The sequence below is a fragment of the Clavibacter michiganensis genome (genome assembly GCF_016907085.1).
GTDB lineage: Bacteria > Actinomycetota > Actinomycetes > Actinomycetales > Microbacteriaceae > Clavibacter > Clavibacter michiganensis_O.
Genome location: NZ_JAFBBJ010000001.1, coordinates 2660719 through 3107166, shown reverse-complemented (window position 1 = coordinate 3107166; position 446448 = coordinate 2660719). Strand labels below are relative to the sequence as shown.

431 protein-coding genes, 3 tRNA genes and 5 pseudogenes (2 of these 439 cut by a window edge) are annotated in these 446448 nt (G+C 73.6%); 195 read left to right on the top strand and 244 right to left on the bottom strand.

The features are described 5' to 3' along the window. Positions 1 to 665 carry the 5' portion of an NAD-dependent epimerase/dehydratase family protein gene (locus tag JOE38_RS14685; protein ID WP_307838895.1) on the bottom strand. 379 nt of this gene lie to the left of the window's left edge, so the window shows 665 of its 1044 coding nt (coding positions 1–665); the start codon lies at positions 663 to 665; its stop codon lies off the left edge, out of view. Between the two features lie 254 nt (positions 666 to 919). Here JOE38_RS14685 and JOE38_RS14680 point away from each other — a divergent pair, with 254 nt between their 5' ends. Continuing rightward, complete coding sequence (locus tag JOE38_RS14680) at positions 920 to 2224, top strand: endo-1,4-beta-xylanase (protein WP_204576938.1); 1305 nt, start codon at positions 920 to 922, stop codon at positions 2222 to 2224. Here the strand turns inward: JOE38_RS14680 and JOE38_RS14675 are convergent. Together JOE38_RS14675 and JOE38_RS14670 are read right to left on the bottom strand one after the other, a co-directional pair. Beyond that, on the bottom strand, positions 2221 to 3819 hold the full coding sequence (locus tag JOE38_RS14675; RefSeq protein WP_204577245.1) for a lipopolysaccharide biosynthesis protein: 1599 nt from the start codon (positions 3817 to 3819) through the stop codon (positions 2221 to 2223). The two genes, JOE38_RS14680 and JOE38_RS14675, sit on opposite strands and share 4 nt — an antisense overlap. Positions 3820 to 4073: 254 nt before the next feature. After that, positions 4074 to 5123, bottom strand: a complete 1050-nt coding sequence (locus JOE38_RS14670; protein WP_204576937.1) for a glycosyl transferase — start codon at positions 5121 to 5123, stop codon at positions 4074 to 4076. Positions 5124 to 5277: 154 nt separating this feature from the next. On the opposite strand from JOE38_RS14670, the gene JOE38_RS14665 reads away from it, so the two are divergent. Together JOE38_RS14665 and JOE38_RS14660 are read left to right on the top strand one after the other, a co-directional pair. Next, positions 5278 to 7212 carry a glycosyltransferase family 2 protein gene (locus JOE38_RS14665; RefSeq protein ID WP_204576936.1) on the top strand — a complete coding sequence of 645 codons (1935 nt, stop codon included), beginning with the start codon at positions 5278 to 5280 and terminating at the stop codon, positions 7210 to 7212. 199 nt (positions 7213 to 7411) lie between these two features. Continuing rightward, the gene (locus JOE38_RS14660; RefSeq protein WP_204576935.1) at positions 7412 to 8059 is read left to right on the top strand and encodes a hypothetical protein; all 648 of its coding nucleotides are present in this window, start codon (positions 7412 to 7414) and stop codon (positions 8057 to 8059) included. A gap of 79 nt (positions 8060 to 8138) precedes the next feature. On the opposite strand, the gene JOE38_RS14655 is transcribed toward JOE38_RS14660, so the two are convergent. The 9 genes from JOE38_RS14655 to JOE38_RS15975 form a co-directional block, all read right to left on the bottom strand. Further along, complete coding sequence (locus JOE38_RS14655) at positions 8139 to 9527, bottom strand: polysaccharide biosynthesis tyrosine autokinase (protein WP_204576934.1); 1389 nt, start codon at positions 9525 to 9527, stop codon at positions 8139 to 8141. After that, positions 9524 to 10897: a hypothetical protein gene (locus tag JOE38_RS14650; protein ID WP_204576933.1), complete on the bottom strand. Its 1374-nt coding sequence runs from the start codon at positions 10895 to 10897 to the stop codon at positions 9524 to 9526. The genes JOE38_RS14655 and JOE38_RS14650 overlap by 4 nt, the downstream gene beginning before the upstream one ends. 163 nt (positions 10898 to 11060) lie before the next feature. Beyond that, positions 11061 to 16955, bottom strand: coding sequence for a LamG domain-containing protein (locus tag JOE38_RS14645; RefSeq protein ID WP_204576932.1), 5895 nt, complete (start codon positions 16953 to 16955; stop codon positions 11061 to 11063). 46 nt (positions 16956 to 17001) lie between these two features. After that, positions 17002 to 18243 (bottom strand): glycosyltransferase, encoded by a 1242-nt coding sequence (locus JOE38_RS14640; RefSeq protein ID WP_204576931.1) that lies wholly within the window; start codon positions 18241 to 18243, stop codon positions 17002 to 17004. Next, positions 18240 to 19052 (bottom strand): CDP-alcohol phosphatidyltransferase family protein, encoded by an 813-nt coding sequence (locus JOE38_RS14635; RefSeq protein ID WP_204576930.1) that lies wholly within the window; start codon positions 19050 to 19052, stop codon positions 18240 to 18242. The genes JOE38_RS14640 and JOE38_RS14635 overlap by 4 nt, the downstream gene beginning before the upstream one ends. After that, positions 19049 to 20281, bottom strand: a complete 1233-nt coding sequence (locus JOE38_RS14630; RefSeq protein WP_204576929.1) for a DUF1972 domain-containing protein — start codon at positions 20279 to 20281, stop codon at positions 19049 to 19051. Before JOE38_RS14630 ends, JOE38_RS14635 begins: the two co-directional genes overlap by 4 nt. A 1-nt stretch (position 20282) precedes the next feature. Continuing rightward, positions 20283 to 21827: a sugar transferase gene (locus tag JOE38_RS14625; RefSeq protein ID WP_204576928.1), complete on the bottom strand. Its 1545-nt coding sequence runs from the start codon at positions 21825 to 21827 to the stop codon at positions 20283 to 20285. Between the two features lie 346 nt (positions 21828 to 22173). Continuing rightward, complete coding sequence (locus JOE38_RS14620) at positions 22174 to 24765, bottom strand: right-handed parallel beta-helix repeat-containing protein (RefSeq protein ID WP_204576927.1); 2592 nt, start codon at positions 24763 to 24765, stop codon at positions 22174 to 22176. Positions 24766 to 25086: 321 nt separating this feature from the next. Beyond that, positions 25087 to 27711, bottom strand: coding sequence for a right-handed parallel beta-helix repeat-containing protein (locus tag JOE38_RS15975; RefSeq protein WP_204576926.1), 2625 nt, complete (start codon positions 27709 to 27711; stop codon positions 25087 to 25089). Positions 27712 to 28084: 373 nt separating this feature from the next. Here JOE38_RS15975 and JOE38_RS14610 point away from each other — a divergent pair, with 373 nt between their 5' ends. Then, positions 28085 to 28582 (top strand): adenylyltransferase/cytidyltransferase family protein, encoded by a 498-nt coding sequence (locus tag JOE38_RS14610; RefSeq protein ID WP_012037503.1) that lies wholly within the window; start codon positions 28085 to 28087, stop codon positions 28580 to 28582. Positions 28583 to 28594: 12 nt separating this feature from the next. On the opposite strand, the gene pip is transcribed toward JOE38_RS14610, so the two are convergent. Further along, positions 28595 to 29563, bottom strand: coding sequence for a prolyl aminopeptidase (gene pip, locus JOE38_RS14605; protein ID WP_204576925.1), 969 nt, complete (start codon positions 29561 to 29563; stop codon positions 28595 to 28597). Positions 29564 to 29731: 168 nt separating this feature from the next. Between pip and JOE38_RS14600 the strand changes: the two genes are divergently transcribed. Both JOE38_RS14600 and JOE38_RS14595 read left to right on the top strand, forming a co-directional pair. Continuing rightward, on the top strand, positions 29732 to 30472 hold the full coding sequence (locus JOE38_RS14600; protein ID WP_307838894.1) for an esterase: 741 nt from the start codon (positions 29732 to 29734) through the stop codon (positions 30470 to 30472). A 26-nt stretch (positions 30473 to 30498) separates the two neighbouring features. Then, complete coding sequence (locus tag JOE38_RS14595) at positions 30499 to 31110, top strand: DUF1349 domain-containing protein (protein WP_204576923.1); 612 nt, start codon at positions 30499 to 30501, stop codon at positions 31108 to 31110. 12 nt (positions 31111 to 31122) lie between these two features. On the opposite strand, the gene JOE38_RS14590 is transcribed toward JOE38_RS14595, so the two are convergent. From JOE38_RS14590 to JOE38_RS14500, 19 genes are all read right to left on the bottom strand, one after another. Beyond that, complete coding sequence (locus JOE38_RS14590) at positions 31123 to 33381, bottom strand: acyl-CoA dehydrogenase family protein (protein WP_204576922.1); 2259 nt, start codon at positions 33379 to 33381, stop codon at positions 31123 to 31125. A 182-nt stretch (positions 33382 to 33563) separates the two neighbouring features. Next, positions 33564 to 35063: an aldehyde dehydrogenase (NADP(+)) gene (locus tag JOE38_RS14585; RefSeq protein ID WP_204576921.1), complete on the bottom strand. Its 1500-nt coding sequence runs from the start codon at positions 35061 to 35063 to the stop codon at positions 33564 to 33566. A 26-nt stretch (positions 35064 to 35089) separates the two neighbouring features. Next, on the bottom strand, positions 35090 to 36091 hold the full coding sequence (locus JOE38_RS14580) for a proline racemase family protein (RefSeq protein WP_204576920.1): 1002 nt from the start codon (positions 36089 to 36091) through the stop codon (positions 35090 to 35092). A 7-nt stretch (positions 36092 to 36098) separates the two neighbouring features. Then, the gene (locus JOE38_RS14575) at positions 36099 to 37016 is read right to left on the bottom strand and encodes a dihydrodipicolinate synthase family protein (protein WP_194665826.1); all 918 of its coding nucleotides are present in this window, start codon (positions 37014 to 37016) and stop codon (positions 36099 to 36101) included. Next, positions 37013 to 38617: an FAD-dependent oxidoreductase gene (locus JOE38_RS14570; protein WP_204576919.1), complete on the bottom strand. Its 1605-nt coding sequence runs from the start codon at positions 38615 to 38617 to the stop codon at positions 37013 to 37015. Before JOE38_RS14570 ends, JOE38_RS14575 begins: the two co-directional genes overlap by 4 nt. Continuing rightward, a complete protein-coding gene (locus tag JOE38_RS14565; RefSeq protein ID WP_204576918.1) occupies positions 38614 to 38964 on the bottom strand; it encodes a (2Fe-2S)-binding protein in 351 nt (116 codons plus the stop codon). The genes JOE38_RS14570 and JOE38_RS14565 overlap by 4 nt, the downstream gene beginning before the upstream one ends. Then, a complete protein-coding gene (locus JOE38_RS14560; RefSeq protein WP_374191172.1) occupies positions 38961 to 40241 on the bottom strand; it encodes an NAD(P)/FAD-dependent oxidoreductase in 1281 nt (426 codons plus the stop codon). The genes JOE38_RS14565 and JOE38_RS14560 overlap by 4 nt, the downstream gene beginning before the upstream one ends. A 47-nt stretch (positions 40242 to 40288) precedes the next feature. After that, positions 40289 to 41002 (bottom strand): GntR family transcriptional regulator, encoded by a 714-nt coding sequence (locus JOE38_RS14555; RefSeq protein WP_204576916.1) that lies wholly within the window; start codon positions 41000 to 41002, stop codon positions 40289 to 40291. Positions 41003 to 41021: 19 nt separating this feature from the next. Further along, the gene (locus JOE38_RS14550; protein WP_204576915.1) at positions 41022 to 42482 is read right to left on the bottom strand and encodes an aminopeptidase P family protein; all 1461 of its coding nucleotides are present in this window, start codon (positions 42480 to 42482) and stop codon (positions 41022 to 41024) included. Continuing rightward, a complete protein-coding gene (locus JOE38_RS14545) occupies positions 42479 to 43786 on the bottom strand; it encodes an alpha/beta fold hydrolase (protein WP_204576914.1) in 1308 nt (435 codons plus the stop codon). Before JOE38_RS14545 ends, JOE38_RS14550 begins: the two co-directional genes overlap by 4 nt. Then, complete coding sequence (locus JOE38_RS14540; RefSeq protein WP_204576913.1) at positions 43783 to 44712, bottom strand: ATP-binding cassette domain-containing protein; 930 nt, start codon at positions 44710 to 44712, stop codon at positions 43783 to 43785. The genes JOE38_RS14545 and JOE38_RS14540 overlap by 4 nt, the downstream gene beginning before the upstream one ends. Next, positions 44709 to 45575, bottom strand: a complete 867-nt coding sequence (locus JOE38_RS16080) for an ABC transporter ATP-binding protein (RefSeq protein WP_204576912.1) — start codon at positions 45573 to 45575, stop codon at positions 44709 to 44711. The genes JOE38_RS14540 and JOE38_RS16080 overlap by 4 nt, the downstream gene beginning before the upstream one ends. Next, positions 45572 to 46564, bottom strand: a complete 993-nt coding sequence (locus tag JOE38_RS14530) for an ABC transporter permease (RefSeq protein ID WP_204576911.1) — start codon at positions 46562 to 46564, stop codon at positions 45572 to 45574. Before JOE38_RS14530 ends, JOE38_RS16080 begins: the two co-directional genes overlap by 4 nt. Continuing rightward, complete coding sequence (locus tag JOE38_RS16075) at positions 46561 to 47523, bottom strand: ABC transporter permease (protein WP_204576910.1); 963 nt, start codon at positions 47521 to 47523, stop codon at positions 46561 to 46563. The genes JOE38_RS14530 and JOE38_RS16075 overlap by 4 nt, the downstream gene beginning before the upstream one ends. A gap of 3 nt (positions 47524 to 47526) precedes the next feature. Beyond that, positions 47527 to 49206, bottom strand: a complete 1680-nt coding sequence (locus tag JOE38_RS14520) for an ABC transporter substrate-binding protein (protein ID WP_204576909.1) — start codon at positions 49204 to 49206, stop codon at positions 47527 to 47529. Between the two features lie 144 nt (positions 49207 to 49350). Beyond that, positions 49351 to 51357, bottom strand: a complete 2007-nt coding sequence (locus JOE38_RS14515; protein WP_204576908.1) for a glycoside hydrolase family 127 protein — start codon at positions 51355 to 51357, stop codon at positions 49351 to 49353. A gap of 422 nt (positions 51358 to 51779) precedes the next feature. Continuing rightward, entirely contained in the window at positions 51780 to 53666 is a 1887-nt protein-coding gene (gene recQ, locus JOE38_RS14510; RefSeq protein ID WP_204576907.1) for a DNA helicase RecQ, read from the bottom strand. 112 nt (positions 53667 to 53778) lie between these two features. Further along, positions 53779 to 54180, bottom strand: coding sequence for a thioredoxin (trxA, locus tag JOE38_RS14505; protein WP_012037481.1), 402 nt, complete (start codon positions 54178 to 54180; stop codon positions 53779 to 53781). 85 nt (positions 54181 to 54265) lie between these two features. Continuing rightward, positions 54266 to 56401 (bottom strand): ExeM/NucH family extracellular endonuclease, encoded by a 2136-nt coding sequence (locus tag JOE38_RS14500; RefSeq protein ID WP_204576906.1) that lies wholly within the window; start codon positions 56399 to 56401, stop codon positions 54266 to 54268. Between the two features lie 295 nt (positions 56402 to 56696). Between JOE38_RS14500 and JOE38_RS14495 the strand changes: the two genes are divergently transcribed. The 10 genes from JOE38_RS14495 (at position 56697) to JOE38_RS14450 (ending at position 66901) form a co-directional block, all read left to right on the top strand. Further along, positions 56697 to 57614 carry a sugar phosphate isomerase/epimerase family protein gene (locus JOE38_RS14495; protein WP_204576905.1) on the top strand — a complete coding sequence of 306 codons (918 nt, stop codon included), beginning with the start codon at positions 56697 to 56699 and terminating at the stop codon, positions 57612 to 57614. Positions 57615 to 57672: 58 nt separating this feature from the next. After that, positions 57673 to 58680, top strand: coding sequence for an inositol 2-dehydrogenase (gene iolG, locus JOE38_RS14490; protein WP_204576904.1), 1008 nt, complete (start codon positions 57673 to 57675; stop codon positions 58678 to 58680). A gap of 255 nt (positions 58681 to 58935) precedes the next feature. Next, positions 58936 to 59916 (top strand): sugar ABC transporter substrate-binding protein, encoded by a 981-nt coding sequence (locus JOE38_RS14485; RefSeq protein ID WP_204576903.1) that lies wholly within the window; start codon positions 58936 to 58938, stop codon positions 59914 to 59916. A gap of 96 nt (positions 59917 to 60012) precedes the next feature. Next, entirely contained in the window at positions 60013 to 61056 is a 1044-nt protein-coding gene (locus tag JOE38_RS14480) for an ABC transporter permease (protein WP_204576902.1), read from the top strand. Continuing rightward, a complete protein-coding gene (locus JOE38_RS14475) occupies positions 61053 to 61967 on the top strand; it encodes an ATP-binding cassette domain-containing protein (protein WP_204576901.1) in 915 nt (304 codons plus the stop codon). The genes JOE38_RS14480 and JOE38_RS14475 overlap by 4 nt, the downstream gene beginning before the upstream one ends. Before the next feature lie 53 nt (positions 61968 to 62020). Beyond that, positions 62021 to 62782 carry a GntR family transcriptional regulator gene (locus JOE38_RS14470; protein WP_204576900.1) on the top strand — a complete coding sequence of 254 codons (762 nt, stop codon included), beginning with the start codon at positions 62021 to 62023 and terminating at the stop codon, positions 62780 to 62782. A 325-nt stretch (positions 62783 to 63107) separates the two neighbouring features. Next, the gene (locus tag JOE38_RS14465) at positions 63108 to 64844 is read left to right on the top strand and encodes a dihydroxyacetone kinase family protein (protein WP_204576899.1); all 1737 of its coding nucleotides are present in this window, start codon (positions 63108 to 63110) and stop codon (positions 64842 to 64844) included. Positions 64845 to 64893: 49 nt separating this feature from the next. Next, positions 64894 to 65355, top strand: coding sequence for a ribose-5-phosphate isomerase (locus JOE38_RS14460; RefSeq protein ID WP_204576898.1), 462 nt, complete (start codon positions 64894 to 64896; stop codon positions 65353 to 65355). 4 nt (positions 65356 to 65359) lie between these two features. Continuing rightward, the gene (locus JOE38_RS14455; RefSeq protein WP_307838893.1) at positions 65360 to 66157 is read left to right on the top strand and encodes a triose-phosphate isomerase family protein; all 798 of its coding nucleotides are present in this window, start codon (positions 65360 to 65362) and stop codon (positions 66155 to 66157) included. 15 nt (positions 66158 to 66172) lie between these two features. After that, a complete protein-coding gene (locus JOE38_RS14450) occupies positions 66173 to 66901 on the top strand; it encodes a GntR family transcriptional regulator (protein WP_307838892.1) in 729 nt (242 codons plus the stop codon). A gap of 9 nt (positions 66902 to 66910) precedes the next feature. Here JOE38_RS14450 and JOE38_RS14445 read toward each other — a convergent pair whose 3' ends face one another. Continuing rightward, positions 66911 to 67753: a helix-turn-helix transcriptional regulator gene (locus JOE38_RS14445; protein ID WP_204576897.1), complete on the bottom strand. Its 843-nt coding sequence runs from the start codon at positions 67751 to 67753 to the stop codon at positions 66911 to 66913. A gap of 133 nt (positions 67754 to 67886) precedes the next feature. On the opposite strand from JOE38_RS14445, the gene JOE38_RS14440 reads away from it, so the two are divergent. Further along, positions 67887 to 68636, top strand: coding sequence for an SDR family oxidoreductase (locus tag JOE38_RS14440; RefSeq protein ID WP_204576896.1), 750 nt, complete (start codon positions 67887 to 67889; stop codon positions 68634 to 68636). A gap of 35 nt (positions 68637 to 68671) precedes the next feature. Here JOE38_RS14440 and JOE38_RS14435 read toward each other — a convergent pair whose 3' ends face one another. From JOE38_RS14435 to JOE38_RS14425, 3 genes are all read right to left on the bottom strand, one after another. Next, on the bottom strand, positions 68672 to 69640 hold the full coding sequence (locus tag JOE38_RS14435) for a 3-hydroxyacyl-CoA dehydrogenase family protein (RefSeq protein WP_204576895.1): 969 nt from the start codon (positions 69638 to 69640) through the stop codon (positions 68672 to 68674). Next, on the bottom strand, positions 69637 to 70614 hold the full coding sequence (locus JOE38_RS14430) for a sugar phosphate isomerase/epimerase family protein (RefSeq protein WP_204576894.1): 978 nt from the start codon (positions 70612 to 70614) through the stop codon (positions 69637 to 69639). The genes JOE38_RS14435 and JOE38_RS14430 overlap by 4 nt, the downstream gene beginning before the upstream one ends. A gap of 119 nt (positions 70615 to 70733) precedes the next feature. After that, positions 70734 to 71465: a 4'-phosphopantetheinyl transferase family protein gene (locus tag JOE38_RS14425; protein ID WP_204576893.1), complete on the bottom strand. Its 732-nt coding sequence runs from the start codon at positions 71463 to 71465 to the stop codon at positions 70734 to 70736. A gap of 277 nt (positions 71466 to 71742) precedes the next feature. Here JOE38_RS14425 and JOE38_RS14420 point away from each other — a divergent pair, with 277 nt between their 5' ends. Further along, the gene (locus JOE38_RS14420; protein ID WP_204576892.1) at positions 71743 to 72276 is read left to right on the top strand and encodes a hypothetical protein; all 534 of its coding nucleotides are present in this window, start codon (positions 71743 to 71745) and stop codon (positions 72274 to 72276) included. 78 nt (positions 72277 to 72354) lie between these two features. Here JOE38_RS14420 and JOE38_RS14415 read toward each other — a convergent pair. From JOE38_RS14415 to JOE38_RS14315, 21 genes and pseudogenes are all read right to left on the bottom strand, one after another. Continuing rightward, positions 72355 to 72723 (bottom strand): annotated as a pseudogene (locus JOE38_RS14415) (3D-(3,5/4)-trihydroxycyclohexane-1,2-dione acylhydrolase (decyclizing)); the annotation flags it as partial. 641 nt (positions 72724 to 73364) lie between these two features. Further along, entirely contained in the window at positions 73365 to 73664 is a 300-nt protein-coding gene (locus JOE38_RS16150; protein ID WP_204576891.1) for a lactococcin 972 family bacteriocin, read from the bottom strand. A 484-nt stretch (positions 73665 to 74148) separates the two neighbouring features. Continuing rightward, the gene (locus JOE38_RS16145) at positions 74149 to 74454 is read right to left on the bottom strand and encodes a lactococcin 972 family bacteriocin (protein ID WP_204576890.1); all 306 of its coding nucleotides are present in this window, start codon (positions 74452 to 74454) and stop codon (positions 74149 to 74151) included. Positions 74455 to 74532: 78 nt separating this feature from the next. Then, the gene (locus JOE38_RS14400) at positions 74533 to 75183 is read right to left on the bottom strand and encodes an ABC transporter ATP-binding protein (RefSeq protein ID WP_204576889.1); all 651 of its coding nucleotides are present in this window, start codon (positions 75181 to 75183) and stop codon (positions 74533 to 74535) included. Positions 75184 to 75232: 49 nt separating this feature from the next. Next, positions 75233 to 77302, bottom strand: coding sequence for a hypothetical protein (locus JOE38_RS14395; RefSeq protein WP_204576888.1), 2070 nt, complete (start codon positions 77300 to 77302; stop codon positions 75233 to 75235). 85 nt (positions 77303 to 77387) lie between these two features. Continuing rightward, positions 77388 to 77687, bottom strand: coding sequence for a lactococcin 972 family bacteriocin (locus JOE38_RS16140; RefSeq protein WP_204576887.1), 300 nt, complete (start codon positions 77685 to 77687; stop codon positions 77388 to 77390). Between the two features lie 2433 nt (positions 77688 to 80120). Further along, positions 80121 to 80489: pseudogene (locus JOE38_RS14385) on the bottom strand (3D-(3,5/4)-trihydroxycyclohexane-1,2-dione acylhydrolase (decyclizing)); the annotation flags it as partial. Between the two features lie 641 nt (positions 80490 to 81130). After that, positions 81131 to 81430 carry a lactococcin 972 family bacteriocin gene (locus tag JOE38_RS16135; protein ID WP_204576891.1) on the bottom strand — a complete coding sequence of 100 codons (300 nt, stop codon included), beginning with the start codon at positions 81428 to 81430 and terminating at the stop codon, positions 81131 to 81133. Between the two features lie 484 nt (positions 81431 to 81914). Beyond that, positions 81915 to 82220: a lactococcin 972 family bacteriocin gene (locus JOE38_RS16130; protein ID WP_204576890.1), complete on the bottom strand. Its 306-nt coding sequence runs from the start codon at positions 82218 to 82220 to the stop codon at positions 81915 to 81917. A gap of 78 nt (positions 82221 to 82298) precedes the next feature. Continuing rightward, positions 82299 to 82949: an ABC transporter ATP-binding protein gene (locus JOE38_RS14370; RefSeq protein WP_204576889.1), complete on the bottom strand. Its 651-nt coding sequence runs from the start codon at positions 82947 to 82949 to the stop codon at positions 82299 to 82301. A 49-nt stretch (positions 82950 to 82998) separates the two neighbouring features. After that, positions 82999 to 85068, bottom strand: coding sequence for a hypothetical protein (locus JOE38_RS14365; protein ID WP_204576888.1), 2070 nt, complete (start codon positions 85066 to 85068; stop codon positions 82999 to 83001). Between the two features lie 85 nt (positions 85069 to 85153). Next, on the bottom strand, positions 85154 to 85453 hold the full coding sequence (locus tag JOE38_RS16125) for a lactococcin 972 family bacteriocin (protein ID WP_204576887.1): 300 nt from the start codon (positions 85451 to 85453) through the stop codon (positions 85154 to 85156). A gap of 2433 nt (positions 85454 to 87886) precedes the next feature. Continuing rightward, a complete protein-coding gene (gene iolD / locus JOE38_RS14355; protein ID WP_204576886.1) occupies positions 87887 to 89803 on the bottom strand; it encodes a 3D-(3,5/4)-trihydroxycyclohexane-1,2-dione acylhydrolase (decyclizing) in 1917 nt (638 codons plus the stop codon). Beyond that, a complete protein-coding gene (iolB, locus tag JOE38_RS14350) occupies positions 89800 to 90759 on the bottom strand; it encodes a 5-deoxy-glucuronate isomerase (RefSeq protein WP_204576885.1) in 960 nt (319 codons plus the stop codon). Before iolB ends, iolD begins: the two co-directional genes overlap by 4 nt. 64 nt (positions 90760 to 90823) lie before the next feature. Beyond that, entirely contained in the window at positions 90824 to 92329 is a 1506-nt protein-coding gene (locus JOE38_RS14345) for a CoA-acylating methylmalonate-semialdehyde dehydrogenase (protein ID WP_204576884.1), read from the bottom strand. A gap of 52 nt (positions 92330 to 92381) precedes the next feature. Next, positions 92382 to 93323, bottom strand: coding sequence for a class I fructose-bisphosphate aldolase (locus JOE38_RS14340; protein ID WP_204576883.1), 942 nt, complete (start codon positions 93321 to 93323; stop codon positions 92382 to 92384). Beyond that, the gene (gene iolC, locus JOE38_RS14335; RefSeq protein ID WP_204576882.1) at positions 93320 to 94297 is read right to left on the bottom strand and encodes a 5-dehydro-2-deoxygluconokinase; all 978 of its coding nucleotides are present in this window, start codon (positions 94295 to 94297) and stop codon (positions 93320 to 93322) included. Before iolC ends, JOE38_RS14340 begins: the two co-directional genes overlap by 4 nt. Before the next feature lie 117 nt (positions 94298 to 94414). Further along, complete coding sequence (locus JOE38_RS14330; protein ID WP_204576881.1) at positions 94415 to 94906, bottom strand: GNAT family N-acetyltransferase; 492 nt, start codon at positions 94904 to 94906, stop codon at positions 94415 to 94417. 31 nt (positions 94907 to 94937) lie between these two features. Then, on the bottom strand, positions 94938 to 95468 hold the full coding sequence (locus tag JOE38_RS14325) for a GNAT family N-acetyltransferase (protein WP_307838891.1): 531 nt from the start codon (positions 95466 to 95468) through the stop codon (positions 94938 to 94940). 94 nt (positions 95469 to 95562) lie between these two features. Then, positions 95563 to 97818, bottom strand: coding sequence for a DEAD/DEAH box helicase (locus tag JOE38_RS14320; protein WP_204576880.1), 2256 nt, complete (start codon positions 97816 to 97818; stop codon positions 95563 to 95565). A gap of 319 nt (positions 97819 to 98137) precedes the next feature. Next, the gene (locus JOE38_RS14315) at positions 98138 to 101404 is read right to left on the bottom strand and encodes an efflux RND transporter permease subunit (RefSeq protein ID WP_204577239.1); all 3267 of its coding nucleotides are present in this window, start codon (positions 101402 to 101404) and stop codon (positions 98138 to 98140) included. 188 nt (positions 101405 to 101592) lie between these two features. On the opposite strand from JOE38_RS14315, the gene JOE38_RS14310 reads away from it, so the two are divergent. Genes JOE38_RS14310 through JOE38_RS14300 form a run of 3 tightly spaced genes read left to right on the top strand, consistent with a single transcriptional unit; the run spans position 101593 to position 102709 of the window. Next, entirely contained in the window at positions 101593 to 101991 is a 399-nt protein-coding gene (locus JOE38_RS14310; protein WP_204576879.1) for a DUF2256 and DUF3253 domain-containing protein, read from the top strand. A gap of 17 nt (positions 101992 to 102008) precedes the next feature. Then, complete coding sequence (locus tag JOE38_RS14305; protein ID WP_204576878.1) at positions 102009 to 102407, top strand: hypothetical protein; 399 nt, start codon at positions 102009 to 102011, stop codon at positions 102405 to 102407. A gap of 20 nt (positions 102408 to 102427) precedes the next feature. Continuing rightward, entirely contained in the window at positions 102428 to 102709 is a 282-nt protein-coding gene (locus tag JOE38_RS14300; protein ID WP_204576877.1) for a hypothetical protein, read from the top strand. Here JOE38_RS14300 and JOE38_RS14295 read toward each other — a convergent pair. The 4 genes from JOE38_RS14295 to yczR all read right to left on the bottom strand — a co-directional run bounded on the left by JOE38_RS14295 (position 102679) and on the right by yczR (position 108666). Further along, complete coding sequence (locus tag JOE38_RS14295) at positions 102679 to 103743, bottom strand: FUSC family protein (protein ID WP_204576876.1); 1065 nt, start codon at positions 103741 to 103743, stop codon at positions 102679 to 102681. The genes JOE38_RS14300 and JOE38_RS14295 overlap by 31 nt on opposite strands. A 127-nt stretch (positions 103744 to 103870) precedes the next feature. Continuing rightward, positions 103871 to 105952, bottom strand: a complete 2082-nt coding sequence (glgX, locus tag JOE38_RS14290; protein ID WP_204576875.1) for a glycogen debranching protein GlgX — start codon at positions 105950 to 105952, stop codon at positions 103871 to 103873. Positions 105953 to 106064: 112 nt separating this feature from the next. Next, positions 106065 to 107042, bottom strand: coding sequence for a trypsin-like serine peptidase (locus tag JOE38_RS14285; protein ID WP_204576874.1), 978 nt, complete (start codon positions 107040 to 107042; stop codon positions 106065 to 106067). Between the two features lie 160 nt (positions 107043 to 107202). Continuing rightward, a complete protein-coding gene (yczR, locus tag JOE38_RS14280) occupies positions 107203 to 108666 on the bottom strand; it encodes a MocR-like transcription factor YczR (RefSeq protein ID WP_204576873.1) in 1464 nt (487 codons plus the stop codon). A 63-nt stretch (positions 108667 to 108729) separates the two neighbouring features. Here yczR and yczE point away from each other — a divergent pair, with 63 nt between their 5' ends. After that, positions 108730 to 109395 carry a membrane protein YczE gene (yczE, locus tag JOE38_RS14275; protein WP_204576872.1) on the top strand — a complete coding sequence of 222 codons (666 nt, stop codon included), beginning with the start codon at positions 108730 to 108732 and terminating at the stop codon, positions 109393 to 109395. 88 nt (positions 109396 to 109483) lie between these two features. Then, on the top strand, positions 109484 to 111544 hold the full coding sequence (locus JOE38_RS14270) for an APC family permease (RefSeq protein WP_204576871.1): 2061 nt from the start codon (positions 109484 to 109486) through the stop codon (positions 111542 to 111544). Positions 111545 to 111775: 231 nt separating this feature from the next. On the opposite strand, the gene JOE38_RS15970 is transcribed toward JOE38_RS14270, so the two are convergent. After that, positions 111776 to 111910 carry a hypothetical protein gene (locus tag JOE38_RS15970; RefSeq protein ID WP_275577788.1) on the bottom strand — a complete coding sequence of 45 codons (135 nt, stop codon included), beginning with the start codon at positions 111908 to 111910 and terminating at the stop codon, positions 111776 to 111778. On the opposite strand from JOE38_RS15970, the gene JOE38_RS14265 reads away from it, so the two are divergent. The 3 genes from JOE38_RS14265 to JOE38_RS14255 are packed head-to-tail and all read left to right on the top strand — an operon-like array spanning position 111885 to position 113481. After that, complete coding sequence (locus JOE38_RS14265) at positions 111885 to 112505, top strand: hypothetical protein (RefSeq protein WP_204576870.1); 621 nt, start codon at positions 111885 to 111887, stop codon at positions 112503 to 112505. The genes JOE38_RS15970 and JOE38_RS14265 overlap by 26 nt on opposite strands. Beyond that, positions 112502 to 112921: a phage holin family protein gene (locus JOE38_RS14260; RefSeq protein ID WP_204576869.1), complete on the top strand. Its 420-nt coding sequence runs from the start codon at positions 112502 to 112504 to the stop codon at positions 112919 to 112921. The genes JOE38_RS14265 and JOE38_RS14260 overlap by 4 nt, the downstream gene beginning before the upstream one ends. Further along, positions 112918 to 113481 (top strand): DUF3618 domain-containing protein, encoded by a 564-nt coding sequence (locus JOE38_RS14255; protein ID WP_204576868.1) that lies wholly within the window; start codon positions 112918 to 112920, stop codon positions 113479 to 113481. Before JOE38_RS14260 ends, JOE38_RS14255 begins: the two co-directional genes overlap by 4 nt. Before the next feature lie 308 nt (positions 113482 to 113789). Here the strand turns inward: JOE38_RS14255 and JOE38_RS14250 are convergent, their stop codons facing one another. After that, positions 113790 to 114920, bottom strand: a complete 1131-nt coding sequence (locus tag JOE38_RS14250) for an FAD-dependent oxidoreductase (RefSeq protein WP_204576867.1) — start codon at positions 114918 to 114920, stop codon at positions 113790 to 113792. A 209-nt stretch (positions 114921 to 115129) separates the two neighbouring features. Here JOE38_RS14250 and JOE38_RS14245 point away from each other — a divergent pair, with 209 nt between their 5' ends. Continuing rightward, positions 115130 to 115339, top strand: coding sequence for a DUF3073 domain-containing protein (locus JOE38_RS14245; protein ID WP_012037444.1), 210 nt, complete (start codon positions 115130 to 115132; stop codon positions 115337 to 115339). Between the two features lie 135 nt (positions 115340 to 115474). Here JOE38_RS14245 and purM read toward each other — a convergent pair whose 3' ends face one another. Then, positions 115475 to 116584: a phosphoribosylformylglycinamidine cyclo-ligase gene (gene purM / locus JOE38_RS14240; protein ID WP_204576866.1), complete on the bottom strand. Its 1110-nt coding sequence runs from the start codon at positions 116582 to 116584 to the stop codon at positions 115475 to 115477. A gap of 89 nt (positions 116585 to 116673) precedes the next feature. Between purM and purF the strand changes: the two genes are divergently transcribed. Further along, positions 116674 to 118134: an amidophosphoribosyltransferase gene (gene purF / locus JOE38_RS14235; protein ID WP_086520057.1), complete on the top strand. Its 1461-nt coding sequence runs from the start codon at positions 116674 to 116676 to the stop codon at positions 118132 to 118134. A gap of 36 nt (positions 118135 to 118170) precedes the next feature. On the opposite strand, the gene JOE38_RS14230 is transcribed toward purF, so the two are convergent. Continuing rightward, on the bottom strand, positions 118171 to 118479 hold the full coding sequence (locus tag JOE38_RS14230) for a hypothetical protein (protein WP_012037441.1): 309 nt from the start codon (positions 118477 to 118479) through the stop codon (positions 118171 to 118173). Between the two features lie 56 nt (positions 118480 to 118535). After that, entirely contained in the window at positions 118536 to 118916 is a 381-nt protein-coding gene (locus JOE38_RS14225) for a sterol carrier family protein (protein ID WP_012298433.1), read from the bottom strand. Between the two features lie 378 nt (positions 118917 to 119294). Between JOE38_RS14225 and purD the strand changes: the two genes are divergently transcribed. Then, positions 119295 to 120545 carry a phosphoribosylamine--glycine ligase gene (gene purD / locus JOE38_RS14220; RefSeq protein ID WP_204576865.1) on the top strand — a complete coding sequence of 417 codons (1251 nt, stop codon included), beginning with the start codon at positions 119295 to 119297 and terminating at the stop codon, positions 120543 to 120545. Next, entirely contained in the window at positions 120542 to 121462 is a 921-nt protein-coding gene (locus tag JOE38_RS14215) for a phosphoribosylaminoimidazolesuccinocarboxamide synthase (protein ID WP_204576864.1), read from the top strand. Before purD ends, JOE38_RS14215 begins: the two co-directional genes overlap by 4 nt. Before the next feature lie 78 nt (positions 121463 to 121540). Here the strand turns inward: JOE38_RS14215 and JOE38_RS14210 are convergent, their stop codons facing one another. Beyond that, entirely contained in the window at positions 121541 to 121732 is a 192-nt protein-coding gene (locus tag JOE38_RS14210; protein ID WP_204576863.1) for a hypothetical protein, read from the bottom strand. Between the two features lie 249 nt (positions 121733 to 121981). Between JOE38_RS14210 and JOE38_RS14205 the strand changes: the two genes are divergently transcribed. Then, positions 121982 to 124627 carry a PIG-L family deacetylase gene (locus JOE38_RS14205; RefSeq protein ID WP_307838890.1) on the top strand — a complete coding sequence of 882 codons (2646 nt, stop codon included), beginning with the start codon at positions 121982 to 121984 and terminating at the stop codon, positions 124625 to 124627. After that, positions 124624 to 125421, top strand: a complete 798-nt coding sequence (locus JOE38_RS14200) for a glycosyltransferase (RefSeq protein ID WP_204576861.1) — start codon at positions 124624 to 124626, stop codon at positions 125419 to 125421. Before JOE38_RS14205 ends, JOE38_RS14200 begins: the two co-directional genes overlap by 4 nt. An 18-nt stretch (positions 125422 to 125439) precedes the next feature. On the opposite strand, the gene JOE38_RS14195 is transcribed toward JOE38_RS14200, so the two are convergent. Then, complete coding sequence (locus JOE38_RS14195) at positions 125440 to 125934, bottom strand: MarR family winged helix-turn-helix transcriptional regulator (protein ID WP_204576860.1); 495 nt, start codon at positions 125932 to 125934, stop codon at positions 125440 to 125442. A 108-nt stretch (positions 125935 to 126042) separates the two neighbouring features. Here JOE38_RS14195 and JOE38_RS14190 point away from each other — a divergent pair, with 108 nt between their 5' ends. After that, positions 126043 to 127272 carry an FAD-dependent monooxygenase gene (locus JOE38_RS14190; protein WP_204576859.1) on the top strand — a complete coding sequence of 410 codons (1230 nt, stop codon included), beginning with the start codon at positions 126043 to 126045 and terminating at the stop codon, positions 127270 to 127272. Positions 127273 to 127394: 122 nt separating this feature from the next. Then, positions 127395 to 128342: a dioxygenase family protein gene (locus tag JOE38_RS14185; RefSeq protein ID WP_204576858.1), complete on the top strand. Its 948-nt coding sequence runs from the start codon at positions 127395 to 127397 to the stop codon at positions 128340 to 128342. 12 nt (positions 128343 to 128354) lie between these two features. Here the strand turns inward: JOE38_RS14185 and JOE38_RS14180 are convergent, their stop codons facing one another. Then, positions 128355 to 128789: a hypothetical protein gene (locus JOE38_RS14180; protein WP_204576857.1), complete on the bottom strand. Its 435-nt coding sequence runs from the start codon at positions 128787 to 128789 to the stop codon at positions 128355 to 128357. Between the two features lie 75 nt (positions 128790 to 128864). On the opposite strand from JOE38_RS14180, the gene JOE38_RS14175 reads away from it, so the two are divergent. Together JOE38_RS14175 and JOE38_RS14170 are read left to right on the top strand one after the other, a co-directional pair. Then, positions 128865 to 129008: a hypothetical protein gene (locus tag JOE38_RS14175; protein WP_204576856.1), complete on the top strand. Its 144-nt coding sequence runs from the start codon at positions 128865 to 128867 to the stop codon at positions 129006 to 129008. Then, the gene (locus JOE38_RS14170) at positions 129005 to 130336 is read left to right on the top strand and encodes a hemolysin family protein (RefSeq protein ID WP_204576855.1); all 1332 of its coding nucleotides are present in this window, start codon (positions 129005 to 129007) and stop codon (positions 130334 to 130336) included. Before JOE38_RS14175 ends, JOE38_RS14170 begins: the two co-directional genes overlap by 4 nt. A gap of 54 nt (positions 130337 to 130390) precedes the next feature. Here the strand turns inward: JOE38_RS14170 and JOE38_RS14165 are convergent, their stop codons facing one another. Genes JOE38_RS14165 through JOE38_RS14155 form a run of 3 tightly spaced genes read right to left on the bottom strand, consistent with a single transcriptional unit; the run spans position 130391 to position 133073 of the window. Further along, the gene (locus JOE38_RS14165) at positions 130391 to 131131 is read right to left on the bottom strand and encodes a PhzF family phenazine biosynthesis protein (protein WP_204576854.1); all 741 of its coding nucleotides are present in this window, start codon (positions 131129 to 131131) and stop codon (positions 130391 to 130393) included. Then, entirely contained in the window at positions 131128 to 131925 is a 798-nt protein-coding gene (locus JOE38_RS14160; RefSeq protein WP_204576853.1) for a DUF1206 domain-containing protein, read from the bottom strand. The genes JOE38_RS14165 and JOE38_RS14160 overlap by 4 nt, the downstream gene beginning before the upstream one ends. Continuing rightward, positions 131922 to 133073 (bottom strand): AI-2E family transporter, encoded by a 1152-nt coding sequence (locus JOE38_RS14155; RefSeq protein WP_204576852.1) that lies wholly within the window; start codon positions 133071 to 133073, stop codon positions 131922 to 131924. Before JOE38_RS14155 ends, JOE38_RS14160 begins: the two co-directional genes overlap by 4 nt. A gap of 86 nt (positions 133074 to 133159) precedes the next feature. Between JOE38_RS14155 and JOE38_RS14150 the strand changes: the two genes are divergently transcribed. From JOE38_RS14150 to JOE38_RS14140, 3 genes are all read left to right on the top strand, one after another. Then, complete coding sequence (locus JOE38_RS14150; protein WP_239544843.1) at positions 133160 to 133735, top strand: GNAT family N-acetyltransferase; 576 nt, start codon at positions 133160 to 133162, stop codon at positions 133733 to 133735. Continuing rightward, complete coding sequence (locus JOE38_RS14145) at positions 133732 to 134253, top strand: GNAT family N-acetyltransferase (RefSeq protein WP_307838889.1); 522 nt, start codon at positions 133732 to 133734, stop codon at positions 134251 to 134253. The genes JOE38_RS14150 and JOE38_RS14145 overlap by 4 nt, the downstream gene beginning before the upstream one ends. 67 nt (positions 134254 to 134320) lie before the next feature. Continuing rightward, positions 134321 to 135082, top strand: a complete 762-nt coding sequence (locus JOE38_RS14140; RefSeq protein ID WP_204576850.1) for a hypothetical protein — start codon at positions 134321 to 134323, stop codon at positions 135080 to 135082. A 71-nt stretch (positions 135083 to 135153) separates the two neighbouring features. Here the strand turns inward: JOE38_RS14140 and JOE38_RS14135 are convergent, their stop codons facing one another. Next, positions 135154 to 136683, bottom strand: coding sequence for a catalase (locus JOE38_RS14135; protein ID WP_204576849.1), 1530 nt, complete (start codon positions 136681 to 136683; stop codon positions 135154 to 135156). Between the two features lie 77 nt (positions 136684 to 136760). Further along, positions 136761 to 137246, bottom strand: coding sequence for a Fur family transcriptional regulator (locus JOE38_RS14130; RefSeq protein WP_239544842.1), 486 nt, complete (start codon positions 137244 to 137246; stop codon positions 136761 to 136763). Positions 137247 to 137370: 124 nt separating this feature from the next. Between JOE38_RS14130 and JOE38_RS14125 the strand changes: the two genes are divergently transcribed. Continuing rightward, positions 137371 to 138360 (top strand): aldo/keto reductase, encoded by a 990-nt coding sequence (locus tag JOE38_RS14125; protein WP_204576848.1) that lies wholly within the window; start codon positions 137371 to 137373, stop codon positions 138358 to 138360. Between the two features lie 74 nt (positions 138361 to 138434). Here the strand turns inward: JOE38_RS14125 and JOE38_RS14120 are convergent, their stop codons facing one another. Next, complete coding sequence (locus JOE38_RS14120) at positions 138435 to 139274, bottom strand: carbon-nitrogen hydrolase family protein (RefSeq protein ID WP_204576847.1); 840 nt, start codon at positions 139272 to 139274, stop codon at positions 138435 to 138437. Between the two features lie 28 nt (positions 139275 to 139302). Between JOE38_RS14120 and JOE38_RS14115 the strand changes: the two genes are divergently transcribed. Further along, on the top strand, positions 139303 to 139977 hold the full coding sequence (locus tag JOE38_RS14115; protein ID WP_204576846.1) for a GntR family transcriptional regulator: 675 nt from the start codon (positions 139303 to 139305) through the stop codon (positions 139975 to 139977). Between the two features lie 31 nt (positions 139978 to 140008). On the opposite strand, the gene JOE38_RS14110 is transcribed toward JOE38_RS14115, so the two are convergent. Genes JOE38_RS14110 through JOE38_RS14095 form a run of 4 tightly spaced genes read right to left on the bottom strand, consistent with a single transcriptional unit; the run spans position 140009 to position 144077 of the window. Then, positions 140009 to 141130, bottom strand: coding sequence for an acetamidase/formamidase family protein (locus tag JOE38_RS14110; protein ID WP_204576845.1), 1122 nt, complete (start codon positions 141128 to 141130; stop codon positions 140009 to 140011). Beyond that, positions 141127 to 141537, bottom strand: coding sequence for a RidA family protein (locus JOE38_RS14105; protein WP_204576844.1), 411 nt, complete (start codon positions 141535 to 141537; stop codon positions 141127 to 141129). The genes JOE38_RS14110 and JOE38_RS14105 overlap by 4 nt, the downstream gene beginning before the upstream one ends. A gap of 2 nt (positions 141538 to 141539) precedes the next feature. Next, a complete protein-coding gene (locus tag JOE38_RS16070) occupies positions 141540 to 143138 on the bottom strand; it encodes an amino acid ABC transporter permease/ATP-binding protein (protein ID WP_204576843.1) in 1599 nt (532 codons plus the stop codon). A gap of 27 nt (positions 143139 to 143165) precedes the next feature. Beyond that, positions 143166 to 144077: an ABC transporter substrate-binding protein gene (locus JOE38_RS14095; protein ID WP_204576842.1), complete on the bottom strand. Its 912-nt coding sequence runs from the start codon at positions 144075 to 144077 to the stop codon at positions 143166 to 143168. Between the two features lie 263 nt (positions 144078 to 144340). Here JOE38_RS14095 and JOE38_RS14090 point away from each other — a divergent pair, with 263 nt between their 5' ends. Then, positions 144341 to 145078: a FadR/GntR family transcriptional regulator gene (locus JOE38_RS14090; protein WP_239544841.1), complete on the top strand. Its 738-nt coding sequence runs from the start codon at positions 144341 to 144343 to the stop codon at positions 145076 to 145078. 15 nt (positions 145079 to 145093) lie between these two features. Here the strand turns inward: JOE38_RS14090 and JOE38_RS14085 are convergent, their stop codons facing one another. Further along, positions 145094 to 146497: an MFS transporter gene (locus tag JOE38_RS14085; RefSeq protein WP_204576841.1), complete on the bottom strand. Its 1404-nt coding sequence runs from the start codon at positions 146495 to 146497 to the stop codon at positions 145094 to 145096. A 164-nt stretch (positions 146498 to 146661) separates the two neighbouring features. Here JOE38_RS14085 and JOE38_RS14080 point away from each other — a divergent pair, with 164 nt between their 5' ends. The 8 genes and pseudogenes from JOE38_RS14080 to JOE38_RS14045 all read left to right on the top strand — a co-directional run bounded on the left by JOE38_RS14080 (position 146662) and on the right by JOE38_RS14045 (position 155043). Further along, positions 146662 to 147345 (top strand): DUF2848 domain-containing protein, encoded by a 684-nt coding sequence (locus JOE38_RS14080; protein WP_204576840.1) that lies wholly within the window; start codon positions 146662 to 146664, stop codon positions 147343 to 147345. A 107-nt stretch (positions 147346 to 147452) separates the two neighbouring features. After that, a pseudogene (gene purS, locus JOE38_RS15965) lies at positions 147453 to 147692 on the top strand (phosphoribosylformylglycinamidine synthase subunit PurS); the annotation flags it as partial. Between the two features lie 152 nt (positions 147693 to 147844). After that, positions 147845 to 148540 carry a phosphoribosylformylglycinamidine synthase subunit PurQ gene (purQ, locus tag JOE38_RS14070; protein ID WP_204576838.1) on the top strand — a complete coding sequence of 232 codons (696 nt, stop codon included), beginning with the start codon at positions 147845 to 147847 and terminating at the stop codon, positions 148538 to 148540. Beyond that, on the top strand, positions 148537 to 150900 hold the full coding sequence (gene purL / locus JOE38_RS14065) for a phosphoribosylformylglycinamidine synthase subunit PurL (RefSeq protein WP_204576837.1): 2364 nt from the start codon (positions 148537 to 148539) through the stop codon (positions 150898 to 150900). Before purQ ends, purL begins: the two co-directional genes overlap by 4 nt. Positions 150901 to 150902: 2 nt before the next feature. Next, positions 150903 to 151700 (top strand): dienelactone hydrolase family protein, encoded by a 798-nt coding sequence (locus JOE38_RS14060; protein ID WP_239544840.1) that lies wholly within the window; start codon positions 150903 to 150905, stop codon positions 151698 to 151700. 250 nt (positions 151701 to 151950) lie between these two features. After that, positions 151951 to 153003, top strand: coding sequence for an endonuclease/exonuclease/phosphatase family protein (locus JOE38_RS14055; RefSeq protein WP_204576835.1), 1053 nt, complete (start codon positions 151951 to 151953; stop codon positions 153001 to 153003). 200 nt (positions 153004 to 153203) lie between these two features. Then, entirely contained in the window at positions 153204 to 153914 is a 711-nt protein-coding gene (locus tag JOE38_RS14050) for an SGNH/GDSL hydrolase family protein (protein ID WP_204576834.1), read from the top strand. Between the two features lie 91 nt (positions 153915 to 154005). Then, on the top strand, positions 154006 to 155043 hold the full coding sequence (locus tag JOE38_RS14045) for an acyltransferase family protein (RefSeq protein ID WP_204576833.1): 1038 nt from the start codon (positions 154006 to 154008) through the stop codon (positions 155041 to 155043). 339 nt (positions 155044 to 155382) lie between these two features. Here JOE38_RS14045 and JOE38_RS14040 read toward each other — a convergent pair whose 3' ends face one another. Then, positions 155383 to 157659: an acyltransferase family protein gene (locus JOE38_RS14040; RefSeq protein ID WP_204576832.1), complete on the bottom strand. Its 2277-nt coding sequence runs from the start codon at positions 157657 to 157659 to the stop codon at positions 155383 to 155385. Positions 157660 to 157873: 214 nt separating this feature from the next. Between JOE38_RS14040 and JOE38_RS14035 the strand changes: the two genes are divergently transcribed. From JOE38_RS14035 to JOE38_RS13980, 12 genes are all read left to right on the top strand, one after another. Then, the gene (locus JOE38_RS14035) at positions 157874 to 159286 is read left to right on the top strand and encodes a polysaccharide biosynthesis tyrosine autokinase (protein WP_204576831.1); all 1413 of its coding nucleotides are present in this window, start codon (positions 157874 to 157876) and stop codon (positions 159284 to 159286) included. A gap of 9 nt (positions 159287 to 159295) precedes the next feature. Then, a complete protein-coding gene (locus JOE38_RS14030) occupies positions 159296 to 160015 on the top strand; it encodes an arsenate reductase/protein-tyrosine-phosphatase family protein (protein WP_015489425.1) in 720 nt (239 codons plus the stop codon). A gap of 85 nt (positions 160016 to 160100) precedes the next feature. Next, the gene (locus JOE38_RS14025) at positions 160101 to 161576 is read left to right on the top strand and encodes a sugar transferase (protein WP_012037405.1); all 1476 of its coding nucleotides are present in this window, start codon (positions 160101 to 160103) and stop codon (positions 161574 to 161576) included. Then, complete coding sequence (locus JOE38_RS14020) at positions 161576 to 162706, top strand: glycosyltransferase (protein WP_204576830.1); 1131 nt, start codon at positions 161576 to 161578, stop codon at positions 162704 to 162706. Before JOE38_RS14025 ends, JOE38_RS14020 begins: the two co-directional genes overlap by 1 nt. After that, a complete protein-coding gene (locus tag JOE38_RS14015; protein ID WP_239545711.1) occupies positions 162706 to 163752 on the top strand; it encodes a glycosyltransferase family 4 protein in 1047 nt (348 codons plus the stop codon). Before JOE38_RS14020 ends, JOE38_RS14015 begins: the two co-directional genes overlap by 1 nt. Then, positions 163749 to 164939, top strand: a complete 1191-nt coding sequence (locus JOE38_RS14010) for a polysaccharide transporter (RefSeq protein ID WP_204576828.1) — start codon at positions 163749 to 163751, stop codon at positions 164937 to 164939. The genes JOE38_RS14015 and JOE38_RS14010 overlap by 4 nt, the downstream gene beginning before the upstream one ends. After that, positions 164936 to 165985, top strand: a complete 1050-nt coding sequence (locus JOE38_RS14005) for a polysaccharide pyruvyl transferase family protein (protein ID WP_204576827.1) — start codon at positions 164936 to 164938, stop codon at positions 165983 to 165985. Before JOE38_RS14010 ends, JOE38_RS14005 begins: the two co-directional genes overlap by 4 nt. After that, the gene (locus tag JOE38_RS14000) at positions 165964 to 167670 is read left to right on the top strand and encodes an O-antigen polymerase (RefSeq protein ID WP_204576826.1); all 1707 of its coding nucleotides are present in this window, start codon (positions 165964 to 165966) and stop codon (positions 167668 to 167670) included. The genes JOE38_RS14005 and JOE38_RS14000 overlap by 22 nt, the downstream gene beginning before the upstream one ends. Continuing rightward, complete coding sequence (locus JOE38_RS13995) at positions 167667 to 169559, top strand: DUF4012 domain-containing protein (RefSeq protein WP_204576825.1); 1893 nt, start codon at positions 167667 to 167669, stop codon at positions 169557 to 169559. The genes JOE38_RS14000 and JOE38_RS13995 overlap by 4 nt, the downstream gene beginning before the upstream one ends. A gap of 219 nt (positions 169560 to 169778) precedes the next feature. Beyond that, positions 169779 to 170306 (top strand): YdcF family protein, encoded by a 528-nt coding sequence (locus tag JOE38_RS13990; protein WP_307838888.1) that lies wholly within the window; start codon positions 169779 to 169781, stop codon positions 170304 to 170306. A gap of 67 nt (positions 170307 to 170373) precedes the next feature. Next, complete coding sequence (locus JOE38_RS13985) at positions 170374 to 171195, top strand: endonuclease/exonuclease/phosphatase family protein (protein WP_239544839.1); 822 nt, start codon at positions 170374 to 170376, stop codon at positions 171193 to 171195. 70 nt (positions 171196 to 171265) lie between these two features. Then, complete coding sequence (locus JOE38_RS13980; RefSeq protein ID WP_204576822.1) at positions 171266 to 172249, top strand: ATP-grasp domain-containing protein; 984 nt, start codon at positions 171266 to 171268, stop codon at positions 172247 to 172249. Positions 172250 to 172292: 43 nt separating this feature from the next. Here the strand turns inward: JOE38_RS13980 and JOE38_RS13975 are convergent, their stop codons facing one another. The 7 genes from JOE38_RS13975 to JOE38_RS13945 all read right to left on the bottom strand — a co-directional run bounded on the left by JOE38_RS13975 (position 172293) and on the right by JOE38_RS13945 (position 178296). Further along, entirely contained in the window at positions 172293 to 172676 is a 384-nt protein-coding gene (locus JOE38_RS13975) for a chorismate mutase (protein ID WP_204576821.1), read from the bottom strand. A gap of 82 nt (positions 172677 to 172758) precedes the next feature. Next, positions 172759 to 173178 (bottom strand): organic hydroperoxide resistance protein, encoded by a 420-nt coding sequence (locus tag JOE38_RS13970; RefSeq protein WP_011931929.1) that lies wholly within the window; start codon positions 173176 to 173178, stop codon positions 172759 to 172761. A gap of 159 nt (positions 173179 to 173337) precedes the next feature. After that, the gene (locus JOE38_RS13965) at positions 173338 to 174024 is read right to left on the bottom strand and encodes a response regulator transcription factor (RefSeq protein WP_204576820.1); all 687 of its coding nucleotides are present in this window, start codon (positions 174022 to 174024) and stop codon (positions 173338 to 173340) included. Further along, positions 174021 to 175385 carry a sensor histidine kinase gene (locus JOE38_RS13960; RefSeq protein WP_307838887.1) on the bottom strand — a complete coding sequence of 455 codons (1365 nt, stop codon included), beginning with the start codon at positions 175383 to 175385 and terminating at the stop codon, positions 174021 to 174023. The genes JOE38_RS13965 and JOE38_RS13960 overlap by 4 nt, the downstream gene beginning before the upstream one ends. Before the next feature lie 65 nt (positions 175386 to 175450). After that, entirely contained in the window at positions 175451 to 177514 is a 2064-nt protein-coding gene (locus JOE38_RS13955; protein WP_204576819.1) for a serine hydrolase domain-containing protein, read from the bottom strand. A 108-nt stretch (positions 177515 to 177622) separates the two neighbouring features. Then, positions 177623 to 178027, bottom strand: a complete 405-nt coding sequence (locus JOE38_RS13950) for a VOC family protein (RefSeq protein WP_374191164.1) — start codon at positions 178025 to 178027, stop codon at positions 177623 to 177625. Continuing rightward, complete coding sequence (locus JOE38_RS13945) at positions 178024 to 178296, bottom strand: hypothetical protein (RefSeq protein ID WP_204576818.1); 273 nt, start codon at positions 178294 to 178296, stop codon at positions 178024 to 178026. Before JOE38_RS13945 ends, JOE38_RS13950 begins: the two co-directional genes overlap by 4 nt. 366 nt (positions 178297 to 178662) lie before the next feature. On the opposite strand from JOE38_RS13945, the gene JOE38_RS13940 reads away from it, so the two are divergent. Then, on the top strand, positions 178663 to 179133 hold the full coding sequence (locus JOE38_RS13940) for a hypothetical protein (protein WP_239544838.1): 471 nt from the start codon (positions 178663 to 178665) through the stop codon (positions 179131 to 179133). 275 nt (positions 179134 to 179408) lie between these two features. Here the strand turns inward: JOE38_RS13940 and JOE38_RS13935 are convergent, their stop codons facing one another. Both JOE38_RS13935 and JOE38_RS13930 read right to left on the bottom strand, forming a co-directional pair. Continuing rightward, entirely contained in the window at positions 179409 to 180053 is a 645-nt protein-coding gene (locus JOE38_RS13935; RefSeq protein WP_204576817.1) for a GNAT family N-acetyltransferase, read from the bottom strand. A 70-nt stretch (positions 180054 to 180123) separates the two neighbouring features. Beyond that, positions 180124 to 180825 carry a hypothetical protein gene (locus JOE38_RS13930; protein WP_204576816.1) on the bottom strand — a complete coding sequence of 234 codons (702 nt, stop codon included), beginning with the start codon at positions 180823 to 180825 and terminating at the stop codon, positions 180124 to 180126. 146 nt (positions 180826 to 180971) lie between these two features. On the opposite strand from JOE38_RS13930, the gene JOE38_RS13925 reads away from it, so the two are divergent. From JOE38_RS13925 to JOE38_RS13900, 6 genes are all read left to right on the top strand, one after another. Continuing rightward, positions 180972 to 181640: a response regulator transcription factor gene (locus JOE38_RS13925; protein WP_204576815.1), complete on the top strand. Its 669-nt coding sequence runs from the start codon at positions 180972 to 180974 to the stop codon at positions 181638 to 181640. Continuing rightward, the gene (locus JOE38_RS13920; RefSeq protein ID WP_204576814.1) at positions 181637 to 183109 is read left to right on the top strand and encodes a sensor histidine kinase; all 1473 of its coding nucleotides are present in this window, start codon (positions 181637 to 181639) and stop codon (positions 183107 to 183109) included. The genes JOE38_RS13925 and JOE38_RS13920 overlap by 4 nt, the downstream gene beginning before the upstream one ends. Before the next feature lie 67 nt (positions 183110 to 183176). After that, on the top strand, positions 183177 to 183866 hold the full coding sequence (locus tag JOE38_RS13915) for a hypothetical protein (protein WP_204576813.1): 690 nt from the start codon (positions 183177 to 183179) through the stop codon (positions 183864 to 183866). Continuing rightward, positions 183853 to 184080 carry a helix-turn-helix domain-containing protein gene (locus tag JOE38_RS13910; RefSeq protein ID WP_204576812.1) on the top strand — a complete coding sequence of 76 codons (228 nt, stop codon included), beginning with the start codon at positions 183853 to 183855 and terminating at the stop codon, positions 184078 to 184080. Before JOE38_RS13915 ends, JOE38_RS13910 begins: the two co-directional genes overlap by 14 nt. Positions 184081 to 184111: 31 nt before the next feature. Then, positions 184112 to 185050 (top strand): alpha/beta fold hydrolase, encoded by a 939-nt coding sequence (locus JOE38_RS13905; RefSeq protein WP_204576811.1) that lies wholly within the window; start codon positions 184112 to 184114, stop codon positions 185048 to 185050. A 49-nt stretch (positions 185051 to 185099) separates the two neighbouring features. Next, positions 185100 to 185486 (top strand): nuclear transport factor 2 family protein, encoded by a 387-nt coding sequence (locus JOE38_RS13900; RefSeq protein WP_204576810.1) that lies wholly within the window; start codon positions 185100 to 185102, stop codon positions 185484 to 185486. 36 nt (positions 185487 to 185522) lie between these two features. On the opposite strand, the gene JOE38_RS13895 is transcribed toward JOE38_RS13900, so the two are convergent. After that, the gene (locus JOE38_RS13895) at positions 185523 to 185951 is read right to left on the bottom strand and encodes a BLUF domain-containing protein (protein WP_204576809.1); all 429 of its coding nucleotides are present in this window, start codon (positions 185949 to 185951) and stop codon (positions 185523 to 185525) included. 137 nt (positions 185952 to 186088) lie between these two features. Between JOE38_RS13895 and JOE38_RS13890 the strand changes: the two genes are divergently transcribed. Beyond that, on the top strand, positions 186089 to 186625 hold the full coding sequence (locus tag JOE38_RS13890; RefSeq protein WP_204576808.1) for an AAA family ATPase: 537 nt from the start codon (positions 186089 to 186091) through the stop codon (positions 186623 to 186625). 6 nt (positions 186626 to 186631) lie between these two features. Here the strand turns inward: JOE38_RS13890 and JOE38_RS13885 are convergent, their stop codons facing one another. Then, complete coding sequence (locus JOE38_RS13885) at positions 186632 to 187000, bottom strand: VOC family protein (protein ID WP_204576807.1); 369 nt, start codon at positions 186998 to 187000, stop codon at positions 186632 to 186634. A gap of 61 nt (positions 187001 to 187061) precedes the next feature. On the opposite strand from JOE38_RS13885, the gene JOE38_RS13880 reads away from it, so the two are divergent. Then, a complete protein-coding gene (locus JOE38_RS13880) occupies positions 187062 to 187514 on the top strand; it encodes a MarR family winged helix-turn-helix transcriptional regulator (protein ID WP_204576806.1) in 453 nt (150 codons plus the stop codon). A 12-nt stretch (positions 187515 to 187526) separates the two neighbouring features. Here the strand turns inward: JOE38_RS13880 and JOE38_RS15960 are convergent, their stop codons facing one another. From JOE38_RS15960 to JOE38_RS13870, 3 genes are all read right to left on the bottom strand, one after another. Continuing rightward, complete coding sequence (locus tag JOE38_RS15960; RefSeq protein WP_011931910.1) at positions 187527 to 187655, bottom strand: hypothetical protein; 129 nt, start codon at positions 187653 to 187655, stop codon at positions 187527 to 187529. Between the two features lie 92 nt (positions 187656 to 187747). Continuing rightward, on the bottom strand, positions 187748 to 189037 hold the full coding sequence (locus JOE38_RS13875; protein WP_204576805.1) for an adenylosuccinate synthase: 1290 nt from the start codon (positions 189035 to 189037) through the stop codon (positions 187748 to 187750). A gap of 92 nt (positions 189038 to 189129) precedes the next feature. After that, on the bottom strand, positions 189130 to 189606 hold the full coding sequence (locus tag JOE38_RS13870; protein ID WP_204576804.1) for a DUF3151 domain-containing protein: 477 nt from the start codon (positions 189604 to 189606) through the stop codon (positions 189130 to 189132). Positions 189607 to 189897: 291 nt separating this feature from the next. Here JOE38_RS13870 and JOE38_RS13865 point away from each other — a divergent pair, with 291 nt between their 5' ends. The 7 genes from JOE38_RS13865 (at position 189898) to JOE38_RS13830 (ending at position 198400) form a co-directional block, all read left to right on the top strand. After that, a complete protein-coding gene (locus JOE38_RS13865; protein WP_204576803.1) occupies positions 189898 to 190686 on the top strand; it encodes a hypothetical protein in 789 nt (262 codons plus the stop codon). A 204-nt stretch (positions 190687 to 190890) separates the two neighbouring features. Further along, positions 190891 to 191355 carry an SdpA family antimicrobial peptide system protein gene (locus JOE38_RS16120; RefSeq protein ID WP_374191171.1) on the top strand — a complete coding sequence of 155 codons (465 nt, stop codon included), beginning with the start codon at positions 190891 to 190893 and terminating at the stop codon, positions 191353 to 191355. Continuing rightward, positions 191349 to 192284: an HTTM domain-containing protein gene (locus JOE38_RS13855; protein WP_204576801.1), complete on the top strand. Its 936-nt coding sequence runs from the start codon at positions 191349 to 191351 to the stop codon at positions 192282 to 192284. Before JOE38_RS16120 ends, JOE38_RS13855 begins: the two co-directional genes overlap by 7 nt. Further along, positions 192281 to 192757 (top strand): hypothetical protein, encoded by a 477-nt coding sequence (locus JOE38_RS13850; RefSeq protein WP_204576800.1) that lies wholly within the window; start codon positions 192281 to 192283, stop codon positions 192755 to 192757. Before JOE38_RS13855 ends, JOE38_RS13850 begins: the two co-directional genes overlap by 4 nt. A 101-nt stretch (positions 192758 to 192858) precedes the next feature. Beyond that, a complete protein-coding gene (locus tag JOE38_RS13840) occupies positions 192859 to 194112 on the top strand; it encodes an SDR family NAD(P)-dependent oxidoreductase (protein ID WP_239544836.1) in 1254 nt (417 codons plus the stop codon). Between the two features lie 101 nt (positions 194113 to 194213). After that, positions 194214 to 195380 (top strand): exonuclease SbcCD subunit D, encoded by a 1167-nt coding sequence (locus JOE38_RS13835; RefSeq protein WP_204576798.1) that lies wholly within the window; start codon positions 194214 to 194216, stop codon positions 195378 to 195380. Continuing rightward, a complete protein-coding gene (locus JOE38_RS13830; protein ID WP_204576797.1) occupies positions 195380 to 198400 on the top strand; it encodes an AAA family ATPase in 3021 nt (1006 codons plus the stop codon). Before JOE38_RS13835 ends, JOE38_RS13830 begins: the two co-directional genes overlap by 1 nt. Here JOE38_RS13830 and JOE38_RS13825 read toward each other — a convergent pair. Continuing rightward, complete coding sequence (locus JOE38_RS13825) at positions 198393 to 198596, bottom strand: hypothetical protein (protein ID WP_204576796.1); 204 nt, start codon at positions 198594 to 198596, stop codon at positions 198393 to 198395. The genes JOE38_RS13830 and JOE38_RS13825 overlap by 8 nt on opposite strands. A 328-nt stretch (positions 198597 to 198924) precedes the next feature. Here JOE38_RS13825 and JOE38_RS13820 point away from each other — a divergent pair, with 328 nt between their 5' ends. From JOE38_RS13820 to JOE38_RS13805, 4 genes are all read left to right on the top strand, one after another. Next, positions 198925 to 200241, top strand: coding sequence for an AraC family transcriptional regulator (locus JOE38_RS13820; protein ID WP_204576795.1), 1317 nt, complete (start codon positions 198925 to 198927; stop codon positions 200239 to 200241). Between the two features lie 81 nt (positions 200242 to 200322). Beyond that, on the top strand, positions 200323 to 200979 hold the full coding sequence (locus tag JOE38_RS13815; protein WP_204576794.1) for a TetR/AcrR family transcriptional regulator: 657 nt from the start codon (positions 200323 to 200325) through the stop codon (positions 200977 to 200979). Beyond that, positions 200976 to 201641 carry a hypothetical protein gene (locus JOE38_RS13810; protein ID WP_204576793.1) on the top strand — a complete coding sequence of 222 codons (666 nt, stop codon included), beginning with the start codon at positions 200976 to 200978 and terminating at the stop codon, positions 201639 to 201641. Before JOE38_RS13815 ends, JOE38_RS13810 begins: the two co-directional genes overlap by 4 nt. After that, complete coding sequence (locus JOE38_RS13805) at positions 201638 to 203743, top strand: YhgE/Pip family protein (protein WP_204576792.1); 2106 nt, start codon at positions 201638 to 201640, stop codon at positions 203741 to 203743. Before JOE38_RS13810 ends, JOE38_RS13805 begins: the two co-directional genes overlap by 4 nt. Before the next feature lie 138 nt (positions 203744 to 203881). On the opposite strand, the gene JOE38_RS13800 is transcribed toward JOE38_RS13805, so the two are convergent. After that, positions 203882 to 205330: an MAC/perforin domain-containing protein gene (locus JOE38_RS13800; protein WP_204576791.1), complete on the bottom strand. Its 1449-nt coding sequence runs from the start codon at positions 205328 to 205330 to the stop codon at positions 203882 to 203884. Positions 205331 to 205672: 342 nt separating this feature from the next. Between JOE38_RS13800 and JOE38_RS13795 the strand changes: the two genes are divergently transcribed. From JOE38_RS13795 to JOE38_RS13780, 4 genes are all read left to right on the top strand, one after another. Then, positions 205673 to 206347 (top strand): hypothetical protein, encoded by a 675-nt coding sequence (locus tag JOE38_RS13795; RefSeq protein WP_204576790.1) that lies wholly within the window; start codon positions 205673 to 205675, stop codon positions 206345 to 206347. Between the two features lie 51 nt (positions 206348 to 206398). Further along, entirely contained in the window at positions 206399 to 207091 is a 693-nt protein-coding gene (locus JOE38_RS13790; RefSeq protein ID WP_204576789.1) for a response regulator transcription factor, read from the top strand. Beyond that, positions 207072 to 208136, top strand: a complete 1065-nt coding sequence (locus JOE38_RS13785) for a sensor histidine kinase (protein WP_204576788.1) — start codon at positions 207072 to 207074, stop codon at positions 208134 to 208136. Before JOE38_RS13790 ends, JOE38_RS13785 begins: the two co-directional genes overlap by 20 nt. 85 nt (positions 208137 to 208221) lie before the next feature. Continuing rightward, positions 208222 to 209340, top strand: a complete 1119-nt coding sequence (locus JOE38_RS13780) for an acyltransferase family protein (RefSeq protein WP_204576787.1) — start codon at positions 208222 to 208224, stop codon at positions 209338 to 209340. Between the two features lie 13 nt (positions 209341 to 209353). On the opposite strand, the gene JOE38_RS13775 is transcribed toward JOE38_RS13780, so the two are convergent. Genes JOE38_RS13775 through JOE38_RS13765 form a run of 3 tightly spaced genes read right to left on the bottom strand, consistent with a single transcriptional unit; the run spans position 209354 to position 210535 of the window. Continuing rightward, positions 209354 to 209641, bottom strand: coding sequence for a hypothetical protein (locus tag JOE38_RS13775; protein ID WP_204576786.1), 288 nt, complete (start codon positions 209639 to 209641; stop codon positions 209354 to 209356). Next, on the bottom strand, positions 209638 to 210258 hold the full coding sequence (locus JOE38_RS13770) for an HD domain-containing protein (RefSeq protein WP_204576785.1): 621 nt from the start codon (positions 210256 to 210258) through the stop codon (positions 209638 to 209640). Before JOE38_RS13770 ends, JOE38_RS13775 begins: the two co-directional genes overlap by 4 nt. Before the next feature lie 13 nt (positions 210259 to 210271). Further along, positions 210272 to 210535, bottom strand: coding sequence for a hypothetical protein (locus tag JOE38_RS13765; protein ID WP_204576784.1), 264 nt, complete (start codon positions 210533 to 210535; stop codon positions 210272 to 210274). Between the two features lie 35 nt (positions 210536 to 210570). Between JOE38_RS13765 and JOE38_RS13760 the strand changes: the two genes are divergently transcribed. The 3 genes from JOE38_RS13760 to JOE38_RS13750 all read left to right on the top strand — a co-directional run bounded on the left by JOE38_RS13760 (position 210571) and on the right by JOE38_RS13750 (position 213448). Further along, positions 210571 to 210951, top strand: coding sequence for a VOC family protein (locus JOE38_RS13760; RefSeq protein WP_204576783.1), 381 nt, complete (start codon positions 210571 to 210573; stop codon positions 210949 to 210951). Positions 210952 to 210983: 32 nt separating this feature from the next. After that, the gene (locus tag JOE38_RS13755; protein ID WP_204576782.1) at positions 210984 to 211286 is read left to right on the top strand and encodes a hypothetical protein; all 303 of its coding nucleotides are present in this window, start codon (positions 210984 to 210986) and stop codon (positions 211284 to 211286) included. Between the two features lie 233 nt (positions 211287 to 211519). Beyond that, positions 211520 to 213448, top strand: a complete 1929-nt coding sequence (locus JOE38_RS13750; protein WP_204576781.1) for a LamG-like jellyroll fold domain-containing protein — start codon at positions 211520 to 211522, stop codon at positions 213446 to 213448. 22 nt (positions 213449 to 213470) lie between these two features. Here JOE38_RS13750 and JOE38_RS13745 read toward each other — a convergent pair whose 3' ends face one another. After that, positions 213471 to 213965 carry a flavin reductase family protein gene (locus JOE38_RS13745; protein WP_204576780.1) on the bottom strand — a complete coding sequence of 165 codons (495 nt, stop codon included), beginning with the start codon at positions 213963 to 213965 and terminating at the stop codon, positions 213471 to 213473. After that, positions 213962 to 214288 (bottom strand): ferredoxin, encoded by a 327-nt coding sequence (gene fdxA / locus JOE38_RS13740; protein ID WP_204576779.1) that lies wholly within the window; start codon positions 214286 to 214288, stop codon positions 213962 to 213964. The genes JOE38_RS13745 and fdxA overlap by 4 nt, the downstream gene beginning before the upstream one ends. 106 nt (positions 214289 to 214394) lie before the next feature. Here fdxA and soxR point away from each other — a divergent pair, with 106 nt between their 5' ends. From soxR to JOE38_RS13725, 3 genes are all read left to right on the top strand, one after another. Then, complete coding sequence (soxR, locus tag JOE38_RS13735; protein ID WP_204576778.1) at positions 214395 to 214865, top strand: redox-sensitive transcriptional activator SoxR; 471 nt, start codon at positions 214395 to 214397, stop codon at positions 214863 to 214865. Between the two features lie 127 nt (positions 214866 to 214992). Continuing rightward, positions 214993 to 215646, top strand: coding sequence for a TetR/AcrR family transcriptional regulator (locus JOE38_RS13730; RefSeq protein ID WP_204576777.1), 654 nt, complete (start codon positions 214993 to 214995; stop codon positions 215644 to 215646). A gap of 182 nt (positions 215647 to 215828) precedes the next feature. Continuing rightward, on the top strand, positions 215829 to 218021 hold the full coding sequence (locus tag JOE38_RS13725; protein WP_204576776.1) for a glycoside hydrolase family 3 protein: 2193 nt from the start codon (positions 215829 to 215831) through the stop codon (positions 218019 to 218021). Between the two features lie 85 nt (positions 218022 to 218106). Here JOE38_RS13725 and JOE38_RS13720 read toward each other — a convergent pair whose 3' ends face one another. Beyond that, positions 218107 to 219477: a carboxylesterase family protein gene (locus tag JOE38_RS13720; protein ID WP_204576775.1), complete on the bottom strand. Its 1371-nt coding sequence runs from the start codon at positions 219475 to 219477 to the stop codon at positions 218107 to 218109. A 152-nt stretch (positions 219478 to 219629) separates the two neighbouring features. Between JOE38_RS13720 and JOE38_RS13715 the strand changes: the two genes are divergently transcribed. Next, complete coding sequence (locus JOE38_RS13715; RefSeq protein ID WP_204576774.1) at positions 219630 to 220676, top strand: NAD(P)-dependent alcohol dehydrogenase; 1047 nt, start codon at positions 219630 to 219632, stop codon at positions 220674 to 220676. 81 nt (positions 220677 to 220757) lie between these two features. On the opposite strand, the gene JOE38_RS13710 is transcribed toward JOE38_RS13715, so the two are convergent. After that, positions 220758 to 221594 carry a hypothetical protein gene (locus JOE38_RS13710; RefSeq protein ID WP_204576773.1) on the bottom strand — a complete coding sequence of 279 codons (837 nt, stop codon included), beginning with the start codon at positions 221592 to 221594 and terminating at the stop codon, positions 220758 to 220760. 105 nt (positions 221595 to 221699) lie between these two features. Here JOE38_RS13710 and JOE38_RS13705 point away from each other — a divergent pair, with 105 nt between their 5' ends. Both JOE38_RS13705 and JOE38_RS13700 read left to right on the top strand, forming a co-directional pair. Further along, entirely contained in the window at positions 221700 to 221840 is a 141-nt protein-coding gene (locus tag JOE38_RS13705; RefSeq protein WP_204576772.1) for a hypothetical protein, read from the top strand. Continuing rightward, positions 221837 to 222166 (top strand): hypothetical protein, encoded by a 330-nt coding sequence (locus JOE38_RS13700; protein WP_204576771.1) that lies wholly within the window; start codon positions 221837 to 221839, stop codon positions 222164 to 222166. Before JOE38_RS13705 ends, JOE38_RS13700 begins: the two co-directional genes overlap by 4 nt. 6 nt (positions 222167 to 222172) lie before the next feature. On the opposite strand, the gene JOE38_RS16065 is transcribed toward JOE38_RS13700, so the two are convergent. From JOE38_RS16065 to JOE38_RS13680, 4 genes are all read right to left on the bottom strand, one after another. Next, the gene (locus tag JOE38_RS16065; RefSeq protein WP_204576770.1) at positions 222173 to 223963 is read right to left on the bottom strand and encodes a vWA domain-containing protein; all 1791 of its coding nucleotides are present in this window, start codon (positions 223961 to 223963) and stop codon (positions 222173 to 222175) included. Continuing rightward, positions 223960 to 225039: an ATP-binding protein gene (locus JOE38_RS13690; RefSeq protein ID WP_204576769.1), complete on the bottom strand. Its 1080-nt coding sequence runs from the start codon at positions 225037 to 225039 to the stop codon at positions 223960 to 223962. Before JOE38_RS13690 ends, JOE38_RS16065 begins: the two co-directional genes overlap by 4 nt. Before the next feature lie 74 nt (positions 225040 to 225113). Next, positions 225114 to 225554 (bottom strand): bleomycin resistance protein, encoded by a 441-nt coding sequence (locus JOE38_RS13685; RefSeq protein ID WP_204576768.1) that lies wholly within the window; start codon positions 225552 to 225554, stop codon positions 225114 to 225116. 60 nt (positions 225555 to 225614) lie between these two features. After that, on the bottom strand, positions 225615 to 225878 hold the full coding sequence (locus tag JOE38_RS13680) for a hypothetical protein (RefSeq protein ID WP_204576767.1): 264 nt from the start codon (positions 225876 to 225878) through the stop codon (positions 225615 to 225617). Between the two features lie 39 nt (positions 225879 to 225917). Here JOE38_RS13680 and JOE38_RS13675 point away from each other — a divergent pair, with 39 nt between their 5' ends. Then, positions 225918 to 226919 (top strand): adenosine deaminase, encoded by a 1002-nt coding sequence (locus tag JOE38_RS13675; RefSeq protein ID WP_204576766.1) that lies wholly within the window; start codon positions 225918 to 225920, stop codon positions 226917 to 226919. 270 nt (positions 226920 to 227189) lie between these two features. Here the strand turns inward: JOE38_RS13675 and JOE38_RS13670 are convergent, their stop codons facing one another. Continuing rightward, the gene (locus tag JOE38_RS13670) at positions 227190 to 227594 is read right to left on the bottom strand and encodes a RidA family protein (protein ID WP_204576765.1); all 405 of its coding nucleotides are present in this window, start codon (positions 227592 to 227594) and stop codon (positions 227190 to 227192) included. 152 nt (positions 227595 to 227746) lie between these two features. Between JOE38_RS13670 and JOE38_RS13665 the strand changes: the two genes are divergently transcribed. Further along, on the top strand, positions 227747 to 228142 hold the full coding sequence (locus tag JOE38_RS13665; RefSeq protein ID WP_204576764.1) for a hypothetical protein: 396 nt from the start codon (positions 227747 to 227749) through the stop codon (positions 228140 to 228142). Here JOE38_RS13665 and JOE38_RS13660 read toward each other — a convergent pair. The 8 genes and pseudogenes from JOE38_RS13660 to JOE38_RS13625 all read right to left on the bottom strand — a co-directional run bounded on the left by JOE38_RS13660 (position 228085) and on the right by JOE38_RS13625 (position 234291). Continuing rightward, positions 228085 to 229094 (bottom strand): annotated as a pseudogene (locus JOE38_RS13660) (IS481 family transposase). The gene JOE38_RS13665 and the pseudogene JOE38_RS13660 overlap by 58 nt on opposite strands. 126 nt (positions 229095 to 229220) lie before the next feature. Beyond that, entirely contained in the window at positions 229221 to 230417 is a 1197-nt protein-coding gene (locus tag JOE38_RS13655) for an MFS transporter (protein WP_204576763.1), read from the bottom strand. Then, on the bottom strand, positions 230414 to 231247 hold the full coding sequence (locus tag JOE38_RS13650) for a CmcI family methyltransferase (protein ID WP_204576762.1): 834 nt from the start codon (positions 231245 to 231247) through the stop codon (positions 230414 to 230416). The genes JOE38_RS13655 and JOE38_RS13650 overlap by 4 nt, the downstream gene beginning before the upstream one ends. Beyond that, positions 231240 to 231851, bottom strand: coding sequence for a DUF6445 family protein (locus JOE38_RS13645; protein ID WP_204576761.1), 612 nt, complete (start codon positions 231849 to 231851; stop codon positions 231240 to 231242). The genes JOE38_RS13650 and JOE38_RS13645 overlap by 8 nt, the downstream gene beginning before the upstream one ends. Continuing rightward, positions 231848 to 232270 (bottom strand): pentapeptide repeat-containing protein, encoded by a 423-nt coding sequence (locus JOE38_RS13640; RefSeq protein ID WP_204576760.1) that lies wholly within the window; start codon positions 232268 to 232270, stop codon positions 231848 to 231850. The genes JOE38_RS13645 and JOE38_RS13640 overlap by 4 nt, the downstream gene beginning before the upstream one ends. A gap of 44 nt (positions 232271 to 232314) precedes the next feature. Then, on the bottom strand, positions 232315 to 232929 hold the full coding sequence (locus JOE38_RS13635) for a DUF6445 family protein (RefSeq protein ID WP_204576759.1): 615 nt from the start codon (positions 232927 to 232929) through the stop codon (positions 232315 to 232317). 2 nt (positions 232930 to 232931) lie between these two features. Then, positions 232932 to 234158, bottom strand: a complete 1227-nt coding sequence (locus tag JOE38_RS13630; RefSeq protein WP_204576758.1) for a class I SAM-dependent methyltransferase — start codon at positions 234156 to 234158, stop codon at positions 232932 to 232934. Next, on the bottom strand, positions 234151 to 234291 hold the full coding sequence (locus JOE38_RS13625) for a hypothetical protein (protein WP_204576757.1): 141 nt from the start codon (positions 234289 to 234291) through the stop codon (positions 234151 to 234153). The genes JOE38_RS13630 and JOE38_RS13625 overlap by 8 nt, the downstream gene beginning before the upstream one ends. Before the next feature lie 450 nt (positions 234292 to 234741). On the opposite strand from JOE38_RS13625, the gene JOE38_RS13620 reads away from it, so the two are divergent. Beyond that, positions 234742 to 235143: a hypothetical protein gene (locus JOE38_RS13620; protein ID WP_204576756.1), complete on the top strand. Its 402-nt coding sequence runs from the start codon at positions 234742 to 234744 to the stop codon at positions 235141 to 235143. Positions 235144 to 235165: 22 nt separating this feature from the next. Here the strand turns inward: JOE38_RS13620 and JOE38_RS13615 are convergent, their stop codons facing one another. From JOE38_RS13615 to cysK, 4 genes are read right to left on the bottom strand one after another with little or no spacing between them, the layout of a single operon-like run. After that, positions 235166 to 235729 (bottom strand): GrpB family protein, encoded by a 564-nt coding sequence (locus tag JOE38_RS13615; protein WP_204577232.1) that lies wholly within the window; start codon positions 235727 to 235729, stop codon positions 235166 to 235168. A 34-nt stretch (positions 235730 to 235763) separates the two neighbouring features. Further along, entirely contained in the window at positions 235764 to 236426 is a 663-nt protein-coding gene (locus JOE38_RS13610) for a TrmH family RNA methyltransferase (RefSeq protein ID WP_204576755.1), read from the bottom strand. Then, positions 236426 to 237010: a serine O-acetyltransferase EpsC gene (epsC, locus tag JOE38_RS13605; RefSeq protein ID WP_204576754.1), complete on the bottom strand. Its 585-nt coding sequence runs from the start codon at positions 237008 to 237010 to the stop codon at positions 236426 to 236428. Before epsC ends, JOE38_RS13610 begins: the two co-directional genes overlap by 1 nt. 2 nt (positions 237011 to 237012) lie before the next feature. Then, positions 237013 to 237951: a cysteine synthase A gene (cysK, locus tag JOE38_RS13600; RefSeq protein WP_204576753.1), complete on the bottom strand. Its 939-nt coding sequence runs from the start codon at positions 237949 to 237951 to the stop codon at positions 237013 to 237015. 120 nt (positions 237952 to 238071) lie between these two features. Between cysK and JOE38_RS13595 the strand changes: the two are divergent. From JOE38_RS13595 to JOE38_RS13585, 3 genes and pseudogenes are all read left to right on the top strand, one after another. Continuing rightward, positions 238072 to 239036, top strand: a pseudogene (locus JOE38_RS13595) (quinone oxidoreductase family protein). Positions 239037 to 239070: 34 nt separating this feature from the next. After that, positions 239071 to 240132, top strand: coding sequence for an LLM class flavin-dependent oxidoreductase (locus JOE38_RS13590; protein ID WP_204576752.1), 1062 nt, complete (start codon positions 239071 to 239073; stop codon positions 240130 to 240132). 27 nt (positions 240133 to 240159) lie between these two features. Next, positions 240160 to 241179 carry an LLM class flavin-dependent oxidoreductase gene (locus tag JOE38_RS13585; RefSeq protein ID WP_204576751.1) on the top strand — a complete coding sequence of 340 codons (1020 nt, stop codon included), beginning with the start codon at positions 240160 to 240162 and terminating at the stop codon, positions 241177 to 241179. A 66-nt stretch (positions 241180 to 241245) separates the two neighbouring features. Here JOE38_RS13585 and JOE38_RS13580 read toward each other — a convergent pair whose 3' ends face one another. Continuing rightward, positions 241246 to 242829 (bottom strand): MFS transporter, encoded by a 1584-nt coding sequence (locus JOE38_RS13580; protein ID WP_204576750.1) that lies wholly within the window; start codon positions 242827 to 242829, stop codon positions 241246 to 241248. Positions 242830 to 242889: 60 nt separating this feature from the next. Here JOE38_RS13580 and JOE38_RS13575 point away from each other — a divergent pair, with 60 nt between their 5' ends. Then, on the top strand, positions 242890 to 243489 hold the full coding sequence (locus JOE38_RS13575) for a TetR family transcriptional regulator (protein ID WP_204576749.1): 600 nt from the start codon (positions 242890 to 242892) through the stop codon (positions 243487 to 243489). A 91-nt stretch (positions 243490 to 243580) separates the two neighbouring features. Beyond that, positions 243581 to 243937, top strand: coding sequence for a TIGR02611 family protein (locus JOE38_RS13570; protein ID WP_204576748.1), 357 nt, complete (start codon positions 243581 to 243583; stop codon positions 243935 to 243937). Between the two features lie 64 nt (positions 243938 to 244001). On the opposite strand, the gene JOE38_RS13565 is transcribed toward JOE38_RS13570, so the two are convergent. From JOE38_RS13565 to JOE38_RS13540, 6 genes are all read right to left on the bottom strand, one after another. Then, positions 244002 to 245075 (bottom strand): alkene reductase, encoded by a 1074-nt coding sequence (locus JOE38_RS13565; RefSeq protein WP_204576747.1) that lies wholly within the window; start codon positions 245073 to 245075, stop codon positions 244002 to 244004. A 179-nt stretch (positions 245076 to 245254) separates the two neighbouring features. Continuing rightward, positions 245255 to 245932: an RDD family protein gene (locus JOE38_RS13560; protein ID WP_204576746.1), complete on the bottom strand. Its 678-nt coding sequence runs from the start codon at positions 245930 to 245932 to the stop codon at positions 245255 to 245257. 132 nt (positions 245933 to 246064) lie between these two features. Beyond that, positions 246065 to 246301 (bottom strand): hypothetical protein, encoded by a 237-nt coding sequence (locus JOE38_RS13555; protein ID WP_012297943.1) that lies wholly within the window; start codon positions 246299 to 246301, stop codon positions 246065 to 246067. 2 nt (positions 246302 to 246303) lie between these two features. Beyond that, entirely contained in the window at positions 246304 to 246759 is a 456-nt protein-coding gene (locus tag JOE38_RS13550) for an SRPBCC family protein (RefSeq protein ID WP_204576745.1), read from the bottom strand. A gap of 163 nt (positions 246760 to 246922) precedes the next feature. Continuing rightward, positions 246923 to 247657, bottom strand: coding sequence for an SGNH/GDSL hydrolase family protein (locus tag JOE38_RS13545; protein ID WP_307838886.1), 735 nt, complete (start codon positions 247655 to 247657; stop codon positions 246923 to 246925). Between the two features lie 36 nt (positions 247658 to 247693). Further along, positions 247694 to 248962, bottom strand: coding sequence for a M23 family metallopeptidase (locus JOE38_RS13540; protein WP_204576743.1), 1269 nt, complete (start codon positions 248960 to 248962; stop codon positions 247694 to 247696). 251 nt (positions 248963 to 249213) lie between these two features. Here JOE38_RS13540 and JOE38_RS13535 point away from each other — a divergent pair, with 251 nt between their 5' ends. From JOE38_RS13535 to JOE38_RS13515, 5 genes are all read left to right on the top strand, one after another. Then, positions 249214 to 250449: a benzoate/H(+) symporter BenE family transporter gene (locus JOE38_RS13535; protein ID WP_204576742.1), complete on the top strand. Its 1236-nt coding sequence runs from the start codon at positions 249214 to 249216 to the stop codon at positions 250447 to 250449. Further along, complete coding sequence (locus JOE38_RS13530; protein ID WP_204576741.1) at positions 250446 to 250862, top strand: hypothetical protein; 417 nt, start codon at positions 250446 to 250448, stop codon at positions 250860 to 250862. Before JOE38_RS13535 ends, JOE38_RS13530 begins: the two co-directional genes overlap by 4 nt. Further along, a complete protein-coding gene (locus tag JOE38_RS13525; protein WP_194683428.1) occupies positions 250859 to 251743 on the top strand; it encodes an NAD-dependent epimerase/dehydratase family protein in 885 nt (294 codons plus the stop codon). The genes JOE38_RS13530 and JOE38_RS13525 overlap by 4 nt, the downstream gene beginning before the upstream one ends. A 17-nt stretch (positions 251744 to 251760) precedes the next feature. After that, complete coding sequence (locus tag JOE38_RS13520) at positions 251761 to 252252, top strand: DUF6226 family protein (protein ID WP_204576740.1); 492 nt, start codon at positions 251761 to 251763, stop codon at positions 252250 to 252252. Positions 252253 to 252314: 62 nt separating this feature from the next. Next, positions 252315 to 253325, top strand: a complete 1011-nt coding sequence (locus JOE38_RS13515) for an EamA family transporter (RefSeq protein ID WP_204576739.1) — start codon at positions 252315 to 252317, stop codon at positions 253323 to 253325. 31 nt (positions 253326 to 253356) lie between these two features. On the opposite strand, the gene rocD is transcribed toward JOE38_RS13515, so the two are convergent. Together rocD and ddaH are read right to left on the bottom strand one after the other, a co-directional pair. Beyond that, complete coding sequence (rocD, locus tag JOE38_RS13510; RefSeq protein WP_239544835.1) at positions 253357 to 254601, bottom strand: ornithine--oxo-acid transaminase; 1245 nt, start codon at positions 254599 to 254601, stop codon at positions 253357 to 253359. Positions 254602 to 254609: 8 nt separating this feature from the next. Further along, the gene (gene ddaH, locus JOE38_RS13505) at positions 254610 to 255452 is read right to left on the bottom strand and encodes a dimethylargininase (protein ID WP_204576738.1); all 843 of its coding nucleotides are present in this window, start codon (positions 255450 to 255452) and stop codon (positions 254610 to 254612) included. A gap of 183 nt (positions 255453 to 255635) precedes the next feature. Here ddaH and JOE38_RS13500 point away from each other — a divergent pair, with 183 nt between their 5' ends. Beyond that, positions 255636 to 256073 carry an Lrp/AsnC family transcriptional regulator gene (locus JOE38_RS13500; protein WP_011931848.1) on the top strand — a complete coding sequence of 146 codons (438 nt, stop codon included), beginning with the start codon at positions 255636 to 255638 and terminating at the stop codon, positions 256071 to 256073. Positions 256074 to 256075: 2 nt separating this feature from the next. Here JOE38_RS13500 and JOE38_RS13495 read toward each other — a convergent pair whose 3' ends face one another. From JOE38_RS13495 to JOE38_RS13485, 3 genes are all read right to left on the bottom strand, one after another. Further along, positions 256076 to 256738, bottom strand: a complete 663-nt coding sequence (locus JOE38_RS13495) for an RES family NAD+ phosphorylase (RefSeq protein ID WP_204576737.1) — start codon at positions 256736 to 256738, stop codon at positions 256076 to 256078. 61 nt (positions 256739 to 256799) lie between these two features. Then, complete coding sequence (locus JOE38_RS13490) at positions 256800 to 257186, bottom strand: hypothetical protein (protein WP_204576736.1); 387 nt, start codon at positions 257184 to 257186, stop codon at positions 256800 to 256802. Positions 257187 to 257264: 78 nt separating this feature from the next. Beyond that, positions 257265 to 257636 carry a hypothetical protein gene (locus tag JOE38_RS13485; RefSeq protein WP_204576735.1) on the bottom strand — a complete coding sequence of 124 codons (372 nt, stop codon included), beginning with the start codon at positions 257634 to 257636 and terminating at the stop codon, positions 257265 to 257267. 122 nt (positions 257637 to 257758) lie between these two features. On the opposite strand from JOE38_RS13485, the gene JOE38_RS13480 reads away from it, so the two are divergent. The 3 genes from JOE38_RS13480 (at position 257759) to JOE38_RS13470 (ending at position 263582) form a co-directional block, all read left to right on the top strand. Next, positions 257759 to 258127 (top strand): GntR family transcriptional regulator, encoded by a 369-nt coding sequence (locus JOE38_RS13480; protein ID WP_204576734.1) that lies wholly within the window; start codon positions 257759 to 257761, stop codon positions 258125 to 258127. 104 nt (positions 258128 to 258231) lie between these two features. Continuing rightward, a complete protein-coding gene (locus tag JOE38_RS13475) occupies positions 258232 to 262272 on the top strand; it encodes a Pls/PosA family non-ribosomal peptide synthetase (RefSeq protein WP_204576733.1) in 4041 nt (1346 codons plus the stop codon). Then, the gene (locus JOE38_RS13470) at positions 262269 to 263582 is read left to right on the top strand and encodes a M1 family metallopeptidase (RefSeq protein ID WP_204576732.1); all 1314 of its coding nucleotides are present in this window, start codon (positions 262269 to 262271) and stop codon (positions 263580 to 263582) included. Before JOE38_RS13475 ends, JOE38_RS13470 begins: the two co-directional genes overlap by 4 nt. Before the next feature lie 14 nt (positions 263583 to 263596). Here JOE38_RS13470 and JOE38_RS13465 read toward each other — a convergent pair whose 3' ends face one another. From JOE38_RS13465 to JOE38_RS13425, 9 genes are all read right to left on the bottom strand, one after another. Continuing rightward, a complete protein-coding gene (locus JOE38_RS13465; protein ID WP_204576731.1) occupies positions 263597 to 264310 on the bottom strand; it encodes an HAD-IA family hydrolase in 714 nt (237 codons plus the stop codon). Then, entirely contained in the window at positions 264307 to 265512 is a 1206-nt protein-coding gene (locus JOE38_RS13460) for a TIGR03364 family FAD-dependent oxidoreductase (RefSeq protein WP_204576730.1), read from the bottom strand. Before JOE38_RS13460 ends, JOE38_RS13465 begins: the two co-directional genes overlap by 4 nt. Beyond that, positions 265509 to 267275 carry a PhnE/PtxC family ABC transporter permease gene (locus JOE38_RS13455; RefSeq protein WP_204576729.1) on the bottom strand — a complete coding sequence of 589 codons (1767 nt, stop codon included), beginning with the start codon at positions 267273 to 267275 and terminating at the stop codon, positions 265509 to 265511. The genes JOE38_RS13460 and JOE38_RS13455 overlap by 4 nt, the downstream gene beginning before the upstream one ends. Then, complete coding sequence (gene phnC / locus JOE38_RS13450; RefSeq protein ID WP_204576728.1) at positions 267272 to 268111, bottom strand: phosphonate ABC transporter ATP-binding protein; 840 nt, start codon at positions 268109 to 268111, stop codon at positions 267272 to 267274. The genes JOE38_RS13455 and phnC overlap by 4 nt, the downstream gene beginning before the upstream one ends. Further along, a complete protein-coding gene (locus JOE38_RS13445; RefSeq protein ID WP_204576727.1) occupies positions 268096 to 269016 on the bottom strand; it encodes a phosphate/phosphite/phosphonate ABC transporter substrate-binding protein in 921 nt (306 codons plus the stop codon). The genes phnC and JOE38_RS13445 overlap by 16 nt, the downstream gene beginning before the upstream one ends. Positions 269017 to 269149: 133 nt before the next feature. Continuing rightward, complete coding sequence (locus JOE38_RS13440; protein ID WP_204576726.1) at positions 269150 to 269812, bottom strand: hypothetical protein; 663 nt, start codon at positions 269810 to 269812, stop codon at positions 269150 to 269152. Between the two features lie 86 nt (positions 269813 to 269898). Further along, on the bottom strand, positions 269899 to 270567 hold the full coding sequence (locus JOE38_RS13435; RefSeq protein ID WP_204576725.1) for a hypothetical protein: 669 nt from the start codon (positions 270565 to 270567) through the stop codon (positions 269899 to 269901). A 37-nt stretch (positions 270568 to 270604) separates the two neighbouring features. After that, on the bottom strand, positions 270605 to 271063 hold the full coding sequence (locus tag JOE38_RS13430) for a GNAT family N-acetyltransferase (protein WP_204576724.1): 459 nt from the start codon (positions 271061 to 271063) through the stop codon (positions 270605 to 270607). Then, positions 271064 to 274714 (bottom strand): proline dehydrogenase family protein, encoded by a 3651-nt coding sequence (locus JOE38_RS13425; RefSeq protein ID WP_204576723.1) that lies wholly within the window; start codon positions 274712 to 274714, stop codon positions 271064 to 271066. It lies immediately after the preceding gene. A 170-nt stretch (positions 274715 to 274884) separates the two neighbouring features. Here JOE38_RS13425 and JOE38_RS13420 point away from each other — a divergent pair, with 170 nt between their 5' ends. Beyond that, positions 274885 to 275787: a LysR substrate-binding domain-containing protein gene (locus JOE38_RS13420; protein ID WP_015489343.1), complete on the top strand. Its 903-nt coding sequence runs from the start codon at positions 274885 to 274887 to the stop codon at positions 275785 to 275787. Between the two features lie 73 nt (positions 275788 to 275860). On the opposite strand, the gene JOE38_RS13415 is transcribed toward JOE38_RS13420, so the two are convergent. From JOE38_RS13415 to JOE38_RS13400, 4 genes are all read right to left on the bottom strand, one after another. After that, positions 275861 to 276685, bottom strand: a complete 825-nt coding sequence (locus JOE38_RS13415; RefSeq protein WP_204576722.1) for a copper resistance CopC family protein — start codon at positions 276683 to 276685, stop codon at positions 275861 to 275863. Beyond that, entirely contained in the window at positions 276682 to 277446 is a 765-nt protein-coding gene (locus tag JOE38_RS13410; protein WP_204576721.1) for a YcnI family copper-binding membrane protein, read from the bottom strand. The genes JOE38_RS13415 and JOE38_RS13410 overlap by 4 nt, the downstream gene beginning before the upstream one ends. Positions 277447 to 277615: 169 nt before the next feature. After that, positions 277616 to 278272 (bottom strand): hypothetical protein, encoded by a 657-nt coding sequence (locus JOE38_RS13405; RefSeq protein WP_204576720.1) that lies wholly within the window; start codon positions 278270 to 278272, stop codon positions 277616 to 277618. 71 nt (positions 278273 to 278343) lie between these two features. Continuing rightward, positions 278344 to 279909 carry a glycoside hydrolase family 68 protein gene (locus JOE38_RS13400; RefSeq protein WP_204576719.1) on the bottom strand — a complete coding sequence of 522 codons (1566 nt, stop codon included), beginning with the start codon at positions 279907 to 279909 and terminating at the stop codon, positions 278344 to 278346. Between the two features lie 267 nt (positions 279910 to 280176). Here JOE38_RS13400 and JOE38_RS13395 point away from each other — a divergent pair, with 267 nt between their 5' ends. After that, the gene (locus JOE38_RS13395) at positions 280177 to 281814 is read left to right on the top strand and encodes a glycoside hydrolase family 32 protein (RefSeq protein ID WP_204576718.1); all 1638 of its coding nucleotides are present in this window, start codon (positions 280177 to 280179) and stop codon (positions 281812 to 281814) included. Positions 281815 to 281850: 36 nt separating this feature from the next. Here JOE38_RS13395 and JOE38_RS13390 read toward each other — a convergent pair whose 3' ends face one another. The 3 genes from JOE38_RS13390 to JOE38_RS13380 all read right to left on the bottom strand — a co-directional run bounded on the left by JOE38_RS13390 (position 281851) and on the right by JOE38_RS13380 (position 283921). Beyond that, positions 281851 to 282312: a MarR family winged helix-turn-helix transcriptional regulator gene (locus tag JOE38_RS13390; protein WP_204576717.1), complete on the bottom strand. Its 462-nt coding sequence runs from the start codon at positions 282310 to 282312 to the stop codon at positions 281851 to 281853. 107 nt (positions 282313 to 282419) lie between these two features. After that, complete coding sequence (locus JOE38_RS13385; protein ID WP_204576716.1) at positions 282420 to 282869, bottom strand: VOC family protein; 450 nt, start codon at positions 282867 to 282869, stop codon at positions 282420 to 282422. 98 nt (positions 282870 to 282967) lie between these two features. Next, positions 282968 to 283921 carry an aldose 1-epimerase family protein gene (locus JOE38_RS13380; protein WP_204576715.1) on the bottom strand — a complete coding sequence of 318 codons (954 nt, stop codon included), beginning with the start codon at positions 283919 to 283921 and terminating at the stop codon, positions 282968 to 282970. Between the two features lie 75 nt (positions 283922 to 283996). Here JOE38_RS13380 and JOE38_RS13375 point away from each other — a divergent pair, with 75 nt between their 5' ends. Next, positions 283997 to 284797, top strand: a complete 801-nt coding sequence (locus JOE38_RS13375) for a DsbA family protein (RefSeq protein WP_204576714.1) — start codon at positions 283997 to 283999, stop codon at positions 284795 to 284797. A 41-nt stretch (positions 284798 to 284838) separates the two neighbouring features. On the opposite strand, the gene JOE38_RS13370 is transcribed toward JOE38_RS13375, so the two are convergent. Next, complete coding sequence (locus JOE38_RS13370; protein WP_204576713.1) at positions 284839 to 285804, bottom strand: DNA-3-methyladenine glycosylase family protein; 966 nt, start codon at positions 285802 to 285804, stop codon at positions 284839 to 284841. A gap of 65 nt (positions 285805 to 285869) precedes the next feature. Here JOE38_RS13370 and JOE38_RS13365 point away from each other — a divergent pair, with 65 nt between their 5' ends. Continuing rightward, on the top strand, positions 285870 to 286370 hold the full coding sequence (locus tag JOE38_RS13365) for a pyridoxamine 5'-phosphate oxidase family protein (protein WP_204576712.1): 501 nt from the start codon (positions 285870 to 285872) through the stop codon (positions 286368 to 286370). 10 nt (positions 286371 to 286380) lie between these two features. Here JOE38_RS13365 and JOE38_RS13360 read toward each other — a convergent pair whose 3' ends face one another. Next, positions 286381 to 287088, bottom strand: a complete 708-nt coding sequence (locus JOE38_RS13360) for a nucleoside/nucleotide kinase family protein (RefSeq protein ID WP_204576711.1) — start codon at positions 287086 to 287088, stop codon at positions 286381 to 286383. A gap of 38 nt (positions 287089 to 287126) precedes the next feature. Between JOE38_RS13360 and JOE38_RS13355 the strand changes: the two genes are divergently transcribed. The 5 genes from JOE38_RS13355 (at position 287127) to JOE38_RS13335 (ending at position 291364) form a co-directional block, all read left to right on the top strand. Further along, positions 287127 to 288152, top strand: a complete 1026-nt coding sequence (locus JOE38_RS13355; protein ID WP_015489331.1) for a 6-phosphofructokinase — start codon at positions 287127 to 287129, stop codon at positions 288150 to 288152. Between the two features lie 56 nt (positions 288153 to 288208). Next, the gene (locus JOE38_RS13350; RefSeq protein WP_204576710.1) at positions 288209 to 289234 is read left to right on the top strand and encodes an MDR family oxidoreductase; all 1026 of its coding nucleotides are present in this window, start codon (positions 288209 to 288211) and stop codon (positions 289232 to 289234) included. A gap of 93 nt (positions 289235 to 289327) precedes the next feature. After that, positions 289328 to 289720 carry a DUF1304 domain-containing protein gene (locus tag JOE38_RS13345; RefSeq protein ID WP_045526695.1) on the top strand — a complete coding sequence of 131 codons (393 nt, stop codon included), beginning with the start codon at positions 289328 to 289330 and terminating at the stop codon, positions 289718 to 289720. Between the two features lie 78 nt (positions 289721 to 289798). Beyond that, positions 289799 to 290458: a biliverdin-producing heme oxygenase gene (locus JOE38_RS13340; protein ID WP_204576709.1), complete on the top strand. Its 660-nt coding sequence runs from the start codon at positions 289799 to 289801 to the stop codon at positions 290456 to 290458. 84 nt (positions 290459 to 290542) lie between these two features. Beyond that, positions 290543 to 291364, top strand: a complete 822-nt coding sequence (locus tag JOE38_RS13335; RefSeq protein ID WP_204576708.1) for a DNA/RNA non-specific endonuclease — start codon at positions 290543 to 290545, stop codon at positions 291362 to 291364. Between the two features lie 16 nt (positions 291365 to 291380). Here the strand turns inward: JOE38_RS13335 and hemL are convergent, their stop codons facing one another. From hemL to hemE, 13 genes are all read right to left on the bottom strand, one after another. Further along, entirely contained in the window at positions 291381 to 292748 is a 1368-nt protein-coding gene (hemL, locus tag JOE38_RS13330; protein ID WP_204576707.1) for a glutamate-1-semialdehyde 2,1-aminomutase, read from the bottom strand. Positions 292749 to 292832: 84 nt separating this feature from the next. Beyond that, positions 292833 to 293813: a porphobilinogen synthase gene (hemB, locus tag JOE38_RS13325; RefSeq protein WP_204576706.1), complete on the bottom strand. Its 981-nt coding sequence runs from the start codon at positions 293811 to 293813 to the stop codon at positions 292833 to 292835. Then, a complete protein-coding gene (locus JOE38_RS13320; RefSeq protein ID WP_204576705.1) occupies positions 293810 to 294649 on the bottom strand; it encodes a uroporphyrinogen-III synthase in 840 nt (279 codons plus the stop codon). Before JOE38_RS13320 ends, hemB begins: the two co-directional genes overlap by 4 nt. Next, positions 294646 to 295632 (bottom strand): hydroxymethylbilane synthase, encoded by a 987-nt coding sequence (hemC, locus tag JOE38_RS13315; RefSeq protein ID WP_204576704.1) that lies wholly within the window; start codon positions 295630 to 295632, stop codon positions 294646 to 294648. Before hemC ends, JOE38_RS13320 begins: the two co-directional genes overlap by 4 nt. Then, positions 295629 to 296879: a ferrochelatase gene (locus JOE38_RS13310; RefSeq protein WP_204576703.1), complete on the bottom strand. Its 1251-nt coding sequence runs from the start codon at positions 296877 to 296879 to the stop codon at positions 295629 to 295631. The genes hemC and JOE38_RS13310 overlap by 4 nt, the downstream gene beginning before the upstream one ends. Further along, positions 296879 to 297649 (bottom strand): hydrogen peroxide-dependent heme synthase, encoded by a 771-nt coding sequence (hemQ, locus tag JOE38_RS13305; RefSeq protein ID WP_237609854.1) that lies wholly within the window; start codon positions 297647 to 297649, stop codon positions 296879 to 296881. The genes JOE38_RS13310 and hemQ overlap by 1 nt, the downstream gene beginning before the upstream one ends. 70 nt (positions 297650 to 297719) lie before the next feature. Next, entirely contained in the window at positions 297720 to 298283 is a 564-nt protein-coding gene (locus tag JOE38_RS13300) for a TIGR03086 family metal-binding protein (RefSeq protein ID WP_204576702.1), read from the bottom strand. Positions 298284 to 298369: 86 nt separating this feature from the next. Continuing rightward, positions 298370 to 299932: a polyprenol phosphomannose-dependent alpha 1,6 mannosyltransferase MptB gene (gene mptB / locus JOE38_RS13295; RefSeq protein WP_239544834.1), complete on the bottom strand. Its 1563-nt coding sequence runs from the start codon at positions 299930 to 299932 to the stop codon at positions 298370 to 298372. A 96-nt stretch (positions 299933 to 300028) separates the two neighbouring features. Then, complete coding sequence (locus JOE38_RS13290) at positions 300029 to 300304, bottom strand: DUF3618 domain-containing protein (RefSeq protein WP_043585258.1); 276 nt, start codon at positions 300302 to 300304, stop codon at positions 300029 to 300031. Beyond that, complete coding sequence (locus JOE38_RS13285) at positions 300294 to 300710, bottom strand: phage holin family protein (protein ID WP_043671710.1); 417 nt, start codon at positions 300708 to 300710, stop codon at positions 300294 to 300296. Before JOE38_RS13285 ends, JOE38_RS13290 begins: the two co-directional genes overlap by 11 nt. A gap of 32 nt (positions 300711 to 300742) precedes the next feature. Continuing rightward, entirely contained in the window at positions 300743 to 301084 is a 342-nt protein-coding gene (locus JOE38_RS13280; RefSeq protein WP_204576701.1) for a YtxH domain-containing protein, read from the bottom strand. A gap of 127 nt (positions 301085 to 301211) precedes the next feature. Then, a complete protein-coding gene (gene hemG / locus JOE38_RS13275) occupies positions 301212 to 302651 on the bottom strand; it encodes a protoporphyrinogen oxidase (protein WP_204576700.1) in 1440 nt (479 codons plus the stop codon). After that, positions 302644 to 303753 (bottom strand): uroporphyrinogen decarboxylase, encoded by a 1110-nt coding sequence (gene hemE / locus JOE38_RS13270; RefSeq protein WP_204576699.1) that lies wholly within the window; start codon positions 303751 to 303753, stop codon positions 302644 to 302646. The genes hemG and hemE overlap by 8 nt, the downstream gene beginning before the upstream one ends. Positions 303754 to 303869: 116 nt before the next feature. Between hemE and JOE38_RS13265 the strand changes: the two genes are divergently transcribed. From JOE38_RS13265 to JOE38_RS13250, 4 genes are read left to right on the top strand one after another with little or no spacing between them, the layout of a single operon-like run. Continuing rightward, entirely contained in the window at positions 303870 to 305189 is a 1320-nt protein-coding gene (locus JOE38_RS13265; protein ID WP_204576698.1) for a glutamyl-tRNA reductase, read from the top strand. Positions 305190 to 305245: 56 nt separating this feature from the next. Continuing rightward, the gene (locus JOE38_RS13260) at positions 305246 to 305824 is read left to right on the top strand and encodes a GNAT family N-acetyltransferase (protein ID WP_307838885.1); all 579 of its coding nucleotides are present in this window, start codon (positions 305246 to 305248) and stop codon (positions 305822 to 305824) included. 14 nt (positions 305825 to 305838) lie between these two features. Then, complete coding sequence (locus JOE38_RS13255) at positions 305839 to 306444, top strand: GNAT family N-acetyltransferase (protein ID WP_204576696.1); 606 nt, start codon at positions 305839 to 305841, stop codon at positions 306442 to 306444. A gap of 9 nt (positions 306445 to 306453) precedes the next feature. Then, positions 306454 to 306999 carry an NUDIX hydrolase gene (locus JOE38_RS13250; RefSeq protein ID WP_204576695.1) on the top strand — a complete coding sequence of 182 codons (546 nt, stop codon included), beginning with the start codon at positions 306454 to 306456 and terminating at the stop codon, positions 306997 to 306999. Here the strand turns inward: JOE38_RS13250 and JOE38_RS13245 are convergent. Then, on the bottom strand, positions 306989 to 307297 hold the full coding sequence (locus JOE38_RS13245; RefSeq protein WP_204576694.1) for a hypothetical protein: 309 nt from the start codon (positions 307295 to 307297) through the stop codon (positions 306989 to 306991). The two genes, JOE38_RS13250 and JOE38_RS13245, sit on opposite strands and share 11 nt — an antisense overlap. A gap of 151 nt (positions 307298 to 307448) precedes the next feature. Here JOE38_RS13245 and JOE38_RS13240 point away from each other — a divergent pair, with 151 nt between their 5' ends. Further along, positions 307449 to 307622: a CsbD family protein gene (locus JOE38_RS13240; protein WP_015489305.1), complete on the top strand. Its 174-nt coding sequence runs from the start codon at positions 307449 to 307451 to the stop codon at positions 307620 to 307622. Between the two features lie 100 nt (positions 307623 to 307722). On the opposite strand, the gene JOE38_RS13235 is transcribed toward JOE38_RS13240, so the two are convergent. Then, positions 307723 to 308910, bottom strand: a complete 1188-nt coding sequence (locus JOE38_RS13235; RefSeq protein ID WP_204576693.1) for an AMP-binding protein — start codon at positions 308908 to 308910, stop codon at positions 307723 to 307725. 19 nt (positions 308911 to 308929) lie between these two features. Next, positions 308930 to 309841 carry a 1,4-dihydroxy-2-naphthoyl-CoA synthase gene (locus JOE38_RS13230; protein WP_011931796.1) on the bottom strand — a complete coding sequence of 304 codons (912 nt, stop codon included), beginning with the start codon at positions 309839 to 309841 and terminating at the stop codon, positions 308930 to 308932. Between the two features lie 54 nt (positions 309842 to 309895). Here JOE38_RS13230 and JOE38_RS13225 point away from each other — a divergent pair, with 54 nt between their 5' ends. After that, entirely contained in the window at positions 309896 to 310879 is a 984-nt protein-coding gene (locus JOE38_RS13225; RefSeq protein WP_204576692.1) for an o-succinylbenzoate synthase, read from the top strand. A 30-nt stretch (positions 310880 to 310909) separates the two neighbouring features. Here the strand turns inward: JOE38_RS13225 and ccsB are convergent, their stop codons facing one another. The 5 genes from ccsB to JOE38_RS13200 are packed head-to-tail and all read right to left on the bottom strand — an operon-like array spanning position 310910 to position 315555. Then, positions 310910 to 311935 carry a c-type cytochrome biogenesis protein CcsB gene (gene ccsB / locus JOE38_RS13220; protein WP_307838884.1) on the bottom strand — a complete coding sequence of 342 codons (1026 nt, stop codon included), beginning with the start codon at positions 311933 to 311935 and terminating at the stop codon, positions 310910 to 310912. Then, the gene (resB, locus tag JOE38_RS13215) at positions 311932 to 313578 is read right to left on the bottom strand and encodes a cytochrome c biogenesis protein ResB (protein ID WP_204576691.1); all 1647 of its coding nucleotides are present in this window, start codon (positions 313576 to 313578) and stop codon (positions 311932 to 311934) included. The genes ccsB and resB overlap by 4 nt, the downstream gene beginning before the upstream one ends. Further along, positions 313562 to 314302: a cytochrome c biogenesis CcdA family protein gene (locus JOE38_RS13210; protein WP_045526654.1), complete on the bottom strand. Its 741-nt coding sequence runs from the start codon at positions 314300 to 314302 to the stop codon at positions 313562 to 313564. The genes resB and JOE38_RS13210 overlap by 17 nt, the downstream gene beginning before the upstream one ends. Next, entirely contained in the window at positions 314303 to 314911 is a 609-nt protein-coding gene (locus JOE38_RS13205) for a TlpA family protein disulfide reductase (RefSeq protein ID WP_204576690.1), read from the bottom strand. Next, entirely contained in the window at positions 314911 to 315555 is a 645-nt protein-coding gene (locus JOE38_RS13200; RefSeq protein ID WP_086521077.1) for a histidine phosphatase family protein, read from the bottom strand. The genes JOE38_RS13205 and JOE38_RS13200 overlap by 1 nt, the downstream gene beginning before the upstream one ends. 316 nt (positions 315556 to 315871) lie before the next feature. On the opposite strand from JOE38_RS13200, the gene JOE38_RS13195 reads away from it, so the two are divergent. From JOE38_RS13195 to JOE38_RS13180, 4 genes are all read left to right on the top strand, one after another. Beyond that, positions 315872 to 316915 (top strand): sigma-70 family RNA polymerase sigma factor, encoded by a 1044-nt coding sequence (locus JOE38_RS13195; protein ID WP_204576689.1) that lies wholly within the window; start codon positions 315872 to 315874, stop codon positions 316913 to 316915. 235 nt (positions 316916 to 317150) lie between these two features. Further along, entirely contained in the window at positions 317151 to 317363 is a 213-nt protein-coding gene (locus JOE38_RS13190; protein ID WP_086521079.1) for a hypothetical protein, read from the top strand. Between the two features lie 109 nt (positions 317364 to 317472). Then, positions 317473 to 319962: an excinuclease ABC subunit UvrA gene (locus tag JOE38_RS13185; RefSeq protein WP_204576688.1), complete on the top strand. Its 2490-nt coding sequence runs from the start codon at positions 317473 to 317475 to the stop codon at positions 319960 to 319962. A 121-nt stretch (positions 319963 to 320083) separates the two neighbouring features. Beyond that, positions 320084 to 320881, top strand: coding sequence for a DUF2510 domain-containing protein (locus JOE38_RS13180; RefSeq protein ID WP_204576687.1), 798 nt, complete (start codon positions 320084 to 320086; stop codon positions 320879 to 320881). Positions 320882 to 320933: 52 nt separating this feature from the next. On the opposite strand, the gene JOE38_RS13175 is transcribed toward JOE38_RS13180, so the two are convergent. From JOE38_RS13175 to JOE38_RS13165, 3 genes are read right to left on the bottom strand one after another with little or no spacing between them, the layout of a single operon-like run. Next, positions 320934 to 321851, bottom strand: coding sequence for a 5-oxoprolinase subunit C family protein (locus tag JOE38_RS13175; RefSeq protein WP_204576686.1), 918 nt, complete (start codon positions 321849 to 321851; stop codon positions 320934 to 320936). Then, positions 321848 to 322468: a 5-oxoprolinase subunit B family protein gene (locus JOE38_RS13170; RefSeq protein WP_204576685.1), complete on the bottom strand. Its 621-nt coding sequence runs from the start codon at positions 322466 to 322468 to the stop codon at positions 321848 to 321850. Before JOE38_RS13170 ends, JOE38_RS13175 begins: the two co-directional genes overlap by 4 nt. Beyond that, positions 322465 to 323283, bottom strand: a complete 819-nt coding sequence (locus tag JOE38_RS13165; RefSeq protein ID WP_204576684.1) for a LamB/YcsF family protein — start codon at positions 323281 to 323283, stop codon at positions 322465 to 322467. The genes JOE38_RS13170 and JOE38_RS13165 overlap by 4 nt, the downstream gene beginning before the upstream one ends. Positions 323284 to 323395: 112 nt before the next feature. Between JOE38_RS13165 and aspS the strand changes: the two genes are divergently transcribed. From aspS to JOE38_RS13125, 8 genes are all read left to right on the top strand, one after another. Continuing rightward, a complete protein-coding gene (aspS, locus tag JOE38_RS13160; protein ID WP_204576683.1) occupies positions 323396 to 324706 on the top strand; it encodes an aspartate--tRNA(Asn) ligase in 1311 nt (436 codons plus the stop codon). A gap of 264 nt (positions 324707 to 324970) precedes the next feature. After that, on the top strand, positions 324971 to 326116 hold the full coding sequence (locus JOE38_RS13155) for an LCP family protein (protein ID WP_307838883.1): 1146 nt from the start codon (positions 324971 to 324973) through the stop codon (positions 326114 to 326116). Between the two features lie 28 nt (positions 326117 to 326144). Then, complete coding sequence (locus JOE38_RS13150) at positions 326145 to 326477, top strand: ArsR/SmtB family transcription factor (protein ID WP_307838882.1); 333 nt, start codon at positions 326145 to 326147, stop codon at positions 326475 to 326477. A 49-nt stretch (positions 326478 to 326526) separates the two neighbouring features. Continuing rightward, the gene (locus JOE38_RS13145; RefSeq protein ID WP_204576682.1) at positions 326527 to 327210 is read left to right on the top strand and encodes an NAD(P)H-dependent oxidoreductase; all 684 of its coding nucleotides are present in this window, start codon (positions 326527 to 326529) and stop codon (positions 327208 to 327210) included. A gap of 41 nt (positions 327211 to 327251) precedes the next feature. Continuing rightward, the gene (locus JOE38_RS13140; RefSeq protein WP_204576681.1) at positions 327252 to 327797 is read left to right on the top strand and encodes an AAA family ATPase; all 546 of its coding nucleotides are present in this window, start codon (positions 327252 to 327254) and stop codon (positions 327795 to 327797) included. A gap of 177 nt (positions 327798 to 327974) precedes the next feature. Next, the gene (locus JOE38_RS13135; protein ID WP_011931778.1) at positions 327975 to 328307 is read left to right on the top strand and encodes a DUF7882 family protein; all 333 of its coding nucleotides are present in this window, start codon (positions 327975 to 327977) and stop codon (positions 328305 to 328307) included. A gap of 73 nt (positions 328308 to 328380) precedes the next feature. Further along, entirely contained in the window at positions 328381 to 328596 is a 216-nt protein-coding gene (locus tag JOE38_RS13130) for a hypothetical protein (RefSeq protein ID WP_204576680.1), read from the top strand. 79 nt (positions 328597 to 328675) lie between these two features. Next, entirely contained in the window at positions 328676 to 329326 is a 651-nt protein-coding gene (locus JOE38_RS13125) for a DUF6518 family protein (protein WP_204576679.1), read from the top strand. Here the strand turns inward: JOE38_RS13125 and JOE38_RS13120 are convergent. The 6 genes from JOE38_RS13120 to JOE38_RS13095 all read right to left on the bottom strand — a co-directional run bounded on the left by JOE38_RS13120 (position 329323) and on the right by JOE38_RS13095 (position 334502). After that, on the bottom strand, positions 329323 to 330546 hold the full coding sequence (locus JOE38_RS13120) for a GDSL-type esterase/lipase family protein (protein ID WP_204576678.1): 1224 nt from the start codon (positions 330544 to 330546) through the stop codon (positions 329323 to 329325). The two genes, JOE38_RS13125 and JOE38_RS13120, sit on opposite strands and share 4 nt — an antisense overlap. After that, entirely contained in the window at positions 330543 to 331364 is an 822-nt protein-coding gene (locus JOE38_RS13115; protein ID WP_307838881.1) for an alpha/beta hydrolase family protein, read from the bottom strand. The genes JOE38_RS13120 and JOE38_RS13115 overlap by 4 nt, the downstream gene beginning before the upstream one ends. Beyond that, positions 331361 to 332674 (bottom strand): MFS transporter, encoded by a 1314-nt coding sequence (locus tag JOE38_RS13110; RefSeq protein ID WP_204576677.1) that lies wholly within the window; start codon positions 332672 to 332674, stop codon positions 331361 to 331363. The genes JOE38_RS13115 and JOE38_RS13110 overlap by 4 nt, the downstream gene beginning before the upstream one ends. 113 nt (positions 332675 to 332787) lie before the next feature. Continuing rightward, positions 332788 to 333819 (bottom strand): LacI family DNA-binding transcriptional regulator, encoded by a 1032-nt coding sequence (locus JOE38_RS13105; protein WP_204576676.1) that lies wholly within the window; start codon positions 333817 to 333819, stop codon positions 332788 to 332790. Between the two features lie 40 nt (positions 333820 to 333859). Next, positions 333860 to 334162 (bottom strand): Dabb family protein, encoded by a 303-nt coding sequence (locus JOE38_RS13100; RefSeq protein ID WP_204576675.1) that lies wholly within the window; start codon positions 334160 to 334162, stop codon positions 333860 to 333862. Positions 334163 to 334238: 76 nt separating this feature from the next. Next, positions 334239 to 334502: a glutaredoxin family protein gene (locus JOE38_RS13095; protein WP_086521095.1), complete on the bottom strand. Its 264-nt coding sequence runs from the start codon at positions 334500 to 334502 to the stop codon at positions 334239 to 334241. A 77-nt stretch (positions 334503 to 334579) separates the two neighbouring features. Between JOE38_RS13095 and JOE38_RS13090 the strand changes: the two genes are divergently transcribed. Further along, on the top strand, positions 334580 to 335332 hold the full coding sequence (locus JOE38_RS13090; protein WP_204576674.1) for an HAD family hydrolase: 753 nt from the start codon (positions 334580 to 334582) through the stop codon (positions 335330 to 335332). 125 nt (positions 335333 to 335457) lie between these two features. Here JOE38_RS13090 and JOE38_RS13085 read toward each other — a convergent pair whose 3' ends face one another. The 3 genes from JOE38_RS13085 to JOE38_RS16060 all read right to left on the bottom strand — a co-directional run bounded on the left by JOE38_RS13085 (position 335458) and on the right by JOE38_RS16060 (position 336536). Next, a complete protein-coding gene (locus JOE38_RS13085; RefSeq protein WP_003792170.1) occupies positions 335458 to 335556 on the bottom strand; it encodes a 30S ribosomal protein bS22 in 99 nt (32 codons plus the stop codon). A 72-nt stretch (positions 335557 to 335628) separates the two neighbouring features. Further along, positions 335629 to 335868: a helix-turn-helix domain-containing protein gene (locus tag JOE38_RS13080; protein ID WP_011931768.1), complete on the bottom strand. Its 240-nt coding sequence runs from the start codon at positions 335866 to 335868 to the stop codon at positions 335629 to 335631. A 122-nt stretch (positions 335869 to 335990) separates the two neighbouring features. Then, positions 335991 to 336536, bottom strand: a complete 546-nt coding sequence (locus tag JOE38_RS16060) for an ArsR/SmtB family transcription factor (RefSeq protein WP_204576673.1) — start codon at positions 336534 to 336536, stop codon at positions 335991 to 335993. Between the two features lie 78 nt (positions 336537 to 336614). Here JOE38_RS16060 and JOE38_RS13070 point away from each other — a divergent pair, with 78 nt between their 5' ends. Together JOE38_RS13070 and JOE38_RS13065 are read left to right on the top strand one after the other, a co-directional pair. After that, complete coding sequence (locus JOE38_RS13070) at positions 336615 to 338039, top strand: TrkH family potassium uptake protein (RefSeq protein ID WP_204576672.1); 1425 nt, start codon at positions 336615 to 336617, stop codon at positions 338037 to 338039. Between the two features lie 53 nt (positions 338040 to 338092). Then, positions 338093 to 338761 carry a potassium channel family protein gene (locus JOE38_RS13065; protein ID WP_011931765.1) on the top strand — a complete coding sequence of 223 codons (669 nt, stop codon included), beginning with the start codon at positions 338093 to 338095 and terminating at the stop codon, positions 338759 to 338761. A gap of 25 nt (positions 338762 to 338786) precedes the next feature. Here the strand turns inward: JOE38_RS13065 and proC are convergent, their stop codons facing one another. Beyond that, positions 338787 to 339662, bottom strand: a complete 876-nt coding sequence (gene proC / locus JOE38_RS13060; RefSeq protein WP_204576671.1) for a pyrroline-5-carboxylate reductase — start codon at positions 339660 to 339662, stop codon at positions 338787 to 338789. A gap of 131 nt (positions 339663 to 339793) precedes the next feature. Between proC and JOE38_RS13055 the strand changes: the two genes are divergently transcribed. Together JOE38_RS13055 and JOE38_RS13050 are read left to right on the top strand one after the other, a co-directional pair. Next, positions 339794 to 340711, top strand: coding sequence for a cation diffusion facilitator family transporter (locus JOE38_RS13055; RefSeq protein ID WP_204576670.1), 918 nt, complete (start codon positions 339794 to 339796; stop codon positions 340709 to 340711). Positions 340712 to 340815: 104 nt separating this feature from the next. Continuing rightward, entirely contained in the window at positions 340816 to 341064 is a 249-nt protein-coding gene (locus tag JOE38_RS13050) for a hypothetical protein (protein ID WP_204576669.1), read from the top strand. Positions 341065 to 341137: 73 nt separating this feature from the next. Here JOE38_RS13050 and JOE38_RS13045 read toward each other — a convergent pair whose 3' ends face one another. Next, positions 341138 to 341578, bottom strand: coding sequence for a nucleoside deaminase (locus tag JOE38_RS13045; RefSeq protein ID WP_204577222.1), 441 nt, complete (start codon positions 341576 to 341578; stop codon positions 341138 to 341140). 68 nt (positions 341579 to 341646) lie between these two features. On the opposite strand from JOE38_RS13045, the gene upp reads away from it, so the two are divergent. The 3 genes from upp (at position 341647) to JOE38_RS13030 (ending at position 344238) form a co-directional block, all read left to right on the top strand. Further along, on the top strand, positions 341647 to 342285 hold the full coding sequence (upp, locus tag JOE38_RS13040) for a uracil phosphoribosyltransferase (protein ID WP_041464689.1): 639 nt from the start codon (positions 341647 to 341649) through the stop codon (positions 342283 to 342285). Between the two features lie 395 nt (positions 342286 to 342680). After that, positions 342681 to 343472, top strand: coding sequence for a winged helix-turn-helix domain-containing protein (locus tag JOE38_RS13035; protein WP_204576668.1), 792 nt, complete (start codon positions 342681 to 342683; stop codon positions 343470 to 343472). Between the two features lie 298 nt (positions 343473 to 343770). Continuing rightward, the gene (locus JOE38_RS13030) at positions 343771 to 344238 is read left to right on the top strand and encodes a MarR family winged helix-turn-helix transcriptional regulator (protein ID WP_204577221.1); all 468 of its coding nucleotides are present in this window, start codon (positions 343771 to 343773) and stop codon (positions 344236 to 344238) included. Here the strand turns inward: JOE38_RS13030 and JOE38_RS13025 are convergent. Further along, positions 344235 to 345620: a glycosyltransferase family A protein gene (locus tag JOE38_RS13025; protein ID WP_204576667.1), complete on the bottom strand. Its 1386-nt coding sequence runs from the start codon at positions 345618 to 345620 to the stop codon at positions 344235 to 344237. The two genes, JOE38_RS13030 and JOE38_RS13025, sit on opposite strands and share 4 nt — an antisense overlap. A gap of 146 nt (positions 345621 to 345766) precedes the next feature. Between JOE38_RS13025 and JOE38_RS13020 the strand changes: the two genes are divergently transcribed. Further along, positions 345767 to 347293: a cryptochrome/photolyase family protein gene (locus JOE38_RS13020; protein ID WP_204576666.1), complete on the top strand. Its 1527-nt coding sequence runs from the start codon at positions 345767 to 345769 to the stop codon at positions 347291 to 347293. 42 nt (positions 347294 to 347335) lie between these two features. Here the strand turns inward: JOE38_RS13020 and JOE38_RS13015 are convergent, their stop codons facing one another. Continuing rightward, entirely contained in the window at positions 347336 to 348424 is a 1089-nt protein-coding gene (locus JOE38_RS13015; RefSeq protein ID WP_204576665.1) for a YihY/virulence factor BrkB family protein, read from the bottom strand. Positions 348425 to 348711: 287 nt separating this feature from the next. On the opposite strand from JOE38_RS13015, the gene panD reads away from it, so the two are divergent. Further along, on the top strand, positions 348712 to 349128 hold the full coding sequence (panD, locus tag JOE38_RS13010) for an aspartate 1-decarboxylase (RefSeq protein WP_204576664.1): 417 nt from the start codon (positions 348712 to 348714) through the stop codon (positions 349126 to 349128). 261 nt (positions 349129 to 349389) lie between these two features. Here panD and JOE38_RS13005 read toward each other — a convergent pair whose 3' ends face one another. From JOE38_RS13005 to JOE38_RS12980, 6 genes are all read right to left on the bottom strand, one after another. Beyond that, a complete protein-coding gene (locus JOE38_RS13005; RefSeq protein ID WP_204576663.1) occupies positions 349390 to 350163 on the bottom strand; it encodes a lysophospholipid acyltransferase family protein in 774 nt (257 codons plus the stop codon). 78 nt (positions 350164 to 350241) lie between these two features. After that, a complete protein-coding gene (locus JOE38_RS13000; protein ID WP_204576662.1) occupies positions 350242 to 351276 on the bottom strand; it encodes an aldo/keto reductase in 1035 nt (344 codons plus the stop codon). A gap of 35 nt (positions 351277 to 351311) precedes the next feature. Then, positions 351312 to 351842: a hydophilic protein gene (locus tag JOE38_RS12995; RefSeq protein WP_307838880.1), complete on the bottom strand. Its 531-nt coding sequence runs from the start codon at positions 351840 to 351842 to the stop codon at positions 351312 to 351314. Between the two features lie 124 nt (positions 351843 to 351966). Continuing rightward, complete coding sequence (locus tag JOE38_RS12990) at positions 351967 to 352875, bottom strand: metal-dependent hydrolase (RefSeq protein WP_204576660.1); 909 nt, start codon at positions 352873 to 352875, stop codon at positions 351967 to 351969. Between the two features lie 64 nt (positions 352876 to 352939). Next, the gene (locus JOE38_RS12985) at positions 352940 to 353707 is read right to left on the bottom strand and encodes a YidC/Oxa1 family membrane protein insertase (RefSeq protein WP_204576659.1); all 768 of its coding nucleotides are present in this window, start codon (positions 353705 to 353707) and stop codon (positions 352940 to 352942) included. Positions 353708 to 353810: 103 nt separating this feature from the next. Further along, entirely contained in the window at positions 353811 to 354131 is a 321-nt protein-coding gene (locus JOE38_RS12980) for a DUF6412 domain-containing protein (protein ID WP_239544833.1), read from the bottom strand. Between the two features lie 176 nt (positions 354132 to 354307). Here JOE38_RS12980 and JOE38_RS12975 point away from each other — a divergent pair, with 176 nt between their 5' ends. The 3 genes from JOE38_RS12975 to JOE38_RS12965 are packed head-to-tail and all read left to right on the top strand — an operon-like array spanning position 354308 to position 356069. Further along, positions 354308 to 354724 (top strand): PadR family transcriptional regulator, encoded by a 417-nt coding sequence (locus tag JOE38_RS12975; protein ID WP_086521113.1) that lies wholly within the window; start codon positions 354308 to 354310, stop codon positions 354722 to 354724. Continuing rightward, on the top strand, positions 354721 to 355788 hold the full coding sequence (locus JOE38_RS12970; RefSeq protein ID WP_204576658.1) for a hypothetical protein: 1068 nt from the start codon (positions 354721 to 354723) through the stop codon (positions 355786 to 355788). Before JOE38_RS12975 ends, JOE38_RS12970 begins: the two co-directional genes overlap by 4 nt. Continuing rightward, entirely contained in the window at positions 355785 to 356069 is a 285-nt protein-coding gene (locus tag JOE38_RS12965) for a response regulator transcription factor (protein WP_204576657.1), read from the top strand. The genes JOE38_RS12970 and JOE38_RS12965 overlap by 4 nt, the downstream gene beginning before the upstream one ends. A 101-nt stretch (positions 356070 to 356170) precedes the next feature. Here the strand turns inward: JOE38_RS12965 and JOE38_RS12960 are convergent. Beyond that, positions 356171 to 356243: transfer RNA gene (locus JOE38_RS12960), tRNA-Arg, on the bottom strand. Between the two features lie 190 nt (positions 356244 to 356433). Here JOE38_RS12960 and JOE38_RS12955 point away from each other — a divergent pair. Continuing rightward, positions 356434 to 357789 (top strand): alpha-amylase family protein, encoded by a 1356-nt coding sequence (locus JOE38_RS12955; RefSeq protein ID WP_204576656.1) that lies wholly within the window; start codon positions 356434 to 356436, stop codon positions 357787 to 357789. 48 nt (positions 357790 to 357837) lie between these two features. Here JOE38_RS12955 and JOE38_RS12950 read toward each other — a convergent pair whose 3' ends face one another. The 11 genes from JOE38_RS12950 to pheA all read right to left on the bottom strand — a co-directional run bounded on the left by JOE38_RS12950 (position 357838) and on the right by pheA (position 367170). After that, positions 357838 to 358206: a hypothetical protein gene (locus JOE38_RS12950; protein WP_204576655.1), complete on the bottom strand. Its 369-nt coding sequence runs from the start codon at positions 358204 to 358206 to the stop codon at positions 357838 to 357840. 91 nt (positions 358207 to 358297) lie between these two features. Next, entirely contained in the window at positions 358298 to 359374 is a 1077-nt protein-coding gene (locus tag JOE38_RS12945; RefSeq protein ID WP_204577219.1) for a Gfo/Idh/MocA family protein, read from the bottom strand. 17 nt (positions 359375 to 359391) lie between these two features. Further along, the gene (locus tag JOE38_RS12940; protein WP_204576654.1) at positions 359392 to 360090 is read right to left on the bottom strand and encodes a ThuA domain-containing protein; all 699 of its coding nucleotides are present in this window, start codon (positions 360088 to 360090) and stop codon (positions 359392 to 359394) included. 171 nt (positions 360091 to 360261) lie between these two features. Beyond that, on the bottom strand, positions 360262 to 361332 hold the full coding sequence (locus JOE38_RS12935; protein WP_204576653.1) for a LacI family DNA-binding transcriptional regulator: 1071 nt from the start codon (positions 361330 to 361332) through the stop codon (positions 360262 to 360264). A 63-nt stretch (positions 361333 to 361395) separates the two neighbouring features. Continuing rightward, positions 361396 to 361941, bottom strand: coding sequence for a hypothetical protein (locus tag JOE38_RS12930; RefSeq protein ID WP_307838879.1), 546 nt, complete (start codon positions 361939 to 361941; stop codon positions 361396 to 361398). 70 nt (positions 361942 to 362011) lie between these two features. Then, a tRNA-Ser gene (locus tag JOE38_RS12925) sits at positions 362012 to 362103 on the bottom strand. A gap of 418 nt (positions 362104 to 362521) precedes the next feature. Further along, the gene (locus JOE38_RS12920) at positions 362522 to 363781 is read right to left on the bottom strand and encodes an LCP family protein (protein WP_204576652.1); all 1260 of its coding nucleotides are present in this window, start codon (positions 363779 to 363781) and stop codon (positions 362522 to 362524) included. 16 nt (positions 363782 to 363797) lie between these two features. Beyond that, positions 363798 to 363882, bottom strand: a tRNA-Ser gene (locus JOE38_RS12915). Positions 363883 to 364053: 171 nt separating this feature from the next. After that, complete coding sequence (locus JOE38_RS12910) at positions 364054 to 364875, bottom strand: HAD family hydrolase (RefSeq protein ID WP_204576651.1); 822 nt, start codon at positions 364873 to 364875, stop codon at positions 364054 to 364056. Then, entirely contained in the window at positions 364872 to 366152 is a 1281-nt protein-coding gene (gene serS, locus JOE38_RS12905; RefSeq protein ID WP_204576650.1) for a serine--tRNA ligase, read from the bottom strand. The genes JOE38_RS12910 and serS overlap by 4 nt, the downstream gene beginning before the upstream one ends. Positions 366153 to 366213: 61 nt before the next feature. Further along, positions 366214 to 367170 (bottom strand): prephenate dehydratase, encoded by a 957-nt coding sequence (gene pheA, locus JOE38_RS12900; protein ID WP_204576649.1) that lies wholly within the window; start codon positions 367168 to 367170, stop codon positions 366214 to 366216. A gap of 49 nt (positions 367171 to 367219) precedes the next feature. Between pheA and pgm the strand changes: the two genes are divergently transcribed. Then, the gene (gene pgm, locus JOE38_RS12895; RefSeq protein ID WP_204576648.1) at positions 367220 to 368860 is read left to right on the top strand and encodes a phosphoglucomutase (alpha-D-glucose-1,6-bisphosphate-dependent); all 1641 of its coding nucleotides are present in this window, start codon (positions 367220 to 367222) and stop codon (positions 368858 to 368860) included. A 63-nt stretch (positions 368861 to 368923) separates the two neighbouring features. After that, positions 368924 to 369421, top strand: a complete 498-nt coding sequence (locus JOE38_RS12890) for a ribosomal maturation YjgA family protein (RefSeq protein ID WP_204576647.1) — start codon at positions 368924 to 368926, stop codon at positions 369419 to 369421. On the opposite strand, the gene JOE38_RS16055 is transcribed toward JOE38_RS12890, so the two are convergent. Then, the gene (locus JOE38_RS16055) at positions 369418 to 370314 is read right to left on the bottom strand and encodes an amidase domain-containing protein (RefSeq protein WP_204576646.1); all 897 of its coding nucleotides are present in this window, start codon (positions 370312 to 370314) and stop codon (positions 369418 to 369420) included. The genes JOE38_RS12890 and JOE38_RS16055 overlap by 4 nt on opposite strands. 106 nt (positions 370315 to 370420) lie before the next feature. On the opposite strand from JOE38_RS16055, the gene JOE38_RS12880 reads away from it, so the two are divergent. Next, entirely contained in the window at positions 370421 to 370705 is a 285-nt protein-coding gene (locus tag JOE38_RS12880; protein ID WP_011931728.1) for a GNAT family N-acetyltransferase, read from the top strand. Positions 370706 to 370962: 257 nt separating this feature from the next. Here JOE38_RS12880 and JOE38_RS12875 read toward each other — a convergent pair whose 3' ends face one another. Then, on the bottom strand, positions 370963 to 372012 hold the full coding sequence (locus JOE38_RS12875) for a lipoate--protein ligase family protein (protein WP_204576645.1): 1050 nt from the start codon (positions 372010 to 372012) through the stop codon (positions 370963 to 370965). A gap of 78 nt (positions 372013 to 372090) precedes the next feature. On the opposite strand from JOE38_RS12875, the gene JOE38_RS12870 reads away from it, so the two are divergent. The 3 genes from JOE38_RS12870 to JOE38_RS12860 all read left to right on the top strand — a co-directional run bounded on the left by JOE38_RS12870 (position 372091) and on the right by JOE38_RS12860 (position 375926). Continuing rightward, positions 372091 to 372771 (top strand): Pr6Pr family membrane protein, encoded by a 681-nt coding sequence (locus JOE38_RS12870; protein ID WP_204576644.1) that lies wholly within the window; start codon positions 372091 to 372093, stop codon positions 372769 to 372771. 64 nt (positions 372772 to 372835) lie between these two features. Further along, complete coding sequence (locus JOE38_RS12865; RefSeq protein ID WP_204576643.1) at positions 372836 to 373468, top strand: alpha-ketoglutarate-dependent dioxygenase AlkB; 633 nt, start codon at positions 372836 to 372838, stop codon at positions 373466 to 373468. Between the two features lie 283 nt (positions 373469 to 373751). Continuing rightward, positions 373752 to 375926 carry a phosphocholine-specific phospholipase C gene (locus JOE38_RS12860; protein WP_204576642.1) on the top strand — a complete coding sequence of 725 codons (2175 nt, stop codon included), beginning with the start codon at positions 373752 to 373754 and terminating at the stop codon, positions 375924 to 375926. A gap of 81 nt (positions 375927 to 376007) precedes the next feature. On the opposite strand, the gene JOE38_RS12855 is transcribed toward JOE38_RS12860, so the two are convergent. After that, positions 376008 to 376730, bottom strand: a complete 723-nt coding sequence (locus tag JOE38_RS12855) for a helix-turn-helix domain-containing protein (protein ID WP_204576641.1) — start codon at positions 376728 to 376730, stop codon at positions 376008 to 376010. A gap of 238 nt (positions 376731 to 376968) precedes the next feature. Between JOE38_RS12855 and JOE38_RS12850 the strand changes: the two genes are divergently transcribed. The 3 genes from JOE38_RS12850 to JOE38_RS12840 all read left to right on the top strand — a co-directional run bounded on the left by JOE38_RS12850 (position 376969) and on the right by JOE38_RS12840 (position 382796). Beyond that, positions 376969 to 377673 (top strand): hypothetical protein, encoded by a 705-nt coding sequence (locus JOE38_RS12850; protein ID WP_204576640.1) that lies wholly within the window; start codon positions 376969 to 376971, stop codon positions 377671 to 377673. A gap of 180 nt (positions 377674 to 377853) precedes the next feature. Next, on the top strand, positions 377854 to 379878 hold the full coding sequence (locus JOE38_RS12845) for a S53 family peptidase (RefSeq protein ID WP_204576639.1): 2025 nt from the start codon (positions 377854 to 377856) through the stop codon (positions 379876 to 379878). Continuing rightward, on the top strand, positions 379875 to 382796 hold the full coding sequence (locus JOE38_RS12840; protein WP_204576638.1) for a hypothetical protein: 2922 nt from the start codon (positions 379875 to 379877) through the stop codon (positions 382794 to 382796). Before JOE38_RS12845 ends, JOE38_RS12840 begins: the two co-directional genes overlap by 4 nt. A 66-nt stretch (positions 382797 to 382862) precedes the next feature. Here the strand turns inward: JOE38_RS12840 and JOE38_RS12835 are convergent, their stop codons facing one another. From JOE38_RS12835 to JOE38_RS12800, 8 genes are all read right to left on the bottom strand, one after another. Further along, a complete protein-coding gene (locus JOE38_RS12835) occupies positions 382863 to 383363 on the bottom strand; it encodes a GNAT family N-acetyltransferase (RefSeq protein ID WP_204576637.1) in 501 nt (166 codons plus the stop codon). Beyond that, complete coding sequence (locus tag JOE38_RS12830; protein ID WP_204576636.1) at positions 383360 to 384256, bottom strand: alpha/beta fold hydrolase; 897 nt, start codon at positions 384254 to 384256, stop codon at positions 383360 to 383362. The genes JOE38_RS12835 and JOE38_RS12830 overlap by 4 nt, the downstream gene beginning before the upstream one ends. 50 nt (positions 384257 to 384306) lie before the next feature. Continuing rightward, the gene (locus JOE38_RS12825) at positions 384307 to 385152 is read right to left on the bottom strand and encodes a transglutaminase family protein (RefSeq protein ID WP_204576635.1); all 846 of its coding nucleotides are present in this window, start codon (positions 385150 to 385152) and stop codon (positions 384307 to 384309) included. After that, complete coding sequence (locus JOE38_RS12820; protein WP_041464281.1) at positions 385149 to 386078, bottom strand: alpha-E domain-containing protein; 930 nt, start codon at positions 386076 to 386078, stop codon at positions 385149 to 385151. The genes JOE38_RS12825 and JOE38_RS12820 overlap by 4 nt, the downstream gene beginning before the upstream one ends. 5 nt (positions 386079 to 386083) lie before the next feature. Continuing rightward, a complete protein-coding gene (locus tag JOE38_RS12815) occupies positions 386084 to 387787 on the bottom strand; it encodes a circularly permuted type 2 ATP-grasp protein (protein ID WP_204576634.1) in 1704 nt (567 codons plus the stop codon). An 87-nt stretch (positions 387788 to 387874) separates the two neighbouring features. Continuing rightward, on the bottom strand, positions 387875 to 388048 hold the full coding sequence (locus tag JOE38_RS12810) for a hypothetical protein (RefSeq protein WP_012297729.1): 174 nt from the start codon (positions 388046 to 388048) through the stop codon (positions 387875 to 387877). A gap of 117 nt (positions 388049 to 388165) precedes the next feature. After that, positions 388166 to 389491, bottom strand: coding sequence for a nucleotide disphospho-sugar-binding domain-containing protein (locus JOE38_RS12805; RefSeq protein WP_204576633.1), 1326 nt, complete (start codon positions 389489 to 389491; stop codon positions 388166 to 388168). Then, on the bottom strand, positions 389488 to 391722 hold the full coding sequence (locus tag JOE38_RS12800) for a glycosyltransferase (RefSeq protein WP_204576632.1): 2235 nt from the start codon (positions 391720 to 391722) through the stop codon (positions 389488 to 389490). The genes JOE38_RS12805 and JOE38_RS12800 overlap by 4 nt, the downstream gene beginning before the upstream one ends. A gap of 212 nt (positions 391723 to 391934) precedes the next feature. On the opposite strand from JOE38_RS12800, the gene JOE38_RS12795 reads away from it, so the two are divergent. Further along, positions 391935 to 393029, top strand: coding sequence for a Gfo/Idh/MocA family oxidoreductase (locus JOE38_RS12795; protein WP_204576631.1), 1095 nt, complete (start codon positions 391935 to 391937; stop codon positions 393027 to 393029). A 35-nt stretch (positions 393030 to 393064) separates the two neighbouring features. Here the strand turns inward: JOE38_RS12795 and JOE38_RS12790 are convergent, their stop codons facing one another. Then, positions 393065 to 394309: a kynureninase gene (locus tag JOE38_RS12790; protein WP_204576630.1), complete on the bottom strand. Its 1245-nt coding sequence runs from the start codon at positions 394307 to 394309 to the stop codon at positions 393065 to 393067. 59 nt (positions 394310 to 394368) lie between these two features. Then, the gene (locus JOE38_RS12785) at positions 394369 to 395613 is read right to left on the bottom strand and encodes a DUF4190 domain-containing protein (protein ID WP_204576629.1); all 1245 of its coding nucleotides are present in this window, start codon (positions 395611 to 395613) and stop codon (positions 394369 to 394371) included. A gap of 136 nt (positions 395614 to 395749) precedes the next feature. Here JOE38_RS12785 and JOE38_RS12780 point away from each other — a divergent pair, with 136 nt between their 5' ends. Then, positions 395750 to 396841 (top strand): DNA-methyltransferase, encoded by a 1092-nt coding sequence (locus JOE38_RS12780; protein WP_307838878.1) that lies wholly within the window; start codon positions 395750 to 395752, stop codon positions 396839 to 396841. A gap of 18 nt (positions 396842 to 396859) precedes the next feature. Here the strand turns inward: JOE38_RS12780 and JOE38_RS12775 are convergent, their stop codons facing one another. Both JOE38_RS12775 and JOE38_RS12770 read right to left on the bottom strand, forming a co-directional pair. Beyond that, the gene (locus JOE38_RS12775) at positions 396860 to 399061 is read right to left on the bottom strand and encodes a RecQ family ATP-dependent DNA helicase (RefSeq protein WP_204576628.1); all 2202 of its coding nucleotides are present in this window, start codon (positions 399059 to 399061) and stop codon (positions 396860 to 396862) included. 87 nt (positions 399062 to 399148) lie between these two features. Next, positions 399149 to 399568 (bottom strand): PLD nuclease N-terminal domain-containing protein, encoded by a 420-nt coding sequence (locus tag JOE38_RS12770; RefSeq protein WP_204576627.1) that lies wholly within the window; start codon positions 399566 to 399568, stop codon positions 399149 to 399151. A gap of 184 nt (positions 399569 to 399752) precedes the next feature. Between JOE38_RS12770 and JOE38_RS12765 the strand changes: the two genes are divergently transcribed. After that, on the top strand, positions 399753 to 399923 hold the full coding sequence (locus JOE38_RS12765; RefSeq protein ID WP_011931706.1) for a CsbD family protein: 171 nt from the start codon (positions 399753 to 399755) through the stop codon (positions 399921 to 399923). Between the two features lie 72 nt (positions 399924 to 399995). Here the strand turns inward: JOE38_RS12765 and JOE38_RS12760 are convergent, their stop codons facing one another. Beyond that, a complete protein-coding gene (locus tag JOE38_RS12760; RefSeq protein ID WP_204576626.1) occupies positions 399996 to 400901 on the bottom strand; it encodes a metallophosphoesterase in 906 nt (301 codons plus the stop codon). A 129-nt stretch (positions 400902 to 401030) separates the two neighbouring features. Between JOE38_RS12760 and JOE38_RS12755 the strand changes: the two genes are divergently transcribed. After that, entirely contained in the window at positions 401031 to 401828 is a 798-nt protein-coding gene (locus tag JOE38_RS12755) for an HAD-IIA family hydrolase (RefSeq protein ID WP_011931704.1), read from the top strand. A gap of 25 nt (positions 401829 to 401853) precedes the next feature. On the opposite strand, the gene JOE38_RS16050 is transcribed toward JOE38_RS12755, so the two are convergent. The 4 genes from JOE38_RS16050 to JOE38_RS12735 form a co-directional block, all read right to left on the bottom strand. Continuing rightward, positions 401854 to 403944, bottom strand: coding sequence for a septum formation family protein (locus tag JOE38_RS16050; protein ID WP_204576625.1), 2091 nt, complete (start codon positions 403942 to 403944; stop codon positions 401854 to 401856). Continuing rightward, positions 403944 to 404498, bottom strand: a complete 555-nt coding sequence (gene pyrE, locus JOE38_RS12745) for an orotate phosphoribosyltransferase (protein ID WP_204576624.1) — start codon at positions 404496 to 404498, stop codon at positions 403944 to 403946. Before pyrE ends, JOE38_RS16050 begins: the two co-directional genes overlap by 1 nt. A 66-nt stretch (positions 404499 to 404564) precedes the next feature. Further along, complete coding sequence (locus JOE38_RS12740; RefSeq protein ID WP_239544832.1) at positions 404565 to 405500, bottom strand: NAD(P)-dependent oxidoreductase; 936 nt, start codon at positions 405498 to 405500, stop codon at positions 404565 to 404567. A 114-nt stretch (positions 405501 to 405614) separates the two neighbouring features. Then, positions 405615 to 406073, bottom strand: coding sequence for an Asp23/Gls24 family envelope stress response protein (locus JOE38_RS12735; RefSeq protein ID WP_204576623.1), 459 nt, complete (start codon positions 406071 to 406073; stop codon positions 405615 to 405617). 132 nt (positions 406074 to 406205) lie between these two features. On the opposite strand from JOE38_RS12735, the gene JOE38_RS12730 reads away from it, so the two are divergent. The 6 genes from JOE38_RS12730 (at position 406206) to JOE38_RS12705 (ending at position 410380) form a co-directional block, all read left to right on the top strand. Further along, a complete protein-coding gene (locus JOE38_RS12730; protein WP_204576622.1) occupies positions 406206 to 406760 on the top strand; it encodes an RNA polymerase sigma factor in 555 nt (184 codons plus the stop codon). Next, complete coding sequence (locus JOE38_RS12725; protein WP_239544831.1) at positions 406751 to 407407, top strand: Asp23/Gls24 family envelope stress response protein; 657 nt, start codon at positions 406751 to 406753, stop codon at positions 407405 to 407407. The genes JOE38_RS12730 and JOE38_RS12725 overlap by 10 nt, the downstream gene beginning before the upstream one ends. Beyond that, positions 407391 to 407801, top strand: coding sequence for a hypothetical protein (locus JOE38_RS12720; RefSeq protein WP_204576621.1), 411 nt, complete (start codon positions 407391 to 407393; stop codon positions 407799 to 407801). The genes JOE38_RS12725 and JOE38_RS12720 overlap by 17 nt, the downstream gene beginning before the upstream one ends. A 47-nt stretch (positions 407802 to 407848) precedes the next feature. Beyond that, entirely contained in the window at positions 407849 to 408685 is an 837-nt protein-coding gene (locus JOE38_RS12715) for an exodeoxyribonuclease III (RefSeq protein ID WP_204576620.1), read from the top strand. An 88-nt stretch (positions 408686 to 408773) separates the two neighbouring features. Continuing rightward, positions 408774 to 409376 carry a hypothetical protein gene (locus JOE38_RS12710; RefSeq protein ID WP_204576619.1) on the top strand — a complete coding sequence of 201 codons (603 nt, stop codon included), beginning with the start codon at positions 408774 to 408776 and terminating at the stop codon, positions 409374 to 409376. A 128-nt stretch (positions 409377 to 409504) separates the two neighbouring features. After that, positions 409505 to 410380 carry a response regulator transcription factor gene (locus JOE38_RS12705; protein ID WP_204576618.1) on the top strand — a complete coding sequence of 292 codons (876 nt, stop codon included), beginning with the start codon at positions 409505 to 409507 and terminating at the stop codon, positions 410378 to 410380. A 175-nt stretch (positions 410381 to 410555) separates the two neighbouring features. Here JOE38_RS12705 and JOE38_RS15815 read toward each other — a convergent pair whose 3' ends face one another. Together JOE38_RS15815 and JOE38_RS12695 are read right to left on the bottom strand one after the other, a co-directional pair. Further along, a complete protein-coding gene (locus tag JOE38_RS15815; RefSeq protein WP_239544830.1) occupies positions 410556 to 411077 on the bottom strand; it encodes an Hpt domain-containing protein in 522 nt (173 codons plus the stop codon). Positions 411078 to 411478: 401 nt separating this feature from the next. Further along, on the bottom strand, positions 411479 to 413110 hold the full coding sequence (locus tag JOE38_RS12695; protein WP_239544829.1) for a sensor histidine kinase: 1632 nt from the start codon (positions 413108 to 413110) through the stop codon (positions 411479 to 411481). Between the two features lie 178 nt (positions 413111 to 413288). On the opposite strand from JOE38_RS12695, the gene JOE38_RS12690 reads away from it, so the two are divergent. Continuing rightward, positions 413289 to 413858 carry an MOSC domain-containing protein gene (locus JOE38_RS12690; RefSeq protein WP_204576615.1) on the top strand — a complete coding sequence of 190 codons (570 nt, stop codon included), beginning with the start codon at positions 413289 to 413291 and terminating at the stop codon, positions 413856 to 413858. Positions 413859 to 413896: 38 nt separating this feature from the next. Here JOE38_RS12690 and JOE38_RS12685 read toward each other — a convergent pair whose 3' ends face one another. Continuing rightward, positions 413897 to 414805, bottom strand: coding sequence for an SDR family oxidoreductase (locus JOE38_RS12685; RefSeq protein ID WP_204576614.1), 909 nt, complete (start codon positions 414803 to 414805; stop codon positions 413897 to 413899). Positions 414806 to 414909: 104 nt separating this feature from the next. Here JOE38_RS12685 and JOE38_RS12680 point away from each other — a divergent pair, with 104 nt between their 5' ends. From JOE38_RS12680 to JOE38_RS12670, 3 genes are read left to right on the top strand one after another with little or no spacing between them, the layout of a single operon-like run. Beyond that, the gene (locus tag JOE38_RS12680) at positions 414910 to 415344 is read left to right on the top strand and encodes an ASCH domain-containing protein (protein ID WP_204576613.1); all 435 of its coding nucleotides are present in this window, start codon (positions 414910 to 414912) and stop codon (positions 415342 to 415344) included. A 9-nt stretch (positions 415345 to 415353) separates the two neighbouring features. Next, positions 415354 to 416229: an endo alpha-1,4 polygalactosaminidase gene (locus JOE38_RS12675; RefSeq protein ID WP_204576612.1), complete on the top strand. Its 876-nt coding sequence runs from the start codon at positions 415354 to 415356 to the stop codon at positions 416227 to 416229. Between the two features lie 33 nt (positions 416230 to 416262). Next, entirely contained in the window at positions 416263 to 416967 is a 705-nt protein-coding gene (locus JOE38_RS12670) for a hypothetical protein (RefSeq protein ID WP_204576611.1), read from the top strand. Positions 416968 to 417168: 201 nt separating this feature from the next. Here JOE38_RS12670 and JOE38_RS12665 read toward each other — a convergent pair whose 3' ends face one another. Continuing rightward, a complete protein-coding gene (locus JOE38_RS12665) occupies positions 417169 to 417561 on the bottom strand; it encodes a cytidine deaminase (protein ID WP_204576610.1) in 393 nt (130 codons plus the stop codon). A gap of 66 nt (positions 417562 to 417627) precedes the next feature. Here JOE38_RS12665 and JOE38_RS12660 point away from each other — a divergent pair, with 66 nt between their 5' ends. From JOE38_RS12660 to JOE38_RS12650, 3 genes are all read left to right on the top strand, one after another. After that, positions 417628 to 418602: an NAD-dependent epimerase/dehydratase family protein gene (locus tag JOE38_RS12660; RefSeq protein ID WP_204576609.1), complete on the top strand. Its 975-nt coding sequence runs from the start codon at positions 417628 to 417630 to the stop codon at positions 418600 to 418602. Next, complete coding sequence (locus JOE38_RS12655) at positions 418599 to 419291, top strand: DJ-1/PfpI family protein (RefSeq protein WP_204576608.1); 693 nt, start codon at positions 418599 to 418601, stop codon at positions 419289 to 419291. The genes JOE38_RS12660 and JOE38_RS12655 overlap by 4 nt, the downstream gene beginning before the upstream one ends. Before the next feature lie 136 nt (positions 419292 to 419427). Continuing rightward, positions 419428 to 419583 carry a hypothetical protein gene (locus tag JOE38_RS12650; RefSeq protein ID WP_204576607.1) on the top strand — a complete coding sequence of 52 codons (156 nt, stop codon included), beginning with the start codon at positions 419428 to 419430 and terminating at the stop codon, positions 419581 to 419583. An 18-nt stretch (positions 419584 to 419601) separates the two neighbouring features. Here the strand turns inward: JOE38_RS12650 and JOE38_RS12645 are convergent, their stop codons facing one another. Then, the gene (locus tag JOE38_RS12645) at positions 419602 to 420531 is read right to left on the bottom strand and encodes an AEC family transporter (RefSeq protein ID WP_204576606.1); all 930 of its coding nucleotides are present in this window, start codon (positions 420529 to 420531) and stop codon (positions 419602 to 419604) included. A gap of 197 nt (positions 420532 to 420728) precedes the next feature. On the opposite strand from JOE38_RS12645, the gene JOE38_RS12640 reads away from it, so the two are divergent. Beyond that, positions 420729 to 422381: a histidine-type phosphatase gene (locus tag JOE38_RS12640; RefSeq protein WP_204576605.1), complete on the top strand. Its 1653-nt coding sequence runs from the start codon at positions 420729 to 420731 to the stop codon at positions 422379 to 422381. Here JOE38_RS12640 and JOE38_RS12635 read toward each other — a convergent pair. The 7 genes from JOE38_RS12635 to JOE38_RS12605 form a co-directional block, all read right to left on the bottom strand. After that, positions 422378 to 422821 carry an SRPBCC family protein gene (locus JOE38_RS12635; RefSeq protein WP_204576604.1) on the bottom strand — a complete coding sequence of 148 codons (444 nt, stop codon included), beginning with the start codon at positions 422819 to 422821 and terminating at the stop codon, positions 422378 to 422380. The two genes, JOE38_RS12640 and JOE38_RS12635, sit on opposite strands and share 4 nt — an antisense overlap. A 103-nt stretch (positions 422822 to 422924) precedes the next feature. Continuing rightward, on the bottom strand, positions 422925 to 423353 hold the full coding sequence (locus JOE38_RS12630; protein WP_204576603.1) for a hypothetical protein: 429 nt from the start codon (positions 423351 to 423353) through the stop codon (positions 422925 to 422927). A 91-nt stretch (positions 423354 to 423444) separates the two neighbouring features. After that, the gene (locus JOE38_RS12625; RefSeq protein WP_204576602.1) at positions 423445 to 425160 is read right to left on the bottom strand and encodes an MDR family MFS transporter; all 1716 of its coding nucleotides are present in this window, start codon (positions 425158 to 425160) and stop codon (positions 423445 to 423447) included. Continuing rightward, entirely contained in the window at positions 425157 to 425819 is a 663-nt protein-coding gene (locus tag JOE38_RS12620; protein WP_204576601.1) for a TetR/AcrR family transcriptional regulator, read from the bottom strand. The genes JOE38_RS12625 and JOE38_RS12620 overlap by 4 nt, the downstream gene beginning before the upstream one ends. A 47-nt stretch (positions 425820 to 425866) precedes the next feature. Beyond that, positions 425867 to 426577, bottom strand: coding sequence for a DUF3349 domain-containing protein (locus tag JOE38_RS12615; RefSeq protein ID WP_204576600.1), 711 nt, complete (start codon positions 426575 to 426577; stop codon positions 425867 to 425869). 2 nt (positions 426578 to 426579) lie between these two features. Further along, on the bottom strand, positions 426580 to 426891 hold the full coding sequence (locus JOE38_RS12610; protein ID WP_086521170.1) for a hypothetical protein: 312 nt from the start codon (positions 426889 to 426891) through the stop codon (positions 426580 to 426582). A gap of 11 nt (positions 426892 to 426902) precedes the next feature. After that, positions 426903 to 428120, bottom strand: a complete 1218-nt coding sequence (locus JOE38_RS12605) for an inorganic phosphate transporter (protein WP_204576599.1) — start codon at positions 428118 to 428120, stop codon at positions 426903 to 426905. A 153-nt stretch (positions 428121 to 428273) separates the two neighbouring features. Here JOE38_RS12605 and JOE38_RS12600 point away from each other — a divergent pair, with 153 nt between their 5' ends. From JOE38_RS12600 to JOE38_RS12575, 6 genes are all read left to right on the top strand, one after another. Beyond that, positions 428274 to 428852, top strand: coding sequence for a GNAT family N-acetyltransferase (locus JOE38_RS12600; protein WP_204576598.1), 579 nt, complete (start codon positions 428274 to 428276; stop codon positions 428850 to 428852). Between the two features lie 136 nt (positions 428853 to 428988). Continuing rightward, complete coding sequence (locus tag JOE38_RS12595) at positions 428989 to 430410, top strand: DUF6421 family protein (protein ID WP_204576597.1); 1422 nt, start codon at positions 428989 to 428991, stop codon at positions 430408 to 430410. Continuing rightward, complete coding sequence (locus tag JOE38_RS12590; RefSeq protein WP_204576596.1) at positions 430407 to 431036, top strand: SDR family oxidoreductase; 630 nt, start codon at positions 430407 to 430409, stop codon at positions 431034 to 431036. Before JOE38_RS12595 ends, JOE38_RS12590 begins: the two co-directional genes overlap by 4 nt. Before the next feature lie 92 nt (positions 431037 to 431128). Next, the gene (locus JOE38_RS12585; protein ID WP_204576595.1) at positions 431129 to 432031 is read left to right on the top strand and encodes a hypothetical protein; all 903 of its coding nucleotides are present in this window, start codon (positions 431129 to 431131) and stop codon (positions 432029 to 432031) included. Between the two features lie 5 nt (positions 432032 to 432036). Then, positions 432037 to 432555, top strand: a complete 519-nt coding sequence (locus JOE38_RS12580; RefSeq protein WP_204576594.1) for an adenylyl-sulfate kinase — start codon at positions 432037 to 432039, stop codon at positions 432553 to 432555. A gap of 23 nt (positions 432556 to 432578) precedes the next feature. Beyond that, a complete protein-coding gene (locus JOE38_RS12575; protein ID WP_204576593.1) occupies positions 432579 to 432884 on the top strand; it encodes a DUF1905 domain-containing protein in 306 nt (101 codons plus the stop codon). 19 nt (positions 432885 to 432903) lie between these two features. On the opposite strand, the gene JOE38_RS12570 is transcribed toward JOE38_RS12575, so the two are convergent. Continuing rightward, on the bottom strand, positions 432904 to 433260 hold the full coding sequence (locus JOE38_RS12570; RefSeq protein WP_204576592.1) for a VOC family protein: 357 nt from the start codon (positions 433258 to 433260) through the stop codon (positions 432904 to 432906). 168 nt (positions 433261 to 433428) lie between these two features. Here JOE38_RS12570 and JOE38_RS12565 point away from each other — a divergent pair, with 168 nt between their 5' ends. Both JOE38_RS12565 and JOE38_RS12560 read left to right on the top strand, forming a co-directional pair. Continuing rightward, positions 433429 to 435186 carry a DHA2 family efflux MFS transporter permease subunit gene (locus JOE38_RS12565; protein ID WP_204576591.1) on the top strand — a complete coding sequence of 586 codons (1758 nt, stop codon included), beginning with the start codon at positions 433429 to 433431 and terminating at the stop codon, positions 435184 to 435186. Then, a complete protein-coding gene (locus JOE38_RS12560) occupies positions 435183 to 435773 on the top strand; it encodes a MarR family winged helix-turn-helix transcriptional regulator (protein ID WP_204576590.1) in 591 nt (196 codons plus the stop codon). The genes JOE38_RS12565 and JOE38_RS12560 overlap by 4 nt, the downstream gene beginning before the upstream one ends. Positions 435774 to 435797: 24 nt before the next feature. Here the strand turns inward: JOE38_RS12560 and JOE38_RS12555 are convergent, their stop codons facing one another. Beyond that, positions 435798 to 436358, bottom strand: coding sequence for a MarR family winged helix-turn-helix transcriptional regulator (locus JOE38_RS12555; RefSeq protein ID WP_204576589.1), 561 nt, complete (start codon positions 436356 to 436358; stop codon positions 435798 to 435800). A gap of 62 nt (positions 436359 to 436420) precedes the next feature. Between JOE38_RS12555 and JOE38_RS12550 the strand changes: the two genes are divergently transcribed. Together JOE38_RS12550 and JOE38_RS12545 are read left to right on the top strand one after the other, a co-directional pair. Further along, positions 436421 to 436951 (top strand): phenolic acid decarboxylase, encoded by a 531-nt coding sequence (locus tag JOE38_RS12550; RefSeq protein ID WP_204576588.1) that lies wholly within the window; start codon positions 436421 to 436423, stop codon positions 436949 to 436951. Further along, positions 436951 to 437742: an alpha/beta hydrolase gene (locus tag JOE38_RS12545; protein ID WP_204576587.1), complete on the top strand. Its 792-nt coding sequence runs from the start codon at positions 436951 to 436953 to the stop codon at positions 437740 to 437742. Before JOE38_RS12550 ends, JOE38_RS12545 begins: the two co-directional genes overlap by 1 nt. Here the strand turns inward: JOE38_RS12545 and JOE38_RS12540 are convergent. Further along, complete coding sequence (locus JOE38_RS12540) at positions 437739 to 438548, bottom strand: SAM-dependent methyltransferase (protein WP_239544828.1); 810 nt, start codon at positions 438546 to 438548, stop codon at positions 437739 to 437741. The two genes, JOE38_RS12545 and JOE38_RS12540, sit on opposite strands and share 4 nt — an antisense overlap. 53 nt (positions 438549 to 438601) lie before the next feature. Here JOE38_RS12540 and JOE38_RS12535 point away from each other — a divergent pair, with 53 nt between their 5' ends. Next, complete coding sequence (locus tag JOE38_RS12535; RefSeq protein WP_204576586.1) at positions 438602 to 439120, top strand: GNAT family N-acetyltransferase; 519 nt, start codon at positions 438602 to 438604, stop codon at positions 439118 to 439120. Positions 439121 to 439129: 9 nt separating this feature from the next. Here the strand turns inward: JOE38_RS12535 and JOE38_RS12530 are convergent, their stop codons facing one another. Then, a complete protein-coding gene (locus JOE38_RS12530; RefSeq protein ID WP_204576585.1) occupies positions 439130 to 440218 on the bottom strand; it encodes an ABC transporter substrate-binding protein in 1089 nt (362 codons plus the stop codon). A gap of 30 nt (positions 440219 to 440248) precedes the next feature. Between JOE38_RS12530 and JOE38_RS12525 the strand changes: the two genes are divergently transcribed. Both JOE38_RS12525 and JOE38_RS12520 read left to right on the top strand, forming a co-directional pair. Continuing rightward, positions 440249 to 441259, top strand: a complete 1011-nt coding sequence (locus tag JOE38_RS12525) for a FecCD family ABC transporter permease (protein ID WP_204576584.1) — start codon at positions 440249 to 440251, stop codon at positions 441257 to 441259. Then, positions 441256 to 442287 (top strand): FecCD family ABC transporter permease, encoded by a 1032-nt coding sequence (locus JOE38_RS12520; protein ID WP_204576583.1) that lies wholly within the window; start codon positions 441256 to 441258, stop codon positions 442285 to 442287. The genes JOE38_RS12525 and JOE38_RS12520 overlap by 4 nt, the downstream gene beginning before the upstream one ends. Positions 442288 to 442308: 21 nt before the next feature. Here JOE38_RS12520 and JOE38_RS12515 read toward each other — a convergent pair whose 3' ends face one another. Continuing rightward, a complete protein-coding gene (locus JOE38_RS12515; RefSeq protein ID WP_204576582.1) occupies positions 442309 to 442971 on the bottom strand; it encodes a pentapeptide repeat-containing protein in 663 nt (220 codons plus the stop codon). Positions 442972 to 443188: 217 nt separating this feature from the next. Between JOE38_RS12515 and JOE38_RS12510 the strand changes: the two genes are divergently transcribed. Next, positions 443189 to 444994 carry a carboxypeptidase regulatory-like domain-containing protein gene (locus tag JOE38_RS12510; RefSeq protein WP_204576581.1) on the top strand — a complete coding sequence of 602 codons (1806 nt, stop codon included), beginning with the start codon at positions 443189 to 443191 and terminating at the stop codon, positions 444992 to 444994. Positions 444995 to 445085: 91 nt separating this feature from the next. Continuing rightward, positions 445086 to 445820, top strand: a complete 735-nt coding sequence (locus JOE38_RS12505) for a carboxypeptidase regulatory-like domain-containing protein (protein WP_204576580.1) — start codon at positions 445086 to 445088, stop codon at positions 445818 to 445820. A gap of 48 nt (positions 445821 to 445868) precedes the next feature. On the opposite strand, the gene JOE38_RS12500 is transcribed toward JOE38_RS12505, so the two are convergent. Then, positions 445869 to 446448, bottom strand: partial view of a phosphoketolase family protein gene (locus JOE38_RS12500; RefSeq protein ID WP_204576579.1) — the 3' end only. 1859 nt of this gene lie beyond the right edge of the window; only the last 580 of its 2439 coding nucleotides appear in the window; its start codon lies off the right edge, out of view; it ends in the stop codon at positions 445869 to 445871.

Below are 446448 nucleotides of genomic sequence, written 5' to 3'. Positions count from 1 at the left end.
GCCTCGCCGACCGCGCGCTCGTCGCCGAGGATCCCGACGAGGCCGACCGCGAAGTCGTCCGCGTGCGTGAGCGTCCAGAGCGAGGTGCCGTCGCCCGGGACGACGACCTCCTCGCCGTGCGCGATGCGGTCGACGACCGTCCAGTCGCCCGCGAGCGGCGGGCTCGCCTCGTCGTAGGTGTGCGACGGGCGCACGATGACGACGGGGAAGCCGCTCTCCCGGTGGTGGCGGAGGAAGGCGTCCTCCATGGCGATCTTGTCGCGCGCGTAGGAGAGGAACGGGTTAGCGCGCAGCGTCGACTCGGTGATGGGCGTCTGCAGCGCGGGCTTCCGGTAGATCGACGCCGAGCTGATGGCGACGAACTGCCGGGTGCGGCCGGCGAAGACCTCGACGCGGCGATCGGCGCCCGCGGCGTCGAAGGACAGGAAGTCGACGACCGCGTCGTAGGTGCGGTCGCCGATCGCGGCGAGGAGGGCTTCCGGATCCTGGACGTCGGCGACGCGGGTGGTGACGCCCGCGGGCGTGCCGCGCCCCTTGGCGTCGGCACCGCGGTTGACGACCGTGACGTCCATCCCGGCGGCGACGGAGGCCCGGACGCACGCGGCGCTGATGGTGCCCGTCCCGCCGAGGTAGAGCACGGACAGGCGGGCGGCGTCGTGGGTCACAGGGGTCCTCGTCATCGAAGCGGGGGCGCCGGTCGGATCCGCGCCCTGCGTGCACGCTACGCCCGCGGCCGCCCCTCCCCACCCGTCGCGGAGGGGGAAAGGTTGCGGACATCCGGGGCGCGGTGGACCCCCGTCGCGGCGCCCGCGTAGGTTCCTCGCGACCGCACCGCCGCATCCGCCCGCGGCCCGCCTCGCCTGCCGCTCGTCGACGGACGCGCGCCGGGACCGTGGCGCCCACCCCCCGAGAGGGACCCATGCCCGCCACCCCATCCGACCCGTCCACCGCCTCTCGCCGCCCGACCGCCATCCCCGACCCCCGCCGCGCGGAGGCCGTGATCACAGTCCTCGGCGCCGACGGGCAGCCGCTCGCGGACGCGGACGTCGTGGTCGAGCAGGCCACGCAGGACTTCGCGTTCGGCAACATCGGCTTCGACCTCATCCCGCTCGCGAACGGCGAGACGGATCCCGGGGCGGCAGGCGTCGAGTCCTTCGGCGGCGCGCGCCTCGAGGGGCTGGAGCGGCTCGCGGAGCAGTGGCTCGACGTGTTCGACACGGCCACGCTCCCCTTCTACTGGGGCCGGTTCGAGCCCGTGCGCGGGAAGCCGGACACCGAGCGGCTGCTCACCACGGCGCGCTGGCTGCGCGAGCGCGGCGTGGGCGTGAAGGGGCACCCGCTCGTCTGGCACACGGTCACCGCGCCGTGGCTGCTCGACCTGCCGCTCGACGAGGTGGAGCGCCTGCAGCGGGAGCGGATCCGGCGCGACGTGGGTGCGTTCGCCGGGCTGATCGACACGTGGGACGCCATCAACGAGGCCGTGATCATGCCGGTGTTCGACCGCGAGGACAACGGGATCACCCGGCTCGCGGCGGCGCGCGGCCGGCTCGCGATGGTGCGCATGGCCTTCGAGGAGGCGCGCGGCGCGAACCCGGCCGCGACGCTCGTGCTCAACGACTTCGACCTGTCGCCCGCCTACGAGGAGCTCATCGAGGAGGTGCTGGGCGCGGGGATCCCGGTGGACGCCATCGGGCTGCAGACGCACATGCACCAGGGGTACCGCGGCGAGGAGCAGGTGCTCGGGATCGTCGACCGGTTCGCGCGCTTCGGCCTGCCGATCCACATGACCGAGACCACGCTGCTCTCGGGCGACCCGATGCCGCCCGAGATCACCGACCTCAACGACTTCCGGGTGACGAGCTGGCCCTCGACGCCCGCGGGCGAGGAGCGGCAGGCGGACGAGATCGAGCGCCACTACCGCTCGCTCGTGGGGCACCCGGCCGTCGCGGCCATCACCTACTGGGGACTCACCGACGACGGCATGTGGCTGGGCGCGCCCGGCGGTCTGGTGCGGGCGGACGGCACGCCGAAGCCGTCGTACGAGGCGCTGCGCCGGCTGATCCGCGAGGAGTGGCGGCTCGCGCCGACCACGCTGCGGACGGATGCGGAGGGCCGCGTGCGCGTGACGGCGTTCGCGGGCGGCGTGCGGGTGGCGAACGCGGGGCGCGAGACCGTGGTCGCCGTGGCGGCGGGCGCGTCGGAGGCGGAGGCGGCGCTGGGCTAGGAGGGGACGCGGGCCGGGGTGGGGGCGTCCACCCGGTCGGACGCCGGGCCGTCGGCGGGAGCGGGCGCGGGGGCGGCCGCCGCGCTCCCGCGCCGGGCCTTCGGCAGCACGCGCGCGAGGTCGAGCACCCCGCGCACGTCGCGCCGCACGGCCGGGACGAGCGCGACGGCGAGCGCGTACAGCACCGCGGTCGTGCCGACGCCCGCGAGGAGCTGCAGCACGTCGGATCCGGTGTCGACCATGGCGAGCAGCGCGCCCGTCGCGACGCTCACCGATCCCACGACGCCGATGATCCGCAGGGCGCCCATGTAGAGCCGGCGCGTGGGGATCGGGGCCTTGCGCGAGAGCCACCAGAGCGAGATCGGCCAGCAGATGGCGGGCGCGGCGGCGTACCCGGCCGCGATGCCGACGATGCCGAAGGAGGATCCGACGAGGATGCAGCTGACCTTGATCACGGCGCTCAGCAGCGAGAAGCGGAAGAGGTCGCCCGTGAGGCCGCGCGACACGTAGACCCAGTAGCCGACGAAGGCGAGGGTGTCGAAGATGCCCGCGATGGCGAGGAGGCGGAGGATCGGCGCGACGCTGTCCCACTGCGGCCCGAGGAAGACCGCGGTGATCGGGACGGCCGTGGCGGCGACGAGGCCGAGGCCGGCGCCGAGCGTGTAGCCGAGGGCGAGCTGGCCGCGCGCGACGTAGTCGGCGAAGCGGCGCTGCTCGTCGGCGAGGCGCGAGAGCACGGGGATCGCGACGGTGGTGAGGGGGCTGCGGATCTGCGCGAGCGGCGTCATCAGCAGCTGGAACGCGCGGTTGTAGATGCCGAGCGAGCCGGCGCCGAAGCGGAGGCCCACGAGGAACGTGTCGATGTTGTTGCTGACGTAGCCGACCATCTGGCTCGAGACCATGTTCCAGCCGAAGCGCAGCAGCGGTCCCATGGGCTCGCCGCGACGCGGGAGGCGCGGGATCCACCGGGCGAAGCCGACCGCGAGTCCGAGGAGCACGAGCGTCTGCGTGAGCTGCTGCGCGACGAGCGCCCAGTAGCCCCAGCCGAGGAGCGCGCCGCCGATGGCGACGAGGAGCGCGACCGCGGGCGCGGTGACGTCGGCTGTCGCGAGCGCGCGGAAGCGCAGGCTGCGCGTGAGGCTCGCGCGGTACTGGGTCGCGAGGCCGTTGAAGACGAAGGTGAGGCTGAGGGCGTGCGCGATGGGGATCAGCTCGTCGTGGCCGAAGACCGCCGCGAGCGGCCAGGCCGCGCAGAAGACGAGCGCCGCGAGAACGAGGCCGATGCCGGCGTTGATCCACCACAGGTTGTCGCGCTGGGTGCGGCTGAGGTCGCGCGCCTGGATGGCCGCGTTGGAGAGGCCGAAGTCGCGGAAGATCTCGCCGACGCCGATGATCGCGAGCACCATCGCGAGCAGGCCGTAGTCGGTGGGCGTGAGCAGCCGCGCGAGGACGACGACGGACGCGACCTGGATGAGGATCCGGACGAGCTGCGCGCCGATGGTGACGATCGCGCCGCGGGCCGCGCGGGCGCCGAGGCCCTGCGTCGCGGCGGGCGGCGTCTCCGGGGCGGGAGCGGTCGCGGGCGACAAGGGCACGCCGGCCGGGGCGGCGGCGCGGGAGACGGCGGCGTCGGCCACGGGGTCGGCGGCGGGGTCGCGCGGGTCGCCGGGCAGGGCGGAATGCATGGGGCTCCGTCGTCGGGTCGAGGAGGGGGTGGCGATCGGGTCGGCCGCGGGTGACGGCCGGATCACCGCGAGCTCGGGTGTCGGCGGGACCGCCGGGTATGCGGGCCCTGTCCGATGCTATCCGCGCGGGCGCGGGGATCCAGCCCCCGAACGGGTGGGGCGACTCAGCCCCGCTCGACGCCGCGGCGGATCCGGAGCGCGCGCCGGTACGCGGAGGCGTGCGCGATGCCGGCCCGGTCCCAGTCGCGTGCGGCGAGGTCGGGCGATGCCGCCCGCGCGCCCGTGCGCACGGCCTCGGTCGCGCGCAGCAGCCCCTCGGGGGTGAGGTCGCCGTCGAAGAGGTGGATCCAGCCGGGGCCGACCTCCTCGACGAGCGCGCGGTTCACGGCGTTGTCGGGCACGAGCACGGGCCGGTCGAGCGACAGGGCCGCGAGCGCGCCGCCGGAGTTGTGCATGAACCGGTACGGCAGCACGACGAGCTCGGACGAGGTGACGATGTCGACGAGCTCCGCGTCGGACTGGAAGCGCAGGTCGAGGCGGATCCGGTCGTCGCCCGCGGCGAGCGCGCGGATCGTCCCGGCGAGCTCCTCGGAGGACGGGTTGCCGCCGATGCGCAGCGACAGGTCGGCGCCCGCGTCGCCGGCGCCCCGGAAGGCCGCGACGAGCTGCTCGACGCCCTTGTACCGGCGCACGAGGCCGACGTAGCCGAGGCGGCCGGGCACCGCGTCGGCGCGCGGCTCGTCGCGGAACCAGTCGCGGTAGTGGCCGTGCAGGATCGTCACGTGCGGCTGTTCGGCGGGGATCTCCGTGATCGGGTTCACGCGCACCCGCAGCGTCGTCATCCGCTCCATGAGCGCGAGCAGCAGCGACTCCCGGCGGCTGATGCCCTGCGGCCGCTCGAGGTTGTGCACGGTGCGGACGATCGGGATCCGCCGGAGCGTCAGCTTCGCGAGGAGGGCGACCGTGAACGCCTGGCGGACGGCCTTCTTCAGCGGGCTGTGCCCGTCGACGAGGATCTCGGGCCAGTGCACGTGGAACACGTCGTAGCGGCCGAGCAGCGCGGTGCGCCAGCTGAAGTGCAGCGGGCGGACGCCGGGCGTCGCCGCGAGCGCGCGCCCGAGCATCACGATGTACGGGTTCGTCGTGGGGCGCGGCGCCTGCGACGACTGGAGGACGACGAGGTCGCGGCCGGGCGGACGGGCGGGGAGGGTCATGGCGCTCCTGAGCGGGATGACCGGCGGCGGGTCGTCGGGCACGACCACGGGGTCATCGGTCGAGGAAATAGACTATGCCACCACCCGCCCGCACCCGAGGGCGGCCTCCGCCGGCGACGCTGCGCCCGCCGCGCGCCCGACCGATGGGACCCGCATGCCCCGCCCCGCCCTCCTCGCCGTCGTGGTCGTCAACTACGGATCCGCCGACCTCGTGCGCGAGAACGTGCTGCCGCTCGTCGAGCGCCTCGACGACGCGCTGCTCGTGGTCGTCGACAACCGCACCACCGACGCGGAGCGCGAGCGCGTGCGCGAGCTCGCGGCGCACCCGTCGACGCGCGTGCACGGCGTCTACCCGGACGCGAACACGGGCTTCGGCACCGGCATGAACATCGGCGTGGACGCGGCGCGCGGGCTGGGCGCGCGCGAGTTCCTGCTGCTCAACCCGGACGCGACCATGGAGCCCGACCAGCTCGCGGTGCTGCGGGACGTCGTGGCGGCCGATCCGCTCACGCTCGCGGCGCCGACCATCCTCCGGCCGGACGGCAGCACGTGGTTCCGCGGCTCCGACCTCTACCTCGCCGACGGCCGGATCCGCTCGGCCGCGCGCCGCGCGCAGCACCCCGGCCAGGCGACCGAGCCGTGGCTCACGGGCGCGTGCCTGCTCGTGACCGACGAGCTGTGGACCCGGGTCGGCGGCTTCTCGGACGACTACTTCCTGTACTGGGAGGACGTGGACCTGTCGCGGAAGGTCGTGGAGGCCGGCGGATCCCTGGCGGTCGTGGAGGAGGCCGTGGCCGTGCACGCGGAGGGCGGCACGCAGAGCGCCGGCCACGCGAGCGCGGGCCAGGCGAAGTCGGGCACGTACTACTACCACAACATCCGGAACCGGCTCCTCTACGGGGCGCGCCACCTCGACGCCCGCGCGCTCCGCCGCTGGCGGCTGCTCACGCCCGTGATCGCCTACGAGGTGCTGCTGCAGGGCGGGCGGCGGCAGTTCGCGCACCCGGTGGCGCCCCTCTCGGCGGCAGTGCGCGGGATCCGCGACGGGTACCGGCTCTCCGGCGGCTGGCGCGCGGTGCCGTCCCCCGCGCCGACGACCGCGGCGCCCGCCCGGCCGGTCGCGCCCGCGGCCTCGCTCGTCGTCGCGATCCTCACCTACCGGCGGCCCGACGACATCCGCGCCGTGCTGCCGCTCGTCGCCGCGCAGGCCGCCGACCTGCGCGAGGCCGCGGAGGCCGACCCCGCGCTCCCCCGCGCCGTGCGGATCGTCGTGGTCGACAACGACCCGGACGGCGGCGCGGGCGCGGCCGTGGAAGACGCCGCTGCGGACTCACCCGTGCCGATCGCCTACGTGCACGAGCCGACGCCCGGGATCTCCGCCGCCCGCAACCGCGCGCTCGACGCCGCGGCCGACGCCGACCTCCTCGTGTTCCTCGACGACGACGAGCGGCCGGATCCGGGCTGGCTCGCCGCCCTGGTCCGCGCCCGGCAGTCCACGGGTAGCGCGGGCGTCGCCGGCCCGGTGCGCAGCGAATACGAGGTCGAGCCCGACGCCTGGGTGCGCGCCGGCGGCTTCTTCGTGCGCCGCCGCCCCGCCACGGGCACGCGCCTCGAGGTCGCCGCGACCAACAACCTCCTGCTCGACCTCCGCGCCGTGCGCGCGGCGGACCTGCGCTTCGACGTCGACCTCGGCACGCAGGGCGGCGAGGACACGCTCTTCACCCGGCAGCTCGTCGCGTCCGGCGGGCTGCTCACCTGGTGCGCCGAGGCGGGCGTCGTCGACGTCGTGCCGCGCGCCCGCACCACGCGCCGCTGGGTCGTGCTCCGCGCCTTCAGCAGCGGGAACTCGTGGAGCCTCACGTCGGTCGCGCTCGCGCCGGCCTCCCCGGCCGCGCGCATCCGGATCCGCGCCGAGGCGACCGCGCGCGGGCTCGTGCGCGCGCTCGGCGGCACCGGGCGGATCGCGGTGGGCGCCGTCACGGGCAGCGTCGCGCACCGCGCCAAGGGCACCCGCACGCTCGCGCGCGGCGCCGGCATGGTGGCGGGCGCGTTCGGCTGGTCGTACCAGGAGTACGCGCGGCGCGACTGAGCGGATCCGCGCGGCCCGTCCGGCGGCGGCCTCCCCTGGACGGGGGACTCGTCGGCGCGCGGTGCCGGACGTACTATGCGAGGGCAGAAGACCCGGAATCCTGCGTCGGTCGACCACCCATCGCCCGCCCGCCCCGCGCCGCCGACCCGCCCTGGTCGTCGGGCCCGTCTTCCGCCGTACCCGACGAGCGAAGAAGGCCATGCCCGCACCCGAGAGCACCCCGTCCGACCTGCGTCCGCGCCGCGAGCGTCGCGCCCGCAGCCGCCGCACCACCGTCGCCGTGATCGGCGCCGCCTCCGTCCTCGCCGTCGCCGCCGTGGTCGGCACGGTCGTGGTGAACGGATCCGGATCCGACGCCCCCGCGGCGGCCGCCGACACGAAGGACTGGTCGGAGGTCGCCCCCACCGCGGGCGCCACCGAGGCCCCGGCCCCGCTCCCCGACGGCGACACCCGGGCGCTCGGCCAGGAGGTGGCGACCACGGTCGGCCTCGACGAGACCGCGACGTTCCCCGGCTCGATCCAGGCCCGCATCGTCTCCGTCACGCCGACCAGCACCGACGGCGGACGCGTGGGCGAGCTGAGCGGCGACGCGGTCGACGTGCGGCTCGAGCTCGTGAACGTCACAGGAGAGGCCGTCCCGGTCGACTCCGTGGCCGTCAACGTCTTCTACGGCGCCGACCGCACGCCCGCGACGCCCGCCGACTCCGACACCGTGATCCGCGGCTCCCTCGAGCCCAGCGCCTCCGCGACCGGCGACTACGTGTTCAGCGTGCCGGCGGCGTCGGCCGACGCGATCAGCGTGGTCGTGGCGCGCGACGCCGGGTCGCCGGTGGTCGTGTTCCAGTAGGGGGCGACGCACCACCCGCTGCCGACGAGAGGGGCGCGGCCGGATGATCCGGTCGCGCCCCTCTTGTCGTACCCGCCCCTCACCCCGCGACGTGCGCCTTCCCCGCCGCCCGCCCCGCGCGCCCCGCCTGCTCGGTCTCCGCGCGGTAGTACGCGCGCTTGTCCTTCGTGGGGCGCACCTTGTTGAGCACGACGCCCAGCACGGATCCGCCGGACTTCTCGACCGCGTCGAGCGCCTCGGAGAGCTGGGCGCGGTGCACGCGCGTCTGGTCGGCGACGACGATCGCGCCGTCGGTCATGCGCGCGACGAACGCGGCGTCGGCGACCGCGATGAGCGGGGCGGTGTCGATCACGATGACGTCGTAGGTCGCCTTGGCCAGGCCGACCAGGTCCTCCATGCGGGATGACGCGAGCAGCTCGCTCGGGTTCGGCGGGATCTCGCCGCTGGTCAGCACGTGGAGCGTGCCGTCGCCCCAGGGCTGCACGACGTCCTCGAGGAGCGCCTGGCCGACGAGCACGGTGGTGAGGCCCGCGTCGCCCTCGAGCCCGAGGTACTGCGCGACGACGGGCCGGCGGAGGTCGGCGTCGACGAGCAGCACGCGGCGCCCGCCCTCGCTGAGCGACATCGCGAGGTTCGCGGCGACCGTGGACTTGCCCTCGCCGGGGATCGAGGACGTGACGACGATGCTCGACGACCGGTCGCCGAGGAGAACGAAGCGCAGGTTCGCCTTGAGCTGGCGGAAGCCCTCGGCCGCGGTCGACAGCGGCCGGACCGCCATCGCGAGGCCGGTCACGCCGCGCTCGCGCTCGAGCGCCCCGAGCAGCGGCGCGGTCGTCAGGTGCGCGACGGCCTCGGCGGAGCGGACGCGCGTGTCGAGCAGGCGCACGAGCGCGAGGCCGAGCAGGCCCGCGAGGAGGCCGAGCAGCAGGCCGGCGAGCGTGTTGGTGCGGCCGTTCGGGGCGGACTGGTTCTCAGGCTCGGGGGCCTCCTGGATCACGCGCACGGAGACGGTGGGCGAGCCCTCGGCGCCCGCCGGCGCGTACGCCTCGGCCGTGTCGCGGAGGCTGGTCGCGACCGCGTTGGCGATCTCCGCCGCGTCGGACGGCGACGGCTCGGTGACGCTGATCTCCATGATCACGGTGTTCTGCGGCGTCGTGACGGTGACGGCGCGCGCGAGCTCCTGCGGCGTGACGTCGAGGCCGAGGCGCGTGATCACGGGCTCCAGCACCGCGGGCGACTCCGCGAGCTCGCCGAACGACAGCATCTGGCTCTGCGTGTAGGTGGCGCCCTGGTTGAGGTCGCTCGCGCTGGATCCGCTGCTCAGCGAGAAGTAGAGCCGGGACTGCGCGGTGTACACGGGCGTCGCGAGCTGGGACAGGCCGAACGCGACCGCGCCGCCCGCGAGCGTGGCGGCGACCACGACGTACCAGAGTCGGCGGAGCAGGGCGGTGAACTCGTGGAGCGTCATCGTGAGGGGGTTCTTCCGGGTAGGAGCGGCGGGGCGGTGATGCGGGCGGGATCGGGGTGGTCGGCGGCGCGGGCCTCGACGGGGTCGGCCGCGACGGGGTCGGGCGGCGGCGCGGGCAGGGGCATGGCGTCGCGGCGGAGGATCTGGCTGGTCGCCGCGACCCCCGCGAGGAACCACACGAGCGTCGCGTACTGGGTGATCAGCGCCACCGAGGCGAGCGCGGGGATCTGCGCGACGAGCGCGATGGTGGCCGCGGTCGCGTGCCCCCGCAGCACGAGCCAGACGCCGATCGCGAGGGCGACGAGCACGGCGCCCGCGACGAGCAGGCCGAACGTGAGCCCCGTGAGCACGAGCTGGCTGTCGATGGAGCGGAACGGCCCGTAGAAGACGCGGCCGTCGCTGCCGCGGTGCGCCTCGGGCGTCGTGCCGAGGATCCCCATGCCGGGCACGAGGCTGTAGAGGTCGCCGCGGTAGTCGGAGCTGGCGCTCGCTTCCGTGCCGGCGTCGTCGAACACGGACTGCACGAAGGGGGCGACCGCGGCCGCGACCACGACGACGCCCGCCGTGACGGTGGCGCGCACGCGGAGCGAGATGGCGTCGCGGAGGAACACGATGGACAGGACGAGGCCGAGGACGGCCCCGAGCATGCCGACGCGGCTGAAGGTGAGGACCGCCGCGAGCATCATCACGGCCGTCATGCCGAGGCGCACCGGGAGGCCGAAGCGGGACGCGAGCGTGAGCGGGATCGCGATGGCGAGCGCCGAGCCGAGCGCGATCGAGTGACCGTACGCGCCCTCCGCCCGGACGATGCCGCCGCGCCCCTGCAGCGTCGCCCACGTCTCACGCAGGCCCGCGTTCCCGGGCAGGAGCACGAACGGGTTCCAGCCGGTGACGAACTCCACGATCGCGAGCGCGGCGACGACCGTGAAGACGACGGCGACGATCGCGTGCAACGACGCCATGCCGATCCGGTGCGCCGCCATGCGCCCGAGCAGGTACCCCGGCAGCGCGTAGGTGAGGAACGTCACGAGCGTGGACATGCCGATGCCCGCGCCGCCGCCCACGACCACGCCGGCGAACCCGGCCGCGGTCATCAGAACGACGAGCACGTCGAGCGGCGAGACCCGGAAGCCCGGCACGGGCACGATCGCGAGGATCACGAGGACGGCCGCCACCGTGGACGGCGGGAGGTAGTAGCCGCCGAGCGGCACGCCCGACCAGACGGGCACGAAGGAGAGCACGACGAGCCAGAGGGCCACGGCCGTGCGCGGCAGGCGCCGCAGGACGAGCAGCAGGAGGGCGCCGCCCGCGAGCGCGATTCCGAGGAGGAGCAGGGTCTGGAGGCCGGATCCGGCGAGCAGGGCGCTCATCGCGTCCCCTTCCCCGGGAGCGCGCGCAGGCGTGGTGCCGCCATGTCTCCCCCTCTCATTCCCCCGGCCGCGGAACGGCCCTGTCGATCATGTCAGGACGACGCCCCGGCGGGCGGGTCCGCGTGGGACCCGCCCGCCGGGGCGTCGTCATCCGGCTGCTAGCTCATCGGGCGGTGCCGTCCGTCACCAGCAGGTCGTCGAGCGTGAACGCGACGGGTCCGGCGGCCGAGCTCGACAGGTACGTCTGGATCCCGAAGGTGCCCGCGGTCTGCAGGGCGGCCAGGGTCCCGGTCGTCGTCGACTGCCACGCCGTCGGCTCGGCCTGGGCGACGGGCCAGACCTTCGCGTTCATCGTGGTGGGCGACGTGCCCGTGACCTGCACGCGGACCCGCAGCTGCTGCCCGGCCGTGTACGTGAGGTTCGGGACGACGACCGACTTGAGGTTGGTGCCGTTCTCCGACTGCACGATCATGACCTGGCCGGTCGACCGCACCCAGACCTGCGTCTGGTAGGTCGACGTGCCGACCTGGCGCGAGTTGATCCGCACGTACGCGCCGCCGCCCGTGGGCACCTTGTCGAGCGCGAAGGAGACCTGCGCGTCCGAGGTGGTGGTGCTCACGGCGTCGAGGCTCGCGGTGCGGGTCTCGCCGGCGGGGCTCGTGACCTGCGCCTTCCCGTCCTGCACCTTGAGGATCGACGCGTTGCCGGTGATGCGCCAGGCGCCCCCGGTCTCCGCCGTGCCCCAGCCGTTCGCGGCGGTGCGGGTGAAGGTATCCTGCGCGAGGATCCCGGCGGCGGGCGGCGTGACGACCGGCGCGGTCACCGTGACCGTGCCGTCCTTCTTCGCCGAGACCAGGCCCTTGTCGTCCGTCACCGTGAGCGACACCGCGTAGGTGCCGGCCGTGGCGTAGGCGTGATCCACGGTGCGACCGGTGCCGGTCGTCCCGTCCCCGAACGCCCAGGCGTACGAGGCGACCGTGCCGTCCGCATCGGTCGACGTGGATCCGTCGAACGAGGCCGTCAGGTCCTTGGCCGTCGACGTGAACGCGGCGGCCGGGGCCTGGTTGGCCGGCGCGACGACCGGCGCGGTCACCGTGACCGTCCCGTCCTTCTTCGCCGAGACGAGGCCCTTGTCGTCCGTCACCGTGAGCGACACCGTGTACGTGCCGGCCGCGGCGTAGGCGTGGGTCGCGGTCCTGCCGGTGCCCGTCGTCCCGTCGCCGAACGCCCAGGCGTAGGACGCGACCGTGCCGTCGGCGTCCGTCGACGTGGATCCGTCGAACGACGCCGTCAGGTCCTTCGCGGTCGACGTGAACGCCGCCGTCGGGGCCTGGTTGGCGGGCGCGGGTGCGGGCGCCTGGCCGTCGCGGGCGACGACCAGGTCGTCGATCCGCGTGGTCACGGGTGCCGTCGCCGACCCCGAGAGGTAGGTCTGGATCCCGACGGAGCCGGCGGTCTGCAGCGCGGCGGTCGAGCTGGTGACGCTCGTCTGCCAGGCGGCGGGCTCGGCCTGGCCGGCGACCCACACCTTCGCCTTGACGGTGGTCGGCGAGGTGCCGGTCGTCAGGACGCGGACGCGGAGCTGCTGGCCGGCCTGGTAGGTCGTGCCGGGGAGGATGTACGACCCGAGGGTCGTCGCCCCCTCCGACTGCACCAGCTGGATCTGCCCGGTCGCCTTGATCCAGACCTGCGTCTGGTAGAAGGCCGAACCGACCTGGCGGGAGTTGACCCGGGTGTAGGAGCCGCCGCCCGTGGGGACGGCGTCGAGCGAGAAGGTCGCGCTGACGTCCGACGAGGTGGTGGAGACCGCGTCGAGGGTCATCGTGCGGGTCTCGCCCTTCGGCGAGACGACCTGGCCCGTGCCGTCCTGCACCTTGACGATGTTGGTGCCGCCGGTGACGCGCCAGGCGCCGCCGAGGTCGGCCGTGCCCCACCCCGTCGCGACCGTGCGGCCGAACGAGTCCTGCGCGAGCACGTTCGACGCGGGCGCCTGGACGGTCACCTGCGAGGTGCTCGTCGTGGCGAGGCCCTTGTCGTCCGTGACCGTGAGCGACACCGCGAAGGTGCCGGCCGCGGCGTAGGCGTGGGTCGTGGTGCGGCCCGTGCCGGTGGTCCCGTCCCCGAAGGCCCAGGCGTAGGACGCCACGGTGCCGTCGGGGTCGCTCGACGTGGAGGCGTCGAGCGAGGCGACGAGGTTCGCCTGGGTGCTCGTGAACGCGGCGACGGGCGCCTGGTTCACGGGCGGGGCGGTGACGGTGACGCTCGCGGTCGTGCGACCGGTCGCGCCCTTGTCGTCCGTCACCGTCAGCGCGACCGTGTAGGTGCCGGCCGTCGCGTACGGGTGGGCGATGGAGGCCCCGGTGCCGGTCGTGCCGTCGCCGAACTCCCACGCCCACGACGCGATGGTGCCGTCCGGGTCGCTCGAGGCGCGGCCGTCGAGGTTCGCGACGAGGTCGGTCGTGGTGGACGCGATGACCGCGGCGGGCTCCCGGTTGACCGGGGGCGCGACGACCGTCACCTGCGTGGACGCGCTGCCCGTGAGGCCCTTGTCGTCCGTGACCGTCAGCGTCACCGTGTAGGTGCCGCCCGCGGCGTAGACGTGCGTGGGCGTCGGGCCGGTGCCCGTGCTGCCGTCGCCGAAGTCCCACGCGGAGGAGGCGACGGTGCCGTCGGGGTCCGTGGAGGCGGATCCGTCGAGCTTCGCGGTGAGGTCGGTCGCGGTCGCGGTGACCACGGCGGTGGGCGCGATGTTGACGGGAGCCGCCTTCACCGTGACGTCCTGCTGCGTGCGGTTCGTCGTGCCGCGGTCGTCCGTCACCGTGAGCGTCACCGGGTAGGTGCCGGCCGCGGCGTACGTGTGCGACTGGGTCGCGCCGGACGCCTGGACGCCGTCGCCGAAGTCCCAGGCGTAGCCCGTGACCGTGCCGTCGGCATCCGTGGATCCGGTCGCGTCGAACGAGGCGGTCAGGAAGTCGGCGGTCGGCGTGAACGCGGCCTTGGGGGCCTGGTTCGGCACGCGGCCGGTCGTCCCGAGCGAGAAGTGCGTCGCGATGGTGCTGGGCGCGAGCACGGTCGGGTAGACCGCGACCTCGTCCATGCGGCCCTCGAAGGTGCCGCTGGAGGAGCCCCACGTGTTGTCGCCGCCGATGCGCCAGTAGCCGTCGTAGGCCTGCGCCTGCGTCTGGCCGTTCTGGCCGACGAGGTCGCCGTCCACGTAGAGCTTCAAGCCGTCGGATCCCTGCGACGCGACCATGTGGTGCCACTGGCCGTCGTTGTAGGCGCGGGGCGAGGTCGCGAGGTTGGTCTGGCCGGTCCACGTGCCGAACTGCAGGCGTCCATCGTCCTGCATGTAGACGTGGCGGTCGTAGCTGCCGGAGAAGGCAAACGGATCCGCGTTGTCGCCGAACCCGATCAGCTTGCCGCCGCGCGTGGTCGTCGTCTGGAACCACATCTCGAGCGAGTAGGCGGTCGGGTTCGCGACCCGCTGCTGGCTCACCGCGATGCTGTCGGAGAACGCCGCCGCCTGGCCGACCGGCCCCGAGAGGGCGCCCGCCTGGCCGAACCGCACGTTGCGTCCGACGTTGGCGCCGACGTCGTTCTGGCCGGCGTCCTTGAGCGTCGACGAGCCGTCGGCGTCGTCGAGGCGCCAGTAGGAGGACGGGTCGGCCGCGTAGACCGCCTTGCCGTAGGCGTCCGCGGGCGCCGGCGGGATGGGCGAGGTGCGGCCGGACGCGACCAGGTGGTCGACGACGTCGGCGCGCGTGAGGGCGGTCGGGTAGACCGCGACCTGGGCGATGTCGCCGGCGAGGTAGTAGCTCCGGGGTTGGTTGGGCCAGCCGCCGAGGTTGTCGCCGCCGACGCGCCAGTAGCCCGTGTAGTCCTGGCCGCGCGTGGTGTCCGCGCGCTGGCCGGCGAGCTTGCCGTCGACGAACAGCTTCATGCCCTCCGCGCCCATGGTGGCGACGATCTGGTGCCACTTCCCGTCGTTGAAGCCGGGGGCCGAGCTCAGGGTCTGGGTGGCCCCGGTGTAGACGCCGAAGAGGATCCGGCCGTCGTTGTCGAGGTAGACCATGCGGTCGTAGTTGTTCGACGTGCCCGTGCTGCTGCCGCCGAAGCCGACGACCTTGCCGCCGTTCGTCGAGGTCGTCTTGACCCACGATTCGACGCTGAACGTGTCCGGCGCCTTCACGGCCTGGGGCGTGACCGCGAAGGACCCGTCCTGGCCGGAGAAGGTGGTGGCGGTGGATCCGTCGATCGGGCCCGCGGCGCCGCGCGTGGCGGCGTCGACGCGGAGGTCCTCGAACGCGACGTGGTCGAGGCCGGCGGTGCCGTCCTTCTCGTCGAGCGGGTAGTACGCGGTCGCGCCGTCGTCCTTCACGCTCGTGGCGTACGCGTCGCTGCCCGACTGGTCGGTGATGGTGACGGGCGCGGCGCCGTTGCGGTCGGTGGAGTTGCCCGAGGAGTCGGTCACCACGACCTTGTAGGTGTGAGAGCTGCCGGGCACGAGGCCCTTGTCGATGAAGCCCATCGACGGCCGGTTCCAGAAGGTCGAGTCCTGCGTGACCTGGTAGACGGGCGTCGCGGTCTTGCCGTCGCGGATCACCTTGTAGGTGAGGCGCGCGTTGTCGCGGTCGAAGGTGGCCTGCCAGGAGACGCGGGCCTCGCCCTTCGTGTAGGAGATCGACTTCGGGACGAGCTGGTCGTTGCCGTTCGGGCCGACCTTGTTCGGGGCGTCCTTCGCCATGGCGTAGCGGACGAGGCCCTGCTGCGCGGTGGTGTTCACGAACGGGAACTCGCCGCCGACGACGATGTAGTCCTCGTTGCCGTTGACGCTCCAGGCCGCCTGGCCCTGGCCCGTGAAGGATCCCGTGACGTACTTCGGGAACCAGTTGAGCAGCGACGGGGACGGCGTGCCGGCCCAGTTGGCGTAGCCGTACGGGTCGGCCGTGGCGGTGCCGGTCGCGGTCTTGGAGAACGCGAGGCTGTGCTGGAAGGTCCAGGGGTCGGTCTGCGGGAAGCCGCCGATGTTGCCGCAGTAGTGCGGGTGGCCCGCGACGTACGCGACCTTGCTGGTCGCGAAGACCGAGTAGGTGTCGCCGTGGCAGTCCTCGACCCAGTTCACGACGCCCGTGTTCGGGTCGGCCGAGAAGGCGCCCTCGAGGTTGCCGCCGGCGCCGAACGTGTAGCCGGATCCGTAGACCCGGTCGTCGGTCGCGTACAGGCTCGTGATCGACGACTCGGCGCCGGCGTTCTTGACCTGCTGGTTGGCGGCCCACGGGAGGGAGGCGCCCGAGGCGGGATCCACCGCGCCGAGCCCGTAGGTCGGCGTGCCGCTGAGCTGCGTGAAGCGGCCGCCGACGATGAGCTTGGACGCGTCCTTCGTGAGGGTGAGCGCGTCCACGACGGTGTCCGCATCCGCGACGAAGGCCGTGTTCTGGCCGTTCGTCGCGGACACCGCGGCGAGGTACTTCCGAGCGGCGCCGTTGACGCTCTGGAAGGTGCCGCCGAGGTACACGGTGTCGTTCGAGGCGCTCACCGTGCGGGTCTGGCTGCCCATGATGGGGCGGAAGGTCGGGATGATCTTGCCGGTCGCGGTGCTGAACGCCGCGGCGCGGTAGTAGCCCTGGCCGTCGATGTCCGTGAAGTCGCCGACCACGTAGATCCGGGATCCGTCGGGCGACGCGGTGACCGACAGCGCCTGGGCGTTGAGCTTCGGCGCGAAGGACGTGATGAGCGCGCCCGTGCGGATGTCGTACGCGAGCAGGTTGCTGCGGGGCGTGAGGTTCGTGCCGGCGGCGGCGCCCGCGGGGCGCGCGTTCTGGAACTTGCCGGCGACGTAGACCGTGTTGCCGACGACGACCTGCGACCAGGCGACGCCGTCGATCTGGGTCGTGGGCAGCGGGTCGGCGGTGACCGTCACGGGGGTCTTCGGGTCGGTCGGGTCGACCGGCGCGGAGTCCGCCATCGCGGGCTGCGCGATCACGACCGCGGACAGGATGACCGCGGCGGCCGCGGTCATCGCGGCCAGCCGGCGTCCCGCGGTGGAGATGATGCTCATGGTGTCCTTGCTTCGGGTGGGTGGAGCGGGTGAGGGGTGCCGGTGGTCAGCGGTCGCTGGCCGGTCGGGGGCTGCCGACGCGCCTCGTGGGCGTGAGCATCGTGCCCACCGACCGCGCGATGCGCTGCCGGTAGAGCTCGGGTCCGTGCCGGTGCTCGGCGCGGAAGCGGTCGCGGGCGGCCCGGGCGCGGTACGCGTCCCAGTCCGTCGCGATGGACTGGAGGGCGTCCGCGAGGGCGGCGGGATCCGCGGGCGGCACCAGCTGCGCCGACTCGTACCCGCCCGCGGCCTCGCGGAGGCCGGAGGTGTCGCTGACCACGACGGGCCGCGCGGCCAGCAGCGCCTCGACGGCGGTGTTGCCGAACGGCTCGTCCACCCGGGAGGGCACGACGCACGCGTCGGCGGCGGACACGAACGGGGTCACGTCGGCGTGGAAGCCGTGCAGCGTCACCCGCTCCTCGAGGTCGAGCACGCGGATCGTCGTGCGCAGCTGCTCCTCGTAGGACTCGTAGCCGGGGAAGACGGCGCCCACGATGTCGAGGGTCGCCGGCACGCCGCGGTCGCGGAGCTCGACGATCGCGTCGACGGCGACGTCCACGCCCTTGCGGTCGGAGAGCCGGCCGACGTAGAGGACCCGGAGGCCCCCGTCGAGCGCCTCGCGCGCGGGCACGACGTCGGCGGGGCCGGGCACGCCGTTGTAGACGACCTCGGCGCGGCGCGCGACCCTCGGGAGGGCGCGCGCGAGCACGTCGACGCTGTAGCGGCTGTTCGCGACCACGCTCGTGGCGAGCGCGAGCGGCAGGGCGAGCGCGGTGCCGACGGTGCGCGACGCGGATCCCTCCGCCTCGTGCACGTGGGCGAGGACCGGGCGGCCGGCGAGGCGGCCGACGAGGATCCAGAGCGGGATCGTGACGGTGTTGACGTACACGGCGTCCGGGCGCGTGCGGCGCACGAGGCCGAGGCCCGCCGACAGGCCGCGGACGGACTGGCCGACGAGGGCCGCGAAGCCGCGCGGGCGCAGCATCGACTTCCGGAGCACGGGCGTGGGCGCGTGCTGCACGGTCGCGCCGACGCCCGTGAGCGCGGCGACGAGCGGGCCGTCGGACGGCAGGGTCACGACCGTGCGGGCGCCCGCGGCGACGAGGCCCGCGACGCTCTCGAGCAGCACGCGGTCGGATCCGTAGAGCTCGGCGCTCGGGTGGGCGACGAGGATCGTGCGGCCGCGGAGGTCGGCGCCCTCGTCGTCGGCCCGGGCGATCGCCTGCTCCGTGCCGGCGAACGCGGTCACGCAGGCACCCGGGCGGAGGCGGACGACGCCGCGGCCTCGGCGCGACGCGCGTCGAGCGCGCCCATGTCGCGGAACCACTTGACCGACGCGAGGGCGAGGTGCCCCGCGTTGGCCAGCATCATCAGCGCGTAGACCGCGAGGAACACGACGGGGGCGCCGAGCAGCGAGAACACGATGCAGAGGAAGCCGTAGTCGGTGGGGATCACGAGCAGCGAGCGGAGCAGGGTCGAGCGGCCGGCCTCGGGCGCGGGGGCGCCCGAGATCTGGTGCACGCGCTTGAGCTGGTCGTTGAGGATCATCGCGAAGAAGCTCGCGGCCGCGACGACCGCGTACACGATCGGCACGAGCAGCCACGCGTCGGAGTCCGTGGCGGGCCAGCGGAACATCGACACGAGCACCGCGAGGTGCAGCGACGAGATCTTGATGCAGTCGACGACGTGGTCGAGCCACTCCCCCGAGAGCGAGCCGCCGCCGCGCAGGCGCGCGACCTGGCCGTCGGCCGAGTCGAAAGCGTAGCCCACGGCGAGCAGCAGCCACACGGCGATGCCGAGCCAGGCGGCGGGCTCGACGAGCGCGATCAGGGCGATGCCGGTGAACGTGAAGGCGGCGCTGATGGCGGTCACCTGGTTCGGGGTGAGCCCCGCGCGGTAGGCCCACGCGGCGAGCAGGCGGCCGGCCGGACGGTTGACGCGGATCGAGTACGCGGGCGCGCCACGGGCGGCCTTCTTCTGCGCGGAGGCCAGGCGGCGGACGACGCCGGCGTACGACTCGTCGCGCGCCGGCGCCGTGGTGTCGGCGGTCGCGGTCATCGGCTCTCCTCGAGCAGGAAGGAGGTGCGGCCGGCGTCGCTCGCGCGCAGCTCGGGCTCCCAGCGGGTGGCCGAGCGGATCCCGCGGCTCATGCCGTGCGTGGAGTAGCCGCGCGTCATGCGGGCGGCGAGCTCCTCGTAGCCGTCGGCGATGGCGTCCCAGTCGTAGGTCTCCTCGGCGCGCTCCTGCAGGCGGCGGCCGATCGCCGTGGCCTCGTCGGCCGCGGCCTCCGCGCCCTCGACGAGCGCGGCGACGCCGGCGGCGTCCGACCAGAAGCGGCCGTCCTCGCCGAGCACGTCGCGGTTGAAGACGTTGTCGTTGGCGAGCGTCGCGGTCGCGGCGCCCATGGCGCGCAGCAGCGACGGGTTCGTGCCGCCGACCGAGTGGCCGTGGATGTAGGTGAGCGCGTGGGCGTAGAGCTGGTCGAGCTGCTCCTGGTCCCACACGCCGCCGAGGCGCTGGATGCGCGGGTCGGCGGTGGCGACCTGCTCGATGCGGTCGGTGTACGCGGCGGAGTACGGCGCGGATCCGACGACGACGAGCGGCAGGGTCGCGTCCGACGCGGTGTACCCGTCGACGATGACGTCGACGTGGTTCTCCGGCTCGAAGCGCGCGACGACGAGGTGGTACTGGCCGGGCTCGAGGCCGAGCTCGGCGAGGCGGTCGCTCGCGGGGTCGCGCAGGATGTTGGCGCCGTAGGTGAGCAGCTCCGTGGGGATCCCGAACTCGTGGTCGTAGTAGTCGGCGATGCCCTGGGCGTCCGAGATGAGCGCGTCGGCGTTCTTCACGGCCATCTGCTCGGCGATCCGGTAGTACTTCTTCCCCATGCGGCCCCACTTGCCGCGCTTCCACTCGAGGCCGTCCACGTGCACGGCCGTGGCCGTGCCGCGCGAGCGGATGAGGGGGACGAACGGCGCGTTGGCGGCGTTGAACACGAAGGCCGCGTCCTGGCGCTTGCCGAGGGCCAGGTGGATCGCGGACAGCGCGGTGTGGCTGAGCGTCTCGATCGACTTGGTCTTGAGCGCGGGCAGGTGCACGAGCGTCATGCCGAGGTGGGTGCGGGGGCGGGCGCGGTTCGCCGAGCGGCAGTAGACGGTGACGTCGTGGCCGCGGGCGGCGAGGCGCTGCCCGATCTCCTCGATGGCGGTCTCGAATCCGCCGTACGCGGCGGGGACCCCCCGGGTCCCGACCATGGCGATGCGGAGTCGACGCGGTTCGATCACAGACATTTCAGTAAGCCCCTACGGGTCGGGTGAGCACACGGAAGGTGCGCCACATGATCATCACGTCGCCGGTCAGAGACCAGTTCTCGACGTAGTACAGGTCGAGCCGGACGCTCTCGTCCCAGCTCAGGTCGCTCCGGCCGTTCACCTGCCACATGCCCGTGAGGCCGGGCTTGATGAACAGACGGCGGTGCACGTGGCTCTCGTAGCCCTGCACCTCGCGGCGCAGCGGCGGGCGCGGGCCCACCAGGCTCATGTCGCCGACGAGGATGTTCCACAGCTGCGGCAGCTCGTCGAGCGAGTAGCGGCGGAGCACGGTGCCCACGCGGGTCACGCGCGGGTCGCTCCGCATCTTGAACAGCGGGCCGGATCCCTCGTTCGCCTCCGCCAGCGCCGCGAGCTCGGCCTCGGCGGTGACCCGCATCGACCGGAACTTGAGCATGTGGAACTCCTGGCCGGACTTCCCCACGCGCTCCTGGCGGAAGATGGCGCCGCCGGGGCTGTCGATGCGGACGATGCACGCGATGACGAGCATCACGGGCGCGAGCACCACCAGCGCGAGGCCGGCCACCGCGATGTCGAGGGCCCGCTTCATCACGTGCTTCCCGCCCTCGAACTGCGGGATCTCCACGTGGATGAGGGGCAGGCCCTCGACCGGGCGGAAGTGGATCCGCGGGCCGGCGACGTCCGTGAGCCGCGACGCGAGCACCAGCTCGATCGACGAGCCCTCGAGCTCCCAGCCGAGCGTGCGGACGGCGTTGCTGCCGGCGCGCGGCTGGCTGGCGACGATGACGGCGTCGGCGGCGGTGCGGGCGGCGGCCGCCGCGACGGATCCGAGGTCGGAGACGACGGGGATCGTGCGCCCGGCGACCTCGAGGCCCGCGATGTGGTCGTCGATCGCGACGCCCACGACCGCGTAGCCCGATGCGGGACGCAGCAGGATCTGCGCGGCCACGTCCTCGACGTCGGCCCGGGATCCCACGACCACCACCCGCGACAGGTGCGCGCCCTGGAGGCGGCGGCGGATGAGCCACTGGCGCCAGGTCCACCGGCTCACGAGCAGCACGACGACGCCGAGCGGGAAGGCGAGCACGACGTAGCCGCGGGCGATGTCGACCTTGAGGAGCAGGAAGCCGATCGCGAGCGCGCCGAACGTGATGGCCGACGCGTTGACGACGCGCTTGTACTCGGAGACGCCGACGCCGACGATGCGGGCGTCGCGGGTGCGGAAGGCGCCGAGCACGGCGATCCAGGCGGCCACCACGACCACCGAGACGATGCCGTAGTCGAGCTGCATCGAGCCGGCGTCGACGGCCGCGTCCCCCGTGCCGAAGCGCGTGAGCTGGGCGACGAGGACGGTGGCGACGATGATCGCCCAGTCGCTCGCGATCAGGCGGGTGCGGTAGTCGCGGGCCCAGCGGCGGCCCGAGGGGACGACGGGGACGGCGGGCGCGACGCCGGATCCGATGATCGGGCGGTGCGCCGAGCGGCGCTCGGTGCGCAGGCGGGTGCGCTCGCCCCGGGTCGCGGGACGGTTCCTCGTGGTGCTCATCGCGTGCCGGGCAGCGCGTCGAGCGGTCGCGGGGTGTCGGAGGGGCGGGTGGGCGCGTTCGGGCGCGGACGGCGGGTACGGTCCAGCGCCGATGACGGGTTCATCGGGTGTGTTCCTGCGTTTCGGGTTACAGGTGGGTGATGCGGGGTGCGACGCGGTCCGGGAAGACCTCGTCCGGTCCACGGCTCCGGGATGGACAGGCTGGGTGGGCCTCGTCCGGGAGCGTCCATCGCGGGTACGACGGGTGAACAGCGGGTGGTGACGGTGGCAATGCTAAACGCACCCTGTGCCCCGTCGCCCCTCCCCCTTCGGGGGACGGATGTCCCCCGCCCCCGTCCGTCCGCGCTCAGCCGGCCGACGCGCCGAGCACCCGGGCGCCGGTGGCCACCCCGCGCAGCGTCGCTACCGCGGCGGGCACCGCGACCGCGACCGTCGCCTGCTGCGCCTGCACCTCGGTCGTCAGCCGCCAGCCGGATCCGAGCACCTTCCGCCCCACGACGTCGAGGCTCGTCCGGTCGTTGCCCGTGGCCTGGGCGAACGCCCCGACCGTGTCGTGGACGGCCGGGTCGCCGGGGCCGCGGGCCCACACGATCGCCCACCTGGGGCTCGAGGCGACGTCGCGCTGGTAGACGTTGCCCGCGGTCGTGATCCCCATCTGCGTGGCCGAGCGCTCGTGCGAGTGGTCCTCCACGGCGAGCAGCGCGTTGCCGGTGCTGCCCTGCATCACGTTGTCCGCGACCTGGATGTCGGTGACGATCCACGTGACCGTCGGGTCCGGCAGCGCCTGCCGCGGGTCGTGGCCCGCCTCCCAGAGGTTCGCCGCGCGCCGGGTGCCCTGCGCGATGTCGACGTCCCGCCTGTTGGCGGAGAACGCGTTGGCCCACACCTGCGCGTGGCCGGAGTCGTCGATCCAGAGGCCCGCGGCGCCGTTGCCCGCCGCGACGTTGTCGACGAACGCGAGCTGAGCCGAGAGCTCGAACACGACGCCGTTGCCCGTGTTCGCCAGCACGTCGTTCCCCGCGACCGTCGCGTCGAACACCGACTCGTCGAACCAGAGGCCGTTGCCGGCGCTGCGGAGGAACGCGCTGTCGACCACGTCCACGTCGCGGCTGCGGGTGATCTTGAACCCGCCCGAGACGGGCGCCCGGTTGAAGCCCTCGGTGTTGTCGTCCGCGACCAGCAGCTGCGAGGCGCGGAGCCGGTCGGCGTAGTTGGCGTGGATCCCGAGCATGCCGTTGCGCGCCGAGGTCACCGCGCGCAGGGTCACGTCCGTGGCCTGGACGGAGAGGCCCGTGGTGGCGGTGTCGGTGATCGCGACGTCCGCGATGGTCACGTCCCGGCCGCTGACCACGACCGCGCCCATGTCGGGCACCGACGGCGCGTACCGGCGGATGCCGATGCCGCGCACGGTGCTGCCGTCGCCGCGGACGGCCAGGGCGCTGACGCGGTCGCTGGCGCGCACGGTCTGGCCGGCCGGATCCGAGCCGAGGTAGAGGCGGTCGGCGGCCGTGTCGACGAAGAACGTGCCGGCGGTCACCTGCCCGAGCGACGCGACCTGGCGCTGCGCCGCCTGGCCGATCCACACCTGGTCGGGGTGCGCGGCCATCGGCCGGGCGGGGTCGACGAACGCCCAGCCCTCGCGCGTGCCGTCCGGCGCGCCGCGCGTGTAGGTGGGGCTCGCGTCGAAGGTCACGTCCCAGCCGGCGGCGTAGCGGGTGGATCCGGACGCGGTCCACGAGGTCAGCGTGCGGCTGCCGTCGAGCCACACCGCCTCGCCCGGGTACGACTGCAGCGTCAGCGCCTTGCCCGCGGGCATCACCACGGTCTCGCGGTAGGTGCCGGCGCGGACGACGATGGTGCGTCCCGACGGCGCCGCGTCGACGGCCTTCTGGATGCTCGCGTACGGGGACGCCTTCGTGCCCGCGCCGGCGTTCGAGCCGGTGGGCGACACGTAGACGCCGTCGGCGGGCGCCGGGTAGGTCGTGGTGCCGACCGGGGCGGCGCCGGATCCCGTACCTGGCCGCGCGTCGCCGCGGGGCACGGTCTGCTCCGGGTCCGACGCGGTCGGCGCGGGGGCGGTCGGGGGCGGAGTCGGGGTCGGAGTCGGAGTCGGCGTCGGCGTCGGCGTCGGCGTCGGCGCTGCGGCCCTCGTCAGCGGCCGGACCGTCACGTCGTCGAACGCGACGGCCTGCGTGGGCGACGACGAGGAGAGGTACGACCAGACGCGGGTCGCGGATCCGGAGACGAGACGGGCGGCGCTCGAGTCGGCCGCGGCCGCCTGCCACGCGGGCACGGCGGCGCCCAGCGGCCAGACCCGGGCGTCCACGGCGACCGCGGACGAGCCCGAGACGCGGGACTGCACGTTGAGCACCTTCCCGGGCACGAGCCCGCGCGCCACGACGACCTCGGCCGCCACGGTGGTCTGCGCGGCCGTGGATCCGTTCACCCGCACGACGGACAGCCGCGCGTCCCCCGCCGGGTCGACGCGGACGCTCGTCTGGTAGTACGACGAGCCGGTCACGCGCTGCTGCAGCCCGGCGTAGACGCCGCCGCCCGCGGCCGGGATCCGCGGCAGCATCACCTTCATCGTCGCCTCGGCGTCCGCGGAGACCGCGGCCGGCAGCGTGGCGGAGACGGAGGCACCGGAGCGCGGCAGGTCGACGACGCCTTGCGTCCCGTTGACCCGGAACGCCGACGGCAGGTCGTACGCGTACGCCGCGGATCCGGGGGCCGTGCCCCAGCCGCCGGTCGCGCTGCGCGTGAACGCGTCCGAGAAGGCGGCGGTGCCGGCGACCATGTCCTGGCCGCCCGCCGCGGTCGCGGGATCCGCGACGACGAGCGCGGCGGGCAGGACGAGCCCGGCGGCGACCGCGAGCGCGATCGCGTGCCGGGGGCGGGCGGAGCGGGACGAGCGAGGCGAGCGTGGCGTGCCGGTCATGGGACGGTCCTTGCGTGAGCGCGACGGCGGATGGCGGTGGATGCCCGTCCGGGGACGGGCTCGTGGTGCCATCCCAGGCTCCGTCCCGGCCGCCCGCCGGTCAGCTCGCGGCGGCCAGTAGTCGTACTCATCCGCCCGCCCGGCGCACTGGTTCCCGCCCTGGCGCCCGCGCCCCGACCACCGGCGCCCGCGCCCGGGGGCGCGGGGACGACCACTGCGGGGGCGCGGGGGCGACCACCCGGGCACGGGGACGACCGGGCCGCGCACGACAGGACGGGCCGACACCCGAGGGGATCGGCCCGTCCTGTCACGCGCGCGGGATCAGCCCACGTCGGCCCCGAGCTCGCGCGCTCCGGTCAGCCAGCCGATGAGACCCGCGACCGCGCCGATGAGCGGCACGGCCACCTGGGTCTCGACGCGGCGCACCTCGTCGGTCAGCCGGAAGCCCGAGCCCACGACGGGGCGCCCGTCGATCGCGAGCGAGGTGCGGTCGTTGCCGGTCGCGGCGCTGAACGCCTGCACGGATCCGTACACGGCCGGGTCCCCGGCGCCGCGGGACCAGATCACGGCCCAGCCGGGGCGGTTCGCGGCGTCCCGCTGGTACACGTTGCCGGAGGTCGTGATGCCCATCTGGCCGGCCGAGCGCTGGTGCGAGTGGTCCTCGACGGCTAGCAGCGCGTTGCCGGTGGATCCCTGCATCACGTTGTTCGCGATGTCGATGTCGGTCACCACCCACGTCACGGTGGGGTCCGGCAGCTTCTGGCGCGGGTCGTGGCCGGGCGTCGAGAGGTTCGACGCGCGGCGCGTGCCCTGCGAGATGTCGATGTTGCGGTCGTTGGCGACGAACGTGTTGTTCCAGATGTCCACGTGGCCGGTGTCGTCGATCCAGACGCCCTCCTCGCCGTTGCGGGCCACCACGTTGTCCACGATCGCGATGGTCGCGGAGAGCTCGAAGGCGACGCCCGATCCGGAGTTGTCCATCACGTCGTTGCCCGAGACGTTCGCGTCGTAGACCGACTCGTCGAACCACAGGCCGTTGCCGGCGTTGCGGAGGATCGCGCTGTCCTTCACGTCCACGTCGCGGCTGCGGGTGATCTTGAACCCGCCGGACACGGGCGCCCGGTTGAAGCGCTCCGTGTTGTTGTCGGCCACCAGCACGCGCGAGGCGCGCAGCCCGTCGGCGTAGTTCGCGTGCATCCCGAGCATGCCGTTCCGGGCGACGGTGAGCGCGGTCGCCTTGGCGCCGGTCGCCGTGATGGAGATGCCCGTCGTGGCGTTGTCGGTGATCACGAGGTTCTCGACCGTGACGTTCCTGGCCTGCACGACGACCGCGCCGAGGTCCGGCACGGAGGGCGCGTAGCGGCGGATCCCGATGCCGCGCACCGTGCTGCCGTCGCCGCGGACGCTGAGCGCCTGCACGAGGTCGCTCGAGCGCACGGTCTGGCTGCCCGGGTCGGATCCGAGGTAGAGGCGGTCCGCCGCGGTGTCGACGAAGAACGTGCCGGCGACGACCCGGTCGCGCGACGCGACCTGCTTCTGCGCCTGCTGCCCGATCCAGACCTGGTCGGGGTGCGCGGCCATCGGGTACGCGGGGTTCACGAACTGCCAGCCGGTCGCGGTGCCGTCGGGCTTGCCGCGCGTGTAGGTGGGGCTCGCGTCGAACGCGACGGTCCAGCCGCTGGCGTAGCGGGCGGATCCGGAGGCCGTCCAGGAGGAGACCTGCCGGCTGCCGTCGAGCCAGACCTTCTCGCCCGGGTACGACTGCAGCGTGAGGGCCTTGCCCTGCGGCATCACCACCGACTCGTGGTAGCTGCCCGCGCGGACGACGACGGTGCGCCCGGCGGGGGCGGCGTCGACGGCCTTCTGGATGGTGGCGTACGGGGACGACTTCGAGCCGGATCCGCCGTTCGAGCCGGTCGGCGCGACGAACACCGCGTCGGAGGGGACGCCGTAGGAGGTGGATCCGACGGGCGCGGAGCCCGCGCCCGTGCGCGCGTCGCCGAGGGAGACGCCCTGCTCGGCGTCGGAGGAGCCGGTGCCCGATCCGGTGCCGGGCGCGGGGGCCGGGGCGGGCGCCGGCGTCGTCGGGGCCGGCGTCGGCGCGGGTGCCGCGGCCGGCGTCGTCAGCGGCCGGACCGCCACGTCGTCGAACGCGATGGCCTGCGGCCCGGAGGACTTCGAGAGGTACGACCACAGGCGCGTGCCCGTGCCCGAGGCGAGGCGGTCGGCGCTCGTGTCCACGGCGGCGGCCTGCCAGCCGGGGACGGCCTGGCCGTCGACCCACGCGCGCGCGTCGATGGCGACCGCGGAGGAGCCGGAGACGCGCGACTGGATGTTCACCACGCGGCCGGGCACGACGCCCCGGGCCACGACGGTGTCGCCGACCACGGTGGCCTGCGCCGCGGTGGACCCGGTGACGCGCACGACCGAGAGCCGCGCGTCGCCCGCGCTGTCGACCCGCACGCTCGACTGGTAGTAGGAGGAGCCGGTCACGCGCTGCTGGACGCCCGCGTACACGCCGTTGCCCTGCGCGGGGACGCGGGGGATCAGCACGCGCACGGTGGTCTCGCTGTCGACGGGGGCGGCGACCGGCACGGCGGCGGACGCGGCGGTGCCGGCCCGGGAGAGGTCGATGACGCCCTGCCCGCCGTTGGCGCGGAACGCGGAGACGCCGTCGTAGGAGTACGCGGCGGTGCCGGCGGCGGCGCCCCAGCCGCCGGTCGCGCTGCGGGTGAAGGAGTCGGAGAAGACGGGGGTTCCCGCGGTGAGGTCCTGCCCCGTCGCGGCGCCCGCGGTCTGCGGGGCGACGAGCGCGGCGGGGACCGCGAGGCCGACGGCGACGGCGAGCGCGACGAGGTGGCGGGCGGGGCGGGGGCGGGACGCGGGTGTGGCGTGCTTCGCGGTCCGCGTGGGGATCGATCGGGTGGATGGGGTGCGGTGGCGCATGCGGGCGGGTCCTCGCTCGGATCGGTCCGTCAGACAGGCTGATGAAAACCCACCAGACAGGTGGGGTTCGTTGAATGTAACCCAGCAACAGCCTGTTGTGCCCCCCGAAAGGAGGTCATGGCCGCCGGGACGGGGGCTCGCCCCCGGATCCAGCGGGATGCCCCCCGTTCGGGTATCCCGCTTCCGCGGCGAGCCGGGTCGCCCGTAAGATCGCCGGAGGTCCACCCGCCCCGCCGCCCCCACCCAGGGCGGCCGACGTACCCGCGTCGCCGGACGAGGAGGACCTCGCCCGGCGTACCCGCACCGGGCTGCACCCGATCCCGCTTCCGCGCGTCCCCGCGCCCGGACGCGGACGACCCGAGACACGTGTGCCATGACCCGAATCGGCTACGCCGCCGGTGCCTTCGACCTCTTCCACGTCGGACACCTCAACATCCTCAAGCACGCCAAGAGCCGGTGCGACTTCCTCATCGCGGGCGTCGTCTCCGACGAGATGCTCGAGCTCAACAAGGGCATCACGCCCGTGGTGCCCCTCGCCGAGCGCCTGGAGATCGTGAGCCACATCAGCTACGTCGACCAGGCCCGCGCGGAGACGCTGCCGGACAAGGTCGACACGTGGCGCGAGGTCGGCTTCGACGTCTTCTTCAAGGGCGACGACTGGCGCGGCACCCCGAAGGGCGAGCGCCTGGAGGCCGAGTTCGCGGCCGTCGGCGTGGAGGTCGTGTACTTCCCGTACACGATGCACACCTCCAGCACGCGGCTGCGGCGCGCGCTCGACATCCTCAGCGGTGTCGGCGCACCGGCCGCGGCCCCCGCGGCGACGCTCGCGCAGCCGGCCGCGCACGGCTCCCCCGCGCTGGTCGGCCGCTAGGCCGCCGGGAGGTCAGCGCGCCAGGCGGTCGGCCGCGCGCTCGGTCGCCTGGATCAGCGCGTCGAGGATCCCCGGCTCGTCGAACGCGTGCCCGGCGTCCGGCACCATCGTGAAGCGCGCCTCGGGCAGCGCCCGATGCAGGTCCCACGCGGTGACGGCCGGCGTGCACATGTCGTAGCGGCCCTGCACGATCTCCGTGGGGATGTCGCGGATGAGGTGCGCGTCGCGGATCAGCTGGCCGTCCTCCATCCAGCCGCCGTGCATGAAGTAGTGGTTCTCGATGCGGGCGAAGGCGAGCGCGTAGGCCGGCTCGGCGAACCGCGCGACCACGTTGGGCTTCGGCAGCAGGGTGATGCCCGAGGCCTCCCAGGTGGACCAGGCGACCGCGGCCGGGCCGTGCACCGCGGGGTCGGGATCCGCGAGCAGGGCCGCGTACGCCGCGATGATCCCGCCGCGCTCCACCCCGGGCACGGGCGCCGTGAACGCCTCCCAGCCGTCGGGGTAGACCATGCCGGCGGAGCCCTCGTAGAACCAGTCGAGCTCCGTCGCGCGCAGCGTGAAGATGCCGCGGAGGATGAGGCCGGTGACGCGGGCCGGGTGCGTCTCGGCGTAGGCGAGCGCGAGGGTCGAGCCCCAGGATCCGCCGAACACGAGCCAGCGCTCCAGCCCCAGGTGCTCGCGCAGCAGCTCGAGGTCGGCCACGAGGTGCCACGTGGTGTTGACGGAGAGATCCGCCTCGGGGGTGGAGACGTGCGGCGTGCTCCGGCCGCAGCCGCGCTGGTCGACGAGCACGATGCGGTAGCGGGCCGGGTCGAACAGGCGCCGGTGCGTCGGGCTGGTGCCGCCGCCGGGCCCGCCGTGCAGGAACACGACGGGGATGCCGTCCGGGTTCCCCGACACCTCCCAGTAGAGGAGCTGCCCGTCCCCCACGTCGAGCATGCCGGTGTCGTGCGGGTCGATCTCGGGGAAGAGGCTCTGCATGCGACGAGCCTACGGGCGCCCGCGGGCGCCGCACCCCCGGACGGGGGTCGGCGCACCGGCCTCCGCCGCGTAGCCTTCCAGGGAGCCGCACGCATCCCACCCGGAGACGAGGACCCATTGCCCGCCCTGCCCGTGAGGCGACCGTCGCCGGGGACCGTCCCCCGCGCGGTGCTGCAGCCGCTGGTGCCCCTCGCCCACGGTGCCGTGGCCGCCGTGGCGCGGCCCACGCTGCGCCTGCACCTGCACCTCTACATGCGCGAGATGGAGGCGGGGATCTTCCCGCAGCACGACGGCGTCTCCGCCGTCACGGGTCCGGATCCCGAACGCGTCCTGTTCATCGGCGACATCGGCGTCGCCGGGTACGGCGTGCTCCTCGCCGGGATGGCGATGCCCGCGCAGGTCGCCTCCCGTCGCACGGCGGTGACGGGCCGCGGCATGGAGTGGGAGAGCATCGCGGCGTACGACATGACCGTGCGCAAGGCCGCCGCCGCCCTCGCCGACCGCGCCGCGGCGCCCCTCGACCTCGCGGTGGTCGCGCTCGGCATCCCCGACGTGCTCGTCGCGACGTCGGTCGAGGAGTGGACCGAGCGGCTGACCGGCATCGTCGCCACCATCCGCGCGCAGGCGGGCGACGGCTGCCGCATCGTCGTCACGGGCATCCCGCCCATGGACAAGTTCCAGCCGATCCCGATGATCGCCCGGAAGCTCCTGCAGGCCCAGGTGTCCCGGCTCAACCGCGCGACGACGCTGCTCGACGACCCGGAGCGCGGCGTGATCCACGCGCCCTACCCCGACATCTCCGGCACGCGCCTGCACGTCCGCGACCGCTTCTCCTACCGCGTGATGCACGCGCACTGGGCCGAGGCGATCGTGCCGTTCCTGGGCGACCCGCAGCCCGTCGACCGCTGACGGGCGCGCGGCCGTAGCCTCGTCGCATGAGCGACTCCCCCGCATCCGACCACGACCTCGCCGACGTCCCCTGGATCCGGGGCACCTGGACCACCCCGCCTGCGGCCGTCCGGATCCACGACGGCGGCATGGACGTGACCGCCCGCGAGGGCAGCGACGCCTGGCGGATCACCTCCTACGGCTTCGTGCACGACACGGAGCACGCCCTCGTCGCGCCGCTGCCGCAGGGGTCGGCCGTGGAGGTGGCGTTCACGCTCGACCTGGCCGAGCAGTTCGACCAGGCCGGCGTCTTCGTGCGGGTCGACGCGGAGACGTGGATCAAGGCGGGCGTCGAGCGCAGCGACGGCGAGGACGGCCTCGGCGCGGTCGTCACGCGCGGCGTCTCCGACTGGTCGCTCGCCCCGGTGCCGGGCTGGTCCGGCCGCCTCGTCACGATCCGCGCGAGCCGCTCCGGCGACGCCCTCACGGTGCGCGCGCGGGTCGACGACGAGCCGTGGCGGCTCGTGCGCGTGGCGCCGCTGGACCCCGACGCCTCCGTGACCGCCGGCCCCTTCTGCTGCGCGCCCACCCGCGCGGGCTTCACGGCCCGCTTCGCGTCGTGGCGCACGGGGCCGGCGGACCAGGCGCTGCACGGCTAGGCGCGCCCGGCCCTACCCCTTCTTCTTCTCGCTCTTCTCCATGCGCGGGGCGGAGCCGTCGGCGATGCGGGCGTCGCGGTACGCGCGCGCCTCGTCCTGGCGGTCCCGCTCCTCGCCGGAGGCGACGGGCGCGCGGACGTGCGCCGCCGTGTAGCCGAACGCGTCCACGAGGTCCTGCGCGTGCGGGCGCAGGCGCGCGACGAGCCGGTCGATGTAGGCCGTCACGGCGCGGGCGCGCGGCGCGCTGAGGCGGCCGTGGATCAGGAACCAGGCCAGGTCCTCCTCGATGAGGCGGAGGCCGAACAGGTCGCGGGTCCAGGTGAGGATGCGACGGGTGCCGTCGTCCATCGCCCGGCCCGTCTCCGACGCGGGATCCAGCGCCTCGGTGAACGCCTCCCACTGCAGCAGCTGCGCGTGCGCGCGGGCCGCCTCGATGAGCGCGTGCTGGTGCCGGTTGAAGAGCGCCGCGGCCTCGGCGGGCGGCATCTTCCGGGTGGCGCGGAGCGCGGTCGCGATCTCGCCGACCATCGTCTCGACGCGACCCGTCAGCAGCGCGCGCTGCGTGTCCGGCTCGCGGAGCTGGCCGACCGAGCGGGCGGTGGATCCGCGGTCCGCGAGCGCCTGCCCGAGCGTCCGCAGGCCGGTCGAGCGCAGCGTGCGATCCGCGGCCTGCTCCACGGCGTACCGCGCGAGCACCCCGAAGTCGGCCTTCGCGAAGCGCTTGTTCACGTCGGTGAGCAGGCGCTTGGCGACGAGCTGCAGGAGGACGGTGTTGTCGCCCTCGAAGGTCGCGTAGACGTCGAGGTCGGCGCGGAGCCCGACGAGCCGGTTCTCGGCGAGGAAGCCCTGGCCGCCGCACGCCTCGCGCGCCTCCTGGATGGTGTCGAGCGCGTGCCACGTGCTGAGCGGCTTGAACGCGGCCGCCAGCGTCTCGAGGTCCTGCCGGTCGGCGTCGGTGTCCGACCTGCCGGAGAACACCGCGTCGAACTGGCCGAGCAGCTTCTCGTGCGCGAAGGACGCGGCGTAGGTCGTCGCGATGCGCGGGATCAGCCGGCGCTGGTGGCGCTGGTAGTCGAGCAGCACCTCCTCGTCGGTGCCGCCCGCGACGAACTGGCGGCGCTGGTTGCCGTAGGTGATCGCGATCTGCAGCGCGATCTTGGCGGCGGAGGTCGCTGCGCCGTCGAGCGAGACGCGGCCCTGCACGAGCGTGCCGAGCATGGTGAAGAAGCGGCGGCCGGGGCTCGAGATCTCGGACGTGTAGGTGCCGTCCTCGGCCACGTCGCCGTAGCGGTTGAGGAGGTTCGCACGCGGCACGCGCACGTGGTCGAAGTGGAGGCGGCCGTTGTCGATCCCGTTGAGACCGCCCTTCAGGCCGTCGTCCTCGCCGCCGACGCCGGGCAGGAACGCGCCGGTCTCGTCGCGGAGCGGCACGTAGAAGCAGTGCACGCCGTGGTTCACGCCCTGCGTGACGAGCTGCGCGAACACCGTGGCCGCGCGGCCGTCGACCGCGGCGTTCCCGAGGTAGTCCTTCCACGCCGCGCGGAACGGGGTGTGCAGGTCGAACTCGCCCGTCTCGGGGTCGTAGGTCGCGGTCGTGCCGATGCTCGCGACGTCGGATCCGTGGCCGGTCTCGGTCATCGCGAAGGCGCCGGGCGTCGCGAGCGTCATGATCCCCGGCAGCAGCTCGCGGTGGTGGCGCTCGGTGCCGAGGTGCATCACCGCGGAGCCGAACAGGCCCCACTGCACGCCGGCCTTGATCTGGAGCGACGGATCCGCGGCCACGAGCTCCTCGAAGCCCGCGATGTTGCCGCCGTGGTCCTCGAGCCCGCCGACGGACACCGGGTAGGCGCGGTGCACGCCGCCGTGCTCGACGAGGATCTTCAGCTGCTCGCGCACGCGCGCCCGGTGCTGGTGCATGTCGAGGCCCTCGACGCGGTGCAGCTCGGGGCGGCTGGTCAGCTCGCGGGACGAGCGGCGGACGTCGGCCCAGCGGCCGAGGAGCACGCTGCCCAGGCCCGCGACGTCGACGCGGGGGCCGGTGCCGGTCCCCGCGTCGCCGTCGGTGCGATCGAGATCGCGCGCGACCTCGGCGTCCACGTCGCCGGCGACCGGGACGCCCGCCTCGCGGAGCGCGCCCTCGGGGGCTGCGCCGTCCCGGCGCGCGCCCTCGTGGAGAGAGCCCTCGTCGGCTGCGCCGCTCTGCGGACCCGCGGCGGGGCCTCGTCCCCTCGTGCCGCGGGTGGTGCGTCCTCGTGCCGCCGTGTCGACCATGGATCCTCCGTGCCGTCGCCTGGACCGGCGTCCCTGCCGGCATCGGCCACGCTATGCACGGATCCCCCGGGTGCCGAAAATCACGTCGCGGGCCTCCAACGTGCTCCCGCGACAGGCGGTCGCGGCTTGTGGGAACCCTCAGCCGCGGGCCGCCCGGGCGACCCGGGCGGCCGTGTCGCGCGTCAGGCGCGGGCGCCGCGCGCGCTCACCCGCTGGGGCACGCCCCACGGGTTCGCGGTGCGCAGCGGCTCGGGCAGCAGCGCGTCCGGGACGCCCTGGAACGCGACGCCGCGGAGCAGCCGGTCGAGCGACGCGGTGCCGACGCTCGTGCCGCGGTCGAGGGTGGTGGCGGGCCAGGGTCCGCCGTGCTGCTGCGCGTCGGTGACGGAGACGCCCGTGGGCCAGGCGTCGACGAGCACGCGGCCGGCGCGGGCGGCGAGCACGCGGATCAGCTCGGCCGCGGCCGCATCGGCCTCGCCCTCGCCGAGGTGGACGCTCGCGGTCAGCTCGCCCGGGAAGGTGCGGGCCGCGAGGGCGGCGAGGTCGGTGCCCGCGGGGTACTCGACCAGGAGCGCGAACGGGCCGAACACCTCGTGGCGGAGCACGTCCTCCGCAGCCTCGAAGTCCGTGAGCGACACGGCGGCGATGGTGGGGGTCACGGATCCGTCCTCGGCGGCGGGCGCGCGGCCCTCCGCGACGAGCCGCACGCCGTCGACCGCGATGGCGGCGGCGCGGCCGCCCGCGTAGCCCTCGGCGATCCTCTGGTTGAGCATGCCGTGCGGGGCGACGGCACCGGCCTCCTCCGCGAGCACGGCGTCGAGGCCGTGGCCCGCGGGGATCAGCACGATGCCGGGCGCGGTGCAGAGCTGCCCGGCGGATCCGGCGGCGCTCGCGACGAGGGCGGACGCGATGTCCTCCCCGCGCTCGGCGGCGGCGCGCTCGGTGATGACGACGGGGTTGACGCTGCCGAGCTCGCCGAAGAACGGGATCGGGTCGGGGCGGGCGGCGGCGACGTCGGCGAGGAAGCGGCCGGCGCGGAGCGATCCCGTGAAGGTGGCGGCGCGGATGCGCGGGTCGCGCAGCATGGCGAGCCCCGCCTCCTCGCCCTCGATGAGCTGCAGCGTGCCCTCGGGCAGGCCGGCCTCGACGAGCGCGGCGGACGCGGCCGCCGCGACGAGGCGCGACAGCTCGGGGTGCCCCGGGTGCGCCTTCGCGACCACCGGGCAGCCGACCGCGAGCGCCGACGCGGTGTCGCCGCCTGCGACGGAGAACGCGAACGGGAAGTTCGACGCCGCGAAGTTGAGGACCGGGCCGACGGGCACGAGGTACCGGCGGATGTCGGGGCGCGGGGCGGGAGCCGCGTCGGGATCGGCGTGGTCGATGCGCGCGTCGAGGTAGCGGCCGTCGCGCACGGCGGCCGCGAGGATCCGCAGCTGCACGGTCGTGCGCGTCAGCTCGCCGGCGAGGCGGCCGGGCGCGAGCGCGGTCTCCCGCTCGGCGACGGGCAGCAGCTCGGGACGGATCGCCTCCAGCGCGTCGGCGACGGCCTCGAGCGCGCGGGCGCGGGCCGCGGGCGCCAGGGCTGCGAGGGGCGCGGCGGCGCGGGCGGCGCGCGCGGCGACGGCGTCCACGGTCGCCTCCACGGACGGGTCGGTGGTCGTGTCGGTCTCGTGCGGGGTCATGTCTCTCCTCGGTGGGGGCTCGCGGTTCAGAACCGGAAGCCGCTCGGGAACGGGTCGGTGGGATCCAGCAGGTACTGTCCCATGCCGGTGATCCACGCGCGCCCGGTGATGGCGGGGACGATCGCGGGCCGGCCGGCGACGGTGGTCTCGCGCAGGATCCGGCCGGTGAAGCGGCTGCCGATGAACGACTCGTTGACGAAGTCGTCGCCCACCGCCAGCTCGCCGCGCGCCCACAGCTCGGCCATGCGCGCGGACGTGCCGGTGCCGCACGGCGAGCGGTCGAACCAGCCGGGGTGGATCGCCATGGCGTGCCGCGAGAGCCGCGCGTCGGATCCCGGCGCGAGGAACTCCACGTGGTGGCAGTGGTCGACCCCGGAGATCTCCGGGTGCGACGGCGCGTCCTGGTCGTTGATGGCGCCCATGATCGCGAGCCCGGCCTGGAGGATCTCCTGCTGTCGTCCCCGGTCGAAGGGCAGCCCCAGCGCGTCGAGCTCGACGACCGCGTAGAAGTTGCCGCCGAACGCGAGGTTGTAGGGCACGGTGCCGTAGCCGGGGACCTCGATGGAGGCGTCGAGCCGCTCCACGTAGGAGGGGACGTTCTCGATCGTGACCGAGGCGGCCCGGCCGTCCTCCACGTCGACGCGCGCGATCACGAGGCCGGCCGGGGTGTCGAGCCGGATCGTGGTGACCGGCTCCTGCACCTCGACGAGCCCGGTCTCCACGAGCACGGTCGCGACGCCGATGGTGCCGTGCCCGCACATCGGCAGGCAGCCGGACACCTCGATGTAGAGGACGCCCCAGTCGCAGTCGTCGCGCGTGGGCGGCTGCAGGATCGCGCCGCTCATCGCCGCGTGGCCGCGCGGCTCCGTCATGAGCAGGAGCCGCAGGTGGTCGAGGTGCTCGATCAGGTGCAGGCGGCGCTCGTTCATGGTGGAGCCGGGGATCACGCCGAAGCCGCTCGTGACGACGCGGGTCGGCATGCCCTCGGTGTGCGAGTCGACGGCGTGGAAGACGCGGGAGGACCTCATCCGTCGATCATCGCCCGGCGAGGTGGTCGAGCGCGCGGCGCGTGTCGCGCGTGACCTGCTCCGCGACGGCGGCGGGCAGCGGCGCGCGCGGCGGACGCGTCGGGCCGCCCGTGCTCTCGCCGGCCACGTCGATCGACAGCTTGATGGCCTGCACGAACTCGGTGCGCGAGTCCCAGCGGAACACGGGCACGAGGTGCTGGTACAGCGCCTTCGCCTCCTCGATGCGGCCGCTGGTCGCGAGCCCGTACAGCTCGACGGCCTCGCGGGGGAACGCGTTCGGGTAGCCGGCGAACCAGCCGACGGCGCCCATGATGAGCGACTCGAGCAGCAGGTCGTCGGCGCCCGCGATGACGTCGAGGCCCGTGAGGTCCTGGATCTCCGTCACGCGCCGGATGTCGCCCGAGAACTCCTTGATCGCCACGACGTTCTCGAGCGCGTCGAGGCGCTGGAGGAGCTGCGGCGTGAGGTCGACCTTGGTGTCGAACGGGTTGTTGTAGGCCATGATCGGCAGGCCCACCTCGTCGACGCGCGCGTAGTGCTCGACGACCTCGTCGTCGCTCGCCCGGTAGATGGTGGGCGGGAGGAGCAGCACGCCGTCGGCGCCGTCCTCGGCCGCGATCTCGGCCCACTTCTTGGCCTGGTGCCAGCCGACGCCGTGCACCCCGGCGACGACGATCCCGCGGTCGCCCACGGTCTCGACCGCGACCTGCACGACCTTGCGGCGCTCCTCGTCGGTGAGCGAGGAGTACTCGCCGAGGGATCCGTTCGGGCCGACGCCGCGGCAGCCGTTCGCCATGAGCCAGTCGCAGTGGGCGGCGTACGCGTCGTAGTCGACGGCGAGGCCGGCGGGGGCCGACGCGTCCTCGCGGAACGGCAGCGTGGTGGCGACGACGACGCCTCCGAGGTCCAGGGCGGGTGCGGTCATGGCAGGTCCTTCCGGTCGGTGGTGCTCAGGGGTGCGGGGGTGGTCGGGGGCGCGTGCTCGCGCGGGTCGTCGGCGCCGGGCGCGGCCGCGGCGAGGGACGGGGGTCCGGCGTCCCGGCGCTCGTAGGCGGCGGCGAGCTCGCCGAGGCGCACGGGCGAGGCGATGGGACGGCGGTCGGATCCGGGGCCGGCCGGTGCGGCGGGTGCGGCTCCGCACGCCGGCGCCTCCGCCGCGAGCAGCTGCTCGACGGTCCGCCCGCAGACGCGACCCTGGCAGATGCCGAGGCCGGCGCGCGTCGCGAGCTTCATGGAGCGGAGGTCGGTGGATGCGGCGGCGCGGGCGGTCGCGCGCAGACGCCCGACGGGCACCTCCTCGCAGCGGCAGGCGAGCGTGTCGTCGCGGAGCCAGCCGGTCCAGCCGGGGCGGATCCCGTGCGCGGCCTCGATGCGCCCGGCCACGTCGTGCGCGACGGCCCGGCGGCGGACGGCGGGGGCGATCGTGGCGTCGGTCGGGGATCCGCCCGCCGCGCAGTGCCCGGCGACCTCGCCCTCCGCGAGCGCCTGGTCCACTCCCCCGATGCCGGTGATCTCGCCCGCGGCGAAGACGCCAGCGGGTCCGGCGCCCTGGTCCGCGTCGACCTCGACGAAGCGGTCGGCGCCGATGCGGCAGCCCGCGGCGATCGGCAGCTCGAGCCGGGGAGTGAAGCCGTGGCCGACGCACACGGCGTCCACGGCGATCCGCCGCTCGGTGCCCGGGATCGGCGCCCACGACGCGTCGAGGCGCTGCACGGTCACGGCCTCGACGCGGTCGGTGCCGTGCGCGGCGACGACCGCGCTGCCGGTCGTGTAGCCGATGCGCTCGCGCGCCAGCACGGAGACGTACCCGGCGAGCTCGGCGGCCTTGTGCGGCGCACGGGCGAGGCCCGCCGGACGCCGCAGCCAGCCGCGGGCGAGCCCCGGCACGCGCGCGGCCTCGTGGATCCCGACCACGCGCGCCCCCGCCTGCACGAGCGACACCGCGACGGGCAGGAGGAAGGGGCCGGCGCCCGCGACGATCACGCGGTCGCCGACGCGCACGCGCTCGCCCTTCGCGAGGGCCTGCGCGGCGCCCGCGGTGAAGACGCCCGGCAGGTCCCAGCCGGGGAAGGGCAGCGTGCGGTCCTGCGCGCCGGTCGCGAGCACGAGCGCGTCCGGGCGGAGAGTCAGGGGCTCGCGGCGGGATCCGTCGACCTGGCCGACGAGCACGTGGACGACGGCGGCGGGCGGCGCGGCGGCGGCATCGGCGGTGTCCGCGGCGGCGCTCGCGTCCGGCGCCGGCCGCTCGATCGCCCACACCTGCGCGCCCGTCACGATCGCGCAGCCGTCGTCGGCGGCGAGCCGGGAACGGAGCGCGGTGAACGCGTCCCAGCCGTGGTGCAGGATGCGCTCGCGCGCCGCCGGCCGCGACTCCGGCAGGTGCCGCCAGTACTGGCCGCCCAGCTCGTCGGTCGCGTCGAGCAGCGTGACCCGCGCCCCGCGTCCGCGCGCGGCGACCGCGGCGGCGAGCCCGGCCGGGCCCGCGCCGACGACGACGACGTGGCGCCGGTCGTCCGCGGCGCTCACGACGCCTCCCCCGCGCGCTCGGCCGATCCGGCGTCGGGCACGGTCGCACCCGGCCCGGTCTCCACCACGTCGCCCTCGACGGCGCGGCGCTGGCAGGCGCGCACGTCGGGCAGACCGTTCACGGTGACGGTGCAGTCGAAGCACACGCCGATCCCGCAGAAGACGCCCCGCGGACGGCCCGCGCTCGCGGTCGTGCGCCAGGCGAGCGTGCCGGAGGCGAGCAGGGCGCCCGCGATGGTCTGGCCGCGGACGCCCTCGACGGGATCCCCGTCCACGGTGAAGCGCACGGCCGCGGCCGGCTCCGGGCGGATCGGGTCCCGCGCCGGATCCACGCGCCGCGGCGTCACGCGCGCACCCCGGCGGCGTCGGTCGGCATCGCGGCGTCGGGCATGCGCAGCCCGAGCGAGGCGCGCGCCACGGAGAAGGGCCGCACGTCGAGCGGGGTCGCCTCGCCCGTCATCTGCGCGGCGATGAGGTCGGCCGTCGCGATCGACAGCCCGATGCCGGCACCCTCGTGCCCGCTCGCGTGCCAGAGGCCGGGCAGCCGCGGATCCGGTCCGACGACGGGCAGGTGGTCGGGCAGGTACGGGCGGAAGCCGCCGTACGAGCGCATCGCGTTCGCCTCCACGAGGAAGGGGAAGAGCCGCACGGCCTTCGCGGCGAGCTCCTCGAGCACGGCCACGCGCAGCGAGGCGTCGAAGCCCACGCGCTCGCGGCTGGATCCGATGAGCACGGTCCCCGACGGCGTCGACTCCACGACGCCCGAGGTCTGCAGCGCGCCGTCGCCGGATCCGACCGCGCCCACGTAGTCGCCGTCGTAGACCTTGTGCCGGATGCGGTGCGGCATGCGCGTCGTGACGAGCACGACGCCGCGCCGCGGCAGCACCGGCAGCTCGACGCCGAGGGCGCGCGCCACCTCGCCCGACCACGGGCCGGCGGCGATCAGCACGTCGTCCGCCGCGATGTCGCCCGCGCTCGTGCGCACGCCGCGGAGAGCGCCGTGCGCGTCGAGGATCGGGCCGGTCACCTCGACGCCCGTCCGCACGACCGCGCCTGCCCGCCGGGCCGACGCGGCGAGGGCCTCGGTCGCGATGGCGGGCTGCACCTGCGCGTCCTCGGGGTAGTGCACGGCCGCGGTGATCGCCGGGTTCAGCCACGGCTCGAGCTCGAGCGCCCGGCGCACGTCGACGGGGATCGCGTCGACGCCCGCGGAGCGCTGGTTGGCGGCGAAGGCGAGGAGCGGATCCGCGCCCTCGTCCGTGGTCGTCACGACGAGCCCGCCCTTGGGCTCGTACTCGATGGAGGGCAGCGCGTCGCCCAGCTCGTCCGCGAGCTCCGCGGCGACCTCGGGCCAGCGGCGGGCGGCCAGCTGCGCGAGCTCGAGCTCCGCGCCCGGGCCCTTGTCGGAGACGAGGATGTTGCCCTCGCCCTGCGCGCTCGTGCCGGAGGCGACCGCGGCGCGCTCGACGACCGTGACGCGGATCCCCGCCCGGGCGAGCGAGCGGGCGCACGCCGCGCCCACGATGCCCCCGCCGACGACGACCACGTGACGCGTCATGGTGTCCCTGCTCTCACGGGTGGATGCGCCTCGGGAGGCGGAGTGGCGGTCGGCGGTGACAGTAATATGTCACACATCGTGCGGGAGGGGAAGCCCGGCCCGCGTTGGGCGGATCAGGCGACGGGATCCGCGTGCACGGGTTCCGCGACGCCCGTGGCCTCGTCCTCGCCGCGTCCCGCCCACCACCCGGTGGCGTGGCGGATGTGCCGCACCATCAGCTGGTGGGACCCCGGGCCGTCACCGGCGACGAGCGCCCGCAGCAGCTCGTGGTGCTCGGCCGCGGACGCGTCGAGCATCGCGCTCTCCTTCATCGACGCGAGTCCGACGAGGCGCGTGCGCGAGCGGAGGTCGGCGATGGCGTCCGTGAGCACGGGGTTGCCGAGCATGCGCGTCAGGGAGAGGTGGAACTCCTGGTCGGCCTCGAGGTACGCGCGGAGGTCCCCGTCGCGCGCGCCCTGTTCGATGCGGTCGGCGAGCGCCTCGAGGCCCGGGAGCGCGCCGTCGGGCAGCCGCCCGGCGAGCCGCTCCATGGCCGGCGCCTCGAGGAGCTGGCGCACCTGCACCAGGTGACCGAGCTCCTCGTCGCTCACGGCGGTGACGCGGAATCCCTTGTTGCGGACCGTCTCCACGAACCCGCGCTTCTCCAGCTCGAGCACCGCCTCGCGGACGGGCGTGGCCGAGACGTCGAAGCGCACGGCGAGCGTGGGCACGGTGATGAGCGTGCCCGGTTCCAGCTCGCCGGACACGATGGCCGCGGACAGGGCCTGGTGCACGTGCTCGCGCAGGCTCTCGCGCGGGGGTGCGGGTCGCAGTGCGGAGAGGCTCATGCGGATCCTCCTCCTCGGGTCAGGACGGGGACCGCTGCTCATGCATCCAGGACTCCAGGCCCCGGGCGTCGATCGGCAGCGCGTCCGACAGCACGTCGGACCCCGTCTGCGTCACCACGATATCGTCTTCGATCCGCACGCCGATGCCGCGGAGCTCGGGCGGCACCATGCCGTCGTCGGGCGGGAAGTACAGACCGGGCTCGACCGTCAGCACCATGCCCGCCTCGACCGCGCGGTCGTAGCCGGCGACCCCGGCTCCCGAGCAGTCGTGCACGTCGAGCCCGAGGTGGTGGCCGATCCCGCAGACGAGCCAGCGCCGGTGGTGCTGCCCGGCGGGCGAGAGCGCCTCGTCGACCGACACCGGCAGGATCCCCATGTCGTGCAGGCCCTGCGCCACCACCTCCATGGACGCGTGGTGGAAGTCGACGAGCGGGCGTCCGGGCGCGACGGCGTCGAGGCCCGCGCGGTGTGCGCGCTCCACGACGTCGTGCACGAGCCGCTGCTCGGGGGTGAAGGCGCCGTCGACGGGGATCGTGCGGGTGACGTCGGCCGTGTACAGGCTCCTGGCCTCCACGCCCATGTCGAGCAGCACGAGCTCGCCGTCGCGGAGCGGGCCGTCGCAGCGCACCCAGTGCAGCGTCGTCGCGTGCCCGCCGCCGCCCACGATGGTGGCGTAGCCCGGGCCGTTGCCGACCGTGCGCGCGTGACGGTCGAAGGTGCCCTGCAGCCAGCGCTCGCCGCCGTCCGCGCGCGCCCGCGGGATCTCCCGCACGACCTCCGCGAAGCCCTCGACGGTGTCGTCGACCGCACGACGCAGCTCCGCGATCTCCCACGCGTTCTTGATCACGCGCAGCTCGCCGAGCGCCGCCACCAGCGCGGGATCCCGCGGCACGTCGGCGAGCGCCGAGGGCACGCCCGTGACGGCCCCCGCCCGGCGCACGTCGCGGACGCCGGCGAGGTCGCGCGCCAAGCGGCCTGGGTCGCGCACGGGTATGCCGAGCGCGGCCTGCCAGTCGGCGTGCGCGGGCGCGGGGCCGACCCAGAGCTCGCCGTGGTCGGCGTCGGAGAAGAAGCGCGGATCCCCCGGGTGGGCGGGCGCGGGCACGTGCAGGACGGCGTCGTGGCCGCCCGGCACCGCGTGCATCACGAGCACGGCGCCCTCGATCTGCACGCCCGTCAGCCACACGAAGTCGCTGTCGGCGCGGAACGCGTAGCGGCAGTCGTCGTTGCGGGTCGGCGCGTAGCCGCTCACGACGGCCATCGTGACGCCGGGCATCGCGGCGCTCAGCCGGGCCCGGTGCGCGGCCGCGGCCTCGACCGCGCCGGGCACGGTCGTCGGCGTGCGGTCGGGCGTGATCCAGCCGCGCGCCATGAGGTCCTGGAACGCGGGCACCTCCGCGAGGCGCGGCGGCCGGCGCTCGTCCGGGGTGACGGACGCGGGGGTCGTGGGCGGCGTCGTGTCGTGGGTCGTGTCGGTCATCGGGGCAGGGCTCCTCCGTCGCGGGCGATCGTGTCCATCAGCCGCCCGAGCACGCCAGGCGCTCCGAGGCCGTCGTGCTCGTGCTCGTTCGTGATCCACGCGCGGGCGTTCCCCACGCGCGCGACCGTGTCCTGCTGCAGGCCCGCGTCCACGTACATGTCGTCGTGGTAGATCGCGGCGGCCAGCGGCACCTCGTTGGCCGCGAGGCGGGCCGGGTCGTAGAGCTCCGGCCAGTCGTCGCGGCGGGCCATCTCCTCGACCGCGCCGCGGAACGGGCGCAGCAGCCGGATCTCCTCGAACATCCAGGGGTACATCATCTCGCCGGTGAGCAGCAGCGGCCGGGCGGTCGGCGCGAACGCCGGGTGCCGACCGCGCTCCCGCTCGGCGGCCCATGCGGTCGCGGGCCGGGTGCCGGACGCGTAGATGCTCTCCTGCATCGCCGCGAACAGCGGGTTCGCCGCGTACGAGGTGAGGCGCAGCGCCTCGGCGAGCAGCACGTCGGTGGGCTCGCCGCGCTCGTCGAGCGCCTCGTCGAGGAGGGCGTGGATCCGCTCGCGCCCGGGCGCCATGCCGAGGTCGATCCCGATGGTCTGCAGGCGCTTCACGGTGAGCACGTCGCCGTCGGGCAGCGTGACGTCGCCGACCTGGAGACGGTCCGCGAGGCGGGACAGGATCCCCACGTCGCCCGGGTAGCGCGCGTGGTAACCGGCGTTCTTCCGGACCGTGCGCGGGTAGGTCCGGCGGTAGACCTCCTCGGCGTCGGGATCGAGCGACGCGAGGCCTCCCGTCACGTAGCAGGCCGACAGGGCCTCGGGCGCGAGCGACAGGTAGGTGAGCGTGAGGAACCCGCCGTAGCTCTGGCCGAGCGTCGACCAGCGGCGCCCACCCTCGAGGTGCTGCCGGAGCGCCTCGGCGTCCTGCACGATCGCGTCGGCGCGGAAGAGCGCGAGGTACCGGGCGGCGGACGCGTGGTCGTCGCCGAACCGGATCATCGTGCGCGCCGTGACGGGCGTGCTCCTGCCGGTGCCGCGCTGGTCGAGGAGCACGACGCGGTGCGTCCGGAGGGCGTGGCCGATCCAGCCGCCGTCGTCCAGCACGCGCGGCGACTTCCCGCCCGGGCCGCCCTGCAGGTAGAGGAGCGCGGGCAGGTCGTCGCCGCGGCGGTCGGGCGCGACGAGCTCGCGGGCGAACACCGTGATCGTGGCGGTGGGCTCGCCGTCGCGCGCCGCCGCCCAGTCGAGCGGGACCTCGATCTCGTGGTCGGTGACGTGGACGCCGGGGACGGTCGCGGATCCGACGATCAAGCGGCCGACCCGCCCGCCGTCTCGATGGCGGTGGTGTCGAGCCCGGCCGCGGCGCGCGCCATCCGGCGCTTGCGGTCCCACTCGGGGTCGATGCGCGGCACGGCGTCGAGCAGCGACCGCGTGTACGGGTGCTGCGGGCGCTCGAACACGTCGTCGCGCGTGCCCTCCTCCACGACCTTGCCCGAGCTCATCACGGCGACGCGGTCGGAGAGCTGCCGCACGACGGCGAGGTCGTGCGCGATGAAGACGTAGCTGAGGCCGCGCTCGCGCTGGAGGTCGCGGAGCAGCGCGATGACGCGCGCCTGGACCGTCACGTCGAGCGCGGAGACCGCCTCGTCGCAGACGATCAGGCCCGGGCTCACGGCGAGCGCCCGCGCGATGCCGATGCGCTGGCACTGCCCGCCCGAGAACTGCGCCGGGTAGCGCTGCGCGTGGTCGGGGTCGAGGCCCACGCGGTCGAGCAGGTCGCGCACGAGTTGCCCGTGCCCGCCCGGCGTCGTGATGCCCTGGTACCGCAGCGGCGCGCTGATGATCTGCTCCACCGTGTGCCGCGGATTGAGCGACGACGCCGGATCCTGGAACACCACCTGCACCTGCCGCCGGAACTCGCGGAGGGCGGCGCCCTTCGCGTGCGTCATGTCCTCGCCCTTCAGCGCGAACGTGCCGGAGGTGGGGTCGAGCAGGTGCGCGATGATGCGCGCGGTCGTCGACTTGCCGGATCCGGACTCGCCCACGATCGAGAGCGTCTGCCCGGTCGGCACGTCGAGGCTCACGCCGTCGACCGCGAGGAAGCGCCGCACGGGCGGCCGGAGCCCGCGGCCGCCGCGCGTCACGTACTCCTTCGTGAGGTCGCGCGCGGAGAGGAAGGGCTCCGGCGTCGCCGCGGCGGGCGCGGTCGAGGGCGCGGAGGCGTCGTGGGGGCTCATGAGGCGGATCCCGTCGTCGGTCGGTCGTAGGCGGCGTCGATGCGGGGGATCGCCTCGAGCAGGGCGTGCGTGTACGGATCCTCCGGCGCGGTGAACACGCGCTCGGTGGTGCCGCTCTCGACGCGGTGCCCGCCCTGCATGACGAGCACCTCGTCGGCGAGGGAGGACACGACGGCGAGGTCGTGGGTGATGACGAGCATGCCCATCCCCGTCTCCGCGCGGATGGAGCGCATGAGGTCGAGGATCTGCGCCTGCACCGTCACGTCGAGCGCGGTGGTCGGCTCGTCGGCGATGAGCAGCTCGGGCTCGAGGCACAGCGCCATCGCGATCATGATGCGCTGGCGCATGCCGCCCGAGAACTGGTGCGGGTAGTGGTCGACGCGCGTGCCCGCCTCCTTGATCCCCACCCGCTCGAGCGCCGCCACCACGGTCGACCGCACGGCCTTCCGGGAGCCGGAGCGATGGGACCGGTAGGCCTCCTCGATCTGCAGCCCCACCGTGTAGTAGGGGTTGAGCGAGGAGAGCGGGTCCTGGAACACCATCGCCATGCGGTCGCCACGCATCGCGCGCAGCTCCTTGTCGCTCCGGCCGACGAGCTCCTCGCCGGCCAGCTTGATGGATCCGGTGACCTTCCCGCCGCGGGGCACGAGCCCCATGACGGCGAGCGAGGTCATCGACTTGCCCGACCCCGACTCCCCCACGATGCCGAGGGTGCTGTCCGGCTCCACGCGGAAGGAGAGGTCCTTCACCACCTCGACCGGTCCCCGGGAGGTGGGGAACGCGATGGTGAGGTGGTCGACCTCGAGGAGCGGCGTCCCCGGGACGGCCCGGGCGGGCGGGCGGTGCGTCTCTGTGGCGGTCACGCGGTGATCCTCACTCGGGGGTCGAGCACGGTGTACAGCACGTCGACGACCACGTTCCCGACGACCACGAAGGCCGCGGCGAGGAGCGTGACGCCCATGATGACGGGCTGGTCGTTCTTGGCGATGGAGTCGGCGGCGAGCTTGCCGACGCCGTTGAGGCCGAACACGGTCTCGGTGATCAGCGCCCCGCCGAGCAGCCCGGCGAAGTCCATGCCGAACAGCGTCACGACCGGCGTGAGCGACGGCCGGAGCGCGTGGCGGCGGATCACGAGCGCCGCCGACAGGCCCTTGGCCCGCGCGGTGCGCAGGTAGTCCTCCTGCAGCGTGTCGATCACGTTGGCCCGCACGATGCGCGCGTAGACGGCCGCGTAGCCGAGCGCGAGCACCATCCACGGCATGATGTACGACTCCAGCCACACGACGGGGTCGTCGCCGAAGTCCACGGACTGCGGGAACGGCAGGATCTGCAGCTGCACGACGAGCACGTACTGCAGGAGCAGCGCCGCGAAGTAGGTCGGCACGCTGATCCCCGTGAGCGCCGCGGCCATGGCGGCCCGATCCCACCCGGTGCCCTGCTTGATCGCGCTGACGAGGCCACCGGCGACGCCGAACACGACCCAGAGGACGCCGGCGCCGATCGCGAGCGTGGCGCTGACGGGCAGGCGGGTCACCATCATGTCGAGCACGGACTGCTGCGTCTGGAAGCTGAAGCCCAGGCACGGCGCGGCGCACTGGATCGCCGTCGGACCGTCGCCGTACGTGCGGCCCGTGAAGATGCCCGCGACGAAGTCGCCGTACTGCGCCCAGAACGGGCGATCGAGCCCGAGGAGCTGACGGATGGAGTCGATCTTGTCCGGCGTGCAGGTCTTGCCGCAGATGGTGACGGCGGGGTCCGGCTGGAGCAGGAAGAAGATCATGTAGGTGAACAGGCTGATGAGCGCGAGCACCACGAGGGCCGCGCCGGCGCGGCGGACGAGGTAGCCGATCATGCCGCCTCCCCCTGCTCGAGCGCGGTGCGGAGGTGGTCGCCGAAGACCGTGAACGACAGCACCGTGAGGAAGAGGAACGAGCCCGGCACGATGAAGTACGCGGGGTCGACCGTGTACCACGCCACCGAGTCGGCGATCATCTGGCCCCACGACGGCGTCGGCGGCAGCACGCCCACGCCGAGGAAGGACAGGCCCGCCTCCGTGCCGATGTAGCTCGGCACCGACAGCGTGGCCAGCACGATGATGGTGCCGCGCAGGTTCGGCAGCACCTCCCGGAAGACCACCCGCATCGACGAGGCGCCGGATGCGCGCGCGGCCTCCACGAAGTCGCGCGTGCGGATCGTCATGGTCTGGCCCCGGACGATGCGCGCCGTGTACGGCCAGCCGAAGATGCTGAGCACCAGGACGAGCAGCGCCGGGCGGTTGCCCGCCGGCAGGGCCGAGAGGATCGCGATCATGAAGATCAGGGACGGGAAGGCCATGAGGAAGTCCATGACCCGCGACACGACCTGGTCGACGATCCCGCCGAAGTAGCCCGCGACCATGCCCGCGATCACGCCGACCGTCGTCGTGACGACCGTCGCCGAGACCGCGATGAGCATGGACACCCGGGCCCCGTACGCGATGCGCGCGAAGATGTCGCGGCCGTTCTGCGGCTCGACGCCGAACCAGTGCGAGGCGCTGACGCCGCCGAACGGGCCGATGGGGAGGCCGCCGAGCACGGGGTCCACGGCCGTCGCGTCGAAGGTCGTGGGACCCCAGCCGGTGATCCCGGACAGGAGGGGCGCGAAGACCGCGAGGATCATCACGAGCACCACGAACCCGGTGCTGAGGATCACGGACGGCTTCGACCGGAGGGCCGCGACCACGCGCTTCGTCGGCGTGACGGCGGGCGGTCGTCCCGTCGGGTACGGGGAGGCCGAGTCGGGCGCCGAGGCGCCCTGGAGGGTGGCGGTCACCGGCTACTTCCCCGTGTGGAGGCCGAGGGTGGCGAAGTCCGGGGATCCGTTGTAGACCGGGGACGCGTACGCGTTCCGGACGTTCTGGCCGAGGACCAGCACGGCCTGGCCGTAGAGGAGCGGCACGACGGGCGCGAGCTGCTGGATCTGCTCGTCGAGGTCGCCCCACGCGGTGTTCGCCGCGGAGAGGTCGGTCATCGCGGAGATCTCGTCGATGCGGGCGTTGATGGTCGCGTCGTTCAGCTGCGCCTTGTTGTTGTTGCCCTTCTCGGTGATCTGGCGTCCGTCGAAGAGCACCGGCAGCACCGTGCTCGCCGAGTTCCAGTCCGGGCACCAGCCCGTCTCCGCCATGTCGTGCTGCTGCGACGGCGTCGCGAGCGTCTCGTTGTACGCGGACGCGTCGAGGATGTTGAGCTGCACGTCGATCCCGACCTTGCCGAGCGACTGCTGCAGCGCCTCGGCCGCCTTCTTCGCGCTCGTCGTGTCGGCCACGTCGAGGGTGACGGAGAAGCCGTCCTGCAGGCCCGCCTCCGCGAGCAGGGCCTTCGCCTTGTCGACGTCGCCGGCGCTGTCGGTGGTCGGGTAGACGTCGAAGTCCTTGTGGCCGGGGACGCTGCGGGTGAGCATCGTCGACGCGGGCTCGGCGATCGAGGGGCCGCCGGCGACGTCGGCGAGCGACTTCTTGTCCACGGCATACTCGATGGCCTGGCGCACGCGGAGGTCGCTGAGGTGCGGCTTGGTCATGTTGAGCGACAGGTAGGTCGTGCAGCCGTTGTCGCCGGTCACGGTGCGCGCCTTGATCTGGGGGGTCTGGATCCGCGCGACCGACGCCGCCGTGATGCCCGCCGAGATGGCGTTCGCGTCGTCGCCCTGGCCGGCGATCATGCGCTCGTCGATGGTGGCCTGGTCGAGGCCGCTCGTGAAGTGCCAGCCGTCGGGCTTCGCGGTGCGCACCTCGTCGGTGGAGGCGTCCCACTCGGGGTTGCGCTCGAGGGTGAGGGAGGATCCGACGGTGCGCTCGGTCACGCGGTACGGGCCGGAGGCGATGGGCTGCTGGTCGATGCTCGTGACCGTCACCCTGTCCTTGTCGGCGGGGAACGGCGTGAACGTGCTCTGCGCCGCGACGCTCGAGAACTCGGGGACGGAGCGGTTGAGGTGGAAGACGATGGTCTTCTCGTCCGGCGTCTCGATGGAGGACAGGTCGCCCGACTCGTACGGGCCCTTGTAGGAGTCGCCGCCCGCGAGGTAGAGGCGCGTGTAGGGCGTGCCGATGGCGAGCGCCGGGTCGAAGGAGCGCTCGACGCCGAACTTCACGGACTCGCTCGTGATGGGAGAGCCGTCCTCGAACTTGAGGCCGTCCTTGAGCGTGAACGTCCACTCGGTCGCGTCGGCGTTCGGGGTCCCGGTGTCGGTGGCCAGGTCGGGCGCCATGGTGGCGCCGTCCTTGCCCGTGGGCGTCGTGAGCGTGCGGTAGATGAGCCGGTACAGGTTCGCGCTGCCCGTGTCGTAGCCCATCTCGGGGTCGAGGTGCGCGAAGTCCGCGACCTGCAGGACCTGGACGACGCCGCCCGTGTCGGCGGGGCCGGTGACGTCGGAGGTGGACTTCGATCCTGCGCCGGCGCAGGACGTGAGGGCGAGGCTGGCGGCGACGGCCAGCCCTACTGCGGTGATTCGTCGGTTCATCGGACTCTCGTTTCGTGGATGGCGGCCGAGGCGCACCGGGTGGGGAGTGACGGACGGGGTCGTGCGATGGAAGGGATGGGAAGCGGAGGTGCGCTCGACCGCCCCGCAACGGGTGGATCCGGGTGGCGTGCGCGCGGGGACGGCTCAGCCGGTGTCGGCGGCGCGGATCCAGACCCGCATCGCGCCCGGCGACCGGTTGCCCCAGAGGGCGTACGGCACGAGCACGGCGTCGACGGGGTCGGCCGACGCGGCGGGGGCGATGGGGCCGGGGACGACCTCGGGGTAGAGCTCGTCCGGCGCAGGGAGCGCGCGGCGGAGGCGCACGGCGAGGGCGAGGCCCGACGCGGGATCGGCGGCGTCCGACGCCGGACCCCACGGCCCGGCGAGCGGGAGCGGCACGGGTCGCGCTGCCGCCAGGTCGCGCGGGTCGAGGAGCAGGTCGTCGACGGGGGCGCCGGCGTCCTCCTGCTCGACCGCGTACACGACCGGTCCGCGCGCCACCGCGAGGGTCCCCCGGGTGGCGTCGAGGTGCGGGTGGGATCCGAGGGCGCGCACGGGCATGTCCAGCTCGACCATGAGCGCGTCGCCGGCGGCCCAGGCGCGGGTGGCGCGGATCCACCGGTCGTCGGCCGCGGCGTCGACCTCGGCGGCGGATCCGTCGGCGCCCCGCACGACCGCGGTCGCGGAGCGGCACCAGCCCGGACGGCGGAGCACGATGCCGCTCTCCGCGCCGGACGCGCGCAGCACCTCGACGCGCACGGCGCCGTCCCACGGGTACGCGGTCGTCACGCGCACGTCGATCGCATCGGTGCGGATCACGCACGCAGCCGGGTGCGCGATCACGAGGTCGTCCCCGTCCTGGACCGCGACGTGGTCCTGCAGCTCGCTCATCCAGCGCACGATGTTGGGCGGGCAGCACGGGCACGTGAACCACGGGCGGCGCATCAGCTCGCCCTCGGTCTCGGCGCCCGACTGCGCGTGGTGGTCGGGGCGGCGCTGGAGCGGGTTGTCGTAGAAGAAGCCCGTGCCGTCGGCGGAGAGGCCCACCGCGTAGGCGTTCAGCAGCACGGTCTCGAACGTGTCGAGGAAGCGCGGCTCGCCGGTCGCGAGGAAGAGCCGCCAGGCCCACTGCATCAGCGCGATGGCGGCGCACGTCTCGCTGTAGGAGCGCTCGCTCGGCAGCTCGTACGCGTCGCCGATCGCCTCGTCCGAGTGGCGGCTGCCGAGCCCGCCGGTCACGTAGAGGCGGGTGCGGACGGCGTCGTCGAAGAGGCGGACGGAGGCGGCGAGCAGCTCGGCGTCGCCCGTCTCCGTCGCCACGTCGGTCGCGCCTGCGGCGAGGTACGCCATGCGGACGGCATGGCCCGTGACGGCCGGCATCTCGCGGAAGGGGTGCGCGTCCTGGAAGTACTCGGCCGGGAAGATCCGCGTCGCCACCGTGCCGTGCCCGCGGCGGTCGACGAACGCGGCGGCGAGGTCGAGGTACGCCCGCTCCCCCGTCTCGCGGTGCAGCTCGATGAGCGCCATCTCGACCTCGGGGTGGCCACAGACCTCGACGCGTCCGCCCGGGCCGAACTCGCGGACCGCGGCGTCGGCGAAGCGGCGGGCCACGGCGAGGAGCCGGCCGTCGCCGCCCTGACGGGAGTCGGCGACGGCGGCCTGGATCAGGTGCCCGAGGTTGTAGAGCTCGTGGCCCCACGCGAGGTCGGACCAGCGCTCGCGGTCGGATCCGGGCCGCTGCACGTACGAGCCGATGTAGCCGTCCTCCGCCTGGACGCGCTCGAGCACGTCCGTCGCCTCGGCGAGGAAGGCGCGCATCTCCGCGCTGGCGGTGCCCCGGCCGACCTCGTAGGCCACGCCCTCGAGGGTCTTGTAGACGTCGGTGTCGAGGAACGGGTAGCGCGGCACGGGCCGCTCGCCCGGCCCGTCGACGGCCGCGCGGAGGTCGTCGAGGTTGCCTGCTGCGGCCATGGACGCGATGGCGTGGGGGATGGTGCGGGCCCGGTTGCGCTCCTGCCACGCCCCGAGCAGGCCGCCCTCGAGGGCGACGGCGTCGGCGCCCAGCGGGCGTCGGGATCCGGTGCTGGGGAGGACGGCGGCGCGACGCGCGCACGTGCGGATAGCGTCCGCATCCGCTCCTGTCACTGCCATGGCGCTCCCTCGTCCGGCCTCGGGTAGCCGGTGGTAGGTGACATATTACAAATACGCCATACGGTGTTGGCAATCCCGATGAAGCGTCTGCGGCCTCCCGTTACACGCTGTTTACACGAGGGGCGGACGACCGCTCGCGTCAGGGCCGACGCGCTACCACGCCTCGCCCGCTCCCCACAGCCCGCATGGAGCCCGCGGCCGGACCAGTACGATCGTGGGCAACGGCGACAGCTCTTCGGGTGAGCTGTCCCGCCAGCGCCGGGCCGGTCTTCGGGTAAAAGTCGGCCGTGTGCGCGGCTCGGTCCCGCAGCCCTCGAGGCTCGGGACCGGGTCTCTCCCCCGCCACTCCGACGCACTCGTCGTCCGCCGCTGCCCTCGTCGGCGCGAGCCCGCGTCGGCGCGAGCCCTGGTCGGCGGGCGCCCTAGTCGGCTGCGACGGATCCGGCGGCGACGACCGCGAGCAGCCCCTGGCCGTACGTGTCGAGCTTCTTCTGGCCGACGCCCGTGATGCCGGCGAGCTGTCCGAGGTCCTGCGGGCGCACCGTCGCGACCTCGCGCAGGGTGACGTCGGCGAACACGACGTACGCGGGCACGCCCTGCTCCTTCGCCTGCTCCGAGCGCCACGCGCGGAGCGCCTCGAAGAGCCCCTGCGCCTCCTCGGGCAGGTCGACCACCTGGCCGCCCTTCGCGCGCGTGGTGCGGGTGCCGCGGCCGCGCACGATGCGCTCGGGCTCCTGCCGCATGGGCACCTGGCGGGATCCGCTGAGCACGTCGCCGCTGCCCGCGGTGATGACGAGGGTGCCGTAGCCGTCGTCGCTCACGCCGAGGAGGCCCTGCGCGAGGAGCTGGCGGACGACGCCGCGCCACTGCACGTCGGTGAGCTCGCCGCCGATGCCGAAGGTGGCGAGCTGGTCGTGCCCCTGCTGCCGGACGCGGTCGGTCTCATTGCCGAGCAGGATGTCGATGAGGTGCGCCGCCCCGAAGCGCTGGTTCCGCTCGCGCTGCAGCCGCACGATGGTGGACAGCAGCTTCTGCGACGGCACCGTGGCGTCCCACGTCTCGACGGGCTCGAGGCACGTGTCGCAGTTGCCGCAGGGACCCGTCTCCTCGCCGAAGTAGCGGAGGAGCTGCACGCGGCGGCAGCCGACCGTCTCGCAGAGGGCGAGCATCGCGTCGAGGTGCTGCGAGAGCCGGCGGCGGTGCTGCGCGTCGCCCTCGGACTGGTCGATCATGCGGCGCTGCTGCACGACGTCCTGCAGGCCGTAGGCGAGCCAGGCGGTGGACGGCAGGCCGTCGCGCCCGGCGCGCCCGGTCTCCTGGTAGTAGCCCTCGATGGACTTGGGCAGGTCGATGTGGGCGACGAAGCGCACGTCGGGCTTGTCGATGCCCATGCCGAACGCGATGGTGGCGCACATGACGATGCCGTCCTCGCGGAGGAAGCGCGCCTGGTTGCGCTGACGGACGGCCGCGTCGAGGCCCGCGTGGTACGGCAGCGCGGTGATGCCCTGCTTGTTCAGCGCCTCCGCCGTCTGCTCGACGGTCTTCCGAGACAGGCAGTAGACGATGCCGGCGTCGCCCGCGTGCTCGTTCCGGATCAAGTCCACCAGCTGCTTGCGCGGCTCGGCCTTGGGCACGATGCGGTAGCGGATGTTCGGGCGGTCGAACGAGGAGACGAAGTGGCGCGCGTCCTGGAGGCCGAGGCGCGCGGTGATGTCGGCGTGCGTGGCCTCGTTGGCCGTGGCGGTGAGCGCGATGCGCGGCACCTCCGGCCAGCGTTCCTGCAGCATCGACAGCGCCAGGTAGTCCTTGCGGAAGTCGTGGCCCCACTGCGAGACGCAGTGCGCCTCGTCGATGGCGAAGAGGGCGATGCGGGCCTCGTCGAGGAGGCGGCCCATCCGGTCGAGGATGAGGCGCTCGGGCGCGAGGTAGAGCAGGTCGAGGTCGCCGTCGAGCAGGGCGCGCTCGACCTCGCGGCTGGTCTCGAGGTCCTGCGTGGAGTTGAGGAACGCGGCCCGGACGCCGACGGCGCGCAGCGCGTCGACCTGGTCCTGCATGAGAGCGATGAGCGGCGAGATGACGACGCCCGTGCCCTCGCGCACGAGGCTCGGGATCTGGTAGCAGAGCGACTTGCCGCCGCCCGTGGGCATGAGCACCAGCGCGTCGCCGCCGCCGATGACGTGCTCGACGATCTCCTGCTGGTCGCCGCGGAAGGCGTCGTACCCGAACACCGTGCCGAGGCGCTCGAGGGCGGGGGCCAGGGCGGTGCCGGACGCGGCGGATCCGGCGGGAGCGGGAGGGGTGGAGGTCATCGGGGCAATCGTATCCGGGGGCCGGTCGGCGGACGGCGGGGCGGAGGAGCGTGGGGACGCGGACGGCCCCTCCCGGATGGGGAGGGGCCGCACGGCGCGGATCAGGCGCGGGTCAGATCGCGGTGGGGTCGGCGCTCGCGCCGGGCGTGGCCTGCGCGGCCTCGGCGGCGGCCTGCTCCTTGAGGGCGGCCACGTCGACGGCGCGCACCTCCTCGATGAGCGACTCGAGCGCCGGGGCGGGCAGCGCGCCCGCCTGGCTGAAGATGAGCGTCTGGTCCTTGAAGATCATCAGCGTCGGGATGGCGGAGATGTTCGCCTGCTGCGCGAGGAACTGCTGCGCCTCGGTGTCGACCTTGCCGTGGACGATGTCAGCGTGCTTCTCGCTCGACTTGTCGAAGACGGGCGCGAACTGCTTGCAGGGGCCGCACCAGTCGGCCCAGAAGTCGACGACGACGATGCCGTTGGAGTCGACGATGCTCTCGAAGTTCTCGGCGGTCAGCTCGGTGGTGGCCATGGTGCGTCCTCTTCTCGTGCTCGGTTCGTGCGGTCTCGGGGTGCAACCGGGCGCGCGGCCCGCGCATTCCGCGTGCGGCGGGCGGCTACCAGACGAGGACGATCGACGGCCAGACGGTGCTCGACCCCTTCGCCTGGTCGTCGCCCGCGTAGCTCGCGGTGATCAGGTGGATCCCGCGGGAGAGCCGCGGCAGCGTGACCGTCGCGCGGCCGGCGTCGGCCGCCGTCACGTCGACGGACGCGATGGCGCGGCCCCGGTCGAGGATCTGCACGCGACCCGTCGGAGCGGTCGCGCCGGCGGCCAGCTTCACGGAGTAGGTGACCGGCTGGCCGCTCCGGACGAGCAGGCGGTCGGCGTACCCGACGAGCGTCGACGCGTCGCGGACGGTGTCGAGGCCGACCTTCACGGGGTCGTGGTCGCTCGAGCGGAAGGCGCTGGATCCGTCGGTCGCGGCGCCGCCGTACTCGCGCGCCGCCCACTCGGGCGCGTTGATGTCCCACACGCCGACGCCCGTGACCGCAGCGGCGCCCGCGCGGGTCGCGAGCACGTGGTCGAGGGATCCGACCTCGCCGTCGAAGGAGTACGTGCGCTCGCCGGGCGCCTTCGCGGCCACGAGGTCGACGAAGCCGGCGTCGCGGAGGGCCTGGATCGGGTCCTCCTCGGAGTAGGCGTTGAAGTCGCCGAGCAGGTAGAGGAGGTCGGATCCGCTCGACGCCTGCAGCTCGGACGCGAAGCGCGCGACGGCCTTCGCCTGCGCGACCCGGTCGGCGTTGAAGAAGCCCTGGCCGTCCGCGGGCTGCGTGCCGGACCCGGACTTCGACTTGAGGTGGTTCGCGACGACCGTGAAGCTCCGGTCGCCGCCGCGGAAGGACTGCGCGATCGGCTCGCGGGCGTTGCCCCAGACGGTCTCGTCGATCTGCGTGGCGGCGGCCCCGACGGGCGTCACCGCGTCCGTGCGGTAGATGATCGCGTTCTGGATCTCGTCGGTCGGCGTCGACTGCAGCGCGGCGGGGGTGCGGACGTAGTCCCACACGGACTTCCCGGCGGCGTCGTTGAGGCCCCGCACGAGGTCGGCCGTCGCGGTGTCGGCCGGCTCGCCGAAGCGGGTGCTGTTCTCGATCTCCATGAGCGTCACGACCTGCGCGTCCAGGCCCGTGATCGCCGTGACGATCTTCGCGCGCTGCTTCCGGAACTCCTCCGCGGTGGCGGCGCCGCGCTCGCCGAGCGTCGTGAAGTAGTTGAGGACGTTGAACCCGGCGATGCGGACGTCGCCGCCGACCTCGGGCGAGGACGCGGGGCGCGGGTTCCCGCTCGTGAAGGTCGGCACGCGGCCGGCCGCGTCGAGCGAGGTGAGGGGCGTCGTGGGCTGGAGGCGCCAGTCGTCGAAGCCGTAGGCGAGCACGTAGGGGGTGGCGGGGAAGACGGGCACGTCGCCGTTCCGCACGACGCGCTCGGCCGAGTAGTAGGGCTGCGTGGCGCCCGCGGGGTACGCGGCGTTGGTGAGCTGGATGTTGTAGCCGTCGTCGAGGAGGAGCCGGCGCGCGCGGTTGTCGGCGGCGATCCGGTCGGCCTCGGCGCCCGGGCGCACGACGTCGGTGGCCTTGACGGGCAGGTCGGCGCCGGCGCTCAGCCAGAGCGTGCCGTAGGTGTCGAGCTGGTGCGCGGATCCGACGCGGTAGTCGCCCGTCGGCGTGACGAGCATGCTCTCGAGCGACTCGCGGTCGGCGCCGCGGAGGCTGTCGGGCAGCGGGGTCGCGGAGGGGACGCCGACGCCCGCCTCGACGAGGTCGGTCGCGGTCGCGGCGAGCTGGGTCTGGCCCTGGCGCTCGGACGCGGTGCCGGTGACGCGGACGAGGTCGCCGATCGCGACGGCCGGGTCCGCGCTCGCGAGGTACACGAAGATGCCGTCGGAGGCGCCGGGCGTCTGGTCGGTCGCGCCGCCCGAGCCGCGGGTCTGGATCACGATCCCGGCGTAGCCGCTCGCCCCGCGGTAGTCGGCCGTGACGACGCCCTCGACCGTGACGACGCGGCCGGCGAACGGGGTCGCGCTGCCGGTGCCCTGCACGTCGGCGATCGCGACCGTCGCGGCCTCGGCGGGCGACGCGATGAGCGCGGAGAGGCCCAGGGCCAGGGCGGTCGCGACGGCGAGCGGGCGGGCGACGCGGCGGGCCGATCCCGGTCGGCGGCCCCCGGTCCCGGGTGCGGTGTCGGTGTCGGTCATGGCGTCGTCCCCCTCGGCGTCGCGGGTTCCCCGCATGGGGGATCTCCCGTCGAGCGTAGGCCGGGCAGCGGCCCGGGCGGCGGGTCGCAACCGGATCGTCACCGGCTCGTCACGCGATCGACGCGGCACGACGGATCGGGGCGCCGAACGATGGCGGAGGACCTCGCCCACGTACTATCGTCAGGACAAACATCCCGCCCGATCGCCGAGGAGCAGTGCGACGACGCATGGTCCAGACCCGCACCACCCCCGCATCCCGCGCCGCTGCGCCGGCCCGCCCGACGGGATCCGCCGCGTGAGGGCGACCGTCGCCGGCGCGCCCGTGAGCTTCGGCGTGTTCGAGCTGACGCCCGAGGGCGCCGAGGTCGTCACGCCCGACAACATGGTGGAGGCGCTGGCCGAGACGGGCTACGCGGGGATCGACCTCGGACCCGTCGGCTTCCTCGGGCGCGGCCGCGAGCTGCGCGACCGGCTCGCCGGCGCGGGGCTGGAGCTCGCGGGCGGCTGGATCCAGCTCCCCCTCTCCGACGACGACGCGTTCCAGGCGTCCCTGCCCGAGCTGGCCACGTCGCTGCGCGTCTTCCAGGAGGCGGCCGAGGCGGGGCCCGCGCGGCTGCCGCTGCCGACGCTCGCCGACGCCGGATCCGCGACCCGGGCCGCCGCCCCCGGCCGCGGCGCCGAGGCCGACCCGCTCGACGACGACGCGTGGTCGCGCCTCGTCCACAACACCGCGCGGGCCGCGGAGATCACGCGCGCCGCGGGCTTCGAGCCGACCTTCCACCACCACGCGGGCACCTTCGTCGAGTCGCCCGCGGAGATCGACCGCTTCCTCGACCAGGTCGACGTGGGCCTCACGCTCGACACCGGCCACCTCGTCATAGCGGGCGGCGACCCGCTCGCGGCGATCGCCCGCTGGGGCGCGCGGATCACCCACCTGCACCTCAAGGACGTCGACGGCGCCGAGCTCCGCCGCGTGCTCGCCGCGGGCGGCGGCATGCGCGAGGTGTGGTCCTCCGGCGCGTTCGTGGCGTTCGGCCGGGGCGACGTCGACCTCGCGAGCGTGATGACCGCGATCGAGGCGCAGGGCTACGACGGCTGGGTGGTCGTGGAGCAGGACGTGCTGAACGCCCCCGACGCCGACATCCGCCGCTTCCGAGCCGAGCGCACGGAGGACCAGCGCGTCAACCGCGAAGCGCTGCGCACCTGGGCCTGATCCGGCACGCGACCCCGAGCGCACCGGCACCACCACCACGACACACGAGGATCCCGACATGACCACGACCCCCCTGCGCTTCGGCCTGATCGGCACCGGCCGCATCGGCCAGGTCCACGCCGCGAACATCGCCGCGGATCCCGACGCCGAGCTGGCCTGGATCTGCGACCCGTTCGTCGACGGCGCCCGCGCCCTCTCCGCGCGCCTCGGCGGCACGGTCACGGAGGACGCCGCGGAGATGATGGCGTCCGGCGGCGTCGACGCGGTCCTCATCGCCTCGCCCACGCCCACGCACGTCGACCTCATCGCCGCCGCGATCGACCACGGCCTGCCCGTGCTCTGCGAGAAGCCCATCGACCTCGACATCGCGCGGGTCGACGCGCTCCTCCCCCGCGTGCTCTCCTCCGGCGTGCCCGTGGCGCTCGGCTTCAACCGCCGGTTCGACCCGGCCTTCGCGGAGGCGCGCGCCCGCGTGGCCGCGGGCGAGATCGGCGCGCTCGAGCAGCTGTCGATCACGAGCCGCGACCCGGCCGCGCCGCCCGCCGCGTACGTGGGGGTCTCCGGCGGGATCTTCCGCGACATGACCATCCACGACCTCGACATGGCCAGGTACTTCCTGCCGGACATCGTCGAGGTGCAGGCGACCGGATCCACCACGTTCGACCCCGGCGCCCGCGAGCACGGCGACTTCGACACCGCTGTCGTGACGCTCCGCGCGTCCAGCGGCGCGCTCGTCGTGATCACCAACTCGCGCCACAGCGCCGTGGGCTACGACCAGCGCATCGAGGCGTTCGGGTCGCGCGGATCCCTGCACGTCGCGAACGCGCTCACGAGCCTCGTGAGCGTCTCGACCGCGACGAGCGTCGAGGGCAAGCCGCCCTACCAGGACTTCTTCCTGGAGCGCTACGCCGCCGCCTACGTCGCGGAGCTGCGCGCCTTCATCCGCCTCGCGCGCGGCGAGGCCTCCGACAGCCCGACGTTCGCCGACGGCCGCGCGGCGCTCGTGCTCGCCGACGCGGCGCAGCGCTCGGCCGAGGAGCGCGTGGCGGTGCCCGTCTCGCTCTGATCCCGGAGGGGCCCGACGAAGGGCCGCCCGACCGCGCGCGCCGCTGTCGGGCGCCGTCGCGCGCGCGGGAGGGCCCGAGCAGGCGGCACACTGGAGGGTCGGATCCGTCGGGGAGACCGCCGGACGACGACGGGTCACGACAGGGATCCGTCTTGTCAGCATGTGTTGACAAAGCACGTCGGGCGGGACGAGGATCACCCCGACGACGACGTCCAGGACCCCGCCCGCGGGCGTCCGCCCGACAAGGAGCATTCGATGAAGAACAGATTCCTCGCCCCCCTCGGCCTCGCGGTCGCGGCCGGCCTCCTCCTCACCTCGTGCGCGGGCACCGGCCAGGATGCCCCGCCCACCGCGGGCGGCGCGAACGGCGGCGGCGGCGACCTCACCTTCGCGGTCGTCACGCACTCGGGCCCGGGCGACGCCTTCTGGGACCGCGTGAAGTCCGGCGCCGAGACCGCAGGCGGCCAGTACGGCGCCACCGTCACGTACAACGCCGACCCGGATCCCGCCAAGCAGTCCCAGCTCATCGACAACGCGGTCGCGCAGAAGGTGAACGGGATCGTCGTCTCGATGGCGAACCCCGACGGCGTGAAGGACAGCGTCGAGAAGGCCGTCGCCGCGGGCATCCCCGTGGTCACCATCAACTCCGGCATCGAGCGCTCCGCCGAGTTCGGGGCCCTCACCCACATCGGCCAGAGCGAGACGGTCGCGGGCGAGGCCGTCGGCAAGCGCCTCGGCGACGCGGGCCTCAAGAACGCGCTCTGCGTGATCCAGGAGGCCGGCAACGTCGGCCTCGAGGAGCGCTGCTCCTCCGCGGCGAGCGCCTTCTCCGGCCAGATGGCGAACCTCCAGGTCGACGGCACGAACGACGCCGACGTGAAGGCGACCATCAAGTCGAAGCTGCAGGCGGATCCCTCCATCGACGGCGTGCTCACGCTCGGCGGCCAGTACGCGATCGACGCGGTCGGCGCGGTCGAGGAGTCGGGCAGCAAGGCGCAGATCGGCACGTTCGACCTCTCGGAGGACGTCGTGAGCGCGGTCGAGGCCGGCACGATCCTGTTCGCGGTCGACCAGCAGCCGTACGTGCAGGGGTTCCTCGGGATCACCGCGCTCGACCTCTACGCCACGAACGGCAACGTCATCGGCGGCGGCCAGCCCGTCTACTCCGGCCCCGCGTTCGTGACGAAGGACAACGCGGCGCAGGTCGCCGAGTTCGCGAAGAACGGCACCCGGTAGGCGGTCGGGCCGGGCGCACCGATGCGCCCGGCCCGCCCCTCTCCCTCCGCACCCCACCGCACCGCACCGCCCGACGCTCACCGAAGGAGCCCCGCGTTGACCACGACGGACATCGTGACGATCGCCACGAGGCCGCGCCTCGAGAACAGGCCGATCCGCAAGATCCTCGCCCGCCCGGAGATCGGCGCCCTCGTGGCCGCCCTCGCCGTGCTGGTGTTCTTCTCCCTCTACACGCCGCAGTTCCTCACCCTCGCCGGCGCGGGCGTGTGGCTCGAGTCGGCATCGACCTTCGGGATCATGGCGGTCGCCGTGGCGATGCTCATGATCGGCGGCGAGTTCGACCTCTCCGCGGGCGTGATGACGGGCTTCTCGGCCCTCGTGGTCGGCATCCTCACGTCGCACTACGGGCTCAGCATCTGGGTCGCCGTGCTGGTCTCGCTCGCGGCGGCGCTCGCGGTCGGCGCGCTGAACGGCTTCCTCGTGATGAAGACGGGCCTGCCGAGCTTCATCGTCACGCTCGGCACGTTCTTCGCGCTCGCGGGCGTCGACCTCGCGGTCACGAAGCTCATCACGGGCCAGGTCGCGATCCAGGGCATGACGAAGGTGCCGTCGTACGACCAGATCCAGCCGATCTTCGGCTCGTCGCTCGAGATCGGCGGCGGCAACTTCTACGTCTCGGTGCTGTGGTGGTTCCTGGTCGCGGCCGTCGCCACGTGGATCCTCCTGCGCACGCGCGCCGGCAACTGGATCTTCGCGGTCGGCGGCGCCAAGGAGTCCGCCCGCCAGGTGGGCGTGCCGGTGTTCAAGACCAAGGTCGGCCTCTTCATGGGCACCGCGGGCGCCGCGTGGCTCGTCGGCATGATCTCCCTGTTCCGCACCTCCACGGTGCAGGCGAACACGGGCGTCGGGCAGGAGTTCATCTACATCATCTGCGCGGTCGTCGGCGGGTGCCTGCTCACGGGCGGCTTCGGCTCGGCCATCGGCGCGGCGCTCGGCGCGCTCATCTACGGCATGGTCTTCCAGGGCATCACGTTCGCCCAGTGGGACACGAACTGGCTCCGCACGATCCTCGGCGTGATGCTCCTCGCGGCGGTGCTGCTGAACAACCTGGTGCGCACGCGGGCGGGAGGCGGACGATGACCACCGAGACGAGCGCGAGCGCGGCGTCCGAGCCCCTGGCCGGCGCGATCCCCGGCGCGGCCGAGGAGGCCGGCGGGCGCCCCACTCCCCCGCTGCCGCCCGCCGGCACGACCATCCTCGAGGTCCGCGACATCGGCAAGTCGTACGGCGCCGTCAACGCGCTCACGGGCGTCTCGACCGTGGTCGCGGCGGGCCAGGTCACGTGCGTGCTCGGCGACAACGGCGCCGGCAAGTCGACCTTCATCAAGATGCTCGCGGGCGTCCACGCGCCGAGCGAGGGCACGATGCTCCTCGACGGCGAGCCCGTGACGCTCGGATCCCCGCGCGCCGCGCTCCAGGCCGGCATCGCGACCGTCTACCAGGACCTCGCGGTCGTGCCGCTCATGCCCGTGTGGCGGAACTTCTTCCTCGGCTCCGAGATCACGACGGGGAAGGGGCCGTTCCGCCGGCTCGACGTGAAGGCCATGAAGGCGATCACGCACGAGCAGCTCGCGCAGATGGGCATCGACCTGCGCGACGTCGACCAGCCCATCGGCACGCTCTCCGGCGGCGAGCGCCAGTGCGTCGCCATCGCCCGGGCCGTGCACTTCGGCGCCCGCGTGCTGATCCTCGACGAGCCGACCGCGGCCCTCGGCGTGAAGCAGTCGGGCGTGGTGCTGCGGTACATCGCGCGGTCGCGCGACCGGGGCCTCGGCGTGGTGTTCATCACGCACAACCCGCACCACGCGTTCCCGGTGGGCGACCGGTTCCTGCTGCTCAACCGCGGATCCAGCCTCGGCACGTTCGAGAAGGACGAGATCACGCTGGGTGAGCTCACGAGCCTCATGGCCGGCGGCGCCGAGCTCGACTCGCTGGCGCACGAGCTCGCGCGCGACCCGGGCCCGGAGGGAGCCGCACCGGCGGGCCGCTGACGAGCCGCATGCCAGGATGAGGCGTTGACCTGACCTACGAGGGAGCGATCGACGTGACGCAACCGGAGCAGATCCTGCCCCCCGACCTGTTCCTCGCGCTCGACCGCTCGGGCCCGGTGCCCCTCTACTACCAGGTGGCCAACCTGCTGGAGACGGCGATCCACGACGGCACGCTGCCGGCCGGCGCCCGGCTCGAGAACGAGATCGCGCTCGGCGCCCGGCTCGGGCTCTCGCGCCCGACCATCCGCCGGGCGATCCAGGACCTCGTCGACAAGGGCCTGCTCGTGCGCCGCCGCGGCATCGGCACGCAGGTCGTGCACGGCCGGGTCACCCGCAACGTCGAGCTCACGAGCCTCTACGAGGACCTCGAGCGGCAGGGCCAGACGCCGCGCACGGAGATGCTGTCGTCGTCGCGGGGCGAGGCCGACGAGAAGGTCGCCGAGGCGCTGGGCGTCGAGGTCGGCAGCCCGGTGCTGCACCTCACCCGGCTGCGCACCGCGGACGGCGTGCCGCTCGCGGTCCTCGACAACGTGCTCCCGGAGCCGTTCGTCGACCTGGATCCGGACGACCTCGCCACCCACGGGCTCTACCAGCTGCTGCGCGGCCGCGGCGTGATCATGCGGGTCGCGAAGCAGCGCATCGGCGCGCGGGCGGCCACGGCGTCCGAGGCGCGCCTGCTCGACCTGCCGCGCGGCGGCGCCGTGCTCACGATGTCGCGCACGGCGTTCGACAGCTCGGGCCGCGCCGTCGAGTACGGGCAGCACTGCTACCGACCCGACCTGTACTCGTTCGAGATCACGCTCGTCGACCGGTAGGCGCGTAGCCGGTCGGACACGGAGAGGTCAAGGGGTCAGGTCGGATCCGATGCGATCCCGCGATCCTCATTAGCGTCATCCGAAGGATCGTGTACCCGCACGTACCCGGAGGAACCCGTCCTCGGCCCATCCCCGTCGGTCGAGGCACGGCTACCCACCCGCGGCGAACCCGGATGACGCCGCGGGAGGAGCCCGGGATGACGCCACCCCCGCGTCGTCCCGGGTTCCCCAGCGCCCGCGCCCCGTCCGCGTCGCGTCCGCCCATGGTCGCCGGATCCAATATCCTATAGGATCTCCTCACGTGCTCGATGAGGAGGACACACGGATGACCCGGCTCTGGAACGACCCCGCCGACTTCGCCGACGACATGACGGCGGGCTTCGTCCGCGCCAACGGGCGATGGGTCCGGCGCGTGCACGGCGGCGTCTCCCGCTCGACCCGCTCGGCGGAGGCCGAGGTGGCGGTCGTCATCGGCGGCGGATCCGGCCACTACCCCGCGTTCGGCGGGCTCGTCGGGCCGGGCCTCGCGCACGGCGCCGCGATGGGCAACCTCTTCGCATCTCCCTCCGCGCACCAGGTCGAGTCGGTGATCCGCTCGAGCGAGCAGGGCCGCGGCGCTCTCCTCCTCTACGGCAACTACGCGGGCGACGTGCTGCACTTCGACGACGCGCAGGAGCGCGTGCGCGGCGACGGGATCGACTGCCGCACGGTCGTCGTGACGGACGACATCTTCAGCGCATCCCCCGACGAGCAGGCGAAGCGCCGGGGCATCGCGGGCGACCTCACCGTGTTCAAGGCGGCGGGCGCCGCATCCGTCGCGGGCTACGACCTCGACGACACGGAGCGCGTCGCCCGGCTCGCGAACGCGCGCACCCGCTCGATGGGCGTCGCCTTCACGGGCTGCACCCTTCCGGGCGCGGACGAGCCGCTGTTCTCGGTGCCGGAGGGGCGCATGGCGATCGGGCTCGGGATCCACGGCGAGCCCGGCATCGACGAGACCGACATCCCGTCGGCCGACGGCCTGGCCGAGCTGTTCGTGACGCAGCTGCTCGCCGAAGCGGAGATCCCGGAGGGCGTCGAGGTCCGCGGAGCCCGCGTCGTGCCCGTGCTCAACGGCCTCGGATCGGTGAAGACCGAGGAGCTGTTCGTCGTGTTCACGCGCGTGGCGGACCTGCTCGAGGAGGCCGGGATCACGCTCGTGGATCCGCAGGTCGGCGAGTTCTGCACCAGCTTCGACATGGCGGGCGCCTCCCTCACGCTCTTCTGGCTCGACGAGGAGCTGGAGCGGCTGTGGACGGCGCCCGCCGACACCCCGGCGTTCCGCAGCGGTGCCTTCGACGGATCCGCGCTCCAGCCGGTCGACGCGCGCGAGGACGACGAGGTCGACGCCGCGATCCCCGACGCGAGCGACGCGTCGCGGGAGGCCGCCGGGCGGATCGCCGCGGCGCTCGACGCCGTGCACGCGGTCGTCGCGGAGCACGCGGACGAGCTCGGCCGCCTCGACGCGGTCGCGGGCGACGGCGACCACGGCATCGGCATGCTCCGCGGATCCCGTGCCGCGTCCGAGCGGGCGGCCGCTGCGATCGCGCAGGGCGCTGGCGCGCGCACCGCGCTCCGGCTCGCGGGCGACGCGTGGTCGGACAAGGGCGGCGGTACCTCGGGCGCGCTGTGGGGGCTCATCCTGCAGGCGGTCGGCGACGCGCTCGACGACGAGGGCGCGGATCCCGTGACCGCCGACCGGGTGGCCCGCGGCGTGGGCGCCGCGCGCGATGCGGTCATGGGCCACGGGAAGGCCGCGCTCGGCGACAAGACGATGGTCGACGCGCTCGTGCCGTTCGCCGACGCGCTCGCCGAGCGGGTCGGATCCGGCGCCACGCTCGCCGACGCCTGGGCCGCCGCGAGCGACGCCGCCCACGGGGCCGCCGACGCGACCGCCGCCATGAAGCCCGGCATCGGGCGCGCCCGCTCCCACGGCGAGCGCTCCGTGGGCACCGCCGACCCGGGCGCGATCTCGCTCGCGCTCATCGCCGCGGCCGTCGGCCGCGCCATCGCCGACCGGTGAGACCCGGCGACACCATCAGCACGTTCAGCACCACCATGAGGAGGACCGGATGACCAGGACCTGGCGCATCGTCGTCGGCGCGGACGACGCGGGATACGAGCACAAGGAGGCCATCAAGGCCGACCTCGAGGCGAGCGGCCTCGTCGCGTCGGTGGTGGACGTGGGCGTCGACGCCGACGGCCACACCGCCTACCCGACCGTCGCGACCACCGCGGCCGAGATGGTCGCGCGCGGCGAGGCCGACCGGGCCGTGCTGATCTGCGGCACGGGCCTCGGCATGGCCATCGCGGCGAACAAGGTGGCCGGCGTCCGCGCCGTCACCGCGCACGACGGCTTCTCGGTGGAGCGCAGCGTGCTGTCGAACGACGCGCAGGTGCTCTGCATGGGGCAGCGGGTCGTCGGGCTGGAGCTCGCGCGGCGGAACGTGCGCGAGTGGCTGACGTACGAGTTCGACACCTCGAGCCCGTCGAACGACAAGGTCGACGAGATCCGCGCGTACGAGGCGAAGTAGGGCCGTGCCCGCGCAGCCGGCGGTGATCGGCGTGAGCCTGAAGATGTACCTCGGGCACGCCGAGACGCTCGCGTGGTGCGAGGCCGTCGCGGCCGTCGCGCGTGCGCACCCGGCGACGACGCGCGGCGAGGCCGAGCTCGTGGTGCTGCCGTCGTACCTGTCGGTGCCGGCCGCCGTCGGGATCCTCGACGGGCTCGCCGCCGTGGGCGCGCAGGATCTCGCGGCCGATGACGCCGGCGCGTTCACCGGCGAGGTCTCGGGCGGGCAGATCCGGGAGCTCGGCGCGACGTTCGTCGAGGTCGGGCACGCCGAGCGGCGGCGGCTCTTCGGCGAGACGGACGAGGTGGTGCGGCGGAAGGCCGACCGGGCCCTGGCGTCCGCCCTGGTGCCCCTCCTCTGCGTCGGCGAGGAGGACGGGCGCGATCCCGCCGACGCGGCCCGGGAGTGCATCCGCCAGCTCGACGACGCGCTCGCCCTGGCCGCCGAGCGCGGGCACGGCGGGCGGATCGTGGTCGCGTACGAGCCGCAGTGGGCGATCGGCGCGGCCGAGCCGGCCTCGGACGCGCACATCCGTGCGGTGTGCCGGGAGCTGCGCGCCCGCGTGCGGTCGCTCGACGCGCACCCGGGATCCGCGGTCGTCTACGGCGGCAGCGCGGGACCCGGCCTCCTCACCCGCATCGGCGACGACGTGGACGGCCTCTTCCTCGGCCGGTTCGCGCACGACCCGCGGGCCGTCGCGGCGATCCTCGACGAGGTGCACGCGCGCGCCGCGGCCCGGCCGGCGTCCGACGCCTCCCGCTGACGGCAGACTGTCCTGGTGACCACCGGCCTCCCGCTCGACGCGACCGCGATGCCCGCCCGGCAGGGCCTGCGCGACCGCGTCTACGACCTCGTGCTCGACATGCTCATGGGATCCGCGATGGAGCCCGGCTCCCGCCTCGCCATCGACCAGATCGCGCGCGACCTGCACGTCTCGCCCACGCCGGTGCGCGAGGCGCTCGTGCAGCTGGAGCGCACCGGGCTCGTCGCCCGCGAGGCGCACAAGGGCTACCGCGTGGCGCCGCCCATCGCGGGCGAGCAGCTCGAGGCGCTGTTCGACGCGCGGATCGTGCTCGAGGGCGGGGCGACGGCGCTGGCCGCCGCGGATCCGGCGCGCCTCGTGCCCGCTCTCGAGGACGCCCTCGCCGCGCATGAGGAGACGACCCGCCGGGTGCGCGCGGCGACGGGCGACGGCGAGATGCCGGTCGGCCTCATCCGCGAGTACTTCGTCGTGGACTGGGACTTCCACCACCGCATCTTCGAGGCGACCGGCAACCCGTTCCTCCTCGACATGTCCGAGGCGATCTCCACGCGCGTCCACCGCATGCGCCAGACCATGCGCACGGGCGTCCACGACGCGGACGACGCCGTGCACGAGCACCGCGCGATCATCGCCGCGGTCGCGGAGGGTCCGGAGGCCGCCGCTGCGGCGATGCGGGCGCACATCGAGCGGGTGCGGGAGCGGTCCAGGCGGGACGCGGACGCGGACGACGCGACGACCGACTAGCCGCAGCCCTCAGGACCGCTCGAACCGCTGCTCCCCCACGACGCCGAGCAACCCCAGCGCCTCCGCCGCCCCTGATCCCGGCAGCGGGGTCAGCACGAGCAGCACCTGCGACTGGTCCTCCGTGAAGAGCGCCTGGCAGTGCACCTCGATCTCGCCCACCTCGGGATGCACCAGGGTCTTCCGCTCGTCGAACCGGTTGCCGACCTCCTGCAGGTCCCAGTAGCGGCGGAACTCCGCGCTCGTGGCGAGCAGGCTCGCGAGCACCTCGGCGGCGAGCGGATCCGGGTCCGCCTGCGACGCCGCCACCCGCAGCTGGGCGACCTGGAGCCGCCCCTGCCGCTCGTGGTCGCGAGCCGGGTAGTGCCCGCGCTCCTCGGGGTGGGCGAACCAGCGGTGCACGCCGCTGCGGTCGAGGCCCGTCCACGTCGTGTCGTCGCCGAAGAGGGCGGAGGCGAGGCGGTTCTGCGCGAGCGTCTCGCCGAGCTCGGTGATGACCAGGGCGGGCGTGTCGTCGAGGCGGTCGAGCACGCGCATCAGGCCGGGGCTGACGTGCGGCGACAGCCGGGCCCGCCGCGGCGTCACATGGCCGGCGAGGCGGAACAGGTGGTCGCGCTCGTCGAGGCCGAGGCGGAGCCCGCGGGCGATGGCCGTGAGCATCTGGTTGGAGGGCTGCGGACCACGGCGCTGCTCGAGCCGCGCCCAGTAGTCGGCCGACATGCCGACCACGGCCGCGATCTCCTCGCGGCGGAGGCCCGCGGTGCGGCGACGGGCGCCCGGGGGCAGGCCCACGTCGGAGGGCCGCAGCGCCTCGCGCCTGGCGCGGAGGAACTCGGCGAGCGCGGGACGGTCCATGGCCCCATCCTCGCCCCTGGTGCGCCGCGCATCCAGGGACCGCCGCTCCCCCGATGCGCGCTCCCTTCCCGGCCGGCCGCGTCCGACGCAGGCTGGACGACGACGGGGCGCACGGCCCCGCAGAGGAGGCACCATGAAGACCAGCGGCAGCACCGTCCTGATCACCGGAGCGACGTCGGGCATCGGCCTCGGCCTCGCCGAGCGCCTGCAGGCCCGCGGCGACACCGTCATCGTCGCCGGCCGCCGCCGGGCGCTGCTCGACGACATCGTCGCCACGCACCCCGGGATGCACGCCGTCGAGCTCGACGTCACGGATCCCGCATCCATCGCCGCGGCCGCAGAACGAGTGACCCGCGAGCACCCCGACCTCGACGCCGTCGTCACGATGGCCGGAGTCATGCTCCCCGAGGACCTGCGCGACCCGGCGCACCTCGAGGTCGCGGAGTCGACCATCACGACGAACCTGCTCGGCACGATCCGCACGGCCGCGGCCTTCGGGCCCTGGCTCGCGACGAAGCCCGACGGCGTGCTCATGACCGTGTCCTCGGGGCTGGCCTCCGTGCCGCTGCCGGCCACCCCGACGTACTCCGCCACGAAGGCCGCCGTGCACTCGTTCACGCAGAGCCTGCGCGTGCAGTGTGCAGCCACGCCCCTGCAGGTGATCGAGCTCGTGCCGCCCGCGGTGCGCACGACCCTCATGGGGCAGCAGGACGAGGAGTCGGCGATGCCGCTGGACGAGTTCCTCGACGAGGTGATGCAGATCCTCGAGGGGCAGCCCGAGGTGGAGGAGGTGCTGGTCGACCGCGTGCGGTTCCTCCGCGACGCGGAGGCCGAGGGGCGCCACGCGGACGTCCTCGCGCTGCTCGCGCAGCGGACGCACTGAGGCAGGGGCGCTCGCGGGCCGGTACCGCACGGCAGCTAGCCGATCGGTGCCGGCCCCAGCTCGTCCATCAGCTGCTTGATCGCGACGTAGGCCTTGTTGCGGTACGCGACGAGCGCCGCGGTGCGCTCGGCGGGCACGTCGAGGTAGCCGGATCCGGTCTTCGTGCCGTACTCGCCCGCGTCCACGTGCGCCTGGAGCGAGGCCGGCGTCGCGAACCGCTCGGGCCAGCGGGTCTGGAGCGACGCGTAGCAGAACGCGTACACGTCGAGGCCGGCCATGTCGGCGATCGCGAACGGGCCGAAGACCGGCAGGCGGAAGCCGAAGGTCGTGCGGACGATCGTGTCGATGTCCTCGGGGGTCGCGATTCCCTCCTCCACGATCTGCGTCGCCTCGTGGAAGAGCGCGTACTGCAGGCGGTTGAGCACGAAGCCCGTGGAGTCGGTGACGCGCGCGGTCTCCTTGCCCGTGGCCGCGACGATCTCCTCGGCCATCGCGACGGCCGACTCGTCCGTGCCCGCGTGCGGGATCAGCTCGACGCCCGGGATGAAGGGCGCCGGGTTCGAGAAGTGCACGCCGAGGAACCGCTCCGGGTTCGTGACGGCCTCGGCGAGCGAGCCGATGAGGATGGTGGAGGTGTTGGATCCGATGACCGCGTCGGGCCGGGCCGCCGCCGAGATCCGCCGCAGCGTCGCGTGCTTGATCTCGAGCTTCTCCGGCACGGCCTCCTCGATGAAGTCGGCGTCGGCGACGGCCTCCTCGATGGACGCGGCGGGCGTCACCGCCTGGCGGATCCGCTCCACGGCGTCGGCGGGGAACAGGCCGTCCGCGACGAACCTCGCCGCCTCCTCCAGCAGGCGCGCGTGGTTGGCGACGGCGATCTCCTCCGAGATGTCGGCGATGCGCACCGTCGCGCCCGCGAGCGCGAGCACCTGCGCGATGCCGCCGCCCATGTACCCGGATCCGACGATGGCGATGCGGCGTGCGGTGCTGTGCTGGCCGGTCATGGTGCCTCTCCCTGTGCGTCGCGCGTCTGCGGCAGCAGCGTGCGGATGTAGTCGCGGTTCTCCGCGCAGACGCCGAGGCTGTCGCCGCCGTACTGCTCGGTGAGGATGATCCCGTCGAAGCCGAGCTCGACCGCGTCGCGGATCACCTGCCGGTAGTCGATGAGGCCGGCCTTCATGGTGGTGGGCACGCTGGTCGCCCAGCTGCCGTCGGCGGCCTCGTCGCGCATGTAGTTCTTCACGTGCCAGTAGTTGGCGTACGGCAGCGTCTTCGCGTACAGCTCGCGCCAGCTCTCCACCGGGCGGTGCAGGCGGATGAGGTTCGCGACGTCGGGGTTGAGCCCCACGTTGTCGAGGCCGATCTCCTCCACGAGCCGCACGGCGCTGTCGGCCGTGCCGAGGTAGGTGTCCTCGTACATCTCGAGCGCCATCCGGAGACCCAGCTGCGCCGCGTGCCGGCCGAGCTCGCGGAGGCGCGTGACGGCGGCGTCCCAGACCTCGGGGTCGTCGGGGTCCTTCGGGCCCTCGGCGGTCCAGAACCACAGCGCCTTCCGCTGCGCGTCGCTGAACGGCTGGTGCAGGCCGGTCGAGAACACCTCCATGCCCATCTCGGCGATCGCGTCGATGGTGCGGTGCGCGTAGGCGAGGTTCTTCTCCTCATGCCCGGGCATGATCACGCTCTGCCGCTGCAGGTGCACAGAAGGGATGCCGACGCCGTGCGCGCGGGCGACGGAGACGAGCTCGTCGCGGCGGGAGGGCTCGAGGTCGGCAGGCCGCACGTGGCTGTCGGCGAGCTCGGCGAGCGTGAAGCCCTCGCGGGCGATGTCGGCGAACATGCGATCCCAGACCGCCGCGTCCGCGTCGTGCAGGGCGGTGCCGTCACGGCCGACGGTGGCGAAGGAGTGCAAGCAGGTGGCGATGGGCCAGTCCGCGGCGGCGAACGCCGGCTCGGGGGTCGTCGCGGGCGTGTCCGGCATGCTGCTCCATCGCGGTCGTCGGGTCCCGGATGCCCGGGATCCAGATCCTATAGGAAATAGCATCCTGGCGCCCGGTCCCCCTCCCGACGCGTGGCGCGGCGCGGCGCGGCGCGGGACGGTCAGCGCCGGGTCGCCGCGGCGGCCTCCCAGACGGCCGTGGTGATGAATCCCCCGTCCGTCGCCCAGCGACCGCGGAGGACCTGGAGGCGGTCGAGGCCGACGAGCGGGCCGGGGACGAGGAGGCGCGCGTCGAAGGTGCCGGCGCGCGCGTCGAGCTCGAGGTCGCACTCCAGGAAGTCCAACCACGAGCGGGCGAGCGGGAACCACGCCTTGAAGACGCTCTCCTTCGCGCTGAACACCACCCGGTCCCACGCGATGGACGGCTGGATGCGGCCCAGCTCCTCCAACCGCCCCCGCTCGGCAGGCGACATGACGAGCTCCGCGACCCCCTCCGGCAGCGGCGCGTGCAGCTCCACGTCGATGCCCAGGGTGAGGATGTCGTCGGAGCTGGCGACGGCGGCGGCGCGACGGCCGCGGCAGTGCGTCATGCTCCCCACCACGCCGGCGGGCCACACCGGCTCGCGGCCCGGCCCGGGGACGATGGCGACTGGCGGATGCCCGAGGCGGGCCAGGGCACGTCGCGCGCAGGCCCGGACGGTGAAGAACTCCTCCCGCCTCACGGGCACGGCCCGCGCGACGGCCGCGCGTTCCGCGTCGAACGGCGAGGTGCTGTCGGCGTCGTCCGTCGCGACCTCCACCTCGACCGCGCTCGGCAGCAACGAGCGGAAGCCGTGCGTCATGCCCGCGGGGTCCTGCCGCGGCGTCGCGCGACGCGGACGGCTGCTCGGCATGGGTGGTGGCTCATGGTCCCTCGGGTGGGTGCCTGCGCACGGGGCGGACGGATCGCGCGCGCCGCCCCGATGTCACGCGGGTCCGCGAGCGGGGTCGGCACGCCGACCGATCCAGGGGAATCTACCGGAGATCCGACGGCCCCTCGGGTCCCTGGCTCCCGGCGACCCCGCGTCAGCCGCGCCGCGGTCGATAGACGACCGTCTGTGGAGACACGCCTCCGCGGGATGGACGCGCTCCTCAGTCTCGAGCCCCACCCGAGAACGGAGCACCATCACCATGCCATCCACCACGCCCTCGACCCGATCCTCGCGTCGCATCCGTCGAGCCGGGACCGTCGCCGCCGCCGCGGCCGTCGCACTCTCCGCCACCTTCGGCCTCGGCATCGGGCCGGCGTCCGCGGCCCCGGCGACCACCCCCATCGACGCATCCCAGACCACCGTCCCGGGGGCCAAGCCGGGACCGGCGGCCAAGTGGCCCGGCCCGCTGTACCGGTTCGTGTTCGGGACGCACTGGACCCCCGGGGGGCAGAACATCCGCTCCTTCCTCGTCCAGGGCTACTCGGTCAGGCCGGGTGGGCTGGCCTTCAACGACGTCGACGAGTGCGTCTCGTACTCCGGCTACAACAACAGGATCGACGACGTCCGCTACGTGGGCGTCGTCCTGCCGCAGATCTACGACACCACCGTCACCAGCTTCTCCGAACCCCACTGCACCGGCTTCGACTACGGGAGGATCGGCGGACGCGGTCCGATCGACAGGGCGACCCTCGACTGGACGCTCTTCACGCGCCACGTGCCGGCTCCTCGGTAGCAGGACCCGCACCGACCGACGGCCGACGCCTCCCCCGCGGAGACGTCGGCCGTCGGCCGTGAGCACGACTCATCGCCGTCAGCCGAGCAGCGGCCGCTGCGCCCTCTTCCGCTCGACGTACTCCGCGTGCGCCGCCTGCGTCGACGGCATCTCGGAGACGCCGGGGACGGGCACGTCCCACCAGCCCTCGCCGTCCGGGCCGTAGACGAGCGGGTCGGACTCGACGTGGATCACGGTGGTGCGGTCGGACGCCTTCGCGCGCCGCACGGCGTCGCCGAGGTCGCGGGTGGCGTCGGGGCCGGGCGCGACCTCGATCACATCCACGCCGTAGCTGCGCGCGTTCGCCGCGAGGTCGACGGGCAGCGGCTCGCGCCCCTCGAAGTTCCGCGTCGCCGGGTCGAGCTGGCGGTACCGGGTGCCGAAGCGCTCGGTGCCGACCGTCTCGGAGCAGCCAGGCAAAGTACGACTTCACACTGCGCGTGGCCTCACCGCTACTGAGAGCAGGTGGCGTACATACGGTCGCTGCTCTTCCCCTGAAGGGTCAGATTGGCCACTCCGGTCGTTCCGATAACGATTCTGTGGTCCTTCGCGGTTGTCGACGCGTTCCAGGAAATTCGATTAGTGACGGGCGCGGTGATAATGCCGCCCTTGAGCTTCGTGGTGACACCTGCCCCCACTTGACGCGATGACCCGCAGTAGCCGCCCGCGACCGACATGGCGCACGTCCGAACGCTGGCGTTCACCTGCGTGCACGAAATTCTGGGGTTCGCGACGGCCTGCGTACCGAAATCTCCGGTGGGTACTGACACGCGCGTCAGGTTGCTCGTCAGATCCCTAGGTCCAGTGAGGGATCCGTCTGCATTGACGTAAACCGGCTGGCGCTGCTCATAGTATTCCGTCGGCTCCGACGATGCGGTCTCACCAGATGCGGCGTAGCCCGCCGCTGGGGCTAACACCAGGAAGAGCGCCACAACTCCAGAGGCGACCATGCCGTTGAACAGGCTTCGATAAGAAATACTAGATATTCTCGTTTCTTCGGGCCACTACGGGTGGCACGATCATATTATGTTGAGATTCCGAGCCGAAGGTCATACTCTCCAGTACGATGAGTTTCCACCTGGAGTTGCGTGGAGGGATGCGCGCGACCATGAGTTGGCCGGAACCGTGGCGGATCTCACGCATTCCACGGATTTGCATGCAGTACTTCCGTGCTTCTTGCTAGGGTGATTGTAGTTCGAGTAAGTAATGGCGGAGGGAGAGAATCCCGTACCATATTGCCACGTTCCGCCTCCGACATTTTTTGTAACGGCGTTCGCTGCGCCGGCGCCGCCGAGCAGGAGGGCGGCGAGCAGGCAGAGCCCAGAGGTAATTCTGAGTGCACGCTTCATCTGATCCAATCCGATTGGTGAGGATTCGTTCGATGTGCAAAGGACTAAGGATTGAGGTGCTCCGAAGATTCAGACGATGTTGACGTCGTTTTCCGCATGGCTTGATGGGCAGGTGTCATGGATCGCTGTTACTACGGTTCCCCGGAGTGGCAACGCTCTGTAGAGAAGGCAGCTACCCACGCATCGTTTCCGTCACCGAGCAAAGCCAAAGCGGTCGAGCACTTCGTCGCGCAGCAGCAGCCGTGGTCCTGGAGAGCGAGCCAGACCAAGGCGCTGCACTGCTACTCGCCTCCGCTCAGGCGATGGGCGGGCGCGCTGAGCGCCGATACGGGCAGCTCGAGGCGATCTAACGCCGCACGTACTCTCCTGGCCTACGCCTATCGCCATACGACGACCGCAAACTTTTTCCGAACCGCCCAGGAGGCGACGAGCCTGGTAGGGATCAGCGGTGAACCATCTGTCCGCGATGGTCCACCGCTGTCGGTCATACCCGCCAGTACGCGGTGTTCCCCCCCGCAGTGGCCTTCACGCGCGCGTACGACCACCTGCCCGACGGTACGGTATCGGATCGGACGCACGCATCGCGACTGCATGCGGTGCTTCCGTGCGACTTCTTCGTGTGGAAGTAGTTCGAGTAGGCGACGCCCGTGTTGAGGTAGTCGACGTCGTAGGTCCACGTCCCTCCTCCCGCCTGCACCGTCGTGGCATTCGCCGCACCCGCGCCTCCCAGGAGGAGGGCAACGGCCAATCCCGTTCCCACCGCAAGCCGGAAACCATTCTTTCTTTTCATCATATTCCTTTCTTCATGGAAGTTGCAGCTCGTGCCCGACGGCTTTCGACGATGTTCGAAGAGATCGGCAGCCTCGAATCACGTGAGTACGAGGTCGGCATCCGCATTTGCCGAGAGCCGCACGTCGTGGGTGGCTGCGATCACCGTTCCCCCGGCTTTGCAATGCTCGGCGACGAAGTCGGACACACGTGCAGCGTTTTCGTCATCGAGCGATGCGGTCGGTTCATCGAGGAGCAGGAGCTGGGGTCTCTGCAGCACGAGCCTCACCAAGGCGATGCGCTGCTGCTCGCCGCCACTCAGGCGGTGAGCCGGCGAGGCGAGGGCCGAGAGGGGGAGCTCGAAGCGATCGAACGCGTCGCGGACATCCCTGTCGTCGGCATTCGCCCTCGCCCCAATGACCTCGAGATTCTGTCGAACCGTCCACGAAGCGACGATCCCGGCATTCTGAAACGCGAACCCCACCGCCGATCGACGGAACGCCCTCCGCTCTTCGCCTCTGATCCTCCCCGGCTCCACGCCGTTGACGCGTAGCGCCCCCGCGCTCGGCGAAGCGAGGCTCCCTAGGCACTGGAGCAACGTCGTCTTCCCTGAGCCGCTTTCCCCCCTGAGCGCGAGGAACTGACCGTCCTCGACGGTGAAGCTCAGCCCACCCCAGACCCGTCTCCCGGGGTAGTCGAATGCGAGCCCGTCCGCCACCACCCCCCCGGCCCATTTCCGCGTCGTTCTCATGACCCACTCCTTTCGTGTGCGTGCAGTGCGAATCGACCGGCCATGTCCCTCATGAGTTCTCCAAAGCAGCACGGGTCAGGTTCCTCGACTGGAACACGACGGCGAACGTCGCCGAGATCGCACAGATGAACGCGCCGACCGCGCCGATCCCCAGCGAGGCGAGCGGTGCCGCGCCGTAGACGAGTGCCATTAGAGCGGCAGGTAGGCCGCAGAGCGCGGCGACACCGGCGAGAAATGAGCCGTGCATCCGCACGAAGGAGGCGCCCGTGATGCTCCGAAGGAAGAGGGCCGCCGAGAGCCGATTGTGACGGATCGATGCCAGGAGCGCAGCGGCCAAGGTCACCGCGATCACGAGCATGAAGATCCCCGCAAATGCCGTGCGTTCCGCAGCGAGCCGCTGTGATGCCGCGGCCTCGGAGAGGTCGGCGATGGTGTTCGTGCCGACGACGAGGTCGTCGAGACCCCGTGACTCGACGTCGCGCTCGAACGCCTCGCGGTCAGTGAAGGTCGCGGAGTTGCCGAGCAGCTCGGGGGACAGCGCCACCGTTCCCGCACCCGAGACGATCACGACCGGATCCACGTCGTAGGTGGGCACCCCCAGTGGCGTGACCTCGTCAACGACCAGGTGGGGGACAAGGCCGAGGTCGACGCCGTCGATGACCTTCAGGTCCACCGCCTGCGGTGCCGCGTTCGGGGACAGGGAGGCCTGGAAGTCGAGGGCCTCCTTGGCGCCGCCGATCAGCGCATCGCGCTCTCCCGCCCGTGAGGTCGGCACCAATAGAGCGAACGACTCCGGTGACGCCGTCGAGTTCGCGACGGCGTCGTAGACCTTGGAGGGGACGCCATCGAGCATCGAAAGGAACGTCCGGTCGACGAGGAGCGATCCCCCGCCGGGCACGTTGCCGCCGGTCGATGTCGGCGTCGGCGCCGACGTCGCGGGGCTGGTCCACCCGTCCAGAAAACCGGGGACGGCGAGGAGGGAGCCGCCCGATTCCTCGGATTGCCGATACACGTTCCCGAGCTCCCCAAGCAACGCGTCGCCGCGTTCGCTCTGGAGCGCCCAGCCCATCAGGGGAATGAACATCTCCGGATGTGATGAGCGGAAAGCGTCTGCTCGTGCGTTGCCATCGGCCACCTGCTTCTGATCGAGTGCGGTCGACGCGCTGACTCCGACTCCGAACCCGGCGACGATGATGACCCCGAACGAGAGGACGGCGAGGAGCCGGAAGGGCCTCGCACCCTTGAGCGTGGCGCCCAGCGTCTGGAAGAGGCAAGTGCAGGCAACCGATGCGGCGCCCGCGAGGCCGGCAGCGAGGGTGAGTCCCGCGAAGGCCGTGCCGACGACGAGGATCGTGCCAGCTCTCCACCCATCAGCACCGAGGTAGGCGGTGGCGAGCAACGCCGCGCATGGCAGCGCGGCGGCGACCGCGGTGGGAAGGAGCACGCGAGCAGATTCCGCGGTCAGCACTCGGAGCCACGATCTGCCGACCGAGCGACGGAGCCCGGACACGAGTAGTCGGCTGCTCACCAAATTCGCGATCGCCAGGGTAAATGCACCCAGCAAGGCGAGCATCGCGGGCCCCCAGCCGGTGCGCAGAAGGAAGAACGGAAGGCGGGCGATCGAGCCTTCTGCCGCACTCGGCGTCGCTTCCACCCCGGAGGCGGCGAGCGAGGATGCGACGCGCCCGGCGGAACCGCGCTCGCCTTGCACGAAGGTGACGCCGACGAATCGGTCTGCAGGTGCGTCAAGGCCGGATGCGAGGTGCTGACGCGGCGCACCGGGGAACGACGGGAAGGAGCCCTTCTTCAGGTCGCCGAGGAGGGCGTCCGGGGTACCGATGAATACCGCGTAGTCCGAGGACCCCACTTCCCCGGAGACGGAGGGGCGGCTGGAATAAAGGTTGACGCGCGCGGACTCTGCGGCGTTCGCAAACGCCTCGCGGAGATCCGAGGCACTCACTGCCGGTGGGAGCTCAGATATGGCGATGGTCTCCGACAGGTCCTCCGGTCCGTAGCGTTCCTCCTCCAGGATGAACGCCGTCAGGGTCGCCGTGGCAACCAGGGCCAGAGCCGCGACACATCCCCATACCGCACTCAAAGCTCCCCGTAGCCTGCTCATCGTGTCCCTTTCACATGCCCAGCGGTAGGCCACATACGATCAGTGACCTACCGCTGGAGCGATTGTCCTTTGAATGCCCCGGTCGTCAGACCCGCCAGTAAGCGGTGTTCCCGCCCGCTGACGCCTGCACGGATGCCCTCGACCACTTGCCGCCAGGCACCGTGTCGGATCGGACGCACTTTGAGGAGCTGCACGCTGTGCTCCCGTGCGCCTTGGACGAGTGGAGATAGTTGGAGTACGAGTAATTCCCGACGACACGTTCTACGCCGTAATTCCACGTACCGCCGCCCACGTATTCGGTGGTGGCGTTCGCGGCGCCTGCTCCTCCGAGGAGTAGTGCTGCGACCAAGCCGACTCCACTAGCGATGCTGAGTGTTCGCTTCATTGTGATCCAATCTGCGTAGTAATTACCTTACACGGGAACACGTCTTTCCCGCGGTTAAAAAGACGGTAGCACGCGGAGGAATTCCGAATGGGTTACAGTTGAGTAACGGAGCGCCTGCCAGGTGGTGGTGTATGCTCCGGGCTAGTCATAGCGTGCCCCAATCCGGGGGCTTTTCACCCTGGGTTTATCAATCATATTATGCCCCAATTCGGGGGCAGTAAGCCTGGCGGTATCGGTCCTATTCGGCTTGCGTCACGTCGTTATGCGGGTAGCAGTCGCTACGCCTCATCGTCCTTCGGCGTCATCATGCCCGCCTCGTGGTCGCTCCGCAGGATGACGTCGGCGCACCTTGAGCACGGCTATCGGCGCATCCAGACCAACGTTTGGCCTGCGCTCGGGTCGTAATGCGCCTTGGCGCGGAGATCGACGACCCGTTGACGTGGCCGTCGTGAACGTAGAAGGCGGTGGTTCCATAGAACAACGGGCCACCGGTGTCGCCGTCGGCGGTGATGGGGCTACAGACACACGAAAGGGACCTCGGAGCAATTATTCAAGGTCCCGTTCCCGATCATTGCTTTTGTAGAACCACCGCTCGAATGGACCCTGCGTCACTACAGAGAGCAGGTAGCATAAATTCGATCGGACCCCTGTCCCTGAAGACTCATGGTCGCACTACCAGTGGTGCCAATAACGATCCGGTAGTCCTTGGTAGTAGACGAGGCGTTCCACGATATGCGCTTATTAAGAGGCGTGACAATGATTCCACCCTTGAGCTTGGTGGAGACTCCTGCTCCTACCTGCCGAGACGACCCACAGTAGCCGCCTGCCACTGTCATGGTGCACTGCCGAATCTGAGGATTATTGTTGTTGCACCTAATGACGGGACTCGGCGCAGCCTGCGTAACAGCGCCTGCCGAGGCCGACGCGGCCGCCGCCGCCGCCGACACCCGCTTGTAATTACTCTTGAGGTCGGTAGCCCCGCTGAGTGTCCCGTCTGCGTTGACATAGACGGGGGCGGTCTGCTCGTAGTACTCGGTCGATGACGACGGCGCCCCCTCCGCCGGTGTTGCGTAGCTCGCTGCGGGCGCAGATACTAAGCCGAACGCAATAACACCGGCGGCCACAGTGCCGCTGAATAGGTTACGATAACGCATAGAAATTCACCCAGATGCAATTAAGCCACGTGTGTGGCGCTGACGATTACACCGCAATGCGATCTAGTCGGTTACTTGGGCCACTTGTTCGATTGGCGGCCGTTGGGCATGGAAAACTTGTTGCCGTCCCACATCAGCATTCCAGCCCCGATAGGGAAGAACAGCAGCGCGGGCAGCCACTGGAATACAACAAGTACTATTAAGCTTGCCATGAGCACGACAATTGCGGAAATTCTTGTCGCTCTTGCCATTACCAGTTCCCCCAACTAATTTCAAGTACCGACGAAGAAGTCACCTGGGCACACAAATCCGACACCACAGACAGCGCGGCGACCATCGTACCAAATGACGTAGCCGGGATCTCGCGATCTAAGGCATTCACCTTGCGTTGCTTCGCATGAGTAAATCAGACTTTTGACAAAAAAGTCCACCCTCGACATATGACCACCACACTGGTAGGTTCTCGCCCGGCAGGGACGCGGTCGCGTCCGCGTCCGCGACGGATATCAGGCCGGGGAGCAGCCTCACGAGCGGCTCCCGGCCGGGGGCCCGTCCCCGATGCTGCCGCGATGTGGTCGGCGATGTGCCACCTGTTGCGGGTCGCGAATATGGCGAGCGCTGCGTCGCGCCCGGGTCCGGGTCCGAAGCAGTATCACGTCTTTGCGCACACGTGGCCTCACGACGACGAGCAGGCAGGGCACCCACCGGGCGACGGCGGAGTAACGAGCCCCGATGCGCGCAACGCCATGGCCGCGCTGGAAGTCGTGCCAGAAGCCTCGGCGCTTCCACCACGTGATCCGCCGAGCGGCAAGGAATCCTGGACACCCTCGTTCTCCAGAGGCGCGATGAGAGAGTCGGCATCACGGGGGCAGGAATCAGCAGCAGGAGCTGAGCCTGTGGTCGATCGTCGGACGATCGGCATCGTCGATCGTGCCCGTGCCCGTGCCCAGCACGTACGCCAACCGGTTGACGTGCGTGCAGTCATATCCGGCGGCCGATGGGAGCGACGTCTCTGGCCCCTTCAGACTTCGCGTCCTTTTTCGGCCCATCGACGGCCTGGAGATCGGTCACGTCGATCGCGAGCCGCTCGCCCCGCTCTCCGGCGCACAACCTGCCACGCATAGCCGAGGGGCACGAGGCGGTCGATCTGCACGGAAAAGCGCTCGTGGCCTTCCCCGGGTGAAGTCGATCCTGCGGCCCGTGTAGGCGTCGGCCCGGTGCCCCAGGGCCACAGTGCAGCCGGGATCCGCCTTCGCGTCGGTGATCACGGCCGACCGCCTCAGCCCAGCAGCGGCCGCTGCGCCCTCTTCTGCTCCACGTACTCCGCGTGCGCCGCCTGCGTCGACGGCATCTCGGAGACGCCGGGGACGGGCACGTCCCACCAGCCCTCGCCGTCCGGGCCGTAGACGAGCGGGTCGGACTCGACGTGGATCACGGTGGTGCGGTCGGACGCCTTCGCGCGCCGCACGGCGTCGCCGAGGTCGCGGGTGGCGTCGGGGCCGGGCGCGACCTCGATCACATCCACGCCGTAGCTGCGCGCGTTCGCCGCGAGGTCGACGGGCAGCGGCTCGCGCCCCTCGAAGTTCCGCGTCGCCGGGTCGAGCTGGCGGTACCGGGTGCCGAAGCGCTCGGTGCCGACCGTCTCGGAGCAGCCAGGCAAAGTACGACTTCACACTGCGCGTGGCCTCACCGCTACTGAGAGCAGGTGGCGTACATACGGTCGCTGCTCTTCCCCTGAAGGGTCAGATTGGCCACTCCGGTCGTTCCGATAACGATTCTGTGGTCCTTCGCGGTTGTCGACGCGTTCCAGGAAATTCGATTAGTGACGGGCGCGGTGATAATGCCGCCCTTGAGCTTCGTGGTGACACCTGCCCCCACTTGACGCGATGACCCGCAGTAGCCGCCCGCGACCGACATGGCGCACGTCCGAACGCTGGCGTTCACCTGCGTGCACGAAATTCTGGGGTTCGCGACGGCCTGCGTACCGAAATCTCCGGTGGGTACTGACACGCGCGTCAGGTTGCTCGTCAGATCCCTAGGTCCAGTGAGGGATCCGTCTGCATTGACGTAAACCGGCTGGCGCTGCTCATAGTATTCCGTCGGCTCCGACGATGCGGTCTCACCAGATGCGGCGTAGCCCGCCGCTGGGGCTAACACCAGGAAGAGCGCCACAACTCCAGAGGCGACCATGCCGTTGAACAGGCTTCGATAAGAAATACTAGATATTCTCGTTTCTTCGGGCCACTACGGGTGGCACGATCATATTATGTTGAGATTCCGAGCCGAAGGTCATACTCTCCAGTACGATGAGTTTCCACCTGGAGTTGCGTGGAGGGATGCGCGCGACCATGAGTTGGCCGGAACCGTGGCGGATCTCACGCATTCCACGGATTTGCATGCAGTACTTCCGTGCTTCTTGCTAGGGTGATTGTAGTTCGAGTAAGTAATGGCGGAGGGAGAGAATCCCGTACCATATTGCCACGTTCCGCCTCCGACATTTTTTGTAACGGCGTTCGCTGCGCCGGCGCCGCCGAGCAGGAGGGCGGCGAGCAGGCAGAGCCCAGAGGTAATTCTGAGTGCACGCTTCATCTGATCCAATCCGATTGGTGAGGATTCGTTCGATGTGCAAAGGACTAAGGATTGAGGTGCTCCGAAGATTCAGACGATGTTGACGTCGTTTTCCGCATGGCTTGATGGGCAGGTGTCATGGATCGCTGTTACTACGGTTCCCCGGAGTGGCAACGCTCTGTAGAGAAGGCAGCTACCCACGCATCGTTTCCGTCACCGAGCAAAGCCAAAGCGGTCGAGCACTTCGTCGCGCAGCAGCAGCCGTGGTCCTGGAGAGCGAGCCAGACCAAGGCGCTGCACTGCTACTCGCCTCCGCTCAGGCGATGGGCGGGCGCGCTGAGCGCCGATACGGGCAGCTCGAGGCGATCTAACGCCGCACGTACTCTCCTGGCCTACGCCTATCGCCATACGACGACCGCAAACTTTTTCCGAACCGCCCAGGAGGCGACGAGCCTGGTAGGGATCAGCGGTGAACCATCTGTCCGCGATGGTCCACCGCTGTCGGTCATACCCGCCAGTACGCGGTGTTCCCCCCCGCAGTGGCCTTCACGCGCGCGTACGACCACCTGCCCGACGGTACGGTATCGGATCGGACGCACGCATCGCGACTGCATGCGGTGCTTCCGTGCGACTTCTTCGTGTGGAAGTAGTTCGAGTAGGCGACGCCCGTGTTGAGGTAGTCGACGTCGTAGGTCCACGTCCCTCCTCCCGCCTGCACCGTCGTGGCATTCGCCGCACCCGCGCCTCCCAGGAGGAGGGCAACGGCCAATCCCGTTCCCACCGCAAGCCGGAAACCATTCTTTCTTTTCATCATATTCCTTTCTTCATGGAAGTTGCAGCTCGTGCCCGACGGCTTTCGACGATGTTCGAAGAGATCGGCAGCCTCGAATCACGTGAGTACGAGGTCGGCATCCGCATTTGCCGAGAGCCGCACGTCGTGGGTGGCTGCGATCACCGTTCCCCCGGCTTTGCAATGCTCGGCGACGAAGTCGGACACACGTGCAGCGTTTTCGTCATCGAGCGATGCGGTCGGTTCATCGAGGAGCAGGAGCTGGGGTCTCTGCAGCACGAGCCTCACCAAGGCGATGCGCTGCTGCTCGCCGCCACTCAGGCGGTGAGCCGGCGAGGCGAGGGCCGAGAGGGGGAGCTCGAAGCGATCGAACGCGTCGCGGACATCCCTGTCGTCGGCATTCGCCCTCGCCCCAATGACCTCGAGATTCTGTCGAACCGTCCACGAAGCGACGATCCCGGCATTCTGAAACGCGAACCCCACCGCCGATCGACGGAACGCCCTCCGCTCTTCGCCTCTGATCCTCCCCGGCTCCACGCCGTTGACGCGTAGCGCCCCCGCGCTCGGCGAAGCGAGGCTCCCTAGGCACTGGAGCAACGTCGTCTTCCCTGAGCCGCTTTCCCCCCTGAGCGCGAGGAACTGACCGTCCTCGACGGTGAAGCTCAGCCCACCCCAGACCCGTCTCCCGGGGTAGTCGAATGCGAGCCCGTCCGCCACCACCCCCCCGGCCCATTTCCGCGTCGTTCTCATGACCCACTCCTTTCGTGTGCGTGCAGTGCGAATCGACCGGCCATGTCCCTCATGAGTTCTCCAAAGCAGCACGGGTCAGGTTCCTCGACTGGAACACGACGGCGAACGTCGCCGAGATCGCACAGATGAACGCGCCGACCGCGCCGATCCCCAGCGAGGCGAGCGGTGCCGCGCCGTAGACGAGTGCCATTAGAGCGGCAGGTAGGCCGCAGAGCGCGGCGACACCGGCGAGAAATGAGCCGTGCATCCGCACGAAGGAGGCGCCCGTGATGCTCCGAAGGAAGAGGGCCGCCGAGAGCCGATTGTGACGGATCGATGCCAGGAGCGCAGCGGCCAAGGTCACCGCGATCACGAGCATGAAGATCCCCGCAAATGCCGTGCGTTCCGCAGCGAGCCGCTGTGATGCCGCGGCCTCGGAGAGGTCGGCGATGGTGTTCGTGCCGACGACGAGGTCGTCGAGACCCCGTGACTCGACGTCGCGCTCGAACGCCTCGCGGTCAGTGAAGGTCGCGGAGTTGCCGAGCAGCTCGGGGGACAGCGCCACCGTTCCCGCACCCGAGACGATCACGACCGGATCCACGTCGTAGGTGGGCACCCCCAGTGGCGTGACCTCGTCAACGACCAGGTGGGGGACAAGGCCGAGGTCGACGCCGTCGATGACCTTCAGGTCCACCGCCTGCGGTGCCGCGTTCGGGGACAGGGAGGCCTGGAAGTCGAGGGCCTCCTTGGCGCCGCCGATCAGCGCATCGCGCTCTCCCGCCCGTGAGGTCGGCACCAATAGAGCGAACGACTCCGGTGACGCCGTCGAGTTCGCGACGGCGTCGTAGACCTTGGAGGGGACGCCATCGAGCATCGAAAGGAACGTCCGGTCGACGAGGAGCGATCCCCCGCCGGGCACGTTGCCGCCGGTCGATGTCGGCGTCGGCGCCGACGTCGCGGGGCTGGTCCACCCGTCCAGAAAACCGGGGACGGCGAGGAGGGAGCCGCCCGATTCCTCGGATTGCCGATACACGTTCCCGAGCTCCCCAAGCAACGCGTCGCCGCGTTCGCTCTGGAGCGCCCAGCCCATCAGGGGAATGAACATCTCCGGATGTGATGAGCGGAAAGCGTCTGCTCGTGCGTTGCCATCGGCCACCTGCTTCTGATCGAGTGCGGTCGACGCGCTGACTCCGACTCCGAACCCGGCGACGATGATGACCCCGAACGAGAGGACGGCGAGGAGCCGGAAGGGCCTCGCACCCTTGAGCGTGGCGCCCAGCGTCTGGAAGAGGCAAGTGCAGGCAACCGATGCGGCGCCCGCGAGGCCGGCAGCGAGGGTGAGTCCCGCGAAGGCCGTGCCGACGACGAGGATCGTGCCAGCTCTCCACCCATCAGCACCGAGGTAGGCGGTGGCGAGCAACGCCGCGCATGGCAGCGCGGCGGCGACCGCGGTGGGAAGGAGCACGCGAGCAGATTCCGCGGTCAGCACTCGGAGCCACGATCTGCCGACCGAGCGACGGAGCCCGGACACGAGTAGTCGGCTGCTCACCAAATTCGCGATCGCCAGGGTAAATGCACCCAGCAAGGCGAGCATCGCGGGCCCCCAGCCGGTGCGCAGAAGGAAGAACGGAAGGCGGGCGATCGAGCCTTCTGCCGCACTCGGCGTCGCTTCCACCCCGGAGGCGGCGAGCGAGGATGCGACGCGCCCGGCGGAACCGCGCTCGCCTTGCACGAAGGTGACGCCGACGAATCGGTCTGCAGGTGCGTCAAGGCCGGATGCGAGGTGCTGACGCGGCGCACCGGGGAACGACGGGAAGGAGCCCTTCTTCAGGTCGCCGAGGAGGGCGTCCGGGGTACCGATGAATACCGCGTAGTCCGAGGACCCCACTTCCCCGGAGACGGAGGGGCGGCTGGAATAAAGGTTGACGCGCGCGGACTCTGCGGCGTTCGCAAACGCCTCGCGGAGATCCGAGGCACTCACTGCCGGTGGGAGCTCAGATATGGCGATGGTCTCCGACAGGTCCTCCGGTCCGTAGCGTTCCTCCTCCAGGATGAACGCCGTCAGGGTCGCCGTGGCAACCAGGGCCAGAGCCGCGACACATCCCCATACCGCACTCAAAGCTCCCCGTAGCCTGCTCATCGTGTCCCTTTCACATGCCCAGCGGTAGGCCACATACGATCAGTGACCTACCGCTGGAGCGATTGTCCTTTGAATGCCCCGGTCGTCAGACCCGCCAGTAAGCGGTGTTCCCGCCCGCTGACGCCTGCACGGATGCCCTCGACCACTTGCCGCCAGGCACCGTGTCGGATCGGACGCACTTTGAGGAGCTGCACGCTGTGCTCCCGTGCGCCTTGGACGAGTGGAGATAGTTGGAGTACGAGTAATTCCCGACGACACGTTCTACGCCGTAATTCCACGTACCGCCGCCCACGTATTCGGTGGTGGCGTTCGCGGCGCCTGCTCCTCCGAGGAGTAGTGCTGCGACCAAGCCGACTCCACTAGCGATGCTGAGTGTTCGCTTCATTGTGATCCAATCTGCGTAGTAATTACCTTACACGGGAACACGTCTTTCCCGCGGTTAAAAAGACGGTAGCACGCGGAGGAATTCCGAATGGGTTACAGTTGAGTAACGGAGCGCCTGCCAGGTGGTGGTGTATGCTCCGGGCTAGTCATAGCGTGCCCCAATCCGGGGGCTTTTCACCCTGGGTTTATCAATCATATTATGCCCCAATTCGGGGGCAGTAAGCCTGGCGGTATCGGTCCTATTCGGCTTGCGTCACGTCGTTATGCGGGTAGCAGTCGCTACGCCTCATCGTCCTTCGGCGTCATCATGCCCGCCTCGTGGTCGCTCCGCAGGATGACGTCGGCGCACCTTGAGCACGGCTATCGGCGCATCCAGACCAACGTTTGGCCTGCGCTCGGGTCGTAATGCGCCTTGGCGCGGAGATCGACGACCCGTTGACGTGGCCGTCGTGAACGTAGAAGGCGGTGGTTCCATAGAACAACGGGCCACCGGTGTCGCCGTCGGCGGTGATGGGGCTACAGACACACGAAAGGGACCTCGGAGCAATTATTCAAGGTCCCGTTCCCGATCATTGCTTTTGTAGAACCACCGCTCGAATGGACCCTGCGTCACTACAGAGAGCAGGTAGCATAAATTCGATCGGACCCCTGTCCCTGAAGACTCATGGTCGCACTACCAGTGGTGCCAATAACGATCCGGTAGTCCTTGGTAGTAGACGAGGCGTTCCACGATATGCGCTTATTAAGAGGCGTGACAATGATTCCACCCTTGAGCTTGGTGGAGACTCCTGCTCCTACCTGCCGAGACGACCCACAGTAGCCGCCTGCCACTGTCATGGTGCACTGCCGAATCTGAGGATTATTGTTGTTGCACCTAATGACGGGACTCGGCGCAGCCTGCGTAACAGCGCCTGCCGAGGCCGACGCGGCCGCCGCCGCCGCCGACACCCGCTTGTAATTACTCTTGAGGTCGGTAGCCCCGCTGAGTGTCCCGTCTGCGTTGACATAGACGGGGGCGGTCTGCTCGTAGTACTCGGTCGATGACGACGGCGCCCCCTCCGCCGGTGTTGCGTAGCTCGCTGCGGGCGCAGATACTAAGCCGAACGCAATAACACCGGCGGCCACAGTGCCGCTGAATAGGTTACGATAACGCATAGAAATTCACCCAGATGCAATTAAGCCACGTGTGTGGCGCTGACGATTACACCGCAATGCGATCTAGTCGGTTACTTGGGCCACTTGTTCGATTGGCGGCCGTTGGGCATGGAAAACTTGTTGCCGTCCCACATCAGCATTCCAGCCCCGATAGGGAAGAACAGCAGCGCGGGCAGCCACTGGAATACAACAAGTACTATTAAGCTTGCCATGAGCACGACAATTGCGGAAATTCTTGTCGCTCTTGCCATTACCAGTTCCCCCAACTAATTTCAAGTACCGACGAAGAAGTCACCTGGGCACACAAATCCGACACCACAGACAGCGCGGCGACCATCGTACCAAATGACGTAGCCGGGATCTCGCGATCTAAGGCATTCACCTTGCGTTGCTTCGCATGAGTAAATCAGACTTTTGACAAAAAAGTCCACCCTCGACATATGACCACCACACTGGTAGGTTCTCGCCCGGCAGGGACGCGGTCGCGTCCGCGTCCGCGACGGATATCAGGCCGGGGAGCAGCCTCACGAGCGGCTCCCGGCCGGGGGCCCGTCCCCGATGCTGCCGCGATGTGGTCGGCGATGTGCCACCTGTTGCGGGTCGCGAATATGGCGAGCGCTGCGTCGCGCCCGGGTCCGGGTCCGAAGCAGTATCACGTCTTTGCGCACACGTGGCCTCACGACGACGAGCAGGCAGGGCACCCACCGGGCGACGGCGGAGTAACGAGCCCCGATGCGCGCAACGCCATGGCCGCGCTGGAAGTCGTGCCAGAAGCCTCGGCGCTTCCACCACGTGATCCGCCGAGCGGCAAGGAATCCTGGACACCCTCGTTCTCCAGAGGCGCGATGAGAGAGTCGGCATCACGGGGGCAGGAATCAGCAGCAGGAGCTGAGCCTGTGGTCGATCGTCGGACGATCGGCATCGTCGATCGTGCCCGTGCCCGTGCCCAGCACGTACGCCAACCGGTTGACGTGCGTGCAGTCATATCCGGCGGCCGATGGGAGCGACGTCTCTGGCCCCTTCAGACTTCGCGTCCTTTTTCGGCCCATCGACGGCCTGGAGATCGGTCACGTCGATCGCGAGCCGCTCGCCCCGCTCTCCGGCGCACAACCTGCCACGCATAGCCGAGGGGCACGAGGCGGTCGATCTGCACGGAAAAGCGCTCGTGGCCTTCCCCGGGTGAAGTCGATCCTGCGGCCCGTGTAGGCGTCGGCCCGGTGCCCCAGGGCCACAGTGCAGCCGGGATCCGCCTTCGCGTCGGTGATCACGGCCGACCGCCTCAGCCCAGCAGCGGCCGCTGCGCCCTCTTCTGCTCCACGTACTCCGCGTGCGCCGCCTGCGTCGACGGCATCTCGGAGACGCCGGGGACGGGCACGTCCCACCAGCCCTCGCCGTCCGGGCCGTAGACGAGCGGGTCGGACTCGACGTGGATCACGGTGGTGCGGTCGGACGCCTTCGCGCGCCGCACGGCGTCGCCGAGGTCGCGGGTGGCGTCGGGGCCGGGCGCGACCTCGATCACATCCACGCCGTAGCTGCGCGCGTTCGCCGCGAGGTCGACGGGCAGCGGCTCGCGCCCCTCGAAGTTCCGCGTCGCCGGGTCGAGCTGGCGGTACCGGGTGCCGAAGCGCTCGGTGCCGACCGTCTCGGACAGGTGGCCGATGGACGCGTAGCCGTGGTTCTGGATCACGACGACGATGATCTTGATCCCCTCGGCCACCGCCGTCACGAGCTCGGTGTGCAGCATGAGGTAGGAGCCGTCGCCGACCATGACGATCACGTCGCGGTCGTCGCCGTACGCCTCCGCGCCGCGCTTCATGCCGAGGCCGCCGGGGATCTCGTAGCCCATGCACGAGAACGCGTACTCCACGTGGTAGCCGAGCGCGTCGCGCACGCGCCAGAGCTTGTGGAGGTCGCCGGGCAGGGATCCGGCCGCCTGCACGACGACGTCGCGCGGGTCGCTCGCGGCCTGGACGGCGCCGATGATCTCGGGCTGGCCGGGCAGCGCGCCGCCCGTGGGCGCGAGCGCGCGGTCGACGGCGGCGTCCCACTCGCGCTTCTCGCGGGCGATGCGGTCGGCGTACGCGACGTCGACGCGCGTGCCGGCGAGCGCTTCGATCAGCGCCTCCAGCGTCTCCCGCGCGTCGGCGACCACGGGCAGCTGCGTGCCGTGCTTGTAGGCGTCGAAGGCGGCGACGTTGACGTTCACGAAGGTCACGTCCGGGCGCTGGAAGGCGGTGCGGCTCGCGGTGGTGAAGTCGGAGTAGCGCGTGCCGATGCCGATCACGACGTCGGCCTCGGCGGCCAGCCGGTTCGCGGCGGTGGATCCCGTGGCGCCGACGCCCCCGACGTACTGCGGGTGGTCCCAGGGCAGGGATCCGCCGCCGGCCTGCGTGGTGCCGACCGGGATGCCGGTGGCCTCGGCGAAGCGCAGCAGCGCCTCCTCCGCCGCGGAGTAGATGACGCCGCCGCCCGCGACGATGAGCGGCGTGCGCGCGCCGCGGATTGCCTCGACGGCGCGGGCGAGCGGCCCGCGCTCCGGCAGCGGCCGGCGCAGGTGCCACTCGCGCGGCGCGAGGAACGCGAGCGGCACGTCGAGCGCCTCCGCCTGCACGTCCTCCGGCAGCGCGATGGTGACGGCGCCCGTCTCCGCGGGGTCGGTGAGCACGCGCATGGCCGCGAGCGCGATCGAGTAGAGCTGCTCCGGCCGCTGCACGCGGTCGAAGAAGCGCGAGAGCGGGCGGAACGCGTCGTTCACGCTGATGCCGGTGTCGTGCGGGTGCTCGAGCTGCTGCAGCACCGGATCCGCCACCCGGGTCGCGAAGGTGTCGCTCGGCAGGAGCAGCGCCGGCAGCCGGTTGGCCGTGGCGAGGGCCGCGCCCGTGAGCATGTTCGCGGCGCCCGGCCCGACCGACGCGGCGCTCGCGTAGGTGGCGAGGCGGCGGTGCATGCGCGCGAAGCCGACGGACTGGTGCACCATCGCCTGCTCGTTGCGGGCCTGGTGGTACGGCATGAGGTCGGGATCCTGCGCGTTGGCCTGCATGAGCGCCTGGCCGATCCCGGCGACGTTGCCGTGGCCGAAGATCCCGAAGACGCCGGGGATGGTGCGCTCGCGGTGGTCGCCGTCGACCGTCCACTGGTTCGCGAGGAACGCGACGAGGGCCTGACTGACGGTCATGCGGGCGGTGGGCTCGGTCATCGGGCGGGTGCTTCCTGCTCGGGTGCGGATGCCGCGGCGCCGGCGTCCGCGTCGGGGGCGAACGGCAGGCGCGGGTCGATCTCCTGCCCGGCCCACGTGCCGCGGATCCAGGCGTGCGCCGGGTGGTCGCTGATGAGCCATGCGCGGTCGGCGCCCGGGCCCGCCATGACGTTGAGGTAGTAGAGGTCGTAGCCGGGCGCCGCGACCGCGGGCCCGTGGTAGCCGTACGGCACGAGCGCGACGTCGCCCGTGCGCACGACGGCGTCGATCGCGATCTCGCCCGCGGGCGACGACGAGGTGTGGAACAGGCCGAACGGATCCGCGTCGGCGGGCGCCTCGAGGCCCTTCCCGACGGCGGTCTCGAAGTAGTAGATCTCCTCCAGCTCCGACTCCTCCCCCGACTTCTCCTCGTCGTGCTTGTGCGCGGGGTAGCTCGACCAGTTCTCGGCCGGCGTCAGCACCTCGCAGACGATGAGGCGCTCGGCGTCGAGGGATCCGGGGGTGCCGGGCGTGCCGAAGTTGTGCACCTGGCGGCTCGACCGGCCGGCGCCGCGGAGCTCGACGGGCACGTCCTCGCGGGCGATCCGGCGGCTCGGCACGTGCCGGGTGGCGGGCGACTCGGCGACGGCCACGCGGCCGGATCCGGTGAGCACCGCGCTCGACGTGCACGACAGGTAGAGCACGTCCGTCGGACCGGCGAAGACCGACGCGCGGCCCGCGAGGTCGGTCACGCGCTCGTCGCCGTCTCCGTCGCGGTGCCGCACGGCGAAGGATCCCGCGAGCGGCACGACCATGCGCTCGACGCCCCCGACGGGCAGCTCGAGCGCGTCGCCTGCGCCGATCACCGCGACGCGGAGGCCCGTGTGCTGCCAGCCGGGCAGGGATCCGTCGACCACGCTCTCCCAGCCGTCCCGGCCGAGGGTCCCGCGGGAGTGCAGCCACTCGTTCGTCGTCATGCGCGTCTCCGTCGTCGTCGTCGTCGGTGCCCGCCCGGCCGGGCGGTGGGGGTGGTGGTACCGATCAGTTCTGCGGGAAGCCGAGGTCGACGCCGCCGTGCGACGGGTCGAGCCACCGGCTGGTGATCGCCTTCTGCTGCGTGAAGAACCGGACGCCCTCGGCCCCGTGGGCCTTGGTGTCGCCGAAGAGGCTGGAGCGCCAGCCGCCGAACGAGAACGTGGCGACGGGGACGGGGATGGGGACGTTGATCCCGATCATGCCGACCTGCACCTCGTTCTGGAAGCGCCGCGCGGCCCCGCCGTCGTTCGTGAAGATCGCGGTGCCGTTGCCGAACGCGCCGGCGTTGATGAGCGCCACGCCCTCCTCGTACGTGCGCACCCGGACGACGCCGAGCACGGGCCCGAAGATCTCCTCCGTGTAGGCGCGCGAGCTCGTGGGCAGCTGGTCGATGAGCGTGGGGCCGAGCCAGAAGCCGTCCCGCTCGCCGTCGACCTCGATGCCGCGGCCGTCGACGACGACGCGCGCGCCGTCCTCCTCCGCGATGGCGATGTACGACGCGACCTTGTCGCGGTGCGCCTCTGTCACGAGCGGCCCCATGTCGCAGCCGCGGCGGCCGTCGCCGACCCGCAAGGACGACATGCGCGACGTGATCCGCTCGATGAGCGCGTCGGCGACGGGCTCGACCGCGACGACCACGGAGATCGCCATGCAGCGCTCGCCCGCCGAGCCGAAGCCCGCGTTGACGGCGGAGTCGGCGACGAGGTCGAGGTCGGCGTCCGGCAGCACGAGCATGTGGTTCTTCGCGCCGCCGAGGGCCTGCACGCGCTTGCCGTGCTTCGTGCCCGTCTCGTAGACGTACTGGGCGATGGGCGTGGATCCGACGAACGAGATCGCGCGCACGTCCGGGTGCGTGAGCAGGCCGTCCACCGCCTCCTTGTCGCCGTTCAGCACGGTAAAGACGCCGTCCGGGAGCCCGGCGCGCTTCCAGAGCTCGGCGATCCAGATGGCGGCGCTAGGGTCCTTCTCGCTGGGCTTCAGCACCACGGTGTTGCCCGCCGCGATCGCGATCGGGAAGAACCACATCGGCACCATCGCGGGGAAGTTGAACGGCGAGATGATCCCGACGACGCCGAGCGGCTGCTTCGTGGAGTACACGTCGACGCCCGTGGACACCTGCTCCGAGTACTCGCCCTTGAGGTGGTGCGCGAGGCCGGTCGCGAACTCCACGACCTCCTGCCCGCGGGTGATCTCGCCGAGCGCGTCGCTCACGACCTTGCCGTGCTCCGACGTGATGATCTCCGCGAGCTCGCCCTTCTCCGCCTCGAGCAGCTCGCGGAAGCGGAAGAGGATCGCCTGCCGCTTGGCGAGCGACAGGTCGCGCCAGGCGGGGAACGCGGCGTGCGCCGACGCGATCGCGCGCGCGATCTCGTCGGCTCCCGCGAGCGCGACCTCCTTCGTGACGACGCCGCGGGCCGGGTCGTAGACGGGCGCCGTGCGGCCGGAGGTGGAGGGCGAGCGGGCGCCGTCGATCCAGTGCGGGACGACGGGGAGCGGGGCGGTGTCGGTCATGGTGTCCTCAGGCGATGGCGGGTGGCGGATCGGGTCGGGTCGGTCTTCGGGATCAGGGGCGGGCGCGGCCGTGCACGAGGTCGACGGCCTGGTCGACCGCGCGCGCGACGTCGCCGTCGGCGGGGTGGATGAGCGCGCGGCCGACGACGAGGCCGCGCACGCCGGGGAGGCCGAGCGCGTGCTCCCAGCCGGCCCAGGTGTCCTCGCTCGCGCCCTGCGGATCGCCGCCGAGCAGGAGCGTGGGCAGCGTGGTCGCGGCCATGACGCGGGCCATGTCGTCGACGACCGGCAGCTTCATCCACGTGCGCGCGGACGACGAGCCGAGGCCCGACGCCACCGCGATCGAGGTGATGACGGCGTCGGGCGTGAGGTCGTTGACGATCCGGCCCTCCTGCCACGCGCTCATGAACGGCTCCAGCATGATCGGCAGGCCGGCGCGCACCGCGTCGTCGACCGCGCGGGCGTTGGCCTCGAGGGTGCGGGCGGTTCCGGCGTCGCCGAGGTTGATCCGCACGAGCGTCTTCGCGAAGTCGAGGCCGTCGCGCACGATCCCCGGGACGTCGTAGGCCGTGAAGCGGTCGTCCATCTCGAACGTCGCGCCACGGAGTCCGCCGCGGTTCATGGATCCGACCACGACCTTGTCGTCGAGGAGGCCGAGGAGCGCGAGGTCGTCGACGATGTCCGGGGTGCCGAGCACGCCGTCGACCCCGTCGCGCGTGAGGGCCGTGGCGAGGCCGGCGAGCAGCCCGTCGCGGTCGGCGAGGGCCATCGGGTCGTCGCCGACGCCGAGCGCGCCGCGGGCGGGGTGGTCGGCGGCGACGATGAGGAGGCGGCCGTCGTCGCGGATCAGCGGGCGGCGGACGCGGCCGGCGAGCGCGCGGGCGACGGCTTCGGGATCCGTGGCGCGCAGGTCCCGGATGGCCTGGAGGGCTCCGGGGAGGTCGCCCGCGCGGAGCGCCTCCGCGGGTGCCCGGGTCGCGTCGACCGCGGTCACCGGAGACCTGCCAGCACGGCCTCGACCTCGGCGGTCGTCGGCATGGCGGTCGAGCACTCGCGGCGGGAGGCGACGATGGCGCCCGCGACGTTGGCGAAGCGCAGGATCCGCTCGAGGTCCCATCCGGCGAGCAGACCGTGCACGAGCGCGCCGCCGAAGCCGTCGCCCGCGCCGAGCCCGTTGACGACCTCGACCGGGTACGGCGGCACCTCCACGGTCTCGTCGCGCGTCTTGGCGAGCACGCCCTTCGGCCCCTGCTTGACGATGGCGAGCTCGACGCCGCGGTCGAGCAGCGCGTCGGCGGCCCGCAGCGGATCCGTCTCCCCCACGGCGATCTCGCACTCCTCGCGGTTGCCGACGGCGACGGTCACGTGCTCGAGCGCCCGGCCGACCTCGCGGGTCGCGTCCGCGGGCGACGACCAGAACATCGGCCGGTAGTCGAGGTCGAGCACCGTGAGCGGCCGGCGCGCGCGGGCGGCCCACGCGGCGTGGTGCGCGGATCGGCTCGGCTCCTCGCTCAGTCCCGTGACGGTCGACCAGTAGACGCGCGCGTCCTGGATCGCCGCCCGGTCGAGCGCGTCGGCCTCGACGCAGAGGTCGGGCGCCTTCGGACGGCGGTAGAAGTAGAGCGGGAAGTCGTCGGGCGGGAAGATCTCGCAGAAGGTGACGGGCGTCGGCAGGTCCTCGACCGGGGGCACGAAGGCCGCGGAGACGCCGAGGCGCTCGAGCTCCCGCGTCACGTACCGGCCGAACGGGTCGTCGCCGACGCGCGAGACGAGGGCGGCGGACCTGCCGTGCCGGGCGGCCGCGACCGCGACGTTGGCCGCGCTCCCGCCGAGGTACTTGCCGAACGTCTCGACGTCTTCGAGGCCCACGCCGTCCTGGAGCGGGTAGAGGTCGACGCCGACGCGGCCGATGGTGATCACGTCGTGGATCGGGGTCGAGGCGGGGACTGCGTTCATGGCAGGGCTCATGGCGGCGCTGCTTCCTCTCCGGCGATGGAGGGCGGTGGGCGGGTGCTGCTGTCCGTCCAACGTAGCGCATGTTCTGACATAGGCACATGCCCTCTCGGCAGCCAGGGCGAGCCGGCGTCAGTCGAGCGGCAGGTGCATCACGTGCAGGCCGACCAGCCCGTCGTCGGCGTGGTCGAACGCCCCGGGGACGGTGCCGATGATCCGGAACCCCAGCGACCGCCACAGGTGCACCGCGGCGTGGTTCGTCTCCACGACGGCGTTGAACTGGATCGCCCGGTAGCCCTCCGCGCGCGCCCACGCCAACACGAACTCGCCGAGCGCGCGGCCGACGCCTCGGCCGGCGTGCGCGGGATCCACGAGGAACGAGCCCGTCGCCACGTGCGCGCCGCGGCCCGGGCGGTTCGGGCCGGCCTTGGCGGATCCGAGCACCGTGCCGTCATCGTCCACCGCCACGAAGGTGCGGGCCGGCGCCTCCGCCATCCAGTGCGGCCGCGCCTCCTCGAGCGACTGCCCGGCCGGCAGCGCGTAGGTCCGGCCGGCGTCGACGATCTCCCGGTAGAAGGGGTGGATCAGGGGCCAGTCGGCGTCCGTGGCGGGGCGGATCTGCATGCGGTCGAGGTTAGTCGGGGACGCCGGGACATCAGACCGGCGGGTCGTCCGCCAGCCGCTGGAACAGCACGTGGTCCTGCCACTCCCCCGCGATGCGGAGGTAGCGCGGCGCGAGCCCGTATCGCGTGAACCCCGCGCGGCTGAGCACGGCCTGCGACGCGGCGTTGTGCACGAGCGTGCCCGCCTCGACCCGGTGCAGCCCGAGCTCGCCGAACGAAAGGTCCACCGCCGCGCGCACCGCCCCGGTCGCGAGCCCGCGGCCGGTGCGATCCGCCGCGAGCCAGTACCCCACAGAGCACGACTCGAACGCGCCGCGGACGACGGTGTTCAGGTTGATGCGCCCGGCCACGGATCCGTCGTCGTCGAGGATTGCGAGCGGCACGCCCTGCCCGCGCGCGTGCAGCGCGAGCGCCGCCTCGAGGTCGGCGCGCTGGCCGGCGGGGGTGTCGTGGTCCGGGTCCCGGATCGGCTCCCACGGCGCGAGGTGCGCACGGTCCCGCAGGCGCAGCTCGGAGAGCGCGGAGGCGTCGTCGGGCGTGAGCAGGCGGATCCGGTCGGGCACGGCATCGAGGATGCCAGACCGCGTGCTCCGCGCACGACGTCGGCCGTCCCACCCCGCTGAGGGATGGGACGGCCGTCGTGGTCGTGCGTGAGCGCTAGACGCGCGCGAGGTCCGCGATGACGCGGTCCCCGGCAGCGGCCATGACCGTCGTGGCCGTGATCTCGGCGCGACCCAGGAGGTCGTCCATGCGACGACGGCGGGCCTTCGTGATCAGCGTCACGACGGTGCCCTGCTTGCCCGCGCGGCCCGTGCGGCCGGCGCGGTGGAGGTAGCTCTTGTACTCGTCGGGCGCGTCGGCCTGGATGACCAGCCCGATGTCGTCCACGTGGATGCCGCGGGCGGCGACGTCGGTGGCCACGAGCACGCGGACCTTGCCGCTCGTGAGGAGCTGCAGGTTGCGCGTGCGGCGCGCCTGGTTGAGGTCGCCGTGCAGCGACGTGGCCGGGATGCCGGCGTCCTCGAGCTGGTCGGCGAGCTGCTCGGCGAACGCGCGGGTGCGGGCGAAGATCAGCGTCTTGCCCTCGCCCGAGCTGAGCTGCTCGATGATCGCGGCCTTGTCGCGCTGCTCGATGAGGAGCACGCGGTGGTCGATGGTCGACGACGCCTGGTCCTCGCCCGCGACCTCGTGGACGCTGGGCGACGGCAGGAACTCGTTGACGAGCGTCGCGACGCCCTTGTCGAGCGTGGCGGAGAAGAGCAGGCGCTGGCCGTCCTTCTTCACCTGGCGGAGGATCCGCTGCACGGGCTCGAGGAAGCCGAGGTCGCACATGTGGTCGGCCTCGTCGAGCACGGTGACGACGATCTCCGAGAGGTCGAGGCGGCCCTGGTCGATGAGGTCCTCGAGGCGGCCGGGGGTCGCGATGAGGATGTCGACGCCGCGCTGCAGCGCACCGACCTGCTTGAACTGCGGCACGCCGCCGAAGATCGTGGTGGTGAACAGGCCCACCGAGCGGGCGATGGGCTGCACCGTGCGGTCGATCTGCATGGCGAGCTCGCGCGTCGGGGCGAGGATCAGCGCGCGGGGCTTGCGGCCCATCTTGCGGTTCTTCGCGCCGTCGTTCTCGAGCAGGCGCTCCACGAGGGGCGCGCCGAACGCGATGGTCTTGCCGGATCCGGTGCGGCCGCGGCCGAGCACGTCGCGACCCGCGAGCACGTCGGGGATCGTGGCGGCCTGGATCGGGAACGGGCTCGCCGCACCCAGCTCCTCGAGCACGCGGACGATGTTCTGGCCGAGGCCGAGCGCGGCGAAGGTCACGCCGTCGACGTCCTTGGCCGTGGTGGCCTGGGCCTCGAGGCGCTCGAGCACGACGTCCTCGGCGGGAGCGTGGCGCGGGGCGCCCTCCTTGCTCGGGTAGAAGTCGCTGTCGCGCTTGGGGCGGGCGTCGTCGTAGGACGGGCGCTCGCTGCGCTGGGGGCGGTCGCCGTAGGAGGGGCGCTCGGACCGCTGGGGCCGGTCGCCGTACGACGGACGCTCGGTGCGGGCCGGGCGGTCGCCGTACGACGGGCGCTCCGTGCGGGCCGGGCGGGAGTCGTTGTACGACGGACGCTCGGATCGCTCGGCGCGGTCACCGTACGACGGGCGCTCCGTGCGGGCGGGCCGGGAGTCGTTGTAGGACGGGCGCTCGGTGCGGGCGGGACGGTCGTTGTACGCGGGACGCTCGGTGCGAGCGTTCCGGTCGTTGTACGACGGGCGCTCGGCACGGACGTTGTACGCAGGGCGCTCGCTGCGCTGGGCGCGGTCGCCGTACGAGGGACGCTCGGCGCGGTCGTTGTACGACGGACGCTCCGAACGAGCCGGACGGTCGTTGTACGCGGGACGCTCCGACCGCTGCGGCCGGTCGTTCCCGTAGGACGGACGGTCGCCGCGCGGCGCGCGGTCGTTGTACGAGGGACGCTCGGAGCGCTCGCCGCCACGGTCGGGACGCGCGTTCCCGTACGACGGGCGCTCGGAGCGCTGGCCGCGCTCGGCGCCGTAGGAGGGACGCTCGCTGCGCTGGCCGCGGTCGTTGCCGCCGCCGTACGAGGGGCGCTCGCCGCGCTGCGGGCGGGCATCGCCGCGCTCGGGGCGCTGGCCGGCGCGGTTGGGGCGGTCGCCGTACGCGGGACGCTCGCCGCGACCGGCAGGGCGCTCGGCGCGGGGCTCCCAGTTGGGGCGGTCGCCGCCGCGCGCGGGGCGCGCTGCGCCGCCGCGCTGGGGACGGTCGTCCTGGCCGGAGCGCTGGGCGCGCTCGTCGGCGTTCCAGCGCTGCTTCTTGGGCGCGGGATCGGAGTTGTAGCCGCGGTGGTTCGGGCTGCGGGATCCCGCGGGGGCGCGCTTGGCGCCGCGCGGGGAGTCGTTGTTGTAGGGCATGAGGGAGTCCTCGTTCTGCTCGGATGCATGACAATGCGCATGTGCGAAGCAGCGCGCTACAGGATCAGGGTGCGCAGAGCTGCTCTCAACCCGGGCAGTCGTCGACCGGGTGCCGTGTCATCGCGTGACGTACCCCTCTACGGAACGAGAGGGGGAAACCGGCCCACCTGACTGACAAATCCATCCGCCCGGATGGATGGTCCGGTAGCGGTGTCAAGAGCCGACTGGAACACACTACCGGACCGGCGCCCCGGGCACCAGGGCAGCGCTCCGCCCGGGCGCGCCCCGCGGCGCCCCCGGGCGGGGTCGTGGGTGTGGGTCAGCCCGCGACGCCGGCCTCGGTCGTCGTCGCGGATCCGCCGGCCGGCAGCCCGCGCTCGGCCCGCTTCCGCTCGCCGCGCGCCCGGATCCGCAGCGCCGCGCGCTCCACGAGCGAGTACAGCGACGGGAGCACGAGCAGCGTGAGCACGGTCGACGACAGCAGGCCGCCGATCACGACGATCGCGAGCGGCTGCGAGATGAACCCGCCGTGCCCGGTCAGGCCGATCGCGAGCGGCAGCAGCGCGAAGATCGTCGCGAGCGCCGTCATGAGGATGGGCCGGAGCCGTCGCCCGGCGCCCTGCAGGATCGCCTCCCGCAGGCCCATGCCGCGCGTCCGGTACTGGTTCACCAGGTCGATGAGCACGATCGCGTTGGTCACCACGATGCCCACGAGCATCAGCAGGCCGATGATCGACGCGACGCCCAGCGGGATCCCCGTCACCACCTGCAGCAGCACCGCGCCGGTCGCCGCGAACGGCACCGAGACGAGCAGCACGAGCGGCTGGATGAGGCTGCGGAACGTCGCCACCATGATGATGTAGACGATCAGGATCGCCGCCAGCACCGCGAGCCCGAGCTGCCCGAACGCGTCGGACTGCTGCGACGCGACGCCGCCGAGGGAGGCCTGCGCGCCGGCCGGCAGCTGCACGTCGGCGACGGCCTGCGACACCTCGGACGACGCGAAGCCCACGTCGTCGCTACCGGGCGTCGCGCTCACGGTCGCGCTGCGGAAGCCGCCGGTGGTCGTGACGGTCGCGGGTCCGTCGGCGACCTCGACGGTCGCGAGGTCGCTCAGCGGCACGAGGCCGCGGGCGGTGGGGATCGAGAAGTCCCGCAGCCCCTGCAGGCTCTGCGCGGCGTCCGGGTCCTGGATGTAGATGGACAGCGTCTTCTCGTCGATCACGACCTGCCCGACCGCGGCCGGGAGTCGGCTCGCGGTGACGATGCCGCCCACGGCCTGCTCGCTGAGCCCGGCGGCCGCGGCCTTCGCCCGGTCGACCGTCACGGCGATGTACGGCTGCGTCTCGGAGAGGTTGCTCGTGGCCTGCTCGATCGAGGGGATGTCCTTCACGGCGGCCAGGATCGCGTCGGCCGACGTCTTCAGGTCGTCGGCGTCGTTCGCGGTGATCTGCACCTCGATGTCGCTCGAGGAGAACCCGCCCGAGGCCGCCGCGAGCGACACGTCGCCCACGTCGGTGAGGCCGTCGACCGCCGTGCGCACGCGCTCGCGGATCGCGTCCTGGTCGGCGTCGGCGTCGGTGGTCAGCGCGAACGTGATCCCGCCGCCGCCCCCGAAGGCCGACGTGAGAGAGGTGCTGTCCGAGCCGATCGAGGTCTGCACGGTCTCGACGCCGGACACGCCGATGAGGGCCTGCTCGACCTTCGTGGCCGCGGTGTCCTGCGCCTCGAGGCTCGTGTCGCTCGGCAGCTCCTGCGAGACGGTGAGCGTGTTCTGCCCGCTGTCGCCGAGGAAGTTCGTCTTCATGCTCGGGATGAGCGCCACGGTGCCGCCGAGCACGAGGATCGCGAGGATCAGCGTGACGGCCGAGTGCTTGAGCGTCCACGCGAGGATCGGCCGGTAGCCGCGCTGGAGGCGCGTCGGGGCGCCGAGGCCCTCGCCGCCGCTCTGGCCCTCGCTCTGGCCATCGGCGGCGTGCGATCCGCGGGCCCGCCGGCCGGACCGCCCGCGGTCGTCGACGGATCCGCGGACGGCCGCGTGCGCGCCGGTGCGCGTGGTCTCCGCGGCCGCCGCGGCGGCGGCCTTCCTGCGCGCCCGACGCGACTCGCCCTCCGGCCGCAGGAACCAGTACGCGAGCACCGGCACGATCGTCAGCGCGACGAACAGCGACGCGGCGAGCGCGATGGTCACCGTCAGCGCGAAGGGCCGGAAGAGCTCCCCCGTGATGTCGCCCACGAGCGCGATCGGCAGGAACACCGCGACGGTCGTGGCGGTCGACGCCGTCACCGCGCCCGCGACCTCCCGAACGGCGGCGCGGATCGCCTCGAGCCGGTCGGGCGTGAAGGAGAGGTGCCGCTTGATGTTCTCGATCACCACGATCGAGTCGTCCACCACGCGCCCGACCGCGATCGTGAGCGCGCCGAGCGTGATGATGTTGAGCGTGTAGCCGGAGGCGAGCATCCCGATGAAGGTGATGAGCACCGAGGCCGGGATGGAGATCGCGGTGACGATCGTGGACCGGATCGACATCAGGAACACGAGGATCACGAGCACCGCGAACACGAGGCCGAGCAGGCCCTCGGTGGTCAGGCTCGAGATCGACTGCTCGATGAAGGGCGCCTGGTCGAACACGACCGTGAACTTGGTGTTGCTCCCCAAGTCCTCCGACAGCTGCGGCAGGAGCTGGGTGACGAGGTGCGAGACGTCGACCGTGTTGCCCGCGGGCGTCTTCGTCACGGCGATGGTGAGCGACGGCTGGCCGTCGACGCGCGAGATGCCGGTGGTCGGATCCTGGCCGAGCTCCACGAGGGCGACGTCGCCGATCGTGAGCTGCCGCCCGCCCGCGGCGCCCAGGAGCGGCAGCGACGCGAGGTCCTGGGTGGATCCGAGGCGCGTGCCCGACTGCACCGACAGCGTCGTGCCGTCCTCCGTCACCGAGCCCGCGGGCAGGAGCGAGCCGTTCGCGTCGAGCGCGTCGCGGATCGCCTGGTTGCTGAGGCCCGCCGCCTGCACCTTCGCGGGGTCCGGCGTGATGACCACGCGCTGCCCGACCGTGCCGAGCAGGCTCGCGTCGCGGACGCCCGCGAGCTTGCGGATGTCGGCGAGGGTCGAGCGCTCGAGCGCGGCCGTGAGGTCCTGCGGGCTGAGGTCGCTCGTGACCGCGATCTGGATCACCGGCAGGTCGTCGATGCTGCCCGCGATGACCACGGGGTCGATGCCGTCGGGCAGCGTGGTGCGGATCCGGTTGATGGCCTGGTCGATCTTCTGCTCGGCCGTCGCGAGGTCGGTGCCGTACGTGAACGACGCGGAGATGACGGACGAGTCGGTGCGCGAGGTCGCGGTGGAGGACTCGAGGCCCGGCACCGCCTGGATCGCGCGCTCGATCGGCGTCGACACGTCGGTGTCCACGACCGCGGGCGACGCCCCCGGGTACGCCGTGACGACCGCGAGCTGCGGGAACGACACCGACGGGATGAGCTCCTGCTTGAGCGTCGTCAGCGCGATGCCGCCGAACACCCCGATGACGATCGTGATGAGCGCGATCAGGGCCCGGTTGCGGAGGCTGAAGACGGAGAGGAGATGCAGGGGGTGCTCCTTGTGCGATGCGGGCCGCGGGTGCGGCGGTCGCTCGGACCGCTGATCGCCCGCACCGGGAACCCGCCCCGTGGGGGAAGTATCGCACCCGGCGTCGGGAAATCCCCGCTCGCGCCGGGTTTTCAGTAGTGCGTTACCGCATCCAGCCGACACCCCTCTCCGCGGAGCATGCTGGAGGGATGGCGCACCGGGCATCGAACACGAAGGAGCGCGTCCCCGAGCCCAAGACCTGCGCCTCGTGCGGTCGCACCATCGAGTGGCGCAAGAAGTGGGAGCGCGACTGGGACGAGGTGCGCTACTGCAGCGACGCGTGCCGGCGCCGTGGCGTCAGCGACGTCGACGCGCGGCTCGAGCGGCGGATCCTCGACCTCCTCGCGCACCGCGCCGGCGGCGCCACCATCTGCCCGTCGGAGGCCGCCCGCGCGGAGTCCCCCGACGACTGGCGCGACCTCATGGAGCCGGCCCGCCGCGCGGCCCGGCGGCTCGTCGACGCGGGCGAGGTGGAGATCACGCAGAAGGGGTCGGTCGTCGATCCCTCCACGGCCAAGGGGCCCATCCGGATCCGCCGTCGCCGCTGACCAGGCACACTAGGGGGATGCATCGACCGACCCTCACCGTCCTGGCCGCCGTCGCGAGCGCGGCGCTCCTGTCCGGATGCGGGGCCAGCGCGCAGTTCACGTCGCCCACCACCGAGATCTACGCCACCACCGCGGACGCCCAGACGGCGCTCGGCGCGTCGATGCCGACGTGGATCCCGGCCGACGGCACGCTCATCCGCACCAAGTCCGAGGCGAAGACGGGCACCATCGTCGCCGTCCAGACCGCCACGCCCGCGCCCGCCCCGGGCGGCTGCACCGACCTGCAGATGAGCGCCATCCAGGACACCTGGTGGCCGCCGGAGATCGACCCCGCCACCGTCACCTGCGCCGACGGCTGGAACGTCTTCGGCGCGAACGGCCGCATCTACGGCTGGAGCACCACGGTCCTCCCCTAGGCCGGCCGGGTGAGCGGACGATGACCACGGCCCGGACGCGCGCCCGCCTGCTCCTTGCGGGCGCCGTGATCTGCTTCACGCTCCTCGTGCCCGCCGCGGTGCTCGCCGCCGTCGCGCTCGTCCAGGGCGCGATCCTCATCGACGAGCTGCCCCCGCCCGCCTTCGGCACCGCGACCTCCCCGGTGCACGAGGCGCTCGGCCGGCAGGCGCTCGTCTGCGGGGTCGTCGCGGTCCTCGCGCTGGCCGGCGGCGTCGCCTGCGCCGTGCTGCGTCAGACCGGTCCGAGGGCCGTCCGCCGCTGACGCCGCGCCGCCAGCGCCCGCAGCACGAGGATCACGACCACGCCGACGCCGGCACCCACGACCGTGTCGACCACCCGGTCGGCCACGAGCGGCAGCACCGGCAGCGTCCGGCCGAGGCCGCCCATCACGAGCGCGAGCGGCGTGATGAAGACGAGCGCCACTCCGTAGTGCCGCCCCACCGCGATCTCGGCGGCGAACTGGCACGCGACGGCGACGGCGATCACGGCAGGCGCCGGCAGGTGCAGCGCGAGGATCCCCGCGGCCACGACCGACCCGGCGAGCGTCCCGAGCACCCGGTGCGCGACGCGCGTGAAGGACAGCGGCCCGCGCACCACCGGCAGCACGGCGACGAGCGTCACGACCGCCCAGTAGTGGTGCCCGAGCCCGAGGGCCACCGCGATCGCGCCCGCCACGAGCGCGCCGACGACGTTCGCGACGACCGCGGTCCACGCGGCGGGGTCGCGGTGCACGGCGGCGTCGCGCACGGGGATCCGAGGCAGCGCCCGGAAGCGGTGCGCCTGCGCGTCCGGCGCCCACCGCCGGAGCAGCCAGCCGGACATGCACACGCCCGCGGAGAAGAGGATCGCGGCGACCGCCGTCACGAGCGCGTCGCGCGCCTGGGCGCCGTCCACCGGCACGGCCGCGCAGACGACCAGCCCGAACACGGGGAACAGCGGATGCGGCGGCACCAGGCTCATCGCCGTCGACACGAGCGACGCCCCGCCCAGCACGATCGCGAGGCCCACGGCCTCGAGCGCGAGCGGCGCGTCGGCGAGCGACAGGAGCACGCCCGTGGTGATCGCGACGAGCATCATCGCGGCACCGGCGCCCACGCTCGCGAGCCTCAGCCGGTAGCGCTCGTTGCGCCCGTAGAGCCCGGTGAAGGCGCCGAACGACGCGTAGAGCGCGAGGTCGAGCCGGTCGATCGCGAGCAGCACCACCAGCGGCACGAGCAGGCCGACGCTCGCGCGCATCGCGGCCTCGAGGTCGAGCGTCCGGGTCGACGGCGGCCGGGGGACGGGCGATGACGTCACACGGGATCCGATCTCCCCGGGAGCGGAAACGGGGCCTCCCCACGCTACGCCCGCCCGGCACCGCCCCCGGACACGGCGACGCGCCCCCGGTCTCCCGAGGGCGCGTCGATGGATCTCGCGGGTGCGGCTAGGAGCGCGCGGCCCGCAGCACGGTGAACGAGCGGTCGCGCACGAGGATGCTCGTCGCGTCCTCGGTCACGTTCTGCTCGGAGTCCGACGAGATGGCGAGGTGCCACGAGACGCCGATCCCCGAGGGCAGCTGGAACTCCACCGGCCCCTCGGCGGCGTTGAACGCGACGAAGAACGCGTCGCTGTCCTTGCCCTTCATGATCACGCCGATGCTGAAGGCGTTCGGGTCCTCCCAATCCTGCGGCTCGAGCGTCGCGCCATCGGCCCGGATGAAGCGCACGGCCTCCTCGGCGCCCTCGACGTCGTCGCCGCGGAACCCGATGGGACGCAGCGCGCGGTTGCCGCGGCGCAGGCGGATGAGCTTGCGCGTGAAGTCCTGCAGCTCGCGGTCCGCGTTCGCCCAGTCGAACCACGAGATCTCGTCGTCCTGGCAGTACGCGTTGTTGTTGCCGCCCTGCGTGCGCGCGATCTCGTCGCCGCCGAGCACCATCGGCACGCCCGACGAGAGCAACAGCGTGCCGAGCATGTTGCGGCGCTGGCGGTCGCGGATCGCGTTGACCTCGGGGTCGTCCGTCGGCCCCTCGACGCCGGCGTTGGAGGAGCGGTTGTCGCTCTCGCCGTCGTTGTTGTCCTCGCCGTTGGCCTCGTTGTGCTTCTCGTCGTAGGAGGTGAGGTCGGCGAGCGTGAAGCCGTCGTGCGCCGTGATGAAGTTCACGCTGCACAGCGGCGAGCGGCGGCCGGACTCGTACACGTCCGGGCTGCCGGTGATCCGCTGGGCCAGCGCGCCGAGCACGTTCTGCCCGCTGTGCCAGAAGTCGCGCACGTCGTCGCGGAACTTCCCGTTCCACTCCGACCAGTCCGCGGGGAAGCCGCCGACCTGGTAGCCGGCGGTGTCCCACGGCTCGGCGATCATCTTCACGGGCGCGAGCACCGGGTCCTGGTGGATGAGGGTGAGGAACGCGCTGTGGATCTCGGCGTCGCCGTCCTGGCGCGTGAGCGTCGTAGCGAGGTCGAAGCGGAAGCCGTCGACGTGCATCTCCTCGACCCAGTAGCGGAGCGAGTCCATGATCAGCGCGAGCGCCGCCGGGTGGCCGACGTTCAAGCTGTTGCCGGTGCCGGTGGTGTCGAAGTACGACGCCTCATCGCCCTCCACGAGCCGGTAGTAGGAGGCGTTGTCGATGCCCTTGAGCGACAGCGACGGGCCCATGTGGTTGCCCTCGGCGGTGTGGTTGTAGACCACGTCGAGGATGACCTCGAGGCCGGCCGCGTGCAGCGCCTTCACCATCTCCTTGAACTCGGCGACCTGCGCTCCGCCGTCGCCCGCGGAGCTGTAGTCCGAGTAGGGCGCGAGGAAGCCGATGGAGTTGTAGCCCCAGTAGTTGCGGAGGCCCTTCTCCTCGAGGTGCGAGTCCTGCATGAAGTGGTGCACCGGCAGGAGCTCGACGCTCGTGACGCCGAGGTCGGTGAGGTACTCGATGGCGCTGGGGTGCGCGAGGCCCTTGTAGGTGCCGCGGATCTCCTCGGGCACCGACTCCATCTGCTGCGTGAAGCCCTTCACGTGCACCTCGTAGACGACGGTCTCGTCGAGGGGCGTGCGCGGGGCCTCGTCGTCCTCCCAGTCGAAGCGGCGGTCGGCCACGACGGAGCGGGGCATGGAGGCGGCGGAGTCGGCGTCGTTGATGGCGTTCGGGTCGTCGAAGGTGTGCGCGAAGACGTCCTCGCCCCAGGTGGGGTGGCCCTCGATCGCGATGGCGTAGGGGTCGAGCAGGAGCTTGGCCGGGTTGTGGCGGAGGCCGCGGGACGGATCCCACTCGCCGTGGACGCGGAGGCCGTAGCGGGTGCCGATGCCGGCGCCCTCGACGAGGCCGTGGAACACGTGGCCGGTGCGCTCGGAGAGGCGCGTGCGGCTCTCGGTGCCGTCGTCGTCGAAGACGCACACCTCCACCGCCTCGGCGGTCTCGGAGTACACGGCGACGTTGAGGCCGCTGGGCAGCCCGCCGTCGCGCGCGACGACGGTCGCGCCGAGCGGGTACGGACGGCTGATGTAGGAGCGGCTGATGGGAGGGAGGTCGATGGTCACCGGTTCAGTATGCTCGCGCCCGCCCAACTCCTTCGTGCACGAAGGGCGATCCCCAGGCGGCGGTCCGGTGTCCGGCGCTCGGCGGACACCGGACCGTGGCCCGGGGCGATCGCTATCGCCCGTGCAGCGAGGTCAGCGCCCGCTCGGCGTCGGCGCCCCACGTGGCGAGGAGCACGCCGCGCCCCGCGGAGGGACGCGCGACGACGGCGCGCTGCTCGCCGGTGAACGTCAGCACCGGGGATCCGGCAGCGCCCTTCCCCAGCGTGCACGGCAGGGAGGTCTGGCCGCCGGCGTCGTGCTGCGGGCGGCCCTCGCACGCCTCGAGCGCGGCCGTCGCGGATCCGGCGGCCGGGTAGCCGAGGATCGCGAGGCTCGGCGCCTGACCGGTCGCCGGCACGAGGGTCGTCCCGAAGACGGGCTCGGCCGCGCCCACCGACGCCGCGAGCACCTCGCCCGCGGGGCCGCTCACGCGGGCGAACCCGGCGTCGTCCGAGGGACGGCCGCTCGTGGTCCACGCGGAGGAGACGGCCGCGACGCGCACCGGCCAGATGCCGTGGGGCGCCGTGGCGCCCTGGGCTCCGGGGATGAACGTGGCCAGGGTGGTCGCGCTGCCGCTGCGCCGGTCGACCAGGCAGTGGGCGGCGGTCGCGATGACGTCGCCGTCGGGTGTGTCGACGACGCTCGCGGTGCAGGCGCGGTCGCGTCCGCCGTCGACGGAGAAGAGGACCCCGACGAACGGCTGGTCCGGGTGCGGCACGGCGGCGCCGGCGGCGTCGGAGACGGACTCCGGGGAGGCCGTCGCGGCGGAGGTCGACACGGACGCGGCGACCGCGGGCGAGGCGGCGAGGGCCGCGGCGCGGCGCTCGGGCGTCCAGTGCGCGGTGGCGGCGGCCGCCGCCGACGCGGGGGCGACGACGACGGACGCGTCCTCGGCCGACGCCGCGATGGGCGCCGCGAGGAACGCCGACGAGGCGAGGCCGCCGGCGAGCGCCAGCGCGACGCCGGTGGTCGTCCTCCGTCGGGATCGGGGGCGGGAGGCGGCCGGGGCCGCCGGGGTCGAGGTGGTGGTGGATCGCGGATGGATGCGCATGTCGTTCCTCCAGGCTCGTGCGGTTCGCGACCCGACGGGGACGTCGCTCGCCGACGCGGAGGTGGTGGAGGACGGCCCTCGGGGGACGCGCGGACGCCTGGACGGTACCGGGATCCGCCCGCCCGCCGACGGTCGCGTCCCCAGGGCCGGGATGCGGCCGTCAGACCAGGACCGACCGGTCCACCACGTCGTGCTCCCCGCCGAGGTCGAGCCGGCCGACGGAGGGCGCGAGACCGCGCCAGGCCTCCTCGAGGATGTCCAGCGCGCGGTCGGTCGCGGCGGGCGGCGCCGTGATGGGGATCCGGAGGAACCGCTCGAACGCGCCGTCGTGCCCGAACCTGCTCCCGCCCGTGATCGCCAGCCCGCGCGAGCGGGCGGCCAGCGCGAGCTCCGTGCTCACGGGCGCGCCGATCCCGACCCACACCGCGAGCCCGCCGTCGACGTGCGGGACCTCCCACCCGGGGAACCGACGCGCGAGCTCGGCCTCGACGTGGTCGCGCGTCTCGAGCAGGCGGGCGCGGCGCTCCGCGAGGATCCCGTCCATCCCGCCCAGCACCTCGGCCACCACGAGCTGCTCGAGCACGGGCGTGCCGAGGTCGCGGGCCGAGCGCGCGCGGGCGAGCTCGCGGAGGAGCGGCCGGCCGGCGCGGATCCAGCCGACGCGGAGCCCGCCCCACACCGTCTTGCCCACCGACCCGACGAGCACGACCGCGCCCGGCGACCCGTGCACGGCGAGCGGCGGATGGGCGGTCGCCCGGTCGATGTCGAGCTCGGCCGTCGTCTCGTCCGCGATCACGGTCACGCCGTGCGCCTCGGCGAGCGCCACGATCCGCGCGCGCTGGTCCTCGGGCATCGTGCGGCCCGTCGGGTTGTGGAAGTCCGGCATGAGGTACGCGAGCGCGGGCCGGGTGCGGCGGATCGTCTGCTCGAGCACGTCCTCGTCCCAGCCGTCGGCGCCGACGCCCGCCCCGACGAGCCGGGCGCCCGCGTCGCGCAGCGCCTGGATCGCGTGCGGGTAGCTCGGCTGCTCGACGAGCGCGCGGTCGCCGCGGTGCACGAGGACGGAGGCGAGCAGGCCGATCGCGTGCTGCGCGCCGACCGTCACCATGACGTCGTCGACCTCGGTCGGCAAGCCGCGCGCGCGGTAGCGGGCCGCGATCGCCTCGCGCAGCTCCGGCAGCCCGTCGACGTCGTAGCCGTGCCCCTCGAGGTGCGCGGGCAGCCGGGCGGCGGCGCGCGTCGCGGCGTCGGCGAGCGCGGGTGCCGCGGGCACGGCGGCGCGGCTCATGTCCGCCACCTCGCGGCCGTCGCCCTCGGCGCGGGGCGCGCTCCGGGGGATCCTCGTCACGCTGCCCGAGCCGCGGCGGCTCGCGAGGTGACCGGTCCCGCGCAGCGCCGCGTAGGCCGCCGCGACCGTGGTGCGGCTGAGGCCGAGCGCGGCCGCGAGCTCCCGCTCGGCGGGGAGGCGCGCTCCCACGGGCACGCGCCCGTCGAGCACCAGGTGCCGGATCCCGTCGGCGAGCGCCTGGTAGGCCGGGGCACCGGGCCGTGCCCACTCCCCCAGCAGCGCCGTGAGGGTGGACGGGCCGAGGACGGCGGAGGGAGCGGATCCAGCGAGGGCCATGAGGCCACAGCCTGTCGATTGGCCTCTTGTCGCGCAACCCCCGGGCGCGATTGGATCTCCCCCATGCTCCGTCGCTCAGTCCAGTTCGCCATCGGCATCTTCCTCTACGGCTTCGCCATCGGCATGATGCTCCAGGCCACCATCGGCGTCTCCCCCTGGGACGTCCTCAGCCAGGGCCTCGGGCTGAAGACCGGCATCCCCTTCGGCGTCGCCACCAACATCATCGGCGCGCTCGTGCTGCTGCTCTGGATCCCCATCCGCCAGCGTCCCGGCTGGGGCACCGTGCTCAACGTCCTCTTCGTCGGCTACAGCGCGCAGGTCGCGCTCGCCGTCGTCCCGGCGGTCGACAGCCTGTGGATCCGCGTCCCGCTCTTCGCCGCCGGCCTCGTCCTCCTCGGGTTCGCGACGGGCCTCTACATCGGCGCGCACTTCGGCCCGGGCCCGCGGGACGGCCTCATGACCGGGATCCACCGCCGCACGGGCTGGCCGGTGTGGCGCGTGCGCGTCGGCATCGAGCTGGTGGTGCTCGCGATCGGCTGGGCGCTCGGCGGGGACGTGGGGGTCGGCACGCTCGCGTTCGCGCTGCTGATCGGCCCCATCGTGCAGCGCACCCTCCCCCTGTTCGACCTGCCCGTGCCCGCCCGCGCACCCCGCCGCCGCACGCGCGGCGCCGCCCCGGACGACCCGGCGGGCACCCTGCCGACGGGCCCGGTCGCGACGGTCGGGTAGTCCGCGGGACGACGGGGATCCAGCGGCCTCACGGCCCGCTCCCGGCACCGTCGCGGCCCGGGCGCGTCGCCATGTATCGTGGCCGCTCGTGACTCCGGACCCCCAGGCTCCCGAGAGCAGCCCCGCCAAGCGGCTGCTCATCGGCGAGAAGCTCGCCAGCGACAAGCTCGAGGGCCAGCTGCTCCCCAAGCACCTCGCGCTCCCCATCTTCGCGAGCGACCCGCTCAGCTCCGTCGCGTACGCCCCGCAGGAGCTGCTCCTCATCCTCACGCTCGGCGGCCTCGCGTTCCTGAGCTTCGCGCCCTGGGTCGCGGCCTGCGTCGTGATCCTGCTGGTCGTCGTGGTGCTCAGCTACCGCCAGCTCATCAAGGCCTACCCGTCGGGCGGCGGCGACTACGAGGTGGCGCACAAGAACCTCGGCGAGAAGGCCGGCCTCGTCGTCGCGTCCGCGCTCCTCGTCGACTACATCCTCACCGTGGCGGTGTCGGTGGCCTCGGGCGTCGACAACATCATCAGCGCGATCCCGGAGATCGCGCCGTTCCGTGTCGAGATCGCGGTCTTCTTCGTCGCGCTCCTCGCGGCCGTGAACCTCCGCGGCGTGCGCGAGTCGAGCAAGGCGTTCGCGGTGCCGACGTACCTCTTCATCGCGAGCGTCGGCGTGATGATCGTCGTGGGCCTCACCCGCACCGCTCTCGGCGACCCGCCCGTCGCCGAGTCGGCGGGGTACACGGTGGACACGCCGGCCCTGTCGCAGGTCGCCTTCATCCTCCTGCTGCTCCGCGCGTTCTCGAGCGGCTGCTCGGCGCTCACGGGCGTCGAGGCCATCTCCAACGGCGTGCCCGCGTTCCGCACCCCGAAGGTCAAGAACGCGCAGGCCACCCTCGTGATCATGGGCGGCACCGCCATCGTCCTGTTCGTGGGCCTCACGACCCTCGCCCTCATCGCGCGCGTGCACTACGGCGAGCACCCGTGCGACCTCCAGGGCTGGGCGGAGTGCGCGACCGAGCCGCAGAAGAGCCTCATGGCGCAGGTCGCGGGGGCCACATTCGGCAACGGCAGCGTGATGTTCTACCTGCTGCAGGCGACCACCGCCGCCGTGCTCCTCCTCGCCGCCAACACCGCGTTCAACGGCTTCCCGCTGCTCGGCTCCGTGCTCGCGAAGGACGCCTACGCGCCCAAGTCGCTGCTCACGCGCGGCGACCGCCTCGTCTACAGCAACGGCATGCTGCTCCTGGCGCTCGGCGCGACGCTGATCCTCGTCGTCTACCAGGCGAACCTCACGCAGCTCATCCAGCTCTACATCATCGGCGTCTTCGTGTCGTTCACCCTCGGGCAGACCGGCATGGTCGTGCACTGGACCCGCATGCTCCGCGAGGGCTGCGCGAACCGCGGCGAGGTCATCCGCGGCCTCGCCATCAACGCGTTCGGCGCGCTGCTCACGGCGCTCGTGCTCATCGTCGTCACCATCACCAAGTTCACCCACGGCGCCTGGCTCGTCTTCGCGATCATGCCGGTGCTGTTCCTCCTCATGCTCGGCGTCAACCGCTACTACCGCGACGTGGAGAAGGAGATCGAGGTCGATCCGGTCACGGTCTTCGGATCCACGGGCGACCACGCGGTCGTGCTCGTCGGCCGGATGCAGAAGCCGGTGCTCAAGGCGCTCGACTACGCGATCGCGGCGAACCACGACAGCATCGAGGCGGTGCATGTGTCCGTCGACGACGAGGCGACGAAGCTGCTCGAGCGCCAGTGGATCGAGATGGAGATCGAGATGCCGCTGCGCATCGTCGCCTCCCCGTACCGCGACATCAGCTTCCCGCTCATCAAGTACCTGAAGTCCCGCCGCGCGGAGCACGGCAGCGAGATCATCACGGTCTACACGCCCGTCTACATCGTCGGCCACTGGTGGGAGACGCTGCTGCACAACCACAAGGCCCGGCGGATCCGTCAGAAGCTGCTCCTCGTGCACGGCGTCACGCTCGCGCTGGTGCCGTGGCTGCTCGACTCGTCGGAGCTCATCTACGGCCGCCGCTCGCGCCCCGTGCCCGGGCAGGACCGCCGCGGCGAGCCGGTGCGCCCGGTCTCGCGTCGCCCCGGCCCGCCGCCGACGACGCCCGTCAAGCACACCAGCGGCCGCCAGACGCCGTAGCAGGCGCCACCCCCATAGCGCATCTGCGCACGAATAGTTAGGGGCCCTCTCATTTAGGCGGGGGCTATGCACTGCCCCACCTCCCGGAGTTGCGTGTGGACTCCCCGGGCCCGAGCCCTGGGGAACTCGAGCACCGAGAGGGAACCACATGTCGAACGACCTCACACCGGCGTCGCCCGCGGGCGGCGGATCCTCCGCCGACGACGCGCACGCCACCGTCCCCGTCCCGGCCTAGCCCGGCACGACCGGCCCGACCGGCACGAGCACGACCGGTCGCGACACCACCGGCGGCAGCAGCAGCAGCAGCACGAAGGACACCGCGAAGGAGCAGGCCGCCTCCGTGGCCGGCGACGCGAAGGCCGGCACCCAGCACGTCGCCGGCGTCACGAAGGACGAGGCCTCGAAGGTCGCGTCCGAGGTGAAGTCGCAGGCGCAGGACCTCCTGGCGCAGACGCGCGACCAGCTCCGCGAGCAGACCGGGATCCAGCAGGAGCGCGCCGCGGGCAGCCTCCGCACCCTCAGCGACGAGCTGCGCGACATGGGCGACAAGTCCGAGAGCACGGGCCTCGCGAGCGAGCTCGTCTCCCAGGTCGCCCAGCGCAGCGGCAGCGCCGCCTCGTACCTCGAGGGCCGCGACCCGGGCACCCTCCTGAAGGACGTGACCGACTTCGCGCGCCGCCGCCCGGGCCTGTTCGTCGGCCTCGCCGTCGTGGCGGGCGTCGCCGCGGGCCGCCTGACGCGCTCGCTCACCAGCGAGGCGCACGACCAGGAGGAAGCCGAGCAGCCGACGCCGTCGACCGGCGCGACGACCCCCGCGTCGCCCACCGCCCTCAGCACGGACGAGCCGGTCGGCGTCGGATCCGACGGCGCCTCCACGCCGCTCCACGACCAGACGCGCACCGCCGATCCGCTGGCCGGGACCTTCGGCGCGGGCGGCACGTCCGGCGGATCGCGCGCATGACCGACGGACGCACCCCGTCCGAGGAGAAGGCCGCGAGCACCAGCCTCGGCGACCTCCTCGGGAACGTCACGAAGGACGTCTCCACGCTCATGCGCCAGGAGATCGCCCTCGCCAGGGCGGAGATCAGCGACTCGGCGAAGAAGGCCGGGAAGGGCGCCGGCCTCCTGGGCGGCGCGGGATACGCGGGCCTCATGGCCGTGTTCTTCCTCTCCGTCGCCCTCATGTACGCCCTGTCGTACTGGTTCGACAACCTGGCCTGGGCCGCGGTCGTCGTGGCCGTGATCTGGGCCGTCATCGGCCTGGTCATGTACCTGCAGGGCCGCAGGCAGCTGAAGACCGTGCAGGGCGCGCCCCGCACGGCCGAGACCGTCAAGAAGATCCCCGAAGCGATGAAGAGGAACGAGGCAGACCGATGAGCGACAACCCGGAGCAGATCCGTGCGGAGATCGAGCGCACGCGGAACGAGCTGAGCATCGACGTGGACGCCGTGGCCGACAAGGTCACGCCCGCGAAGGTGGCCCAGCGCCAGACGGACAAGGTGCGCGGCGCCCTGTCGAACGTGAAGGACAGCGTCCTCGGCTCCGCGAGCGATGCCCGCGCGAACGTCGGGGACGCCGTCTCCGGCACCGCGGGCGGCGCGAAGGCCAAGGCGCAGGGCAACCTCCTCGGCCTCGGCCTCGTCGCGTTCGGCGCCGGCCTGCTCATCGCCGCGCTGATCCCGGCGAGCGACAAGGAGAAGGAGCTCGCCTCGACCGTCAAGGACAAGGCGCAGCCGCTCGTCGAGAAGGCGACCGACGCGGCCAAGGACGTCGCGTCCGAGCTCAAGGAGCCCGCGCAGCAGGCCGCCGCGGCCGTCAAGGACACCGCGACGGACTCGGCCGGCACCGTGCGATCCGAGGCGCAGTCGACCGCGCAGGACGTCCAGTCGTCGGCGCAGGACGCGAAGCAGGCCGTGCAGGTCGACGCGCGCAGCTGACCGACCCGCTCTCGGAGGGGAGCCGTGCCCGACGGCGCGGCTCCCCTCCGCCATGCCACCGGCGGGTGCCCCCGTGTCCTCGAAAAGGAGGACACGGCTGTAGACTCGTTGGTGCACGAACTCTTCCCCCGAGAGCTCGTGCAGGTCGATCAGGCCGCGGGGTGCGCCAATGCCGGCGCACCCCGCGCCGGTCGGATCACGTCCGGACCGACCCGTGAGGTCCGGATGGACGTGGGGGCCCGCCGCGAGTTCCCGCGGACGGCGCCGGCCCCCACGACCCCTCCTCCGCGGATGCCCTCCGCGGCACCTCAGCCGAGGGCCGCGATGACCTGCCGGGCGACGCGTCGACCCGCGCGGTTCGCGCCGATCGTCGAGGCCTGCGGTCCGTAGCCCGCGAGGAAGACCCGCGGGTCCCGCGCGGAGACACCGGACTCGACGCGCACGCCGCCCTCCTTCTCCCGGAGGCCCAGCGGCGCCAGATGGCGGATCTCGGGGCGGAAGCCGGTGGCCCAGATCACCGCGTCGACCTGGTCACGCCCGCCGTCCGCCCAGACGACCCCGTCCTCCTCGAAGCGCGCGATGGGCCCCCGGCTGTCGAGCACCCCGCGCCGGATCCCGGCGACGATGCGCCGCGTGCGCGGCACGCCCGTCCCGCTGACGATGCTCGGCAGCGCCTCCCCTGCGCGCGCGGCCTGGTCCTGCAGGTCCACCGCACGCACGGCGGCCTCGACGTCGAGCTCGCCCGCCTCGAGGAAGTCGACGGGACGCCTCGTCGACCACATGGTGCGCGCGGCCACGCCCTCCAGCTCGAGGAGGAACCCGATGGCGGAGGTGCCGCCGCCCACGACGAGCACGCGGAGCCCCCGCAGGTCGGCTGCCGCGCGGTAGCCGGACGTGTGCAGCTGCCGACCCCGGAAGGTCCCGAGCCCGGGGTACGAGGGGATGAACGGCGCGCCCCACGTGCCGGTGGCGTTGACGACGAACCGGGCGACGCGGTCTCCGTCCGTGGCGCGCACGAGGAGGGGGCGGGCGGAGTCCGAGGGGTGGGCGGCGCGGCGACGCGATGCGGCGGGCGGCGGGACGTCCGCGTCGAGCACCGCGCGCACCTCCACGGGGCGGGTGACCCGCAGGTCGAAGTGCTGCTCGTACCGGGCGTAGTGGTCGCGCACGACGTCGCGGGCCGGCAGCCGCCGATCGGCCGTCGCGAACGAGATGCCGAGCTCGGACATGCCGGGGAGGTCGGCCACGCGGTGCGCGGATCCGAGGCGGAGCGCCGCCCAGCGGTGCTGCCAGGCGCCTCCGGTCGTGGGCCCGCGGTCGAGCACGACGGCGTCGGTGCCCATGCGGAGGCCCAACCGCTGCAGGTGGTACGCGACGGAGAGCCCGGCCTGTCCGGCACCGATGACCACGACCTGGGTCTCTGCCGGTTCGGAGCTCATGGGACGACCAGGCTAGCGCCCGCTCCCCGGCGCAGGGCGATCCCGGGACGAGGTCGTACGATGCCCGTGCACGCTCTCCGGACGGGGAGGACACGCCCGGGACGACGAGGGCCACATGTTAGGGTAGCCCCTAGGTTTTCTCCAATCCCTGTCCGCTGCATCCAGCGTTGTCACCGCCCGTCGGGGCCTGAGTCGTGAGGGGGTCTCGCATGGGGCGCGGCCGTCAAAAAGCTAAGCACACCAAGATCGCGCGAGAGCTGAAGTCGTTCAGTCCCAATGTGGACTACACGCAGCTGGAGCGCGAGCTGACCACCCACGGGGCGGTCGACGAGCAGTACGCGGCCGAGGCCGCCAAGTGGGACGAGTACGCGGACGAGCCGGACGCCTACGTCCCGGGCGACGAGCAGAAGCGCGCCTGAACCCGCATCCGGCCCCGGCCGGATGAGCGTCGGACCCGCCTCCTGGTGAGGCGGGTCCGCTCATGTGCGCCCGCTGTGTCGCGCGACCGGCCGCGGCGCCGGCCCGCGGGTCGGACGCGCCGGGCGCGCCGCGGATCAGTCGCGGTAGCGACCGGTGAGGCGCACGGCCCCGCCGTCGACGCCCTTGGCGCCCTGCTCGAAGCCGGCGCCCGCGGGCGCGTCGCCGATCGTCACGCGGCCGGCCTCCCACGTCGGGATGCCCGCGGCGGTGAGCGCGTGCGCGATGCCGTCGGCGGCCGCGGCGTCGACCACGGCGATCATCCCGATGCCGAGGTTCCAGGTGCCCTCGGCGCTCTCGAGCGTCGAGCCCGCGATGCCGGCGAGCGCGCGGAAGACCGCGGGCGGTGACCAGGTGGATCGCTCGAGCTCGCTGAAGGACCCGCGGGGCAGCACGCGCGCGAGGTTGGCCGCGATCCCGCCGCCCGTGACGTGGCTGATGGAGTGCACGCCGGCCCCGAGCCCCGGCTGCGCGAGCACGTCGAGGAGCGGCGTCGTGTAGAGGCGCGTCGGCTCGAGGAGCACCTCGCCGACCACGCCGCCGAGCTCGGCCGAGGTGTCGCCGAAGCCGATGCCGGCGGTGGCGAGGATGTGGCGCACGAGCGAGAAGCCGTTGCTGTGAAGGCCGCTGGAGGCGAGCGCCAGCACGACGTCGCCGTCGCGGACGCGCTCCGATCCGAGCACCGCGTCGGCCTCGACCGCGCCGACCGCGGCGCCGGCCACGTCGTAGTCGTCCGGCCCGAGGAGCCCGGGGTGCTCGGCCGTCTCGCCGCCGACGAGGGCGGTGCCGGTGTCGGAGCAGGCGCGCGCGATGCCGGCGACGATGTCGGCGATGCGCGCGGGCACGACCTTGCCGCAGGCGATGTAGTCGGTCATGAAGAGGGGGCGCGCGCCGACCACGACGATGTCGTCGACGACCATGCCCACGAGGTCCTGGCCGATGGTGTCGTGCTTGTCGATGGCCTGCGCGATGGCGACCTTGGTGCCGACGCCGTCGGTGGACGTCGCGAGGAGCGGGTGGCGGAAGCGGGTGAGGGCGCTCGCGTCGAACAGCCCCGCGAATCCGCCGAATCCGCCGATGACCTCGGGGCCGTGCGTGCGGGAGACGGCCTCCTTCATCAGCTGGACCGCGAGATCGCCGGCCTCCGTGTCGACGCCGGCCTCTGCATACGAGCTCTTGGTGGTCACGCGTACAGGGTAGCGGCCGGGCGCGTCGCTCCCGTGTGGGAGACTGGCCGCTCCCCCACCTCTTCTACTCTTCAGGAGTCAGCCGAAGCATGTGCGGCATCGTCGGCGTCGTATCGTCCGAACCCGTCAACCAACTCGTCTACGACAGCCTCCTGCTCCTGCAGCACCGCGGTCAGGACTCCACCGGCATCGCCACCGCGGAGGGCAACACCTTCCACGTGAAGAAGCTCAGCGGCCAGGTCCGCGAGGCCTTCCGCACGCGCGACATGCGATCGCTGCTCGGCACGATGGGCCTCGGCCACGTGCGGTACGCCACCAAGGGCAGCGCCACGGACGAGGACGAGGCGCAGCCGTTCTACGTGAACGCGCCCTACGGCATCGTCCTGGTGCACAACGGCAACCTCACCAACACGCGTGAGCTGGCGCAGGAGCTCTTCCACGTGGATCGCCGCCACACCAACACGAGCTCCGACACCGAGCTGCTCGTGAACGTGCTGGCCCACGAGCTGCAGTCGCAGGTGTCCGGCATGGCGCTGGATCCCGACCAGGTGTTCACCGCCGTCGAGCGCGTGCACGAGCGCGTGCAGGGCTCGTACGCCTCCATCGCCATGATCGCCGGGCACGGGCTGCTCGCGTTCCGCGACCCGTTCGGGATCCGCCCGCTCACCCTCGGCCGCCGCGAGCTCGAGGGCGGTCGGATGGAGTGGGTCGTCGCGAGCGAGTCGCTCGTCATGGAGTCGCTCGGCTACGAGATCGTGCGCGACGTGGCGCCCGGCGAGGCCGTCTTCATCACGATGGACGGCGAGATGCACGCGCGCCAGTGCCACCCCACGCCGCGCCTCATCCCCTGCGCGTTCGAGTTCGTGTACCTCGCGCGGCCCGACTCGGTCATGTCCGGCATCGGCGTCTACGACGCGCGCCTGCGCATGGGCAACCGGCTCGCGGCCACCATCGCGGAGCACAGCCCGGCGGGCGACATCGACGTGGTCATGCCGATTCCCGACTCGTCCCGGCCGTCGGCCATGCAGGTCGCGCAGACGCTCGGCATCGAGTACCGCGAGGGCTTCTACAAGAACCGCTACGTCGGCCGGACGTTCATCATGCCGGGGCAGGCGCAGCGCAAGAAGTCGGTGCGGCAGAAGCTGAACGCGATGAGCTCGGAGTTCCAGGGCAAGAACATCCTCATCGTCGACGACTCCATCGTGCGCGGCACGACGAGCCGCGAGATCGTCACCATGGCCCGCCAGGCCGGCGCCAACAAGGTGACGTTCACCTCCGCCGCGCCGCCGGTGCGCTACCCGCACGTGTACGGGATCAACATGCCGTCGCGGCAGGAGCTCATCGCGCACGGGCGCAAGATCCCCGAGATCGCGACCGAGCTCGGCGCCGACCACCTCATCTACCAGGAGGTCGCGGACATGCGCGATGCGATCCTCGAGGGGTCCACCGGCGTGGAGGACCTCGAGATGAGCTGCTTCACGGGCGAGTACATCACCGGCAACGTGACGCCGGAGTACCTGTCCTGGCTGGAGCGCACGCAGCTCAGCTGATCGGCCCGCCGGGGCGGCGGGTGGTCGGGCGCGGGATCAGGCGCCCGGCTCGCCCCGCTCGCGCTCGGCGGTGAGGACGCGGGAGCGGCGCGATGCCGCGCGGTCCAGCGCCAGCGCGATCAGCGCCGCGAGCCCGCCGAAGAGGACGACCGCGAACAGCGCGAGGAACGCCAGCACCTGCGCCTCGGAGAACTCCGGGTTCGGCGGGAACGTGAGCGTGAGGACCATCGCCACGATGATCCCGAGGACAGCTCCGACGCCCATGAAGCGGAAGTAGCGGGGGGACCGCCGCACGAGGACCTCGGTGCGGCGCTCGTCGTCGGGCTGGGGTCGGGCGTCGGTCATGGGTCCATCATCCCCCGTGCCACGGACGGCAGGCGAACCGACGGCCGCCCCGGCGCTCAGCGGTCGGCGGGGAGCTCCCACGGCACGGGGAGGAGGCCGCGGAGGTCGGCGCGGAGGCCGGACGCGCGCACGGCGCCCGCCTCGACGCCCGCGTCCCAGGTCGTGCCGCCCGTGGCGAGCGCGATCCACGTGGCGGGATCGGTCTCGATGACGTTCGGGGGCGTCCCGCGCGTGTGGCCGGGGCCCTCGATGCACTGGACGGCGCCGAACGGCGGGACGCGCACCTCGACGGTGCCGCCGGGCGCGAGATCCGCCAGCGACTGCAGCAGGAAGCGGACCGCGGTGGCCCGCGTCTCCCGGTCGGCGTCGGCGCCCTGGGCGAGCGCGGCCCGCACGGCTGGCTGTCCGACGGTGGGGTGGATGCGCGCCTTGGCCATCGTCCCAGGATACCAGAGGGGCGGGGTCCGGCCGTCCGGCCGGGGCCGCCGCACCCCTCCTACTGGGGCGTCGCCCCGTGTCCGCGCTTTGGGGGACATCCATTACCGTGTATGGAAGTGCCCCGCGGTGACACGACCCGCCCGGCACGGCAGGACGTCCTCCCTCCCGTCGCCTCCCCCGGCGTCGGGAGGGCAGGGACGATGCGCCCGCCGGCGGACCCGAAGAACGCCGGAGCGGGCAGGGAGCCGACCCGTGCCGTACCCGCGGCGGGTCGGCCTCCCGCCCTCCGATCCCCCTCCCCGGGACGCGGATGCGGCGCAGCCGCCGGCGCCCCCAGGGGCCCCGACCGGCGGGGTCGGCGTCGATAGGGTGGGGGCGTGAAGATCCTGGTACTCGGTTCCGGTGCGCGCGAGCACGCCATCGTCACGGCCCTGCTCCGGGAGGACGCGGGCCACGAGATCGTCGCGGCGCCCGGCAACGCGGGCATCGCACGCGTCGTGCCGGTGGTGAAGATGGACATCGACGACCCGACGGTGGTCGCGGAGCACGCGCTCGGGGAGGGCTTCGAGCTCGTCGTCGTGGGGCCCGAGGCGCCGCTCGTCGCCGGCGTCGCGGATGCTCTGCGCACGCGGGGCATCCCGGTCTTCGGGCCGGGCCGGGCCGCCGCCGCCCTCGAGGGATCCAAGACCTTCGCCAAGCGCATCATGGAGGAGGCGGGCGTGCCGACGGGCCGCGCCGCCCAGGCCGGCACCGTCGACGAGGTCGAGGCCGCGCTCGACGAGTACGGCGCCCCCTACGTCATCAAGGCCGACGGCCTCGCCGCGGGCAAGGGCGTGCTGGTCACCGCCGACCGCACGCTGGCCCTCGAGCACGCGCGGCACTACCTCGGCCAGGGCACCGTGCTCGTCGAGGAGTTCCTCGCCGGGCAGGAGGTGTCGCTCTTCCTCCTCTCCGACGGGCACGACGTGGTCCCCCTCTCCCCCGCGCAGGACTACAAGCGGCTGGGCGACGGCGACGCGGGGCCCAACACGGGCGGCATGGGCGCGTACTCGCCGCTGCCCTGGCTGCCGGCCGGCTTCGTCGACGAGGTCATCGACACCATCGCGCTGCCCACCGTGCGGAAGCTCGCGGCGGAGCAGACGCCGTTCATCGGGCTGCTCTACTGCGGCCTCATCCTCACCGCGGACGGCATCCGGGTCATCGAGTTCAACGCGCGGTTCGGGGATCCGGAGACGCAGGTCGTGCTGCCGCGCCTCGTCACGCCGCTCTCGCAGCTGCTGCTCGCGGCCGCGTCGGGCGAGCTCGGCGGGGTGGCGCGGCCGGAGTTCTCCGACGACGTCGCGGTCACCGTGGTCGTCGCGAGCGAGGGCTACCCGGAGGCGCCGCTGACCGGTCGCGTCATCCGGGGCGTCGAGGAGGCGGAGAGCGTCGAGGGCGTGAGCATCGCGCACGCCGCCACCGCGGAATCCGATTCCGGGCTCGTGGCCACCGGCGGGCGCGTGCTCAGCGTCGTCGCCACGGGGCCCTCGTTCGTGGAGGCGCGGTCGCGCGTCTACGAGGCCGTCGGGCGGTTGTCGCTCGACGGGTCGCAGCACCGCACCGACATCGCCGCGCAGGTGGTCCGATGAGCGCCGGGACGCCCGCGGGCCACGCCGCCGACTGGGACCTCCCGGGCTGGGAGCACGCGTACTCGGGCAAGGTCCGCGAGCTGTTCAGCCCCGCGATCGACGACACCGACGACCGCGCGCTCGAGGGCGAGCCGCACGTGCTGGTCGTCGCGACCGACCGCGTGAGCGCCTACGACTTCGCGCTCGAGCCGGGGATCCCCGGCAAGGGCGAGCTCCTCACCCAGCTCAGCCTCTGGTGGTTCGACCGGCTCGAGGTGCCGAACCACCTCGTGGACGGGCCGACCCTCGACCGCATCGGCATCCCGGAGGCCGTGGAGGGCCGCGCGATGCTCTGCCGGGTGCTCGAGATGCTGCCCGTCGAGTGCGTCGTGCGCGGCTACCTCGCGGGATCCGGCTGGGAGGAGTACCGCCAGCACGGCACGGTGTGCGGCATCCCGCTGCCCGCCGGCCTCGCGCAGGGAGACCGGCTGCCCGAGCCGATCTACACGCCCGCGTGGAAGGCGCCGCAGGGCGAGCACGACGAGAACATCACGTTCGCGCGCACCGAGGAGCTCGTGGGGCACGAGGAGGCGGCGCGCCTGCGCGACCTCTCCCTCGACGTGTACCGCCGCGCGTCGGCCATCGCCGAGGAGCGCGGCGTGATCCTCGCGGACACCAAGTTCGAGTTCGGGATCGACCCGCGCACGGGGATCACGACCCTGGCGGACGAGGTGCTCACGAGCGACTCGTCGCGCTACTGGGACGCCGAGGCGTACGCGACCGGCAACCGGACCGACAGCTTCGACAAGCAGATCGTGCGGGACTGGCTGGCGGCGAACTGGGATCGCACCGGGACGCCGCCCGTGCTGCCGCAGGAGATCGTGGAGCGGACGGCGGAGCGGTACCGGGAGCTCATCGCGCGGCTCACCGGTCGCTAGGGGCGACGGCCGTCACCGGCGCGACCGGACTCGATCGCGGGGCGGCCGGCCGGCGGGAGGCGCCCGGCGCGGATCCGGCTAGAGGTGGTCGTACCCGCGGACGACGCGGTCGATGGCGACCTCCGCCACCTCGCGGGCGTCCGCGTCGGGGAGCTCGTCGAGGGCTCCCTCGATGTCCTGGCCGCCCATCTTCAGGACGGCGAGGCGCTCGAACTCCTCGACCGCCTCGGGCGTGGGCTGGTCGGCCTGCGGGTCGGTGTGCTGGTCCATGGTGGGTCCCCTCTGTCGTGCGTGGACGGTGCGGATCGCGCCCCAGCCCTGCCGTCAGGGTCCCACACCCACGTGACCGGGGGATCCGAGGCCGCCAGACTGCCACATCCGGCAGCGTCGCCGGGATCCGGGACCGGGGTGGCCGCGGTGCGACGCGCCGAGCCCGGCAGCCGGGCGCGGACGCTTGTAGGTTCGGGAGGACGACCGGGCCCGCCCGGACGACCCCTCGACGATTTGGCGCCCTTCCCCGTGACATCCGGTCCCCTGCCCGCATCCGCCCCCGACGCGACCGCTCCGGCGCGCGTCCGCCTCGCGTCCGGCGCCGTGCCGCCGGGCGATGACCGCCCCGGGCCGGCCGTCTCCCTCGTGCGCGAGGCGCTCGCGGCGACGCCCGCGGGCGGGGGATGGACGACGGAGCGGGCGCTGGAGCTCGCCGTCGCGCTCGGCGACGGCGGTGCCCGGCCGGGTGCCGGCGGCACGGCGGACCTCTGGGAGGCGCTCGCGACGCTCGCCGCCGCCGACCTGGGCATCGCCCGCACGGTCGAGCCGCATCTCGACGCGCTCGCGATCCTCGACCAGGAGCGCGTCGCCGCGGGCGGCGGCTCCGCCGCGGGCGCGCGATCGGACGACGCGGACGGACGCGCCGAGGCACGCACGTGGGGCGTCTTCGCGGCCGAGGGCGGCGGGGATCCGCTGACGGCCGTGGCGGACGCCGACGGGCCGGACGCGGTGCGGCTGTCCGGCACGAAGCCGTGGTGCTCGCTCGCCGGATCGCTGACGCACGCGCTCATCACCGCCGCCGTCGACGACGGCTCGCGCGGCCTCTTCGCCGTCGACCTCCGCCAGCCCGGCGTCGAGGTCGTGCCCGGCGCCTGGGTCGCCCGCGGGCTCGTGGAGGTCCCGAGCGGGCCGCTGCGGATGCGCGACGTGGCGGCGCGACGCGTGGGCGCGCCCGGCTGGTACCTCGAGCGGCCCGGGTTCCACTGGGGCGGGATCCAGGTCGCGGCGTGCTGGTACGGCGGCGCGGTCGGGCTGGCCCGTACTCTGCTCCGGGCCGCGTCCCGCGAGGGCGCCGACCGGCTGCTGCTCATGCACCTGGGCGCGGTCGACGCGGCGCTCGACGGCGCGCGCGCGTCCCTCGCCGAGGCGGCCCTGCTGGTCGACCGCGGGCTCGCCTCGGGCGAGGAGGGGCGGCTGCTCGCGAAGCGCGTGCGGGCCGTCGTCGCCCGGGCGGTGGACGAGACGCTGACGCACGTCGCGCACGCGCTCGGGCCGGCCCCGCTGGCGCAGGACGCGGATCACGCCAAGCGCGTGGCCGACCTCGGGCTGTACGTGCGGCAGCATCACGCCGAGCGCGACGACGCCTCGCTCGGCGGGGCGCTCGCGGAGGCGACTCGGCGGGCCGCGGCGGCGGACACGACGGCGGATGCGGGCGCGCACGCGGACACGACAGGCACGACGCCGGACCCGTCGACGACTCCCGATCCCGCGATCGAGGCCGCGCGGATCCCCGCGACGGGCGTCGCCTTCGACGCGCGCGAGCCCGGCACCGACGCGGACGCCTGGGACGCGGATCCGCGCTGGGACGAGCTCACCGCCCCCGACCTCTCCGGGATGGCCGCGCTCCTCGTCGTCTCCGCGCACGCCGACGACGAGTCGATCGGCGCCGCGGGCCTCATGGCGACCGCGGCCGCGCGCGGCGTGCCGGTGACCCTCGTGATCGTGACGGACGGCGCCGCATCGCACCCCGGATCCCCCACGCGCACCCCCGACGAGCTCGTCGCCCTCCGCCGCGACGAGGCCCGCGCCGCCCTCGACGCCGTCGCGCCCGACGCCCAGCTGGTGCTCCTCGGCCACCCCGACGGCGGGATCCGCGAGCGCCGCGACGCCGTGCGCGACGACCTCGCCGCGCTCCTCGCCGACACCGCGCCGGGCACGTGGGTCGCCGCTCCCTGGCGCGGCGACGGGCACCGGGACCACCGCGTCACGGGCGAGGTGGTCGCCGAGCTGGTGGGCGCGCTGCCCGCCGAGCGCGGGATCCACCTCGTCGAGTACCCGGTGTGGATGTGGCACTGGGCGACGCCCGACGACCCGCGCGTGCCGTGGGCCGCGATGCGCGCCCTGCCGCTCGACGCGCACGTGCGGGCGGCGAAGCGGGCGGCGATCCGCGCGCACGCCAGCCAGGTGGATCCGCTCTCCGACGCCCCGGAGGACGCGGCCGTGCTGCAGCCCGGCTTCCTCCGCCACGCCGACCGCGACCGCGAGGTGCTGATCGTGGGCGATGGCACCCCCGCGTCTCCCTCCGCCGCCGAGCGCTTCGACGCCGCGTACGCGCGGGCCGAGGATCCGTGGCGCGTCACGACCCGCTGGTACGAGCGCCGCAAGCGCCTCGCCACCCTCGCGGCCCTGCCCGACGAGCGCTACGGCCGGGCGCTCGAGATCGGCTGCTCCATCGGCGTGACGACGGCGGGCCTCGCCGAGCGCGTCGACGAGCTGCTGGCCGTGGACGTCGCGCCGACCGCCGTCGAGCGGGCCCGCGTGCGCCTCGCCGACGCGCCGCACGTGCGCCTCGAGGTGCGCGACGTGGGCGCCGACTGGCCCGCCGGCGGCTTCGACCTCGTCGTGATGAGCGAGGTCGGCTACTACCTCGACGACGCCGCGTTCGACCGCGTGCTCGCCGTCCTGCCCGAGGCCCTCGGCGCCGCCGGCACGCTGGTCGCCTGCCACTGGCGGCACCCGGAGGGCGACTTCCGGCGCACGGGCGACGAGGTGCACGCGCGGCTCGCCGCCGTCCCCGGCCTGCACGTGCTGATGCGGCACGAGGAGGACGACTTCCTGCTCGAGGTGCTGTCGGCGGATCCGCGCTCGGTCGCGACGCGCACGGGGCTGCGGTGACGGGCGGGTCGGCCGCGGTGGCCGGGTCGGAGCCGGCCCCGCGGATCCGCGCGGTCACGGTCGTCATCCCCGCGCGCGACGAGGAGGAGCTGGTGGGCCGCTGCCTCGCGTCGGTGGAGGTGGCCGCGTCCCGGGCGCGGGCGGCCGGGGTCCGCGTGCGCGTGATCCTCGTGGCCGACGACTGCCGGGACCGCACCGCCGAGGTGGCGCGCGCCGCCGGCGTCGAGGTCATCGAGAGCGCGGCCGGACGCGTGGGCGCCGCCCGCGCCCAGGGGGTCGACGCGGCCCGCGCGGGCTGGGACGGCGACGACGCCGAGCACTGGATCGCGTGCACCGACGCCGACTCCGCGGTGCCGCCCGCGTGGATCACGAGCCAGCTCGAGCTCGCGGACGCCGGGACCGACGTGGTCGTCGGCACCGTCCGCCCGGAGCTCGACGACCTCAGCCCGGATCAGATCGCGGCCTGGCGCGCCACGCGCGTGCCCGGCCACGCCAACGGGCACGTGCACGGCGCGAACCTCGGCGTGCGCGCCGACGCGTACGTCGCGGCCGGCGGGTTCCCGGCCGTCGCGGAGCACGAGGACGTCGACCTCGTCACCCGTCTCCGCGACCTCGACGCGCGGGTCACGGCGTCGGCGGCGGGCGAGGTGCTCACCTCGAGCCGCCGCGAGGGGCGCACGCCCGGCGGCTACGCGGGGTACCTGCACGTGTCGCTGCTGGAGCGGGCGCGCGAGCGGGAGCTGGAGCGCCGGCGCGCCGCGGGCTGCGACAGCCCCTGCGTCCCCGCGGGCTGACCGGACGAGCGTCCCCGCTCAGCTCCGCGCCGCGCCGTCGCCCGCCATCCCGCGGGTCCCCGCCGCGGTCCCGTCCGCGACCGCCCGGATGACGGCGGCCGCCGTGCGGAGCTGCTCGGCGGTGAACCCGTCGAGCGCCCGGTCGACCTCGACCTGAGCGCCCTGCAGCACGTCCATCACGCGCGCCCGGGACACGGCGGTCGGCCGCAGCGTGACCACCCGCCGGTCGTCGCTCTCGCGGCTCCGCCCGATGTGCCCGCCGCCCTCCAGCCGGTTGATGAGCGCGGTCGTGGCCCCCGAGGTCAGGTGCAGCCGTTCCGACAGGCGGGCCGGCGACAGCGCCCGGCCGGCGGTCTCCGCCCAGATGACCTCGGCGAGGGCCGTGGTGTCCGTCGTCGGCAGCCCGACGGCCGCGGCCAGCTGCCGCACCGACTCGTCGAACGCGGTCGTGTAGTCCCGCAGCCGCTCGAGCACCTCGGAGCGGTCCCCCGGGACCGCGATGGTGTGGGACATGTCGTGATCCTCCGAGTCGCCCAGAATACTTCACCATGAAGCATCTACGCCATAGAGTCTACTCGCGCCCGGGATCCCGGGGCAGCCCGACGATCGAGGAGATCCCCCATGGCCGACACCACCCACCACCGCCCGAGGGTCCTCGTGACCGGAGCCAGCATCGCCGGACCCGCGCTCGCCTGGGGCCTGCACCGCGAGGGCTTCGACGTGACCCTCCTCGAGCGTTCGGCCGAGCAGCGCCAGGCCGGGCAGAACATCGACGTGCGCGGCCTCGGCCGCGACGTCCTCCGGCGCATGGGCATCGAGGACGTCGTGATGGCGAACCTCACGGGCGAGGACGGCACGCGCTTCGTCGACGAGGACGGCCGCGTGATCGCGACCTTCCCCCGCGCGGAGGGCGAGGACGGGCCGACGGCCGAGGTGGAGATCCTGCGCGGCCGGTTCGCGGGGATCCTCGTCGACCTCGTGCGGGACGACGTCGCGATCCGCTACGGCGACCTCGTCACGGGCGTGCAGCAGGACGCGACGGGCGTCGACGTCGAGCTCGCGAGCGGATCCCGCGAGCGCTACGACCTCCTGCTCGTCGCCGAGGGCCGCAGCTCCCGCACGCGTCGACTGGCGTTCGCCGAGGAGACCACCCTCCGCGACCACGGCGTGAGCATCGCCTACGGGACGATCGACCGGATCCCCGGCGACACCGGCTACTGGGACTTCCTCACGGGACGCGGCGCGCGCAACGCGACCATCCGGCCGGACGACGAGGGGACGATCCGCGCGAGCCTGTCGTTCGAGTCGGAGCCGTCCGGCTTCGAGCAGCTGCCGTTCGACGCGCAGATGACCGTGCTCCGCGCGCGCTTCCGCGGCACGGGCTGGCAGGTCGAGCGGATCCTCGACGGCTTCCAGTCCCGGCCGGACGAGTTCTACACGCAGCGCATGGAGCAGGTGATCGTCTCGACGTGGGCGAAGGGACGCATCGCGCTCCTCGGCGACGCGGCGTGGGGATCCGGCCCCACCGGCATGGGCACGACCCTGTCGCTGGTCGCCGCGCACGTGCTCGCGGGCGAGCTGGGACGCGCGCTCGCGGATCCGGCCGACACCTTCGCGGCCGCGTTCGCGCGCTACGAGGGGCAGCTCCGCCGCTACGCCGACAGCGCGCAGGGGCTGCCGCCGGGCGGCGCGCGGCTCACGCACCCGTCGTCGGCGATCGGGCAGCGGGTGCTGCGCGGCGCCGTGCGGGTGGCCGCGTCGCGGCCCGTCCGCGGATTCGCCGACCGCTTCCTCCTCACGAGCGCGCGCCACGCGCCGACGCTCGCCGCCTACCCGCGGCTGCGCGGCTGACGGTCGGGGCCCGGGCGGCGGCTCTTGGCGAGCTCATCGGATCGCCATGGCCGGCCCATCGGACCGCCCGGCACGGTGGTGCCGTCCCGATCGCCGGGACGTCCGACCAGGAGGTACGACCCGTGACCCGCATCCCCGAACCCGACCGCACGCCCGACGGCCCCGCCTACGAGGGCCGGCTGCTCGCCCGCGCCGACGAGGAGGTGGTCGACCAGGGCGCCGGCTTCGACCTGCGCACCCTGCTCAGCCGCCGGGCCGTGCTCGCCTACCTCGGGGCGGGCATCGGATCCGTCGCGCTCGCGGCCTGCACGGCCGGGGCCGCGGGATCCGGCGGCACGGCGAGCGCCGCCGCGTCGAAGGGCGAGATCCCCGACGAGACCGCGGGGCCATACCCGGGCGACGGATCCAACGGACCGGACGTCCTGGAGCGCTCGGGCATCGTCCGCAGCGACATCCGCTCGAGCCTCGACGGCGGCACCACCGCGGCGGGCGTGCCCATGGCGCTCACGCTCACGATCCTCGACACCGCGAACGGCGACGTGCCGTTCGCGGGCGCCGCCGTCTACGTCTGGCACTGCGACGCCGCGGGCGGCTACTCGATGTACTCCGACGGGATCACCGAGGAGACGTACCTGCGCGGCGTGCAGGTCGCGGGCGACGACGGCTCGGTGTCCTTCACGTCGGTGTTCCCGGCCTGCTACTCGGGCCGCTGGCCGCACATCCACTTCGAGGTCTACCCGACCGTGGACGACATCACCGACGCCACGAAGGCCATCGCGACCTCGCAGGTCGCCCTGCCGGAGGACGCCTGCACGACCGTCTACGCGCTCTCCGAGTACGCCGGATCGAGCGCGAACCTCGCCCAGGTCTCGCTCGACTCCGACAACGTGTTCGGCGACGACGGCGGCGCCCTGCAGCTCGGCCAGGTGACGGGCGACGCGACGTCCGGCTACCGCGTCGCGCTCACGGCCCGCGTCGACACCGCGACGACGCCGACGGCGGGATCCGCGCCCGCGGGCGGCGGCGGCATGGGTGGTCCGGGCGGCACCCCGCCGGGCGGCGACCGCTAGGGGGGTCGAGGCTCAGACCCCGTCGGAACCGACCCCGGGGGCCCGCCCACGTGCCGCCTGCAGCGCCGCCCAGCGCCGGTGCGCGAGGACGTGCAGGACCAGGGAGCCCGCCCCGGCGACCGCGAGCGCGGCCGCGAGGATCCACAGGCCGGAGTCGCCGCCGATCGCCGCGACGACCGCGCTCACGACGGCCAGCGCCGCGAGGCCGATCCCCACGGCGAGGAGCCCGTTCGTCGGCGCCTCGAGCGGACGGGGCGCGGCGCCGGGCGCGGGCACGCGGTCCCACGTCACGATGAAGAACGTCGCGATCGGCCCGAGGACGATCGAGACGAGGAACCAGTTCCACCGGGATCGGCCCTTCTGCTCCGCGAGCCCCGCGTTCACGAGGGCGAGCGTGAGCCACCCGGAGCTGCCGAGCCACGACCCGTCGAGCACTGTCTGATCCATGCCTCGACCGTATGCCACGGCCGCCGCCCGACGACGGCCCGGCTATTTCCCCACCCGCTCCACTACCCTCGATCCATGCACAGAACCGCGCGGGAGCCCGCTCCCGACAGCCACAGTCCCGGCGCCCGGACGACCCCGGGCACGCCCCGCACCCTCCACGCCACCGGACCGACCGACGGCCTCTCGACCGCCACCCGCCCGACCGGCCCCCGCTCGTGAACGGCGACCTCGTCCTCAACATCGTCCTGGTCGTGGTGTTCGTCCTCGTCGGCGGCGTGTTCGCCGCCACCGAGATGGCGCTCGTCACCCTCCGCGAGGGCCAGCTCAACGCCCTCGCCGCCCGCGGCCGCCGCGGCGAGAAGGTCGCCGCGCTCGCCCGGAACCCCAACACCTTCCTCGCGGCGGTGCAGATCGGCGTGACCGTCGCCGGCTTCGCGTCGGCCGCGTACGGCGCCTCGTCGATCGCGCCGTCCGTCGTCCCGGTGCTCGAGTCGTGGGGCCTGGAGTCGGGCCTCGCGTCGACGATCGCGACGCTCCTGCTCACGCTGATGATCGCCTACCTGTCGCTCGTCCTCGGCGAGCTCGCGCCCAAGCGGCTCGCCATCCAGCGGAACGCCGGCTTCGCGTACGGCGTCGCGCCCGTGCTCAACGGCTTCGCGATCCTCATGCGCCCGGTGATCTGGCTCCTCTCCGTCTCGACCGACCTGGTAGTCCGCCTCCTCGGCGGCGACCCGCACAAGACCGGCGAGGAGATGAGCGAGGAGGAGCTCCGCGACATCGTCTCCAGCCACGAGGGCCTCCCGGACGACGAGCGCCGGATCCTCGACGACGTGCTCTCGCTCCGCCACCGTCAGCTCAGCGAGGTGATGAAGCCGCGGCCCGAGATCGCCGCGCTCGACGGCACCGGCACGGTCCGCGAGGCGGGCATCGACGTGCAGGACCGGCCGTACTCGCGCTACCCGGTGGTCGACAAGACCATCGACGACGTCATCGGCTTCGTGCACGTGCGCGACCTCTACCAGGCGATCGCGGCGGATCCCACGCGGCCCGTGTCCGAGATCCTCCGCCCCATCCCGTATCTCCCGGCGACCGCGCGCGTGCTGCCGACGCTCACGATGATGCGCGCCGAGGGCCACCAGATCGCGGTGATCGTGGACGAGTACGGCGGCACCGACGGCATCGTCACGCTCGAGGACCTCGTGGAGGAGGTCGTCGGCGAGATCTTCGACGAGTACGACACCGACTCGGCCGCACGCGACCTCGCGGAGGACGGCGGCACGATCGACGGCCGCCTCAACTTCCAGGACTTCGAGGAGGCGACGGGCGTCAAGCTCCCCGACTCCGCGTCCGACACGGTCGCGGGCTTCGTCATCGAGAACCTCGGCCGGCTCGCGCAGGTCGGCGACACGGTCGAGGTCGACGGCGTGACCCTCCAGGTGACGGCGCTCGACCGGCGGCGGATCTCGGAGATCCTCGTCGTTCCGCGGGAGGAGCCGGCGGACGGCGACGACGAGGGCGCCGGGACGACCGAGCGCAGGACGGCGTAGCGGCGCCGACGGGGTCCGGCGTCGGGCACTCGGCCCCGGCGACGGCCGCGCGGGTCAGGGCAGCGGGATCACGCGGTCGGGCACGGTCCTGCCGCCGACCTCGGCGCGGCCGTCAGCGAGCAGCCGCGTGACGAGCTCGCTTCCGCGGCCCTGCGTGATGCGGAGGTCGCGGCCGAGGTGGGCCGTGACCCGGAGGGCGGCGGATCCGGTCGCCTCGTCCTCGTGGACGCCGAGCGCGGGAGCGGACATGCGCGCGCGGATCGTGCCCGCGGCCTGGTCGATCCACGCCCAGGCGTAGAGGTGGTCGACGCCCGACGCCGCCGCGAGGGCCGGCAGGTCGAGGGCCAGCAGCTCCGCGACGGATCCCATGGAGTGCCAGGCGAACTCCGGCCCCCACGCGGGATCGGCGGTCACGCGCACCTCGTCCCCGGCGCGGTCCACGCGCACGATCCCCGCGGGCACCCGCAGGTGGTCCACGTCGATCCCGCGCGACGCCAGCCACCACGCCGTGCCGACGGTCGGGTGCCCGGCGAACGGCAGCTCGCGCGCGGGCGTGAGGATGCGGATCGCGGCCCCGAGCGGATCCGCGCCCGGCGCGTCCACCGCGTCGACGAAGACCGTCTCGCTGAAGCCGAGCGCCTGCGCGATCGCCTGCTCCCGGCCGTCCGTGCGCGGGGAGGCGAGCACGATCCCGAGCTCGTTGCCGTGCGCGCCGTCCGCGTCCGCGAACACCCGCACCACGTGCACCTCGCCAGGCCGCACGCCGTCGAGCGCCACGACCGGGCGGCCCGTCACAGCTTCGCGTAGCGCGCGCGAGCGCCGCAGTACAGGCCGTACGCGATGAGGCCGAGCCCCGTGATCGCGAGCACGGCGACGCCCGCGGGCAGCCCCGCGAGCGACTGGAGCGCGCCGTCGAGGCCGGTGGCGCGGCTCGGATCGGCCGTGACCGCGCCGATGACGAACAGCACGCCGACCGCGACGAGCGCGACGCCCTTGGCGATGTAGCCCGCGACGCCGAGCGCCGTGATCCCGCGCCCGAGCGAGCCCGACGGCACGGAGATGTCCTCCCGGAAGCGCTTCGTCGCGCCCTTGAAGCCGAAGTAGACGCCGACCGCGACGACGGCGAGCCCGAGGACCACGAGCAGCACGACGCCGCCGGGCGCCGCGAGGAGCCGCGCGCTGAGCGACTGCGTCTGCTCGGACGAGTCGCTGGATCCGCCGGTCGCGAAGCGCAGCGCGGTCGCCGCGATCGCCAGGTACGCGACGGCCTTGCCGAGCTCCTTGGCGCGCGCCGCCCAGGTGCGCTTCGCGTCCTCGCCGCGCGCGAGCACGGTCTCGACGAGCTGCCAGAGGCCGAGACCGAGGAGCCCGACCACGACGACCCAGAGCAGCACGCGACCGCCCGGCGATCCCGCGATGGAGCCGAGCGCGCCGGACTGGTCGGCCTCGCCGCCGCCGCCCGTCGCGAGGCGGAACGCGACCACGCCGATCAGCAGGTGCAGGAGTCCGTTGACCGCGTGCCCGAGGCGCGCGGCGACGGCGAAGCCGGGCGAGCGCTGGAGGCCCGCCGCGGCGCCGGTCGCGCTCACCGCGAGGACTCGGGAGCGGAGCGGCCCGTGAGCTTCGCGGTGAGGCCGCGCGCGACCTTCTTCACCGGTTCGAGGGGCGCGGGCGCCGGCGGCTCCGCGTCCTCCTCGTCCGGCTCCATCACGATCTTCCAGGCGGTCCAGGCCACGGCGGTGAGCGGCACGGAGAGGATCGCGCCGATGATGCCGCCGAGGATCGTGCCGGCGGTCAGGGCCAGCAGCACGACCAGGCCGTGGAGCTTGAGCGCGTTGCCGAGCACCACGGGCTGCAGGAAGTTGCCCTCGATCTGGTTCACGGCGACGACGATGACGATCACGATGATCGCCGTCAGCAGGTCGTTGGTCACCAGCGCGACGAGCGCAGCCAGGATGCCCGCGACCGTGGCGCCGACGATCGGCACGAACGCGCCGATGAACACCACGAGCGACAGCGGCAGCGCGAGCGGCACGCCCAGGATGAAGAGGCCCGCGCCGATGAAGACGGTGTCGACGAGCGCCACGGTCGCCGTGCCGCGGATGTAGCCGCCGAGCACCTTCGATCCCTCGTGACCGACGCGCACCGCGCGCTTCCGGCCGCGACCGCGGAACGGGCGGATGAAGAAGGCCCAGATCTGCGGCCCGTCCTTGACGAAGTAGAAGAAGACGACGAGCCCGAGGATCGCCCCCGTGACGACCTCGGCGGCGACGGAGACGCCCGCGATGGCGCCGGATCCGAACTGGCTGCTGGTGAGGAAGTCCACAGCCGACTGGCGGATCGAGTCGATCTGCGCGGAGTCGATGGGCAGCCCGCCCTCCTGGATGAAGGACTGCAGCTGGTCGATGCCCTCGCTGGTGGCCTTCACGAGCGTCGGCCACTGGCTCTGCACGCCGAAGACGACGGCCGTGATCGCGCCGCCGAACAGCACGAGCCCGGTGAGGAGCGCGATGGCCGCGGCGAGCGCGTCGGGGACGCCGCGGCGCTCCATCCAGAGCACCATCGGGCGCACGGCGCACGCGAGGATCAGCGCGATGATCACCGGGATCACGACGAGCTTGAGCGAGATGGCGGCGTACACGATCGCGATGGCGACCACGAGGACCGCCAGGATCTGCACGCAGCGGATGGAGAGGCGGCCGAGCTTGTCCTGCCAGACGGACTGCGGGGTGGTCATGCGCTCCACCCTACGGGCGGGCGGGCCGCGCGACCGGGCCGCGGCCAGGCCCGGACACCCGCGTGACCGGCCGATACCCTCGACCCATGGGACCCCGCCTCTCCGTCGTCCGCGAGGGCGCGCTCGACGTCGCCGACCACGAGGGGATCGCGGCGCTGCTGGCCCTCGCCTTCCCCGACTTCGCCGAGGGCTACGCCGGCGCGCGCAGCTGGGCGGGCGCGCAGCCCGAGCTGCGGATCCTCGTGCACGACGGTGACGAGCTCGTGGCGCACGCCGGGATCCGCCGCCTCTTCGTGGAGCTGGGCGACGGCCAGGGCGACCCGGCCGACGACCTGCTCATGGGATCCACCGGCATGGTCGCCGTGCACCCGGCTCGGCAGGGGCAGGGCCTCGGCACGCTGCTCGCCGACGGGATCCGCGGTGCGCTCGCCCGCCTCGCCGTGCCCTTCGGACTGCTCGAGACGGGCGCGGAGACCACCGGCTACTACGCGCGGCACGGCTGGCTGACGCTCGACGGCCGCACCGGCCACTACAACGGCTTCACCCTGCTCGGCGCCGCGGAGGTCGTGCACCAGGACCACGGCTGGATGATCCTGCCCGTCACCTCGCCCGCCGACGCCTTCCCCGTGGGCGACCTGCACGTGAACGGACAGCTGGTGTGAGCGCGCCCCGTGCCGTGATCCGCCGCGTGCGCGCCGAGGACTGGCGCGAGTACCGCGCCCTCCGCCTCGAGATGCTCGAGGACACCCCGCTCGCCTACCTCGAGACGCTGGAGAGCGCGCTCACACGGCCCGACTCCGACTGGCAGAGCCGCACCCTGCGCGCGTCGCGTCCCGGCAACACGGCCTATGCCGCGGTGGATCCCACGACGGGTCGCTGGCTCGGCGCGATGAACGCCTACGTCGGCACCGACCCCACCCGCGTGATGCTCGTGAGCGTCTACATCACGCCGTCGGCGAGGGGTCGCGCCGCGGGCGTCACCGACATGCTCCTCGACGCCGTGATCGCCTGGGCCCGCGACCGCCCGCACGCGCAGGCCCTCCGCCTCGAGGTGCACGAGGACAACCCGCGCGCCCGCGCCTACTACGAGCGCCGCGGCTTCGTCCTCACGGGCCGCAGCGTGCCGTACGCGCTCGACCGCACGCAGAAGGACCTGGAGATGGAGCTGCCGCTGGCGTGACGGGCCGGCGCAGGCCAAGCTGACCAGGAGCTGCGGGCGCCGATGCCGACGGCACCGAGGAGCCAGGATGTCGACCGGAAGAACCCCCATCGCCGCCGCGACCCTCGTCGTGCTCCTGCTCGCCGGCTGCGCCTCGGCCGCGACGCCCTCGGACCGGTCGTCCACGGCAGCGCCGACGGGATACCTCTGCGGCGGGGTCGCGATCCCGGCCGAGGCGCATGCGGCGCCCGTGCCGCTCGCGGAGACGAGCGCGGAGACGCGCCGCGCGTTCGAGGTCGCCACATGGGACGACGGCCGCGGTCTCGGGCTCCTGCCCGACGAGGGGTGGGCGCTCGCGCAGGAGTCCGCCGATCTGATAGCCCTGTTCCGGGACGCGCCCGGCCTCGAGGACCCCGGCAGCCCGGAGACCGCGGCCGGCAGCGAGGTGGCGGTGGTCATGCGGGCGTCTTCGGTGGCGGGCGGAGGGCCGGAGTGGTTCGTGTCCCAGCGGAGCGCGTGCGCCCTGCAGGTGGACCTCGGCGACCTCGGGGTCCCCGACGTCGCGCTCGCGTCGACGCCGGACCCGGCCTCGCGGGAGGTCGAACTCCTGGTGACGGAGAGCGGATGCGCATCCGGGCGGACCGCAGAGGGCCGCATCGAGGTCGTCGACCTCCGGCAGGACCCCGATCAGGTCGTGGTCACGCTCGGCGTGCGTCCGTTCCCCGGCGGACAGAGCTGCCAAGGGCACGGCGCGACCCCGTTCACGCTGGCCCTCGATGAGCCGCTCGGCTCGCGACTCCTGCTCGACGCGGGCTTCGCGGAGCCGCGCGCCGTGCCGACGGGCGGATGACGCGACGACGCCCGCCCCCTCACCGAGGGGACGGGCGTCGTGTCGTGCGATCAGCGGATCACCGCCGCGGCTCAGCGAGCCGCGACACCGACCTCCTCCGCGTCGCGCGTCGGGCCGGGGGTGGCCTCGGCGACGGGCGCGTCACCCGCGAGCGGCGGGAGGCCGGCGGCGACGGCCGCACCGAGCCAGCCGTCCACGTTCGTCCAGTACTGGATGACGCGGGCGCGGAGCTCGGCCGTGGTGACCTTGCTCACGTGGCCGACGATGTTGCCGACGAGGCGCTCGCGCTGGGCGTCGTCCATCGACTCGTTGACGAGCATCCGGGCCTGGACGAAGTCGTCGTCCTCCGCGTGCAGCGTGGCGGCCGCGCGGACTAGCTCGCCGTCCTGCTCCCAACCGGCGCTCTCCGCGGCGCGAGCCGGGTCGGCGTGCGCGCCGCCATGCGAGTTGGGCGCGTAGACGGGCGTGCCGGCGTCCTGGAACGTGTAGCGCCCCTGGCCGTCCTTCGAGTAGCTGTGCACGGGCGACTTCGGCGCGTTCACCGGCAGCTGCGCGTGGTTGGTGCCCACGCGGTAGCGGTGCGCGTCGGCGTAGCTGAAGATGCGCGCGAGGAGCATCTTGTCGGGGCTGGTCTGGATCCCGGGCACGAAGTTCGAGGGCGCGAACGCGGCCTGCTCGATCTGCGCGAAGTAGTTCTCCGGGTTGCGGTTCAGGGTCATGGTGCCGACCTCGATGCGCGGGTAGTCCTTCTGCGACCAGACCTTGGTGAGGTCGAACGGGTTGAACCGGTACGACTTGGCGTCCTCGTAGGGCATGATCTGCACCTCGAGCTTCCACTCCGGGTAGTCGCCGCGGTCGATGGCCTCGGTGAGGTCGCGGATGTGGAAGTCGGCGTCCTCGCCGGCGATCTGGTCGGCCTGCTCCTGCTTGAGGATCTCGATGCCCTGCTGGGTCTTGAAGTGGTACTTCACCCAGAAGCGCTCGCCGGCCGCGTTGATCCACTGGTAGGTGTGCGAGCCGAAGCCGTCCATGTGGCGCCACGAGCTCGGCAGGCCGCGGTCGCCCATGAGCCACGTGACCTGGTGGGCCGACTCGGGCGAGAGCGTCCAGAAGTCCCACTGCATGTCGTGGTCGCGGAGGTGCGAGCCCGGCAGGCGCTTCTGCGAGCGGATGAAGTCGGGGAACTTGATCCCGTCGCGGATGAAGAAGACGGGCGTGTTGTTGCCGACGAGGTCGTAGTTGCCCTCGTCCGTGTAGAACTTCAGCGCGAAGCCGCGGGGGTCGCGCCACGTGTCGGGGCTTCCCTGCTCGCCGGCGACGGTGGAGAAGCGCGCGAGCATCTCGACCTCGGCGCCGGGCTGGAAGAGGGAGGCGCGCGTGTACGCGCTCACGTCGCCCGTGACGCGGAAGGTGCCGAACGCCCCGCCGCCCTTGGCGTGGACGACGCGCTCCGGGATGCGCTCGCGGTTGAACTGCGCGAGCTTCTCGACGAGGTAGTGGTCGTGCAGCGGGATGGCGCCGTCGGGGCCGACGGAGAGCGAGTGCTCGTCGCTGGCGACCGGGGCGCCGGAGTCGGTGGTCGTGTACTTCTGGTCGGTCATGGTGTTTCTCCTGTCAGCGGTGGAACGGGGAGGTGCTGGCTCGGGTAGTCGGCCGAGGGGCGGGCCGGTGGCGACCGCTAGGCCGCGACGGTGGAACCGGGATCCGCGGCTGCGGTCCGGCATTCGGGGCACAGGCCCCAGTACGTCACCTCGGCGCTCGCCACGAGGAACCCCGCCGAGTCGGACGGCGTGAGGCAGGGGGACTCCCCCACCGCGCAGTCCACGTCGACGATCGTCCTGCAACCTGTGCACACGAGGTGATGGTGATTGTCGCCCGTCCGGCGCTCGTAGCGCGCGGATGATCCCGCGGGCTCGATGCGGCGCACGAGACCGGCGGCCGCGAGCGCGCCGAGCACGCCGTAGACCGCCTGGATGCTCGTGCCGGGGAGCTCGCCCTTCACCGCGCGGAGCACCTCGTCGGCGTCCGAGTGCGGTGCCGCGTCGACCGCGGTGAGGACGGCCACGCGCGGCCGGGTCACGCGGAGGCCCGCCTCGCGCAGCGCGGCGCGCAGGGCGTCGGCGTCGAGGGGCGGCGCGTGGTGGTGCGCGTGAGCGGTGGGCATGGCCGCAGTCAAGCACACTTCCCTTGAGCGATTCAAAACAACGCGTGAACGCGGCGCGTCGCGGACAGGAGCGTGCCTAGGCTCGAAGTGCGGCCCATCCGGCCGCAGGAGATCGGAGCACCGCATGAAGCACATCCACACCGGCACGGGCCTCGACGTCGGCCGCATCGGCCTCGGCTGCATGGGCATGAGCGCCTTCTACGACGGCGCCGGGCAGGACGAGGCGGAGTCGATCCGCACCCTCCACCGCGCCGTCGACCAGGGCGTCACGCTGTTCGACACGGCCGAGGCGTACGGGCCGTTCACCAACGAGCGCCTGGTCGGATCCGCGTTGAAGGACCGCCGCGACGACATCGTCATCGCTACCAAGTTCGGCCTCCTGAAGCACGCGCCGGGCAAGGACGCCGAGGACTACGAGCGCGGCATGGACAGCTCGCCCACGAGCATCCGCATCGCCGTCGAGGCCTCGCTGCAGCGCCTCGGGACCGACCGCATCGACGTGCTCTACCAGCACCGCGTCGACCCGGCCGTGCCGATCGAGGAGACCGTCGGCGCGATGAAGGAGCTCGTCGAGGAGGGCAAGGTCCTGCACCTGGGGCTCTCCGAGGCCGGGCCCGACACGATCCGCCGCGCGCACGCCGTGCACCCCATCTCGGTGTTGCAGAGCGAGTACTCCATCTGGACGCGCGACCCCGAGGCCGGCGTGCTCGAGGTGCTGCGCGAGCTCGGCATCGGGCTCGTCGCGTACTCGCCGCTCGGCCGCGGCTTCCTCACCGGCGCGATCTCGAGCGCGGCCGACCTGTCCGCGGCCGACTACCGCTCGTCGTCGCCGCGCTTCGCGGAGGCGGCCTTCGCGCAGAACATGCGCATCGTCGACGCCGTGAAGGCGGTCGCGGGCGAGCTCGACGCGACGCCCGCCCAGGTCGCGCTCGCGTGGATCCTCGCGCAGGGCGACGACATCGCCGTGATCCCGGGCACGAAGCGCGTGACGCGCCTCGACGAGAACGTGGCAGCGGATGCCGTGACGCTCTCCGCCGACCAGCTCGCGCGCCTGTCCTCGCTCCCGACCCCGGTCGGCGACCGCTACGAGGACATGTCGCCCGTCGGGCGCTGATCCGTCGACGCCTCGTGATGCGGGCCCGGTCGCCTCGGCGGCCGGGCCCGCGTCGTGGCAGCGGTGGATGCGGATCAGACCGCCTGCTCGAGCCCCCGGCGCCGGTTCGCGAGCACGGGCAGCGTGCCGCGCGCGGCCTCGACGGCCGACGGGTCGATGTCCACCACGAGCAGCTCCTCCTCGCCGCCGAGGCGGTGCAGCACCTCGCCGAGCGGGGAGACGACGGCGCTGCGGCCGATGCCGGTGGGCGCGCCGCTCGCGGGGTCGTGGCCGCGGGATCCGGCCTCGAGCGTCGCGGGGTCGCCCTGGCCGACCGCGACGACGAAGGTCGTGGAGTCGAGCGCGCGGGCCCGGAGCAGGAGGTCCCACTGGTCGGCCTTGCCGGGGCCGGCGCCCCAGCTCGCGCACACGATGCTGATGACGGCGCCGCGGTCGGCGCCCGCGAGGAACAGCGCGGGGAAGCGCACGTCGTAGCAGGTGGCGAGGGAGGCGCGAGTGCCGCCGACCTCGATCACGGCGACGCTCTCGCCCGGGTCGACGGCGTCCGACTCGCGGAACCCGAACGCGTCGAAGAGGTGGATCTTGTCGTACGAGCCGGCGCCCGCGGCGTCCTGGCCGGAGGGCCGGGCGACGAGGAGGGTGTTGCGCACGCGGCCTTCGACGCCGGGCGTGAACATGCCGGCGACGATCACGACGCCGAGGCGGTCAGCCACCGCCCGCACGCCCGTCGCCCACGGCCCGTCGAGCGGCTCCGCGATCTCGGGCAGCGGATTCCCGAACGCCCGCTGCGCCGCCTCCGGGAACACCACGAGCTCGGCGCCCTGCCGCGCGGCGTCCTCGGCGAACGCGGTGATCCGTGCGAGGTTCTCCCCGGGATCCGGCGAGCTGATGATCTGTGCGAGCGCGATCTTCATGGTCCTCCTCGTGATGTATACATAGCGTATGCGAGAACGGGCGGGCGATCCAGGCACCTCGGCGAGCGCCCTCTCCGGCCGCGAGCGGGCCTACGAGTTCCTGCACGCGCACGTCCTCACCGACCCGGACCAGCAGGGCGCGTTCCTCAACGAGCAGGAGCTCGCCGAGCGCATCGGCGTCTCCCGCACGCCCGTCCGCGAGGCCCTGCTGCTGCTCGCCGCCGACGACCTGGTGGAGATGATCCCCAAGCGCGGCGCGCGCATCCCCGTCATCACGGGCCGCCAGATCGCCGAGCTGATGGAGCTGCGCGGCGTGCTCGAGCGGCATGCTGCCACGAGCGCGGTGGAGCACGACCGCACGCCGCTCGACGCCATGCGCGAGGTGCTCGAGCAGCAGCGCGCCATGGTCGCGACGCCGCCGCGCGAGAGCGGCCGGGAGTTCATCGAGCACGACCGCCGCTTCCACCAGCTCCTGGTCGACGCCGCGGGCAGCGAGCTCATGAGCCGCACCTACGCGAAGCTCCGCGCCCGACAGATCCTCGTGGGCGTCGAGGCGCTCTACCGCGCCACCGACCGGCAGGACCGGGTCTGCGAGGAGCACGCCGGCATCGTCGACGCGCTGGCCGCGGGCGACGCCGAGGCGGCCCGCGACGCGATCGACCGGCACCTCGCCGTCACGCTCGACGTGCTGCTGCGCGCCTGACGCGGATCCGCCCGCCCCACAGCCGCGCACCTCAGTGCCAGGCCGCGAAGTCCGCCTTGCGGATCATGCAGTGGACGCCCTTCACCTGGTCCACGACCTGCGACACCTCGAAGTCGCCCGCCGCCGAGAGGTAGGCGAGCGCCACCGAGCGTGCGAGGTCGAAGCGCGCCGCGAGGAAGTCGACCGCGTTGCGCACGGCGTTCCGCATCGCGACGTCGAGGTCCACGTCCATGCCGGTGGGGATCCAGTGCGTCGCGTTCTCGAGCACCGGCTCCGCGAGCCCGCCCGTCGCGCGCCGCGCCTCGGCGCCCGAGAGGGTCGTGAGCCGGAGGGTCGCCCGCAGCGGCGCCTCGAACGCGGTGAGCGCGACCTCGCCGTTGCCCTGCGCGAAGTGCGGGTCACCCGTGGAGAAGAGGGCCTCGTCGGCGAGCACGGGCAGGTAGAGCGTCGACCCGGCGATCGCGTGCTTCACGTCGATGTTGCCGCCGAAGCGCCCCGGCGGCACCGAGTGGTGCGCGTCGGACCCGGGCGTCGCCACCGCCATGAGGCCGAGGAACGGCGCGAGCGGGAAGGCGAGCGTGCGGGCGTCGCCCGCGTGGATCACGCCGACGCTGCTCCCGGCGCGCTCCTCCACCCAGGCGAAGTGGCTGACGGATCCGCCGGTGATGATCGTGTCGACGTCGCGCGTGGCCAGCGAGTGCGGGTCGGCCGGCATCTCCCCGGCGAGCGCGCCGAATCCGTGCCGGTTGCTGATGAAGCCGTAGGGCACGCGCGGCGCCAGGTCGAGCACGTCGACGCGCAGCACGTCGCCCGGTCGCGCACCCCGGACGCCCACGGGACCCGTGACCACGTGCGGGCCGTCCGCCTCCGTGTTCGGGACGCCGCTCGCCGCGATGTCCACGGCGTCGTCGAGCACGCGGTCGCGCCCGACGCCGAACTGGGCGAGGTAGGCGACGGGATCCCGGCCCTGGTCGTCGAGGATCCCCTCGTGGCTGACGGTGTCGATCGTCACGGTCTCCCCCGACGCGACCGTCAGCGCGGGTCGGCTCTCCGCGGTCGGGAGCCAGCCCCAGCGGATCTCGTCCGCCCGCGACGGCAGGTGGTGCCGGCCGAGGACCGGTCCGGTGCCGGACTGCAGGACGCCGCCGCTCATCGCGTGCCCCCGCCCGGGATCCCGACGACCAGGTCGATCTCGACCGTCGCGCCGACCGCGAGCCCCGTGACGCCCACGCAGGTGCGGCTCGGCAGCGGCCCGGCGAACCAGGAGCGGTACTCCGCGTTGAAGCGGTCGAAGTCCGCGAAGTCGGTGAGGTAGACGCGCACCATGAGGGCGTCGTCGAGCGTGGCGCCGAAGTGGGCGATCACGGCCGTGAGGTTCGCGAGCACCTGCCGGGTCTCGGCGACGAGGCCGCCGTCGACGAGCTCGCCGGTCGCGGGATCCGTCGGCATCTGCCCGGTCACGTAGAGCGTGTCACCCCAGCGGGTGGCATGCGCGAACGGGCCGACCTGCGGCGGGACGCCCGTGGAGGCGTCGAAGGAGTGGACGGTGCGCGTCGTCATGGTCACGCCTCCGCCTGGTTCATGGCGTTCACGAAGCGCGCTGTGACGGGATCCCGCGGCGCGTCGATGACCTGGCGGGCCGGGCCGTCCTCGACGACGACGCCCCCGGCCATGAAGACGACGCGGTCGGCCACGTCGCGGGCGAACCGCATCTGGTGGGTGGCGATGAGCATGGTGAGTCCTTCTGTGTGTGCGAGACCCCGGATGACCGCGAGCACCTCGGCCACCAGCTCGGGGTCGAGGGCGCTGGTGGGCTCGTCGAGCAGCAGCACGCGCGGGCTCCCGGCGAGGGCGCGGGCGATCCCGACGCGCTGCTGCTGCCCGCCGGACAGGTGCCGCGGCAGCACGTCGGCGCGGGCCGCGAGCCCGACCCCGTCGAGCAGCTCGCGGGCGCGCGCCTCGGCGGCGGCGGGATCCATGCCGGCCACCCAGCGCAGGGGCGCGGCCACGTTCTGCGCTGCCGTCAGGTGATGGAAGAGGTTGAACTGCTGGAAGACCATGCCGACGCCGGCTTCCACCCGTTGGGCGGCGACCGCGGCCTCGGGCGCCGGGCGGCCGGATGCGTCGAGGCCGATGGGGCGTCCGGCCAGCAGCACCTCGCCGGAGTCCACGGTCTCGAGCCGGTTGACGGTCCGCAGCAGCGTGCTCTTCCCGGATCCGCTCGGGCCGAGGAGCGCGATCACCTCGCCCGCGCGGATGGTGAGGTCGATGCCGCGGAGCACCTCGTTCCGGCCGTACGACTTCCGCACGCCGCGCAGCTCCACGATGGACGGGCCGGGGACGCGCGCGGCGGGATCCGCCGAGCCGGCCCTCGCGGCGCCGCCCGGGCTCGCGACGGCCGCCTCGGCGACCGGATCCACCGCCGCGACGCCGCCGGCATCCGCGCCGCCCGACGCCGCTGCCCGGTCACGCCGACGCGGCACGAGCCGCGACAGGAACGACCTGCGGTGCGTGCGGTCGAGGTCGGCCGCGTCCTCGACGAGGAGCTGCGTCACCGTGATGATCCCCGTGAGCAGCAGGTACATCACCGCCGAGGCGAAGTAGATGCTGAAGTACTCGAACGTGCTCGACGCGAGCTGCTGGCTGCGGAGGGTGAGCTCGGGCACGGCGATGATCGACGCGAGCGCGCTGTTCTTCATGGTCGACACGGCCTCGTTCCCGAGCGCCGGGACCATCGAGCGCGCCGCCTGCGGCCCCACGACGCGGCGCATGACCACGCGCGGCACCATGCCGAGGGCGCGGGCGGCGGCGGTCTGGCCCGCGTCCACCCCGCGCACGCCCGAGCGCAGGATCTCCGCGAAGAACGCCGCCTCGTTGAGCGCGAGCGCGAGCGCCCCCGCCGCGATGGGCGACAGCACGATGCCCACGTGGGGCAGCGCCGTGAAGACGAACACGAGCTGCAGGATCAGCGGCGTCCCGCGGTAGATGACCGTGTAGGCACGCGCGAGGACGGCGAGCGCGCGGAACCGGCTGAGCTGCATGGCCGCGAGCACGCCGCCGACGAGCAGCCCGCCGACGAAGCCGTAGAGCGTCAGCTGGGCGGTGATTCCGATGCCCTGGAGGAGGTACGGGAGGGTGAGGTAGTGCAGGAACTGGTCCACGGGGATCCTTCCGGTGCCGTCGTCGGGTCAGTCCGTGGTGCTGAGGATGGTGGGCGCCTCGACCGCGTTCTCGTCGAGCTCCCAGTCGGCAGCGAGCTGCTGCTGCAGCCCGGAGTCCTGGACGGCGACGAGCGCGGCCTCCATGGCGTCGCGGAATCCGGTCTGCTCCTGGGGCACCGCGATGCCGATCTTGTAGTCGAGCGTCACCGCCGTGGCCTTGTCGAGGTCGTCCGGGTGCTCCTTCACGAAGCGGTTCACGGTGTTGACGTCGTTGATGTACGTGTCGGCCCGTCCCGCGAGGATCGCCTGCACGCAGTCCGCGTTGCCGTCGAAGAGGCTCACGGTCGGGGCCGCCTTCCCCTCCTTCTCGCAGTCGGCGGCGAGCCCCTCGACGAGCGGCACCTCCACGAAGCCCTTGTTGAGCGCGACCGTGGTGCCGCAGAGCGAGGTGTCGATCCCCGTCAGCTTCTTCGGGTTCCCCTTCGCGACGAGGAGGCCGTCGAAGACCTTCGAGTAGGTGATGAAGTCGGCGTTGGCCGCCCGTTCCTCGGTCGCGTAGATGTCGGAGATCACGAAGTCGGCCTGGCCGCTCGCCATGGTCGGGATCAGCTCGGCGAACGCGACGGGCACGTAGTCGACCGTGAAGCCGAGGCACGCGCCCATGGCCTCGCCGAGGTCGATGTCGAAGCCCTCGTAGACGCTCGGGTCGTCCGCGTTCACGGACTCGTAGCCGGGCGTGTGCGGGTTGATGGCGTTGGTGAGGGTCTTCCCTACCCAGTCGGGGTGCTGCTCGCGGAGGGCGGAGCACGTGGCCCCCTTCGCGAGGTCGGCGTACTTCGCGGCGGCGGCCTCGCCGCCCGCGCTGGCGCTGCTCGCGCAGCCGGTCAGGAGGAGGAGGGCGGCGGCGAGGGCGGCGGCACCGGGGAGCGCTCGGATCACGGGGGTCCTTTCGGGAGGGCGCGGCGACGGGGAGGGACGCCGCGTGACGAGGTGATCGGCCGGATGGTCGGACCAAGTGAGGGAGAAGGTATTCGGCGCGCGAGGACAGCACGAGCCCCGGTCGCGACTGGTAACAGCCTCTTCACACGGCCGAAACACCGGGATCCGACGCGAGGTCGGCAGCGAGCGCCGACGCCTATGCTGAGCGGACCGACCGCCGGGATCCGCACCCGGGCAGCACCCCGCGCACCGAGGAGACGCCGATGACCTCCTCCATCCCGGGCATGCGTCGGTCGCGCAACGTGCCCGTGGAGCTGGTCGCCCACCTCGAGCGCCTCATCGCCACCGGCGAGCTCGCCCCCGGCACGAAGCTGCCCGCGGAGCGCGAGCTGGCGCTGAGCATGTCCGTGTCGCGCTCGTCGCTGCGGGAGGCCATGCACGAGCTCGAGTCGAAGCACCTGGTGGAGCGGACGCCGGGCCGCGGGACCATCGTGATGCGACCGTCCGACGAGGTGACCCGGCTGCGGGGGCTGGTGCCCGACCGCATGTCGGCGGATCACGTCGCGGAGCTGCGCGAGGTCATCGAGCCGCGGGTGGCGGGCTTCGCGGCCCTGCGCGCGACGCCGGCGAACGTCCTGCAGCTGTCCGACGTGCTCGACCGCTCGAGCGAGGACCTGCGGCAGGCCGAGTCCCTGCGGCTCGACGTCGAGTTCCACCTGCTGCTCGCGCAGGCCGCGCAGAACCCCCTGCTCTCGGCGCTCTGCACGATGGCGAGCGACTGGACGGGCGACGTGCGCGCGCACTCGCACGCCACGCGACGCGGGCGCCGCATCTCGGTCCGCGGTCACCGGGCGATCCACGAGGCGGTCGCCGCCCACGACGTGGCGGGCGCGGAGCGCGCCATGGCCGGGCACCTGGCGGACGTGCGCGAGCTCATCGCGCGCGCCGCCCAGGACGACGACGGCGTCGGCGGTCCGCGGACCGCCGACGCCGCCGGGTGAGCCGGATCCCCCGGGTCAGCGCCCGCTGACCGCCGCCGCCACGCCCTCGGCGCCCGTGCGCACGTACTCCTCGTCCTCGGACACGTCCGAGTCGCGGCCCATCGCGAGGCCCACGAGCGTGAGCACGACCGCGGCCGTGAGGTACAGCGCGATGCCGACCCAGCTGCCGGTCTCCTCGTAGATGATCGTGAACATCAGCGGCGCGATGGCCCCGCCGATCACGCCCGCGATCGTGTACGCGAGCGAGGCGCCCGTGTAGCGGAGCCGCGGCGAGAACTGCTCGATGATGTACGCCGCCTGCGGCCCGTACATGAAGGAGTGGAAGAAGAGGCCGAGCACGATGCCCACGCCGAGCACGAAGGTCGACGAGCCGTCGGTGATCGCGAAGAAGACGTACGCCCACACGGCCGCGCCCACCGCGGCGGCGGCGTACACGGCCCGGCGGTTGATCCGGTCGCTCACGGCGCCCGCGAACGGGATCGTGAACAGCTGCACGGCGGATCCCACGAGCACCGCCACGAGCACCTGCGAGCGCTCGAAGCCGAGCGAGTTGACGCCGTAGGTGAGCGTGAAGACCGTGAAGAGCGCGTAGAGGACGTCGGGTCCGACGCGGGAGAGGATCGCGGCGACGAGCGGGCGGCCCTGCGTGCGGAAGATCTCCGAGATGGGCGCGCTCGGCCGGTCGCCGCGCTCCTGCAGCGCCTTGAACACGGGGGTGTCCTCGAGCTTCAGGCGGATCCAGAGGCCGAACGCCACGAGCAGCGCCGAGAGGAGGAAGGCCACGCGCCAGCCCCAGTCGAGGAAGTCCTCCTCGGTGAGCAGCACCGTGAGCAGCGCGAGCGCGCCGTTGGCGAGCAGGTTGCCGGCGGGCGGCCCGACCTGCGCGGCCGACGACCAGAACCCGCGCTTGCGTGGATCCCCGAACTCGCTCGAGAGCAGCACCGCGCCGCCCCACTCGCCGCCGACGCCCACGCCCTGAGCGAAGCGGAGCAGCACCAGGATGATCGGCGCCGCGAGCCCGATGGTCGCGTAGCCCGGCAGCACGCCGATGAGGAACGTCGCGATGCCGATGAGCAGCAGCGTGAGCACGAGGACGGGCTTGCGGCCCATCTTGTCGCCGAGCCGCCCGAAGACGAACCCGCCGACGGGGCGCGACACGTAGCCGACCGCGTAGGTGGAGAACGCGAGGATCGTCGCCGTGTAGGGGTCCGACGACGGGAAGAACACGACGGGGAACACGACGGCGCTGGCCGCCGAGTAGACGGCGAAGTCGTACCACTCGAGCGAGGTGCCGGTGAGGCTCGCGGTGAACGCCTTGACGAGCTCGCGGCGGGTGGGCTTCTCGGTCGCGGCAGCCGCGGCGTGCGCGCCGGATGCGGGCGCGGTCGCCGCCGGGGAGGCGGTGGGGTCGTCGGCCATGGGGCTCCTCGGGTGAGGGAGCCGGGCGGCGGATCCGGCGATCGGATCCCGCCCGGCGTCCGGTCGGTGTGCTGTATACAGTAGGCATACCGGAGCCCCGGCACCATGGCCGAGGCGCCCGGACCCGCATTTCTTCACACGCTCGAAACACCACCGGAGGACCGATGACCACCCTGCGCTTCCAGCTGCCCGACGGATCCACCCCGAGCGTCGAGGTCGTGTCGCTCCTCAACGCCGGCTACGCGGGCCGCGACCAGGCCGAGGTGCAGGCGCACATCGACGAGCTGGCCGAGCTCGGCGTGCCCGGACCCGAGACGACGCCCGCGCTCTACCCCGTCGCGCCGTACCTCGCGTCGCAGGCCGACACGGTGCCCGCGCAGCACGGCCGCACCTCGGGCGAGGCCGAGTGGGCCCTCGTGATCACCGACGACGACGTGCTCCTCACCGTCGCGTGCGACCACACCGACCGCGCCCTCGAGGTGCACGGCGTCGCGTGGAGCAAGAACGCCGGACCCGACGTGCTCGGACGCAAGGCCTGGCGCCTCGCCGACGTGCGCGACCGCCTCGACGCGATCCGCCTGCGCGGCTGGGTCGGCGAGGAGGGTGCCGAGGAGCTCATCCAGGACTCCACGCTCGCCGCGCTCCTCACGCCCGACCACTGGCTCGAGGTTCTCGAGCAGCGGGGGCTCCGCGTCCCCGGCACGGTGCTCATCTCGGGCACGGTCGCGATGGTGCCGGGAGTCGACCAGTTCGCGTCGCGCTGGCGCGTGCAGCTCGAGGATCCCGCCACGGGCGAGACCATCGACGCCGCCTACCGCGTGGAGCTGCTGCCCGAGGCGATCGGCTGATCCCTCCCCGCGCGCCGCGCGCCCGCCCCGTCGGCCCCGCCCGGCGGGGCGCGGCCGTCCGGTACGCTGAGCGCATCCACCCGCCTCCAGGAATCCGGAGTCCCATCGTGCCCACGATCGTCGTCGAAGTGATGCCCAAGGCCGAGCTGCTCGACCCCCAGGGGAAGGCCGTGGCCGGCGCCCTGGCCCGCCTCGGCAAGGACCGCTTCACCGGCGTCCGCATCGGGAAGCGCTTCGAGCTCACCGTCGAGGGCGAGGTGGACGACGCGCTGCTCGCCGACGTCCAGACCCTCGCCGCCGACATGCTCTCCAACTCCGTCATCGAGGACGTGATCAGCGTCCACGTCGCCGGGCTCGACGGCTTCGGCATCAGCGCCGAGGCCGACATGTCCTCGGGCAACGTCACCGACGAGCACACGGTCGCCGACGGCGGCACGGCCGACACCGACGTCGCCGCGCACCCGCTCCCCCACGGCTCCGCCGCGGCGGAGCAGCGCTGATGCGCGTCGGGGTCATCACCTTCCCGGGATCCCTCGACGGCCGCGACGCGCAGCGCGCCGTCCGTCTCGCGGGCGCCACCCCGGTCGCGCTCTGGCACGGCGACCACGACCTCCAGGGCGTCGACGCGATCGTGCTCCCCGGCGGCTTCAGCTACGGCGACTACCTCCGCGCGGGCGCCATCGCGGCCTTCGCGCCGATCATGCGCGAGGTCGTGGACGCGGCCGAGCGCGGCGTCCCCGTGCTCGGCATCTGCAACGGCTTCCAGATGCTCACCGAGGCGCACCTGCTGCCGGGCGGACTGATCCGCAACGAGGCCGGGAACTTCGTCTGCCGCGACCAGCGCCTCCGCGTCGAGGCCACCGGCACCGCGTGGACGAACGCGTTCACCGCGGGCGAGGAGATCACCATCCCGCTCAAGAACGGCGAGGGCGGCTTCATCGCCGACGCCGACACGCTCGACCGCCTCGAGGGCGAGGGCCGCGTGGCCTTCCGCTACCTCGGCGGCAACCCGAACGGATCCCTGCGCGACATCGCCGGGATCACCAACGCCCGCGGCAACGTCGTCGGCCTCATGCCCCACCCCGAGCACGCCGTCGAGGAGGGCTTCGGACCGGACACCCCGGCCGCCATGCGCTCCGGTGTCGACGGCCTCCGTCTCTTCACGTCCGTCCTCGAAGGAGTCCTCGCGCAGTGAGCGTCCACCCCGATCCCGCATCCGTCCCCACCGAGACCCCCGCGGGAGAGGGACGCAGCGCACGCCGCCACGTCGCCGACACCGTCGAGATGGCCGAGCGCACCCCCGAGAAGGAGCAGCCGTACGCGGCGCTCGGGCTCACGGAGGGCGAGTACCTCAAGATCCGCGAGATCCTCGGCCGCCGCCCCACGAGCGGCGAGCTCGCCATGTACTCGGTCATGTGGAGCGAGCACTGCTCCTACAAGTCCTCGAAGAAGTACCTGCGCCAGTTCGGCCAAAAGGTCTCCGAGTCCATGAAGAAGGACCTCATGGTCGGCATGGGCGAGAACGCGGGCGTCGTCGACGTGGGCGAGGGCTGGGCGGTCACCTTCAAGATCGAGAGCCACAACCACCCCTCCTACATCGAGCCGTTCCAGGGCGCGGCCACGGGCGTCGGCGGCATCGTCCGCGACATCATCTCGATGGGCGCGCGCCCCGTCGCCGTGATGGACGCGCTGCGCTTCGGCGACATCGACGACCCCGACACCGCGCGCGTCGTGCACGGCGTGGTCGCGGGCATCAGCTTCTACGGCAACTGCCTGGGGCTGCCGAACATCGGCGGCGAGACCTACTTCGACCGCGTGTACCAGGGCAACCCGCTCGTGAACGCGCTCGCGGTCGGCGTGCTCCGCCACGAGGACCTCCATCTCGCCAACGCGCGCGGCGTGGGCAACAAGGTCGTGCTGTTCGGCGCCCGCACGGGCGGCGACGGCATCGGCGGCGCCTCCATCCTCGCGAGCGACACGTTCGCCGACGGCGGCCCCACCAAGCGCCCCGCGGTGCAGGTCGGCGACCCGTTCGCCGAGAAGGTGCTCATCGAGTGCTGCCTCGAGCTGTTCGCGAAGGACCTCGTCGAGGGGATCCAGGACCTGGGAGCTGCCGGCATCTCCTGCGCCACGAGCGAGCTCGCGTCCAACGGCGACGGCGGCATGCACATCCGGCTCGAGGAGGTGCTGCTGCGCGACCCGTCGCTCACGGCCGAGGAGATCCTCATGTCGGAGAGCCAGGAGCGCATGATGGCGGTCGTGAAGCCGGAGAAGCTCGACGGCTTCCTCGCGGTCGTCCGCAAGTGGGACGTCGAGACGAGCGTGCTCGGCGAGGTCACCGACACCGGCCGCCTCGTCATCGACCACCACGGCGAGCGCATCGTCGACGTCGAGCCGCGCACGGTCGCGGTCGACGGCCCGGTGTACGACCGGCCCGTCTCCTACCCCACGTGGATCGACGCCCTCCAGGCCGACTCCGCGTCGCGCCTCGCGCGCCCCACCGTGCCCGACGACATCCGCGACCAGTTCCTCCAGCTGCTCGGCAGCCCGAACCTCGCCGACGCGTCGTGGATCACCGACCAGTACGACCGCTACGTCATGGGCAACACCGCCCTGTCGTTCCCCGACGACGCGGGCATGGTCCGCGTCGACGAGGAGAGCGGCCTCGGCTTCTCCGTCGCGACCGACGCGAACGGCCGCTTCTGCCAGCTCGACCCGTACGCGGGCGCGCAGCTCGCCCTCGCGGAGGCGTACCGCAACGTCGCCGCGTCCGGCGCCACGCCCGTCGCCGTGAGCGACTGCCTCAACTTCGGCAGCCCCGAGGATCCCGAGGTCATGTGGCAGTTCAGCCGCACGGTCGAGGGCCTGGCGGACGGCTGCCTGGAGCTCGAGATCCCCGTCACGGGCGGCAACGTGTCCCTCTACAACCAGACGGGCACGCAGGCCATCCACCCCACGCCCGTCGTGGGCGTGCTCGGCGTGATCGACGACGTCGCGCGCCGCATCCCCTCCGGCTGGCAGGACGAGGGCGACAACATCTACCTCCTCGGCGTCACGCGCGAGGAGCTCGACGGATCCGCCTGGGCCGGCACCGTGCACGACCACCTCGGCGGCGTCCCGCCCGTGGTCGACCTCGGCGCCGAGAAGGAGCTCGCCTCCCTCATCGCCGCGGGCGCCACGCAGTCGCTCGTCGCGAGCGCGCACGACCTCTCGGACGGCGGCCTCGGCCAGGCGCTCGCGGAGTCCGTGATGCGCTTCGGCGTCGGCGCGCGCGTCTGGCTCGACGGCATCGTGCAGCGCGACGGCGTCGACGCGGCGACCGCCCTCTTCTCGGAGTCCACCGGCCGGATGCTCGTCACGGTCCCCCGCGAGGACGACGTCAAGTTCCAGGGCCTCTGCGAGGGGCGCGGCTACCCCGTGCTCCGCATCGGGGTGACGGACGCGCAGGCGCCCGGCCTCGAGCTGCAGGGCCTGTTCACCCTGTCGGTCGAGGAGCTGCGCGGGATCCACCGCGCCACGCTCCCCGCCCGCTTCGGCACCGCCGTGGAGGCATGAGCATGACCGACCCCGCATCGCCCCCCTTCTGGTCGCCGTCCCTCGCCGAGCTCACGGAGCGCGTGCCGCTGCCCGCGGGCGCCGACATCCAGATGGGACCGGTGCTGTACGACCACGAGGGCACCGAGCTCGAGGGGCTCCTCGCCCGCGACGCCGCGCAGAGCGGGCGTCGCCCGGCCGTGCTCGTGATCCACGACTGGTTCGGCGTCGGCGGGCACGTGGCCGCACGGATCCAGATGCTCGCGCGCCTCGGCTACGTCGCCTTAGCCGCCGACGTCTACGGCCGCGACGTGCGCCCCGGCCCCGAGGAGGCCGGCCAGGTCGCCGGGTCCTTCTACGCCGACCTCCCGCTCATGCGCGCCCGCGTGCAGGCCGGGATCGACCGCCTGGCGGCCGAGCCCGACGTCGACCCGTCGCGCATCGCCGTCATGGGCTACTGCTTCGGCGGCAGCGCCTCGCTCGAGGTCGCCCGGGCGGGCGCCGAGATCAAGGCCGCGATCTCGCTGCACGGCAACCTGGTGGTGCACGAGCCCGCCGACGTCGCCGACGTGAAGGCCGCGATCCTCGTCCTCACGGGCGCGGACGACCCGATCGTCCCCGACGAGAAGGTGGCCGCGTTCCAGGCCGAGATGCGCACGCGTCCCGTGATCGACTGGCAGGTCGTCACCTACAGCGGCGCCCTGCACGCGTTCTCCGTGCCGGGCGTCGACTCGCCGGAGCACGGCGCCCAGTACCAGGACCGCGCCGAGCGCCGCTCGTGGCGCGCGCTCACGGACTTCCTCGCCGAGCACCTGGGCTGACCACCTCTCCCCGCGTCGCAGCGCGCCCCGTCGGCACCCGCCGGCGGGGCGCGCGTCTGTCCACGGGCCATGCGCGGGCTGGTGGAAACCTCCGCGACCGGCCGACACGCCGCCCCCGGGTTGCCATCCCCGCACCCCTCGCGTAGACCTGTCCGTGCAGTTCACGCATCCGCCATGCGCCGTTGGTCCCCGCAGGGGTCCCGTCGCGCAGGCTGATCATGCGAGACACGTGCGACCCGAGGAGATCTCCATGATGGCCAGCGGCGGATTCAGCCGACGCGACCTGTTCGACGGTGCCGGATCCTCCGATCCCGGCGTCGGGCGGCCCACCCGAGGTTCCGGCACGGCGCTCCTCGAGCGCCCGCGCGCGGACGAGACGACCACCACGACGGACGGTCCGGACGGCACCGCGGAGGCCGACCCCCCTCCGTCTCGTCCGGCGGCAGCGACGCAGCTCGCTCCCGCCCCGCCCCAGCAGGCGACCATCGGCTCGGCCGAGGGCGACCTCGTGCACGTCATGACCTGCAACATCCGCCTGGCCCGCCCCTCGACCGAGCCGGGCGATCCCGACCACTGGGCCGACCGCGAGCCCGTGCTCGCCCGCTTCCTCCAGCTCGAGCAGCCCACCGTCCTCGGCGTGCAGGAGGCCCTCTCGGCCCAGCTCCCCGCCATCGCCCGGGCGCTCCCCCACCACCGCATGCTCGGCTACGGCCGCGACGGCGGGTCCGGCGGCGAGTACAGCGCGATCTTCTACGACGAGCGCCGCCTCGACGTCGTCGCGTGGGACCAGTTCTGGCTGTCCGACCTGCCGGAGCTCATCGGATCCCGCTCCTGGGGCTGCAGCACCACGCGCATCGCGACGTGGGCGCGCTTCCGCGACCGCCGCAGCGGCGCCGAGTTCGTGCACCTCAACACGCACCTCGACCACGAGTCCGAGCTCGCGCGCGTGAAGAGCGCCGACCTCATCACCGAGCGGCTGCAGGAGGTCGCGTCCGGCGCGCCCGTCGTCGTCACGGGCGACTTCAACGCCCCGGCCGAGGAGTCCGCGGCGTACGACATCCTCACCCGCGACGCCGGCCTCGCCGACACCTGGACCACGGCCGCGCACCACGCGACCCCCGGCATCGGCACGTTCACGGCCTACGGCGACCCGGTGCCCGAGGGCGAGCGCATCGACTGGATCCTCGCGGGCGACGGCGTCGAGGTGGTCGACTCGGCCATCAACCCGTACACGTTCGAGGGCCGCTCGCCCTCCGATCACGCCGCCGTGCAGGCGCTCGTGCGCCTCGCGCGCACCGCCTGAGCCGCACCCCAGCGAGGCCCGGCCGCTCGTCGGCCGGGTGCCCGATCACGCCCTCCGCGGATCGGCGGTCCGCCACGCCGCCACCGGGACGATGGAAACCGCATGCCACAATGGTTTCCGAGCGGCCCCGTGATCGCAGCGGCTGACGGGGTCACCGGCTCGCCGCTGCCGCGGACCCCTCCACGATCGGATGAACACCTATGCCCGCACGTCGCATGGCCCGGGGCGCCGTCAGCGCCCTCGCCGCCGTCCTCCTGCTCGCCGGGTGCACCAGCGCGCCGCAGCCCGCCCCCACCGCCACCGAGGGCGAGCCCGCGCCCGGCGCGTCCGCCACGACGGCGCCCGAGGACATGGTCCGGATCGTCGTGATGGGCGACTCGAACACGAACGGCTTCGTCGGCACGCTGCCCCAGGGCATCGACCAGGGCATGGCCTACGTCGACTACGTCGTGGGCGACCCGCTGACCTTCGCGGGCGGCTGGGGCACCGACGGCGCGACGAGCACGGTCATGGCCGCGAACACGCCCACCGTCGAGGACGTCGACGTCGCGCTCATCATGATCGGCACCAACAACCGCATCGCCGGCGTGCCGGAGACGCAGCTCGACGCGGACATCCTGCAGACGGTCGAGAAGCTCGCGCCGAAGGAGACGGTGATCCTCGGGATCCCGCCGCAGAACGCCGAGCCCGAGACGCCGCCCGCGGTCAACGCGCACCTCGAGGAGTTCGCCGACGCGCAGGGCTTCCACTTCTTCAACCCGTGGAAGAACCTCACGAACAAGGACATGAAGTGGCGGACCGAGTTCTTCCGCGACGGGATCCACACGAACATGACCGGCTACAAGCTCATGGGCGCGGAGGTGCGCAAGTTCATCCGCACCGAGGTCCTCGACGACGGCGCCCAGAAGTAGGGGCATCCCCCCGCCCGCCCGCCGACGACCCGGCGGTTAGGGTCGAATCGGTGCCTCCGAAGCGTCGCGCCCGCACCAGAGGAGAGCCCGCGTGACCAGCACCGTGACAGTGAAGAGCGAGACCGGTCGGAAGATCGAGTTCCTCGAGGCGGTCCGCGGCGTCGCGTCGTTCATCGTGGTGCTGCAGCACCTCATCGCCGCGGAGTACCCGGCGTTCGAGGACTTCAGCCGCCAGTGGGTGGACGCGGGGCGCGTGGGCGTCGTCGCGTTCTTCCTCGTCAGCGGCTACGTCATCCCGTTGAGCCTCCAGCGGCAGGACACCCGCACCTTCCTCGTGCGCCGCCTGTACCGGCTCTTCCCGCTCTACTGGCTCGTGCTCGGCCTGATGATGCTGTGGGTCGCGACCACGGGCGACGGCGAGCTGGGCGGCCCGCTCGTGATCATGGCGAACGTGCTCATGGTGCAGGGCGCCGTGGGCATCTTCACGATCGTGCCGACGGCCTGGACCCTCGGCATCGAGCTGATCTTCTACGGCCAGTCCCTCGTCGCGAAGCTCATCGGCCGCCTCGACCGCAGCGTGGTCATGGGCTACGTCTGGCTCGCGGGCTTCGTCGCCGCGGCGATCGCCGGCCGGGTGCTGGAGCGCGAGCTGCCCTGGACCCTGCCGCTGCTGCTCTACACGGCGTCGCTCGGGCACGCGATCCACCTGCGCGACCGCGACGGATCCACCGCCTGGCGCGGCCTGCTCGTCGCGGGTGTCGTGGGCGTGCCGCTGTTCACCTACCTCAACGGCGGGCAGGACGCGGCGTGGCCGCCGTTCGACTACGCCGTGTCGTTCCTGCTCGGCCTCGGCCTGTTCTTCGCCTTCTACGCCACGCGGCGGGCGGCGCACTCGCGCGTGCTCATCTGGCTCGGCGCGATCTCCTACGCCGCGTACCTCCTGCACCCGCTGGCCTACCGCGTGATGCGGGCCGTCGACGTGCCCGAGGGGATCGTGCGGGTGATCGCCGCCATCGCCGTCACGCTCGTCGTCTCCTGGCTCGTGCACCGCTTCGTGGAGCTGCCGTTCATCGGCGTCGCCCGCCGCCTCACGAGCCGCTCGTCGGCCGCGAAGGCGCCGCGGGGCTAGACCCTCCCTCGCGGATCCCCCGCCGGGCGTGACCGGACTGCGGACCTCGACGGGCTCCGGACCTCGACGGGCTCCGGGCCGCGTCGGCTCCGAGCCGCGTCGGCTCCGGACGGCGACGGCTCCGTGCGGCGCGGGCTCGCCCCCCCCCCCGGGGCGCCCTCGCCTGCGCTGCGGTGTGGGGCATCCGCCTGCCCGCAGGCGCGCCGCCCTACGGGCCACACGCGCGGGCGGCGAGGCGAGCATCACGCACGTCGACGGCCGCACGCCGCCGGGTGCACGACGACGGGCGCCCCTCCGTGAGGAGGAGCGCCCGTCGTGGCGTGCGGTGGTGCGGGCGGGTCAGCCGGCGGCCGGGGCGGCGCCGATGCCGAGCGGCGCGAGGACGTCCGACATGATCGGCGCGAGGTCCTGCGACTGACGGGCCGTGAGGTGCGACGTGTCGCCGCGCACGGGGATGCCGTTCACGAACGCCGGGCACGTGCCCTGGCTGCAGAACCAGCCCTGCGTGTTGATGAACTGGACCGGCGCGCCGACCTCCGTCGCCGCTGCCTCCATCGTGCGGGCGTGGCTGATGAACGACGGCGACACCGTGGACTGGCAGTCGCTCGGCGAGCTCGTCGGCGTCTTGCACTCCACGAGGGCCGTGGCTGCCGGCGGGCGGGACAGGACGATCACGTTGGACGCGGCGGTCTTCAGCGAGTTCATCGTGGTGAGCGCGCCGGCCTGCCACTCGCGGTCGGCGGCGCCGCCCGTGGCCTTGCTCGACAGGTAGGAGTTGTCGACGGCCTCGCTCATCAGGATGAGCGCGGGCTTCGTGGCGTTCATCTCGCCGAGCGCCCAGTTCCGGAAGTCCGTGCACTCCGTGTACTCGGAGCCGTCGGTGTCCGTGCTCGTGACCGTGGACGCGGGGCAGCGCGCCATCGTGAGCACGCGCACCTTCCAGTCGTCACCGAGGCTCGTGCGGAGCATGGGCGCGTAGCTGATCGCGAGCGAGTCGCCGAAGATGACCGCGGTCTTCTCCGGGCCCGCCGCCTGGTTGCCGTAGACGCAGTGCTCGGCGTTCTTCACCGCGTCCTTCTCCTTGGCGAGGTCGGCGCCGAGGCAGCCGTCCTTCGCCCACTCGGGCGCGATGACGTCGCGCCCGAAGTCGCCGAACGACTCGACGGCGGGATCCAGCGCGGGCCACTCGTCCGAGCCGAGGGCGGCGGTGATCTGCTCGCCCCGGGTCGCGAGCGCGGTGCCGGTCGCCTCGACGGGCGCGGCGGTCCCGCCGGTGCTCGGCGTCCCGCTCCCGAGCTGGCTCTGGTCGCTGGGATCGTCGCGCACGACGGCCACCGCGACGACGCCCACCACGGCGACCGCGACGACGGAGAGCGCCGCGACGGTCATCTTCAGCTGCGCCGCGGAGGACCGGCGGCCGGCCTTCTTGGGGTCGAGCCAGCTGGAGCGGCGGATCGGGTCCTCGACGAGGTGGAACGACGCGACGGCCAGCACGAGCGTCGCGCCGATCGCGGCGCCGTAGTACTCGGGGGTGCCGGTGCCGAGGAGCGACGCCAGCAGGATGATCGCCGGGAAGTGCCAGAGGTAGAGCGAGAACGACAGCCGGCCGATGTAGGTGGTGACGGGGTTCGTGATCGGCACCATGGCCTTCGACACCCCGCCGATGCCCGACGCGATGACGAGCGCGGTCGCGACGACCGGCAGCAGGCCGAAGGGCACGGGGAAGGCGTTGTCGCCGGAGACGAGGAAGAAGGACGCGACGATGCCCGCGAGGCCGACGTAGCCGAGCACGGGGCGGATCGTGGCGGGCAGCGTGGCGATCCGCGCGGCGAAGATCGCGAGGAGCGCGCCGATGCCGAGCTCCCACGCGCGGGAGAAGGTGGAGAAGTACGCGACCGTCGGGCGGGCCGAGGTCTCGTAGAAGCCCCACGCGAGCGACGCGACGATGAGGACGCCGACCGTGATGCCGATCGTCTGCGTGAACAGGCGGGCGCGCTTGACGCGGTTCTTGGGGGTGCGGCGGCGGGCGAACGTGATGACCAGGAAGATCAGCACGGGCCAGACGAGGTAGAACTGCTCCTCGACCGAGAGCGACCAGTAGTGGCGGAACGGCGAGATGGGGCCGTCGGACGCGAAGTAGTCGGTGCCGGCGCTGGCGAAGTGCCAGTTGGAGACGAACAGGGCCGACCAGATCGCGTCCCACAGGCTGGCCTGCGCGCGCACCACGTTGAAGACGAGGAACGAGACGGCCGTGGAGACCACGAGCACGAGGAGCGCGGCCGGCATGATGCGGCGGACGCGGCGCTTGTAGAAGTCGAGGAACGAGATCGTCTTGGTGCGCTCGTACTCCTTGAGCAGCAGGCCCGTGATGAGGAAGCCGCTGATGACGAAGAAGACGTCGACGCCCACGAAGCCGCCGGACGGCCAGTCGAAGAGGTGGTCGACGATGACGGCGACCACGGCGAGGGCGCGGAGGCCCTCGACGTCCGGGCGGAAGCCCCGGTTCACCGTCGGCGAATCCCCCTCAGGTGGTGGGTTCTTGTCGTCCGGCGCGGAGCGGAGCTCCGACGGGTCCGGGAGCGCGGGCGTGCCCCGGCGAAATGTCTGCGAGCTCATGGCCCAGGTCCCTACTCACTCGTGTACCGCCGTGCAGCACTGCTGTCTGAGCGACCCTAACAGGGCGTCACAGGGCCTACCATGCCCCGGACGGGGGCGTTCCGGGCTGCTAGCACCACTCGTGAGCTGTGTGATGATAGACAGCCGAGGCTGTGGATATCCCACGTATGCGGACACTCCGCGCCTGTGTGCTTTTGGGGAAGGGTTCTAAGTTATGGCGCTCCGTGACTTCATTCGGATGCTGCGTAGGGGCGCGGTGCTCATCATCCTGACGCTCCTGGTCGGGGTGGGCGCCGCGGCGGCCTTCTCCCTCCTCCAGACCCCCGAGTACGAGGCATCCACCAAGATGTACGTCGCCCAGAGCAGCTCGGGCAGCGTGCAGGACCTCCAGCAGGGCAACAACTTCATCACCCAGGCGGTGAAGAGCTACGCGGACGTCGTCACGACCCGCGCCGTGCTCCAGCCCGTGATCGACGAGTTCGGCCTCGACATGACGTCGCGCGAGCTCGCCGAGTCGGTCCGCGCCTCCGCGCCGCTCGACACCACGATCATCGACATCACGGTCAAGGACCAGTCCCGCCAGGACGCCGCGACCCTCGCGGACGCCATCGGCGCGAGCCTCACCACGGTCGTCGGGACGCTCGTCCCCGAGACCATCGAGGGCACGCCGCAGGTGCAGATCACGCAGCTCGAGCAGGCCGAGATCCCCGAGTCGCCGTCCTCGCCGAACCTGCCCGTCAACATCATCGTCGGCGCGCTCATCGGCCTCCTCATCGGCGTGGGCGTCAGCCTCCTCCGCGAGACGCTCGACAACCGCATCCGCGGGGAGCGCGACGTGGAGCTCGTCACGACCAAGCCCATCCTCGGCGGCATCGCGTACGACCCGAAGGCGACCGAGCGTCCCCTCATCGTCCAGGACGACCCGCGCAGCCCCCGCGCCGAGTCCTTCCGCAGCCTCCGCACGAACCTGCAGTTCCTGGAGTTCGGCGGCCGCTCGCGCAGCTTCGTCATCACCTCCTCGATCCAGGGCGAGGGCAAGTCGACCACCAGCTCCAACCTCGCGCTGGCGCTGGCCGACTCCGGCATCAAGGTCGTCCTCATCGACGCCGACCTCCGCCGTCCGCGCCTCGCCTCCTACATGGGCCTCGAGGGCGCCGTGGGCCTCACCGACATCCTCATCGGCCGCGCCGAGATCGAGGACGTCATCCAGCCCTGGGGCTCGGGCATGCTCTCGATCCTCCCCGCCGGCCAGATCCCGCCGAACCCGTCCGAGCTCCTCGGCTCGCAGGGAATGGCGCGACTGCTGCAGGACCTCGAGGCGCGCTACGACGTGGTGCTCATCGACGCCCCGCCGCTGCTGCCCGTCACCGACGCGGCGATCCTGTCCAAGAACGCCGGCGGCGCGATCGTCGTCGTCGCGGCGGGCCGCACGCACCGCACGCAGCTGAAGAGCGCCATCGCGAACCTCACCAACGTGGGCGCGGACGTGCTCGGCCTCGTGATCACCATGCTCCCCACCAAGGGCCCGGACGCGTACGGCTACGGCCACTACGGCTACGGGTACGGGTACACGGAGGACGAGGACGGCAACAAGTCCAAGGCGCCCATCGAGAAGATCAAGGCGTAGCTCCCCTCCATGTCGGAACTCCCCCCCACGAGCCGCAGGGCCGCACGCGCGGCCCTCGGCGACGCATCCTCCGAGGGCGTCGACGACGGCTCGTTCCGCGTCCTGTTCGTCTGCTCGGGCAACATCTGCCGCTCCGCCCTCGCCGAGCAGGTCCTCCGGGCCCGGGTTCGGGCGATCTTCGGCGGCCACGCCGCCGAGGCCGACTCGGTCGTGCGCTTCTCCAGCGCCGGCACGATCGCGGCCGAGGGGCAGCGCATGCCGGAGCAGGCGGCCGAGCTGTCCGTCCGCTACGGCGGGGACCCGAGCGAGCACCAGGCGAGGTTCCTCACGCCCGGCATCATCCAGGGCGTCGACCTGGTGCTCACCATGGCGCGCGAGCACCGCAGCGCCGTCGTGCGCGCGGTGCCCCGCGCCAACCGCTTCACCTTCACGATCCGCGAGTTCGCCGCGCTCTTCGAGCACCTCGTCGAGGTGACCGGGGACGAGAAGCACATCGCCTGCGACGGCGACGTGCCGGAGCAGCTGCGGGCGCTCATCCCGCTCGTGGCTGCCCAGCGCGGCGTGACCCTGCCACCCGCACAGGAGGACGACTACGACGTGGTCGACCCGTACCGCCGGTCGCAGGCCACGTACGACGCCTCCGGCGAGCAGGCGGGGGGCGCCATCGAGTCGATCCTCGAGTCGGTGCGGGCCGTGACCCGCACCGACGCGCCCCGCCTCCGGGGCTGAACAGCCCGCCACCGCACACGCGAGCGCACGCCGCTCCATCAGACACCACCGGCTCCCGATCGGAGCCGCCTGCCCCGGGGGACCAGTGGACACGCAACAGACACGACGCACGGACGAGGCCCAGGAGGGGTCACGCTGGCGGGTCGTCTACGCCCGGCGCCTGGCGCTGAGCGACGCGATCGTCATCATCCTCACGACCTTCGGCGTGCAGTTCCTGTGGTTCGGCACCACGGCGGGCACGGTCGACCTCGGCGGCAACGCCCAGGGCGTGGCCGTGACCTACACGATGGTCTCGGTCGTGCTGATCCTCGCGTGGCTGTTCGTCCTCACGGTCTACAGCACGCGCGACTACCGCATCGTCGGCACGGGCACGCAGGAGTACAAGCAGGTCGCGGACGCGACGCTGCGGCTCTTCGGGATCATCGCCATCGTCGCCTTCCTCGTGAAGATCGACCTGGCGCGCGGCTACATCGTCACGGGCCTGCCTCTCGGCCTCGTCCTCCTGCTGCTCTCGCGCACGCTCTGGCGCGTGTGGCTCTCGGCCCAGCGTCGCCGCGGCGAGTTCTCCTCGCTGATCCTGCTGGTCGGGTCCCTCGAGAGCACGACCCACACCGCCACGACCCTCGCCCGCGCCCCGAAGGCCGGCTACCGCGTGGTGGGCGCGTGCCTCACCGGTGACGCCCGGCCCTCGCGTCTGCCCGGCCTCGACGTGCCCGTGGTCGGCAACGCGGACGACGCGCTCGTGGAGCTGGAGCGCCTGGGCGCCGACACCCTCGTGCTCACGTCGAGCGACGAGCTGCCGCCCGAGCGGATCCGCGAGCTCAGCTGGTCGCTCGAGCCCGGCCGCCACCACCTCGTCATGGCTCCGGGGCTCACCGACATCGGCGGCCCGCGCATCCACACCCGCCCGGTCGCCGGCCTCCCGCTCATCCACGTGGAGACGCCGCGCTTCGAGGGGCGCAAGCTCCTCTCCAAGCGCCTGTTCGACATCGTCGTCTCCGGCATCACGCTCATCGTGCTGAGCCCCGTGTTCCTGATCCTCGCGATCCTCATCAAGGCCACGAGCAAGGGCGACGTCTTCTACAAGCAGGAGCGCATCGGCCTCAACGGCGAGCCGTTCCACATGCTCAAGTTCCGCTCGATGCGCATGAACGCCGACGCCGAGCTGTTCGCGCTGCTCGAGCAGCAGGGCACGGCAGACACCCCGCTGTTCAAGGTCACCGACGACCCGCGCATCACGAAGGTCGGCGGCGTCCTCCGCCGCTACTCGCTCGACGAGCTGCCGCAGTTCCTCAACGTGCTCCTCGGATCCATGAGCCTCATCGGCCCGCGCCCGCAGCGCGAGGGCGAGGTCGCGCTCTACGACAGCGCCGCCCGCCGACGCCTCCTCATCAAGCCCGGCATGTCCGGCCTCTGGCAGGTCTCCGGCCGCTCCTCGCTCTCGTGGGAGGACGCCATCCGCCTCGACCTCTACTACGTGGAGAACTGGTCGCTCACGGGCGACATCATCATCCTCGCCCGCACGTTCAAGGCCGTCTTCGGCGCGGACGGGGCCGTCTGATGGGCGGGCTGCTGGTCCAGGAGTGGATCGAGAGGTCCGGCGGATCCGAGAAGGTGTTCGACGCGTTCGCGCACGCCTTCCCCGACGCCGACCTCTTCACGCTCTGGAACGACGACCCGGGCCGCTTCGGCGACCGGCCGGTGCGGGAGAGCTGGATCGCCCGCACGCCGCTGCGCAAGCGCAAGCCGCTGGCGCTGCCGTTCATGCCGCTCACGTGGAGCTCGGTCGACCTGTCCGCCTACGAGTGGACCCTCGCCAGCTCGCACCTGTTCGCGCACCACCTCGGGCACGGCGGCCAGGGCACCCGGCGCCACGTGTACGTGCACAGCCCCGCCCGCTACCTCTGGACCCCCGACCTCGACCAGCGCGGCGCGAACCCGCTCGTCAAGGCCGCCGCTCCCCCGCTCCGCGCGCTCGACCGTCGGCGCGCGCAGGCGTCCCGCGCCGAGGTCGCCGCGAACAGCGCGTTCGTGCGCGACCGCATCCGCGCCGCGTGGGACGTGGACGCGCAGGTCATCCACCCGCCCGTCGACGCGACCGCGATCCGCGACACCGCGTCCTGGGAGGGCGAGCTCACCGGATCCGACGCCGCGCTCGCCGCCGCGCTGCCGGAGTCGTTCCTCCTCGGCGCCAGCCGCTTCGTGCCGTACAAGCGGCTCGACCTGGTGATCCGCGCGGGCGAGGCGGCCGGCGTGCCCGTCGTGCTCGCCGGATCCGGCCCGCTCGCCGACGAGCTGCGGGCGCAGGCCGACGCCGCGCGCGTGCCCGTCACGATCGTCCCGCGGCCGAGCGACGCCCTGCTCTACACGCTGTACCAGCGCGCGCTCGCGTACGTCTTCCCCGCGGTCGAGGACTTCGGGATCATGCCCGTCGAGGCGATGGCCGCGGGCGCCCGCGTGCTCGTCACCGACGTGGGCGGCGCGACCGAGAGCGTCGTCGACGGCGTCACCGGCGTGCACGTGCACGACTGGGAGGGCGCCGGCCTCGCCGACGCCGTGGCGCGCGCCGCCGCGCTGGATCCCGCCGACAGCGTCCGCCGCTCCGCCGACTTCGACGCGGCCGTGTTCGAGCGCCGCATCGCCTCCTGGGTCCGCCACGACGGCGCCCGGCTCGACGGGGCGGCCGCGTGATGCGCCGGCTCGTCGTCAACGAGGCCTACGCGGGGCAGCGGGTCACCGGCCAGCAGCGCTACGCGACCGAGATCGCCCGCGCCCTCGAGGGCAAGCAGGGCGTCACGCGCGCCACGCCGTCCGACGGGGTCGCGTCGTCCGGCGCGCGCAGCTGGCTCTGGGTGCAGACGACCCTGCCGTGGATCACGCGCCAGGACGTGCTGCTCTCGCTCACGAGCCGGGCGCCGCTCGTCCACCGCCGCCACATCGTGGTCGTGCACGACCTCTTCGTGCTGACGAACCCCGAATGGTACAGCCGCGAGTACGTCGTGACCCACGTCCCGCTGCTGCGCGCCAACCTGCGCGACGCGCGCGTCATCGTCACCGTGAGCGAGCCCGTCGCCGAGCAGGTGCGCGAGCTCGGCCTCTCCAGCGCGCCCGTCGTGGTCGCGCCCAACGCGCCGAGCCCCGTGTTCGGCGAGCCGCGCGGGGCCGAGGAGCGCGCCCGCGTGCTCGAGCGGTTCGGCGTGACCGACGGCGGGTACCTGCTGGCGGTCGGCAGCATGGATCCGCGCAAGAACCTGAAGCGCCTCACCGAGGCGTACCTCGAGCTGCCGGCGGAGACCCGCGCGGCGGCCCCCCTCGTGCTCGTGGGCGCGAAGAGCGCCGTCTTCGGCGACGTCGACATGGCCGAGTCGGACGACATCAAGCTGGCCGGCTACGTGACCGACGACGAGCTCGCCGTGCTCTACGCGGCGTCGCGCGGCGTGGTCTTCCCGAGCCTCGCGGAGGGCTTCGGCCTGCCGCTCGTCGAGGCGATGGTCGCGGGCGCGCGCCTCGCCGTGTCCGACATCCCCGTCTTCCACTGGATCTGCGAGGGCGACGCCGACTACTTCTCCCCCGCCGACACGTCCGCCATCACCGCGGCGCTCGCCCGGCTCGCGGCCGCCGCGCCGCTCGAGGAGGAGGAGGCCGCCCGCATCCGCCGCGCCGTCACCTGTCGCTTCGACTGGCGCACCTCCGCGCAGACCGTCCACGACGCCTACCAGAGCATCGGCACGCGATGATCCGGCGGATCGGGCTGCTGCTCCCCACGGGAGCCGCAGGGCTCACGCGCGTGCTCCAGCTGGTGCTGCTCGTGGTCCTGACGCGCCTGGCGGAGGGGTCGGCCCAGGGCGCGCTCGTGACCGGCTTCGCGCTGCTCAGCTCGTTCGCGATCATCACCGACTCGGGCGCCGCGAACTTCCTGCTGTCGCTGCCGCGCACGCGCCTCACCCGGAGCGTGCACACGCGCGCGGTCGGCTTCCACGCCGGGCTCGGTTCGCTGGGCGCCGCCGTCGCGGTGCTGATCACGGTCGCGGCCGCGTCCTCGATCCCGGGCGAGGCCGTGCTGCTGCTCGTCGCGCTCGGCGTCAGCCAGGTGCTCGACTCGCTCACCCGCACGATCCGCGCGCCCCTGCTCGTCGGCCGCCGCGACGCCTCCTACGCCTTCCCCGACCTCGCGCTCGTGGTGCTGAAGGCCGTGCCGCTCGCGATCGCCGTGCTCGTGCCCGAGATCCTCGTGCTGCTGGCCTTCCCGATCGTGTCGCTCGTCGTCACCGCGGGCACCTGGATCGCCGTCCGCCGCGACCTCGCCACCACGAGCGACGAGCCCGTGCGCGTGTTCCCGCAGATCCTCGAGTTCGGCCTCTCCGGATCCCTCAGCGCCCTCTACTCGCAGGCGCCGCTCGTGCTCGGCACCGCGATCCTCGGGGTCGACGCCGTCACGCCTCTCGCGCTCGCCTACCGCGTCGTGCAGCCGCTCGAGGTCCTGCCGGCCACGCTCTCGCAGCAGCTGATCCCGCGGATCCGCGCCGCCGTCCGCCCCGCGCGCGCCTACTGGTGGCGGTTCGCGCTCGGCGGCCTCGTGCTCGCCGGGATCCTCGCGCTCCTCCGCGGACCGGTCGAGCAGGTCTTCGGCGGCGACGCGTTCGACCAGGCGATCTTCCTCGTGGTCCTCCTCTCGGTCGCCCCGAAGTTCGGCAACTACGCGCTCATGGCCTACGCGATGGGCTCCGGCCTCGTGCGCGTGCGGCTCACCGCGACCATCGTCACGGGCGTCGTCGCCGTGGCCCTCACGCTCGTCGCCGCCCTCACGGCCGGCCCCGCCCTCCTCGCCGGCGTCACGCTCGCCGCCGAGCTCGTCCTGAGCGCCGCCATCGCCGCGCTCCTCATCCGCCACCGCCACCGCACCGTCAGGAAGGAGGACGCATGAGGACCCTCATCGTCTCCGCCGACCGCACCCTCGCGTCCGGCCACCCGCAGAACCTCGGGGACGCCTTCCTCACCGACGCGCTGTCCGAGCGGCTCCGCCGGGCCGGCCACGAGACCGTGATCGCCGACTTCGGGCAGACCGCGCGCCTCGACTCCACCGAGGAGCGCGTCCGCGTCTCCGGCGTCCGCGCGCTCGCCGACGTCGTGCGCCAGGTCGACGCCGTCGTCGTCGGCGGAGGCACGCTCCTCGCCGACGACCAGCCGGGCCGGCCCTTCGCGGGCCTCCCCCGCCTCATGGCCGTCACGGGGCTCATCGCGCGCACCAGCCGCACGCCGCTCGCCGTGTTCGGCGTGGGCGCGGATCCCGTCACCCGCCGCCGCGCGCGCCTCGCCCTCCGCGCCGGGCTCGACGGCGCCCGCGTCTGGACCCGCGACCCCGACTCCGCCGGCCGCGCCGCCGGGTACGCGAAGCTCCCCGTCGAGGTCGCCGCCGACGTCAGCCTCTTCGCCGCCCCCGAGCTCGCCGCCATGGCCGCGCCGGCCGCGCATCGCCGCGGCGCCGTCGTCGCCCTCAACGCGAAGCACTCCCCGCAGGTCACCCTCGCGGACGTGCAGGCCCTCGAGGAGCGCTTCGGCGAGGTCGTCTTCGTCTCGATGGACCAGGGCGACGACTCCGACGCCGGCGCCCTGCAGCCCGAGGTGCGCGCCCGGCTCACGACCGAGCCCGGCGACCACGGCTGGCGCCGCGCGGCCGAGCTCATGGCCGACCGCGAGGTCGTCATCGCCTCTCGCATGCACGCCATGTACCTCGGTACGATGCTCGAGACGCCCGTGGTCGCCGTCGGAGGCGCCACCAAGGTCGGGGCGTTCACGACCGAGTTCGGCACGCGCACGGAGCCCGCGTTCGACCGGGCGGTCCGCACCGCCATCGCCGCACCGGCCGACGCCGGTGCCCCATCCACCACCGCGGCGGCGCTCGTCGCCGCCACCGCCCGCCTGGACGCGGCTTTCGAGGAGATGACTTCATGGGTCCGACGTACCGCCTAGCCACCCCGGCGGTCTTCGCGGCCGCCGTGGTGCTCACCATCCTCGCCGCGCTCGGCGGCGTGGCCCTGCTCGGCAACGAGCTCTCCTACCCGTTCATGATCGCGGTGCTCGCGATCCTGCTCGTCGGCGTGCTCGTGAAGGAGACGGTCTCCAACGGGGATCCGATCACCCCGGGCGGCATCGTGGCCTTCACTGGCCTGCTGCTGTTCGTGCTCCGCCCGCTCACGGTCGCCAACAGCATGGAGACGAGCCCCGGCGCCATCGCCGACACGCGCTTCTTCTCCCCCACGCTGCAGCTCGCGGCGAGCTCGGCGCTCATCGAGGCGCTGATCTTCTTCTCGGCGTTCTTCGTCATCTACTACTACTCGGTGGCCCGCGAGGCCCGCCGCGTCTCCCGCGGCGGCGAGGACGCGAAGGCCCTCGAGGAGAGCGCCCTCGCGGGCGGTCCCGCCTTCGTCGACCCCGACACGCAGGTGCGCTGGCAGCGCGTGTTCAACACGTCGGTGTCGCAGGCGATCGTGGTCATCTCCTCGGTCGTGGCCCTCGGCCTCCTCGTGTACCTGGTGCTCTCCTCCGGCGGCATCCAGGCGTACACGACGGGCCTCGCCAACCGGAGCGACTTCCTCTCCGGCAAGTCGTTCATCGGCCTCTCCTACATCCCCGTGCAGATCGCGATCGTCTACAACGTGCTCGCGCGCCGGCAGAAGGGCCTCGAGGGCTGGAACTGGGTCAACCTGGTCGCCGTCCTCGTGCTCGTGGTCTGCGCCGGTTCCGCCGGCGGCCGTGGCCCGCTCATCATCGGCGTGTTCCTGCCGTTCCTGATCCTCAAGCAGATCGGCCCGAAGCCGTTCCGGTTCCGCACCATCGCCCTCATCGGCGGCGTCACGGCCGTGGTCGCGATGGTCTACTCGATCGTCATCCGCGAGTCCACGTTCGACAACGGCCGCTCGCTCGACCGCCTCACGCAGGACCCGCTCGGCGTCCTCCTCGACCGCCTCACCAGCGGCATCGAGACCCGGCCGTTCGACGTGCTCATCCGCCTCAACGAGGTCGCGTCGCTGCCCGACTTCGTCTACCAGTGGGGCGCCACCTACGCCGCGGTGCCGGCCTGGTTCGTCCCGCGCGGGCTCTGGGAGGACAAGCCGTTCGGCGGCGGCAACACGTGGTTCACGTCCACGTACGTGCCCCGGTTCTACGGCGTCAACCGCGTCGAGACGAGCCTCTCGGCCATCGGCGAGGCGTTCTCGAACTTCGGCATCCCCGGGGTCGTCGCCGTCGGCGCGCTCCTCGGGCTCGTGGCCGGCCTCTTCATCCGCGCACGCATGCGCCGCCGCGGGCTCCTCGGCGCGGCCATCGCGGTCGTCGTCACGCCGTACCTCTTCTCCCTCATCCGCGGCGACGCGTACCAGGGCATGTCGACGAGCATCGCGTCGCTCGTGATCCTCCTGCTGTTCTTCTGGATCTCGTCCACGCGCAAGCAGGTCACCGGCCCGGTCAGCGCGCCCGTGCCGCTGCCCGACGAGACCGCGCCCGCGGCCGTGCGCGAGCAGGCGCTCATCGGGGCCGGTGCCGCCGGCCTCGGTGCCGTCGGCGGTCCCGCTTCCGCGGGCGACCGCCCCGCGATCGGCAACGGCCGCGCCTTCCCGGCCGGACGGCCGGCCGTGACCGGGACGCCCGACCGGTGAGCGGCATCGACGACATCCTGCCCCCGGCCGACGGCGCGGATCGCTCCGACGGATCGACGGGCGGCCGCAGCCGACGCGCCGACCGCGCGGACCGCGACGCGGACCGCGACGCGTCCCGCACCCGCCGCCCGCTGTGGAAGCGCAAGCGCCTCTGGATCCCCGTCGGCGTCGTCGGCGTCCTCGTGATCGGCACCGCGGTCTCGGCCGCGCTGATCCTCCCCCGCGTCGACACCGTCCAGTCCGAGCTGCGCGACGCGCTCCCGCTCTCCGACCAGGTGCAGACCGCGCTCCTCGCGGGCGACATCGACACCGCGAAGGCCGGCGCCGCCGAGCTCCGCGACCACACCGCGAAGGCCGCCCAGGCCGCGGACGACGGCGTGCTCGGCGCCTACGAGTGGATCCCCTTCGTCGGCCCGAACCTCCACGCCGCGCGCGTGCTGGCCGCCACGAGCGACCGGCTCGCGACCGACGTCGTCACGCCCGCCACGGAGGTCTCGCTCTCGGCGTTCACGCCCGTGCTCGGCCGCATCGACCTCGACGGGATCCGCTCCCTCGGCCAGACCGTGCAGACCGCGAGCGACGGCCTCGCCGGCGCCCGCGCCGAGCTCGAGACGATCGACCGCGACAGCCTCTGGGCGCAGGTGGCCGACGACGTCGACCTCATGGACGACACGCTCACGAGCACCGAGGCGACCGCGAGCACCTTCCGCGAGGTCACGGGGATCCTGCCCGACCTCCTCGGCGCCGACGGCGCGCGCAACTACCTGCTGATGTTCCAGAACAACGCGGAGGTGCGCTCCACGGGCGGCAACCCGGCCGCGCTCGTGCTGCTGACCGTCGAGGACGGCAGCGTGCGGATCGCGAAGCAGGCGTCGAGCAACGACTTCCCGCGGAACGTGCGCCAGGGCGACATCCCGGACGAGACCGTGCGCCTCATCGAGCCGCGCTCGGACCGGTTCGAGCAGAACATCACGATGTTCCCCGACTTCCCCACCTCGGGCGCCCTCGCCAAGTCGTACTGGGAAGCCAACATCGGCGACCGGGTCGACGGCGTCCTGTCGTTCGACCCCATCGCGCTCAGCTACCTGCTGGAGGCGACCGGGCCGATCACGCTGGCCACCGGCGACGAGCTCAACGCCCAGAACGCGGTGCCCACGCTCCTCGGCGCCGTGTACAGCCAGTACCCCGACTACCTGGCGCAGGACCGCTACTTCGCGAGCGCGGCCAGCACGATCTTCGCGAAGCTCGTCACCGACACCCCGCCCGTCGTGCCGCTGGTCACGGCGATCGACCGGGCCATCGACGAGCGCCGCCTCCTGCTGTGGAGCACGGTGCCGGAGGAGCAGGCGCTCATCGAGGGCGGGCCGCTGAGCGGCGCGCTGCCGGACGACAACTCGGAAGCCACCGCGATCGGCCTGTACTTCAACGACATCGGCTCCGGATCCAAGATGAGCTACTACCTGCGCTCCGCGTCGAGGATCCAGGCGGAGACCTGCGACGACACCACCACGTACACGGTGTCGGTCGACATGACGAGCATCGCGCCCCTCGACGCCGCGACGAGCCTGCCCCGGTACGTCACGGGCCTCGACGGCAAGGCCAAGGGCCGCCAGTTCGACGACCTGCTCGTGTACGGCCCCGTCGGATCCACCGTCACCGGCTGGGAGACGGACGCCGACCTCACCACGGAGGAGGCGCGCGGCACCGACATGGGGCGCGGCATGATCCGCATCCGCACCGAGCTCGCGCCGCAGGACACGAAGACGGTCGACGTCACGTTCACCATGCCGGCGTCCGACGCCCCGGGGCCGCTCGAGCTGCGGCACACGCCGCTCGTGCGTCCGCTCGAGTCCGAGATCACGCAGGTCCCCTGCTCCACGGGCGGCTGATCCGCCGCCCGCCGCCCGACGACGTCGCACCGCCCGCCCCGGATGGGGGCTTAGCGGCCGTCATGCCCTCCCCCTAGGCTCGATGAGCCGCCGGGGGACGCACCCGCCCCCGCACGCCCGCACGCCGCCCCCGCGGATCATCCAGGCCGAGAGCACACGTTGACACCCAGCACCACCACCACACCGCCTCGCCGGGCGCACCGCGTCCGGCGCTGGATCGTGCGCACCCTCCTGGCGCTGCTCGTGCTCCTGCTGGCCTGGCTCCTGGCCGGCATCCCGCTCTTCGTCTTCCCGCCGGCGAGCCAGCCGGACAAGGCCGACGTGATCTACGTCATCGGCCCGCCCAACCCCACCCGCCGCGACCTGGCGGCGAAGCTGGTGGAGGAGGGCTACTCCGACACGGTCGTGTTCTCGGTGCCGCCCACCGGCCCGCAGTCGGCCGCGGAGCTCGCGGCCTGCAACGGCGAGTTCCCCTACGCCGTCACGTGCGACACCCCGTCGCCCTTCACCACCCAGGGCGAGGCGCGCTATCTGCGCGAGAAGTCCGAGGAGAACGGCTGGACGAGCGCCATCGTCATCACCTGGACCCCGCACGTCACCCGCACCCAGCTGATCTTCTCGCGCTGCTTCACGGGCGACCTCATGGTGGTCGAGGACCCGGTGGACTTCAGCTTCCGCCAGTGGGTCTCGCAGTACACGTACCAGTCCGGCGCCTTCGTCAAGGCGCTCGTCACGCCCGGCTGCTGACGCCCGCTTCCCGCCCGTCCGTCGCTGCGTGGCCAGCCGGTCAGCCGCACGGGGTTGAATGGTCGTCATGACCCCCGCGATCGGCCCGACGACCGGCGACGACATCCACCTCATCTCACTCAACGTGCGCATGCCCTGGCACGGCACCCGCGAGGGCGAGGCCGACCACTGGCCCGAGCGCCAGGAGGTGCTCACGCGATTCCTGCAGCAGGAGCGGCCCACGGTGCTCGGCGTGCAGGAGGCGCTGTGGCCGCAGATCCAGGCGATCGAGAAGGCGCTGCCGCCCTCGTACCGCATGGTCGGGCAGGGCCGCGACGGCGGCAGCCACGGCGAGCACGGCGCGATCTTCTACCAGGCCTCCCGCCTCACGCTCCTCGAGCACGACGTGATGTGGCTCTCGGACACCCCCGACGTGATCGGCAGCATGACGTGGGGCAACCCCATGCCGCGGATCCTCACCTGGGCCCGCTTCCAGGACGAGGCCACCGGCCACCCGCTCGTGGTGCTCGACACGCACCTCGACCACGACGTCGCCGAGGCCCGCGACCTCGCGGCCGAGGCCATCGCCGAGCTCGTGCGCACGCGCTTCGCGGGACTGCCGCTCGTGCTCATGGGCGACTTCAACGCGCCCGTGGACTCGTTCCCCTACGACGCGCTCACCCGCCGTGCCGGCCTCCGCGACTCCTGGCTCGACACCGCCCGCCAGGCGACGCCCGCCTTCGGCACGTTCCCCGACTACCGCCCGCCGGTCGTCGACGGGCCGCGCATCGACTGGATCCTCGTGAGCGAGCGGGTGGACGTCCGCGCCGCCGCGGTCAACGACTTCGCCTGGCGCGGCCGCATGATGAGCGACCACCTGCCGGTGCAGGCGCTCGTGCGGCTGAGCTGACGCCGCCGGGTGGGCTGACGCCGGCCGTCACGCGTCCGTCGCCGCCCCGCGCGCCTCGTAGCCTGGGTGGATGACCACCGCACCGAAGGTATTCGCCATCCACGAGAACCCCGAGTGGTTCGGCCCGTTCGCCGCCGCGCTCGACGCGCGCGGCGTGCCGTACGAGGAGTGGCTCCTCACCGACGGCGTGCTCGAGATCGACGAGGCGCCGCCCGAGGGGATCTTCTGGTCGAGGATCAGCGCCTCGGCCCACACGCGCGACCACGCGCTGTCGAAGGACTACACGCGCGCGCTCATGTCGTGGCTGGAGGCGCACGGGCGCCGGACGGTCAACGGCCGCCGCACGATCGAGCTCGAGGTGAGCAAGGTCGACCAGCTCACCGCGCTCCGCGCCGCCGGCATCGAGGTGCCGCGCACGCGTGCCGTGATCGGCAGCCACCGCATCGTCGAGGCGGCCCGCGGCCTCCCGACCCCGTTCATCACGAAGCACAACCAGGGCGGCAAGGGGCTCGGCGTCCGCAAGTTCGACAGCGTCGAGGAGCTGGCCGCCTACGTGGAGGGGCCCGACTTCGAGGAGCCGCAGGACGGGATCACGCTGCTGCAGGAGTTCCTCGAGGCCGCGACGCCGCGGGTCACGCGCGTCGAGATCGTCGGCGGGGAGTTCGTCTACGCGATCCAGGCCGACACCGCGCGCGGCGGCTACCAGCTCTGCCCGGCCGACGCGTGCGCGATCGACCCGACCACCGGTGCGCTCGTGATGCCGCCCGGGGCGACCATCGCGCAGCAGCCGGGCGACACGATCTTCTCGCTGCGGGAGGACATCACCGCGGAGCACCCGCTCGTGGAGAAGTACGTCGCCTTCCTCGCGGGGCTCGGGATCGAGGTGGCCGGCATCGAGTTCATCGAGACCGCGGACGGCCGGCTCGTGACCTACGACGTGAACACCAACACCAACTACAACGCGGGTGTCGAGGCGGTCGCGCCGGCGTCGGGCCCGGGCGCGGTGGCCGAGCTGCTGGAGCGCGTGCTGCGGGAGACGTACCCGGAGGGCTGACGCCGGAGGGCTGAGCCTGGCCCGCGGGGGCCGGGCCGCCGGATCAGGTCGCCGGGCCGCCGTCCTCGGGCGCGACCGCGGAGGTGGCCGCGCCCTGGTCCTCGGCGATGCGCGTGTGGTGGTGGATGACCTCCGCGACGATGAAGTTCAGGAACTTCTCCGCGAACGCCGGATCGAGCCGGGACTCCTCGGCGAGGGCGCGGAGGCGGAGGATCTGGCGGCGCTCGCGCTCGGGATCCGCCGCGGGCAGCCCGTGCGCGGCCTTCAGCCGGCCGACCGACTGGGTGAACTTGAACCGCTCCGCGAGCATGTGGACGAGGGCGGCGTCGATGTTGTCGATGCTCCCGCGGATCTCCCCCAGCTCCTCGAGGGCGGCACGGGCGTCGTCGTCGAGGGGCGCCCCAGCGGGGCCGGTGTTCTCAGGCATGCGACGACCCTACCCATCCGCGCCTGGACGACGGAGGCGGGCGTCCCCGATGGGGACGCCCGCCTCGTGTCGTGCGGGTGGATCAGTCGACGATGGTGACCTTCACGTCGATGTTGCCGCGCGTGGCGTTGGAGTACGGGCAGACCTGGTGGGCCGCGTCCGCGATCTCCTGGCGGCGCTCGGGCGCCACGTTCGGGAGGTAGACGTCGAGCTCGACCGCGAGGCCGAAGCCGCCCTGGCCGTTGTCGCCGATCGAGACGCTGGCGGAGACGCCCGCGTCCTTCGTGTCGACGCCGGCGTTCTTGCCGACGAGGTGGGTGGCGCCGAGGAAGCAGGCGCTGTACCCGGCGGCGAAGAGCTGCTCGGGGTTCGTGCCCTCGCCCGATCCGCCCATCTCCTTGGGGGGACGGGTGTCGAAGTCGATGCGGTCGTCCTCGCTGCGGACGTGTCCGTCGCGTCCTCCGCCGGAGGCGTGCGCGATAGCGGTGTAGATGGGTTCCATGGATCCATCAGACCACGACGGGCCTGGGAGCGCGCGCCGCCCGCGGTGGACGTTCGCGGCACGGACGGTGGATCGCGGGCGAACGCGGCGGGACGCGCGTCCGGTCTCCGCGCGCCGCCCGGGCGCGTCGCGGCGGTCCCTTCCTCGGCCCGCCGGCGGTCAGGGCAGCAGGCCCGAGCGGTAGCCCCACACGACGGTCTGCAGGCGGTCGCGGGTGCCGAGCTTCGTCATGATCCGGGTGAGGTGCGACTTCACGGTGCTCGTCTCGATCACGAGCCGTCCGCCGATCTCGTCGTTGGAGAGGCCGTCGCCCAGGAGCCGCACGATGTCCTGCTCGCGCGGCGTGAGGACCTCGGTGCCGGGGTGCACGGCGAACGCCGAACGGCGGCGGGTGAACTCGGCCATGACGCGGCGCGTGGTCACGCCGTCGAGCGCGGCGCGGCCCTCGGCGAGCGCCCGGACGGCCTGGATGAACTCCTCGGGCTCGGCGTCCTTGAGCACGAAGCCGCGGGCGCCGGCCTCGAGCGCGCCGAAGACGTACTCGTCGAGGTCGAACGTGGTGGCGACGAGGACGGCGGGCGCCTGCCGGTCGTCGCCGGGCGCGGGGACGGGGGCGGGCGCCTCCGCGTCCGCTCCGGTGATCGCGCGGGTCGCCTCGATGCCGTCGCCGCCGGGCATGCGCACGTCCATCACGACGACGTCGGGCGCCAGGCGGCGCACGAGCTCCACCGCCTCGCGGCCGCCCGCGGCCTCGCCGACCACCTCGATCCCGCCGGCCGTCTCCAGCACGACGCGGAAGCCGGCGCGGACGATGGACTGGTCGTCGACCAGGACGACGCGGATCATGCGTCGGCCCTCGGCGCCGGCACGGGCTCCACGGGCAGCTCGAGGCGCACGCGCCAGGTGCCGGATCCGGTCGGTCCCGCCTCCAGGCGTCCGCCGACGAGCGCGGCCCGCTCGCGCATCCCGACGAGGCCGTAGCCCGGCGCGGTCGCCGAGGCGGCGGCGGGCAGCGCGTTCTCGATGGTGAGGGCGATGCGCGCGGGGCCGGCCTCCGTCGTGAGCGTGACGGCGGATCCGGGTGCGTGCCGCCGGGCGTTGGCGAGCGACTCCTGCACGGTGCGGTACGCGGTGACGTCGGCGAGCGGCGCGAGGGCGGGCGCGGCGCCCGTCGCGCGCTCCTCGACCTCGGTGCCGGCCGTGCGGGCGGCCTCGACGAGCTCCGGCAGGTCGGCGAGGCCGGGCACGGGGGCGGTGCCGGCCGCGCCGCCGCCCTCGCCGTCGGCGCCCTGGCGGAGGATCCCGACGATGGAGCGCAGCGCGTCCAGCGTCTCGCGGCCCTGGAGGCGGATCCCGCGGAGGGAGTCCTTGGCGCGCTCCGGGTCGCGGTCGACCAGGCGCTCGGCCGCGCCGGCCTGCACGACGAGCGCCGTGAGGTGGTGCGCGGCCACGTCGTGCAGCTCGCGGGCCATGCGGGTGCGCTCGGCGGCGACCGCGGCCCTGCTGAGCGCGGCCTGGTGCTCGAGGGTCTCGGCCGCCCGCGCGAGCACGTCCCCGTCGTGACGGCGGCGGAGCGCGACCCAGGAGCCGACGGCGGCGCTCGCGGCGGCGATGAGCAGGCCGCTGACGAGGATCGACACGGCCGCGATGACCGTGTCGACGCTGAGCCCGGCGTGCACGGCCGTGGGCACGAGCAGCGCCCTGACCTGGCCGGTGGCGGCCAGGTAGGCGCCGACGGCCTCGATGCCGATGGCGGCGGCCACGAGGCGGATCGCGGAGGCCGGCGGCAGGAGCGCCGCGACCGTGTAGGCCGCGACGACGGGCGCGGCCGCCCAGAACCCGAAGTGGGGCGGGATCACCGCGACGAGCGCCCCTTGGAGGAGCGACACCGCGAGGAGCGTCGAGCGCGGGTGCCGGCGGCGGAACGCGAGGGGCGCGCACTGCGCGACCGCGAGGATCGCGATGAGCGCGCCCTGCGCCGGGGACATGCTGCGCGAGGTGCCGTCCGCCCAGACGAGCGCGGCGAGCACGCCGAGGAGCAGCACCGTGAGGAGCGCCCAGGCCGCGGCGGCCGCGGCGTCCCGGCCCGCGTCGGTGCGGATCCCGATGCGGGAGAGGCCGGCGCGGATCCCCTCGGCGAGCGCCCCGCGGGGACGGACGGCGACGCGGGCGCTCGCGGCCGAGGCGGCGGGCATCGGGTGGGTCACGCTCCGAGCATGCCAGGCCGGCCGGCCGACGCCGTCGCCCGCGTCGTCGCCCGCGTCGCCGCGCATCAGTAGCTCACGCTCGGCGCGAGCAGCCGGAAGCCGACCGCGAAGGCGGCGACGGCGATCAGCGCGAGGAGCACGAGGATCCGTCCGGCGACGATCCAGGCACCGCGCCGCGTCCGCACGGCCTGCCACGCGGCGAGCGCGGCGGGGATCACCGCGAGGGCGCCGAGGATCTGCAGCCCCTGCAGGGTGCGGAGCGCGCCGGCGGGGACGTCGACGAAGGACAGGGCCTGGACGGCCGCGGCCGTCCAGCCGAGGAGCGCCACGAGCGTCACGGCCTGGCCGATGCGGGAGAGCAGGTGGGCGCGGCTGCGGCGGGGACGCGGCGCGGCGGGGACGGCGGCGTCGGCGCGGGCCGACCGGCGGCGACCGATCCCGGCGATCGCGGTGGCCGGCCAGACGATCACCGAGACCAGCAGCACGGCGATCGACGCGAGCAGCAGGGGCATCGCGACGGACGCGACCTGCCACGGCTCGGCCCGGAGCAGCGTGAAGGACGCGCCCCAGGAGATCGCGTCGACCGGTCCGCCGTCGGCGGAGGCGCGGGTCGCGAGCACGGCGTCGCCGCCCACCTCGCGCCACAGGTCGTCGCCCGCCTTCTCGTAGACGCCCGTCGTGACGCCGAGCGGCTTCGGGGTGACCGCGATGGTGCCGTCGGCGCGCGGGACAATCTCCGTCTGCCCGCTGAGGATGAGCAGCGCACCCGGGTTGGAGAACGGGGAGCGGGAGGAGAGCCAGGTGCCGGCGAGCGCGGCGGCGGCCTCGGGGTCGCCCGTCGGCGCGGCGGTGGATCCGGCGGTGCCGTCGTCGGCGCGCAGGTACCGGTCCGCGAAGCCCTGCAGCACGGTCGTGCGGAGCTCGAGGGTGTCGACGGCGTCGCGGCCGTTGCCGTTGAAGGTCACGAAGATGCCGGCGTCGCTCTCCGGGAACATGCGCATCGCCGTGTGGAAGACGTTGGTGTCGCCGTCGTGGCCGAAGGCCGGGACGCCCGGCGTGCTGTCGTCGAAGAAGGCGAGGTCCATGCGCTGGCCGGCGGCGAGGGTGCCGAGCTGGTCGGCGCCGAGGGCCGGGCGGTGCATCTCTTCGAGGGTGGCGGGATCCAGGAGCGCCTGCTCGTCGGGCAGGTCGCCGAGGTGCCCGAGCATGAAGCGGGCCATGTCGGTCGCGGTCGCGGAGAGCGCGCCGGCCGGTGCCGCGTTGACGACCTCCGTCGGGTAGGAGGGCTGGGAGTCGTCGGGGTAGCCCTTCGCGAGGCGCGCGTCGAGGTCGGCGGGGAGCGGCTGCGCGAAGGACGACGAGGTCATCCCGGCGCGGTCGAGCACCTCCTGCTGCACGAGGTCGACGAAGGGCTTCCCGGCGACGCGCTCGGCGACGTACCCGGCGAGGCTGGCGCCGTAGTTCGAGTACGCGGGCGTGGTGCCGGGGACGAAGACCTGCTCCGGCGGATCCGTCCTCATCACGTCGCCGAGGGCGCGCTCGCTGCCGGGCAGGCCGATGAGGCCCGTGATGACCTCCTCGAATCCGGACGTGTGGGTGAGGAGGTGGCGCAGCGTTACGGCGCCCTTCGGGGTGTCGAGGTCGAAGTCGAGGTACTGCTGCACGTCGGCGTCGAGGTCGAGGCGGCCCTCCTCTACGAGCTGCATGACGGCGGTGGCGGAGACCACCTTGCTCACGGAGCCGACGCGGAAGAGGGTGTCGTCGGGATCCACCGGCCGGGCGGGCGAGCCCTCGGTGCCCGTGTCGGCGAGGCCGTAGCCGCGGGAGGTGAGCACCTGGCCGTCGGCGACGACCGCGACGGCGGCGCCGGGGATCCCGGTGGTCGGCAGCGCGGAGCCGACGACGCCGTCGAGCCAGGCGTCGAGGTCGTCCTTCGTGAGGTCGTGGCCGCCCTGCTGGTGCTGCGGCGGGGCTGGGGGCGACGGATCCGCGGGGGTCGCGGTCGTGGCGGCGCCCGCGGCGAGCGGGAGGGCGACGGCCAGGGCGAGCGCGCCGACGGTCGCGGCGAGGCGCCGGGAGCGGCGGCCGCGGGTCGGGGCGGCGGGGGTGGAGCGGGGTGTCGTGTCCATGCCTGCAACGCTCCCGTCTGGGCCGCTCCCGCACAGGGCGCGGGAGTCGGCACCCGGGTTGCGACTCGAGTCGCAGGCGCGGGGCGACGGGCGTCGACGGCCGGGCGGCTACGCGTCCGCGACGAGCTCGATCTTGAACCGCTCGCCGTCTTCCAGGAACGCGGCGCGGTGGTCGGGCCCGCCCGCGAACGGGTGGCGGTCCGCGTAGAGGCGCGCCCAGCCGTGGTCGGGCGCGTCGGCCCAGAGCCGGTCGACGTCGGCGGCGGATCCCGCGTGGAACGCGAGGTGGCTGAGGCCCGCCGTGCGTCGGTCGTGCGGGGCGTCGCGCGGGGCCCGGGCGATCACGAGGTACGCGTCGCCGAGGCGGAGGCTCCGGCCGTCGGCCCAGCTGGCGTCCTCCGCGTAGCCGAGCTCGCCGAGGATCCAGCCCCAGGAGGCGAGCGCCGCATCGAGGTCGCGCACCTGCAGCTCCACGTGGTGGAGGGATCCGCGGGTCGTCACGCGGGTCGTCACGCGGGTCGGCGGCGCGCGACGGCGTGCCGCGCGAGGAACGCGCCCGACTTGAGCGTCAGCCGCGGCTCGGCCCGACGCAGGAGCCGGGTCGCCGTCACGGGGTCGACCCCGCGCGCCGGGTCGACCTCGGTGAGCGTCCGCGCCGCCCACTCCAGCGCGGCGAGCGGCGGCTGCCCGCTCCGGGCGGCCGGCCCGCCGAAGACCGCGTGCAGCCGCGCGCGCGGATCCTCCCGGTCGCCGAACACCATGGCCGCCCACCTGCTCTGCATCGTGCGTCTCCCGTCGTCGCGTCGTCCCCTCCACGGTAGGGAGGAGGCCGCCGCGGTCGCGTCCGCCGCACGGGGGACGCTCCCGCCGCACGAGGGATGCGGCCCCACGGGACAGCGCACGGTACACCCCGCGAGGCGGCGCGCGGGGACGGGGGGCGCTTCCCGCACGCCGCGCGCCCCGACGCCGTATGGTGAGCGCGTCGCCCCGCATCGCCGGGGCCGCACGACGCGCCGCCGACGTCCGAACGTCAGGTGCGCGAGCTGGTCACCGATGCACGCGCCGCCGCCTCCCCCGGCCCGACGCGCCGCCCCGCAGGACCGGGCACGGCTTCCCGGCCGGTCCCGACGCTGCGTCCCGTCACACCGATGTGCACCTCCCGGAGGCACTCCATCCCCCACGTCCGCTGCTACCCCGCCGTCGACGCCCGCCGCGTCCACGCCAGCGCACCTCCTCCGCCCGCGGACGCCGATCCCGGCAGCCGCAGCTACCTCGACTTCGCCGTGGTCGCCGAGCACGACGGCCCCCACTCCGTCGCCGTCACCTACGACCACCGCGCATCCACCCCGCTCGCCCTCGGCTTCGCGCTCGACCGCGCGCAGACCCGCACCGTGCGCTACCCGCCGCTCGTCGAGGGCGCGACCCGCCGGACGCTGGCCGTCGACGTCCAGATGCGCCGCGGACCCGGCGTGATCCGCGTGGCCGAGGGGCCGGAGGACGCGCGGCTGCACGTGCACTCGATCCGCGTCACGAGCGTCCGTCCCGCAGAGGACGCGGGCGGAGGGTCCGCCGCTCCGCCCCTGCCCGGCCCGCTCGCGACCGAGGCGGACGCGGCCTAGACCGCCGTCATCCGGCGCCCGTGACGGACGCCGGCGGGGAGCGGCGCCCCCGTCCGCGCCGCGCCTGGCGCTTCTGCCCCCGAGGGGCTACGTTCGCACCAGTCCCGATCGGATGCCCGTCCATGGGGACCTCGTGTGGCACTGCCGGAACGCGACGCCCCGGCGATGCGACACGAGCACACCAGGAGCCGACCCGGGTCCGGCGCCTGGGAGCAGGGCCCGACGCGCGGTCGCGCGTTCGTCGGGCCCGCGCTCGGTGGCGGCCGCGCGTCGCCTCAGCTCGCGGGCGGCGTGCGGAACAGGACCGGGCGTCCCTCGTGGGCCGCGATCCGCGCGTCGAGGCCGGCGCGGACGGCGGGCCACTCGTCGGCGAGGATCGAGTGGATCGCGGCGTCGCGCCAGGTGCCGTCCGCGCGCCGCTGGTCGCGTCGGCACACGCCCTCGAACGTCGCGCCGAGCTTGAGGATGGCGGCCCGCGAGTGGCCGTTGCGCGCGTCGGCCTGCAGCTTGACGCGCCCGAAGCCGGCGTCGAACGCGAGGCCGAGCAGGAGGCGCTTGGCCTCCGCGTTCACGACGGTGCCCCAGACGCGCGGGTCGTAGGCGGTCCAGCCGAGGTGCGCGCGCTCGCGGCGCACGTCGAGCTCGGTGAGGCTCGTGGTGCCGACGAGCTCGCCGTCGTGGGGGCCGCCGACGAGGATCACGGCGTGCGGCAGGTCGTCCCAGCGGAAGTAGCCGCGGGCCCACGCGTCGAACTCGGCCGGGTCGGTGCGGAGGCCGGCCGATCCGCCGCCGAAGCCGCCCGCGAAGACGGCCGGGTGCGCGATCGCGGCGCGGAGGGCGGGGAGGTGGGCGGACGAGAGCGGATCGAGCCGCACGTGGGTGCCGATGAGCGGGGCGGGCGCGGGGACGGTGGCGGTCACCAGGCCATGGTGGCAGACGGGCGGCCGGGGCCCGCGGTGGTCGCGGGCCCCGGCCGGGCGGGGATCCGGTCTAGCTGCCGGACGTCGCCTCGGGCGCGGGCGTCGTGGCGGGCGTGCCGCCGGACGTCGAGCCCTCGGAGGATCCGGGCGTGGTGGCCTGAGCCGCGGGACCGCCGGCGGGCGGGGTGGGCGCCTTGCCGTCCGCGCCGACGGGCGGGGCGGGCGGCGCGCAGCCGTCCGCGGGCGGGGCCGGCGGCGTCGCGGGAGTGCCGTCCGCGTTCGTCGGCGGCGCGGGCGGCGTCGCGGGCGTGCCGTCGGCGTTCGTGGGCGGGGTGGGAGGCGTCGGCGGCGTCGCGGGCGTGCCGTCCGCGTTCGTCGGGGGCGCCGGCACGGTGGCCGTGGATCCGTCCGCGTTCGTCGGCGGGGTCGGCGGAGCGGGCGGCGTCGCCGGAGTCCCGTCCGCGTTCGTGGGCGGCGCCGGCGGCGTGGATCCGTCGGGCAGCGTCACGGGCGCGGGCGGCGTCGTGCCATCGGGCAGCGCGGGCGGGGCGGGGCAGGTCGCGGTCGTGCCGCTCCCGGATCCGGTCGACCCGCTGGTGTCGCCGCCGTTCCCGTCGGCGTACGCCGCCGAGGAGAAGAGCGCGACGAGGCCGAGGGAGGCGCCCGCGATGCCGACGGCGATGCCCGTGCGGCGCTTCCGCGGAGCGGGCGTCGGCGCGCCGGGCTCCCGGGCGCCGCGGCCCTTCTCGAAGACGGTGATGGTGTCGTCCATGGTGGTCCTTCCGTGTCCGCCGCGGCGCGGGTGCGCCGGCGGTCGTGGATCCAGGCTCGGCATCGGATCTGAAGTCCTGCTTAAGTTCCGCGGCCCCAGCGGACATGGGCCCGGGATCGCCCATCCGCGGCTCCTACAGTCGGGACATGCTCCCTCCCGCACGCGTCCTCGTGGTCGAGGACGACGCCGCCATCCGCGCCGCCGTCGTCTCCACCCTCACCGCCGAGCGCTTCGTCGTCCGCGGCCTCGCGTCCGGCGTCGAGCTCGAGGAGGAGGTCAAGGGGTTCCTGCCCGACCTCGTGGTGCTCGACTGGATGCTGCCCGGACCGAGCGGGATCCAGCTGGCCGAGCGGATCCGCCGCTGGAGCGACGCGAGCGTCATCATGCTCACCGCCCGCGACGCCGTCGAGGACCGCCTGCGCGGCTTCGGCCAGGGCGTCGACGACTACATCGTGAAGCCGTTCGCGCTCGCGGAGCTCGTGGCGCGCGTCGGCGCGGTGCTCCGGCGGCGCGGGCGGCTCGCGTCCGTCGTGGAGATCGGCGACCTGCTGGTGGATCCCGACGCCGGACTCGCCCGCCGCGGCGGCGAGCAGCTCGAGCTGACCTCGATCGAGTTCCAGCTCCTCGCCTACCTCGCCGCCCACCGCGGCCGCACGCTCTCGAAGACGCAGCTGCTCACGCAGGTGTGGGGGTACGACCAGGCCGACCCGAACCTCGTCGAGGTCCACATCAGCGCGCTGCGCAAGAAGATGGAGGCGAAGGGGCCGCGGCTCCTGCACACCGTCCGCGGGCTCGGCTACCGGGTGGAGGCGTGAGCGCGCGCACCCGCGGCCGCGCCCTCGCCACGGCCCCGGACGGCCCGCTGCGCACCGGATCCCTCCGCACGCGCACCGTCCTCGCGGTGCTCGCGCTCCTCGCCGTGCTGCTCGTGGCGCTGTCGCTCACGGTGCAGGCGATCCTCGGGGCGCAGCTGCGGCAGCAGATCCAGGACCGGCTGGCCGACCGGGCGTCCGCCGCCGCCGCGCTCGTGGGCGTGCTCGACGACGACGCGCTGGCCGAGCGGCTCAGCGCGCAGGGCGTGGCCGTGCAGATCACGAGCCCGGACGGCGGCGCGGTCTCGGTGCGGCCGGGTCGCGATCCGCTCGGCGCCACGCTGCCCGGGCCGGATCCGCTGGGCTCGGCTCCCGGATCCGCCACGACCGCGACGCCCACGACGGGCGGCGACACGGTGACCGTCGCCTCGAGCGCCGTCAGCTCGGCGGACGGCTCCCTCACCCTCCGCTCCGACCTCAGCGACGGCACCGTGCTCGTGCTCTCGGCGGGCACCGGATCCGTGGACGACACGCTCGCCACCCTCCGCGGGATCCTCGCGGTGGCCTCCGTCGCGTTCCTCGTGCTCGCGGCGGTCGCGCTCGTCGTCGTGGTGCGCCGGACCCTGCAGCCGCTCGAGGACATGACCGGCGTCGCCCGCTCCATCGGCCGGGGCGACCGCGGCCGCCGCCTCCGTCCCACCCGACCCGGCACCGAGCTCGGCCGCACCGCGACCGCCTTCGACGAGATGCTCGACGACATCGAGCACGCGGAGCGCCAAGCCCTCGCCGCCGAGGCCCGCATGCGCGCGTTCGTGGCGGACGCGGCGCACGAGCTGCGGACGCCCGTCGCCGGGATCCGCGCCTCCGCCGACGCGCTCGTGCGCGCCGACCCGAGCGCCGAGGAGCGCGAGCGCCTGTCGGTGCACGTGGTGCGCGAGGCGATCCGCGCGGGCCGCCTCGTCGACGACATGCTCATGATGGCGCGCCTCGACGAGGGCCTCTCGGTCGAGGGCCGCCCCGTGCGGGTACCGCCCGTGGTCGAGCAGGCGGTCGCGCAGCAGCAGACCCGCACGCCCGGCACGCGCGTCGTCGCCGACGTCCGCGGTGCTCCGCCTGCCGTGCGCGCGGATCCCGACCGGCTCGCGCAGATCCTCGACAACCTCCTGCAGAACGCCGCCCGCTACGCGGCGTCCGAGGTGCGCGTGGAGGCGGAGGGCGCCGACGACGGCACCGTGCGCATCACGGTCGTCGACGACGGCCCCGGCGTCCCCGACGCCGACCGCGAGCGGATCTTCGACCGCCTCGTGCGCCTCGACGACGGCCGCGACCGCCGCGACGGCGGCGCGGGCCTCGGCCTCCCCATCGCCCGCGCCCTCGCCCGCGCCCAGGGCGGCGACCTCGTGTGCCTGCCCGCGACGCCGGGCGCCGGCGCCCGCTTCCGGCTGACGCTGCCGGTGGTGGATCCGGGCTGAGGTCTTGCGCGCGGCGCCGTCGAGGGTGTTGATTGTCGATAACATCGAGCATCGATAAGGGGACGCCATGGCGAGCACGGGGATCATCGAGAGCCGGCCGGTCCGGGAGCGGCCGCGCGTTCTGCGCGTCACGCGCTCCGTGCTGCTGCTGGTGATGACGGCGACGGTGATCGCGGACACGAGCCGCACCATCACGACCGCCACCGGCCGGTCCCTCTTCGCCGGCGGCGACACGGATCCCCGCCTCCCCCTCGCGGATCTCCCGCAGATCGCGGACGCGGTGCCGGCCGCGGGCGCCGACGGCACGCTGGCCGACGCCGACCTCCTGCTGCGCGTCCTCGGGGCGATGCCGTCCCTCGTCCACGGCGTGACCGTCGTGCTCGCGGTCGCGTGGCTCCTGCGAGCGCTCCGCGGCATCGCGCAGGGCGAGCCGTTCCACGCGTTCGTCGTCGCGAACTGGCGACGGCTGGCGGTCACGCTGCTCGTGGGCGGCGCGCTGCAGGGGATCGCGGACGTCGTCGCGCATGCGCACCTCGCGGCGGGGCTCGGGCTCGGCGCCCTCTTCGGCGCCCTGGGGACGTTCTCCGCCGGCCAGCCGACGGCGTCCGGCTTCCTCGGCGGCGACTACGACTCGATCAGCAGCACCGGCGCGACCTGGCCGCTCGACCTCCTCCTCTCGGGCCTCGTGGCCCTCGCCCTCACGGCCGCGTTCCGCGCCGGTGCCCGCCTCGCCGAGGACGCCGATGGCGTCGTCTGATCCGCACCGCATCGCCTGCCACCTCGACGCGGTGCTCCGGGCCCGCGGCATGACCCTCACCGAGCTGTCGGCCCGCACGGGGATCACCATGGCGAACCTGTCGATCCTCAAGAACGACCGCGCGAAGGCCATCCGCTTCACGACCCTCACGCTCATCTGCGACGCGACGGGCGCGACCCCGCAGGAGCTGTTCTCGATCACGCCGGCCGACTGACGCCGCCACCACCCCGGCCTACGCTGACGACATGAGCACCGACGCCCGCGCCCCGCGCACCCTGTCCGAGCACCGGCCCGAGGACGCGGAGGACCTCGTGATCGAGGTGCCGGCGGCGCGGCTGTCGGCGGTGCGCGTGCCCGCCCGCACCGGGGATCCGGCGACCGCGCCCGTCGCGCTGCTCGTCCCCGGCTTCACGGGCTCGAAGGAGGACTTCTTCCCGCTCCTCGGCCCGATCGCCGACCGCGGCTTCACCGTCGTGGCGTTCTCGCAGCGCGGGCAGTGGGGATCCACCGGCCCCGGCCAGGCCGAGCCGCCCGTGGACACGTCGGGCTACGAGCTCGAGACCCTCGGCCAGGACGTGCACCACGTGGTCGACGCGCTCGCGGGCGTCGGCGGATCCGGCGGCCGGCACGTCGCGACCGACGCCGCGCCCACCGCGCCCCTCGGGCCCGTGCACCTCCTCGGCCACAGCTTCGGCGGCGTCGTCGGCATGCAGGCCGTGGTCCGCGACCCCGGCCGCTTCGCCAGCTACACGCACTGGAACTCGGGCCCCCGGAGCCGCGGCGAGCGCTCCGAGCAGATCGCCGCGGTCCGCGCGTCGGGCAGCGCCGGGCTCTGGCCGCTGTGGTTCCTGCCCGAGCAGCTCGACGGCGACGACCCCGAGGTGGAGTGGTTCCGCACGCGCCTCGTCGGCACGGCGTCGGCGCAGCTGCTCGGCGCGCTGGAGATCATGCAGGCGCAGACCGACCGCGTCGACGAGCTGCGCGCGACAGGGATCCCGGTTCTCGTCTCCCACGGCGACGCCGACGACGCCTGGCCGCAGGACTGGCAGCGCGACATGGCCGCGCGCGCCGGCGCCCGCTACGAGGTCGTCGCGGACGCGGGCCACTCGGCGCAGGTCGACCAGCCGGAGGCGAGCGCGGATCTCCTCGCGGGCTTCTGGCGGAGCGCGGCGCCGGCCGCCTGACGCGCCGGTGCCGCGGGCCGCCCCTGCCGCCTCTGGTACCTTCGCGCCCATGCTGGTGACCCGATACCTCCAGGCCCTCGAGGACGCGGATCCCGCAGCCGCGATCTCCCTGTTCGCGCCCGGCGGCGTCGTGCACTCGCCGCTCTACGGCACGCTCCCGGCCACCGACTTCTACCCCGCGCTGTTCGCCGACACCTCGGCATCGCGCCTCACCCTGCGGCGGGTGATGCGCGCCGATGACGAGGGCACCCCGACCGTCGCGTTCTGGTTCGACTTCGCGTGGGTGCTCGCGAACGGCGATCCCGCGCCCTTCACGGTCGTGGACGTCGCCGAGCTCGACGACGAGGGCCGGATCGCGCAGCTGCACATCGTCTACGACACGGCGCCGATCCGCGCCGCCTTCGACCGCCAGCGCGCGTCCCGGCCCACGGCGTAAGGGAGCGGATCCCCGACAGCCGGCAGACCGCGACCCTCAGGACAGCCGGCCGGTGTCCTCCTGGAACCACCGGATGAGCTCGCGGAGCGCGGGCCGGATGGCGTCGTCCGGACGGTCGCCCTCCAGGTCCTCGAAGGACGCGCGGTAGCCGGGGATTCGCTCGGCGACGCGGGCGTCGTAGCGCGCGAACCCCATCGTCCAGTCGGGGAACTGCCGTTCGGTGATGCGCTCCTCCATCAGCGTGGAGATGCGCCCGTGGCGGTCGTCGGCGAGGATCGCGGCCATGCGCTCCCGGACGTCCTCCTCCTCGCCCTCGATCAACTGGAGGAAGCGCCCCTGCCGGTGGACGAGCAGGCCCGTCAGCCCATGGGCCTCATTCGTCGCCCGGCTCTGCGCCAGGAGCTGGGCGAGGTCGACGTCGTCGAAGGACCGCTCGGCGGTGCTGGAGTAGACGATGCAGAGCATGGGGTCCTTCCGCGTGCGCGGGGCCGGGTCCCCGCCGCCCCTCCAGCCTGGTCCTCCGGCGCGACGGCGACCATGACGCGGCCGGATACGTCGCCCGGCGGATGCCGCGCGCGCCGCGCCGCCGCTAGCCTCCGGCCATGATCATCTGGCTGAACGGGACGCACGGCGTGGGCAAGACGACGACGGCGCGGCTCGTGCAGGAGCGGATCCCCGACAGCCGCGTCCTCGACGCCGAGAAGGTCGGCGAGGTGCTCATGGACATCCGGCCGCCGCTCCCGCAGCTAGACGACTTCCAGCACTGGACGCCGTGGCGGCCGCTCGTCGTCGAGACCGCGCGCCGCGTGCTCGACTATGCCGGCGGCACGCTCGTGATGCCCATGACGGTGCTCGTCGAGGGGTACTGGCGCGAGATCAGCGGGGGCCTCGCCGCGCACGGGGTCCCCATCCGCCACTTCGTGCTGCACACGGACACCGCGACCCTCCGCGACCGCATCCAGCACGACCTCGACGTCGGTCCGTCGGCCTTCCGCTTCTCCCGCGTCGAGCCGTACGCGGAGGCGGCGCGCACCTGGCTGCACGCCGAGGCGGAGGTGGTCGACACGTCGCGCATCACGCCGGAGCAGGCGGCGGATCGGATCGCGGAGGCCGTCCTCGCGGGAGCGCCTGGCGCCTGATCCTCGTCAGGCCCGGTCGTGCAGCGTCACCTGGTAGCCGTCGGGGTCCGCGAACGCGAACGTCCGGCCGAAGGGCCCATCGAAGGGCGCGGTGACGATGCGGTGGCCGTCCGCGACGAGCGCGTCGTGGATCCCCTGCACGTCGGTCGCATGCAGCCAGAGGGCCGCGCCGATCCCGGGCTGCGGCGTCCTGGCGATGTCCGTGCCGGCGACCACGTCGCGGAGCGCGAACGCGATGGGCGTCGTGGTGAAGACCACGGCGTGCGGGGGTCCGGCGGGCGAGCGGACGAGGCCGAGGAACCGCTCGTAGAAGGCGCGCGAGGCGTCGAGGTCGGTGACCTGGAGCGAGATGAAGTCGGGGCCGGTGACGGGCATGGTGCCTCCTGTGTTCGATGTCAGATGCCTGACATGAAGGAGCGTATGTCAGAATGCTGACATGAGTCAAGGCGCCGACGGCATCGACCTCCCGACCTCGCTCGGCTACCTGTTGAAGGAGGCCGCGAGCGCCCTGCGCGCCGCCATGGAGGAGGCGCTGCGGCCCCTCGGCATGACGATCACCCACTACTCGTGCCTGGAGCTCCTCGCCCAGCGGCCCGGTTCCTCGAACTCCGACCTCGCCCGCGGCGCCTTCGTGACGCGGCAGTCCATGAACGTGCTGCTGCAAACCCTCGAGCGCGACGGCATCGTCACCCGTCCGGCGCAGGAGGCGGTCGGCCGCGTGCAGCCGACGCGCCTCACCGCGGCGGGCCGCCGGCAGCTGGCGAAGGCGAGCGCGGCCGTGCGCGCGGTGGAGCTGAGGATGCTCGGCGACCTCAGCGAGGCCGACCGCGACGCGGCGACGCGGATCCTCCGCGGCATGGTGCGGTCGCTACGCGATGGTGGGGCATGACCCGCTAGCAGATCACCGCTCGACGACGAGCCGCCTGAGCTCCGCCGACGACACGTACCCGAAGCGGTGCAGCTCGCGCCACGCCGCCACGTACTGCTCCTGGCCCATGTCGAGATCCGCCTGGAGGCGCTCGCGGTTCATGGTGCGGGCGTCGGCGCGGCTGAGGAAGCGCGCGAGGTCCGACGCGTCCGTGCCGAGGCGGGCGTCGTCGGCCCAGCCGTCGTGGATCAGGGTCAGGCCTCGAGGAGGTCGTGCAGCACGACGACCTGCTCGCGCTCCGGGCCCACGCCGATGGCGGAGATGCGGGCGCCGCTCATGCGCTCGATGGCCGTGACGTAGTCCTGCGCGTTCTTCGGCAGGTCCTCGAAGCGGCGGCAGCCGGTGATGTCCTCCTGCCAGCCCGGGAACTCCTCGTAGATGGGGGTCGCGTGGTGGAAGTCGGACTGCGAGACGGGCACCTCGTCGTGGCGCACGCCGTCGACGTCGTAGGCGACGCAGACCGGGATGGTCGCGAGGCCCGAGAGCACGTCGAGCTTGGTGAGCACGAAGTCGGTGACGCCGTTGATGCGGGCCGTGTAGCGCGCGATGGGCGCGTCGTACCAGCCGCAGCGACGCGGGCGGCCCGTGGTGGTGCCGAACTCGAAGCCCTTGGCGCGCAGGTACTCGCCCGACTCGTCGTTCAGCTCCGTGGGGAAGGGGCCGGCGCCGACGCGGGTCGTGTACGCCTTGACGACCGCGATGATCCGCTCGAGGCGGTTCGGCGCGACGCCCGAGCCGGTGGCCGCGCCGCCGGACGTGGCGCTGGAGGACGTGACGAACGGGTACGTGCCGTGGTCGATGTCGAGCATGGTGGCCTGGCCGGCCTCGAACAGCACGGTCTTGCCCTCGTCGAGCGCGGCGTTCAGCTCGAGCGACGCGTCGCCCACCATGGGGCGCAGGCGCTCCACGTAGGAGAGCAGGCTCTCGACGATCTCCTCGGCCGAGATGGCGCGGCGGTTGTAGATCTTGACGAGCATGTGGTTCTTGGCGTCGAGGGCCGCCTCCACCTTCTGGCGGAGGATGTTCTCGTCGAAGAGGTCCTGGATCCGGATGCCGACGCGGTTGATCTTGTCCGCGTACGTGGGCCCGATGCCGCGGCCGGTGGTGCCGATCTGGCGCTTGCCGAGGAAGCGCTCCGTGACCTTGTCGATGGTGCGGTGGTAGTGCGTGATGACGTGCGCGTTGGCGCTGACGCGGAGCTTGGAGACGTCGACGCCGCGGGCGGCGAGCGCGTCGAGCTCATGGAACAGCACCTCGATGTCGACGACGACGCCGTTGCCGATGACGGGCACGACGCCCGGCGTGAGGATGCCCGACGGCAGCAGGTGCAGCGCGTACTTCTCGTCGCCGACGACGACGGTGTGGCCGGCGTTGTTGCCGCCGTTGAACTTCACGACGTAGTCGACGCGGCTGCCGAGGAGGTCGGTCGCGCGTCCCTTGCCCTCGTCACCCCACTGGGCTCCGATGATCACTACTGCGGGCATGGCTCACTCCTCGTCGGGGGCGGGTCGGTCGGGTCTGGATCGGGTGGCGTGCGGGTCGTGCGGTGGTGCGGGCGTTGCTGTGGTGCCGTGGATCAGTCCTGGCCGCGGATGACGATGGCCTCCGTGGGCGGGAGCGCCCCGGCGGTCGCGGCCTCGATGTGGCCAGCGGCCGTGGGATCCGCGTCGCGGAGGAAGGCGCTGAGGCGCGAGACCTCGTCCTCCTCGCCGATGGCGGCGGCCGCGCGGCGCAGCGCGTAGAGGGAGCGGAGGACGCCGCGGTTCGGCTCGTGGCTCCACGGCACGGGGCCTTGGCCCTTCCAGCCGGACTTCCGCAGCGAGTCGAGGCCGCGGTGATAGCCGACGCGCGCGAAGGAGTAGGAGGCGATGCGGTCGCCCTGCACGTACGCGGAGTCCGCGAGCAGCGCCCAGACGAGCGACGACTGCGGGTGGTCGGCGGCGATGGCGCCGAGGGTGTCGTGATCGCCGTCGGCATTCTGGATGCGGGCGGCGACCTCGGGCTCGTCGGCCAGGCGCGTCTCGGGCACGCCGAGCAGGTTCTCTCCAGTCACACTCGATCCTACCAAGGCGGTCCCGCGGCTCCCGATGTGCCTCGCGCCCCTCGGCCCGGCCTGTGCCGGCCCGTGCCGGGCCGACGCGCGCCAAGCTCCAGAGGCGGATTTCCTCACGAGGGACCGCCACCTCGAGTGACGGCGATCAACATATCTTCTGCCCCGTGATGAACGCAGGCCATCGATTCAAGAAAACCTGCCCAATCGACGGTATTCAGCATGGGAAACAAATCTGGAGCGCAAGCAAAAAACCCTTGCGGAAGGTGCGCCCCTACCTCATACTGAACGCACTTGGAGACAGCGCAGTGGCGCTGCCACTCCGAACACCGCCTGGACATGGCTCCGCATCCTGTCGCCCTGTCGAATTCCGCGCATTCCGAATATTTGTCGGACTGCGGAAATGTCGATGCTCGCTTCCCGTCCAGCGCATCACAAAGGGAGATCGCGAAGATGCACAGAAGATCCTTTGCCCTGATCGTAGCAGTCGCAACGGTCCTGGGCTGCTCCGCAGTCACGACTATGACCACTCCCAGCGCGACGGCTGCTCCCAATTCGAGCACCGGGCGGACGACAGACGCACAGCGCGGCCGCGACCTCTTTGAGAGCCTGTTCTTCCTGCAGGGCGGCAGTCACACCAGGTCCCTGTTGAAAAATGCTGAGATTTCGACATTGAGCTCTGAAGAGATCGACAAGCTGATTGCCGCTGCGACGACAAGCACGTCCGTCGCGACAGTCAGACGCATCGAGCACGAGCTGACATCCAGCGATCCGCAGTACTTCGCGCACCTCGGCTCAACGGTCACTGCGGGAGATCCGGTCGTCGTGCAGACCGGGCTCACGAAGGCCTACGACGAGATGCTCACTACGCCGACCATGGCAGCCGCAGTCAAATCCGCCTCCTCCGAGAAGACCTACGTGCCGGGAGAAATCGGCACAGACTGCGGAACCTTCGTCGTCGTTGCAGCGGGTGTCGTGATCGCTGTGGTGGCCATAGCAGTGGCTACTTACGCGCTCGGAGTGAACATCGCGCTCGGATACAACGTGGCTGCCGGGCAGAATGTCGCTTACCAGTACAATTAGGTGTCCACCAAAGACTCACTGAGTAAGGAGAAGAGCGGCGAGCGGTTCTCCCCAGGAGTAGTCGCCGGGATCATTGACGAGTTCGGTAATTGATTGCCGGGCATCTCCTGGAACAACGGCAAACGAGCGCACGCCTCTCGGGTCGGCGCGCTAGCGGGGGCCGCGACATGCTTTCTTCTTGCCTTCTACGTCTTCGAGGGCGCAGTGGGATTCACACCCGCGCTCATACTCCCCGCGAGAAATGAATTCGCCCACCTATCCAAGCAGCTAGCTCCGCAAGGGTGGGCTTTCTTCACGAAAGACGTGCATAGCGAGTTCATCGTCCCTTACAAGGTCCTCGACGACGACACTCTCGTGCGAGAGTCCCTTCCGGTGGGCGCATCAGCACGGTGGGCCTTCGGGCTCGACCGAGCTGGGCGCTCACAAGGTGCCGAGATCGCCGGATTCCTTCAAGGAGTCGACGAGCAGCGATGGACGAAGTGCGCGAACGCCGACGAGTGCCGGGCAGTCGAGGAGACCACGGCAATCCAGGTCCGAAATGGACTCAATCGCCCAACCCTGTGTGGCTCGACGCTCCTTGTGGCTTCGCAACCGGTCCCATGGGAATGGCGAAACCTCAACGCGGCGCCGGAGGAGAGGGAAGCACTACACGTGGACGTGACATGCTGACCAGGATCTTGACCTTCATCAAATGGGGCGGCATCTTGGAGCTCCCGGTGCCATGGACGCGCACGGTGACCATCGCTAGAGCCTTGCTCGCCCTGAGTGCCGGATCGACGTATCTCATGACACCGGCGAATGTACTCTTCACGCCGCGCGACGGAGAACTCGCAGCGCGCTGCGCAGACGGGCTTGCGTGGCTCGCCTGGCCGTGTTGGCTGCCAAGCGATCTGATCCCCATCGGCCAACTCACCGCCGGGCTTCTCTGCTTCCTGTTCGCGATCGGTTGGTTTCCGAGTGCTACCGCTGTGCCGCTGGCTCTCGCGTTGATCGCACTGCCTCTCACGAGCGCCTCGCCGGACGGAGGGGATCAACTCGCTGGCATCCTGGGCTTGCTCCTCATCCCCGTCAGCGTGACCGACTGGAGGGCGAATCCTTGGACGACCGATCGATCCACCGGCCTGTTGGGCGGGAGGGTCATCATCGCGAATTCAGCCCTCTGGCTCATCAAGCTCCAGATCGCAGTCGTCTACTTCATCGCGTGTCTAGGCAAGTTCGGCAGCGAAGAGTGGGCCAATGGAACGGCTCTGTTCTATTGGGTGCGCAACAGCGTCTTCGGAGCACCGTCTCCGCTCCGACCGGCCGTGGACTGGATCACCGCGCAAGCGCCTCTAGTAGCCGCGCTCACGTGGGGGACACTCGTCCTTGAGATGTCATTGGCCATCTGCGTCTTCCTTCCCACCCTCTTCCGTGTCCGGGTACTACTGCCTGTCGCCCTGGCCTTCCACCTCGGGATCTGGGTGATCCTGGGCGTCTCAAGCTTTGCGATAGTGATGTGGGCTGCCCTGCTGCTGCTCGTCGTTCCGATTGGCTGGTCGCCTGAACTGCGTCGAGATTCAACCGCCAGTACGACTCGAGAACAGGAGATATGCGCATGACGGACGTCACGAGAACACCGATGTGGATGAGGGTGATAGGGGGCCTACTGGTAGCGAGCTTCGGAGGCTTCGTCGCGTTGACGCTGTTTCTCGCAGGCCAGATCGGCTCGGGGCGGGCTGTCCTGACGATGGCGCCCGGCGTCCTCGTCTTGGTAGTCGGGCTGCTGCTCATCACGGCGTCGGTCCGGGTGAACGTCGCCGACCAGATCGACTTGCGCTTCTACCCGATCTGGCACCGTTCCATCGCGTTCGCAGATGTGGAGACGGCCAAGGTAGAGGGATCGAGCTGGGTGCGGTTCGGGGGTTTCGGGCTTCGTTGGCGCCCAGGGGGAACGGGGCTCATCATCGGCAACATGCCAGCAGCGGTCATCATCACGCGCGCCGGCCACGAGTACGTGGTTCAGTGCGCCGACCCCGATGCCGTGGTGGCCGCGATCAGGCAGCGGATGAACGCACGAGGGACGCCAGAGTAGTGCCACCAGTGGGCTTCGCAGGATGCCTCCGAGGATCGTCTTCTCACCCGACGGCGCATGAACCGGACGGCGATAGCGGGCTGGATGCCTAGCCCCAGGCGATGCCCGGCGTGCCCAGCGTGCGGCTCCTCGGCGACGCGCTCGCTCGGCTGAGCGCGCTCGCGACCGTCATCGGCACGCCCGGCAACCACGACTCGGCCGCGCGGCTCCGATTCGCGTCAGCGCTATTGCGCGACGTGCTGCACATCCTCGCGTCGGTCGAGATGCTCGACGAGCCCGTGGTCGTCGACGACGCCCACGGGCCGGTCGCGTTCTACGGGGTGCCGTACCTGGATCCGGACGCCGTGCGCGCGACGCCCCCGACGCCCCTCCCCCGCCGCGCTCGCACGAGGCCGTTCTGGGCGCCGCGCTGGAGCGGGTGCGCGCGGACGCGGCCGGGCGGACCGACGCGCTCCGCGCTGTCAGCCCACTCCCAGCGTGCGCGGAGGGGGATGGAGGGGTACCGACGAGAGGACATCCCCATGACGACCTGGTTCATCACCGGAGCATCCAAGGGCTTCGGCCGCGAGTGGGCGGAGGCGGCGCTCGAGCGCGGCGACTGCGTCGCCGCGACGGCCCGCGACACCTCCACCCTCGACGCGCTGGTCGAGCGGCACGGCGACGCCGTGCTCCCCATCCGTCTCGACGTCACCGACCGCGATGCCGGCATCGCCGCCGTGCAGCGGGCGGCGGAGCGCTTCGGCTCGCTCGACGTCGTCGTCAACAACGCGGGCTTCGGCCAGTTCGGCGCGATCGAGGAGATCACCGAGGACGAGGCGCGCGGCCAGTTCGAGGCCAACGTGTTCGGCGCGCTGTGGATCACGCAGGCCGCCGTCGCGATCATGCGCGCGCAGGGATCCGGGCACATCGTGCAGGTCTCGAGCATCGGCGGGATCAGCGCGTTCACCAACACGGGCATCTACCACGCGTCGAAGTGGGCGCTCGAGGGCCTCAGCCAGTCGCTGGCGCTTGAGGTGGCGGAGTTCGGGATCCACGTGACGCTCGTCGAGCCCGCCGGCTACAGCACCGACTGGTCGGGATCCTCCGCCAAGCGCAGCGAGCCGATCCCGGCCTACGACGGCATGCGCGAGCGCCGGGCCGAGGGCTACAAGACGACGACGCCGGGCGACCCGACGGCGACGCGCGACGCGATCCTCGCGATCGTCGACGCGGAGGAGCCGCCGCTGCGCATCTTCCTCGGCGACGGCCCGCTCGCCATCGCGGAGAAGGACTACGCGTCGCGGCTCGAGACATGGCGGAAGTGGGAGGACGTGTCGGTCGCGGCGCACGGGAAGAAGGACGCGGGCGACAGCTAGCACGCCGGATCCGCGCGACCGCTGGCGCCGGCCGGCCCGGCCCTGTCGGCGCCCTCCGGTAGCGTGACGGGCACCGCCGGCAGCCCCACGGAAGGACCCGCGTGCGCATCCTCCACACGAGCGACTGGCACCTCGGGCGCACCCTCCACGGCGAGGACCTGCACGCGCATCACGCCGCGTTCCTCGACCACCTCGTCGACGTCGTGCTCGAGCGGGAGGTCGACGTCGTGCTCGTCGCGGGCGACGTCTACGACCGCGCGGTGCCGGGCGTGCCCAGCGTGCGGCTGCTCGGGGACGCGCTCGCGCGGCTGAGCGCGCTGGCGACCGTCATCGTCACGCCGGGCAACCACGACTCGGCCGCGCGGCTCGGGTTCGCGTCGGCGCTGCTGCGGGACGGGCTGCGGATCCTCGCGTCGGTCGAGTCGCTCGACGTGCCCGTGGTGCTCGAGGACGCCGACGGCCCGGTCGCGTTCTACGGGGTGCCGTACCTGGATCCGGACGCCGTGCGCGCATCGCTCGCCGCCGCCGGCGCCCCTCCCCTGCCGCGCTCGCACGAGGCCGTGCTGGGCGCCGCGATGGACCGGGTGCGCGCCGACGCCGCCGGACGACCGGAGGCGCGCGTGGTCGTCGTGGCGCACGCGTTCGTCACGGGAGCGGCGCCGAGCGAGAGCGAGCGGGACATCCGCGTGGGTGGGTTCGACCAGGTGCCGGCGTCGGTGTTCCGGGGTGCGGACTACGTCGCGCTCGGGCACCTGCACGGGGCGCAGGAGGTGCGGGCGGCAGGATCCTCGCGGCCGGTCATCCGATACAGCGGCTCGCCGCTCGCCTACTCGTTCGGGGAGCGGATGCAGCGGAAGTCGAGCGCGCTCGTGGAGCTGGCGGCCGACGGATCCACGACGGTCGAGCTGATCCCCGCGCCCGTGCCGCGGCGCCTGGCGGAGGTCGCGGGGACGCTCGCGGAGATCACGGACGGCCGGCACGCCGCCCTCGCGGATGCGTGGCTGCGCGTGCGCGTCACCGATCCCGTGCACCCGCCGCACCTCGTCGCGCGCGTGCGGGAGGCGCTGCCGCACGCGCTCGTCGTGCTGCACGAGCCGGCGGGGCGCGTCGAGGGCGTGCGGTCGCGCGTGGTCGACGCCACGACGGATCCGCTCGAGGTCGCCGCCGACTTCGTCGCGTACGCGACCGGGGCGCCGCCCACCGAGGCCGAGGCGCTCGTGCTGCGGCAGGCGTACGAGCAGGCCCTGGCCGCGGACCGGAGCGCCTGATGGACCTGCACCGCCTCACCCTGCGTGCCATCGGTCCGTTCGCGGGCGAGCACGTCATCGACTTCGCCGAGCTCGGCCGGTCGGGGCTGTTCCTGCTCGAGGGGCCCACCGGATCCGGCAAGTCGACGCTCATCGACGCCGTCGTCTTCGCGCTCTACGGGTCACTCGCGAGCGACGGGTCGAGCCGCGACCGGCTGCACAGCCACCACGCGGCGCCCGGCGTGGAGCCGTACGTGGAGCTCGTGTTCGAGACGGCCGCGGGGATCCACCGCGTGCGCCGGAGCCCTCAGCACCAGCGCCCGAAGAGGAGCGGCACGGGCACCACGAACCAGAACGCGACCGCGACCCTCGTGCGGCTGTCGTCGCCGGACGCCGACGCGGGCGAGGTGATCGGCACCAGCACGCAGGAGGTGGGCACGGAGATCGCGCGCATCGTCGGGCTCACGCGCGCGCAGTTCGTGCAGACGGTCGTGCTGCCGCAGGGCGAGTTCGCCGAGTTCCTGCGCTCGACGGGCGAGCAGCGGCGGCTCGTGCTGCAGTCGCTGTTCGGCACGGCCGTCTACGACGCCACGGCGAGGCAGCTCGCCGAGATGCGCACGGCCGCGAAGGCGCGCACCGACGCCGCCGACGCCAGGGTCGCCGAGGCGCTCACCGGGCTGCGCGAGGCGACGCGGGTGGATGCGCTCGAGGTCGCCGACGCCGCGGACACCGTGCGGCTGCTGGTCGAGCTCGCCGACGCGGCCGAGCAGGCGCGCGCCGAGGACGAGCGGGCGCGGATCGACGCGGCCGACGCGCTGGCGGACGCGGAGCGGGTGTCGCGGGGGCTCGATCGACGACGCGCGCTGATCGCGCGCGAGGCGGCCGTGCGCGCCGAGGCCGAGGAGGTCGCCGGGCTCGCGCGGCGCGCGGAGGTGGCCCGGCGGGCGGCCGCGGTCGGGGGTCAGCTGGTCGGGCGCGACCGGGCGGACGCGGCGCGGGCCGCCGCCGAGGACGCCGACGACGCGGCCCGCGCGGCATGCAGGGAGGAGCGGCCCGCGCTGGTAGATGCCACCGCATCGGCGCTGGCCGAGCGGCGCGACGCGCTCGTCGCCGAGCTGACCACCCTGGCCGACGCGGAGGCGCGCGAGCGCGGGCTGCCCCGCCGTCGCGCCGACGTGCGGGCCGCCGAGGACGCGGTAGCGGAGCGCGAGGCCGCGGCCGCCGAGGCGGAGGCGGCGCTCGCGGAGCGGCCGGCCGGGCGGGTCCCGCTGGTCGAGGCCCGGGACGCCGCGGCGGATGCGGCGGGCGGGGTCGATGCGGCGCGCGCCGCGGTCGCGGACGCGGTGGCGACCCGGCAGCGCGTGACGGAGCTCGAGGAGCTGGCGGCGCGGATCCGCGCGGCTCGGGACGCCCTCGACGCGCGTTCGGCGGCGGTGACGACCGCCGTGCGCCACGAGGCGGAGCTGCGGCAGCGCAAGATCCGCGGGCTCGCCGGGGAGCTGGCCCGGGAGCTGGAGGACGGCGCGCCGTGCCCGGTGTGCGGCGCGACCGACCACCCGCATCCCGCGCCGAGCGCCCCCGGGCACCCGGACGACGACGAGATCGAGCGGGCGGCCGACGCGCGCGCCCGGGCCGAGCGGGCGCAGGGCGACGCGGCGGCGGCGTTCTCCGCGGCGACCGCGCGGCACGAGGTCGCCGAGGCGGCGCTGGGCGGGATCACCGCGGAGACCGCCGACGCCGAGGTCGCCTCGCGCGCCGCGCGCCTCGCGGAGGCCGAGGCGGCCGGCGGCGCGCTCCGGGCGGCGGAGGCCGCGGTCGTCGCGCACGACGCCGAGACCGAGCGGATCCGCGCCCGCCGCGACGACGCCCGGGCGGCCCTCTCCGGGCTGCGGGAGCGCGTGGTCCGCGCGCGCGAGCTCCGGGCGGAGGACGAGGCGGCCGTGCGTGCGGTGCTCGCGGAGCGGGACGCGGACGGGCACGCGATCGACGAGGCCGACGAGTCCGACACCGCCGACGCCCCTCGCGTCGCCGCCCTGGTCGCCGACCGCGCCGCCGAACGCGCTCTCGTCGACAGCCTCATCGCCCTCGCCGGGGCCCGCGAGCGCACGGCCGCCGATGCCGCCGCGCGCGCCGCGGAGCTCGCGCAGGCGCTCGCCGACCACGACTTCGCGACCGAGGAGGAGGCGCGCGCCGCGGCCCTCCCACCGGCGGAGCTCGAGGCCGTCGCCCGCCGGGTCGCCGCACACGAGCGGGAGCAGGCGGTCGTCGCGGAGGGGCTCGCGGATCCCGAGGTCGCGTCGCTCACGGGCGCCGAGCACCCGGATCCGGACGCCGCCCGCGGTGCCTTCGACGCCGCCGAGGCCGCCGCGCGCACCAGCGCCGAACGTGCCACCCGCGCGCACGACCGGGCCGCCCGCAGCGCGACGGCCCTCGCCCGGCACGACGCCGCCCGCCGGGAGAGCGCCCGCGCGGGCGACCAGGCGCTCGCCGCGATCCGCATGGCCGAGGTCGCGAACGCCGTCACCCCCGAGAACACGCGCGGCACGACCCTCGGCACCTACGTGCTGCTGCGCCGCTTCGAGGATGTCGTGCAGGCCGCCAACGCGCGCCTGCGGATCATGTCGAGCGGCCGCTACGAGCTGGAGGTGAGCGAGGAGCGGGAGGCGACGAGCAGGTCGCGGAAGACGGGTCTGGCGCTGCAGATCCGCGACCACGTCGTCGACCGCGTGCGCGAGCCCGCGAGCTTCTCCGGCGGCGAGACGTTCTACGCGTCGCTCGCCCTCGCGCTCGGCCTCGCCGACGTGGTGCAGGCGGAGGCGGGCGGGCTCCAGCTCGGCACGCTCTTCGTCGACGAGGGCTTCGGCACGCTGGATCCGGAGACCCTCGACGCCGTCATGTCCGAGCTCGGCCGGCTGTCCTCCGACGGCCGCACGGTCGGCATAGTCAGCCACGTCGAGGAGCTCAAGCAGCGCGTGGCCGACCGGATCGAGGTCCGGCGCCGGGCGGACGGGTCGTCCACCCTCACGTCGACGGTCAGCTGAACGGGTCGCGCCGCTTCGCCTGGAGGTGCCGCCGCCAGTAGAAGGTCGCGCCGCCGCCGAGGCCCGCCGCGAGGACGAACGCGACCACGCCCACGACGCCGAGGCCGCCGCCGGTCTGCACGGTGACGACGCCGAGCGCGACCATCACGAGGCACGAGCGCAGCAGGATGAAGGCCAGGGACCGGTCGCTCGTCATGCGGCGCCTCTCGGGGGTGCGGATGCGGTGGGAAGACGACCGCGATCCCCGAGCCTAGGCGTCGCGGCCGTGCGGATCCGGTGCGTGCGCCGACCGCCCGCGGTGCGCCGCCGGGGCGCGCGCGGGGAGCCGACGGCCGTCGGCGCCGCAACCGACCGGGGGACGCGCTTTCGCTCACCGGATATCCGCGGAGCGACGACCCGCTCTCTGACGGGGCCGTGCCGAATGACTGTCACCTCCCGGCACCCCGGAAGGGCCCTGCCGCACGAGCACCATGCATGATGAGCGGGAGGGCGGAGACGATCGACGCCCAGAGACCGCAGGAACCATGACGACAACGCTGACCCCCGCCGGAACGAGGGATCCCTCGCACCGCCCGCGCACGCCGCACGCCGACACCGGAGCATCGCTCGCCGCGTCGCTCGTCGTGCCGTCGCCGACCGCCGCGTCCGCTCCGGGCGTCACCGCGGATCCCGCGACGCCCGACACCTCCTCGCTGGGCACCGGATCCCTCTCGCTCGTCGCCGGTGCCGGTGCCGCCGCCATGGGCATGGCCGCCGACGCGGCCGCGACCTCCCGCGGGACCGCGACCGCGGATCCCGCACCGGAGGACGCACATGCGGAGCCGGCCGCGACGGTCGCGCCCGCCGCGCCCGCCGATGCCTCGACCGCGCCCGCATCCGCCCCCGCCGACGCGTCCACCGAGCCCTTCCTCCGCGCCGTCATGTCCGGCGCCGACATCGACGAGGCCACCGCGAGCTTCGGCGCCGTCCTCGAGGGGATCCGCTTCGCCCCCGACCGCCGCACGAACTCCTTCTCCTACCGCTACGCGGTCCTCGGCGGCGAGCGCGTGACGCTGCGCACCTCGCGCATCGCCGGCACGCAGTGGGCCGAGAGCCCCCAGCGCCCGGAGCACGTGGTCACCTGGTTCCTCGAGGGGCAGGTCACGGTCGACCGCGGATCCCGTGCCGTCACCTCCCGCGGCCAGCTCCCCTTCCTCTTCCCCACCGGCCGCCCGTTCCAGTACCAGGCGAGCGCCACCCGGCAGAACTGCGTCCACCTCGACGCGGGCTTCCTCGAGCAGACGGCGACCGAGTTCCACCACGGCCCCCCGCGGCCGCTGCTGTTCGAGCACCGCAACGTGCCGACGGCCGAGACGGCCGCCGTCTGGCGGCAGGCGGTCGCCGCCGCGGCCCCGATCATCACGGATCCCGACGCCTCCCCCCTCATGCGCCTCGAGGCCGACCTGTCGCTGGCCCGCGCCACGCTCCGCCTGTTCCCGTGGGACGACGTGGAGATGCCGGACGAGCTGCGCGCGCCGCGCATGGCGCACATCCGCGTGGCCGTCGAGTACCTGCACCACAACGCGCACCTGCCGATCACGCCCGCCGAGGCCGCGGCCGCCGCCGGCATCTCCACGCGCGTGCTCCAGCTCGCCCTCCGCCGGCACCACGGCCAGACGCCCACCGAGTACCTGCGCGGGATCCGCCTGCGCCGCGTGCGCGCGCAGCTCCTGGACGCGACGCCCACCACCACGACCGTCCGCAGCGTCGCCGAGCAGTGGGGCTTCGCGCACCTCGGCCGGTTCGCGGCCTCCTACGCGGGCGTCTTCGGGGAGCTGCCGAGCGAGACCCTGCGGAGCTGACCCGGGCGGGCGCGCGGCCGCGGGCTGGGAGCTCGCCCGGCTAAGTTGCACACACGTGTGCAGGATCACTACCCTGGTCGCATGACCTCCCTCGCCTCTCCGCGCGCGCCCCGCAAGGACGCCGCGACCAACCGCCAGGCCCTCGTCGACGCGGCCGTGGTCGCGCTCGACCGCGACCCGGACGCCTCCCTCGAGACCATCGCCGCCGCCGCCGGCCTCAGCCGCCGCGCGGTCTACGGCCACTTCGCCACGCGCGACGACCTGGTGCGCGAGGTGCTGCAGCGCGGCGCCCGGCGCGTGGTCGAGGCGCTCGCGGGGATCACGCACGAGGACAGCAGGATCCACGTCGCCCTCATCGGCGCGCGCCTCTGGGCCGAGGTCGAGCAGGTGCGCGTGATGGCCCGGGTCGCGGTCCGCGGGCCGCTGGCGCGCGAGGTCGGCGCCGAGCTGGCGCCGCTCCGGGCCGAGCTGCTGCGCGTCGTCGAGCGCGGCATCGCCTCGGGCGAGCTGCGCGACGACATCCCCGCGCCGACGCTCGCGCGCCTGATCGAGGGCGGCGCGCTCGCGGTGCTCGACGAGGCGACCCGCAGCGACATCGGCCGCGCCGAGGGGCACTCCCTCGTGATCCTCACCTCGCTCGCCCTCTGCGGCCTCGACTGGCGCGCGGCGGGCGAGCTCATCGCCGCCACCCCCGAGCTCCGCGAGGTCACGCCCCGCAGCACGGAGGCCGCGTCGTGATCGTCACCCTGACCGACGCGCGCGTCGGCGACGGCCCCGCGCCCGCCCTGCCCGCCATCTCGCTCTCCTACGGCGGCCCGGATCCCGTGGTCGCGATCGCCGAGACCGAGCTGCGCCCCACCGTCCTCTCGCTCGTCGCGTCCGGCCGCATGCGGATCGACGGCGGGTCCATCGGCCTCGACGGCGACGACTCGGACGGCGTCGCCGCGCGCGTCGCCGCGCGGGTCGCGCTCGTCGACACCCCGCGGGTCAACGAGCCCGCCGACGACGTCACCCTCCGCGCGGTCGTCGCCGAGGAGCTCGCGCTCGCCGGGCACCGCTCGGGCCGGCACGAGGTCGGCGTGATCCTCGAGACCCAAGGCCTCGCCGACCTCGCCCGCGCGCCCTTCTCGGCCATCCCCGCAGTCGCGCGGATCCGCCTCCTCACCACGCTCGCCGCCTCGCGCGCGGGCGTCGAGGCCGTCGTCGTCACCTCGCCCGAGCGGCACGGCGGCGCGGTCGCCGAGTGGATGCGCGTGCTCCGCGACCTCGCGCGCTCCGGCACCGGCGTCCTCGTCGTGACGAGCGAGGCCGCCGCCGAGGCCATCGCGGCTCTCCCCGTCGACGACGCCGTCGCCACCCCCGAACCCACCCCCTCGATCGACGGAACGCAGACCCGATGAGACTCATCCCCCTGGTGCGCGCCGAGCTGACGCGCCTCACCGCCACCACCATGTCCAAGATCGCGCTCGTCGCGCTCGTGCTGGTGCCCGTGCTCTACGGCGGCCTGTACCTCTGGGCGAACCAGGATCCGTACAGCAGCCTCGACAAGGTCCCCGCCGCGCTCGTCGTCGCCGACCAGGGCGCGACGGTCGACGGCAAGCCGGTGGACTACGGCACCGACGTGGCGAAGGACGTGCTCGACGACGCCTCCTTCGACTGGCATGAGGTCTCCTCCGCCGAGGCGCGCACGGGCCTCGAGGACGGCACCTACGACTTCACGCTGACCATCCCGTCCGGCTTCTCGGCGGCGCTGTCATCCGCATCGGGCACGGATCCGCAGCAGGCCCGCGTGGTGATGGCCACCGACGACGCGAACAGCTACCTCGCCACCACGATCGCGCAGCAGGCGGGCGCGCGGATCACGAAGTCGGTCGCCTCGCGCGTCGGCACCGAGGCCGCGGGCAAGCTCCTGCTCGGCCTCGCGGACGTGCGCTCGAGCCTCGGCGACGCGGCCTCGGGCGCGCAGCAGCTCGTCGACGGGACCGCGTCCGCGCGCTCCGGCGCCGACGCGCTGGCCGACGGCAACGGGAAGCTCGCGACGGGCGCCGACACGCTCTCCTCCGGGCTCGGCCAGCTCCGCACGGGCACCGCGCAGCTGCCCGCGCAGACGCAGAAGCTCGCGACGGGTGCCGACCAGGTCGCGTCCGGTGCGGCGACGCTCTCCTCCGGTGCCGACGACCTCTCGGCCGGCGCCGCGGCGCTCACCCCGGGCGCGCAGCAGGTCGCGTCGGGCGCGCGACAGGTGGCCGACGGGAACGCGCAGATCGCCGCGCTCGGGTCCACCGCCTCGCAGGGCGCCGACGACCTCGCCTCGCGGATCCCCGCCATCCGCACGGCCATCGTCGACCGCATGACCGCCGCCGGCATCCCGCAGGACCAGATCGACCAGGACCTGAAGGACCTCGACGGGCTCGGCACGGGCATCACGCAGGCCGCCGCGAAGACCGACGGCCTCAGCGCGCAGCTCACGAAGCTCGCGGCCGGCAGCGAGCAGGTCGCCCAGGGCAGCGCCCAGGTCGCGGACGGCGCCGGCAAGCTGCAGACCGGATCCGCCGCGCTCGCGCAGGGCGCCGGCACGCTGGCGTCCGGCAGCCGCCAGGTCGCGGACGGCGCCGACGCGCTCGCGAAGGCCTCCCCCGCCCTCGCCGACGGCATCGCGAAGGCCGCCGACGGCAGCGCGACCCTCGCCACGGGCGCGCACTCCGCCGCCGACGGCGCCACCCAGCTCGCGACCGGCCTCGGCACGCTGCAGGACGGGACCACGAAGCTCCGCGACGGCCTCGACTCCGGGCTCGACCAGATCCCCGCCTCGACCGAGGCCCAGCGCGGCGCGCAGGCCGACACGATCGGCGACCCGGTCGCGCTGCGGCAGGACGCCGTCACGCAGGCGGGCGAGTACGGCGCCGGGCTCGCGCCGTTCTTCATCAGCCTCGCCGCGTGGATCGGGATCTACGCCCTGTTCCTCATCGTGAAGCCGCTGTCGCGCCGGGCGATCACGGCCCGCAAGGCGCCGCTGCGCATCACGCTCGCCGGCTGGCTCACGCCCGCGCTCCTCGGCGTCGTGCAGATGGCCGGCCTCTACGCGATCGTGGCCGGCGCGCTCGGCTTCCGCATCGCCCACCCGCTCGCGATGTACGGGACGATGGTGCTCGCCTCGATCACGTTCGCGGCCATCATCCTCGCGCTCAACGTGCTGCTCGGCAGCGTCGGCCAGTTCCTCGGGCTCGTGCTCATGGTCGTGCAGCTCGTCACCGCCGGCGGCACGTTCCCCTGGCAGACGCTGCCCGGGCCGCTCGCCGCCCTGCACCACGTGCTGCCGATGAGCTTCGCGGTGGATGCGCTCCGCCAGCTCATGTACGGCGGCGACCTCGGGCAGGCCGCTCAGGATGCGGGCGTGCTCGCGCTGTGGCTGGTCGCGGGGCTCGCGGTCGCGCTGGCCGGGGCGATCCGGATCACGTCGCACCGCACGCTGCGCGACCTCCGGCCGTCGCTGATCGGCTGATCGGCTGATCCGCTGGTCCGCTGGTCCGCTAGCGGACGGGCGGCCGGCCGGACCGGCGACGTGGACCGCAGGGGCCCACGTCGCCGATCGGACGCCACGATGGCGCGTCAGCGCGCGTGACCGACCCGGACCCCTCGGCTAGTCCGCGAGCGGGGAGAGCACGTCCCCGTCCTGGTCCGTGGCAGCCAGCTTGCCGTCCACGTACTGCCCCACCGACGTGGCGGACCTGCCCCGCTCACCGCCGAAGTGGGTCGTGACGATGGCCGGCGACCCCGACTTGGGGACGCCGATGAAGGACATCACCTGATGCTCCGCGGAGTGCGCGCCCTGCAGGTCGAAGAAGCAGTCCTGGCTCAGGTTCTGCAGCGCCGACGGGATCGCGTGCAGGTTCTGCCCGTACTCGATCAACGCCACCATCACCGGGTTCTCGAGCCCGGGGCGGGCACGCACTCCGTCGATGTCCGCGTTGATGACGTCCTCCCATCCCGGCACGCACGCGTACGCCTTGCCGTGATCCGTCTTCCGGGCTCCGGGGACGTCGGCCTCGAGGACGGACTCGAGCGTGTCGGGGTCGAAGAGCAGCAACCACACCCACGACGGCTCGGTCGAGTCCGGGAGCGCGCCGAAGCTGTAGGCCGGCTGCGTGGCCCGGGTGTCGTTGGGGAGGCCGACGGCGGAGCTGGAGATGGTCGTGCCGAAGCCGGTGACGCCCACCACGGTGGCGTGGATGAGCGCGGCGAAGTACGCGTCGAGCGCGTCGTCGACCGCCGCGGCGACCTCGCTGTCGAACAGCTTGCTGATGCGCGTGAGCTTGTAGTCGGTGATGGCCTGATCGTCGCCGGTCACGGAGTCGAGCCACTTCGCCACGGCCGGTCCGTTGTCGTCGCCGTAGCCCGTGGGCATCGACGCGATGATCGACGCCTGGCCGCCCAGGATCGTGTAGCGCGTGAGGCTGCTCGCGGCCCAGCCCTTGTCGACCCGGCTCCAGGCCGAATGCGCCTCGGCCGACGTGGAGAACAAGCCGTCGTATTGGGCGGTGACCGACGCCTCGGCATCGGCCTGCGACACCGTCGCGCTCGTCGTGCTCACCGTGTAGGCGGAGAGCTTGCCGCCGAGGGCGATCATCGAGACGAAATGCGTCCCGTAGCGCTGGAACACCCGGTAGAAGCGCTCGGCGGTCGTCGCGTCGAATCGCGACGGCAATTGTCGGACGTCGGGATCCGTGGAGAAGGTGCGGGAATGCTCGCCCGGGCCGTGGTTGACGAGCGACGTGGTCGCCTTCGGCAGCGACAGCTCGTAGAGGCCGTAGACGCTGTTCTCGGTCGACTCCGACTGCGAGCCGTACCTCGCGCTGAACTCCCCCTCGAAGGCGAAGCCCGAACCAGAGATGCCCACGGACGCGGCGAACGCCTCCGTGACGTCCTCGCGCCGGCTGAACGCCCGGCTGTAGATCGTCGCGGCGTCCTCGACCGGAGACGTGACGACGTTCCCGTCGCTCACCACCAGCGCCTCGGTCACGCCGCTGCTCAGATCCAGCCTCCCGAATATGTTGAAGCCGTATCCCAGATAGGTGTTCGTCGATTCCATTTCATTTCCCCTCATCGCGACAGGGAAGAGCGGATTGCGGCTCGTCGGCGACCTCGCGCGCCGGACAGCACCGCCTCGGCCGCATCTCTTCCGCTTCGGAACGCAGGCTTCCTGAAGTCCTGTCGCTTGTCCGTCGGCGATCGCCGAGTGATTTCAGACAAGCATCGCGGGATGGAAAGCGAAAGGCCTTTCACGTGAATGGCGTCCACGACCCCACCCCCACTTCGAGTGTGTCGACGCCGACGTCCCGCACGGCGGCGACGTCGGTGCGGCCGCGCTGCCGCCCGCCCGCCTGCTAGACAGGTCGGGCGGGCGCGCCGGCCTCCGCGGAGAGGTCGGATCATGTCATTCCTCGAGGACCGGGCGCCCTGGGGATCGCCCGTCGTGTCGGGCATCCCGCTGCCGCCCTTCGCCGACGAGGCGGAGCACGCGCGCTACGTGCGCATGCTGCAGACGCACCTCGCGCTCGTCGACGGCGGCGGGCCCGAGCTGCCGACCGTCGCGCTGGCCGTGGCGCTCGAGCGCCCGCGCTTCCCCGCCCCGGGATCCGACCACCGCCGCCTCACGGCGCTCGAGCTCTCGGTGAGCCTCACGTCGTGGTTCCCCGCACCGTGGACGCCCGACGCCCTCGCGGACGCGCTGACCGGCGCGCCCTACGGCAGCCCCCGCCGCTGGCGCGACGGCTGGCGCTGGATGGGCGATCCCGACTTCACGGCGGCCCCCGCTCGCGGCGGCGGCTGGACCGTGACCCGCCACGAGCGCGGCGACGTCGACACGACGCACCTGGCCGACGACCGCGACCTCGTCGTGCTCTGGCTGTCGCACCACCGCGGCCGCTTCGGCTACCCGCTCGCGCACGCCCACGACGAGGCGGATGTCGCCGCGCTCGCCCCTGCATCCCTCGCGGTGATCCGCAGCGACGCGGTCGACGCGGCGTTCCCGTACCGCGCGACGTGGCGCGAGGAGCGCGACCGGGCGCTGGCGGCGGCGCGCGCGGCTGAGGACGGCGGCCGCTAGGCGATCGCCCGCATCCGTGTGGTGCACTGGTCCCCGACGGACGGAGCGCGCGTGAGGATCCTGGTGGTGGAGGACGAGCCGCTCCTCGCCGACGCCGTGGCCAAGGGCCTCCGGCTCGAGTCGTTCGCGGTCGACGTGGCGCGCGACGGCGAGCAGGCGCTCGAGAAGGCCGGCGTCACCGCGTACGACGCCGTGGTCCTCGACCGCGACCTGCCGGGCATGCACGGCGACGACGTGTGCCGCCGGCTGGTCGCCGCGCCGGACGCGCCGCGGATCCTGATGCTCACGGCCGCCGCCGCCCTCGCCGACCGGGTCACGGGCCTCGAGCTCGGCGCGGACGACTACCTCGTCAAGCCGTTCGAGTTCGAGGAGCTCGCCGCGCGGCTACGCGCCCTCGGCCGGCGCACCCCGACGGCCCGGCCGCCCGTGCGGGAGCGCGCGGGCATCCGGCTCGACCCGTTCCGCCGCGAGGTCTACCGCGACGGCCGCCTCGTGCGCCTCGCCCGCAAGGAGTTCGCCGTGCTCGCCGTGCTGATGGAGGCGGAGGGCGGCGTGGTCAGCGCGGAGGCGCTGCTGGAGAAGGCGTGGGACGAGAACGCGGATCCGTTCACCAACGCCGTGCGGATCACCGTCTCGACGCTCCGGAAGCGGCTCGGGGCGCCCGGCCCCATCGAGACCGTGCCGGGCGTCGGGTACCGGATCGCCGATCGCGTGGGAGAAGCGGATGCCGGCCCGCGGTCCTGAGCGGCGACGCGGGCCGAGCGTCCGGAACCGGCTCGCCCTCGCCTACACGGGACTGATCGTCGTCACCGGCATCGCCATGATCCTGGCGGTGCAGGCGACCGTGCGGATCATGAACGGCGCCAACATCGCCGTGCTCTACCAGGTCGCCGCGGGCACGGTCGTCGTCATCGCCGCGCTCGGCGGGCTGGCCAGCTGGCTCCTCGCCGGCCGCCTGCTCCGCCCCCTCCAGGAGCTCGACCGCATGGCCCGCGACGTCGACGAGACGACGCTCGACACGCGGATCGGCATGGCGGGGCCGCGGGACGAGATCCGCTCGCTCGCCGACACCTTCGACGGGATGGTCGCGCGGCTCGAGGCGGCCTTCACGAGCCGCGCCCTGTTCGCCGCGAACGCGTCGCACGAGCTCCGCACGCCGCTCGCGACGATGAAGACGATGATCCAGGTGGCGCTGCGCACCGAGCGCGACCCCGAGACCCGCGACACCCTCGAGGGACTGCTGCGGACGGTCGACGCGATGACCGGCACCACCGCCGCGCTCCTCGAGCTGGCCGCCGCCCGCGAGCCGCGGCGCGACGAGGCCGTCGACCTGTCCGCCCGGGTGGCCGCCGCCCTCCGCGAGCAGGAGGAGGCGTGCGCGCAGGCGGGCCTCACCGTCACCGCCGACCTGCCGCCCGTCACCGTGACCGGCGACGCGCGACTCCTCGACCACCTCGTCGGCAACCTCGTCCGCAACGCGGTCGTGCACAACGTGCCGGGCGGCTGGATCCGCGTCCGCGTCGCCGAACGCGCCCACCTCCCCGGGTCGGCCGTCCTCGAGGTCGGCAACTCGGGCGATGTCGTGCCCGAGGAGGACGTGCCGCTCCTGACGGAGCCGTTCCACCGCGTGCGGCGGCGGACCGCGGGCGGCCACGGACTGGGGCTCGCGCTCGTGCGGGCTGTGGCGGACGCGCACCACGCCGAGGTGCGGATCGTCCCGCGGGCCGCGGGCGGCCTCGTCGTCGAGGTCGCGTTCCCGCCGCCCGCCGGGATCGCCGCCCCCGCGTAGCCCGGCGCCCGCGGCCGGCCGGTTATGGGAACCGTATGGCCCAGGCCAGACGCTCTCGCAACACCCCGGCCGCTGGGCTGGGAGCATGCCCACCGCCTCCGCAGTCCGGATCCCGCTCGCGCCTCCCCGCGCCCGCCCCCGCGCGGATCCCGCGCTCGCCCACCCGACCCTGCCCTCGCTCACGGGCCTCCGCTGGGTGGCCGCGTTCGTCGTCTTCGCGTACCACGTGCGCAACGCAGGGTACTTCTCGGGGCCCGCGCAGGACGCGATGTCGCGCGTGTTCGGCGGCGGCGCGACGGGCGTCTCGCTGTTCTTCCTGCTCTCCGGCTTCGTGCTGGCGTGGAGCGACCGGCCGGGCCGCGGCCCCGCGACCTTCTGGCGCCACCGGCTCGCGCGGATCTACCCAGTGCACCTCGTCACCCTGGTCGCCGCCCTGCTCCTCGCCGGCAGCACCATCCCCGCGATCCGCACCGCCGACCCGCACGCGGTCGTCGCGAACGCGCTCCTCGTCAGCTCCTGGAAGGCCGACTGGTGGCAGGCCGGCAACCCGGTCAGCTGGTCGCTCACGTGCGAGGCGTTCTTCTACCTCGTCTTCCCGCTCGTGATCCCGGTGCTCCGCCGCGCGCGGGCCGACCTGCTGATCGCCGCCGCGGTGCTGCTCACCACTGCCGTGGTCGTCGGGCCGGTCCTCGCGGGCGCCTGGCACCTGCCCGTGTTCTGGTACGCGTTCCCGCTGACGCGCCTGCCGGAGTTCCTGCTCGGCGCGGCCCTCGCGCTGTTGATGCGGACGGGCGCGTGGCGCGGGGCGCGGATCCTCCCCGCGGGCGTCGCCGCGGTCGCGGGGTACGCGGCGTCGGCCGAATGGCCCGCGAGCCCGTTCGGGACCGCCGGCTTCACCATCGTCGGCTTCGCGCTCCTGATAACGGCGCTGGCCCGGGCGGACGTCGCCGGCCGACGCACGGTGCTCGCGACGCGGCCTCTCGTGACGCTCGGGGTGCTGTCGTACCCCTTCTACATGGCGCACCTGCTCGTGGTGCAGACCATCGCGGCCGGCTACCCCGGATCCGTGCCGGCACTGCCCGGGTGGGCGGCGGCGATCCTCACCGCATGCGCGCTGGTGCTCGCGCTGTTCACGGCCCTGGTCCTGCACCACGCGGTGGAGGTGCCGGGACGACGGCTGCTGATCGGGGCGCGGCGGGGGTGAGGCGCGGCGTCCCTCAGCGGTCGGCGCGCGGGGGTCGATCGCCGCGACGGGCGCGCCCGCCCAGCCGGATACCGAGAGCGAGCGCCAGGCCCGCGAGACCCGCGACGAGCACCATCGCGCCGACGACCGCGGTGGTCGTGAGGAAGTGCACGCCGGATCCGCGGAACGGGTTCCCGGGGCCGACGGCCGCGAACGAGCCGATGACGATCGGCTGCGACAGCGCGACGACGAGCGCGATCGCCCCGCCCGCGGTCGCGAGCACCGCCACGGCCAGCAGCGCGCGCATCCCGGCGCGGCTCATCGGAGCGCCTCGAGCGGGTTCGCCGCCAGCTTCGCGATCACGCCGCCATCGACGAGGCGACGCGCGGCCGTCGCCGGCTTCCGCTCCGCCTGGTCGACGACGCAGGCGCCGAACTCGGCGGCGAGGTCGCCGCGCGGATGCAGCGCCAGCACCTCCCGCAGGTACTCCTCGGGGAGCGCGTCGGCCCGGGCGCCGGAGATGTCGAGGCCGGTGGCGACCTCCAGGAGGTGCCCCTCGACGTCGAGCTCCGGATCCACCGACGGCCAGTTGTGCCGCACGATCGCGTCGAGCACGCGCTGCCGTCTCGCGGCGGGCCAGCCGGCACCGGCCGTGAGCGCGACGCCGACATGCCCGCCCGCGTGCTCGTACGAGACGGTGTGGGCGTCGAACTCCGTGACCGTGCCGATGTCGTGCAGCACGGCCGAGACGTAGAGGATCTCGTGGTCCACGTCCGCCAGGCCCTCGACCACCGCGAACCCCTCGGCCCAGAGCCAGGAGCGGAGCGCGTGGGCTGTGATGGCCGCGGACTGGTACGAGGTCGCGAGCTCGAGGGCCCCGCGGGCGGCGACCGTGTCGGGCACGGGGAAGTTGGCGATGCGCATGGACCACTGTGACACGGGCGGATCCCGGTCAGGCGTCGTCACGACGGCGGCCGATCCGGATCCCCCACCAGAGCGCGAGGGCGACGACGCCGACGGCGAGCACGGCGGCGGACACGAGCGCCGCCGTCGAGACCAGGTGCACGCCCGTCGGGACGAACGACTCGCCGGACAGCGGCGCGTACGCGAACCAGCCGGTGGCGGCGGGCTGCAGCAGCCCGACGCCGAGGGTCACGGCTCCGGCCACCACGGCGACCGTCGCGACGACGAGCAGGAGGCGCAGGGATCGGGTCACGGATCCACCGTAGGGGCGGCCGATACGGTTCTCGCATGATCCGGCTGAAGGACGTCACCTACCTCGTCCGCGACCACGATGAGGCGCTCGCGTTCTTCGTCGACGCGCTGGGCTTCGTCGTGCGGCAGGACGAGACGAGCCCGACCGGATGGCGCCGCGTCGTGGTGGGACCGGAGGGCGAGGGGGCGGGATTCGTCCTCGCGCTCAGCGACGACGCCGACCGCGTGGGCCGGCAGGCCGGGGACGACGTCGCGTTCTTCCTCGAGACCGACGACTTCGCCGCCCAGCACGCGCGGATGCTCGCGCACGGCGTCGTCTTCCGGGAGGAGCCGCGTCACGAGCCGTACGGCACCGTCGCGGTCTTCGAGGACCCGTACGGCGCGCCGTGGGACCTCATCCAGCCGCCGGTCGCGTGACCGCGCGTCCGCCCGCCGGGCCGAGGGATCCCGTGCGCCGCGTCCGCCGGCTGCGCGTCGTCGCCGTCGTCGCCCTCGCGGTGGCAGCGTGCGCGGTGCCGGTCGCGTTCCTCCCGGCGTGGGGATCCGCGGGCGGGCGCCTCCTGCCGCTCGCGGTGATCCCGCTCGGCGGCATCGTGGCGGTCGCGCTCGCGACGCGGCTGCTCGTCGGATCCGCCCGGCGCGACGAGCGTTCGGCCCGGCCGGACGTCGCGCTGCTCCTCGCGGGCGCGTTCGCGGCGCTGGGCGCGGTGCCCGCGCTGCTCGCGTCCGTGCTCCTCGTCGCGGGGCCCTGACCGGATCGCGCGCTAGGTCGGCTGCGGCGCGAACGTGAACAGGCGCACGCCGAACTCGGCCGTGATGGAGTCCGCGGTGGGCGGGGGCGGGAAGTCCATCGGGTCGGCGTCGCGGGACTGCATCACCTCAGACTGACGCCCGTCACCGCTCCCGGCAACGCCCACACCCCCGCCGCCACCCGTCCACCGCGGTGCCGCATCGCGTTCACCCGTCGCGCCTACGGTCGTCCCCCGTGACCCAGGACCCGACGACGTCTCCCTCCTCCTCCGCGCTCTCCCGACGCGGCTTCCTCATCACGAGCGGCGCGGCCGGCGCGCTCGGCGTGGCCGGCCTCGGCGGGGCGCTGCCCGCGGTGGCCGCGACCGCATCCGACGACGCGCTCGGCGCCAGCGCCGTGAAGGCGCCCGCCGCGCAGCAGGGCTCCGGCGCTCGCTGGAAGCCCGACACCGCGTCGCCCCGCTTCACGATCGCCGTGCTGCCCGACACGCAGTACCTCTTCGACGGCGCGTCGATCCACCCCGAGCCGCTCGAGGCCTCGCTGCGGTACGTGCTCGCCGAGCGGGATCGCCACAACATCGTCTTCCTCGCCCACCTCGGCGACGTGACGCAGAACGGCGCCGCGAACGAGATCCAGGCGGCGAGCGCGCAGTTCACGCTGCTCGACAAGGCCGGCGCGGCGTGGAGCGTCCTCGCCGGCAACCACGACGTCCCCTCCTCCACCGACGACCAGCGCGGCCGCACGCCGTACCTCGACGCGTTCGGGCCGAAGCGGTTCCGCAAGTCGCCGAGCTATCGCGGATCCAGCCCCGACGGCTACAACTCGTTCCACACCTTCACGGCGGGCGGCCTCGACTGGCTCGTCCTCGCGCTCGACTGGCGCACGAGCGCCCGCGGCGTCGAGTGGGCGCGCGGCGTGCTCGCCGCGCACCCGACGCTGCCCGTGATCCTCACGGCGCACGACATCGTCGACTCGAAGCCCGACGGATCCGCCGTGCTCGACGACTACGGCCAGGGCCTCTGGGACTCCTTCATCAGCCAGCACGACCAGATCTTCCTCACCCTCAACGGCCACTACTGGAAGCCCGGCCGCGTCACGAAGCAGAACCGCGCGGGCCACGACGTGGACCTGCACCTCGTCAACTACCAGGACCGCTACTACGGCGGCGCCGCGATGATCCGGCTGTACCACGTGGACCTCGAGCGGAACGCGATCGACGTCGAGACCCTCGCGCCGTTCATCCTCGGCGGCGGGCTCGGCACGGGCAACGAGCTCGCGGACGAGGAGGCGGCCCTCTCGGGCGACGTCGACCGGTTCACGGTGAGCGTCGACTTCGAGCAGCGCTTCGCCGGATTCGCGCCCGTCCCCGCGCGCGCCGCCCGGCCGGCCGCGCAGATGCTCGTGCCCGGCACGGTCGCGTACTGGCGCTTCGACGGGCACGCCGACGCATCCGCGCTCGGCACCGCCACCCGCATCCCCGACGCGTCCGGCCGCGGCAACGACCTCGTGGTCGCGAACCGCGCGGGCGCGGCACCCGGATCCCTGCGCTTCGCCTCCGCGCACCACGACGACCAGCCGGGCTTCGGCAGCCTCACCCTCACGGGCGGCAAGAAGTCGGGCGACTACCTCCGGACGGTCGACGGCGCCCCGCTCGACGCCGCGACCTTCCGCCAGGGCTACACGGTCGAGGCGTTCGTCCGCATCCCCGCGGACTTCGACGGCGACGCGGACGGCTTCAGCGCGATCCTGTCCCGCGCCGCCTCCGCGAAGGACGCGGGGAAGACGCCCGGCGACGCGGGCGACCCGGACGAGCCCGCCGCGACCCTCAGCGTCTCCGGCAGCCGCGAGATCCAGTGGTGCGTCTACCCGACGACCCAGCAGGGATCCCTCACCAACTGGTCGCACGAGCTGCCCGCGGCCCAGTGGTGGCACGTGGCCGTCGTCAACGACAGCCAGCACACGACCATGTACGTCGACGGCTGCCCGGTGGTGCGGAACCCGGCCACGTCGAACCGCGGGCTGGCCGCGGCATCGCCCGCGACCTCGTGGCTCCTCGGCGCGAACCTCTACGCGGGGAAGCTCGACCACGTGCTGCCCGCGTCGATCGGCGACGTGCGCATCGTGGAGCGCGCGCTGAAGCCGTCGGAGTTCATGATCGCGTGACGCACGGCGCCGCCGGTCGGGCTCAGAGCTCCGGGTGGTCGTCCTCGAGCAGGTGGAAGCGGCGGTCGCGGTAGACGAGCGGCGGGGCGGGCTCGCCGAGGATCACGTCGAGGACCTCGGCGACGACCAGCACGGATCCGCCGACCGGCACGGTCTGCAGCGTGCGGCAGCGGAGGGCGGCGCGCGCGTCGGCGAGCAGCGGCTCCCCGGTCGGCAGCTCCTGGAAGCCCTGCTCCTCGGTGAAGCGCGGCGATCCGGAGACCGCGAACGACCGGGCGAGCGCGGCGTGCTGCCCGGCGAGCAGGTGCACGACGTAGCTGTCGGCCCCGAGGATCGCGCCGGCGGATCCCGTGGCGCGGGTGACCGAGAACGAGAGGGCGGGCGGATCCACCGACAGCGACGCCACGCTCGACGCGGTGAGGCCGGACGGCCCGTCCGCGGTGCGCGCCGTGATGAGCGCGACGCCCGCCGGGTGACCGCGGAACGCGGCCTTGAAGAGGTCGGGGTCGGCGCTCACGCGGGCTCGCCCTGGCGCGGGACGGCGGCCACCACCGGGTGGTCGTAGGCGACAGCGCCGACCTTGACGGCGCCGCCGGGCGATCCCATCTCGGCGAAGAACTCGACGTTCGCCGTGTAGTAGTCCGACCACTTCTCGGGCAGGTCGTCCTCGTAGTAGATCGCCTCGACCGGGCACACGGGCTCGCAGGCGCCGCAGTCCACGCACTCGTCCGGGTGGATGTAGAGCGACCGCTCGCCCTCGTAGATGCAGTCCACCGGGCACTCGTCGATGCACGCGCGGTCCTTCACGTCGACGCACGGGAGGGCGATCACGTAGGTCACAGGGCGTCCTGACGGGTGGCGGCCGACGCGGCGGCGGGGGTGGCGATGCGCATGGTCTCCACGTTAGAACCTCACGTACCCTTGAGGTCAATCGAGGGGAGACGTCGTGGCGGATGCGCAGGCAGGGCCGCGGCACGCGCCCGGCGAGCTGCTCACGGTCGGCGAGATGACCCGCCGCACGGGCGTCGCCGCCTCCGCCCTCCGCTTCTACGAGGACCTCGGCCTCATCGCCGCCGAGCGCACGGCGGGCAACCAGCGGCGGTACGCGCGGCACATGCTCCGACGGGTGTCGCTGATCACGGTGGCCAAGCGCCTCGGGATCCCGCTCGCCGACGTGCAGTCCACCTTCGACGACGTGCCCCTCGACCGCCCGCCGAGCCACGCCGACTGGCAGCGCGCGTCGCGCCGCTGGAAGCGCCTGCTCGAGGAGCGGCGCCGGAGCATCGAGCGACTGGAGCGCGAGCTGACGGGCTGCATCGGCTGCGGCTGCCTGTCGATGAAGGCGTGCGGTCTCCTGAACCCGGACGACGCGTTGGGCGACCGGGGGGCGGGGCCCGTGCGGGTTCAGGGCGGCTGAGCGCTCCCGATCAGCCGGCGGCGACGACGACATCGAGCGACCGTCGGAAGGCGCGCGCCACGGCACCGCCCCGGGAGCTGCGGATAGCATCGGCCCGACCCGTCGGACGCGGGCGGGGGAGGTGCTCGTGCGGGACGGCATGCTCAACGCCCGCGGCGTGCGGCGCCGGGCGGAGATCATCGCGGCGGCGCGCTCGGCCTTCGCCGCGGACGGCTACCGCGGGTCGACCATGGCCGCGATCGCCACGCGCGCGGGCGTCACGCACGCGGGCCTGCTCTACCACTTCGCCACCAAGGAGGACCTGCTGGAGGCCGTGCTCGCCGACGAGAGCGGCCGGCAGACGGAGCTCCTGAGCGCGGCCGAGGTCACCGGCACCGACGGCGACGGCACGGGCGCCGGCAGCGACGAGGCGGGCGGCGACGCCCTCGACCGACTGCGCGCCCTCGTCCGCCGCAACGAGTCGGAGCCCGAGTGGGCGCGCCTCTTCTCGACGCTCCTCGGCGAGTCCGTCGCGCCGGACCACCCGGTCCGCGCGCGCATGGCGGAGCGCTACGACAGCGTCGGGCGGCACCTCGCCGCGATGCTCGACGGCATCGACGGGCGGGCATCCGGACTCCCCGCCGGCGAGGCCGAGAGCCTCGCGCGCCTGCTGCTCGCGGTGATGGACGGGCTGCAGTACCAGTCGCTCACCGGGTCCGCGGTGGACGTCGAGCGGGAGTTCGCCACCATGGTCGCCCTCGTGCGCGCACGCCTCGACGGCGGCGGTCCCGCACTTTCTTAAGTCTGCTTGACACAATTTCCCCACCCGGCCAAGCTCAAGCTGCGCCCTCGACGGAGAGGGCACGCGGACACGAGGGAGTGGACATGGGCGGACCCCGCAGGGCGTCTCGACGACGACGACGGATCATCGGGACGGCGGCGGGAGGAGCGCTCCTGGCGTCGGTCGCCCTGGGAGCGACGGGGGTGCCCGTCGCGGTCGCCGCGCCGGCGGACGGCGCGCAGCCGGGGCTGGAGAGCGCCGGATCCGCGCCCGTCATCACGGTCGACGGCCTCCGCTTCCGCGACCTCGACAAGGACGGCGCGCTCACGCCGTACGAGGACTGGCGCCTGTCGGCCGAGGACCGCGCCGCCGACCTCGTCGCGCGCATGTCGCCCGAGGAGCGCGCGGGCCTGCTGATGCACGCGAGCCTCACGAACGTCGGCGACGCGTACGACCGCGCCGCGTTCGACCCGCTGCTCGCCGACCGGCACATCACCACGTACATCTCCCGGCTCGGTGCCGACGCCCCCACGCTGGCGCGCGAGCACAACGCCCTGCAGGCCGCGGCGGAGGCGGAGCGCTGGGGCATCCCGCTGAAGATCAGCACGGATCCGCGCCACGGCTTCACCGTCACGGAGGGACAGACCGTCTCCAACGGCGACTTCTCGCCGTTCCCCGACCCGATCGGCATGGGCGCGGTCGACGACCCCGAGACGACGCGCGAGATGGGGCGCATCATCGCCGCCGAGTACCGCGCCGTGGGGATCACGGAGGCGCTCTCCCCGCAGGCGGACATCAGCACGGAGCCGCGCTGGACGCGGCAGGACGGCACGTTCGGGAGCGTCGGAGCCGACGTCGCGCCGCACGTCGCCGCGTACGTGGAGGGGCTGCAGGGCGGCACCGACGGGATCACCTCCGAGGGCGTGGCCACGGTCGTCAAGCACTGGGTCGGCTACGGCGCCCAGGTCGACGGCTACGACAGCCACTACTACTACGGCCGCTACGCCGCGTTCCCCGGCGGGGACTTCGCCGAGCACATCACGCCGTACGAGGGTGCGTTCCGGAACCAGGCCGCCGGCATCATGCCGACGTACTCGATCCTCAAGGACCTCGACCTCGGCGACGGGGTCATCGAGCAGGTCGGCGCGAACCACAACGAGTACCTGCTGCAGGACCTCCTGCGCGGGCGCTACGGCTTCGACGGCGTGATCACGAGCGACTGGGGCATCGCGAACGACTGCCCCGAGGCGTGCCGCGAGAACCGGCCGCCCGCGTTCTTCGTGGGTCCGTGGGGAGCGGGGATGCCGTGGGGCGTCGAGGACCTGACGCTCCCGGCCCGATACGCCAGCGCGATCTCCGCGGGCGTCGACATCATCGGCGGCAGCGACCAGCCGCAGCACATCCTCCAGGCCGTGGAGCAGGGGCTCCTCACCGAGGCCCGCGTGGTCGAGGCGGGGCAGCGGGTGCTGGAGCAGAAGTTCGAGCTCGGGCTGTTCGAGGACCCGTACGTGGATCCCGCCGCCGCCGACGCGATCGTGGGCAGCGACGCATCGCGCGCCGCCGGCCTCGACGCGCAGCGACGCAGCCTCACGCTGCTCAGCGACACGGCACCCGCGGCCGATGCGCAGGCCCGCGAGGCCCGCGTCGCCGCTGACGGAGGCGCTGCCGCGCTCCCCGTGCGCGTCGAGCCGGGCATGACCGCGTGGCTGAGCGGCGTGCAGGCGTCGGCCGCCCGATCCGCCGGCTTCACGGTCGTCGACGACCCGGCGGACGCCGACGTCGCGATCGTGCGCCTCGCCGACCCGCGCGGCGGCGACGACCTCACGGACCTTGGCTTCACCGGATCCGAGACCGACTACCAGGCGCTCGTGCGGGCCCACGACGCGGGAGCGCGCACCATCGCGGTGCCGCAGCTCACGCGTCCGCTGATCCTCGGGGACGTCGTCGCGAACAGCGACGCGGTGCTCGCGTCGTACGGGGTCTCGGACGAGGCGCTGCTCGACGTGATCACGGGGGCCGCCGAGCCCGAGGGGCGCCTGCCCTTCGAGCTGCCGTCCTCCATGGACGCGGTGGCCGCCCAGTTCTACGACGTGCCGAACGACTCGGCCTCGCCGCTGTTCGCGTACCGCGCGGGGCTGTCGTTCGCGGCGGCGCCGACGGAGCCGACCCCCACGCCGGGCCCGGGCGAGCCGACCACCGCCCCGACGGCGGCACCCGCGCCGGTCCCCGCACCCGCGCCGTCCCCGCGACCCTCGAGCGCCTCCGCCCCGGCGGCGTCCGGGAGGGATGGGCTGCCCAGGACCGGATCCGAGTCGCTCACCTGGATCGCGGGCGGCCTCCTGCTCGCGGGCACCGGCGCGGCGCTGACGTTCCTGGCACGCCGCCGGAGGGCCTGACACCCGGCGGGGAAGCGCAGACACAGGACGCGACGGGGCGCCGGGAGACCGGCGCCCCGTCGTCGCGTCCGGCCGTCGACCGCGGTCAGCCGCGTTCGAACCGCATCCCGCAGCCGCGCGTGTCCGCGTCGGCCGCGACCACGCCCGTGCGCGCGAAGTCGGCCCACACCTGCCGCACGGCCCGCCCGCGCGCGGTGACCTCGGGCCACGCCTCCGGCGGAACCAGGCGCATGCGGGTCCACGCGTCGCGGGTGCCGAGGATCAGCGGCACGTCGGACGTGTGGCCCGCGCCGATGGGGCTCGACGCCGGGGCCGCGCGGAGGACGTAGCGCACGGCCCGACCGCCCGCCGCGCGGTGGCGTGCCGCGAACGCCCGGACGGGCCGCGCGTAGACGAGCCGGGTGGTGGGTCCGACGACCGCGCGCATCAGGATCGCCCGCAGCGCCCGGCCCACGACGGGCACGCCGAGCAGCGGCGCGACCACCGGCAGCGCCGGCAGGTACATCGCGGTCTCGTCGCGCGTCGTGCCGATGAGCAGGTCGACCTCGGGGGCGACCGCCCGCCAGGCGGCGTCGCGGTCCGCCTCGGCGGGGAGCGGCGCGTGGCCGTAGCGCGGTCCCCAGGGCAAGCCCGCGCGGATCCCCGACGCCCACGACGCGCGCTCCGCCCGGGCCTGGCGGCGCATCACCGCGTCGAGCGGCGCCTCGGCCGGCAGCGACCGGGTCACGCGCCCCATCGCGCGGAACATGCGCTCGCGCCCGCCCGTGATCCCCACCGGCGGGCTCTGCACGATCGCCCGCCGGAAGAGGCCGCGCGCGCCGTCGCTGATCATGAGGTGCAGGATCGCGTCACCGCCGGCCGACTGGCCCATCGCCGTGACGGATCCCGGGTCGCCGCCGAACGCGGCGATCGAGTCGCGGATCCAGCGCAGCGCCTCGAGCTGGTCGAGGAGGCCGAGGTTCGCGGGCGGGGCGTCAGGGCCCCCGCCGCCGAACCCGAGGAGCCCGAGCCGCGCGGTCACCGCGACCACGATCACCCGCTGCTCCACCACGAGCGCCCGCGGATCGTGGATGGCGAGGTCGCCCGCGCCCGTCGTGTAGCCGCCGCCGTGGAACCACGCGATCACCGGCAGCTCCTCGCCGGGCCGCAGGTCGGCGGGCAGCGTGATCGAGAGCCGCTGGCAGTCCTCCGAGCGCCCGATCCCGTCGAGGGCGCCCTGCATCAGCGTGTCGAGGATCCGCGACGACGGCTGCGGGCACGCGGGCGCCGGATCCACGGCCGCGAGCACGACCGGCTCGCCGTCGGATCCGCGCACGGGCACAGCCGACACGGGCGGGACGCCGCGCGCCGCCGTCGCGTAAGGAATGCCGAGGTACCGGATCACGTCGCCGTCCCGGAGCCCCGTCACGGGGCCGGATCGCGTGGGCATGGGGGCGGGGACGGTGGGTGCGGGCATCCGGCCACGCTATCCGGCGACCGAGGAAAAGCCGCGCGGTTTCGGCGACCCCGCCCGACGGGCGTAGCGTCGAGGGGTACCGCATCCGAAGAGGGCGCGGCCGGATCGACCCGATCCCTCCCCGCCCCCACCGGTCAGCACAAGGAGAACCCATGCGCACCGTCAACGCCTACGCGGCCACGTCCGCCACCGATCCCATCACCAAGACCACCATCGAGCGCCGCGACGTCGGCCCGAAGGACGTCTCCATCGACATCGCCTACTCGGGCGTCTGCCACTCCGACATCCACACCGTCCGCGGCGAGTGGGGCCCCATCCAGTACCCGCAGGTCGTCGGCCACGAGATCGTCGGCCGCGTCACCGAGGTCGGCTCCGAGGTCTCCAAGCACAAGGTCGGCGACCTCGTCGGCGTCGGCTGCATGGTCAACTCCTGCAAGGAGTGCGAGCAGTGCAAGGCCGGCCAGGAGCAGTACTGCCTGAAGGGCAACATCCAGACGTACGGCGGCACCGACCCGGCCGACGGCACCATCACGCAGGGCGGCTACTCCGAGGCCGTCGTCGTCGACGAGGACTTCGTGCTCCGCGTCCCCGAGTCCCTGGACATCGAGAAGGTCGCGCCGCTGCTCTGCGCCGGCATCACCACCTACTCGCCGCTGCGCCACTGGAACGCGGGCCCCGGCACCAAGGTCGCCGTCGTCGGCATGGGCGGCCTCGGCCACATGGCCGTGAAGATCGCCGCCGCCATGGGCGCCGACGTCACCGTGCTCTCGCAGACGCTCTCCAAGAAGGAGGACGGCCTGCGCTTCGGCGCCAAGGACTACTACGCCACCGCCGACGACGCCACGTTCACCGAGCTCGCGGGCTCGTTCGACCTGATCATCAACACGGTCTCCGCGAAGCTCGATATGAGCAAGTACATCGGCCTGCTCGCGATCGACGGCACGCTGGTCAACGTCGGCGCCCCGTCGGAGCCGCTCGAGATCCCCGCGTTCGCGCTCATCCCCGCGCGCCGCAGCTGGGCCGGATCCATGATCGGTGGCATCGCCGAGACCCAGGAGATGCTGGACTTCTGCGCCGAGCACGGCATCCTGCCCGAGACCGAGCTCATCTCGGCCGAGCAGATCAACGAAGCCTACGAGCGCGTCCTCAAGTCGGACGTGCGCTACCGCTTCGTCATCGACGCGAAGACGTTCGCGTAAGCGGCGACACCACATAGGAGGGCCCCGCGGATCATCGGATCCGCGGGGCCCTCCCGCGTCCGGGGGCCGCTCGCGTCGGCGTCAGTCCCCGCGCACGAGCGCGTGCAGCGACCGCGTCATGCTGGAGACGAAGGCGTCCCGGGTGGCCTCGTCGACGAGGTCGAGCGAGAGGTACGGGCTGAGGTCCTCCAGCTCGACGAGCAGCAGCTCCCCCTCCCGGGTGCGGCACGCGTCCACCCGCTGGATGCCGTGCTCGACGTCGTTCCAGTCGACGAAGCGCTGCGCGAAGTCCCAGTCGGTGCCGGTCGCCGCGTACGGCTCGAGCCGCCACCGCGCGGCCGGATCCGGCGCGTAGAGCGCGTACTGCGGCGTCCGATCCACGAAGCAGAACGAGATCTCGTGCGCGAAGTCGATGCGGGGCTGCAGGAGGCGGCCCCCGAGGTCGACGGTCGCGAGGTCGTCGCGCGTGACGAATTCGAGGCCTAGGGAGTCCGTGCCGAACCGCGGCTTCACCACGAAGGCGTCGACCGCGGGGAGCCGGTCGAGGTGATCGAGGTCGTCCACGGTCGGGATCACCGGGTACCCGGAGGCGAAGAGGTCGAGCAGGTACTGCTTGCCCAGCTGATCGGCCTTGCCGCGGAGGTCCGTGAACACCGGGATGCCGCTCGCGAGCGCCGCCGCCCGGAACGCCTCGTACCCGCCCATGTCGTGGATCACCGGCCCGCTGTTGCGGACCACGACGACGTCGAACCGGTCCATGAGGCCCACCGCCGCCGACGGGTGGCAGACCGCGACATCGAAGTCCTCGCCGAGGCGTTCGGACAGGTCGATGTCCTCGTCGCAGTACCGGCGGCCCTTGGCCTGGTAGCCCAGGTCACTGACGTAGAGGAGGCGGGGTCGGGTCGCGTTCGCGGGCATCCCCGCACCGTAGCGGTCGCGGTCCCGGCATGCGCCCACGGCCGTCGGGTCCGTCCGCCACGCGACGGACGCGCCCCCGTGCGCGGGGCCGGTAGCGTCGATCGCATGGACATCTCCTCGATGATCATGGGCGCGGCGATCGCGTCCATCGCCTGGATCGCCTTCTGGCCGTCGGCGGAGCTGAAGAGGCTCCGCGCCGTGGAGGCCGCCGCGGAGGCCGCCGAGGGTCCGGGGACGGTCGCGTGACGCCCAGCAGCACCGGCCGGATGATCGTCAACCCGGGTCCCGCGGACCACCCGCTGCGCCCCTGGGTCGCGGGCGACGAGGACGGGGCCGTCAACCTGGGCCTCCTCGTGGATTCGCCGGGCGCCCGCGACGCCGTGACCCGGCTGCATCGCGGCGAGCAGCTCGACGACCACGACCTCGCGCTGTTCGGCATCCTGAACTTCCAGGCCTTCCTCATGACCTACGAGCCCGTCGTCGCGCTGCTCCCCGAGCCGCGGCGGCCGCGACTGCATCCGGCCGCGCTCGAGCTCCTGCCGGAGCTGGCCGGAGATCCCGCGTCGCCGTAGGCGCGCTCAGGAGAAGCGGAACACGGGTCCCTTCGGGCGGAAGGGCAGCGACGCTCCCTCGGGGAGCAGGAACGCGTGCGTGCGACGGATCCGCAGCACGTCGATCGCGCCGTCCGTGATGACGAGGATCGGGCCGTCGTCGGGGAAGTCCTCGGCGCGCTCGAGCAGGTGGACGGCCGGCTGCAGCACCGTGCCGCCGCGCCCCCGCACGCGGACGCGACCGGCGATGTCGTCCACGTCGAGGTACCCGGCGTCGTATGCCGCGGCGTCGCAGAACACGACCCGCGCGGCGGGCACGTCGTGGGCGCGGGCGTACGACGCGATGGCGCCGAGCGCCTTCCCGAGGAGGCGCGCGTCCATGGATCCCGAGGTGTCGAGGACGACGCCGAACGTCCGCTGCACGATCGGCACGTCGGGCGTGAGCCAGCCGGGTCGCGGGATGTCGGGCGTCGCGGCCTGCCGCCGGGAGGGACGCGAGTACGTCTGCACCGGATCCAGGGCCGGGAACATCTCCTCGAACCAGCGGGCGAGCTCGACGTCCCAGCGGAGGGGCGGCTGCGCGAGCGCGCGGATCTCCGCCACCAGCGCGGACGGCAGCTTCCCCCGCCCCTCGGCCTGGTGGAGGTCGAGCCCCGTCCCGAGCGAGCGCCGGAGGAGCTCGTCGAGGTCGACGGACGCTCCGGCGGTCGGCATCCTCCCGCCGGCGTCGAGGACGTCGGGCTGGGCGCGGCCGCGGAGCGTCGACAGCTTGCGGTACCGGCGCGCGTCCGTCGCGATCCGGTCGTAGACCTCCTCGCTCGACTGCCCGGCGAACTGCGGGTCGTGGAGGAGGCCCGCGGGCGTCTCCCCCACGCCCATCTCGATCAGCCAGCCGTTGATGACGAAGTCCGTCGCGATGTTGAAGAGGTAGGGGTCGCGCCCGCCGGTGCGCGTGTGGTGGGCCAGCGCGGCGTGCAGGGACTCGTGCGCGAGGACGAACCGCCACTCCTGCTCCGTGAGCACGGCGAGCGGGTTGACGTACAGCTCCCCGGCGACAGGGTCGACCGCCGCGATCGGGATGTCCCCGCCGCGGACGAGATCCGCGTCCGCGACCAGGGTCAGCGTGGACATGGTGGCCCCGAGCAGCGGGTACGCCGACAGGAACCACCGCCGGGCGCGCTCCCAGGCCGCCAGCGGGGCGGACCGGTCGCTGAGGGACAGCCGCGCTCCGCCGGCGACGTCCGTGGCCGCAGACACCGCGTCGGTGAGCCCGTAGGCGAAGAGCTGCCGCCAGTCGGGGGCGTCGCCGTAGAGGCGCCGCCCCTTCGTGACGCAGGGGGCCGCGCCCGCCGTGCCGCACGTCTCGAGGCCGGCTGGGACGCCGGACAGGCGCCACTCGGCGGCGAGGCGCTCGGGGGATCCGACGGGCCAGATCACGGGCAGCTCGAAGGGGCTCCGCCCGAACTTCAGGGAGGCGAGGAACCGGTCCACCTCGACGTCGACCGCCGTCGCCTCGACGCGCGACGAGGCGGACACCCGCGGATCGAGGTGGCCGAAGCCCAGGTGCAGCACCAGGTGCGCGAAGACCCAGGCCCACTGCTCCGGCTGGGCCCTGCGGGTCGGATCGACGACGATGTCGCACGTCTCTGAATCCACCTGCGCCCACCCGTCGTCCGGGCGGATGGAGTCGTACCGGACCAGCGTCAGCTCCGCCGCGATGTGGGAGAACATGGGATGACTGCGCACGCTGCTCCAGCCGAGCCGCACCGCCTCCGCCCCGGGGTCCTTGGGCGGCTTGGCGTTCCTGCGTCCCGTCACGCGGAGCGCTTCTCCGCCAGCCGCGGCACGTCGCGCACGAGCTCCACCAGGAACCACGCCGGCAGGATCGGCGCGCCCGTGTCGTCCGGGGCGACCACGATCTGCGCGATCTCCAGCGAGATGTCGGCCAGCTCGATTAGGAGGTCCTTGGCGCGGACCGCGAACTGCCGTCCCGCCGGCGACGCGTGCCGGATGTCGGCGGGGAGCTCCTTCGCGAGGCGGGCTCGCAGGGACAGCGCGTGGAAGTGCAGGAGGTCGCGGTCGGCGACCTCGGCCGGCCAGCGCAGATCGCCGCGGATGATGGCGTCGAGGTCGTACGCGCGCTCGCGCATCTTGTGCCAGGCGGCGAACGAGGCAGCGTGCGACGCCGAGACGCACCCCGCGGCGAGCATCGCGACGACGTCCGCGGCGGGGTCCTCGCCCCACGACGTCAGCGCGTCGGCGAACGCGTGCCAGGAGCGCGGCGTCGAGAACGCCTCCTCGGTCTTCGGCGGCTCGACGTGGAGGTGGTCGGGACGCTGGGTGATGTACTCCACCACCGCCGGGTGGATCTGGGCGCCGACGGCCCAGGCGAGCCAGTCGTCCACCGACGAGCGCAGGTGCACGTGCACGAACCGGTTGACGAGGGGCGCCGGCATCGGCTTGATGGCCGCCTGGTCGGTCGCGCGGTTGCCCGCCGCGATCACGACGCTGCCGGCCGGGAGCCGGTGGTCCCCGACCCGGCCCGTGAGGACGAGCGAGTACAGCGACTTCTGCACCTCGGGCCGCGCGCCGTTCAGCTCATCGAGGAAGAGCACGAACGGCTCGGTGCGCACGAGCATCTCGGGAGGGGCGAACCGGGAGAACGTCACACCGTCCTCGCGCGTGACCAGCTGGGGCACGCCCGCGACGTCCTCGGGCGCGAGCTGCGTCGCCATGAGCGTGACGCAGTCCATGCCGAGATCCCGCGCGAACGCCTCGACCATGGTCGACTTCCCGATCCCCGGAGCACCCCACAGGTGGACGGGCCGCGCCAGCGCAACACGCAGCAGGACGTCCGGAAGCTGGGCAGGGGTGATGGGGTGGAGGGCGCGCACGTGGCATCCTCCCGTGTCGGGCCCATGCGACACAGGCCGAGTGCACACCTCGCGTCGGGTCCTCCTGCCCGGCGTCAGTCGGCGGGATCCTGCGCCGGCCGCCGCCCGATCGACGACTGGAACCGAACCAGGTACCCGTCGGGATCCTGCACGAGGAGCTGGCGGACGCCGGTCTCCTCGTCGTCGATCCGGTACCACGTCGTCTCCGGCTCGAGGAAGAGCGCGACGCCCGCCGCGGTGAGCGCCTCCGCCACGACGTCGGCGTCCTCGACGGCGATCTGGAAGTTGATCCCGCGCCCGTACGGCCGCTCCAGCGGTCCCGTCACCCAGTTCCGGATGATGCCCGCCTGCTCGAGCATGAGGTGCGCGCCGCCGCGGGCGATGTACGCGAAGCCCTCGGCCGGGCGGTCGTACCGGACGGCGAAGCCGCAGAGGTCGCGCCAGAACACGAGGCTCGCGGCGAGGTCGGTCACCAGCAGCTCGGGGACGAGGTCGGGCTCGGCGTCGGGATCCATGGCGCCATGCTCGCAGACGGCTCGCGCCGCGTTCACGCCGGCTGGCTCACGCCCGCGCGCTCACCCCTGGTCGCGGAAGCGGGCCGGGACGAAGCCGACGAAGTCCTCGCCGATGCCGCCCGGCTCGGAGAACGCGTCCACGAACGCCGTCGCTTCCGCTGTCAGCTGCTCGCACGTCCGCCGCGTTCCGCCGATGCTGAACCCGTACGTGCCGCCATCCGGGCCGCTCAGCCAGGTGAGGTCGTAGGTCGGCGCCGCGTCGGCCGGCTCCCGCTCGGCGATCCGCCAGCGCTCGCCGCGCACCGTGACCTCGAACGCCTCCATCCGACGAGCCTACGAGCGGCCGCCCGTTACCGTGGACGGATGATCTCCACGCTCCCGCCCACCGCCGAGCTGCACCTGCACGTCGAGGGGACCCTCGAGCCGGAGCTGGTGTTCGAGCTGGCCGAGCGCAACGGCGTCGAGCTGCCGTACGCGGGCATCGAGGACCTCCGCTCGCGCTACGCCTTCACCGACCTGCAGTCGTTCCTCGACCTCTACTACGCGTGCACCGCGGTCCTCCGCACCCGCCGCGACTTCCACGACCTCGCCGCCGCGTACCTCGAGCGGGCGGCGGCCGACGGGATCCGGCACGTGGAGATGTCGTTCGACCCGCAGGCGCACACGACCCGTGGCGTGCCCGTCGACGACGTGCTCGACGGCCTGCTCGACGCCCTCCGCGACGCGCGCGTGCGCCACGGCATCTCGGGCGGGCTGATCCTCAGCTTCCTCCGCGACCGGCCGGTGGATGAGGCGATGGCGACCCTCGAGTCCGTCGCCGGCCGCGCGCACGAGCTGCTCGCCGTCGGGCTCGACTCGGCCGAGGTCGGCTACCCGCCGTCGCTCTTCGTCGACGTGTTCGCGCGCGCCCGCCAGCTCGGGCTCCACGCGGTCGCGCACGCGGGCGAGGAGGGGCCGCCCGCCTACATCCACGAGGCGCTCGACCTGCTGCGCGTGGAGCGGGTGGATCACGGGGTGCGCTGCCTCGAGGATCCCGCGCTCGTCGACCGGCTCGTCGCCGACCGGATCCCGCTGACCGTCTGCCCGCTCTCGAACGTGCGCCTCGGCGTCAACGAGACGCTCGACGAGCACGCGCTGCCCGAGCTCCTCGCGCGCGGCGTGCTCGCGACCGTCAACAGCGACGACCCGGCCTACTTCGGCGGCTACCTCGGCGAGAACCTCCGGCAGCTGCGCGCGGCGCACGCGTTCGACGACGACGCGCTGGCGCTCCTGGCCCGCAACTCCTTCGAGGCGTCGTTCCTGTCGGACGACCGCCGCGCGGAGCTCATCGCCGCGGTGGACGCCTGGCGCGCCTCCGCGCTCTGACCCGGCGATCGGAGCGGTCAGTCGACGACCGCCGCGACGGCGCTCCGATCCCCGCCCGACCCGCGGTCAGTCGACGACTGCCGCGACGGCGCTTTCCGATCCCCGCCCGACCCGCGATCAGTCGACGACTGCCGCGACGGCGCTTTCCGATCCCCGCCCGACCCGCGATCAGTCGACGACTGCCGCGACGGCGCTTTCCGATCCCCGCCCGACCCGCGATCAGTCGACGACTGCCGCGACGGCGCTTTCCGATCCCCGCCCGACCCGGGGTCAGTCGACGACTGCCGCGACGGCCTCGACCTCCACGAGCTGGTCGTCGTAGCCGAGCACGGTGACGCCGAGCAGCGTGCTCGGCGGATCGTGCGGCGCGAGCGCGTCGCGGACGACCTCCCACGCCGTCACGAGGTCGGCCTGCCTGCTCGACGCCACGAGCACGCGCGTGCTGACGAGGTCGGCGAGCGTGGCGCCCGCGGCCTCCAGCGCGACGCGCAGGTTCTCGACGCAGCGCGTCGCCTGCGCGGCGTGGTCCCCGACGCCGACCGTGCGGCCGTCCTCATCGAGCGGGCAGGATCCCGCGAGGAAGATCAGCCGCGCGTCGGCGGGCGCGGTGGCGGCGTAGGCGTACTCGGCGGCGTCCGCGAGGGCGGCGGAGCGGATGAGGGTCACGGCGGTCATGGGTCTCCCGTCTCATGCGCGGGCGGATCCCGGCACCGTCCCACCAGCCTCCCATCCCGCGAACGGCGCCCCGATGTCCGCCCAGCGCCGCCCGGATGTCCGTTCCGCCCCCTCCCGGCCGGATCCACGGCGGTCGTCCCTAGCATCGCCGCGTGCCCGACTACGTCCGCTTCCAGAGCGCCGCGCCCAACCGCCGCGGGACATTCCCCGGCGTCTTCGCCCTCGCCGACGGGCTGCGCCAGAGCGGCCGGCTCTCGACGGAGGAGATCGAGTGGATGGACGCGGTGAACGCGCGCGCCATCGCCTCCTACCCGGATCCGCGCAGCGTCGACCCCGACTGCTACGACCGGGTGAGGAACCCGGGCGCCCGCGCCTGGTACCTGGCGAGCGCGACGGACCTCCTCGCGTTCACGGCCGACTACCTCGCCCTGCTCGACCGGCACGACGTCCCCTGGCACGAGCTGCGCACCCGGACGCCGGGTCGCATCGTCTACGCCGACGCCGTGCAGGTCATCGCGACCCCGCACACGACCGACGACTGGCCGTAGTTCCCAGTGAAGTGGTGAACGCGGGCGGCGGGCGTCCGCCCGCCGATGCCGATGTGGGGTCGGTGCTGGTCGTAGTGATGCGGCCAGGTGTCGTAGGTCGTGGCTCGGACTTCGTCGGTGCGTCAGGGGTGGGCGTAGGCCCATTCTGCAGCGAGGGTGCGGTTGGACCGTTCGACCTCCCCGTTCGTCTGGGGCCGGGAGGGGCGGGTGCGTTCGTGAGCGATGTGCCGGGCACGTGCGCGAAGCCCTTCGAGCGTCAGTAGGCCCCGTTGCCCGTCCGGACACGGGTCACGGTGATGCCGGCCGTGGTGAGGAACGCGTTCGTGCGGGTCTAGAACGCGGCAGCGGTCTCCTTGCGCGCATCGGTGAGGATCTCGGAGTACGCGAGTCGGGAGCGATCATCCACGGCGTGGTGCAGGAACGAGTACCCCCGTCCGGTCCGGGGACTGTTCCTGCGGTCCGCCTGCCGGCCCCGGATCCGATGCCCGCCGCCGTCCGGTATGCGGCCGAGCTCCTTGATGTCGACGTGGACCAGCTCTCCCGGCGAGGGGTGCTCGTAGCGTCGTGCGGGCGAGCGTCGGACGGGGAGTCCCGTCGCGCAATCCAGCTGCGCGAGAAGCGGCATCCGGTACCGATTCAGAACCCGTTCGGTCGTGGAGCGGGGGAGGCGGACGTGACACCCGATGCGGCGCGAGCCCCATCGTCGGGTGGATCTGATCGCGACGACATGCCGCTCGAGACGCCGACTCGTGCGCGCCGGTCGACGGCGCGGGCGGGATGAGCCATCTGTCATCGGCAAGCCCGCACGATACCCGCGAGCCCATCTCGACGCAGTCGCCGGCGAGCGCGGGAACCGCTCCGCAGCGCGGCGGATCGGCCACCCGTCCGCGACGATCGAACGGGAAAGCCGAAGCCTCCCCGCCGGAGCGAACGGATCACCGGCGTGAGTCACGATGACCTCCGTGGAAGATGCGTGTGTAGTGACTCACATCGTCACGGAGGCCTTCGCCATCCAGCATGGCGTTCACAACCTGCCGCGCCGCGTGACCTCAGCCGAGTGCGAGCCATGCAGGCGCGCTCACGAGTCGGACAAGGAGGACAACGCCCTGGCGCGGTTGTCCCACACGACGCCGCAGCCCGCGCAGACGACGCTGAGCGCCACCACCAGAACCAACATGGGCGCCGGCTGGCTGGTCAGAGAGAAATAGATCAGACCGGTGAGATACGAGACGACCGACGTCAGCAGCGACAGCTGATTGACCCATGCCCAGGACTCGCTCACCGGGGTGGACGAGGTCGCGAACAGATCGCCGAAAGAAACCCGGACGGCACTGTTCACCAACGAATAGCCCAACCCGATGATGAAGAACGCCGCGTAGACCACTCCGTCATCGAACACCGCCCACAGGGCCAAGCCGACCACCAGCACCGATGCGCACGCCAGACGATCCGTGCTGAACCCGAAGAATGTTGAAGCGATGAACACCAGCAGCCCCCCGAGCCCGTATGCGCTGATGGTGAGGCCGATCTCATTGGCATCGAAGGCCTTCATGTCCGAGAGGACAGGGGTCTCGGTGACCGTCAGGACTCCGCCGAACAGCCCGAAGAGTATCCAGAAGAGAGCGAGTGACCGTAGCCCGGGACTCCCAGCAGGATGCAGAGGCGACAGCGACCGCACGACGCCTCGCAACGCGCTGCGATAGCCGGTCGCCGGCGTTCCCGACGCACGCAACCCTGTCGCCCGAGCCCACGGCACGAGGAGGATCGCCGCAACGAAGGTCGCGGCATCGAACATGAAGACAGGGAAGAGCCCCCCGAGGAACGCCAATGCGCCCCCCAACGACGGCCCGGCGACCACAGCGACGCTCGTCCCCGTCGAGACGGCGGTGATCACGGACCGCCGGTCCTCTCCTGCCACGGTCTCGGCGATCTGCATCAGCCACGACGACGCCACGGATTGCAGGACGCCAGCGAAACCGAGGAGAACAAGCAACGCCACTACGTCATCAGCCACGAACGCCAGTCCCGCCATCGTTACGGCGAGGGTGACCTGGCTCCCCGCCCAGAACCTTCCCACGAGCCTCACGGGGACGAGGGTCACGATGGGTCGGGCGAGCAAGACCGGCGGAACCGTCCGGATCAGGAAGTAGAGAGCGACAGCAGCCGCACCGTGGTCCTGCTGCAGGAGGATCATCACCGCGGTCACGTTCACCCAGTTCCCGAGCTGAGAGAGCGCCGATCCCGCTATCAACGGACGGGAGCCGGGATGGTTCATCGAACGCGGAGGATCGAGTTCATGGCCGACGTCCCGTTGACCCCGAATCTGTCCGTGTAGGACTGGTCGACATCCAACTCCACCTCGCCAGCTGCCAAGGAGCGGATCACGTCCTGCTTGTGGGCGCTGTCCTCCACGACGAGGTAATCACCCGGCCGCAGGACACGCACGATGGCGGGAAGCACGATCTCGATGCCGACGTGCATGTCCTCGACTACGAGCCACGGCCTTCCGGGATCCAGCGTCTCAGTCCAGGAGATCAGACGATCGGTGTCCTCGGGAAACCGGGCCTTGACGAACTGCATGCCCGCTCCACTCGGCGTGTCAGGTGGGGACGCGTCGAAGGACACGACCTCGGCCTCGAGGGAGAACGCGGAAGCCAGGGTCGAGAACCAGTCGGCGCTCGCCCCGTCGCCGCTCCCGAGTTCGACGATGACACCCGGCCGCAATTCGAACAGCAGCTCGTTGTAGATGGCCATGTCCCAGACGGACTTGAAGATCTGTCGACCACGCCACGTGGGGCTGCGGTTCACGCCCTGCCCGAGCAGATATCCCAGCGGCGGCAGAGCCCGGGAGCCGTGCACGTCGAGGAGACGCTTTGCGAGCGGGACGAACCTCTCACTCGAGGAAGCACCGCGTTCGACCGTCACCAGCTCCTCGAGGACGTCCAGGGCCGCATCACGGTTCACGACCGAGAACGAGTCCTGGACAAGCGCCCTGGATATGGAGAACACAGCGTTGTCGAAGGCGTTCGGCACCCTCTCCCTCTCCAGTCGCATGGCAGCCCAGTCCAGCAGGAGGCGAAGACGGTCCTCGGACCCCTCAGTCATCGAGAGCCTGGAAGAAGAAGTGCTGCGAGAGCCGCGCCTCTTCCACATTCACGCCGGAACCCTTCTCCGCGGCATGGAAGTACCGCGAACCCGGGATCACGACCAGCCTGTTGTAGGTCGGCTCGATGATGTCGATCAGTTCCCATCTCGACTGGTCGAGGCTGTCAGGCACCACCACGGTCGCGTCAAATTCGTTCAGCGAATCGAAGCCGAGGTCCGCGAGCTGCTCCGCGGACGGCACCTCTTCGAGACCGGTCGCCCTGTGCCGATATATGCCCAGACCGCACGAAGCGTCGAGGCCCGGGGTGAGATAGATGTTCGCCGCCCAGGCTGATCGGTCGAAGTGCACCTTTGTCCGCCTGCTCTCGTCGGCCCCAGCCAGACGGAACTTGCCGTACACCTGCCTCTCGCTGTGGACAATCGGGGTCCCGACGAGCTCGCTGAATCGAGCTGTCATGCTGTCGTCGAAATAGGGATACAGCGTTTCCCGTCCGAGGAACGCCTTCGCACCCCCAAAATCGGTGTACTCCTGCGCGAGTGCGAACTTCCGCACCGAATCAGGGGAAGCATAGAAGTCGTCCACGACGATCATGCCGTCCCTCATGACTTCGCACCTGCCTGAACCCTGCTGTCCAGCTGGGCATGCTGCTCATCCGCGACCCAGCAGTCCACGAATGCGGACACGGGTATCCTCGCTGCCCAGAAGTTGGCGCCCGTGAAATCAGACCTGCGGAATTCCACGGTCGGCGCGAAGACCTCCCTCAGGTCGGCACGAGCGAAACCGCAGTTCTCGATGACAGCACGCTGCATGTTGGCCCGGACGAGGTTCGCCTGCACGAACTCGCTTCGCTCGATCCTGGCCTCCGTGAAATTCGTCTTGCGTAGATCGGCTCGTTCAAACGAGCACCCCCTGACCGTGCAGCCCATGAACGACACCCCAGAGAGATCCATCCCGGAGAAATCGCGCTCCACGATCTCCAGAGCTCGCGGAGTTCGCCTCAGCAGACTGACGAGCTCTCGCACGGTGGCTCCGGAGGGGTCCGGAGCCGTCGGCGCTGCCCCGCTGGTCATCTCACGACCTCGTCGAAGAAGAAGTTCTGCGTGAGCCTCGCGGTCTCGACGACTTCTCCCGCGCCGCCCATCGGAGCGTGGTAGTAATTTCCGCCTCGAAAGAGAACCAGACGGTTGTAACGCGCTGAGACCACGGTGTCTATGTCCCATTTGGAGAGGTCAGCCATGTCGCGCCTGACAACTTCGCGCTCGAACTCCTCCGCATTTCTGTACCCCAGGTCACGCGCGGCGGAGTCGGTGGGCGGACCGTACAGCTTGGTCTCGCGGTGCTGGTAGAAGCCGGTGCCGGTCCCCGTCGGGAGCGAAGGCGTCAGATATACCATCGCTGCCCAATCGCACCCGCTGTCGGCGTGAACCTTGGTCTTGGCGCCCGTCTCGTGCGTGATCAAACGGAAGGCGCCCCAGGTGAATCGGTCACCATCCGCCAGGATCTCCGCGCCGATCGCCTTCTCGATCGCGTCCTTGATCGGAGACGCGGCGAAGCTCCCGGTGCTCTGCCAGCCCGGGTAGTTGTGAGCAGCTCCAGACATGAAGTCCGAGCCGAGCGCCATCGCTCGCACCGAATCCGGATCCTTGTAGAAGTCGTCTATGACGATGATATCGCTTTTCATTCCTATTCCTTCATCTCAAGGGCGACGAGCACATCCTCAGCCGACGACACCCATTCAAGCAGATTGACACTGGACTCGAGACCCGACGGGCACTTGAGGAGGATCGCAACGTATTGCGTGAACCACCCCAGGATGAATTGCGCACGATCCGCTTCGATCATGGTCAAGAAGTTCCTCATAGTCGCCCGGCGGTACCACTCGGGCATCACCCCGTGCTGGTGGATCCAATTGGACGCCACGTTGGGCAGGAAGTAATGGAGTTCCTGAGTAGCAGATGAGGCGATCGCGTCCAACGCGGCATCGTCTCCGATGATCTCCCCCAGAGTGGCGTACGCGCGGCCCGGCTTATCGGCCAGTCGCGACAGTCGCTCGACCGCGGACGGCCACATGATCTGCATCAGGGAGTTGAGGCTCGCCTTCGTGCCGTCCCACGAACCATCTGCCTCCGTTCCGCCTTCGAATCGGACGGAAGCTGAGCATCGAGCCCTCAGCCGGAGGAGCCTGAGCTGGATGGCGTCGATCCGCGGACGGGGCCCCGCGGTGCCCGGCTTCACGGATTCGATATCGCCCCGGCGCAGGAGGGGCGTCGAAAGCGTCACGTTCCGACGGTGGGGTAGTGCGCTCAACGGTCCGAGAGCGTCCTGCATCGCGGAGGCGACGGTCGTCTGATCGGATGAGCACTCGGACCAGCCAAGGTGCGTCGGGAGTCCCCATGAATTGAACATGACCGGACTGGAATTGTCTCTGCGCATCGCCTTGACCGCGTCCCAGAACCTCGATCGGCTTACGAAGGACGGGTAGCCTTCGTCACTGTAGATGTCGATGCAAATCGCGTCGAAGCTCCCCTCGACCAGATCGCTTACGTACTGCGCGTCGCCTACGATCTCGTCGTAGTGCACCTCGGGAAAGTAGAGGTCATGCAGCGCACGGCTCATTCGGAGGGACCGCTCAGACAGATCGAGGGCCGTCACATGGGTTCGTGGATTGGCGGCGAGGATCGAACGCAGTGATCCTCCTAGACCGAGCCCCAGCATGAGCACCCGTGGAGCCGACGCAGTCAGCCCCGCAATGGCGAAATCATCAGGCTGATTTCCGGCGAATACCTGGTGGCCGAGCAACGTGCTTGCAGTCGAGTGCACGCTGTCGAGTTGCCTCGAGACGAGATCGTCGTACAGAAGGGCGGACCGGCCGTCTCGAGACGGCCGGTCCGCGATGAGATCGTCAGCCATTCAGCTGGAAGACCTCGTCGATCTTCTTCTGCTTGTCCTCAGACATGGCTTCGATCTCGGTGATGTTCGGCATGTTGTTGTCCGAGCAGAGCTTGTAGATCTCTTCGTTGAACGACTCGAGCTTCGCGGTCATCTTGACTTCTTCCTTCTTGAGCGGTCGAGGAGACCCTCGACCGGTTTCCCGTGGGGTGAACATCGGTAAAATACCAGCACGCGGACGCTGGTTCGCAAGTGCCTGTTGCTTTGTCTACTTGTGTGCTAGGAACGCGTCTCGGGAGCCTCTCGCCCTCGGAGCCCTGAGCGGCCCGAGGAGTCTCCGATCTCCGCTCCGACTCCGACCTCGATGGATCACGGGAACCGTCCCTAGCATCGCCGCGTGCCCGAGTGCGCCCGCTTGCAGAACGCCGCGCCCCACAGCCACGGGACCTTCCCCGGCGTCTTCGCCCTCCCTGACGGGCTGCGCCAGAGCGGCCGGCTCTCCACGGAGGAGACAGACTTGATCGACGCGGTGGACGCGCGAGCCACCCCGCACGTCTGGGGGCACCGCCGGCCCGACCCGCGCGCCCCGGGCTAGCCTCGCCGGATGCCCGAGTTCGTGCGCTTCCAGAGCGCCGCCCCCAACCATCACGGCACCTTCCCCGGCGTCTTCGCCCTGGCCAACGGGCTGCGGGACGAGGGCCGGCTGTCCGAGGAGGAGATGGCCTGGATCGCGGCCTCCAACGCGCACATGAACGCGGCGTACGCGGACCCGTCCACGGTGATCCCGGGCTGCTACGACCGTGCGCTCCATCCGCGGGCGCGCGCCTGGTTCCGCGTCGCATCCGCCGACCTGCTCCGCGTCACGCGCGAGTACCTCGACCTCCTCGACCGGCACGGCGTGCCGTGGCACGAGCTCCGCACCCGCACGCCCGGGCGCATCACATACGAGGACGACGTGCAGGTGGTCGCGGTGCCGCACACGCACGAGGAGTGGCCGTTCCCCTGACCGGACCGGTGCGTGGCGCCGCTCAGATGCCGCGCGCCGCCCGCGCCCGAGCGAGGATCCCCTGGATCACCTCGGTCTTCGCATCCGCGTAGGCGTCCATCGACTCCCACCGCCGGGTCATGAGCTCCCGCTTGGTGCGCTCGTAGAGGTCGCGTTCGGACTCGTCGGAGCGCAGCCGGTCGCGGAACAGCAGGTACGCCTCCACGGCGGGATCACCGTCCTCGTAGACGTGCACGTGGACGTCCCGCGCGGGCGTCTTCACGAGGCGATGCCCCGGCTCGCGGACGCGCAGGTCGTATCCGGCGGCGACGAGACGCTCGACGTGGTCCTCCTCGGCCGTGATGTCCGACACCACGACCACGATGTCGACGATGGGCTTCGCGGCGAGGCCCGGGACGGACGTGGAGCCGATGTGCTCGACGGCGAGCGCCGCTCCGCCGAGCGCCGCGGTGATCCGCCCCCGGTGCTCGAGGTGGGCCTCCGACCAGGCGGGGTCGTGCGCCCGCAACCCGACAGTGAGCGGTGTCCGCCCGCCCACGAGCTCCACGGAGGTCACATCGGGTCGGCGGCGGTCGCGGTCGTCCATCACCGGGACATCCTGCCAGGGGCCGTGCCGTGCGTCAGCCGAACGACACGTGCTGCGTGATCCACGCGTGCATCACGACCGCGGCGGCCGCCGACGCGTTGATGGAGCGCGTGGATCCGAACTGCGAGATCGCCACCGTCATGTCCGCCGCGGCCACCGCCTCGTCGCTGAGGCCCGGGCCCTCCTGGCCGAAGACGAGCACGCAGCGCTCCGGGAGGCGCGTGGTCTCGAGCAGCACGGATCCGTCGACGTTGTCGATCGCGACGATCGGCAGGCCCTCGCCGCGCGCCCACCCGACGAGGTCGGCGATGGTGGCGTGGTGCACGACGTGCTGGTACCGGTCGGTGACCATGGCGCCGCGCTTGTTCCACCGGCGGCGGCCGACGATGTGCACGGTGTCGGCCGCGAACGCGTTGGCGCTCCGCACGATCGACCCGATGTTCATGTCGTGCTGCCAGTTCTCGATGGCGACGTGGAACGGGTGCCGGTGCTGATCGAGGTCGGCGACGATCGCGTCCATGCGCCAGTAGCGGTAGCGGTCGATCACGTTGCGGGTGTCGCCGCGCTCGAGCAGCTCGGGATCCAGGTGCGGCTCGTCGGGCCACGCGTCGGGTCCGCCGGGCCAGGGTCCGACGCCGTGCGTGCTGAGCTCGTGGGTCGGCGTCGGCTCCGGCGCCGTCTCCTCGGGCTGCGGCATCAGATGTAGATCCCGGGATCGACGAAGAACGCCGGATCCACGTGCGCGTCCGGCGCGCGCCCGGCCCGCTTCCCGGTCTCGACCGCGGGGATGCCCGTGAGCACGGATCCCGCGGGCGCGTCCTTCACGACCACCGCGTTCGCGCCGATGACACTGCCGGCGCCGACGGTGATGGGCCCGAGCAGCTTCGCACCGGCCCCGATGGTGACGCGGTCGCCGACCGTCGGGTGTCGCTTGCCGTGCACGAGGCTCTTCCCGCCGAGCGTGACGCCGTGGTACATCAGCACGTCGTCGCCGACCTCGGCCGTCGCGCCGATCACGACGCCCATGCCGTGGTCGATGAACAGCCGCCGGCCGATGCGCGCGCCCGGGTGGATCTCCACCCCGGTCAGCGCCCGGCCCACCTGTGCGAGCAGTCGTGCCGCCAAGCGGATGCGCCGGCGCCACAGCGCGTGCGACACCCGGTGCAGCCACACGGCGTGCAGGCCCGGGTAGCCGAGCACCATCTCCAGGTACCCGCGCGCGGCCGGATCGTGGGCGCGCGCGGTGCGGAGGTCCTCGACGACCCGGGGGACGATCCCCACGCCTAGTCGCGCAGGTCGTCGAACAGCACGGTCGAGAGGTACCGCTCGCCGTAGTCGCACACGATCGCGACGATGGTCTTGCCCGCGCTCTCCGGCCGCTTCGCGATCTCGAGCGCGGCCCACACGATGGATCCGGACGAGATGCCGCAGAGGATGCCCTCGTCGGTCGCGAGCGCGCGGGAGACGCGGATCGAGTCCTCAAGGGAGACATCGACGACCTCGTCGTAGATCTCGGTGTCGAGGATCTCGGGCACGAAGTTCGCGCCGATGCCCTGGATCTTGTGCGGGCCGGGCTTGCCGCCGTTGAGGATGGGCGAGTCGAGCGGCTCGACCGCGACGATCTTGACGCCCGGCTTCCGCTCCTTGAGCACCTGGCCGACGCCCGTGATGGTGCCGCCCGTGCCGACGCCCGCGATGAACACGTCGACGCCGCCGTCGGTGTCCGCCCAGACCTCCTCAGCCGTGGTCTCGCGGTGCTTCTGCGGGTTGGCCGCGTTCGCGAACTGCTTCGCCCAGATGGCGTTCGGCGTCTCGTCCACGATCTGCTTGGCCCGGTCGACCGCGCCGCGCATGCCCTCGGGTCCGGGGGTCAGCACGATCTCGGCGCCGTACGCGCGCAGCACCAGCCGGCGCTCGACGCTCATGGTCTCGGGCATCGTGAGGACGACCTTGTAGCCGCGCGCCGCGCCGACCATCGCGAGCGCGATGCCCGTGTTGCCGCTCGTGCCCTCGACGATCGTGCCGCCGGGCTTGAGCGCCCCCGCCTCCTCGGCCGCGTCGATGATCGCGACGCCGATGCGGTCCTTCACGCTGGACGCCGGGTTGTGCGACTCGAGCTTCACGAGCACCGTGGCGTCGAGCCCCTCGGTGAGCCGGTTGAGCCGGACGAGCGGCGTGCCGCCGACCAGCTGGGTGATGTCGTCGTAGACGCGACCTGCCATGGGTTCCACCTTCGTCGTGATCCTGGTCGGTGCGGGACGCTGCCGCGCGCACCTGCTCGACTTCGAGCCTATGGGAGCCCAACCGCGCGTGACGTGGCGGCATTCCGGCAGGCTGGACCCATGAGCGCGCGCATCGAGGTTCAGGGGCCCGGCGGCCCCGAGGTCATGACCCTGACGGACGGGCCGGTGCCGGATCCCGGGCCCGGCGAGGTGCGGATCCGCGTGCACGCCGCGGGCGTCAACTTCATCGACACGTACCGGCGCAGCGGCGTCTACCCGATGGCGCACCCGTACGTGCCGGGATCCGAGGCCGCCGGCGTCATCGAGGCGCTCGGCGACGGCGTGAGCGGCGTCCACGTGGGCGACCGCGTCGCGACGGCCGAGGCGTCGGGCACATATGCGCAGCACGCGCTCGTCCGCGCGGAGACGCTGCTGCCCGTGCCGGACGGGGTCGCGATGGAGACCGCCGCCGCGCTCCCGCTCCAGGGCCTCACCGCGCACTACCTCGCGACGAGCTCGTACCCGGCCGGCCCCGGGGATCGCGCGCTCGTGCACGCGGGCGCCGGCGGCGTGGGGCTCCTGCTCACGCAGCTGCTCGTGGATCGCGGCGTCGAGGTGATCACCACGGTGTCGAACGAGGAGAAGGCCGCCCTCGCGCGCGCGCCGGCGCGACCCACGTGCTCGGCTACGACGACGTGCCCGTGCGCGTCCGCGAGCTGACGGGCGGCCGCGGCGTCGACGTCGTCTACGACGGCGTGGGCCGCGACACGTTCGACGGATCGCTCGCGTCCCTGCGCATCCGCGGGACGCTCGTGCTCTTCGGCGGCGCGAGCGGCCAGGTGCCGCCGTTCGACCTGCAGCGGCTCAACTCCGGCGGATCCCTCTCGGTCACGCGCCCCACGCTCGCCCACTTCCTGCTCGACGCGGAGGAGCGGCGGTGGCGCGCGGGCGAGCTGTTCGCGGGGCTCCTCGACGGATCCCTCGACGTGCGCGTCGGCGCGACGTACCCGCTCGCGGACGCCGCGCGCGCCCACAAGGACCTCGAGGCCCGGCGCACGACGGGGTCGATCGTCCTGATCCCCTGAGCCGGCCCGGATCCGCACCGCCTACCCTCGATCCATGCCCGCACCCGGATCCGCGCCCACGCGCCTCGGCTTCCTCACCACCGGCCCGTTCGACCCGGCCGACCCCGCCACCGGCCTGGAGGACGCGCTGCGGCTCGTGGAGCTCGGCGACGCGCTCGGCCTCGACACCGCATGGCTCCGGCCCGACCACCTCAGGAACGCGATCTCCTCCCCCGTCGCGATGCTCGCGGCGGCGTCCCAGCGCGCCCACCGCATCGCGCTCGGCACCGCGTCGATCCCCGTCCGCGCCGAGAACCCGCTCCGCCTCGCCGAGGACCTCGCCACCGTCGACCTCCTCTCCGGCGGGCGCCTGTGCCCCGGGCTCTCCGTCGGCAACCCGACGCGCGTCGCGGCCGTCGACCGGGCGATCCACCCGACGACCGCCGAGCACGAGGAGCCGGGCCGCGAGCGCCTGCTCCGCTTCCGCGACCTGCTCCGCGGCGGGCCGGTGCCGGGCGCGGAGGAGCACGACGACGAACGAGACGCGGAGGACGACGAGGCCCTCACCTCCACCGTGCAGCCGGCGTCGCCCGGGCTCGCCGACCGGCTGGGATACGGCGCGGCGACGCTCCGCACGGCGACCTGGGCGGGCGCGCACGGCTTCCGGCTGCTCGCGTCCGACGTGACCGAGCGCGGATCCCGCGGCCGCGGCTTCGCGCAGGACCAGCGGGACCTCATCGACGCGTACCGCGCCGCGCACCCGGATCCGGCCGACGCGCACGTCACGCTGGCCCTCGTCGTGGTCCCCACCGACGGCGCGACGGCCGAGCAGCGAGCCCGGTACGCGGCCGACGCGGCGACGCGAGCCGAGCGGGCCGCGCGGGCCGACCAGTCGGAGGATCCGGGTGCCGCGTCGAGCATGGTCCGCGCGCCAGACCTCGTGGGCCCGTCCGAGGAGCTCGCCGCCGCGCTCCTCGCGGATCCCGCCGTGCAGGCCGCCGACGAGCTCGCGATCGTCCTCCCGGCCGGGCTGCCCGCGGGCGACCTGGCGCGGATCCTCACCGACGTCGCCGAGCGCCTCGGCCCGGCGCTCGGCTGGTCACCCGCGACGGCCTGATCCGCCCGGGTCGCCTACCCTCGGTCCATGCCCGCATCCGGTACCCCGCTGACACGCCTCGGCTTCCTCACCATCGGCACCTTCGACCCGGCGGATCCCGCGGCCGGCCACGAGACCACCCTCCGCGTCATCGAGCGCGGCGAGCAGCTCGGCTTCGACAGCGCGTGGCTCCGGCACCGCCACCTCCAGCACGGGATCTCCTCCCCCGTCGCCGTGATGGCCGCGGCCTCGCAGCGCACCAGCCGGATCCAGCTCGGGACGGCCGTCACGCCCATCGGCGCGGAGAACCCGTTCCGCCTCGCCGAGGACCTCGCCACGGTGGACCTCCTCACGGGCGGCCGCCTGCAGCCCGGCTTCAGCGCGGGCGCGCCCATGTCGTTCGACCGGTACCGCGACGCCATCTACCCCGACACCCTCGAGCAGGAGGACCTCGGCTACGACCGGCTCCTCCGCTTCCGCGACCACGTGCGCGGCGACACCGTGAACGACCGCGCCGGACGCGAGGGCCAGGAGGAGTTCGCGTCCACCGTGCAGCCGCAGTCGGCGGGCCTGGTCGACCGGCTCTGGTACGGCGCGGGAGGCGTGCGATCGGCGGTGTGGGCCGCGGAGAACGGCTTCCACCTCCTGGCCTCGAGCGTGACGGAGGGCATGCTCGGGAACGACTTCGCGACCAACCAGCGCGCGCAGATCGACGCCTACCGCGCCGCCCACCCGCGCGGCGCCGAGGCGCGGGTCTCGCAGGGCCTCGTCGTGATCCCCACCGACCGGGCGACGCCGGAGCAGATCGCCCGCTACGAGGCGTACGCCGCCTCCCGGGCGCATCGCGTCGGCGTGCCGATGGGGCCGCGGAAGATGCTCTTCGCGGCGGACCTCGTGGGCCCGTCCGAGGAGATCGCCGCGACCCTGCACGCCGACGCCGGGTTCCAGGCGGTCGACGAGGTCGCGTTCGCCCTGCCGTTCACGTTCGGCGAGGCCGACCTCGAGCAGATCCTCACCGACATCGCGGAGCGCCTCGGCCCGGCGCTCGGCTGGTCGCCGGCCGCCTGACCCGCGGCGAACGACGACGCCCCTCCCGCGAGCCGCGGGAGGGGCGTCGTCGTGATCCGGCGAGGATCAGTGCATGCTGACAGCCTCGGTCGATGCGCCCTCGCGGAAGCGCTCGAGCGGGACGCGCACCATCGACCAGGAGATGATCGAGGCGCACGCCACGCCGATCGCCGCGGCCAGGAACACCACGTGGTACCCGTCGACCTGCTGCTGCAGCGGGTTCTGGACGCCGTCCGTGACGGACGCGGTGACGGCCGACGCGAAGAGGGCCGTGAAGACGGCCGTGCCGATGGATCCACCGATCTGCTGCGTGCCCGTGAGCGCCGCGCCCGCGACGCCCGCATCCCGCGGCTCGATGCCGGAGAGCGCGACGTTCTGCATGGGCACGAACACGAACGCGAGCCCGATGCCGAGCAGGATCTGGCCGGGCAGCACCTGCACGACGTACGCGCCGTCGACGGTGATGCGGCTGAACCAGAGGAGCCCGGCGGCCGCGACGAGCGGTCCGACCGTCATGAGGATGCGCGGACCGACCTTGGGGAGGAGCCGCGCGACCTGCGGGGCGGTGAGCATGATGGTCGCGGCCATCGGCAGCGACGCGAGGCCCGAGATCAGCGGCGACATGCCGAGCACGATCTGGAAGTGCAGCGTGAGGTACAGCAGCCCGCCGAGGAGCGCCGCGCCCACCATCACCGAGGTGAGGTACGCGCCGCCGCGGGTGCGGTCGGCGACCACGCGGAGCGGCAGCAGCGGGTTGCGCGCCCGCGACTCCCACCAGACGAACGCGACCATGATCCCCACGCCGAGCGCGAGGAAGCCGATGGTGTCGGGCTCGCCCCAGCCGTTCTCCGCGCGGGAGAAGCCGTAGACGATCGACGCGAGGCCGAGGGTGACGAGGAGCGCGCCGGGCACGTCGTAGCTGCGGTCGCCGTCGGCGCGGCTCTCCTTCACCAGCGGGATGCCGGCGACGATCGCGACGATCGCGATGGGCACGTTGACGAGCAGGCACCAGTGCCAGCTGAGGTACTCGGTGAGCACGCCGCCGAGCAGCAGGCCGACGGCCGCGCCGGATCCGGCGATGGTGCCGTAGACCGCGAACGCCTTGACGCGGTCGGGGCCGGACGGGAAGGTCACCGACAGCAGCGCGAGCGCGGCGGGCGCGAGGAGCGCCGCGAAGACGCCCTGGAGGCCGCGCGCGATGAGGAGCATCTCGCTCGAGACGGCGAAGCCGCCGAGCGCGGAGGCCGCCGCGAAGCCGACCATGCCGAGGAGGAAGGAGCGCTTGCGGCCCCAGTAGTCGGCGATGCGGCCGCCGAGCAGGAGGAGCGAGCCGAAGGCGAGCGCGTAGACGGTGACGACCCAGGTGCGGTCGGCGTCGGTCATGCCGAGGTCGCGCTGGGCGGCGGGCAGGGCGATGTTCACGATGGTGCCGTCGAGCACGACCATCAGCTGGGCGAGGGCGACGACGGCGAGGAGGATCCACTTGCTGCGGGCGGAGGGCGCGGCGGGCGCCGAGGGCGCGGCCGGGCCGGAGGTCGCGGCATGGCCGGCGGAGGACGTGGAGGGCGGTGCGTTCTCGGGGGTGCGTGCGTGCGAGATCTGGTGCTCCTGGATGGTCGTGCGGCGCCCGGGCGGGCGAGGACGGTCCAATCTAGGGCCGCGCCGTGCGCAGAGTCAAACGAACCGGTTCGTTTGACATACGCTGTTCACATGGCAGAGACGACGGGGTCCGCCCGATCCACCGACGAGAAGCAGGACGACGTCCGGCACCGCATCCTCCTGGCCGCGCGCGAGGAGTTCGCCGCGCACGGGCTGGCTGGCGCGCGGGTCGACCGCATCGCCCGCTCGGGCCGCGCGAGCAAGGAGCGGCTGTACGCGCACTTCACCGACAAGGAGTCGCTCTTCCACGCGGTGCTGAAGCTCAACGGCATCGAGTTCTTCTCCGCCGTGACGCTGGATCCCGCCGACCTCCCCGGCTTCGTCGGCCAGCTCTTCGACCACGCGTACGAGCACCCGCAGCACCGCCGCATGCTCGCGTGGGCGCGGCTCGACGGCCTGGAGCTCGACGTGCCGCACAGCGCGACGTCGCCGTCGGCCAAGGTGCAGGCTGTCCGCCGCGGGCAGGAGGAGGGCCACATCGACCCGTCGTGGGATCCGCAGCGCCTCCTCACGATGCTGTTCGCGCTCGCGCAGGCGTGGGTGCAGTCGCCGTACCCGGCGATGCACCAGGACTCGCCCCGGGCGCGCGCCGCGGACCGGGCGGCCGTCGTGGAGGCGGCCCGGCGGATCACGGCACCGGCCGCGCGCTGAGGCCGCCCCTCCCCTGTGCATCCGTCCGGGCATCCTGCGGATTCCCCGGGTGAGGGAGACGCCGCTCGGGACCCGCCCGTAGCGTTGACCCATGTCCGACACCCTGACCCGCGAGTACGAGGCGGGCTCCAGCCACGCGCATCCGCTCCGGCGGTTCCTGCGCCGCTGCCGGGCCTGGATCGAGCTGCACCCGAAGGCCCGCTGGCTGTACCGGATCCTCGTGGGGATGCTCGGCGTCGGCATCGTCCTCGTCGGCATCGTCCTCATCCCGCTGCCCGGCCCCGGCTGGCTCATCGTCTTCCTCGGGATCGCCGTGCTCGGCACCGAGTTCCCGGCTGCGCACCGCGTGAACGTGTTCCTCAAGCGCCAGCTGCACCGCTTCTGGGACGCCTGGCGCCGCTGGCGCGCCTCCCGCGCCGAGCGCCGCGCGGCGCGCACCAGCCGCTGACCCCGCGACGACGAGAGCGGCCGCCCCTCGGGACGGCCGCTCTCGTCATGTCACCGGGCGCGGATCAGCTCGCGAGCGCCGGGTAGTCGGTGTAGCCCTCGGCGCCGGGGCCGTAGAAGGTGGCCGGGTTCGGCTCGTTCGTCTCGGCGCCGGACTCCCAGCGCTCGACGAGGTCGGGGTTCGCGATGACCATGCGGCCGACGGCGACGACGTCCGCCGTGCCCTCGTCGACGAGCTGGACGGCCTCGTCGTACTCGGTCTGCACGCCGAAGCCGCTGTTGATCATGAGCGGGCCGCCGAAGGTCTTCCGGAGGCCCTGCACGAGCTCGCCCGCGGGCTCGGCGTGCAGGATGCTCACGTAGGCGAGGCCGAGCGGCGCGATGCCGGAGAGCAGCGCCTCGTAGGTGGCGCGCGTCTCGTCGGCGTCCTCCTCGAGCACGTCCTGGATGTTGTGCGAGGGGGAGATGCGGATGCCGACGCGCTCGGCGCCGATCTCGCGGGAGACCGCGTGCGCCACGTCGATGCCGAGCTTCGCGCGGTTCTCGGGCGATCCGCCGTAGGCGTCGGTGCGCACGTTCGAGACGGGCGAGAGGAACTCGTGCAGCAGGTAGCCGTTGGCCGAGTGGATCTCGACGCCGTCGAACCCGGCGTCGATCGCGTTGCGGGCCGCGACCGTGAGCTCGTCGACGATGAGCGGGACCTCGTCGGTCTCGGGCTCGCTCGGCACGGGGTACGGCTTCTTGCCGGTGGGCACGTGCACCTCGCCCTGGATCGCGATGGCGCTCGGCGCGAGCAGCGGCAGGCCGCCCGTGATGTCCTCGTGCGACACGCGCCCGCCGTGCATGAGCTGCATGACGATGCGGCCGCCGGCCTCGTGCACCGCGTCGGTGACGCGGCGCCAGCCGGCGATCTGCTCGTCCGTCACGATGCCGGGCTGGCCCGGGTACGCCTTGCTGCGCTCGCTGGTGAACACGCCCTCGGACACGATGAGGCCGGTGGACGCGCGCTGGCGGTAGTACTCGACGACGAGGTCGCCGGGCACGCCGTGCTCGTCGGAGCGCATGCGGGTCAGGGGCGCCATGGCGACGCGGTTGGGGAGCTCGAGGGCGCCGAGGGCGACGGGGGAGAACAGCTTCACGTGGTGGATCCTTCGTCTCGCGGGTGACCGGCGCGCACCGCGACGGATCGCGTCGGGGAGCGCAGCGGGGCCAGCGGCCCGAGCGGACCGCGCTGGGGCAACCCGATCCACCCAGGGGGGCATTCCATGGCCGGCCCTTCTCCCAGGGCCTCGTCAGGCTCCTGGGGAGCCCGGGCGCGTCAGTACGACGCGGAGGTCTCCGTGCGACGCGCGAGCACGACGTCGTCGGCGGCGAGGTCGTGCCAGCCGCGGAGCAGGTGGCGCGAGTCCCAGCCGACGGACGCGTACGGCAGCCATACCGTGAACAGCCAGCCGAGGACGAAGCCGTTCTGCACCACGCCGCGGAGGAGGGCCCGGCCGAAGCCGAGCGTGCCGGGCTCGGAGAAGCGCTGGACGCGGATCCCGACCATGGCCTTGCCGGGCGTCGTGCCCTTCCCGCCGAGCCACCACGTGGCGATGAGGAGGTAGGAGATCAGGCTGATGAGGACGGCGAGCGCGGCACCGCCGAAGTAGGTGTCCATCATGTCGTCGGCGGCCTCGCCGATCAGCTGCAGGTCGTTGATCCGCTGCCGTGCCATGCCCTGGATCGGGATGATGAAGGCCGCCGCGGAGAGCCCGCCGACGACCCCGAAGACGACCTGGTCGAGGATCCGCCCGGCCGCCCGACGCCCGACGCCCGCGAGGCGCCAGGTCGGGTCGACGTGCGCGGGGAGCGGACGCAGCGCGTGCGGCAGGAGGACCATCCCGTAGCCGGGCGGCGGGACGGCCGCCGGGTACGCGGGCGCGGGCGGGGCAGCGGGCGCGTACGCCGGCGGGGCCCCCGCGTCCGGCCGGCCGTCGTCGTGCGTGTCGCTCATCGCGTCTCCCCTGGTCGCTGCGCCCCGCGGCGCGGATCCAGCGTATCCAGCAGCTGGGGAAACGGGGACGCGGAGAAGGCCCGGCACCCTCGCGGATGCCGGGCCCTCCCGGTGGTGCTGGTGACGCGAGCGTCAGCCCTGGATCTCCCCGCGGGAGACGGCCTCGGCGTACTTGCGGAGGTCCGGCCCCGGCTCGAAGTCGATGAACCGGCCCTTGAGCTGCTCGAACAGGCGCTGGTACACGGTCTCCCAGTCCTGGCCCTCGAGCTCCTTCGCCGCGGTGAGCACGGCCTCCTGGAGCACGCGGTCGCTGTCCGTGAGGATCTTGTCGCGCGCCTCCTGATTCCAGACGATCTCGGAGGTGTCCATGATCAGGCCTGGACGTCCCCGCGCCAGGCGCCGTCCTCGGAGCCGCGCTTCTCGATGAACTCCTTGAAGTTCTTGAGGTCCGCCTTGATGACGTGGTCGTCGACGCCGATCGCGGCGCCGACCTTCTCGACGAGGCCCTTCGCCTCCCAGTCCAGCTGGACGGTGACGCGGGTCTCGGCGTCGCTGAGCTTGTGGAACGTGACGACGCCGGCGTGGTCCTCGTCGCCGCCCGTGGAGTTCCAGGCGACGCGCTCGTCGGGGTGCTGCTCGGTGATGTTGGCCTCGAAGGTGCGCTCGATGCCGCCGATCTTGACCTTCCACTCGGTGAGCGTGTCGGTGACCTGCGTGATCGACTCCACGTAGCTGAGGAAGTTCGGGAACGACTCGAACTGGGTCCACTGGTTGTAGGCGGTGCTGACGGGGACGTTGACGTCGACGGTCTCGATTACTCGGGGCATTGCTTCTCCTCGTTCGGATTCGGTGCGTGGGTCGGATCGTCGTGCGATCCGGGATGCCGGGCGCCGGTGCGGACACCGGTGCCGGGCACGCCTCCGACGCTACGCCGGGGCCGCGCCGGGTATCCGGCACCCGAGGAATGCACAGGGAACGGTCAACCCCGGGTCACGCCTCGGCGGCGCGGGAGGGCCCGAGCATCCGCTGGACGAAGGCGCGCGACCAGGAGGCGTAGACGCGGGAGGCCTGCGCGGCGTCCGGGTCACCGAGGTCGATGACGCTCTCGCCGGGGAACGGCACGGCGGCGACCTCGGGGCGGGACGCGACGATCTCGGCCGTGATCCTGTTGAGCAGCCGCGCGTGCCGGGCGGCGACCGCGCGCCACGCCGCGGGGATCCCGACGCTCTCGTTCAGCGGCGGCACCTCCGGGATGAGCACGTGCGCGCCCTCCGGCAGCCCCTGCATCAGGTCGTCGATGGCCGTGCACAGCAGCCTCCGCCACGTGCGCTGCGGCGTGAGGCGGATGCTGTCGCCCACGCCCACCATCAGGAGCACCACGTCGACGCCGTCGAGGAGCGCACGGTCCCGCACGGTGCCCGCGGCGGTGTGGATCGTGAGGTCGGAGAAGGGGCGCGTCGCCCACTCGACGCCGCGGCCCGTGCGGCGGGCCAGCTGGCGGGAGAAGTGGCCGGCCATTCCGAGCTCGTGCGAGAGGACGCCCATGCCGACGGCCGTGGCCTCGCCGATGACGAGCACGCGGTGCGGGAAGTCGCCCGGCACGACGCCGGAGGCCGTGTCGCGCGGGAAGACGGTGCCCTGGAGACCGGTGCGCAGGGCCACGTACTGCGCGAAGATCGCCGGCCGTGCCACGGCCTGCGCGAACCGCCTGATGCGTCCCGTCACGAGTCGCACCCCCCGGTCATCGACGCGCTCAGCGGGTCAGACGCCGCGGTTGCGGAGGAAGGGCATGGGCGAGGTGGCGACGCCTCCCTGCCGGATCTCGAAGTGGAGGTGGCAGCCGGTGCTGAGGCCGGCGTTGCCGACGGCGCCGATCTGCTGACCCGCCTGCACGGTCTGGCCGGTGCGCACCATCACGCCGTACGAGTACATGTGGCCGTAGACGCTCGTGACGCCGCCGCCGTGGTTCAGGGTGATCGCGTTGCCGAAGCCGCTGGATCCGCCCGCGAACTGCACCGTGCCGGCCGCCGTCGCGTAGATGGGCGTGCCGCAGCCGGCGCCGAAGTCGTCGCCGGCGTGGAGGCGCCAGTAGCCGAGGATCGGGTGGAGGCGCATGCCGTAGGACTGGTACGACCCGTAGCTGCGGATGGGCATCGTCCAGCCGGACGACGAGGGCTGGCCGCCCGACGACGGCGGGCGGGGTGCGTTGGCCGGCGGACGCGCGGCGGCGTTCGCGGCGGCGGCGGCAGCTGCGGCCGCGGCACGCGCGTCGGCCTGGCGGCGGGCCTCGGCGGCGGCCTCCTCCTGGCGCTTCCGCTCGCCGATCGCGAAGCCCTCCTCGACGGAGATGCGGGAGTCGCGGAGCGTGGTGAGCTGGGCCTGGAGCTCCGAGCTGCGGGCCTCCTGCTCGGCGAGCGCCTGATCCGCACGCGCCTGCGCTGCGGACGCCTCCTGCAGCTTGGCCTCGGCGTCGGCGGCGAGGACGGCGAGCGCCTCCTTCGCGACGGACGCCTGCTTGCCGAGCGACGCGGCCGTGCGGGCCGACGTGACGGCGGCGGTGAACGCGGTGTCCTGCCGGTCGGCGAGCTTCGTGGCCGTGCCCATGCGGGCGAGGAGGGCGTCGGCGTCCTCGCCGCCGCTCGTGAAGAGGCGGAGCGAGACGTCGCCGCCGCCTCCGCTGCGGGCGAGCTGCGCGACGAGCTGGCCGACCTGGCGCTTCGCCTCGTCGGCGTCGGCCTGCGCCCGGGCGGCCTTGGACTCGAGGGCATCGAGCTCGCCCGTCGCCTCGTCGAGCGCATCCACCGCGGCGGCGTGCTCGTCGGCGCGCTGGAGGGCGAGGGCCGTGGCGGCCTCGACCTCGGCGGAGAGGCCCGAGATGAGGGAGGTGATGCGCGTGACCTGGTCGGCGGTGGCCTGCTCGCTCGACCGCGCGGCCTGCACCTCGGACCAGGTGGGGTACTCCTCCGCGGCCTGCGCGGACGGGACGCCGAGGCCGAGCAGGAGGGCGGATGCGGCGAGGGTCGCGGCCACTCGGAGGCGCGGCGCGGTCGCATTCCGCGGGCGCCGGTCGGCGGGGCGGGAGGTGCGTGCGGTGCGGGAGATGGCGGGCCTCGTCGAGGTCGGTGGAGCGCGGACCTTTCGACGGTAGCCGAAATAAGGCCGAACATCACCATCCCCTTCTATTTCCGCAGGTGAGGAGATCCGCTGGGCGATGACGGACGGGCGCGGAGCCGACCCTAGGATCGGGCGGCAGGACGACCGGCGTCCGGTCGGGAGCGCGCATGACGGCCATCGAGGTGCCCGGCGGCCGGGCGCAGGCGCGCGGAGCCGGGATCGCCACCGCCGTCGTCGGGTTCGCCGGCACGTCGGCCGTCGTGCTCACCGGCCTCACCGCGGTGGGGGCGTCGCCGTCCCAGGCCGCGTCCGGGCTGCTCGCGCTGTGCGTCACGCAGGGGCTCGGCACCGTGCTCCTCGCGCGCCGCTTCCGCCGTCCGATCACGCTCTCCTGGTCGACGCCCGGGGCGGCGCTGCTCATCGGGTCCGGCGCCGTCGAGGGCGGCTGGGCCGCCGCGGTGGGGGCGTTCCTCGTCTGCGGGATCCTCGTGCTCGCCACCGCGCTCTGGCCGCTGCTCGGCCGGCTCGTGCGCCTGATCCCGGCGAGCGTGGCCGCCGCGATGCTCGCGGGCGTCCTCCTCCCCCTCTGCGTCGCGACCGTGACGGCGGCGGTCGCCTCCCCGCTCGTCGTGCTGCCCGTGATCCTCGCCTGGCTCGCCGCCGCCCGTCTCGCCCCGCGCTGGGCGGCCCCGACCGCGCTGGCCGCCGCGCTCGTCGTGGTCGGGATCTCGCTCGCGGTCGCGGGGCCCGCACCCGGGGCGTCGCTCGACCTCGCGCACCTCGTGCCGCGGATCGAGCTGACGGCGCCCGTCTTCACGGTGGCGGCGGCGGTCGCGCTCGGGATCCCGCTGTTCGTCGTGACGATGGCGTCGCAGAACCTGCCGGGCGTCGCGGTGCTCGCGAGCTTCGGCTACGAGACGCCGTGGCGGGCCGCGATGACGACGACCGCGGCGGCCACGCTCGTGAGCGCGCCGTTCGGCGGGCACGCCGTGAACCTCGCCGCCCTCTCGGCCGCGCTCTCCGCTGCGCCCTCCGCGCATCCGGATCCGGACGAGCGGTGGCGCGCCGCCAGCGCGGCCGGGTGGACCAACCTCGTGCTCGGGCTGGCGTCGGCGGCGCTCGCGGCCGTGATCGTCGCGGGTCCGGCGGGCGTCGTGGCGGCCGCCGCCGGGCTCGCGCTCGCGCCGTCCCTCGCGTCGAGCCTGGCGTCGGCGGTGCGGGACCCGGGGGCGCACCTGCCCGCGGTCGCGACGTTCGTGGTGGCGGCGTCCGGGATCACGGTCGGCGGGCTCGGCGCCGCGTTCTGCGCGCTGGTGGCCGGCATCCTCGTGCACCTCGCGCTCCGGACGCGCGCGATGCCGCGTGACAGACTCGATCGACACGAGGAGCGCGACGCCGCATGAGCCACGACACCACCCCCGCATCGCCCGGAGCCGGAGCCGACGCCGCCGTCGCGCCCCGCGGCCCCGAGCTGCAGAGCACGACCTGGACGCTGGTGCTCGCGCTGAGCGCCGAGCAGGTATCGGGCGACGGCACGAGATCCGCCCGCCTGGCCGAGGCGCAGGCCGCCTTCGAGCGCCTGCTGCCCGCCGACCACGTCGTCGTCCGCTGGACCCGCGAGGTCGGCCGGATGATGACCGAGGAGACGCGCCTCTGGACCCGGTGGGAGCTGTTCACGCCCACGGTCGCGACGCCGCTGAAGCTCTGGTCGGAGGGCTACGTCGACGAGACCTGGTTCGCCGAGCGGCTGGAGGACGACCCGTTCGTGCCCGTCGTGATGAAGGCGCCCGAGGGCCAGGCGGGGGTCGGCGCATGAAGGTCCTCGTCACCGGATCCCGCGGCAAGGTCGGCCGCGCCACCGTCGAGGCGCTCGTCGCCGCCGGCCACGACGTCACGGGCGTCGACCTCGTCCGTCCCGTCTTCGACGCGGGCGTCGTGGTGCCGGGCCGGTACGTCATGGCCGATCTCACCGACGCCGGATCCGCGTTCGCGCTCGTCGCCGGCATGGACGCCGTCGTGCATGTCGCCGCGATCCCGCAGCCCACCGGCAACCCCGCGCACGTCGTGCTGCAGACCAACCTCATGTCGACCTTCAACATGATCGAGGCCGCCGTCCGCTTCGGCGTGCCGCGCTTCGTGAACATCTCGAGCGAGAGCATCGTCGGCAACTTCTTCCCGGAGCGGCCGTTCCTGCCCGACTACGCGCCCGTCGACGAGGAGCACCCGCTCCGCCCGCAGGATCCGTACGCCCTCTCCAAGGCCTTCGGCGAGCAGCTGATGGACGCGGCCGTGCGCCGCTCCGACATCCGCGTGATCTCGCTCCGCCCGAGCACCGTGCACAACGACGACAACTACGCGTCGAACCTCGGCGAGCAGGTGCGGGACGCGTCCGTGCTGACGGCGAACCTCTGGAGCTACATCGACGCGGACGACCTGGCCGACGCGATCGTGCTGTCGGTCGCCTCCGACCTGCCCGGCCACGAGGTGTTCTACATCGCGGCCGCCGACAACGCGGGCGGCCACGACTTCGCCGCCGAGCTGCGCCGCCACTACGGCGACGCCATCGAGCTGCGGGCGATCGAGCGGGTCGACTCCTCGGGCATCTCGACCGCGAAGGCGCGCCGCCTGCTCGGCTGGGAGCCGAAGCGCAGCTGGCGCGACCACCTCGACGCGGACGGGAACGCGCTGCCGCGCTAGGCGGATCCGCCCGCGCCATGCCCCGCTACGTCCGCCCCGCCATCGACGCGCCGCCCGCGATTGCCGACGACGGCGTGCCCTACGGATCGCGCTGGGACGCCGCCGAGGGCCCGCCCGAGGACGCGTACTCCCGGACCTCGCACCTCGAGCGGTTCGCGCCGCTGCACGCGGTGGCTGATGCGCTCGCCGCGCACCTCGCGGCGACGCACGACGTGACGACGACGGAGGGCGTGGACCCGGCCCTCGCGGATCCGCACCCCGACGCCGTGCGCTCCGTCCGGTTCGCGCCGCACGACGGGACCGGGCGGATCCTCACGCTCGAGTGGACGTCGTTCCCCGGCGTGCTGCTGCACCGCGGCCGGCGGATGGCCGAGGCGTTCCCGCCCTGCGGCTGCGACGCGTGCGACGACCGCTGGGAGGACCTCGCCGACTCCCTGGAGGAGGCGGTCCTCCGGGCCGGGGGCCAGCTGCCGCCGCCGCCCGAGCCGTTCGGCGAGCTCGCCAGCTGATCCGCCGCGCGGCCGCGCGCACCCGCCCGGTCGCCGCTCCCCCGCGTCGGTACGCTCGCGAGGTGACCAGCCCCGGGGACCGCGCCGAGCCCGCGGGCGCGCACCCGGGTTCCGCCCCCGGCACCACCCCGGCCGGCATCGAGGCCGCGGTCGTCGACGCGGGCGACCCGGCGGGCCCCACCCCGAGCGCCCGCACCACCGCCGCGGGCGCCGCCCTGCAGGTCGGCACCATCGTGAGCGTCAGCTACGGGTCGTCTCTCGCCGGGCTCGTGATCCCCGTCGTCGGCCCCGTCCTGGTGGTCGCCGCGCGGCAGGTGATGATGGCGGCGCTCGTGCTGCCCGTCGCACGGCCCCGGATCCACCGCATGACGCGCGCGCAGCTCGTGCCCGCCGTGATGCTCGGCCTCGCGCTGTCGCTGATGAACCTCTCCTACTACGCGGCCGTCGACCGGCTGGGACTCGGCATCGCCGCGACCATCGAGTTCCTCGGCCCGCTGTCGATCGCGCTGCTCGCCTCGCGCCGGCTCCTCGACGCGGCGTGCGCGCTCGTGGCGGCCGCGGGCGTCGTCGTGCTCACCGGGCTCGAGGGCCGGATCGACCTGTTCGGCCTCGTCTGCGGCGCGACCGCTGCCGTCACCTGGGCCGGCTACATCGTGTTCACGCGCCGGGTGGCCGAGCGGCTGCCGGGCTTCCAGGGGATCGCGGTGGCCAGCATCGTGAGCCTCGTCGTGCTGGTGCCGTGGGCGCTGATCACGCTCGACGTCGGCGCGATCGACGGGCGGATCCTCGGCCTGCTCGTCGCGATCGGCCTGCTGTCGTCCGCCGTGCCCTATTCGCTCGACACCGTGATCCTCCGCCGCATCACCCCGCGCCTGTTCGCCGTGCTCACGAGCCTCAGCCCGGTGGTCGCGGCGATCCTCGGCGTGATCTTGCGCGAGTCGCTGTCGCCCGTCCAGCTCGGCGCGATCGTGGTCGTGTGCGTCGCCGCGGGGGTGGCCATCGCGACGCGCGCCCCCGCCGCGCCCCGTGCGCCGCACGGCCCCCGGACGCGATCGCGCCCGGCCGCGTCGTAGGACGGCCGGGCGCGGATCGATCGGACGCGGGTCAGCGCGCCCCGAGCTCCGTCAGCACCTCGGCGAGCTGGCCGACGGCCCAGACGAGGTCCTCCTCCTCCACCACGATGGGCGGCGCGAGGCGGATCGTCGAGCCGTGCGTGTCCTTCGCGAGCACGCCGCGCTCGGCGAGCCGCTCGCACACCGCGCGGCCCGTCGCGAGCGCGGGGTCGATGTCGATGCCCGCCCACAGGCCGCGGCCGCGCACCGCGAGCACGCCGTGGCCCACGAGATCCGCGAGCCGCGCGTGCAGCACGGCACCGAGGCGACGCGCGCGCTCCTGCGGCTCGCCCGTCGCGAGCATGTCGACGACCGCGTGGCCCACCGCCGCGGCGAGCGGGTTGCCGCCGAACGTGGATCCGTGCTGCCCCGGCTGGATCACGCCGAGCACGTCCGCGTCCCCGACGACCGCCGAGACGGGCACGATGCCGCCGCCGAGCGCCTTGCCGAGGAGGTAGAGGTCCGGCACGACTGCGGAGTTGTCGCACTCGAAGGTCGCGCCCGTGCGGCCGAGGCCCGACTGGATCTCGTCCGCGATCATCAGCACCCGCTCGCGCGTGCAGATCCGCCGCACGTCGGCGAGGTACCCCGCGGGCGGCACGACGATGCCGGCCTCGCCCTGGATCGGCTCCACGAGCACGGCGACCGTGTCGTCGTCAATCGCGGCCTCGAGCGCCGCGGCGTCGCCGTACGGGACGGTGACGAACCCGGGCGTGAACGGCCCGAAGTCGGCGCGCGCCTCCTCGTCGTCGCTGAAGCTGACGATGGTGGTGGTGCGGCCGTGGAAGTTGCCGGCCATGACGATGATCTTCGCCCGTCCCGCGGCCACGCCCTTCACGCGGTAGCCCCAGGCGCGCGCGACCTTGATCCCCGACTCCACGGCCTCCGCGCCGGTGTTCATCGGCAGGACCATGTCCTTGCCGGCGAGCTCGGCGAGCGCCGTGACGAACGGGCCCAGCTTGTCGTTGTGGAACGCGCGGCTCGTGAGCGTGATCCGCCCGAGCTGCTCGGTCGCGGCCCGCACGAGGTCCGGGTGCGAGTGCCCGAAGTTGACGGCCGAGTACGCGGCGAGGCAGTCGAGCAGGCGCCGGCCGTCGAGGTCGGTCACCCAGGCGCCCTGGCCGGACGCGACCACGACGGGCAGCGGGTGGTAGTTGTGCGCGGCGTGCGCCTCCTCGGCGTGGATGGCCAGGGCGCCGGCGTCGGAGGCGGCGGGGCGGTCGATGGTGTCGGTCATGTCGATCCCTACTTCCGGAGCTCGAGCGTGCAGCACTTCACGCCGCCGCCGCCGAGCAGCAGCTCGGACAGGTCGACGCCGATGGGGTTGTAGCCGCGCTCCCGCAGCGACGCCTCGAAGCCCACGGCCTTCTCGGCGATGACCACGTTGTAGCCGTCGCTGTAGGAGTTGAGGCCGAGGATAGACGCGTCCTGCTCGCTCACCTCGACCGCGTCGGGGAAGCGGCGCTCGATCTCGTCGAGGCTGTCGGCGTCGAACGCGCTCGGGAGGTAGGCGATGTTCGTGTCGTCGAGCACGGCGATCGCGGTGTCCAGGTGGTAGAACGACGGGTTCACGAGGCGGAGGGTCACGACCTCGCGGTCGAAGATCCGGGCCACCTCGGCGTGGCTCGTGCTGTCGCTGCGGAAGCCCGTGCCCGCGAGGATCGTGTCGCCGACGAGCAGGATGTCGCCCTCGCCCTCGTTGACCTGCTCGGGCACGCGCACGTCGAAGCCCGCCTCGCGGAACCAGTCCATGTACGCGGGGCCCTCGGGCTGGCGCTCCGGGTGCTGGAAGGCCGCGCCGTACGCGATGCCGTCGAGCGTGAAGCCGCCGTTGGCCGCGTAGACCATGTCGGGCAGGCCGGCGATCCCCTCGATGAGGTCGACCTGGAAGCCGAGGCCCACGTACGCGTCGTAGAGCGTCTGCCATTGGCGGACGGCGAGCGAGGTGTCGGTCGGGACGGCGGGATCCATCCACGGGTTGATCTTGTAGACCACGTCGAAGTGGTCCGGCCGGCACATGAGCACGCGCTTCGCGACGGGCGTGCGGCCGGCGGTCGTGTCCGAGGATCGGGAGAGGGTGGAGGGCATGGTGCTCCTGCTTCGTGCGGCGCGCCGGGTGGCGCGGTCGTGGAGGCGGACGATGTCCCAGAGCCCCGAGGGGACGCCTTCCGGACAGCCTGGCACGCGGATCACGCCCGTTCACCCGGTGGCCACGCGGATTCCGCGCGTGGGGGCCGGGTCCCACGCACGATCCCGCCATAGGCTCGGCGCATGGACAACCTGGACCACCGGATCATCGACCTCCTCCGCCAGAACGGCCGCGCCGGCTACGGCGACATCGGCGGGACGGTGGGCCTGTCGGCCAGCGCGGTGAAGCGACGGGTCGACCGGCTGGTGGCCGACGGCGTGATCCGCGGCTTCACCATCCAGGTCGACCCCGCGGTCGACGGCCTCAGCACCGAGGCCTACGTGGAGCTGTTCTGCCGCGGGACGGTCGCGCCGGACGAGCTGCGCCGGATCCTCCAGGGCGTGCCCGAGGTGGTGGACGCGGGCACCGTCACGGGCGACGCGGACGCCATCGTCCGGATCCGCTCCCGCGACATCCCGAGCCTCGAGGACGCCCTCGAGAAGGTGCGCCTGGCCCCGAACGTCGACCACACGCGCAGCGCGATCGTGCTGAGCCGGCTGGTGAACCGGACGCTCGAGTAGCGCTAGGCGATCCGCAGACCGTGGAGGGCCGCCGCCGACCGCACCGCAGGATGGTCCGCGGGGAGCCGGTGCACCGTCGCCTCCGCGAGCCGCCCGCTCCGGCCCTCGTCGGAGGCGCGCTCGAACACCGCCCACAGCTCCAGCTCGCGCCCGTGCCGCGACGGGAATCGGATCCCATCGACGACCGCACGGCCTCCCTCCGTCTCCTCGTAGAGGGCGCGCCCGATCGCCTGGGTGAGCTCGCGGGGACGCGCGTCCTGGAGCGCCGCGGCGTCGACGTCCATCAGCCCGTGGCGGAGGGCGGCGGAGAGGAACCGCGGTCGCAGAGCGGCGATCGTCGACGAATGGGTCACGTCGCAGTAGCTCCCCGTGAGGACGGCGCGACCGAGACGGCGGGCAGCGAACCAGGACCCGTCGATCTGCCCGGGCACGACGGTGGGATGCAGCGAGGCGTCCGCCTCATCCTCCTGGATGGCGGCGAGACCGGCGCTCACGGAAGGATCGGGCCGGAACGGGGCAAGCAGCTCGACCAGGCAGGCGTGCGGGGTCGAGCCGGCGTAGATCGTCCGGTACGAGCCGTCCGGGGAGTCCCACCGGCCGGGGAAGCGACCGCGCTCGGCGTACCGCCAGTCGGTCCAGGCCCAGGGATCGGGAGCGCGACCCACGCGCCACACCTCACCGGGTGACGTGCGCAGCGCGTAGCGGAAGCTCTCCACCGCGGGCGGCTCAGGCGTTCGCGACGAAGGACCGGGCCGCCGCCAGGATCCGCGCACCCGAGTCGTCGAGGTCCGGGGACTCCCGGATGAGGCGGGCCGGTGATGCGTCGTCGAGCTGCGGGTTCAGGCCCGTGAACCACGCCTGGACCACCCGGGGCTGCTCGCGCTCCGCGAGGATCCCCGCGGCGTGGAAGGCCAGCCGGAGCCGGGTCATCGTCGCCGCGGCCGGAGCCCGCTCCGCCTCCGCCCACTGACGGACAGCCCGCGTCTCCTGCACGGAGCCGAGGTAGGCGACGAGCTTGGCGCCCAGCATCTCGCGAAGGCCGGCGACCAGCTCCGCGTCGGACGCTCGCATGGCCGTCTCGTAGGCGCCCAGCCCGGGCGTGGTGATCGACATGACGCCATCCTATTCGATGCGCATGCGGATCACGCCGTCGGCGACCCTGTGATCACACCCCGGATCACACGGCGAGCATCAGGCGAACAGCGCCACCAGGATCACGACGTAGATGACCACGAAGAGCGCCGGCAGCGCGTAGCGGACGAGGTTCGTGAGGCCCTCGGAGGCGATCACCGTGCGGGCCGCGTGCGACGTGGCGCCGGCGTCGCGGAGGTCGCGGGCGATGGCGATGCCCTGCGAGGTGATGGAGAACTGCGCGGCGGCGCCCATGGCCCCGGTGGCCAGCAGGATGAGCGCGGCCGCGAGGCGCGTGCCGAGGTCGGCGTCGGCGAGGCCCGTGCGGAGCAGGACCACCGTGGAGGTCAGCAGGAATATCGGGCCCAGCTGGCTCGTGATGAGCTGCTTGCGGGCGCGCGACCACATCGTGATCAGCTCGAGCTCGGACATGCGGATCCTCCCGTCGGCGGCCGGTGCGCCGCCCTCCCATCCTGCCCGCCGCGGGCGTCCCCCGCGCGCACCGCCGTGCATGTCGCGCCCGCCGGCCGGCCCCGCCTCGCTAGCCTCGGCGCATGGATCCCGCGCCCGGCTACCGCATCGACCCGGGCTCCACGACCCCGCCCTACGAGCAGCTCCGCGCGGAGGTCGCGCGCCGGGCCGCCGACGGCGAGCTGCCCGTCGGCGCGCGGCTGCCGACCGTGCGCGCGCTCGCCGAGCAGGCGGGCGTCGCCGTCAACACGGTGGCGCGGGCCTACAAGGAGCTCGAGGCCGACGGGGTGATCGAGACGCGCGGGCGCGCGGGGTCGTTCGTCGCCGCGCAGGACGACGTGCCCGCCGCGCTCCGGGCGGCGGCCGTCGCGTACGCGCAGCTCGCCGGGCGGCTGGGCGTGGCCGACGGCGAGGCGCGACGCCTGGTCGACGAGGCGCTCGCGGCCGGATGACGGATCCGTCGGGCGCGGCGGCGACGCCGGGTCGCCGCGATTCCACCTCCCGTTCACCCGGAGGCCCGACAGTGCACACGCCGCACGATCCGAACGGAGACCACATGCCCGAGTCCTCTCCGGAGGCGGCGACGCCGCACGACGACGCCCAGCGCGTGCTCGACCGGGCCGACGCCGTCACGCCGCCGCGCACCCTCGTCGACGTGCTCCGGGCCACGGTCGCCGCGCACCCCGACGCGTCCGCCATCCAGGACGGCGACGGCGCGCTCAGCTACCGCGAGCTCATGGCGCGTGTCGTGCAGGTGGCCGCGTCGCTGCGGGAGGCGGGCGTCGGTAAGGGCGACCGGGTCGGGATCCGCATGCCGTCCGGATCCCGCGACCTCTACGTCACCGTGCTCGGCGTGCTCGCGGCCGGTGCCGCCTACGTGCCGGTGGACGCGGACGACCCGGACGAGCGCGCGCGACTCGTGTTCGGCGAGGCGCGCGTCGCGGGCGTCGTCACGGGCACGGGCGAGTACACGCCGCGCGCCGCGGACGCCGCGGACGCCAGCGAGACCGCCGCCGATGCCGCCGACGCCGCCGCGCTCCGCATCCTCCCCGCCGCCGCCGCGCACGCCTCCACCTCCGCGCTGCCGCTCGTCGCGCCGCCGGCGCCCGAGGACGACGCGTGGATCATCTTCACCTCGGGATCCACCGGCACCCCCAAGGGCGTCGCCGTCTCGCACCGCTCGGCCGCGGCCTTCGTCGACGCGGAGGCGCGCCTCTTCCTCCAGGACGAGCCCATCGGGCCGGGCGATCGCGTGCTCGCCGGCCTCTCGGTCGCGTTCGACGCCAGCTGCGAGGAGATGTGGCTCGCCTGGCGCCACGGCGCGTGCCTCGTGCCGGCGCCGCGCAGCCTCGTCCGCAGCGGGATGGACCTCGGGCCCTGGCTCACGACGCACGGCGTGACGATCGTCTCGACCGTGCCGACGCTCGCGGCGCTGTGGCCCGCGGAGTCGCTCGAGAACGTCCGGCTGCTCATCTTCGGCGGCGAGGCCTGCCCGCCCGAGCTCGGCCAGCGGCTCGCGACCGACGGCCGCGAGGTGTGGAACACGTACGGCCCCACCGAGGCGACCGTCGTCGCGTGCGCGGCGCCGCTCGGCGGCCCGGGTCCCGTGCGCATCGGCCTGCCGCTCGACGGCTGGACGCTCGCGGTCGTCGACCCCGAGGGCGCGCGCGTCCCCGAGGGCGGCGTGGGCGAGCTGATCATCGGCGGGGTCGGGCTCGCGCGCTACCTGGATCCCGCCAAGGACGCCGAGAAGTACGCCCCCTTCCCCGCGCTCGGCTGGGACCGCGCCTACCGCTCGGGCGACCTCGTGCGCTTCGAGGCCGAGGGCCTCGTCTTCCAGGGCCGCGCCGACGACCAGGTGAAGGTCGGCGGGCGGCGCATCGAGCTGGGCGAGATCGAGGCGGCGCTGCAGGCGCTCGACGACGTGCAGGGCGCGGCCGTCGCGGTGCAGACGACGGGCGCGGGCAACCCGGTGCTCGTCGGCTACCTCGTGCCGCGGGATCCGGCGACCTTCTCGCGCGAGGACGCCGTGCAGCGGCTCCGCGTCGCGCTGCCGGCCGCGCTCGTTCCGCTCATCGGGGTGGTCGAGTCGCTGCCCACGCGCACGTCCGGCAAGGTCGACAGGGCCGCACTCCCCTGGCCGCTGCCGGGCGCCGCGGGCGACGACGGCGCCGACCTCGACGCCGAGCTGCGGCCGCTCGCCGAGATGTGGTCGGCCGCGCTCGGCACGCCCGTCGCGAGCGCCGACGCCAACTTCTTCGACCTGGGCGGCGGATCCCTGTCGGCTGCTCAGCTCGTGGCCCGGATCCGCACCGTCGACCCCGAGTTCACGGTGGCCGACGTCTACGCCCACCCGCGCCTCGGTGCCATGCACGCCGCCATCGCGGGACGCGCGCCGCGGGCCGAGAGCCGCGGGCCGCAGGTGGACGTGACGCCGACTCCGCGCCGCACGCAGTGGATCCAGACCCTGCTCGGCGCGCCCCTGCTCGCGCTGCAGAGCCTCCGCTGGCTCGCGCTGCTGCTCACGGGCTCCGCGCTGCTGCGCCCGCTCGGCGGCTTCGACGCGCTGCCGGACGTCTCGTGGTGGTTGCTCGCCCCCGGCCTCCTCCTCTTCGCGACGCCGTTCGGCCGCATGGCGATCTCCGCGGCCGCCGCGCGCCTTCTCCTCCGCGGCCTCCAGCCCGGCGACCACCCGCGCGGCGGCCGCTGGCACCTGCGGATCTGGCTGGCCGAGCAGATCGCGCAGCAGATCGGCGCGGTCGGGCTCGCGGGCGCGCCGTGGATCACGTACTACGCGCGGGCGCTCGGCGCGCGCATCGCCGACGACGTCGACCTGCACACGCTGCCGCCCGTCACGGGCATGCTCCGCATCGGCCGCGGCGCCTCGGTCGAGCCCGAGGTCGACCTCTCCGGCTACTGGATCGACGGCGACACCGTGCGCGTCGGCGCGATCCGCATCGGCGCGGGATCCACCGTCGGCACCCGCTCGACGCTGCTGCCGGGCACGCGCATCGGCAAGGGCGCGGAGATCGCGCCGGGCTCGGCCGTCTTCGGGCGGGTGCCGTCGGGCCAGCGCTGGGCCGGATCCCCCGCCGCGCGCGAGGGCAAGGCGCGGGTCTGGTGGCCCGACCACCGGCCGCCGCGCAACACGCGCTGGGTCGCGGCGTACGGCGCCGCCTCGGTCGCGACCGCGCTCGTGCCCGTGGTGGCGTTCGTCGCGGGCGGCGGGATCCTCGCGGCAGCGATCCGCGGATCCGCCGACCTCGGCGACGCCTGGTGGCGCGGCCTCGGCGCGCTCGTGCCCGCGGTGCTCGTGACCGGGCTCGTGCTCGCGCTGCTGGTCGTGGGATCCGTGCGCCTGCTCGGCCTCGGCGTGACCGAGGGCATCCACGCCGTGCGCAGCCGCGTCGGCTGGCAGCTCTGGACCACCGAGCGCCTGCTCGACCTCGCGCGCACCGTGCTCTTCCCGCTCTACGCCGGCCTCTTCACGCCCGTGTGGCTGCGCCTCCTCGGCGCGCGCGTGGGCAAGGACGTCGAGGCGTCCACCGTGCTGCTCATCCCCGCTATGACGACCATCCGCGACGGCGCCTTCCTCGCCGACGACACGCTCGTGGCCGGCTACGAGCTCGGCGGCGGGTGGATGCGCGTCGCCCGCGCCGAGATCGGCCAGCGCGCGTTCCTCGGCAACTCGGGCATGGCGGGGCCCGGACACAAGGTGCCGAAGGACGGCCTCGTCGCGGTGCTCTCGGCGGCGCCCACGAAGTCGAAGGCCGGATCCTCGTGGCTCGGCTCCCCGCCCGTCCGGCTCCGGCGCACGGTCGCCGCCGCGGACGACTCGCGCACGTTCCGGCCGCCGACCCGGCTGCGCGTGGCCCGCATCCTGTGGGAGCTGCTCCGCGTCGTGCCCGTGTTCGTGACCTGCGCGATCGGCCTGGCCGTGCTCGTGACGCTCGCCGCGATCACCGAGGCGTGGGGCCCGCTCGTCGCGTTCCTGCTCGGCGGCGTGGTGCTGCTCGCGGCCGGCGCGGTCGCGGCGGGGATCTCGACGGCGGCGAAGTGGATCCTCATCGGCCGCATCCGCGCCGAGGAGCACCCGCTCTGGTCGTCGTTCGTGTGGCGCAGCGAGGTGTCGGACGTCTTCACCGAGATGGTCGCCGCGCCCTGGTTCGCGTCGTCGGCGGCCGGCACGCCCGCGCTCGTCTGGTGGCTGCGGAGCCTCGGCGCGCGCATCGGATCCGGCGTGTGGTGCGACTCGCACTGGCTGCCCGAGGCCGATCTGGTGACGCTGGGGGACGCTTCGACCGTCAACCGCGGATGCGTCGTGCAGACGCACCTGTTCCATGATCGGATCATGAGCATGGACACCGTCACCCTCGACGCGGGTGCGACCCTCGGGCCGCACAGCGTCATCCTCCCCGCGGCGCGCATCGGCCCGCAGGCCACCGTGGGGCCCGCGAGCCTCGTGATGCGCGGGGAGCTCGTGCCCGAGGCCAGCCGCTGGAGCGGCAACCCGATCGGCCCGTGGCGCGAGGTGACGCTCGGCCGGTACCTGCCCGCGGCGTCCGCGAGCGCCGTCGCGACCGCCGGTCACCGGTGAGGGCCGCCGCAGGTCCGTCGTCCGGCGACGCGTACACCCCCGAGGTCGGATCCACGGCCTTCGCGGTCGCGCGCTACGACCTCGACCTCGACTACCGCGTCGCCCGCAACCGCCTCAAGGCGCGCGCCGTCATCACCGCCGTGGCGCGCGAGCCGCTCCCCCGCTTCGAGCTCGACCTCACGGGCCTCCGCGCGGGCGACGTCCGCGTCGACGGCCGCCGCGAGACCCGTCACGTGCAGCGCGGCGGGCGCCTCGTCGTCACTCCTGCGGCGCCCATCCCGGCCGGCACGACCTTCACGGTCGACGTCGCGTACTCGGGCGAGCCCGGCCCGCGCCGCACCGTGTGGGGCGACCTCGGCTGGGAGGAGCTCGGCGACGGCGTGCTCGTCGCGTCGCAGCCGAGCGGCGCGTCCACCTGGTTCCCGTGCAACGACCGGCCGGATGACCGGGCCGCGTTCCGGATCCGGGTCGCGTGCGAGGTCGACTACTCCGTGATCGCGAGCGGCCGGCTCGTCTCGCGGCTCGAGCGCTCGGGCCGCGCCACCTGGACGTACGAGCAGGATGCGCCCACCGCGCCGTACCTCGCGACCGTGCAGATCGGCCGGTACGCCGAGAAGCGCGTGCCCGCCGGATCCACCCAGGCCGTCTTCGCCTACCCGAAGCCGCGCGAGGCCCGCGTGCTGCAGGACCTCGCGCTCGTGCCGCGCATGATGGCGTTCTTCGAGACGCTGTTCGGGCCGTACCCGTTCGACGAGTACCGGGTCGTGGTGACGGACGACGAGCTGGAGATCCCGCTCGAGGCGCAGGCCATGGCGGTGCTCGGCGCGAACCACGCCGACGGCACGGGCGGATCCGAGCGGCTCGTCGCCCACGAGCTCGCGCACCAGTGGTTCGGCAACTCCGTGGGCATCGCGTCGTGGCAGCACATCTGGCTCAACGAGGGCTTCGCCTGCTACGCCGAGTGGCTGTGGTCGGAGGAGTCCGGCGGGCCCACCGCGGACCAGCTCGCGCGCCAGCACCACGCGCGCCTCGACCGCTACGGCACGCAGATGGCCATCGGCGATCCCGGACCCGAGTCGATGTTCGACGACGTCGTCTACAAGCGCGGCGCCCTCGCGGTGCACGCGCTGCGGCTCACGCTCGGCGACGCGTCGTGGCGGGAGCTGCTGCGGCGGTGGACGGATCCGGCGTGGACGGATCCGCGCACCACGGCCGACCTCGTGGCTGCGGCGGGCGACGCGGGCGCGCTGCTGCGCGCGTGGCTCGCGGACGCGCCGCTGCCGGTGCTGCCGCGGCGGGGGCGGCGCTAGGCGGGACCCGCCCGTCAGCGCGTCAGCGTCAGGAGCCCGGTCACGTCGTCGAGCACGGCGTCGGGGCCGGCCGCCTCGAGCGCGGCGCGGTCGTGCGCGCCCGTGAGCACGCCGACCACGAGCCCCGCGCCCGCCGCGCGACCGCAGGCGACGTCGCTCGCGGTGTCGCCGACGACCGCGACCGCCGACATCGCGCTCACGCCGACGCGGAGGGCGGCGGCCAGCACGAGGTCGGGGGCGGGTCGGCCGCGTCCCGCGTCCGCCGGGGAGAGCGCGAGGTCGACGAGGTCGCGCCAGCCGAGGGCGTCGAGGATCGCGTCGCGCGTGACGGGCGCGAAGCCGGTCGTGAGCGCGACGCGGCGGCCGTCGGCGCGGAGCCGGCGGATCAGGGCGTCCGCTCCCGGGATCGGCTCGGCGCCGTCGGCCGCGACGATCTCCGCGTAGGCGTCCTCGAACGCGGCCGTGGCGCGCGCGGCCTCGGCGGCGTCACCCTGGCAGAGGTGCAGGAACACGTCGGACTTGGAGCGGCCCATCGTGCGCCGCACGTAGGCGATCGCCTCGTCCCAGTCGATCCGGTCGACGAGCCCCGTGCGCTCCGCGGCGCTCCGGAACGCGGCCTCGACGACGCCGTCGTCGCGCACGGTCGTGCCGGCCATGTCGAGCACGACGAGCTCGATGCCGTCGAGGGCGGGGGCGGGCGCCGGGGCGGCGGGTGCGGTCGGGGTCATGGCTGGCCTTCCTCGGGGGTGGACGGGGTCGCTGTCGGCTCGGATGCGGGCGCCGCGACGGGATCCGCGCCCACCGCCCCGAACCGCGCCGCGAGCTCGAGCTCGGCGAGGCCCAGGCCGCAGGTCATGCCGATGCCCGTGGTGGCGGCGAGCGCGATCACGCCGGGCAGCGGCTCCGCGACGAGGAACTCCTCGGGCGCGGTGGCGTAGACGCCCTGCCAGCGCTCGACCACGCGCACGGGCGCGTCGAACAGGCGCGCGGCCTCGGCGGTGATCAGCTCGGCGGTCGCCTCGGCCTGGAACGGCGACGGCGCGGCGGATCGCGCGTGCGAGTCGCCGAGGATCACGCTGCCGTCGGCGAGCTGCGTGCACATGAGGTTGAGGTCGATGCGCGCGAGGTCCGGCCGCGCGGCGTGCAGCCGCGCGCGCACGGCGGCGGCCTCGGGGAGCATCGCGAAGCCGCGGTAGCGCACGAGCGACCAGCCGGTGAGCAGGGGCGCGTCGATCGGGGCGGCCAGCGGGATCCGCACGCGCAGCATGTCGAGCGCGCACCGCTGGACGCCGCGCGCCTCCGCGAGCTCGGGCAGCAGCTGGTCGACATCGTGGTTGACCGCGACCACCACCGTGCCCGCGTCGATGGGCCCGCGGCTCGTCTCCACGCGACCGGCGGCGACTGCGCCGACCTGGGTGCGCAGCCGGAACACGACGCCGAGGGACGCGAGGTGCCGGCGGATCGCGGGAGCGGCCGTCCGCGGATCCACCTGCAGGTCGCGCGCCAGCACCGCGCCGCCCACGACGTCGGCGTCGCGGACCGGCGCCAGGCGACGGATCCCGTCGGCGTCGACTACACGCACCGCACCAGGGCCCAGCGGGCCGTCGGCGGGCATCGCGGCGGCGGCGGCCTCGAGCAGCGCGAGCTCGTCGGGGTGCCGGGCGACGACGTGGGCGCCGGCCGCGCGGATCCCGAAGGAGGCGTCGCGCGCGAGCCCGAGCCACAGGTCCCGCGCGGCCACGGCGTACCGGAGCGCGGCGCCGGACTGCGCCGTGACGCCGACGTGCCCGAAGTTCCGGACGCTCGCGCCCGCGGGCTCCGCGCTCCGCTCCACGACGACCACCGAGAGCCCGCGCCGCACGGCCGCGTACGCCGCGCCGAGGCCGACGACGCCCGCCCCGACCACGACGACGTCGGCGCGCTCCGTCACCGCAGCACCCGCCGCATCCACACCGCGATGCCCTCGACCACGAGGACGGTCGCGAGGATCATCAGCACGATCGCCGTGACCATGCCGTACCGGGCGCCCTCGCTCGCGTTGAGGAGGTAGTAGCCCACGCCGCCGCCGCCCACGATCCCGAGGAGCGTCGCGGCGCGGATGTTCGTGTCGAGCAGGTAGAAGCCGTGGCCGAGCATCGCGCGCGCGGCCTGCGGCAGGGTCGCGGCCGCGAGCACCTGCGGCCGGGTGGCGCCCGTGGCGGTGAGCGCGCGCTCGGGCCCCGGATCCACCTCCTCGAGCGAGTCGGCCACGAGCTTCCCGAGGAGGCCGACGCCGCCCACGGCGAGCGCGATGGTGCCGGCCTGCGTGCCGAGGCCGCTGATGACGATGAGGACGATCGCGAGGATCAGCTCGGGCACGCCGCGCACCGCGACGAGCACCAGGCGCGCGGCGCCGCGGACGCCGGGTCCCGGCGCGACGTTGCGGGCGGCGAGCGCGCCGATCACCGCGGATCCCGCGAGCGTGAGCAGGGCCGCGGCGAGCGCGATGACGACGGTCTGGCCCATCGCGCCGACCAGCACGGGCCAGCCGTACGCGCCCGCGTCCGGCGGCCACAGCTCGGCGGCGACCGCGGGGATCCGCGCCCAGAAGGTGCCGAGGTCCGACCAGGTGATGTCGCTCACGAGCACCGCGCCGACCAGCACGAGCGCGGCGACGGCGAGGGCCGCGGCCGTGCGCACCCGGGCGCGCGTCCACGGCCGGCGGAGCGCGTCGGCGGGCGACGCCGGCCCGGCGGCAGGCGACGACGGGAGCGCGCCGGCCGCGGATCCGGCGGACGCGCGCCGCGGGAGCAGCCGCCGCACCAGCCGGTCCATCGGGCGGGCGCGCACGGCACCCGCTCCGAGCATCGCGGCGCGCACGGCGGCGGAGACGACCTCCATCACGACGCAGAGCGCGAAGATCACCGCGGCGAGGCCGAGCCCCCGCCCGTAGTCGAGCGCCTTGAACGCGTACGACATCTGGAGCCCGAGCCCCGCGACGCCGACGTAGCCGAGGATCACCGAGCCGCGCAGGTTGATGTCGTTGCGGTGCAGCACGTTCGCCACCCACGACGGCGCGACCTGCGGCAGCACGCCCGCGGCGAGCTCCTGCATGCGGGATCCGCCGGCCGCGCGGATCGCGAGCCGCGGCCCCTCGTCGATCTGCTCGATGGCGTCGGCGAACATCTTGGAGAGCATGCCGACCGAGTGGATCCCGATGGCGAGGATGCCCGGAAGCGACCCGAGCGAGAACATCAGCACGAAGACCATGGCGAGCACGACGTCGGGCACGCTGCGCGCGAGGACCCCGACGAAGCGCGCGCCCGCCTGCCACGCCGGCCCGGGCGACGTGTTCGACGCGGCGAGCACCGCGACCGGCACGGAGAGCACGGCCGCGAGCACGGTGCCGGTGATGACGAAGCCGAGCGTCTGCGCGGTGAGCCGCAGGAGGTCCGCGGGCTCGGGCAGCGTGAGCGCGCCGATGCGCCCGGCGAACCGCTCCGCGTTGCCGAGGCTCTGCACCATGCGCGGGATCGAGATGTCGACCGAGACGAGCGCGGCGACGGCGGCCGCGACGATGAGGCCGAGCACGATCCACGCGGCGAGCCGGGCGCGGGAGGCGCGGGGTCGCGGGGCGCGCGCGGCGACGTCGCCGCCCGACCCGCCCGCGTCGGGCGCCGCGGTCCCGGTCGCCCGGGAGAGCGTCGCGGTCATCGCGCGGGGCCCGCGTCGGATCCCGCGAGCAGCTCGTCCGCCACCGCGGACAGCTCGGCCGTGGTCGTCGCGACCCGCCCGTAGATCTCCATGACCTCGGCCTTCGACAGCCCGGCCGCCGGGGTGTCGAGCACCACGCGCCCGTGCCGGAGCCCCACGATGCGGTCGGCCCACGCGATCGCGAGGTCCACCTGGTGCAGGCTGCACAGCACCGTGAGCCCCTGCTCGGCCGCGATCTCGCGGATCAGCGCCATGACCTGGTCGCTCGACTCGGGGTCGAGCGACGCGACGGGCTCGTCGGCGAGGAGGATCCGAGGGTCCTGCATGAGCGCCCGCGCGATCGCGACCCGCTGCTGCTGCCCGCCCGAGAGCGTGTCGGCCCGCTGGTACGCGCGGTCGAGGAGGCCCACGCGGTCGAGGTGCGTGAGCGCCCGCAGCCGGAGCGCCCGCGGGTACGTCCCGAGCCCGAGCCGCGGCCCGCGCAGCTCGGCGAGCGCGCCCGTGAGCACGTTCTCGAGCACCGTGAGCGAGGGCACCAGCTCGAACTGCTGGAAGATCACGCCCACCCGGCCGCGCAGCGAGCGGAGCGCCCGGCCGCGGAGCGCGGGCACGTCCTCGCCGAGCACGCGCACGGATCCCGCGGTCGGCAGCTCGAGCCCGTCGAGGTGGCGGAGCAGCGTCGACTTCCCGGATCCCGACAGGCCGAGCAGCACCACGACCTCGCCGCGCGCGACCTCGAGCGAGACGTCGTCGAGCGCGGTCGTGGCGCCGAACCGCTTGGTGAGCCCGGAGACCTCGACCACGGGGCCCGCGGATCCGGCTACTTCTTCTGGCACTGGGCCGACTTCGTCGTCGCGCAGGTCTGGCGCACCTGGTCGTAGTAGGAGTCGTCGACGGGCGTAGTCGCGTAGAAGGAGCTGCGGAAGTCCGCGCTGTCGGCGCTCGTGACGCCCGCGGCGACCATCTGGTCGACGGTCACGTCCGAGAGCGCGTCCTTGAGCTGCTGCTTCACGTCGTCGGGCAGCGTGTCCGACTCCACGATGGGGGCGCCGGGCACCATGACCTTGCCGATGACCGTGACCTTGTCCGACTTCGCCACCTCGCTGTCCTCGGCGAAGCCCGCGTCGCACTCCTTGCCCTCGCCGACCTTCTGCACGCTCACGTCGTGCTTGCCCGCGAAGACGGGGGTCACGTCCGTCGTGGGATCCACGCCCGCCTTCAGCAGCTCGGCGCTCGGGAACAGGTAGCCCGAGGTGGACGACGGGTCGACGAAGCAGACCTTCTTGCCCTTCATCTCGGCGAGCGTCGTGATGGGGCTGCCCTTCGGCACGATCGCCTCGGAGTAGTAGCCGGGCTCCTGGCCCTCCGCCGTGATGATGGAGGAGATCGGGTCGAGCTTCGCGCCGTTCTGCGTGGCCGTGACGTAGGTGAGGCCGGAGAAGCTCGCGACGTCGATCTGGCCGGCGATGGACGCCTCGATGAGCGCCGCGTAGTCGGTGCTCTCGTGGTACTGGACCTTCTTGCCGGTCTCCTTGGCGATGTAGTCCATCAGCGGCTGGTAGTTGGTCTGCGTGTTCGCGGAGTCGGGCACGACGCCGAACACGAGCGTGCCGGAGTCGACCGCGTAGCCGCCCGCGTCGGACTCGGATCCGGCGGCGCCGGTGGCCGCGCACCCGGTGACGAGGGAGGCGACGCCGGCGAGGGCGAGGGCGGTGGTGAGGAAGCGGGCGCGGGTCGTCATGGTCGCCTTCCGGGCAGGGGTCGATGCGGGACGCCGACGAGTCTGCAACGGCCTCAGGTGGGGAAATGCCTGACCAGACGGGAGTTCACGCCGAGTTCACGCGTACGTGCCGGGGATTCGGGTGGAGGGGCGGTCAGACGGCGATCCGCGCGAGCGCCACCGCGGCGGCCGCGAGGACCGCGGCGAGCAGCACGGCCGACGGGCCCGCCCACCACCAGCCCGGGCGGGGACGCGTGCCCTCCACGACCGTCGCCGCGGCGAGCAGCAGGAGCGCCAGGGAGACGCCGCCGCGCGCGAGCGACGTCGCGCTGTCGCCGGTCAGCGCGATGACGCCCGACATCAGCAGCGCGCTCCCGAGCAGCAGCCAGCCGAGCATGAGCAGCGTGCGCACGACCTGGCTCCGCCTGTCGCGGCGCCGCAGCGGCTTCGCGCCGCGCCAGCCGTCGGGCGCGCGCAGGCCGCCCACGATCACCATGACCTCGTCGAGCTCCGCCGGCTGCTCGCCCGGCGGCAGCGCCAGGAAGCGCCCGAGGTGCTCGTCCCGCACGCCGGACGAGGCGATCAGCCGCGCCAGCAGCTCGCGCTCGCGCGGCGTGGTCCAGCCGGGCAGCGCGATCCCCCAGCGGGCGGCCTGGTCGGGCGCGCGCACCTCGCGGTACCAGGACGCGAGGAGCAGGCGCGCGACCGCGTCGCCGGGCTCCTTCCGCACGCGGGTCCGCAGCTCGACGATCGCGTCGCGTCGCCGGCCCTCCGCCCACATCGTCCGGGCGCGCTCGACGGCCACGGAGGTCTGCATGCGCCCAGGCTCGCGGATCCCGGCGGACCCGCGCGCGGATCATCCCCGGTGCTCGACCGCGGAGTCGGGCGCCCCGGTGCGCTCGGCTAGGCGATCCGCGCCAGGCCCCAGTAGGCGAAGACCAGCGACACGGCGACGGCCAGGGCGATCGCGGTGATCCACCGACGCCCCGGTCGCGGTCGCGTGCCCTCGAAGATGACGGCGAACTTCACGAGGACGAGGGCCACCACCCCCGCCCAGCGCGCGACGCCGACCGTGCTCACGCCGAAGAGGGACAGGATCCCGGCCAGGAGCATCCCCAGCGCGAAGACCACCGCGGCGGCGATGCACAGCCCGACGGCCGCCTGACGGCGGGGGTCGGTCGCCGGGGCGAGCTCCCCCACCGGCGTCCCGATGCGGGCGTACCTCTCCCGATGCGCCGCCACGAGCGGCAGCAGCTCGGCCACGTGATCCGGGAGCCGGGGGTCGGGCAGGGCGAGGAACGAGGCGATGCCGGCGTCGCGGTGCCCCGACGAGGCGATCATGCGCGCCAGCCGGTCGCGCTCCGACGCCGTCGTCCATCCCGGCGTCGCGATGCCCCAGCGGCCCGCCTGGTCCGGCGCCCCGAGCTCGCGGTACCAGCCGGCCAGGGTGAGCCGCGCGACCCCGTCGCGGGGGTGGCTGCGCACCCGGTCCACCAGGGAGGCCGTCGCCTCGCGACGCCGCCCCGCATCCCACATCGCCTGGGCGCGGGCGATGGCCTCCGTCTCGCGCATGCGCTCATCGTGGCAGGTCGGGGACGTCATCCGACGCTCAGACCAGGTCGCGCGCCAGCGTCTCGTCCGTCTCGGTCGCCTGCCGGGTGACGCCCGCGTCGTCGACGTACGCGTAGGTGGTCGTGGTGGTCTCGCCCGTGTCGCGGTAGCCGAGCCGCTCGTACAGCGCGCGGGCGCGCGGGTCATCGAGGGCGACGTCCACCGCGAGGCGGCCGGGGGCGACGCGCTCCTCGGCCGCGCGGATGATCGCCGTGCCGATCCCGCGGCCGCGCTCCGCCTCGTCGACGCGCAGGTTCCGCAGCTCGGGCACGTCGCCGCGGAGGTCGAGCTGGCCGGTGCCCACGGGACGGTCGCCGTCCCATGCGACGAGCAGCGTGGATCCGCCCGCCTCCTGCGCCGCCCACATCGCGCGCGCGAAGCCGCGGCCGGGCGGCTCCTCGCTCTCGAGCCGCCCGACCTCCGAGGCCGCGAGCGCGCGGACCTCGGTCGCCGTCACCTAGATGACCGCCTCGCTCCAGTCGTCCGGGTTGCCGAAGCGGTGGGCCGTGATGCTGATGGCCTGCTCGCGCAGGAACGTGAGCATCTCGACGCGGCCGGCCGCGGTGACCTCGTCGGCGAAGACCGCGACGTCGGGCGTGCCGCGGAGCGCGTCGGACAGGGCCCGCGCCTCCACGAGACGCGTGTCCCGGGCGGCGACGAGGCGCACGCGCTCCGTGTCGATCCCGGACGCGGCGACGCGGGCGAGCCACGCCTCGTCCGTCTCGATGGTCACGTGCACGCTCGGCAGGTCCTCGAGCACCTGGCCGAGGCCGGCCGGGAGGATCCCCGGCACCGACACGTGCATCTCCGCGCGCGCCAGCCGCCCGGCCGCGAGCACGCGGAGCAGGTCGGCGAGCGCGCCCGACTCCGTGAGCCGCACCGTGACGGGCAGCGGCCGGTAGCGGAACAGGTTGCGCTCGACGCCGAGGCCGCTCGGGTCCTTCACCTGGCCGAACTCGTCGTGCCACGCGACCGCGTCGCTGAGCGCGGAGCGGCGGACGAGGTCGAAGTCCTCGTAGCGGATCGCGGGCTGCGCCGACTCGATGAGCTCCGTGACCCGCGGTGAGAGCCCGCGCAGGTGCAGCGAGCTCGAGTGCCGGCCCGCGTCCGCGACCCAGGATCCCAAGCCCATGAGGTAGTTCGGGCCGCCGGCCTTGGTGCCGGATCCGACCGAGGAGCGCTTCCAGCCGCCGAACGGCTGGCGCTGCACGATCGCGCCCGTGATCCCGCGGTTCACGTAGAGGTTGCCCGCCTCCACGGTCTCGAGCCACTGCTCGAGCTCGCGCGCGTCGAGGCTGTGCAGGCCCGCGGTGAGGCCGTACGGGATGGCGTTCTGGAAGCGGATCGCCTCCTCGAGGGTGCGGGCGCGCATCACGCCGAGCACGGGGCCGAAGAACTCGGTGAGGTGGAAGTACGACCCGGGCTTCACGCCGTCGCGCACGCCCGGCGACCAGAGGCGGCCGGTCTCGTCCTTCGCCTCGGGCTCCACGAGCCACTTCTCGCCGACGCCCAGCTGCGTGAGCGCGTGCTTGAGCTTGCCGGCGGCCGGCTCGATGATCGGGCCCATCTGCGTGGTGGGATCCGACGGGTAGCCCACCCGCAGCGACGACACCGCGTCGGTGAGCTGCGTGAGGAACCGGCGGGACTTGCCGACCGAGCCCACGAGGATCACGAGGCTCGCCGCCGAGCACTTCTGGCCGGCGTGGCCGAACGCGCTCTTCACGACGTCGGCCGCGGCCAGGTCGAGGTCGGCGCTGGGCGTGACGATGATGGCGTTCTTGCCGCTGGTCTCCGCGAGGAGCGGGAGGTCGCTCTTCCAGGAGCGGAAGACCTCGGCGGTCTCGTAGCCGCCCGTGAGGATCACGCGGTCGACAGCCTTGTGGGAGATGAGGTGCTCGCCGAACTCGGCCTCGCCCGCGTCGACGAGCGCGAGCAGCTCGCGCGGCACGCCGGCCTCGCGGAGCGCCTCGACCAGCACGGCACCGGAGCGGCGGGCCTGGCCGGCGGGCTTCACGACCACGCCGCTGCCCGAGGCGAGCGCCGCGAGCATGCTGCCCGCGGGGATGGCGACGGGGAAGTTCCACGGCGGCGCCACGACGGTGACGCGCGACGGCACGAACCGGGCGCCCTGCACGCGGTCGAGGTCGCGGGCGCGCTCGGCGTAGTAGTGCGCGAAGTCCACGGCCTCGCTGACCTCGGGGTCGGCCTCGGCGATGGTCTTGCCGGTCTCCGACGCCATGACCTCGATGAGGCGCGCGCGGTTGCGCTCGATCGCGACGCCGACGCGGTGCAGGAGCGCGGCGCGCTGCTCGCCGGGGCGGGCGCCCCAGGACGCGGCGGCCGTGCGGACGCCGTCGATGAGGTCGTCGAGCTGGTCGGTGGAGTCGATGCGCGCGGCCGCGATGGTCGCGACGCCGAGCTGCGAGGCCTCGACGCGCGCCAGGATCTCGCGGCCCCAGGCGCGGTTCGTCGGCAGCGCCGGATCCGTGTCGGCCGCGTTGTGGAACGGCGTCGCGGAGGTGTCGGGGTCGACGAGCGCGTCGGGCGTCAGCAGGGATCCGCGCGTGAAGCCCTGGACCACGCTCGTGAGCTGCGGGTCGATCTCCTCCTCGGGCTCATCCGGCGTCTCGGGCTCGGCGAGCGGATCCACGTCGTCGAGCTCCGGCGGGAAGCGGCGGTCCTGCGTGCGGTTCGGCGCCGGGATCGTGTCGTCGACGGCGGCGAGCGACGAGCGGAACCGCGACTCCTCGCGCGCGAACAGCTCGGACGACGTGCTCAGCTCGAACACCGCCGACATGAAGTTCTCCTGGCTCGCGTTTTCCTCCAGGCGGCGGATGAGGTACGAGATGGCCACGTCGAACTCGGTCGGGTGCACGACGGGCGTGTAGAGGAGCAGCCCGCCGACCGTGCGCTTCACGGCCTCGGCCTGGCCGGTCGCCATGCCGAGCAGCATCTCGAACTCGATCCGCTCGGTCACGCCGCGCTCCTCGGCGAGCAGCCACGCGTACGCGACGTCGAAGAGGTTGTGGCCGGCGACGCCGACCTTCACGGCGTCGGCCGCGGCGGGCTGGAGCGCGTGCTCGAGCATGCGCTTGTAGTGCGTGTCGGTCTGCTCCTTGGTGGCCCAGGTGGCGACGGGCCAGTCGTGCATCCGGCCGTCGACCTGCTCCATCGCGAGGTTCGCGCCCTTGACGATGCGGACCTTGATGGGGGCCCCGCCCGCCGCGCGGCGCTCCTGCGCCCACGCCGTGAGCCGCTGGAGGCCCGCGAGCGCGTCGGGCAGGTACGCCTGCAGCACGATGCCCGCTTCCAGGTCCTTCAGCTGCGGCTGGTCGAGCACGCGCGTGAAGACCTCGATCGTGAGGTCCAGGTCCTTGTACTCCTCCATGTCGAGGTTGATGAACTTGGGGGTCGCCGCCTTCGACGCCAGCTCGTACAGCGGGGTCAGCCGCTCGACGACCTTGTCGACGGCCTCGTCGAACGCCCACATCGACAGCTGCGAGACGACGCTCGACACCTTGATGGAGACGTAGTCCACGTCGTCGCGGGCGAGCAGCTCGCGCGTGCCCGCGAGGCGGCGCGCGGCCTCCTTCTCGCCGAGCACGGCCTCGCCCAGCAGGTTGAGGTTGAGGCGGGATCCGCCCTCGCGCAGCTTCGCGATCGCCGGCCCGAGCTTCTCGCTCGTCGCGTCGACGATGAGGTGGCCGACCATCTCGCGCAGCACGCGGCGCGCGACCGGGACGACTACCTGCGGGAGGACGGGGCCCAGGATGCCGCCCGCGCGGATCGCGCCCTGCATGTACCAGGGCAGGAAGCCCGGGGTCTTGGCGGTGAGCGCCGCGAGGCTGTTGCCCGCGACCGGCAGGTCCTCGGGGCGCACGACCCGGTCGACGAAGCCGATGGTGAAGTCGAGGCCGTTCTCGTCCTTGAGGACGCCCGCGAGGCGCTCGGCGGAGGGATCCGCGGGGTGCTGGGCCGCCTCGGCGAGCCACGTGCGCACGAGCGCGACGGACCGGTCGGCGAGGGCCTCGCGGTCGGGTGCGGCGGATGCGCCGTCGATCGTGGGGATCTGCGCGGTCTCGGGGGCGGATGCGGTCTCGGCGGTCATGCGGGAACCTCTTCGTCTCGGGTGGGCCTCGGCCCCGTCGTCGGCCGCGCTGCGGGCGCGTCCTCCCAGTGTGCGACCATGCTCTCATCGGATGCGCTGAACGTTTCCGATGATCATCGTGCGGCCCTGCCGATGATTCCACGCTCGCCTGAGATCACGGGGAGGCGCACGTGCTCGAGATGCGACGGCTGCGGCTCCTGCGCGAGCTCAAGCTCCGCGGCACGATCGGCGCGGTCGCCGACGCGCTCTCGTTCAGCCCGTCGTCGGTGTCGCAGCAGCTGTCGCAGCTGGAGCGCGAGGCGGGCGTCACGCTGCTGCGCCGGGTCGGTCGTCGCGTGGTGCTCACGCCGCAGGCCGAGATCCTCGTCGAGCACACGACGGCCCTGCTCGAGCGGCTGGAGCGCGCCGAGACCGAGGTGAACGCGTCGCTCGCGAACGTGTCCGGCACCATCCGCGTGGCCGCGTTCCAGTCCGCGCTGCTCGCGCTCGTGCCGCCGGCGCTCACGATCCTCCGCGACGACTACCCCGACCTGCGGGTCGAGATCACGATGCGCGAGCCCGAGTCGGGCCTGCACGACGTGTGGGCGCGCGACCACGACCTCGTCATCGCCGAGCAGTACCCGGCGCACGCGGCCCCGCGGCCGGCCGACCTCGACCGCGAGGAGCTGTGCGTGGATCCGCTCCGCCTCGGCCTCCCGCCCGGCCGCGACGACGTCCGCTCCATCTCCGACGCGCGCCGCCTGCCGTGGGTGATGGAGCCCGCGGGCACGGCGTCGCGCCACTTCGCCGAGCAGGTGTGCCGGGTCGCGGGCTTCGAGCCCGACGTCCGCTACGTGACGGCCGACCTCCAGGCGCACATCGACCTGGTGCGCGGCGGGCACGCGGCGTCCGTGCTGCCGGACCTCGTGTGGGCCGGCCGCGAGCCGGACGTGCGGCTGATCGGCCTGCCCGGCTCGCCGCGGCGCACGGTGTTCACGTCGTCGCGCGTGGGCAGCCTCGACCGGCCGGGGATCCGCGCCTGCCGCGACGCGCTCGCGCGCGCCGTCGAGGTCATGGGGACCGGCGCGGGCTGAGCCGTCGGCGCACGGACGACGACGGGCCCGGATCCGCGGGGGATCCGGGCCCGTCGTCGCGGGTCGCGTGCGGTCAGGCGGCCGGTGGGCCGCCGTCGCGCGGGGCGTCGCCGTCGGCGTCGTCCGTCGTGGCAGCCGCCGCCGGCTTCCGCCGCCCGGTCACCACGATGAGCACGACCGCGGCCGCCGCCAGCACGACGATCCCGACGCCGACGCCGACGATGACGCCGAGGTAGGGCGCGATGCCCTGCTCCTGGCCGGCCGCGGTGCCTGGATCCGCGGCGGACGGGTCGGTGCCGCCCGACGAGGTGGCGCCGGATCCGGCCGCCCCCTCCTCGACCGCCGCGCAGCCCGGGCCGTCGGCCGTGCCCGCCGACGCCGTCGCGCCCGCGGGCGCCTGGTACGTGAACGCGATCGAGTCGGAGACCGGGTGCCCGTCCGCCGAGACCACGCGCCACGTGACCGTGTACTGGCCGGATCCGCCGAGCGCGACCGGCACGGAGACCGAGCGTCCGGAGTCCGTCGCGCAGCCGGTCTCGAAGTGCGTGCCCTGGCCGTCCGGTCCCGTGACCTGCACGACGGACGAGCCGCCCGCGGGCGCGGACCCGGTCGACGCGTCGCCGCCGCCCCCGCCCGCCGCGGCGAGGTCGAGGATCACGTCGTTGAAGGTCAGCGTGACCTCCGACGGCGGCGCGTCGATCGTGGATCCGGCCGCGGGCGAGCTCGACACGAGGTAGTTGTGGGCGGACGCCGACAGCGCGCCGTCGGGCCCGCTCCCCTGGGCCAGCCCGGCCAGCGCGAGCGCGCCGGTCGCGAGCGCGGCACCCGCGAACGCCGCCGCGAGCCGCCGGAGCGGGCGCCGGCCGGTGCGGGCCGGGATCCGGTCCCCGGGCGTCACGCCTGGCCGCCGCCCTCGCGACGCACGCGGGTGAGGGCGAAGACGGCGACCACGAGGGACACCGCGCCGAGGGCGAGGCCGCCGACGCCGAGGCCGACCGCGACCGCGCTGCTCGTGGCGCCGGTGTCGGACGCCGCCGTGGTGACGGCCGCGTCGGGCGCCGCGGTGGTGGTCATCGCGCTCATGGAGTCGGCGGGCGGGGCGTCGTCCACGTAGAGCGTGGGCGCGGGGTGCTCGGGCTCCTCGCCGGAGGCCGGGGTCGCCTGGTCCCAGTCCACGACGGATCCGTCCGAGTAGCCCTGGTGCGCCGGGAGCATGATGCTGCCGGTGTCGGGCACGGGTCCGACGGACACCGTGAAGCGCTGGAACTCGCCGGCCTTGAGGCCCACGCCGTCGTCGGCGGTCCACTTCACCTCGATGGGCGCGTCGGTGATGGTCGCGTCGTCCGTCTTCACCGGGGTGTCGAGCTTCTCGGTCGTGACCGTGGCGGTCCAGCCGGGCACGGGCTCGGTGGACAGGCTCGAGAAGGGGGTGTCCTTCGGCAGGTCGACGGTGACGCTCGTGGTCGTCGCGGTCGCGGACTCGGTGGGGACCTTGAAGGTCAGCGTGCTGTAGCTGCCGGCGGCCGCCTGGTCGGGCGAGACGCGCACGTGCGCGGACGCCGCGAGCGGCACGGCGACGGCGAGCGCGACGCCGCCGACGAGCGCGGTGGCCGAGCGGAGGATCCGGCGGCGGGGGGCGGGGGTGGATGAGCGGGTCATGGCATGTCCTGTTCCGGGCCGCGCGGGGCGGCCCCGGGAGCGGACGCGGCGGTGCCGGCGTCCGGTGAGGGGAGGAGAGGGGCGGGCGATGCGCGGGCATCGCGTCCGCGGCGCGAGCGGGCTCGCGCGGTGAGCCGGGATCCACGGGTCGTGGGATCCGGCCGCCGCGTCAGGCTGCGGCGAGCGCGCGGGCACGCGGCGGGCCGCGATGCCGCAGGCGCCCGAGCCGTGCGCAGAGGTCGCGGAGCGCGAGGGGCGCGCGGGCGGCCCGGGCGAGCGCGGTGGCGCGACGTCCCTCGGGCCGGAGGAACGGGATCGCGAGGGCGCGCACGACGCGGAGCGCGGAGGAGGCGACGAGCGCGCGGATGGCGGCCTCGCCATGCCGCAGCGCGAGCACGGTGACGACGAGGGCCGCGCCGTGCGAGAGGAGCATGCCGGGGTCGATCGCGCCGGCGGCGCCCGATGGCGCGGCGTCGAGGCCCGGGAGCGCGATCGTCGACGCGCCGTGCCCCATGCCGGCGTGCGGATCCGCGGCGAGGGAGGCCCCGGTCGCGTCGCCCGCCGCCGTGAACAGGCCGTGGAAGAGGAGCTGGCTGACGCCCACGGCGGCGACGAGGCGCCACAGCGTGGTGCGCGTGCCGGCGAGCGCGATGGCCGCGAGCGACGCGAGCGCGAGCCCGAACGCCACGACGCCCCACGCCGGCGCGGCCCCGCCGCCGGCCTCGTGGAAGAGGGCGGCCACGAACGTGGCGGTGGTGGATGCGGCGAGCCCTCGGATCACGCGCTGGACGCGCGGCGGGATCGGGTTCGGGGACGGGGCGGGCATCGACAGCGAGTGTAGAGGAGCGGCCCGGGAGGACGCGGCGACGGCGTTCGCCGCCGTCGCCGCGCCTCGCCCTACTGCGGCGGGTGCGCCGGGTCGAACACCCGTGTCGTCGGGATGTCGGCGTATCCGCCGAGCCCGCCCTCGCCGTAGCCCCGGTCGAGCTTCGAGGTGTCGCCGTCGAACTCGAGCCTCACGGTCGGCCCGAGCGTCCCGCCGCGGCGGAACGACTCCTTGGTGCCGACGGCGTCGATGAACGACTCCACCAGCCCGCCCGGGAGGATGTAGCTCGAGTACGCCTGGAACGCGCCCGGCGTCTGGTTGTAGTCGGGCGCGTACGCGGTGCCGCCCGCGTAGTTGAGGTTGGTCGGGTTGCCGAGCACGAGGCCGGATCCGCCGTTCATGGGCTTGTAGTCGCTGCGGAGGCCGTTGCCGACGAATCCGTAGACGCCCTCGGGCCCGTCCATGCCGGCCGCGAAGGTCGAGCGGTGGCTGATCGTGAACAGGTAGTGCTTGCCGTTCTCGATCATCACCTCGGGCCGCTCGGTCTGGTCGGTGACGCAGGCCGACTCGAGCAGCGGATCCAGGTAGTGCCACTTCGTGAGGTCCGCGTCGTCCGCGACCGCCAGGCCGATGGACGCCATCTGGTAGTTCGCGCCCCTGGCGGTCACCTCCTTCGGGTCCTCCGCCGCGGGGTCGCCCTTCCGGTAGCCGAGGTCGGTCGCGTCGCACTCCTGCTCGCCGCGCTTCCCGGCCACGTTGGCCTCGAAGACCATGTACGTCTTGCCCGGGTGGTCCGGATCCGTGAACGTGAACGGGTCGCGGAAGTTGGTGGACCAGTTCTGCTCGTTCGTCTGGTACCTCTGCCCGTCGGGGCGCAGGAGCGGCGTCACCGTCTCGAAGCCCTTCAGCGCGACCGCGCCGTCGACCTTCTCGACGCGCCCCTGGCTGAGCGAGATGACCGGGTCGGCGGGCTTCACGTCCTGCCCCTTGGCGTCGCGGTAGAACGCGACGTCGGTGAAGAACAGCTTCACCGTGCCGTCGGCCATGATCCGCGCGGATCCCGACCACTCGGCCTGCTGCGTGAACGACTGGTCGGGGAAGATCCCGTCCGTGACGCCGTCCTCGAACACGTTCCCCTGGTAGGTCCAGCCGCCGTTCTCCGGGCGCTGCTCCGCCGGGATGCCGGTGGGCCGCGTGAAGTAGCCGATCTTGGCGTACGTGTGCCGGTCGTCGAACGACAGGGTGCGCGGGGCCGTGAGCGCGAAGATCACGTCGTAGCCGTCGACGCTGTAGGTCTGGCCCGACGAGTCCGTCAGCGGCCAGGTGTCCCAGACGTACGCCTGGTCGGTCATCGACGGGAAGTCCTGCGGCACCTGCGGCATGGTCAGCGCCTCGGGCATGGAGTTCTGCCGGGACGGGGCCGTCGGATCGGACAGCTTCGCGATCTGCTTGGCGTCCGCCCGGGTCCAGTGGGCCGTGAAGTCGTCCTCCGGCGCGTACGCCTTCTGGGTGTGCACGGTGGGCCGCGGCGGCGTCGGGCCCGCGGCCTGGGCGGATCCCCCGGCGAGCAGCGCGGACGCCACCACCAGGGTCGCCGCGGCGGACGCGGACAGCCCGCGCCTGATTCTCTTGGTCACCTGTTCTCACTCTCGTTCTCGTGTCGATGAGTCCGATCGCGTCGCGCGGTGCACGCTCCCCCGGTCGGGGAGCCTAGGGGGTGACGGCGCTTTCCCGCGCCCCCGGACGGGGTCGGCGACGGATCCCGGGCGTGTCCCCCGAACGGGGTGGACGCGACCCGACTGACCCTGTACGGTCGCCGGATCGGTCGTGCGGCGGTGCATGCTCTCCCGCTCCGCTCCGCCACCCGTCTGCCCCCGATCGCCCACCGCGAGGAGACCGACGACATGACCGCATCCCCGTCGCGCCCGCCTGCCGCGGGCGTCGCGCCACGACTCCGCGACCGCATCCGCCCCCTCGCCCGCCGCCATCGCCGCGCCCTCGTCACGATCATCGCGATCCTCCTGGTCGCCGCGCTCGTCGTCGCCGTGCGCGGCATCACGGGCGCCGACCGCGGGCCCGTCCCGCCGCCGCCCGCGCCCCGCGCCGCCGACGACGGGATCCACATCCGCCCGTCGGGCGAGTTCATGAACGACCCGCAGCGCCCCTTCCTGCTCGACGGCGTGTGGCACGCGTACGCGCTCGTCAACGCCGACCACCCCGACGGCAACGGATCCTCGTGGCGGCACTACACGTCCACCGACCTCGTCACCTGGCACGACGAGGGCATCGCGATCGACAAGTACGACACCCCGCTCGGCGACGCCGAGACCGGCAGCGTCGTGGTCGACACCGGGAACACGTCCGGGCTCGGCGCGGGCACGGTGATCGCGATCCTCACGCAGCAGTCCGAGGGCGTGCAGCGGCAGTCCCTGTACTACTCGACCGACGGCGGCTACCGGTTCCAGCCGTACGCGCAGAACCCGGTCATGGACAACCCGGGCGGCCCCGACTTCCGCGACCCGAAGGTGGTGTGGGACGGCGAGCACGGGCGCTGGAGCATGGCGCTCGCGGAGGGCCGGCGCATCGGCTTCTACACGTCGCCCGACCTCATCCACTGGACCTACCGCTCCGACTTCGCGCGCGACGACCTCGGCACGATGGAGACCCCGGACGTGTTCCCCATCGCGAGCGCTGGCGATCCCGACCGCGTCCGCTGGGTCCTCGGGGTGGGCGCGAACGGCGCCGCCCAGGGCCGCGGCACCGGATACGCGTACTGGGTCGGCGACTTCGACGGCGAGCGCTTCACGACCGACGACGACGCCCCGCGCTGGCTCGACCAGGGCGCCGACCTCTACGCGGCGGTCACCTGGGCGGATCCGGCCGACGGCGCCGCCCCCACCCGCCGCTACGCGATGGGCTGGACGAGCAGCTGGGAGTACGCGAACCGGCTGCCGCTCCGGGACGGCGGCGCGGGCGGCGGGCAGTCGCTCGTGCGGGAGCTGCGGCTGGTGCCGGACGGCGGCGGCTGGGCGCTGCGGTCGGCTCCCCTCGACGCGCTCACCGGCCGCGAGGGCGACGCGCAGCCCGTCGCCGACGCGCGCGTCGACGCGACGACCCCGCTCGCCGCCGCCCCGGGCGGCCCCGCGCGCCTCCGCCTCACGCTCACGCCCGACCCGGCGGATCCCGCGCGCGAGACCCGCGTGCGTCTCGCCTCCCCGGAGGGCGGCACCGTCACGGTCGGCTACGACGCGGACCGCCGGCAGGCGTTCGTCGTGCGCGACGACGACCCGGACGGGATGATGCCGGACGCCTACGACCGGCCCGCGACCGCGCCGCTGCCCGACGCGGCGCCCGGCGATCCGGTGACGCTCGACCTCGTCCTCGACGACCGCACGCTCGAGGCCTTCGTCGACGGCGACGCGGCCGTCCTCACGAGCGCGACGGTCGGCACGCTCGACGGCGCGGGCCTCTCCGTGGAGGCCGTCGGCGGCACGACGCGCGTGACCGACGCGAGCTGGGCGCCGTTCGACGTCGGTCGCTGACGGGCGCGGCGCCCCGGCCGGCGTGCGCGCACAGGATCAGGCGGCGGTCCCGCCATCCGCCAGGGCGCCGGTGAGCCGCCCCACCACGTCGTCGAGCGCGTCGCGGAGCGCCTCGAGCTCGGCGACGGTCATGCCGGTGCGCGCGGCCGCCTGCGCGGGCACATCGACCGCGCGGTCGCGCAGGTCGCGCCCCGCGTCCGTGAGGGAGACCACGACGACGCGCTCGTCCGCGGCGCTCCTGGCCCGGTCGACGAACCCGGCGCCCTGGAGGCGCTTGAGCAGCGGGGTGAGCGTCGCGGGCTCCAGCTGCAGCGCGGATCCGAGGTCCGAGACCGAGCGCTCGTCCCGCTCCCACAGCGCGAGCATCACGAGGTACTGCGTGTGCGTCAGCCCGAGCGGCTCGAGGATCGGCCGGTAGACGGCCACCACGGTGCGGGCGGCGACCACCGCCTGGAAGCAGACCTGGCTCTCGAGCGCCAGGGGGTCCGTCATCGTCATCGCGTCCTCCTCGACCGGGTGGTGCACTGCTCGGCACTTGGGGAAATGCTACGCACGCGAACGGCGGCGGCGCGCTCGTGCGCACCGCCGCCGCCAGGGGTCGCGGGTCAGCCCGCGGCGACGAGCTCCACGTTGATGTCGTCCGGGTCCTGCACCGAGAGGATCGACATGCCCGTGGGGAAGTCCATGACCTCGCCGTGGGAGATGCCGCGCTCCGCGAACAGCGCGGCCGCGCGGACGAGGTCGTCGCGCGACCCGACCTGGAGACTCACGTGGTCGAGGCCGCGGGTCGCGGGGTCGAACGCGGCGCCGTCGCCGGCGATCGGGCGGAGGCCGAACAGCTGCGACCCCACGCCGTAGATGACGCCGCCGAAGTACTGGGCGGGATCCTCGCGCACGGCGGGGTCGGTCGAGTCGCCCTCGCTCTCGATGGCGGGGGTCAAGCCCAGCACGCCCTCGTAGAAAGCGCGGGATCGGCCGAGGTCGGTCACGGAGATGCGCACGTGGTGCACGCCGGTGATGGAGTCGAGGGCTGTGGTCGCGCTGGTGTCGGTCATGGTCCGACGCTAGGACGGTCCGCGCCGGGCGTCCCGGGCCGCTTCGGTTTCCGACCACGGCTCCCAGCGGGCATCCAGACGGTCGGCGCCGGGCGGGCTCAGTCGTGCAGGTCGATGCCCCAGGTGCCGGACCACTCGGATCCGGGCGCGAGCGTGATGAGGCCGTCGCCCGAGTTGAACGCGTCGGCCGGCGCCGTCATCGGCTCCACCGCGACCGCCCAGACGTGGCCGTCGGCGATGGGGTACCAGGGCGTGACGAAGACCTGCCAGTAGGTGAACTCGCCGTCGGCCCAGATCTCGGTGCGGCGGCCGTCGGGCGCCTGGACGCCGTGCCGGGTGACGCCGTCGACCACGCGGGCGTCGGCCCACGCGTCGTCGAGCTGGGCGTCGCGGACGCGCACGCCCTGGCGCAGGTCGTAGCGGGTGCCCTCGACCGGGGTCTGGGCGCCCGTGGGGTTGAGGCGCACGGGATCCACCTCGATGTGGGTGGGCGCGTCGATGACGACCTCGAGGTCCTCGGTGGGCACGTCGCCCACGCGGAGGAAGGGATGCGTCCCCACGGCGACGGGCGCGTCAGCCGAGCCGACGTTGCGGATCACGTGCGTGACGCGCACGCCGGAGCCCGTGAGCTCGTAGCGCACGCTCGTCTCGAGGGCGAAGGGGTAGCCGCGCTGCGGGTGGACGTCGGCGGCGAGCGTCACGGAGACGTCATCGCGCTCGACCAGGCGGTACGGGGAGTGCAGGAGGAGCCCGTGGATCGCGTTCTCGCGATCGACCTCGGTGATGTCGAGCTGGTGCGTGACGCCGCCATGCTCCCAGAGGCCGTCGCGGATCCGGTTGGGCCAGGGCGCGAGCACGATGCCGCTGCAGAAGGGGGGCCGCGCCTCGTCGGGGTAGGACTGCACGAGGTCGGTGCCGTCCACCTGGAGCACGCGGAGCGCGGCGCCGACCTCGGCGATCACGATGCGCTGCGTGCGGCCGTCGACCTCCGCGACGAGCTCGTGCTGCTGGCCGGTGGGGAGGCGGGGTACGTACGTCACGTCGTCGGGCACGCGCCGAGCCTATCCATACGCAGCGCTGTGGCGCCTCCCAGGGGCGCGGCCACGCGGATCCCTAGGATCGTCCGCATGGCCCGGCATGAGAACGAGAAGGTACGCGCGATCCGCGAGAAGGCACGCATCGAGAGGGCCCTCGACGACCGGCGCCGCAAGCGCCGCCGCCTCATCACCCAGTTCTCCGTCGCGGGCGGCCTCGTCATCGTCATCGCGGCCATCGCCGGCGGCGTCTACCTCCTCGGCCAGTCCCAGGCGGCGAGCGCCGCGGGTCCCGTGCAGGACACGACCGCGGCGCTGTCCACGGGCGACCAGGTCCGCATCGCGACCGAGCCCACGGGCGTCAGCGTCGGGGCGGCCGACGCCCCCGTGACCATGGACGTCTACGAGGACTACTCGTGCCCCCACTGCGCGCAGTACGAGGCCGAGACCGGCCCGCTGCTCGACCGGATCGCCGCCACGGGCCAGGTGCGCATCGTCTACCACCCCATCCAGATCGTCACGAAGTACGGCGTGGTCGCGGGCAGCGCCGCCGCGTGCGTGCTCGCCGAGGAGCCCGACAAGTGGCCGGCCGTGCACTCGGCGCTGTTCGACAACCACTCCACCATCACCGACTCGTGGACCCACGCCGACTTCGTCACCTGGCTCACCACCCAGGGCGTCACGGCGGACGCGGCGCGCACGTGCGTGGCCGAGGGCAAGTACTCGTCGTGGATCACGAGCAACACCTCCGACGCGACCTCGGCGGGCGTCACAGGCACCCCGACCCTCCGGATCCAGGGCGACATCATCACGACCGTCGCCGGCCAGGACCTCGTGGACGCGCTCACCAAGGCCGGCGCGGACCTGCCCCAGGGCATCGCCGCCGACAGCTGATCCGGCCGGCGCGGGCCGCCGCGTCGCTCCGTGCGCGACGTTCAGTGCGCGCGGTGGTCCTGCACCGTCATGCGCGGGCCGAACCGCGGCTTCCGGAAGCCGCTCGCCTCGATGAGGCGCATCACCCTCTGACGCTGCCCGCGCCACGGCTCGAGCAGCTCGAGCATCCCGTCGTCGTCGACCGCGTGGCCGACGAGGGCCCAGCCGACCGTGTCGTGCACGTGGTAGTCGCCGACGCTCACGGAGTCCGGATCCCCGTGGGCGCGCTGCGATGTCTCCGCGGCCGTCCAGATGCCGACGCCCGGGATCGAGCGCAGCCGCCGCGTGATCTCCTCGCTCCCCCGGCCGAGCGCGAGCGTGCGCTCGAGGCCGGCCGCCGAGGTCGCGACGGCGATGAGCGTGCGCGACCGCTTCGGATCCACGCCCGCGCGGTGCCACTCCCACGAGGGGATGAGGCGCCAGCGCTCGGGCGACGGCAGCACGCGCATGCCGGTCGGCACCGGTCCGGGCGCGGGCTCGCCGTGCGCGAGGATCAGCTGCCGCCACGCGCGCCTGGCCTCGAGCCCGGTGACCTTCTGCTCGAGCACCGCGGACGCCATCGCCTCGAACACGTGGTTGGTGCGCATCAGCCGGAGCGCGGGAAGGCGGCGGCGCGCGTCGCGGAGGAGGGGATGCGCGGAGACGTCGAGGTCGGACCAGTCGTCGCCCTCGCCCAGGAGCTCGGGCACGCCGGCGATCGCCCACTCGGCGCCGGGGCCCCAGGCGCGCGCGTCGACGCCGCCGTCGGGGCGCGGATCCAGCCGGAGCGACGCGGCGCCGAGCGGCGTGCGGGCCGTGCGCCAGACGCCGACGCGGCGGGATCCGGGCGGGGCCGGGTCCCAGCGGCAGGTCGGATCCACGACCCCGCGGAACAGCGGACGCAGCACCAGCCGGAGGTCGACCTCGCGGTCGGGCAGGTACGTCGTGCGCGCGTCGGGGGCCGTCACCTCCGCGCCGCCCTGGTCCATCCCCTCAGGGTACGCAGGGCCGCCGACCCCGCCCGGTCGGCCACCGCGCGCGTAGCGTCGGCCGCATGACCGACACCACGAACGACCACCAGGACGACCGCGACCGCGTCGCCGAGCTCGTGAAGGGCGCCCGCATCGCGCTCCTCACCACCGTCAACGCGCACGGGCAGCTCGTGAGCCGCCCGCTCGCCAGCCAGGAGCGCGACTTCGACGGCGACCTCTGGTTCTTCACGCAGGACCCGAGCGACAAGACCACGGAGATCCGCGCCAACGACCAGGTGAACGTGTCGCTGCAGTCCGGCGACGGGTTCCTATCCATCGCCGGCACGGCGGAGATCACGCGCGACCGCGCGCGCATCGACGAGCTGTGGTCGACCGGCGCCGAGGCGTGGTTCGAGGGCGGGAAGGACGACCCGACGGTCGCGCTGATCCGCGTCCACGCCGACGCCGCCGAGTACTGGTACCAGGACACCCCGAAGCCGATCGCGCTCATCAAGTACGCCAAGGCCGCCATCACGGGCGAGCGCCCGAAGGACGTCGGGGAGCACGGCACCGTCGAGCTCTGACCCGAGCCCGCTAGCCGGCCACCGCCTCCGGCACGCCGGCCGCGGTGCCGTCCACCACGAGGTCGGCGCGTCCGCGCGTGCCCTCGATGAGGCGCGCGTTGACGCCGTCGACGTCGCGGGCCCACGCCGCGGCGGCCTCGGGATCGCGTCCGCCGGCCGTGTGCCGGTCGACCAGGCGCGAGAAGCGCGCGTCAGCGGGGGTCGCGCAGAACCACGCCTCGTCGAACTCGGCGCGGAGCAGCCCCCACGGGCCGTCGTCGACGAGCAGGTAGTTGCCCTCGACCACGACGAGACGGGCGCTCGGCTCGACCGCGATCGCCCCGGCCACGCCCTCGTCGACCGCCCGGTCGAACGACGGCGCGTAGACGACGTGGTCCGTCTCGGCGCGGATCCGGCGCACGAGCGCCAGCACGCCCCAGCCGTCGAACGTGTCGATCGAGCCCTTGCGGTCGTGGCGGCCGAGATGGTCGAGCGTCGCGTTGGCGAGGTGGAAGCCGTCCATGGGCACGTACGCCGCGGTGCCGTCGCCCGCCCGCGCGTCGATCCGCGCCACCAGCGCCCGCGCGAGGGTCGTCTTGCCGGCGCCGGGGCTGCCCGCGATGGCGAGGATCGCCCGACGGCCGTCGCGAACGAGGCCGAGGGCGCGGCGCGCGAGGCGGTCGAGGTCGCCCGTCGCGGGCGATGCGGGGAGCGGGCGGCCGTCGGGTGCGGAGTCCATCCGGCCAGTCTCGCGGATGCGTGCCCCATGATGGACGTGTGCGCATCGGAATCCTCACCTCAGGCGGAGACTGCCCCGGACTCAACGCGGTGATCCGCGGGGCGGTGCTCAAGGGAACGACCATCCACAAGCAGGAGTTCGTGGGCTTCCGCGACGGCTGGCGGGGCGTCGTCGACGGCGACGTCATGCCGCTCGCGCGTCGCGACATCCAGGGCATCGGCAAGCAGGGCGGCACGATCCTCGGCACCAGCCGCACGAACCCGTTCGAGGGCGACGGCGGCGTGGAGCGGATCCAGGAGAACCTCGACCGCCTCGGCATCGACGCGATCCTCGCCATCGGCGGCGAGGGCACGCTCGCGGCGGCCAAGCGCCTCACGGACGCCGGGCTGAAGATCGTCGGCGTCCCCAAGACCGTCGACAACGACCTCGACGCCACCGACTACACGTTCGGCTTCGACACCGCGGTGCAGATCGCGACCGACGCCATGGACCGCCTCCGCACCACGGGCGACTCGCACAGCCGCTGCATGGTCGCCGAGGTCATGGGCCGCCACGTCGGCTGGATCGCGCTGCACTCCGGCATGGCCGCGGGCGCGCACGCGATCCTCATCCCCGAGCAGAAGACGAGCATGGACGAGATCATCGGCTGGGTCCGCTCGGCCTACGACCGCGGGCGCGCGCCGCTCGTCGTCGTCGCGGAGGGCTTCATCCCCGAGCACGCGTCGGACGCGCACGGCGAGCGCGGGCTCGACGCCTTCGGCCGCCCGCGGCTCGGCGGCATCGGCGAGCAGATCGCGCCCATCATCGAGGAGCGCACGGGCATCGAGACCCGCGCGACGACCCTCGGCCACATCCAGCGCGGCGGCACCCCGTCGTCGTACGACCGCGTGCTCGCGACGCGCCTCGGCCTCGCCGCGGTCGACAGCGTGCGCGACGGCCACTGGGGCCGCATGGTCGCGCTCCGAGGCACCGACATCGTCCACGTGGGCTTCGAGGAGGCGCTCGGCCGCCTCAAGACCGTGCCGCAGCACCGCTACGACGAGGCCGCGATCCTCTTCGGCTGATCCGGCCGGGTCGCCGCCGCTCGCGTCGCCGCGCGGCGCGGGCGTAGCGTGACGGCATGACGTACCGCGCGCTCGTGGCCGAGAAGACCGTCGCCGACGACGGCACGACAGGCATCGAGGTCGCGCTGCGCGACCTCCCCGACGAGCGGACGACGGGCGGCGCGGCCGGTCCGGGCGACGGGGAGGTCGTGCTCGACGTCCTCTTCTCGAGCGTCAACTACAAGGACGGCATGCTGCTCGGCGGCCGGCCGGGGATCGCACGCACCAGCCCGCTCGTCGCCGGCATCGACGCCGTCGGGACGGTCGCGGCGAGCGGATCCGACGCCGTCGACGTCGGCGACCTGGTCGTCCTCAACGGCGCCGGCCTCGGCGAGAGCCGCGACGGCGGGCTGGCCGAGCGCGTGCGCGTCCCGGCCGCGTCCCTCGTGCGCGTGCCCGACGGCATCTCCGCGGCCCGGGCCGCCGCCATCGGCACCGCGGGCTTCACGGCGATGCTCTCGGTGCTGGCGCTCGAGCGCGGCGGCGTGGAGCCCGGATCCGGCGACGTACTCGTGACGGGCGCGGGCGGCGGGGTCGGATCCATCGCGGTCGCGCTGCTCGCCCGCCTCGGCCACCGCGTGGTCGCGAGCACCGGCCGCGTCGACGAGCTCGGCGACCGGCTGCGCGCGCTCGGCGCCGCCGACGTGATCGACCGCTCGGAGCTCGGCGAGCCCGGGAAGCCGCTGCAGCGGATCCGCTGGGCGGGCGCGGTCGACAGCGTCGGCAGCGCGACCCTCGTCAACGCGCTCGCGCAGACGCGCTGGGGCGGCGTGGTCACGGCCGCCGGCCTCGCGCAGGGGCCGGACCTGCCGGGCACCGTGCTCCCCTTCATCCTCCGCGCCGTCACGCTCGCGGGCATCAACTCGGTCGAGGCGCCGGCCGCCCTGCGGCGGGAGGCGTGGGCCCGGCTCGCGACCGACCTCGACCCCGAGCTCCTCGACGCCATCACCACGACCGTGCCGCTCGACGGCGCGATCGCCGCGGGCGAGCGGATCCTCGCGGGCACCTCGAGCGGACGCGTCGTGGTCGACGTGCGCGCCTAGCACCCGCCGCCCGCGCCCGCTGCCGCGCGCCGCCGTCCGCACCCCGCGCTACCCTTGGCCCGACGCGGCACGGTGCCGCCGGAGCGAGGGATCATGACCGCAGTAGCCGCCACCGGCACCATCTTCGTCGGGCTCGCGGCCCTGCTGCACGCGTTCTTCTTCCTGCTCGAGAGCGTCTGGTTCGAGAAGCCGTTCGCCTGGAAGCGCTTCGGCGTCGCCGACCAGGAGAAGGCCCTCATCATCAAGCCGTGGGCCTACAACCAGGGCTTCTACAACCTGTTCCTCGCGCTCGGCGCCGGCCTCGGGCTGATCCTCTACTTCGTCGGCAACGTGCCCGCCGGCCTCACGCTCGTGCTGTTCACGACCGCGTGCATGGTGCTCGCGTCGATCATCATCGCCAGCACGGGCAAGAAGTACCTCATCCCCGCGCTCGTCCAGGGCGTGCCGCCGCTGCTCGGCCTTGTCTTCTTCGCCGCCGCCTCCTGAGCCGTCGCCGACGGACCGCCGTGACGGCCGCCGCCCTCTTCCGCGCGAGCGGCAGATGAGGTTAGGCTCACCTACATCATGACCGTCGTCCCCCTCACCGAGGCTCTCCGCGACCGGGCACGACCGCGCGCCGAGGCGCAGGACACGGACGAGTTCATGACCGCTATCGTGACGGGCCGCGGCTGCCGCGACGACTACGTGGCCCTCGTCGCGCAGCACTACTTCATCTACCGCGCCATCGAGCAGGCGACCGAGCGCATGGCGGCGGATCCCGTGGCCGCGCGCTTCATCAGCACCCGCCTCACGCGCCTCCCCGCGATCGAGGCCGACCTCGACTTCCTCGTCGGGCCGGACTGGCGCGAGGTCGTGCGGCCGCTCGCGAGCACGGCCGCGTACGTCGCGCGGATCGAGCGGGTCGCGTCGGTCTGGGTCGGCGGCTTCGTCGCGCACCACTACACGCGCTACCTCGGCGACCTGTCCGGCGGCCGGCTCCTCCGCTCGCTGCTGCAGCGCCAGTTCGGCTTCGACACCAACGGCGTCGGCCTCTACCTCTTCGCGGAGATCGCCGAGCCGCGGCGCTTCTGCAGCACCTACCGCGAGGCGCTCGACCGGGCGCCGTGGGACGACGACGAGCGCGCCCGGGTCGTGGCCGAGGTCGAGCACGCGTACCGGCTCACCACGGACGTGTTCGCGGAGCTCGCGCGCGGGCGCGCCACCGCTCCCCTCCGCCGGGCCTGACCCGAGGCGTCCCGCCGCCCGCCCGCCCCCGGGCGTCCACCCGTCCGCCGGTCGAGCGTCCGAGGCCGGGCATAGGCTCCGGACATGGACGGCTACGACCTCGACTTCCTGCCCATCGCCCTCCCGCTGCCGGAGGCCCCCGCCGACGCGCGGCCCGTGCGGCTCGACTACCTGCACTTCACCGTGCTCATGGACACCGACCGGCGCCTGGCCGCGCTGACCGCCGTGAACATCGACGGCGCGCGCCTCGTGGACGTGGAGCGCTCCGACGACTGGCACCTGGATCCGCGCCTGCCCGAGGAGCAGCAGTGCGGCCCCGAGCTGTACGCGCGCAACGACATCGACCGCGGGCACCTGGTGCGCCGGCGGGATCCCGTGTGGGGCGACATCGCCGAGGCCGCGCGCGCGAGCGCCGATACCTTCGTCTACACGAACGCGGCCCCGCAGGCGGCGGAGTTCAACCAGTCCAAGGAGCTGTGGCTCGGCCTCGAGGACTACGTGCTGGAGAACGCCGACCTCGGCGACCGGCGCATGACGGTGTTCACCGGCCCCGTGTTCTCGGACGACGACCCCGTGTACCGCGGCGTGCGGATCCCGCTCATGTTCTGGAAGATCGCGGCCTGGGTCTCGGGCGACCGGCTCGCGGCCACCGCGTACCTGCTCGACCAGGCGCCGGAGCTCGGCGACCTCGACCGGCAGTCCGCGACCGCGGATGCGCCCGAGCTCGGGCCGTACCGCACGTACCAGGTCGCCGTGGCGGAGATCGGCGCGCTCACGGGCTACGACGTGGCGCAGCTCGCCGCGGCCGACCGGCTCGGCGTCCCCGCGACCGCGCGGCCCGGCACGCCCGCGGACGGGCGCGACGGCAGGGTCGAGCTGGAGCGGTTCGCGGCGATCACGCTCTGACGCGCGTGCCGCGCGCCTACGCGGGCGGGGTCGCCGCGGCGGCCGCGCGCGCGGCCGCGGGGAGGGCGCGGATCACGCGGTCGAGCGAGGCCTCGTCCATGGCGGCCGAGACGAACCACGCCTCGAAGACCGAGGGCGGCAGGCTGACGCCCTGGTCGAGCATGGAGTGGAAGAAGGCCGGGTAGCGCCAGGTCTCCTGCGCCTGCACGGTGGCGTAGTCGGTGATCCCGTGCTCCGGCGGCGTGCCGAACGTGAAGCTGAAGAGGCTCCCCGCGCGCTGCACCGAGTAGGCGAGGCCGGCGCGGTCGAAGGCGAGCTCGACGGCGTAGATGAGGATGTCGGCGGCGATGTCGAGCGCGCGGTACACGTCGGCGTCCGCGAGGCGGAGAGTCGTGAGGCCCGCGGCCACCGCGACCGGGTTCCCCGACAGCGTGCCCGCCTGGTAGACGGGGCCGAGAGGTGCCAGGTGGTCCATCACGTCGGCCCGGCCGCCGAGCGCGGCGACCGGGAGGCCGCCGCCGATGACCTTGCCGTACGTGACGAGGTCGGGCGTCCAGGCGTCGGCGTGGTCGGCCGCGAGGCCCGCGTTGTCGAGGCCCCAGTAGCCGGCCGGGTGCACGCGGAAGCCCGTGAGCACCTCGTCGGAGATGAGGAGGGACCCGTTGTCGTGCGTGAGGCGCGCGAGCTCGGCGGTGAAGCCGGGCAGCGGCGGGACGACGCCCATGTTCGCGGCCGCGGCCTCGGTGATCACGGCGGCGATGCGGGGCCCGTGCTCGGCGAGGACGGCGCGCACGGCGTCGAGGTCGTTGTAGGGCACCACGATGGTCTGCGCGGCGATGGCCTCCGGGATCCCCGCGGAGCCGGGCAGCGCGAGCGTGGCGACGCCGGAGCCCGCCTCGGCGAGGAGGCTGTCGGAGTGGCCGTGGTAGTGGCCGGCGAACTTCACCAGGAGGTCGCGGCCCGTGAACCCGCGGGCGAGGCGGATCGCGGTCATGGTGGCCTCGGTGCCCGTGGACACGAGGCGCAGCTTCTCGATGGGGCGGCGGTCCGGGGATCCGTCGACGCCCGCGACGCGCACGCGCTCCGTGACGAGCTCGGCGAGCTCGGTCTCCGCGGGCGTGGTCGCGCCGAAGCCGAGGCCGAGGGCGGCGGCGTCCTGCACGGCCTGCACGACCTCGGGGCGGGCGTGGCCGAGGATCGCGGGGCCCCAGGAGTTGACGAGGTCGACGTACTCCACGCCGTCGGCGTCGGTCACGTAGGGGCCGGCGGCCTTCACCATCATGCGGGGCGTGCCGCCGACGGAGCCGAACGCGCGGACGGGCGAGTTCACTCCCCCGGGGATGACGTCGCGGGCGCGGTCGAAGAGGTCCTGGGAGTGGGTCACGGTGAGTCCTTCGGTGCCGGGCGGCGATGCGCTCGGAGGCTGGGCCGGACGCGGGTCCGGCGAGGAGGAGGGCGGTAGGGCGGCTCAGCGCCGGGCGAGGCGCTCGGCGAGCTCGACGGCCCAGTAGGTGAGGATCGCGTCGGCGCCGGCCCGCTTGATGCCGAGGACGCTCTCGTCGATGGCGCGCTCGCGGTCGATCCAGCCGTTCTGCGCGGCGGCCTCGATCATCGCGTACTCGCCGGAGATCTGGTACGCCCAGACGGGCACGCTGCTGGTCGCGGCGACGTCGGCGAGGATGTCGAGGTAGCTCATGGCGGGCTTCACCATGACGACGTCGGCGCCCTCCTCGATGTCGAGCTCCACCTCGCGGAGGGCCTCGCGGCGGTTGCCGTTGTCCATCTGGTACGTGCGGCGGTCGCCCTGGAGCTGGGAGTCGACGGCCTCGCGGAAGGGGCCGTAGAAGGCGCTGGCGTACTTCGCGGCGTAGGCGAGGATCGCGACGTCGTGGTGCCCGGCGTCGTCGAGGGCCTCGCGCACGGCGCCGACCTGGCCGTCCATCATGCCGCTGAGGCCGAGGAGGTGGGATCCCGCCTCCGCCTGGGCGAGGCCCATGGCGCGGTAGCGGTCGAGCGAGCGGTCGTTGTCGACCACGCCGTGCGCGTCGAGCACGCCGCAGTGGCCGTGGTCGGTGAACTCGTCGAGGCAGAGGTCGGTCTGGACGACGAGCGCGTCGCCGACCTCCTCGACCGCGACGCGCGTGGCGACGTTGAGGATACCGTCGGGGTCGCTCGCGCCGGAGCCCTCGGCGTCGCGGACGGTCGGGATCCCGAACAGCATGACGCCGCCGATCCCGGCCTCGGCCGCCTCGACGAGCGCACGCCGCAGGCTGTCGAGCGAGTGCTGGGAGACGCCGGGCATGGACGTGATGGGCGACGCCTCGGCGAGGCCCTCGCGCACGAACATCGGCAGGACCAGGTCGGCGGCGTGCAGGCGGGTCTCGGCGGTGAGCCGGCGCATCGCCGGCGTGGTGCGGAGGCGGCGCGGGCGGTAGTAGGGGGAGGTCATTCGGTGGTGCTCCGATCGAGGAGGTCGGCGAGGCCGGTGAGCCCCGCCGTGTCGGCCCGCGGCTCCTCGTGGCGGGCGATCTCGACCAGCGACTGGATGAGCGACGCGGCCGAGCGCTCGGAGGCGACCACGTCGACGCGCACGCCGGAGCGGCGCGCGTCCTTCGCGGTGCGCGGGCCGATGCAGGCGATGAGCACGCCGTCGGGCACGTCGCCCAGCTGCTCGTGCACCTGCTCCGCGACGCTGCCCGACGTGACGAGGATGGCGCGGACGCGACCCGAGGAGACGTCCTCGCGGATCCGGTCGCTGACGGGCACGCCGACCGTGCGGTACGCGACGACCGAGCGCACGTCGTGCCCGCGCGCGATGAGCCCGTCGGTGAGCGTGGGCTTCGCGATCTCGGAGCGGAGCGTGAGCACGCGGCGGCGCGGGGATCCGGCGGCCATCTCGGTCCACTCCTCGAGGAGCGCCAGGGCGGACGAGTCGATGGAGGGCACGAAGTCGACCGTGTAGCCCGCGGCGACGAGCGCGGCGGCCGTGGTCTCGCCGACGGCCGCGATGCGCGTGCCCTCGGGCACGACGGCGCGGTGCGACGACAGCACGTCGACCGTGGTGGCGCTCGTGACGGTGAGCCAGTCGAAGGATCCCGCGGCGAGGTCGGCGAGTGCCGACTCGAGCGCCTGCGCGTCCTGCGTGGCGGCGAAGTTGATCATGGGCGCGACGACGGGCGTGGCGCCCTGCGCGCGGAGGTCGTACGCGACGCCGTCGCCCCACGGTCCGCCGCGGGGCACGAGCACGCGCCAGCCCTTCAGGGGCTTCTGGTCTGTCGAGGTCATCGGGTCCCTCCCAGCGGCGCGAGATCGGCCGCTCCGGCGTCGAGGAGCTCGCGGGACACGGGTCCCGAGAGCGCGGAGGCGGAAGCGCCCAGCTGCGCGAGGTCGAGCCCCGCCGTGTCGAGCTCGTGGCTGGCGGCCATGCGCTGCGTGCCGTCGGGCCGGTAGACCACGGCGGTGAGGGCGAGGCGGCCGCTCGTGACGGTGGCCCAGGCGCCGATGGGCGCGGCGCATCCGGCCTCGAGGGCGGCCAGCACGCCGCGCTCCGCGAGGACGGCGGCGTGGGTGAACGGGTCGTCGACGGCCTCCACGGCGCGTCCCACGACCGAGTGCGTCTCGGCGTCCTCCGTGCGGATCTCGAGCGCGAGCGCGCCCTGCCCGGGCGCGGTGGGCCAGCGGTCGAGCTCGAGGTGCTCGGTGGCGGCGTCGATGCGGTCGATGCGCTCGAGGCCGGCGGCGGCGAGCACCACGGCGTCGAGGTCGCCCGCGGTCACGCGGGAGAGGCGGGTGTCGATGTTGCCGCGGATGTCGACCACGTCGAGGTCGGGGCGCTCGGCGAGGATCTGCGCGCGGCGGCGCGGCGATCCGGTCCCGACGCGGGCGCCGCGCGGCAGGGTCGCCAGGGTGAGGCCGTCGCGCGCGCAGAGCACGTCGCGCGGATCCTCGCGCGCGGGCACCGACGCGACCGTGAGGCCCGCATACGGCGCGGTCGGCAGGTCCTTGAGCGAGTGGACCACGAGGTCGCACTCACCGCGGAGGAGCGACTCGCGGAGCGCGCTGGCGAAGACGCCCGTGCCGCCGAGGCTCGACAGGGACTCGCGCGACGTGTCGCCGTGCGTGGTCACGGGCACGAGCTCGACCTCGAGTCCCGACGCGTCGGTGATCTCCGCGGCGATCGCCCGAGTCTGGGCCAGGGCGAGCGCGCTCCCCCGGGTCCCGATGCGGAGCGTCGTCGTGGGAGCCGACGTCGTGGGACCGTCCGTCACGGTGCCAGCCCGGAGACGGCGGGCTTGAAGCCCAGCCGCACGTTCTCGCAGCAGCCCGGGCGGCACACGTCGTACCAGGGTCCGAGGTCGGTCATGTGGGGGCGGTCGGCCGCCTTCACGCCGTCGCGGCGCTCCAGCACGAGGTCGATGAGGCCGTCCACGTACGCGGCGTGCACGCCCGGCGTGGGCACGCGCACCGAGTACAGGCCGTTCTCCTGGGCGGACTCGGTGGCCTCGTTGTCGAGGTCCCACTTGACCTCCATGTGGTCGCTCACGAAGCCGAGGGGCACGATCACGACGGCGCGGCGGCCCTGCGCGGGCAGCTCGCCGATGGCGTCGTTCACGTCGGGCTCGAGCCACGGCATGGAGGGCGGGCCGGAGCGCGACTGGTAGACGAGCTGCCACGGCACGTCCTGGTCGATGCCGAGCTCCGCCTTCACCTCGTGCATGACGACCTCGGCGACGGCGAGGTGCTGCGCCGCGTAGGCGCCGTCCTCGTCGAAGCCGCGCTCGGCGGGGCCGGACTTGGAGGCGTCCGACGACGGGATGGAGTGCGTGGAGAAGAGGATCTCGACGTCCGTCGCCACGTCGACGGGCGCGCCCTCGGCCTCGAAGTGGGCGATCACGTCGCGGATCCCGTCGCGCGTGCCCTCGATGAACGGCGTGACGAAGCCCGGGTGGTCGAAGAACTGGCGCACCTTGTCGATGCGGACCACGCCCTGCAGCTGCGTGTCCTCCAGCGCGTCCGCGAAGTCCTCGCGGTACTGGCGGCACGAGGAGTACGAGCTGTACGCGCTCGTGGCGACGGCGATGAGCTGGCGGTAGCCCTTCTCCTCGGCCTCGCGCAGCGCGTCGTTGAGGTACGGGCCCCAGTTGCGGTTGCCCCACAGCACGGGCAGGTCGATGCCGCGCTCGGCGAGGCGCGCCTCGAGGGCGGCCTTCAGCTCGCGGTTCTGCTCGTTGATGGGGCTGATGCCGCCGAACGCGCGGTAGTGGTGGGCGACCTCCTCGAGGCGCTCCTCCGGGATCCCGCGACCTGCGGTGACGTTGCGGAGGAACGGGATGACGTCGTCCTGGCCCTCGGGCCCGCCGAAGGAGGCGAGCAGGATCGCGTCGTACGCGACGGGCTCCTCGACGTGGGCGGGGCCCATCTTCGCGGCCTCGCTCGCGGCGGAGACGAGGGCGCCGGGCGCCCGGGGGGCGTCGGTGGCGGGGGCGGGCTTGCGACCCAGGTTGAGTGCGGCCATTACTGGAGGACCTCCACGAGCTCGGCGGTGGTGATGCGGCGGCCCGTGTAGAACGGGACCTCCTCGCGCACATGACGGCGCGCGTCGGTGTTGCGCAGGTCGCGCATCATGTCGACCAGGTCGACCAGCTCGTTCGACTCGAGCGGGAGGATCCACTCGTAGTCGCCGAGGCCGAACGACGAGACCGTGTTGGCGATGACGCTGCGGAAGGCCGCGCCCTGGCGGCCGTGCTGGGCGAGCATGCGCCCGCGCTCCTCGGGCGGCAGCAGGTACCACTCGTAGGAGCGGACGAAGGGGTAGACGCAGAGCCAGTCGCGCGGCTCCTCGCCCCGGAGGAAGCCGGGCACGTGGCTGCGGTTGAACTCGGCGTCGCGGTGGACGCCCGCGGCGCTCCACGACGGGATGAGCGCGCGGATGAGGCGCGCGCGGCGGATCTCGCGGAAGGCCCACTGGAGGGTCTCCATCTGGGGGCCGTGGATCCAGACCATGAGGTCGGCGTCGGCGCGCATGCCCGAGACGTCGTAGAAGCCGCGGACGGTGACGCCCTCCGCCTCGACGATGTGGACGATGCCGTCGAGCTCGTCGACGGCCCCGGGGACCTCGCGACCGTCGAGGTCGTCGGGGCGGGCGGGATCGCGGCGGAGGACGGCCCAGAGGGCGTAGCCGCTGGGGGATGCCTCGGGGGTGGACCCGTCGTCAGGACGGGCCTCTCCGGGGGACTCGATCGGGGGGACCTGAGATGCCGCCGACTCGGCAGCCGGGATGCTCATGATCTCCATGGTACGTCGCGCGGGGACCCCGCCCATGCATCGGTCGGACGGCCGTCAGATCATCCGCGGGCTATCGGGCGTCGCGGCCCGTGAGCGCGAGCAGCCGCACCTGCAGGGGCGCGTCCTCGGCGACCGGCACCGGCGACGCGAACAGGCCGCTGGCCTCGAGCGTGTCCTTCTGCGGCGCGAACACCGTCCACGTGGCGCGCACGAGCTCGTCGTCGATGCGCTCGTCGGCGCCGACCGCGCGCGCGAGGTCCCAGCCGTGGATCACGACGTCGGACAGCTGCTCGCGCAGGTACTCGCGGGCGGGAACGCGGTCGGTCGACAGCAGGACGGGCCGCTCCGGGTCGACGCCCTCCCACGCCGCCAGCGCCTCGCGGGAGTAGCGGCCCCACTCGGCCACGAGGTCGTCGTCGAGCTCGCGGATGAGCGGCTGGCCGGTCTGCACGGTGTGACCGGCGAGGAGGAGCGGCACCCACTGCTGCTCCTCGATGACGTGCGCCACGAGCTCGCGGACGTCCCACTCGACGTCGGGCGTCGGGGCCGTCCAGTCGGTGACCGCGCCGAGGCGGTCGGCGAATCCGGTGTGCGCCCGGCGGATCAGGTCGTGCCAGTCGAGGTCCGTGTCCATGGTCGAGCTCCCGTCGGTGGTGTCCCCGGGGAACGTCCGCGGCGGGCGCGCGCATTCCCGCCGGGATCCGGGTGGCGCGGCGGACGTCAGGCCGGGGGCTGCCGCGCGGCGGAGAACTGGTGCCGGGGCGCGCGGAGCGCCCGGAACGGATCCGTGCCCGCGAGACCCTGCAGCCCCGGCGCGAGCACCACGAGGATCCCGACGACGGCCACGGCGACGACCAGCAGGCGCGGCCAGCCGGAGGCGACCGTGTGCACGACGGCCATGGGCTCCAGCAGGTTGACGCCCACGAGGAACACGGTCGCCGAGACCGCGAGCGACATGGCCGCGCCGTCCGCGATGCCGACGACGGCGAGGATCACGAGCACCCACAGGCCGTACCAGGGGTACACGACGGGCGACATCGCGACGACGCACACGAAGGCGAGGGCGAGGCGCGCCTCCCCGGAGAGCGTGCGCTTCGTGAGGATGCACCACGCGGCGCCCGCGAACCCGAGCAGGATGCCGGCGGTCTTGATCCCGCCCTCGACCGCCCCGCCCGGACCGCCGAGCGCCTCGACCAGCGGGCCGAACGCGCCCGCGGCCACGCCGAACGGCATGAACCACGACACGACGGAGACCGGGCTCGACAGGGCGGAGATCCAGCCGAGGCCGACACCGAGCGCCTCGCCGCCGAGCGCGAGGAGCGCCATGGCGGCGATGCCGGACGCGGTCCAGGCCGCCCAGACGCGCGGGTCGCGGGTGGGCGGGCGGAGGCCGGCGACGCCGCCCGCGGATCCGTCGACGGCCACGCCCTCCGGCGCCCGGTCGTCGACGCGGCGGGCGCGCATCTCCGCGTGCACGATGGCGACGATGGGCAGGCCGAGGAGCGCGATGGGCTTGACCGCCACCGCGCACGTCACGAGCAGCACGCCGAGAACGGGCCGGGAGTCGATGGCGGCGAGGAGGCCGGCGACCAGCAGGCCCATCATCAGCGCGTCGTTGTGCGCGGCCACCACGAAGTTGAAGATGACGAGCGGGCTCGCGGCTAGGAACCACGCCGTCCGCACGGGGTCGATGCGACGACGGCGCGCGATGCGGAGGCCGCACACGACCATCAGGACGACGCCGGCGACGGCCACGCCACGCGCCGCCAGGACCGCGACCTCGACGCCGACGGCGTCGGAGATCCCGCCGATGACGCGCTCGATCGCGAGGAACAGCGGGCCGTACGGCGCGGGGTTGTGCGCCCACAGGGGGTCGACGCCCGTGCTCCGCCAGTCGGGCAGGACGGCGGGCCCGTGCTCGTACGGCGAGAAGCCGGCGCCGAGCACGCGTCCCTGGGCGATGTACGAGTAGATGTCGCGGCTGAACAGCGGCGCGCTGAACAGGAGCGGGACGGTCCAGACGACCGCGAGCCGCAGCGTGGCGCGCAGGCCGGACGGCCCGAGCCTCGGGAGCAGGGCGCCGAGGAGGAGCCACCCGGAGGTGAGCATCAGGCCGCCCACGACGACCCCGAGCGACGCGACGCCCGTGGCGAACGGCGAGACGCGGAGGGCGCCGATGACGGGGGTCCGCGACAGCTCCGACTCGGCCGGCGCGTGGCCGACGACGAACGAGGCCACGAGGAGCAGGAGCGAGCCGGCGAGCCCGACGAGCCCCGGCAGCATCAGCGGATGCGCACCCAGGGCCCCCGGATCACGCGCCTCGCGGCGACGCGGACGCGCGGATCCCCCCTCGGCCATCACGGACGATCGACCTGCGGGTCAGCGACGCGCGGCGCGGGCCACGGCCCAGACCACGCCGCCGACGACGACGACCGCGCCCACCCCGACGGCCACGAGGAGCAGCGGGTCCTCGTCGGCCGTGCGGCGGATGCGGCGGCGCAGGTCGGCGATGCCGTCCTTCGCCCGGCGGCGGACGTTCAGCTTGGCCTCGAGGGCGTCGAGCGTCGCGGAGATCTCCTCGCGCGTGTGCTGGATGTCGAGCTTCAGCTCGGTGCGGGACCGGGGTCCCGTGGGGCGGGGGCGGTCAGTGGTCATACTTGCCGGTCCCCTTCACCGCGTCGACGTCCTCCTTGAGGCTGTCCACCGTCTCCTCGGGCGTCGGCGGGACGCCCTTCTTGAGCCAGCGGATGCCGAGCAGCGCCAGCACCACCGTGATGAGGAGGAAGACGCCCGCGACGATGAGCGCGGAGAGCCACGGCGAGAACGCCTCGGACAGGCCGAGGATCGCGGCGGCGACGAGCACCAGGAACGCGATGAACGCGAAGAACAGCGCAACGACGAGGAAGCCGGCACCGATCCCCGCGTGCTTGAGCTTGGTGACGAGCTCGTTCTTGAACGACTCGATCTCGTCCTTGATCAGCTGGACGATGAGCGTCGGCAGGTCGGCGACGAGCCGGACGAGCGAGCGCTTGCTCTTCGGATTGAGATCCTGATCCGTCATGCGGGTTTCCCTCCTGGGGATGGGCTTGCGGGTCAGCGGGAGGTGCCGGAGCCGTTCGGCTCGGGCGAGGCGGGGTCCATGGTCGGGTACGACGTGGTCGACGCGCTCGAGGGGGTGGAGCCGCTCGAGGAGTCCTTCTTGCCGCCGGTGACGGTGCCGACGACCTTCTTGGCGCCGCCGACGACCGCGTGCGCGACGTCGGGGGTGTGGTCCTTCACGAAGCCGGCCGCGTTGTCGACCTGGCGCTGGACCTTCGGGTCGTCCCAGACCTTCTTGGCGTTCGTGCGGATCTGCTCGTAGCGCTTGCGTCCGGCGCGGGCGCCGAGGACGTAGCCGACACCAGCTCCGGCGACGAAGAGAAGCTTGCCTTTCATGGGAGATCTCCGATCGTTGAGGGGGCACGTGCAGCACACGTCGGTCCAGCGTATCCCTCCGGCGCATCGGCGTGGTCGGAGGCGACGGGGCGGTCGATGCCCGGCCACGCGGGGCCCGGACCGCGCATCAGCGGGTCAGGAGGCGCGCCACGGCGGCCTGCGCGTCGGCCACCACGGACGCGAGCCCGGTGCCCGCGACGGCGGATCCCGTGATCTCGAGCCCCGGGTGCTCGGCCGCCTCGTCGCGCACGGCCTGCACGCGCTCGCGGTGGCCGGAGGCGGCGAACGGGAGGGCGTTGGTCCAGCGCACGCGGGCGGATCCGGTGACGCGGCCGGCCAGGTCGACGCCGAGCAGGGCGGACGCGTCGTGCACCGCGATCGCGGTGAGCTCGTCGTCCGGGACGCCCGCGGTGTCGTCGTCGCCGCCCGCGCGTCCGTAGGAGAGGCGGAGCACATGGCGGTCGCCGGCCTGCTCCTTCAGCCACGGCCACTTGGCGGTGGCGTGCGTGAGGGCCTTGGCGCGGATCCCCGGGGCGTCGGCCGCGACGAGCACGCCGGTGCCGCGGGGAGCGGCGTCGAGCTCGGGCGCGCGCACGACGAGCGTGACCAGCTCGACCGAAGACGGCTCGGGCCAGCCCTCCGTGACGGCGCGGGGCGCGAGACCGGAGAAGAGGTGGATGAGGCCCGCCGCGGGGATCGCGAGGACCACCCCCGTCGCGTCGATGCCCCGGCCGTCGGCGAGCTCGACGTGCCAGTCGTCGTACGCGGCCGCGCCCTCGTGGGAGCGGTGCCGGTGCACGGCCTCGACCGCGAGGGAGGTGCGGACGTCGACCCCGAGGCGCGCGAGGTCGGCGACCAGCGCGTCCACCAGCAGGTGCACGCCGCCGACGATGCCGCTGACGGCGGATCCCGCGGGGGACGCCGCGCGCATGGACGCGACCGCGCGCCCCAGCGACCCCTGCTCGGCGAGCCCGGCGCGGAGGCCGGGCGCGACGGAGTCGGCGTCGACCTCGTCGGGGTGGGCGCTGTGCACGCCCGAGACGATGGGGGCGACGAGCCGGTCGACCACGCGGTCGCCCATGCGCGCGCGGACCAGGCCGCCGAGCGTGCGCTCCTTCGCGCCGACGGCGGCGGGGAGGAGGAGGTCGGCCTTGGCGCGGGCGACGCCGGCGCGGCCGATCGCGGTCGCGATGGTGGCGTCGAACGGGTGGGCCGGGATCCCGAGCAGGCCCGTGCGCGGCAGCTGGATGGCGCGCTCCGCGAGCTGCACCCACGCGCCGTCCGGGTTCGGCTGCACGATCCGATCGGCGAGGCCCAGCTCCCCCAGGAACGCCGCGACCGTGCCGCGACGCGTGGCGAAGCTCTCGGCGCCGCTGTCGAGGCGCAGGCCGTCGACCACGTGGGATCCCACGGTGCCGCCGAGCGCGGGCGACGCCTCGACGAGGATCACGCGCTTGCCGGCGAGGGCGCACGCGCGGGCGGCGATGAGGCCGCCGACACCGCCGCCCACCACGACGACGTCGGTGGGGTCGACCTCTCCGGCCGCCTGCCGCGGGTCGCTACTCACGGACGAGCTCCACGATGCGGGTGAGGACGGTCGGGTCGGTCTCGGGCGGCACGCCGTGGCCGAGGTTGAGGACGTGGGCGGGCGCCGCCTTCCCGCGCTCGAGCACGTCGCGGACGTGCGCCTCGAGGATCGGCCACGGGGCCGCGAGCAGCGCCGGGTCGACGTTGCCCTGGACGGGCACGGACCCGCCGAGCCGGCGCGACGCCTCGTCGAGCGGGATGCGCCAGTCGACGCCCACCGCGTCGACGCCCACGTCGTGCATCGCGCCGAGCAGCTCGCCCGTTCCGACGCCGAAGTGGACGAGCGGGACGGTGCGGCCGTCCGCGGCGGTGATCGTGCGCACGTGGTCGAGCGCGAGCGCGGACGCCGGGGCGACGCGCTGCGTGTAGTCGGCGAGCGAGAGGCCGCCGGCCCACGAGTCGAAGAGCTGCGCGGCGGAGGCGCCCGCCATGACCTGCGCGTGCAGGAAGACGCCCGTGATCTCGGCGCACCAGCGCATGAGGGCGTCCCAGGCGTCCGGATCCGCGTGCATGAGGCCGCGGGCCGCGATGTGGTCCTTGCTCGGCCCGCCCTCCACGAGGTACGCGGCGAGCGTGAACGGCGCGCCCGCGAAGCCGATGAGCGGGGTGTCGCCGAGCTCGGCGACCGTGCGCGCGACCGCCTGGCGGATGGGCTCGAGGGCGGCCGGATCCAGCGACGGCAGCGCGGCCACGTCGGCCGCGGTGCGCACGGGCTTCTCGAGCACCGGTCCTCGGCCCGCGACGATGTCGACGCCGACGCCCGCGAGCTTCAGCGGGATGACGATGTCGCTGAAGAAGATGCCCGCGTCCACGTGGTGGCGGCGCACCGGCTGCAGCGTGATCTCGCTGGCCATCTCCGGGTCGAGGCACGCGTCGAGCATGCGCGTGCCCACGCGCAGCTCGCGGTACTCGGGCAGCGACCGGCCGGCCTGGCGCATGAACCACACGGGCGCGCGCTCGCCGCGATGGCCGCGGTACGCCTCGACGAGGAGAGAGGAGGAGGTGCGCGTGTTGAGCGGGTGCTCCGCGGGCAGCGGGAGGGCGGCGGACGCGGGGGAAGACGAGGAGGAGGGCGTGATCACGGATCAGATCATCGCATCCCCCGCCTGCGCGCCCGCTCGGCTGGGGAGGCCGGACGGGCGTAGGCAGGGTGCCCTCACCGGCCCGGAGCACACGGCGGGGAGGTTTACCATGAAGCGTGCTCATATGTCTGACGGCGAGTCATCACAACGCCAGCTTCGAGGTCCTCGAGAAGCTGTCCGTGGCCGCACCCTCCGTCGCCGGCACGCTCATGGAGCAGAACGACTTCATCGCGGGGGCCGTCGTCCTCGCCACCTGCAACCGCTTCGAGGCGTACCTCGACGTCGAGGAGCCCCTCACCGCGGCGCGCGCGCTGGCCGTCGAGGCCACGGTGGACGTGGTCAGCGGGGCCAGCGGGATCGCCCGCGACGACGTCCGCGGCAGCGTCGACGTGAAGTGCGGCGACGCGGTCGCCGAGCACCTGTTCGCCGTGTCCTCCGGCCTCGAGTCCGTCGTCGTCGGCGAGGGCGAGATCGCGGGCCAGGTGCGCCGCGCGCTCGAGGGCGCGCGCACCGGCGGCACCACGAGCACCGGGCTCGAGCGCCTCTTCCAGACCGCGTCCAACACGTCCCGCGGCGTCAAGACGCGCACGGGCCTGCAGAGCGCCGGGCGGTCCATGGTGCGCCTCGCCCTCGACCTCGCCGAGAGCCGCATCGCCGACTGGTCGGCCACGCGCGTCCTCCTCGTCGGCACGGGCGCGTACGCGGGTGCGAGCCTCGCCGCCCTGCGCGACCGCGGCGTCGTCGACGTGCACGTCTACTCGCCGTCCGGTCGCGCGCAGAAGTTCGCCGGACCGCACGGCATCCCCGCCGTCGAGGGCCGTGACCTGCTGAAGGCGCTCGCCGCGTCCGACATCGTCGTCACCTGCAGCACCGCCCCCGCCGCCGTGCTCGCCGCGCACCACATGCAGGGCGCCGCGGCGGTGTCGGGCGACGGCCGCCGCCGCCTCGTCATCGACCTGGGGCTCCCCCGCAACGTGGATCCGGACGTCGTCACCGTCGAGGGCGTCGAGCTCCTCGACCTCGAGACCATCAGCCTGCACGCGCCCCTGCGCGACCTCACCGCCACGGACGACGCCCGCGAGATCGTCAGCACCGCCGCCGCCGAGTTCCGCGCCGCGAGCGCCGAGGACGAGGTGGCCCCCGCCGTCGTCGCCCTCCGCACCCACATCTTCGACGTCCTGGAGGGCGAGCTGGAGCGCGTGCGCAAGCGCGGCGACTCCTCGGAGGCGACCGAGAAGGCGCTCCGGCACCTCGTGAGCGTCCTGGTCCACCAGCCCTCCGTCCGCGCCCGCGAGCTCGCGCGCCAGGGCGAGGGGGCCCGCGTGGTCGACGCCGTGCAGGCGCTCTTCGGCCTCGACGTGGAGATGCCCGCCGCGGTCTCCTCCCCCGTCGCCGTCGCGCTCCCCCGCACGGCCGAGGCGGGCCAGGCGTCGTGAGGCCCCGCATCCTCCGCGGACCTCGCCTCGTCGCGCCGCTCAGGATGACGGAGTCCGTGCGCACCGAGCGCCTGGTGATCCGGTCGTACACGGCCGACGACCTCGACGACTACGCCGACATCCAGCGCCGACCCGACGTGGTCGAGTACATGTTCTGGCCGCTGCGCGACCGCGAGGCGTCGAAGCGCCACCTCGCCTCCCGCCGCCGGAAGACGCGGCTCGAGCAGTCGCACGACTTCCTCGGCCTCGCCGTGGAGCTGCCGGGCGAGCCGAGCCTGAACCCGCGCGCGGGATCCGGCCGAGTGATCGGCGACGTGTCCCTCCTCCTCCGCAACGCCGCCTCGCGGCAGCTCGAGATCGGCTGGGTCATGAACCCGGACTTCGCCGGTCGCGGGTACGCCACCGAGGCCAGCCGGGCGATGCTCGACATCGCCTTCCAGCGCGCGGGCGCCCACCGCGTCGTCGCGCAGCTCGACGCCCGCAACACCTCGTCCGCGCGCATGGCCGAGCGCCTCGGCATGCGCCGCGAGGGGCACTTCCGCGAGGAGCATCTCGTGAAGGGCGAGTGGGTCGACAGCCTCTACTACGCCGTGCTGGCCGACGAGTGGGCGGCCACGCCGCCCGCGACGACCTGACCCGGCGGGATCCGATGGACGGCGACCTGCCCGCGCTCGACCCGGTCGAGGTGCGCGGTCCCGTCCGCACCGCGCGGCTCGTCCTGCGGCCGTTCACGCCGGACGACGTGGTCGCCGTCGAGGCCTACGCGGCGTCCCCGGGCGCGCGGCCGCACCTCGCCGGGACCGCGGCCGACCCGGCCCGCATGCTCGCCGACCGCCTGGGCTGGACCCGCCTGGCCGACGTCGGCGACCGGCTCGCCCTGGCGATCGAGCTGCCCGCCCAGGGTCAGCGGTGGGCGCGCGTGGTCGGCGAGGTGCACCTGCTGCTGCGCGACCCCGGCGCACGGCAGGCCGAGCTCGGCATCGTCCTGCACGAGGACGTGCGGGGCGCGGGGCTCGCGGCGGAGGCGGCCGACCGGATCCTCGAGCTCGCCTTCGCCGAGGCGGGCGTGCACCGCGTCGCGTGCCGCGTCGACGCGGCGGACACCACCGCGCTCGGGCTGGCCGAGCGCCTGGGAATGCGACGCGAGGCCCTCCTCGTGCACGATCGATGGGTGCGCGGAGCCTGGGCCGATACCGTGGTCGTCGCCCTGCTTGACGTGGAGTGGGCGGCTCGCAAGAGCCTCGACGGACTGTAGGAGGACCGCGTGACATCGACCCCCGACCCGGCAGGACGACCCGTCGTCCCGGTCCTCGACGACGATGACGACGACGACCTCGACGAGCTGGACGAGCTCGACGCCGACGCTCCGGGTGACGCCGCCCGCCGCCGGGGTCCCGACGAGCGCCCTCTGCGCGTCGCCGCGCTCGCCCTCATCCGCGACCGCCGCGTGCTGATGGTGCGCGTCGAGGGACAGGACGTGCTCTACCTGCCCGGCGGCAAGATCGAGCCCGGCGAGGGGGCGCGGCAGGCGCTCGTGCGGGAGGCCGCCGAGGAGGTGGGGCTCGACATCGACCCCGCCACGATCGAGGACCTCTTCACCGTGCTGGCCGAGGCGCACGGCGTGCACGCGGGGCGCCTCGTGAGCATGACCGTCTACCGCGCGGAGCCGCGGGAGGGCACGCGGCAGGAGCCGGTGCCGTCGGGCGAGGTGGCCGAGGTGGAGCTCGTGGGATCGGCGGACGCGGACCGCTGCCCGCCGGCCGGCCAGGCCGCGCTGGAGCGCCTCGTGGCGCTCCGGCTCATCGACTGACGGCGTCGTCCCCGGGCGTCGCCGCATCGACCACGGCGTCGGCCTCCGCACGGGATCCCGCGGCCAGCTCGGCCGTGCGCGTCGCGCGGACCTTGCGACGCTGGTCGACGAACGCGACCGCGGCCACCACGGTCGCGATGGCGCCGGCCACGAGCGTGCCGGTGACCTCGCCCACGCCGTCCGCCTGCACGGCGGCCACGAGGATCGCGATCGTGAAGGCGGCGATGACGAGCGCGACGGCGAGGATCAGCCAGGAGAGGAGCCCCTTCGCGCGGGCGTCGGGGGTGCGGGTGGCCATGCGCCCATCCTCCCACGGGGGCGCGCGAGATCCCCGGGCGGCGCGAGATCTCTGGGCGGCGCGCGTCCGTGCGTCCGGCGGGAGGGGGTGACGGCGGCCGCGGTCGGGCGTAGCGTCGAAGGCGTCCCATCCCCCGAACGAAGGAGCGCATATGAGTGCGGATGACAAGGCCCAGAACACCGGCGAGAAGCTCGCGGGGAAGGCCGAGGAGGCCTTCGGGAAGCTGACCGGCGACGACAGCAAGGTCGCCGAGGGCGAAGCGAAGCAGGCCGGGGCAAGCGCCAAGCAGGCCGGCGAGAACGTGAAGGACGTCTTCAAGAAGTAGGACTTCCGGAGGGACGTCCATCCTGAGAGGCGAGGGGCCGGGTGCCGAGCATCCGGCCCCTCGTCATGCCCGGGGCGGAGCGGGCGGCTCGCGCGACGCGTCAGCCGCGCGGATCCGCGTCGGCCAGCGCCCGCAGCGCCCGGCGGTCCGGCTTGCCGGAGGGCAGCGTCGGCAGGGCGTCGACCCCGCGGACGACGGCGGATCCCGCGACGCGGCCGAGGCGCGCGGCGAGCTCGCGGCGCACGCGTTCCGCGAGCCCTGGATCCACGACGCCGGGCACGAAGACGACCGGGCGCTGCCCCCACCCCGCGTGCTCGCCGGGCACCGCGACGGCCTCGCCGAGGCGCGGCTCCCACGCCGCGAGCGATCGGACCGCCTCCTCCACCGCGGCCAGCCGCAGCTTCTCGCCCCCGGAGATCACGACGTCGTCGAGCCGCCCGGTGATGCGCAGCACGCCGTCCACCAGCTCGCCGCCGTCGCCCGTGCGGTACCAGCGGCGGCCGTCGTGCTCGCCGAACGCCGCGTCGGTCGCGGCCGGATCGCCGAGGTAGCCCTCGGCGAGCATCGGGCCCGCGAGCTCCACCTGGCCGTCGACGACCGCGACCTCGGCCGTCGCGACCGGCACGCCGTCGTACACGCAGCCACCCGCGGTCTCGCTGGATCCGTAGGTGCGCACCACGCGCCACCCCAGCGCGGCCGCGCGGTCGACCAGGTGCGGGGGCGTCGCCTGGCCGCCCACGAGGATCGCGTCGAGGCGTCGGACCGCGTCGCGGACGCGGCGGGCGTCGCCCGAGGCGGGGTCGCCCTCCGCCGCCTCGACCAGCCGGTGCAGCTGGGTCGGCACGAGCGACGTGTAGCGGGCGACGCGCGCGTCCAGCGACGCGGCCAGCTCCGCGAACGCGCGCGGGTCGAAGCTCCCGGGCGCGAGGACCGCCGGTGTCGTCCCCGCGGCGATCGAGCGGACGAGCACCTGGAGGCCGGCGATGTAGTGGGTGGGGAGCGCGAGGATCCACTGGCCGGGCGCCCCGAGCGCCGCCTGCGACGCGGCGGCGCTCGCCAGCAGCGCGTCCGCCGACAGCGCGACGCGCTTGGGCCGGGAGGTGGTGCCGCTCGTCTCGACCACCAGCGCGACCCGGCGCTCGACCTCGGCGGGCGGCGGCGGATCCGCGGCGCCCACGGGCGCGTCCACCGGTCGCGCGAGCAGCGCCGGGCCGTCGCCCGCGAGCGCCGAACGGAGGAGCGGCACGACGTCGGCGCCGGACGCGGTCAGCCGTGCGAGGCGCCTCACGGGAGCGGGGCCCCGCGGGTCAGAACTGCCACGGGAACGGCGACCAGTCGGGCGCGCGCTTCTCGAGGAAGGAGTCGCGCCCCTCGACGGCCTCGTCGGTGCCGTAGGCGAGGCGCGTGGCCTCCCCCGCGAACACCTGCTGGCCGACCATGCCGTCGTCCACCGCGTTGAACGCGAACTTGAGCATGCGGATCGCGGTGGGCGACTTCCCGAGGATCGTCTCGGCCCACCCCAGCGCGGTCGCCTCGAGCTCGGCGTGCGGCACGACGCGGTTCACGGCACCCATCTCGTACATGCGCTGCGCGCTGTGCTCCTCGGCGAGGAAGAACACCTCGCGCGCGGCCTTCTGGCCGACCTGGCGGGCGAAGTACGCGGATCCGTAGCCGCCGTCGAATGAGCCGACGTCGGCGTCGGTCTGCTTGAAGCGGCCGTGCTCGGCCGAGGCGATCGTGAGGTCGCACACGACGTGCAGGGAGTGCCCGCCGCCGGCGGCCCAGCCGGGGACGACCGCGATGACGACCTTCGGCATGAAGCGGATGAGCCGCTGCACCTCGAGGATGTGCAGGCGTCCGGCGCGCGCCGGGTCGACGCCCTCCGCGGTCTCGCCCTCCGCGTACTTGTAGCCGTCGCGCCCGCGGATCCGCTGGTCGCCGCCGCTGCAGAACGCCCATCCGCCGTCCTTCGGGCTCGGGCCGTTGCCGGTGAGGAGCACGACGCCGATGCGCGGATCCTGCCGGGCGTCGTCGAGCGCCTGGTACAGCTCGTCGACCGTGCGCGGGCGGAAGGCGTTGCGCACCTCGGGCCGGTCGAACGCGATGCGGGCGATGCGGCCGGTGAGGTCGTGGTGGTACGTGATGTCGGTGAAGCCCTCCGCGAGGGGGACGTCGCGCCAACGGGTGGGATCGTGGATGTCGGAGACCTGCTTCACCATGCGCCCAGCCTAGGCGGCGCCCCGCCGGCCGCCCGCGGGTGCGAGGCTGGATCCATGCTCCCCGCCCTGGACGACCTCCTCGCCACCGCCCGCGTCGTCGCCCTCCCCCTCCGCACGCGCTTCCGCGGCCTCGACGTGCGCGAGGCGGTGCTGATCGAGGGCCCGCTCGGGTGGACCGAGTTCTCGCCGTTCGTCGAGTACGACGACGCCGAGTCCGCGGCCTGGCTCGCGGCTGCGATCGACTTCGGCTGGACGGAGCCGCCCGCGCCGCTCCGCGACCACGTGCTCGTGAACGCCACGATCCCGGCGCTCCCGGCCGAGGGCGTCGCCGAGGTGCTGGCCCGGTTCCCCGGCTGCCGCACCGCGAAGGTCAAGGTCGCCGAGCGCGGCACGACGCTCGCGGACGACGTGGCGCGCGTCGCCGAGGTGCGCCGCCTGCTCGGCCCCGAGGGGCGGGTGCGGATCGACGCGAACGCGGCCTGGAACGTCGACGAGGCCGAGCACGCGATCCACGCCCTCGCCGAGCACGACCTCGAGTACGTGGAGCAGCCCTGCGCGTCGGTGGAGGAGCTCGCGGAGCTGCGCGAGCGGATCCGCCACCTGGGCGTGCCCGTCGCCGCCGACGAGAGCGTGCGCAAGGCCGAGGACCCGCTGCGGGTCGCGCGGGCCGGCGCCGCCGACCTGCTCGTGATCAAGGCGCAGCCGCTCGGCGGGATCCAGCGCGCGCTGCGGATCACGCGCGACGCCGGCCTGCCCGTGGTGGTCTCCAGCGCGCTCGACACGAGCGTCGGCATCTCGATGGCCGCGCACCTCGCGGCGGCGATCCCCGAGCTGCCGCACGACTGCGGCCTCGGCACGGTGTCGCTGTTCGTCGAGGACGTGACGACCGAGCCGCTCGTGCCGGTCGACGGCCGGATCCCGGTGCGCCGCGTCACGCCCGACGCGCGCCTCCTCGACGCCCAGGCGGCCGACGAGGAGCGCCGCGACTGGTGGCTCGACCGGATCCGCCGCACGCACGCCGTGCTCGCCCGCGACTGACGGGCGCGGCCGCGGCGGCGACCCGCGCCCCTACAGCCCGCTGTAGGTGTGCAGGCCCTTGAAGAACACGTTCACGACGCCGAAGTTGAACATGACGGCGGAGAACCCGATGATGGCCAGCCACGCCGAGCGCGACCCGCGCCAGCCGCGCGTGGCCCGCGCGTGGATGTACCCGGCGTAGAGCACCCAGATGATGAAGGTCCAGACCTCCTTGGTGTCCCACCCCCAGTAGCGGCCCCACGCGCGCTCGGCCCAGATGGCGCCGGCCATGAGCGTGAAGGTCCAGAAGATGAAGCCCACGATGTTGAGGCGGTAGGCCATCGACTCGAGCGTGACCGAGTCGGGCAGCGTCGCGAGAAAGCGCATCTTGGCGGCCTGCGCGTCGGCCGCGAGCGACTCGCGCCGGAACTGCAGCAGCTGCACGCCCGAGAGCGCGAAGGCGAGGGCGAAGAAGCCCGTGCCGAGCGCGGCGACGAAGACGTGGATCACGAGCCAGTACGACTGCAGCGACGGCGGCAGCGGCGCCACCTCGACGCGGTACTGCACGACGGCGACGCCCAGCAGGATGAGGATGAGCCCGGTGACGAAGGTGCCGAGGAAGCGCAGGTCGCGGCGCGTGAGCACGATGAGGTAGACGCTGAGGATGAGCAGCGTGCCCGTCATGGCGAACTCGTACATGTTGGCCCACGGCACGCGCGAGGCGGCGAGGCCGCGGAGCACGGTGGCGACCGCGTGCGCGACGAACCCGACGACCAGCAACGCCATGGCGACGTTGAGGCTCAGGGAGCGGCCGGCGGCGACGGGCGCGTCCGGGCCGCTGGCGACGCGGTCGCGACCGGAGGACCCGGGCTCCCGCTCGATGGTGGCGGTGCCGCCCCGGCGCGCGGCGGTGGCGCCGACCGCGGAGGGCTGGCGGGCCGCGACGGTGGCGGCGTCCGCCACGAGCGCGGAGCGCCGCGCGAGGTCGAGGGCGAACGCGATGAACGCGGCCGCGTAGAGCCCCATCGCGACGAGGAGCGCGATGAGGGAGACGTCGTCGAGCATGGCCGTGTTCACGAGTGGAGCCTAACTTCTGCATCTGACACCGCGGCGGGCGGGAGGCCGGCCACGTGCTTGTCCGCCAGCGCCGCGACCGCGGCCTCCAGCGTGGGGTCCTCGCCGCGGGCGAGCCCGGCGTACTCGAGGGTGGTGGATCCGTCGGCCTGCGGCACCGCCTTGACCCACACGCGCCGGCGCGGCACGAAGAGGGACGTGAGCAGACCGCCGAGCACGAGGATCGCGAACAGCAGCACCCAGCGCTGCGTCGGGTCGTGGTGCACGTCGAAGGAGACGAAGCGCGGCACGGAGTCGAGGCTCACGCTGCCGAGGCCGTCGGGCAGGTCCGTGGTCTGGCCGGGGGCGAGCTCGATGGACTGCACGCCCGTCTTCCCGCCGGTGAGCTGCGTCAGGTTCTGCGTGTCGAGCGTGTAGACCGACGTGGGCACGCCGCCGTCGATCCCGAGGTCGCCCGTGTAGACGTTGAGCGTCAGCAGCGGGTTGTCGAGGTCCGGGTAGGAGGAGAAGAACGGGGCCTTCTCCGCGCCCTGCGTCGGGTAGAAGAAGCCGAGCATGCCGACCTGCTCGCGCAAGCCGTCCGGCACCTTGACGACGCCGAGCGACGTGAGCTTCGCGTCCTGCGGCAGGAACGGCACGTCGGCGCTGTAGACGACCGTGCCCGCGGGATCCCGCACCGTCACGTGCGGCGCGTAGCCGTTGCCGAGCAGGTACATGTCGGTGCCGCCGATGGCGAGCGGGTCGTTGACCTTGACCTCGCGGTCCTGCGGCTGGCCGCCCGGGACGTCGGCGGTCACGTCGGCCGTGAAGTCGAGCGGCTGGCCGATGGCGTTCGGGTTCTCCTGCTCGTACTGCACGTGCAGCGCGTTGAGCTTGACCCGGTACGGGGTGAGCGCCGAGTCGTCGAAGAACCGACCCGGGTTGAACGAGTCGAACGTCGACAGCGTGTTGACGAACGACTGCCCCTCCACGAGCACCTTCTGCCCGGAGTAGCCGAAGCCGCCGCCGATCCCGACCGTGATGAGGATCCCCACGAGCGCGGAGTGGAACACGAGGTTGCCGGTCTCGCGCAGGTAGCCGCGCTCGGCCGAGACCGAGAGCACGCCGCCCGCGGCCGACGCGTCGTCGACGAGCACCGTGCGGTACCGCTGGCGCTTGAGCAGCGCGCGTGCCTGGCGGATCGCGTCGACCGGGTCCGCCGTGGTGGTGCGCGTCGTGTACCCGGCGAGGCGGTTCAGCCGCGCGGGCGTCTTGGGCGGCGCCTGGCGGAGCGCGTCGAAGTGGTGCTTGGCGCGCGGCACGACGCAGCCGATGAGGCTGATGAACAGCAGCAGGTAGATCGAGGAGAACCACACCGAGCTGTAGGTGTCGAACACCTGGAGCTTGTCGAGGACCGGGAAGAGGTCCGGGTTGTCCGCGCGGAACTGCGTGACGCCGTTCGGGTCGGAGCTGCGCTGCGGCACGAGGGATCCGGGGATCGCGGCGAACGCGAGCATGAGCAGCAGGAACAGCGCCGTGCGCATGCTCGTGAGCTGGCGCCAGAACCAGCGCAGCGTGCCGACGAAGCCGAGCTTGGGCTGCGCGATGGGCGCCCCCTCGCGCGGCGCCTGCCGCGGGGAGTCGACGTGGTCAGATGGCCGGGACATACGTGGCGATCACCCCCTGGAGCTGGAGCATCCACGCCGACCAGAGGCCGGAGACCATGAGCACGCCGGTGACGACGAGCAGCGCTCCCCCGACGAGGTTGACGGTGCGGATGTGGCGGCGGAGGAACCCGACGGTGCGCGTCATCCAGCCGAGGCCGAGGGCCACCAGCAGGAACGGCACGCCGAGCCCGATGCAGTAGGCGACCCCGAGCAGCACGCCGCGGCCCGCGTCGGCCGAGGTGAGGCTCATGGAGATGACGACCGCGAGGGTCGGGCCGATGCAGGGCGCCCAGCCGATGCCGAACACGACGCCGAGGAGCGGCGCGCCCGCGAGGCCGGTGGCCGGCCGCCACGAGCTCTTCACCTGCCGCTGCAGGAAGCCGAGCCGCCCCGTGAACACGAGCCCCATGACGATGAGGACCACGCCGAGGATGCGCGTGATGACGTCCTGCCAGCGCATGAGCCAGAACCCGGCCGTGGCGGAGACGAGCGTGGTGACGATGAAGACGGCGGAGAAGCCGAGCACGAACAGCGCCGTGCCGATCAGCAGGCGGCGACGCGTCGCGGATCCGCCCTTCGCCTCGGCCATGCCGCCGATGTACCCGAGGTAGCCGGGCACGAGCGGCAGCACGCAGGGCGACGCGAACGAGACCAGGCCCGCGAGCAGCGCGAGCGGCACCGCGACGAGGAGCTGGCCGGAGAGGACGCTCTGGATCTGGTCCACCTACCCCGCCGCCTCGGCGACGGTGTCCTTCACCAGCGTGCGGAGCACACCGGGGTCGATCTGCCCGAGCACGCGCGAGGCGACGCGCCCCTGGCGGTCGAGGATGATGGTGGCGGGCACGGCGTTCGGCGCGATGGTGCCGGCGAACGCGAGCTGCATGGACGTGTCCTCGACGTCGAGGACGGACGGGTAGGTGATGCCGTACGTCTTGTCGAAGGAGTCGACGTTCGGCCGCTGGTCGCGGGTGTTGACGCCGAGGAACTTCACGCCGTCCGGCGCGTGCTCCTGGCTCGCGGCCTGCAGGTCCTTCGCCTCGAGGCGGCAGGGCGGGCACTCGGCGTACCAGAAGTTGATCACCGTGACGGAGCCCCGGTAGTCGGCTGAGGTGATCTCCGTGCCGTCCGACAGGGTGCCGGAGAAGTCCACGGGAGCCGCGCGCTCGGCGAGCGGGACCTCGGTGAACGTGCCGTCGCCGGCGATGTAGCGCTTGTTGTCGCCGGCCTTGAACTCGGCGGCGAGCGGGTCCTCGGTGCAGCCCGAGAGGGCGAACGCGCCGAGCGCGGTGGATGCGGCGGCGGCGAGGATGGTGCGGCGGCTGATGCCGGGCATCACACCGCCCCCTGGTCGACCGCGTCGGCGGCGAGCCCCGCGGCCGCGTCGATGTAGCCCGTCTCGACGAAGCGGTCGCCGACGCGCTCCACCGTCGTGATGCTCGACAGCGCGCAGCGGCGCTGGCGGGGATCGTGGAAGAGGCGCTCGCCCGCGAGGGAGAGGTGGACCATCCAGATGGGCAGCTGGTGGCTGACGATGACGACGTCGCCGTCCGGCACGGAGCGGTGCGCGGCCTTCACGGCCTCCGCCATGCGCGCGGCGATGGACCGGTAGGACTCGCCCCAGCTGGGCTTCACGGGGTCGACGACGAGCGGCCAGAGGCGCGGCGAGCGGGCGATGCGGGCGGGCGAGGGGAACTTGGATCCCTCGAAGCGGTTGGTGGGCTCGATGACGCGCTCGTCGGTGGCGACCTCGAGGGCGAAGCGCTCGGCCCACGGAGCGGCGGACTCCTGCGCGCGCTGCAGCGGGGAGGCGATGACGCGGTTGACGGGAGCGCCCTCCTCCTCGAGCGCGCGCGCCGCGGCGTCCGCCATGCGGTGGCCGAGCTCGGAGAGGCCGTACCCGGGGATGCGTCCGTAGAGGATCCCGTGCGGGTTGTGCACCTCGCCGTGACGGACGAGATGGATTCGTGAGGCGACCACCCGTCAAGTGTAGGTGGCGAGCAGATGTACAACCGCCGAGGAACGAGCGCAACCCCCTGCGCTAATCGTTCGTCCGCAATACGATCGGGTGTACCGGTGGGGGCCGGCCTCTCGCGACCGGCTTCGGCCGGATATTACGCGCGTATACGAACAGTTGGGCCCCAAAGGAATCGCACGCTAAGTTAGGTGCTCGAGGTCGTGATCCGGCCTCCCGGCGAGAGCCCCGTGGAGCACGGGACCTCGCAGTGACCCTCGTCGAACGGACGCGGGCCCGCATGACGATGCCGTCCGCGACGGCACGGAAGGAACGGGCACCATGACGATGACACCGACCCGGCCCACGGCCGCCGAGACCACCTCCGACACCGAGCTCGACCAGGTCGAGTCCATCCGCCCCGTCGATCCGTACGCGGACTCCGACCTCCCCGAGCCGTCGCTCGTCACGCCGGGCGCGAGCACCGACGCCGTCAAGGACTACCTCCGCCAGATCGGCCGCGTGCCGCTGCTCACCGCCGAGCAGGAGGTGACCGTGGCCCGCCGCATCGAGGTGGGCGTGCTGTCGCAGGAGGTCCTCGACACCCGCACCGACCTCACCCCGGCCGAGCGCCGCGAGTACCAGACGCTCGCGCAGGACGGGATGCGCGCCAAGCAGCACCTCGTCAACGCGAACCTGCGCCTTGTCGTCAGCATCGCCAAGCGCTACACGGGCCGCGGGCTGCCGTTCCTGGACCTGATCCAGGAGGGCAACATGGGCCTCGTCCGGGCCGTCGAGAAGTTCGACTACCAGGCCGGCTTCAAGTTCTCGACCTACGCGTCGTGGTGGATCAAGCAGTCCATCACCCGCGGCATGGCCGACACGAGCCGCACGATCCGCATCCCGGTGCACACGGTCGAGCACATCAACCGGATCAACGCCGTGCAGCGCGAGCTCGCGGTGGAGCTCGGCCGCGACCCCTCCATGGAGGAGATCGCGCGCGAGTCCGACACCCCGGTCACCAAGGTGCGCTACCTGCTCGACCGCGCGCAGGAGCCCATGTCGCTGCAGGTCCTCGTGGGCGGCAGCGGCGGCGACGGCGACACCGAGATGGCCGACCTCATCGAGGACGCCGACGTCACGCAGCCCATCGACGTGGTGACGCAGCAGCTCATGGCCGCGCACGTCATGCGCCTCATCGACGGGCTCGCCGAGCGCGACGCCGAGGTCGTGCGGATGCGCTTCGGCCTCGCCGGCCTCGAGCCGCGCTCGCTCGCCTTCGTCAGCCAGCAGCTCGGGGTGACGCGGGAGCGCGTGCGCCAGATCGAGAAGAAGGTGCTCGCGAAGCTCCGCATCCCCGAGCTGGAGACGTACATCCGCGGCTGATGGCGCCGCGACACGAGAGGGCCGTCCGCATGAGCGCGGGCGGCCCTCCGTCGTCCGCGGGCCGTCGGGATGTCCGGCCGCGGCCCCCAAGCTCCGGATCCGCCCGGAAGAACGCCCACTAGTCGTTAGTGCGCATACAGTCGGGTTCCATCCCATCGGAAGGCGTCGCGACGCGCATCCCCGTCGCCGACGACAGCACGCGGTCTCGACGACGAGCCGCGGAGAAGGAGGAGCAATGGCTCTCACGCAGGCCGCACCCGGCCAGACCGACATCCCCGGCATCAGCTGGTCCCCCGTCGCCGCGGGGCTCTGGGTCGCCCGACGCGGCGACGAGTTCGCGGGGCTCTCCGAGGAGCGGTGGGGCGCGGGCTTCCACGTCACCGACCGCCTCGGCCGCGATGTCGGCGACTTCCCCACCCTGCAGGAGGCGCGCGGCGCGCTCGGCTGATCCGGCCCCCGGGCGGGCGGCGCACCCGCCCGCCCGGGATCCGTAGCACCTCGCGGCGTCGCACGCACCGGATCGACGGTGGCGCGCGCGCAGGCCTAGGGTCGAGCAGGTGCCTTCCTCCGAGATCCGCCCGCCCGCATCCTCTCCCAACGACCGCTCCGACGGCTTCGTCCGGGTGCGCGGAGCGTCCGAGAACACCCTCCGCGACGTGGACGTGGACATCCCGCGGGACCGGATCGTCGCCTTCACGGGCGTCTCGGGATCCGGCAAGTCGTCGCTCGCGTTCGGCACCGTCTACGCCGAGGCGCAGCGGCGGTTCTTCGAATCGGTGGCGCCGTACGCGCGCCGGCTGATCCGGCAGGAGCAGACGCCGCACGTCGAGAGCATCACCGGCCTGCCGCCCGCGGTCGCGCTGCAGCAGCGCCGCGGTGCCCCGAGCACGCGCTCGACCGTCGGCACCGTGACCACGCTCTCCAACTCGCTGCGGATGCTCATGTCGCGCGCCGGCACCTACCCCGCGGGCCAGGGCCGGCTCGACTCCGACGCGTTCTCGCCGAACACCGCCGCGGGCGCGTGCCCGGTGTGCCACGGCCTGGGCGTCGCGCACACCGTCACCGAGGCATCGCTCGTGCCGGATCCGTCGCTCACGATCCGCGAGGGCGCCGTCGCCGCGTGGCCGGGCGCCTGGCAGGGCAAGAACCTGCGCGACATCGTCATCGCGCTCGGGTACGACGTGGACGTGCCGTGGCGGGAGCTCCCGCAGGACGCGCGGGACTGGCTGCTGTTCACCGAGGAGCAGCCGGTGGTGCAGATCACGCCGCAGCGCGACCGCGTGGCGAAGCCCTACAACGGGCGGTTCTGGAGCGCGCGCTCCTACGTGCTGCACACGCTCGCCGACTCCGCGAGCCCGCGCCTGCGCGAGGCGGCGCTCGCCCGCATGGTCTCGGGGACGTGCGAGCGCTGCGGCGGGAGCGGCCTGACGCCCGAGGCGCTGGCCGTGACCTTCGCGGGCCGCAGCATCCAGGAGCTCAACGCGCTGACGCTCGCGGACCTCGCGACGGCCATCGCGCCGACGGACGGCATGGGCGACGTGGCCGTCACCATCACGACCGACCTCGTCGCGCGCCTCGCCGTGCTCGTGGACCTCGGGCTCGGCTACCTCAGCCTCGGACGTGTCACCACGACGCTCTCCCCCGGCGAGATGCAGCGGCTCCGGCTCGCGACGCAGCTGCGGTCGGGGCTGTTCGGCGTGGTCTACGTGCTCGACGAGCCGTCGGCGGGACTGCATCCGGCCGACGCCGAGCCGCTGCTGGAGGTGCTCGAGCAGCTGCGCGACTCCGGCAACTCGGTGTTCGTGGTCGAGCACGACATGGACGTCGTGCGGCGGTCCGACTGGATCGTGGACGTGGGGCCGGGCGCGGGGCAGGCGGGCGGATCCGTCGTCTACAGCGGTCCCGTCGACGGGCTCCGCGAGGTGGAGGCCTCCGCGACCCGGCCGCACCTCTTCCCCGACCTCGCACCGGCGCGGGTGGACCGCACGCCGCGCACGCCGACCGGGAGCATCCGGGCTACGGGCGTGACGCTGCACAACCTCGTGGACCTCGACGTGGAGATCCCGCTCGGGGTGATGGTCGCGGTGACGGGCGTGTCCGGATCCGGCAAGTCGACGCTCGTGAGCCGCGTGCTGCCGGACCTGCTGCGGGCATCGCTCGCGCCCGACCGCGTGGTGGTCGAGGCCTCCGACGACGCCGACGCGGCCGACGACGCATCGGGCCCGGCGCGCATCGCCCGGGTGGAGGGCGCCGACGCCGTCGACCGGCTCGTGTCGGTGGACCAGCGCCCCATCGGCCGCACGCCGCGCTCGACGCTCGCCACCTACACCGGGCTCTTCGACGCCGTGCGGCGTACGTACGCGTCCACGGACGAGGCACGCGCCCGCGGATACGGCGCCGGCCGGTTCTCGTTCAACGTCGCGGGCGGGCGGTGCGAGACCTGCCAGGGCGAGGGATCCGTGACCGTCGAGCTCCTCTTCCTCCCCGGTTCCTACGGCCCGTGCCCCACGTGCCACGGCGCCCGCTACGAGCCCGCCACCCTCGAGATCGAATACCACGGGAAGTCCATCGCCGACGTGCTGGCGATGACGGTGGACGAGGCGCACGGCTTCCTCGCCGACGTGCCGCTCGCCGCGCGCGCCCTCGCGACCCTCCGCGACGTGGGGCTCGGCTACCTCAGGCTCGGCCAGCCCGCGACCGAGCTGTCGGGCGGCGAGGCGCAGCGGATCAAGCTGGCCACCGAGCTGCAGCGGGCGCCGCGCGGCCACACCCTCTACCTGCTGGACGAGCCGACCACGGGCCTGCACCCGGCCGACGTGGTGCTCCTCCTCCGCCAGCTGCAGGGGCTCGTGGACGCGGGCAACACGGTCGTCGTGGTCGAGCACGAGATGGACGTGGTGGCGGACGCCGACCGGGTGATCGACCTCGGGCCGTCGGGCGGCGACCAGGGCGGGCGGATCGTGGCGCAGGGCACCCCGCGGGAGGTCGCCGACACCGCGGGGAGCCGCACGGCGCCGTACCTCGCGCGGCGGCTCGACGCGTCCTGAACGCGGTCGCGCGGGACGGCGCGGGCCCAGCGCGACGTGGGTAGTCTGACGTCTTGGCGTCCGCGCCCCGGCGCGCCCGACGCGGCCATCGGCATCCCGCACCTCGTCCTAGGAGCACCTCGTGACTGACTCGACCGGAACACCCTCCACGCCCGCGGGCTGGTACGCGGACCCCGCGGGATCCGACCGCCTGCGCTGGTGGGACGGCACCCGCTGGACCGACCACCTGGCGGACGCGCCGGCCGCCGCATCGACGGCCGCGGCCGAGCCCGCCGCCGCTCCGGCCTCCGGTCACGTCGCCCCGGAGGCGCCGGCCGCGCCCGCCGCGGTGCCGCCGGCGTACGGGCAGCAGGCTCCCGCGCAGCCGTACGCGCAGCAGCCGTACTCGCAGCAGCCCTACGCGCAGGGCGGGTACGCGCCGGCGGCGTCCGCGCCGACCCCGCCGCCCCAGGTGCCCGCGTCCACGTCCCCGTACACCTGGGCGATCTGGGTGCTCGCGGCGCTGCCCGTCGTCTCCATCGTGCTCGCGCTGAACGTCGACTACAGCAGCGCCCTCGAGGTGAACCCGCGCGGCCCGCGACCGGACGCCCTCGTGGCGTCGGCGCTCAGCAGCCTCGTCCAGTTCCTCGTATGGGGCGGATCCGTCGCGCTCGCCTTCGTCGACTGGCGCGACCTCACGCGCCGCGGCATCGCGCGCCCCTTCCACTGGGCGTGGGCGTTCGTGCCCGTCGTCGGCGGCGTCTACCTGATCGGGCGGTCGATCATCGTCCGTCGCCGCATCCAGGGTGCGCCCGCGAACGCGCTGTCGCCGATCTGGCTCTGGGTCGGGCTGAACGTGATCGTCGCCTTCATCGCCATCGTCAAGGCCGTGGAGGTCTTCACCTCGACGATGCAGATGTACGGCACCGGCCGCTACTGATCCGCAGGCGGCCCGCCCGCCGCACGTCCCGCGCCCCGGTCGGGGCGTCCGCTCACACGAAGCGGACGCGCTGGCCGGGGCGCAGCTGCGCGGCGAGGCGGACGTCGTCGCGCGCGACCACGCCGATCACCGGGTAGCCGCCCGTCATCGGGTGGTCGGCGAGGAACAGGATCGGCCGGCCCGAAGGCGGCACCTGGAGCGCGCCCGTGACGACGCCCTCGCTGGGGAGCTCGCCGGGGATCCGCCGCTCGAGCGGATCGCCGTCGAGGCGCACGCCCACGCGGTCGGCCTCGGCGGTCACCTCCCACGCGTGGCCGCGGAGCGCGGCCCAGGACCCGTCGGCGAACCAGTCGAGGCGCGGGCCGGGCGTCACGCGGAGGACCACCTCGCCGGCGGCGGGCGCGGAGACGGCGAGCGCGTCGATCGGGGGCACGGGCTGGGCGGGCGCGGATCCGACGGGCAGCACGTCGCCGACCGCGACGGGCGCCGGTCCCACGCGCGAGAGCAGGTCGGTGGCGCGCGAGCCGAGGACGGGCGCGACGTCGATCCCGCCGCGCACCGCCAGGTACCAGCGGACGCCGGCGACGGCCGCGCCGATCTCGAGGGCGTCGCCGGCGTCGAGCAGGACCGCCGCGGCGTACGGCGCGGGTCGGGATCCCCGGCCCACCGTGCGGACGAGCGGTCCGACGGCGCCCGTGACCGCGACCCACACGGCGGCCGTCGCCCGCAGCACGGCGCCGCCGAGCACGATCTCGAGGCCAGCCGCGCCGGGGTCGTTGCCGACGAGGAGGTTGGCGTCGGCGAGGGCGCGGGGATCCAGCGCGCCCGACGGCGAGACGCCGATGCCGCCGTGTCCGGGTCGGCCCGCGTCCTGCACGAGCATGAGCGGGCCGGTGCGCTCGACCACGAGGCCGGGGGCGGCGACGGCCGTCGCGCGGCGCCCGCGGCGTCCGACCGCCGCGTCGCTCACGCCGCCACCTCGCGGAAGCGCACCGCGGATCCGGGCTGCAGCAGCGCAGCCGGCTCGCGCTCCGGATCCCACAGCACCGCCGGCGTGGTGCCGATGAGCTGCCAGCCGCCCGGCGAGACGCGCGGGTAGATGCCGCTGAACTCGCCCGCGAGCGCGACGGCGCCGGCCGGGACGCGCGGCCGCGGCGACGCGCGGCGCGGCACCTCGAGGCCGGGGACGCCCGCCAGATAGCCGAAGCCGGGGGCGAAGCCGCCGAACGCGACCGTCCAGACACCGGAGGTGTGCCGCTCGACGACCTCGCGCACGCCGATGCCGAGGAGCGCGGCCACGTCGGCCAGGTCATCGCCGTCGTAGACCACGTCGATCTCGACGGGCGCGCCGCCGCGGGCGCCCGCCTCGTCGGCGGGTCGGGCGGCGAGCGCCCAGGCGCGGGCGGCGGCGAGCGGGAGCACGTGCGGATCCACCGTGACGAGAATGCTGCGCGCGCCCGGCACGATGTCGACGACGCCGCGTGGCCGGGTCGCGTCGAGCACGGGCTGCAGGCGCAGGACCTCGTCGAGCGAGTCGAGGTCGAGCATCACGGCGGCGGCGCCGCACGGCAGGAGCCGGAGGGTCACAGGGCGCGCCGGTCACGGGCGGGGAGCGCGCGGCGCTCGGGCGAGGCGGCGGCTCCCGCGTCCGGCACCGGCCGGATCTCGACGCCCGCCGCCTCGAGCGCGTCCCGCACCGCGCGCGCCAGCCCCACGGCGCCGGGGGTGTCGCTGTGCAGGCAGAGGGAGTCGGGGTCGAGCCGCACCACGGATCCGTCGATCGCGACGACCGTGCCCTCGGTCGCCATGCGCACGGAGCGGGCCGCGACCTCGGCCGGGTCGTGGATCACCGCGCCCTCCTGCCGCCGGGACACGAGCGCGCCCTCGGGCGTGTACGCGCGGTCGGTGAAGGCCTCGACGCGCGTCGGCAGGCCGGCGGCCGCCGCGAGCCGGAGGATCTCGGAGCCCGGCAGCCCGAGCACGGGGAGCGCTGGATCCAGCGCCACGACCGCGTCCACCACGGCCTGCGCCTGCACGGGATCGTGCGCGATGCGGTTGTAGAGCGCGCCGTGCGGCTTGATGTACGAGACCCGCGCGCCGACCGTGCGGGCCATGCCGGAGATCGCGGCCAGCTGGTAGAGCACGTCGCCCGTGAGCTCGGCGGGCGAGGCGTCGAGGTCGCGCCGGCCGAAGCCCGCGAGGTCGCGGTAGGCCACATGCGCGCCGACCGCGACGCCGTTGCGGGCCGCGCGCTCGAGCGCGTGCAGCATGACCAGCGGATCCCCCGCGTGGAACCCGCACGCGACGTTCGCGCTCGAGACGACGTCGAGCATCGCGTCGTCGTCGCCGAGGGTCCAGCGGCCGAAGGACTCGGCCAGGTCGCTGTTGAGGTCGATCTGCATGGCGTCTCCCCTGCACCGGGCGCGGCCGTCGCTCGCCGCGGGGCCGTCCCCACCAGGCTAGGCGGCCCGTGGGGCGACCGGCCCGACAGCGGCGCGGATAGACTCGACGACCGTGACTACCCGCACCCTCATCAAGAACCTGGCCGCCCTCGACGACGGGGACGTGGCCGTCTCCGGCTGGGTCGAGACCGTCCGGGATCAGAAGAAGATCCAGTTCGTGATCCTCCGCGACGAGTCCGGCGCGGTGCAGCTCACCTACAAGCGCCAGGGCGACGAGGACGCGACCGCCGACACCATCTCGGGTCTCGCGGCCGGCACCTTCCTCACCGCCACGGGCACGCTCAAGCACGACGAGCGCGTGAAGCTCGGCGGCCTGGAGATCGGCCTGTCCGGCATCGAGGTCGCGGCCGCCGCCATCCCGGAGACGCCCATCGCGGCCGACTCCTCCATCGACAAGCGCCTCGACTGGCGCTTCATCGACCTGCGCGCGCCCCGCAACTCGCTCATCTTCCGCGTGCAGACCACGCTGGTCCACGCGCTGCGCACCTACTGGGTCGAGCACGACTTCATCGAGGTCTTCTCCCCCAAGCTCATGGCCACGCCCTCCGAGTCGAACGCCGAGCTGTTCAAGGTCGACTACTTCGACGGCGTCGCGTACCTCGCGCAGAGCCCGCAGTTCTTCAAGCAGATGGCGCAGTCCGCCGGCTTCGGCAAGATGTTCGAGGTCGGCCCGGCGTTCCGCGCCGACCCGTCCTTCACCTCGCGCCACGCGACCGAGTTCACCTCGGTGGACGCGGAGATCAGCTGGATCGAGAGCCACGAGGACGTCGCCCGCCTCCAGGAGGAGCTCATCGTCGCCGCGCTCACCGCGGTGAAGGAGAAGCACGGCGACGAGATCCGCGAGCTGTTCGACGTGGAGGTGACCGTGCCGAGCATCCCGTTCCCGCGGATCCCGCTGCTCGAGGCCAAGGACATCGTCGCGAAGCGCGGCCACGTAATCGACCGCGCCGACGACGACCTCGACCCCGAGGGCGAGCGCCAGATCGCGGCGCACGTGATGGAGGAGTTCGGCCACGAGTTCGTGTTCCTCACGGACTACCCGTCGACGATCCGGCCGTTCTACCACATGCGGAACGCCGAGGACCCGTCGATCACGAACAGCTACGACCTCATCTGGAACGGCGTCGAGATCACCACGGGAGCGCAGCGCGAGCACCGCGTCGAGGTGCTCGAGGCGCAGGCCCGCGAGAAGGGCCTCGACCCGGAGGAGCTCGGCTCGTACCTCGACTTCTTCCGCTACGGCGTGCCCCCGCACGGCGGATTCGGCATGGGCCTCAACCGCGTGCTGATGCTCCTGCTGCACCAGTCGAACCTGCGCGAGGTCACCTACCTCTTCCGCGGGCCGAACCGGCTCGCCCCGTAGGTCCCGCTCCACCGGACGGCCCGATCCCCTCAGCAGGGGGTCGGGCCGTTCCGCGTGCGCGAGGGCGCGGCGTCGGGGGCGGGCATCTGCATCGCTCGGGGGAACCGGTGCCGAGGCCGGGTCCGTAGCGTTTGAGGCACCGCCGATCCGACCGGGACGGCCCCTGCACGACGCCGAGGAGCCCCCTTGTCACCGGAGAAGCGACCCGACCCGCGCATCGCGCCCGGCACCGCCCGGCACGGCTGACTGCGGAGGCCCAGCGGGGTGCGCACCGCGGTGAAGGCGCTGGGCGCGGTGACGGCCGTGGTGATCGCGAGCACCCGATCCGTCGCGGCGTTCGCCGCGTGGGACCTCGCGCGCACCGTCGAGGCGAACTCGGTCGACATCGACGACGGGCAGGCGCCGCCCCCGTCCATCGGCGGGATCGACGGGGGCGCGAACGTCCTGCTGGTCGGCAGCGACAGCCGGAAGGACCAGGGCGACGGGTACGGCGACCTGCGGAAGGTGGGTGGCGCGGACAACAACGACGTGACGATGCTCCTGCACCTCAGCGAGGACCACACGCGCGCCACGGTCGTGTCGTTCCCGCGCGACATGCTGATCGACCGGCCGGCGTGCCCCCGGTCCAGCACCTCACCGGGGGGATCCGCCGAGAGCGGCGCCCCGATCAACTCGGCGCTCTCGAACGGCGGGCTGGACTGCGTCGTGCGCACGGTGGAGTCCATCACGGGCCTCGAGATCCCCCACGGTGGCGTCGTCCAGTTCACCGGGGTCGTCGCCATGTCGAACGCGGTGGGCGGCGTCACCGTGTGCCTGGTCAACCCGATCGAGGACAGGAAGACCGACCTGGACCTCGGCGCCGGCCCGCAGCCGCTCCAGGGCGAGACCGCCGTGCAGTTCCTCCGCACCCGCTACGGCATCGGCGACAACAGCGACATCGACCGGATCAGCAACCAGCAGGTGTTCCTCAGCGCCCTCGTCCTCACGATCACGAGCACCGACACCTTGACGAACCCCGCGAAGCTCTACGGCATCGCCCGCGCGGCCGTCGAGAACATGAGCCTGTCGACGTCCCTGGACGACCCGACCGCGATCGCGTCCCTCGCGCTGACGCTGACGGGGATCCCGCTCGACAGGTTCGTGTTCGTGCAGTACCCGAGCACCCGGCTCGAGAGCGGCCGGGTCGCCCAGGACGTGCAGGGCGGGACGCAGATGATGCAGCTCATCGCCGACGACGCGGACTTCTCGCTCGCGCCCGACAGCACGGGCGCGGGTGTCGAGGCCCCGCCCGCGGATGCGGCGCCGGCGGATCCCGGGACCCCGACCGCGGATCCGTCGCCCGTAGCCGTGCTGCCCTCGAACGCGACGGGGCAGACGGCCGCGGCCGAGACCTGCTCCAACGCGCGGTAGCGGCGCGCCCGCCGCGAGAGGATGGGGCGTGCCCCGCTTCCGACCCGACGCCGACGACGACGCCGTCGAGGTGTTCAAGGTCCTCGCGAACCCCGTGCGGCTGCGCATCATGCGGTGGCTGCGCGATCCCGAGGGCGAGTTCGCCGACTACGCGCCGATCGCCGACCGGCGCGAGCACGGCGTCTGCGTCACCCACATCCAGCTCAAGTCGGGCCTTGCGCAGTCGACGGTCTCCTCCTACATGGCGGCGCTCGAGGGCGCGGGGCTCGTGACCTCGAGCCGGATCGGCAAGTACACGCACTACCGGCGGGACGAGGAGAGGATCGCCGAGCTCGTGGGCGGGCTGGGCGACGTCATCTGAGCCCGACCCTACGCATCGATGATCTTCGATGTGTCGATATGGTGATCCCATGACGACACGCGACAGCCCCCGCACCGCCCTGATCGTGCACGCGCACCCCGAGCCCCTGTCGTTCGCGACGGCGCAGATGCGGGAGGCGGAACGCGCCCTCGCCTCCCGGGGCTGCGCGGTCACGGTCGTCGACCTGCACGAGGCCGGCTGGGATCCGGTGCTCGCGCGGGCCCAGTTCCCCGACGCCGAGGGGCGCTTCAAGCCGCAGGCCGAGCAGATGGCCGCCGTCCGCGACGGGCGGCTCGATCCCGCGGTCGCCGGGCAGCTCGACGCGCTCCTCGCGGCCGACCTGCTCGTGCTGTCGTTCCCGCTCTGGTGGTTCTCCGTCCCGGCGATCCTCAAGGGCTGGCTCGACCGGGTCCTCGTCATGGGCGCGGTCTTCGGCGGCGACCACGGGCTGTTCGACGAGGCCGCCCTCGTCGGTCGACGCGCCGTGCTCCTCATCACGACGGGAGGCTCACCCGGGTCGTTCGGCCCCGGATCGCGGTTCGGCGACCTCGACGCGCTGCTGTTCCCGATCCACCACGGCACCCTGCGCTTCGTGGGATACGACGTCCTCGAGCCCGTCGTGACGTACGGCCCGGCGCACCTCGATGACGCCGCGCGGGCGACCGCGCTGCACGAGGTGCATGCGGCGTTCGACTCGATCGCGGCCCGGCGGGTCCTGCAGCTGACGACCTGATGCCGGCCGCCCCCGCGCGCCGGCACGGGCAGGATCGACGCATGCCCGTCGACGCCGGATCCCCGCCCGCCCTCCTCCTGAACGGCACATACGGCGTCGGCAAGAGCGCCGTGCTCGAGCGCATCGGCGACCTGCTCGCCGAGGCCGGGCGGCCGTTCAGCCTGATGGACGTCGACTGGTTCCACCGGTCGTGGCCTCCCGCGTCGTGGGATCCGGAGAACGTCCTCGTAGAGGCGCGGGCCATGGCCGCCACGTGGGCGCTGTTCCAGGAGGCGGGGCCGCGGCAGCTCGTGGTCAGCGGGGTGGTCGCGGAGCGCGCCGACCTCGACCGGTACCGCGATGCCCTCGGGATCGACGTGCGGTGCGTGCTCCTGACCGCGTCGCCCGCGGTCGTCGAGGCGCGCCTGCGCTCCCGCTACGACGACGACCGGCGTGCCGCGCGCGACTGGCACCTGGCCCGCCACGCGGATCTCGCCGCGCGGCTCGGGGCGTCCGGCCTCGACGGGACGACGATCGCGACCGACGACCGCACCCCGCGCGAGGTGGCGCGCGCAGCGCTCGCCTGGCTCGACGCGGGCGCTCGGTAGGGATCCGCCCGGCGACCGGTCGACCGCCCGGCGGATCTGTGTTTCCTCTGTTGCCGTAATATCTGCATCATCACTCGATGTCCTCACCCGCGGGTCGCCGAGACGTCGACGCTGCGGGATCCGCAGGATCCGCGCCCTCGACGGGGACCCAGGACGGGACACGGAGGAGGGCAGGGCATGGGCCAGCTGATCTTCGACAGCACCACCCGCACCACCATCGACGACCGCGCGCTCGCGCACCTGCAGATCGTGATGCTGAACAAGCTCCGCCGCCGGGAGAGCTTCGCGTTCTCGTGGAAGTACCCGGCGTCGGAGGGCGACGGGCGCAGCACGGTGTGGGTCGCCCCCGAGCTCCCGCTGCACTTCCGGTTCTCGGGCAGCCGGGTCCCCGCCATCAACCCCGCCTGGGTGGACCTGCTCATGGACAGCGCGAACACCGGATCCGGGCTGCACCTGGTGCCGGAGCCGCCCTACGGCTCGGCCGCGCACGCCGAGCCGCCCGCCGACTGACGCCGCCCGCCCGGACGCTCCCCGCGCGTCCGCGCCCCTCCGACCACGCCCGCCCCGCACCATAAGGACGCCCATGGCCCTCACGAATCTGCCCTACGACGACGACGCGATCATCGCCGCCGCCGAGTCCGCGACCGTCCTCGGCCGGGAGGTGCGCGACGTGCAGGTCGACTTCGCGAGCACCAGCGTCTCCGGCGACAGCGTCGCGCGCGTGACGGCGACCATCACGTGGACCATCCCTGCCGACGAGGCCGTGCGGATCCTCGACGAGGCCCGGCCGCGCGGCTGACGTCATCTGCATCCCAGCGCGTACGCGGATGGGCCGCTCGGCCGACGACCCGGCCCTGGACCGCTGCGAGGGTGAGGCCATGACCCGACCCGACGCGTCCGCCGGACGCACATGTGCCGCTGCCGCCGCCGCCCGACCTTCCCGCTCGTCCTCGCGGCGGCCCGCGCGCGCGATCCTGCGGGCCGGGCTCCGCGCCACGGTCGTCGTCCTCGCCTTCAGCCTCGTCGTGGGCGGGCTCACCAGCCCCGCGCAGGGCTTCCTCCCGGAGTGGATGAGCTCGCTCGCCAACTCGGCCGGCGGCTGGAGCATGCTCGCCTTCCTCGGCGTGTGGCTCTCCCGCGCGCGCCCGCTGCTCGGCGCCGTGCTCGGTGCCGTCTCCTTCGTCGCGATGGTGGAGGCGTACGGGGTCGTGAGCCTGTGGCGCGGGTACTTCTTCGCGGACCCGTTCTCCTCCATGTGGATCCCGATCGGCCTGGTCGCCGGCCCCGTCATCGGCCTGGCCGCGGCGCTCGTGCGGCACGCGTCGCGCGGGTGGACGATCGCGGGCGTCGCCGTGCTCAGCATCGTGCTCGTCGCGGAGGGGATCTTCGGGCTCACCGTCGTCGCGGCCACCACCAGCCCGGTCTACTGGACCCTCGAGATCGTCCTCGCGGTCGCCTTCCTCGCCGCGGCCGTGCTGCGCGGGCGGCGGCGGCAGGTGGACGCGTCGCCGGCTCCGGCGCGCGGCTAGGGACGACCCGCCGCGGGCCGCCCGACCGCGCCGAGCCCCGCCCGCGGCACCAGGCCGCCGTCCGCGAAGACGCGCGTCACCCAGCGCTCCCCCATCTCCGCGTAGAGCCCCGCGTCCGGATGCAGCCCGTCCGGCAGCGCGAACCGCGGGAGGTCGTCGGGCCCGTAGAGCGCGAGGCCGTCGAGGTGCGCGATCCGCTCGCCCGCCTCACCGCGCACGCGCGCGACGTGCGCCACGTGCCGGCGCGACTCCGCGAGCGTGAGCGCCCCGCGCGGCACGTCGGCGGGGTCGCCCGCCGCGAAGCAGCGCACGGATCCGTCGTCCAGGAACTCGACGCCGGGGGGCCCGGGCACGTGCTCGCTGCCCGGCCAGAGGATCGAGGAGGCGAGCACGATCGGCGTGTCCGGGTGGCCGCGTCGCACGCGGTCGAGGAAGCCGTGCAGCGCGGGCACGAAGGTGCGCTGGTCCATCGACCGGGCGCCCACGATGTTGATGCCGACGCTCAGCGAGATCACGTCGGCGGGCTCCGCCGCGATGGCGTCCGCGACGAACGGGTCGAGCATGCACTGGCCGCCGAAGCCGAGGGCCACGAGGTCGAGGCCCGCCTTCCGCGCGGCGACGACGGGCCACGCGCCCGTCGGATCCGGCGCCTCGACGCAGTGGCTGATGGAGCTGCCGTGGTGGATCCAGCGCGGCAGCCCGAGCGGGTCCGCGGCCCGCACGGGCGCGCCGGCATCGATCCCGACGAGGTCCACGAGCATCCCCTGCGGCAGCCACACGGTCACGGTCGACGGCCCGCGCCCGAGCCCGCGGAGCACGACCTCGGACGCGTCGCCACCCCCGACCGCCGTCTCCTCGGCCGCGTCGCCCGACGGCGTGATCCGGCGCACGACGTCCACCGGCGCCGGGACGGGCGGCAGGTCGACGCCGTCGACCTCCGCGACGAACGTGTTGCGCGGCCCCGGCAGCTCGTCGAAGTGGATGCGCGTGCAGCGCACCCGCAGCCGCACCTCGTCCGCCGCGGTCGTGAACCGGATCCGCACCCCGGCCGCCGTCGACACCTGCGCCCGCAGCAGCTCGCCCGCCGGCGGGAAGTCGCGCCACGCGGACTCGGGCAGCCGGATCGGCCGCACGCCGCCCGGCACCGGCGTCAGGGCGAGGTGCCCGTGGACGCGGACGGACCCGCCGTCCAGCTCGACGACCTCACCGCCCGCGCTCACGCGTCCCCGCCCGCCGCGTGCGCGCGCACGAAGCCGACCGTCCGCGCGATCACCTCGTCGCGCTGCGGCAGCTGCGCCCAGCCGTGGTCCGCGCCCTCCACCACCACGAGCTCGGCGCGGTCGCCGAGCACCTCGGGGGCGGCGTACCGCCGGGCGTACTCGACCGGCACGAAGTCGTCCGTGCCGTGGAGGAGCAGCGCGGGACCCCGGTAGCCGGCCGCCCGCGCGTACGGGTCGAAGCCGAGCGCGTCGTCGCGCATCGCCGGGCCCATCCGCATCCCGGCGAAGTCGAACCACCCGTCCGCGTCGAGGGACGCGAGCGAACGGCCCTGGATCGTGCCGGCCCGGATGTCGTCGACGAACACGGCGGCCGTCGACCACATCGCGAGCGACCGGATCCTCGCGCCCTCCTCCGCCGCGACCACCGAGGCCACGACCGCGCCGAGGCTCATGCCGACGAGGTGCACGTCGCCGTCGTCCACCTCGGGCAGCGCGCGGACGGCGTCGAGGACGCGCCGGGCGTCGGCCACGTCGCCGGTGACGGTCGTGTCGAGGAACTCCCCGTCGCTCTCCCCGTGGCCCGCGCGGTCGTAGGCGACGACGCCGATCCCCGCCGCCGCGAGCCGCCGGGCGAGGGCGACGAACACACCGGTCGTCTCCACGCGCGACCCGCCGAAGCCGTGCATCAGCACCGCCGTGGGCCGCGGCCCCTCCCCCTCCGCCAGGTGCTGGGATCCCCGGAGCGCCAGCCCGCGCACGCGCGCCTCGAACGGCCGGATCCGCATGACGCCCGCGCCGCGCACGCCGCCGCCGCTCACGCCGCCACCTCGACGGTCCGCACCGACGCGGTCGCGGGCACCTGCTCGTCCTCCACGTCGAAGGCCGTGCCGCGCGTGCGGTGGAACCCGATCCAGCCGATCAGGAAGCCCGCCGCCGCGAGCACCGACACCCCGACGTAGACGCCCTGCGGGTTCAGCGCGAGGAGCGCGGGCGTCACGGCGTTGAGCCCCGCCGTGGCGAAGCGCGCCACCCCGTACACGGTGCCCTGCGCGGTCGACCGGAGCAGGGTCGGGAACGACTCCTGCGTCCAGACCTTCATGATCGTCTCGAAGCAGAACGCCCCCGCGAACGTCGAGAGCACCACCGAGACGACGAGCGTCGGCAGGCTGAAGCCCAGGATCACCGGGATGAGGTTCGACGCGACCACGACGACGGACCCGATCACGAAGTACGGCATGCGGAACCGCGTGTCCGCGACCGACATGAACCACAGCGCGCCGAGGACCGCGGCCGGCATCGCGAGGATCGTCCACGACTGGTACTCGTCCACCGGGACGCCGGCGACGCTCACGGCGACGTACGTGCCGAAGCTGCCCGCCACGCTGATCGCGAGCGAGGCGAGCGTGTAGTACACGAGCAGCGTCACGAAGGGCCGGCGGTACGCGGGCCGACCGAGGTCGCGGATCCGCCCCCGCTGCGCCCGCACGGTGCGCGCGCCGTCCGCCCGCTCGGCCCGCGCGACGAGCCACGACGCCGACTCGGGGATGGTCGCGCGCATCAGCAGCACGAGGACGCCGACGACGCCGAACGCGCCGAACATCACGTGGCCGCCGGTGGGACCGGCCTGGCCGAACGCGATCCCGATGACGACGGCCAGCAGGATCCCGAAGCCGCCCAGCAGGTTCGAGAACACGAGGATCTTGCCGCGGTTCCGATCGGTCGCCGCCTCCGAGATCGTCGCGAGCGCCACCGGCAGGTCCGCGCCCACGCCGAGGCCGATGAGCGCGATCCCGGGCAGCAGCGCCGCGAACGAGACGCCGAGGAACGGCGTGGCCGACCCGATGACGATGAGCGTCATCGTGACCAGGAAGACGCGGCGCCGGCCGAACCGGTCGCCCGCCCAGCCGCCGAGGAGGGAGCCGGCCGCGACCCCGGCGGTGAGCACGGCCGTGAGGTAGCCGACCTCCGCGCCCTGGAGTCCTGGCCCTCCCGTGGGCGGCGCGAGGAAGAGCACGAGCGCGATGCCCACGCCCGTCGTGGCGGCGGCGTCGACGAACGTCGCCATCCCGCACACGAAGCCCACCCACCAGGCGTTCGGGCCCCTGAGGGCTCCATCGACAGCAGTCATCCCATACTCCTTCGTATGCGTCGTGAGATCGCGACCCGGTCGGGCACCGGACGCGCGGACAGGATGCTACAACGTTCTAGCCGAGATCCGGCCGGGGATCCACGGAGGACGCCTCAGCGCGCCGGGCCGATCGACCCACCCGGCACCAGCGCCATCGGCACGCGGTGCACGGCGGGCTCCGCCGAGCGGTCGAAGAGCAGCTCGACGGCGAGGCGGCCGAGCTCGAGCTGGGGCAGCGCGACGGAGGCGAGGGGCGGATCCAGCGCGCGGCTGATCGCGCTGCCGTCGAACGCGACCACCGAGACGTCCTCCGGCACGCGGAGCCCGGCGCGGTGCAGCGCCTGGTAGGCGCCCGCGGCCACGGCGTCGTTCGCGCAGACCAGGGCGCTCGGGCGGGCACCCGTCGCGAGCAGCCGGGCGACGGCGTCGCGCCCGTCGTCGATGTCCCAGTCGCGCGCCACCTCCTGCACGCCGGCGAGCGCGACCCCCGCCTCGGCGAGCGCGCGGCGGACCCCCGCCAGCCGCTCGGCGAGCGCGACCGGCGCCCAGCCGCGCCACGCGGGCCCGCCGGTCATGCCGGCGGGGAGGCCGCCCACGAACCAGATCCGCTCGAGGTGGCCCCGCTCGAGGAGCGCCCGCGCGGCGTCGGATCCCGCGGCCTCCTCGTCCGGCACCACGGCGTGGGCGGCGCCCGACTCGGGCACGCAGTTGAGCAGCACGTGGGGCACCTGGTCGAGCAGCGCGGGCGTCCGCACGACGCGCGTGAACATCGACGCGTAGAGCACCCCGTCGATGGTCCGGCCGAGCAGGCTCTCGAGCAGCTGCTCCTCCTGCAGGTCGTCGCCCTGCGTGTCGACGGTGAAGAGGATCGTGTCGCGCTCCCGCAGCGCGTCGAGAGCCCCGCGCACCATCGAGTTCGCGTGCGACGTGCTGCTCACGAAGTCCGAGACGAGCGCCACGGTGCCCGAGCGGCCCGTGCGCAGCGTCCTGGCCGTCATGTTCGGTCGGTAGCCGAGCTCGTCGGCCGCGTCCCGGATCCGCGCGATCGTCTCGATGGAGAGCCGCTGGTCCGTCCGCCCGGTGAGCGCGAACGACACCGCGGAGCGCGAGACCCCGGCGCGCTCGGCCACCTGCGCGAGCGTCACGCGCCGTCGGGGCGCGGGCGACGCCGCCTCGCCGGCGACGTCAGACCTCGAAGTCGACCGACGCCGCCGACGCCACGAGGCCCCGCACGAACGCGGCGACGCGCTGGTGCTCCGGGTGCACGTCGTACGCCTCGAGCGCGGCCCGGTCGTCGAAGTCGGCGATGAGCACGACGTCGTGGCTGCGCGCGGATCCGACCACGTCGCGCCCCAGCTGGAACGAGCGGATCCCGGGCACGAGGCCGGGCAGCGTCCCGAGCGCCTCCGTGACGCGCGCGGCGTCGCGGTCGAGGGCGGCGGGATCGCGGTCGGCGAGCTTCCAGGAGACGACGTGGCGGAGGGTCATGCTCCGACCCTATCCGCGGTCGGCAGCGCCCGGTCCCGGTCCCGGTCCCGGTCCCGGTCCCGGTCCCGGTCCCGGGTCAGCGCGCGTCGAGCGCCCGCCGCAGCCGGTCGGCGTCGATGCGCCAGTAGTTGTGCACGCGGCCGTCGATGAGGAGCACCGGGATCTCCTCCGCGTACCGGTCGGCGAGCGCCCGGTCGTCGAGGATGCTGCGCTCCTCCAGGGTCACCTCGGCCGCGCGCGCGGGGTCGAGGCCGCCGAGCACGCCGGTCACGACGTCGCGCGCGTCGTCGCAGAGGTGGCAGCCGGGCTTGCCGACGAGGGTGAGGACCGTTGCGCTCATCCGCCCAGCGTAGGCGAGCGCATCCGCCCACAGCCCCGGCGCCCCGGCCCAGGAGCGTCGCCTACGCTGAGCCGATCATGGTCGAGCAGGCGGGCACCCCGATCCTCGCGTTCTTCGACGTGGACAACACCCTCATCCACGGCGCGAGCGCCTTCCACCTCGTGCGCGGCCTCCGCTCGGCCGGCCTCCTCACGACGCGCGACATCGTGGGCGCGGGATGGAAGCACGCGCGCTTCAAGGCGCGGGGCGAGAACGACCGGCACCTCGCGTCGGCCCGCACCCGCGGCCTCGAGGTCGTGACCGGCGTCACGGTGGCCGACATGGCCGTGCTCGCGGACGAGATCTACGAGCGGCACACCGCGCCCATGGTCTGGCCGGAGACGCTCGGCCTCGCGCAGGAGCATCTCGCGAAGGGCCACCAGGTCTGGCTGGTCACGGCGTCGCCGTCGTTCCTCGCCGACGTGATCGCCCGCCGGCTCGGCCTCACGGGCGCGCTGGGCAGCGCGCTCGAGGTGCGCGACGGCGCGTACACGGGTCGCCTCGAGGGCGAGTTCCTGCACGGCGCGCACAAGGCCGCCGCCGCGCGCGGCCTCCTCGCGCGGACGGGCGCGGACGCCGCCGAGTGCTGGGCGTACTCCGACTCGCGGCACGACATCCCGCTGCTCTCGCTCGTCGGGCACCCGGTCGTCGTGAACCCGGACCAGGCGCTCGCGGCGCACGCGCGCGGATCCGGCTGGCCGTCGATGCGGCTCCGACGCCAGAGCATCCGCGACGCCCGCAAGCGCGTGCGCCGCGAGGCCGCGTCGGCGGACGGATCCGCCGGGCGCTGATCCGCCGGAGGCCCCGCGCCGGACGCCGGCCGGCCGCGCACCCCGCACGCACGGAGAGGACGCCGCCCCGTCGCCGGGTCGGCGTCCTCTCCATCACGTCCTGCGCCCTCGTGGACGCGTCCGCTCTACTTCTTGTTGCGGCGCTGGTGGCGCGTCTTGCGAAGCAGCTTGCGGTGCTTCTTCTTCGCCATGCGCTTGCGACGCTTCTTGATCACTGAACCCATAGGGGCACCTCATCTGTTGCCGGACGGAACACGCGGGTTCTGGTGACCCGCGGAAAATAGCCTCAGAGGAGTCTAGCCGACATCCGACATGCCGGAGTGACGCGACGCCTCGCCGGGCTGGCCGGGGAGCGCGTTCGACGGGTCGATCGCGGCGAGCACGGCGGACTCGGGCACGCGGAACGAGCGGCCGAAGCGGATGGCGGGCAGGTCGCCCGAGTGCACCAGGCGGTAGACGGTCATCTTGGAGACGCGCATCATCTCGGCCACCTCGGCCACCGTGAGGAATCGGACGTCGGACAGGTCACGCGACATGGGCGGATCGACTCCTCGTTCTGCGTGACCGGCTCACGAACCTCATGGCCCCCGCGATGCGGGCGCTGGTGCGCGATTCTAGGGGTCCGGATGGACGCGTGTCCATCGTGTCACATCCTGCATCACGCGTCCCGCGCGTTCCCCGGCTTCCGCCCGCGCAGCCGGCCGAGCGACGCGTGGCCCGCCGAGCCCGCGACGCGCGTGGCGTCGTGCACGGCGGCGGCCGCCTGGTAGCGGGTGTCGGCCCAGATCCGGCCGAGGGACGCGGCGAACGGGTAGCCGGCCGGGTCGCCGTCTTCGCCTGCGTCGGGGTCCGCGGACAGGCCGCCGCCGAGCAGCCCCGTGTCGGGATCCGCGTGCGCGTCGTCGGCCGGCTCGTTCCGGCCGTCGTCGACGAAGGGCGCGACCCACGCGTCCAGCGCCTCGAGCGGGGCCGGCTCCAGCCGGTAGTAGCGGTGCTGCCCCTCCTCGCGCACGGAGACGAGGCCGATGTCGCGCAGCACCCGCAGGTGCTTCGACACGGTCGGCTGGCTGATCCCGAGGGTCTGCACGAGCTCCGAGACGCTGATCTCCCCGGTCGGCGCCTCGGGCACCGCGCGTCGGTCGAGCAGCACGCGGAGGAGGTCGCGCCGGGTGGGATCCCCCACGACGTCGAAGATGTCAGCCATCCCCGAAGGCTATTCCGTCGCGCGCTCGCAGTACCATGGCGATCCGGGGCGCAGCGCCCCGGAAGCGGACAGGGGACCATGCGCGTCAGGCCGGATCACGGGCGTCCCCTCCTCGGGCGCATCCGCGACTTCCTCGACTACTTCGCGCACTCCACGCCCGCCCGCTTCGCGATCCTCATCTTCGCGGCGCTCGTGCTCACGCTCACGACGATCCTCATGCTCCCCGGCATGACCTCCACGGGTGACACCGCGCCCTTCGCCGACGCGCTCTTCACGGCCGTCTCCGCCATCTGCGTCACCGGCCTCGCGACCGTCGACATGGCGACGTACTGGACCCCGCTCGGCCACGCCTTCATCGCGCTCGGCGTGCAGATCGGCGGCATCGGCGTGCTCACGCTCGCGTCGATCATGGGCCTCATCGTGTCGCGCCGCCTCGGGCTCAAGGCGCGGCTCATGGCGGCGAGCGACAGCAACCCGCTGCGCATCCACCACGGACCCGTGGCCGAGGGCCAGGCTGTGAAGCTCGGCGAGATCGGCACGCTGCTGCTCACGGTCGCGATCAGCGCTCTCGTCATCGAGCTGTCCATCGCCGCGCTGCTGTTCCCGCGGATCCTGCTGGAGGGCATCCCCGTCGGCCAGGCCGCGCTCGACTCCTTCTACTACTCGCTCATGGCGTTCACGAACACGGGCTTCGTCTTCAGCGAGGCCGGCTTCGAGCTCTACCACCAGGACTACTGGTTCCTCAGCCTGCTCATGATCGGCGTCTTCCTCGGCAGCATCGGCTTCCCCGTGATCTACGCCGTGTACCGCGGCTGGCGGAAGCCCCGGCGGTTCTCCGTGCACGTCAAGCTCACGCTCTGGACGTCGCTGATCCTCATCGTGCTCGGCACGCTCGCGTACGTCGTGCTGGAGTGGGACAACACGAAGACGTTCGCGCTCATGGATCCGGTGCAGCACGGCTTCCAGGCGCTCTTCCTCTCGGTGATGACGCGCTCCGGCGGCTTCTCCACGTTGAACATGGCCGACTTCGGCAACGCGAGCCTGCTGGTCACCGACATGCTCATGTTCATCGGCGGCGGATCCGCGTCCACGGCCGGCGGCATCAAGGTCACGACCCTCGCGATCCTGTTCCTCGCGGCGTTCGCGGAGGCCCGTGGCAGCGAGTCGATGGAGGTGTTCGAGCGCCGCATCCCGAGCGACGTGCTCCGCCTCGCGGTGAGCATCGTGCTCTGGGGCGCGACGACCGTGGCGCTCAGCAGCATCGTGCTGCTGCAGATCTCCGGCGAGCGCCTCGACTACGTGCTCTTCGACGCCATCAGCGCGTTCGCCACCTCGGGGCTCAGCACGGGCTTCACGGCCGAGGCGTCGGATCCCGCGAAGTACGTGCTCGCGGCCACCATGTTCCTGGGGCGCGTCGGCACGGTGACCCTCGCGGCGGCGCTCGCCGCGAGCACCCGCCGGCAGCTCTTCCAGCGCTCCGAGGAGCGGCCGATCGTCGGCTGAGCCGGCACCCCGCACGACACGACCACCGCGAGACCCGATCAGAGAGGCCCACCATGGGCGAACGCATCCCCCACAACGCCCCCGTGCTCGTGATCGGGCTCGGCCGCTTCGGCGCCGCGACCGCCGGGCAGCTCGCGCGCCTCGACCGCGAGGTGCTCGCCATCGACGCGAGCGAGGGCCTCGTGCAGAAGTGGTCCGACCGGGTCACGCACGCCGTGCAGGCCGACGCGCGCAACATCGAGGCGCTGCAGCAGCTGGGTGCCAAGGACTTCTCGATCGCGGTCGTGGCGGTGGGCTCGTCCATCGAGGCGAGCGTGCTCATCACGGCGAACCTCGTGGACCTCAAGATCCCGCAGATCTGGGCCAAGGCCATCAGCCAGTCGCACGGCAAGATCCTGGAGCGCATCGGCGCGAACCACGTCATCTACCCGGAGGCGGAGGCGGGCGAGCGCGTCGCGCACCTCGTGTCCGGGCGGATGCTCGACTTCATCGAGTTCGACGACGACTTCGTGCTCGCCAAGATGTACCCGCCGAAGCCCATCCGCGGCATGACTCTGCTGGAGTCGGCCGTGCGGAGGAAGCACCGGATCACGGTGGTCGGCGTGAAGACGCCCGGCAAGCCGTTCACCTACGCCACCTCGGAGACGCTGGTGTCGAACCACGATCTCATCATCGTGTCGGGCACCTCGGCCGACATCGAGCGGTTCGCCTCGCTGTCCTGATCCGCGGGCGCGGGCGCCGCTCGCGTCAGCCGGCCGCGAGCTCCCGGGCCCGGGCGAGCGCGGCGTCGGTCGCGCGGTCGAACAGGCCCGACAGATCCGCCGCCTGCAGCACCTCGACGGCCCGCTCGGTCGTGCCCTTCGGGCTCGTGACCCGGCGGCGGAGCTCGGCGGGATCCGCGTCCGACGCGGCGAGCAGCTCCACCGCGCCCCGGAAGGTGCCCTGCACGAGCACCCGCGCCTCGTCCGGGCTGAAGCCCTTCGCCTCGGCCGTGCGGGTCAGCTCCTCGATGAGCAGGAAGACGTAGGCGGGGCCGGATCCGGAGATCGTGCTGAGCGCGTCGATGCGGTCCTCGGGCACCTCAACCACGTCGCCGACCGTCGCGAACACCGCGCGGGCGAGCGCCAGGTCGTCGGCGCTCGAGCGGGTGCCCGCGGCGAGCCCCGTGACCCCGCGGCCGACGAGCGACGGCGTGTTCGGCATCGAGCGCAGCACGGCCACGTGCGTGGGCAGCAGCGCCTCGAAGGTGGCGATCGTCACGCCGGCCGCGACGCTGATCACGAGCGCGCCGGGTTCCAGGTCGCCCGCGATCTCGCCCAGCAGGTCGGGCACCATGTGCGGCTTCACGCCCACGACCACGACGCGCGCGCCGCGGACCGCGCGCCGGTTCGCGTCGGCGTCCTCCTCGACGCTCGACGCCCGCACGCCGTCGCGCTCGCCGAGCGCCGCCGCGCTGGCCGCCGAGCGGGTGGTCACGCGCACGTCGCCGTCGACCTCGACGCCCGGCTGAAGCAGGCCGCCGAGGATGGCGCCGTTCATGGATCCGGTGCCGAGCATCGCGAGCGACGGGAGGCGGACGACCTCGGCGGGAGCGGACGGGGCGGGGCGGGAGGCGTCGGGCATGCCCCGATCCTAGGGACCGGGCGTCGCCCCATCGGGGCGGTCGGCCGCCCGGGTGCGTGGCTAGGCTGAGTCGACCGGGGCATGCGCGCCCGGGCGGCCCGAGCCGCCTCGCCGGTCGAGGAGGTCCGGCCTTGAGCGAATCCCACGGCAGCAAGGCGATCCTCGCCGCCCTCGCCGCGAACGTCGGCATCGCGATCACGAAGTTCGTCGCCGCGTTCTTCTCGGGCTCCTCCTCGATGCTCGCCGAGGGCGTCCACTCGCTCGCCGACTCCGGCAACCAGATCCTGCTGCTCATCGGCGGCAAGCGCGCGAAGCGCCTCGCGGACGAGGAGCACCCGTTCGGCTACGGGCGCGTGCGCTACGTCTACGCGTTCATCGTCTCGATCATCCTGTTCTCGGTCGGCGGCGTGTACTCGCTCTACGAGGGCATCCACAAGATCGAGCACCCGGAGCCGCTCGACGTGCCGTGGCTGCCGATCGTCGTGCTGCTCATCGCGATCGGCCTCGAGTCGTTCTCGCTGCGCACCGCGATCAAGGAGTCGAACCCGCTCCGCGGGACGCAGACGTGGGTGCAGTTCGTGCGCCGCGCGAAGAGCCCGGAGCTCCCCGTGCTGCTGCTCGAGGACACGGCCGCGCTCTCCGGCCTCGTGTTCGCGCTGCTCGGCGTGACGGCCTCGATCCTCACGGGCGACGGGATCTACGACGGCATCGGCACCCTCCTCATCGGCGTGCTGCTGGTGGCGGTCGCCGTGATCCTCGGGGTCGAGATGAGCAGCCTCCTCGTCGGCGAGGGCGCCTCGAAGCCGGACCTCGCCGCCATCCGCGCGGCCATCACCGCCGGCCACGAGGCCGAGTCGATCATCCACATGAAGACGCTCTACCTCGGCCCCGACGAGCTCCTCGTCGCCGCCAAGATCGCGATGCCCGCCACCAGCTCGCTCGGCGACGTGGCCGCGGGGATCGACGCGATCGAGCGCCGCGTGCGCGAGGCCGTGCCGGTCGCCCGCGTCATCTACCTCGAGCCCGACGTGCGGGTCGCGACGCGCTGATCCGCCCTCGCCAGACGGCGCCGCGGAGATGCCCGCACGTCGTGGACGCTCGAGCACGCCGCTCGGGGCGCGGCCGACAGCGGAGATCGAAGATGACGCATGGGATGAAGGCCGCGGCAGCGGCGGCGACGCTCGCCCTGGGACTGGCCCTCACGGCGACCGGCCCCGCCCAGGCCGACACCCGGCACGCGCCGACCGGCTCCCCCGCGCACGTGACCGTGGAGCGCGCCGCCGGGGATCTCACGGCGCAGGAGCGCCGGCATGCGCGGACGACGGACCCACGGAGCGGGGGGCGGAACCACCAGCAGCGCCCGCCGCATCAGGGCACCATCTGCGCCGGCTGCGCGGGCTGACCTCGGGAGCCGTGCGCGGCTCCTCCTCCGCCCGCGAGGGGCGGACGCCGAGGATGGCCGCACGGACGCCGGATCAGGCGTCGGCGCGACGCTCCGCGAAGAAGCCGTCGAGGAGATCCGCGCACTCGGCCGCACGCACGCCCGCGAACACCTCCGCGCGGTGCGGCAGCCGGCGGTCGCGCAGCACGTCGTACAGGGATCCGGCCGCGCCCGCCTTCTCGTCCCACGCGCCGAACACGACGCGCGGCACCCGGGCCGCGAGGATCGCGCCCGCGCACATCACGCACGGCTCGAGCGTGACCACGAGCGTGGTGCCCACGAGGTGCCGGTCGCCCGTCGTGCGGGCGGCGTCGCGAAGCGCCTCGACCTCGGCGTGCGCGGTCGGGTCCTGGTGCGCCTCGCGCTCGTTCCGCCCGCGCCCGACGACGACCCCCGCCGCGTCCACCACGATCGCGCCCACGGGGACGTCGGCTGTGGCCGCGCAGGCCCGGGCCTCCTCGAGCGCGACGGCCATCCAGCGCTCGTAGTCGCCGGGGACGGGCAGGTCCAATCGCGATCCCCCTTGCTGGTTGAATGGAGCCTATGCGAGTCCACGTAGCCGACCACCCGCTCATCACGCACAAGCTGACGGCGCTGCGGGACCGCACCACCCCCTCCCCCGTGTTCCGCAGCCTGGCCGACGAGCTCGTCACGCTGCTCGCGTACGAGGCCACGCGCGACGTCCGGGTCGAGACGATCACGGTGCAGACCCCGGTCGCGCCCGCTGAGGGCCTCACCCTCAGCGACCCGAAGCCGCTGGTCGTCCCCATCCTCCGCGCCGGCCTCGGCATGCTCGACGGCCTGATGCGCCTCATGCCCAGCGCCGAGGTCGGCTTCCTCGGCATGGTGCGCAACGAGGAGACGCTGCAGCCCGACATCTACGCCGAGCGCCTCCCCACCGACCTCTCCAACCGCCAGTGCTTCGTGGTCGACCCGATGCTCGCGACGGGCGGATCCCTCATCGCCGCCATCGAGTACCTCTTCGATCGCGGCGCCGTCGACGTCACCTGCATCTGCCTCATCGCCGCGCCGGAGGGCCTGAAGGCCGTCGAGGAGGCGACCGCCGGCCGGGAGGTCACCATCGTGCTCGGGGCGCTCGACGAGAAGCTCGACGAGGTGGGCTACATCATCCCGGGCCTCGGCGACGCGGGCGACCGGCTGTACGGCACCGCCGCGCACTGACCCGCGCCCTCGCCGCATCCGGCGCCCGCCTCCCCGAGGAGACGGGCGCCGCTGTCCGCGCACGCACGATTCCTGCGCGTCCCGCACGATTCCGGCCGCTCCTGTTGACACGGGCGCACGGATCCGTGCAAGCTCTCCCCATGACTCTGAACGCGCACGTCCTGACCTCCTCCGAGGCCTCGGGAGTCGCCGGCATGATGATGCCCGGCCGTGTCGCGATGTCCTGTCGAATGTCGGCCTGAGCCGCCGCCTTCGCCTGAGCGGTCCCGCGACGCATCCGTCGCCGACCCTCCCCGCCGTCACCGGCGCATCCGCCCCCTGAGGCGTCTCGCACTCCCCTGAGGTCCCGCGCACTCCAGCTGCGCCGCACCCGCATCATCACAAGGACTCCCGCCATGTCTCTCGCGACCATCGACCCCGCTCGCACCTCCCTCCGCTCCGCTCCCGCCGCTCCCGTGCTCCGCGCCGCGACGCCGCTCGCCCCGCCGCTCCGCCGACCGCAGGCCGTGCCCGCGCCCGCCGCGACCCCCACCGCCGCGCCGGCTGCCGCACCCGCCCGCCCGGCCCGCCTCCGCGCCGTCCCCGAGGGCACCGAGGCGCGCGGCTTCGCCATCTACGTCGGGCTCGACGAGCTCAAGGCGGCCGCCGCCGGCACCGACCTCGGCACCGTCGTCGCCGCGCTCAAGCGCCTGGCCGCCGAGCTCGCCCCGGGCGTCGAGACGCACGCCGCCGTGGCCCTGGCCCCCGAGGGCGCGGGCGGCCGCGACATCGACGTGGTCCGACTCGCCCTGCAGGATCCCGCCGCCGTCGCCCAGCACCGCGAGCAGCCCGAGGACGACGAGCGCGTCGACGGCGGCGTGACGGTCGACCTGTCCCGCAAGCGCGTCGTCCTCGACGGCGAGACCGCCCCGCTCACCTACAAGGAGTTCGAGCTCCTGCAGTACCTGGTGCTCCGCGAGGGACGCACGATCGAGCGATCCGAGCTCATCGCCTCGCTGTGGTCCGCCGCGGACGGGGACGACGTGCCGAACGAGCGGACCATCGACGTGCACGTCCGCCGCCTGCGCTCCAAGCTCGGCCGCTACGAGGAGATCGTCCGCACGGTGCGCGGCGCCGGCTACCGCTTCGATCGCCACGCGGACGTCGCCGTCCACCACGCGAGCACGCAGTCGCCCGACCTGTTCTGAGTCGGCCGCCGGCGCCCAGCCTGCCCTTGCGGAGCTGTCGGCGATCTCCCAGCACATCGGGCCCGTTCCGGGTAGCGGGGCGTTACGGGATCGTTATACAGTCTTCTCGTCCCCACCGTTTGCTGTGGCGGTGGAGACGGAATGTGATTGCAGGACACTCCTGGTGCAAGGGAGAGGGCCGGCCCCATGCCTCTGGGGTCGGCCCTCAGTCATGTCCGGCGCGGATCCGCCCCGGGCTGTCCCCGGTGCACCGCTCAGTAGACTCGCCATCGACAGCGTGCGCCCGATCACCATCGCGATGCGCACCGGACGAGGAGGCCTGGTGGGCGAGACAGCGGACGCCGTGCGGGCCTGGGAGTCGCTGTTCCGGGCTCAGGTGAGCGTGATGCGCCGCCTCAGCGCCGAGTTCCCCAGCCGCGAGCTCTCGTTCAACGAGTACGACGTGCTGTTCAACATCTCGCGCCAGCCCGAGGGTCGCCTCCGTCTCCGCGACCTCAACCAGCACGTGCTGCTCACCCAGCCCAGCGTCAGCCGTCTCATCGACCGACTCGTGGCGCGGGGCCTGGTCGTGAAGTGCGGAGACGAGAGCGACGGGCGGGCCACCATCGTGCGGCTCACCGACGCCGGCGACGCGGCCTTCCGCGCGGTCGCGCGCGTGCACATGGAGTCCATCGCCTCGACCGTGGGCGGGGCGCTCACGCCGGACGAGCTGAACACGCTGCGCGCGCTCACCGACAAGCTGCGCGGGAGCGTCGCCGAGGCCTAGGCCGCGGATCCGTCCGTCGCACCCGGCCGGGCGAACGGCCCGCCGTGGGCGACGAGCAGACGCAACAGCGCCATGACGAGGTCGGCGGCGGTCACGACGCACGCCGCCCAGCCGACCGCCGTGGTGAGGCCGGCCGCAGCGGGGCCGCCGACCTCGGCCGCGGCGAGGACGCCGACGACGACCACGGCCACGACGACGGCGGCGACGGCATCGACCCGGGAGAAGGGCGGCACCGTCTCGGCCGCCGCGGGTCCGCGGCGGCGGCCGCGGTGCGCCACCCGGTGCAGGCCGTCGCGGATGCGGGAGACCCCGTACGCCGCCTCGGCCGCCTCCAGCGGGAGGAACGTCGCACCGAAGACCACGTCCGCGAGGGTGCGTTCGCGGATCCGCCTGAGGGTGCGGATGTGCAGGGGCAGCCGCACCACGACGGGGACGGCCCACCACCACGCGGGCTCCAGCATCCCCTGGATCCCCGCGGCGGCCAGGTACAGCGCCACCAGCGCGTAGGCCACGAACCGGAGGACGGGCCCGACGCCGATGCGCAGGGACGCCAGGCGGGCGCGACGCCGGTCGCCGACGTCGGCGGGCGAGCCGCCGCGCGTCAGCCGGGCGACGTGGGCACCCCACCGGTCGCGTCGCTCGCGCATCATCCCCCAGGTGACGGAGGTGTCGACCCGGGCGCGGGCACCGGGGACGAGGGCGGAGCGGTCATCCCCGGCGAGGAGGGCCGTGAGGATCCCCTCCGACGGCTCGGCCGACGGCGACCGGGGGTCGCGCTCGGGGAGCCGGAGGAGCGATGCGGGGGCGAGCGGGACCGGGCCGGTGAGGCCGAGGTCGGCGCCGGTCTCGACGGCGCCCATGGCCCAGTGGCGCTGCAGGAGCCGGAGCGCGCCGGCGAGGGGGCCGTGGGATCCGGTCGGCCGCTGGTCGAGGGAGGCGGACACCGAGAGGGCGCCGGGATCCCGGTCGAGGGCGGCGGCGAGGAGCTCGAGCACGTCGGGCTCCAGCTCGGCGTCCGGCGACACGAGCAGCACGCGACCCTCGTCGCCGACCAGGCGGAGGGCGAACCCGTACGCGGACCGGAGCGAGCTCTCGCGCGGGCCGCGGTCGATGACCGTGACCGTCGTGCGGGCGACGCCCCCGTCGGGCAGGGTGCGCTCGTGGCGTCCGTTGGAGGTCCGCGCGACGGCGAAGGTGTCGTCGCGGCTGCCCGCGACCACGACCACCACGCGCTCCGGGGGGATGGTCTGCCCGAGGATCGAGGCCAGCGTCGCCGCGATGGTGGATCCGGCATCGCCCGCCACGACGACCGCAGAGACGGCGTCGCGCGACGACCGCCCCGGGTGCTCGGGCGGGGGCAGGGGCGCGCTCTGGTTGTCCATGGGCCTCTCGACGACGGCGGGTCTCGGGTGGGCGGTCGGACCCGGACGGACGCGCACTGCCATGTGCGATATTACGTGCCGCCGGGCTCCCTGCGCGAAGCGACCACGCGCCGGTCGGCCGCGCAGCCCCGTCCTAGGCTCGATCCATGAGTGACGACGACGCCCCCGACCGCGGATCCGACGACCGGGAGGGTGCCGACGCGGCGCACGGACCGAGCATCGTGTGGCTCCGCGACGACCTCCGCGTGGCCGACAACCCGGCCTTGCACGCGGCCGTCGAGCGGGGCGAGCCCATCGTGGTGCTGTACGTGCTCGATGAGGAGAGCGACGGGATCCGCCCGCTCGGCGGCGCCGCCCGCTGGTGGCTGCACATGAGCCTGTCTCGTCTCGGGGAGTCGCTCCGGGCGCTCGGATCGCCGCTGGTGCTGCGCCGCGGGAAGGCCGCCGATGCCGTCGACGACCTCGTGCGGGAGGTCGGCGCGGGTGCGGTGCTGTGGAACCGGCGCTACGGCGGCGCGGAGATCGCGGTCGACACCGCCATCAAGAAGGACCTCGGCGACCGCGGCCTCGACGTGCGCAGCTTCCACGGATCGCTGCTGGTCGAGCCGTGGACGGTGGCGAACAAGCAGGGCGAGCCGTTCCGCGTCTACACCCCGTTCTGGAAGGCCGCGCAGGAGCGGGAGGAGCCGCGGAAGCCGTTCCCCGCGCCGGACTCGCTCGACGGCCCGCGCGACGCGCCGCGCTCGGACGACCTCGACGGCTGGGGGCTGCTGCCGACGACGCCCGACTGGGCGGCCGGCCTCCGCGAGGCCTGCGAACCCGGCGAGGCCGCCGGCCTGCAGCGCCTCGAGGACTTCGTCCACCACGAGCTCGAGGACTACGCCGCCCAGCGGGACGAGCCCGCGGCGATGACGACCTCGCGGCTGTCGGCGTACCTGCGCTGGGGCGAGGTGAGCCCGTTCCAGGTGTGGCACCGGATCCAGCGCACGCGCGGCAAGAAGGTGGGCGGCGACGAGGTCAACGCCACCAAGTTCCTCTCCGAGCTCGGCTGGCGCGAGTTCAGCTACCACCTGCTGTACCACCAGCCGGATCTCGCGACCCGCAACTTCGTGGAGCGCTTCGACGCGTTCCCCTGGGAGGAGCCGACCGACGAGACGCTCGGCGCGTGGCAGCGCGGCGAGACGGGAGTGCCGCTGGTCGACGCCGGCATGCGCGCGCTCTGGAAGGACGGGCACCTGCACAACCGGGTGCGGATGGTCGTGGCGTCGTTCCTCATCAAGAACCTGCTGATCGACTGGCGCCACGGCGAGCAGTGGTTCTGGGACACGCTGGTCGACGCGGACGCGGCCAACAACGCGGCGAGCTGGCAGTGGGTCGCGGGATCCGGCGCGGATGCCGCCCCGTACTTCCGCGTCTTCAACCCCGTGCTGCAGGGGCAGAAGTTCGACCCGTCGGGCGAGTACATCCGCTCGTACGTGCCCGAGCTCGCGCACGCGCCCCGGGACGTCGTGCACGAGCCGTGGAAGGCGATGGGCGACCTGGTCGCGAGCGCCGAGGACGGGGCGGACGACCAGGACGGGGGCGGGCTCGCGTCCTACCCGGCGCCGATCGTCGACCTGAAGGAGTCCCGGCAGCGGGCGCTCGCGGCGTACGACGAGATCAAGGACCGGTGACGGGCCGGCCCGCGCGGGGATCGCGCGGGCCCGCCGGGCGGGTCAGGAGCCGTCGCCCGCGTCGCCTCCGCCGAGGCGCTCCACGCGCTCGTGGCGCTCGCGGATCCCGCGGCCGCGCTTCACGTCCTCGCGCTCCGCGGCGGCCTTCTTGTCGCTGACGACGGTGTCGCGCGCCGGCAGCTGCAGCGTCTCCTCGGCGGCGATGCCGGCCTGGAGCTGGCGCCCGCGCTCGAGCTCCGCGTCGAACTCGGCGCCGAACAGCAGCGCGAGGTTCGCGATCCACAGCCACAGCAGGAACACCACGACGCCGGCGAGAGCGCCGTAGTTCTTCGCGTAGCTGGAGAAGTTCGTGACGTAGAACGCGAAGCCGACGCTCGCGACGACCAGCACGAGGAGCGCGATGGCGGCGCCCATGCTCATCCAGCGGAACTTCGGCTGCTTCGCGTTCGGGGTCGCGTAGTAGAGGATCGCGATGAGCAGCACGATCGCGAAGGCGAGCACGGGCCACTTGGCGATGGACCACACGATCTGCACGGTCGGGCCGAGGCCGAGCGCGGCGCCGATGGCGTCGGTGACGGGGCCGGAGATCGCGATGATGAGCGCGCACACGAGCAGGATCACGATGCCGATGACCGTGACGGCGAGCTGCATGGGCTTGAGCTTCAGGAACGGGCGGCCCTCGGGGATCTCGTAGATGCGGTTCATCGCCCGGGTGAAGGCGCCGACGTAGCCGGAGGCCGACCAGATCGCGAGCACGATGCCGGAGACGAGGGCGAAGCCGGCGGCGGGCGATTCGACGAAGCCGGTCAGGATCGGCTCGATCAGCGCGAGGGCGTCCGCGGGGGCGAAGCCGCGCAGCAGGTCGAGGACCGCCGTCACCGTCTGCTGCCCCTGCCCGAACACCCCGAGCAGCGAGATGATCGCGATGAGCGCGGGGAACAGCGACAGCACCGCGTAGTAGGTGAGCGACGCCGCGATGTCGGTGCACTGGTCCGAGCTGAACTCGCGCATGGTCTTCCGGAGCACGTACTTCCAGGAGGGCTTCTCGATCTCCGTCGGGGAGTCGGGCTTGCGCGCGTCCTCCTCGTCGGGCCGGTCCTCGATCGTGCCGGCCGTGTCGCGTCGTGCCACTGGTGCCTCCGTGGGTGTGCTCGGGGTCGGGTCCCCTCCCCCAGCGTGGCCCCTGCCCGGCGGCGCGCCTAGCCCGCGGCGGACGGAGCGGCGGGCGGAGCGGTCGGCCGCGGGCCGCGTCCGTCGAGCGCGCGCGTCTCGTACACTCGCCGAGGGCCTCGCGCGGCCGCGGATCCGGCACCCGCCGGAACATCCGCCCCCTCGCGCGCGTTGCCCACGTGATCGCCTCGACGATCACCGTGCTCCGCCCCGGCAGGCACGGACGCCGCCCGAGCAGAGGAGCACGCATGCTGCGCACCATGATGACCGCGAAGATCCACCGCGCCACGGTGACCCACGCCGACCTGCACTACGTCGGCTCCGTCACGGTCGACCGCGACCTGCTCGACGCCGCGGACATCCTCGTGGGCGAGCGCGTCAGCATCGTCGACGTCACCAACGGCGCCCGGCTGGACACCTACACGATCGCGGGCGAGCGCGGCAGCGGCGTGCTCGGGATTAACGGCGCGGCCGCGCACCTCGTGGACGTCGGCGACGTGGTGATCCTCATCGCCTACGGGCAGATGACCACGGAGGAAGCCCGCGTGCTCGAACCCCGTGTGGTGCACGTCGACGCGGGCAACAGGATCCGCGCCGTCGACGCCGACCCCACCGCGCCGCCCGCGCCCGGCCTCGAGCGGTCCCCGCTGGCCGAGCCGGTCTGAGCTGCGGCGTCGAGCGCCGCGCAACTGTACTGGGTCCCCCAAAAGACGGACACACCGGCTTCCCCCCAATACGGGGTACATTCCCGCGCAGTCCGGGGGATCGCCAGCATGCGCGGCTACCGTGGAGGCATCCGGTACGGCTCTTCGGGTGAGCGGTACCGCACCAGCCGGTTCGTCTGCGGGTAACAGACGTTCACGTGCGCAGATCGGCCCGGGCCTCGAAGGCCCGGGCCGATCTCATCTCCCCGGCCCCTGCGCGGGTCAGCGCTCTTCGGCGCGACGCCTCCTGCGCTCGTCGCGCTCCGCGTCCGCTGCCGCCGCCTCCTCGGGCGTCGGCGCCGTGCCGCCCCGGTGCCGCGGCTGCCACCAGGCGCCGTGGCCGTCCACCGGGTACGCGGACTGCAGGTCGTCGACCAGATGCTGGAGCTCGTCGCGGAGGGCGTCGGTGACCGCGCGCGGATCCGCATCCGGCGCCACGGGGATCCGCTCTCCCACGCGCAGGTGCACGGGCACGCCGACGCGGTCGCGCATGCGGATGCGCCGGTTCTTGGTGAGCAGCCGGTGTCCGCCCCACACGGCGACGGGCACGATCGGCACGCCGGCCTCGGCGGCCAGCCGCGCGGCGCCGGTCTTCAGCTCCCGCACGCGGAAGGACGCGCTCACGCCCGCCTCCGGGAAGACGCCGATGAGCTCGCCCGCCCTCAGGGCCGCGACGGCGTCGGCGTACGCCGCGGCCCCCGCGGTCATGTCGACCTCGATGTGGCGCATGCGGCGCAGGACCCAGCCGACGCCGGGCTGGTCGAACGCGCCCTTCTTGGCCATGAAGCGGATCCGGCGGCGGTTGTGCAGCCAGGTCGCCCACTCGACGAGGGCGAACTCGAGGTAGCCGAAGTGGGTCATCGCGATGACGGCGCCGCCGGTGTCCGGGATGCGGTCGCGGCCCTCGGCGACCAGTCGGAGGCGGAGGGACCCGAAGAGCGCGCGCCCCAGGACGACGGCGGTGCCGTACACGGGCTCGCGGGTGCGGCGGTTCATGCACCGACCCTACGGGGGTCGACTCCGCGCGCACCGGGAGCCGACGGCGCCGGGACGGGCGCGTCGGCTCCGGACGGGTCAGCGCCGGCGGCGGGCGGGATCCAGCCAGTAGTTCGAGAAGCCCGTGTCGGCCGGGTTGACGTTGAGGCCGGGCGGCACGATCTCGTCGATGCGGTCGAGCGTCGCGGCGTCGAGCTCCAGGGTGGCCGCGTCGAGCTGCGACTCGAGCTGCTCCATGGTGCGCGGGCCGATGATCGCGCTGGAGACCGCCGGGTGGCGCAGCACGAAGGCGAGCGCGAGGTGCACGAGCGGCACGCCGAGCTCGTCGGCGAGGGCGCCCAGCTGGTCGGCAGCCGCGAACTTCGGGTCGGCCGGGTCGTAGCGCGACGGGTCGCGGTCGTTGCGGTGCGTCTTCGGGATCTCCTGGCCCTTGCGGTACTTGCCGGAGAGCCACCCGCCGGCGAGCGGGCTCCAGACGAGCGTGCCCATGCCGTGGCGCTGGGTGGTGGGGAGGAGGTCGGCCTCGATGCCGCGGGTGAGCATCGAGTACGGCGGCTGCTCGGTGACGAAGCGCGCGGTGCCGCGCTCGCGCGCGACCCACTGCGCCTCGACGACCTGGCTCGGCTGGAACGTGGACGAGCCGATGTAGCGCACCTTGCCCTGCGTGACCAGGTCGGTGAGCGCGCCGAGGGTCTCCTCGATGTCCGTGTGCTCGTCCGGCCGGTGCATCTGGTACAGGTCGATGTAGTCCGTGCCGAGGCGGCGCAGCGAGTCCTCGACGGCCCGCATGATCCAGCGGCGGGATCCGCCGCGGTAGTTGGCCTCGGGCTTCATCCCGTTGAAGAACTTGGTCGCGAGGACGAGGTCGTCGCGGCGGCCGGACTGCGCGATCGCCTTGCCGACGATCTCCTCGCTCTCGCCGTACGCGTAGATGTCGGCGGTGTCGATGAAGGTGATGCCCGCGTCGATGGCGCGGTGGATCACGCGGATGGACTTCTCGTGGTCGGTCTCGCCCCAGGCGCCGAACATCATGGTGCCGAGGCAGAGGCGCGAGACCTCCACGCCGGTGCGGCCGAGGTACGTGGTGGGCTGGTCGGTGGACTGCTCTGTCATGAGCGCCACGCTACGCGCTGGGCCGACGAGCGGCGCTAGGCGGAGGGGCGGCCCTCGGCGGCGTCGGCGGTCGCGACGTCGGACTCGGTGGATGCGCCGGGCTCGACCGTGGCCGGGGCCTCGTCGTCCATGGTCTCCAGCGTGATGTCGGCCTCCGGGGCCTCCTGGCCGTCGGCGTCGAGCGGCACGATGTAGTCGCCGAGGCGACGGCGGGCCGCCTCCTCGCGCTGCACGCGGATCCGCTCGAGCTTCTCCTCGCGGAGGCGCAGGCGCTCGGTGTCGACCTCGACGCGGCGCACGGTGACGCCGCGCGTGGGGCCGGCGGCCTTGGCCGGGGTGGTCTTGCGGCTGGGCTCGCGCTTCGCGGCCTCGCTCGCGGGCTTCCGCGACGGGGCGGTGCCCGACTTCGCGGCAGCCGACACGGGCTTGGTCGACACGGCGGGCGGCTTCCCCGAACCCGGGCAGCGCTCGTGGTTGCGACCGTGGTCGAGGATGTTGCCCGTGGCCATGCCGACGGGGTTCGCCTTGCCGCAGACCGAGCACTTCGTCGCGGGGGATGCTGCCACGTTCGATACCACTTTCCATCGCCGCGCCGTCGCCGGACCGAGGATGCCGGTCGGCCGGACGGCGCTCGTCCACGCTACCCGACGCGGGAGGCGCGGGGATACCGGAGTCCCCCGACCAGGGGCGTCAGGCCGGGACGCAGGTGGTGCGCATCCGCACCACGACGGCGCCGTCGGCCTCCTCGACCTCGAGATCCACCGTGACCGACGCGAGCTCGTCGAGGCCGGCCAGGTGCGTGCCGCCGCAGGGGATCCGCGCGGTGCCGCCGGGCAGCTCGCACACCCAGGAGCGGCGCGAGGTGAGCAGGTCGCCCTCGCGCTCGATCCGCGCGGCGGCGCCCGAGGCGACCCACCCGGCGAGCGTGGCGTCGACCTGGGCCCGCACCTCGTCGAGGTGGTCGAGGAGCGTCGCGGGCACGAAGCCCTTCTTCCGCAGCGACTTCCCGAGGCGGTAGGTGTCGACGGACGACCACGGCCCGATGCGCGAGGTGCCGATGGCCAGCGCGTCGAAGCCGGGGGCGCCGAGCGCGTCGCGGGGCACGTCCTTGGTCCAGGCGCCCTCGAGCGCTCGGTCCAGGGCGAGGGAGGCGAGGTGGCAGCCCGTGTGGCCGGCGCTCAGCGCCCGGCGGTGCTCGGGATCCACGGCGACCTCGACGGCGTCGCCCAAGCGGATGTCGGCGTCGCCCGGCACGACGTGGACGGCGACGAACGACCAGCCGTCGGCGCCCTTCTTGACCGGGACGTCGGCGCCGACGTGGAGCGCGGCGTCTCCCGCGGGATCCCTCGACGCCGCGCCGACGACGCAGTCGAGCACCTCGATCCCGGCGCCGCGCACCCGCAGCACCGCGCGGTCGGCGGGCTGGTCGGGCCAGGCCGCGTCGACCGGGTGGCACGCGGTCGCGTCGAGCACGACGGCGCGCGTGCCGTCGGCGAGGTCGTCGACGCGGAGGACGGTCCCCTCCGAGGCGACGGATCCCGCCGGGTAGGTCACGCGCGTGGGCGGCAGGGCGACGGCGCCCGCGGGGGTGGAGGTCATGGCGGCTCCCGGCTCGGTGTGCCTCGATCCTCGCAGACCGGGTCCGCCGGGACGGCCCGGCGCATCACGCGGGCGACGTCCCGCGGGCGGGCGCGCGGCCGAGCAGGCGCCGCAGCGCCGCGCGCTCGAGGAGGGTCCAGGCGGCGCTGGCCAGCAGGTACAGGGCCGCGGCGAGCGGGGCGACGCCCGCGAAGACGACCGTGACGAACGGCAGCACCCGCATCATCGTGGTCATGCCGGCCATGCCGGGGAGCGCCGGGTCGGCAGGCGCGGGCGGCCCCTGGAACCGGAGGTCCGCGCGGCGGCGGACCTCGATCACCACGGCGAGCAGCCCGAGCACGACGACCGCGACGGCGAGCGGCGCGACGCCCATGCCCGCCGCCGCGAGCGCGTTCGATCCGAGCGGGATGCCCGCGAACGGCGCGACGAGCAGCACGTTCCCCTCGCCGCCGATGCGCGCGTGCGCGAACAGGGCGTAGACGGCCGCGAGCACGGGCGCCTGCGCGAGCGTCGGCAGGCAGCCGGCGAGCGGAGATGCGCCCTCCCGTGCGTACAGCTCCTGGACCGCGCGCGACAGCTGCTCGGGCTTCCCCGCGTGCCGGCGGCGGAGCTCGGCGAGCGCGGGGGCGATCCGGCGGCGCTCGATCTCGGCGCGCACCTGCGCCACGCCGACCGGCACGAGCAGGGCCCGCACCGCGAGGGTCAGGAGGATGACGGCCACCCCGGTCGCGGAGGCGCCGGCGAGGGGATGGATCAGGTCGGCGAGGCCGACGACGAGCTGGGACAGGCCGTCGAGCACGGCTCGGACGGGGGCGATCGATGTGGGGTCCACGGGGTTCCTTGCGACGAGAGCGGAGGGGGTCCGTCTGGTCGTCGCATGCGGGCGCGCGCCGGATCCGTGCCGCGCGGTGGCGGCGGACCCCTGCTGGCCGCGGTCAGGCGGCCGGGAGCGGCGCAGGCACGACGACCTGCATCCGGCGGCCCGGGGCCCGGGAGCGCTCGTGCCCGTCCGCGTCCGGGTCGCTCGAGGAGACGAGCACCGGGAGGTCGACGTCCTCGTCCGGGCGCAGCGGCGGCGCAGCGGATACGAGGAGCCCGCGCGCGGCGGCGATGCGCACCAGCGCGACCGCGGCGGCCACGGATGCGGCGCCGAGGAGGGCCGCGAGGAGGATCGCGGGCGTCACGCCCGCGCCGCCCAGCACGACGTCGCCCACGAGGGCGAGGACGCGGCCGAGGGCCTCCAGGACGATGGGCATGCCCGACGGTAGCACCGGGCCCGCGGCGAGCACGAGGGGCGGGCGCCCGCCCGTCGACGCCACCGCCTGCCGCGCCACCCCACCCGGACGTCGCCTCATCGTCGCGCCGCCATGCGCGGCACTCCGAGGTACCGCGCACTGCGTGATACTGTGCGACGCATGAGAGAGATCGACTGATGGACACCACGCAGCTCCTCAAGGGCGCGCTCGACACCGCGGTGCTCGCCGTCGTGCAGCACGACGACGGGTACGGCTACGACATCGTCCGACGCCTGCGCGACGCCGGCCTCGGCGACGTCGGCGACGCCTCGGTCTACGGGACGCTCCGCCGCCTCTACGCGGCCGGCGCGCTCTCGAGCTACGTGGTGCCGTCCGAGGGCGGACCGCACCGCAAGTACTACGCGATCAACCCCGAGGGCCGCGAGCTGCTCGCCGGGCAGCGCGCCACCTGGGCGGCCTTCGCCACGGCCATGAGCGGGCTCCTCGGCGAGCCGGCACCCGCGCCGACCCACCGCACCCGGAAGGCCGGCGGCACCGGCGAGGGCCCCGTGCCCGCATCCGTGAACGTCCGCACGATCGGAGAGAAGCCGTGAACACCGCAGATCCCACCCTCGACACCCGCATCCAGGCGTTCGCCGCGGCCGTGCGCGCCCGGCTCGCCGACCTCGATCCCGAGGACGTCGACGACCTCACGGGCGGCCTCGAGGCCGACCTGCAGGAGGAGGCCGCGGATCACGACGGCGCCCTCGAGCTCGGCGATCCCGTGCGCTACGCGGACGAGCTGCGCAGCTCGGCGGGGCTGCCGGAACGCGCGGTCGCGACGCCCGCGACCTCGCCGCTGACGCAGCTGCGGGACGGCGTGCGCGAGCGAGCCCGAGAGCTGCACGCGCGGATCCGCGCCAACCGCGAGCTCTCCGCGATCCTCGACCTGCTGATCGTCTTCCGCCCGGTGTGGTGGCTGCTGCGGGCGTGGGCGGGGTACCAGTTCCTCGGCCTGACGCTCGGGAGCCTGCGCGTGCTGCCGACGACCCTCGTCGGCTGGACGATCCTCGTCGTCCTGACGGTGATCAGCGTCCAATGGGGCCGCGGACGTTGGGCGCGGTCCCGGCCGGCGCAGGCCCTCCGCACGGTCGTGAGCGTCTTCACGGCGCTCGTGCTCCTCGCGCTCATCCCGACGCTGCTCAACGAGCTGGCGGTCCGGGAGTACAACGATCCGGGGGCGAGCACCTCCTACATCGAGCAGCCGGGCCTGTCGCTCGACGGCAAGCAGGTCACGAACCTCTTCGCCTACGACGCCGAGGGGAACCTCCTCGAGCGCGTGCAGCTCTTCGACCAGGACGGCGAGCCGGTCACGACGGTCGGCTCCGCCGCGACCGACGGGATCGCCGCCGATCCCGCCACGGGCGCGTCGGTGACCCCGTCCGACGGCGCCTGGAACGTCTTCCCGCTCGACCGCATGCACGCAGGTGTCGTGGAGGGCACGACCGACCCCGGCACCGGGATCCGACCGCCGTTCGCCAAGGCCCTGCCGCTGAGCGAGGAGCCCGAGGTGACACCGTCCCCCACCCCGAGCGCCGGTGGCGTGACGACCACCGACGGCACCGTCTCGGGGTCGCCGACTCCCACGCCCACGCCCACCCCGGGGCCGACCCCGTGAGCGCGCTCCTCGACCACGGCCACGCGGCGCGCGGGATCGGCGCCGGCACCGGCACCGGCGCGGAGCTCGCGCGGCTGACGGCGCGCGAGCGGGAGATCCTCGTGCTCGTCGCCCGCGGCCTGTCGAACGCCGAGATCGCCGGCCGGCTGTTCCTCGCGCCGACGACGGTGAAGACGCACGTGAGCCGCACGCTCGACAAGCTCGGCGTGCGCGACCGCCTGCACGCCACGATCTGGGCGTACGAGAACCGCGTGGTGGAGCCGCTCGCGACGACGCGCTGAGAGGCGGGATCCGGGATGCCGCCGGGGAGACGCGAACGGCCCGCCAGTGGCGGGCCGTTCGGCATTCTGTCTCAACCAGAGATGTGCACCCCGAGGTGCTGTGCGCCCGGAGGGATTCGAACCCCCAACCTTCTGATCCGTAGTCAGATGCTCTATCCGTTGAGCTACGGGCGCAGTCGTGCGGCGATGATCCCCGCGAGCGGCGATCAGGCCGGGAGACAGACTACATGCTGCGGGGCCGCCTCGCGAATCCGCGCCGCCGACCGCCCACCGCGCCCCTCCCGCTGTCCGACGGAGCCCGTCCGGCGGGCGCCCCGACGGCCGCTCATTAGGCTGGATCGACCCGAACCGCGAGGAGCGACCCTTGGCATCCTGGACCGATCACGTCGTCTGGTGGCACGTCTACCCGCTCGGCTTCACGGGCGCGCCGCAGACCCGCGACGACCTCGCCGGGCCCGACGGCGGATCCCCCGCACACCCCGACGCGCCGCCCGCCCACCGCCTCGACCGCATCCGCGCCTGGCTCCCCTACCTCGTCGACCTCGGCGCCAACGGACTCCTCCTCGGTCCGGTCTTCGACTCGGAGACCCACGGCTACGACACGCGCGACCACCTGGCCGTGGATCCGCGCCTCGGCGGCGACGCCGACCTCGACGCCCTCCTCGCCGACGCCTCCGCGCGCGGCGTGCGGGTGCTCCTCGACGGCGTCTTCAACCACGTCGGCCGCAGCCACCCGCGCTTCGTGCAGGCGCTCGCCGACGGCCCCGGATCCGAGGCCGCCTCCTGGTTCCGCTGGGACGACGCCGGCGAGCCCGTCGGCTTCGAGGGCCACGGCGCGCTCGTCACGCTCGACCACGACTCCGAGGCCGTGCGCGCGCACCTGGCCGAGGTGATGATCCACTGGCTCGACCGCGGCGTCTCCGGCTGGCGCCTCGACGCGGCCTACGCCGTGCCCGCGTCGTTCTGGGCCGCGGTGCTGCCGCGCGTCCGCGAGCGGCACCCCGACGCCTGGTTCGTCGGCGAGATGATCCACGGCGACTATGCGGGCTACGCCGCCGAGTCGACCATCGACTCCATCACCGCCTACGAGCTGTGGAAGTCGATCCGCAACTCGATCGCCGAGGGCAACCTCTTCGAGCTGGACTGGACCCTCACCCGTCACGGCGAGCTGCTGCCGTCGTTCACGCCGCAGACCTTCATCGGCAACCACGACGTGACGCGCATCGGCTCGGCGGTGGACCCGCGCCACCTCGGCCACGCGATCGCCCTGCTGCTCCTGCTGCCCGGCATCCCGTCGATCTACGCGGGCGACGAGCGCGGCCTCACCGGCGTGAAGGAGGATCGCGCGGGCGGCGACGACGCCGTGCGCCCCGCGTACCCGGCCTCGCCCGACGACCTCCACGACGACGAGCGCGCCGCCGGGATCCGCAGCATGCACCAGGCGCTCGTCGGCCTCCGCCGGCGCCACGCCTGGCTGGTCGACGCGCGGATGGAGACGTCCGGCCTGACGAACACCGCGCTGACCATCACGCTGCGGCCGTCCGGCACGGGAGCGGCCGGTGGCGTCGCGCCCGGATCGCCGGACGCCCTGCGGCTCGTGCTCAACCTCGGCGACGAGCCCCTCGCCGTCCCCGGTCCGCCCGGCGGTCTCGAGGCGGGCGACCTCGCGGGCGACGGGCGGGTCCCCGCGCACTCCTGGGCGGTGCTGGCCGGCGCCTAGGGACCGGGACGGCCGCGCCGCGACGCGGCGGTCGCGACAGGACCCGCGTCAGATCGCGCGGTGCGGCCAGCCGTAGACCTCGGCGAGGAGCGCCGCGCGGGCCGCGTGCGCCGCGGCCTCCTCCAGCGCCTCCCCGTCCGGATCCTCGTCCGCGGGAGCGAAGTGACCGTCCGCGATCTCCGGCTCGTCGTCGTCGTCGAACGGCCGGTGCGTGAGCGGCCACTCGACGACGGTGAGCGGAGGCCACACCGAGGGGTCGGTGGCGTCCGCCTCGCGTTCCCGCGGCTCGTCGTCCGCATCCGCGTCGCACGCCTCGGCGCCGAGGAGCCGCTCGTCGGACGCGTCCGCCTCCACCGCGCGCAACCCCTCCCCGTCGCCGTACGGCGCGAAGAGGAACTGCGAGAAGTGGCGGGTCACGGCGTCAGGCTAGTAGCCCGGGGCTCCCAGGAACGGGCGTCGAGCGGGGTTGTGGAAGGCTGCCCACTACCTGTTCGCGGACGAGGTCCGCTCAGTCCCCGGAGCGCCCCGGTTGCCCCAGCGGAACGGCCTCGGGCCGCCCCACGGTGCTGCGGATCTCGCCCGTCGCGGCGGGGTCGAGGATCGCGTCCATGACCTCGAGCACGTGGAACGCGAGCTCCCCGGACGCGCGGTGCGGCACGCCCCGGCGGATCGCGTCGGCCATCTCCGCGAGGCCGCAGCCGCGGCCGGCGTCGACGAAGCCGGCGCTCGGCTCGACGTCCGTCCACTCGCGGTCGGCGGACGTGGCGACCTGCACGGGCCCGGAGAAGTGGTTCGGGTCCGGAACCGACAACGTCCCGGCGGTGCCGTACACCTCGATGTTCGGGATCCGCGTGGCCCAGATGTCGAAGCTCATCGTGACGGTGGAGACCGCGCCCGACTCGTGCGTGAGCACGGCGCTCACGTGCGTGTCGACGGTGACGGGGATCTCGCGCGACTCGGGGTCGGATGCGGCGGAGCGCACGCGGTCGGACCGCAGCGACGCGCCCTGCACGCGCGTGATCGGGCCGAGCAGCGTCACGAGGGCCGTGAGGTAGTACGGCCCCATGTCGAACATCGGGCCGGCCCCCGGCTGGTAGTAGAACGCCGGGGCGGGGTGCCAGAGCTCATGCCCGGGAGCGCCCCAGAACGCGTTCGCGGCGACGGGCTTCCCGATCGTCCCGGCGTCGAGCACGGCGCGGGCCGTCTGGATGCCGGTGCCGAGGACGGTGTCCGGCGCGGATCCGACGCGCAGCCCCTTCTCCTCGGCGAGCCGCAGGATCGGCTCGGCCTCTGCGGGACTCAGCGCGAGCGGCTTCTCGCCGTACACGTGCTTCCCGGCCTCGAGCACGCGGAGGTCGACCTCGGCGTGCGCGGCGGGGATGGTGAGGTTGAGCACGCTGTCGATGCGCGGGTCGGCGATGAGGTCGTCGACGCTCAGCGCGTCCACGCCCTGCGCCTCGGCGACCGTGCGCGCGCGGTCGAGGTCGAGGTCGGCGACCGCCACGAGCCGCACGCCCGGCAGGCTCTCGAACGCGGCGAAGTACTGCTCGCTGATCTTGCCGACGCCGATGATCCCGAGGGTCATCGCGTCGTCGTCGTGCTTCAGCGTGCTGCCCACAGGAGGCCCCTCTCGATGATGGTGCGGACGTTCGGGTCCTCGACGACCTCGATGCGGTGGCCGGGGGCGGAGACGAAGATGCGGCCCTCGCCCCACTGGCGGGTCCAGATGGCGGGCGCGGTGACCGGGCGGTGCCACGGATCCCACGGCCGCACGGTCTGCGTCGTGGTCGCGAGCACGTCGTTGTACTCGTCGCTCAGGACCCAGTACTGCTCGGTCACGAGGTCGAAGTCGGCGATCCCCTGCGTGATCTCGTGCGTGCGCCCGAGCTCGGTCATCTCGACCGTGTACGGGATGTAGTTGTCCGACTGCTCGCCCGTGCGCTCGGCCGGGTCCTTGCCCGCGTGGTGGGCGAACTGGCCGCCGATCATGTGCAGGTAGTCGGCCGTGTTCCGGTACGAGTCCGCGATGCCGCCGTGCCAGCCGGCCATCCCGGTCCCCGCGACGACGGCGGCGTACAGGCCGGCCATCTCCTCGGGCTCGATGGTCGTCATGGTGTTGGCCTGGACGATGAGGTCGGTCTCGGCCATCGCGTCGACGTCGGCGTAGACGGCCGATCCCTCCTCGACGCGCACCTCGAAGCCGTTCTGCTCGAGGAACGGGATGAACAGGCCCGTGGTCTCCACGGGCATGTGGCCGTCCCAGCCCCCGCGGACGACGAGCGCCTTCCGGGCGGCGCTCACGCGAGGGCCGTCCCGGTCGGGCGACCGCGATGCGGACGGGCGGGCGTGCGGGGGATCTGCGACACGGGCGACTCCTTCGTCGGGCGCGGCCGGTCGGCTGCCGGGCGCCCCTCGAACGCTACGCACCCGCGGTCAGGCGGGGCAAGGAGGCCGCGGGCGATCCGAAACGTTTCACTCGGGCGGCGACACCGCGTCCGCCGGAGCGGGCGCCGCCGTGCTGGCGCGGACCACCAGCGCGGTGGCGAGGTCGAGCCGGGTGGGCTCGTCGCTCCGGCCCTCGCGGATCCGGAGCACCATGCGCGCCGCGGCCTCCGCCATCTCCCGCACGGGCTGCCGGACGGTGCTCAGCGCGGGCGAGACGATGCGGGCGAACGGGAGGTCGTCGTAGCCGAGGACGGAGAGGTCGTCGGGGATGCGGATCCCCCGCTCGCGCGCCGCCTCGTAGAGCCCGACCGCCTGCTCGTCGTTGCCGGCGAAGATCGCCGTGGGCCGCTCCGCGCCGTCGAGCAGCTCGCCGCCCGCCCGGAACCCGGCGGCACGGCCGAAGTCGCCCTCCGCCTCGACGAGCGACACCACGGGCCCGGCCGCCTCGAGCGCGCAGCGGAAGCCCGACATCCGCGCCCGCGAGTAGAGGCGGTCCGTCGGCCCGCTGATCGCGCCGATGCGCACGTGGCCGAGCCCCAGCAGGTGCTCCCCCGCGGCGTGACCGCCCTCCCAGTTGGTGGATCCGACGGCCGGCACGTCCGCGGCCGGCGACCCCGCGGGATCCACCACCACGAACGGGATGCCGCGGCTCCGCAGCTGCCGCTTCTGCGCGGGCGCGAGGTCGGAGAAGACGAGCACGAGGCCCATCGGCCGGCGCTGCATCACGCCCGCCATCCAGTCGCCGTCGAGGGCGGTGTCGCGCCCGTGCTCGGTGACGATGACGCTCAGCGCGCGCTCGCGCGCGACCGCGGAGACGCCGCGCAGCAGGTCGACCGAGAAGCCCGTGTCGACGACCTCCAGCACGATCTCGATGAGCGCGCCGTGCGGCCGCTCGGCCCCGCGCCTGCTGTAGCCGTGCAGCTCCATCAGCTCCTCGACGCGGGCGCGGGTCGCGGGCGAGATGCCCTTGCGTCCGTTGAGGACCTTGCTGACCGTGCCGATCGACACGTTCGCCTCGCGCGCGATGAGGCCGAGGGTGGTGCCTGCGCCGTGCTCGGGGTCGGGCGCCCGTGCTGCGTCGGGAAACGTGTCGCTCATGATCGCGATGCTAGGCCGGGTGGCGCCGCGACGACGCCCCGACCCGTCCGGGCCCGCGCAGCGCTAGGCGGTGAGCCCGGGCACCGGTACCGCCGGGTCCTCGGCCGACGGCCGCGTCGGCGGGACGTTGGCGGGATGCACGTCGAGGTCGCCGGCGACCTCGACGCCGACGACGCGCGGGGCGAACCGGTCGCCGTCGACCACGATCCAGCTGCCGACGAGCAGGAACGCGTCGTCCCCCGCGGTGAGCGGACCCGTGACGTGGAACGGGCCGTAGGCGGGCTCGTCGAACGTCACCCGGACCGCGGCGCCGTGCGCGAGGCCCGCCGTCGACGAGGGCAGCTCCGGCCGGGTCGCGCTCTCGTCCTCGTGGCTCACAGAGATGCCCTGGATCTCGCCCGCGGCGCTGAGCGAGGTGTCCGCGACGGACATCTGGCCGTTGGCGCCGGTCCGCACCGCGCCGTCGACGGCGTACAGCCCGTACCGGGGCGAGCGTATGACGACGCGGACGGCGTCTCCGGGCGACAGCGCGGAGAGCGCGTCGCGGATGGCCTGCACGTCGCGCCGAGAACGGCCCGTCGACAGCTGGTCGAGCATCTGACGGTCCACCCGAGGAGCGTATCGGTCCGCGACGAGCTCGACGCGCGAGCACGTGGGTGCGGGACGGAGCAAGCGGAGATGGCGGAGACGGTGGGATTTGAACCCACGGTACCCATACGGGTACTCCACCTTAGCAGGGTGGTGCACTAGGCCGAACTATGCGACGTCTCCAGACGTACCCGTCCACTGTACCGGACGCGGCGGCCTGGTCACATCCCCGCCCACCGGGCCGCCGGCCCGAACGGGGGGTGCGGCGCGGTTGTCCCCCATTCGACGGACACGTAATGTCTGTGACGACGCGTGTGCCGGACCCGACCGGCTTACCCCCCGCGTGTCGATGTGTCAGCCCAGAGATGTCCCGCTCGCCCACGTGGCCGCGGTCCCGGATCCCCCGAACCGGCACCGCTCACCCTCACGCACGCGACGACGTCGCGAGCCCCCCGTGGGCGAGAACGTGGATTCTCGTCCGGCGGAGGATTCGGGTCGAAAGCTGAACGAGATAGACGGGTCCCTGCTGCATAGGGTGTGCGGCGGGGCCCCGTCGCCCTCCTCGGGCGCGCGGCCGTCCCGGCCGCCCTCGACACGGGGCTCACCCCTTGAAGGCCTTCGAGCAGGTCACCGTCCCCGCGTCCGTGCCCGTGACGGCCTCGGGCAGCACCGTGGGCGCCGAGGCGGCCGGCTGGGATCCGTCGCCCGCGGCGGGAGCGCTCGCCGACGGAGCCGGGGTCGACGCGTCAGGCTGCTCCGCGACCGCCCCGAGACCCGTGTTGCCCGCCTTGACCTCGAACGGCTGATCCGTCTTGAGCAGCTCCATGAGCTGGTCGCCGTCCGTCTTCAGCGGCTGGACCTTGCCGGCGTAGACGCCGGTGCCCGCAGTGGTGCCCGGGTACTGCAGGAAGTGCACCTGGTCGAGCGGGATGTCCTTGAGCGCCAGCGCCATGGACGCCATCGTCTGGTAGTCGAGCGAGGTGGAGCGCTGCATGTTGTCCACCGCCGCCTTGGCGAGGCCGTAGACGCGCGTGGGGTCCGAGAGCGTGCTCGACTGCTTCATCGTGCGGACGAGGGCCGAGAGGAACACCTGCTGGTTGCTGATGCGCGCCAGGTCGCTGCCGTCGCCGACCGCGTGGCGCGTGCGGAGGAACTGGAGCGCCTGCTTGCCCTGCAGGGGGGTCACGCCCGCGGGGAGGTCGAGGTCGGTGCGCTTGTCCTTGAGGGGGCTCGCGAGGCAGACGGGAACCCCGCCGACCGCGTTGGACATCTCGATGACGCCGTTGAACTCGATGAGCGCCGCGTAGGGGATGTCGAGGCCGGTGAACTGCGCGACCGTCTTCGCGACGCACGGCAGCCCGCCGTCGGAGAGCGCCGTGTTGAGCGGCGCGGCGGACATCGCGGGCGCGGTGCCGGATCCGTCGCTGCGCGCGCACGCGGGGATGGGCACCACCATGTCGCGCGGGAGGCTGACGACCGTGGCCTGCGAGTGGTCGGCGGAGACGTGCAGCACCATGTTCACGTCGTTGAGGGCGCCGTCGGTCTTGCCGTAGCCGTCGCCCTGGCCCTGGCGCGTGTCGGATCCCGCGAGGAGCACGTTGAAGCCGCCGTCGAGCGCGCCGACGCCGACGGTGGTCTGCTCGGTGCCGTCGCTGATGTCGACGGTGTTCGCCTGGACGGACCTGTTCAGGTCCCAGAGCGCGATCGTGCCGACGGAGAGACCGCTGACGAGCAGGACCGCGACGCCCATGGCGACGCCCTTGACGAGGGTGCGCACCGCGCTCGGGCGTCCCAGCCGGCCGTGGCGGGCGATGACGGGGACCTTCGCGGTCCGCCGGGGGCGCAGGGGCGCGTCGCTCATGCGGATCCTCTCCGGGCGGAGGGCGTGGGATTCGAACCCACGAGACATCTCTGCCCACCAGTTTTCAAGACTGGCTCCATCGGCCGCTCGGACAGCCCTCCCGATGCGCGCTCCCGCGTGGCGGGCGACGTGCGATCGAAGAGGATCCTACCGGTGGCCGGTCGGCCCGCGGTGGTGCGGCCGGGTGACCGCGCGGGATGCGCCACTCTCGCACGCCGAGGATCAGAGGCGGCTGAATCCTCCCCAGCCGGGGAATCGGCCGCCGCCGGACCTCAGAGACGGGCGAGGACCGCCGCCGCGCCGTTCTCGGTGATGGGGCCCGTGACCTCGGTGGCGACGGCGATGACCTCGGCCGGCGCCTGGCCCATCGCGATGCCACGACCGTGCTCGCCGGCCCACTCGAGCATCTCGATGTCGTTGCGCCCGTCGCCCATGGCGATGACGTGCGTGCGGGCGATCCCGTGCAGCTCGCGCACGCGCTCCATCGCGGTGGCCTTGTTCACGCCGTCGGGCGCGATGTCGAGCCACGCGGTCCAGCCGATCGAGTAGCTGACGCGATGGAGGCCCATGCGCTCGACGACGTCCTGGAAGTCCTCCATGTCGTGGCCGGGCGAGATGACGACGACGCGCGTCGCGGGCACGTGCAGCAGCTCCTCGAACTCGACCTGGCGGCCGTTCGCCTCGAGCACGCCGTCCGGGAAGTCGCCGCCGGCGTAGAGGTACACGCCGTGCTCGTCCTCGACGGCGTAGCGGCCGCTCGCGAGGTGGGGGCGGATCCGCTGGAGCACGTCGGCGGGGTCGAAGGTCTCGACGAAGCGGCGGGTGTAGCCGGTGGGGGCGTCCGCGTCGCGCTCGAGCACGATCGCGCCGTTCGAGCACACCATGTAGCGCGGGTGGATGCCCAGGCGGTCGACGATCGGCAGGGTGTCGGCGACCGAGCGGCCGGTGGAGGGCATGACCAGGTGGCCGATCTCCTCCATCCGCCGCACCTCGCGGATGACCGACTCGTCGAGCGAGCCGTCCTCCCCGAGGAGGGTGCCGTCGATGTCGAGGGCGATGAGGAGGCGGTCGGCGTCGGGCACCCGCGGGGTCATCGGGCGGCCTTCGCCGTGGCCGGCTCCAGCTTCTCGAGGCCGCCGAGGTACGGACGCAGCGCCTCGGGCACGCGCACCGAGCCGTCGGCCTGCTGGTGGGTCTCGAGGATCGCGACGATCCAGCGCGTGGTCGCGAGCGTGCCGTTGAGCGTGGCGACGGGCGAGGTGCGGCCGTCCTCGCCGCGGAAGCGCGTGCCGAGGCGGCGGGCCTGGAACGTGGTGCAGTTCGAGGTGGAGGTGAGCTCGCGGTAGGCCCCCTGCGTGGGGATCCACGCCTCGACGTCGTACTTGCGGGCGGCGCTGGATCCGAGGTCGCCTGCTGCCGTGTCGATGACGCGGTAGGAGAGGCCGAGGTCCTGCATCATGCGCTCCTGCATGGCGAGCAGGCGCTCGTGCTCCGCCTCGGCGTCGGCCGGGTCGACGTAGGAGAACATCTCGAGCTTCTGGAACTGGTGCACGCGGATGATGCCGCGGGTGTCCTTGCCGTAGGAGCCCGCCTCCTTGCGGTAGCAGGTCGACCAGCCGGCGTAGCGGACGGGGCCCGCGGCCAGGTCGAGGATCTCGTCGGCGTGGTACCCGGCGAGGGCCACCTCGCTCGTGCCCGTGAGGTAGAGGTCGTCGTCGTCCAGGTGGTAGACCTCGTCGGCGTGCGCGCCGAGGAAGCCGGTGCCGGCCATGATCTCGGGCTTCACGAGCGTGGGCGTGATGAGCGGCACGAGGCCGGCCTCGAGCGCGCGGGCGAGGCCGAAGTTCATCAGCGCGATCTCGAGCCGGGCGCCGATGCCCTTGAGGAAGTGGAACCGGGCGCCGGACACCTTGGCGCCGCGGCCCATGTCGATGGCGTCGAGGATCTCGCCGATCTCCAGGTGGTCGCGGGGCTCGAAGTCGAACGACGGCTTCCCGCCGACCTCGCGCACGAGCGCCCAGTCGTCCTCGCCGCCCGCGGGGACGCCGTCCATGACGATGTTCGGGATCCGGCGCATGGCCTCGTCGAGCGCCGCCTCGGCCTCCTGCGCGCGCTCCTGGGCGGCGGTCACGCGGGCCTTCAGCTCCTGCACCTCGGCGATGAGGCGCGGCTTATCGGCCTTGTCGGCCTTCGCGACGAGCTTGCCGTGCGCGTTCTGCTCGGCGCGGAGGCCCTCGAACTCGGTGACCGCCCGGCGGCGCTCGGAGTCCGCGGCGACCGCCTGGTCGACCACCTCCACGGACGCGCCGCGCAGCTCCTGCGAGGCGATGACGAGGTCGGGATGGTCGCGGAGGGTCTGCGGATCGATCACCCCGTCACTCTAACGAAGCGGGTCCGGCGTGTCCGGGCGGTCGTGACGGGGCGGCGACGCGTCAGGCGCCCGCGCCCGGCTCCGCCGAGACGATGCCGCGCAGCCAGTCGCGCGCCTCGAGGAACACGTCGTCCTCGTACCGGGCGCGGTAGGTGCTGGGCGTGCCGTCGGCCCGCGGGTAGGAGCCGAGGAAGGTGACGCGCGGGCTGAAGCGGCGGATCCCGAGCAGCGCGTCGGCCACGCGCTCGTCGTGCACGTGCCCCTCGGCGTCGATGACGAACCGGTAGCGGCCGAGCTCGTCGCCGATGGGGCGCGACTGGATGAGCGTGAGGTTCACCCCGCGGGTCGCGAACTGCTCGAGGAGGTCGAGCAGGGATCCGGCCCGGTCGTCGGGCAGCTCCACGATGAGGCTCGTCTTGTCGGCGCCGGTGCGCGCGGGCAGCGCGGTGGCCCGGCCGACGAGGACGAAGCGCGTCACGGCGTTCGGGTTGTCGCCGATGCCGCGGGTCACCGCCTCGAGCGGCTGGCTCTCGGTGATCTGCGGCGGCGCGATGGCGGCGTCCGCGATGCCGTCGTCCAGCAGCGACAGGGCCGCGGCGACGTTCGAGGACGCGGGCACGTGCCCGTGCGTGGGCAGCTCGCGCTCGAGGAAGCGGCGGCACTGGCCGTAGGCGACCGGATGCGCGGCCACGGTGCGCACGTCGGCGAGCGCCGTGCCCGGCCGCACCACGAGGTCGAAGGTCACGGGCACGAGGTGCTCGCTGAGGATCCGGAGCCCGGGGATGTTCGCCAGCGCGTCCTGCGTGGCCGTGACCCCGCCCTCGACCGAGTTCTCGATGGCGATCATGGCGGCGACCGACGTGCCGGCGACGACGTCGGCGAGGGCCTCCGAGGCGTTGTTGACCGCGCGCCACGTGCGACCGCGGGCCGCCTCCACCTGCTTGAGCGCGGCCTCCGTGAAGGTGCCCGACGGCCCGAGGTAGCTGTAGGTCTCGTCGGGTCGCGGGGTCTCGGCCATGCCTGCACCCTAGATGGGAATCGGCCGGTCCCGGTGCCAGGATGGATCCATGCATGACCGCGCAGGCACCGCCGCCCTCCCGTCCGACCTGATCGACATCGACGAGCTGATCCGGGCGTACCACGACCTCCACCCCGACGTGGACGACCCGGAGCAGAAGGTGGCGTTCGGCACGAGCGGCCACCGCGGCAGCTCGCTGAAGACGGCGTTCAACGAGGACCACATCCTCGCGATCACGCAGGCGATCGTGGAGTACCGCGCCGAGCAGGGCATCACCGGTCCCCTCTTCATCGGCCGCGACACCCACGGGCTGTCGAAGCCCGCCGAGGACACCGCGCTCGAGGTGCTCGTCGCCAACGGCGTGCGCGTGCTCGCCGACTCCCGCGACTCCTGGTGCCCCACGCCCGCCCTCTCGCACGCGATCCTCCGCTGGAACCGCGACGACGAGCACGGCGACGACGACGTGGCCGACGGCATCGTCGTGACCCCCAGCCACAACCCGCCCGCCGACGGCGGCTTCAAGTACAACCCGCCGCACGGCGGCCCGGCCGACTCCGACGCCACCGGCTGGATCGCGTCGCGCGCCAACGCGATCATCGCGGGCGGCCTCGTCGACGTGAAGCGCGTGGGCCTCGAGGACGCGCGCGCGCAGGTCGAGGGCTACGACTTCCTCGGCCACTACGTGGACGACCTCGGCTCCATCATCGACATGGAGGCGATCAAGGAGGCGGGCGTGCGCATCGGCGCGGATCCGCTCGGCGGCGCGTCCGTCGAGTACTGGGCCGCGATCGGCGAGCGCTACGGCCTCGACCTCGAGGTCGTGAACCCCGAGGTGGACCCCGCCTGGTCGTTCATGACGCTCGACTGGGACGGCAAGATCCGCATGGACCCGTCCTCCTCCTCCGCGATGGCGAGCGTGCTCGCGCGCAAGGACGACTTCGACATCCTCACGGGCAACGACGCCGACGCCGACCGCCACGGCATCGTCACCCCGGACGCCGGGCTCATGAACCCGAACCACTACCTCGCCGTCGCGATCGACTACCTCTACGCGCACCGCCCGCAGTGGCGTGCGGACGCCGCGATCGGCAAGACGCTGGTGTCCTCCAGCGTGATCGACCGGGTCGCCGGGTCGCTCGGCCGCCGCCTCTGGGAGGTGCCGGTGGGCTTCAAGTGGTTCGTCCCCGGCCTCATCGACGGATCCGTGGGCTTCGGCGGCGAGGAGTCCGCCGGCGCGAGCTTCCTCCGCATGGACGGCACGGTGTGGACCACGGACAAGGACGGGATCCTGCTGGCGCTGCTCGCGTCGGAGATCCTCGCGGTCACGGGCAAGACGCCGAGCGTCCTCTACCGCGAGCTCACCGAGCGCTTCGGCGACCCGGTGTACGAGCGCGTGGACGCGGCCGCGTCCAAGGCGCAGAAGGCCACGCTCGGCAAGCTCGACGGCGACGCCATCCAGGCCACCGAGGTCGCGGGCGACCCGATCACCGCCAAGCTCAGCACCGCGCCCGGCAACGGCGCGGCCGTCGGCGGCGTCAAGGTCGTCACCGCGAACGCGTGGTTCGCGGCCCGCCCGAGCGGCACCGAGGACGTCTACAAGATCTACGCCGAGTCGTTCGTGGGGCTCGACCACCTGCACGCCGTGCAGGCGGAGGCCAAGCGGATCGTCGACGCGGCGCTCGACGCGTAGCGCGCGCCGCGGACGCGACGCCGCCCTGTGCGCGTTCGCATCCGCGGTGCTTAGGCTTGGGGCATGCGCCATTCCGGGGATGTGGACGCGTTCGTCTGGGACGAGCCGTCGATGCACCCCGCCGACGGTCCCGCGAGCGCCGCGCCGATCGTCGACCGGGCCGTCCGGCTCCCCGACGGCCATGCGCGCCGCCGGATCGTGTCGCTCGGGGCGCTCCTCGCCGTGGTCATCGCGGGCATGGTCGTCACGCACAGCGACGGCCGCGGGCTGTGGCCGGACGTGTTCTACGCCGCCGCCATCCACCTCGCGCTCATCGCCGTGATGCCGCGGATCGACTCGGTCGTCCACGGGGCCGCCGTGCTCGTGTGGTGCACGGGGATCGAGCTGCTGCAGATCACCGGCTGGCCCGCGATCTGGGCCCTGCACGCGCCGCTGTGCCGCCTGCTGATCGGCACCGGGTTCGACCCCGTGGACCTCGCGGCCTACGCGGCCGGCGTGCTGCTCGTGCTCCTCGTCGACCGGCTGCTGCGGGTCGGCCGGGGCATCGGCGACGTGGGCTAGGAGACGCTCCAGAAGTGCACCTCGGCGCCGGGGTGCTCCGTGGTGATGGTCGCGTCGAGGTCGCGGTAGTCGTTGTCGAGGTTGTGGCCGACCATCTTCACGACGTTGCCGCCGTCCTTCGGCTCGATGGCCGAGACGATCTGCGTGTGGTCGGGCGAGGAGTTGCGGTTCCAGTCGAAGATGACGATGTCGCCGACCTTCAGCTGGTCGCGGTCGGCGAGCTCGAGGCGCTTCACGCCGAGCGTGGACGCGTTCGCCGTGAGCCACTTGTCGAACGTGGGCACGTGGATCCACGCGTAGGTCCAGTCGGATCCGCCGCCGCGGTTGTGCCACTCCGTGGTCATCTGCCAGCCGCGCTGGATGAGGGTCTGGCTGACGAAGTTGACGCAGTCGCCGCCGGACGGGTTGAAGTTCCCGTACTCCTGGAGGTTGTAGGCGTCCCAGTGGGCGAGCGCGTACTGGAGCTGCTTGTCGACCGGCGTCTGGGCGGCGTAGGCGGCGGTCGCCGCGGTGAGCGGGGCATCGCCGGCCATGACCTGGATGTCGGCGGAGCGGTCCTCGTAGTCGGTGGAGCGGGGCGCCACGACCGTGACGGATCCGTCGCCGGCGACCTGCAGGTCGGTGCCCGCGGTGCCCGCGAACATGACCGCGGTCGCGCCGGACAGGCCGGCGCCCGTGAGCGTGACGGTCTGGCCGCCCGACACCGAGAGGGTCGCGGGCTCGACCGCGGAGACGGCGGGCGAGGATCCGGACGCGGCGGGCTGGCCGTCGGCTCCGCCGCCGAGGGTCGCGCGAGGCGCGGGCTCCTGGCGGGTGCATGCGGCGAGGACGGCGGTCACGGGGACCGCGAGCGCGGCGGCGAGGATGCTGCGGCGGCGGATGTCGGCGATCACGTGCTGCCTTCGTAGGTAGGGGGCGCGCCCGGGATGCCGGACCCCCTCAGGGTAACCCCGGCCCCTGCGGATCGACTCAGCGCGACACCGCGCCTAGTGTGGCGGGATGAGCGTCGACGTGACCCACGACCCCGACGGCTCGCGCTACACGCTGTGGCTCGACGGCGAGCGCGCGGGCTTCGCGGACTACCTGATCCAGGGCGACCGCATCGTCTTCACCCACACGGAGGTCGACCCCGCGAAGCGGCGCGGCGGCCTCGGCGGCGAGCTGGTGCGGGCGGCGCTCGACGACGTGCGCGGCGGATCCCGCACGGTCGTGGCCGCGTGCCCGTTCGTCGCGGAGTGGATCGACGAGCACCCCGACTACCGGGAGCTGCTCGAGCGGGGCTGAGCCGGTGCGCTCGCGAGGCGCACGCATGCGCCTCGCGAGTCCGCTCCCCCCGACGGGTCTCCCCGTCGCCCGCGGTCGCGAGCGCAGCCTCCTGAGGAGGTTCGATCGGACCGCGTCGCCGCTCGGCCCCGTGGGGCCGGAAGGACGACGTGGTGACTCTAGGCGCGCGGATCAGGGAGCGAGCTGCGGGAGTCGCCCTCCGGACAGCACCGACACGGAGCGGACAGCGGCACTTCGCCAGGCGGACAGTCCCCCGATCAGGGGACGCGCGTGAGCCACTCCGGCGTCGAGAACTTGTCGTCCACCAGCTGGCGCGTCTTCGCCCACTCCTCGGGCGTGACCTGCCCCGGCTTGCCGCCGTAGAGGCCCGTGAAGGTGGCCTTCATCCGGTCGATGATGTCGGCGCGGCTCATGCCCGTCTGGCTGCGGAGCGGATCCACGCGCTTGGCGGCGCTCGTGATGCCCTTGTCGCTGATCTTCTCGCGGCCGATGCGGAGCACCTGCACCATCTTCTCGCCGTCCATGTCGTAGCTCATGGTGACGTGGTGCAGCACGGCGCCGGCGCCGAGCCGCTTCTGCGCGGCCCCGCCGATCTTGCCGCTGGGGCTCGTGATGTCGTTGAGCGGCTGGTACGACGCGTCGATGCCGAGCGAGCGGAGCGCGGTGATGACCCACTCGTCGAGGTAGGCGTAGGAGTCCGCGAACGTCATGCCCTGCACGAGGTCGACGGGGGCGTAGATCGAGTACGTGATGACGGCGCCCGCCTCCATGTACATGGCGCCGCCGCCCGAGACGCGGCGCACGACGTCGAACCCGTGGGCGGCGGCCTGCTCGGCGTCGACCTCGTTGCGGAGCGACTGGAAGCTGCCGATGACGACGGCCGGCTGCTCCCACTCCCAGATGCGGAGCGTCGGGTTGCGGCGACCGGCGCCGACCTCCTCGGCGAGCACCTGGTCGAGGGCCATCTGCTCGACGGGCCGGTAGGCGCGGTCGTGGATGACCTCCCACTCGTAGTCGCCCCAGTTCGTGGCGCGCGCGAGGGAGCGGCGGATCGCGACGGCGACCGCCTCGGGCGAGAAGCCGAGGAGCGTGGCCTCCGGCGGGAGCGCACGGCGGATCGCGGCGGCGATGGCGTTGGCGTCGCTGTCCTCGGGGAGGCCGTTGACCGCGCCGTCGATGGCCTCGAGCGCGTCGTCGGGCTCGAGGAAGAAGTCGCCCGCCAGGCGGAAGCCGGAGATGCGCCCGTCGGTCACGTCCAGGTCGACCACGACGAGCTTGCCGCCGGGGACCTTGTACTCACCATGCATCCGCCCAGCCTAGGCCGCGCCGCCGACCGCGGACGGTTCGCGGATCGTCGCGGCCCGGCCGGTGTGGGACGGTGGGGCATGCGCATCACCTGGGCGGTCGTCCGCCTCGTCACCGCCGCCGCCGTGCTGGTCGCGGTCGTCAGCCAGTACGTCGTCAGCTCCACCTACTGGCGGAGCATCGGGGTGGAGGGGATCTGGGGCAAGACGGTCGACTTCCTCATGTACTTCACGATCGAGTCGAACCTGCTGGCGGCCGTGGTCATGGGCGCGGGCGCCGTGCGGCTGCTGCGTCGGGCGCCCGCCCCCGGGCGCGGCTGGACGACGCTCCGGCTGGCGGCCACCACGTACATGGTCACCACCGGCATCGTCTACAACCTGCTCCTGCGCGGCCTGCCGACGATCCCCGGCGGCAACCTCCCGTGGTCGAACGAGGTGCTGCACGTGGCCGTGCCGCTGCTCGTCCTCGCCGACTGGCTGCTCGCCCCCGACCGCCGGGCGCTCGGCTACGGCGCGGTGGGCCGGGTCGTGGTCTTCCCGCTCGTCTGGGTCGCGGTCACGCTCGCGCGCGGGCCGGTCACGGGCAACGAGGTCACGGGAGCGGCGACCTACTACCCGTACCCGTTCCTGGATCCCGCGACGGGCGGCGGCGGGTACGCGACGGTCGCGGTGTGGGTCGTCATCATCGCCGCGCTGATCTGCGGGCTGACGCTGCTGCTGACGCGGGCCGGCCGCCGCGCGTCGCGCACCGCGGAGGCCTGATCGGGCTCTCCACCGCGCCTCGGCATTCGAACATGCGTTCGAACATCCGGGCTATGCTCGCGCCATGAGCATCGCATTCCAGGCCTCCCTCTTCGACGACCTCCAGGCGGAGCCCGGCCTCGGCGCGCTCGGGTCGGAGGTCGAGCGGCTCGATCTGGGGCAGGGCGCATGGCTCGACATCCGGCCCGGCTGGGTCAGCGACTCGGACGCGCTGTTCGAGCGACTCGTGGAGGACGTGGAGTGGACGGCGGACACGCGGCTCATGCACGGCCGCACCGTCGAGGTGCCGCGGCTCCTGTCGTGGTTCGGGCCGCGCGCGACCCTCCCGGCGCCCGTGCTCGTCGCGGCGCGCGACGCGCTCAATGACCACTACGGCCGCCCGCCCGGGCAGGTGCTCGAGACGGCGGGGCTGTGCTTCTACCGCACGGGCGACGACAGCGTCGCGTGGCACGGCGACCGCGTCGGGCGCGCCATCGACCGCGACACCATGGTCGCCATCGTCTCGGTCGGCGCCGCGCGCACGCTGTCGCTCCGGCCGAAGGGCGGCGGCGAGGTGCGGAGGTTCCCCCTCGGGCACGGCGACCTCGTGGTGATGGGCGGCAGCGCGCAGCGCACGCACGAGCACGCCATCCTCAAGACGGCGAAGGCGGTCGGGCCGCGCATCAGCATCCAGTTCCGGCCGGTCTGGCCCGCCTGAGCCATCGCCTCCTCGATCGGGGACGGGCGGCGGCGATGGGAACGATCCCGCTGTTCAGGAGGCATTCCGCCGGATGTCGCTCCGGGCGACCCGCTGTTCCCCTCGGGCGGGGAGGATCTCGCCTGGCATCGACGCTCCCGGGCGCGACCCGCCGGGATCCCCCGCGTCGAGCCGAGCACGCGTCGCCGCGGAACCCCGCGGCTCCGCGCGCCCTCCGCGTCGCCGCACCGTGGGATCCCCCGCCCACGGGTCCCGGCACGATCCAGGAAGAAGGACCGTCACCGTGAGCACCTCCAAGCCCGAAGAGCACGCCCCGGACGTCGACCTCGCGGCCGGCGTCGACGCCGCACCCCCGCTCGACCCCTCCCGCCCCTACCGCACCGCTATCCGCCCGGGCGTCAGCCGTCGCACCGTCCTGCTCGGCGGCGCCGCCGCGATCATGGCCGGCGTCGCCGCGGGATCCGCCGCCGGCACCGGCACCGCGAGCGCCACCGCCGCGGCCGCCGCCCGCCGGAACCTCACGCGCTCCATCAAGGACGTCGAGCACGTGGTGATCCTCATGCAGGAGAACCGCTCGTTCGACCACTACTTCGGCACGCTGCCGGGCGTCCGCGGCTTCGGCGACAAGCAGGCCGTCGAGCTCCCCGGCGGCGGCACCGTGTTCGCGCAGCCCGACGCGAGCCGTCCCGACGGCGGGCGCATGCTGCCCTTCCCGCTCGACTCGTCCCGCTTCAACGCGCAGGGCGCCGGCGGACTCGACCACTCCTGGAAGGGCGGTCACCAGGCCTGGAACAAGGGCGCGTGGGACAACTGGGTGGTCGCCAAGAGCGAGCAGACCATGGGCTACTTCACGAAGGACGACCTGCCCTTCCACCACGCCCTCGCCTCCGCGTTCACGATCGCGGACCACTACCACTGCTCGCTCATCGGCCCGACGACCCCGAACCGGCTCTTCCAGTGGACCGGCACGATCGATCCACGCGGGAAGGCCGGCGGCCCCGCCATCGACAACCCCGACGACTACGCCCCCGTCTTCGGCTGGACGACGTACCCCGAGCGGCTCCGGCAGGCCGGGATCACGTGGAAGACGTACGCGAACGACGAGGTCGGCGACGAGGGCACGCACCCCTACGTGGGCGACTACGGCGACAACCCGCTGTGGCTGTTCCACCAGTACCACGAGGCGCTCGCGTCGGAGGATCCCGCGACGCGCCAGCTCGCGCTCGACGGCGGCCTGCACGACGGGTGGAAGCCGGACTCCGGCAAGGGCCTCGACGTCACGCACCTGCTGGAGGAGTTCGGGAAGGACGCCGCCGCGAACACGCTGCCGCAGGTGTCCTACGTCGTCGCGCCGTACGGCTGGAGCGAGCACCCGAAGGCCAGCCCCGACTACGGCGCGCACTACACGAACGCCGTGATCCAGGCGCTCATGAGCAACCCCGACACCTGGGCGAGCACGGTGCTCCTCATCAACTACGACGAGAACGACGGCTACTTCGACCACCAGCTGCCGCCGCTCGCGGAGCCGGGCACGCCCGACGAGTACGTCGACGGCCTGCCCGTCGGCTACGGCACGCGCGTGCCGCTCACGGTGGTGTCGCCGTGGAGCCGCGGCGGCTGGGTCGACTCGCAGGTGTTCGACCACACCTCGGTGATCCGCTTCCTCGAGACCTGGACGGGCGTGCACGAGCCGAACATCTCCGACTGGCGGCGCACAATCTCCGGCGACCTCACCTCGTGCTTCGACTTCGCCCACCCGGACTTCTCGATCCCGTCCGCCCGGGAGGTGCTGCCGATGAGCGCGACCCAGGCGCTCGTGGCGGCCGCCGACGCCGACATGGCGAAGCCCCCGGTGCAGGAGCCCGCGGTGGGCGCGCAGCGGATGCCCGAGCAGGAGGACGGCACCATGCGCCACCGCCCGCTCCCCTACCGGCAGGACGCGGACGTGGCGGTGGACCGGGCGACCGGCCGGGTCACGCTGACGATGCGCAACGGCGGCCGGCAGGGCGTCTCGCACCAGGTGTTCCCGAACATCGCGCTGCCTTTCGCGTCGACGCCCTTCACCGTCGCCGCGCGCGGGACGGCGTCGTACACGTGGGACAGCCGGGCGCACGCCGGCGCGTACGACTTCAGCGTCTACGGGCCCGACCGGTTCCTGCGCCGCTTCGCCGGAACCGTCGTCGCGGCGGGGAAGGCCGACGTGCCCGTGCCCCGCGTCTCGGCCCAGACGATCCCGGGCGGCAAGCCCGTGCTGCGCCTCACGCTCGCGAACGACGGGACGCCCTCGGTGCACTACACGCTGACGGCCAACGACTTCATCACGCGCGAGCGCCACGAGACCGTGAAGCCCGGACGAAGCACGACGGTGAACTGGCCGGTGGACGAGTGGGGCTACTACGACGTGGTGGTCACCGACGGTGCCGGCTTCCGGTACCGGTACGCGGGTCGCGTGGAGTAGCGCCGCACGTCGCACGACGACGCCGGCCGGTCCCGCGCGGGGCCGGCCGGCGTCGTCGTGCGCGCGGGGGCGCGGGGCGCGTCAGGCGCGGGCGCGATCTTGATCCGCGGCGGCGTCCGCGCCGCCGCGCCCCGTCCCGAGGTGCGCCTCGGAGGCGTCCGGGCGACCCTCCTCCACGAGCGCCAGGTCGAGCGGCTCGGCGGCGCGCACGACGGCGTCGGCGTCGGCGAGACCCAGGTGGGTGAGCAGCGGGATCCAGAGGCTGCGCAGCCGCTCCACCTGATCCCCCGCGGGCGCGCTCGGCGACCGGTAGGAGAGCACGCCGAAGGTCGAGCTGAGCAGGACGTCGACGACGGCATCGAGGTCGGCGACGCGGACCCCCTGGACGGCGAGCTCCGCCTCCAGGTGCTGCCGGGCGAACCGCCACACGTCGAAGCGGCGCTCGACGGCGATGCCGAGGCGCGGCATGTCCTGGAGCAGGCGGATCGCGCCGGCGGCGACGGGGCAGACCTCGACCGTGCGCGCGGCGGTGAGCAGGAAGACGACGAGCTCGGGCAGCGCGCCCGGCTGGTCGAGCGCGGCCTCGATGCGCAGCCAGCGGTCCTCCTGGTCCTCGACGACCGCCCCCGCGAGGCGCTCCTTGGACGAGAAGAGGTGGTACCCGATGGCGGACTTGGGCTTGCCCATCGCCTCGGCCACCCGCGAGAACGACGTGCCCTCGTAGCCGTGGGCCGCGAACTGAGCGCCCGCCGCCTCGACGATCTCGCGCCGCGCCCGGGACACCGCCGCCTGCCGCTGGTTCATGTCGCTCCTGTCCGCCGCCCGTCGGGGGTCGAGGGATGGTACCCGCCCGGGTCGACAGGAGGCCGACCGCGGGGTGAACGGAGGGAGCGACACCGGTGGCGTCCGAGCACTCGTCAGACGAGCGTCTGACGGACATGAGCCGTTCACCGGGAAATAGCCGATCGACACCGGAGCGCGGGGATCGCGTCCCTAGCGTGCTCGCGGGGCGATGGTCGCCCCTCGATACGGAAGGTCAGTCATGTCCCTCGCATCACCCGCAGCCCCGATCCACTCCCGCCGGTCCGTCCGCCTGCTCGCCGCCGCCGCGACCGCCACCGCGGTCGTCCTCTTCGGCATGGGCGCCGGCGACGCCGCCCAGGCCGCCCCCGCCCACCTCGAGCAGTCGGTCGTGGCGTCCTCCCTCCTCAACGGCACGTTCGAGCACGACGTCAAGAGCGGCAAGATCACCGTCGATCAGCTCGCCACCGTCGCGACCGAAGGCGTGGTCGTCGGCGGCCAGCGCATCGAGGCGTGGGCCGCGAAGGGCGAGAGCCACGCGCAGGTCGCCGCCGAGATCCGCGCGGAGATCCAGGACACCGCGCCGTCGCACGCCCACGCGGTGGAGGACGCGGCGATCCAGCAGACCCTCTCCTCCCCGGATGGGCGGCCCGTCACGAAGGCGCAGGTCATCGAGAAGGGCGACGCCCGCGGCGTCACCGAGTCCAAGTGGTTCTGGAGCAACCACGAGTGGCACATCGCCGGTGGCATCGTGAAGACGATCATCGCGGTGGGCCTCGCGGCGTACCTCGGCACGGTCTGCATCACGCTCGACCTGTCGAAGCTCTCCTGCGTCGCGCTCGGCGTGCTCATCACGGGGCTCGGCGAGTACATGAAGAGCACCAGCTGCGGCCAGGGCTACTACTTCGACTTCCCGAAGGTGTGGAAGTCGCACTGCGGCGGATGACGCTCTCCCCGGTCTCCTGACCGGGACGCGGGGCGGCGGGCTGGATCTCCAGCCCGCCGCCTCGTCGCGTCCAGCCGGTTCCCGCGTCCGCTCTCCACAAGAAGTGAGAACTGTTCTCAATCAGGGATAGCATCCGCACGCGCCATCGCGCACTCCCCCTGAATCGAAGCTGGATCCCGCATGCCCTCTCGCCCCTCTTCCCTCCCACCCGTCGAGGCCCGCGGGCCCGCCGAGCGCCCGCCGACCGAGGGCCGGATCCGCACCCTCGTCCGCCGCGCTCCGCGGCCCGCGCACGGCCGCTCCGTCGCGATCGGCACGGGCGTCGTCGCCCTCGCGGCCGTCGCGGCTCTCGTCGCGAGCGCGCTGACCGGCACCGGATCCGCATCCGCGTCGGCCGACGCGTCAGCCGCCGCCGCCGCCCGCGCCGCGTCCGGCCTCCGCGCGCTCGACGGGTCAGCCCCGTCGTGGCCCGCTGCCGCATCCGCCGCGCGGATCGGCGACGCACCGGCCGACGCGACGATCGCCCTCACGGTTCTGCTGGATCCCGCCCGCCCCGATGCCACCCCGGCCGTGGCCGCCTGGCTGCGCGACCGCGGGCTCGAGGTGGGCGACGCGCGCGGCGAGGTGTCGGCGCTGCCCGTCTCCGGCACGCTGGCGCTCGCGTCGCGCGCCTTCGACACCGGGTTCGCCCGGTTCCGCGTCGACGGCCGCGAGGTGATCGCCCCCGAACGGACCCTCGCGGTGCCCGCGGCCCTCGACGCCGTGCGCGGCGTCGCCGGCACCGTGCAGGGCGACGTGCTGATGCCGACGGACGCGGAGGCGGAAGACACCTCGACGACCGCGGCCGACACCGCGCAGGCTCCCTCCGCCGCGGACCCCGTCCCCGCGCCGATCCCCGGGCAGGCGTCCGGCGGATCCCCCGCGTCCTCCGCCGACGACGGCACGTGCGCCGCCTGGTGGGGCCAGCGCCTCACGGACGCGTGGCCCGCGTCCGTCGACGTGGCCCACCGCTCGAACTCGCTGTGCGGCTACGGCCCGGCGCAGCTGCGGCGCGTGGACGACGTCCCCGCCGAGGACCGCGGCGCCGGCGCGACCATCGCCATCGTCGCGGCCTACGACGACCCGGACACGAAGGCCGACACCGACACCTACTCCCTGGCGGTCGGCGAGCCCGCCTTCACGGCCGGTCAGTACCGCGACCACCCGTCCGCCGCGCCGCGCACCGGCATCTGCGGCGGCCCGACGGCGTGGACGGACGAGCAGCACCTCGACGTGCAGGCCGTCCACGCGATGGCGCCCGACGCCGCCGTCTCCTACTGGGGCGCCGACGACTGCACGAGCACGAGCCTCTACACGCGGATCCTCGACGCGGCCGAGGACGGACCCGACGTGATCAGCCTGTCCTTCGGCGCGATGGAGGGCCTCGACACCGCGGACGACCGCGAGCTCCTCAACCGCGTGCTCGTGGAGGCGGCGGCGCGCGACGTGTCGGTCTTCGCATCCACCGGCAACGACGGCGACTACAGCGGCGTCGGCGACCACGGCGGGAACGCCACCGTGGCGTCGCCCGCGTCGAGCCCGTACGTCACGGCGGTCGGCGCGACGAGCACGGGCCTCGCCGAGGACGGATCCATCGCCGTCGAGGCGGGCTGGGAGACCGAGACCCGCTTCGCGCGCAACGGCGCACTGATCCCGCCGGGCTTCGCGTTCGGCGCGGGCGGCGGCCAGTCGGCCGAGTACGCGCGTCCCACCTGGCAGGCCGACCGGCTCCCGGTCGCGGGCACCGGCCGGCTGCTGCCGGACGTGGCCTCGCTGGGGGATCCGGACACGGGCTTCATCACCTACGGCCCGCACAAGGGCCGCACCCAGTACGCGGCGCACGGCGGCACGAGCCTCGCGACGCCGATGGTCGCGTCCATGGTCGCGATCTCCAAGGCCGTCACCGGTCGGCGCTTCGGGCTCGCGAGCCCCGCCCTCTACGCGCTGATGGGCACGGGCGCCCTGCGGGACGTGCAGCCCGCGTCCGCCGCGACATGGTCCCCGACGGGGCCGTCGGCGGGAGCGCTGTGGCCCGAGACGCTCTTCATGTGGGACACCGGGAGGCAGGGGCTGCGCTCCGCCCCCGGCTGGGACGACGTGACCGGGGCCGGCGTGCCCGCGGGTCGCGCGTTCATCGAGGGCCTCGGCGCGGGGGCGAGACGATGAGGCGGGTGACGCGCGGATCCACGTCGCGCCCCTCCCTCGGTCTCGTCGGCGTGACCGGCGCCACCGCCCTCGCGGCCCTCCTCGCCCTCGGCGGGCTCGCGCCCCTCGCGGCGCACGCGGCCGACGTCGTGCTCGCGCACGCCTCGGGCGTGGAGATCATCGACATCGACGGCGACACGCTCACCGCGCCCACGCCCCTCGCGGAGTGGTCCGCGGGGGCCGCGGTCACGCGCACCGCCGCCTCCACCGGCGACGTGCTCAAGGAGAACACGACCCGCACGACCGGCCTCTCCTCCACCGCCGGTCCCACCGGCGCGACGAGCACCATCGCGAGCGGCGAGCTGACGCTGCGCGACCGGCCGGCGATCGTGTTCTCCGGCCTCACCGTCTCGTGCACGCCCGGCGGCACGCCCGCCGTGCACCTCGACCGGCTGACGATCGGCGGCGCGGACGTGACCGCGGACGCCGACGCGACGCCCGGCTGGTCGCGCGACCTGCCGGAGTCGATCTACGGCGCGACCCGCGTCATCGTCGGCGCCACGTCGACGGGCGACGACGGATCCGCGACCACCGTCGGCGTCGACGTGGAGGCGGAGCCCGGCGCCTCGGAGATCTGGCGCGTGCGCGCCGCATCCGTGACGTGCGCGGCGGCCGCCGCCGTGCCGGTCCCGGCGCCGTCGGCCTCGCCGACGCCGGCGCCGACCCCGGCGCCGACCCCGGCGCCCGACCCGGATCCGACCCCCGCGCCGGATCCGACCCCCGCGCCCGACCCGACCCCCGCGCCGGATCCCGATCCCGCACCCGCTCCCACCGCCGGCCGCGTCGCGACGGGCGTCACCGTCACGGCTCCCGACGGCACGCCCGTGATCGACGGGCAGCCGCGCGTCGAGGGCCTCGACCGCCGGTCCTCCGCCGACGCGCTGGACGCGACGGACGGATCCGCGGAGCACGCCGCATCCGTGCGCGTCGAGACCGGCGCCGACGGCACCACCACGATCGGCGTCGGCTCGTTCGAGCAGCTGCCCGGCGCGCCGGCCGACCCGCTCGCCGAGTACCGCTGGACGGCGTTCCGCGTCTACGGGCTCACCGCCACGGTGACGCCAGCGGGAGCCGTCTCGACCGAGTTCGCGGATCCCGGCAGCGCGGTCTTCGTCGACGGCCGCTGGATCGACACCACGACCGACCTCTACACGGGCGTCGACGAGCAGGGCGCGCCCCGCGTCACCGTCGCGTTCGGCGAGCACGAGACGGCGGCCGACGGCACCGTCACGGTCACCGCCGTGCACTACCGCGACCTGACCGGCGCGCACCCGGACGTGCGCCTGGGCACGGTCGTGGTGCCGCCCGCGGCCGGGCAGGTCGTGGGCGCGTACGGCGTCGGCGTCACCGCGCCGGACGGCACGGTGCTCGTCGCGCCGCAGCCGGCCGCGACCGTCGCCGCCCCGCACGCCGCGGCGGACGCCGTGACCGGCACGGGGACGGATCCCGACACCGCGTCGGCCGTCGCCGTCGACCTCGGCACGGGCGACGCCACGGGCACCGCCACGGTCGACGTGGGCGCGTTCCGCCAGGTGCCGGATGCCTCCACGGATCCGCTCGCCGACTACCGCTGGCCGGCCCTCCGGGTGAACGGCCTGCACGCGGCCGTTTCCGCCGCGGGCGCCATGACCGTGTCCTTCGCGGATGCGGGCAACGCGGTCTTCGTGAACGGCGTGTGGATCGACACCACCACCGACCTCTACACGGGCGTCGACGAGAACGGCACCCCGCGCGTCGAGGTCCGCTTCGGCGAGCGGTCGGTCGCATCCGACGGCACGGTGACCCTCACCGCGCTGCACTACCGCGACCTCACCGGGCAGCACCCCGAGGTGCGGCTGGGTGTCGTGACCGTGGCGGCGGGCGGCTCGACGACGCCCGCGCCGGATCCGTCGCCGACGCCCGTCGTGATCGTGCCGGACACCGCGCCCGCCGGCTGGTCGGCGTACGGGATCCGCGCGACCGGGCCGAGCGCCGTCGCGGCGACGCCCGTGGCGCGGCCCGACGACGCGGCGGGCACCGCGGGCACGGGGAGCGCGGCCGCTGCATCGCCGTCCTCCGCCTCGCCGTCCGCGCTCGCGCCGGACACGCTCGGCACCCCGCACGCGGCGACCGCGTCCGACGCGACCTCCGCGTCGGCCGCCGCCCCCGCCGCCACGACCGACCCCGCCACCGCGGGCGACGGCGCCGCGGGCCAGATCCGCGCCTCGGGCATCCGCCTCGCGTCGAGCAGCGGATCCGGCAGCGCCGCCCTCGACGACGTCGCCCTCTACCCGGGCACCCGCCTGGCCGTCGCGATCCGGGGCCTCCGGGTCGAGGTCGCCGACGGCGCCGTGCGCGTCTCGAGCGACGGCGGCAGCATCGCGGGCGCCGCGCTCGCGGCCGGCGACATCGCCCCGGGCACGCGGTTCGCGCTGCCCGACGGCGGATCCGCGGTGCTCGCCGAGGACGTGACCGCGGGCGCGTCCCGCACGGTCACGGGCCTGCACCTGGTCGACGCGTCCGGCCTCGACGCGGACGTGTCCGCGGCGGTGGTCACGACCGCCGCGGTCGCCGTGAGCCCGGGCGGATCCGGTGCCCCCGGCACGACGCCCGGCGGGTCCGCGTCGGCCGGCACCGCGTCCGGCGGATCCTCGTCGGCTCCGGCCGGCACGGGCACCGCGTCCCCCGGCGCGCTGGCGGCGGACGGCTCGAGCCCGGTCGGCACCTCCGGCGCGAGCGCGAGCGCGAGCACGGGCCTCCGCGGCTCGCTGCCGCGCACCGGATCCTCGCCCGCGTCGGCGCTCGCCCTCGCGGCGCTGCTGCTGGTGGTCGGATCCGCGGCCGCGCTCGAGGCACGACGTCGCCGACGCGCGCGGACGGGCCGCCCGACGCGCGCCTGACCGGACGCACCACCGCACCACCGCCGCCCTCCGTCCCGCATCCCGCGGGCCGGAGGGCGGCGTGCGTCACCAGCGGAGCAGCAGCACGTCCGATCCGCCCTCGCGCCCCACGGGCACGAAGCCGAGCGACGCGTAGAGCGCGCGGGCGCGGTCGTTCCCGTCCTCCACGCTGAGGCTCACGGCCGGTGCGCCGGATGCGCGGACCGCCTCGACGAGCGCGACGAGCATCCGCCGTCCGAGGCCCCGGCCGCGCGCCGACGGGACGAGCGCCATGCCGAGCTCGGGGATGTCGGTCGCGACGAAGCCGTAGCCGCGGTCGTCGTCCGCGTAGAGCCGCGCCCACGCGGCGCCGACGGGATCCGCGGCGACCTCCGCGACCACCCCTACGTCGCCCGGTCGCGGCCAGCCCGAGACGTAGTGCGCGAGCTCCGGGGTGGCGAGCATGCGCTCGCGGGTCATGGATCCGTCGTCGCGCCAGTCCATCGACGCCAGGAGCATGTCCTCGAGGAACGGCAGGTCGTCGGCGCGCGCCGGGCGCAGCGTCGCCTCCGGGAGCGCGCCCGTCATCCCGCGGCTCCGTCGTCGGAGGACGGCTCGGCGGCGACCACGCGCGACACCAGCCAGCTCCGCAGGTCCGCCACCACCTCGTCGCGGTTCGTCTCGTTGTAGATCTCGTGCCGCGCGCCCGGGTAGACGATGAGCAGCACGTCGCTGAGGCGCGAGCGCCTGCTGTAGTCGCGCGCGAGCAGCTGCATGCCGCGCCGGCCGCCGAGCGAGTCCTCCTCGCCGCCCTGGATGAGCACGGGCAGGTCGGTCGCCAGCTTCCGGGGCGGCCGGCCCATGATCTGCACGGAGTCGCGCATCCGGTACGGCTTCAGCGCGTTCACGTCGAAGTTCCGGTCGTCGGCGCCGAACGCGCGCTGGGCCTCGGGATCCCGCGAGAGCCACTCGAAGCCGGACGCCGCCGGGTGCCGCCAGCGCTTGTTGAGGTCGCCCGTGTTGACGACGCCGGGCATCGCGAGCGACGCGCCGCTCAGCACGAGACCCGCGTAGAGGTGGGAGGCGCGCGCCACGATGCGCTGCGCGAGGAGCGCGCCCCAGCTGTGGCCGAGGAGCACGAGCGGCAGGTCGGGGTGCTCGCGCCGCAGCTGCTCGCTCACCAGCTGGATCCCGTCGAGCGCCGCGAGGTGGCGCCTGGGCCCCAGCACGCCGATGCCGAGGTGGCCGAGGCCGGTGGCGCCGTGTCCGCGGTGGTCGTCGGCCGCGACCGTGAAGCCCGCGGCGTTGAGCTCGTGCGCGAGCCGGATGTAGCGCAGCGCGTGCTCGCCGACGCCGTGCGCGATGTGGACGACGGCCCGCGGGCGCTCCGCCTCCCACACGTAGTAGTGGAGGGTGACGCCCTCCGCGTCCACGATGGTGCGGTGGTCGGCTCCGCCGGTGGAGCGCTCGTCGTCGGGCATGGATCCAGACTAGGTGCGCCGGACCCGGCCGCCGAGGCCCCGTCCCGAGGTCACGACTCGCGCGTGATCTCCACCCGCACGAACAGCTTCGACCGGAACGGCCCCGCGTAGATGCCGCGCAGCGGCGCGACGTCGCGGTAGTCGCGGCCCCGGCCGACGAGCACGTGCCGGTCGCCGATGTCGATGAGGTTGGTGGGATCCCATCCGCGCCACTCGCCGCAGAACCACTCGACCCACGCGTGCGACTCGCCCGTGACGGTCTCGCCGACGGCCGCGTTCGGCTTCGGGTGCAGGTAGCCGCTGACGTAGCGGGCGGGGATCCCGACGTGCCGGAGCGCGCCGATGACGATGTGCGTGATGTCCTGGCAGACGCCGCGCCCCTGCTCCCAGGCCTCGCGCGCGGTCGACTGCACGCTCGTGACGCCGGCCATGTACTCGACCTTCTCGCCGATCGCGCGGGCGATCTCCGCCGCCGCCTCGCACGGGGTGCCCGCGCCGCCCGCGATCTCCTCCGCGAGCGCGCGGACCTCCTCGTGCGGCTCGGTGCGCACGGTCTGCGCGACCTGCTCCACGTGGTCGGTGGCCCGCTCGACCTCGATCGCGAGGTCGTCCCAGCCCAGCTGGTGCGGCTCGTGCGTGCGCGGCCGGACCTCGACGAGGCTCGTCGCCGTGAGCTCGAGCGAGCGGTGGGGGCTCAGGATCTCGAACGAGGAGACGCGCGTGCCGAAGTAGTCGACGTACGTGTGGTGCCCCGGCTTGGGCTGGATGTCGAGGTTCGAGTACAGGACGAACTGGTTCTCGCTCGACACGGGCAGCATGCGCGCCTCGTTGTACGAGGCGGTCACCTCGCCCTCGTAGTGGAAACCGGTCCGGTGGGTGATGCGCAGGCGGTTCACGAGTTCTCTCCGACCCAGCTGGGTGCCGCGTTGGTGGGGAAGTAGCGCTGGCGGACGGCCTCGCTGGTGGCGCTGGTGGCCTCCTGCACGGCGTCCATGAAGCGCGGGAGGTCGTCGAGGATCTCCTGGATCGGCCGGTACTCCAGCTCGCTCCGGATCTGCCCGAGCAGCCGCTGCGCCTGGTCGGACACCCCGAGGCGGTCGGTGCGCGGCTCGATGTCGTGCAGGCACTGCTCGGCCCGGCGGATCGAGTGCGTGATCGACCGCGGGAACAGCCGGTCGAGCAGCAGGAACTCCGCCGCGTTGCGCGCGCTCGGCACGCCGCGGTACGTGCGGAGGTAGGCCTCGTACGCGCCGCAGGAGCGGAGGATCGTGGTCCAGGACGGGCCGCTCGCCTCGGTGAGGGCGCGCGTGGCGAGGAGGCGGGCGGTCATGTCGGCGCGTTCGATGGATCGGCCGAGCGTGAAGAACTGCCAGGCCTCGTCGCGGCTCGTGCCCGACTCGACGAGCCCGACCGCGAGGGCCGAGCGCTCGCGCACCCAGCCGAAGAACTCGTGCACGCGGTCGTTCGCGATCTTCCGCGGCATGCGGGCGCGCGTCGTGTTGAGGCACTCCCACAGCTCCGACGAGACGATCTCGCGGGCACGGCGGGCGTTCTCCCGCGCGGCGCCGAGCGAGTAGGCGATGGAGGCGGGCTGCGTGCGGTCCACCGCGAGGAGGGCGAGCACGTCGTCACGGCCGAGGACGTCCTCGCTCGGCACGTCGCTGCCCATCACGCTGAGGAGGGAGCGGCAGGCGGTGTCCTCGTCGATCCACGGATCCTCCAGCAGCAGCTGCAGGTGCACGTCGAGGATGCGGGCGGTGCCGTCCGACCGCTCGATGTAGCGGCCGATCCAGAACAGCGACTCGGCGATGCGCGACAGCATGGGCATCAGCGGTCCCCCTCGGTGGTGGCGGTGGCGTCGGAGGTGGCTGCTGCTGCGGGCGCGGCCGCCTGCTGCTGCTGCTCGTGCTGGTCGCGGTTGCGCGGGGCGTCGTGCGGCGACTGGTCGGGCGCCTTCTCCCCGTTCTGGATGATCGGGATGGACGTGGTCACCGCCGCCTGGTCGGCCACGAGCGTCTGCACGCTGCGCTCTCGCGTCGCCGCGGGGAAGCCGGAGTCGCCGACGACCCAGGTGTCCTTGGATCCGCCGCCCTGGCTGCTGTTGACCACGAGCTGGCCCTCGGGGAGCGCGACGCGCGTGAGCCCGCCGGGCAGCACCCAGATGTCGCGGCCGTCGTTGACGGCGAACGGGCGGAGGTCGGCGTGCCGCGGGCGCATGCCGTCCTCCACGAGCGTGGGGATGGTGGACAGCTGCACGACGGGCTGCGCGATCCAGCCGCGCGGGTCCTTGAGGAGCCGCGCCCGCAGCTCCGCGAGCTCGCCCGCGCTGGCGGCCGGGCCGACCACGAGGCCCTTGCCGCCGGATCCGTCGACGGGCTTCACGACGAGCTCCGGCAGCCGGTCGAGCACCTCCTCGAGCGAGTCGGGCTCCTCGAGGCGCCAGGTGTCGACGTTCGGGATGATCGCGTCCTCGGCCAGGTAGTAGCGGATGAGGTCGGGCAGGTACGTGTAGACGAGCTTGTCGTCGGCGACGCCGTTGCCCACCGCGTTCGCGATGGTGACGTTGCCGAGGCGCGCCGCGAGCATGAGGCCGGGCGAGCCGAGCATGGAGTCGGCGCGGAACTGCAGCGGATCCAGGAACTCGTCGTCGACGCGGCGGTAGATGACGTCGACGCGCATGGGGCCGCCCGTGGTGCGCATCCAGACGCGGCCGCCGGAGCAGAACAGGTCGCGGCCCTCGACGAGCTCGACGCCCATGAGGCGCGCGAGCAGCGTGTGCTCGAAGTAGGCGCTGTTGTAGACGCCGGGCGTGAGGACGACGACGTTCGGGTCCTCGACGCCGTCGGGCGCGCTCGCGCGGAGCGCCTGCAGGAGCTTGTTCGGGTAGTCGCCGACGGGCCGCACGCGCATCGAGACGAACAGCTCGGGCAGCGTCTGCGCCATGACGCGGCGGTTGGAGATGACGTAGCTGACGCCGGACGGCACGCGCACGTTGTCCTCGAGCACGCGCATCTCGCCGGCCTCGTCGCGCACGAGGTCGATGCCGGAGACCTGGATGCGGACGCCGTTGGCCGGGTCGATGCCGGCGGCCTGGCGGTGGAAGTGGCTGGACGAGCTGATGAGCCGGGCCGGGATCACGCCGTCGCGGATCGCGCGCTGCGGCCCGTACACGTCGGCGAGGAACGCCTCGAGCGCCCGGACCCGCTGCGCGACGCCCTTCTCGAGCCGGCTCCACTCGGCCTGCTCGATGACGCGCGGCACGGCGTCGAGCGGGAACGGCCGCTCCTCGCCCGCGAAGTCGAAGGTGACGCCCTGCGCGAGGTAGCTGGTGGCGAGCGCGTCGGTGCGGTCCTTCAGCTCGTCCTGGGTCATGCGGGAGAGGGCCGCGTGGATCTCGCGGTAGGCGGCCCGGGCGACGGCCGGCTCGCCCGCGACGGGCGGATCCCGGAACATCTCGTCGAACGGCATCGCGCCGCCGGAGGCTCGTCTGGCGGCCGCGAGCGTGCCGTATCCCTCGAACAGATCACCCATGTCGGGAGCCTAACGGGGGCGTGTGTCGGGGGTGTTTCCGGGCCGCGCGGGCGCGGCGGGGCCCGAGGGGCCGACGGGAAGGGCCGGTCAGGCGTCGGTGCGCTTGAGGATGTGCGCGGGGATGGCGATGGACGCGGAGACGAGCAGGATGCCGGCGAAGAAGCTCAGCAGCTCGAAGCCCTCGATGTAGAACGCGAACGCGAACAGCGCCATGCCGCCCAGGAAGAGGGCGAACGCGATGATGAAAGCGACGATGTTCACGAGGGCACCTGGATCCGTTGTCGAGACTGGGGGCGACCGGCCCGCCGAGGCGGATGACGCGGTCACCGACGAGTCTACGAGATCGCGGCGCGGGCGTCGCCCGGCCGGGCGGCCGGCTCAGCGCGCGGCCTGCTCCGGGCGGATCCCGCCGGCCAGCGCCTGGTACGCGCGCTGCGGGCCGGGCGACCGCGAGAGGGAGCCCGCGATGGCGTCGAGCATCGCCCGCTGCGCGCCGGACGGGTTCAGCAGCGCCTTCGCCGCCTGCCGCAGCTCGGTGACGGTCGCGACGTTCGGGGCCAGCGCGATCCCGAGCCCGGCCTCCTCGAGCGCGGCCGCGCCCGCGAACTGGTCGGTCGAGAGCGGCAGCACGAGCATCGGGACGCCCGCGGTCGCGGCCTCGGTGACGGAGTTGTTGCCGCCGTGCGTGACCGCGAGGTCGGCGTGGCCGAGCAGCGTCACCTGCGGGAGGAACGGGCGCACGAGCCAGTCGGAGGGGATGTCGCCGAGCGCGGCCCGGTCGGTGGATCCGGTCGCGAGCGCCACGCGCACGTCGAGGTCGCGGAGGGCCGCGGCGATGCGGGCGAGCACGTCGTCGCGCACGGAGAGGAAGCTGCCGAGCGACACGTAGACGATGGGGTCGCCGCCGGCGTCGATCCAGTCCTGCACCTCGGCCTCGGGCGCCTCGCGACGCACGGCCGAGCCGATGAAGGCGTGCGGCGGCAGCAGCTCGGAGCGGTCGGGGTCGTGCAGCTCCTCGGGGTAGTTGAGCAGGAGCACGTCGCCCGCCTCGGCGAACGCGTCGCGGCTCGGGCGCATCGCGGGCGCGAGGATCGCGAGGGCGTCGTTCCACTGCGCGGTGAAGCGGTCGCGGACGCGCTCGCACAGCGCGTGCAGCTCCTCGAGGTCCTCCTCCTCGGGTTCGAAGGCGGCGGGCCACGCGGGCGGGAAGCCGTAGACCTCGTCGCCCACGGGGAGCGCGCTCGGGTGGCCGAGCACGACGTCCGCGTGGCGGGTTCCCGAGGCGAGGAGGGCGAGGCGGGCGCTGAAGGCGAGGTGGTCGACGATCACCTGGTCGGGGCGCACCTCGTCGAGGATCCGCTGCACGGCGCGCGCGGTCTCGACCGGCTCCCACAGCAGGTCGTCGCTGCGCGCCTCGGCCTGGAAGCGCAGGGTCTCGACCATGCCGCGGCGCGTGGCGGCGAAGAAGCCGCGGAGGGCGTCGTCCTCGCCGGTCGGCTGGTCCTCGGCCTTGATGGTGCCGGGGTTGGATCCGCGGCCGAGGCGGAGGTCGACCCGCTCGAAGCCGGAGGCCTCGACGATGCCGGCGGTCGCGGATCCGGTCGCCACGACCACGCGCTCGCCGGCCTGCTGCCAGGCCGACGCGAGCGTGATGAGCGGGAAGAGGTGGGACGCGTAGTCCGGGCTGATGACGAGCAGGGTCATGAGGCGCTGAGCTCCCAGAGGGTTCGGTCGTCGGCTGCGGCGACGTCGCGGTAGACGCGGGACAGGGTGCCCGCCATGGCCTGGATGGTGAAGGTGCGCGCGACCATGTCGCGGGCGCGGTCGGCGGCGTCGTCCGCGCCGGGGCCGCCGGCGATGTCGAGCGCGCGGGCGATGCCGGTGCCGAGCGCGGCCGCGTCGGCCGTGTCGACGAGGAGGCCCGTCACGCCGTCCTCGACGTAGGTCGCGGGGCCTCCGGACGCGGGCGCGACGACGGGCAGGCCCATCGACATCGCCTCGAGCAGGGCGACGCCGAACTCCTCCTTGATGCTCGCGCACGCGTACGCGCCGCCCGGTGCGGTGAGCCCTGGTCGGCCGTAGCGGACGGCGGCGAGCCAGCGGGTGACGGTGTCGTTGCCGCGGTGACCGGCGAGCAGGAGGCCGTGGCGCGCCGCGTCGGCGGGGCCGTCGACGTCGGGGACCGCGTCGAGGATGCGCGCGAGCTGCTCGCGCTCCTCGGGGCTCGGCGCGTCGAGGTCGCCGCCCACGACGAGGAGGTTGGCGCGGGACCGGAGCGCGGGATCCGCCGCCCAGACGTGCGCGAGCGACACCATGCCCTTGACGCGGGCCAGGCGGCCGACGCTGATGACGAGCGGGAGGCCGCGGCGCTCCTCGGGGAGGCCGGCGAGCAGCTCGTCGAGCTCGACGAAGGCGCGGGCGGGTGCGCCGTCCACGTCGGCGCCGAGCATGGCGTCGTCGCGGGAGCGCTCGATGGCGGCGACGTCGATGCCCTCCGCGACGACGCTGTGGCGCTCGGGGTGCGCGTCCACGTCGATGCCGACGAGGCGGCGCATGTCGCGCTTCAGCTCGGGGCGCGGGAAGAGGACGGTGTGGGCGGCGTCGGCGGCCAGCCGCTGCACGAGCCGCACGCGGAACCAGTAGTGCTCGCGCGCGTCCACGGCGCCGAAGCCGTCGCGCGTGAGGGCGCCGGAGCGGTCGAGCGCGTCGACCACGCCGTGCGGATCCGGCGCGACCGTGAAGACGACCGGGATGCCGAGCTCGCGCGCGACCGTGGAGGCGGCGAGCGTGCCGACGTCGGCCATGCGGAGGTGCACGGCGTCGACGCGGCCGGCGGCGCGGAGCACGCGGCGGATCCCCCGCTCGGCCTCGACGCGGTGCGGCCAGGCCTCGGGGAGCGAGCGCGGGCCGCCGAGCATCGGGATGTGTGCGAAGACGTGGCCGTCGTCGCCGGCCGTGACGCGGGCGAGGGATCCGAGGGCCTGGTCGGGGGTGCCACGGGAGAGGGTGATGACGCGGTCGACCGGGCGATCGGCGGCCGGCTCGTCGGCCGGTCCCGGCGCGTCCGTGTGCGCTCCGCCGTCGGCCGCGGGCGCCACGAGCGCGTCGCCGAGCCGCACGAGCAGCGTCGCGATGCCGCCGTTGTCGCCCGCGCCCACGTGCGTGAGGCCGGCGTCGATGTCGGCGTGCAGGAAGAGCTGGACCACCGTGAGGCCCGGGCGCGCGGGTGCCGCCGGGTGGTCGCCGTGCTGGCGGGCGATGTCGAGCACGGCCAGGCGCGCGACCGCGGCCACCTCGTCGTCGCCGCGCGCGATGTCAGCGACGAGGGCGGCGATCGCCTCGCCCGCGGGCCGATCGCCGAGCGCGGCGACGGCGGCGGAGCGGGTGAGCGGCCCCTCGTCGACGGCCGGGGCGATGCGGAGGAGCACGCGCTCGGGGATCCGGCCGGGCACGAGGCCGATGGTCTCCACGAGACGCGACCGGGCGTCGTCGCCCCGCACGCCGAGCAGCGCGTTCTCGAGCGCCAGCGCGACGTGGTCGGGCGTCGACCCGGCCCACTGCTGCAGGGTGCGCTGCGCGAGCATGCCGGGGAAGCCGCCCTCGACGACCATCGCGACGAGGCCCGACACCGCGTCGAAGCGGGGCAGGCGGGTGCCGAAGGCCCAGGCCGCGTGCTCGCGGATCCACCGGGTGTCGTGGTCGAGGAGCGCGACGAGCGCGTGGTCGGCGGCCTCGTCGAATACCTGCGCGAGCGCGTGGATGGCGGCGACCGCCGTGAGCTGGTCGGCGGGGTCGGCGGCGGCGCGGGCGAGGAGGCGCACCGCGCGTCCGCCGCCGTCGCGGCTGGCGGCGACCGTGAGCTCGTCGGCCTCCTGCATCACGTCGAGGATGCGCGCGGCCTCCGCGACCTGGTCGAGGCTCGTCTGGATCCCCATGCTCGTGCCCCTTCTCGGGTCGTACTCCTCTTCGCGGAGCCGCGAGGCGCCTCACGCGGGAGCCTTCGCTCCCGGGACAGCCTCCCGGCCCTCGCGAGTATTCCCCAGTCTGCTGCGAGAACCCAGCCGTGCGTCCGAGATGCCGGCCCGGACGCCGCCCGCCGGGGCCGCCCGCCCGGGCCGCGCGCGACCCCGCGCGTACGCTGACGACCATGCCCCATCCCGCGCCGACGCCCCCGCAGATCCGCTTCGGCATCGTGGGGAGCGGCTGGCGCAGTGCCTTCTTCCTGCGCATCGCGCGCGCCCTGCCCAGCCGGTTCGCGGTCACGGGGCTCGTGACCCGCAGCGCCGAGACGGGACGCGCGCTCGAGGAGGAGTGGGGGATCCGCACCTTCCGCACCGCGGCCGAGCTGCTCGCCGCGGAGGCGCCGTCGTTCGTCGTCGTGTCCGTGCCGCGGTCCGCCGCGCCCGACGTGATCGCCGACCTCGTCGACCGCGGCGTGGCCGTGCTCACCGAGACGCCGCCGGGCGAGACCGTCGGGGACCTCGAGCGGCTCGACGCGCTCGTGCGCCAGGGCGCGCGCATCGAGGTGGCCGAGCAGTACCCGCTCTCGCCGCTGCTCGCCGCGCAGCTCGCGATCGCGGCGTCCGGCCGTCTCGGGCGGATCAGCCAGGCGACCGTCGCGCAGTGCCACGACTACCACGGCGTCCGCGTGATGCGCCGGGCCCTCGGCATCGGCTTCGAGGACGCGACCATCACCGCCCAGCGCTTCTCGTCGCCGCTCGTGGCCGGGCCCGACCGCGACGGCGACCCCGTGCGCGAGGAGGTCGTGACCGCCGTGCAGACCACCGCGCGCTTCGACTTCGGCGACCGCCTCGGCGTCTACGACTTCGCCGACCGGCAGTACTTCTCCTGGATCCGCCGCAACCGGCTCCTCGTCCGCGGCGAGCGCGGCGAGATCGCCGACGAGCACGTGAGCTGGCTGCTCGACGCGACGACGCCGACCTGGGCCGACATCACGCGCGTCGAGACCGGGCAGGGCGGCAACCTCGAGGGGATGCACCTGCGCGGCCTGCTGCTCGGCTCCGAGTGGGTCTACGAGAACCCGTTCGCGCCCGGCCGGCTCGCGGACGACGAGATCGCCATCGCGCAGTGCCTCGTCGAGATGCACGCGCACGCGGCCGGCGGTCCGCCCACGAACTCGCTCGCGGAGGCGGCGCAGGACCACCACCTCGCGCTCCTCATGCACGAGGCCGCGACCACGGGGAAGCCCGTCCGCAGCACGCGGCGGGCCTGGGCGGACTGACCCGCTTCCCCGCTGCTCCGCTGGGGCGCACCGCCTCAGCCCGCCAGGTGCCGCCGGATCGCCTCGACGCCGAGCTCCACCTCGCGGAACGACGTGGTCAGCGGGCTGAGCCCGAGCCGCAGGCCCGACGGCGCGCGGAAGTCGGGGATCACGCCCTCCGCCCACAGCGCGCCCACGATCTCGCGGAAGCGCGGGTGGTCGACGCTCACGTGGCTGCCGCGGCGCTCCTCCTCGCGCGGGCTCGCGACGCGGGCGCCGAGCGGCACGAGGTCGCGGTCGACGAGATCCAGCGCGAAGCCGGTGAGCGCGAGCGACTTGGCGCGGATCGCGTCCATGCCCGCCTCCTCGATGAGGGCGATCATGTCCTGCATCGCGAGCATGCCGACGATGGGCGGCGTGCCGCTGAGGAAGCGGCGGATCCCGTCGGCCGGCTCGTACGTCGGCCCCATCGCGAAGACGTCGCGCGCGCCCATCCACCCCTGGATCGGCTGCCGCAGCTCCGCCTGGAGACCGCTCCGCACGTAGCCGTGGGCGGGCGCGCCCGGACCGCCGTCGAGGTACTTGTAGCTGCAGCCGACCGCGAGGTCGACGCCCCACGCGTCGAGCTCCGTGGGGATCACGCCGACCGAGTGGCACGTGTCCCAGAGCACGAGCGCGCCGGCGTCGTGCACGATGCGCGTGATCCCCGGCACGTCCGCCAGGAACCCCGACCGGTACGCGACCTGGCTGAGCACCACGAGCGCGGTCCGCTCCCCCACCGCGTCGGAGACGAGCTCCGGCGTGACCCCGGCGTCGGGCGCGACCTCGATCCACCGGATCGTCATGCCGCACTCCTTTGCGACGCCCTCGAGCACGAAGCGGTCGGTCGGGAAGTTGTCGGTGTCGATCACGAGCTCGTCCCGTCCGGGGCGCGCGCGGACGGCGGCGCGCACGAGCTTGTAGAGGATCACGGTGGTCGAGTCGCCGACGAACGTCTGCCCGGCCGCCGCGCCGTAGACCACGCGGCCGAGGTCGTCGCCGATGCGGGTCGGCATCTCGAGCCAGTCCTCGTCCCAGCCGCGGATGAGGCGGCCGCCCCACTGGCCACGCACGAAGTCGGCGACGCGGTCGACGCTCGCGCGGGTCGGCCGGCCGAGCGAGTTGCCGTCGAGGTAGGCGACCACGTCGTCGGCCTGCACGAACAGCTCGCGGAAGCGCGCGAGCGGGTCGCGGGCGTCGAGGGCGGCGGCGGTCGGGGTGGGGCGGGAGGAGGCGTCGGCGTCGCGCGCGTCGGGTGTCACGCTCGCAGCCTACGTTCCGCGTGGTCGGCCGTCTCGTCCGCCTGCGCGGACGTCATCGGCTACCCGGCCCGGAAGTAGTAGGCGTCCGCGATCATCCCGGGGGCCGTTGCCCAGAGGCCGTCCGCGGCGCCCTCGACCGGGATCTCGATGACGACGTTGCCCGTCGCCGTGCCCTGCGGCTCGAGCAGGTCCTCGTTGTCGGTGAACGCGGGCGCCGGCGCGACCGCGAAGCTGTCGGCGGCCGAGTACTGCGAGCCGTCCGGGGCGAGGAATCCGAGCGCGAGCTCGGAGAGCGGATCGCCCGTGCTCGACCCGAGGTACGTCACCGTGACCGGCACGACCGCGTACTGCATCCCGTCCGCGGGCGGGTCGTTGGACGGATCCGCCGCGAGGACCGCCGCCGTGGCGTCGAGGATCGGCGTGCCCAGCGTGACCTGCCACTCGGGGCCGTCGATGCCCTCGCCGATGACCGGGGTGCCGATCGGCAGCGGGTCGTCGGGGCTCGTGCCGGGCTGGGCCGCCGCGTCGTCGTCCCCGAAGCCGTCCGTGGGCTCCGGGGTCGCGAAGCCGGAGTCGCCGCCCGCGGACTCCACGGCGTCCGTGACCGAGCTCACGAACGCGAACGTGTAGACGATCGCCAGCACGATGCTGAGGACGAAGCCGACGGCTCCGAGGATGAGGCCCGTGAGCGCGAGGGGCTTGCCGTCCATCCGCCGGGCGAGCGAGATGATGCCGAGGACCACCGCGACCAGCGCCGGGATGGCCGTGACGTAGTTCAGGAACGGGATGAAGGCGCCCAGGAACCCGGCGATGCCGACGATGAGCGCCGCGATGGCGAGGCCCTTTCCGCCACGGGAGCGGGGCGGCTCGCCGGAGACGTAGGGCGGTGCGGCGGCGTAGGGCGGCCCGGCGGCGTACGGCGGCGCGGCGGCGAAGGGCGGCGCGGCTGCGTGAGGCGGCGCGACGGTGGGGTCGGATGCGCTCGCGGCGGCGTAGCCGGTCGCGCCGGCGGCACCGTGTCCGGTCGCACCGGCCGGGCCGTATCCGGCGGGCGGCGCGGGCGGCGCCGGCGGCGCGGGAGCGTCCGCGCCGGTCCGGGTCTCCGCCACGGCGGCGGCGGTGGCCGCCTCGGGATCGTCCGCGGGATCCCCGGCGGCCGGCGGACCGTAGGGGCTGACGGGCTCCGCCGGCGCGGCGCCGGATGCGGACGTCTCCTCGGGCGCCTCCTCGCGCCCCGGGACCCGGCCCCGCGGCTCGTCGGGGTGGGATCCGTCGGTCCGGTCGGGGTCGCGGTCATGGCTCATGTGACGTTCCTAGCGGAGGGCACGACCCGAGCGGCAGCGCCGCGGGCGAACCGCCCCGAAATGGGGGCGCGGCGAGTGGTCGGTGCGCCGCTCGGGCGCGCATCGCCCGACCGCGGAGGTCCGTTAACCTCGGGGCGTGCCCCTGCCCGCGTGGACCCCCGACGGCCCCGACCTCGTGATCCACGCCGAGAACCTCGAGGCCGTCCGCGCGCTCCCCGACGGCGCCTTCCAGCTCATCTACCTGGATCCGCCGTTTAACACCGGTCGCACGCAGGAGCGCCAGAACACCACGGTGACGCGCACGCCGGAGCCGGAGCCGGAGCCCGAGGACGAGGCCGCCGGAACGGAGGCCGCCGGGACCGAGGCCGCCCCGCCCGCCCTCGCCCCCGCGAGCACCGCCACCCCCGAGCCGGTCCGCCCGCCCGGGGCGCGCCTCGGCTTCCACGGCCGCAGCTACGACTCCGTCAAGGGCATGCTCTACGGCTTCGACGACTCGTTCGCCGACTACTGGGACTTCCTCGAGCCGCGCCTCATCGAGGCCTGGCGACTCCTGGATCCCACCGGCACCCTCTACCTGCACCTCGACTACCGCGAGGTGCACTACGCGAAGGTTGTGCTCGACGCGCTCTTCGGCCGCCGCTCGTTCCTCAACGAGATCGTGTGGGCGTACGACTACGGCGCGAAGTCGCGCCGTCGCTGGCCCGCCAAGCACGACACGATCCTCGTCTACGTGAAGGATCCCCTCCGCTACCGCTTCGACTCCGAGGGCGTGGACCGCGAGCCGTACATGGCGCCCGGCCTCGTCACACCCGAGAAGCGCGAGCGCGGCAAGCTGCCGACGGACGTCTGGTGGCACACCATCGTCTCCCCCACCGGCCGCGAGAAGACGGGCTACGCCACCCAGAAGCCGCTCGGCGTGCTGCGCCGCATCGTGCAGGCGTCGAGCCGCCCCGGCGACTGGGTGCTCGACTTCTTCGCCGGATCCGGCACCACGGGTGCCGCGGCCCGCGAGCTCGGCCGCCGCTTCGTGCTGGTGGACGAGAACCCGCAGGCCCTCGAGGTGATGCGCGCACGGCTGGCGGGCGACGCCACGGTCTTCGTGTCGTCGGGCGCCGCGGCGAGCGCACCGGCCGATCCCGCCGCGGCGCCGACACCGAGGCCGACACCCGGGCCGAAGCCCGCACCCCCGAAGCCCGCACCCCTGCCCGTCCCTCCGGCCGCCGACTGAGCGCCGCTCCCCCGCCGGCTACCCCTGCTGCGCGAGCGCGAACGGCAGCACGCGCGTGGCGCCGGCCTTCCGCAGCAGCCGGCCGGCGACGGTGAGCGTCCAGCGGGTGTCGACGAGGTCGTCCACGAGGAGGACGGGACGCGGATCCGCGGCGAGGTCGTCCGCGAGGTGCGCGGGCACCTGGAACCGCGGGTGCACCCGGCCTAGCCGGTAGACGCTGTTGCCGCGCGCGGCACCGGGCGCTCCCGGATCCACGAGGTCGAGCGACCCGAGGAACGGCAGCCGCCCCACCTCCGCGATGCGCTGGGCGAGGCTGCCGACGAGCCGCGGTCGGCTCGCCGACGGCACGTGCACGACCGCGCGCGGCCGCTCCGCCCAGCCCCACTCCGCGAGCACCCGGACGCAGGCGGCGACGAGCGCGTCGTCGACCAGGGCGTCCTCGGCGCCGGCCGCGAAGACCGTGCGCAGGCGCCCGCCCCAGCCGAGATCGGTGAGGCGGGCCAGAGCGCGACCCTCGTCCACCTGCTCGCCCGCGGCGATGGCGCCGCTGAGCGGCACGCCGACGCTCGACGCGCCCGTGGGCCAGCGCAGCCGCGGCTCGATCGGCAGCCCGACCCGGTCGAGCGCCTGCGACGCCGTGGCCGACGCCTGCTGGTCCAGCGACGACGGGTACCACGCGCCCGCGCACCGGTCGCAGCGGCCGCACGGCGCCGCGGTGTCGTCGTCGAGCTGGCGCTGGAGGAACTCCATGCGGCAGCCGAGCGTGGTCTCGTAGTCGAGCATCGCCTGCTGCTCGCGCACGCGCGCCGCGGCGACCTGCTCGTAGCGCGCGCGGTCGTAGACCCACGGGACGCCCGTGGCCGACCAGCCCGAGGTGTCGCGCCGCACGGCGCCGTCGACGTCCAGCACCTTGAGCAGGAGGTCGAGCCGGCTGCGCGAGAGCGACACCCGCGACTCGAGCGCGGGCACCGACAGCGGCCGGTCGCTCTCGCCGAGCGCCTGGATGACGGAGGCCGCCTGCTGCTCGTCCGGCATGGATGCCGTGGCGAAGTACTGCCAGATGTCGGGATCCTCGCGGCCGGGCAGGAGCAGCACGTCCGCGTCGGCGGACCCGCGGCCCGCGCGCCCGACCTGCTGGTAGTAGGAGACGGGCGACGACGGCGCCCCGAGGTGGACGACGAACCCGAGGTCGGGCTTGTCGAAGCCCATGCCGAGCGCGCTGGTGGCGACGAGCGCCTTGACCTCGTTGCGCTGCAGCTCGCCCTCGGCCTGCTCGCGGTCGGCCGGGTCGTCGCGGCCCGTGTACGCCTTCACGGCGTGGCCGGCGTCGCGCAGGAGCCGCGCGGTGTCCTGCGCGGCGGAGACCGTGAGCGCATAGATGATGCCGCTGCCCGGCAGCTCGTCGAGGTGGCTGAGGAGCCAGCCGAGCCGATCCCTGCTGTTCTCGAGCCGGAGCACGCCGAGCCGGAGCGACCGGCGGGCGAGCGGCCCGCGGATGGTGACCACCGGCACGCGGTCGGTCTCGACGACGCCCGCGCCCGCGGATCCGACGCTCAGCTGCTCCTCGACATCGGCGACCACGCGCGAGTTCGCGGTGGCGGTGGTGGCGAGCACGGGCACGCGCTCGTCGACGGAGGAGATGAGGTCGCGGAGGCGCCGGTAGTCGGGCCGGAAGTCGTGGCCCCAGTCGGAGATGCAGTGCGCCTCGTCGACCACGAGGAGCCCGAGCCGCGCCCGGAGCGCGGGCAGCTGCTCGTCGCGGAAGCGCGGGTTGTTGAGGCGCTCGGGCGAGACGAGGAGGAGGTCGACCTCGTCGGCGTCGAGCGCGCGCAGGAGGTCGTCCCACTCGTGGGCGTTGCTCGAGTTCATGGCGACCGCGCGCACGCCCGCGCGACGGGCCGCGGCGACCTGGTCGCGCATGAGCGCGAGCAGCGGCGAGACGAGCAGCGTGGGGCCGAGCCCCTGCTGGCGGAGGAGCAGGGTGGCGACGAAGTAGACGGCCGACTTGCCCCATCCGGTGCGCTGCACGACGAGTGCGCGGGAGCGGTCCTGCACGAGCGCCTCGATGGCCTCGAACTGCCCGTCGTGGAAGTCGGCGCCCGCGACGCCGACGAGCCGCGAGAGGTGCTCGCGGGCCGCGGCCCGGAGATCGGAGGTCGCCGCGGCGGAGGGCGCGGGGGTGGAGGGCGCGGCGGAGGGTGGCATCGCGGTGTCGGGCATGCGGCCATGCTCCCATCCGCCCCCGACCGCGGCCTCCCGCGGCGACCCCGCGGAGGGAGGGATGGACGGCGCCCGACCTGGGGAGGGCTACCGCTCGGGAGAGGATCCCGGCTCGATGGCCCGGGGCGCCCGCGCGGGTCCCGCGGCGCGGGCGGCCCGCACCGCCTGCTCGGCCTGGAGCTGCTTCATGCGGGCGAGCGCCGCGTAGTGCCGCTCCTCCTCCTCGAGGTCGGCGAGCTGCTGCTCGGTGCTCCGGACCCGCCGATCGACCGCCATCGCGGCGCGCTCGTACGCGGCGCTCCGGTCCGGCGGGCCGACGGGCTCGCGCCGGGCGTCCCAGTCGTGGCCGACGCAGAACCAGACGATGCTGCCGATGAGCGGCAGGAAGACGATGAGGAGGATCCAGACGAGCTTCGGCAGGTGCTTGACCTGGTCGTCCGGGCGCGTGATGAGGTCGACGAGCGCGCACACGGCGACGAGGAGGGGCAGCAGCCCGAAGAGGATCACGGTCAGGGAGCCTAGGGGCGGTGCGGGGCCCGGCGGAAGGCCCTTGCACGGACCGGGCAGAGGGCGCAGCGACCTGGCCTTTCGCTCAGTGGACACCCACCTCGCATCTGTCAGGTTTCCAGGAGCCGTCGGTCCTACAGTCCAGTCGAGGGCTGCACCGGGTGGCCTCAGTGAGGAGGAGATCATGGGTCTCGACGACAAGATCAAGAACGCTGCTCAGGACATCGCGGGCAAGGCCAAGGAGGCGCTCGGCGACCACAAGGGCGACGAGAACCTCAAGGCCGAGGGCCAGAAGGACCAGGCCGCCGCGTCCGCCAAGAAGGCCGGCGAGGACGTCAAGGACGTCTTCAAGTAGAGCCAGACCAGCAGCGCCAGGAGAGGCGGCGACCCATGGGTCGCCGCCTCTCCTCATGCCCGGGCCCGGTCGTCACGGCAGGGCGGGAGCGCCCGACTCCGCCGTGATCCGCTGCACCAGCTCCGCGTCGAGCAGCGCGACCTCGTCGCCGTCGCCCTCCGCGTGCGCCCGCACCACGACCGAGGTGACGCCGCCGTCCGGCCGCACGTCGACCACGAGGAACCCGGATCCGCGCACGATGCGCTCCGTGCCGGGATCCGCCGCCACGTCCGTCTCGTTCGCGACGCCCGGCGCGACCAGCACGGGCACGCCCGCGAGCGATCCCACGATGTGGTGGTGGTAGTGGCCCGAGAGGATCACGCGCACGTCGCTGCCGCGCACGACCTCCGCCAGCCGCTCCGGCCCCTGCAGCGCGAGGGACTCGTGCAGCACGGTGGGCGCCGGCACCGGCGGGTGGTGCAGCACGAGGACCGTGCCGCGCTCGGCCGGGGTCGCGAGGAGCTCGCGGAGGCCGTCGAGCTGCTGCTCGCGGAGCGCGCCGTAGCCCTTGCCGGGGACCGAGCTGTCGAGGGTGGCGATGCGCCAGCCGTCCACGATCGTCACGCCGTCGACGGGCGGGACGGCCGCGGGATCCCGGCCGTCGTCCGTGCCCGGGCGGCCGTGCCCGTCGCCGAGCACGAGCCGGAAGGCGGAGCGCACGTCGTGGTTGCCGGGCGCCAGCACGAGCGCGGCGCCGCGCGACGACGTCCACGGCACGAGCCGCTCCCGCAGGAGCGCGTACGACTCGGGGGTGCCGTCCTCCGAGAGGTCGCCCGAGCCGACGAGGAGCCGTACCCCGGGCACACGGTCGGCCTCGACGAGGACGCGCTCGAGGGCGGCGCCCGTGTCGACGACGCCCTGGTGGAGGCCGCCGTCGCGCAGGAGGTGCGTGTCGCTGAGGTGGACGAGGCGCAGGGATCCGGGAGGCAGTGCGTGCATGCGCCGACCCTACGGGGGCCGGCCGACACCGCGGCGGCCGTCCGGCGGACATCGGGTGACGCCGCCTCGCGGGACCGGCGCCCGCGCATCCCCCGGCGGTAGCCTCGTGCCACGACGAGAGGGAACCCCATGGCGACGCGCGACGAGATGGACTGCTGGCTCACCGACATGGACGGCGTGCTGGTGCACGAGAACCAGGCCCTGCCCGGCGCGGCGGCCCTCATCCAGCAGTGGCAGGACCAGGGGAAGCCCTTCCTCGTGCTCACGAACAACAGCATCTTCACGCCGCGCGACCTCTCCGCCCGGCTCCGCGCGTCCGGCCTGCACGTGCCCGAGGAGTCGATCTGGACGTCCGCGCTCGCGACCGCCGCGTTCCTCGAGCAGCAGATGCCCGGCGGATCCGCGTTCGTCATCGGCGAGGCCGGCCTGACCACGGCGCTGCACGAGGCGGGCTTCATCATGACCGACACGAAGCCCGACTTCGTGGTCATCGGCGAGACGCGCAACTACTCGTTCGAGGCCATCACGCGGGCGATCCGCCTCATCAACGGCGGCGCGCGCTACATCGCGACGAACCCCGACGCGACCGGCCCGAGCGCCGAGGGCGTGCTGCCCGCGACGGGCGCGGTGCTCGCGCTCATCTCGAAGGCCACGGGCAAGGAGCCGTACATCGTCGGCAAGCCCAACCCGATGATGTTCCGCTCGGCGCTCAACAAGATCGGCGCGCACTCCGAGAGCACCGGCATGATCGGCGACCGGATGGACACCGACATCATCGCGGGCATCGAGGCGGGGCTGCACACGGTGCTCGTGCTCACGGGGATCAGCGACCGCGCCGAGATCGAGCGCTACCCGTTCCGGCCCGACGAGGTGCTGTCGGGCGTCACCGAGCTGCTGGATCCGGAGCCGGTCGAGTCCGAGCTCTGATCAGCGGGCGACGGCACGGACCCGGCTAGGGGACGACGGGCGGCTGCGGGACGCCGATGCTTCCCGTGAACGTGCCGCCGCCGGCGCGCGAGACGAAGCAGTACGCGTCGCGGTCGCCCGCGGTCCACTCGTCCTGCGTGATCGGGTACGCCGACTGGTACTGCACGTCGGAGTAGGCGCGGGCGGCCGCGTAGTCGATCACGGTGTCGGCGATGCAGAGCTCCTCGGCGGAGTCGCGCACGGCGTCCTCGCCGGGGAACGTTTCGCCCGTCTGCGGCAGGGCGACGCGGGCGACCATCTGCGCGTGGTGCTCGGAGCCGCAGTCGACGACCGTGTACTCCTCCTCCCACGGCGTGGAGTAAGGGTCGATGCACTCGCCGCCGAGCAGCGCGTCCCACGCCTGGGTGCCGGCCGCGGCCGGGCCCTGCACGGGATCCGTGGGAGTGGGCGACGGGGTGGGCGTCGCCTCGGGGGTCGCGGTCGCGACGGGGGCGGCGTCGGGCGCGGCGCCGGATCCGAGGCGCTGGCCCAGGTAGAAGAGGCCGACGAGGAGCAGCACCAGGAGGATCGCGCCGCCGACCCAGAGGCCGGTGCGACGCGGGCCGCGGGGTCCGCGCGCGGGCGGGGCGGCGGGAGGTGCGGGGACGCGTGCTGTGTCGAGGACAGGTGCGCGGGGCGCCGGCGCCCGGGGTGCGGGCGGGGCCGCGTACGGCGGCGGGACGGGCGCGGGACGCGGGGTCGGATCCGGACGCGGGGAGGCGGCCGGGACGGCGACCGTGGGGGCGTCCCTGTCGGGGCGCGGGGCGGCGGCCGCCGCGGCAGCCGCAGCACCGGCGGCGGGGAGGACGCGCGTGCGGTCGTCGGCGGCGGTGTCCTCGGAGTCGCCTGCGCGGACGTCGTCGGGATCCGCGACGGCGGGGGCGCGCTCGTCGTCGGGATCCGTCGCGACGTCGCCGAAGAGGAGGTCGATGGCGTCCACGGGCTCGGCGGGGGCATCCTCCGACGCGGGGGCGATCGGGGCGTCGGCGGACTCGGCGTCGGCCCGGGGCGCGGCGTCGTGCTCGGGTGCGCGGTCGGCGTCCGACGATCCGACCACCGGCGAGGGCAGCACTGCCGTCTCCGGCTCGGGCGTCGCCTCGGGCGTCGCCTCCGGCTCCGGCGTGACCTCGGGCTCGGGCGCGGTCTCCGCGACATCCACGGTCGGCGCCGCGTCGGTCGGCCCGGCTGGTGCGGCGGCGGCAGGCGCGGCGGCCGGGGCGGATCCAGACGCCCACGCCATCGCGGCGGCGCGCGCCGCGGCGGCCGCGGGAGCGAGCGGCGCCGGGGACGCGTCATCGTCATCGTGCTCGGCCTCGTGCTCGGCGGGGCCGGCGGGGTCGTCGACGACCCCCGCGTCCTCGTCCGCCTGCTCGTCGCGGAGCGGGGTCAGCTGCACGGAGCCGTCGGGGGCGTCGACCTCGGCCTCGGCCTCGGCCTCGTCGGCGGGATCCTCGACGAGCTCCGCGTCGACCACCGGCGCGTCGGACGGGGCGACCGGCAGGGCCACGTCCCGCGCGTCGTCGACCGGCTCGAGCACCAGCTCGGCGGGGGCGTCGTCGACCGGCGCGGGATCCGCCTCGACCTCGCCGGACAGCACCTCGCCCGTGAGCGGCTCGCCGGGTGCGTCGTCCGCGGGGGCGGGCACGTATCCGGGGTCGGGCTCGCCGGGGAACTCCACGTCGCCCGCGTCGACGGTCGCGTCCGCGATTCCGGGCTCGGGCGCAGGCGCCTCGGGGTCGGCGTCGGTGCCCTGGGGGTCCTCGCCGGGATCCACCTGGTCGAGCGGGGCGACGCGCGCGTCGTCCTCGGTCGGGTCGAGCGGGACGATCCCCGCGAGGATGTCGCCGTCGGCGGGCGGCGTCGGGTCGGCGGGAGCGGGATCCACCCCGGCCTCCTGGGCCTCAGGAGCGTCCCGCTCCGCGGGCACGGGCTCACGGCCGGCCGAACGACCCCATCCGATGGGCGCCAGCGGCTGCGCGGGGCGCTCGCGGTCGGCGTCGGTCGCGGGACGGACCGCGAACGGGTCGTCGTCGTCGCGACCGGATCCGGTCCCCTCGCCGCCGGGCGCCGCGCTCACTAGGCCAGCCCCAGGTCCTCGAGGCCGATCGCGTACAGGTAGCGGTGGCCCGCGGCCTCGATCACCTCGCGGGCGTCGGTCGAGCGGTCGACGACCACGGCGACCGCGGCGATCTCCGCGCCCACCTTCTCGAGCGCCTCGATGGCCTTCAGCGGGGATCCGCCGGTGGTGGAGGTGTCCTCGACGACGATGACGCGCTTGCCCTGGAGGTCCGGGCCCTCGACCTGGCGGCCGCGGCCGTGGTCCTTCGGCTCCTTGCGGACGACGAACGCGTCGTAGCCGCGGCCGACCGCGGCGCCCTGGTGCAGGATCGCGGCGGCGATGGGATCCGCGCCCATCGTCAGCCCGCCGACCGCGGCCACGTCGGGCACGTCCGCGATGAGGTCGAGCATGACCTGCCCGATGAGCGGCGCGACGCGGTGGTCGAGGCTCACGCGGCGGAGGTCGACGTAGTAGGTGGCCTTCTTGCCGCTCGTCAGGGTGAAGTCGCCGTGGAAGACGGCGTCCTCCTTGATGTGGGCGATGAGCTGCTGGCGGGCGTCGGAGGTCGTCACGCAGCCGATCCTACGGGCGGGGAACCGCGCCGCCCGGTGCGACGGGCGGGCGGGACGCGGACCGGATCAGGAGTCGGACGACGTCGGCAGGCCGAACACCGTGCCGACGGCGGCCACGTCGTCGCCGCCGTGGCCGGCCGCGGACGCCTCCGCGTACGTCTCGCGGAGCGCCTCGAGCATGGCCGTGTCGAAGTCGTGCGCGTCGGCGCCGTCGAGCGCGGCGAGCATCAGCGTCACGTCCTTGAGCAGGCCGTCGAGCGCGAACGACGGCGCGAGCTCGCCGGACAGCATCGCGCCGCCCTTGAGGTGCGCGTACGGGGTGTCGGCCGCGCCGCCCGCGATCGCGTCGAGGAAGAGGCGCGGCTCGACGCCGAGCAGGCGCGCGAGGCCGAGCGACTGGCCGGTGGCCGCGGTGATGGAGGCGATCCAGGCGTTGCACGCGAGCTTGAGGGCGGATCCGGGACCCGCCTCGGTGCCGGCGACCACGGTGCGCGAGCCGGTCGCCTCGAGGACGGGGCGGGCGACGGCGAGGTCGGCCTCGGATCCGGAGACGAGGTGCACGAGGAGGCCCTGCTCGGCGGGGCCGCGCGTGCCGAGCACGGGCGCGTCGACGAAGCGGATGCCGTGCTCGGCGGCGAGCGCGGCGATCCGGCGGGTGCCCTCGACCCCGACCGTGGAGGACTGCAGCACGACGGCGTCGGGACGCAGCGCGGGCGCGACCTCGGCGAGGACCGCGAGGACGGCGTCCTGGTCGAACAGCATGATCACGACGACGTCCGCGTCGCGCACGGCGTCCGCGGCGCTCTCGGCGACGGTCGCGCCGGCGTCGGCGAGGGGCGCGGCCTTGTCGGCGCTGCGGTTCCAGACCGTGAGCGGGAGGCCGGCGCGGAGGATCGAGCGGCTCATGCCGGAGCCCATGACCCCGGTGCCGAGGAGCGCCACGCGGGGCGGCCCGTCGGACGCGGGGGTGGATGCGGGCGCAGCAGCGGTGTCGTCGGTCATCCCCCGACGGTACGCCCGCGATCTGCGAGGACGACGGACGCGGACGGTCCGCGGACGCGGCGACGGGCCGCCCGTCGCCAGGACAGGCGGCCCGTCGGGGCACGCGGAGACGGGTCAGACGGCGGGCGCCTCGGCGGCCTCGTCGGATCCCTCGCCGGGCATGACGATGTCGGCGACCGTGACGTCGACGCGCGTCACCTGGCGGCCGACGAGCTCGGTCACGGCGTCGGAGATGGCGGCGCGCACGTCGGCCGCGATGTCCTGGAGCGGCACGCCGTACTCGGCGACGAGGGTCACCTCGAACGCGACGCCCGCCTCCTGGGCGTCGACCGCGATGCCCTGAGTGAGGTCGGTCTGGCCGATGCGGTCGCGGAGCTGGCCGATGACGCGGGCCGCGCCGCCGCCCAGCGCGTGGACGCCCGGGATGTCGCGGACCGCGAGGCCGGCGACCTTGGCGATCACGCCGTCGGTGACGGTGGTGTCGCCCTCGGCGAGGACGCTCCCCGTGACCCCGGCGCTCGTGGACGCGACGCGGGTGACGTCGGCGGGGGTGCTGGTGTTCTGGTCGCTCATGCGGTTCCTCCTCGAGATGCCCGGTCGCCCGGGCGCTGCTGTGGTAGTCATGGGTGAGACGCACGGACGGCGTGGTCCGTCACGGATCGCTCCCGGATCCGCCTCGTCTCCCAGCGCACACGGAGGTACGGCATGGCCCTCTCCTCCTCGCTGCAGGACGCGGGCGACGGCATCCTCGCCGAGCGCGCGGCCGACGGGGACGCCCGGGCCTTCGAGGTGCTGGTGCGCCGGCACGCTCCGTACATGCGCGCCTTCGCGATCCGCCTCACCGGATCCCGCGCCGACGCCGACGACGCCGTGCAGGAGGCCCTCATCACCGCGTGGGACCGCCTGCCGACGCTCGAGAAGCCCGACCGCGTGAAGAGCTGGCTGCTGCAGATCGTCAGCCGCAAGTCCATCGACCGGATCCGCGCTCGCCGACCGGTCGACGACATCGACGACCACGAGATCGCCGACCGCCTCACCTCCCCGGAGCGCGACGCCGAGACGTCGTCGCAGATGCGCGCGCTGGCCGGCGTCCTCGACGCGCTGCCCCGCGAGCAGCGCGAGGTGTGGATGCTGCGCGAGGTGGGAGGCTTCTCCTACGAGGAGATCGCGGAGAAGCTGGGCGCGACGCCCTCGACCGTGCGCGGCCGGCTGTCCCGGGCGCGCACCACCGTGATGACGAGCATGGAGGCATGGCGATGAGCGTCACCGGACCCGGCGATCCCGGGGAGCGCCTGCCCGTGGATCCCGCACCCGCGCTCGACGCCGACGGCGCGCCCCTCGACATGGCCGCCCTCGCCGACTACCTCGACCGCGGGCGCACCCCGCGCATCGCCGCCTACGAGGACGACCCCGAGACCCGCAACGCGCTGCGCGCCCTCGAGCACATGCGCGACCTCGGCCGCGAGCTCGTGCAGGTCGAGGCGGAGGAGGCCGACGCCCCGGGCGACGACTTCTTCCGCGGCGTGCTCGCCCACATCAGCCGCGAGTCGCGCGCCGGGCGCGACATCCCGCTCTCCCACCCGGACCCGGCCGTCAGCCTCGCGCTCACCGAGGGCGCCGTGCGCACCCTGGTGCGGCAGGCCGGCGACGAGGTGCCGGGCGTCCTCGTCGGCCGGTGCACGCTCGACGGCGACGTCACGCGCGCCGGCGAGCCCGTGCGGGTGGCGCTCACCCTGAGCGTCGTGTGGGGGGAACCGCTGCCCGAGCTCGCGCAGCGCGTGCGCGAGCGGGTCCACGCGGCCCTGCTCCGGCACACCGAGCTGAGCGTCGAGGGCATCGACGTGACCGTGGTGGACGTGCAGGCGCGTCCCGTGCAGGAGGAGGCCGGAGATGACCCTCGACGATGACGCGTCGGCCGCCGTGCCCGCGCCGCTGCCCGCGCCCGTCCCCGTGCCGCTCCCCTCCCCGGCCGACCTGTCGCGCGACCTGACCGCCGTGCTCCGCGGCGTCGCGGGCGTGGCCGACGTCTATGCGCCGCGCTCGCCGATCCTGCTGGCCGCCCAGCAGGTGGTCGAGGGCGTCGTGGCCGGATCCTCCACGGCGACCGAGCAGCTCGTCACCGTCGAGACCGGCGAGGGCACCGTGCTCGTCGAGGCGTCCATCGCGGTGGACGCGTCGAGCCGCGCGAGCGACACCGCGCGCGCCGCCGTCGACGCGATCCGCGCGAGCCTCGCCGAGTCGGTGGGCCCCGAGGCCGCCGCGCTCGCGGCCGTCACGGTGCGCGTCGGCAGCATCGGCTGACCCTCCGCGCGGACGGCCGCCCGGCCCGCTCCCGGTACCGTGGACGCATGCGCGTCGCCACCTGGAACGTCAACTCCATCCGCACCCGCGTGGGCCGCGTCGTCGACTGGCTCGTGCGCGAGGACGTCGACGTGCTGGCCATGCAGGAGATCAAGTGCAAGCCGGAGCAGTTCCCGATGCAGGCGTTCGAGGAGGCCGGCTACGAGGTCGCCGTGCACGGGCTCAGCCAGTGGAACGGCGTCGCGATCGCGAGCCGCCTGCCGCTCGAGGACGTCGTGACGACGTTCGAGGGGATGCCGCGCTTCGGCAAGCCCGACGCCTCCGGGCAGCCGCCGCTCGAGGCGCGCGCGATGGGCGCGACCGTCGCGGGCGTCCGCCTCTGGAGCCTCTACGTCCCCAACGGCCGCGGCCTCGACGATCCGCACTACTCCTACAAGCTCGAGTGGCTCGGGGCGCTCGCGGCCGACACGCGCGCCTGGCTCGCCGCGGATCCCGCCACCCCGCTCGCGCTCATGGGCGACTGGAACGTGGCGCCGCTCGACACCGACGTGTGGGATCCCGCGCTCTTCGAGGGCAAGACCCACACATCCGCGCCCGAGCGCGCCGCCTTCGCCGCGTTCCTCGACGCCGGCCTCGCGGACGTCGTGCGTCCCTCGATCCCCGAGGGATACACGTACTGGGACTACCAGCAGCTGCGGTTCCCGCGGAACGAGGGCATGCGGATCGACTTCATCCTCGGGAACGACCGGTTCCAGGAGCTCGTGGGCGCGCCGCGGATCCACCGCGACGAGCGCAAGGGCGACGGCCCGAGCGACCACGTGCCGGTGGCCGTGGACCTCGACGTGGAGACCGAGCTCGACGACGACCGGCCGATGATCTTCTGATCCGCCGGGCCCGCGCGGCACGGCCGCGCCCGCTCCTCCCGCCCCGGCCGATTCCCGCCCCGCCGCACGCGCCCCGTAGTCTCGTGCCGTGACCCCCGACGACGACGCGACCCCGGCCCCCGGCCGCCGCGCCGCCCGCGGACGCCGCGCCGCCGCCCCGCCGGCTCGACGGCGCCGCCTGCCGGAGGTGCCGCGGATCGCCCTGCCGACGCTCCCCCGCGGACGCGGACGCGACGCGTCGGACGAGGAGGCGCCTCGCCGCGGAGGGGCCGGACGCGCCGGCTCCGCCGTCCGCGACGAGGATCCCGCCGGCCCCGACTGGGTGCCCCGCTGGATCCGCCGGATCGACCGCCGCGTCCTCGTCACCACGCTCGTCTCGATGCTCGTCGCCGCCGTCGTGGGCGGCAGCATCGCGGCCCTCGGGCTCGGCCTCATCTTCGTCACCGACGCGTGCGACGTGGACGCCTACGTCTGCCGCGACTCGCTCTTCACCATCGGCTACGGGACCGCTGTCGCGGGCCCGCTGCTGCTCACGGGGATCGCGGTGATCGTCGCGCTCGTCGGCATGATCCGCGGGCGCACCCGGCCGTGGCTGGTGCTGCTGATCGGCGTGGGCGCGTCGCTCGCGGCGTACATCCTCGGCGCCGTGCTCGTGCTCGTCGCCGTGCCCGGCTCCTCCCCCGTCACCTGATCCCGATCGCCCGTACCCCATCCCGCCGCGGCGGCGGCGGGGTCTCGGCGGTCCGCTAGCGTGGGGAGTCCGGCGCCTGACGCGGATCCGGGGGATCGGCCGCTCGTGCGGCAGGCGAGGGGGCGGTAGTGGACAGCGGACGTGTGGCTCTGGTCATCGAGGACGACGGCGACATTCGCCAGCTGCTCGAGGTGGTCCTGCGCCAGGGCGGCTTCGAGGTGCACTCCGCCGGCACCGCGACCGACGGCGTGCGTCTGGCCGCGGAGGTCTCCCCGGACGTCATCACGCTCGACGTGGGCCTGCCCGACTTCGACGGCTTCGAGGCCGCGCGCCGCATCCGCCTCGTGAGCGACGCCTACATCGTGATGCTCACCGCGCAGGGCGAGGAGGTCGACACCCTGCTCGGGCTCGAGGCCGGCGCGGATGACTACATCGTGAAGCCGTTCCGTCCGCGCGAGCTCCGCGCGCGCATCTCCGCGATGATGCGGCGACCGCGCGGCGGCGGGGACGCGACGGCGACCCCCGCGGCCGGCGTCCCGGCGGCGCCGAGCGCCCCGAGCGCTCCGAGCACCCCGAGCCCCGCCGTCGAGGCGGAGGAGCCGGCGCAGCCCGAGGCCCCCGCCGCCACGCCCGTCGTCCCGGCGACGGCGCCGACCGAACCCGCGTCCGCGGACGAGGACGTCCTGCGCCACAACGGCCTCGAGCTCGACGAGGGCACGCGCCACGTCACGGTCGACGGCGAGCCGGTCGACCTCACGCGCACCGAGTTCGACCTGCTCGCGTCCATCCTCGCGAGCGGGGGGCGCGTGCGCACCAAGGGCGACCTCGTGCGCGACATCCGCAGCGGCTCCTACGCCGTCGCCTCCTCCACCGAGCCGGAGGAGCGCGCGGTCGAGGTGCACCTCGGCAACCTGCGCCGGAAGCTGCACGACGACCCGCGCGAGGCGCGGTGGATCCAGACGGTGCGCGGCGTCGGCTACCGGCTCGCGCCGCCGCGCGACTGAGCCGCCGAGCGCCGACGGGCGTCCTGGGGCTGCCGCGGGACCGGTCGGTCCCGCGGCAGCTGCGCCGTGGATCGGGGTCCCCTCGGGTGGGATCCCGCTCCGTTCCTCCGACCGGCCTGTCGCGGGAGCCGGTCGGGCGTGCGCGCGGGCCGTCGGGGCTGCCTCGCGCACGGGTCTAGTCGGGCGGGTGCCCCTGCTCCGCGCGGATCCAGGACCGCATCGCGTCCATGCTCCGCTCGCCCACCTCGCCGAGCTCCGGCAGCATCGCCTGGGCGCGGGCGTGGTCGGCGGAGCGGATGGCCCGCTCGAGGTGCGCCGCGACGTCGCTGAGCAGGAGCGCGCCGACCATCGCCGCCGAGCTCTTCACGCTCAGGCACGCGTCGAGCGCCGCCGGCCGGTCGCCGGCGCGCACGGCCGTGTCGAGGCGGTCCCAGCGGCTCGGCCACAGGTCGACGAAGAAGCGCAGGAAGTCGACGCAGGCGTGCTGCCCGTCGGTGAGCGCGCCGGGGCAGGTCGGCTCAGCGGGAGCGGGAGCGGAGGCGGAGGCGGGGGCGCCGACCGGACGGGGGGATCCGGCCGGCGCCTGCCCGCGACCCGGTGCGGGGGCACCGCGGGTCGCGAGGCGGTCGTCCGGGAGGGGGGATCCGGACGACGGGGTCCCGCGGCGCGGCTCGGGGTGGCCGCGCGGCGGGGTCACGCCGCCCGGCGCGGGAACACCGGGGGGCGGAGCGGGAGTGCCCGTCGCGGGGACGACGGACAGACGGGCGGGGCCGGGCTCATCCGACAGCTCGACCAGCAGCTGCTCCAGGACGCGGACGTCGAGGAGCGGGGGGAGCTGCGGGACACGGGCGGCATGGGCGTTCACGCCCGGCCGCCGACGAGACGATCCGAAGGACCGGGGAGGCCGCCGTCGGGCACCGGCCGCGCATCCGTGGATCCGGCACGGCACCCGGTGCGCGCGGCTCGGGTGCCGCTCGCGGGGTGGTCGTGGGGGATCATCCGGTCCTTCGATCGCTCGTGTCGGACGGGTGGCCCCGTCGTCCTCCGAGCGTGACACCGCCGGATGCCGGATCGGATCAAGGTGGGGACAAGATCAGCTCAAGTCGGGCGGGATGTGGCACCGCCGACGCGCAGCGGCAGCCGCACGCGCATCGTGGTGCCCGTGCCGACGGCGCTCTCCACCTCGATGGACCCGTCGTGCGCCTCCACGATCGAGCGGGTGATGCTGAGGCCGAGCCCCACGCCCGCGACCGTGCTCGCGCGGGCCGAGTTGGTGCGGAAGAAGCGCGTGAACAGCTGCGCGGTGTCCTCCGCCGACATGCCCACGCCGTCGTCGGTCACGCAGAGGCGGAGGTGGTCGCCGTCGACGTCCACCTCGGTGGTGACCGTGCCGCCCTCCGGCGTGTACTTCACCGCGTTGCTGAGCAGGTTGTCGAGCACCTGGCCGATGCGCACGGCGTCGACCTCGGCGACCAGCTCCTCGTACTCCGGCTCGATCAGCGTGACGCCGCTCGCCTTCGCGTGGGGGCGGATCACGTCGAGCGCGTTCTCGACGATCTCGCCCACGTCGACGAGGTTGCGGTTGACGGCGAGCCGGTGCTGCGCCGCCGTGAGGAGGTCGCCGATGAGGCCGAGGAGGCGCTGCGCGTTGCGCTCCACGATCGCGAGGCGGGCCGCGGTGATCCGGTCGTCGATGTCGTCCTCGACGAGGTCGTCGGCGATGAGCTCGACGTAGCCGAGGATCGAGGTGAGCGGCGTCTTCAGCTCGTGCGAGACGCTCGCCACGAAGTCCTCGCGCTCGGTGACCGCGAGCGCGAGCGCCGTGACGTCGGTGCTGATGACGACCGTGCCGAACACCCGCCCGGACTCGTCCACGAGCGGCGAGAGCGAGGCGAGCACGGCCTTCTGCGCGCCGCCGTCGCCCACCCAGTAGACCTCCCGCCCGACGGTCTCGCCGGCGCGGGCCCGGGCCACGAGCTGGCGCTCGGGCGGCACGAGCGTGGTGCGGTCCTCCTCGTAGACGTGGATGCCGAGCATCGGGTCGTCCGCGTCGGCCGGGCCGGCGAGCGCCATGAGCTCCTGAGCGGCGCGGTTGCGCATCATGATCCGCCCGCCGGCGTCGAGGACGACGACCGTGTCGTCGATCGCGTCGAGCACGCCGTCGATGATCGTGTTGCGCTCCTGCAGGTCGACGAGCGTGCCGGTCAGCTCGAGCTGCATCTCCTCCAGGCGCGCGTGCTGCCGGATGAGCTGCTGCGCGAGCAGGTTCACGGCGACGGCCACGAGGAGCATCACGAGCGGGAGCACGACGAGGTGCGACCAGCCGGTCGCGCCCTCCGGCAGGGTGCCCGTCCGGAGGTAGGGCAGCGCCAGCACCGACGCCGTGCCGAGGGCGCCGAGCCACAGGACGTGCAGGGCGAAGGAGTACGCCAGCCAGATCACGGGGAACACGAGGAGGAACGCGGTCGACGGCACCTGGTCGGCGATCGCGTCGTGGCAGAGGGCGAGCGCCGCGAAGTCGAGCATCGGCAGCACGGCCACCCAGTCGGAGTCGATGCGCTCCCAGGGGACGACGGCCGCGATGATCGTGACGATCGCGGCGATGACGGTCCCCGCCACGAACCCGGGATCCGCCAGGGAGCCGAGGTCGTCCGCGCCCGCGACGATGGCGACCACGGCGAGGCTCAGGATGAAGGGCAGCTGCGCGTGCAGCGGCTTGGAGAGCGTCATGCTGCGGAACGTCGACTGCGCTCGGGAGCCGGCGCCAGGCCGCACGTCGGAGGGAGCAAGCTCGCCCACGTGACCCCCCAGGATGCGGTCACCCCGTCCCGCCCATCGATCCTAGCCACGAGTGGAGCGTCCGCCCGGGGCCGACGTACCCCGTGCTATGGGCACGTACGATTCCCGGATGGCCGATCTCCCGCACGAGCACCGCGTGGAGATCGCGTTCCTCGTCGCCTCGCCGGTGCACCGGCTGGAGGGACGCCCGTCCGACGGCCCGCGTGACGAGCCGGGCGAGCCGCCGTCGCGGTCGTCGGTGCGCGTGCGCGCGGGCCTCGGGATCGTCGGCGACCGGTACTTCGGCCAGCGCGCGCACCGCACGGCGGCGGTCACGGTGATGGCCGTCGAGTCGGTGGAGCGCGTGGCGGCGGAGCTCGGGGTCGACGCGGGCCTGGATCCCGTCGACACCCGGCGCAACGTGCTGCTGCGCGGCGCGGACGTGGACCGGCTGCGGGGCATGCGCTTCAGCATCGACTCCGGCGACGGGCCCGTCGAGTTCCAGGGCCACCGCCCGGCGAACCCGTGCGCGTGGATGGACGTGATGCTCGCGCCCGGCGCCTTCCGCGCGCTCCGCGGCCGCGGCGGGGTGCGCTGCGAGCCGCTCGGCGACGGGATCCTCACGGTGGGCCCGGCCGTGCTCCGCACCGAGCGCCCGCTCGGCGACGAGGACGTGGACGACGGGGCGCGCCTGTTCTGACGCGCCCCGCCGCCTCTCCCCGGCGGCTGCGTCCCGGGTCAGTGGACGGGCGTGCCGCCCGTGACCGCGATCGTCTCGCCGCTCGTGAAGCTCGACTCCTGGCTCGCGAGGAACACGTAGGTCGCGGCGATCTCCGCGGGCTGGCCGGGGCGGCCGTAGACCGACTGGGATCCGAACTCCTCCACGTCCGACGCGGACTGGCCGACGGGCTGCAGCACGGTCCAGAACGGGCCGGGCGCGACCGAGTTGACGCGGATCCCCTTCGGCGCGAGCTGCTGCGCGAGCCCCTGCGTGAAGTTGCGGATCGCGCCCTTGGAGACGGCGTAGTCGATCTTGTCGGGGCTCGGCTGGTACGCCTGCGAGGAGCTCGTCGTGATGATGCTGCCGCCCTTCGGGAGGTGCGGGATCACGGCCTTGCTCAGCCAGAACAGCGAGTAGACGTTGGTCTTCATCGTGCGGTCGAGCTGCTCGGAGTCGAGGTCGAGGATGTCGTCCTCGTTGCGCTGGTAGCCCGCGACCATCACGAGGCAGTCGAGCCCGCCGAGCGCCGCGACGGACGCCTGCACGATGTCCTGGCACGCGGTCTCGTCGGAGATGTCGCCGGGCACGAGCGCGGCGGTGCGCCCGTCGGCCTCGATCGTGGACGCGGTGTCGCGCGCGTCCTCGAGCTCCTCGTCGAGGAAGTTGAGCGCGATGTCGGCGCCCTCGCGCGCGAACGCGATGGCGACGGCCTTCCCGATGCCGGAGTCGGCGCCCGTGATGAGGACCCTGCGGCCCGCCAGGCGGCCGAAGCCGACGTAGCTGTCCTGGCCGTGGTCGGGCGTCGGCTCGAAGCGCTTCTCGTCGCCGGGGCCCGTCTGCTCCTGCTGCGGGAACGGCGGGGACGGGTACTGCGCGATCGGGTCCTGGATCTCGTACTGGTTGCCGGAGTTGCGGATCTCGCTCATGCGCTGCGCCTTCGTTCGGGGATCGTGGGGTCACGTCCAGCCTGGCCCGGCGGGTGCGCGGCGTCCGGGCGCGGCGTCCGGCGTCCGGCTCCTACGCTCGACGCATGACGACGCCCGACGCCGACCTCCCGCCCGTCGAGTTCGCGTTCCCGGGGCCGCTGCGGGATCAGCTCGTGGCCGCGATCGTGTCGGGCGAGAAGACCTCGACGAGCTCGCTGCTCGTCCAGTACGACGCCGACGACGAGGAGCTGCCGGTCGTCGGATCCCGCGGCGCCGTCGTCGACTCCGCCGGGCGTCCGGTGCTCGTGGTCGAGACGACGGCCGTGGAGGTCGCGCGGCTCGCGGACGTGCCGCTCGCGCACGCGGTGGACGAGGGCGAGGGATTCACCACGGTGGCGGAGTGGCGCGCCGGGCACGAGGGGTTCTGGGCCTCGGCCGAGGTCGCGGCCGAACTGCCCGCCGGGTTCCGGCTCGACGACGACACCGAGATCGTGCTGGAGCGCTTCCGGGTGGTGGGCACCGTGGATCGCCCCGCCTAGGGTCGGATCATGCGCCACCTCCTCTCCGCCGCCCTCGCGACCGCCGCCCTCGTCGTCCTCTCCGGCTGCGCGACGGCGGATCCGCGTCCCGGGACCGCGTCGGCGGGAGCCGCCGCATCCGCCGCGACGACCGGCGTGCTCGCGGCCGACACGACCGCGGCCGTCACCCTGCCGCCCGTCGGCACGGGCTTCGACTACCAGCTCGGCGGCGCCTCCCCCGTGCCGGCGGGCGCGGGCATCGTCGTCCGCGACAGCACGGACGAGCCCGCCGGCGGCGCGTACGGCGTCTGCTACGTGAACGGCTTCCAGACCCAGCCGGGCGAGACCTGGCCCGACGACCTGCTGGTGCAGGGCGACGACGGGCCGCTCGTGGATCCGAACTGGGACGACGAGTTCATCCTCGACACCTCGACCGCCCAGAAGCGCACGGCCATCGCGGCCCGGCAGGCGACGACGGTCGACCGCTGCGCCGACGCCGGGTTCCAGGCGGTCGAGTTCGACAACCTCGACTCCTGGTACCGCTCCGCGGGCGCCCTGGATGCGGACGACGCGCTGGCCCTCGCGACTCTGCTCGTGGATCACGCGCACGACCGCGGCCTCGCCGTCGCGCAGAAGAACACCACCGACATCGGGTCCCGCGGTCGCGACGAGGCCGGCTTCGACTTCGCCATCGCCGAGGAGTGCGACCGCTGGAAGGAGTGCGCCGACTACACGGCGGTCTACGGGCCGCACGTGCTCGACGTCGAGTACACCGACGACCTGCGCGGCACGGCCGACGAGGTGTGCGCGCGGATCCTGGCGCTGGATCCCGCGCCCCGCGCCATCGTGCGCGACCGCGACCTCGTGCCCGCGAGCGAGGACGGGTACGCGTTCGCGGCCTGCTGAGCGGGATCGCCCGCCCCGTGACACGATGCGGGGATGGACGACGACGACCGGCGGGCGGAGATCGCGGAGCTGCGCCGCCGCGTCTTCGGGCCGGATCGGGATCCGCGCGACGCCGCCGCATCCGCGCGGCTGCGCGAGCTCGAGGGGCGGGGTGCGGCGTCCTCGGCGGATCCTGATCGGGGCGAGCCGGACGGCACTCGTGAGACCGCCCCGCGCGACGGCGGATCCGACGCGGCACCTCCCCGGCGCGTGCGACGCAGCCCGCGCATCCGCCCGCGCCTCGTCGCCGCCTGGGCCGCCTCCCTCGTGATCGTCGCGGTCGCCGCCGCGGGTGGCACCGCCTGGTGGCTCGGCGAGGAGCGCGGCACGGTCGCGATGCTGGAGCTGGAGCCGCCGCCGGTGCCGGACAACGCGACCTACCTCTCGGTCGACACGGGATCCATCGCGCCCGGCTCGCTCTTCGCCACGTTCCACGGGATCTCGGTCGGACGCGTGCCGAGGGTCGAGGCGAGGACGGGCGCGGAGGAGGTCTGCCTGGTGGCCGGCCCGGCGAAGCAGGACGGTTCGGTCGAGGGCCCCGAGGGCTGCGCCACGGGCGCCGTCCCCGCGCGCACGGCCGTCGTCGTCACCGCCGACCAGCCGCAGGAGCTCCGCGACGCGTTCCCCCTGGGCACCACGCTGGCGTTCGAGCTGGAGGACGACGGCGAGACGGTGCGGGTCCGGACCGTCGGCGGCTGACGCTCCCTCCCCACCGGCGTCGCGACGCCGGCATCCCGAGCGCGGCGGCGGCCGACGTGCGGCGGCCCTGTCGGATCCGCTAGGTTGTCTTCCATTCGGGGAGCGCACCTATCGGGGTGCCTCGTCTGGTTCGATTTCCGGAGCTCTCCACCACGCGCCGCCGTCGCGGCACGCGCGCTCTCCGCACGCGATCCCGGTCGCCTACGCGTCGGGCAGCGAATAGGAGACCGGCAGCAGGTCGCGGATCGCGATCATCTCGGGTCCGTCGACGCCGGGCACGGCCACGCGGATGCCGGGCTGGAGATCCAGCATCACCTGGCGGCACCGGCCGCAGGGCGGGGCGATCCCGCGACCGCCGTCGCCCACCGCCGCCATCGCGACGAGCGGTCCCGCGTGCGCGGCGGCGGCGGCGCCCAGCGCGACGAGCTCCGCGCACGGGCCGCCCGTGAAGTGGAAGACGTTGACGCCGGTGTGGATCCGGCCGGCGACGTCGAGGGCCGCCGCCGCCATGGTGTGGTCCGGGTCCGCGCCGAGCGTCCGGGCGAGGGCCTCTGCGGCGTCGATCAGCCGGACCTCGGAGTCGTGGAGGCGCATGCGCCCATCCTGGCGGACCGATGCTCCGTCACGCCTCGCTCGCGCCTCCCCCTAGGCTCGACGACCATGCCCTCCTCCTCTGCGCGTCGCGCCCTCGTCCTCGGCGGGACCGGCGCGATCGGCGGCGCGACGGCCGAGCGACTGGCGCGCGACGGGTGGTCGGTCGACGTGACGGGCCGCGATCCGCTCGCCATGCCCGCCGCCCTCGCCGACCTCGGCGTGCGCTTCCACGCCGTCGACCGCGCCGACGCCCGCGGCATCGAGCGGCTGACCGGCGACGGCGTCGACCTGCTCGTCGACCTCGTCGCGTTCACGGCGGCCGACGTCCAGGCGCTGCTGCCGGCGATGCGGGCGAGCGGATCCGTCGTCGTCGCCTCCTCCCGCGCCGTGCACGTCGACGACGCGGGCCGGCACGTCAACGGCGACGAGCCGCCGCGCTTCCCCGTCCCGATCCCCGAGGACGGCCCGACGCTCCCGACCGCCGCCCCCGGCACCGACCCCTTCACGCGCGAGGGCTACGCGCCCTCGAAGGTCGCCGTGGAGCGGGCGGCCCTCGACAGCGGGCTGCCGGTGACGGTGATCCGCCCGTCCAAGGTGCACGGCAGGTGGGCCAGGAACGCCCGCACCCGAGCGATCGCCGAGCGGATGCTCGCGGGCGCGGAGACCATCGAGCTGGCCGACCGCGGCGCGTCCGTCGACCACCTCACCGCGGCGGCGAACGCGGCGGCGCTCATCGCGCGGGTCGCCGACGTGCCCGGCGCGCGGATCCTCCACTCCGCCGACCCGGATCCGCTCACGGCCGCCGAGATCGTCGCCGTGATCGCCGACGAGCTCGGCTGGCGCGGACGCATCGTGCCGCTGGCGCCGGGCGTCGACGGCGGCGCCCACCCGTGGGCCGCCGCGCACCCGATCGTGCTCGACACGCGCGCGTCCCTCGCGCTCGGCTACGCCCCCGTCGGGCCGGGCGCGGAGCTGCTGCGCGCCGAGGTCGCGTGGGTCCGCGACGGATCCGCCGCGGCACCGGGGATCATCGGGGCATGACCGCACCCCTGCGCATCGTCTCGCTCGTCTTCCCGCACGTGACCCAGCTCGACCTCACCGGTCCGGTGCAGGTGCTGTCCCGGCTCCCCGGCGCCGTGGTCGACCTCGCCTGGCACCGCATCGAGCCCGTCCCGACCGACAGCGGCTTCGCGCTCCTGCCGACTACCTCGTTCGCCGACGCCCCGCAGGCCGACGTGCTCCTCGTGCCCGGCGGCCGCGGTGCCTTCGACCTCATGGCCGACGCCGAGGCCGTCGCGTTCATCGAGCGGCAGGCGGCGGGCGCCAGGCACGTGCTCGGGGTCTGCACCGGGGCCTTCGCGCTCGGCGCCGCGGGCCTCCTCCGCGGGCGCCGGGCCACGACCCACTGGGCCTCGCATCCGCTGCTCGAGCTGCTGGGCGCGATCCCCGTGGCCGAGCGCGTCGTGCGGGACGGGAACCTGATCACGGGCGGCGGCGTGACGAGCGGCATCGACGCGGCGCTGGTGCTCGCGGCGGAGATCGCGGGCGACGCGGAGGCCCGCGCGATCCAGCTGGCCCTCGAGTACGACCCGCGGCCGCCGTTCGACGCGGGGCACCCGTCGCGCCCCGAGGCCGACCCGGCGCAGGTCGAGGAGGCGATGGCCCACGCCCGGCGTGAGCGCGCACCGCTCGTCGTCCGTGCGGCCGAGCGGCTGGGCGACGCGGGCTGACCGCCGGTCCCGTCGTCCCGCCCCGCCTGGCCGCTCCCCGTCGCATCCGCCCCCGATCCCGGTCGCGCGCGCCCGGACCTGGCAGGGTCGTCAGGGCGGGGGTCCACCGATCCGCGCAGATCCCCCGAGGAGCACCATGCCGCTGATCCGTTTCCTGTTCGTCGCCGTCCCCGTCATCCGGAAGTTCCTGCGCAGCCGTCAGGGCAAGGCCGCCATGGCCAAGGGCAAGGCGCAGATGGCGAAGCGCTCGCAGAAGCGCGCCGCCCAGCGCGCCTCCACCGGTCGCCGCTAGGTCGCGAGCCCGGGGCCGCTAGGTCCCGGGCGCCAGCAGCGCCGCGATCACCAGCAGCACCGGGATCGACGCGACCGTCGTGATCAGCACGGTGTCGCGCGCGAGCACCACGCCGCGCTCGTAGCGCGACGCGAAGTTGAAGATGTTCTGCGCGGTCGGCAGGCCCGCGATCACGGTCGCCGCGAACGTCTGCGGCGCGTCAAGGTGGAACGCGAACCGCGCGAGCAGGAACGCGGCGAGCGGCATCACCACCGTCTTGATCACCGAGGCCACGATGATCTCGCCGCGACCGGATCCCGGCGCGAGCGGCTTCCGCCCCACGAGCGACATGCCGAACGCCATCAGCACGATGGGGATCGCCGCGCCGCCGATCAGCCGGAAGGGCTCGTAGATCGCGTCGGGGACCTGCAGCCCGGTGATCGCGATGAGGATGCCGAGCATCGACGCGATGATCATCGGGTTGCGCAGCGGCTGCGTGAGGATCCCGACCACCGACGCGGATCCGCGGCTCGAGATGTCGAGCACCGTGAGCGTGGTCGGCGCGAGCACCAGCAGCTGGAGCAGCAGCACGGGCGCGACGAGCTGGGCGTCGCCGAGCACGTAGATCGCGACCGGCAGGCCGATGTTGTTGGCGTTGACGTAGCTCGCGGACGCCGCGCCGATGGTGGTCTCCGCGACCGGCCGGCGGAAGAGGATCCGCGCCACGACCAGGTAGAGGATCGCCGCGACCGCCACCGCGCTCGCCGACGTGAGCAGGAACGCCGAGAACACGACGTGCAGGTCGGCCTTCGCCAGCACCGTGAACAGCAGCGCGGGCGTCGCGACGAAGAACGCGACGCGGTTGAGGGAGTGCTGGGCGCCGGGCCCCGCGATCCCGGAGCGGCCGACGCCGTAGCCCACGGCGATGATGAAGCCGATGATGGCGAAGCCGGTCAGCACCCCGATCATCCGACTCCCCTCGCCCGCGTCCTCCCACCCTACGGGCGCCCGGGGCCCGCTCCGGCGCGCGGCCGTCACCCCGCCCGTTCAGCGCCGGGACACCGCCGCGTCATGCGATCCGCCTAGCGTCGCCCCCGTCGCGCCCGCGACCGACCCGCACCCGCCGCCGCGCGCACCCCGCGCCGCGCCCGCTCCGCCAGGAACCCATGCGCCTCCGCACCCGCCGCCGCCTGTCCGCCTCCGTCGCGCTCGCGCTGGCCCTCGGGATCGCCGCCGGCGGATCCGCCCTCCCGGCGCTCGCCGCGACCGGCACCGGCGCGGCCGGCCGCACGTACTACAGCAGCAAGACCCCGTACCAGCCGCAGGGCACCGCGGCCGACCTCGCGCCCGCGCCCGCCGGGTTCGCGCCCGTCTACACGGAGTCGGTCGCGCGCCACGGATCCCGCGCCCTGTCGAGCTTCAAGTACGACTCCCTCACCACGCAGGTGTGGGAGCAGGCGCGATCCGAGGGCGCGCTGACGTCGCTCGGCCGGACCCTCGGCCCGGAGGTGGCGAAGCTCACGGCCGCGAACAAGAAGCTCGGCTACGGCAACCTCACGGGCCAGGGCGCCGACCAGCACCGCGGCATCGGCGCGCGCGTGGTCGAGCGGCTGCCGTCGCTCTTCGCCGGGATCGACGCGGGATCCGACACCGTCGCGCTCGAGAGCTCGGGCGAGGCGCGCGCCACCGCATCCGGCAAGGCGTTCGCCGAGGGCCTGAAGCGAGCGGATCCGCTCCTCGCCTCGCACCTGCCGAAGGACATCCAGAAGGACCCCGACACGCTCTACTTCCACAAGTCGGCCGCCAACGCCGACTACCAGGCGTACGAGGACGGGCCCGCGGTGACCGCCGCGGTGGATGCGATCCACGCCCAGCCCCGCAGCCACGAGGCCGCCCGCCGCCTGCTCGAGCGCGTCTACACGCCCGCCTTCGTCGACCGCCTCGCGGCCGGGCAGTTCCACTTCGTCGACGGCGGCGACGGCGGCACCCACGTCGACGACGAGCTCGACGCCGCGATGATGCTCTACAACCTCTACATCATCGCGCCCGACATGACGGAGGAGGTCAGCGTCGACTTCGACCGCTACTTCGCGGGCGACGACGCGGACACCGAGTGGTTCGCCTACCTGCTCGACGCGGAGGACTTCTACTCGAAGGGCCCGGCGTTCCAGGGCAGCGACATCACGTACAGGATGGCCACGCCGCTCCTCGACGACTTCCTCGACTCGATGGACGCGCGGCTCGCCGGATCCTCCACGGCCGCGACCTTCCGCTTCGCGCACGCCGAGACGATCATCCCGTTCGCGGCCCTCCTCGGCCTGCCCGGCTCGACGCAGCCCGTGACCCCGGAGGCCCCGTACACGTACGCGACGAACGCCTGGCGCGGCGAGACCGTCACACCGATGGCCGCGAACGTGCAGTGGGACGTCTTCCGCGACGCGAGCGGCCGCGCCATCGTGCGGATGCTCTACGACGAGAAGGCGATCCCGTTCCGCGCGGGCTGCACGCCCATCGCCCCGGGCTCGCTGTTCTACGACACGGCCGAGGTGCGCCGCTGCCTCACGGGCGCCGCCGCGGTGGATCCCGGGACGACCGCGCCCGGCGCGTCCGACCCCGGTCGGCTCCCGGGCTCGCCCGCCGAGCTCGCCGCCGCCGACGCCTCCGCCGCGCGCGGCGACACCCTCGCGGCCACGGGCATGTCGGCCGACGAGCTGCCGTTCCTGGCCGTCCTCGCCATCGCGCTCGGCGCGGCGGGGATCACCGCGGTGGGCGTGGTGCGGCGGCCGCGGAAGGACCGACCCGCCGCCGATCCGCGCTAGGCGCCCGGCGCCACCAGCCCCTCCATCACGTCGAAGAAGGCGCTCCAGCCCTGGATCGTCATCTCGCGCTGCTCGGGCGTGAACTCGCCCGCGCGCTGCGTCATGGTCATGCACGTGGCGCCGCCCGCGACCTCCTCGAGGTCGACCGTGAGCGGCTCGCCCGCGGGCTCGGCGGGCCGGTCGGTCAGCGTCATCGCGATGCGCGACGGCCGGTCGAGCTCGACGTACTCCCCCGCCCAGTCGATGGATCCGCCGTCGGGCAGGCGCATCACCGCGCTCCACGCGCCGCCGACGCGCACGTCCATGCGCAGGGTGTCGAGCGGCACGTCGACCGCGGCGGTGCCGAACCAGGCGGAGAAGTCGGCCGGCGTGGTCCACGCGTCGAACACGCGCTCCCTCGGGGCCGCGAACGTGCGGGTGATGACGATGGGCTCGGACACGGCGACCTCCTGCGGATGCGAGGACGCCGCCGCCCGATCCGGACGACGGCGTCACACGCAGTCAAGCAGGGGATAGCCGCACGTGGCGAGCGGATCGTGGCGCCTATCGGGTGCGCTGCGGCCGATGGGAGACGGAGACGTACCAGGTGGACCCGGGGCGCGAGAAGACGGGCCCGGTGCTGCCTGCGGTCCCGAACCCCGGGGCGCAGTTCGCGCCCCGGAAGCTCTGCACCGTGAAGTACTCGTTCGCGGGGAGGCTGATGGCGATCCCGGGGGCGAAGGACGGGTCCGGCAGCGTCTGGCAGAAGCGGAGGGAGCCGTGACGCTCCGCGACGAAGATCGAGCCGACGCCGTCCCGGTCGAGGAACGTGATGTCGACCTGGCCGTCGGAGGAGGGGCGGGCTCCCGCCGAGACGGCCGCGGACGCCGGCGCGACGCCCGCGCCGACCGTGAGCGCGGATCCGAGGAGCGCGACGGCCGCGAGCAGGGCGCGAGCGCGACGGCGGGCGGAGGTGGAGGGCGTGGACGACATGGCGATGCCTCGCATTCGGGTCGGAGAGCAGACGGGGATGGCACCGATGGTGCCGATCCCCGCCCCTCGGGCCCGCGCGCCCGCCACAGCCTCAGCCGGCGGAGGGGCCGCCCGCGCCGCGATCGCGCGACTCGCTCGCGGACACCCCGACCACGGAGGCGTCGTCGGCCGCATCCGGCCCGGTCGCCTGCGCCGGGCTCGTGCCGGCTCGGACGCCCGCGCGCTGCTCCGCCTCGAGCCGCTCGGCCTCCTCGCCGCCCACCGCCTCGCCGCGGGCGACGAGCCCGGCGACGTCCGACAGCGGGATCTGCTTGAGCACGAGCGAGAGCACGAACGCGATCGCGATGAACGGCACCAGGTACCAGAACACGGGCGCCAGCGCGTCGGCGTACGCGTTCACGATCCCGTCGCGCACGGCGTCGGGCAGCCCGTCGAGCGCCTGCGGGTCGATGCTGCTGGCCGAGCTCGCGGCGGCGTCGGGCGAGGCACCTGCGCCGGCGAACACGCCCGTGAGGTTCTCGGTGAGGCGCGTCGTGAACAGCGTGCCGAACACGGCCGTGCCGAGCGCGGCGCCCACCTCGCGGAAGTAGTTGTTCGTGCTGGTCGCCGTGCCGATCTGCGCGGCGGGCACCGCGTTCTGCACCACGAGCACCACCACCTGCATGATGAGGCCGAGGCCCAGCCCGAAGACGAACAGGAACACGCAGATCAGCCACACGGGCGTCTCGGCGGTGAGCGAGGTCATCAGCACGAGCGCGAGCATCGTGAGGAGCGTCCCGACGATGGGGAAGATCCGGTACTTCCCGGTGCGGCTGATCAGGATGCCCGACGTGATCGACATGCCGATGAGGCCCACCATCATCGGCAGGAGCAGCAGCCCCGAGACCGCGGCGGAGGTGCCGGTGGACATCTGCAGGAACGTGGGTACGAAGCCGATCGCGGCGAACATCCCGATGCCGAGCGCGAGGCCGATGGCCGTGGCGTTCACGAAGACGGGGTTCCGGAAGAGGCTCAGCGGGATCACCGGGTCGTCGGCCCGCGACTCCGTGAACACGAACAGGGACGCCGCGACCACGAGCCCGAGGCCCCACGCCCAGGTGGCGAGCGATCCCCAGCCGTACGCCTTGTCGCCGCCGAAGTCGGTGAAGAAGATGAGGCACGTGGTGGCGAGCGAGAGCAGCACGACGCCGGCCACGTCGATCCGCTTGGTCGCCCTCTTGCTCGGCAGCGTGAGCGTGATGAACGCCACGACGAACGCCGCGATCCCGATGGGGATGTTGATGTAGAACGCCCACTGCCAGGTGAGGTGGTCGACGAAGAAGCCGCCGAGGAGCGGCCCGCCGACGGCCGAGAGGCCGAAGATGCCGCCGAGCGGGCCGAGGTACTTGCCGCGCTGGTTGGCCGGCACGATGTCGGCGATGATCGACTGCGACAGGATCATGAGCCCGCCGCCGCCGAGGCCCTGCGCCGCGCGGAACACGACGAACGACCAGAAGTCGCCCGCGAACGCGCAGCCGACCGAGGCGAGCGTGAAGATCGCGATGGCCGCGAGGAAGAGGTTGCGCCGCCCGAGCACGTCGCCGAACTTGCCGTAGATGGGCATGACGATCGTGGTGGCGAGCAGGTACGCCGTGGTGATCCAGACCTGGTGGTCGACGCCGCCGAGCTCGCCGACGATGGTCGGCATCGCGGTGGAGACGATGGTCTGGTCGAGGCTCGACAGGAGCATGCCGGCGATGAGGGCCGAGAAGATGATCCAGATGCGCCGCTGCGTGAGCAGGAGGGGCGCGGGGGCGGTGGCGGTCATGGGGTCCGTTCGTGCTGGCGGGTGGTCACGGTGGTGGGATGCGCGATCTCGCGGAGGGCGTCGAGGCGCCGCCGCAGGATGAGCTCGATGGGATCGGCGTTGCCGGGGACGAGGAACTCGCGCGCGCTCGCCCGGCCGAGGGCGCCCATGGTCTGGACGACGACGGTCGCGCGGAGGTCGCCGGCCGGCAGCCCCTCGCGGCGCTCGACGAGGAGCACGTCCTTCGCCTCGTCCTCCATGGCGGCCTCGAGGGCGCGCACGAGGAGGCCGGGCTCGCGGCGGAAGGCCGCGTGCATGTCCTGCATGGACGTGCCGTCGGTGTCGAGCCGGGCCCAGCGCTCGAGGCACAGCTCCGCGAGGTCGTCGAGGAGGGTCGGCGAGAGCGCCGGATCCCGCGGGTCGCCGGCCGCGACGAACGCCTCCTCGAGGTCGGCGGTGTCGACGTGCGCGGAGCGCCCGAAGAGCGCGTCCTCCTTGGAGGCGAAGTAGTTGAAGAAGGTGCGCCGGGAGACGCCGGCCTCGTCGCAGACCTCCTCGACGGTGAAGCCGGAGAGGCCGCGCGCGGCGGTGAGCCGGCGCGCGATCGTCGTCAGACGCGCCGAGGTCTCGACCCGGCGACGCTCGCGGAGTCCCGTTGCACTTGCCGTCACGGAGTGCATGTTTGCACCATTACGCATTCAGTGCAAGTGCGGGGTCCCCGCCGGGGTCAGATGCGGAAGCCCTCCGGCCAGCCGTGCGCCTCGAGGTAGGCGCGCACGCGCTCGACGTCGGCGTCCGACGGCATCTCCGAGGTGACGCCCGCGATGGCGGAGGCGACGTCGAGGCGGCTGGCCGGCAGCCCGCCCTCGGACGCGAGCCGGGCGCTCACCTCCTGCACCTCCTCGTCGCTGAGGCGGCGGCGCAGCAGCGCCAGCAGCGGCACGAAGTCCTGCTCGGGGAGGCCGGCGGGGTATCCGGCGCGCAGCCACGAGACGATCCGGGAGACGAGGCCCGTGCGCTCGGTCGCGCGCGCGTCGGCCGCGTCCGGCTCGTGCAGGTCCTCGGGGGAACCGAGCGGCCAGCCCGCCGCCGCCAGCCGGGCCGAGACGCGCACCAGGTCCTCGGGCATCGCGGGGCCGAGCAGGAGCTCCTCGACGCGGTCGCGGAGCTGGCTCCGGCCGATCTCCTCGCCGGCCGCATCCGCCGCCACGGCGTCGTCGACGAGCTGGTCGACCACCTGCTCGAGCTCCTCGGCGGTGAGGCTGCGGCGGAGGATCCCGAGCAGCGGCACGTAGTCCTGGTCCGGCACGCCGGACGGGTAGCCCGCCCGCAGCCAGCCGACGACGCGCTGGACGATGCCGCGGTCGGGGCGGTCGGGGACGACGACGCCGGTCGCGCCGTCGCCCGGCCCGCCGCCCTCGGATGCGCTGTCGGTCATGATCAGCCCTTCGAGGTGAAGGTCGGGATGACGTGCTCGAAGCTCACCGACTGGCCGAAGCCCGTCGCGATGATGAGCGTGAGGCCCGCGACCACGGCGAGGACGACGACCGCGTAGCAGAGGGCGCCGACCGCCTGGAGGACGACGGGCGGCATGCGGCGGGCGGAGTCGGATCCGGCGACGCGGCCGCTGGTGTCGGGGCTGGCGAGCGCGAAGGACCGCACCCCGAGCGCGAAGAGGGCGGGCAGGCCCGCGCCGAGGACGAGGGCGACGAGGGCGACCTGGCCGACGGCGGAGAGGAAGAGGGGGAGCATGGCGGGATCCTTCAGGCGTCGGCGGGCTGGGGGGCGGGGCGGGCGGCCTTCTCGTCGGACCACTCGTCGTTCACGTTGTGCGCGCCCACGTCGTCCTTGCGCGAGCGGACGTAGACGGTGATCGAGACGGCGATGAGCACGAGCGTCATGGCGATGCCGCCCGCGGCGCCGCCGATGAGGTGGCCGAGCCACCACATGACCGCGCCGACGAGGGCGGCGGCCGGGAGGGTGATGACCCACGCGACGACCATGCGCAGCGCCACGCGCCAGCGCACCTGCGCGCCGGGCCGGCCGACGCCGGAGCCGAGGATGGATCCGGTGGCCACGTGCGTGGTGGAGAGCGCGAAGCCGAGGTGGCTGGACGCGAGGATGACCGCGGCCGACGAGCTCTCGGCCGCCATTCCCTGGTGCGTGTCGATCTCCACGAGGCCCTTGCCGACCGTGCGGATGATGCGCCAGCCGCCGATGTAGGTGCCGAGCGAGATGGCGAGCGCGCAGCTGATCTTCACCCAGAACGGCACCGACTCCGTGTCCGTCCAGCCGCCCGCCGCGATGAGCGCGAGCGTGATGACGCCCATGGTCTTCTGCGCGTCGTTCGTGCCGTGGGCGAGCGAGACGAGCGAGGCGCTGCCGATCTGGCCGATGCGGAAGGTGCGGTCGAGGCCGCGCCCGGCGAGGTTGCCGACGATGCGGAACACCAGCCAGGTGCCGACGGCGGCCACCGCCCCGGCGAGGATCGGCGACATGAGCGCCGGGAGGATCACCTTGCCCACGACGCCGTCGAGCTTGGATCCGTCGCCCGCCCAGTTCACGCCGTTGAGGCCGAGGCCCGCGAGCGTCGAGCCGATGAGGCCGCCGAACAGCGCGTGCGAGGAGCTCGACGGGAGGCCGAGCAGCCAGGTGAGCAGGTTCCAGACGATGCCGCCGATGAGGCCCGCGAGCACGATGAGCAGCAGCGCGGATCCGCCGCCCTGCAGCAGCGCCGGGTCGGGGGCGCCCGACTTGTCCTGGATCTTCACGACCGCGTTCGTGACCGTGAGCGCGACCTCGATGCTGAGGAACGCGCCGACGAGGTTGAGCACGGCGGAGAGCGTGACGGCGACCTTGGGCTTCAACGCGCCGGTCGCGATGGACGTGGCCATCGCGTTCGCCGTGTCGTGGAAGCCGTTGGTGAAGTCGAAGGCGAGCGCCGTGATGACGACGAGCACGAGGAGAATGAAGGGATCCACGGCGATGATCCTGCGCCCTGCTCGCGTGTCCCCTCTACGGGGGACCGCCGGGTTCACCCGCTGTTCACCCGCCGCTGTGGAGAAGCCCGCCCCCGCGACCGCCGCCCGGCTCCCGCCGCTCCGATCCCGCCGCTCGACCCGAGAGGACCCGCGATGTCCGACATCCACCCCGCCCCGCATCCCGCCGACCCGGCCGTCGCGCTGGTCCCGGTCGACGTCGCGCGCGACCGCCAGGCGCTCCGGGAGTTCCTCACCTCGAACGCGTTCCCGTTCCACATGCGGTCGGCCCCCACGTCCGCGGAGGTCGACGCGCGCATCGCGGACGGCGACTTCGCGGGGCCCGAGCACGCCGCCCTCTGGATCGACGTCGCGGGATCCGGCCGCGTGGGCCTCGTGGTGCTCGACGAACTCGAGGATCCGGGCGTGCTGTTCGACCTGCGCCTCGCCGAGTCGGCGCGCGGCCGGGGGCTCGGCGTGCCCGTGGTGCGCGCGCTCACGGACCACGTCTTCGGGTCGTACCCGCACGTGACGCGCTTCGAGGCGCAGACGCGCGACGACAACCGCGCGATGCGCCGCGTGCTCGTGCGCGCGGGCTTCGTGAAGGAGGCGCACTACCGCGACGGCTGGCCCGTCGCGGGCGGCGAGCCGCGCGCGTCCGTCGGCTACGCCATCCTCCGCCGCGACCACGAGACGGGGACGACGACGCCCGTGCCGGAGGACGACGAGGCGTAGCGGCAGCCGCTCGCGCACGCATGCTGCGCGAGCAGCCGGATCCACGCGCGGATCCCGCACGCGGGACACGATCTCGCGCCGAACCCGCCGTTACGGTGGAGGGACCGCACGCACCCGCACGATCGGAGGTCGATCCATGTCCAGCGCCGCAGCCCCCGCAGCCGTCATCGGCGAGCCCGAGGTCGTCGAGGACGTCGCGCGCGTCGCCTCCTCCCCCGCCTGGCTCGCCCTCAAGGACGCCGCCGTCGCGCTCCAGCCGATGCAGGTGAAGGACGGCTCGATCCCCGACGCCGCGCACCACGCGGAGGCCGCCCGCCTCATCGCGGTGATCCGCGACGGGATCCGCACGCTCGCCCCGCTCTTCTCGCACGACGCCGCGTACCTCGCCGCGCTCGACGTGGACTTCGCGCGCTGGGTCGACGCCGGCCTCGGCGTCCCCGACTTCCTCGACTCCCTGAACGCGTTCCAGCCGCAGCGCGACCGCGTGGACGGGATCCGGCACCTCGTCGTCTTCCCGATGACCACGCAGAACGGCAGCGCGAGCCGACTGGTCGAGGCCGTGCTCATCGAGGTCGTCTGGCCCGAGTTCGTGGCCGAGCTGGAGGCGGGCGACTACGGCAACGCGCTGTTCGTCCCCATCCGCTTCGTCGACTTCACGCCCGGCTACGACACCAACTCCGCGGTGCTGTTCCCCGAGACCGTCGCCATGCGCGAGGTCCCGACCTTCACGTGGGGCGCGATCTTCGCCGACCGCGAGGCCGCCCGGTTCCGCCGCGTGGTGCGTCACGCCGCCGAGGTCACGAAGCTCGAGCTGCCGGAGGACGCGCGGCGACTGCTGGACGACCAGCGGCTCGCGGAGGAGACCTTCGTGATGTGGGACCTGATCCACGACCGCACGCACATGCGCGGCGACCTGCCGTTCGACCCGTTCATGATCAAGCAGCGGATGCCGTTCTTCCTCTACTCGATCGAGGAGCTGCGCTGCGACCTCACCGCGTTCCGCGAGGCCGTCCGCATTCAGCGCCGGCTCGCCGCGATGGATCCCACCGAGCGCACCGCCGCCGACGACGCGCTCCTCGAGCGCGCCGGGATGGTGCAGCACGCCGTGATCTTCGACCGGATCTTCCGCTTCGCCATCACCGGGTCCCGCGTGCGCAACTACGACGGTCTCGGCGGCCAGCTGCTGTTCGCGTGGCTGCACCAGCACCACGTGCTGCACTGGACCGACACGCGCCTCACGATCGACTGGGACGACGTCGCCGACGTGGTCGTGGCGCTCGCCGACCGCGTGAACGACCTCTACTGGCGCTCGATCGACCGGCCGAAGACCGCGCACTGGCTGGCCGCGTACGCGATGGTCACCGAGACGGTCACGCCGCACCCCGCGTCCACGTGGGCGAAGGGGCCGGACGCGCTGCCGCTCGACGGGCCGCCGAAGGGCCTCACCGACCTCGTGCTCGACGACGAGTTCCCGCTCAGCATGTTCTTCGAGGCGCTGGAGAAGAAGATGCGCGACGTCATCGGATCCACCGCGGGGATCACGGGGCAGACGGCGTGAGCGTCGACGGCCGCGTCGTCGTGGTCGCGGGCGCGTCGAGCGCCGCGGGCCGGGCGGTGTGCGCCGAGCTGACGGCGGCGGGCGCGCGCGTCGTCGCGGTCGGCACGGACGCCGGGCGGCTCGACGACGTCGACGCGTCCCGGCGCGAGGTGTGCGACCTCGCCGACCACGCGGCCGTCGTCGAGCTGGCCGGGCGGATCCGGGCGGACCTCGGCGGCGTCGACGGCCTGATCCACCTGGTCGGCGGCTGGCGAGGCGGCAACGGCCTCGCGGGCCAGACCGACGACGACTGGGACTTCCTGCACGAGCGGCTCGTCACCACGCTGCGCAACACCACGCGCGCGTTCGACGCCGACCTGCAGGCGTCCGACGCGGGCCGGCTCGCGATCGTCTCCTCCACGGCCGTGCAGCGCCCCTACCCCGGCGGCGCCAACTACTCGACCGCGAAGATCGCCGCGGAGACGTGGGTGCGCGCGGTCGACCGCGGGTTCTCCAAGGCCGGATCCCCCGCCCGCACCACGATCTTCGTGGTCAAGGCGCTCGGCGGCCTGGAGAGGGCGCTGGCCCGCCGCATCGTGGGGCTGTGGACCTCCGTGCCGCCCGAGCGCGACCTCATCGAGGGCTGACGCCGCCGCTGCCCTAGCACACGGGCCGGCGCCCCGGAGAGGGGTCGCATGCCCCCTGCCGCGGGCGCGGGAGCGCGGTATACGGTCACGGGGTGACCCCGCCCGCCAGAACCGCCGAGCACGACGCCTTCGGCCCGTGGATCGACACCGTCCGCACCTCCGACGAGGTGCCCCGCCTCTACCGCCCGCACGGCGTCGACCCGTTCGGCGCGCGTCTCGTGCTCAAGGTGCCGCGCGACATCCCCCGCCGCGACACCGACCCGTCGATGGACCTGTACGACCACCTCCTCGTCGTCGGCGACCGCGACCTGGAGGCGCTCTCGCGCGACGGATCCGCGTACACGGCCCGCCGCATCCCCTTCGCCGACATCGTGGCCGTGCGCGACCGCGTCGACCTGCTCGACGGCCTGCTCACGGTGCACACGGCCGACGGCCAGGCCCTGCGGATCCCGTTCAACGGCGCCAGCGCCGACGTGGTCGTGGAGCTGACCGAGCTGCTGATGACGCTCGCGGCCGAGTCCGCCGGGGTGTCCGCCACCTGCCCGAAGAAGGACGCGCGGGCGACGCCGCGCATCGACGTCGGGCAGGACGAGGCCGGCGTCGCGGCGGCGTACTGGGACCTGGCGGCGCGCGATCCGCAGCTCCGCTACCTCTCGTCGCGCCCGCGCACGCCGCTCGTGCCCACCGCCGACGGCTTCCTGGGCGCCCTGCAGCGTCTCCGGCCGATGAGCCTCACGGGCGCGGTCGCCGCGTGCTCGCCGCGCGAGCTGCTGATCCTCACCCGCCGCGACCAGGTGCTCCGCCGCCGCACCGCGACGCTCTCCATCGACCGCCTCCGGATCCTCCGCCACGCCATCTCCAGCACCACCGCCGAGCCGCACCCGCGCTGGGTCGGCATGTCGACGGTGACGATCCGCGCGGGCGCCGCCGCCTTCGAGGTCGTCGCGGCGTCGGCGGACGAGCTGGAGTGCGACCTGGTGACGGGCGGCAGCTGAGCGCCGTGACCGACGCCGTGATCCTCACCGGCACCGTCGGCGCGGGCAAGACCACGACGATGCACGCGCTCGGCGACATCCTCGCCGAGCGCGGGGTGCCGCACGCACTGGTCGACGCGGATGCCCTGCGGCTGCTCCATCCCGCGCCGGCGGACGATCCGTTCCACCAGGAGCTGATGCTCCGCAACCTCGGGGACCTGTCCCGCAACCACCGCGAGGCCGGGGCGCGCGTGGTGGTGGTCGCGGCCGTCGTCGAGCACGCCGGCGACCTGCCGCGATACGCCGCCGCGCTCGGATCCCGCGACCCGCTGCTCGTCCGGCTCACGGTCGACGCCGACGCGGTGCGTGCGCGACTCGACACCCGCCACGGCGACGACGCCGCTGCCCTGGCCTGGCACCGCGACCGCGCTCCGGAGCTCGCCGCGATCATCGACGCCGCGGGCCTCGGCGGCCTCGCGATCGACACCACGTCCCGCACCCCGGCGGAGGTCGCCGCGCTCGTCGCCGACCGCGCCGGCTGGTGAGCGCGCCCCCGTAGGGTCGAGTGATGAGCGACGACCTCCCCCTCGACTTCACCGCGCCCCTCTGGGCCTGGGAGGCGCGGCGCGAGCTCTGGACCTTCGTGTCGCTGCCCGTCGAGCTCACCCCGATGCTGCGGGAGCTGGGGCAGGCCGGCCGCCGCGGGTTCGGATCCGTCCCCGTCCGCGTGCGCGTCGGCAACACGACCTGGCGCACCTCGGTCTTCCCGCAGGGCGACGGCACGTGGATCCTCCCGGTCAAGCGCGCGATCCGCGACGCCCACGGCCTCGAGGTCGGCGACGACGTCCACGTCGACCTCGAGCCGCTGCCGTGAGCGGCACCCGCCGACGGGGTTAGCCCGCGGGCGGCGTGTAGAGCTGCAGGTCGTTGCCCTCGCTGTCCTGGAAGGGGAGGATGCGGCCCCACTCGTGGTCGCTGATCTCGCCCGTGATCTCGGCGCCGCGGCTCTTCATCCGCCCCAGCTCGTCCTCGATCGAGCCGTCGGGCGTGAACGAGATGACCGCGCCGCCGCTCGACGAGCCGCCCGCCTCCTCGCGCGCGTTGAGCCCGATCATCAGGCCGCCCGCGTCGATCTCGCTCCAGTCCGCGTCCTCGCTCGTGATCGTGAGACCGAGCGTGTCGCGGTAGAACGCCACCGCGCGCGTCATGTCCTTCACGGGCAGCCAGACCGTCGCCACCGAATCGACCATGGGATTCCTCCTCGCATCGAGGCCGGTCGGTCGACCGGCTCTCCCTCCCGGTCTACTCCCGACCGCGCGCCGCCTCCGGCCCGGGCAGCGCATCCACGGCCGGCGGAGATGGTTGACAACAATCCACCATCGGCATATGGTTGCCTGCAGTCAACTACCCGGAGGATCATGTCCCAGCACCACCCGGCCACCGCGGCACCCGCGAAGGCCCCCCGCCGCACCGTCTCGGCCGACGGATCCATGTCGAAGCGCCAGGTCCTCGAGTCCCTGTCGGGCCTCCTGCTCGGCATGTTCGTCTCGATCCTCGCCGGCACCGTCGTCTCCACGTCGCTGCCGATCATCATCAGCGACCTCAAGGGCGACCAGTCCGGCTACACCTGGGTCGTCACCGCGACCCTGCTCGCCACCACCGTGAGCACGCCGCTCTGGGGCAAGTTCGCCGACCTCTTCAACCGCAAGCTGCTCATCCAGCTCGCGCTCGGCACCTTCGTGCTGGGATCCGCGCTCGCCGGCTTCTCGCAGAACACCGAGACGCTCATCGTCTTCCGCGTGCTCCAGGGCCTCGGCGCCGGCGGCCTCGCGGCGCTGAGCCAGATCATCATGGCCGACATCATCAGCCCGCGTGACCGCGGCCGCTACGCCGGCCTCTTCGGCGCCGTCATGGCCGTCGGCACGGTCGGCGGCCCGCTCCTCGGCGGCGTCGTGACGGACGCGTTCGGCTGGCGCTGGAACTTCTTCATCGCGCTGCCGATCGCCATCATCGCGATCATCCTGCTGCAGGTCACGCTCCACCTGCCCGCGCACCCGAAGCGCAAGGTGCACGTCGACTACCTCGGCGCGGTCTTCATCGCGAGCGGCGTCTCGCTCCTGCTCATCTGGGTCTCGCAGGCCGGCAAGCAGTTCGAGTGGGCCTCGGGCACCTCGTACCTGATGGCGGGCGGCGCGGTCGTGCTGCTGATCGCCGCGGTGATCACCGAGCTCAAGGTCGCCGAGCCGATCATCCCGCTCACCATGTTCCGCAACCGCACCTTCACGCTCTCGGTGCTCGCGAGCCTCGCGGTCGGCATCTCGCTGTTCGGCACGTCGGTCTTCCTCGCGCAGTACATGCAGCTGTCGCGCGGCGCCACGCCCACCCAGTCGGGCCTGCTCACCATCCCGCTCATGGCCGGCCTGCTCATCTCGTCGACCGTGTTCGGCAACCTGATCAGCCGCCGCGGCAAGTGGAAGGCGATCATGATCACGGGCGCCGTGCTCATCGTCGCCGGCACCTCGCTGCTGTCCACGCTCCGCTACGACACCGACTTCGTGCTCGTGGGCATCTACATGTTCGTGCTCGGCGCGGGCCTCGGGATGCTCATGCAGAACCTCGTCCTCGTCGTGCAGAACGCCATCGAGGTCAAGAACCTCGGCGTCGCCACCAGCGCCGTCACGTTCTTCCGCAGCCTCGGCGGCACCGTCGGCGTCTCGGTGCTCGGCTCCATCCTCGGCACGATCATCGCGTCGGAGATCACCGCCGGGATCACGAAGCTCGCCCCGGCCGACCAGGCCGCCGCGGCGCAGGCGCTCGGCTCCGGCGTCATCCCGCAGGTCTCGCAGCTCAGCCCCGCGGTCCGCACCGTGGTCGAGAGCGCCTACGGAGTGGGCATCGGCGACGTGTTCCTCTACAGCGTGCCGCTCGCGATCGTGTCGCTCGTCGCGGTGATCTTCCTGCCCAACGCGCAGCTCGGCAGCAAGAACGCCGTGCAGCTGAAGAGCGACAAGGCCGCCACCTCCGACGCCCGCGACGTGCACCGCACCGACGGCGAGGACGCGCTCATCGGCGCATCCGCCGGCGCCGTCGCCCTCACCCCGGCCGGCGAGGCGAACCCGACCGGGTCGATCCGACTGCCCGACGCCGAGGACGCCGGGGTCGACGCCCGCCGATGACCGACGAGGACCGCTCCCCCGTGGGCGACGCCGCGGGTGACTCCGCCGGCGTCGCCGACGGGACAGCCGACGGCATCGCCGCGGGCATCGCCGAGGTGGAGGAGCAGATGACCGCCCTCGCCGCGCGCATCCGGGCGACGACCCGGGAGGCCGCGGCCAGGATCCACCCGGAGCTGCCGCCCATCGGCTACAAGATGCTCCGCGTGATCCGCCGCTGCGGCGCGGCCCACGCGAGCGCCGTCGCCGATCAGCTCGGCGTCGACCGCAGCGTGGTCAGCCGCCAGCTCCGCCAGCTCCAGGACCTGGGGCTCGTGGAGGTCGGCGCCGACGCGCAGGACGGCCGCGTGCGCGTGCTCGCGCTCACCCCGGCGGGCCGCGCGGGGATCGAGGCGGACGACGCCGAGGGCGGCAGCCGCCTGATCCGCGGCCTCGGCGGGTGGACGCGCGCGGACCTCGACGCGTTCGCCGGCTACCTCGCGCGGCTCAACGCGGGAGCGCTTCCGGACGCCGCGACCGGCCCGGCGGATCGCGAGGCGGACGCCGCCGCGGCCGCCCCGGCTCCGCGCGCCCCCGTGCACGCGGCCTGACGCCGGGCGGGACGGCTCAGAGGATCACGACGCGCCGTCGGACGGGGATGCGCTCCCCGACCGGCGGCGCGTCGTCGCGTCTGCCGCGGCATCAAGTGGCCCGGGCGCCGGCGCCGGCGCCGGCTCACCGCCGATGGCCGCGTGCAGGGCCTCGAGCGCCGGCAGCGCGCGGGCGATGTCGTGCCGCTCGGTGGCCGTGAGGCTGCGGAGCGCGCCCACGAGCACGCCCTCGGCCGAGCGGTCGAAGGTGCGCAGCAGATCCCGCGCGTGATCCGTGAGGCCCACCTCGGTGCTGCGGCCGTCGCCCTTCGCGAGGCGCCGGTCGACGAGGCCGTCGCGCTCCATGGCGAGGATGAGGTTGCTGACCGTCGAGCGCGCGAGCCCGAGCGCGCGGCCGAGGAGGGTGGGCGTCGCCCATCCGATCGCCTCGAGGCGGCGGAGCACCTCGACCTGCGCGTCGGGCAGGTCCGGCAGGTCGGCCGCGCTCCGCGACGCGTTCATGAGGCGCCGCCGGAAGGGCCCCACCTCCGCGCCGAGCCGCCGGGCGACGACCCGCAGCTCGGCGTCGGTCGGGTCGGAGGGCATGCACCGAGGATACCCAGCTACTTGCGCTTGTCACAAACGCATTCCGGTGTCAGGCTGCCTGCATGACAACGATCACCACGAGCGTCGAGCACCCCGTGCCCGCTCAGGACCTCAGCCCCCTCGTCGGACACCGTCTCATCTACACGTACGCCAACGGCTGGCAGTACGAGATGTACGTCAAGAACGCCACGACCATCGACTACCGCATCCACTCGGGCATGGTCGGCGGCCGCTGGGTCAAGGACCAGACGGTCGACCTCGTCGCCCTCGCCGACGGCGTCTTCAAGGTCTCGTGGAACGAGCCCACGGGCACGAGCGTCGTCGTCAACATCATCCCGGCCGCGCGCGTGCTGCACGGCACGATCTTCTTCCCGCGCTGGGTGGAGGAGGACGGATCCAAGACCGTGCTCTTCCAGAACGACCACCTCGACGAGATGCGCGCGCACCGCGACGCCGGCCCCACGTACCCCATCTACGTCGTGCCGGAGTTCGCGCACATCACCCTCGACGAGTTCGTGGGCGCCGACGACGAGACCGTCGTCGACACCGCCCCCGGCGACCTCCCGGCCGGGTTCGCCGACCGGCGCGGCTGATGGCCGCGGCCCCGGCGCCGCGCGTCGCGCCGCTCGAGCTCGACCACGGCGGGCTCGCCCTCCGCGGCTGGGAGCACGGCACCGTGCGGCCCGGGGCTCCCGCGGCGCTCCTCGTGCACGGCTTCGGCGACTCCGGCACCGGCGGCCACGGGCTGTGGGTGCCGGTCGCCCGGGCGCTGGCCGCGTCCGGCACGGCGGCGCGCGCCTACGACCGGCTCGGCCACGGCGTGAGCGACGGCGACTTCGCCGACGTGCGCCTGCTCGACGAGGTCGACCAGGTGTCCGCGATGATCCGCGCCCTCGCCCGGGACGCGGGCGGACCCGTGCACGTGGTCGCGCACAGCCTCGGCGGCGTCGAGTCGGCGCTGGCCGCCGCCCGGGCGCCCGAGCTCGTCGCGAGCCTCACGCTGTGGTCGCCGGCCGGCGTGGTCGTGGACGACATCACGGAGCACGGCCGCGTGATGAGCGTGCCGCTCGCCGCGTCCCGCGAGCGCGGGATCGTCGACGTCGCCGGCATGGGCCTCGGGCTGGGCTTCCCGGACGAGGTGCTCGCGGGCGTCGACGTCTACGGGCCGGTCGCGGGATACCCGGGCCCGGTGGACGTGCTGCACGGCACCGCGGACGCGATCGTGCCGGTCTCCTACGGCGCGCGCTACGGCGAGCTCATGCCGGGGGCGACCTTCACGGCCGTGGAGGGCGCGGATCACGGCTGGTCGTCGGTGGAGCTGCGCCGGATGCTGGTCGAGCGACTGCTCGCGCACGTGGCGCGGGCGTCGAGCTCGGCCGGCTAGCCCCCGCGGGCGGGCGGACGGGGCACGACGGTCCCGCCCTCCTGTCCCGCCCGCCGCCTCAGCTGGCCGCCGAGCGACCCAGCACGAGGGTGAGGAAGCCGAGCGTTCCGCGGTATCCGCCCAGCCATGCCCGGGTGCTCGACCGACGCGGCCATCACCTGATCCCGGTCGGGGTCGTCAGGGTGCTCCGACGCCCACGTGGCGAGCGCCCCGGTCCACGACCACTCGTAGTCATCCCACTCCTCCAGGGTGCTGACGTGCCCCTGCAGCGGCACCCACCCGTTCGCGGCGGCGACCTCGACGGTGGCCGCGAGGTCGCCGTACTCGTCCGGCTCGGTGCCGAGGAGATCCAGCACCCGCGGGGTCGGCTCCCGCTCCCAGAAGCACTCGCCGACGAGCGCGCGACCGCCCGGACGCAGGTGCCCGTCGATCGCGGCCAGGGTCTGCTCGAACCCGCCGAAGGCGTGCGTCGCGCCCACGCTGAGCACGACGTCGAACCGCTCGACGGACGTCCACGCACGGGCGTCGGCGCAGATGAGCTCGAGTCGATCGGCGAGGCCCTCGCGCTCCGCCTGCTCGCGCACGCGGTCGAAGCCCGCGTCGGAGTGGTCGACCCCGACCGCGATCAGCGACGGCTCACGCCGCAGGGCGCGCAGCAGCCAGCTGCCGTCGCCGCACCCGAGGTCGAGGACCGCGCCGTGGCCTGCGACAGCCCGCGCGAGGAGGCGGTCGACGCTGTCGTCGCCGAGGGGCGAGGCGATGGGGTGGTCGGCGTGGGCGAGGTCGCTGATCCGGTTCCTGTCCATGTCGCGAGCCTAGGTCGGCACAGCCACGCGGAGATGGCGGGGAGGATGGGGGTGTGCTCGCCGATCTCGCCCTCCCCGTCCCGCTCCCCGCCCGCGTCGGCGGGGTGGTCCTCCGCCGCGCGACCGCCGACGACCTCGCCCCGCTCATGGGCCTGCTCGCCGACGACCCCGTGAGCGCCGCGCGCGGCGACCGGGCGGATCCGGGCGACGCCGACCTCTACCGCGGCGCGCTCGCGCGCATCCTCGCGGACCCCGCGAACGACCTCCTCGTGGCGGCCGACGCGGACGGCGCGGTCGTGGGCACGCTGCAGCTCACGGTGATCCCCGGCATGGCCCGGCGCGGCAGCTCCCGCCTCCAGGTGGAGGCCGTGCGCGTGCGGAGCGACCTGCGCTCGGCCGGCATCGGCGGCGCCATCATGCGCTGGGTCGCCGACGCCGCCGCGCCCGCCCTCGGGACGCCGCTCGTGCAGCTCACCTCCGACGCCTCGCGCGTCGACGCCCACCGCTTCTACGAGCGTCTCGGGTACGCGCGCTCGCATGTCGGGTTCAAGCTGCGGATCCCCGAGGCGTAGCCGCGCGGATCAGCCGAGCGCCGACCGCATCGCCTCGAGCACCGCGCGCGCCGCCGTCGGACCGGTGTTGAGGTAGAACACGTCGTCGTCCACGAAGGTGACCGCGTCGTCCTCCACCGCCTGCAGCGTCGGCCAGAGCGGCAGGCCGGTGAGCGCCGTCTCGTCGCCACCCTGCACGCCCGCGAACACGTGGTCGCCCTCGGCCAGGTCGATCTGCTCCTCGCTGATGTCGCGCGAGGTCTGGTCCGTGAAGTCCTGCTCTTCCGGGCGCGGGAGGCCCGCGTCCTCGGCCACGGATCCGGCGAAGGACGCCACGCCGAAGACGCGGATGCGGTCGGCCGAGGAGCGGAGGAACGAGACGGCCGGGCGGTCGGCGAGGCCCGCGCCGAACGCGGCAGCGTCGGACTGGTAGGAGTCGAGCCAGGAGGCGGCCTGCTGGGTGCGGCCGACGGCGTCGGCGAGGAGCAGGAGGTCCTGCTTCCAGTAGAGGCCCGTGCCCTGCGTCGCGACCGTGGGCGCGATGGCGGAGAGGCTCGCGTAGAGCGAGGCCGCGTCCTTGCCGGTGACGTTCATGAGGATCAGGTCGGGCTTCGCGGCCGCGACGCTCTCGATGTCGGGCGAGATGCGGTCGCCGAGCGGCGCGACGGCGGCGAGCGCGTCGGCGTCCTCCGGGAACGCGCGGGTGAGGTAGTCGGGGACGACGGCCGCGCCGTCGGCCGCCGTGGAGGCGACGGGGACGATCCCGAGGGTGAGCAGGGAGTCGGCCTGGCCGGTCGAGATGACGGCGACGCGCTGGGGCGCCGCCGGGATGGTGGTCGTGCCCGCGAAGTGGACGACGGTGCGCGGGAAGACGCCGTCGGGCTGGCCGCTGCCCTTGCCCTCGGGCATGGTGCGCGGGGTGGTGTAGCCGGTGCCGGCGGGGTCGGCCGCGGTGCCCGTGCCGGGACCGGAGGCGGATCCGGACGATGCGGCGGGCGCGGCGCACGCGGTGAGCGCGACGAGGACGGCGGCGGCGACCGCGAGGCCCGCGAGGCCGCGGCGGCGGGTGGGACGGCGGTCGGGTCGGGTGTCGGGGCGGGGCGGGGAGGCGATGATCACCGAGGCAGCTTAGGGTAGCCTTACCCGGCCATGCCACCGACCCGATCCGCGCCCGCCGCCTCCGCCGTCGCGGTCGTGGCCCTCGCCGCGCTCGTCGCGCTCGTCGCCGTGAGCCTCGCGACCGGATCCCGCGACATCGCCCTCGACTCCGTGTGGCGCGCGATCCAGCACCCGGACGACGGCAGCCGCGACGCGATCATCGTCTGGCAGCTGCGGGCCCCGCGCACGCTCCTCGCCGTGGCGGTCGGCGTGCTCCTCGCGGTCGCGGGCGTCGTGATGCAGGCCATGACCCGCAACCCGCTCGCGGAGCCGGGCCTTCTCGGCGTCAACGCGGGCGCGTCGCTCGCCGTGGTGCTCAGCGTGGCGGTCTTCGGCGTCGGCTCGGCCGCCGGCTACGCGGGGCCCGCGTTCGCCGGCGCCGCCCTCGCCGCCGTGGTCGTGGTGCTCGTCGGGATGCGGGCGGGGCCGCGCGCGGATCCGACGCGCCTCCTCCTCGCCGGGACCGCGCTCACCGCGAGCCTCGCCTCCGTCACGGGCGTCGTCACGCTCTCCGACTCCCGCACGTTCGGCGACTACCGCTCCTGGGTGGTGGGATCCGTGGCCTCGCGCGACCCCGCCGACCTCGTCTGGCTCCTCCCGCTCACGGTCGTCGTGGTCGTCGGTGCGCTCCTGCTCGTGCGCCCGCTCGCGGTGCTCGCGCTCGGCGACGACACGGCCACCGCGCTCGGCAGCTCGGTCGGGCGCGTGCGGCTGGCGGGCTTCGTCCTCGTGACGCTCGCGTGCGGGGCCGCCACCGCGGTCGCCGGCCCGATCTCGTTCGTGGGGCTCGTCGTGCCGCACGCGGTGCGCCTGGTCGTCGGGCGCCGCGAGCGGCGTGTGCTGCTCGGATCCGTGGCGGCCGGACCCCTGCTCGTGCTCGGCGCCGACGTGCTCGGCCGCATCGTCGCGCGGCCCGGCGAGCTGGAGGCCGGCATCGTCACGGCGTTCATCGGCGCGCCCGTGCTGCTCGCCCTGGTGCTCCGGCGGACGGGCGCGCGGTGAGACCGCGCATCCCGCGGCGCGACCGCATCGTGCTCGGGATCCTCGTGCTCGCGATCCTCGGCGCCGCCGCGGTCGGCCTCGGCACGGGCGCCTACCCGCTGTCGCCGGCCCAGGTGCTCGACGCCCTGCTCGGCGGCGGCGACGCGCAGGCCCGCTTCATCGTCGCCGACCAGCGACTGCCGCGCGTGGTGTGCGCGATCGCGGTCGGTGCGGCGCTCGGCCTCAGCGGCATGGTCTTCCAGAGCGTCTCGCGCAACCCGCTCGGCAGCCCGGACGTCATCGGCTTCAGCACGGGCGCGGCCACCGGCGGGCTCGTCGCGATCCTGGTGACGGGATCCACCGTCGCGGCGCCCTCCTCGGCCGGATCCATCGCGCTCGGCACGGTCGTCGGCGGCTTCGCGACCGCCTTCGCCGTGCACCTGATGAGCTCCCGCACCGCGACCACGGGCGAGCGGCTCGTGCTCGTGGGCATCGCGGTCGGGGCGATGCTCGCCTCGGTCAACGACTTCCTCATCACCCGCAGCGACCTCGAGCTCGCCCAGGCCGCCGCGACCTGGCGCTTCGGCACGCTCAACGGGATCTCGTGGCCGCAGGTCGCGCCGGCCGTCGTCGTGCTCGCCGTGATCGTGCCGCTCGCGTTCCTCGGCGAGCCGCCGCTGCGCATGCTCGAGATGGGCGACGACACCGCCCGCGCGCTCGGCCTCGACGTCGGCAGGTGGCGGACCGCTCTGCTGGCGGCGGGCGTCGCGCTGGCCGCGGTCGGCGTCGCGGCCGTGGGCCCGGTCGGGTTCGTCGCGCTCGCCGCACCGCACCTCGCCCGTCGCATGATGCCCGGGAGCCGCGGCCGCATGCTCCCCGCGCTCGTGGTCGGCGCGCTGCTGCTGAGCGTGGCGGACCTCGTGGCCGGGCGCCTGCTCAGCCCGTTCCAGATCCCGGTCGGGCTCGCGACCTCCGCGCTCGGCGGCCTCTACCTCCTGTGGCTGCTGGCCTCCCCGGACACGTCGCGCCGGGCGGCATCGGGCGGGTGATCCGCGCGGGCCGCTCCGCCCTCAGTCCTCGACGCGCACGCGGAAGTGCCGCGCGAAGACCGAGCCGAGCGCCATGAGCTGGGTGGAGTCGAGGACGGCGCCGCGGAGGCCGTCGGGGGTGTCGAGGTCCATGATCTCGGCGCCGCGGAGATCCAGGTGCGTGAGGCTCGAGTCGGCGAGGTCGAGCGTGCCGATGGTGGTGCGGGCGAACGCGATGCGCATGCCGGCGGTGCCGCGGAGGTCGAGCTCCTCGATGGCGCAGTCGGTGATGAGCAGGTCCGTAATCTTCGACCCGCGCAGGTTCATGAACCCGAGCCGGCAGTCGGTGATGTGCACCGAGGAGAGCGTGGCGTCGTAGAGCTCGGCGGACCCCACGCGCGAGCCCTCGAGACGCACGTCGCGCATGCGCATCCGGGGCGCCTTCAGCACGGGCGCGTCGAGGCGGGAGGCGAGCACGTCCACGAGGCTCGCGGCGGTGAGGTCGGCCTCGTGCAGGCGGATCCGCTCGAGCGCGCACTCCTCGAACCCGATGTCGACGAGGTCGGCGTCCGTCAGGTCGGCGTCGGCGAACCGCAGCCGCTCGAAGGACGCGTGCGCGTCGAGGTCGGACGGGTCGCCGTCGGCGAGGCCCTCGAGCCGCGGGTCGCTGATCCGGGGAGGGAGGATGCGGGTGGATGCGGCCATGCGGGCCTCCGGGTGCTCGGGTGGGTGTCGTCCGGCTGGCGACGCCCACCACGGTACGGGAGACCCCCACGGGTGGCGGGGGCCGGCATGACCATCCGCGGCGTCGTCGTGCGCTGTCCGCCGCGCCCCCGTTCCGCGCGACACGTCGACAGCCGGCCGCGCCGCGCGGTAGGCATGCACCGGGCACGGCGATCGGCGGTGCCGGACCGGGGGATCCATGCACGCACCACGTCGACGCGCCCTGATCGGGCTGCTCTCGCTCTCGCTCGTCCTGTCCGCGCAGGCCGGCATCGCGGGATCCGCCGCCGCGGCCGATGCGCCGACCGCCACGGGCACCAGCACGACCCGCGCCACGCCCGCCTTCACCGCGTCGCCCAAGCCGACCATCTCCGGCACCCCGCGCGTCGGATCCACGCTCACCGCGGTCACGGGCGACTGGGCGCCGAAGCCGACGACCTTCGGCTACCGCTGGTGGCGCGACGGCGCGGCCATCGCGGGCGCGACCGGATCCACGCTGAGGCTGACCGCCGCGGACGCCGGCGCGCGCATCGACCTCACCGTCACCGCGCGTCGGGGCGGGTACGCGTCCCTCGCGCGATCGAGCGGGCCGACGGCCACCGTGGCGCCCGCCACCACGACGCCCGCCCCGACCCCTACGCCCACGGCCCCGACGCCGGAACCGACCCCGGATCCCACGCCGACCCCGGATCCGACGCCCACGCCCGACCCCGCACCTCCCGCCACCACGGCCCCCTTCACCGAGGCCTCGACGCCGGTGATCACGGGCGACGTGCAGGTCGGCCGCCCGCTGCGCGCCGTCGCCGGCGTCTGGACCCCGCGCCCGACGTCGTTCGCCTACGCCTGGTCCGTGGACGGCGTGGCCGTCGCGGGCGCGACGTCCATCTCCTACACGCCCGTCGACGCGGACGCCGGGAAGCGGATCACCGCGACGGTCACCGGCATCGCCCCGGGGATCACGCCCACCAGCCGCACCAGCGCACCCACGGCGGCGGTCGCTGCGGCCGGCATCGACCTCCCGGAGCAGCCGTCGACCGGGAAGGTGGTCGGGAACGTCTACCTCGACTCCGTGGATCCGGCCAACCTCGTCTCCTCCGGCGAGATCTACCTCGAGCCCGCGCCCCAGGAGTTCAGCGACGGCCTCGTCTCGGGCGTCGTCGGCGGCGCGTTCGCCTTCTCGGGCGTGCGTCCCGGTGAGTACCGGCTGCATGCCTTCTTCAACGTCGACGGCAAGTACCTCTACCAGTACTACGGGCAGACGAATGACGTGACCCGGGCGCAGACGTTCGCCGTGCAGGCCGACGGCACCGTGCGCATCGACGTGGTGCTGAAGCGGTACTCCACCATCCAGGGCACGGTCACCACCACGGGCGGGGTGCCGGGGGCGCGGCTCACGGTCAGCGGATACCGCGCATCGGACGGCAAGCTGCTCGACAGCGTCACCACCGACGCGCAGGGCCGGTACAGCCTCACGTACGCCGAGCCCGGCGACTACCTCGTCAAGGTAGGGACGCCCACAGGAGACTCCCGCGGCATCATCGGCGAGTGGTACTCGGACGCCTACGACCAGGCGAGCGCCACACCCATCACGGTCACGCAGTGGGGCACCGCGCTGACCGGGATCGACGTGGAGCTGGCCCGCGGGGCGAGCGCGAAGGGCCAGATCTACCGGTCCGACGGGGTGGGAACCCCCGCGGCGTCCGTCCGATTCGTCCCCGTCGCCGCGGCCGCGGAGGGAGTGCGTCCGACCACGGGCCTCGTGGCGTCCACTGACCAGTACGGCCGCTTCAGCCTCAACGGGATCACGCCCGGCGAGTACGTCGTGTACGTCGCCGCGCCCGGCGAGACGCCGGAGCAACTCCCCCGATGGGCCGGGGGCACCGGCAGCCTCGCCACCGCGACCCGCTACACGGCGACGCTCGACGGGCAGCTGCCGTCGATCTACGTGCAGCTCGCGCGGGATCCGTCCGCCCGGGCCGCCCGCGCCGCGCCGATCGCACGATGACCGCCCCCATCGGGGGTCGTGACCTCAGGGCGGCAGCGGAGTAGACCGGTGTCCCGACCGGCACCCCGCCGGTCCGAGCATCGGAGCACCCATGCCTTCCGTCCGCCGACGCGGTCTCGTCGGCCTCATCGCCCTGGCCCTGATCACCGCAGCTCAGGCCGGCCCCGTCTCCCCCGCGTCCGCGGATCCCGCCCCGGCGCCCGACGCCGCCACCGCCACCGTCGTCGGCCGCGTCTACCTCGACCGCGTGGATCCCCGGAACCTCGTCCGCACGGGCGAGGTCTCGCTCGAGCTAGCCGACATCCCCTTCGGCGACAGCGTCGACATCGTCGACGGCGCGTTCCGGTTCGCTGGCGTGCGCGCCACCCGCTACACGCTGCGGGCCTGGGTCGCGCTCGGCGGCACGCCCGCCTCGCAGTACCTCGGCCAGGTCAACGAATGGCGGGACGCGCGCTTCTTCACCGCGTCCGCCGGACGCGAGACCCGCGTCGACATCGTGATCCGCACCCCCGCGGGCCTCGGCGGCACGGTCACGCTCCCGGGCGGCGCGCCCGCCGCGGCCGCGCCCGTGGACGTCCTGCGCGCCACCGGCGACGGGCGCCTGGAGGCGTCCGGGTTCACGGACGCGTCCGGCCGCTACGCGCTCGGCAACCTGGAGCCCGGCTTCTACGTCGTGCGCTTCGGCACGCCGTCGTCGGATCCGCGCGCCTACCTCCCCGAGTGGTCCGGCGACCGGACGCAGCGCGCGCTGGCGCTGCGCATCGCCGTCTCGCGCTGGGGCCAGGTGGTCACGGGCGTCGATGCGACGCTCGCGCCCGCCCCGTGATGCGGCCGCCCGACGTCGACGGAGGTCGGGCGGCCCGCGCGCCGGGGCTCACGCGTTGTCGTCCCCGTTGTCGATCGCGACCTGGCGGTTCGGATCCGCGAACGGCAGCCCCTCCGCGCCCGACACGTCGTCCATGTCCTCGCCGAACTCGCGCGTGTGGACGCGGTGCGCGATGCGCTCGTCGTCCATGCGCTGCGAGAGGCCCGCGTAGGTGGTCTCGAGGTGCGGCACGCGGCGGATCACGTCCATCACGAGCCGGAACCGGTCGAGGTCGTTGAGCATCAGCATGTCGAACGGCGTGGTCGTGCCGCCCTGCTCCACGAAGCCGCGCACGTGCATGTTCGCGTGGTTGTGGCGCTTGTACGTGAGGCGGTGGATGAGCGACGGGTAGCCGTGGAACGCGAAGATGACGGGCTTGTCGCGCGTGAAGAGCGCGTCGAAGGATCCGTCGTCGAGCCCGTGCGGGTGCTGCGTCGAGTCCTGCAGCCGCATCAGGTCCACCACGTTCACGAACCGCACGCGCAGCTGCGGGATCTCCCGCTTGAGGATCTGCACCGCCGCCATCGCCTCCACGGTCGGGATGTCGCCCGCGCACGCGACGACCACGTCGGGCTCGAGCCCCGGCACC

What these genes read in the sequence shown, in the direction of transcription:
- JOE38_RS13445 (WP_204576727.1), bottom strand. Translation starts at nt 269,016, where the DNA reads ATGACGACCCGCGCCCGCTTCCTCACCACCGCCCTCGCCCTCGCCGGC.
- JOE38_RS13300 (WP_204576702.1), bottom strand. Translation starts at nt 298,283, where the DNA reads ATGGACACGGACCTCGACTGGCACGACCTGATCCGCCGGGCGCACACC.
- JOE38_RS14665 (WP_204576936.1), top strand. Translation starts at nt 5,278, where the DNA reads ATGCCCCGCCCCGCCCTCCTCGCCGTCGTGGTCGTCAACTACGGATCC.
- JOE38_RS13440 (WP_204576726.1), bottom strand. Translation starts at nt 269,812, where the DNA reads ATGCAGACCTCCGTGGCCGTCGAGCGCGCCCGGACGATGTGGGCGGAG.
- JOE38_RS14330 (WP_204576881.1), bottom strand. Translation starts at nt 94,906, where the DNA reads ATGCAGATCCGCCCCGCCACGGACGCCGACTGGCCCCTGATCCACCCC.
- JOE38_RS12690 (WP_204576615.1), top strand. Translation starts at nt 413,289, where the DNA reads ATGGCCGATCTCCCGCACGAGCACCGCGTGGAGATCGCGTTCCTCGTC.
- JOE38_RS12725 (WP_239544831.1), top strand. Translation starts at nt 406,751, where the DNA reads ATGGCGATGAGCGTCACCGGACCCGGCGATCCCGGGGAGCGCCTGCCC.
- iolB (WP_204576885.1), bottom strand. Translation starts at nt 90,759, where the DNA reads ATGACGACGAACGAGTGGCTGCACTCCCGCGGGACCCTCGGCCGGGAC.
- JOE38_RS12545 (WP_204576587.1), top strand. Translation starts at nt 436,951, where the DNA reads ATGGCCGCGGCCCCGGCGCCGCGCGTCGCGCCGCTCGAGCTCGACCAC.
- JOE38_RS13880 (WP_204576806.1), top strand. Translation starts at nt 187,062, where the DNA reads ATGAGTCAAGGCGCCGACGGCATCGACCTCCCGACCTCGCTCGGCTAC.
- JOE38_RS13130 (WP_204576680.1), top strand. Translation starts at nt 328,381, where the DNA reads ATGGCCCTCACGAATCTGCCCTACGACGACGACGCGATCATCGCCGCC.
- JOE38_RS13945 (WP_204576818.1), bottom strand. Translation starts at nt 178,296, where the DNA reads ATGCAGAGCAGGTGGGCGGCCATGGTGTTCGGCGACCGGGAGGATCCG.
- JOE38_RS14055 (WP_204576835.1), top strand. Translation starts at nt 151,951, where the DNA reads ATGATGGCCAGCGGCGGATTCAGCCGACGCGACCTGTTCGACGGTGCC.
- JOE38_RS14080 (WP_204576840.1), top strand. Translation starts at nt 146,662, where the DNA reads ATGACCACCCTGCGCTTCCAGCTGCCCGACGGATCCACCCCGAGCGTC.
- JOE38_RS13520 (WP_204576740.1), top strand. Translation starts at nt 251,761, where the DNA reads ATGCCCCGCTACGTCCGCCCCGCCATCGACGCGCCGCCCGCGATTGCC.
- JOE38_RS13815 (WP_204576794.1), top strand. Translation starts at nt 200,323, where the DNA reads ATGACCTCCCTCGCCTCTCCGCGCGCGCCCCGCAAGGACGCCGCGACC.
- JOE38_RS14660 (WP_204576935.1), top strand. Translation starts at nt 7,412, where the DNA reads ATGCCCGCACCCGAGAGCACCCCGTCCGACCTGCGTCCGCGCCGCGAG.
- JOE38_RS13675 (WP_204576766.1), top strand. Translation starts at nt 225,918, where the DNA reads ATGATCTCCACGCTCCCGCCCACCGCCGAGCTGCACCTGCACGTCGAG.
- JOE38_RS12920 (WP_204576652.1), bottom strand. Translation starts at nt 363,781, where the DNA reads ATGAGCGACGCGCCCCTGCGCCCCCGGCGGACCGCGAAGGTCCCCGTC.
- JOE38_RS14620 (WP_204576927.1), bottom strand. Translation starts at nt 24,765, where the DNA reads ATGACCGGCACGCCACGCTCGCCTCGCTCGTCCCGCTCCGCCCGCCCC.
- JOE38_RS12795 (WP_204576631.1), top strand. Translation starts at nt 391,935, where the DNA reads ATGCCCCATCCCGCGCCGACGCCCCCGCAGATCCGCTTCGGCATCGTG.
- JOE38_RS12610 (WP_086521170.1), bottom strand. Translation starts at nt 426,891, where the DNA reads ATGCTCCCCCTCTTCCTCTCCGCCGTCGGCCAGGTCGCCCTCGTCGCC.
- yczE (WP_204576872.1), top strand. Translation starts at nt 108,730, where the DNA reads ATGCTCCGTCGCTCAGTCCAGTTCGCCATCGGCATCTTCCTCTACGGC.
- JOE38_RS13085 (WP_003792170.1), bottom strand. Translation starts at nt 335,556, where the DNA reads ATGGGTTCAGTGATCAAGAAGCGTCGCAAGCGCATGGCGAAGAAGAAG.
- JOE38_RS12720 (WP_204576621.1), top strand. Translation starts at nt 407,391, where the DNA reads ATGACCCTCGACGATGACGCGTCGGCCGCCGTGCCCGCGCCGCTGCCC.
- JOE38_RS13585 (WP_204576751.1), top strand. Translation starts at nt 240,160, where the DNA reads ATGCCCGCATCCGGTACCCCGCTGACACGCCTCGGCTTCCTCACCATC.
- JOE38_RS13360 (WP_204576711.1), bottom strand. Translation starts at nt 287,088, where the DNA reads ATGGACTCCGCACCCGACGGCCGCCCGCTCCCCGCATCGCCCGCGACG.
- JOE38_RS13955 (WP_204576819.1), bottom strand. Translation starts at nt 177,514, where the DNA reads ATGGACACGACACCCCGCTCCACCCCCGCCGCCCCGACCCGCGGCCGC.
- JOE38_RS13145 (WP_204576682.1), top strand. Translation starts at nt 326,527, where the DNA reads ATGACGACACGCGACAGCCCCCGCACCGCCCTGATCGTGCACGCGCAC.
- JOE38_RS12735 (WP_204576623.1), bottom strand. Translation starts at nt 406,073, where the DNA reads ATGAGCGACCAGAACACCAGCACCCCCGCCGACGTCACCCGCGTCGCG.
- JOE38_RS14540 (WP_204576913.1), bottom strand. Translation starts at nt 44,712, where the DNA reads ATGAGCCCCCACGACGCCTCCGCGCCCTCGACCGCGCCCGCCGCGGCG.
- JOE38_RS12820 (WP_041464281.1), bottom strand. Translation starts at nt 386,078, where the DNA reads ATGCTGTCGCGCATCGCCGAGTCGCTGTTCTGGATCGGCCGCTACATC.
- JOE38_RS14680 (WP_204576938.1), top strand. Translation starts at nt 920, where the DNA reads ATGCCCGCCACCCCATCCGACCCGTCCACCGCCTCTCGCCGCCCGACC.
- JOE38_RS13805 (WP_204576792.1), top strand. Translation starts at nt 201,638, where the DNA reads ATGAGACTCATCCCCCTGGTGCGCGCCGAGCTGACGCGCCTCACCGCC.
- JOE38_RS13980 (WP_204576822.1), top strand. Translation starts at nt 171,266, where the DNA reads ATGACCACCGCACCGAAGGTATTCGCCATCCACGAGAACCCCGAGTGG.
- JOE38_RS13780 (WP_204576787.1), top strand. Translation starts at nt 208,222, where the DNA reads ATGCCCACCGCCTCCGCAGTCCGGATCCCGCTCGCGCCTCCCCGCGCC.
- JOE38_RS14175 (WP_204576856.1), top strand. Translation starts at nt 128,865, where the DNA reads ATGCACAGAACCGCGCGGGAGCCCGCTCCCGACAGCCACAGTCCCGGC.
- JOE38_RS13435 (WP_204576725.1), bottom strand. Translation starts at nt 270,567, where the DNA reads ATGCGCGAGACGGAGGCCATCGCCCGCGCCCAGGCGATGTGGGATGCG.
- JOE38_RS13670 (WP_204576765.1), bottom strand. Translation starts at nt 227,594, where the DNA reads ATGACCGCCGTGACCCTCATCCGCTCCGCCGCCCTCGCGGACGCCGCC.
- JOE38_RS13335 (WP_204576708.1), top strand. Translation starts at nt 290,543, where the DNA reads ATGGACGGCTACGACCTCGACTTCCTGCCCATCGCCCTCCCGCTGCCG.
- JOE38_RS13095 (WP_086521095.1), bottom strand. Translation starts at nt 334,502, where the DNA reads ATGAGCGCAACGGTCCTCACCCTCGTCGGCAAGCCCGGCTGCCACCTC.
- JOE38_RS13820 (WP_204576795.1), top strand. Translation starts at nt 198,925, where the DNA reads ATGACGACAACGCTGACCCCCGCCGGAACGAGGGATCCCTCGCACCGC.
- JOE38_RS14300 (WP_204576877.1), top strand. Translation starts at nt 102,428, where the DNA reads ATGACCACGGCCCGGACGCGCGCCCGCCTGCTCCTTGCGGGCGCCGTG.
- proC (WP_204576671.1), bottom strand. Translation starts at nt 339,662, where the DNA reads ATGCCCGACGCCTCCCGCCCCGCCCCGTCCGCTCCCGCCGAGGTCGTC.
- JOE38_RS13900 (WP_204576810.1), top strand. Translation starts at nt 185,100, where the DNA reads ATGCTGGTGACCCGATACCTCCAGGCCCTCGAGGACGCGGATCCCGCA.
- JOE38_RS12835 (WP_204576637.1), bottom strand. Translation starts at nt 383,363, where the DNA reads ATGACGGGCGCGCTCCCGGAGGCGACGCTGCGCCCGGCGCGCGCCGAC.
- JOE38_RS12880 (WP_011931728.1), top strand. Translation starts at nt 370,421, where the DNA reads ATGAGCGTCGACGTGACCCACGACCCCGACGGCTCGCGCTACACGCTG.
- JOE38_RS12830 (WP_204576636.1), bottom strand. Translation starts at nt 384,256, where the DNA reads ATGCCCGACGACGAGCGCTCCACCGGCGGAGCCGACCACCGCACCATC.
- JOE38_RS12565 (WP_204576591.1), top strand. Translation starts at nt 433,429, where the DNA reads ATGTCCCAGCACCACCCGGCCACCGCGGCACCCGCGAAGGCCCCCCGC.
- JOE38_RS14485 (WP_204576903.1), top strand. Translation starts at nt 58,936, where the DNA reads ATGAAGAACAGATTCCTCGCCCCCCTCGGCCTCGCGGTCGCGGCCGGC.
- JOE38_RS14050 (WP_204576834.1), top strand. Translation starts at nt 153,204, where the DNA reads ATGCCCGCACGTCGCATGGCCCGGGGCGCCGTCAGCGCCCTCGCCGCC.
- pgm (WP_204576648.1), top strand. Translation starts at nt 367,220, where the DNA reads ATGCATGACCGCGCAGGCACCGCCGCCCTCCCGTCCGACCTGATCGAC.
- JOE38_RS14500 (WP_204576906.1), bottom strand. Translation starts at nt 56,401, where the DNA reads ATGACCGACACCGACACCGCACCCGGGACCGGGGGCCGCCGACCGGGA.
- JOE38_RS13875 (WP_204576805.1), bottom strand. Translation starts at nt 189,037, where the DNA reads ATGCCCGCAGTAGTGATCATCGGAGCCCAGTGGGGTGACGAGGGCAAG.
- JOE38_RS13320 (WP_204576705.1), bottom strand. Translation starts at nt 294,649, where the DNA reads ATGACCTCGACAGACCAGAAGCCCCTGAAGGGCTGGCGCGTGCTCGTG.
- JOE38_RS13630 (WP_204576758.1), bottom strand. Translation starts at nt 234,158, where the DNA reads ATGGCTGACGATCTCATCGCGGACCGGCCGTCTCGAGACGGCCGGTCC.
- JOE38_RS14650 (WP_204576933.1), bottom strand. Translation starts at nt 10,897, where the DNA reads ATGAGCGCCCTGCTCGCCGGATCCGGCCTCCAGACCCTGCTCCTCCTC.
- JOE38_RS12805 (WP_204576633.1), bottom strand. Translation starts at nt 389,491, where the DNA reads ATGACCCTGCTCGTCATCAGCCCGGACTACGCGTCCCACCTCTTCCCG.
- JOE38_RS14670 (WP_204576937.1), bottom strand. Translation starts at nt 5,123, where the DNA reads ATGACCCTCCCCGCCCGTCCGCCCGGCCGCGACCTCGTCGTCCTCCAG.
- JOE38_RS14610 (WP_012037503.1), top strand. Translation starts at nt 28,085, where the DNA reads ATGACCCGAATCGGCTACGCCGCCGGTGCCTTCGACCTCTTCCACGTC.
- JOE38_RS13985 (WP_239544839.1), top strand. Translation starts at nt 170,374, where the DNA reads ATGACCCCCGCGATCGGCCCGACGACCGGCGACGACATCCACCTCATC.
- JOE38_RS13710 (WP_204576773.1), bottom strand. Translation starts at nt 221,594, where the DNA reads ATGCCCGCGAACGCGACCCGACCCCGCCTCCTCTACGTCAGTGACCTG.
- JOE38_RS13465 (WP_204576731.1), bottom strand. Translation starts at nt 264,310, where the DNA reads ATGACCCCGACCGCACCCGCCGCCCCGGCGCCCGCCCCCGCCCTCGAC.
- JOE38_RS13375 (WP_204576714.1), top strand. Translation starts at nt 283,997, where the DNA reads ATGGCCCGGCATGAGAACGAGAAGGTACGCGCGATCCGCGAGAAGGCA.
- JOE38_RS13030 (WP_204577221.1), top strand. Translation starts at nt 343,771, where the DNA reads ATGCGCACCGGACGAGGAGGCCTGGTGGGCGAGACAGCGGACGCCGTG.
- JOE38_RS14020 (WP_204576830.1), top strand. Translation starts at nt 161,576, where the DNA reads ATGGGCGGGCTGCTGGTCCAGGAGTGGATCGAGAGGTCCGGCGGATCC.
- JOE38_RS12695 (WP_239544829.1), bottom strand. Translation starts at nt 413,110, where the DNA reads ATGACGCTCTCCAAGCCGCTGCACGCGCAGCTGCCCTTCATCCTGAGC.
- JOE38_RS13340 (WP_204576709.1), top strand. Translation starts at nt 289,799, where the DNA reads ATGACCGTCGTCCCCCTCACCGAGGCTCTCCGCGACCGGGCACGACCG.
- JOE38_RS12845 (WP_204576639.1), top strand. Translation starts at nt 377,854, where the DNA reads ATGCCCTCTCGCCCCTCTTCCCTCCCACCCGTCGAGGCCCGCGGGCCC.
- JOE38_RS13490 (WP_204576736.1), bottom strand. Translation starts at nt 257,186, where the DNA reads ATGTCGATCACCACGCCCGGGCTGGGCGCCTACGAGACGGCCATGCGA.
- JOE38_RS12675 (WP_204576612.1), top strand. Translation starts at nt 415,354, where the DNA reads ATGCGCCACCTCCTCTCCGCCGCCCTCGCGACCGCCGCCCTCGTCGTC.
- JOE38_RS13410 (WP_204576721.1), bottom strand. Translation starts at nt 277,446, where the DNA reads ATGACCCGCTCATCCACCCCCGCCCCCCGCCGCCGGATCCTCCGCTCG.
- JOE38_RS13760 (WP_204576783.1), top strand. Translation starts at nt 210,571, where the DNA reads ATGATCCGGCTGAAGGACGTCACCTACCTCGTCCGCGACCACGATGAG.
- JOE38_RS12665 (WP_204576610.1), bottom strand. Translation starts at nt 417,561, where the DNA reads ATGCGCCTCCACGACTCCGAGGTCCGGCTGATCGACGCCGCAGAGGCC.
- JOE38_RS13570 (WP_204576748.1), top strand. Translation starts at nt 243,581, where the DNA reads ATGTCCGACACCCTGACCCGCGAGTACGAGGCGGGCTCCAGCCACGCG.
- JOE38_RS14345 (WP_204576884.1), bottom strand. Translation starts at nt 92,329, where the DNA reads ATGACCGACACCGCCCCGCTCCCCGTCGTCCCGCACTGGATCGACGGC.
- JOE38_RS13345 (WP_045526695.1), top strand. Translation starts at nt 289,328, where the DNA reads ATGACCGCAGTAGCCGCCACCGGCACCATCTTCGTCGGGCTCGCGGCC.
- JOE38_RS12650 (WP_204576607.1), top strand. Translation starts at nt 419,428, where the DNA reads ATGCCGCTGATCCGTTTCCTGTTCGTCGCCGTCCCCGTCATCCGGAAG.
- JOE38_RS12870 (WP_204576644.1), top strand. Translation starts at nt 372,091, where the DNA reads ATGCGCATCACCTGGGCGGTCGTCCGCCTCGTCACCGCCGCCGCCGTG.
- JOE38_RS13050 (WP_204576669.1), top strand. Translation starts at nt 340,816, where the DNA reads ATGAAGGCCGCGGCAGCGGCGGCGACGCTCGCCCTGGGACTGGCCCTC.
- JOE38_RS13975 (WP_204576821.1), bottom strand. Translation starts at nt 172,676, where the DNA reads ATGCCTGAGAACACCGGCCCCGCTGGGGCGCCCCTCGACGACGACGCC.
- JOE38_RS13365 (WP_204576712.1), top strand. Translation starts at nt 285,870, where the DNA reads ATGACCGACACCACGAACGACCACCAGGACGACCGCGACCGCGTCGCC.
- JOE38_RS16130 (WP_204576890.1), bottom strand. Translation starts at nt 82,220, where the DNA reads ATGAAAAGAAAGAATGGTTTCCGGCTTGCGGTGGGAACGGGATTGGCC.
- JOE38_RS13530 (WP_204576741.1), top strand. Translation starts at nt 250,446, where the DNA reads ATGAGCCACGACACCACCCCCGCATCGCCCGGAGCCGGAGCCGACGCC.
- JOE38_RS16060 (WP_204576673.1), bottom strand. Translation starts at nt 336,536, where the DNA reads ATGGCTGACATCTTCGACGTCGTGGGGGATCCCACCCGGCGCGACCTC.
- JOE38_RS14575 (WP_194665826.1), bottom strand. Translation starts at nt 37,016, where the DNA reads ATGACCGCACCCGCCCTGGACCTCGGAGGCGTCGTCGTCGCCACCACG.
- JOE38_RS13525 (WP_194683428.1), top strand. Translation starts at nt 250,859, where the DNA reads ATGAAGGTCCTCGTCACCGGATCCCGCGGCAAGGTCGGCCGCGCCACC.
- JOE38_RS14420 (WP_204576892.1), top strand. Translation starts at nt 71,743, where the DNA reads ATGCCATCCACCACGCCCTCGACCCGATCCTCGCGTCGCATCCGTCGA.
- JOE38_RS12680 (WP_204576613.1), top strand. Translation starts at nt 414,910, where the DNA reads ATGACGACGCCCGACGCCGACCTCCCGCCCGTCGAGTTCGCGTTCCCG.
- JOE38_RS14425 (WP_204576893.1), bottom strand. Translation starts at nt 71,465, where the DNA reads ATGCCGAGCAGCCGTCCGCGTCGCGCGACGCCGCGGCAGGACCCCGCG.
- JOE38_RS12670 (WP_204576611.1), top strand. Translation starts at nt 416,263, where the DNA reads ATGGACGACGACGACCGGCGGGCGGAGATCGCGGAGCTGCGCCGCCGC.
- JOE38_RS14230 (WP_012037441.1), bottom strand. Translation starts at nt 118,479, where the DNA reads ATGACCGACGCCCGACCCCAGCCCGACGACGAGCGCCGCACCGAGGTC.
- JOE38_RS12815 (WP_204576634.1), bottom strand. Translation starts at nt 387,787, where the DNA reads ATGGGTGATCTGTTCGAGGGATACGGCACGCTCGCGGCCGCCAGACGA.
- JOE38_RS12800 (WP_204576632.1), bottom strand. Translation starts at nt 391,722, where the DNA reads ATGGGGATCCAGACGAGCCTCGACCAGGTCGCGGAGGCCGCGCGCATC.
- JOE38_RS14250 (WP_204576867.1), bottom strand. Translation starts at nt 114,920, where the DNA reads ATGAGCTCCGAACCGGCAGAGACCCAGGTCGTGGTCATCGGTGCCGGA.
- JOE38_RS13245 (WP_204576694.1), bottom strand. Translation starts at nt 307,297, where the DNA reads ATGGCCACCCGCACCCCCGACGCCCGCGCGAAGGGGCTCCTCTCCTGG.
- JOE38_RS12515 (WP_204576582.1), bottom strand. Translation starts at nt 442,971, where the DNA reads ATGGCCGCATCCACCCGCATCCTCCCTCCCCGGATCAGCGACCCGCGG.
- JOE38_RS12560 (WP_204576590.1), top strand. Translation starts at nt 435,183, where the DNA reads ATGACCGACGAGGACCGCTCCCCCGTGGGCGACGCCGCGGGTGACTCC.
- JOE38_RS16135 (WP_204576891.1), bottom strand. Translation starts at nt 81,430, where the DNA reads ATGAAGCGTGCACTCAGAATTACCTCTGGGCTCTGCCTGCTCGCCGCC.
- resB (WP_204576691.1), bottom strand. Translation starts at nt 313,578, where the DNA reads ATGTCCCGGCCATCTGACCACGTCGACTCCCCGCGGCAGGCGCCGCGC.
- JOE38_RS12620 (WP_204576601.1), bottom strand. Translation starts at nt 425,819, where the DNA reads ATGCACTCCGTGACGGCAAGTGCAACGGGACTCCGCGAGCGTCGCCGG.
- JOE38_RS14085 (WP_204576841.1), bottom strand. Translation starts at nt 146,497, where the DNA reads ATGGCCGACGACCCCACCGCCTCCCCGGCGGCGACCGCGCCCGCATCC.
- JOE38_RS14555 (WP_204576916.1), bottom strand. Translation starts at nt 41,002, where the DNA reads ATGAGCCTCTCCGCACTGCGACCCGCACCCCCGCGCGAGAGCCTGCGC.
- JOE38_RS16150 (WP_204576891.1), bottom strand. Translation starts at nt 73,664, where the DNA reads ATGAAGCGTGCACTCAGAATTACCTCTGGGCTCTGCCTGCTCGCCGCC.
- JOE38_RS13575 (WP_204576749.1), top strand. Translation starts at nt 242,890, where the DNA reads ATGGCAGAGACGACGGGGTCCGCCCGATCCACCGACGAGAAGCAGGAC.
- JOE38_RS13485 (WP_204576735.1), bottom strand. Translation starts at nt 257,636, where the DNA reads ATGTCCGAGCTCGAGCTGATCACGATGTGGTCGCGCGCCCGCAAGCAG.
- JOE38_RS13225 (WP_204576692.1), top strand. Translation starts at nt 309,896, where the DNA reads ATGCTCCCCGCCCTGGACGACCTCCTCGCCACCGCCCGCGTCGTCGCC.
- JOE38_RS12595 (WP_204576597.1), top strand. Translation starts at nt 428,989, where the DNA reads ATGTCCAGCGCCGCAGCCCCCGCAGCCGTCATCGGCGAGCCCGAGGTC.
- JOE38_RS14395 (WP_204576888.1), bottom strand. Translation starts at nt 77,302, where the DNA reads ATGAGCAGGCTACGGGGAGCTTTGAGTGCGGTATGGGGATGTGTCGCG.
- JOE38_RS13965 (WP_204576820.1), bottom strand. Translation starts at nt 174,024, where the DNA reads ATGATCCGCGTCGTCCTGGTCGACGACCAGTCCATCGTCCGCGCCGGC.
- JOE38_RS13885 (WP_204576807.1), bottom strand. Translation starts at nt 187,000, where the DNA reads ATGCCCGTCACCGGCCCCGACTTCATCTCGCTCCAGGTCACCGACCTC.
- JOE38_RS13825 (WP_204576796.1), bottom strand. Translation starts at nt 198,596, where the DNA reads ATGACGAGCGACCGGTCCCTGGCCTTCATCCTGCTGCGCTCGTGCCTC.
- JOE38_RS13405 (WP_204576720.1), bottom strand. Translation starts at nt 278,272, where the DNA reads ATGCCCGCCCCGTCCCCGAACCCGATCCCGCCGCGCGTCCAGCGCGTG.
- yczR (WP_204576873.1), bottom strand. Translation starts at nt 108,666, where the DNA reads ATGGCCCTCGCTGGATCCGCTCCCTCCGCCGTCCTCGGCCCGTCCACC.
- JOE38_RS12945 (WP_204577219.1), bottom strand. Translation starts at nt 359,374, where the DNA reads ATGACCCTCGGGATCATCGGCGTCGGCAAGATCAGCGAGCAGTACTTC.
- JOE38_RS14635 (WP_204576930.1), bottom strand. Translation starts at nt 19,052, where the DNA reads ATGACCGCGACCGCCGACACCACGGCGCCGGCGCGCGACGAGTCGTAC.
- JOE38_RS13350 (WP_204576710.1), top strand. Translation starts at nt 288,209, where the DNA reads ATGACGTACCGCGCGCTCGTGGCCGAGAAGACCGTCGCCGACGACGGC.
- JOE38_RS12855 (WP_204576641.1), bottom strand. Translation starts at nt 376,730, where the DNA reads ATGAACCAGCGGCAGGCGGCGGTGTCCCGGGCGCGGCGCGAGATCGTC.
- JOE38_RS13080 (WP_011931768.1), bottom strand. Translation starts at nt 335,868, where the DNA reads ATGTCGCGTGACCTGTCCGACGTCCGATTCCTCACGGTGGCCGAGGTG.
- JOE38_RS14060 (WP_239544840.1), top strand. Translation starts at nt 150,903, where the DNA reads ATGACCGACCCCGCATCGCCCCCCTTCTGGTCGCCGTCCCTCGCCGAG.
- JOE38_RS14180 (WP_204576857.1), bottom strand. Translation starts at nt 128,789, where the DNA reads ATGGATCAGACAGTGCTCGACGGGTCGTGGCTCGGCAGCTCCGGGTGG.
- JOE38_RS14515 (WP_204576908.1), bottom strand. Translation starts at nt 51,357, where the DNA reads ATGGCAGTGACAGGAGCGGATGCGGACGCTATCCGCACGTGCGCGCGT.
- JOE38_RS12760 (WP_204576626.1), bottom strand. Translation starts at nt 400,901, where the DNA reads ATGCACGCACTGCCTCCCGGATCCCTGCGCCTCGTCCACCTCAGCGAC.
- JOE38_RS13195 (WP_204576689.1), top strand. Translation starts at nt 315,872, where the DNA reads ATGACGATGACACCGACCCGGCCCACGGCCGCCGAGACCACCTCCGAC.
- JOE38_RS13535 (WP_204576742.1), top strand. Translation starts at nt 249,214, where the DNA reads ATGACGGCCATCGAGGTGCCCGGCGGCCGGGCGCAGGCGCGCGGAGCC.
- JOE38_RS14260 (WP_204576869.1), top strand. Translation starts at nt 112,502, where the DNA reads ATGACCGACGGACGCACCCCGTCCGAGGAGAAGGCCGCGAGCACCAGC.
- JOE38_RS12505 (WP_204576580.1), top strand. Translation starts at nt 445,086, where the DNA reads ATGCCTTCCGTCCGCCGACGCGGTCTCGTCGGCCTCATCGCCCTGGCC.
- JOE38_RS13290 (WP_043585258.1), bottom strand. Translation starts at nt 300,304, where the DNA reads ATGACCACTGACCGCCCCCGCCCCACGGGACCCCGGTCCCGCACCGAG.
- JOE38_RS14320 (WP_204576880.1), bottom strand. Translation starts at nt 97,818, where the DNA reads ATGCCCTACAACAACGACTCCCCGCGCGGCGCCAAGCGCGCCCCCGCG.
- JOE38_RS13615 (WP_204577232.1), bottom strand. Translation starts at nt 235,729, where the DNA reads ATGGACGACCGCGACCGCCGCCGACCCGATGTGACCTCCGTGGAGCTC.
- JOE38_RS14110 (WP_204576845.1), bottom strand. Translation starts at nt 141,130, where the DNA reads ATGAGCGGCGGCGTCCTGCAGTCCGGCACCGGACCGGTCCTCGGCCGG.
- JOE38_RS13385 (WP_204576716.1), bottom strand. Translation starts at nt 282,869, where the DNA reads ATGACCGACACCAGCGCGACCACAGCCCTCGACTCCATCACCGGCGTG.
- JOE38_RS13190 (WP_086521079.1), top strand. Translation starts at nt 317,151, where the DNA reads ATGGCTCTCACGCAGGCCGCACCCGGCCAGACCGACATCCCCGGCATC.
- JOE38_RS13680 (WP_204576767.1), bottom strand. Translation starts at nt 225,878, where the DNA reads ATGGAGGCGTTCGAGGTCACGGTGCGCGGCGAGCGCTGGCGGATCGCC.
- JOE38_RS12910 (WP_204576651.1), bottom strand. Translation starts at nt 364,875, where the DNA reads ATGACCCCGCGGGTGCCCGACGCCGACCGCCTCCTCATCGCCCTCGAC.
- JOE38_RS13560 (WP_204576746.1), bottom strand. Translation starts at nt 245,932, where the DNA reads ATGAGCGACACGCACGACGACGGCCGGCCGGACGCGGGGGCCCCGCCG.
- JOE38_RS12890 (WP_204576647.1), top strand. Translation starts at nt 368,924, where the DNA reads ATGCGCCATTCCGGGGATGTGGACGCGTTCGTCTGGGACGAGCCGTCG.
- JOE38_RS13655 (WP_204576763.1), bottom strand. Translation starts at nt 230,417, where the DNA reads ATGAACCATCCCGGCTCCCGTCCGTTGATAGCGGGATCGGCGCTCTCT.
- JOE38_RS12575 (WP_204576593.1), top strand. Translation starts at nt 432,579, where the DNA reads ATGAGCGACGACCTCCCCCTCGACTTCACCGCGCCCCTCTGGGCCTGG.
- pheA (WP_204576649.1), bottom strand. Translation starts at nt 367,170, where the DNA reads ATGGCCGAGACCCCGCGACCCGACGAGACCTACAGCTACCTCGGGCCG.
- JOE38_RS12850 (WP_204576640.1), top strand. Translation starts at nt 376,969, where the DNA reads ATGTCCCTCGCATCACCCGCAGCCCCGATCCACTCCCGCCGGTCCGTC.
- JOE38_RS13925 (WP_204576815.1), top strand. Translation starts at nt 180,972, where the DNA reads ATGCTCCCTCCCGCACGCGTCCTCGTGGTCGAGGACGACGCCGCCATC.
- JOE38_RS13230 (WP_011931796.1), bottom strand. Translation starts at nt 309,841, where the DNA reads ATGGTGAAGCAGGTCTCCGACATCCACGATCCCACCCGTTGGCGCGAC.
- JOE38_RS13065 (WP_011931765.1), top strand. Translation starts at nt 338,093, where the DNA reads ATGGGCGAACGCATCCCCCACAACGCCCCCGTGCTCGTGATCGGGCTC.
- JOE38_RS13425 (WP_204576723.1), bottom strand. Translation starts at nt 274,714, where the DNA reads ATGACCGCCGAGACCGCATCCGCCCCCGAGACCGCGCAGATCCCCACG.
- JOE38_RS12975 (WP_086521113.1), top strand. Translation starts at nt 354,308, where the DNA reads ATGGACACCACGCAGCTCCTCAAGGGCGCGCTCGACACCGCGGTGCTC.
- JOE38_RS14435 (WP_204576895.1), bottom strand. Translation starts at nt 69,640, where the DNA reads ATGACCGGCCAGCACAGCACCGCACGCCGCATCGCCATCGTCGGATCC.
- JOE38_RS13930 (WP_204576816.1), bottom strand. Translation starts at nt 180,825, where the DNA reads ATGGACGACACCATCACCGTCTTCGAGAAGGGCCGCGGCGCCCGGGAG.
- JOE38_RS14190 (WP_204576859.1), top strand. Translation starts at nt 126,043, where the DNA reads ATGGCCGACACCACCCACCACCGCCCGAGGGTCCTCGTGACCGGAGCC.
- JOE38_RS13970 (WP_011931929.1), bottom strand. Translation starts at nt 173,178, where the DNA reads ATGGAACCCATCTACACCGCTATCGCGCACGCCTCCGGCGGAGGACGC.
- JOE38_RS13590 (WP_204576752.1), top strand. Translation starts at nt 239,071, where the DNA reads ATGCCCGCACCCGGATCCGCGCCCACGCGCCTCGGCTTCCTCACCACC.
- JOE38_RS14460 (WP_204576898.1), top strand. Translation starts at nt 64,894, where the DNA reads ATGACCAGGACCTGGCGCATCGTCGTCGGCGCGGACGACGCGGGATAC.
- JOE38_RS15960 (WP_011931910.1), bottom strand. Translation starts at nt 187,655, where the DNA reads ATGAACCGCGAGCGCCTCCAGGCGGATCTCGACATGGGCCAGGAGCAG.
- rocD (WP_239544835.1), bottom strand. Translation starts at nt 254,601, where the DNA reads ATGACCGACACCATCGACCGCCCCGCCGCCTCCGACGCCGGCGCCCTG.
- JOE38_RS12740 (WP_239544832.1), bottom strand. Translation starts at nt 405,500, where the DNA reads ATGACCGACGACACCGCTGCTGCGCCCGCATCCACCCCCGCGTCCGAC.
- JOE38_RS12630 (WP_204576603.1), bottom strand. Translation starts at nt 423,353, where the DNA reads ATGTCGTCCACGCCCTCCACCTCCGCCCGCCGTCGCGCTCGCGCCCTG.
- JOE38_RS13370 (WP_204576713.1), bottom strand. Translation starts at nt 285,804, where the DNA reads ATGGACCAGGGCGGCGCGGAGGTGACGGCCCCCGACGCGCGCACGACG.
- ddaH (WP_204576738.1), bottom strand. Translation starts at nt 255,452, where the DNA reads ATGCCCTCCACCCTCTCCCGATCCTCGGACACGACCGCCGGCCGCACG.
- JOE38_RS12645 (WP_204576606.1), bottom strand. Translation starts at nt 420,531, where the DNA reads ATGATCGGGGTGCTGACCGGCTTCGCCATCATCGGCTTCATCATCGCC.
- JOE38_RS12755 (WP_011931704.1), top strand. Translation starts at nt 401,031, where the DNA reads ATGGCGACGCGCGACGAGATGGACTGCTGGCTCACCGACATGGACGGC.
- JOE38_RS12785 (WP_204576629.1), bottom strand. Translation starts at nt 395,613, where the DNA reads ATGAGCCATGACCGCGACCCCGACCGGACCGACGGATCCCACCCCGAC.
- JOE38_RS14530 (WP_204576911.1), bottom strand. Translation starts at nt 46,564, where the DNA reads ATGATCGGCTACCTCGTCCGCCGCGCCGGCGCGGCCCTCGTGGTGCTC.
- JOE38_RS14155 (WP_204576852.1), bottom strand. Translation starts at nt 133,073, where the DNA reads ATGACCACCCCGCAGTCCGTCTGGCAGGACAAGCTCGGCCGCCTCTCC.
- JOE38_RS14465 (WP_204576899.1), top strand. Translation starts at nt 63,108, where the DNA reads ATGACCCGGCTCTGGAACGACCCCGCCGACTTCGCCGACGACATGACG.
- JOE38_RS14015 (WP_239545711.1), top strand. Translation starts at nt 162,706, where the DNA reads ATGCGCCGGCTCGTCGTCAACGAGGCCTACGCGGGGCAGCGGGTCACC.
- JOE38_RS14105 (WP_204576844.1), bottom strand. Translation starts at nt 141,537, where the DNA reads ATGACGACGCGCACCGTCCACTCCTTCGACGCCTCCACGGGCGTCCCG.
- JOE38_RS13390 (WP_204576717.1), bottom strand. Translation starts at nt 282,312, where the DNA reads ATGACGATGACGGACCCCCTGGCGCTCGAGAGCCAGGTCTGCTTCCAG.
- JOE38_RS14030 (WP_015489425.1), top strand. Translation starts at nt 159,296, where the DNA reads ATGTCGGAACTCCCCCCCACGAGCCGCAGGGCCGCACGCGCGGCCCTC.
- JOE38_RS14125 (WP_204576848.1), top strand. Translation starts at nt 137,371, where the DNA reads ATGAAGCACATCCACACCGGCACGGGCCTCGACGTCGGCCGCATCGGC.
- JOE38_RS12765 (WP_011931706.1), top strand. Translation starts at nt 399,753, where the DNA reads ATGGGTCTCGACGACAAGATCAAGAACGCTGCTCAGGACATCGCGGGC.
- JOE38_RS14010 (WP_204576828.1), top strand. Translation starts at nt 163,749, where the DNA reads ATGATCCGGCGGATCGGGCTGCTGCTCCCCACGGGAGCCGCAGGGCTC.
- JOE38_RS13795 (WP_204576790.1), top strand. Translation starts at nt 205,673, where the DNA reads ATGTCATTCCTCGAGGACCGGGCGCCCTGGGGATCGCCCGTCGTGTCG.
- JOE38_RS12730 (WP_204576622.1), top strand. Translation starts at nt 406,206, where the DNA reads ATGGCCCTCTCCTCCTCGCTGCAGGACGCGGGCGACGGCATCCTCGCC.
- JOE38_RS14310 (WP_204576879.1), top strand. Translation starts at nt 101,593, where the DNA reads ATGGCGCACCGGGCATCGAACACGAAGGAGCGCGTCCCCGAGCCCAAG.
- hemQ (WP_237609854.1), bottom strand. Translation starts at nt 297,649, where the DNA reads ATGAGCATCCCGGCTGCCGAGTCGGCGGCATCTCAGGTCCCCCCGATC.
- JOE38_RS14400 (WP_204576889.1), bottom strand. Translation starts at nt 75,183, where the DNA reads ATGAGAACGACGCGGAAATGGGCCGGGGGGGTGGTGGCGGACGGGCTC.
- JOE38_RS12655 (WP_204576608.1), top strand. Translation starts at nt 418,599, where the DNA reads ATGACCGCACCCCTGCGCATCGTCTCGCTCGTCTTCCCGCACGTGACC.
- JOE38_RS12660 (WP_204576609.1), top strand. Translation starts at nt 417,628, where the DNA reads ATGCCCTCCTCCTCTGCGCGTCGCGCCCTCGTCCTCGGCGGGACCGGC.
- JOE38_RS14090 (WP_239544841.1), top strand. Translation starts at nt 144,341, where the DNA reads ATGACCTCCTCCATCCCGGGCATGCGTCGGTCGCGCAACGTGCCCGTG.
- JOE38_RS12980 (WP_239544833.1), bottom strand. Translation starts at nt 354,131, where the DNA reads ATGCCCATCGTCCTGGAGGCCCTCGGCCGCGTCCTCGCCCTCGTGGGC.
- JOE38_RS13800 (WP_204576791.1), bottom strand. Translation starts at nt 205,330, where the DNA reads ATGGAATCGACGAACACCTATCTGGGATACGGCTTCAACATATTCGGG.
- JOE38_RS13035 (WP_204576668.1), top strand. Translation starts at nt 342,681, where the DNA reads ATGTCTCTCGCGACCATCGACCCCGCTCGCACCTCCCTCCGCTCCGCT.
- recQ (WP_204576907.1), bottom strand. Translation starts at nt 53,666, where the DNA reads ATGACCTCCACCCCTCCCGCTCCCGCCGGATCCGCCGCGTCCGGCACC.
- JOE38_RS13625 (WP_204576757.1), bottom strand. Translation starts at nt 234,291, where the DNA reads ATGACCGCGAAGCTCGAGTCGTTCAACGAAGAGATCTACAAGCTCTGC.
- hemB (WP_204576706.1), bottom strand. Translation starts at nt 293,813, where the DNA reads ATGACCTCCCCCTACTACCGCCCGCGCCGCCTCCGCACCACGCCGGCG.
- JOE38_RS14365 (WP_204576888.1), bottom strand. Translation starts at nt 85,068, where the DNA reads ATGAGCAGGCTACGGGGAGCTTTGAGTGCGGTATGGGGATGTGTCGCG.
- JOE38_RS13135 (WP_011931778.1), top strand. Translation starts at nt 327,975, where the DNA reads ATGGGCCAGCTGATCTTCGACAGCACCACCCGCACCACCATCGACGAC.
- JOE38_RS12625 (WP_204576602.1), bottom strand. Translation starts at nt 425,160, where the DNA reads ATGACCGCCACCGCCCCCGCGCCCCTCCTGCTCACGCAGCGGCGCATC.
- JOE38_RS12525 (WP_204576584.1), top strand. Translation starts at nt 440,249, where the DNA reads ATGCCACCGACCCGATCCGCGCCCGCCGCCTCCGCCGTCGCGGTCGTG.
- JOE38_RS14625 (WP_204576928.1), bottom strand. Translation starts at nt 21,827, where the DNA reads ATGAGCACCACGAGGAACCGTCCCGCGACCCGGGGCGAGCGCACCCGC.
- trxA (WP_012037481.1), bottom strand. Translation starts at nt 54,180, where the DNA reads ATGGCCACCACCGAGCTGACCGCCGAGAACTTCGAGAGCATCGTCGAC.
- JOE38_RS13500 (WP_011931848.1), top strand. Translation starts at nt 255,636, where the DNA reads ATGGACAACCTGGACCACCGGATCATCGACCTCCTCCGCCAGAACGGC.
- JOE38_RS13025 (WP_204576667.1), bottom strand. Translation starts at nt 345,620, where the DNA reads ATGGACAACCAGAGCGCGCCCCTGCCCCCGCCCGAGCACCCGGGGCGG.
- JOE38_RS14430 (WP_204576894.1), bottom strand. Translation starts at nt 70,614, where the DNA reads ATGCCGGACACGCCCGCGACGACCCCCGAGCCGGCGTTCGCCGCCGCG.
- JOE38_RS13005 (WP_204576663.1), bottom strand. Translation starts at nt 350,163, where the DNA reads ATGAACCGCCGCACCCGCGAGCCCGTGTACGGCACCGCCGTCGTCCTG.
- JOE38_RS14520 (WP_204576909.1), bottom strand. Translation starts at nt 49,206, where the DNA reads ATGAACCGACGAATCACCGCAGTAGGGCTGGCCGTCGCCGCCAGCCTC.
- JOE38_RS12865 (WP_204576643.1), top strand. Translation starts at nt 372,836, where the DNA reads ATGAGCATCGCATTCCAGGCCTCCCTCTTCGACGACCTCCAGGCGGAG.
- JOE38_RS14210 (WP_204576863.1), bottom strand. Translation starts at nt 121,732, where the DNA reads ATGGACCAGCACACCGACCCGCAGGCCGACCAGCCCACGCCCGAGGCG.
- JOE38_RS13645 (WP_204576761.1), bottom strand. Translation starts at nt 231,851, where the DNA reads ATGAGGGACGGCATGATCGTCGTGGACGACTTCTATGCTTCCCCTGAT.
- JOE38_RS13720 (WP_204576775.1), bottom strand. Translation starts at nt 219,477, where the DNA reads ATGCCCGCACCCACCGTCCCCGCCCCCATGCCCACGCGATCCGGCCCC.
- JOE38_RS13895 (WP_204576809.1), bottom strand. Translation starts at nt 185,951, where the DNA reads ATGCTCTGCATCGTCTACTCCAGCACCGCCGAGCGGTCCTTCGACGAC.
- JOE38_RS13610 (WP_204576755.1), bottom strand. Translation starts at nt 236,426, where the DNA reads ATGCCGCAGCCCGAGGAGACGGCGCCGGAGCCGACGCCGACCCACGAG.
- JOE38_RS15975 (WP_204576926.1), bottom strand. Translation starts at nt 27,711, where the DNA reads ATGCGCCACCGCACCCCATCCACCCGATCGATCCCCACGCGGACCGCG.
- JOE38_RS14655 (WP_204576934.1), bottom strand. Translation starts at nt 9,527, where the DNA reads ATGACGCTCCACGAGTTCACCGCCCTGCTCCGCCGACTCTGGTACGTC.
- JOE38_RS14115 (WP_204576846.1), top strand. Translation starts at nt 139,303, where the DNA reads ATGCGAGAACGGGCGGGCGATCCAGGCACCTCGGCGAGCGCCCTCTCC.
- JOE38_RS13910 (WP_204576812.1), top strand. Translation starts at nt 183,853, where the DNA reads ATGGCGTCGTCTGATCCGCACCGCATCGCCTGCCACCTCGACGCGGTG.
- JOE38_RS13650 (WP_204576762.1), bottom strand. Translation starts at nt 231,247, where the DNA reads ATGACTGAGGGGTCCGAGGACCGTCTTCGCCTCCTGCTGGACTGGGCT.
- JOE38_RS12685 (WP_204576614.1), bottom strand. Translation starts at nt 414,805, where the DNA reads ATGAGCGAGATCCGCAACTCCGGCAACCAGTACGAGATCCAGGACCCG.
- JOE38_RS13905 (WP_204576811.1), top strand. Translation starts at nt 184,112, where the DNA reads ATGAGCACCGACGCCCGCGCCCCGCGCACCCTGTCCGAGCACCGGCCC.
- JOE38_RS12555 (WP_204576589.1), bottom strand. Translation starts at nt 436,358, where the DNA reads ATGCCCTCCGACCCGACCGACGCCGAGCTGCGGGTCGTCGCCCGGCGG.
- JOE38_RS14035 (WP_204576831.1), top strand. Translation starts at nt 157,874, where the DNA reads ATGGCGCTCCGTGACTTCATTCGGATGCTGCGTAGGGGCGCGGTGCTC.
- JOE38_RS14285 (WP_204576874.1), bottom strand. Translation starts at nt 107,042, where the DNA reads ATGCGCATCCATCCGCGATCCACCACCACCTCGACCCCGGCGGCCCCG.
- pip (WP_204576925.1), bottom strand. Translation starts at nt 29,563, where the DNA reads ATGCAGAGCCTCTTCCCCGAGATCGACCCGCACGACACCGGCATGCTC.
- JOE38_RS13775 (WP_204576786.1), bottom strand. Translation starts at nt 209,641, where the DNA reads ATGAGCCGCGCCGGGATGCGCGCGCTGCTGGCCGTGGCGGTGCTCGCG.
- JOE38_RS14550 (WP_204576915.1), bottom strand. Translation starts at nt 42,482, where the DNA reads ATGACCGACACGACCCACGACACGACGCCGCCCACGACCCCCGCGTCC.
- iolC (WP_204576882.1), bottom strand. Translation starts at nt 94,297, where the DNA reads ATGAGCCCTGCCATGAACGCAGTCCCCGCCTCGACCCCGATCCACGAC.
- cysK (WP_204576753.1), bottom strand. Translation starts at nt 237,951, where the DNA reads ATGGCAGGTCGCGTCTACGACGACATCACCCAGCTGGTCGGCGGCACG.
- iolD (WP_204576886.1), bottom strand. Translation starts at nt 89,803, where the DNA reads ATGACCGAGCCCACCGCCCGCATGACCGTCAGTCAGGCCCTCGTCGCG.
- JOE38_RS13940 (WP_239544838.1), top strand. Translation starts at nt 178,663, where the DNA reads ATGTGCACCTCCCGGAGGCACTCCATCCCCCACGTCCGCTGCTACCCC.
- JOE38_RS13855 (WP_204576801.1), top strand. Translation starts at nt 191,349, where the DNA reads ATGCTGACCAGGATCTTGACCTTCATCAAATGGGGCGGCATCTTGGAG.
- JOE38_RS13715 (WP_204576774.1), top strand. Translation starts at nt 219,630, where the DNA reads ATGCGCACCGTCAACGCCTACGCGGCCACGTCCGCCACCGATCCCATC.
- JOE38_RS13165 (WP_204576684.1), bottom strand. Translation starts at nt 323,283, where the DNA reads ATGCAGATCGACCTCAACAGCGACCTGGCCGAGTCCTTCGGCCGCTGG.
- JOE38_RS12540 (WP_239544828.1), bottom strand. Translation starts at nt 438,548, where the DNA reads ATGGACAGGAACCGGATCAGCGACCTCGCCCACGCCGACCACCCCATC.
- JOE38_RS12600 (WP_204576598.1), top strand. Translation starts at nt 428,274, where the DNA reads ATGTCCGACATCCACCCCGCCCCGCATCCCGCCGACCCGGCCGTCGCG.
- JOE38_RS12935 (WP_204576653.1), bottom strand. Translation starts at nt 361,332, where the DNA reads ATGAGCGACACGTTTCCCGACGCAGCACGGGCGCCCGACCCCGAGCAC.
- JOE38_RS14225 (WP_012298433.1), bottom strand. Translation starts at nt 118,916, where the DNA reads ATGGCCAAGGCGCGCATCCACCCCACCGTCGGACAGCCAGCCGTGCGG.
- JOE38_RS13090 (WP_204576674.1), top strand. Translation starts at nt 334,580, where the DNA reads ATGGTCGAGCAGGCGGGCACCCCGATCCTCGCGTTCTTCGACGTGGAC.
- JOE38_RS14245 (WP_012037444.1), top strand. Translation starts at nt 115,130, where the DNA reads ATGGGGCGCGGCCGTCAAAAAGCTAAGCACACCAAGATCGCGCGAGAG.
- JOE38_RS14215 (WP_204576864.1), top strand. Translation starts at nt 120,542, where the DNA reads ATGAGCGCCGGGACGCCCGCGGGCCACGCCGCCGACTGGGACCTCCCG.
- JOE38_RS13125 (WP_204576679.1), top strand. Translation starts at nt 328,676, where the DNA reads ATGACCCGACCCGACGCGTCCGCCGGACGCACATGTGCCGCTGCCGCC.
- JOE38_RS13830 (WP_204576797.1), top strand. Translation starts at nt 195,380, where the DNA reads ATGGACCTGCACCGCCTCACCCTGCGTGCCATCGGTCCGTTCGCGGGC.
- JOE38_RS14135 (WP_204576849.1), bottom strand. Translation starts at nt 136,683, where the DNA reads ATGACCGACCAGAAGTACACGACCACCGACTCCGGCGCCCCGGTCGCC.
- JOE38_RS12875 (WP_204576645.1), bottom strand. Translation starts at nt 372,012, where the DNA reads ATGCATGGTGAGTACAAGGTCCCCGGCGGCAAGCTCGTCGTGGTCGAC.
- JOE38_RS14585 (WP_204576921.1), bottom strand. Translation starts at nt 35,063, where the DNA reads ATGACCCCGCACGAGACCGACACGACCACCGACCCGTCCGTGGAGGCG.
- mptB (WP_239544834.1), bottom strand. Translation starts at nt 299,932, where the DNA reads ATGCTGCCGGGGCTCGTCGGGCTCGCCGGCTCGCTCCTGCTCCTCGTG.
- JOE38_RS13000 (WP_204576662.1), bottom strand. Translation starts at nt 351,276, where the DNA reads ATGACAGAGCAGTCCACCGACCAGCCCACCACGTACCTCGGCCGCACC.
- JOE38_RS13850 (WP_204576800.1), top strand. Translation starts at nt 192,281, where the DNA reads ATGACGGACGTCACGAGAACACCGATGTGGATGAGGGTGATAGGGGGC.
- panD (WP_204576664.1), top strand. Translation starts at nt 348,712, where the DNA reads ATGCTGCGCACCATGATGACCGCGAAGATCCACCGCGCCACGGTGACC.
- JOE38_RS14255 (WP_204576868.1), top strand. Translation starts at nt 112,918, where the DNA reads ATGAGCGACAACCCGGAGCAGATCCGTGCGGAGATCGAGCGCACGCGG.
- JOE38_RS16125 (WP_204576887.1), bottom strand. Translation starts at nt 85,453, where the DNA reads ATGAAGCGAACACTCAGCATCGCTAGTGGAGTCGGCTTGGTCGCAGCA.
- JOE38_RS12640 (WP_204576605.1), top strand. Translation starts at nt 420,729, where the DNA reads ATGCGCCTCCGCACCCGCCGCCGCCTGTCCGCCTCCGTCGCGCTCGCG.
- JOE38_RS13255 (WP_204576696.1), top strand. Translation starts at nt 305,839, where the DNA reads ATGGACGGCGACCTGCCCGCGCTCGACCCGGTCGAGGTGCGCGGTCCC.
- JOE38_RS13475 (WP_204576733.1), top strand. Translation starts at nt 258,232, where the DNA reads ATGCCCGAGTCCTCTCCGGAGGCGGCGACGCCGCACGACGACGCCCAG.
- JOE38_RS13890 (WP_204576808.1), top strand. Translation starts at nt 186,089, where the DNA reads ATGATCATCTGGCTGAACGGGACGCACGGCGTGGGCAAGACGACGACG.
- JOE38_RS12775 (WP_204576628.1), bottom strand. Translation starts at nt 399,061, where the DNA reads ATGCCCGACACCGCGATGCCACCCTCCGCCGCGCCCTCCACCCCCGCG.
- JOE38_RS12570 (WP_204576592.1), bottom strand. Translation starts at nt 433,260, where the DNA reads ATGGTCGATTCGGTGGCGACGGTCTGGCTGCCCGTGAAGGACATGACG.
- JOE38_RS14370 (WP_204576889.1), bottom strand. Translation starts at nt 82,949, where the DNA reads ATGAGAACGACGCGGAAATGGGCCGGGGGGGTGGTGGCGGACGGGCTC.
- JOE38_RS14630 (WP_204576929.1), bottom strand. Translation starts at nt 20,281, where the DNA reads ATGTCTGTGATCGAACCGCGTCGACTCCGCATCGCCATGGTCGGGACC.
- JOE38_RS13110 (WP_204576677.1), bottom strand. Translation starts at nt 332,674, where the DNA reads ATGACTGCTGTCGATGGAGCCCTCAGGGGCCCGAACGCCTGGTGGGTG.
- JOE38_RS13550 (WP_204576745.1), bottom strand. Translation starts at nt 246,759, where the DNA reads ATGCCCCGAGTAATCGAGACCGTCGACGTCAACGTCCCCGTCAGCACC.
- JOE38_RS13785 (WP_204576788.1), top strand. Translation starts at nt 207,072, where the DNA reads ATGCCGGCCCGCGGTCCTGAGCGGCGACGCGGGCCGAGCGTCCGGAAC.
- purF (WP_086520057.1), top strand. Translation starts at nt 116,674, where the DNA reads ATGTGCGGCATCGTCGGCGTCGTATCGTCCGAACCCGTCAACCAACTC.
- JOE38_RS14475 (WP_204576901.1), top strand. Translation starts at nt 61,053, where the DNA reads ATGACCACCGAGACGAGCGCGAGCGCGGCGTCCGAGCCCCTGGCCGGC.
- JOE38_RS13480 (WP_204576734.1), top strand. Translation starts at nt 257,759, where the DNA reads ATGGATCCCGCGCCCGGCTACCGCATCGACCCGGGCTCCACGACCCCG.
- JOE38_RS13140 (WP_204576681.1), top strand. Translation starts at nt 327,252, where the DNA reads ATGCCCGTCGACGCCGGATCCCCGCCCGCCCTCCTCCTGAACGGCACA.
- JOE38_RS12715 (WP_204576620.1), top strand. Translation starts at nt 407,849, where the DNA reads ATGCGCGTCGCCACCTGGAACGTCAACTCCATCCGCACCCGCGTGGGC.
- JOE38_RS13310 (WP_204576703.1), bottom strand. Translation starts at nt 296,879, where the DNA reads ATGGCCGCACTCAACCTGGGTCGCAAGCCCGCCCCCGCCACCGACGCC.
- JOE38_RS14130 (WP_239544842.1), bottom strand. Translation starts at nt 137,246, where the DNA reads ATGCCCACCGCTCACGCGCACCACCACGCGCCGCCCCTCGACGCCGAC.
- JOE38_RS13240 (WP_015489305.1), top strand. Translation starts at nt 307,449, where the DNA reads ATGAGTGCGGATGACAAGGCCCAGAACACCGGCGAGAAGCTCGCGGGG.
- JOE38_RS16140 (WP_204576887.1), bottom strand. Translation starts at nt 77,687, where the DNA reads ATGAAGCGAACACTCAGCATCGCTAGTGGAGTCGGCTTGGTCGCAGCA.
- JOE38_RS16145 (WP_204576890.1), bottom strand. Translation starts at nt 74,454, where the DNA reads ATGAAAAGAAAGAATGGTTTCCGGCTTGCGGTGGGAACGGGATTGGCC.
- purQ (WP_204576838.1), top strand. Translation starts at nt 147,845, where the DNA reads ATGCGCGTCGGGGTCATCACCTTCCCGGGATCCCTCGACGGCCGCGAC.
- iolG (WP_204576904.1), top strand. Translation starts at nt 57,673, where the DNA reads ATGACCACGACCCCCCTGCGCTTCGGCCTGATCGGCACCGGCCGCATC.
- JOE38_RS13395 (WP_204576718.1), top strand. Translation starts at nt 280,177, where the DNA reads ATGACCGCATCCCCGTCGCGCCCGCCTGCCGCGGGCGTCGCGCCACGA.
- JOE38_RS13555 (WP_012297943.1), bottom strand. Translation starts at nt 246,301, where the DNA reads ATGGACACCTCCGAGATCGTCTGGAATCAGGAGGCGCGCGACAAGATC.
- JOE38_RS14445 (WP_204576897.1), bottom strand. Translation starts at nt 67,753, where the DNA reads ATGGACCGTCCCGCGCTCGCCGAGTTCCTCCGCGCCAGGCGCGAGGCG.
- JOE38_RS13840 (WP_239544836.1), top strand. Translation starts at nt 192,859, where the DNA reads ATGCCCGGCGTGCCCAGCGTGCGGCTCCTCGGCGACGCGCTCGCTCGG.
- JOE38_RS14150 (WP_239544843.1), top strand. Translation starts at nt 133,160, where the DNA reads ATGGGACCCCGCCTCTCCGTCGTCCGCGAGGGCGCGCTCGACGTCGCC.
- JOE38_RS13685 (WP_204576768.1), bottom strand. Translation starts at nt 225,554, where the DNA reads ATGGATCCCGACGCCGAGCCCGACCTCGTCCCCGAGCTGCTGGTGACC.
- JOE38_RS14120 (WP_204576847.1), bottom strand. Translation starts at nt 139,274, where the DNA reads ATGAAGATCGCGCTCGCACAGATCATCAGCTCGCCGGATCCCGGGGAG.
- JOE38_RS14440 (WP_204576896.1), top strand. Translation starts at nt 67,887, where the DNA reads ATGAAGACCAGCGGCAGCACCGTCCTGATCACCGGAGCGACGTCGGGC.
- JOE38_RS14140 (WP_204576850.1), top strand. Translation starts at nt 134,321, where the DNA reads ATGTCGACCGGAAGAACCCCCATCGCCGCCGCGACCCTCGTCGTGCTC.
- JOE38_RS13285 (WP_043671710.1), bottom strand. Translation starts at nt 300,710, where the DNA reads ATGACGGATCAGGATCTCAATCCGAAGAGCAAGCGCTCGCTCGTCCGG.
- JOE38_RS14590 (WP_204576922.1), bottom strand. Translation starts at nt 33,381, where the DNA reads ATGGTCGACACGGCGGCACGAGGACGCACCACCCGCGGCACGAGGGGA.
- JOE38_RS13705 (WP_204576772.1), top strand. Translation starts at nt 221,700, where the DNA reads ATGGACATCTCCTCGATGATCATGGGCGCGGCGATCGCGTCCATCGCC.
- JOE38_RS12550 (WP_204576588.1), top strand. Translation starts at nt 436,421, where the DNA reads ATGACAACGATCACCACGAGCGTCGAGCACCCCGTGCCCGCTCAGGAC.
- JOE38_RS12615 (WP_204576600.1), bottom strand. Translation starts at nt 426,577, where the DNA reads ATGACCGACAGCGCATCCGAGGGCGGCGGGCCGGGCGACGGCGCGACC.
- JOE38_RS13620 (WP_204576756.1), top strand. Translation starts at nt 234,742, where the DNA reads ATGCCCGAGTTCGTGCGCTTCCAGAGCGCCGCCCCCAACCATCACGGC.
- JOE38_RS14595 (WP_204576923.1), top strand. Translation starts at nt 30,499, where the DNA reads ATGAGCGACTCCCCCGCATCCGACCACGACCTCGCCGACGTCCCCTGG.
- JOE38_RS12840 (WP_204576638.1), top strand. Translation starts at nt 379,875, where the DNA reads ATGAGGCGGGTGACGCGCGGATCCACGTCGCGCCCCTCCCTCGGTCTC.
- JOE38_RS12990 (WP_204576660.1), bottom strand. Translation starts at nt 352,875, where the DNA reads ATGACCTCCACCCCCGCGGGCGCCGTCGCCCTGCCGCCCACGCGCGTG.
- JOE38_RS13070 (WP_204576672.1), top strand. Translation starts at nt 336,615, where the DNA reads ATGCGCGTCAGGCCGGATCACGGGCGTCCCCTCCTCGGGCGCATCCGC.
- JOE38_RS14305 (WP_204576878.1), top strand. Translation starts at nt 102,009, where the DNA reads ATGCATCGACCGACCCTCACCGTCCTGGCCGCCGTCGCGAGCGCGGCG.
- JOE38_RS13205 (WP_204576690.1), bottom strand. Translation starts at nt 314,911, where the DNA reads ATGCCCGGCATCAGCCGCCGCACCATCCTCGCCGCCGCCGCATCCACC.
- JOE38_RS14005 (WP_204576827.1), top strand. Translation starts at nt 164,936, where the DNA reads ATGAGGACCCTCATCGTCTCCGCCGACCGCACCCTCGCGTCCGGCCAC.
- JOE38_RS13045 (WP_204577222.1), bottom strand. Translation starts at nt 341,578, where the DNA reads ATGGCCGTCGCGCTCGAGGAGGCCCGGGCCTGCGCGGCCACAGCCGAC.
- JOE38_RS13635 (WP_204576759.1), bottom strand. Translation starts at nt 232,929, where the DNA reads ATGAAAAGCGATATCATCGTCATAGACGACTTCTACAAGGATCCGGAT.
- JOE38_RS13455 (WP_204576729.1), bottom strand. Translation starts at nt 267,275, where the DNA reads ATGACCGCGACGCTCTCCCGGGCGACCGGGACCGCGGCGCCCGACGCG.
- JOE38_RS14645 (WP_204576932.1), bottom strand. Translation starts at nt 16,955, where the DNA reads ATGAGCATCATCTCCACCGCGGGACGCCGGCTGGCCGCGATGACCGCG.
- JOE38_RS14580 (WP_204576920.1), bottom strand. Translation starts at nt 36,091, where the DNA reads ATGAGGTCCTCCCGCGTCTTCCACGCCGTCGACTCGCACACCGAGGGC.
- JOE38_RS13100 (WP_204576675.1), bottom strand. Translation starts at nt 334,162, where the DNA reads ATGACCCTCCGCCACGTCGTCTCCTGGAAGCTCGCCGACCGCGATCCC.
- JOE38_RS14040 (WP_204576832.1), bottom strand. Translation starts at nt 157,659, where the DNA reads ATGAGCTCGCAGACATTTCGCCGGGGCACGCCCGCGCTCCCGGACCCG.
- JOE38_RS13020 (WP_204576666.1), top strand. Translation starts at nt 345,767, where the DNA reads ATGAGTGACGACGACGCCCCCGACCGCGGATCCGACGACCGGGAGGGT.
- JOE38_RS14195 (WP_204576860.1), bottom strand. Translation starts at nt 125,934, where the DNA reads ATGTCCCACACCATCGCGGTCCCGGGGGACCGCTCCGAGGTGCTCGAG.
- JOE38_RS14000 (WP_204576826.1), top strand. Translation starts at nt 165,964, where the DNA reads ATGGGTCCGACGTACCGCCTAGCCACCCCGGCGGTCTTCGCGGCCGCC.
- JOE38_RS12510 (WP_204576581.1), top strand. Translation starts at nt 443,189, where the DNA reads ATGCACGCACCACGTCGACGCGCCCTGATCGGGCTGCTCTCGCTCTCG.
- upp (WP_041464689.1), top strand. Translation starts at nt 341,647, where the DNA reads ATGCGAGTCCACGTAGCCGACCACCCGCTCATCACGCACAAGCTGACG.
- JOE38_RS13915 (WP_204576813.1), top strand. Translation starts at nt 183,177, where the DNA reads ATGGCGAGCACGGGGATCATCGAGAGCCGGCCGGTCCGGGAGCGGCCG.
- JOE38_RS13280 (WP_204576701.1), bottom strand. Translation starts at nt 301,084, where the DNA reads ATGAAAGGCAAGCTTCTCTTCGTCGCCGGAGCTGGTGTCGGCTACGTC.